Annotated in this window: 424 protein-coding genes, 10 tRNA genes, 6 rRNA genes, 2 other RNA genes and 2 pseudogenes (2 of these 444 only partly in view); 215 read left to right on the top strand and 229 right to left on the bottom strand. The window is 48.2% G+C overall.

Annotated elements, in window-relative coordinates:
• The 7 genes in view from mraY to mraZ are tightly spaced (at most 5 nt apart) and all read right to left on the bottom strand, a layout consistent with a single transcriptional unit that may run on beyond the window.
• Positions 1 to 616 carry the 5' portion of a phospho-N-acetylmuramoyl-pentapeptide-transferase gene (mraY, locus tag K4H25_RS03035; protein WP_445347055.1) on the bottom strand. 458 nt of this gene lie to the left of the window's left edge, so only the first 616 of its 1,074 coding nucleotides appear in the window; it begins with the start codon at positions 614 to 616; its stop codon lies beyond the left edge, outside the window.
• 2 nt (positions 617 to 618) lie between these two features.
• A complete protein-coding gene (locus K4H25_RS03030) occupies positions 619 to 1,983 on the bottom strand; it encodes a UDP-N-acetylmuramoyl-tripeptide--D-alanyl-D-alanine ligase (protein ID WP_308443233.1) in 1,365 nt (454 codons plus the stop codon).
• On the bottom strand, positions 1,980 to 3,470 hold the full coding sequence (locus K4H25_RS03025) for a UDP-N-acetylmuramoyl-L-alanyl-D-glutamate--2,6-diaminopimelate ligase (protein ID WP_221021956.1): 1,491 nt from the start codon (positions 3,468 to 3,470) through the stop codon (positions 1,980 to 1,982). Before K4H25_RS03025 ends, K4H25_RS03030 begins: the two co-directional genes overlap by 4 nt.
• Complete coding sequence (locus K4H25_RS03020) at positions 3,467 to 5,317, bottom strand: peptidoglycan D,D-transpeptidase FtsI family protein (protein WP_221021955.1); 1,851 nt, start codon at positions 5,315 to 5,317, stop codon at positions 3,467 to 3,469. Before K4H25_RS03020 ends, K4H25_RS03025 begins: the two co-directional genes overlap by 4 nt.
• On the bottom strand, positions 5,314 to 5,616 hold the full coding sequence (gene ftsL, locus K4H25_RS03015) for a cell division protein FtsL (RefSeq protein WP_221021954.1): 303 nt from the start codon (positions 5,614 to 5,616) through the stop codon (positions 5,314 to 5,316). The genes K4H25_RS03020 and ftsL overlap by 4 nt, the downstream gene beginning before the upstream one ends.
• Complete coding sequence (gene rsmH, locus K4H25_RS03010; RefSeq protein WP_221022856.1) at positions 5,613 to 6,554, bottom strand: 16S rRNA (cytosine(1402)-N(4))-methyltransferase RsmH; 942 nt, start codon at positions 6,552 to 6,554, stop codon at positions 5,613 to 5,615. Before rsmH ends, ftsL begins: the two co-directional genes overlap by 4 nt.
• Before the next feature lie 5 nt (positions 6,555 to 6,559).
• On the bottom strand, positions 6,560 to 6,991 hold the full coding sequence (mraZ, locus tag K4H25_RS03005) for a division/cell wall cluster transcriptional repressor MraZ (RefSeq protein WP_173532986.1): 432 nt from the start codon (positions 6,989 to 6,991) through the stop codon (positions 6,560 to 6,562).
• Between the two features lie 337 nt (positions 6,992 to 7,328).
• On the opposite strand from mraZ, the gene K4H25_RS17185 reads away from it, so the two are divergent.
• The gene (locus K4H25_RS17185) at positions 7,329 to 7,499 is read left to right on the top strand and encodes a protein MIGRI (RefSeq protein ID WP_445347054.1); all 171 of its coding nucleotides are present in this window, start codon (positions 7,329 to 7,331) and stop codon (positions 7,497 to 7,499) included.
• A 73-nt stretch (positions 7,500 to 7,572) separates the two neighbouring features.
• Here K4H25_RS17185 and rpoH read toward each other — a convergent pair whose 3' ends face one another.
• The 4 genes from rpoH to ftsY all read right to left on the bottom strand — a co-directional run bounded on the left by rpoH (position 7,573) and on the right by ftsY (position 11,624).
• On the bottom strand, positions 7,573 to 8,418 hold the full coding sequence (gene rpoH / locus K4H25_RS03000) for an RNA polymerase sigma factor RpoH (protein ID WP_255587958.1): 846 nt from the start codon (positions 8,416 to 8,418) through the stop codon (positions 7,573 to 7,575).
• A gap of 190 nt (positions 8,419 to 8,608) precedes the next feature.
• Positions 8,609 to 9,511, bottom strand: a complete 903-nt coding sequence (gene ftsX, locus K4H25_RS02995) for a permease-like cell division protein FtsX (RefSeq protein WP_221021953.1) — start codon at positions 9,509 to 9,511, stop codon at positions 8,609 to 8,611.
• A gap of 29 nt (positions 9,512 to 9,540) precedes the next feature.
• On the bottom strand, positions 9,541 to 10,194 hold the full coding sequence (gene ftsE, locus K4H25_RS02990; RefSeq protein WP_221021952.1) for a cell division ATP-binding protein FtsE: 654 nt from the start codon (positions 10,192 to 10,194) through the stop codon (positions 9,541 to 9,543).
• A 206-nt stretch (positions 10,195 to 10,400) separates the two neighbouring features.
• Positions 10,401 to 11,624, bottom strand: a complete 1,224-nt coding sequence (gene ftsY / locus K4H25_RS02985; protein ID WP_255587957.1) for a signal recognition particle-docking protein FtsY — start codon at positions 11,622 to 11,624, stop codon at positions 10,401 to 10,403.
• Between the two features lie 67 nt (positions 11,625 to 11,691).
• Here ftsY and rsmD point away from each other — a divergent pair, with 67 nt between their 5' ends.
• From rsmD to K4H25_RS02970, 3 genes are all read left to right on the top strand, one after another.
• Positions 11,692 to 12,246: a 16S rRNA (guanine(966)-N(2))-methyltransferase RsmD gene (gene rsmD, locus K4H25_RS02980; protein ID WP_221021951.1), complete on the top strand. Its 555-nt coding sequence runs from the start codon at positions 11,692 to 11,694 to the stop codon at positions 12,244 to 12,246.
• A 105-nt stretch (positions 12,247 to 12,351) separates the two neighbouring features.
• Entirely contained in the window at positions 12,352 to 12,603 is a 252-nt protein-coding gene (locus tag K4H25_RS02975) for a YfhL family 4Fe-4S dicluster ferredoxin (protein ID WP_173532981.1), read from the top strand.
• A 182-nt stretch (positions 12,604 to 12,785) separates the two neighbouring features.
• Positions 12,786 to 13,610: a tetratricopeptide repeat protein gene (locus tag K4H25_RS02970; RefSeq protein WP_221021950.1), complete on the top strand. Its 825-nt coding sequence runs from the start codon at positions 12,786 to 12,788 to the stop codon at positions 13,608 to 13,610.
• Positions 13,611 to 13,910: 300 nt separating this feature from the next.
• Here K4H25_RS02970 and ahcY read toward each other — a convergent pair whose 3' ends face one another.
• From ahcY to metK, 3 genes are all read right to left on the bottom strand, one after another.
• Positions 13,911 to 15,326, bottom strand: a complete 1,416-nt coding sequence (ahcY, locus tag K4H25_RS02965; protein ID WP_221021949.1) for an adenosylhomocysteinase — start codon at positions 15,324 to 15,326, stop codon at positions 13,911 to 13,913.
• Positions 15,327 to 15,520: 194 nt separating this feature from the next.
• Positions 15,521 to 15,928, bottom strand: a complete 408-nt coding sequence (locus K4H25_RS02960; protein ID WP_182076189.1) for a hypothetical protein — start codon at positions 15,926 to 15,928, stop codon at positions 15,521 to 15,523.
• Positions 15,929 to 16,000: 72 nt separating this feature from the next.
• Positions 16,001 to 17,173 (bottom strand): methionine adenosyltransferase, encoded by a 1,173-nt coding sequence (metK, locus tag K4H25_RS02955; protein ID WP_221021948.1) that lies wholly within the window; start codon positions 17,171 to 17,173, stop codon positions 16,001 to 16,003.
• 83 nt (positions 17,174 to 17,256) lie between these two features.
• Here metK and K4H25_RS02950 point away from each other — a divergent pair, with 83 nt between their 5' ends.
• Together K4H25_RS02950 and K4H25_RS02945 are read left to right on the top strand one after the other, a co-directional pair.
• Positions 17,257 to 18,132 (top strand): lysophospholipid acyltransferase family protein, encoded by an 876-nt coding sequence (locus K4H25_RS02950; RefSeq protein WP_221021947.1) that lies wholly within the window; start codon positions 17,257 to 17,259, stop codon positions 18,130 to 18,132.
• Between the two features lie 129 nt (positions 18,133 to 18,261).
• On the top strand, positions 18,262 to 19,122 hold the full coding sequence (locus tag K4H25_RS02945) for an LpxL/LpxP family acyltransferase (protein WP_221021946.1): 861 nt from the start codon (positions 18,262 to 18,264) through the stop codon (positions 19,120 to 19,122).
• A 30-nt stretch (positions 19,123 to 19,152) separates the two neighbouring features.
• On the opposite strand, the gene K4H25_RS02940 is transcribed toward K4H25_RS02945, so the two are convergent.
• The 6 genes from K4H25_RS02940 to K4H25_RS02915 all read right to left on the bottom strand — a co-directional run bounded on the left by K4H25_RS02940 (position 19,153) and on the right by K4H25_RS02915 (position 25,520).
• Positions 19,153 to 19,788: a LysE family translocator gene (locus K4H25_RS02940; RefSeq protein ID WP_221021945.1), complete on the bottom strand. Its 636-nt coding sequence runs from the start codon at positions 19,786 to 19,788 to the stop codon at positions 19,153 to 19,155.
• A gap of 136 nt (positions 19,789 to 19,924) precedes the next feature.
• Positions 19,925 to 20,254 (bottom strand): cupin domain-containing protein, encoded by a 330-nt coding sequence (locus K4H25_RS02935; protein WP_221021944.1) that lies wholly within the window; start codon positions 20,252 to 20,254, stop codon positions 19,925 to 19,927.
• A gap of 32 nt (positions 20,255 to 20,286) precedes the next feature.
• Positions 20,287 to 20,793: a DinB family protein gene (locus K4H25_RS02930; protein ID WP_221021943.1), complete on the bottom strand. Its 507-nt coding sequence runs from the start codon at positions 20,791 to 20,793 to the stop codon at positions 20,287 to 20,289.
• A gap of 124 nt (positions 20,794 to 20,917) precedes the next feature.
• Positions 20,918 to 21,343, bottom strand: a complete 426-nt coding sequence (locus tag K4H25_RS02925; protein WP_221021942.1) for a GNAT family N-acetyltransferase — start codon at positions 21,341 to 21,343, stop codon at positions 20,918 to 20,920.
• Between the two features lie 335 nt (positions 21,344 to 21,678).
• Positions 21,679 to 24,420: a preprotein translocase subunit SecA gene (secA, locus tag K4H25_RS02920; RefSeq protein ID WP_221021941.1), complete on the bottom strand. Its 2,742-nt coding sequence runs from the start codon at positions 24,418 to 24,420 to the stop codon at positions 21,679 to 21,681.
• A 221-nt stretch (positions 24,421 to 24,641) separates the two neighbouring features.
• The gene (locus K4H25_RS02915; protein WP_221021940.1) at positions 24,642 to 25,520 is read right to left on the bottom strand and encodes a M23 family metallopeptidase; all 879 of its coding nucleotides are present in this window, start codon (positions 25,518 to 25,520) and stop codon (positions 24,642 to 24,644) included.
• A gap of 14 nt (positions 25,521 to 25,534) precedes the next feature.
• On the opposite strand from K4H25_RS02915, the gene K4H25_RS02910 reads away from it, so the two are divergent.
• From K4H25_RS02910 to K4H25_RS02900, 3 genes are all read left to right on the top strand, one after another.
• Complete coding sequence (locus tag K4H25_RS02910) at positions 25,535 to 25,972, top strand: DciA family protein (protein ID WP_221021939.1); 438 nt, start codon at positions 25,535 to 25,537, stop codon at positions 25,970 to 25,972.
• Positions 25,973 to 26,365: 393 nt separating this feature from the next.
• On the top strand, positions 26,366 to 27,190 hold the full coding sequence (locus tag K4H25_RS02905; RefSeq protein ID WP_221021938.1) for an undecaprenyl-diphosphate phosphatase: 825 nt from the start codon (positions 26,366 to 26,368) through the stop codon (positions 27,188 to 27,190).
• Between the two features lie 174 nt (positions 27,191 to 27,364).
• On the top strand, positions 27,365 to 28,237 hold the full coding sequence (locus K4H25_RS02900; protein WP_221021937.1) for a DMT family transporter: 873 nt from the start codon (positions 27,365 to 27,367) through the stop codon (positions 28,235 to 28,237).
• A gap of 7 nt (positions 28,238 to 28,244) precedes the next feature.
• On the opposite strand, the gene K4H25_RS02895 is transcribed toward K4H25_RS02900, so the two are convergent.
• From K4H25_RS02895 to polA, 5 genes are all read right to left on the bottom strand, one after another.
• A complete protein-coding gene (locus tag K4H25_RS02895; protein WP_221021936.1) occupies positions 28,245 to 28,979 on the bottom strand; it encodes a GNAT family N-acetyltransferase in 735 nt (244 codons plus the stop codon).
• Positions 28,980 to 29,083: 104 nt separating this feature from the next.
• Entirely contained in the window at positions 29,084 to 29,695 is a 612-nt protein-coding gene (locus tag K4H25_RS02890; RefSeq protein WP_221021935.1) for an FMN-binding negative transcriptional regulator, read from the bottom strand.
• Entirely contained in the window at positions 29,679 to 30,116 is a 438-nt protein-coding gene (locus K4H25_RS02885) for a rhodanese-like domain-containing protein (RefSeq protein ID WP_221021934.1), read from the bottom strand. The genes K4H25_RS02890 and K4H25_RS02885 overlap by 17 nt, the downstream gene beginning before the upstream one ends.
• Positions 30,117 to 30,165: 49 nt before the next feature.
• Complete coding sequence (locus K4H25_RS02880) at positions 30,166 to 30,579, bottom strand: hypothetical protein (protein ID WP_221021933.1); 414 nt, start codon at positions 30,577 to 30,579, stop codon at positions 30,166 to 30,168.
• A gap of 261 nt (positions 30,580 to 30,840) precedes the next feature.
• Positions 30,841 to 33,612 (bottom strand): DNA polymerase I, encoded by a 2,772-nt coding sequence (gene polA / locus K4H25_RS02875; protein WP_221021932.1) that lies wholly within the window; start codon positions 33,610 to 33,612, stop codon positions 30,841 to 30,843.
• A 193-nt stretch (positions 33,613 to 33,805) separates the two neighbouring features.
• On the opposite strand from polA, the gene K4H25_RS02870 reads away from it, so the two are divergent.
• The 11 genes from K4H25_RS02870 (at position 33,806) to K4H25_RS02820 (ending at position 54,679) form a co-directional block, all read left to right on the top strand.
• Positions 33,806 to 34,138 carry a DUF2782 domain-containing protein gene (locus K4H25_RS02870; RefSeq protein WP_221021931.1) on the top strand — a complete coding sequence of 111 codons (333 nt, stop codon included), beginning with the start codon at positions 33,806 to 33,808 and terminating at the stop codon, positions 34,136 to 34,138.
• Positions 34,139 to 34,147: 9 nt separating this feature from the next.
• Complete coding sequence (locus K4H25_RS02865; protein ID WP_221021930.1) at positions 34,148 to 35,086, top strand: homoserine kinase; 939 nt, start codon at positions 34,148 to 34,150, stop codon at positions 35,084 to 35,086.
• A gap of 1 nt (position 35,087) precedes the next feature.
• Positions 35,088 to 35,669, top strand: coding sequence for a sigma-70 family RNA polymerase sigma factor (locus tag K4H25_RS02860; RefSeq protein WP_221021929.1), 582 nt, complete (start codon positions 35,088 to 35,090; stop codon positions 35,667 to 35,669).
• The gene (locus K4H25_RS02855) at positions 35,666 to 35,848 is read left to right on the top strand and encodes a zf-HC2 domain-containing protein (protein WP_221021928.1); all 183 of its coding nucleotides are present in this window, start codon (positions 35,666 to 35,668) and stop codon (positions 35,846 to 35,848) included. The genes K4H25_RS02860 and K4H25_RS02855 overlap by 4 nt, the downstream gene beginning before the upstream one ends.
• A 36-nt stretch (positions 35,849 to 35,884) precedes the next feature.
• Complete coding sequence (locus K4H25_RS02850) at positions 35,885 to 37,264, top strand: FAD-binding oxidoreductase (protein ID WP_255587953.1); 1,380 nt, start codon at positions 35,885 to 35,887, stop codon at positions 37,262 to 37,264.
• Positions 37,265 to 37,511: 247 nt separating this feature from the next.
• The gene (locus K4H25_RS02845; RefSeq protein ID WP_221021926.1) at positions 37,512 to 39,698 is read left to right on the top strand and encodes a type I secretion system permease/ATPase; all 2,187 of its coding nucleotides are present in this window, start codon (positions 37,512 to 37,514) and stop codon (positions 39,696 to 39,698) included.
• On the top strand, positions 39,698 to 41,110 hold the full coding sequence (locus K4H25_RS02840) for an HlyD family type I secretion periplasmic adaptor subunit (RefSeq protein WP_221021925.1): 1,413 nt from the start codon (positions 39,698 to 39,700) through the stop codon (positions 41,108 to 41,110). The genes K4H25_RS02845 and K4H25_RS02840 overlap by 1 nt, the downstream gene beginning before the upstream one ends.
• Entirely contained in the window at positions 41,107 to 41,697 is a 591-nt protein-coding gene (locus K4H25_RS02835) for a response regulator transcription factor (RefSeq protein WP_221021924.1), read from the top strand. The genes K4H25_RS02840 and K4H25_RS02835 overlap by 4 nt, the downstream gene beginning before the upstream one ends.
• An 86-nt stretch (positions 41,698 to 41,783) precedes the next feature.
• The gene (locus K4H25_RS02830) at positions 41,784 to 50,603 is read left to right on the top strand and encodes a retention module-containing protein (RefSeq protein ID WP_221021923.1); all 8,820 of its coding nucleotides are present in this window, start codon (positions 41,784 to 41,786) and stop codon (positions 50,601 to 50,603) included.
• Positions 50,604 to 50,734: 131 nt separating this feature from the next.
• Positions 50,735 to 51,718 (top strand): IS110 family RNA-guided transposase, encoded by a 984-nt coding sequence (locus K4H25_RS02825; protein ID WP_221021794.1) that lies wholly within the window; start codon positions 50,735 to 50,737, stop codon positions 51,716 to 51,718.
• Between the two features lie 36 nt (positions 51,719 to 51,754).
• A complete protein-coding gene (locus K4H25_RS02820; protein WP_221021922.1) occupies positions 51,755 to 54,679 on the top strand; it encodes a type I secretion C-terminal target domain-containing protein in 2,925 nt (974 codons plus the stop codon).
• 103 nt (positions 54,680 to 54,782) lie between these two features.
• On the opposite strand, the gene K4H25_RS02815 is transcribed toward K4H25_RS02820, so the two are convergent.
• Positions 54,783 to 55,088: a hypothetical protein gene (locus K4H25_RS02815; RefSeq protein WP_221021921.1), complete on the bottom strand. Its 306-nt coding sequence runs from the start codon at positions 55,086 to 55,088 to the stop codon at positions 54,783 to 54,785.
• A 183-nt stretch (positions 55,089 to 55,271) separates the two neighbouring features.
• Here K4H25_RS02815 and K4H25_RS02810 point away from each other — a divergent pair, with 183 nt between their 5' ends.
• Positions 55,272 to 56,705: an aminotransferase-like domain-containing protein gene (locus K4H25_RS02810; protein ID WP_221021920.1), complete on the top strand. Its 1,434-nt coding sequence runs from the start codon at positions 55,272 to 55,274 to the stop codon at positions 56,703 to 56,705.
• Between the two features lie 85 nt (positions 56,706 to 56,790).
• Here the strand turns inward: K4H25_RS02810 and K4H25_RS02805 are convergent, their stop codons facing one another.
• Positions 56,791 to 58,704, bottom strand: coding sequence for a bifunctional diguanylate cyclase/phosphodiesterase (locus K4H25_RS02805; protein WP_221021919.1), 1,914 nt, complete (start codon positions 58,702 to 58,704; stop codon positions 56,791 to 56,793).
• A gap of 4 nt (positions 58,705 to 58,708) precedes the next feature.
• A complete protein-coding gene (locus tag K4H25_RS02800) occupies positions 58,709 to 59,395 on the bottom strand; it encodes a transglutaminase-like cysteine peptidase (RefSeq protein WP_255587952.1) in 687 nt (228 codons plus the stop codon).
• Positions 59,396 to 59,533: 138 nt separating this feature from the next.
• Between K4H25_RS02800 and K4H25_RS02795 the strand changes: the two genes are divergently transcribed.
• The 5 genes from K4H25_RS02795 (at position 59,534) to K4H25_RS02775 (ending at position 63,106) form a co-directional block, all read left to right on the top strand.
• Positions 59,534 to 61,345 (top strand): TolC family outer membrane protein, encoded by a 1,812-nt coding sequence (locus K4H25_RS02795; protein WP_221021918.1) that lies wholly within the window; start codon positions 59,534 to 59,536, stop codon positions 61,343 to 61,345.
• Between the two features lie 100 nt (positions 61,346 to 61,445).
• Positions 61,446 to 61,916, top strand: coding sequence for a 23S rRNA (pseudouridine(1915)-N(3))-methyltransferase RlmH (rlmH, locus tag K4H25_RS02790; RefSeq protein WP_221021917.1), 471 nt, complete (start codon positions 61,446 to 61,448; stop codon positions 61,914 to 61,916).
• A 5-nt stretch (positions 61,917 to 61,921) separates the two neighbouring features.
• Positions 61,922 to 62,152 carry a hypothetical protein gene (locus K4H25_RS02785; RefSeq protein WP_221021916.1) on the top strand — a complete coding sequence of 77 codons (231 nt, stop codon included), beginning with the start codon at positions 61,922 to 61,924 and terminating at the stop codon, positions 62,150 to 62,152.
• A complete protein-coding gene (locus K4H25_RS02780; protein WP_221021915.1) occupies positions 62,149 to 62,736 on the top strand; it encodes a Maf family protein in 588 nt (195 codons plus the stop codon). Before K4H25_RS02785 ends, K4H25_RS02780 begins: the two co-directional genes overlap by 4 nt.
• A gap of 145 nt (positions 62,737 to 62,881) precedes the next feature.
• Positions 62,882 to 63,106 (top strand): RNA-binding S4 domain-containing protein, encoded by a 225-nt coding sequence (locus K4H25_RS02775; RefSeq protein ID WP_221021914.1) that lies wholly within the window; start codon positions 62,882 to 62,884, stop codon positions 63,104 to 63,106.
• Here K4H25_RS02775 and K4H25_RS02770 read toward each other — a convergent pair.
• Together K4H25_RS02770 and K4H25_RS02765 are read right to left on the bottom strand one after the other, a co-directional pair.
• The gene (locus tag K4H25_RS02770; RefSeq protein WP_221021913.1) at positions 63,103 to 63,327 is read right to left on the bottom strand and encodes a hypothetical protein; all 225 of its coding nucleotides are present in this window, start codon (positions 63,325 to 63,327) and stop codon (positions 63,103 to 63,105) included. The two genes, K4H25_RS02775 and K4H25_RS02770, sit on opposite strands and share 4 nt — an antisense overlap.
• Positions 63,328 to 63,413: 86 nt before the next feature.
• A complete protein-coding gene (locus K4H25_RS02765) occupies positions 63,414 to 63,701 on the bottom strand; it encodes a DUF2917 domain-containing protein (protein WP_221021912.1) in 288 nt (95 codons plus the stop codon).
• A gap of 131 nt (positions 63,702 to 63,832) precedes the next feature.
• Between K4H25_RS02765 and K4H25_RS02760 the strand changes: the two genes are divergently transcribed.
• Entirely contained in the window at positions 63,833 to 64,723 is an 891-nt protein-coding gene (locus K4H25_RS02760; RefSeq protein WP_221021911.1) for a LysR substrate-binding domain-containing protein, read from the top strand.
• 127 nt (positions 64,724 to 64,850) lie between these two features.
• Positions 64,851 to 66,332 (top strand): B12-binding domain-containing radical SAM protein, encoded by a 1,482-nt coding sequence (locus tag K4H25_RS02755; RefSeq protein WP_221021910.1) that lies wholly within the window; start codon positions 64,851 to 64,853, stop codon positions 66,330 to 66,332.
• Positions 66,333 to 66,433: 101 nt separating this feature from the next.
• Here the strand turns inward: K4H25_RS02755 and K4H25_RS02750 are convergent, their stop codons facing one another.
• Complete coding sequence (locus K4H25_RS02750) at positions 66,434 to 67,741, bottom strand: erythromycin esterase family protein (protein ID WP_221021909.1); 1,308 nt, start codon at positions 67,739 to 67,741, stop codon at positions 66,434 to 66,436.
• A gap of 319 nt (positions 67,742 to 68,060) precedes the next feature.
• On the opposite strand from K4H25_RS02750, the gene K4H25_RS02745 reads away from it, so the two are divergent.
• Positions 68,061 to 69,146, top strand: coding sequence for a site-2 protease family protein (locus tag K4H25_RS02745; protein ID WP_221021908.1), 1,086 nt, complete (start codon positions 68,061 to 68,063; stop codon positions 69,144 to 69,146).
• Between the two features lie 67 nt (positions 69,147 to 69,213).
• Here K4H25_RS02745 and K4H25_RS02740 read toward each other — a convergent pair whose 3' ends face one another.
• The 6 genes from K4H25_RS02740 to K4H25_RS02715 form a co-directional block, all read right to left on the bottom strand.
• Positions 69,214 to 69,567, bottom strand: a complete 354-nt coding sequence (locus K4H25_RS02740; RefSeq protein ID WP_221021907.1) for a hypothetical protein — start codon at positions 69,565 to 69,567, stop codon at positions 69,214 to 69,216.
• Positions 69,568 to 69,592: 25 nt separating this feature from the next.
• The gene (locus K4H25_RS02735; RefSeq protein ID WP_221021906.1) at positions 69,593 to 69,943 is read right to left on the bottom strand and encodes a YMGG-like glycine zipper-containing protein; all 351 of its coding nucleotides are present in this window, start codon (positions 69,941 to 69,943) and stop codon (positions 69,593 to 69,595) included.
• Positions 69,944 to 70,260: 317 nt separating this feature from the next.
• Positions 70,261 to 70,944 (bottom strand): Crp/Fnr family transcriptional regulator, encoded by a 684-nt coding sequence (locus K4H25_RS02730; RefSeq protein WP_221021905.1) that lies wholly within the window; start codon positions 70,942 to 70,944, stop codon positions 70,261 to 70,263.
• Positions 70,945 to 71,043: 99 nt separating this feature from the next.
• Positions 71,044 to 71,775, bottom strand: a complete 732-nt coding sequence (locus K4H25_RS02725; protein ID WP_221021904.1) for a peptidylprolyl isomerase — start codon at positions 71,773 to 71,775, stop codon at positions 71,044 to 71,046.
• A gap of 111 nt (positions 71,776 to 71,886) precedes the next feature.
• Positions 71,887 to 72,621, bottom strand: coding sequence for an oxygen-binding di-iron domain-containing protein (locus tag K4H25_RS02720; protein ID WP_221021903.1), 735 nt, complete (start codon positions 72,619 to 72,621; stop codon positions 71,887 to 71,889).
• 11 nt (positions 72,622 to 72,632) lie between these two features.
• Positions 72,633 to 73,220 carry a hypothetical protein gene (locus K4H25_RS02715; protein ID WP_221021902.1) on the bottom strand — a complete coding sequence of 196 codons (588 nt, stop codon included), beginning with the start codon at positions 73,218 to 73,220 and terminating at the stop codon, positions 72,633 to 72,635.
• A gap of 222 nt (positions 73,221 to 73,442) precedes the next feature.
• Between K4H25_RS02715 and K4H25_RS02710 the strand changes: the two genes are divergently transcribed.
• Together K4H25_RS02710 and K4H25_RS02705 are read left to right on the top strand one after the other, a co-directional pair.
• Complete coding sequence (locus K4H25_RS02710) at positions 73,443 to 73,937, top strand: putative pterin-binding protein (RefSeq protein ID WP_221021901.1); 495 nt, start codon at positions 73,443 to 73,445, stop codon at positions 73,935 to 73,937.
• Between the two features lie 4 nt (positions 73,938 to 73,941).
• The gene (locus K4H25_RS02705) at positions 73,942 to 75,735 is read left to right on the top strand and encodes an ATP-binding protein (RefSeq protein WP_221021900.1); all 1,794 of its coding nucleotides are present in this window, start codon (positions 73,942 to 73,944) and stop codon (positions 75,733 to 75,735) included.
• A 74-nt stretch (positions 75,736 to 75,809) separates the two neighbouring features.
• Here K4H25_RS02705 and K4H25_RS02700 read toward each other — a convergent pair whose 3' ends face one another.
• Positions 75,810 to 77,441, bottom strand: coding sequence for a mechanosensitive ion channel family protein (locus K4H25_RS02700; protein WP_221021899.1), 1,632 nt, complete (start codon positions 77,439 to 77,441; stop codon positions 75,810 to 75,812).
• Between the two features lie 254 nt (positions 77,442 to 77,695).
• Between K4H25_RS02700 and hemB the strand changes: the two genes are divergently transcribed.
• From hemB to K4H25_RS02680, 4 genes are all read left to right on the top strand, one after another.
• A complete protein-coding gene (gene hemB / locus K4H25_RS02695; protein WP_221021898.1) occupies positions 77,696 to 78,700 on the top strand; it encodes a porphobilinogen synthase in 1,005 nt (334 codons plus the stop codon).
• 103 nt (positions 78,701 to 78,803) lie between these two features.
• On the top strand, positions 78,804 to 79,748 hold the full coding sequence (locus K4H25_RS02690; RefSeq protein ID WP_221021897.1) for an ankyrin repeat domain-containing protein: 945 nt from the start codon (positions 78,804 to 78,806) through the stop codon (positions 79,746 to 79,748).
• A gap of 75 nt (positions 79,749 to 79,823) precedes the next feature.
• Complete coding sequence (locus K4H25_RS02685; protein WP_221021896.1) at positions 79,824 to 80,621, top strand: sulfite exporter TauE/SafE family protein; 798 nt, start codon at positions 79,824 to 79,826, stop codon at positions 80,619 to 80,621.
• Positions 80,622 to 80,658: 37 nt separating this feature from the next.
• Positions 80,659 to 81,108 (top strand): PliI family lysozyme inhibitor of I-type lysozyme, encoded by a 450-nt coding sequence (locus K4H25_RS02680; RefSeq protein WP_221021895.1) that lies wholly within the window; start codon positions 80,659 to 80,661, stop codon positions 81,106 to 81,108.
• 240 nt (positions 81,109 to 81,348) lie between these two features.
• Here the strand turns inward: K4H25_RS02680 and K4H25_RS02675 are convergent, their stop codons facing one another.
• The 4 genes from K4H25_RS02675 to waaC all read right to left on the bottom strand — a co-directional run bounded on the left by K4H25_RS02675 (position 81,349) and on the right by waaC (position 84,822).
• Positions 81,349 to 82,008 carry a DsbA family protein gene (locus K4H25_RS02675; RefSeq protein WP_221021894.1) on the bottom strand — a complete coding sequence of 220 codons (660 nt, stop codon included), beginning with the start codon at positions 82,006 to 82,008 and terminating at the stop codon, positions 81,349 to 81,351.
• Positions 82,005 to 82,457 carry a disulfide bond formation protein B gene (locus tag K4H25_RS02670; protein ID WP_221021893.1) on the bottom strand — a complete coding sequence of 151 codons (453 nt, stop codon included), beginning with the start codon at positions 82,455 to 82,457 and terminating at the stop codon, positions 82,005 to 82,007. Before K4H25_RS02670 ends, K4H25_RS02675 begins: the two co-directional genes overlap by 4 nt.
• A gap of 119 nt (positions 82,458 to 82,576) precedes the next feature.
• On the bottom strand, positions 82,577 to 83,863 hold the full coding sequence (locus K4H25_RS02665; protein WP_221021892.1) for a 3-deoxy-D-manno-octulosonic acid transferase: 1,287 nt from the start codon (positions 83,861 to 83,863) through the stop codon (positions 82,577 to 82,579).
• Positions 83,860 to 84,822: a lipopolysaccharide heptosyltransferase I gene (waaC, locus tag K4H25_RS02660; RefSeq protein ID WP_221021891.1), complete on the bottom strand. Its 963-nt coding sequence runs from the start codon at positions 84,820 to 84,822 to the stop codon at positions 83,860 to 83,862. Before waaC ends, K4H25_RS02665 begins: the two co-directional genes overlap by 4 nt.
• Before the next feature lie 203 nt (positions 84,823 to 85,025).
• Between waaC and K4H25_RS02655 the strand changes: the two genes are divergently transcribed.
• From K4H25_RS02655 to K4H25_RS02630, 6 genes are all read left to right on the top strand, one after another.
• Complete coding sequence (locus tag K4H25_RS02655) at positions 85,026 to 85,643, top strand: GGDEF domain-containing protein (RefSeq protein WP_221021890.1); 618 nt, start codon at positions 85,026 to 85,028, stop codon at positions 85,641 to 85,643.
• 149 nt (positions 85,644 to 85,792) lie between these two features.
• Entirely contained in the window at positions 85,793 to 86,836 is a 1,044-nt protein-coding gene (cobT, locus tag K4H25_RS02650) for a nicotinate-nucleotide--dimethylbenzimidazole phosphoribosyltransferase (RefSeq protein ID WP_221021889.1), read from the top strand.
• On the top strand, positions 86,836 to 87,447 hold the full coding sequence (locus tag K4H25_RS02645; protein ID WP_221021888.1) for a histidine phosphatase family protein: 612 nt from the start codon (positions 86,836 to 86,838) through the stop codon (positions 87,445 to 87,447). The genes cobT and K4H25_RS02645 overlap by 1 nt, the downstream gene beginning before the upstream one ends.
• Entirely contained in the window at positions 87,447 to 88,190 is a 744-nt protein-coding gene (gene cobS / locus K4H25_RS02640; protein WP_221021887.1) for an adenosylcobinamide-GDP ribazoletransferase, read from the top strand. Before K4H25_RS02645 ends, cobS begins: the two co-directional genes overlap by 1 nt.
• Before the next feature lie 23 nt (positions 88,191 to 88,213).
• Positions 88,214 to 88,480 (top strand): hypothetical protein, encoded by a 267-nt coding sequence (locus tag K4H25_RS02635; protein ID WP_221021886.1) that lies wholly within the window; start codon positions 88,214 to 88,216, stop codon positions 88,478 to 88,480.
• Between the two features lie 72 nt (positions 88,481 to 88,552).
• Positions 88,553 to 89,326, top strand: a complete 774-nt coding sequence (locus K4H25_RS02630; RefSeq protein WP_221021885.1) for a bestrophin-like domain — start codon at positions 88,553 to 88,555, stop codon at positions 89,324 to 89,326.
• A gap of 85 nt (positions 89,327 to 89,411) precedes the next feature.
• Here K4H25_RS02630 and K4H25_RS02625 read toward each other — a convergent pair whose 3' ends face one another.
• The 6 genes from K4H25_RS02625 to yihA form a co-directional block, all read right to left on the bottom strand.
• On the bottom strand, positions 89,412 to 95,105 hold the full coding sequence (locus K4H25_RS02625) for a hybrid sensor histidine kinase/response regulator (RefSeq protein WP_221021884.1): 5,694 nt from the start codon (positions 95,103 to 95,105) through the stop codon (positions 89,412 to 89,414).
• Positions 95,106 to 95,151: 46 nt separating this feature from the next.
• A complete protein-coding gene (locus K4H25_RS02620; protein ID WP_255587948.1) occupies positions 95,152 to 97,335 on the bottom strand; it encodes a methyl-accepting chemotaxis protein in 2,184 nt (727 codons plus the stop codon).
• Positions 97,336 to 97,373: 38 nt separating this feature from the next.
• Complete coding sequence (locus tag K4H25_RS02615; protein ID WP_221021883.1) at positions 97,374 to 97,901, bottom strand: chemotaxis protein CheW; 528 nt, start codon at positions 97,899 to 97,901, stop codon at positions 97,374 to 97,376.
• A 23-nt stretch (positions 97,902 to 97,924) separates the two neighbouring features.
• Complete coding sequence (locus tag K4H25_RS02610) at positions 97,925 to 98,287, bottom strand: response regulator (protein ID WP_173532919.1); 363 nt, start codon at positions 98,285 to 98,287, stop codon at positions 97,925 to 97,927.
• Positions 98,288 to 98,312: 25 nt separating this feature from the next.
• Entirely contained in the window at positions 98,313 to 98,696 is a 384-nt protein-coding gene (gene pilG, locus K4H25_RS02605) for a twitching motility response regulator PilG (RefSeq protein ID WP_173532918.1), read from the bottom strand.
• Between the two features lie 332 nt (positions 98,697 to 99,028).
• The gene (gene yihA, locus K4H25_RS02600; protein WP_221021882.1) at positions 99,029 to 99,667 is read right to left on the bottom strand and encodes a ribosome biogenesis GTP-binding protein YihA/YsxC; all 639 of its coding nucleotides are present in this window, start codon (positions 99,665 to 99,667) and stop codon (positions 99,029 to 99,031) included.
• 108 nt (positions 99,668 to 99,775) lie between these two features.
• Between yihA and K4H25_RS02595 the strand changes: the two genes are divergently transcribed.
• From K4H25_RS02595 to K4H25_RS02575, 5 genes are all read left to right on the top strand, one after another.
• Positions 99,776 to 100,390 carry a c-type cytochrome gene (locus K4H25_RS02595; protein WP_221021881.1) on the top strand — a complete coding sequence of 205 codons (615 nt, stop codon included), beginning with the start codon at positions 99,776 to 99,778 and terminating at the stop codon, positions 100,388 to 100,390.
• A gap of 66 nt (positions 100,391 to 100,456) precedes the next feature.
• Positions 100,457 to 102,490, top strand: a complete 2,034-nt coding sequence (locus K4H25_RS02590; RefSeq protein WP_221021880.1) for a cytochrome c biogenesis protein ResB — start codon at positions 100,457 to 100,459, stop codon at positions 102,488 to 102,490.
• 10 nt (positions 102,491 to 102,500) lie between these two features.
• Positions 102,501 to 103,628: a c-type cytochrome biogenesis protein CcsB gene (ccsB, locus tag K4H25_RS02585; RefSeq protein WP_221021879.1), complete on the top strand. Its 1,128-nt coding sequence runs from the start codon at positions 102,501 to 102,503 to the stop codon at positions 103,626 to 103,628.
• 100 nt (positions 103,629 to 103,728) lie between these two features.
• Positions 103,729 to 104,013 carry a hypothetical protein gene (locus K4H25_RS02580; RefSeq protein WP_221021878.1) on the top strand — a complete coding sequence of 95 codons (285 nt, stop codon included), beginning with the start codon at positions 103,729 to 103,731 and terminating at the stop codon, positions 104,011 to 104,013.
• 276 nt (positions 104,014 to 104,289) lie between these two features.
• Positions 104,290 to 104,814, top strand: a complete 525-nt coding sequence (locus tag K4H25_RS02575; RefSeq protein WP_221021877.1) for a hypothetical protein — start codon at positions 104,290 to 104,292, stop codon at positions 104,812 to 104,814.
• On the opposite strand, the gene K4H25_RS02570 is transcribed toward K4H25_RS02575, so the two are convergent.
• The 8 genes from K4H25_RS02570 to K4H25_RS02535 form a co-directional block, all read right to left on the bottom strand.
• Positions 104,792 to 105,871, bottom strand: coding sequence for a CobW family GTP-binding protein (locus tag K4H25_RS02570; protein ID WP_221021876.1), 1,080 nt, complete (start codon positions 105,869 to 105,871; stop codon positions 104,792 to 104,794). The two genes, K4H25_RS02575 and K4H25_RS02570, sit on opposite strands and share 23 nt — an antisense overlap.
• A 60-nt stretch (positions 105,872 to 105,931) precedes the next feature.
• Complete coding sequence (gene pth, locus K4H25_RS02565; protein WP_221021875.1) at positions 105,932 to 106,546, bottom strand: aminoacyl-tRNA hydrolase; 615 nt, start codon at positions 106,544 to 106,546, stop codon at positions 105,932 to 105,934.
• Between the two features lie 115 nt (positions 106,547 to 106,661).
• Positions 106,662 to 107,240, bottom strand: coding sequence for a 50S ribosomal protein L25/general stress protein Ctc (locus K4H25_RS02560; RefSeq protein ID WP_221021874.1), 579 nt, complete (start codon positions 107,238 to 107,240; stop codon positions 106,662 to 106,664).
• A 115-nt stretch (positions 107,241 to 107,355) separates the two neighbouring features.
• A complete protein-coding gene (locus K4H25_RS02555) occupies positions 107,356 to 108,306 on the bottom strand; it encodes a ribose-phosphate pyrophosphokinase (protein ID WP_173532908.1) in 951 nt (316 codons plus the stop codon).
• 63 nt (positions 108,307 to 108,369) lie between these two features.
• Positions 108,370 to 108,446: transfer RNA gene (locus K4H25_RS02550), tRNA-Gln, on the bottom strand.
• 20 nt (positions 108,447 to 108,466) lie between these two features.
• Entirely contained in the window at positions 108,467 to 109,327 is an 861-nt protein-coding gene (gene ispE, locus K4H25_RS02545; protein ID WP_255587946.1) for a 4-(cytidine 5'-diphospho)-2-C-methyl-D-erythritol kinase, read from the bottom strand.
• A complete protein-coding gene (gene lolB, locus K4H25_RS02540) occupies positions 109,324 to 109,899 on the bottom strand; it encodes a lipoprotein insertase outer membrane protein LolB (RefSeq protein WP_221021873.1) in 576 nt (191 codons plus the stop codon). Before lolB ends, ispE begins: the two co-directional genes overlap by 4 nt.
• Complete coding sequence (locus K4H25_RS02535) at positions 109,900 to 111,654, bottom strand: tetratricopeptide repeat protein (RefSeq protein WP_221021872.1); 1,755 nt, start codon at positions 111,652 to 111,654, stop codon at positions 109,900 to 109,902. It lies immediately after the preceding gene.
• A 121-nt stretch (positions 111,655 to 111,775) separates the two neighbouring features.
• On the opposite strand from K4H25_RS02535, the gene mutM reads away from it, so the two are divergent.
• From mutM to K4H25_RS02510, 5 genes are all read left to right on the top strand, one after another.
• On the top strand, positions 111,776 to 112,591 hold the full coding sequence (gene mutM, locus K4H25_RS02530) for a bifunctional DNA-formamidopyrimidine glycosylase/DNA-(apurinic or apyrimidinic site) lyase (protein ID WP_221021871.1): 816 nt from the start codon (positions 111,776 to 111,778) through the stop codon (positions 112,589 to 112,591).
• Between the two features lie 88 nt (positions 112,592 to 112,679).
• Positions 112,680 to 114,677: a dynamin family protein gene (locus K4H25_RS02525; protein WP_221021870.1), complete on the top strand. Its 1,998-nt coding sequence runs from the start codon at positions 112,680 to 112,682 to the stop codon at positions 114,675 to 114,677.
• Positions 114,678 to 115,043: 366 nt separating this feature from the next.
• The gene (locus K4H25_RS02520; protein WP_221021869.1) at positions 115,044 to 115,622 is read left to right on the top strand and encodes a hypothetical protein; all 579 of its coding nucleotides are present in this window, start codon (positions 115,044 to 115,046) and stop codon (positions 115,620 to 115,622) included.
• A gap of 655 nt (positions 115,623 to 116,277) precedes the next feature.
• Entirely contained in the window at positions 116,278 to 116,796 is a 519-nt protein-coding gene (locus K4H25_RS02515; protein WP_182076118.1) for a hypothetical protein, read from the top strand.
• Positions 116,797 to 117,010: 214 nt separating this feature from the next.
• Positions 117,011 to 117,571 (top strand): GNAT family N-acetyltransferase, encoded by a 561-nt coding sequence (locus tag K4H25_RS02510; protein ID WP_221021868.1) that lies wholly within the window; start codon positions 117,011 to 117,013, stop codon positions 117,569 to 117,571.
• Positions 117,572 to 117,622: 51 nt separating this feature from the next.
• Here the strand turns inward: K4H25_RS02510 and K4H25_RS02505 are convergent, their stop codons facing one another.
• Together K4H25_RS02505 and K4H25_RS02500 are read right to left on the bottom strand one after the other, a co-directional pair.
• On the bottom strand, positions 117,623 to 118,753 hold the full coding sequence (locus K4H25_RS02505) for an FUSC family protein (RefSeq protein WP_221021867.1): 1,131 nt from the start codon (positions 118,751 to 118,753) through the stop codon (positions 117,623 to 117,625).
• A gap of 10 nt (positions 118,754 to 118,763) precedes the next feature.
• A complete protein-coding gene (locus tag K4H25_RS02500; RefSeq protein WP_221021866.1) occupies positions 118,764 to 118,985 on the bottom strand; it encodes a hypothetical protein in 222 nt (73 codons plus the stop codon).
• 290 nt (positions 118,986 to 119,275) lie between these two features.
• Here K4H25_RS02500 and K4H25_RS02495 point away from each other — a divergent pair, with 290 nt between their 5' ends.
• On the top strand, positions 119,276 to 119,596 hold the full coding sequence (locus K4H25_RS02495) for a VOC family protein (RefSeq protein WP_221021865.1): 321 nt from the start codon (positions 119,276 to 119,278) through the stop codon (positions 119,594 to 119,596).
• A 724-nt stretch (positions 119,597 to 120,320) separates the two neighbouring features.
• Here K4H25_RS02495 and K4H25_RS02490 read toward each other — a convergent pair.
• Together K4H25_RS02490 and K4H25_RS02485 are read right to left on the bottom strand one after the other, a co-directional pair.
• The gene (locus K4H25_RS02490; RefSeq protein WP_221021864.1) at positions 120,321 to 121,343 is read right to left on the bottom strand and encodes a GTP pyrophosphokinase; all 1,023 of its coding nucleotides are present in this window, start codon (positions 121,341 to 121,343) and stop codon (positions 120,321 to 120,323) included.
• A 147-nt stretch (positions 121,344 to 121,490) separates the two neighbouring features.
• Positions 121,491 to 122,783 carry a tryptophan--tRNA ligase gene (locus tag K4H25_RS02485; RefSeq protein ID WP_221022850.1) on the bottom strand — a complete coding sequence of 431 codons (1,293 nt, stop codon included), beginning with the start codon at positions 122,781 to 122,783 and terminating at the stop codon, positions 121,491 to 121,493.
• An 89-nt stretch (positions 122,784 to 122,872) separates the two neighbouring features.
• Between K4H25_RS02485 and K4H25_RS02480 the strand changes: the two genes are divergently transcribed.
• From K4H25_RS02480 to K4H25_RS02465, 4 genes are all read left to right on the top strand, one after another.
• Positions 122,873 to 123,034, top strand: a complete 162-nt coding sequence (locus K4H25_RS02480) for a hypothetical protein (protein ID WP_221021863.1) — start codon at positions 122,873 to 122,875, stop codon at positions 123,032 to 123,034.
• A 32-nt stretch (positions 123,035 to 123,066) separates the two neighbouring features.
• A complete protein-coding gene (locus tag K4H25_RS02475; RefSeq protein ID WP_221021862.1) occupies positions 123,067 to 123,843 on the top strand; it encodes a copper homeostasis protein CutC in 777 nt (258 codons plus the stop codon).
• Positions 123,844 to 123,937: 94 nt separating this feature from the next.
• A complete protein-coding gene (locus tag K4H25_RS02470; protein WP_221021861.1) occupies positions 123,938 to 124,723 on the top strand; it encodes a 3-hydroxybutyrate dehydrogenase in 786 nt (261 codons plus the stop codon).
• A gap of 82 nt (positions 124,724 to 124,805) precedes the next feature.
• Positions 124,806 to 125,897 (top strand): patatin-like phospholipase family protein, encoded by a 1,092-nt coding sequence (locus K4H25_RS02465; RefSeq protein ID WP_221021860.1) that lies wholly within the window; start codon positions 124,806 to 124,808, stop codon positions 125,895 to 125,897.
• Between the two features lie 38 nt (positions 125,898 to 125,935).
• On the opposite strand, the gene K4H25_RS02460 is transcribed toward K4H25_RS02465, so the two are convergent.
• The 4 genes from K4H25_RS02460 to K4H25_RS02445 form a co-directional block, all read right to left on the bottom strand.
• Positions 125,936 to 126,982, bottom strand: coding sequence for an oxidoreductase (locus K4H25_RS02460; RefSeq protein ID WP_221021859.1), 1,047 nt, complete (start codon positions 126,980 to 126,982; stop codon positions 125,936 to 125,938).
• Between the two features lie 303 nt (positions 126,983 to 127,285).
• Complete coding sequence (locus K4H25_RS02455) at positions 127,286 to 127,753, bottom strand: GNAT family N-acetyltransferase (protein WP_221021858.1); 468 nt, start codon at positions 127,751 to 127,753, stop codon at positions 127,286 to 127,288.
• Between the two features lie 232 nt (positions 127,754 to 127,985).
• Positions 127,986 to 129,374, bottom strand: a complete 1,389-nt coding sequence (argH, locus tag K4H25_RS02450; protein ID WP_173532894.1) for an argininosuccinate lyase — start codon at positions 129,372 to 129,374, stop codon at positions 127,986 to 127,988.
• Positions 129,375 to 129,521: 147 nt separating this feature from the next.
• On the bottom strand, positions 129,522 to 129,986 hold the full coding sequence (locus tag K4H25_RS02445) for a YehS family protein (RefSeq protein ID WP_221021857.1): 465 nt from the start codon (positions 129,984 to 129,986) through the stop codon (positions 129,522 to 129,524).
• A 279-nt stretch (positions 129,987 to 130,265) separates the two neighbouring features.
• Between K4H25_RS02445 and K4H25_RS02440 the strand changes: the two genes are divergently transcribed.
• The 5 genes from K4H25_RS02440 (at position 130,266) to K4H25_RS02420 (ending at position 134,360) form a co-directional block, all read left to right on the top strand.
• Positions 130,266 to 130,988, top strand: a complete 723-nt coding sequence (locus K4H25_RS02440) for an SPOR domain-containing protein (RefSeq protein ID WP_221021856.1) — start codon at positions 130,266 to 130,268, stop codon at positions 130,986 to 130,988.
• A 116-nt stretch (positions 130,989 to 131,104) separates the two neighbouring features.
• A complete protein-coding gene (locus K4H25_RS02435; RefSeq protein ID WP_221021855.1) occupies positions 131,105 to 131,752 on the top strand; it encodes a thiol:disulfide interchange protein DsbA/DsbL in 648 nt (215 codons plus the stop codon).
• 147 nt (positions 131,753 to 131,899) lie between these two features.
• Positions 131,900 to 133,537: an NAD(P)/FAD-dependent oxidoreductase gene (locus K4H25_RS02430; RefSeq protein WP_221021854.1), complete on the top strand. Its 1,638-nt coding sequence runs from the start codon at positions 131,900 to 131,902 to the stop codon at positions 133,535 to 133,537.
• An 86-nt stretch (positions 133,538 to 133,623) separates the two neighbouring features.
• A complete protein-coding gene (locus K4H25_RS02425) occupies positions 133,624 to 134,040 on the top strand; it encodes a nucleotidyltransferase substrate binding protein (RefSeq protein ID WP_221021853.1) in 417 nt (138 codons plus the stop codon).
• Entirely contained in the window at positions 134,040 to 134,360 is a 321-nt protein-coding gene (locus K4H25_RS02420) for a nucleotidyltransferase family protein (protein WP_221021852.1), read from the top strand. Before K4H25_RS02425 ends, K4H25_RS02420 begins: the two co-directional genes overlap by 1 nt.
• Before the next feature lie 359 nt (positions 134,361 to 134,719).
• On the opposite strand, the gene tnpC is transcribed toward K4H25_RS02420, so the two are convergent.
• The 3 genes from tnpC to tnpA form a co-directional block, all read right to left on the bottom strand.
• Positions 134,720 to 136,312, bottom strand: a complete 1,593-nt coding sequence (gene tnpC, locus K4H25_RS02415) for an IS66 family transposase (protein ID WP_221020868.1) — start codon at positions 136,310 to 136,312, stop codon at positions 134,720 to 134,722.
• 94 nt (positions 136,313 to 136,406) lie between these two features.
• On the bottom strand, positions 136,407 to 136,748 hold the full coding sequence (gene tnpB, locus K4H25_RS02410; protein ID WP_221020869.1) for an IS66 family insertion sequence element accessory protein TnpB: 342 nt from the start codon (positions 136,746 to 136,748) through the stop codon (positions 136,407 to 136,409).
• Entirely contained in the window at positions 136,745 to 137,077 is a 333-nt protein-coding gene (gene tnpA / locus K4H25_RS02405) for an IS66 family insertion sequence element accessory protein TnpA (RefSeq protein WP_221020870.1), read from the bottom strand. The genes tnpB and tnpA overlap by 4 nt, the downstream gene beginning before the upstream one ends.
• Before the next feature lie 115 nt (positions 137,078 to 137,192).
• Here tnpA and K4H25_RS02400 point away from each other — a divergent pair, with 115 nt between their 5' ends.
• Positions 137,193 to 138,491, top strand: a complete 1,299-nt coding sequence (locus K4H25_RS02400) for a histidine-type phosphatase (RefSeq protein WP_221021851.1) — start codon at positions 137,193 to 137,195, stop codon at positions 138,489 to 138,491.
• Positions 138,492 to 138,536: 45 nt separating this feature from the next.
• On the opposite strand, the gene K4H25_RS02395 is transcribed toward K4H25_RS02400, so the two are convergent.
• From K4H25_RS02395 to K4H25_RS02385, 3 genes are all read right to left on the bottom strand, one after another.
• The gene (locus K4H25_RS02395) at positions 138,537 to 138,944 is read right to left on the bottom strand and encodes a hypothetical protein (protein WP_221021850.1); all 408 of its coding nucleotides are present in this window, start codon (positions 138,942 to 138,944) and stop codon (positions 138,537 to 138,539) included.
• A 131-nt stretch (positions 138,945 to 139,075) separates the two neighbouring features.
• Entirely contained in the window at positions 139,076 to 139,753 is a 678-nt protein-coding gene (locus K4H25_RS02390; protein WP_221021849.1) for a DsbA family protein, read from the bottom strand.
• On the bottom strand, positions 139,747 to 140,622 hold the full coding sequence (locus K4H25_RS02385; protein ID WP_221021848.1) for an MBL fold metallo-hydrolase: 876 nt from the start codon (positions 140,620 to 140,622) through the stop codon (positions 139,747 to 139,749). The genes K4H25_RS02390 and K4H25_RS02385 overlap by 7 nt, the downstream gene beginning before the upstream one ends.
• A gap of 120 nt (positions 140,623 to 140,742) precedes the next feature.
• Here K4H25_RS02385 and K4H25_RS02380 point away from each other — a divergent pair, with 120 nt between their 5' ends.
• Positions 140,743 to 141,633, top strand: a complete 891-nt coding sequence (locus tag K4H25_RS02380) for a LysR family transcriptional regulator (protein ID WP_221021847.1) — start codon at positions 140,743 to 140,745, stop codon at positions 141,631 to 141,633.
• A 215-nt stretch (positions 141,634 to 141,848) separates the two neighbouring features.
• The gene (locus K4H25_RS02375; RefSeq protein WP_221021846.1) at positions 141,849 to 142,262 is read left to right on the top strand and encodes a hypothetical protein; all 414 of its coding nucleotides are present in this window, start codon (positions 141,849 to 141,851) and stop codon (positions 142,260 to 142,262) included.
• 2 nt (positions 142,263 to 142,264) lie between these two features.
• Here K4H25_RS02375 and K4H25_RS02370 read toward each other — a convergent pair whose 3' ends face one another.
• The gene (locus K4H25_RS02370) at positions 142,265 to 142,630 is read right to left on the bottom strand and encodes a nucleotide pyrophosphohydrolase (protein WP_221021845.1); all 366 of its coding nucleotides are present in this window, start codon (positions 142,628 to 142,630) and stop codon (positions 142,265 to 142,267) included.
• Positions 142,631 to 142,824: 194 nt separating this feature from the next.
• On the opposite strand from K4H25_RS02370, the gene K4H25_RS17050 reads away from it, so the two are divergent.
• The gene (locus tag K4H25_RS17050; protein WP_221021844.1) at positions 142,825 to 145,224 is read left to right on the top strand and encodes a methyl-accepting chemotaxis protein; all 2,400 of its coding nucleotides are present in this window, start codon (positions 142,825 to 142,827) and stop codon (positions 145,222 to 145,224) included.
• A 125-nt stretch (positions 145,225 to 145,349) separates the two neighbouring features.
• Here K4H25_RS17050 and K4H25_RS02360 read toward each other — a convergent pair whose 3' ends face one another.
• The 4 genes from K4H25_RS02360 to rlmF all read right to left on the bottom strand — a co-directional run bounded on the left by K4H25_RS02360 (position 145,350) and on the right by rlmF (position 148,990).
• Positions 145,350 to 145,853, bottom strand: coding sequence for a DUF1269 domain-containing protein (locus K4H25_RS02360; RefSeq protein WP_221021843.1), 504 nt, complete (start codon positions 145,851 to 145,853; stop codon positions 145,350 to 145,352).
• A 135-nt stretch (positions 145,854 to 145,988) separates the two neighbouring features.
• On the bottom strand, positions 145,989 to 147,326 hold the full coding sequence (locus K4H25_RS02355) for a PepSY-associated TM helix domain-containing protein (RefSeq protein WP_221021842.1): 1,338 nt from the start codon (positions 147,324 to 147,326) through the stop codon (positions 145,989 to 145,991).
• Positions 147,327 to 147,422: 96 nt separating this feature from the next.
• The gene (locus K4H25_RS02350; protein ID WP_221021841.1) at positions 147,423 to 147,797 is read right to left on the bottom strand and encodes a hypothetical protein; all 375 of its coding nucleotides are present in this window, start codon (positions 147,795 to 147,797) and stop codon (positions 147,423 to 147,425) included.
• 194 nt (positions 147,798 to 147,991) lie between these two features.
• A complete protein-coding gene (gene rlmF, locus K4H25_RS02345) occupies positions 147,992 to 148,990 on the bottom strand; it encodes a 23S rRNA (adenine(1618)-N(6))-methyltransferase RlmF (protein ID WP_221021840.1) in 999 nt (332 codons plus the stop codon).
• A gap of 202 nt (positions 148,991 to 149,192) precedes the next feature.
• On the opposite strand from rlmF, the gene K4H25_RS02340 reads away from it, so the two are divergent.
• The 5 genes from K4H25_RS02340 (at position 149,193) to K4H25_RS02320 (ending at position 153,091) form a co-directional block, all read left to right on the top strand.
• The gene (locus K4H25_RS02340) at positions 149,193 to 149,546 is read left to right on the top strand and encodes a YkgJ family cysteine cluster protein (RefSeq protein ID WP_221021839.1); all 354 of its coding nucleotides are present in this window, start codon (positions 149,193 to 149,195) and stop codon (positions 149,544 to 149,546) included.
• 363 nt (positions 149,547 to 149,909) lie between these two features.
• The gene (locus tag K4H25_RS02335) at positions 149,910 to 151,547 is read left to right on the top strand and encodes a methyl-accepting chemotaxis protein (protein ID WP_221021838.1); all 1,638 of its coding nucleotides are present in this window, start codon (positions 149,910 to 149,912) and stop codon (positions 151,545 to 151,547) included.
• A 132-nt stretch (positions 151,548 to 151,679) separates the two neighbouring features.
• Positions 151,680 to 152,216, top strand: coding sequence for a peptide deformylase (gene def, locus K4H25_RS02330; protein WP_221021837.1), 537 nt, complete (start codon positions 151,680 to 151,682; stop codon positions 152,214 to 152,216).
• Positions 152,209 to 152,556 (top strand): translation initiation factor Sui1, encoded by a 348-nt coding sequence (locus K4H25_RS02325; RefSeq protein ID WP_221021836.1) that lies wholly within the window; start codon positions 152,209 to 152,211, stop codon positions 152,554 to 152,556. The genes def and K4H25_RS02325 overlap by 8 nt, the downstream gene beginning before the upstream one ends.
• Positions 152,557 to 152,782: 226 nt before the next feature.
• Positions 152,783 to 153,091, top strand: a complete 309-nt coding sequence (locus K4H25_RS02320) for a DUF2502 domain-containing protein (RefSeq protein WP_221021835.1) — start codon at positions 152,783 to 152,785, stop codon at positions 153,089 to 153,091.
• A 59-nt stretch (positions 153,092 to 153,150) separates the two neighbouring features.
• Here the strand turns inward: K4H25_RS02320 and K4H25_RS02315 are convergent.
• Both K4H25_RS02315 and K4H25_RS02310 read right to left on the bottom strand, forming a co-directional pair.
• A tRNA-Leu gene (locus K4H25_RS02315) sits at positions 153,151 to 153,235 on the bottom strand.
• A gap of 176 nt (positions 153,236 to 153,411) precedes the next feature.
• A complete protein-coding gene (locus tag K4H25_RS02310) occupies positions 153,412 to 154,896 on the bottom strand; it encodes a glycoside hydrolase family 13 protein (protein ID WP_221021834.1) in 1,485 nt (494 codons plus the stop codon).
• 325 nt (positions 154,897 to 155,221) lie between these two features.
• Between K4H25_RS02310 and K4H25_RS02305 the strand changes: the two genes are divergently transcribed.
• From K4H25_RS02305 to K4H25_RS02275, 7 genes are all read left to right on the top strand, one after another.
• Positions 155,222 to 155,467 carry a hypothetical protein gene (locus tag K4H25_RS02305; protein ID WP_221021833.1) on the top strand — a complete coding sequence of 82 codons (246 nt, stop codon included), beginning with the start codon at positions 155,222 to 155,224 and terminating at the stop codon, positions 155,465 to 155,467.
• Positions 155,468 to 155,690: 223 nt separating this feature from the next.
• Positions 155,691 to 156,743 (top strand): DNA polymerase IV, encoded by a 1,053-nt coding sequence (dinB, locus tag K4H25_RS02300; protein WP_221021832.1) that lies wholly within the window; start codon positions 155,691 to 155,693, stop codon positions 156,741 to 156,743.
• A 174-nt stretch (positions 156,744 to 156,917) separates the two neighbouring features.
• A complete protein-coding gene (locus K4H25_RS02295; RefSeq protein ID WP_221021831.1) occupies positions 156,918 to 158,921 on the top strand; it encodes a type IV pilus assembly protein FimV in 2,004 nt (667 codons plus the stop codon).
• Positions 158,922 to 158,990: 69 nt separating this feature from the next.
• The gene (hemC, locus tag K4H25_RS02290) at positions 158,991 to 159,926 is read left to right on the top strand and encodes a hydroxymethylbilane synthase (RefSeq protein ID WP_221021830.1); all 936 of its coding nucleotides are present in this window, start codon (positions 158,991 to 158,993) and stop codon (positions 159,924 to 159,926) included.
• A complete protein-coding gene (locus K4H25_RS02285; protein WP_221021829.1) occupies positions 159,923 to 160,693 on the top strand; it encodes a uroporphyrinogen-III synthase in 771 nt (256 codons plus the stop codon). The genes hemC and K4H25_RS02285 overlap by 4 nt, the downstream gene beginning before the upstream one ends.
• 6 nt (positions 160,694 to 160,699) lie before the next feature.
• A complete protein-coding gene (locus tag K4H25_RS02280; protein ID WP_221021828.1) occupies positions 160,700 to 161,737 on the top strand; it encodes a uroporphyrinogen-III C-methyltransferase in 1,038 nt (345 codons plus the stop codon).
• Entirely contained in the window at positions 161,734 to 162,924 is a 1,191-nt protein-coding gene (locus tag K4H25_RS02275; RefSeq protein ID WP_221021827.1) for a heme biosynthesis HemY N-terminal domain-containing protein, read from the top strand. The genes K4H25_RS02280 and K4H25_RS02275 overlap by 4 nt, the downstream gene beginning before the upstream one ends.
• 52 nt (positions 162,925 to 162,976) lie before the next feature.
• Here the strand turns inward: K4H25_RS02275 and K4H25_RS02270 are convergent, their stop codons facing one another.
• The 19 genes and pseudogenes from K4H25_RS02270 to mnmG all read right to left on the bottom strand — a co-directional run bounded on the left by K4H25_RS02270 (position 162,977) and on the right by mnmG (position 181,006).
• Positions 162,977 to 163,438 carry a SixA phosphatase family protein gene (locus K4H25_RS02270; RefSeq protein ID WP_221021826.1) on the bottom strand — a complete coding sequence of 154 codons (462 nt, stop codon included), beginning with the start codon at positions 163,436 to 163,438 and terminating at the stop codon, positions 162,977 to 162,979.
• Positions 163,439 to 163,441: 3 nt separating this feature from the next.
• Positions 163,442 to 165,523, bottom strand: a pseudogene (gene ppk1 / locus K4H25_RS02265) (polyphosphate kinase 1); the annotation flags it as partial.
• Between the two features lie 107 nt (positions 165,524 to 165,630).
• On the bottom strand, positions 165,631 to 165,897 hold the full coding sequence (locus tag K4H25_RS02260) for an oxidative damage protection protein (RefSeq protein ID WP_173532865.1): 267 nt from the start codon (positions 165,895 to 165,897) through the stop codon (positions 165,631 to 165,633).
• Between the two features lie 48 nt (positions 165,898 to 165,945).
• Complete coding sequence (gene ychF / locus K4H25_RS02255; RefSeq protein ID WP_173532864.1) at positions 165,946 to 167,037, bottom strand: redox-regulated ATPase YchF; 1,092 nt, start codon at positions 167,035 to 167,037, stop codon at positions 165,946 to 165,948.
• A 209-nt stretch (positions 167,038 to 167,246) separates the two neighbouring features.
• Entirely contained in the window at positions 167,247 to 167,858 is a 612-nt protein-coding gene (locus K4H25_RS02250; protein ID WP_173532863.1) for a YecA/YgfB family protein, read from the bottom strand.
• A 170-nt stretch (positions 167,859 to 168,028) separates the two neighbouring features.
• A complete protein-coding gene (gene glmU, locus K4H25_RS02245) occupies positions 168,029 to 169,402 on the bottom strand; it encodes a bifunctional UDP-N-acetylglucosamine diphosphorylase/glucosamine-1-phosphate N-acetyltransferase GlmU (RefSeq protein WP_221021824.1) in 1,374 nt (457 codons plus the stop codon).
• Between the two features lie 178 nt (positions 169,403 to 169,580).
• Entirely contained in the window at positions 169,581 to 170,009 is a 429-nt protein-coding gene (locus K4H25_RS02240; RefSeq protein ID WP_173532861.1) for a F0F1 ATP synthase subunit epsilon, read from the bottom strand.
• An 11-nt stretch (positions 170,010 to 170,020) separates the two neighbouring features.
• Entirely contained in the window at positions 170,021 to 171,400 is a 1,380-nt protein-coding gene (atpD, locus tag K4H25_RS02235) for a F0F1 ATP synthase subunit beta (RefSeq protein ID WP_173532860.1), read from the bottom strand.
• A gap of 36 nt (positions 171,401 to 171,436) precedes the next feature.
• The gene (gene atpG / locus K4H25_RS02230) at positions 171,437 to 172,306 is read right to left on the bottom strand and encodes a F0F1 ATP synthase subunit gamma (RefSeq protein WP_221021823.1); all 870 of its coding nucleotides are present in this window, start codon (positions 172,304 to 172,306) and stop codon (positions 171,437 to 171,439) included.
• A gap of 28 nt (positions 172,307 to 172,334) precedes the next feature.
• Positions 172,335 to 173,876 (bottom strand): F0F1 ATP synthase subunit alpha, encoded by a 1,542-nt coding sequence (gene atpA / locus K4H25_RS02225; protein WP_221021822.1) that lies wholly within the window; start codon positions 173,874 to 173,876, stop codon positions 172,335 to 172,337.
• Between the two features lie 8 nt (positions 173,877 to 173,884).
• On the bottom strand, positions 173,885 to 174,421 hold the full coding sequence (locus K4H25_RS02220; protein WP_221021821.1) for a F0F1 ATP synthase subunit delta: 537 nt from the start codon (positions 174,419 to 174,421) through the stop codon (positions 173,885 to 173,887).
• Positions 174,422 to 174,428: 7 nt separating this feature from the next.
• Entirely contained in the window at positions 174,429 to 174,899 is a 471-nt protein-coding gene (locus K4H25_RS02215; RefSeq protein ID WP_221021820.1) for a F0F1 ATP synthase subunit B, read from the bottom strand.
• A 33-nt stretch (positions 174,900 to 174,932) separates the two neighbouring features.
• Positions 174,933 to 175,217 carry a F0F1 ATP synthase subunit C gene (atpE, locus tag K4H25_RS02210; protein ID WP_173532855.1) on the bottom strand — a complete coding sequence of 95 codons (285 nt, stop codon included), beginning with the start codon at positions 175,215 to 175,217 and terminating at the stop codon, positions 174,933 to 174,935.
• Between the two features lie 94 nt (positions 175,218 to 175,311).
• On the bottom strand, positions 175,312 to 176,115 hold the full coding sequence (gene atpB, locus K4H25_RS02205; protein ID WP_221021819.1) for a F0F1 ATP synthase subunit A: 804 nt from the start codon (positions 176,113 to 176,115) through the stop codon (positions 175,312 to 175,314).
• A 3-nt stretch (positions 176,116 to 176,118) separates the two neighbouring features.
• On the bottom strand, positions 176,119 to 176,508 hold the full coding sequence (locus K4H25_RS02200) for an ATP synthase subunit I (RefSeq protein WP_182076067.1): 390 nt from the start codon (positions 176,506 to 176,508) through the stop codon (positions 176,119 to 176,121).
• 197 nt (positions 176,509 to 176,705) lie between these two features.
• Positions 176,706 to 177,542 carry a ParB/RepB/Spo0J family partition protein gene (locus tag K4H25_RS02195; RefSeq protein WP_221021818.1) on the bottom strand — a complete coding sequence of 279 codons (837 nt, stop codon included), beginning with the start codon at positions 177,540 to 177,542 and terminating at the stop codon, positions 176,706 to 176,708.
• A gap of 80 nt (positions 177,543 to 177,622) precedes the next feature.
• Entirely contained in the window at positions 177,623 to 178,408 is a 786-nt protein-coding gene (locus tag K4H25_RS02190) for a ParA family protein (RefSeq protein WP_308443232.1), read from the bottom strand.
• A 49-nt stretch (positions 178,409 to 178,457) separates the two neighbouring features.
• The gene (rsmG, locus tag K4H25_RS02185) at positions 178,458 to 179,108 is read right to left on the bottom strand and encodes a 16S rRNA (guanine(527)-N(7))-methyltransferase RsmG (RefSeq protein ID WP_221021816.1); all 651 of its coding nucleotides are present in this window, start codon (positions 179,106 to 179,108) and stop codon (positions 178,458 to 178,460) included.
• Positions 179,105 to 181,006, bottom strand: coding sequence for a tRNA uridine-5-carboxymethylaminomethyl(34) synthesis enzyme MnmG (mnmG, locus tag K4H25_RS02180; RefSeq protein ID WP_221021815.1), 1,902 nt, complete (start codon positions 181,004 to 181,006; stop codon positions 179,105 to 179,107). The genes rsmG and mnmG overlap by 4 nt, the downstream gene beginning before the upstream one ends.
• Between mnmG and K4H25_RS02175 the strand changes: the two genes are divergently transcribed.
• On the top strand, positions 181,005 to 181,241 hold the full coding sequence (locus K4H25_RS02175) for a hypothetical protein (RefSeq protein ID WP_221021814.1): 237 nt from the start codon (positions 181,005 to 181,007) through the stop codon (positions 181,239 to 181,241). The genes mnmG and K4H25_RS02175 overlap by 2 nt on opposite strands.
• 7 nt (positions 181,242 to 181,248) lie before the next feature.
• Here the strand turns inward: K4H25_RS02175 and ppgK are convergent, their stop codons facing one another.
• The 3 genes from ppgK to pyrE all read right to left on the bottom strand — a co-directional run bounded on the left by ppgK (position 181,249) and on the right by pyrE (position 183,362).
• Positions 181,249 to 182,022 (bottom strand): polyphosphate--glucose phosphotransferase, encoded by a 774-nt coding sequence (gene ppgK, locus K4H25_RS02170; RefSeq protein ID WP_221021813.1) that lies wholly within the window; start codon positions 182,020 to 182,022, stop codon positions 181,249 to 181,251.
• Positions 182,023 to 182,122: 100 nt separating this feature from the next.
• The gene (locus tag K4H25_RS02165) at positions 182,123 to 182,707 is read right to left on the bottom strand and encodes a DUF4124 domain-containing protein (RefSeq protein WP_221021812.1); all 585 of its coding nucleotides are present in this window, start codon (positions 182,705 to 182,707) and stop codon (positions 182,123 to 182,125) included.
• A gap of 13 nt (positions 182,708 to 182,720) precedes the next feature.
• On the bottom strand, positions 182,721 to 183,362 hold the full coding sequence (gene pyrE, locus K4H25_RS02160) for an orotate phosphoribosyltransferase (protein ID WP_173532847.1): 642 nt from the start codon (positions 183,360 to 183,362) through the stop codon (positions 182,721 to 182,723).
• A 75-nt stretch (positions 183,363 to 183,437) separates the two neighbouring features.
• Here pyrE and K4H25_RS02155 point away from each other — a divergent pair, with 75 nt between their 5' ends.
• Together K4H25_RS02155 and K4H25_RS02150 are read left to right on the top strand one after the other, a co-directional pair.
• Complete coding sequence (locus tag K4H25_RS02155) at positions 183,438 to 184,211, top strand: exodeoxyribonuclease III (RefSeq protein WP_221021811.1); 774 nt, start codon at positions 183,438 to 183,440, stop codon at positions 184,209 to 184,211.
• 54 nt (positions 184,212 to 184,265) lie between these two features.
• Positions 184,266 to 185,501 carry an AmpG family muropeptide MFS transporter gene (locus K4H25_RS02150; protein WP_221021810.1) on the top strand — a complete coding sequence of 412 codons (1,236 nt, stop codon included), beginning with the start codon at positions 184,266 to 184,268 and terminating at the stop codon, positions 185,499 to 185,501.
• A 55-nt stretch (positions 185,502 to 185,556) separates the two neighbouring features.
• On the opposite strand, the gene K4H25_RS02145 is transcribed toward K4H25_RS02150, so the two are convergent.
• A complete protein-coding gene (locus K4H25_RS02145) occupies positions 185,557 to 185,865 on the bottom strand; it encodes a GIY-YIG nuclease family protein (protein WP_221021809.1) in 309 nt (102 codons plus the stop codon).
• 198 nt (positions 185,866 to 186,063) lie between these two features.
• Between K4H25_RS02145 and K4H25_RS02140 the strand changes: the two genes are divergently transcribed.
• Positions 186,064 to 187,151 (top strand): IS3 family transposase gene (locus tag K4H25_RS02140; protein ID WP_221021808.1). Its coding sequence is split into 2 segments (ribosomal slippage): positions 186,064 to 186,316 and positions 186,316 to 187,151, totalling 1,089 coding nucleotides; the frame shifts between segments, so codons are not numbered across the junction.
• Positions 187,152 to 187,262: 111 nt separating this feature from the next.
• On the opposite strand, the gene rrf (K4H25_RS02135) is transcribed toward K4H25_RS02140, so the two are convergent.
• The 6 genes from rrf (K4H25_RS02135) to K4H25_RS02110 form a co-directional block, all read right to left on the bottom strand.
• A 5S ribosomal RNA gene (gene rrf / locus K4H25_RS02135) occupies positions 187,263 to 187,376 on the bottom strand.
• Positions 187,377 to 187,561: 185 nt separating this feature from the next.
• Positions 187,562 to 190,454: ribosomal RNA gene (locus K4H25_RS02130) — 23S ribosomal RNA — on the bottom strand.
• 377 nt (positions 190,455 to 190,831) lie between these two features.
• Positions 190,832 to 190,907: transfer RNA gene (locus tag K4H25_RS02125), tRNA-Ala, on the bottom strand.
• A 7-nt stretch (positions 190,908 to 190,914) separates the two neighbouring features.
• Positions 190,915 to 190,991: transfer RNA gene (locus tag K4H25_RS02120), tRNA-Ile, on the bottom strand.
• A 64-nt stretch (positions 190,992 to 191,055) separates the two neighbouring features.
• Positions 191,056 to 192,589: ribosomal RNA gene (locus K4H25_RS02115) — 16S ribosomal RNA — on the bottom strand.
• Together the 16S, 23S and 5S rRNA genes with 2 tRNA genes alongside form the textbook arrangement of a ribosomal RNA operon.
• Positions 192,590 to 192,629: 40 nt before the next feature.
• A complete protein-coding gene (locus tag K4H25_RS02110) occupies positions 192,630 to 192,872 on the bottom strand; it encodes a hypothetical protein (protein ID WP_221021807.1) in 243 nt (80 codons plus the stop codon).
• 179 nt (positions 192,873 to 193,051) lie between these two features.
• Here K4H25_RS02110 and K4H25_RS02105 point away from each other — a divergent pair, with 179 nt between their 5' ends.
• Complete coding sequence (locus K4H25_RS02105) at positions 193,052 to 193,900, top strand: 23S rRNA (adenine(2030)-N(6))-methyltransferase RlmJ (RefSeq protein WP_221021806.1); 849 nt, start codon at positions 193,052 to 193,054, stop codon at positions 193,898 to 193,900.
• A 77-nt stretch (positions 193,901 to 193,977) separates the two neighbouring features.
• On the opposite strand, the gene K4H25_RS02100 is transcribed toward K4H25_RS02105, so the two are convergent.
• The 4 genes from K4H25_RS02100 to gloA all read right to left on the bottom strand — a co-directional run bounded on the left by K4H25_RS02100 (position 193,978) and on the right by gloA (position 199,891).
• Entirely contained in the window at positions 193,978 to 194,784 is an 807-nt protein-coding gene (locus K4H25_RS02100; RefSeq protein WP_255587933.1) for an inositol monophosphatase family protein, read from the bottom strand.
• Positions 194,785 to 194,975: 191 nt separating this feature from the next.
• Complete coding sequence (locus K4H25_RS02095) at positions 194,976 to 197,372, bottom strand: phosphoketolase family protein (RefSeq protein ID WP_255587932.1); 2,397 nt, start codon at positions 197,370 to 197,372, stop codon at positions 194,976 to 194,978.
• A 669-nt stretch (positions 197,373 to 198,041) separates the two neighbouring features.
• Entirely contained in the window at positions 198,042 to 199,433 is a 1,392-nt protein-coding gene (locus K4H25_RS02090) for a sodium:proton antiporter (RefSeq protein WP_221021805.1), read from the bottom strand.
• Between the two features lie 77 nt (positions 199,434 to 199,510).
• Positions 199,511 to 199,891: a lactoylglutathione lyase gene (gloA, locus tag K4H25_RS02085; RefSeq protein ID WP_221021804.1), complete on the bottom strand. Its 381-nt coding sequence runs from the start codon at positions 199,889 to 199,891 to the stop codon at positions 199,511 to 199,513.
• 156 nt (positions 199,892 to 200,047) lie between these two features.
• Between gloA and K4H25_RS02080 the strand changes: the two genes are divergently transcribed.
• From K4H25_RS02080 to K4H25_RS02070, 3 genes are all read left to right on the top strand, one after another.
• Positions 200,048 to 200,123: transfer RNA gene (locus K4H25_RS02080), tRNA-Lys, on the top strand.
• 44 nt (positions 200,124 to 200,167) lie between these two features.
• A tRNA-Lys gene (locus K4H25_RS02075) sits at positions 200,168 to 200,240 on the top strand.
• Positions 200,241 to 200,399: 159 nt separating this feature from the next.
• Complete coding sequence (locus K4H25_RS02070; RefSeq protein ID WP_221021803.1) at positions 200,400 to 202,058, top strand: LTA synthase family protein; 1,659 nt, start codon at positions 200,400 to 200,402, stop codon at positions 202,056 to 202,058.
• A gap of 129 nt (positions 202,059 to 202,187) precedes the next feature.
• On the opposite strand, the gene K4H25_RS02065 is transcribed toward K4H25_RS02070, so the two are convergent.
• From K4H25_RS02065 to K4H25_RS02055, 3 genes are read right to left on the bottom strand one after another with little or no spacing between them, the layout of a single operon-like run.
• A complete protein-coding gene (locus tag K4H25_RS02065) occupies positions 202,188 to 203,111 on the bottom strand; it encodes a Dyp-type peroxidase (protein ID WP_221021802.1) in 924 nt (307 codons plus the stop codon).
• 16 nt (positions 203,112 to 203,127) lie between these two features.
• Entirely contained in the window at positions 203,128 to 203,703 is a 576-nt protein-coding gene (locus K4H25_RS02060) for a YqiA/YcfP family alpha/beta fold hydrolase (RefSeq protein ID WP_221021801.1), read from the bottom strand.
• A complete protein-coding gene (locus K4H25_RS02055) occupies positions 203,700 to 204,674 on the bottom strand; it encodes a quinone oxidoreductase family protein (RefSeq protein ID WP_221021800.1) in 975 nt (324 codons plus the stop codon). The genes K4H25_RS02060 and K4H25_RS02055 overlap by 4 nt, the downstream gene beginning before the upstream one ends.
• Before the next feature lie 214 nt (positions 204,675 to 204,888).
• Here K4H25_RS02055 and pta point away from each other — a divergent pair, with 214 nt between their 5' ends.
• The gene (gene pta / locus K4H25_RS02050) at positions 204,889 to 206,940 is read left to right on the top strand and encodes a phosphate acetyltransferase (protein ID WP_221021799.1); all 2,052 of its coding nucleotides are present in this window, start codon (positions 204,889 to 204,891) and stop codon (positions 206,938 to 206,940) included.
• Between the two features lie 100 nt (positions 206,941 to 207,040).
• On the opposite strand, the gene fabI is transcribed toward pta, so the two are convergent.
• The 3 genes from fabI to K4H25_RS02035 form a co-directional block, all read right to left on the bottom strand.
• Complete coding sequence (fabI, locus tag K4H25_RS02045; RefSeq protein WP_255587930.1) at positions 207,041 to 207,811, bottom strand: enoyl-ACP reductase FabI; 771 nt, start codon at positions 207,809 to 207,811, stop codon at positions 207,041 to 207,043.
• A 257-nt stretch (positions 207,812 to 208,068) separates the two neighbouring features.
• Positions 208,069 to 208,503 (bottom strand): hypothetical protein, encoded by a 435-nt coding sequence (locus tag K4H25_RS02040; protein ID WP_221021797.1) that lies wholly within the window; start codon positions 208,501 to 208,503, stop codon positions 208,069 to 208,071.
• A gap of 109 nt (positions 208,504 to 208,612) precedes the next feature.
• Positions 208,613 to 208,942: a hypothetical protein gene (locus K4H25_RS02035; RefSeq protein WP_221021796.1), complete on the bottom strand. Its 330-nt coding sequence runs from the start codon at positions 208,940 to 208,942 to the stop codon at positions 208,613 to 208,615.
• A gap of 196 nt (positions 208,943 to 209,138) precedes the next feature.
• Between K4H25_RS02035 and metH the strand changes: the two genes are divergently transcribed.
• Entirely contained in the window at positions 209,139 to 212,966 is a 3,828-nt protein-coding gene (gene metH / locus K4H25_RS02030) for a methionine synthase (RefSeq protein ID WP_221021795.1), read from the top strand.
• 522 nt (positions 212,967 to 213,488) lie between these two features.
• Here the strand turns inward: metH and K4H25_RS02025 are convergent.
• Positions 213,489 to 214,472: an IS110 family RNA-guided transposase gene (locus tag K4H25_RS02025; RefSeq protein ID WP_221021794.1), complete on the bottom strand. Its 984-nt coding sequence runs from the start codon at positions 214,470 to 214,472 to the stop codon at positions 213,489 to 213,491.
• Positions 214,473 to 215,043: 571 nt separating this feature from the next.
• Here K4H25_RS02025 and K4H25_RS02020 point away from each other — a divergent pair.
• Together K4H25_RS02020 and K4H25_RS02015 are read left to right on the top strand one after the other, a co-directional pair.
• A complete protein-coding gene (locus tag K4H25_RS02020; protein ID WP_221021793.1) occupies positions 215,044 to 215,511 on the top strand; it encodes a hypothetical protein in 468 nt (155 codons plus the stop codon).
• A 7-nt stretch (positions 215,512 to 215,518) separates the two neighbouring features.
• The gene (locus K4H25_RS02015; protein ID WP_221021792.1) at positions 215,519 to 215,968 is read left to right on the top strand and encodes a hypothetical protein; all 450 of its coding nucleotides are present in this window, start codon (positions 215,519 to 215,521) and stop codon (positions 215,966 to 215,968) included.
• 541 nt (positions 215,969 to 216,509) lie between these two features.
• Here the strand turns inward: K4H25_RS02015 and K4H25_RS02010 are convergent.
• The 3 genes from K4H25_RS02010 to K4H25_RS02000 form a co-directional block, all read right to left on the bottom strand.
• Positions 216,510 to 216,854 carry a hypothetical protein gene (locus K4H25_RS02010; protein ID WP_221021791.1) on the bottom strand — a complete coding sequence of 115 codons (345 nt, stop codon included), beginning with the start codon at positions 216,852 to 216,854 and terminating at the stop codon, positions 216,510 to 216,512.
• A gap of 40 nt (positions 216,855 to 216,894) precedes the next feature.
• A complete protein-coding gene (locus tag K4H25_RS02005; RefSeq protein ID WP_221021790.1) occupies positions 216,895 to 217,377 on the bottom strand; it encodes a PDZ domain-containing protein in 483 nt (160 codons plus the stop codon).
• 421 nt (positions 217,378 to 217,798) lie between these two features.
• The gene (locus K4H25_RS02000; RefSeq protein WP_221021789.1) at positions 217,799 to 218,515 is read right to left on the bottom strand and encodes a PilZ domain-containing protein; all 717 of its coding nucleotides are present in this window, start codon (positions 218,513 to 218,515) and stop codon (positions 217,799 to 217,801) included.
• Between the two features lie 228 nt (positions 218,516 to 218,743).
• Between K4H25_RS02000 and K4H25_RS01995 the strand changes: the two genes are divergently transcribed.
• The gene (locus K4H25_RS01995; RefSeq protein WP_221021788.1) at positions 218,744 to 219,313 is read left to right on the top strand and encodes an isochorismatase family protein; all 570 of its coding nucleotides are present in this window, start codon (positions 218,744 to 218,746) and stop codon (positions 219,311 to 219,313) included.
• 406 nt (positions 219,314 to 219,719) lie between these two features.
• Here K4H25_RS01995 and K4H25_RS01990 read toward each other — a convergent pair whose 3' ends face one another.
• From K4H25_RS01990 to K4H25_RS01970, 5 genes are all read right to left on the bottom strand, one after another.
• A complete protein-coding gene (locus tag K4H25_RS01990; protein WP_221021787.1) occupies positions 219,720 to 220,436 on the bottom strand; it encodes a sugar isomerase domain-containing protein in 717 nt (238 codons plus the stop codon).
• Positions 220,437 to 220,830: 394 nt separating this feature from the next.
• A complete protein-coding gene (locus tag K4H25_RS01985) occupies positions 220,831 to 221,760 on the bottom strand; it encodes a methylenetetrahydrofolate reductase (RefSeq protein ID WP_221021786.1) in 930 nt (309 codons plus the stop codon).
• Between the two features lie 444 nt (positions 221,761 to 222,204).
• Positions 222,205 to 222,543 carry a hypothetical protein gene (locus K4H25_RS01980; RefSeq protein WP_221021785.1) on the bottom strand — a complete coding sequence of 113 codons (339 nt, stop codon included), beginning with the start codon at positions 222,541 to 222,543 and terminating at the stop codon, positions 222,205 to 222,207.
• Between the two features lie 598 nt (positions 222,544 to 223,141).
• A complete protein-coding gene (locus K4H25_RS01975) occupies positions 223,142 to 224,485 on the bottom strand; it encodes an esterase-like activity of phytase family protein (RefSeq protein WP_221021784.1) in 1,344 nt (447 codons plus the stop codon).
• 213 nt (positions 224,486 to 224,698) lie between these two features.
• On the bottom strand, positions 224,699 to 225,658 hold the full coding sequence (locus tag K4H25_RS01970) for a LemA family protein (protein ID WP_221021783.1): 960 nt from the start codon (positions 225,656 to 225,658) through the stop codon (positions 224,699 to 224,701).
• A gap of 400 nt (positions 225,659 to 226,058) precedes the next feature.
• Here K4H25_RS01970 and K4H25_RS01965 point away from each other — a divergent pair, with 400 nt between their 5' ends.
• Complete coding sequence (locus K4H25_RS01965) at positions 226,059 to 226,952, top strand: endonuclease (RefSeq protein WP_221021782.1); 894 nt, start codon at positions 226,059 to 226,061, stop codon at positions 226,950 to 226,952.
• A 5-nt stretch (positions 226,953 to 226,957) separates the two neighbouring features.
• Here the strand turns inward: K4H25_RS01965 and K4H25_RS01960 are convergent, their stop codons facing one another.
• The 4 genes from K4H25_RS01960 to K4H25_RS01945 all read right to left on the bottom strand — a co-directional run bounded on the left by K4H25_RS01960 (position 226,958) and on the right by K4H25_RS01945 (position 229,831).
• On the bottom strand, positions 226,958 to 227,134 hold the full coding sequence (locus K4H25_RS01960; protein WP_221021781.1) for a DUF1289 domain-containing protein: 177 nt from the start codon (positions 227,132 to 227,134) through the stop codon (positions 226,958 to 226,960).
• A 56-nt stretch (positions 227,135 to 227,190) separates the two neighbouring features.
• Positions 227,191 to 227,937, bottom strand: a complete 747-nt coding sequence (locus tag K4H25_RS01955; RefSeq protein WP_221021780.1) for a substrate-binding periplasmic protein — start codon at positions 227,935 to 227,937, stop codon at positions 227,191 to 227,193.
• A gap of 100 nt (positions 227,938 to 228,037) precedes the next feature.
• Complete coding sequence (locus K4H25_RS01950; RefSeq protein ID WP_221021779.1) at positions 228,038 to 228,748, bottom strand: hypothetical protein; 711 nt, start codon at positions 228,746 to 228,748, stop codon at positions 228,038 to 228,040.
• 147 nt (positions 228,749 to 228,895) lie between these two features.
• Positions 228,896 to 229,831: a LysR family transcriptional regulator gene (locus K4H25_RS01945; protein ID WP_221021778.1), complete on the bottom strand. Its 936-nt coding sequence runs from the start codon at positions 229,829 to 229,831 to the stop codon at positions 228,896 to 228,898.
• A 64-nt stretch (positions 229,832 to 229,895) separates the two neighbouring features.
• Between K4H25_RS01945 and K4H25_RS01940 the strand changes: the two genes are divergently transcribed.
• Complete coding sequence (locus K4H25_RS01940) at positions 229,896 to 231,005, top strand: agmatine deiminase family protein (RefSeq protein ID WP_255587927.1); 1,110 nt, start codon at positions 229,896 to 229,898, stop codon at positions 231,003 to 231,005.
• Between the two features lie 322 nt (positions 231,006 to 231,327).
• Here the strand turns inward: K4H25_RS01940 and K4H25_RS01935 are convergent, their stop codons facing one another.
• The 4 genes from K4H25_RS01935 to K4H25_RS01920 form a co-directional block, all read right to left on the bottom strand.
• Positions 231,328 to 232,884: an aminotransferase class V-fold PLP-dependent enzyme gene (locus tag K4H25_RS01935; protein ID WP_221021777.1), complete on the bottom strand. Its 1,557-nt coding sequence runs from the start codon at positions 232,882 to 232,884 to the stop codon at positions 231,328 to 231,330.
• A 172-nt stretch (positions 232,885 to 233,056) separates the two neighbouring features.
• Positions 233,057 to 234,127, bottom strand: a complete 1,071-nt coding sequence (locus tag K4H25_RS01930) for a 3-deoxy-7-phosphoheptulonate synthase (RefSeq protein WP_221021776.1) — start codon at positions 234,125 to 234,127, stop codon at positions 233,057 to 233,059.
• 490 nt (positions 234,128 to 234,617) lie between these two features.
• On the bottom strand, positions 234,618 to 235,172 hold the full coding sequence (locus K4H25_RS01925) for a cytochrome b (RefSeq protein WP_221021775.1): 555 nt from the start codon (positions 235,170 to 235,172) through the stop codon (positions 234,618 to 234,620).
• A 70-nt stretch (positions 235,173 to 235,242) separates the two neighbouring features.
• A complete protein-coding gene (locus K4H25_RS01920; protein WP_221021774.1) occupies positions 235,243 to 236,880 on the bottom strand; it encodes a histidine kinase N-terminal 7TM domain-containing protein in 1,638 nt (545 codons plus the stop codon).
• Between the two features lie 383 nt (positions 236,881 to 237,263).
• On the opposite strand from K4H25_RS01920, the gene K4H25_RS01915 reads away from it, so the two are divergent.
• Positions 237,264 to 237,500, top strand: coding sequence for a DUF2061 domain-containing protein (locus K4H25_RS01915; protein ID WP_221021773.1), 237 nt, complete (start codon positions 237,264 to 237,266; stop codon positions 237,498 to 237,500).
• A gap of 97 nt (positions 237,501 to 237,597) precedes the next feature.
• Here the strand turns inward: K4H25_RS01915 and K4H25_RS01910 are convergent, their stop codons facing one another.
• Together K4H25_RS01910 and K4H25_RS01905 are read right to left on the bottom strand one after the other, a co-directional pair.
• Positions 237,598 to 237,963, bottom strand: coding sequence for a hypothetical protein (locus K4H25_RS01910; protein ID WP_221021772.1), 366 nt, complete (start codon positions 237,961 to 237,963; stop codon positions 237,598 to 237,600).
• Positions 237,964 to 238,251: 288 nt separating this feature from the next.
• Positions 238,252 to 239,406, bottom strand: a complete 1,155-nt coding sequence (locus K4H25_RS01905; RefSeq protein ID WP_221021771.1) for a pyridoxal-phosphate-dependent aminotransferase family protein — start codon at positions 239,404 to 239,406, stop codon at positions 238,252 to 238,254.
• Between the two features lie 133 nt (positions 239,407 to 239,539).
• On the opposite strand from K4H25_RS01905, the gene K4H25_RS01900 reads away from it, so the two are divergent.
• The 4 genes from K4H25_RS01900 to K4H25_RS01885 all read left to right on the top strand — a co-directional run bounded on the left by K4H25_RS01900 (position 239,540) and on the right by K4H25_RS01885 (position 243,007).
• Positions 239,540 to 240,313, top strand: a complete 774-nt coding sequence (locus K4H25_RS01900) for a TFIIB-type zinc ribbon-containing protein (protein WP_221021770.1) — start codon at positions 239,540 to 239,542, stop codon at positions 240,311 to 240,313.
• A 473-nt stretch (positions 240,314 to 240,786) separates the two neighbouring features.
• Positions 240,787 to 241,464 carry a PEP-CTERM sorting domain-containing protein gene (locus tag K4H25_RS01895; protein ID WP_221021769.1) on the top strand — a complete coding sequence of 226 codons (678 nt, stop codon included), beginning with the start codon at positions 240,787 to 240,789 and terminating at the stop codon, positions 241,462 to 241,464.
• A 290-nt stretch (positions 241,465 to 241,754) separates the two neighbouring features.
• Positions 241,755 to 242,693 (top strand): sodium-dependent bicarbonate transport family permease, encoded by a 939-nt coding sequence (locus K4H25_RS01890; protein ID WP_221021768.1) that lies wholly within the window; start codon positions 241,755 to 241,757, stop codon positions 242,691 to 242,693.
• 11 nt (positions 242,694 to 242,704) lie between these two features.
• Positions 242,705 to 243,007 (top strand): P-II family nitrogen regulator, encoded by a 303-nt coding sequence (locus K4H25_RS01885; protein ID WP_173532810.1) that lies wholly within the window; start codon positions 242,705 to 242,707, stop codon positions 243,005 to 243,007.
• 130 nt (positions 243,008 to 243,137) lie between these two features.
• Here the strand turns inward: K4H25_RS01885 and K4H25_RS01880 are convergent, their stop codons facing one another.
• Positions 243,138 to 243,719, bottom strand: a complete 582-nt coding sequence (locus tag K4H25_RS01880; RefSeq protein WP_221021767.1) for an NAD(P)H-dependent oxidoreductase — start codon at positions 243,717 to 243,719, stop codon at positions 243,138 to 243,140.
• 215 nt (positions 243,720 to 243,934) lie between these two features.
• Between K4H25_RS01880 and K4H25_RS01875 the strand changes: the two genes are divergently transcribed.
• The 4 genes from K4H25_RS01875 (at position 243,935) to K4H25_RS01860 (ending at position 247,702) form a co-directional block, all read left to right on the top strand.
• The gene (locus tag K4H25_RS01875; protein WP_221021766.1) at positions 243,935 to 244,684 is read left to right on the top strand and encodes a substrate-binding periplasmic protein; all 750 of its coding nucleotides are present in this window, start codon (positions 243,935 to 243,937) and stop codon (positions 244,682 to 244,684) included.
• Positions 244,685 to 244,839: 155 nt separating this feature from the next.
• Positions 244,840 to 245,520, top strand: a complete 681-nt coding sequence (locus tag K4H25_RS01870; RefSeq protein WP_255587921.1) for a class I SAM-dependent methyltransferase — start codon at positions 244,840 to 244,842, stop codon at positions 245,518 to 245,520.
• A 68-nt stretch (positions 245,521 to 245,588) separates the two neighbouring features.
• Positions 245,589 to 246,548, top strand: coding sequence for a YcjF family protein (locus K4H25_RS01865; RefSeq protein ID WP_221021764.1), 960 nt, complete (start codon positions 245,589 to 245,591; stop codon positions 246,546 to 246,548).
• Positions 246,549 to 247,054: 506 nt separating this feature from the next.
• Positions 247,055 to 247,702 carry a YiaD family glycine zipper/OmpA-like lipoprotein gene (locus K4H25_RS01860; protein ID WP_221021763.1) on the top strand — a complete coding sequence of 216 codons (648 nt, stop codon included), beginning with the start codon at positions 247,055 to 247,057 and terminating at the stop codon, positions 247,700 to 247,702.
• A gap of 76 nt (positions 247,703 to 247,778) precedes the next feature.
• Here the strand turns inward: K4H25_RS01860 and K4H25_RS01855 are convergent, their stop codons facing one another.
• Entirely contained in the window at positions 247,779 to 248,057 is a 279-nt protein-coding gene (locus K4H25_RS01855; protein ID WP_182076025.1) for a peptidylprolyl isomerase, read from the bottom strand.
• A gap of 247 nt (positions 248,058 to 248,304) precedes the next feature.
• Between K4H25_RS01855 and K4H25_RS01850 the strand changes: the two genes are divergently transcribed.
• On the top strand, positions 248,305 to 248,829 hold the full coding sequence (locus tag K4H25_RS01850; RefSeq protein WP_221021762.1) for a DUF6841 family protein: 525 nt from the start codon (positions 248,305 to 248,307) through the stop codon (positions 248,827 to 248,829).
• 102 nt (positions 248,830 to 248,931) lie between these two features.
• On the top strand, positions 248,932 to 249,438 hold the full coding sequence (locus K4H25_RS01845) for a hypothetical protein (protein WP_221021761.1): 507 nt from the start codon (positions 248,932 to 248,934) through the stop codon (positions 249,436 to 249,438).
• A gap of 123 nt (positions 249,439 to 249,561) precedes the next feature.
• On the opposite strand, the gene K4H25_RS01840 is transcribed toward K4H25_RS01845, so the two are convergent.
• Positions 249,562 to 249,638 (bottom strand) — tRNA-Gln (locus tag K4H25_RS01840).
• 288 nt (positions 249,639 to 249,926) lie between these two features.
• Between K4H25_RS01840 and K4H25_RS01835 the strand changes: the two genes are divergently transcribed.
• Positions 249,927 to 250,721 carry a TonB family protein gene (locus K4H25_RS01835; protein ID WP_221021760.1) on the top strand — a complete coding sequence of 265 codons (795 nt, stop codon included), beginning with the start codon at positions 249,927 to 249,929 and terminating at the stop codon, positions 250,719 to 250,721.
• Positions 250,721 to 250,942, top strand: coding sequence for a cysteine-rich CWC family protein (locus K4H25_RS01830; RefSeq protein WP_221021759.1), 222 nt, complete (start codon positions 250,721 to 250,723; stop codon positions 250,940 to 250,942). Before K4H25_RS01835 ends, K4H25_RS01830 begins: the two co-directional genes overlap by 1 nt.
• On the opposite strand, the gene K4H25_RS01825 is transcribed toward K4H25_RS01830, so the two are convergent.
• Positions 250,939 to 251,568 carry a cell wall hydrolase gene (locus tag K4H25_RS01825; RefSeq protein ID WP_221021758.1) on the bottom strand — a complete coding sequence of 210 codons (630 nt, stop codon included), beginning with the start codon at positions 251,566 to 251,568 and terminating at the stop codon, positions 250,939 to 250,941. The two genes, K4H25_RS01830 and K4H25_RS01825, sit on opposite strands and share 4 nt — an antisense overlap.
• 290 nt (positions 251,569 to 251,858) lie before the next feature.
• On the opposite strand from K4H25_RS01825, the gene K4H25_RS01820 reads away from it, so the two are divergent.
• Complete coding sequence (locus K4H25_RS01820; RefSeq protein ID WP_221021757.1) at positions 251,859 to 252,359, top strand: nucleotidyltransferase family protein; 501 nt, start codon at positions 251,859 to 251,861, stop codon at positions 252,357 to 252,359.
• A 22-nt stretch (positions 252,360 to 252,381) separates the two neighbouring features.
• Here K4H25_RS01820 and K4H25_RS01815 read toward each other — a convergent pair whose 3' ends face one another.
• Both K4H25_RS01815 and K4H25_RS01810 read right to left on the bottom strand, forming a co-directional pair.
• Positions 252,382 to 253,167, bottom strand: a complete 786-nt coding sequence (locus K4H25_RS01815) for a hypothetical protein (protein WP_221021756.1) — start codon at positions 253,165 to 253,167, stop codon at positions 252,382 to 252,384.
• 207 nt (positions 253,168 to 253,374) lie between these two features.
• Positions 253,375 to 253,917, bottom strand: a complete 543-nt coding sequence (locus tag K4H25_RS01810; protein WP_221021755.1) for a DUF924 family protein — start codon at positions 253,915 to 253,917, stop codon at positions 253,375 to 253,377.
• A 70-nt stretch (positions 253,918 to 253,987) separates the two neighbouring features.
• Between K4H25_RS01810 and K4H25_RS01805 the strand changes: the two genes are divergently transcribed.
• The gene (locus K4H25_RS01805; protein ID WP_221021754.1) at positions 253,988 to 254,938 is read left to right on the top strand and encodes a hypothetical protein; all 951 of its coding nucleotides are present in this window, start codon (positions 253,988 to 253,990) and stop codon (positions 254,936 to 254,938) included.
• On the opposite strand, the gene K4H25_RS01800 is transcribed toward K4H25_RS01805, so the two are convergent.
• The gene (locus tag K4H25_RS01800) at positions 254,932 to 255,861 is read right to left on the bottom strand and encodes a TraB/GumN family protein (protein WP_221021753.1); all 930 of its coding nucleotides are present in this window, start codon (positions 255,859 to 255,861) and stop codon (positions 254,932 to 254,934) included. The genes K4H25_RS01805 and K4H25_RS01800 overlap by 7 nt on opposite strands.
• 377 nt (positions 255,862 to 256,238) lie before the next feature.
• Between K4H25_RS01800 and K4H25_RS01795 the strand changes: the two genes are divergently transcribed.
• The 3 genes from K4H25_RS01795 to K4H25_RS01785 all read left to right on the top strand — a co-directional run bounded on the left by K4H25_RS01795 (position 256,239) and on the right by K4H25_RS01785 (position 258,875).
• Positions 256,239 to 257,000, top strand: coding sequence for a sulfite exporter TauE/SafE family protein (locus K4H25_RS01795; protein ID WP_221021752.1), 762 nt, complete (start codon positions 256,239 to 256,241; stop codon positions 256,998 to 257,000).
• Positions 257,001 to 257,119: 119 nt separating this feature from the next.
• Positions 257,120 to 258,229, top strand: coding sequence for a GGDEF domain-containing protein (locus tag K4H25_RS01790; RefSeq protein WP_221021751.1), 1,110 nt, complete (start codon positions 257,120 to 257,122; stop codon positions 258,227 to 258,229).
• Between the two features lie 265 nt (positions 258,230 to 258,494).
• Positions 258,495 to 258,875: a hypothetical protein gene (locus K4H25_RS01785; RefSeq protein WP_182076008.1), complete on the top strand. Its 381-nt coding sequence runs from the start codon at positions 258,495 to 258,497 to the stop codon at positions 258,873 to 258,875.
• A gap of 50 nt (positions 258,876 to 258,925) precedes the next feature.
• Here the strand turns inward: K4H25_RS01785 and K4H25_RS01780 are convergent, their stop codons facing one another.
• The 21 genes from K4H25_RS01780 to K4H25_RS01680 form a co-directional block, all read right to left on the bottom strand.
• Entirely contained in the window at positions 258,926 to 259,933 is a 1,008-nt protein-coding gene (locus tag K4H25_RS01780; protein ID WP_221021750.1) for a M14 family metallopeptidase, read from the bottom strand.
• 129 nt (positions 259,934 to 260,062) lie between these two features.
• Entirely contained in the window at positions 260,063 to 261,376 is a 1,314-nt protein-coding gene (gene aceK, locus K4H25_RS01775; protein ID WP_255587910.1) for a bifunctional isocitrate dehydrogenase kinase/phosphatase, read from the bottom strand.
• An 18-nt stretch (positions 261,377 to 261,394) separates the two neighbouring features.
• Positions 261,395 to 262,327 carry an IS5 family transposase gene (locus K4H25_RS01770; protein ID WP_221020333.1) on the bottom strand — a complete coding sequence of 311 codons (933 nt, stop codon included), beginning with the start codon at positions 262,325 to 262,327 and terminating at the stop codon, positions 261,395 to 261,397.
• A 17-nt stretch (positions 262,328 to 262,344) separates the two neighbouring features.
• A complete protein-coding gene (locus K4H25_RS01765; protein ID WP_255587908.1) occupies positions 262,345 to 262,908 on the bottom strand; it encodes an isocitrate dehydrogenase kinase/phosphatase AceK regulatory subunit in 564 nt (187 codons plus the stop codon).
• Between the two features lie 124 nt (positions 262,909 to 263,032).
• Positions 263,033 to 263,146, bottom strand: a 5S ribosomal RNA gene (gene rrf, locus K4H25_RS01760).
• 185 nt (positions 263,147 to 263,331) lie between these two features.
• A 23S ribosomal RNA gene (locus K4H25_RS01755) occupies positions 263,332 to 266,224 on the bottom strand.
• A 377-nt stretch (positions 266,225 to 266,601) separates the two neighbouring features.
• Positions 266,602 to 266,677 (bottom strand) — tRNA-Ala (locus K4H25_RS01750).
• A gap of 7 nt (positions 266,678 to 266,684) precedes the next feature.
• A tRNA-Ile gene (locus tag K4H25_RS01745) sits at positions 266,685 to 266,761 on the bottom strand.
• 64 nt (positions 266,762 to 266,825) lie between these two features.
• Positions 266,826 to 268,359: ribosomal RNA gene (locus tag K4H25_RS01740) — 16S ribosomal RNA — on the bottom strand.
• Positions 268,360 to 268,753: 394 nt separating this feature from the next.
• Complete coding sequence (gene nadC / locus K4H25_RS01735; RefSeq protein ID WP_308443231.1) at positions 268,754 to 269,599, bottom strand: carboxylating nicotinate-nucleotide diphosphorylase; 846 nt, start codon at positions 269,597 to 269,599, stop codon at positions 268,754 to 268,756.
• Positions 269,599 to 270,960: a phosphomannomutase/phosphoglucomutase gene (locus K4H25_RS01730; protein WP_221021749.1), complete on the bottom strand. Its 1,362-nt coding sequence runs from the start codon at positions 270,958 to 270,960 to the stop codon at positions 269,599 to 269,601. Before K4H25_RS01730 ends, nadC begins: the two co-directional genes overlap by 1 nt.
• A 374-nt stretch (positions 270,961 to 271,334) precedes the next feature.
• Positions 271,335 to 273,137 (bottom strand): glucose-specific PTS transporter subunit IIBC, encoded by a 1,803-nt coding sequence (gene ptsG / locus K4H25_RS01725; RefSeq protein WP_221021748.1) that lies wholly within the window; start codon positions 273,135 to 273,137, stop codon positions 271,335 to 271,337.
• 257 nt (positions 273,138 to 273,394) lie between these two features.
• Complete coding sequence (locus K4H25_RS01720; RefSeq protein ID WP_221021747.1) at positions 273,395 to 273,718, bottom strand: PTS sugar transporter subunit IIB; 324 nt, start codon at positions 273,716 to 273,718, stop codon at positions 273,395 to 273,397.
• Between the two features lie 11 nt (positions 273,719 to 273,729).
• Positions 273,730 to 276,276 carry a phosphoenolpyruvate--protein phosphotransferase gene (gene ptsP, locus K4H25_RS01715; RefSeq protein ID WP_221021746.1) on the bottom strand — a complete coding sequence of 849 codons (2,547 nt, stop codon included), beginning with the start codon at positions 276,274 to 276,276 and terminating at the stop codon, positions 273,730 to 273,732.
• Positions 276,277 to 276,642: 366 nt separating this feature from the next.
• The gene (locus tag K4H25_RS01710) at positions 276,643 to 276,918 is read right to left on the bottom strand and encodes an HPr family phosphocarrier protein (RefSeq protein ID WP_221021745.1); all 276 of its coding nucleotides are present in this window, start codon (positions 276,916 to 276,918) and stop codon (positions 276,643 to 276,645) included.
• Positions 276,919 to 277,026: 108 nt separating this feature from the next.
• Positions 277,027 to 277,620 (bottom strand): 5-formyltetrahydrofolate cyclo-ligase, encoded by a 594-nt coding sequence (locus tag K4H25_RS01705; protein WP_221021744.1) that lies wholly within the window; start codon positions 277,618 to 277,620, stop codon positions 277,027 to 277,029.
• A 9-nt stretch (positions 277,621 to 277,629) separates the two neighbouring features.
• A non-coding RNA gene (gene ssrS, locus K4H25_RS01700) (6S RNA) lies at positions 277,630 to 277,810 on the bottom strand.
• Between the two features lie 35 nt (positions 277,811 to 277,845).
• Positions 277,846 to 278,142 carry a cell division protein ZapA gene (locus tag K4H25_RS01695; RefSeq protein ID WP_173532780.1) on the bottom strand — a complete coding sequence of 99 codons (297 nt, stop codon included), beginning with the start codon at positions 278,140 to 278,142 and terminating at the stop codon, positions 277,846 to 277,848.
• On the bottom strand, positions 278,139 to 278,339 hold the full coding sequence (locus K4H25_RS01690; protein ID WP_173532779.1) for a hypothetical protein: 201 nt from the start codon (positions 278,337 to 278,339) through the stop codon (positions 278,139 to 278,141). Before K4H25_RS01690 ends, K4H25_RS01695 begins: the two co-directional genes overlap by 4 nt.
• Positions 278,340 to 278,578: 239 nt before the next feature.
• On the bottom strand, positions 278,579 to 279,484 hold the full coding sequence (gene ylqF, locus K4H25_RS01685; protein ID WP_221021743.1) for a ribosome biogenesis GTPase YlqF: 906 nt from the start codon (positions 279,482 to 279,484) through the stop codon (positions 278,579 to 278,581).
• A gap of 454 nt (positions 279,485 to 279,938) precedes the next feature.
• Positions 279,939 to 280,424: a biotin/lipoyl-containing protein gene (locus K4H25_RS01680; protein ID WP_221021742.1), complete on the bottom strand. Its 486-nt coding sequence runs from the start codon at positions 280,422 to 280,424 to the stop codon at positions 279,939 to 279,941.
• 683 nt (positions 280,425 to 281,107) lie between these two features.
• Between K4H25_RS01680 and K4H25_RS01675 the strand changes: the two genes are divergently transcribed.
• From K4H25_RS01675 to K4H25_RS01665, 3 genes are all read left to right on the top strand, one after another.
• Positions 281,108 to 282,298 (top strand): acetate/propionate family kinase, encoded by a 1,191-nt coding sequence (locus K4H25_RS01675; protein WP_221021741.1) that lies wholly within the window; start codon positions 281,108 to 281,110, stop codon positions 282,296 to 282,298.
• Positions 282,299 to 282,442: 144 nt separating this feature from the next.
• The gene (locus tag K4H25_RS01670) at positions 282,443 to 283,177 is read left to right on the top strand and encodes a BPSS1780 family membrane protein (protein ID WP_221021740.1); all 735 of its coding nucleotides are present in this window, start codon (positions 282,443 to 282,445) and stop codon (positions 283,175 to 283,177) included.
• Positions 283,161 to 283,562 carry a diacylglycerol kinase gene (locus K4H25_RS01665; RefSeq protein ID WP_221021739.1) on the top strand — a complete coding sequence of 134 codons (402 nt, stop codon included), beginning with the start codon at positions 283,161 to 283,163 and terminating at the stop codon, positions 283,560 to 283,562. Before K4H25_RS01670 ends, K4H25_RS01665 begins: the two co-directional genes overlap by 17 nt.
• 31 nt (positions 283,563 to 283,593) lie before the next feature.
• Here the strand turns inward: K4H25_RS01665 and K4H25_RS01660 are convergent, their stop codons facing one another.
• Genes K4H25_RS01660 through K4H25_RS01650 form a run of 3 tightly spaced genes read right to left on the bottom strand, consistent with a single transcriptional unit; the run spans position 283,594 to position 285,768 of the window.
• Positions 283,594 to 284,010, bottom strand: a complete 417-nt coding sequence (locus K4H25_RS01660) for a DUF2721 domain-containing protein (RefSeq protein WP_255587906.1) — start codon at positions 284,008 to 284,010, stop codon at positions 283,594 to 283,596.
• Positions 284,000 to 284,770, bottom strand: coding sequence for a LytR/AlgR family response regulator transcription factor (locus K4H25_RS01655; RefSeq protein ID WP_221021738.1), 771 nt, complete (start codon positions 284,768 to 284,770; stop codon positions 284,000 to 284,002). Before K4H25_RS01655 ends, K4H25_RS01660 begins: the two co-directional genes overlap by 11 nt.
• Before the next feature lie 2 nt (positions 284,771 to 284,772).
• On the bottom strand, positions 284,773 to 285,768 hold the full coding sequence (locus tag K4H25_RS01650) for a sensor histidine kinase (RefSeq protein WP_221021737.1): 996 nt from the start codon (positions 285,766 to 285,768) through the stop codon (positions 284,773 to 284,775).
• Positions 285,769 to 285,825: 57 nt separating this feature from the next.
• Between K4H25_RS01650 and K4H25_RS01645 the strand changes: the two genes are divergently transcribed.
• On the top strand, positions 285,826 to 287,319 hold the full coding sequence (locus K4H25_RS01645; protein WP_221021736.1) for a YifB family Mg chelatase-like AAA ATPase: 1,494 nt from the start codon (positions 285,826 to 285,828) through the stop codon (positions 287,317 to 287,319).
• 294 nt (positions 287,320 to 287,613) lie between these two features.
• Positions 287,614 to 289,587 (top strand): DNA topoisomerase IV subunit B, encoded by a 1,974-nt coding sequence (parE, locus tag K4H25_RS01640; protein ID WP_221021735.1) that lies wholly within the window; start codon positions 287,614 to 287,616, stop codon positions 289,585 to 289,587.
• 203 nt (positions 289,588 to 289,790) lie between these two features.
• On the opposite strand, the gene K4H25_RS17090 is transcribed toward parE, so the two are convergent.
• Positions 289,791 to 290,153 (bottom strand): CZB domain-containing protein, encoded by a 363-nt coding sequence (locus K4H25_RS17090; RefSeq protein WP_255588182.1) that lies wholly within the window; start codon positions 290,151 to 290,153, stop codon positions 289,791 to 289,793.
• Between the two features lie 45 nt (positions 290,154 to 290,198).
• A pseudogene (locus K4H25_RS17085) lies at positions 290,199 to 290,459 on the bottom strand (methyl-accepting chemotaxis protein); the annotation flags it as partial.
• 627 nt (positions 290,460 to 291,086) lie between these two features.
• On the opposite strand from K4H25_RS17085, the gene K4H25_RS01630 reads away from it, so the two are divergent.
• The 4 genes from K4H25_RS01630 (at position 291,087) to K4H25_RS01615 (ending at position 295,615) form a co-directional block, all read left to right on the top strand.
• Positions 291,087 to 291,920, top strand: coding sequence for a transporter substrate-binding domain-containing protein (locus K4H25_RS01630; protein ID WP_221021733.1), 834 nt, complete (start codon positions 291,087 to 291,089; stop codon positions 291,918 to 291,920).
• 151 nt (positions 291,921 to 292,071) lie between these two features.
• Positions 292,072 to 293,142, top strand: coding sequence for an SGNH/GDSL hydrolase family protein (locus K4H25_RS01625; RefSeq protein WP_221021732.1), 1,071 nt, complete (start codon positions 292,072 to 292,074; stop codon positions 293,140 to 293,142).
• A 135-nt stretch (positions 293,143 to 293,277) separates the two neighbouring features.
• A complete protein-coding gene (locus tag K4H25_RS01620; RefSeq protein WP_221021731.1) occupies positions 293,278 to 294,480 on the top strand; it encodes a branched-chain amino acid ABC transporter substrate-binding protein in 1,203 nt (400 codons plus the stop codon).
• A gap of 160 nt (positions 294,481 to 294,640) precedes the next feature.
• On the top strand, positions 294,641 to 295,615 hold the full coding sequence (locus tag K4H25_RS01615; protein ID WP_221021730.1) for a M14 family metallopeptidase: 975 nt from the start codon (positions 294,641 to 294,643) through the stop codon (positions 295,613 to 295,615).
• 80 nt (positions 295,616 to 295,695) lie between these two features.
• Here K4H25_RS01615 and K4H25_RS01610 read toward each other — a convergent pair whose 3' ends face one another.
• Positions 295,696 to 298,236: a bifunctional diguanylate cyclase/phosphodiesterase gene (locus tag K4H25_RS01610; protein WP_221021729.1), complete on the bottom strand. Its 2,541-nt coding sequence runs from the start codon at positions 298,234 to 298,236 to the stop codon at positions 295,696 to 295,698.
• A 187-nt stretch (positions 298,237 to 298,423) separates the two neighbouring features.
• On the opposite strand from K4H25_RS01610, the gene parC reads away from it, so the two are divergent.
• The 3 genes from parC (at position 298,424) to K4H25_RS01595 (ending at position 301,638) form a co-directional block, all read left to right on the top strand.
• Positions 298,424 to 300,793, top strand: a complete 2,370-nt coding sequence (gene parC, locus K4H25_RS01605; RefSeq protein WP_255587902.1) for a DNA topoisomerase IV subunit A — start codon at positions 298,424 to 298,426, stop codon at positions 300,791 to 300,793.
• Complete coding sequence (locus K4H25_RS01600; RefSeq protein ID WP_255587901.1) at positions 300,794 to 301,375, top strand: M15 family metallopeptidase; 582 nt, start codon at positions 300,794 to 300,796, stop codon at positions 301,373 to 301,375. It abuts the gene before it with no gap.
• 86 nt (positions 301,376 to 301,461) lie between these two features.
• Positions 301,462 to 301,638 (top strand): hypothetical protein, encoded by a 177-nt coding sequence (locus tag K4H25_RS01595; protein WP_221021728.1) that lies wholly within the window; start codon positions 301,462 to 301,464, stop codon positions 301,636 to 301,638.
• A 43-nt stretch (positions 301,639 to 301,681) separates the two neighbouring features.
• Here the strand turns inward: K4H25_RS01595 and K4H25_RS01590 are convergent, their stop codons facing one another.
• The 3 genes from K4H25_RS01590 to thiD all read right to left on the bottom strand — a co-directional run bounded on the left by K4H25_RS01590 (position 301,682) and on the right by thiD (position 303,802).
• On the bottom strand, positions 301,682 to 302,182 hold the full coding sequence (locus K4H25_RS01590) for a DUF1993 domain-containing protein (RefSeq protein ID WP_221021727.1): 501 nt from the start codon (positions 302,180 to 302,182) through the stop codon (positions 301,682 to 301,684).
• 59 nt (positions 302,183 to 302,241) lie between these two features.
• Complete coding sequence (locus K4H25_RS01585; protein ID WP_221021726.1) at positions 302,242 to 302,820, bottom strand: chloramphenicol phosphotransferase CPT family protein; 579 nt, start codon at positions 302,818 to 302,820, stop codon at positions 302,242 to 302,244.
• A 106-nt stretch (positions 302,821 to 302,926) separates the two neighbouring features.
• Positions 302,927 to 303,802 (bottom strand): bifunctional hydroxymethylpyrimidine kinase/phosphomethylpyrimidine kinase, encoded by an 876-nt coding sequence (gene thiD / locus K4H25_RS01580; protein WP_221021725.1) that lies wholly within the window; start codon positions 303,800 to 303,802, stop codon positions 302,927 to 302,929.
• Between the two features lie 63 nt (positions 303,803 to 303,865).
• On the opposite strand from thiD, the gene K4H25_RS01575 reads away from it, so the two are divergent.
• The 9 genes from K4H25_RS01575 to K4H25_RS01535 all read left to right on the top strand — a co-directional run bounded on the left by K4H25_RS01575 (position 303,866) and on the right by K4H25_RS01535 (position 310,144).
• Positions 303,866 to 304,030 (top strand): rubredoxin, encoded by a 165-nt coding sequence (locus tag K4H25_RS01575; RefSeq protein WP_203564036.1) that lies wholly within the window; start codon positions 303,866 to 303,868, stop codon positions 304,028 to 304,030.
• 18 nt (positions 304,031 to 304,048) lie between these two features.
• A complete protein-coding gene (locus K4H25_RS01570) occupies positions 304,049 to 304,921 on the top strand; it encodes a M48 family metallopeptidase (RefSeq protein ID WP_221021724.1) in 873 nt (290 codons plus the stop codon).
• A 40-nt stretch (positions 304,922 to 304,961) separates the two neighbouring features.
• Entirely contained in the window at positions 304,962 to 305,384 is a 423-nt protein-coding gene (locus K4H25_RS01565; RefSeq protein ID WP_221021723.1) for a CopD family protein, read from the top strand.
• A gap of 54 nt (positions 305,385 to 305,438) precedes the next feature.
• The gene (locus K4H25_RS01560) at positions 305,439 to 305,831 is read left to right on the top strand and encodes a DVU_2496 family lipoprotein (protein ID WP_221021722.1); all 393 of its coding nucleotides are present in this window, start codon (positions 305,439 to 305,441) and stop codon (positions 305,829 to 305,831) included.
• Entirely contained in the window at positions 305,831 to 306,295 is a 465-nt protein-coding gene (locus K4H25_RS01555; protein ID WP_221021721.1) for a CYTH domain-containing protein, read from the top strand. The genes K4H25_RS01560 and K4H25_RS01555 overlap by 1 nt, the downstream gene beginning before the upstream one ends.
• A gap of 2 nt (positions 306,296 to 306,297) precedes the next feature.
• The gene (locus K4H25_RS01550) at positions 306,298 to 306,852 is read left to right on the top strand and encodes a GNAT family N-acetyltransferase (RefSeq protein WP_221021720.1); all 555 of its coding nucleotides are present in this window, start codon (positions 306,298 to 306,300) and stop codon (positions 306,850 to 306,852) included.
• Between the two features lie 47 nt (positions 306,853 to 306,899).
• Positions 306,900 to 307,304 (top strand): GFA family protein, encoded by a 405-nt coding sequence (locus tag K4H25_RS01545; RefSeq protein ID WP_221021719.1) that lies wholly within the window; start codon positions 306,900 to 306,902, stop codon positions 307,302 to 307,304.
• Between the two features lie 812 nt (positions 307,305 to 308,116).
• Complete coding sequence (gene hemL, locus K4H25_RS01540) at positions 308,117 to 309,391, top strand: glutamate-1-semialdehyde 2,1-aminomutase (RefSeq protein WP_221021718.1); 1,275 nt, start codon at positions 308,117 to 308,119, stop codon at positions 309,389 to 309,391.
• A gap of 9 nt (positions 309,392 to 309,400) precedes the next feature.
• Entirely contained in the window at positions 309,401 to 310,144 is a 744-nt protein-coding gene (locus tag K4H25_RS01535) for an alpha/beta hydrolase family protein (RefSeq protein WP_221021717.1), read from the top strand.
• A gap of 159 nt (positions 310,145 to 310,303) precedes the next feature.
• Here the strand turns inward: K4H25_RS01535 and K4H25_RS01530 are convergent, their stop codons facing one another.
• The 5 genes from K4H25_RS01530 to mgtE form a co-directional block, all read right to left on the bottom strand.
• The gene (locus K4H25_RS01530; RefSeq protein ID WP_221021716.1) at positions 310,304 to 310,972 is read right to left on the bottom strand and encodes an alpha/beta hydrolase; all 669 of its coding nucleotides are present in this window, start codon (positions 310,970 to 310,972) and stop codon (positions 310,304 to 310,306) included.
• 113 nt (positions 310,973 to 311,085) lie between these two features.
• Positions 311,086 to 312,522 carry a catalase gene (locus K4H25_RS01525; RefSeq protein ID WP_221021715.1) on the bottom strand — a complete coding sequence of 479 codons (1,437 nt, stop codon included), beginning with the start codon at positions 312,520 to 312,522 and terminating at the stop codon, positions 311,086 to 311,088.
• 392 nt (positions 312,523 to 312,914) lie between these two features.
• On the bottom strand, positions 312,915 to 313,235 hold the full coding sequence (gene grxD / locus K4H25_RS01520; RefSeq protein WP_182075976.1) for a Grx4 family monothiol glutaredoxin: 321 nt from the start codon (positions 313,233 to 313,235) through the stop codon (positions 312,915 to 312,917).
• 83 nt (positions 313,236 to 313,318) lie between these two features.
• Entirely contained in the window at positions 313,319 to 314,125 is an 807-nt protein-coding gene (gene prmC / locus K4H25_RS01515; RefSeq protein WP_221021714.1) for a peptide chain release factor N(5)-glutamine methyltransferase, read from the bottom strand.
• Positions 314,126 to 314,140: 15 nt separating this feature from the next.
• Complete coding sequence (gene mgtE, locus K4H25_RS01510; protein ID WP_221021713.1) at positions 314,141 to 315,577, bottom strand: magnesium transporter; 1,437 nt, start codon at positions 315,575 to 315,577, stop codon at positions 314,141 to 314,143.
• Positions 315,578 to 315,936: 359 nt separating this feature from the next.
• On the opposite strand from mgtE, the gene cls reads away from it, so the two are divergent.
• On the top strand, positions 315,937 to 317,361 hold the full coding sequence (gene cls / locus K4H25_RS01505; RefSeq protein ID WP_221021712.1) for a cardiolipin synthase: 1,425 nt from the start codon (positions 315,937 to 315,939) through the stop codon (positions 317,359 to 317,361).
• 170 nt (positions 317,362 to 317,531) lie between these two features.
• On the opposite strand, the gene K4H25_RS01500 is transcribed toward cls, so the two are convergent.
• Together K4H25_RS01500 and K4H25_RS01495 are read right to left on the bottom strand one after the other, a co-directional pair.
• Positions 317,532 to 317,990, bottom strand: a complete 459-nt coding sequence (locus tag K4H25_RS01500) for a DUF4234 domain-containing protein (RefSeq protein WP_221021711.1) — start codon at positions 317,988 to 317,990, stop codon at positions 317,532 to 317,534.
• 28 nt (positions 317,991 to 318,018) lie between these two features.
• Entirely contained in the window at positions 318,019 to 318,912 is an 894-nt protein-coding gene (locus tag K4H25_RS01495) for a DMT family transporter (RefSeq protein ID WP_221021710.1), read from the bottom strand.
• A gap of 134 nt (positions 318,913 to 319,046) precedes the next feature.
• On the opposite strand from K4H25_RS01495, the gene K4H25_RS01490 reads away from it, so the two are divergent.
• Positions 319,047 to 319,970 carry a LysR family transcriptional regulator gene (locus K4H25_RS01490; RefSeq protein ID WP_221021709.1) on the top strand — a complete coding sequence of 308 codons (924 nt, stop codon included), beginning with the start codon at positions 319,047 to 319,049 and terminating at the stop codon, positions 319,968 to 319,970.
• Positions 319,971 to 320,084: 114 nt separating this feature from the next.
• Positions 320,085 to 321,854, top strand: a complete 1,770-nt coding sequence (locus K4H25_RS01485) for an AIPR family protein (RefSeq protein WP_221021708.1) — start codon at positions 320,085 to 320,087, stop codon at positions 321,852 to 321,854.
• A gap of 838 nt (positions 321,855 to 322,692) precedes the next feature.
• Here K4H25_RS01485 and K4H25_RS01480 read toward each other — a convergent pair.
• The 7 genes from K4H25_RS01480 to K4H25_RS01450 form a co-directional block, all read right to left on the bottom strand.
• Positions 322,693 to 323,271, bottom strand: coding sequence for a PEP-CTERM sorting domain-containing protein (locus tag K4H25_RS01480; protein ID WP_221021707.1), 579 nt, complete (start codon positions 323,269 to 323,271; stop codon positions 322,693 to 322,695).
• An 821-nt stretch (positions 323,272 to 324,092) separates the two neighbouring features.
• Positions 324,093 to 324,443, bottom strand: a complete 351-nt coding sequence (locus tag K4H25_RS01475; protein ID WP_182075968.1) for a DUF1428 domain-containing protein — start codon at positions 324,441 to 324,443, stop codon at positions 324,093 to 324,095.
• Between the two features lie 278 nt (positions 324,444 to 324,721).
• A complete protein-coding gene (locus tag K4H25_RS01470) occupies positions 324,722 to 326,350 on the bottom strand; it encodes a methyl-accepting chemotaxis protein (protein WP_221021706.1) in 1,629 nt (542 codons plus the stop codon).
• A gap of 444 nt (positions 326,351 to 326,794) precedes the next feature.
• Positions 326,795 to 326,938 (bottom strand): hypothetical protein, encoded by a 144-nt coding sequence (locus K4H25_RS01465; protein WP_221021705.1) that lies wholly within the window; start codon positions 326,936 to 326,938, stop codon positions 326,795 to 326,797.
• A 10-nt stretch (positions 326,939 to 326,948) separates the two neighbouring features.
• Entirely contained in the window at positions 326,949 to 327,716 is a 768-nt protein-coding gene (locus K4H25_RS01460; protein WP_221021704.1) for a sporulation protein, read from the bottom strand.
• 146 nt (positions 327,717 to 327,862) lie between these two features.
• Positions 327,863 to 328,294 carry a cupin domain-containing protein gene (locus tag K4H25_RS01455; protein WP_221021703.1) on the bottom strand — a complete coding sequence of 144 codons (432 nt, stop codon included), beginning with the start codon at positions 328,292 to 328,294 and terminating at the stop codon, positions 327,863 to 327,865.
• 260 nt (positions 328,295 to 328,554) lie between these two features.
• Positions 328,555 to 329,445, bottom strand: a complete 891-nt coding sequence (locus tag K4H25_RS01450) for a cation diffusion facilitator family transporter (protein ID WP_221021702.1) — start codon at positions 329,443 to 329,445, stop codon at positions 328,555 to 328,557.
• A gap of 189 nt (positions 329,446 to 329,634) precedes the next feature.
• Between K4H25_RS01450 and K4H25_RS01445 the strand changes: the two genes are divergently transcribed.
• On the top strand, positions 329,635 to 329,979 hold the full coding sequence (locus tag K4H25_RS01445; protein ID WP_221021701.1) for a hypothetical protein: 345 nt from the start codon (positions 329,635 to 329,637) through the stop codon (positions 329,977 to 329,979).
• Positions 329,980 to 330,029: 50 nt separating this feature from the next.
• On the opposite strand, the gene K4H25_RS01440 is transcribed toward K4H25_RS01445, so the two are convergent.
• Positions 330,030 to 331,310, bottom strand: coding sequence for a ferredoxin reductase family protein (locus K4H25_RS01440; RefSeq protein WP_221021700.1), 1,281 nt, complete (start codon positions 331,308 to 331,310; stop codon positions 330,030 to 330,032).
• Positions 331,311 to 331,883: 573 nt separating this feature from the next.
• Here K4H25_RS01440 and corA point away from each other — a divergent pair.
• Positions 331,884 to 332,846 carry a magnesium/cobalt transporter CorA gene (gene corA, locus K4H25_RS01435; protein ID WP_221021699.1) on the top strand — a complete coding sequence of 321 codons (963 nt, stop codon included), beginning with the start codon at positions 331,884 to 331,886 and terminating at the stop codon, positions 332,844 to 332,846.
• Between the two features lie 367 nt (positions 332,847 to 333,213).
• On the opposite strand, the gene K4H25_RS01430 is transcribed toward corA, so the two are convergent.
• Positions 333,214 to 333,849 (bottom strand): TetR family transcriptional regulator, encoded by a 636-nt coding sequence (locus K4H25_RS01430; protein ID WP_221021698.1) that lies wholly within the window; start codon positions 333,847 to 333,849, stop codon positions 333,214 to 333,216.
• 128 nt (positions 333,850 to 333,977) lie between these two features.
• Between K4H25_RS01430 and K4H25_RS01425 the strand changes: the two genes are divergently transcribed.
• The gene (locus K4H25_RS01425; RefSeq protein WP_221021697.1) at positions 333,978 to 335,336 is read left to right on the top strand and encodes an MATE family efflux transporter; all 1,359 of its coding nucleotides are present in this window, start codon (positions 333,978 to 333,980) and stop codon (positions 335,334 to 335,336) included.
• 375 nt (positions 335,337 to 335,711) lie between these two features.
• Here the strand turns inward: K4H25_RS01425 and aroG are convergent, their stop codons facing one another.
• From aroG to K4H25_RS01405, 4 genes are all read right to left on the bottom strand, one after another.
• A complete protein-coding gene (gene aroG, locus K4H25_RS01420) occupies positions 335,712 to 336,770 on the bottom strand; it encodes a 3-deoxy-7-phosphoheptulonate synthase AroG (protein WP_221021696.1) in 1,059 nt (352 codons plus the stop codon).
• Positions 336,771 to 337,074: 304 nt separating this feature from the next.
• Complete coding sequence (locus K4H25_RS01415) at positions 337,075 to 337,488, bottom strand: Fur family transcriptional regulator (protein WP_221021695.1); 414 nt, start codon at positions 337,486 to 337,488, stop codon at positions 337,075 to 337,077.
• A gap of 1 nt (position 337,489) precedes the next feature.
• Complete coding sequence (gene dksA, locus K4H25_RS01410; protein ID WP_173532727.1) at positions 337,490 to 337,906, bottom strand: RNA polymerase-binding protein DksA; 417 nt, start codon at positions 337,904 to 337,906, stop codon at positions 337,490 to 337,492.
• Positions 337,907 to 338,058: 152 nt separating this feature from the next.
• Positions 338,059 to 338,364, bottom strand: a complete 306-nt coding sequence (locus K4H25_RS01405; RefSeq protein WP_255587897.1) for a c-type cytochrome — start codon at positions 338,362 to 338,364, stop codon at positions 338,059 to 338,061.
• Positions 338,365 to 338,517: 153 nt separating this feature from the next.
• Here K4H25_RS01405 and K4H25_RS01400 point away from each other — a divergent pair, with 153 nt between their 5' ends.
• The 16 genes from K4H25_RS01400 to K4H25_RS01325 all read left to right on the top strand — a co-directional run bounded on the left by K4H25_RS01400 (position 338,518) and on the right by K4H25_RS01325 (position 352,105).
• Positions 338,518 to 339,360, top strand: a complete 843-nt coding sequence (locus K4H25_RS01400) for an energy transducer TonB (RefSeq protein WP_221021694.1) — start codon at positions 338,518 to 338,520, stop codon at positions 339,358 to 339,360.
• On the top strand, positions 339,360 to 339,881 hold the full coding sequence (gene ruvC / locus K4H25_RS01395; RefSeq protein WP_173532724.1) for a crossover junction endodeoxyribonuclease RuvC: 522 nt from the start codon (positions 339,360 to 339,362) through the stop codon (positions 339,879 to 339,881). The genes K4H25_RS01400 and ruvC overlap by 1 nt, the downstream gene beginning before the upstream one ends.
• Before the next feature lie 267 nt (positions 339,882 to 340,148).
• A complete protein-coding gene (locus K4H25_RS01390) occupies positions 340,149 to 340,616 on the top strand; it encodes a hypothetical protein (RefSeq protein ID WP_221021693.1) in 468 nt (155 codons plus the stop codon).
• Positions 340,617 to 340,691: 75 nt separating this feature from the next.
• Positions 340,692 to 341,327 (top strand): phosphatase PAP2 family protein, encoded by a 636-nt coding sequence (locus tag K4H25_RS01385; RefSeq protein WP_221021692.1) that lies wholly within the window; start codon positions 340,692 to 340,694, stop codon positions 341,325 to 341,327.
• Positions 341,328 to 341,496: 169 nt separating this feature from the next.
• Positions 341,497 to 342,090 (top strand): Holliday junction branch migration protein RuvA, encoded by a 594-nt coding sequence (gene ruvA / locus K4H25_RS01380; protein WP_221021691.1) that lies wholly within the window; start codon positions 341,497 to 341,499, stop codon positions 342,088 to 342,090.
• A 96-nt stretch (positions 342,091 to 342,186) separates the two neighbouring features.
• Positions 342,187 to 343,227: a Holliday junction branch migration DNA helicase RuvB gene (gene ruvB, locus K4H25_RS01375; protein WP_221021690.1), complete on the top strand. Its 1,041-nt coding sequence runs from the start codon at positions 342,187 to 342,189 to the stop codon at positions 343,225 to 343,227.
• A 294-nt stretch (positions 343,228 to 343,521) separates the two neighbouring features.
• Positions 343,522 to 344,199: a protein TolQ gene (gene tolQ / locus K4H25_RS01370; RefSeq protein WP_173532719.1), complete on the top strand. Its 678-nt coding sequence runs from the start codon at positions 343,522 to 343,524 to the stop codon at positions 344,197 to 344,199.
• A 136-nt stretch (positions 344,200 to 344,335) separates the two neighbouring features.
• Entirely contained in the window at positions 344,336 to 344,749 is a 414-nt protein-coding gene (locus K4H25_RS01365; protein WP_221021689.1) for a biopolymer transporter ExbD, read from the top strand.
• Complete coding sequence (tolA, locus tag K4H25_RS01360) at positions 344,749 to 345,639, top strand: cell envelope integrity protein TolA (RefSeq protein WP_221021688.1); 891 nt, start codon at positions 344,749 to 344,751, stop codon at positions 345,637 to 345,639. Before K4H25_RS01365 ends, tolA begins: the two co-directional genes overlap by 1 nt.
• A gap of 17 nt (positions 345,640 to 345,656) precedes the next feature.
• Entirely contained in the window at positions 345,657 to 346,928 is a 1,272-nt protein-coding gene (gene tolB, locus K4H25_RS01355; protein ID WP_221021687.1) for a Tol-Pal system beta propeller repeat protein TolB, read from the top strand.
• Positions 346,929 to 347,063: 135 nt separating this feature from the next.
• Positions 347,064 to 347,603, top strand: coding sequence for a peptidoglycan-associated lipoprotein Pal (gene pal / locus K4H25_RS01350; RefSeq protein WP_221021686.1), 540 nt, complete (start codon positions 347,064 to 347,066; stop codon positions 347,601 to 347,603).
• A gap of 93 nt (positions 347,604 to 347,696) precedes the next feature.
• Positions 347,697 to 348,440 (top strand): tol-pal system protein YbgF, encoded by a 744-nt coding sequence (ybgF, locus tag K4H25_RS01345; RefSeq protein ID WP_221021685.1) that lies wholly within the window; start codon positions 347,697 to 347,699, stop codon positions 348,438 to 348,440.
• Positions 348,441 to 348,566: 126 nt separating this feature from the next.
• The gene (queE, locus tag K4H25_RS01340) at positions 348,567 to 349,211 is read left to right on the top strand and encodes a 7-carboxy-7-deazaguanine synthase QueE (protein ID WP_255587894.1); all 645 of its coding nucleotides are present in this window, start codon (positions 348,567 to 348,569) and stop codon (positions 349,209 to 349,211) included.
• Between the two features lie 51 nt (positions 349,212 to 349,262).
• Positions 349,263 to 350,594 carry a chloride channel protein gene (locus tag K4H25_RS01335; RefSeq protein WP_221021683.1) on the top strand — a complete coding sequence of 444 codons (1,332 nt, stop codon included), beginning with the start codon at positions 349,263 to 349,265 and terminating at the stop codon, positions 350,592 to 350,594.
• Positions 350,591 to 351,277, top strand: coding sequence for a 7-cyano-7-deazaguanine synthase QueC (gene queC, locus K4H25_RS01330; protein ID WP_247646437.1), 687 nt, complete (start codon positions 350,591 to 350,593; stop codon positions 351,275 to 351,277). The genes K4H25_RS01335 and queC overlap by 4 nt, the downstream gene beginning before the upstream one ends.
• 42 nt (positions 351,278 to 351,319) lie before the next feature.
• Positions 351,320 to 352,105 (top strand): 5'-methylthioadenosine/adenosylhomocysteine nucleosidase, encoded by a 786-nt coding sequence (locus K4H25_RS01325; protein WP_221021682.1) that lies wholly within the window; start codon positions 351,320 to 351,322, stop codon positions 352,103 to 352,105.
• 104 nt (positions 352,106 to 352,209) lie between these two features.
• On the opposite strand, the gene K4H25_RS01320 is transcribed toward K4H25_RS01325, so the two are convergent.
• The 3 genes from K4H25_RS01320 to K4H25_RS01310 are packed head-to-tail and all read right to left on the bottom strand — an operon-like array spanning position 352,210 to position 353,737.
• Positions 352,210 to 352,521, bottom strand: a complete 312-nt coding sequence (locus K4H25_RS01320; RefSeq protein ID WP_221021681.1) for a DUF2845 domain-containing protein — start codon at positions 352,519 to 352,521, stop codon at positions 352,210 to 352,212.
• Complete coding sequence (locus K4H25_RS01315; RefSeq protein ID WP_221021680.1) at positions 352,518 to 352,976, bottom strand: threonine/serine exporter family protein; 459 nt, start codon at positions 352,974 to 352,976, stop codon at positions 352,518 to 352,520. The genes K4H25_RS01320 and K4H25_RS01315 overlap by 4 nt, the downstream gene beginning before the upstream one ends.
• A 2-nt stretch (positions 352,977 to 352,978) precedes the next feature.
• A complete protein-coding gene (locus tag K4H25_RS01310) occupies positions 352,979 to 353,737 on the bottom strand; it encodes a threonine/serine exporter family protein (RefSeq protein WP_221021679.1) in 759 nt (252 codons plus the stop codon).
• 291 nt (positions 353,738 to 354,028) lie between these two features.
• Here K4H25_RS01310 and K4H25_RS01305 point away from each other — a divergent pair, with 291 nt between their 5' ends.
• The 6 genes from K4H25_RS01305 to K4H25_RS01280 all read left to right on the top strand — a co-directional run bounded on the left by K4H25_RS01305 (position 354,029) and on the right by K4H25_RS01280 (position 360,029).
• Positions 354,029 to 357,250: a pilus assembly protein gene (locus K4H25_RS01305; RefSeq protein ID WP_221021678.1), complete on the top strand. Its 3,222-nt coding sequence runs from the start codon at positions 354,029 to 354,031 to the stop codon at positions 357,248 to 357,250.
• Positions 357,250 to 357,750: a GspH/FimT family pseudopilin gene (locus K4H25_RS01300; protein WP_487246751.1), complete on the top strand. Its 501-nt coding sequence runs from the start codon at positions 357,250 to 357,252 to the stop codon at positions 357,748 to 357,750. The genes K4H25_RS01305 and K4H25_RS01300 overlap by 1 nt, the downstream gene beginning before the upstream one ends.
• Positions 357,751 to 357,782: 32 nt before the next feature.
• Positions 357,783 to 358,304 carry a type IV pilus modification protein PilV gene (gene pilV, locus K4H25_RS01295; protein WP_221021676.1) on the top strand — a complete coding sequence of 174 codons (522 nt, stop codon included), beginning with the start codon at positions 357,783 to 357,785 and terminating at the stop codon, positions 358,302 to 358,304.
• On the top strand, positions 358,304 to 359,065 hold the full coding sequence (locus tag K4H25_RS01290) for a PilW family protein (protein ID WP_221022839.1): 762 nt from the start codon (positions 358,304 to 358,306) through the stop codon (positions 359,063 to 359,065). The genes pilV and K4H25_RS01290 overlap by 1 nt, the downstream gene beginning before the upstream one ends.
• An 82-nt stretch (positions 359,066 to 359,147) precedes the next feature.
• Entirely contained in the window at positions 359,148 to 359,645 is a 498-nt protein-coding gene (locus tag K4H25_RS01285) for a pilus assembly PilX family protein (RefSeq protein ID WP_221021675.1), read from the top strand.
• 9 nt (positions 359,646 to 359,654) lie between these two features.
• Positions 359,655 to 360,029 (top strand): type IV pilin protein, encoded by a 375-nt coding sequence (locus tag K4H25_RS01280; protein WP_221021674.1) that lies wholly within the window; start codon positions 359,655 to 359,657, stop codon positions 360,027 to 360,029.
• Between the two features lie 93 nt (positions 360,030 to 360,122).
• On the opposite strand, the gene K4H25_RS01275 is transcribed toward K4H25_RS01280, so the two are convergent.
• Positions 360,123 to 361,031 carry a LysR family transcriptional regulator gene (locus K4H25_RS01275; RefSeq protein WP_221021673.1) on the bottom strand — a complete coding sequence of 303 codons (909 nt, stop codon included), beginning with the start codon at positions 361,029 to 361,031 and terminating at the stop codon, positions 360,123 to 360,125.
• 530 nt (positions 361,032 to 361,561) lie between these two features.
• Here K4H25_RS01275 and gshA point away from each other — a divergent pair.
• The 10 genes from gshA (at position 361,562) to K4H25_RS01225 (ending at position 371,653) form a co-directional block, all read left to right on the top strand.
• Positions 361,562 to 362,830, top strand: a complete 1,269-nt coding sequence (gene gshA / locus K4H25_RS01270; protein WP_221021672.1) for a glutamate--cysteine ligase — start codon at positions 361,562 to 361,564, stop codon at positions 362,828 to 362,830.
• On the top strand, positions 362,830 to 363,162 hold the full coding sequence (locus tag K4H25_RS01265; RefSeq protein ID WP_182075933.1) for a DMT family transporter: 333 nt from the start codon (positions 362,830 to 362,832) through the stop codon (positions 363,160 to 363,162). Before gshA ends, K4H25_RS01265 begins: the two co-directional genes overlap by 1 nt.
• 133 nt (positions 363,163 to 363,295) lie before the next feature.
• Complete coding sequence (gene gshB / locus K4H25_RS01260) at positions 363,296 to 364,246, top strand: glutathione synthase (protein WP_221021671.1); 951 nt, start codon at positions 363,296 to 363,298, stop codon at positions 364,244 to 364,246.
• The gene (locus tag K4H25_RS01255) at positions 364,240 to 365,358 is read left to right on the top strand and encodes an FAD:protein FMN transferase (RefSeq protein WP_255587893.1); all 1,119 of its coding nucleotides are present in this window, start codon (positions 364,240 to 364,242) and stop codon (positions 365,356 to 365,358) included. The genes gshB and K4H25_RS01255 overlap by 7 nt, the downstream gene beginning before the upstream one ends.
• 170 nt (positions 365,359 to 365,528) lie before the next feature.
• Positions 365,529 to 365,942 (top strand): PTS sugar transporter subunit IIA, encoded by a 414-nt coding sequence (locus K4H25_RS01250; RefSeq protein ID WP_173532698.1) that lies wholly within the window; start codon positions 365,529 to 365,531, stop codon positions 365,940 to 365,942.
• 2 nt (positions 365,943 to 365,944) lie between these two features.
• Positions 365,945 to 366,217 carry an HPr family phosphocarrier protein gene (locus K4H25_RS01245; protein ID WP_221021670.1) on the top strand — a complete coding sequence of 91 codons (273 nt, stop codon included), beginning with the start codon at positions 365,945 to 365,947 and terminating at the stop codon, positions 366,215 to 366,217.
• A gap of 140 nt (positions 366,218 to 366,357) precedes the next feature.
• Complete coding sequence (ptsP, locus tag K4H25_RS01240) at positions 366,358 to 368,085, top strand: phosphoenolpyruvate--protein phosphotransferase (protein ID WP_221021669.1); 1,728 nt, start codon at positions 366,358 to 366,360, stop codon at positions 368,083 to 368,085.
• 65 nt (positions 368,086 to 368,150) lie between these two features.
• Positions 368,151 to 369,797 (top strand): GGDEF domain-containing protein, encoded by a 1,647-nt coding sequence (locus K4H25_RS01235; RefSeq protein ID WP_221021668.1) that lies wholly within the window; start codon positions 368,151 to 368,153, stop codon positions 369,795 to 369,797.
• Positions 369,790 to 370,860 (top strand): tetratricopeptide repeat protein, encoded by a 1,071-nt coding sequence (locus K4H25_RS01230; protein ID WP_221021667.1) that lies wholly within the window; start codon positions 369,790 to 369,792, stop codon positions 370,858 to 370,860. Before K4H25_RS01235 ends, K4H25_RS01230 begins: the two co-directional genes overlap by 8 nt.
• 118 nt (positions 370,861 to 370,978) lie before the next feature.
• Complete coding sequence (locus K4H25_RS01225) at positions 370,979 to 371,653, top strand: class I SAM-dependent methyltransferase (protein WP_255587892.1); 675 nt, start codon at positions 370,979 to 370,981, stop codon at positions 371,651 to 371,653.
• 83 nt (positions 371,654 to 371,736) lie between these two features.
• Here K4H25_RS01225 and K4H25_RS01220 read toward each other — a convergent pair whose 3' ends face one another.
• Complete coding sequence (locus K4H25_RS01220; protein WP_221021666.1) at positions 371,737 to 372,468, bottom strand: carbonic anhydrase family protein; 732 nt, start codon at positions 372,466 to 372,468, stop codon at positions 371,737 to 371,739.
• A gap of 360 nt (positions 372,469 to 372,828) precedes the next feature.
• Here K4H25_RS01220 and K4H25_RS01215 point away from each other — a divergent pair, with 360 nt between their 5' ends.
• Entirely contained in the window at positions 372,829 to 375,126 is a 2,298-nt protein-coding gene (locus K4H25_RS01215) for a YgiQ family radical SAM protein (protein WP_221021665.1), read from the top strand.
• Between the two features lie 49 nt (positions 375,127 to 375,175).
• Here the strand turns inward: K4H25_RS01215 and K4H25_RS01210 are convergent, their stop codons facing one another.
• Positions 375,176 to 375,439 carry a hypothetical protein gene (locus K4H25_RS01210; RefSeq protein WP_221021664.1) on the bottom strand — a complete coding sequence of 88 codons (264 nt, stop codon included), beginning with the start codon at positions 375,437 to 375,439 and terminating at the stop codon, positions 375,176 to 375,178.
• Between the two features lie 142 nt (positions 375,440 to 375,581).
• Between K4H25_RS01210 and K4H25_RS01205 the strand changes: the two genes are divergently transcribed.
• The 6 genes from K4H25_RS01205 (at position 375,582) to K4H25_RS01180 (ending at position 384,329) form a co-directional block, all read left to right on the top strand.
• Positions 375,582 to 375,779: a SlyX family protein gene (locus K4H25_RS01205; RefSeq protein WP_173532690.1), complete on the top strand. Its 198-nt coding sequence runs from the start codon at positions 375,582 to 375,584 to the stop codon at positions 375,777 to 375,779.
• Between the two features lie 262 nt (positions 375,780 to 376,041).
• A complete protein-coding gene (locus K4H25_RS01200) occupies positions 376,042 to 378,051 on the top strand; it encodes a BCCT family transporter (protein WP_221021663.1) in 2,010 nt (669 codons plus the stop codon).
• Between the two features lie 89 nt (positions 378,052 to 378,140).
• Positions 378,141 to 380,093, top strand: a complete 1,953-nt coding sequence (locus K4H25_RS01195) for a putative bifunctional diguanylate cyclase/phosphodiesterase (RefSeq protein ID WP_221021662.1) — start codon at positions 378,141 to 378,143, stop codon at positions 380,091 to 380,093.
• A 147-nt stretch (positions 380,094 to 380,240) separates the two neighbouring features.
• Positions 380,241 to 381,812 (top strand): TIGR03862 family flavoprotein, encoded by a 1,572-nt coding sequence (locus K4H25_RS01190; protein WP_221021661.1) that lies wholly within the window; start codon positions 380,241 to 380,243, stop codon positions 381,810 to 381,812.
• 28 nt (positions 381,813 to 381,840) lie between these two features.
• A complete protein-coding gene (locus K4H25_RS01185; RefSeq protein WP_255587891.1) occupies positions 381,841 to 382,869 on the top strand; it encodes a class I SAM-dependent rRNA methyltransferase in 1,029 nt (342 codons plus the stop codon).
• A 251-nt stretch (positions 382,870 to 383,120) separates the two neighbouring features.
• Positions 383,121 to 384,329: a Dol-P-Glc:Glc(2)Man(9)GlcNAc(2)-PP-Dol alpha-1,2-glucosyltransferase gene (locus K4H25_RS01180; protein WP_221021660.1), complete on the top strand. Its 1,209-nt coding sequence runs from the start codon at positions 383,121 to 383,123 to the stop codon at positions 384,327 to 384,329.
• Positions 384,330 to 384,386: 57 nt separating this feature from the next.
• Here the strand turns inward: K4H25_RS01180 and K4H25_RS01175 are convergent, their stop codons facing one another.
• A complete protein-coding gene (locus K4H25_RS01175; RefSeq protein WP_221021659.1) occupies positions 384,387 to 385,085 on the bottom strand; it encodes an HAD family hydrolase in 699 nt (232 codons plus the stop codon).
• A 192-nt stretch (positions 385,086 to 385,277) separates the two neighbouring features.
• Between K4H25_RS01175 and K4H25_RS01170 the strand changes: the two genes are divergently transcribed.
• The 3 genes from K4H25_RS01170 to K4H25_RS01160 all read left to right on the top strand — a co-directional run bounded on the left by K4H25_RS01170 (position 385,278) and on the right by K4H25_RS01160 (position 388,123).
• Positions 385,278 to 385,826: a YaeQ family protein gene (locus K4H25_RS01170; protein WP_173532684.1), complete on the top strand. Its 549-nt coding sequence runs from the start codon at positions 385,278 to 385,280 to the stop codon at positions 385,824 to 385,826.
• A 151-nt stretch (positions 385,827 to 385,977) separates the two neighbouring features.
• Complete coding sequence (locus K4H25_RS01165; RefSeq protein WP_221021658.1) at positions 385,978 to 387,336, top strand: EAL and HDOD domain-containing protein; 1,359 nt, start codon at positions 385,978 to 385,980, stop codon at positions 387,334 to 387,336.
• A gap of 97 nt (positions 387,337 to 387,433) precedes the next feature.
• Complete coding sequence (locus tag K4H25_RS01160) at positions 387,434 to 388,123, top strand: MarC family protein (RefSeq protein ID WP_221021657.1); 690 nt, start codon at positions 387,434 to 387,436, stop codon at positions 388,121 to 388,123.
• 42 nt (positions 388,124 to 388,165) lie between these two features.
• Here K4H25_RS01160 and K4H25_RS01155 read toward each other — a convergent pair whose 3' ends face one another.
• Positions 388,166 to 388,753 (bottom strand): chemotaxis protein CheD, encoded by a 588-nt coding sequence (locus K4H25_RS01155; RefSeq protein WP_221021656.1) that lies wholly within the window; start codon positions 388,751 to 388,753, stop codon positions 388,166 to 388,168.
• A 736-nt stretch (positions 388,754 to 389,489) separates the two neighbouring features.
• On the opposite strand from K4H25_RS01155, the gene K4H25_RS01150 reads away from it, so the two are divergent.
• Positions 389,490 to 389,717 (top strand): hypothetical protein, encoded by a 228-nt coding sequence (locus tag K4H25_RS01150; RefSeq protein ID WP_221021655.1) that lies wholly within the window; start codon positions 389,490 to 389,492, stop codon positions 389,715 to 389,717.
• A gap of 35 nt (positions 389,718 to 389,752) precedes the next feature.
• Positions 389,753 to 390,874, top strand: coding sequence for a glutamate 5-kinase (gene proB / locus K4H25_RS01145; protein WP_221021654.1), 1,122 nt, complete (start codon positions 389,753 to 389,755; stop codon positions 390,872 to 390,874).
• Between the two features lie 134 nt (positions 390,875 to 391,008).
• On the opposite strand, the gene K4H25_RS01140 is transcribed toward proB, so the two are convergent.
• The 3 genes from K4H25_RS01140 to K4H25_RS01130 form a co-directional block, all read right to left on the bottom strand.
• Positions 391,009 to 392,040: a YbaY family lipoprotein gene (locus K4H25_RS01140; RefSeq protein WP_221021653.1), complete on the bottom strand. Its 1,032-nt coding sequence runs from the start codon at positions 392,038 to 392,040 to the stop codon at positions 391,009 to 391,011.
• A 98-nt stretch (positions 392,041 to 392,138) separates the two neighbouring features.
• On the bottom strand, positions 392,139 to 393,113 hold the full coding sequence (locus K4H25_RS01135; RefSeq protein WP_221021652.1) for a hypothetical protein: 975 nt from the start codon (positions 393,111 to 393,113) through the stop codon (positions 392,139 to 392,141).
• A 62-nt stretch (positions 393,114 to 393,175) separates the two neighbouring features.
• Positions 393,176 to 393,754 (bottom strand): sugar O-acetyltransferase, encoded by a 579-nt coding sequence (locus tag K4H25_RS01130; RefSeq protein ID WP_173532677.1) that lies wholly within the window; start codon positions 393,752 to 393,754, stop codon positions 393,176 to 393,178.
• Between the two features lie 113 nt (positions 393,755 to 393,867).
• On the opposite strand from K4H25_RS01130, the gene K4H25_RS01125 reads away from it, so the two are divergent.
• Positions 393,868 to 395,496, top strand: coding sequence for a methyl-accepting chemotaxis protein (locus tag K4H25_RS01125; RefSeq protein WP_221021651.1), 1,629 nt, complete (start codon positions 393,868 to 393,870; stop codon positions 395,494 to 395,496).
• Between the two features lie 67 nt (positions 395,497 to 395,563).
• Positions 395,564 to 397,318, top strand: coding sequence for an isomerizing glutamine--fructose-6-phosphate transaminase (locus tag K4H25_RS01120; protein WP_221021650.1), 1,755 nt, complete (start codon positions 395,564 to 395,566; stop codon positions 397,316 to 397,318).
• 39 nt (positions 397,319 to 397,357) lie between these two features.
• On the opposite strand, the gene K4H25_RS01115 is transcribed toward K4H25_RS01120, so the two are convergent.
• Complete coding sequence (locus tag K4H25_RS01115; RefSeq protein ID WP_221021649.1) at positions 397,358 to 398,257, bottom strand: DMT family transporter; 900 nt, start codon at positions 398,255 to 398,257, stop codon at positions 397,358 to 397,360.
• A 568-nt stretch (positions 398,258 to 398,825) separates the two neighbouring features.
• Between K4H25_RS01115 and K4H25_RS01110 the strand changes: the two genes are divergently transcribed.
• Positions 398,826 to 399,986 carry a benzoate/H(+) symporter BenE family transporter gene (locus K4H25_RS01110; protein ID WP_221021648.1) on the top strand — a complete coding sequence of 387 codons (1,161 nt, stop codon included), beginning with the start codon at positions 398,826 to 398,828 and terminating at the stop codon, positions 399,984 to 399,986.
• Positions 399,987 to 400,067: 81 nt separating this feature from the next.
• On the opposite strand, the gene nudC is transcribed toward K4H25_RS01110, so the two are convergent.
• Positions 400,068 to 400,877, bottom strand: a complete 810-nt coding sequence (gene nudC / locus K4H25_RS01105) for an NAD(+) diphosphatase (RefSeq protein ID WP_221021647.1) — start codon at positions 400,875 to 400,877, stop codon at positions 400,068 to 400,070.
• Between the two features lie 250 nt (positions 400,878 to 401,127).
• On the opposite strand from nudC, the gene K4H25_RS01100 reads away from it, so the two are divergent.
• Positions 401,128 to 401,475, top strand: coding sequence for a BON domain-containing protein (locus K4H25_RS01100; RefSeq protein WP_221021646.1), 348 nt, complete (start codon positions 401,128 to 401,130; stop codon positions 401,473 to 401,475).
• A gap of 109 nt (positions 401,476 to 401,584) precedes the next feature.
• Here K4H25_RS01100 and K4H25_RS01095 read toward each other — a convergent pair whose 3' ends face one another.
• On the bottom strand, positions 401,585 to 402,079 hold the full coding sequence (locus K4H25_RS01095) for an arsenate reductase ArsC (RefSeq protein WP_221021645.1): 495 nt from the start codon (positions 402,077 to 402,079) through the stop codon (positions 401,585 to 401,587).
• A 215-nt stretch (positions 402,080 to 402,294) separates the two neighbouring features.
• Here K4H25_RS01095 and K4H25_RS01090 point away from each other — a divergent pair.
• From K4H25_RS01090 to K4H25_RS01080, 3 genes are all read left to right on the top strand, one after another.
• Positions 402,295 to 402,380: transfer RNA gene (locus tag K4H25_RS01090), tRNA-Tyr, on the top strand.
• A gap of 106 nt (positions 402,381 to 402,486) precedes the next feature.
• The gene (locus K4H25_RS01085; RefSeq protein WP_221021644.1) at positions 402,487 to 403,200 is read left to right on the top strand and encodes a pseudouridine synthase; all 714 of its coding nucleotides are present in this window, start codon (positions 402,487 to 402,489) and stop codon (positions 403,198 to 403,200) included.
• Between the two features lie 101 nt (positions 403,201 to 403,301).
• Positions 403,302 to 405,014 (top strand): GGDEF domain-containing protein, encoded by a 1,713-nt coding sequence (locus K4H25_RS01080; protein WP_221021643.1) that lies wholly within the window; start codon positions 403,302 to 403,304, stop codon positions 405,012 to 405,014.
• Positions 405,015 to 405,116: 102 nt separating this feature from the next.
• Here the strand turns inward: K4H25_RS01080 and K4H25_RS01075 are convergent, their stop codons facing one another.
• On the bottom strand, positions 405,117 to 406,277 hold the full coding sequence (locus K4H25_RS01075) for a GGDEF domain-containing protein (protein WP_221021642.1): 1,161 nt from the start codon (positions 406,275 to 406,277) through the stop codon (positions 405,117 to 405,119).
• A gap of 143 nt (positions 406,278 to 406,420) precedes the next feature.
• Between K4H25_RS01075 and K4H25_RS01070 the strand changes: the two genes are divergently transcribed.
• Positions 406,421 to 407,374, top strand: a complete 954-nt coding sequence (locus K4H25_RS01070) for a carbohydrate kinase family protein (RefSeq protein ID WP_221021641.1) — start codon at positions 406,421 to 406,423, stop codon at positions 407,372 to 407,374.
• Between the two features lie 75 nt (positions 407,375 to 407,449).
• Here the strand turns inward: K4H25_RS01070 and K4H25_RS01065 are convergent, their stop codons facing one another.
• The 6 genes from K4H25_RS01065 to K4H25_RS01040 form a co-directional block, all read right to left on the bottom strand.
• Positions 407,450 to 408,028, bottom strand: coding sequence for a CNP1-like family protein (locus K4H25_RS01065; protein ID WP_221021640.1), 579 nt, complete (start codon positions 408,026 to 408,028; stop codon positions 407,450 to 407,452).
• 66 nt (positions 408,029 to 408,094) lie between these two features.
• A complete protein-coding gene (locus tag K4H25_RS01060; RefSeq protein ID WP_221021639.1) occupies positions 408,095 to 409,411 on the bottom strand; it encodes an ATP-binding protein in 1,317 nt (438 codons plus the stop codon).
• Positions 409,408 to 410,070: a response regulator gene (locus K4H25_RS01055; RefSeq protein WP_221021638.1), complete on the bottom strand. Its 663-nt coding sequence runs from the start codon at positions 410,068 to 410,070 to the stop codon at positions 409,408 to 409,410. The genes K4H25_RS01060 and K4H25_RS01055 overlap by 4 nt, the downstream gene beginning before the upstream one ends.
• A gap of 56 nt (positions 410,071 to 410,126) precedes the next feature.
• Positions 410,127 to 410,672, bottom strand: a complete 546-nt coding sequence (locus K4H25_RS01050) for a cytochrome b/b6 domain-containing protein (protein WP_221021637.1) — start codon at positions 410,670 to 410,672, stop codon at positions 410,127 to 410,129.
• A gap of 207 nt (positions 410,673 to 410,879) precedes the next feature.
• The gene (locus K4H25_RS01045) at positions 410,880 to 411,149 is read right to left on the bottom strand and encodes a PepSY domain-containing protein (RefSeq protein ID WP_221021636.1); all 270 of its coding nucleotides are present in this window, start codon (positions 411,147 to 411,149) and stop codon (positions 410,880 to 410,882) included.
• A gap of 173 nt (positions 411,150 to 411,322) precedes the next feature.
• Positions 411,323 to 411,604, bottom strand: a complete 282-nt coding sequence (locus K4H25_RS01040; RefSeq protein WP_221021635.1) for a PepSY domain-containing protein — start codon at positions 411,602 to 411,604, stop codon at positions 411,323 to 411,325.
• Between the two features lie 176 nt (positions 411,605 to 411,780).
• Between K4H25_RS01040 and K4H25_RS01035 the strand changes: the two genes are divergently transcribed.
• The 5 genes from K4H25_RS01035 to rnpB all read left to right on the top strand — a co-directional run bounded on the left by K4H25_RS01035 (position 411,781) and on the right by rnpB (position 415,443).
• The gene (locus tag K4H25_RS01035) at positions 411,781 to 412,014 is read left to right on the top strand and encodes a sulfurtransferase TusA family protein (protein WP_221022835.1); all 234 of its coding nucleotides are present in this window, start codon (positions 411,781 to 411,783) and stop codon (positions 412,012 to 412,014) included.
• Between the two features lie 212 nt (positions 412,015 to 412,226).
• Entirely contained in the window at positions 412,227 to 413,264 is a 1,038-nt protein-coding gene (gene pyrC, locus K4H25_RS01030) for a dihydroorotase (protein WP_221021634.1), read from the top strand.
• A complete protein-coding gene (locus K4H25_RS01025; protein WP_221021633.1) occupies positions 413,264 to 413,761 on the top strand; it encodes a hypothetical protein in 498 nt (165 codons plus the stop codon). Before pyrC ends, K4H25_RS01025 begins: the two co-directional genes overlap by 1 nt.
• A 124-nt stretch (positions 413,762 to 413,885) precedes the next feature.
• Complete coding sequence (locus tag K4H25_RS01020; RefSeq protein WP_221021632.1) at positions 413,886 to 414,935, top strand: phospholipase A; 1,050 nt, start codon at positions 413,886 to 413,888, stop codon at positions 414,933 to 414,935.
• 77 nt (positions 414,936 to 415,012) lie between these two features.
• Positions 415,013 to 415,443: RNase P RNA component class A (gene rnpB / locus K4H25_RS01015), an RNA gene on the top strand.
• A gap of 21 nt (positions 415,444 to 415,464) precedes the next feature.
• Here rnpB and K4H25_RS01010 read toward each other — a convergent pair.
• From K4H25_RS01010 to K4H25_RS01000, 3 genes are all read right to left on the bottom strand, one after another.
• Positions 415,465 to 415,614 (bottom strand): hypothetical protein, encoded by a 150-nt coding sequence (locus K4H25_RS01010; RefSeq protein WP_221021631.1) that lies wholly within the window; start codon positions 415,612 to 415,614, stop codon positions 415,465 to 415,467.
• A 151-nt stretch (positions 415,615 to 415,765) separates the two neighbouring features.
• The gene (locus K4H25_RS01005; protein ID WP_221021630.1) at positions 415,766 to 416,263 is read right to left on the bottom strand and encodes a GNAT family N-acetyltransferase; all 498 of its coding nucleotides are present in this window, start codon (positions 416,261 to 416,263) and stop codon (positions 415,766 to 415,768) included.
• A gap of 101 nt (positions 416,264 to 416,364) precedes the next feature.
• Entirely contained in the window at positions 416,365 to 416,625 is a 261-nt protein-coding gene (locus K4H25_RS01000) for an accessory factor UbiK family protein (protein ID WP_173532655.1), read from the bottom strand.
• 243 nt (positions 416,626 to 416,868) lie between these two features.
• Here K4H25_RS01000 and glnK point away from each other — a divergent pair, with 243 nt between their 5' ends.
• From glnK to K4H25_RS00985, 3 genes are all read left to right on the top strand, one after another.
• Positions 416,869 to 417,207, top strand: coding sequence for a P-II family nitrogen regulator (glnK, locus tag K4H25_RS00995; RefSeq protein WP_221021629.1), 339 nt, complete (start codon positions 416,869 to 416,871; stop codon positions 417,205 to 417,207).
• An 85-nt stretch (positions 417,208 to 417,292) separates the two neighbouring features.
• Positions 417,293 to 418,774: an ammonium transporter gene (amt, locus tag K4H25_RS00990; protein WP_221021628.1), complete on the top strand. Its 1,482-nt coding sequence runs from the start codon at positions 417,293 to 417,295 to the stop codon at positions 418,772 to 418,774.
• 242 nt (positions 418,775 to 419,016) lie between these two features.
• On the top strand, positions 419,017 to 420,639 hold the full coding sequence (locus K4H25_RS00985) for a methyl-accepting chemotaxis protein (protein ID WP_221021627.1): 1,623 nt from the start codon (positions 419,017 to 419,019) through the stop codon (positions 420,637 to 420,639).
• Between the two features lie 84 nt (positions 420,640 to 420,723).
• Here the strand turns inward: K4H25_RS00985 and ubiT are convergent, their stop codons facing one another.
• The 3 genes from ubiT to ubiU all read right to left on the bottom strand — a co-directional run bounded on the left by ubiT (position 420,724) and on the right by ubiU (position 423,123).
• Entirely contained in the window at positions 420,724 to 421,155 is a 432-nt protein-coding gene (gene ubiT / locus K4H25_RS00980; protein ID WP_221021626.1) for a ubiquinone anaerobic biosynthesis accessory factor UbiT, read from the bottom strand.
• Positions 421,152 to 422,039, bottom strand: coding sequence for a U32 family peptidase (locus tag K4H25_RS00975; protein WP_221021625.1), 888 nt, complete (start codon positions 422,037 to 422,039; stop codon positions 421,152 to 421,154). Before K4H25_RS00975 ends, ubiT begins: the two co-directional genes overlap by 4 nt.
• 70 nt (positions 422,040 to 422,109) lie before the next feature.
• Positions 422,110 to 423,123 (bottom strand): ubiquinone anaerobic biosynthesis protein UbiU, encoded by a 1,014-nt coding sequence (ubiU, locus tag K4H25_RS00970; protein ID WP_173532649.1) that lies wholly within the window; start codon positions 423,121 to 423,123, stop codon positions 422,110 to 422,112.
• A 182-nt stretch (positions 423,124 to 423,305) separates the two neighbouring features.
• Between ubiU and gnd the strand changes: the two genes are divergently transcribed.
• Positions 423,306 to 424,217, top strand: a complete 912-nt coding sequence (gene gnd / locus K4H25_RS00965; RefSeq protein ID WP_221021624.1) for a phosphogluconate dehydrogenase (NAD(+)-dependent, decarboxylating) — start codon at positions 423,306 to 423,308, stop codon at positions 424,215 to 424,217.
• Positions 424,218 to 424,347: 130 nt separating this feature from the next.
• On the opposite strand, the gene K4H25_RS00960 is transcribed toward gnd, so the two are convergent.
• The gene (locus tag K4H25_RS00960) at positions 424,348 to 424,677 is read right to left on the bottom strand and encodes a zinc ribbon domain-containing protein YjdM (protein ID WP_173532647.1); all 330 of its coding nucleotides are present in this window, start codon (positions 424,675 to 424,677) and stop codon (positions 424,348 to 424,350) included.
• Between the two features lie 332 nt (positions 424,678 to 425,009).
• Between K4H25_RS00960 and K4H25_RS00955 the strand changes: the two genes are divergently transcribed.
• Positions 425,010 to 425,549: a DUF1523 family protein gene (locus K4H25_RS00955; RefSeq protein ID WP_221021623.1), complete on the top strand. Its 540-nt coding sequence runs from the start codon at positions 425,010 to 425,012 to the stop codon at positions 425,547 to 425,549.
• A gap of 176 nt (positions 425,550 to 425,725) precedes the next feature.
• Complete coding sequence (locus K4H25_RS00950) at positions 425,726 to 426,223, top strand: GNAT family N-acetyltransferase (RefSeq protein ID WP_221021622.1); 498 nt, start codon at positions 425,726 to 425,728, stop codon at positions 426,221 to 426,223.
• Here K4H25_RS00950 and K4H25_RS00945 read toward each other — a convergent pair.
• The 3 genes from K4H25_RS00945 to K4H25_RS00935 all read right to left on the bottom strand — a co-directional run bounded on the left by K4H25_RS00945 (position 426,220) and on the right by K4H25_RS00935 (position 431,091).
• Entirely contained in the window at positions 426,220 to 427,404 is a 1,185-nt protein-coding gene (locus K4H25_RS00945) for a PilT/PilU family type 4a pilus ATPase (protein WP_221021621.1), read from the bottom strand. The genes K4H25_RS00950 and K4H25_RS00945 overlap by 4 nt on opposite strands.
• Before the next feature lie 239 nt (positions 427,405 to 427,643).
• The gene (locus tag K4H25_RS00940; protein ID WP_221021620.1) at positions 427,644 to 429,506 is read right to left on the bottom strand and encodes a DEAD/DEAH box helicase; all 1,863 of its coding nucleotides are present in this window, start codon (positions 429,504 to 429,506) and stop codon (positions 427,644 to 427,646) included.
• Positions 429,507 to 429,837: 331 nt separating this feature from the next.
• Positions 429,838 to 431,091 (bottom strand): Hsp70 family protein, encoded by a 1,254-nt coding sequence (locus K4H25_RS00935; RefSeq protein ID WP_221021619.1) that lies wholly within the window; start codon positions 431,089 to 431,091, stop codon positions 429,838 to 429,840.
• A gap of 214 nt (positions 431,092 to 431,305) precedes the next feature.
• Between K4H25_RS00935 and K4H25_RS00930 the strand changes: the two genes are divergently transcribed.
• Both K4H25_RS00930 and K4H25_RS00925 read left to right on the top strand, forming a co-directional pair.
• The gene (locus K4H25_RS00930; RefSeq protein WP_221021618.1) at positions 431,306 to 431,995 is read left to right on the top strand and encodes a metallophosphoesterase family protein; all 690 of its coding nucleotides are present in this window, start codon (positions 431,306 to 431,308) and stop codon (positions 431,993 to 431,995) included.
• A 362-nt stretch (positions 431,996 to 432,357) separates the two neighbouring features.
• Entirely contained in the window at positions 432,358 to 433,341 is a 984-nt protein-coding gene (locus tag K4H25_RS00925; protein ID WP_221021617.1) for an IS110 family RNA-guided transposase, read from the top strand.
• A 54-nt stretch (positions 433,342 to 433,395) separates the two neighbouring features.
• Here the strand turns inward: K4H25_RS00925 and K4H25_RS00920 are convergent, their stop codons facing one another.
• From K4H25_RS00920 to K4H25_RS00910, 3 genes are read right to left on the bottom strand one after another with little or no spacing between them, the layout of a single operon-like run.
• On the bottom strand, positions 433,396 to 434,931 hold the full coding sequence (locus tag K4H25_RS00920) for a DHA2 family efflux MFS transporter permease subunit (RefSeq protein ID WP_221021616.1): 1,536 nt from the start codon (positions 434,929 to 434,931) through the stop codon (positions 433,396 to 433,398).
• A complete protein-coding gene (locus K4H25_RS00915; protein ID WP_221021615.1) occupies positions 434,928 to 436,127 on the bottom strand; it encodes an HlyD/EmrA/EmrK family protein in 1,200 nt (399 codons plus the stop codon). The genes K4H25_RS00920 and K4H25_RS00915 overlap by 4 nt, the downstream gene beginning before the upstream one ends.
• Positions 436,124 to 437,551: an efflux transporter outer membrane subunit gene (locus K4H25_RS00910; RefSeq protein ID WP_221021614.1), complete on the bottom strand. Its 1,428-nt coding sequence runs from the start codon at positions 437,549 to 437,551 to the stop codon at positions 436,124 to 436,126. Before K4H25_RS00910 ends, K4H25_RS00915 begins: the two co-directional genes overlap by 4 nt.
• Before the next feature lie 813 nt (positions 437,552 to 438,364).
• Between K4H25_RS00910 and K4H25_RS00905 the strand changes: the two genes are divergently transcribed.
• The 13 genes from K4H25_RS00905 (at position 438,365) to K4H25_RS00845 (ending at position 458,774) form a co-directional block, all read left to right on the top strand.
• Positions 438,365 to 439,297: an IS5 family transposase gene (locus tag K4H25_RS00905; RefSeq protein WP_221020333.1), complete on the top strand. Its 933-nt coding sequence runs from the start codon at positions 438,365 to 438,367 to the stop codon at positions 439,295 to 439,297.
• A 41-nt stretch (positions 439,298 to 439,338) separates the two neighbouring features.
• A complete protein-coding gene (locus K4H25_RS00900; protein ID WP_221021613.1) occupies positions 439,339 to 439,695 on the top strand; it encodes a UDP binding domain-containing protein in 357 nt (118 codons plus the stop codon).
• A gap of 164 nt (positions 439,696 to 439,859) precedes the next feature.
• Positions 439,860 to 440,486 carry a hypothetical protein gene (locus tag K4H25_RS00895; RefSeq protein ID WP_221021612.1) on the top strand — a complete coding sequence of 209 codons (627 nt, stop codon included), beginning with the start codon at positions 439,860 to 439,862 and terminating at the stop codon, positions 440,484 to 440,486.
• 14 nt (positions 440,487 to 440,500) lie between these two features.
• Positions 440,501 to 441,979: a CgeB family protein gene (locus K4H25_RS00890; protein ID WP_221021611.1), complete on the top strand. Its 1,479-nt coding sequence runs from the start codon at positions 440,501 to 440,503 to the stop codon at positions 441,977 to 441,979.
• A 3-nt stretch (positions 441,980 to 441,982) separates the two neighbouring features.
• Positions 441,983 to 443,944, top strand: coding sequence for a glycosyltransferase (locus K4H25_RS00885; protein WP_221021610.1), 1,962 nt, complete (start codon positions 441,983 to 441,985; stop codon positions 443,942 to 443,944).
• On the top strand, positions 443,941 to 445,875 hold the full coding sequence (locus K4H25_RS00880) for a DUF6270 domain-containing protein (protein ID WP_221021609.1): 1,935 nt from the start codon (positions 443,941 to 443,943) through the stop codon (positions 445,873 to 445,875). The genes K4H25_RS00885 and K4H25_RS00880 overlap by 4 nt, the downstream gene beginning before the upstream one ends.
• A gap of 111 nt (positions 445,876 to 445,986) precedes the next feature.
• A complete protein-coding gene (locus K4H25_RS00875; protein WP_221021608.1) occupies positions 445,987 to 450,357 on the top strand; it encodes a glycosyltransferase family protein in 4,371 nt (1,456 codons plus the stop codon).
• A gap of 206 nt (positions 450,358 to 450,563) precedes the next feature.
• Positions 450,564 to 451,547, top strand: a complete 984-nt coding sequence (locus tag K4H25_RS00870) for a CgeB family protein (RefSeq protein WP_221021607.1) — start codon at positions 450,564 to 450,566, stop codon at positions 451,545 to 451,547.
• A 1-nt stretch (position 451,548) separates the two neighbouring features.
• Entirely contained in the window at positions 451,549 to 453,573 is a 2,025-nt protein-coding gene (locus K4H25_RS00865) for a capsular polysaccharide biosynthesis protein (RefSeq protein WP_221021606.1), read from the top strand.
• A gap of 71 nt (positions 453,574 to 453,644) precedes the next feature.
• On the top strand, positions 453,645 to 454,577 hold the full coding sequence (locus K4H25_RS00860; RefSeq protein ID WP_221021605.1) for a hypothetical protein: 933 nt from the start codon (positions 453,645 to 453,647) through the stop codon (positions 454,575 to 454,577).
• Positions 454,578 to 454,945: 368 nt separating this feature from the next.
• The gene (locus tag K4H25_RS00855) at positions 454,946 to 456,256 is read left to right on the top strand and encodes a capsule polysaccharide biogenesis protein (protein WP_221021604.1); all 1,311 of its coding nucleotides are present in this window, start codon (positions 454,946 to 454,948) and stop codon (positions 456,254 to 456,256) included.
• 126 nt (positions 456,257 to 456,382) lie between these two features.
• On the top strand, positions 456,383 to 457,147 hold the full coding sequence (locus K4H25_RS00850) for an SDR family NAD(P)-dependent oxidoreductase (protein WP_221021603.1): 765 nt from the start codon (positions 456,383 to 456,385) through the stop codon (positions 457,145 to 457,147).
• The gene (locus K4H25_RS00845) at positions 457,140 to 458,774 is read left to right on the top strand and encodes an LTA synthase family protein (protein ID WP_221021602.1); all 1,635 of its coding nucleotides are present in this window, start codon (positions 457,140 to 457,142) and stop codon (positions 458,772 to 458,774) included. Before K4H25_RS00850 ends, K4H25_RS00845 begins: the two co-directional genes overlap by 8 nt.
• Positions 458,775 to 458,787: 13 nt before the next feature.
• On the opposite strand, the gene K4H25_RS00840 is transcribed toward K4H25_RS00845, so the two are convergent.
• The 3 genes in view from K4H25_RS00840 to K4H25_RS00830 are tightly spaced (each overlapping or abutting the next) and all read right to left on the bottom strand, a layout consistent with a single transcriptional unit that may run on beyond the window.
• Entirely contained in the window at positions 458,788 to 459,606 is an 819-nt protein-coding gene (locus K4H25_RS00840) for a 2-oxo acid dehydrogenase subunit E2 (protein WP_221021601.1), read from the bottom strand.
• The gene (locus tag K4H25_RS00835; RefSeq protein ID WP_221021600.1) at positions 459,607 to 460,917 is read right to left on the bottom strand and encodes an aminotransferase class I/II-fold pyridoxal phosphate-dependent enzyme; all 1,311 of its coding nucleotides are present in this window, start codon (positions 460,915 to 460,917) and stop codon (positions 459,607 to 459,609) included.
• On the bottom strand, positions 460,914 to 461,373 hold the end of the coding sequence (locus K4H25_RS00830) for a type I polyketide synthase (protein WP_221021599.1). The gene runs 7,007 nt beyond the window's last position; only the last 460 of its 7,467 coding nucleotides appear in the window; its start codon lies off the right edge, out of view; its stop codon occupies positions 460,914 to 460,916. Before K4H25_RS00830 ends, K4H25_RS00835 begins: the two co-directional genes overlap by 4 nt.

Below are 461,373 nucleotides of genomic sequence, written 5' to 3'. Positions count from 1 at the left end.
CAATCAGTACTGTCGGCATAATCGCCAAGCCATCCAAACCATCGGTGAGATTGACGGCATTACTGGTGCCAACAATGACAAAATAAGTCAGAATACAAAAGCCAATGGCACCAAATGGATACAAAATTTCTTTATAAAACGGCACAATAAAACCCGTCGTTGCCGCGTCATTACCAAAATTCACCAAAAATAAACCGGCACCAATGGCAATCGCTGACTGCCAAAACATCTTGGCTTTGGCAGATAAGCCTTTCGGGTTTTTCAGTGCAACTTTTTTATAATCATCCACAAAACCAATAATGCCGGTGGCCAAGGTCACCACCAGCACCAGCCAAATGTATTTATTGCCTAAGTCACCCCACAATAAGGTGGTCAAGCCAATCGACAGCAAAATCAAGGTGCCGCCCATCGTCGGCGTACCGGCTTTGATTAAATGCGTTTGCGGGCCGTCATCACGAACGGCTTGACCGACTTTCATCTCGGTCAATTTGCGAATCACCCATGGACCTAAAGTCCATGAAATCGTTAGCGCAGTAATCGTCGCCAATACGGCGCGTAAAGTGAGGTAATTAAATACATTAAAGGCACGAACTGATTCGCCGAGCCATTGCATCAACATCAGCAACATGGCTGTGCTCCTTCTAATTCGTTAACAACGTCTTCCATGCGCATAAAGCGCGATCCTTTCACCAACACCATCGATTCGGGTGTTAATACGGCACGCAAACTCGCCAACAATTGCGCTTTACTGGCAAAATGCTGACCGCGCTCACCAAAAGCGCCCACGGCATGCACCATGTGTTCACCCACGGCGAATAAAGCGGCTATGCCTTGTTGCTGCGCATAAGCGCCAATCAAAGCATGTTGCTCGGCGGCATCCGCGCCCACTTCGCCCATATCCCCCAACACCAAAACGCTACGTTTTGCCCCCATCGCCGCCAAAACATCAATCGCCGCCCGCATAGAATCTGGATTGGCGTTATAGCTATCGTCCAAAATTTGCGCGCCATTGGCAGCTTTTTTGGCTTGTAAACGCCCTTTTACCCCTTGCCATGCCGAAAGACCGGCAGCAATATCGGCCAAAGGCACTTGCATTGCCAGCGCCGTAGCCGCTGCGGCCAGTGCATTACGCACATTGTGTAAGCCCGGAACCGCTAACTGCACTGATGCCGAACCTAATGGTGTGAGCAATTGAAACTGACTGCCCAATGCGCCCAATTCAATCTGCTCGGCAGTGATTTCTGCGTCTTGCAATCCAAACGACACACATTGATGCTCGCCCGCTAATTGCCGCCACAAACCAGCAAATTCATCATCGTGATTAATAATGGCCACGCCATCGGCGACTAAACCGGCAAAAATTTCACCTTTGGCTTGAGCCACACCCGCCACCGAGCCCAAGGCTTCTAAATGGGCCGCGCCCGCATTATTGACGACCGCTACGTCAGGGCAGGCAATGCGCGTTAGGTAGTCAATCTCACCAAAATGATTCATACCCATTTCAGCAACGACAAAACGATGCTGAGCATTGAGCCCTAGCACCGTCAATGGCAAGCCAATATGGTTGTTTAAATTGCCTTTGGTTGCGTGTACTTTGCTGGCGTCACCGACATGCTTAGCCAAAATACTGGCCAACATTTCTTTGAGGCTTGTTTTGCCATTACTGCCAGTAATAGCCGCTAGCTTAATGTCGGCGTGCTTTGCACGCCAATACCTTGCCAATTGTCCCAGTGCTTGTAAAGTGTCCGCCACCACAATCCGGTTACCGCTACCGTCTTTTTCAACGAGGGCGGCTACCGCGCCTTGCGCCAAAGCTTGCTCAACAAAATCATGCGCGTCAAAACGCTCGCCTTTTAAAGCGACAAATAAATCACCGGCGCGAATGTCACGACTATCAGTCGTCACACGGCTAAAGACCAATTCGGGGCCCCCCGAAAGACGGCCATTAAGCACTTGCGCGGTTTCCTGCAAATTCAACATCATGACTTCCTTATTACTTTTTTGGCGAGCGCTTGGCTAGCCACTTCGACATCATCAAAATGTTGCCGCACGCCATCGATTTCTTGGTAGGTTTCATGCCCCTTACCGGCCACTAAAATCACATCGTTAGGACCGGCCATATCAATGGTGTCCGTAATTGCAAAACCACGATCCGATTCAATCGCATAGTTGGCTTCGCCATTACCTGGCACACCTTCTACGCCAGCAATAATTTGCTGAATAATCGCCTGCGGTTTTTCGCTGCGCGGGTTATCACTGGTAATCACCACTGAGTCCGCCAAACGACAAGCAATCTCCCCCATTAATGGGCGCTTGCCATTGTCTCTATCGCCACCGCAACCAAACACACAATATAAGCGCGCGCCTTGCGGCATCACTTCACGCAAAGTGAGTAGTGCTTTTTCTAAAGCATCTGGCGTATGTGCGTAATCGACCACCACCAAAGGCTTGCCCGACCCACCCAAGCATTGCATCCGCCCAGGAGCCGAACGAATTTGACCGAGCACGCGGCAGGCATCATCCAGTGCCACGCCATCGGCCAGTAAGACCCCTAAGCAAGCCAGCAAATTGCTGACATTAAAGCGTCCTAATAGCGGCGAATTAATCGCGCCAACACCAAGCGGCGTATCGACGACCAAAGAAATACCATCAAGAGAGGATTCAAAATGCTTAACGCGCAAATTACCGTGCTCAAACCCATAGCCATACACTTTGGGGGCAGTGGTAAATTCAATCAACTCACGGCCAAAGGCATCGTCAGCATTGATAACGGCAGCTTGTAAACCATCCCACTGGAATAATTTGGCTTTGGCGGTGGCGTATGCAGCCATGGTGCCGTGATAGTCCAAGTGATCGCGAGTTAGATTGGTAAAAACGGCGGTCTTAAACGGCACGCCATGTGCCCGCCCCTGATCTAAGCCGTGTGAAGAAACTTCCATCGCCACATGCGTTGCACCATTGGCTTTAAATTTGGCTAACCAGCCTTGTAAGGCCAAAGGATCTAAGGTGGTATGGGTTGAGGCGACTAAGTCGCTCACAAAACCATTTCCCAAAGTGCCTAAGACGCCGGTTTTATTGCCCAATAAATCAAAAGCTTGTGCCAACCAATTGGCAATCGAGGTTTTACCATTGGTTCCTGTGATACCGACTATAGGCATAAGCCCAGAATCGTTACCCAATAGCGCACAGGCCACGATACCCGCTTGATAGCGTAGTGCTGGCACAGCTAAATTAGGTACATCCCATGCCCGATTCCACACAAAATCCTCAGCTTCCCAAATCACTGCTGCGGCGCCTTTGGCTAGCGCATCGGCAATAAACTTTCGACCATCGACATATTCGCCACGAAAGGCCATAAATACATCGCCAGCTTGTACTTGTCGGCTATCGGCCACCAAAGGGCGACCAGACTGTAATTCAATCAGCGCAGCTAAATCAAAAGCAGGCAATTCCCAACTCGCAGGCTTCATGTTTCTTCCTTTACTTCGGCTTCGGTATTGGGTAAGAAAATATTGGTCGTTGGCGCATCAGGCGGAACACCCAACAAGCGCAAACTCCCAGCAACCACATTACTAAAAATCGGTGCGGCAACTAAACCACCGTAACGCATTGCAAATGATGGCTCGTCGACCATCACTGCCACGATTAAACGTGGATTTGAAATAGGGGCTAAACCGACAAAAGAACCAACACGCGCCGTATCTGAATACTTACCATCGACTAATTTTTTTGCCGTACCCGTTTTACCGCCCACTCTATAGCCCACCACTTGCGCCCGAGTTGCTGTTCCGCCGGGCAAGGTCACCATCTCCAGCATCTTGCGAACTTGTTCTGCTGTCTTGGCAGAAACCACTTGCTTGCCCGGTGCTGGCGCGACCAATTTTGTAAATGTCACCGGATGAATTTCACCGTTGCCAGCAAAGAGCTGATACGAGCGCGCCATTTGCATTAAGCTCACTGACATCCCGTAGCCAAAAGACATCGTGGCCTCTTCAATCGGTCGCCAGTTTTTCCAAGGGCGGATCCGGCCAGCAGCTTCACCCGGGAATCCGGTATGCGGCACTTCACCAAAACCAACATCTTTATAAAAATTCCACTTCGACTCACGATCCATCATCAATGCCATCTTCGTCATGCCGACGTTAGATGATTTTTGCATAATGGTTTCCACCGTTGCCGCGCCCACCGCATGATCGTCCTTGACCATATTCGGGCCGATGGCCATCGTGCCACCGCCAGTTTGAATAATGGTCTGCGGTGTGACTTTGCCGGCATCAAGCGCCATCGCCACCGTCATCGCTTTCATCGTCGAGCCAGGCTCATACAAATCAGTTAGCGCGCGATTGCGTTTATACGCTGGGTCAACTCGAGCACGGCTATTGGGGTTGTAAGACGGCGCATTAGCCAATGCCAAAACTTCTCCAGTTTTCGCATCCAGCACCACAATCGCCCCACCCACTGCACCGGAGCTATCCACCATATTTTTAAGCTCGCGGTAAGCCAAATATTGAATTCGTCGATCAATCGACAACTGCAATGTTTGCCCTTCTTGCGGCGGCACAATCGTTGAAACGTCTTCAACAATGTAGCCACGACGATCTCGAATCACGGTGCGAGAGCCCGGCTTACCCGCCAGCATTTTTTCTCGTGTTAACTCAAAACCTTCCTGCCCTTTGCCATCAATATCGGTAAAACCGACAATATGGGCCATCACTTCGCCCGCCGGGTAGTAACGGCGATATTCAGTTTGCGAATACACTCCGGGGATTTTCATCGCCATCAGCTTTTTTGCATCCGCAGGTGAGATATGCCGTTTCACCCACAGAAAATCTGATTTTATTTCTTTGCCTTGCGAGTTTTTTCGTGATGCGGTCAATTTTGTTAACAGCTCTCCCGACTTTAATTGCAAATGCGTTTCTAATTTTTTAACTTCGTCCAGCGACAACGGCATCAGCTCATCGTCGTTCGCGGGCTTCCAATCTTCGGCACGCTGCTGCCCTACCGGCAAAATCAGCATGCTGCGTGGGCTCATCCAAATCGACTGAACCGGCGTTGAAATCGCCAACGGTTCACCATTGCGGTCGGTGATCATGCCGCGATTGGCTTCTAGTTTTAACACCCGACGATAGCGTGCATCACCTTGGTCTTGTAAAAAACCTTCATTCCATACTTGCAAATACAAGGCACGACCGAGTAAGGCGGCAAACAACACCATCAAACCGCCGAGTACCGTCCAAACCCGCCAACGCTCTAACTTTGGGATTACGGCATACTTTGGTCGACGACGGCTAGCCGCCGTTTTTCCCGCTGTTATCATTGCAGATCTTTAACCTCAGGTTGCTTCACGAGTTCACCGTGCTCCAAAATGACCTGAGTGCGATTCGATGGTGCCACTTGCATTTCCAAAGTGTGTCCAGCCTCTTGTTCGATGCGAGAGTGCATCGCCCAAGTGCTTTGCTCTAGTTGTAACTGTCCCCACTCAACGTCGAGCTTACGAGTCAGTACGTCTTCTTTTTGCAATTCAATAAATAGTTTTCGCGACTTATGCCGACTGGTGATCACCGCTAAAGCGCAAATCACTAAAACCGCCAACAAAAACATATTTAAACGCGTCACAAAGGCCCCGCTGTACGTGCTGCAACCCGCAAAATCGCACTGCGCGCACGAGGGTTGGCTTTAATTTCGATTTCTGATGCTCGGATTGGCTTACCGAGGATCTGCAATGGCGCAGCGGCAATTTCACTGGCTCGCACCGGCAGACGCGAAGGCAGATGATCCCCCTTAGCCGCGTCTTGAATAAACCGTTTTACGATGCGATCTTCCAGCGAGTGAAATGCAATCACGGATAATCGCCCACCGGTTTTTAGCAAGCGCAATGCTTGGGGTAGTGCTAGCGACAATTCCTCAAGCTCACGATTGATGTAAATCCGTATAGCTTGGAAGGTACGCGTCGCCGGGTTCTGGCCCGGCTCACGGGTGCGGACAGCCGTTGCCACGACCTCGGAAAGTTCTCCTGTTGTAGCAAAAGGTTTGCTTGCCCTACGCGTAACAATCGCTGCTGCAACCTGCCTAGCAAACCGTTCTTCGCCATAATCTTTTACCACCTCTGCAATATCTTTTTCTTCGGCCAAATTGAGCCATTCAGCCGCTGTTTGCCCTCGGGTCGTATCCATACGCATATCCAAGGGCGCATCAAATCTAAAGCTAAATCCGCGCGCGCCATCATCCAATTGTGGTGAGGACACGCCTAAATCCATCAATAAACCATCTATTTTTTCGATCCCGAGCCGGGCAAGAGATTCAGCCAACGTGACAAAGCCCTCGTGCACAATCGTGAAACGAGGATCTGTAATCGTTGCTGCTTCGGCAATCGCATATAAATCTTTATCAAATGCGATTAAGCGACCATTGGGTCCTAATTTGGACAAAATCAATCGAGAATGACCACCACGGCCAAACGTGCAATCCACATAAGTGCCATCAGGCTGGATCGCTAACGCATCCACTGCCTCATTGAGCAATACCGTGCAATGCACGAAGTTTGTTCCAACCACTTCACTCAAAGCACGATTCCTTCCATATTGTTTTCTAATTCATGCGGATCCATCGCCATCACAGAATCCGTTACGGCATTCCATTTAGCTTCATCCCACAATTCGAATTTATTTCCCATGCCAACCAAAGCAACCGCCTTATTCAGTTGCGCGCGTTGCCTTAAAGTCGCAGGGATTAAAATACGGCCCGCTGTATCCATTTCGATTTCTTCAGCGTGACCGACGATTAAACGACGCACAGACATTTTTGAGCCAGATAAAGTATTGAGCTGATCTCGAACAGGTATCCATTGCGCCTCAGGGTAAATCAACACACAGCCAGCTGGGTCAATGGTGATCACTAGTCGCCCTTCAGCGCACAATAAAGCACGGTACTTAGCTGGCATCGCTAAGCGCCCTTTACTGTCCAATGAAAGAGATGACACACCACCCAACATGTATGCAGACGCCCCTGTTTGTTCGCTAACGAGATCAAAAAATCGATCAATCTACGCGCGGTGCAATTTTAGCGAAAAAATGACTATAAAAATACACTTTTACCCACTTTACCCCACTGAAACCCACTATAGAGCAAAAAAAAAACTGACACAAGTTGCGCCAGTTTTTTTATCTTTTGATACAATAACTTAGTTAAAAATGTTTTTAATTCATAAAAGTCTTAAAAATAAGCATGAAACAATCGAAATCTAAAGTGATACATTAAGTTTTGTAAGAATATAAGACAAAACTCAATCGCAACATCCCGACCACCGGACATCCCGTGTACTCTCAATCATGAGCAGCAAGCTCTTTTATCTGTGCTTAATTTTGATCATGGCCCACTTTGCATGGCGTGCCATTCATCCTGCACAGCGCAAAGAATTGCATCGAATCAGTAAAATTAGCGCTGCAACCCTGATTGTGGCCAGCATAATTGCCATCACTTGGCATTTTTTTCGCGCATAAGGTGTAATACAAAACATAGCTAGCAGCAATAAAAAAGAGCGCCCTAGGCGCTCATTTTTTATGCTGGTTTGATTTAAACCGTTGCTGGCAACAAAGCTTGCTTCATTTTTTGCAACGCTTTAGTCTCGATCTGCCGAATTCGCTCGGCCGAAACTTTAAACTCTGCGGCTAAATCATGCAAAGTCAATGATTCACCCTCATCGGTCAACCAGCGTGCCTCAATAATGCGGCGACTACGCTCATCTAAACCATCCAAAGCCTCTGAAATCCCACTTGATTGCAAATGATCGGTCGCAATTCTGCCCATCGCGGCAGTCGGCTCATTATGGCTGTCAGCCAACCAATCAATCGGCGCATAGCCATCATCATCACTATCATCAGCCACCAGTGCAATATCTTGACCGGTCATGCGCGTTTCCATCTCAAGGACTTCTTCGGGCTTAACGCCTAAATCATCCGCGATTTCTTGCGCTTGCTTATGCGTTAACGCCGCAAAGCTAGTTTTCATTGAGCGCAGATTAAAAAACAATTTACGCTGCGCTTTAGTCGTCGCAATCCGCACTAAGCGCCAATTGCGTAAAATATACTCATGGATTTCAGCTTTAATCCAATGCACTGCAAACGAATACAAGCGCACACCACGTGTGGCTTCAAAGCGTTTCACCGCTTTCATTAAACCAATATTACCTTCTTGAATCAAATCAGCTTGTGGTAAACCATAGCCACTATAACCTCGCGCGATCGAAACGACGACGCGCAAGTGGGACATCACAAGCTGACGCGCAGCCTCCACATCACCACTTTCTTGGTGGCGTGTCGCCAAATCGTGCTCTTCTTGAGGTGACAGCATAGGTACCGCATTAACGCGCTGAATATAACGTTCAATACTATCGCCAATCGATAATGTTGAAAGTGTCATCGCATTGCCCATCGCTTGAATCTCCTGTCGTAACAACAAAGCTGACTGTAGCATAAAATATTAGCACTCAAACACGCAGAGTGCTAATTTGCTTCAAATCAGGATTTATATTCAATCACATGCAGATCGCATTGTGCACGGTAATTATTACTATTCAAGTCATAGTCTTAAGCAATCTGCTTAGCGGCATTTAACGAAATTGATATAAATATCGCGACACCGCCAAACTAGCCCCTATCAAACACAAAAATGCGCTTGCTAGACAAACCACCACCGTGGTTAGAAGGTCTGGCGCCAACAAACTTAACGATTGACCATAAGCGCTCGCCAATTCGATCACGGTTGGATTTACATACGCCACCAAGCCCCACACAATCAATACGGCAACCCCACCACCGAGCAGCCCTTGTACCAAGGCCGCATGCATAAAGGGGCGGCGAATAAATGAATCAGTTGCACCAATCAGTTTGGCGACTTCAATTTCATCACGGCGCGTTAGGATTTGCATCCGGATGGCATTGCCCGTGATCAGCACCAAGGCCAGCGCCAACAAGCATGCCAGAACTTCAAAAATAGCTCGTCCTAAATCGGTAATCCGTGCCAAACGTTTGGCCCAATCAGAGTCTAACTGCACTTCTTCGACGATCACAATCGACGAAAGTTCTTTCTTTAAGGCTTCTAAACCTGCCGGATCATTTTCTTTTGCTTGCAAAACAAAAGCGTCTGGCAATGGGTTGTCGGCTAATCCAGCGGTTAAATCCGTTGTGCCTAGGCTCGTTTGCAAGGCCGCCAATGCATTGGCTTTCGGAATAAACTCAACTTTAGCCCAACGCGCATCGGCTTTTAATGTCGCTTGCAAGCCCTTCACGTCTTCAACCGTGGCACTGTGCCGCAAAAAAATAGAAATTTGCGGTTCAACAGACACTTGATCGCTAATTTGCGAAACGCTCATAATCAAAGTCCAAAGCGCCAGTGGCAGTGCGGTTGTAATCCCAATCACCAATAAATTCAGCAGGCTACCTAGCGGGTGGCGAAACAAGCTACCAATCGTGCGTGTTAGTGCCAATAGATGCAGGCGAAACCAATTTTTCATTATTTTTCCTTAGCTCAACTTTGCTGTGTTTAAGCGCAAAACTGCCCATGTTTTAAACGCAAAATACGCCGACCATAATCGGCCATTAACGATTCATCGTGCGCCGAAATCAAAATCGTTACACCGACTTGATGGAAGGATTTAAACAATTCCAAAATATCATGCGCATAATCACTATCCAGATTTGCCGTTGGCTCGTCGGCCAACAAAATCGACGGCCGATGCACCACTGCTCGCGCAATACACAGGCGCTGCTGTTCACCGCCCGATAGCGAAATAGGATTGAGCTTTTCTTTGCCCGCCAAACCGACTTTATCCAGCGCCGCCAATACACGACGGCGACCCTCCATATGATCGAAGCCAATAATATCCAGCGGTAGGCGCACGTTATCAAACACATTGCGATCATATAAAATTTTATGATCTTGAAAAATCAGCCCAATATGCCGGCGCACAAACGGCAAAGAAGCACGACTCATCCGCGCTAAATTTTGCCCATTGAGCAGCACCGCGCCGCTACTGGGTTTTTCGATCCCCGCCATTAATTTGAGTAAAGTCGATTTACCCGCCCCAGAATGTCCCGCTAAAAACACCAGCTCGCCATCGGGCACTTCAAAACTTAGATTTTTGATGGCATCAAAGCCACCGGGATAGCTTTTACTAACTTGTTGAAATTGAATCATTAGAATCCTTCATTCTCAAAACGAGCCACCCAAGCGACTTGTGGCCACTGATTCATTACCCGAAGATTGCTCGTTCTACAACGAGCAATCGTCTGAATACATTCCAGGATGAAATCAAAGCGAGGCCTCTGCATCAACGAAATCACAGAGTGTATGGGTATGTGCACATAAGGCTTATTCAAAAAAGCCTCTACGCAAATACCCACTTATTCAAACAAGGCATCGATATAATCTTTTGCCACAAATGGGCGTAAATCATCAATCGACTCACCTACACCGATAAAGCGCAGCGGTACTGGGCGATTTTTAGCAATCGCGGCAATCACGCCACCTTTAGCGGTACCGTCGAGCTTAGTCAGCACTAAACCGGTTAAGCCCAAAGCGTCGTCAAACGATTTAACTTGCGCCAAAGCGTTTTGCCCCGTATTGGCGTCCAGCACCAGCAAAACTTCATGTGGCCCAGTGGGGTCGGCTTTTTGCACCACGCGTTTTACTTTTTTGATTTCTTCCATCAGGTGCAATTGCGTTGGCAAACGCCCTGCCGTGTCGACAATCACCACATCGATACCACGAGCTTTGGCAGCGTTCACTGCATCAAAAGCAACCGCTGCGGCATCACCCGACGCTTGCGCAATCACTTGCACGCCGTTACGTTCGCCCCAAACCACCAATTGCTCACGCGCCGCAGCCCGGAATGTATCCCCAGCAGCCAGCAGCACCGATAAATTTTGCGATTGGAAGTATTTAGCTAACTTGCCGATGCTGGTGGTTTTACCTGCACCGTTAACGCCAGCCACCATCAGAATAAATGGCTTGTGGCCCGATACATCCAAAGGGATTTCTAGCGGTTTGATCAAATCAGTCAGACTGAGTTTCAGCGCATCTTTAAGCTCACCCGAATCTTTTAAACCACGTAGTGACACCCGCTCTCGAACATCTTTTAATAAATGCTGAGTGGCATCAACGCCCATATCGGCGGTCAACAATACGGTTTCAAGCTCCTCGTAAAGCTCGTCATCAATTTGGCCACCACCAAAAATACTGGCTAAGCTTTTGCCTAATTTATCGCGAGTTTTTGCCAAACCCATTTTCAAGCGTTCAGTCCAAGATAATTTAGGCCGTTCTTGTGGTTGAGCTAAATCGGCTGGCGGTACAAATGCATCAGCATGCGGCACAGGCTCAGCTTCTTGGGTAATCAAGGGTTCAATCGCCGACTCAATCGGCACAACTGGCGCAGGCTTGATCTCAGTTGCAGTAACAACTGGCTCAATCGGTTCAATTTTTACGATCGGCTCAACGATGGCGGGGGTTTCAGGTAGAGAGACTGGAGCGAGCGGCTCAGTTTCAACCACTGTAACTAGGGTTTCTGGCGCAACTTCTGCGACAATTTGCGCCTCTGGCGGCTTCTTTTTCTTAAAAAAACTAAACATGACGTTGGCGGCTATCCTACAAATCGAGGAAAATGGTTGATTATTTAGATTTTAACGCGGAGCGGCAATGTCAGCACAGCATAAAAATCAGGTTCGTGTGATTGGTGGACAATATAAAAGCCGAATTTTAAAATTTCCGGACTCATTGGCGTTACGTCCGACACCTGATCGGGTTCGTGAAACGCTATTTAACTGGTTAGGCCAAGATTGCACCGGCATGGTTTGTCTGGATCTTTTTTCCGGCAGTGGCGCGCTCGGTTTTGAAGCGGCTTCACGCTGGGCCAAAAAAGTAGTCATGATCGAAGCAGCAAGACCCGTTGTTGCGGCACTCAAAAGCAATCAAGCTTTACTCGCTGCCAATCAAATTGAGATTATTTGCAGTACTGCCGAGCATTACCTCAGCCGATGCCAAGAACAGTTTGATCTGGTCTTACTAGATCCTCCATTTGCCAGCACTTTGCTCGATGAAATTTTGCCGCAAATTGCCAAACATCTTAGCCCTACAGCACGGGTGTATATCGAATGCGCCCAATGGCCAGAGCTCAGCGATTGGGAGATTTTGCGCGAAGGCAAAGCAGGCACGGTCAAATATGCATTATTGTGCCGTGCATCAGGCCAATAAGATACTTTTTCCCACTCAAAACACTTAGGGTTGTGACTTAGGCCCGAAAGTGGGAAAATCCCCACATATCGAATACTTGACTATTTTACTAAGGAATTGTCAATCATGGCACTTATTATTACCGACGAATGCATTAACTGTGATGTTTGTGAACCGGAATGCCCAAATAGCGCCATTTCACAAGGTGAAGAGATTTATGTCATCGACCCTAATCTATGTACCGAGTGTGTTGGCCATTACGATGAGCCACAATGCCAACAAGTTTGCCCAGTTGACTGTATCCCACTCGATCCAGAACACAAAGAAAGCAAAGAAGAGCTTCAAGCCAAATATTTGATTATTTCAGGTCAAGCCTAAATAGTAATAAATTCAGATCAGCGGGCTTAGGCCCGCTTTTTATTTGCGATATGATGCGCAAAATTTCAGCGGATCAACCCCGCTGCTAATCATCACGTAAGACAATTTTTGCTTATTTTTTTGCTTAACGATGCACAACCCTGTACTTATGCCGCAGCGGTTTTAGGCAGCAGGAGAACAGAATGGGTTTTTATGATTTGCGTGCCGAAATCGAGCAAATGTTACTCATTGCACGTGCCCTGGTGTATACCGACCCCGTCGAAACCCTTCGATTAGCCCAATTCATTACTTTTCGTGCCCAAAGCATTAACGATGCTCGCGCTGAAACACAGGCGGCTTTACTCATTGCCTTGGCTTTTCGTGCGACACCCAGCGTAGCTGAAGGCGTGCGAGAACACATGGCCGAAGTCGCGACTCAGCTAGCAGTGCACAATGCCGATGATGAAAGCTGGCTTGCCGCCATCGATTGCCACGCTGATGTCGCCTATGACATCGCCAACTACGCCAAAGCCATGGATTTATGGTTGCAGCTGTTAAAGCGCTCACTAGCCCAACAATGGCCAGAAGGCATTGCTCGGGCCTATATCGGACTGGGAAAACTATTTTTTATTAGTGAAGATTTAGAAAGTAGTCTTGCCACGCACTTAAAAGTAGCACCGCTACTGACGCAAATTAACGACAAAAACCTGCATATTTGCCATCACATCAATGTTGCCGCCGCCCACTTACATTTGGGCCACGATACTGCCGCGCAATTAGCGCTCGATCGAGCCCAAACGCTGTTAGTTGACCTACCGTTTTGTGAATTTGAGCCCGAACTACACTACTATCGCGCGCATTTATTACGCAAAGCTGGCCAACAAGACTTAGCTAAGCGGCAGTTAGAGCGAGCACTCGCACTCAACGCACGCAGTTGTAATCACTGGGGAAAAGTCGTCAATATGATTGCGCTGGGCGAGTTGCATTTAGAACAACAGCAAATGCATGCCAGCCAATATTTTATGTAGCAGGCGCTCGATACCGCGACCGAAATCCCAGCAAAATATCTAGTCCAACTAGCGCATGCCGGTTTAGCTAAAAGCTACGCCGCCAGCGGCCAAACCGATTTGGAATTTACGCATTGGCAACAACACTTTGCCATTTATGAAGAAATAAAAAGCTGCAACCTGCGCCAGCAACTCAGTAGCAATAAATTAAAGGCTTTGCTACTGCAAGTCGAGCAACTTGAAACTACCCCAAACTCAGGCAATCACCACACACATTAACAGCATCAGGCAACGCAGCGTCGCCTGATTGTTAAGCGCGTTTTAATAGCGATAATGCGCGGATTTATAAGGCCCTTCTTTCGGCACATTGATGTACGCCGCCTGCTCATCGGTTAAAACAGTCAGTTTGGCGCCAATTTTCTTAAGATGTAAACGCGCAACCATTTCATCCAAATGCTTGGGCAATACATACACCCCAACTGGATATTGCGCCAATTTGGTGAATAGCTCGATTTGCGCCAAGACTTGATTGGCAAAAGAATTACTCATCACAAATGAAGGGTGACCAGTACCACAGCCCAAATTCACTAAGCGGCCTTCCGCCAATAAGATGATGCGCTTCCCATCCGGAAACACCACATGATCCACTTGTGGCTTGATATTGTCCCATTCGTATTGACGCAAACTGGCCACTTCAATTTCAGAATCAAAATGACCGATATTGCAAACAATGGCGTTGTGCCGCATGCGCAGTAAATCGGCATGGGCAATCACGCTGACATTGCCCGTCGTCGTGACAAAAATATCCACTTGATCCGCCACATCAGCCAAAGTCACCACGCGATACCCTTCCATCGCCGCTTGTAATGCACAAATTGGGTCAATCTCGGTAATCATCACCGTTGCCCCGAGGCCGCGTAACGACTGCGCGCAACCTTTGCCTACATCGCCATAGCCCAGCACCAAGGCCACTTTACCGGCCACCATCACATCGGTCGCGCGCTTGATCGAGTCGACTAAGGACTCTCGGCAGCCATACAGATTATCAAATTTGGATTTGGTTACTGAGTCGTTGACATTGATCGCAGGAAAAGCCAATTTGCCTTGCTCATGCATTTGATACAAGCGATGCACGCCGGTGGTGGTTTCTTCAGTAACACCGCGAATTGCCGCCAAACGCGTTGAATACCATTTTGGATCTCGCTTAATTTTTTCTTTAATTGCGGTGTAGAGGACAGTTTCTTCTGCATTACTCGGCTGGCTGACAACACTCAGATCACTTTCGGCACGTGCGCCCAAATGCAATAACAAAGTGGCGTCACCACCATCATCCAATATCATATTGGCGTATTGTGGCTGGCCATTGGCATCGTTAGGCCAATCAAAAATTTCATGAGTAAATTGCCAATACTCACTGAGCGATTCACCTTTAAAAGCAAATACCGGCGTATCGGTCGCCGCAATAGCGGCCGCAGCATGATCTTGGGTGGAGAAAATATTACAAGACGCCCAGCGTACCTTCGCCCCCAATGCTTGCAAGGCTTCAATCAATACGCCAGTTTGAATCGTCATATGTAAAGAGCCCGCAATTCGCGCGCCTTGAAGCGGTTGCTGAGCCCGATATTCATCTCGCACCGCCATTAAACCCGGCATTTCGGTTTCGGCAATGGTGAGCTCTTTACGACCCCATGCTGCTAGCGATAAATCGGCCACTTTAAAATCGGTAAACTGAGTCATTGGTTTTCCTTTTAGAAATAAAAGCAAATCCAAGGTATAGCTATGCAGCCTTTATAAATAAAGGCCTACATCACGATACCATTACAGTATATCAAGCTGCAGCAGCCGAAAAACCGACAACCGACCTGCTTAGGTTAATGGGTACACCCAAATAACAGCAGGTATGAAGTCGAGATGGCAGTAGAAACACCAGACTATTTTGCAGCTCTATGTAAGATTTGCAATGCACAATCGCCAGTTTCGCGACTTGCTTTTAGTTCTAGCAGAAATTCAGGACATGTGATGCTGGGCTCGATAAAACCATGCTCAGCCAAGAGGGCGGTATCCACCGCTTGCGCCAGTGCCCAGCAAGCTTGATGGGCAATCCAGCGAGAAGCATCTTGCATTAACAATGCAGGAGCCTCGGGATGATCGGCTTGTAAGCCATGTAATATTAACTCGCCACGCTCGTGGCTTAAGCGCACTAATCCGACAAAACGAGCATCGTTTTCAGCCACAACTAATAAATCAGCCAAGCTTGGCTCACCCAGTCGGGCAGTATCGGCATACGCTTTAACAGCAGCTAACTCAGCAGGACGAACTAAACGCGCAATAACGGTCATCGCTAAACTCCAAGCAAAAAAAAGAGGAAGCCGCACTCGCCCCAATGGGTAGAGTGCGAATTCCTCTTTGTATCACTTTAAGCCAGCTGCCGCTTTGAGCTGTTCGACCTTATCAGTACGTTCCCAAGAAAAATCAGGTTCGTCACGGCCAAAATGGCCGTACGCCGCAGTGCGGCTATAGATTGGGCGCAGCAAATCGAGCATTTTGATAATGCCTTTCGGACGCAAATCAAAGTTTTCTTTGATAATGTCGACGATTTGATCGTTTGGAATCACACCGGTATCCCAAGTATCAACCATGATCGACACTGGTTGCGCCACACCAATTGCGTATGACACCTGCACCAAGCATTGCTTAGCAATGCCTGCCGCTACGATGTTTTTTGCCACATAGCGCATCGCATAAGCGGCCGAGCGATCCACTTTACTTGGGTCTTTACCCGAGAAAGCACCACCACCGTGCGGCGCAGCGCCACCGTAGGTGTCGACAATGATCTTACGACCGGTCAAACCGCAATCGCCCATTGGGCCGCCAATGACAAAGCGACCTGTTGGGTTGACCAAGAATTTGGTATTGGCCGTCAGCCATTCTTTTGGCATCACCGGTTTGATGATTTCTTCAATCACCGCTTCGCTCAATTGCGCGTGTGATACATCAGGATGGTGTTGCGTCGACAATACGATGGTGTCGATTTCTTTCACTTTGCCAGTTTCGCCATCGTAACGCAGCGTCACTTGCGATTTCGCATCCGGGCGCAACCATGGCAAACGGCCATCTTTACGCAATTCAGCTTGGCGCTGCATCAAACGATGCGCGTAATAAATTGGCGCTGGCATTAATTGTGCTGTTTCATCGCAGGCATAACCAAACATCAAGCCTTGATCGCCAGCGCCCATGTCTAAATCAAGGCCTTCGCCTTCATTCACACCTTGGGCAATGTCTGGAGATTGCTTATCGTAGGCCACCAAAACAGCACATGTTTTGTAGTCAAAACCGATGTCCGAATGATCATAACCAATACGCTTAATGGTATCGCGCGCAATTTGGATGTAATCGACATTGGCATGCGTGGTGATTTCACCCGCCAAAACCACTAAACCGGTATTGACTAAAGTCTCTGCCGCAACTCGGGCATATTTGTCTTGGGTGAAAATGGCATCCAAGATTGCATCCGAAATTTGATCGGCAACTTTATCAGGATGGCCTTCTGAAACAGATTCAGAAGTAAATAAAAAGTCTTTCATTCGTGTATTACCCTCGGTTACATGACCCCAAATGAGCCAATCGCAGCTACAATCAGGCCTTAAATCACAGTTTTCATCGAATTATGCTGCTTACGTTCTGCAAATTATTGGCTAAATTGCCGCTGCCCTTACTGCAAGCGCTCGGTTGGTTGCTCGGCTGGCTTGTCTGGTTGGGCAGTGCCCACCATCGCAAAGTCCTACGTAGCAACCTCACGCAAAGTGCGATTGCGAAAAATAGTATGGATTATACCCGATTACTTCGCTCAAGTATTCCTGAGCACGGTATCGCCGCCACTGAGCTGTTGGCGCACTGGATGCGACCGATTCCTGAACTGCTAACGCTGGTGCATGAAAAAACCGGCTGGGAACACGTCGAAGCGGCACTCAAAACCGAGCGACCGATTATTTTTGTTTCACCACATTTAGGTGCACTAGAAATGGTAGGGGTATGTGTCGCTGGCTTAATCCCTAAAAAGCTTGCACCGCTATACCGTCCACCTAAACAAGCTTATCTTGAGCCATTGATGATTTACTCGCGCTCGCGTAGTGGCGCCGAACCTGCACCGGCTAATGCTTCTGGGGTGCGCGTGTTGCTTAAAACCCTCAAGCAAGGGGGTGTGGCTTATTTACTGCCCGATCAAGCCCCCGGCGGTGGTGAAGGCGTTTGGGCGCCGTTTTTTGGTCGCCCTGCTTACACCATGACCCTGTTATCTAAATTAGTAAAATCGAGCAATGCCATTATTTTGCCGTGTTATGTCGAGCGACTAGGGATTGGCAAAGGCTACCGTTTTCATGTGCAACCGTTTGTCGGCGAACTCAATGGGGACACCGAACATGACGCCACAGTCCTCAACCAAAATTTAGAAGACCTGATCCGCCAAGTGCCAGCGCAATATTTCTGGAGCTACAGTCGTTACAAACACCCAGCGGGCGCACCATTACCGCCGGATGCTGCGTAACTTGCATTTGTCTAAATCCATCCCAAATAACGCATCAGCACCGCCGCGATCGCCGCTCACAGTCAATGACGGCTTGGAATGGAGCGTATTTTTCAGCGCGATTTTGTCTACGCGCTGCTCGGAGTCAGCATGAAACTTAAACTCACCATCGCTCTGCTTTGGCTACTGCATTTACTGCCATTTCGTGTAATGCAATGGATTGCGATTCCTTTGGGGTCGCTACTTTTTTTCGTCATCAGTGGTCGGCGCAAAGTCGGGCTCACTAATTTGCGGCTATGTTTTCCAGAATGGACAGAAAAGCAGCGCCGCGCCGTGCTGCGCCAACATTTTATTCAAATGACCAGCACATTACTGGGCTACAGTATCTTGCTACACGGCAGTAAAAACAGGCTACGCAGACTGATACATATCGAAGGCTTTGAAAACTTCACCGCAGTCCAAGATCGGCCGATCATTATGTTGGTCCCGCATTTTTTAGGGCTCGATTTTGGCGGCATGGGTTTTATCATGGATCATCAAGGCAGCAGCATGTACGCCGAGCAGCGCGGTGTGTTTCATGAAATCAGCCTTAAAATCCGCTCGCGCTACAATAATCCGCAACTGATTAAACGCAGCGCCGGCATCCGCTCGATTGTTCGCACATTAAAATCAAAACTGCCTTTTTATTACCTACCCGATCAAGATATGGGGCCGCAGCAATCGATTTTTGCGCCGTTCTTTGGCATCCCCACCGCCACCTTGCCAATGCTAGGTAAACTCGCCGAAATGACCGATGCCGCTGTCGTACCGGTCATCACCACCATCGCCAAAGGCCATGTCGTTTCGCGCTACTACCCAGCTTGGGAGAACTTCCCGAGCGGCGATATGCTCGCCGACACCACGCGAATGAATCAATTTATCGAAGACATCGCCCGCGAACACCCTAGCCAATATTATTGGTTACATCGGCGCTTTAAAACGCGGCCTGAGGGCGAAGCGAGTTTTTATTAAGTTCTGCCCGCAATCCCCAACAAGAACGCATCAACGGTCAACCAAGGCCAATTTAATCCCAAATGAAATAAATAGCGCACCGATGAGTCGATTTAACCATTGACTCACTGCGCGACTCGCTTGCAAACGCTGGCTGGCCATGGCCGAGGTCACGGCAAGTAAATGGCACCACAGCATGCCATTTAAATTAAAAATACAACCCAAAATAATAAAGGCGAGGGCTTTATTTTCCGCTTGCGGGCTAATAAATTGCGGAACAAAAGCCAAAAAGAAAATCGCGACTTTAGGGTTAAATAAATTCGTCAACAAGCCCTGTACATAAATACGCCGTAATGATAATGGCGCTAAAGTTTCATCAGCAACCGCTGTCACTGCCGTAGATTTACTCAGTAATAAACCAACGCCGATATACAACAAATAAATCGCACCGATATATTTCACAATTGAAAATGCAGTCGCCGAAGTCGCTAAAATTGCAGATAAACCTAAAGCCGCGCCAATAATATGAATCAGCGTACCGCTACCAATTCCCAATGCTGCAGCCGAGCCTGCGCGCCAGCCTTGCGCCGCACTACGCGTGACGATTAATAATGAATCAGGGCCCGGTGCCATATTGAGCAATAAACCCGAAATCATAAACAAGCCTAAATCATGAATACCAAACATTCATTTACCTTTGTCGATTTCTAAATGCAGATTCTTATCAATTTATCCACCCGTTCTTATTGGATACCGCCACCCACGCTCACGAATTTATCCAGTGAGTTGAGCGGCAGCACCCGACCCAAAGCGGAACAATTTATTACTTATCAACAATAATCAAGGTGCCATAACTCCCAGCTTCTACCGCATGCAGAATGCCAGCTTGAACAATAAATAACTCACCAGCATTAACCTCAACACAGGAGCCATTTAGTGATAAATTCATTTTTCCTTCAAGCACAATTAAAGCTTCGTCAAAATCATGAACTTCTTCGGAAAATTTTGATTCATCCATTCGTAGAACTTTGATATTTGCACCCGCAGCTTGCCCTAAAATTGTCGAGCGCCATGCATGTGACAGCGATAGTGCTTGTGCATTTAAGTTGATTTTTTCATTTATTGGGCGAGAAGTCCGCAAAAGTTTTTTCATATAAAAGGTTTGCAGTTAGGAAATTTGAGTAGTTAATTATTTCTGCGATTTGGCTCTGAAGCATGAAGAAATCTTGAATAAATATCCCGAGGAGGTGCGATGGACAATTGAGCCATTATGCGTCCAACTGCACCACGATGATAATTGCCGTGTGTGACAATATGGGCAAGCATTTCCTCGCGAGACATACTGCCAAAATCACCATCAACAAAAGTGAAATTAACAACCTCATTCAACTCCGACTCGCTTATCTTCTCTGTATATTCAATATACCAAAGGTCAGTATTACGAACAGAAGTAAGCAGAGAATTAAAATTAGGCGTCTCTGTCGTATTTGTTGCAGTATATTCGGGAGGTGTCCCCTGCAAATTAGCGACGAACAATCGGTCTACGACATAGATATGATTGAGAATTCGAATGGCCGCGTGTAGTTCAGCTTGGTGGGTGTTCTCATCTAATTGTTGTAGGGAATTGAATAACTCTTCATTTGCCCATGCTTTGTACTTAAATAATGATTTAAGTAGACTAGTATTGCTCATTCTCATCTCAGCTTTAAATTTTTATTTAAATTAATTAATTATTTTGTAATTAGCCTTAATACACTAGGGGCTGCTTCTGGCCGTCTTGAGCTACTGCTCTCGACCCAAAGCGGCAGTAATACGGCTAAACCATACGCTGCAATGTTTGGTAATTATCGGGCAGTTTTAGCCACCCGAGATATGCCCAGAACGCGGCACCAGTTGGATTGTTATCGAGTACAAATAAATTACAACGGCGTATACCTTCTGCGGTCAGTGCGTCCATACAAGTCTCGACCAATTGCCGAGCAATACCTTGTCCACGGAAATCATTTCGAATGGCTAAATGACGAAGAATTGCGCGGCGTCCATCATGACCGCACAACAATGAACCTACTACTTCACCTTGAAACTCTGCAACTAGACAGGTGCACGGGTTGCGCTGTAAATACAGCGCAATTCCGGCTTCATTGTCGTCTTCAATCAGTTCCATACCTTCAGTGGCCAACCAAAGGCTAAATACAGCTTGATAGTCACTTATCAGCATAGGTCTAAGGTATGCGCTGTTCATTCTTATCCTTGGTATGTCTGCATTTGGCCGACTGCGGCCTATCGGGTAGTTTAAACCCGTAAATCAAAGTGGGCTGCAATCCAAGTTTGGCTGTGGCTAAATTGGTAAGCTCGGTGGCGACATTCGATGAGTTTGGGTGGATAAATTGAACAAGATTCCGCACTAAATCCAGACCCATCCTAAAACATGCAATATAAATACCACGGAGATTAAAAACGACCACTTTCGCAAGGTCAATTTTTATTTTTAATCCCGAATATTTAATCCAATTTAAATACAGATTTTTAGCGCAAAAAAAATCCCGCGATAAACGCGGGATTTTTTAAATCAATGGCTTAAGCTAATTGGCCATGACAATGTTTGTATTTTTTGCCTGAACCACATGGGCAAGGATCATTACGGCCAACGCCTGAGAATTGGATTTTTACTCCGCTATCTTCTTGCATCGCCGCCATTAAAGCTTCACGAATTTGTTCTTCGTCGCCACTGGCCAAGATTTCTTCTAAAGCTTCGTGCGAAAACTGCATCGCTGACTCTGGCACTTCATGTTGCTGCACTTCTGGCACATCTTCTGGGCCACGAATTTGCACCGTCATAATCACTTTCAACACATTGCGCTTAATTGAATCGAGCAAGCTAGAGAACAATTCAAACGCTTCACGTTTGTATTCTTGCTTCGGATTTTTTTGTGCGTAACCGCGCAAATGAATCCCTTGACGCAAATGATCCAGCGCTGACAAATGATCGCGCCATTGCTGATCAACGTGCTGCAACAACACTGAGCGTTCAAAATGACGGAAGTTGGTTTCACCGGCTTGTTCAACTTTACTGTCATATGCGGCTTTGGCTGCAGCCAAGATCCGCGTTTTCATGTCATCAATGGTCAGAGTAGTTTCATTGGCCACCCAGCCAGTGATATCCACTTCAATTTGCATTTCAGCCAAGGCGGCTTGCAAACCAGCGGCATCCCACAACTCATCCATCGAGTTCGGTGGAATATATTGATCAAACATATCGGCAATCGCGCTATCACGCATCGCGTTAATCGTCGCGGATACTTCTTCGCTTTCTAGAATTTCATTACGTTGGCCATAAATGGCTTTACGCTGCTCATTAGATACATCATCGTATTCCAGCAATTGTTTACGCATATCGAAGTTACGGCCTTCGACTTTACGTTGTGCTGACTCAATGGCGCGCGACACCATACCCGCTTCAATTGGCTCGCCTTCTGGCATTTTGAGCTTGTCCATCACGTAGGCCACGCGATCACCAGCAAAAATACGCAATAACGTGTCTTCGAGCGACAAGTAGAAACGGCTTGAGCCTGGATCACCTTGACGACCTGAACGACCGCGCAACTGATTGTCGATACGGCGTGAATCATGGCGCTCGGTACCGATGATGTGCAAACCACCTGCGGCTAGCACTGCATCGTGTTTAATTTGCCATTCGGCTTTCAGAGCCGCAATTTGCGCGGCTTTGGCTGCGGCATCGAGTGACTCATCGTGCTCGATTTCTTTGATTTCCCGCTCAATACTACCGCCGAGCACAATATCGGTACCACGACCGGCCATATTGGTGGCAATCGTTACTTGGCCTGCGCTACCGGCTTGCGCAACAATTTGCGCTTCTTTGGCATGGTGTTTGGCATTCAACACATTATGGGCAATGCCATCGGCAGTCAAAATACCCGAGAGTAATTCTGATTGCTCAATCGATGTGGTACCCACCAACGTTGGCTGACCGCGCTCTACGCAGCCCTTGATATCGGCGATAATGGCTTTGTATTTTTCATTCGCGGTTTTAAATACTTGATCTTGTCGATCATCGCGCAGCATGGGTTTATTGGTTGGAATAATGACGGTTTCCAAACCATAAATTTGCTGGAATTCATACGCTTCAGTATCGGCAGTACCAGTCATGCCGGATAATTTAGCGTACATACGGAAGTAATTTTGTAAGGTAATCGTTGCCAGCGTTTGGTTTTCTTGTTGGATTTCAACGCCTTCTTTAGCTTCAACAGCTTGATGCAAGCCTTCAGACCAACGACGACCCGACATCAAACGGCCAGTATGTTCGTCAACGATAATCACATCGCCATCCATCACTACATAGTGCTGGTCTTTTACAAACAAGGTGTGAGCGCGCAAAGCGGCATTTAAATGATGGATTAAATTGATATTGGCAGCGCCATACAAGCTTTCGCCAACGGGCAATAAACCCATTTCACCCAAGATAGCTTCTACTTTCTCATGGCCAGCTTCAGACAACATCACTGAATGGGCTTTTTCATCAACCCAATAATCGCCTTCGCCGTCTTCAACCGTTTGTGCGACCAATTGCGCTGGAATGCCATTCATTGCCAAATACAACTCGGTATTATCGTCAGCAGGGCCCGAGATAATCAACGGCGTACGCGCTTCGTCGATCAAAATCGAATCCACTTCATCGACAATGGCAAAATTCAAACCACGTTGTACACGCTCAGCCGGTGTAAACACCATATTGTCGCGTAGATAATCAAAGCCAAATTCGTTATTCGTGCCGTAAGTGATGTCGGATTCGTAAGCGGCTTTTTTGTCTTCATGCGCCATTTGGCCCAAGTTAACGCCACACGTCATACCCAAAAATTCGAACAATGTCGCCATTGTGTCGCGGTCACGCTTAGCCAAATAATCATTCACGGTAATCACGTGAACGCCTTTACCCGACAAGGCATTTAAATAAGCCGCCAAGGTGGCTACCAGCGTTTTACCTTCACCGGTACGCATTTCGGAAATCTTGCCTTGATGCTGAACCAAGCCACCAATCAGCTGAACATCAAAATGACGTAAACCTAAGCTGCGCTTCGCACCTTCTCGGCACACCGCAAAAGCTTCGGGCAAAATTTGATCTAAGGTTTCGCCCTTCGCTAAGCGCGCCTTAAATTCATCTGTTTTTGCACGCAGCGCCTCATCCGACAAAGCCACCATCTGCGGCTCAAGCGCATTAATCTGCTTTACGATGACACCGTATTGTTTGAGCAAACGGTCGTTACGGCTTCCGAAAACTTTTTTAAGCAGAGTTGAGATCATCTTGTGCTACCAGCGTTTGGTCTTTTGCAGACTTTAGTTATAAATAAATACATCGGCGTTTTATCAAGCTATTAAAGCTATATGGTTGCATGCTTACAAAATTTCAAGCCACAATCATTTTCTTAAATACTCAGGTAAAAAATTAATACCTTAAGTGCCATCATCAGCATGATGAAGATCGATCAGGGCATGAAACAGACCAGCAGTTGTTCGACTTCGCTTTATTTTTGCGCCAATGCTGACGAATTAGAATCGATAAAACGCAGCGGATTTTGTGCAACGCCACGATAGCGAATTTCAAAATGCAAATGTGGCCCTGTTGATCGACCAGTACTACCCAATAAAATCACGGGGTCTCCCGCCTTTACCGTATCCCCTGATTTCACCATCAAGCGGCTACCATGGGCATAGCGACTAGTTAAGTCATTACCATGATCAAGCTCGACCATATTACCATACTGAGGGTGGTAAGCCGCATACACCACCTTGCCTGTCGCGGCAGCACTCACTGGTGTTCCGGTACTGCCTTGAAAATCCACCCCTTCATGAAACACTTGCGAGCCATTAAATGGATCAACTCGCCAGCCAAAGCTCGATGACTGTGGCGGAGCCAGCATCGGGGAATGCCGTGGTAAATGCTCAGAATTTGGCGTTAATAACACCGCTTCGGCCAAAGTCAGCTGATCAATCAGCGCCGACATTTTGCCTGATGTTTGATCTAATACTTGTGCCAAGCTCGGCACAGTAAACGATGCTCCTGGTGCGGCCAAGCCGCCTTGTGGCACAGCATTGCGACTTAAAAACGGTTGCACATCAATACCGGTTTTGTCCCCCACTCGCGCCGCCAAACCATCCAAACGCGTTAACTTGGCTTGTAACTCACCCACTTGCACCGCCAAAGCGTCAATTTCACCTTGCCGAGCGTGTTGGCCCGGCATTAAACGCAATAAGGGCTCGACGCGATTGGGCGCAAACAACATCCCTAAACCAAATGCCGCAGCACCGACTAATAGCGTTAAAATTAAACCTAGAGCCAAGAGTTCTCGCTGCCCCAGTGAAATCGCTTTATCAAGACGACTGGAAACCACAATGATATTCATACGATGCGCTGCTTATGTATCATAAAAACCCCTCATTTGACCGCTTGCTCCATCGTGACTTTCAACTCAAACGTTTGGTGCAACAGGTCGATACACTCAATCAAATTTTGGACATTGTTCGTAGCGCGCTGCCGCCCGAAGTGGCCAATGTCTGCCAAGGCGTGGCTTGGGCGGGCACTGAGCTAATGATCGCCGTACCCTTTAGCGCTGCCGGAACGCGCCTACGACAAGCTGCGCCGGATATTTTGCGCGCATTGGACGCAGCCGGTTGGCACGCTACCGCAATTAAGCCCAAGGTGCAAGTTGCATTACAACATGGAAACCCGATCCAAACCAAGAACTTACAAATACCTGAGGTCGCTCAAACAGCGATTGATGAGCTAAGTCAAAAAGTCGATGATCCCGCACTCAAAGCCGCACTGGCGAGCCTGCTTAAACATCATCGCCGCTAACATCTGCTGGACTCATTTTTAAATGTCTGCGGCCCTGCCGTACTAGATGATTTGTGGATGGGATATCTAACAAGGCAAAAAAAACGGGCACCCAAGGTGCCCGGTCAAATCAGGGAGGAGATGAACAAAATGCATTTACGCCTTGCACACTCCCTATCAAAACTGGGGACATGGATAGACTTTAACAAGTCTGGTGTAAATATTCACAAAGAGTAATGAAACCTTCAAGCCTTGATCCCCACCCCTTCGAGCCAACCCAGCCTCGTACTCACGCCAGTATGCACGGCGTAAGCAGCAAAAGTCGATGCTGTGATTTTTTTACCGACAAATTACAATATCACCCCCGCACCCGCTTATAATCCCACCCCATCTATCAACCCACTGAGCACCAGCATGGATCCGATTTTATTATTTCATTCCCTCATCATGGGTTTGGTTGAAGGGATTACCGAATTCCTGCCAATTTCATCGACCGGTCATTTGATTTTAACTGGCGATATGCTCAATTTTTTGAGCAAAGAAAAACGTGACGTTTATGAAATCTTTATTCAACTTGGCGCAATGATGGCTGTGATGTGGGAATACCGCGCCAAACTCTGCACCACGCTATCGGGTATTCAGCGCCCGGGCAATGAGCGCAATTTATTTCTAGGCATCATCATTGCCTTTATTCCTGCGGCCATCTTGGGTTTGATGTTTAGTAAAACCATTAAAGCGCATTTATTTCAACCGATTCCCGTTGCCAGCATGTTTATCATTGGCGGTTTGATTATTTTATGGGCCGAAAAACGCCAGCATAAAATCACCGTTGCCACTGTGGACGACATCAGCCTTAAAGACGCCATCAAAGTCGGCCTATGCCAATGCTTAGCCTTGATTCCCGGCACCAGCCGTTCGGGCGCAACGATTATTGGCGGCATGTTTTTAGGACTATCGCGCAAAGCGGCGACTGAATTCTCGTTCTTTTTGGGGATTCCTACGCTCGGTGCTGCGTCGATTTATAGCCTGCTCAAACACCGCAATGAGCTGAGCATGGACGACTTTGGTGTGTTTGCCGTTGGCTTTTTGGCGTCCTTTGTTTTCGCCTTTATCGCGATTCGCGCCTTAATCAAATTCATCTCAACGCATACCTTTATCGTCTTCGCCTGGTATCGCATCGCCTTTGGCTTAGTCGTACTGGGCACTTGGTATTTTGGCTTGGTGAACTGGACGGCTTAATTAAGTAATCTGTGACCTTTAGACTTTGCGTAGACTTTCAAACTTATCCCGCCAACCATGACGGGATTTTTTTGATTACGACATACGCCGTTACAACAACAGTTACCGCCAAATTAGTCATTTAGCATGCTTGTTTGACATACTCTTTGATTGTTCGCTTTTGCCGCTCACTCAATGACTGTTGATCGCCGTAACGGTATTTTCTTGATTGTTTTATCCGCCGTTGCTTTTGGTTGGATGCCGATTTTTGGTCGTTGGGCCTTCGATAGCGGTATCAATACACAAGGGCTGCTGCTGATTCGCTTTACGCTCGCCGGCTTCGTCATGCTGATGATTATGCTGGTACGCCGAGCGCCATGGCCACGTGGGCGCACTTTGTTCAGTCTGATGGTTATGGGTGGGATTGGCTATGTTGGACAAGCTTTTTGCTATTTTTCCGCGCTACGCCACGGCTCTGCCGCCTTAGCGGCTTTGCTGCTCTATGTTTATCCCGTATTGGTCACACTGGCCTGCGCATGGTGGTGGAAAGAAAAGCTATCCATGCATACGCTGATCGCCTTAGGTTTAGCTTGCTTTAGCCTGATGCTCACCATTGGCCCAGCCAATGGACAGTGGCTAGGTATCGTCTTTGGTCTATCTGCGGCCGTGGTGTATTCGGCATATATCATTGCCGGTAGTCGATTAAGTCGCAGCGTGGGCGCTTTACCGGCAGCTACCGTGGTGATGCTGTCGGCAGCGGGCAGCTTATGGCTGAGCACACTTTGGAGCGAGCCCACTTGGCCCACCACGACGGCGAGCTGGTCGGCGACGGTGGCGATTGCGCTAATTTCAACGGTGGTGGCGATTTTTGCCTTTTTGGCCGGTTTGGATTATTTATCCGCCAGCGAAGCGGCAACGCTGTCAACCTTGGAGCCCGTCGTGAGCGTATTACTCGCCGCGTTTATACTCGGCGAGCAATTATCCATGCTGCAATGGCTAGGCGGCGTGGGTATCTTGCTGGCCGCGTTACTGATTGCGCTGGTGCCAGCAATACCCATCACCGAATAAACTCATCTCACGCAGATACGCTATTTGGATCTCGCTGAGCAACAAAGGGCAAAGTCAGCGTGGATAAAGACTGTTTTTGCTGGCCATTGGCGGCAAAATTGTCGTCATTTAACCAAGCAGTGAACACCGCCGATAAAGCTGGCCATTCGGCGTCGATCACTGAAAACCACGCTGTATCTCGATTGCGGCCTTTATTAACGGCGGCTTGCCGAAAAATCCCTTCAAAACTAAAGCCTAAACGCTGCGCGGCTCGCCGTGATGGTGCATTCAGCGCATTGCACTTCCATTCATAGCGCCGATAGCCCAGAGCAAAAGCGTTTTGCATCAGTAGCACCATCGCCGCTGTGGCCAAACGCGTGCCTTGTAACGCCGGTGAAAAATGCAGCCAGCCGATTTCAATCGATCCAGCGGCTGGCGCAATCCGCAAATACGCCGCCAAGCCCAAGGCCGCGCCCGATTGCGCATCGACAATCGCGTAATACTGCGGGTCTTGTAGCTGTGCGCGCAGGCTTAATTCATGCTCAAATGCCGCCAAATCAGCATACGGCCCAGCACTAAAATACGTCCATAATGCGCCACTATCGGCGCTAAATGCCTGCCATAAACTGGCGGCATGTTGCGCCGCGTTAAGTGGCTCAACGCGGCAACCCCAACCTTGCAACTCCCGCCACGGCGGAAAAGGCGCCCCCTGCCAATTGGCAACAATGTCGCCCACCGGCTGATTAAATTCATTGATTGGCATCGATAATTCCTATGGTGTTAGTTTTGCCGCCACGTTGACGCGGCGACTGTGCGTTGTGCCATACGCCTTCGCCGTGAAAATCGATCCAGCGTGGAGAGCCAACGTCAGCGAGCCACGGCCCATGGCGCCGCCAATTGCGCGGCAATACCCGCTTGATTTTCTGCGCTTTGATTTTGGCTGAGCTTAAATTTACCGCTAATTTGTTCAATCTTGATTTCGATACCCACAATCGCCGCCAACATTTTTTGGATAAAATCCGCCGGTGCTTCGTCGAGATGCCAAAGCCGATCGCGCCCAGCTTCATGCTGCGCCGTCATGTGCGACACAATGGCGCGAACTTCATCCACATCGTCCATCGCACGTAAAGTGCCTTTAATCTGCACCAGCGCATAATTCCACGTTGGCACCACGCGTGGATCACGCGCTTTGCTTGGATAAAATGACGGCGACACATAGCCATCCCCCGCTTGAAACAGCGCCAAAATGGCCGAATCGGTCTCTTGCCGCAGCGGGTTTTTCCGCGCCACATGGCCACGCAATACGCCCAGTTCTGAGCCGTCATCGACCCAATACAGCGGAATCACATTGGCGCTAAGCCCATCCTTAGTCGATTGCACCAAGCTCGCCAGCGGATGCGCAGCAATTAAATGCAATAAACGCGCGCGATCTGTTACTGCAAAATGTGGTGGGGTATACATATCAACACGCGCAATCAATTGTATTAGCCATCAATACCCCAGCCGCATCACCCGTCGCCACGGCATAACCATCTTGCTGCCAATAACGCAAACCACCGATAAGCTCCTTGACCTGAAACCCCAGCTTGGCCAATTTATACGCGCCCCATGTCGAGCCATTGCAACCAATCCCGTCGCAATAACACACATAGACCTGCTGACGATCCCAATTGGCGGTCGATTCTGCAGTCATCGTGCGATGTGGCACACTCAAAGCGCCGGGAATATGCCCCGCCTGATACGCTGCCGTTGAGCGCGTATCAATCACCACAATCCGCGCTTCACCCGCGATTAAATCTGCCGCTAAATCCGCAGCATCAGTACGAAACTGCAATTGCGCGGCAAAAAACTGCGCCGACTCACTCGCCGTTGCTAAACCACTGGCTAATACTGCACTCATTTTTTTCTCCCCATTGATCGTTTACGACTCAATCACTCAGCACTGACTTTTAAGAAAACGCCATGACCGCAGCCAAAATCGCCAACACACTGGCGGCCAAACTCACTTTGCCTAGTATCGGCAAGCGCAATAAAGCCGCCGGTTGCTGCGGCACTTGCCGCATCCGCCAAATACCGAGCACGGCGCAAATCACAATGACGATGACTGCAATCGCTTTTAACCACAGCCACGGCATCTGCGCTAAATGCGCGGAGTAAGGTCGCAATAAAGCGCCGCCCGAAAGCACCAACATCAATAAACCAACATACGAGGCATAGCGCAGCGCAAACAAGCGCAACATCGTCTCGCACCTAGCCTCTGCTGGCCAACGCTGCGCCAAATAGCCAATAAAAAACAATGCAAAGCCAGAGCCTGCCCCAAGCACCAAACCCAAAAAATGCACCAACAATAAAAAATCCCGCATGCTTAACCTTTAAAAAACTCAATCAATCTCACAGCAATCTTGCTGCCCTATTCAAAACAAGGTCAAACCCAATACCTTGTGCATCCTCTAGCGACTATACGGCGAGTGCAGTGACTTACTACAGCACCATGAATTATCTTGTTGTCATCGATTAACAAGATGCGCATCACAAGCAAAATAAGAGAGCAATCAACAATGCCAATTGGCATAAAAAAACCGCCAAGGTCAATTGGCGGTTGTGATTAAATCCCTCTGCTCGGCTTAATGCGCCTCTTCCCAATTATTGCCAACGCCGACTTCGGCCAGTAACGGCACTTTCAGTTGTGCCACGCTGGCCATGATTTCAGGCAGTTTGCGGGTGACTAATTCGAGCTCGGCTTCTGGCACTTCCAAGATCAATTCATCGTGTACTTGCAGTAAGAGCTTGCTGTTTAATTGCTCATCAGCCAACCACTTGGCCACGGCAATCATTGCCAATTTGATTAAATCGGCGGCAGTGCCTTGCATTGGGCCGTTAATCGCCGCGCGCTCGGCACCGGCGCGTTTGGCACCGTTGCTCGATTTGATTTCGGGCAGCCATAAACGGCGACCAAACACGGTTTCGACATAGCCCAGCTCGCGCACCGATTGCCGCGTTTGCTCCATATAATCGGCCACGCTGTAAAAGCGATTGAAATAGCGCTCGATAAAGGTTTTTGCCGCTTCGCGGGTGATTTCCAATTGCTGCGCCAAGCCAAAAACGCCCATGCCGTAAATCAAACCAAAGTTAATCGATTTGGCATAACGGCGCTGCTCGCTGCTCACTTCATCCAGCGCAATGCCAAACACTTCGGCCGCGGTGGCTTTGTGAATGTCTTGGCCTTGTTCAAACGCTTTGAGCATCGCGGCGTCGTTAGATAAATGGGCCATAATTCGCAGCTCAATTTGCGAGTAATCGGCCGAAACAATTTTGCTGCCCGCTGGCGCGATAAACGCTTCGCGAATTTTGCGGCCCTCTAACGTGCGCACTGGGATATTTTGCAAATTTGGCTCGGACGAGCTTAAACGCCCAGTGACCGCAACAGTTTGATTAAAACTGGTATGAATCCGGCCAGTTTTTGGATTCACCATTAAGGGCAGTTTGTCGGTATACGTGGATTTTAATTTCGACAAACTACGATGCTCGAGCAGCACTTTGGGCAGAGGATAATCTTTGGCCAATTCGCTTAACACTTCTTCGTCGGTGGATGGCGCGCCTTTCGGGGTTTTTTTGATCACCGGCAATTGCAGCTTTTCAAAAAAGATTTCGCCCAATTGCTTGGGTGAAGCCAAATTAAACGGTTGGCCAGCCAGCTCGTAAGCGTGGTTTTCTAATTCAATTAAGCGCAAACCAATGTCGTGGCTTTGCTTTTGCAGTAAAGCTGAATCAAGCAAAATGCCGTTGCGCTCCATGATGTACAGCACATCGCGCGATGGCATTTCGATGTCGCGATACACTTCCAGCATCCGACCAGTTAAGCGCGGTTTAAGGGTATGCGCCAGACGCAAAGTAATATCGGCGTCTTCCGCCGCATACCGAGTGGCGGTATCAACGTCGACTTCGGCAAAGCCAATTTGCTTAGCGCCTTTGCCGCAAATATCAGCGTATTTAATCGTCGTTTCACCCAGCTCACGTTCAGCTTGATCATCCATATTGTGCTTTTCGTGGCTGGCCAGCACGTAAGACATCAATAAAGTGTCATCGCAAATGCCAGCCAGCTCAATGCCGTAATTGGCCAAGACGTGTTGATCGTATTTCAGGTTTTGCCCAACTTTGCCGTGCTGGGTTGATTCTAACCACGGTTTTAATAAGGCTAAAGTTTCATCAAACGGCAGTTGTTCGGCATGATCTGGCCCGCAATGCGCCAACGGCAAATACGCCGCCTCGCCTTCCGTCACCGAAAAAGACATTCCCACCAAGCGCGCCTGCATGGCGTCTAGGCTAGTGGTTTCGGTATCAAAAGCGGTGATTGCTGCGGCATTGATTTTGGCTAGCCAATCGCTTAACTGCGCTGCGCTTTGAATCGTTACATAATGCCGCTCAATGCTGGGTGCGGCAGGTATTTCAATCGGTGCATCATCGGCTATTACTGTGGTGGCAATACCCTCGGTTTTTTCTGCGAATAAATCGTCACTGCCGCTGCTGACTGCAGGCGTGCGACTTTCTAATTCGCGTACCCAGCTGCGAAAGCCAAACTGCTTAAACAATGCCAATAAGGTCGCGCTGTCTTCAGTTGTTGGTACTAAATCGGCAATGCCTTGCGGGATTTCGACACTGAGATCGACATCGCATTTAATCGTCACCAAGGCTTTGGCCATAGGCAGCCACGCCAAGGTATCGCGCAGATTTTGCCCCACCACGCCTTTGATTTCATCGGCATGAGCGATCACATTATCCAAGGTTTGATATTCAGCCAACCATTTGGCCGCGGTTTTTGGGCCGCATTTGGGCACACCCGGCACGTTGTCCACGGTGTCGCCAATCAATGCCAGATAATCCACGATTTGCTCAGGCCACACATTAAATTTGGCAAACACTTCATCACGGCGTAGCACTTCGCTGGTCATGCTGTTTTCGATACGCGCGTATTCATCCACCAATTGCGCCATGTCTTTATCGCCAGTCGACATAATCGTCGTAACCCCTTGGCGACTGGCTTCACGCGCTAGCGTGCCAATCACATCGTCGGCTTCAACGCCATTCACCATCAAAATCGGAATCCCAAACGCGGCCACGGCTTGATGAATCGGCGCGATTTGCACGCGTAGCTCATCGGGCATCGATGGCCGCTGCGCTTTATATTGATCATAAAGTGCATCGCGAAATGTTGGTCCTTTAGCGTCAAACACACACGCGATATAATCAGCAGGGGTTTGCTGACGCAGTTTTTTCAACATATTCACAAAGCCATACAGCGCATTGCTAGGTGTACCATCGGGGGCGGTTAAATCTCGAATCGCATGGAAAGCGCGATACAAATAAGATGATCCATCGATTAAAAGCAGCGTTGCCATGCGAGAATTCTCTATACTGTTGTAAGAATGGGGATTGCAGCCCACATTATACGCCGTACTCAGGCCAAAGATTCCCAATGCGTTGCACGCCCTTGCTCCATGCCTTTAGCGATAGATTGAAGCCGCACTAATTGATCAGCTTGGTGACAGCTCAACATCGCTCGACCTTATTTTTACTCCCAAGGAGTGCCTCATGCGTCACCTTATTTTGGGCCTTAGCTTTTGTTTGGCGCTACCCGCTTTCGCCGCGACTATCGGCGATGACGTTGCCGATACCCCGCCGGCGATGCCAGCAGAAACCAAATCGACCAAACCCCAGCCGCAACCGGATATCCGCATTGTTGAAAAAGGCGATGCCACGCTCACTGAATACCGCATCAATGGCCGGTTATATCAAATCAAAGTAGTGCCGAAAGTTGGCAAGCCATATTTCTTAATTGACCCCAACGGCCAAGGTAATTTTGTGACGCAAGGCAATATGATTGATAATATCGCCGTCCCAAGCTGGGTTATATTGGAATTCTGAGAGCGCTCCATGTCTGTTTTTACTACCGTCGCCACCGACGAAATTACGCCATTTTTGCACCGCTATTCATTAGGCCAATTGGTCGAGCTTAAAGGCATTTCTGCCGGTGTGACCAATACCAATTATTTTGTCACAACGACGCATGGTAAATATGTACTGACTTTGTTTGAAACACTGCGCGCCGATGAACTCCCTTTTTACGTCAATTTAATGGTGCATTTGGCGCAGCACGGCATCGCCGTTGCCGCGCCGATTGCCAATTTGCAACACCAGTATATTGATGAACTGAACGGCAAACCAACGCTGCTGGTGCCGTGTTTACCCGGCTCAGTCGCCGAATCACCCACCGTAGAACAATGCGCCCAAGTGGGCGAAATGTTGGCACAAATGCATTTGGCTGCAGCGAGCTATCAAGCCAAAATGCCCAATCCGCGCGGCCCACACTGGTGGACGACGATTGCGCCAACGCTATATTCATTTATGAATCAAGCCGACGCCGATTTACTCGCCGCTGAAGTGGCATTGCAAGCACAACACCAACACGACACGCTGCCAACCGGGGTGATTCATGCGGATTTATTCCGTGATAATGCCTTGATGAATGGCGAACACGTTGGCGGATTTATTGATTTTTATTATGCCTGCACCGACGTCTTGCTGTACGACTTGGCGATCACGCTTAATGATTGGTGCGTGCTCGAAGACGGCGAAATCGATGATGAGCGCGCACTGGCAATGATCAATGCCTACCAAAGCGTGCGGCCACTCAACCCTGCCGAAATTCAAGCTTGGCCAACGCTATTGCGGGCTGCTGCACTGCGTTTTTGGGTATCTCGCTTGCTGGATTTTTACCAGCCAGCAGCGGGTGAAATGACGTTTGCTAAAGATCCAAGCCACTTTCAACGCGTCATCAGCCGACACGCGCAACGTCGTAATTTCTGGGTTTAATATGGCCATCTCGGCAAACGAGTTGCAATCTCATCATTCGGCTTTATTGCGCTACGCGCTATTTCAGCTTGGCGATATGCCTTTGGCCGAAGATGTGGTGCAAGAAACTTTGCTGGCGGCGCTCGAAAAGCCCGAATCTTTTACTGGGCAATCGAGCGTCAAAACTTGGTTAACCGCCATTTTGAAGTACAAAATTATTGACGTGCAACGTCGTCGCTATCGTGATCCACAATTGATTTCACCGCTGATTGACGAAGAAAACGATAGAAGCGATTTTGATTCACTGTTCGATTCGCACGGCCACTGGGGCAGCGATGCGCCACGTAACTGGGGGCAGCCCGAAGCCAATCTGAGCGATCAGCATTTCTGGCAAACGTATCATCTGTGCGCCACCAAAATGCCCAAACGCACCGCAATGGTGTTTACCTTGCGTGAGGTGATGGAGTTAGACATTAGCGAAATTTGTCAGCAATTGGAGATCACCGCGACTAATTGCTCGGTGATGCTGTATCGCGCTCGAATGAGCTTACGGCTGTGTTTAGAACAAAACTGGTTTGAATCAAAAATATCGGGGACACCATGATGATGAAATGCCGCGATATTTCTTTTTTACTCTCTGAATCGCAAGATCGCGCGCTGTCTTTAAGCGAAGGCCTACAGCTGCGCCTACATTTATTTATGTGTAAAAAATGCACTAATTTTTCACACCAACTCAAGGTAATACGCCTCGCGAGCCAAGCTCAAAAAGACGATCGCAAATAACTCATGCCCAGCAATTTTTTGACACAACTTCAGTCAATGACTGAATCTCACGGCCTATTGTTCGGCGAAAATACGGCGCCCTATTGTCTTGATCAACGCCGTCGTTTCCAAGGCCAGGCACTGGCCGTCGCCCGCCCAAAATCAACTGAACAACTGGTTGAACTGGTCAAACTTTGCGCAGAGCACCACATTGCGATGGTGCCACAAGGTGGCAATACCAGTTTATGTGGTGCGGCTACACCAGACAGCAGTGGCCATAGCCTGATTATCGCTTTTGAACGGATGAATCAATTCATCGAAGTGGATGCCGACAACAACACCATTACCGTGGATGCTGGCGTCACGCTACAACAAGTGCAAACCGCCGCTTTAGCTGCCAATCGCTTATTTCCTGCCAATTGGGGTGCCGCAGCCAGTTGTCAAATCGGCGGTGCGCTCGCTACCAATGCCGGCGGGGTGAATGTACTGCGCTACGGCAATATGCGCGAGCTCACCCTTGGTCTCGAAGTCGTCCTGGCTGATGGCACGATTTGGCATGGCTTACGCGGTTTACGCAAAGACAATACGGGCTATGATCTCAAGCAATTATTTGTCGGCGCTGAAGGCACCTTGGGTTTAATTAGTCGTGCCGTATTGCGGCTGTATCCGCTGCCAACAGCGCACGCCACCGCTTTAATCGACGTCGATTCGCCAGCGATTGCCGTTGAATTACTGCGCGATCTACAAGCTAAAGTCGGCGATCGAGTTACCTCATTTGAGTTAATTTCTCGCCCCTGCCTAGATTTACTACAGCGGCATTTTCCACAGCTGCAACAACCCTTTAGTCAATCACCCGCTTGGTGTGTTTTGCTTGAACTGTCTGACGGCGGCAATAGCGAGCAATTAATTTCGCAATTAGCCGAAATTTTATTTGCTGCGGGCTTTAGCAATGCCTATGTGGCACAAAATCAGCGGCAAGCGCAAGATTTTTGGTGTTTACGTGAACGCATTCCCGAAGCGCAGCGCATTGAAGGCGTGAGTATTAAACACGACATCAGCATTCCTGTCGGCGACATCCCGCGTTTTTTAACTGAATGCCAAAATGAATTAATTCAACAATATCTCGATGCCAATATCGTGGCTTTTGGTCATTTAGGTGATGGTAATTTGCATTACAACTTGTTTTTAAATGAAAAAACCGCGTTGATTTATCAATTTGAGCAGGCCATCAATGCCATTGTTTATCGTTTAGTGGCTAAATATAATGGCAGTATTAGTGCTGAGCATGGGATTGGACAATTAAAGAAACAATCTCTGAGCCAATATCGAACGGCGACCGAACTATTAATGATGCGCAGCATCAAACAAGCACTCGACCCACAGCAACTGATGAACCCAGGTAAGGTTTTACTGGATTTAAGTCATCCAATTGATTGATTAGAGAGTCAATTTGTAAGTCATTAATTTAAAAATATAAATTCATGCAAAAATTTTCTAGCCTAGCGAATAAACCTTCGGCGATACGTCAAGAAGATACCGATACGTAAGAAAATTTTTGCTTTACGCCATAGCTCAGCATAATAAAACACTATTTTTAGATTATTATATCTATTTGCCATGCCTCAGCTTGCTGTATGCTTGCACAAAAATAAAAACCACAATACCCATTATAAAATGAGTCGCTATGGATAGGCCTACAAGCAGCTCTGCCAAAAACGCATTCGATTGGCATTTTAGCGAAAATCAAGCGCATTTCGATCCCCTACTCGATTGCTTAGTCGAGCTCACGCGAATTCATGGCGCTCCGTGGACGCATGAAGCACTCGCGGCCGGCTTGCCTTTAGTTGAAAACCGGATCACGCCGTCTTTATTGCCACGCGCCGCCAAACGCGCTGGCCTATCGGCACGCGTACTGCGCCGCAATCTCAATGAAATCCCCGATCGCTTACTGCCGGCCATTTTATTGCTCAATGATCATCGGGCGTGTTTATTACTTGAACGCCAAGCCGATGGCCAATATAAAGTGCGCTTTCCCGAAGGCGCAGAATCGGTTGAAATCTTAAGCGAAACCGAATTAGCTGAGCTGTACAGCGGGATTGTGCTGATTGTTCGCCCGCGTTTTCGCTTTGATTTACGCACGCCAGAAATGGGCAAAATTCGTGAACGGCATTGGTTTTGGGGGGTCGTGTTTGATAACTGGCGAATTTACCGCGATGCCTTAATTGCGGCATTGCTGATCAATATTTTTGCCCTAGCCATGCCCTTGTATTCAATGAATGTATACGATCGGGTGGTGCCTAATCATGCGATGGAAACGCTATGGGTGCTGGCCCTTGGTGCGATTCTCGTTTTGGGTTTTGATTTCGTACTGCGAACTGCACGCGGCTATATTTTGGATGTCGCCTCAAAGCGTATCGACGTGACTTTATCGGCGTTGATTATGGAGCGCGTGTTAGGCATTCAAATGGGATCGCGCCCAGCTTCAGTGGGCTCATTTACCGCCAATTTGCGGGCGTTTGAATCGGTTCGCGATTTTATTGCGTCAGCTTCGATCACCACCTTGGTCGATCTGCCTTTCGTGTTGATTTTCTTTTTAGTATTAGTTTGGATCTCGCCATGGCTGGTTTTACCGCCGTTGGTGGGCGCGATTTTAATTATTGCTTTTGCTTGGCTGGCTCAAGCCAAAATGAATCAACTGGTTGAACTCACCCAACGCGCTTCGGCACAACGCAATGCCACCTTGGTCGAAAGTATGGTTGGACTTGAAACCATCAAAATCATGGGTGCCGAAAGCGAAATGCAACGTCGCTGGGAGCGTGCTACGCAATTTTTAGCGCAAATTGGCGGCCGTTTAAAGCTCATGTCGACCACCACGGTCAATTTCGCACAAGCGGTAACGCAATTAGTGTCGGTCGTGATTGTGATTGTTGGCGTGTATCTACTGATTGAAGGTCAGCTGTCAATGGGGGGCATTATTGCCGCATCGATGCTGGCTGGCCGTGCGATGGCGCCATTGGGACAAGTGGCGGGTTTATTGATGCAATATCAAAACGCCAAAACCTCGCTCGGCGCTGTCGAGTCGCATATGCAGATGCCAATTGAGCGGCCTGCCGACAGTAACTTTTTGCACCGTGAATCCTTCCGTGGCGAGATTGAATTTCGCAATGTGACGTTTAAATATCCGAACAATGACGATATCGCCTTAAAAAATGTCAGTTTTAAAATGAATGCCGGAGAAAAGATCGCCATTATTGGTCGAATCGGCTCAGGCAAATCAACGATTGAAAAACTGATTTTAGGGCTGTATCAGCCTACAGAGGGCGCGGTACTTGTTGATGGGATCGATACCCGCCAGATCGACCCGGCAGAATTACGCCGAGCTATCGGCTATGTGCCGCAAGATCCTTTACTGTTTTTCGGCTCATTGCGCCAAAACATCGCCATGGGTGCACCCTACGCCGAAGATAGCCACATTATTGCCGCTGCCGATTTAGCGGGCATTGCCGAGTTTGTTAATGCCCATCCGCGTGGTTTTGAAATGCCAATTAGTGAGCGCGGCGAATCGCTGTCTGGCGGCCAGCGCCAAGCGATTTCAATCGCCCGCGCGGCACTCAATGACCCGCCGATTTTTATGCTCGACGAGCCTAGTAGCGCGATGGATCACCAAAGTGAAGAACGTCTAAAGGGCCGCCTGCGAACCTATCTGGCCGGAAAAACGATGATTTTAGTCACCCACCGCACCTCATTACTGGAGCTAGTTGATCGATTGATCGTGATCGATCAAGGACAAATCATGGCCGATGGCCCCAAAGCCCAAGTCGTTGAAGCCTTGCAACAAGGTCGAATTGGCAAAGCAGGGAGCAGTACATAATGCAGCGACTACTGCAAAGCCTCAAATCAATGTGGGCGCGCTTGCAACATTGGAGCGACCTCGCGTTTGATCGCTATTTATTTAGCACCGATAAAAGCGACTTAATCGACGATAGAGATTTCATCGCCGATGCGGACAATGTCATTATGGAGCAAAGCCCACGCGGCGCTCGCGTACTGATTCGCACTGCTGCGCTGGCCGTGGCGGTACTCATACTCTGGGCCGGTTGCGCCAAAATCGATGAAGTCACCAAAGGCGATGGCCGTGTTATTCCATCGAGTGAATTACAAGTGATTCAAAGTTTGGACGGCGGGATCGTCAAACAAATTTTGGTACATGAAGGCCAAGCCGTAAAAAAAGGCGACTTGCTGATCAAAATTGACTCGACCCGTTTTGCCTCGTCGCTCAACGAAGGCCGAGCACAATATTTGTCGCTCAAAGCCAAAGCCGCTCGCCTAGATGCCATTGCCAATGGCAAAGCATTGAGTATTCCTGAGGACGTTGAAAAAGAAGCCCCCGATCTGGCCGCACAAGAAAAGCTACTCTATCAATCCAAAATGGCCGAGCTCGATGCCAGTATGGGCATTGCTAAACAGCAACTAAATCAAAGAACGCAAGAGCTCAATGAAGTGCGCACCAAGCGTGAGCAAGCGGCTCAAGGCTACGATCTGACTAAACGTGAACTGGATGCCACTCGGCCATTATTAAAAAGTGGCGCGGTCTCGGATGTTGAAATTTTACGCTTAGAACGAGATGTATCTCGTTACAAGGGCGAAATGGATGGGGCTTCGGCGCAAATACCCCGTATTCAGTCCTCTATTGCTGAGGCCAGTCGAAAATCGCAAGAAGTCGACTTAATGTTTCGCAATCAAGCGCGCACTGAGCTGGCCGAAGCTTCGGGCAAACTTGGCAGCATTAGCCAAGGCAATTTAGGCTTGGCCGACCGTGTTAAACAATCGGATATTCGCTCTCCTATGGACGGCACAGTGAAACAACTCTTTGCCAATACCGTTGGCGGTGTTGTTCAGCCCGGGAAAGACATTATCGAAATCGTACCAGCAGGTGAAAGCTTACTTTTAGAAGCTAAAGTCTTACCCAAAGACATTGCTTTTTTACGTTCAGCACAACCGGCTTTAGTTAAATTCTCTGCGTATGACTTTTCGATCTATGGTGGATTAGATGCTGAAGTTGTCAACATTAGTGCTGATACTGTCAAAGATGAGAAAGGCAATGCGTTTTATTTAGTTCGAGTTAAAACCAAAAATAGCTTTTTAGAAAAAGACGGTAAGCGTTTACCGATTATCCCGGGGATGATGGCTGAAGTGGATATCTTGACCGGAAAAAAAACGATTCTTTCTTATTTAATCAAGCCGGTACTTCGGGCTAAATCTTCTGCATTGACTGAACGATGACACCTGCCATTTATTTTTATACTCAAGACAGCGGGCTGTTGCGTCATTGGCAAGCCAGCTTTGATGGCGTTGAATTGCCACAGCAAGAATGGGCGCACACTGCCGGTAGTATTGCGGTCATCGACAGCCAATACCCCATGCTGCCCGCATGGAACGAACCGATCTGGCAACAACGGATGCAGCATCAGTACGTCATCGTCGTTAATACCTGCCCAAATGATGAAGAAGGTTATGCCGTCCTTTTAGCGGGTGCAGCGGCGTATTGCCATGCTGCGGCACCTAAAGAATTATTACAGCAAGTCATTAGCGCGGTTATTTCTGGCGAAATTTGGGCTGGTCGTAGCTTGGTATTGCGCTTACTTAATGCCGTCAATCGGCTTCCGGCAAAACCCGATCCACTGTTAGTGCTGTCTGATCGTGAACGAGAAGTCGCGCACGCTGCTGCCCGGGGTCAAAGCAATAAAGAAATCGCCCGCACGCTCAACATCACCGAACGCACGGTTAAAGCGCATTTGAGTGCTTGTTTCGAAAAACTCAGCGTGAATGACCGAGTTCAACTGACACTCAAAGTCAACGGCATCAATTAATCTCGCAAGTTGTACTTCAGTACAATCGCATTTGTCATAAGCTGTGCGTAGACTTCAAAATAGAATAATCTATCTGGAGTCTGATCATGGCCGAGCAAATCATTGCAGCAAACAGTGGCGCAAAACAACAAATCGTCGTCGTTCAAGGCGAAGCTTTTATTAAAGATGCTCGCGGTCAGCTACAAGCAATTAAAGCCGGCGATGTATTGCTCGAAGGCCAAGTCATCGTCACCGATGCCCAAGGCCACCTCACCGTACTACTCCCTAATGGACAAATCATCGAATTGGGCGCGGATCGATCTTTATTGATCGACGGCGACCTGCTCGGCACAGCACCGACCGACAGCACCGAAGCCGCAGTCGCCAAAACCAATGACAGTGCCGACCAGATCATCAATGCCCTGAACGAAGGCAAAGATCTCACGACCGATTTAGAAGCCACCGCAGCAGGTCTCGGTGCTGGTGGCGGTACCGACGAAGGCAGCGGTTTTGTGCGCTTAATGCGCGTTGCCGAAGGCGTTGACCCACTCAGCTTTAATTTTGCAACCGCTCTGGACACCTTCGAGCCACCACCGTCGGCCACTTTTGCCGATGTGATCGCCGCAGAAATCATTGCCGACAACAAAAATCCAGAATTTGTTGATGCCAATAACGCTCCGCTCGGTAACGATCAAGCAGCCACAACGCCAGAAGACACCCCAGTTAGCGGCAAACTACTCGCGAAAGACGACAACGGCGACCCGCTGGTCTTTAACAAAACCAGCGATCCAACACACGGTACCGTCGTCGTTGACGTCAATGGCAACTGGACCTACACCCCGAACAAAGATTACACCGGCCCAGATAGCTTCCAAGTTCAAGTCAGCGACGGCAAAGGCGGCACCGACACCATCACTGTCAATGTGGGCGTCACTCCCGTCAATGATCCAGCGCTCATCAATGGCGCGCAACAAGGTGAAGTCACGGAAGACGTTGCGGTCGTGGGCAATGAAATCAAAACCCAAGGTCAGTTAACCATTACCGATCCGGATGCCGGCGAAGCCGTATTCCAAACCCAAAATACCACCGGCAAGTATGGCCAGTTTGCGGTCAATGCAGCGGGCTTGTGGACGTATACCGTCGACAATAGCCAAGGCTTTGTGCAAGGCTTGGACGACAAAGAAACCCTCACTGAAAGCTTCACCGTCTTGTCCAAAGACGGTACGCCAGTAACGATTACCGTCGTGGTCAATGGTACTAACGATGCACCTGTTGCGACGGCTGCAACATTGAGTGTCAAAGAAGACGACGCCGTCGTGAATGGTCAATTGATCGCCACCGATGTGGATGTTGAGACCCTCACCTTCGCCGCTAAAAATCCATTGCCAGCTGGCTTGACCTTGAACGCCGACGGCAGCTACACCTTTGACCCAACTAATCCGGCGTACAACAGCCTCAAAGCCGGTGAAGAACTTAAAATCACGGTGCCGTACACCGTTACCGATGGCACGGTCACTGTGGATAGCACCTTGTCGTTGACCATTACGGGTACCAACGATAAACCCGTGGTCACGCCACCGACTGAACCGGTACCACCGACGGTGAACTTCGACCCGAACACCGGCACCTACACGCACAATGTGCCTGAAGACACCGTCGTTATTGGTAAAGTCAACGGCGCCGACGTGGATGGCGACACCTTGACGTTCACCCAAGCGAGCAACCCAGCCAACGGTAAAGTGGTCGTCAATGCTGACGGTAGCTACACCTACACGCCGAACCTCGACTACATCGGTAGCGACAGCTTCACGGTGACCGTTTCTGATGGCAAAGGCGGCACCGCCTTGGCCACGGTGAACATCAACCTCACCCCAGCATCTGATCCTGCGATTATCGGTGGTGTGAAACAAGGTGAAGTCACGGAAGACGTTGCGGTCGTGGGCAATGAAATCAAAACCCAAGGTCAGTTAACCATTACCGATCCGGATGCCGGCGAAGCCGTATTCCAAACCCAAAATACCACCGGCAAGTATGGCCAGTTTGCGGTCAATGCAGCGGGCTTGTGGACGTATACCGTCGACAATAGCCAAGGCTTTGTGCAAGGCTTGGACGACAAAGAAACCCTCACTGAAAGCTTCACTGTCTTGTCCAAAGACGGTACGCCAGTAACGATTACCGTCGTGGTCAATGGTACTAACGATGCACCTGTTGCGACGGCTGCAACATTGAGTGTCAAAGAAGACGACGCCGTCGTGAATGGTCAATTGATCGCCACCGATGTGGATGTTGAGACCCTCACCTTCGCCGCTAAAAATCCATTGCCAGCTGGCTTGACCTTGAACGCCGACGGCAGCTACACCTTTGACCCAACTAATCCGGCGTACAACAGCCTCAAAGCCGGTGAAGAACTTAAAATCACGGTGCCGTACACCGTTACCGATGGCACGGTCACTGTGGATAGCACCTTGTCGTTGACCATTACGGGTACCAACGATAAACCCGTGGTGACGCCACCGACTGAACCGGTACCACCGACGGTGAACTTCGACCCGAACACCGGCACCTACACGCACAATGTGCCTGAAGACACCGTCGTTATTGGTAAAGTCAACGGCGCCGACGTGGATGGCGACACCTTGACGTTCACCCAAGCGAGCAACCCAGCCAACGGTAAAGTGGTCGTCAATGCGGACGGCAGCTACACCTACACGCCGAACCTCGACTACATCGGTAGCGACAGCTTCACGGTGACCGTTTCTGATGGCAAAGGCGGCACCGCCTTGGCCACGGTGAACATCAACCTCACCCCAGCATCTGATCCTGCGATTATCGGTGGTGTGAAACAAGGTGAAGTCACTGAAGACGTTGCGGTCGTGGGCAATGAAATCAAAACCCAAGGTCAGTTAACCATTACCGATCCGGATGCCGGCGAAGCCGTATTCCAAACCCAAAATACCACCGGCAAGTATGGCCAGTTTGCGGTCAATGCAGCGGGCTTGTGGACGTATACCGTCGACAATAGCCAAGGCTTTGTGCAAGGCTTGGACGACAAAGAAACCCTCACTGAAAGCTTCACCGTCTTGTCCAAAGACGGTACGCCAGTAACGATTACCGTCGTGGTCAATGGTACTAACGATGCACCTGTTGCGACGGCTGCAACATTGAGTGTCAAAGAAGACGACGCCGTCGTGAATGGTCAATTGATCGCCACCGATGTGGATGTTGAGAAACTCACCTTCGCCGCCAAAAATCCATTACCAGCTGGCTTGACCTTGAACCCCGACGGCAGCTACACCTTTGACCCAACTAATCCGGCGTACAACAGCCTCAAAGCCGGTGAAGAACTTAAAATCACGGTGCCGTACACCGTTACCGATGGCACGGTCACTGTGGATAGCACCTTGTCGTTGACCATTACGGGTACCAACGATAAACCCGTGGTCACGCCACCGACTGAACCGGTACCACCGACGGTGAACTTTGACCCGAACACCGGCACCTACACGCACAATGTACCGGAAGACACCGTCGTTATTGGTAAAGTCAACGGCGCCGACGTGGATGGCGACACCTTGACGTTCACCCAAGCGAGCAACCCAGCCAACGGTAAAGTGGTCGTCAATGCTGACGGCAGCTACACCTACACGCCGAACCTCGACTACATCGGTAGCGACAGCTTCACGGTGACCGTTTCTGATGGCAAAGGCGGCACCGCCTTGGCCACGGTGAACATCAACCTCACCCCTGCATCTGATCCTGCGATTATCGGTGGTGTGAAACAAGGTGAAGTCACGGAAGACGTTGCGGTCGTGGGCAATGAAATCAAAACCCAAGGTCAGTTAACCATTACCGATCCGGATGCCGGCGAAGCCGTATTCCAAACCCAAAATACCACCGGCAAGTATGGCCAGTTTGCGGTCAATGCAGCGGGCTTGTGGACGTATACCGTCGACAATAGCCAAGGCTTTGTGCAAGGCTTGGACGACAAAGAAACCCTCACTGAAAGCTTCACCGTCTTGTCCAAAGACGGTACGCCAGTAACGATTACCGTCGTGGTCAATGGTACTAACGATGCACCTGTTGCGACGGCTGCAACATTGAGTGTCAAAGAAGACGACGCCGTCGTGAATGGTCAATTGATCGCCACCGATGTGGATGTTGAGAAACTCACCTTCGCCGCCAAAAATCCATTACCAGCTGGCTTGACCTTGAACCCCGACGGCAGCTACACCTTTGACCCAACTAATCCGGCGTACAACAGCCTCAAAGCCGGTGAAGAACTTAAAATCACGGTGCCGTACACCGTTACCGATGGCACGGTCACTGTGGATAGCACCTTGTCGTTGACCATTACGGGTACCAACGATAAACCCGTGGTCACGCCACCGACTGAACCGGTACCACCGACGGTGAACTTCGACCCGAACACCGGCACCTACACGCACAATGTGCCTGAAGACACCGTCGTTATTGGTAAAGTCAACGGCGCCGACGTGGATGGCGACACCTTGACGTTCACCCAAGCGAGCAACCCAGCCAACGGTAAAGTGGTCGTCAATGCTGACGGTAGCTACACCTACACGCCGAACCTCGACTACATCGGTAGCGACAGCTTCACGGTGACCGTTTCTGATGGCAAAGGCGGCACCGCCTTGGCCACGGTGAACATCAACCTCACCCCAGCATCTGATCCTGCGATTATCGGTGGTGTGAAACAAGGTGAAGTCACGGAAGACGTTGCGGTCGTGGGCAATGAAATCAAAACCCAAGGTCAGTTAACCATTACCGATCCGGATGCCGGCGAAGCCGTATTCCAAACCCAAAATACCACCGGCAAGTATGGCCAGTTTGCGGTCAATGCAGCGGGCTTGTGGACGTATACCGTCGACAATAGCCAAGGCTTTGTGCAAGGCTTGGACGACAAAGAAACCCTCACTGAAAGCTTCACTGTCTTGTCCAAAGACGGTACGCCAGTAACGATTACCGTCGTGGTCAATGGTACTAACGATGCACCTGTTGCGACGGCTGCAACATTGAGTGTCAAAGAAGACGACGCCGTCGTGAATGGTCAATTGATCGCCACCGATGTGGATGTTGAGACCCTCACCTTCGCCGCTAAAAATCCATTGCCAGCTGGCTTGACCTTGAACGCCGACGGCAGCTACACCTTTGACCCAACTAATCCGGCGTACAACAGCCTCAAAGCCGGTGAAGAACTTAAAATCACGGTGCCGTACACCGTTACCGATGGCACGGTCACTGTGGATAGCACCTTGTCGTTGACCATTACGGGTACCAACGATAAACCCGTGGTCACGCCACCGACTGAACCGGTACCACCGACGGTGAACTTCGACCCGAACACCGGCACCTACACGCACAATGTGCCTGAAGACACCGTCGTTATTGGTAAAGTCAACGGCGCCGACGTGGATGGCGACACCTTGACGTTCACCCAAGCGAGCAACCCAGCCAACGGTAAAGTGGTCGTCAATGCTGACGGTAGCTACACCTACACGCCGAACCTCGACTACATCGGTAGCGACAGCTTCACGGTGACCGTTTCTGATGGCAAAGGCGGCACCGCCTTGGCCACGGTGAACATCAACCTCACCCCAGCATCTGATCCTGCGATTATCGGTGGTGTGAAACAAGGTGAAGTCACGGAAGACGTTGCGGTCGTGGGCAATGAAATCAAAACCCAAGGTCAGTTAACCATTACCGATCCGGATGCCGGCGAAGCCGTATTCCAAACCCAAAATACCACCGGCAAGTATGGCCAGTTTGCGGTCAATGCAGCGGGCTTGTGGACGTATACCGTCGACAATAGCCAAGGCTTTGTGCAAGGCTTGGACGACAAAGAAACCCTCACTGAAAGCTTCACTGTCTTGTCCAAAGACGGTACGCCAGTAACGATTACCGTCGTGGTCAATGGTACTAACGATGCACCTGTTGCGACGGCTGCAACATTGAGTGTCAAAGAAGACGACGCCGTCGTGAATGGTCAATTGATCGCCACCGATGTGGATGTTGAGACCCTCACCTTCGCCGCTAAAAATCCATTGCCAGCTGGCTTGACCTTGAACGCCGACGGCAGCTACACCTTTGACCCAACTAATCCGGCGTACAACAGCCTCAAAGCCGGTGAAGAACTTAAAATCACGGTGCCGTACACCGTTACCGATGGCACGGTCACTGTGGATAGCACCTTGTCGTTGACCATTACGGGTACCAACGATAAACCCGTGGTGACGCCACCGACTGAACCGGTACCACCGACGGTGAACTTCGACCCGAACACCGGCACCTACACGCACAATGTGCCTGAAGACACCGTCGTTATTGGTAAAGTCAACGGCGCCGACGTGGATGGCGACACCTTGACGTTCACCCAAGCGAGCAACCCAGCCAACGGTAAAGTGGTCGTCAATGCTGACGGTAGCTACACCTACACGCCGAACCTCGACTACATCGGTAGCGACAGCTTCACGGTGACCGTTTCTGATGGCAAAGGCGGCACCGCCTTGGCCACGGTGAACATCAACCTCACCCCAGCATCTGATCCTGCGATTATCGGTGGTGTGAAACAAGGTGAAGTCACGGAAGACGTTGCGGTCGTGGGCAATGAAATCAAAACCCAAGGTCAGTTAACCATTACCGATCCGGATGCCGGCGAAGCCGTATTCCAAACCCAAAATACCACCGGCAAGTATGGCCAGTTTGCGGTCAATGCAGCGGGCTTGTGGACGTATACCGTCGACAATAGCCAAGGCTTTGTGCAAGGCTTGGACGACAAAGAAACCCTCACTGAAAGCTTCACTGTCTTGTCCAAAGACGGTACGCCAGTAACGATTACCGTCGTGGTCAATGGTACTAACGATGCACCTGTTGCGACGGCTGCAACATTGAGTGTCAAAGAAGACGACGCCGTCGTGAATGGTCAATTGATCGCCACCGATGTGGATGTTGAGACCCTCACCTTCGCCGCTAAAAATCCATTGCCAGCTGGCTTGACCTTGAACGCCGACGGCAGCTACACCTTTGACCCAACTAATCCGGCGTACAACAGCCTCAAAGCCGGTGAAGAACTTAAAATCACGGTGCCGTACACCGTTACCGATGGCACGGTCACTGTGGATAGCACCTTGTCGTTGACCATTACGGGTACCAACGATAAACCCGTGGTCACGCCACCGACTGAACCGGTACCACCGACGGTGAACTTTGACCCGAACACCGGCACCTACACGCACAATGTACCGGAAGACACCGTCGTTATTGGTAAAGTCAACGGCGCCGACGTGGATGGCGACACCTTGACGTTCACCCAAGCGAGCAACCCAGCCAACGGTAAAGTGGTCGTCAATGCTGACGGCAGCTACACCTACACGCCGAACCTCGACTACATCGGTAGCGACAGCTTTACGGTCACTGTCTCTGACGGCAAAGGCGGCACCGCCTTGGCCACGGTGAACATCAACCTCACCCCGGTTGATGACGCCAGTGTCTTGCGTGCCGATAGCCAAACTGTTCTTGAAGACACACCGGCCAAAGGCAATGTGCTTGCCAATGATAGCGATGTGGATAGTGCTTTAACCGTCGCGACCTTCTCGGTGGATGGCCGCAGCTACACCGCAGGCCAAACGGCAACGATCGCTAACGTGGGTACATTGACCATTAGCAGCACTGGTGAATACACCTTTACGCCAGCGCCAAATTGGAATGGTGCGATGCCGCAGGCGACTTATGTCACTAACACCGGCAGCAGCAGTACGCTCAATGTGACTGTGAATCCGGTTGACGACGCCAGTGTCTTGCGGGCTGATAGCCAAACTGTCCTTGAAGACACTCCGGCCAAAGGCAATGTGCTGACCAATGATAGCGATGTGGATAGTGCTTTAACCGTCACCAGCTTCTCGATTGGTGGCAGCAGCTACACCGCAGGCCAAACGGCAACGATCGCTAACGTGGGTACATTGACCATTAGCAGCACTGGTGAATACACCTTTACGCCAGCGCCGAATTGGAATGGTGCGATGCCGCAGGCGACTTATGTCACTAACACCGGCAGCAGCAGTACCCTCAATGTGACTGTGAATCCAGTTGATGACGCCAGTGTCTTGCGGGCTGATAGCCAAACTGTCCTTGAAGACACTCCGGCCAAAGGCAATGTGCTGACCAATGATAGCGATGTGGATAGTGCTTTAACCGTCACCAGCTTCTCGATTGGTGGCAGCAGCTACACCGCAGGCCAAACGGCAACGATCGCTAACGTGGGTACATTGACCATTAGCAGCACTGGTGAATACACCTTTACGCCAGCGCCGAATTGGAATGGTGCGATGCCGCAGGCGACTTATGTCACTAACACCGGCAGCAGCAGTACGCTCAATGTGACTGTGAATCCGGTTGACGACGCCAGTGTCTTGCGTGCCGATAGCCAAACTGTCCTTGAAGACACTCCGGCCAAAGGCAATGTGCTGACCAATGATAGCGATGTGGATAGTGCTTTAACCGTCACCAGCTTCTCGATTGGTGGCAGCAGCTACACCGCAGGCCAAACGGCAACGATCGCTAACGTGGGTACATTGACCATTAGCAGCACTGGTGAATACACCTTTACGCCAGCGCCGAATTGGAATGGCGCGATGCCGCAGGCGACTTATGTCACTAACACCGGCAGCAGCAGTACCCTCAATGTGACTGTGAATCCGGTTGACGACGCGCCAACGCTCGATCTTGATGCCAGCATGGAAGATACGAGTTTTAAAACGACATATGTCGAAAACGGCAGCGGAACACCGATTGCAGACATCGACAGCGTGATCGGCGATGTGGATAGCACCAACCTTGTATCTTTCTCTCCGTGGTGGTTAGCTACTACCACACGAGGCGAAGTGAGTTTGGTTCCACCCTTAAGGCATTGACCTTGTTTTGTAGATTAAACCCTTCGCCTCACTTCTTTCGCCAAATCAGACACTGAACGGTAGCCAAGGGCTTTGACCCTGTATGCACAAGGCAAGTGGGCGAATTAGGCATTTTTACAGGAAGAATCTTCATGTTTTATCTCGGTATTGATGTTGCTAAAGCTAAACTCGATTGTTACTTGTTAACTCAACTTGACCCACTCAAAGGCAAGGCCAAGGTCGTACCCAATACCGCCAAAGGCCTTGCTGATTTGCTGGCTTGGCTGACTAAAAATCACATTCCGCATGACCAGCTGCACGTCTCAATGGAGGCCACTGGCGTGTATCACGAACTGGCCGCCACACTACTGCATGATGCAGGCGTTTGCGTCTCGATTGCCAATCCCGCACAAGTGAAGCATTTCGGCCAAGGCCTCGCGGTGCGTACCAAAACCGATGGCGTTGATAGCCAAGTTCTGGCGCGTTATTGCGCAATGATTAAGCCTGCTGCGTGGCTGCCACCTCCGCCTGAAGCCCGCATTCTAAAAGGACTTCTGGCTCGCCGCGAAGCGATTTTGCAAGACTTACTCCGCGAAAAAAATCGGCAAGAAAAAGCCGAATCTACGGTGACGACCGAGCTGATTCATCAATCGATTAACGACAGTATTGTCTTTCTAAATGCTCAGCTCAAAAAGCTACAAAGCCAAATCGACGACCATATCGACCGTCATCCTGGCCTGAAAAACGACCTCAATTTACTGCAAACCATCCCAGCAATCGGCCCACAAAGTGGCACGCAATTATTGGCGGTGATGCATACGCATCAATTCAATACGGCCGAACAATTGTCGGCCTATTTGGGCTTGGTGCCCGTCGAGCGGCAATCGGGGTCATCGATTCTTGGGCGCGCCAAACTGTCTAAAGCTGGTCCTGCAAAGGTTCGTGCCGTGCTCTACATGGCTGCCATCGTCGCCACCAAATACAACCCCCACGTCAAAGCCTTATTTGAGCGTTTGCTTGCCCGAGGCAAGAGCAAAATGTCGGCGCTCGGTGCTTGCATGCGCAAATTAGTTCACCTGTGCTTCGGCGTACTGAAAACCCAGAAAAAGTATCAAGCTGAGTACCAAAATGCTTGACCGGCAAGACAGTATCTACAAAGTGCGACCATTGTATTGACCAATGCTCAGTTGGGCGATGTCTTAACCACCGTCGGTTTGCCAAATGGGATTGTCGCGGCACAAAGCGTCGTTAATGGGCAAATTGTATTAACACTGACAGGCAGTGCATCCAAAGCCGCTTACGAAACAGCCATCGAATCGATTCGCTTTAGCAGCACCAGCGAAAATCCGAGTGCGGTAGATCGTATTTTGAATGTGACCGTGAATGATGGCGTATCCAATAGCAATACTGCCATTAGTACGATTACTGTCGTGCCGGTCAATGATGCGCCAACCTTTGTATCTAGCTCATCTGCGACGGTGTCAGAAGAAGGCTTGAACGGCGGTATTGCCGATGTAGCAGGAACATCAGACACCAGCAATGCCACCACTGCCACCGGAAACGTTATTTTCAGTGACGTGGATAGCTCTTCGCTCACCTACTCATTAACTGCGCCAACGGGTTTAACCTCGGGAGGCCAAGCGATTGTTTGGAGCGGCAATGGCAGCGGTACGCTGGTTGGCACAGTGGGCAATCAAACCATTGCTACGATTTCAATTGATGGTACTGGCAAATACAACGTGACGTTATCGGGCCCAATCGATCACGCAGACAAAACTGCTGAAGATGTGAAATCGTTCAATGTGACGGTAAGTGCATCAGATGGCAAATCGTCGAGCTCGGGTCAGTTTACGATCAATGTCGAAGATGACGCTCCGGTAGGACAAAACACCACGGCAACGGTGCAAATGCCGTACATCAGTACCAATTTAGTCCTGACTTTAGACACCTCGGGCAGTATGGGCGATCCAAGCGGGATTGCGGGGAAAACTCGCTTACAAGTGGCCAAAGAGGCGTTAACGCAGCTCATCAATGATTACGATAATGTGGGTGACGTTAAGATCATGTTGGTTGGCTTTAGCTCATCGGCCACCACCCAACTCTTTAATGGCAATACTTGGCTCACCGCCGCTGAAGCAAAAGCCATATTGGCAAACTTTACTGCCACTGGCGGAACCAATTACGACGCTGCAGCTGGGCAGGTCATGCAAAACTTTGACAACCCGGGCAAACTCGTCGGCGGACAAAACGTGGGGTATTTCTTCTCTGATGGCGCGCCAGGCCCAGGTCTTGGTTTAGATAGCACCGAAACCAAAACATGGACTGATTTCTTAAACAATAAAGACATTAATTCATTGGCAATTGGCTTAGGTACTGGTGTTTCTGGAACCAACCTCAACCCTCTCGCTTACAACGGCACAGGATCGGGCACCGAAGCCAACTCAATTATCGTCACTGATTTGGCGCAATTGCCACCGATTCTGCGCGACACCATCCTTACGCCAACAGCTGGCAATATCACTGGTGGGCTGGTTGGATCAGCGGTTGCAGGGTTTGGTGCCGATGGCGGCCATATCAACGACATCACCGTTGATGGCGTGAAATACACCTTTAACACTGTGGGCAATAGCATCACCACCACCGCCAATGGCAGCACTTATACCTTTGACCCAGTGACCCATACTTTAAAAGTCACTACGGCATTGGGTGGGCAATTCATCATTGATATGGATGATGGTAAATATACCTACACACCGCCAGTAAACTTACAAAGTAATGCCAGCGAGAATATTGGCTTTACCTTGATCGACAATGATGGCGACTTGGATAAATCCAATAGCAAATTGACGATCAATGTCATTCCTCCGCGCTATAACACCGCGCCGGTATTGGTCGACGACTTTAGCTTTACCAAAGCCAACCAAGCGATTTCGCTGGATGTGCTAGCCAATGATAGAGACTTGCAAGGCGATAAATTAACGCTCACTGGTACGCCAACACTCATCTCAGGACAAGGTGTGGTCTCCATTGATCCGAAAACGGGCTTACCGGTCTTTACGCCAAACGCCAACTTCATTGGTGAAGCCACCATCCGCTACACCGTGAGCGATGGTTTCGGTGGTACAGCTAGTGCGATTTGGACGGTCAAAGTCGTGCCTGAAAACAATATCCTAGATGGTTCAAATGACGGTGGCGTTGGGTCATACTTTGTAACAGGCCCAGAATCTGGCACTGGCAATGTCATTCAAGTCTCCACTGCAGGCTATCACTCAGCGACTGGCGGCGGTGCGGGAGCATCTTACGCCAGTACCGCGACTGGTAACGATCAAGTCATCCTCACTGGCGGCAGTAATGATCACGTTGAGGCAGGAGCCGGCAATGACTTAATCTACATGGGGGAAACGCAAGATTACAATAATTCCGTTGCCACCAAAGATGCTAACTTCTACCTCGCCAGTCAATTTATGAATAATGCCGATGGCACCTTGTCAACAGCAGCTAATAACGACAAGCTTGTTCTAGGCATTGTGAATGAAATGCAGCCCATCGCCGACTTAGTCAATGCCGGTAGCGGCAATGACACGGTGTTTGGCGAAAATGGTTCAGACGCCCTATATGGCAATGCTGGCAACGACAAGCTGTTTGGTGGTGCAGGGATTGATGCCTTACGCGGCGGCGCAGGCAATGACTTACTCGTTGGTGGTTCGGGTAACGATATTCTGCGCGGCGATGCGGGATCAGACACCTTTAAGTGGACACTGGGAGACCAAGGCACTGCTGGCGCCCCTGCCCGTGATGTGGTGATGGACTTCAACAACGCCAAATCAGGCAATGCTGCGGGCGATGTGGATAAACTCGATCTACGTGACTTACTACAAGGCGAAAATACTGGCAGCCTCACGCAGTATCTGCACTTTGAGAAATCAGGTTCAGACACCATTATTCACGTGAGTAGCAAAGGTGAATTTAGCAACGGCAATTGGACAGCGAAAGAAGACCAAGTCATCACGCTGCAAGGCGTTGATCTCACCACGTCAGGTAGTGATCAAGCCATCATCAATGACCTACTCAGCAAAGGAAGACTGATTACTGATTAAGCAGAATAACAAAAAGGCCAGATTCACCATCTGGCCTTTTTTTATATCTATTATTTGCTTACCGCCATTGCGAACTGCGCTAAAAAAGTAGCCAAATAGCGCTTTAATTCATATTCCTCTCTGCGACGTACGATGTTTTAATCCGCAAATGAGTAAATACTTGCTTTAGCCAACACCTGATCGAGCAAGATGGCACATCAATAAATAACACCTCGGCTTCGCCACTCAAACTCACCCACCCCGATTGCTGCAGCTCATACTCACCTTCAGTGAGCAAGATTTTTTGCCGCCATGATTGTTCACCCAGATACACTATACATTGCAGCTCAACTTGACCTTGCCGCACGACGATTTTGCTTTGTGCGGTCAAATAAGCATCGAGCCGCTGTCCTTTAAGTATTTGCTGCATGGCGCTTCTCCTTTAAGTGCCATCTTAAGCAAACAAGAGCCCCAAAAACAGCGACAAGGACGAGGTATCTGCTACGCAGCAGAGAGAAAAAACCAACGCTGTTATGCTGTGATTTTATGCCATCTATATCTATGGTCTGAGCAAGCTTTAAAGCATGATGACAAAAAGTGGAGAGCGGCAACTATGGATTATCTTTATCAGCGCTGGGCAGCGCATTATTTCAGTGCCATTGTTTCAGGCACGCTCAAAGTGGGCGAGCGCATGCCTTCTTTGCGAGAACTGATGCGTCTGCATGGCATCAGCCTCTCTACCGCCTTGCAATTGTGCCGCCAGCTAGAAACCGATGGCTATCTTGAGGCAAGACCGCGCACTGGCTATTTTGTCCGACCAAGAATGCGCATCAAACCGGTGGCAGAGCCACAGCTCAATATCGATCCGGCGCAATATGTAGGTATCCATGCCCGTGTTTCTGATTTTATTGCCCGTGGCAGGCAGCAGGTGATTAAGCATAATTTCTCGGTAGCCCGCTGCGCTCCCGAGTTATACCCCAGCGAAGCGCTTAAAAACGCGGCCATTCGTGCCTTAAAACAATCACCGGATCTTTTAGTGAGCGCCGTTCCGAATAAAGGCTATCCGGCATTCAGAGCCATACTGGCCAAACGGGCAATGCGCATGGGTGTGCTGATGTCGCCTGATGAAGTACTGATCACCCACGGTTGTATCGAAGCGCTCAATCTGGCGCTGCGAGCCGTAACCCAGCCTGGCGACACCATTGCCGTTGAGTCACCCACTTTTTACGGCCTGCTGCAAATTTTAGAAAGCCTCGGTCTACGTGCCATCGAAATCCCCAGCAGCCCACAAACCGGCATATCGATTGAAGCCTTGGAGCTGGCCTGCCAGACCTACGAACAGATCAAGGCCGTGGTCGTGGTGCCGCATTTACAAAACCCACTGGGTAGCATCATGCCTGAGGCGCATAAAGACCGACTGGTGGCGCTATGCGAAACACAAAAAATTGCTCTGATCGAGGACGATACTTATAGCGAACTGATTAACGACGAAGTTCCGCTTCGCGCCTTGAAAGCGCGAGATAAAACCGGCAATGTGATCTATTGCGCTTCTTTACATAAGATCTTAGCCCCCGGTATGCGATTAGGCTGGCTGAGTGGCGGGCGCTGGCAGGCGCGAATCGAGATGCTGAAATACGCCCAAACCCGTGATAACGAAGCGTGGTCGCAAATCGCAGCCGCCGAATATATGGCGTCTAGCGCCTATGACCGGCATTTACGCCGGCTACGTAGTACGCTTAAAACGCAGCGCGAGCGCACTGCCGAAGCGATTGCTCGTTATTTTCCAGCAGGCACACGGCTCAATGTGCCCAATGGCGGGCTGGCTTTATGGGTGGAATTACCTGAGCAACTATCATCCAAACGGGTATTTGATGCAGCGCTCAAACAAGGGATTTTAATTGCTCCCGGGCTAATGTTTTCTAATTCAAACCGCTTTGATCACTTTATCCGCATTAACTGTGGCTGGCCGTTTAGCCCAGAAATTGATCTGGCATTACAACAATTAGGCGCTTTGATTCGAGCCCTAAGCCACACTCAGCCCGCTTAAATTCCCCAGTGCTAAGGCATAAATCATCGTAAAGGAGCTATCCCGAACATGAAAACCTATGCCAGCACATCATCAAAAATGAAAATCAAATCTTACTGATTTTATCTTTGGTAATCAGTCCCGTTACACCACCCAGACCCAGCTCTTGTAATTTCTGCCATTCAGCTTCGGTGCGAACTTGTTCGGCAATCGTCAATATGCCAAGGCTATCAGCCATACGGACCACCTCTTTTAATAAGCGTTGATTGCCAGTATGTTGATCAATATCGAGGATATAACTGCCATCAATTTTTAAATACGCCAGCGGTAAATCATATAAGCGCAGCATACTGCTCACCGCGCGGCCAAAATGCTCAATACCCACTTTGACATTAAATTGATTCATCTCTGCGGCAAAAGTAGCCAGCGTTTCAAACTCTTGCGTAAAACTATTGCCATTAATATCAAACCACAGGCGAGCGCGAACCTCTGAACTCAAGCCTTGCAAAATTTTGACTAGCTCGGCGCGAAATGGCAGATGACTCAATGATTCAATATCTAAATTCACCGCATAATTTGCCGAATGCTGCTGCAATTCTTTCACCGCTAAGCGAATTGCCGCTAAATCAAGCTCAGCAGTTAAACCAAAACGCTTAGCAAAAGGCATAAAGACGCCGGCGCTCAATAAGCGATCGCTGCCGGCCTCAGGTAGGCGCAGCATTAACTCTTGATGAATCACCCGCCCTTGCCAATCGAGAACTGGATATTGTGCAGCCACAAACTGTTGCGATTGAACTGCTTGCTGCAAACAAGTACGCCAATAGGTATTGGGATGGCTCACCAGCGCCACATTCACCTCAGCGGCGACAGCACTGATCACCCCTTGATTCTCGGCTTGCGCCAACGCCGCATCGGTTCGAGCCAGCAAAGCACCAATTGACTCACCTTGATTAAACTCGCTATAACCGATATGGATGAAGTCTTCCATACTGCTTAACTCAGCCAAAGACGCCAGTAATTGGGCGACAAACTCTGCCGGTTGCTCTAATGCCGGCGTCGTTAAAGCAAAATCACAGCCATTGAGCCGAGCCGCCACCCACTCCTCACCCTGGTCATCCCAGCGTGCCAAGCACGTTGCAATCTGGCTCAGCAATTGGTCCGTTGCTTGCCGGCCTAGATTTTGATTAATCTCGGCCAAATCTTTTAACCGCAGCATGAGTAAAAAACCATGACCACTGCGATCTTCATCATTGAGTAACCCTGATAATCGCCCCATAAAAAAAGCCCGATTGACCAAGCCGGTTACTTTGTCTCGATTCACATCTTGATGCAGCTGATCAATGCGCTCAGATTGCTCATCAAACATTTGCTTGATTCGCACCACCATACTATTCATTGCGCCAACGACTCGCCGTAATTCAATATATGGCGGTTCGGCAATCGTAATAAAGCGTCGTTCGCTAATCGCCTCGGCCTGCGCAATCATTTGTTGAATCGGCTGGCGCACGCGATTAAATAGCACCCAAACCAATAAGGCCACTAAGACCCCACCGCCAATAATCCAAAAGAATAATTTAACCACACCACTCCATAGCGATTCGTAGGCAAATTTGCTATGCGCACGCACCTCTACAGCACCAGCCTGCTGCCAGCCTTTACTCACCAAAGCCTGCCCCGATGCCACATCAATCGGAAATAACTGCATAAACCAATTTGGCACATTGCTAGGAAGCTCTTTATTTTTGAGCTCAATGATTATTTTTTTATGTGGATCGCGAAATCGAATCAGCTCAAAATGCCCTGAATCAAATAAGGCCGATGTCATTAACTCAACCATTGCCGGGTCTTCAGCCTGCTGAGACAAAGACAGCGCCAAAGATGATGCATTGTCACTACTTTGTGTAAATAATTGTTGCTGCAAATAATCTCGTGCACTCAATGTACTCACAATTAAGCTGACCATAAAAGCCAGCAACGTTGAGATTATTATTAGAAATAATACTTGGCGAATTAAAGACACGTGGTCATTCCTTATTGTCAATACCATCGGCTTGCATACGCAATAAAACATCTTTCCAGCGGGATAAACGATCAATCGACGCCGATGGTTGCTTACCACTACCTGCAAACACACCTTCATGATTAAAACTAAATACGGGGGTTAAATCAGGGCGGCGACTTGCTGGGCGAATTTCGCTAATTAAATTATCTAGAACCAATGGCTCAGCATCCGGCTCGCTATAATAAGTCAATACCATATGCGCCTGACTAATTGTACTATTAGTTCCTCCTATTTTGGCTTTTACATAGCTTAGCCTTAATTTATCAGTAGAAACCCCAGTATCTTTTAATGCCATATATTTAATAATGGCAAAGTCTTCACAATCCCCAGCTGATTTACCGATCATTTCGAGTGGCGTCGCCCAGTAATCGGCTTGATTCCACAATATTTGGTCTTCAACAAATTGAAATCTGCGATTGATATACTCATTAATGCGTTTAAGTTTATCGGCCTCGGGTAATGTTTTGCTACCGAGCAAAAGTTGCTGCATTTCTGCCACAGTTTTAACCGTATTTGCAGCATAACGTTGTTGCGCTAACTTCAGCAAACGATCAAAATCCCAAGCTGAAAAGACGGGGAATGCCCAAAGCATGGTGAGCAACAGTAAGCTGCAAATCCATACGTAATTAGGACGCTGCAAATTGAACATTTCGATCTTTTCTCGACGATTTGGCTATAGTAGCAATTGTTAATACTAGAGCATTCATGAAATCATTTAGGTAAACTAGTCAAAAAATCAGCTCGCTTATAACATTAATACATCAGACTAAATTGGACATTGAGAAATATGAAGCTAAAAACAATTGCAATTGTATTCCTAACTCTAAGTAGTGCCACCAGCTTTGCAGCGACAACACTACGCGATGCCGTCGAACAAACTGTATTACGTAATCCAGAAATTCGGGCTAAATGGCTAGAATTTCGCGCCTCAAGTAAAGAACAAGATGTTGCGCGTGGCGGATACTACCCACAAATAAATATTCAAGGTATTGCAAGCGCAGAGAATCTGCAAGATCCAAAAAACAACACCGGTAATTTCAATCACCCTAGCTACAATATTGAATTTCGCCAAATGCTGTTTGATGGTTTTGCAACTTCCGAAGAAGTTCGCCGTCTCGGTTATGGCAGCCTCACCCGCTATTATGATTTATTAGCCGCCAGTGATGCGGCAGCCCTTGAAACCACCAATGCTTATTTAGATGTATTACGCTATCGAAAATTAGTCGAATTAGCGAGCGACAATTATGCAATTCATAAAGAAACCTACAATCAAATTGTAGAACGTGTCGAAGCTGGTGTCGGTCGCCGAGTTGATTTAGAGATGGCAACCGGGCGTTTAGCATTAGCTGAATCGAATTGGCTCACCGAATCATCGAATTTACTCGATGTTTCTGCCCGCTATGAACGCCTGACTGGCGTAGCGCCTGATGCAAAAATGAGTGATGTACCTGATTTAGGCGCATTTAGCCCAAAAGATTTAAATAATCTGAAAGATGCCCTGCGTAATAATCCAAGCTTTTTGGCCGCAATCTACAATATTCGCAGCGCTCGTGCCGCTGCAACCGCCAAAAAGAGTGGCTTTTATCCACAACTCTATTTCCGCGCCGCGCATGGCTACGATAAAAATCGCGACAATGTGGATGGCAATTATCGCGACAGCAAAGCGCAGTTGATTGTTGATTACAATATTTTCCGTGGTGGCAGCGATGTCGCTTTGGCCAGCCAATACGCCGAACAGCTTAATGTCACGTATGAATTACGCGACAAAGCCTGCCGCGATTTACGCCAAACCACTCAAATTGCATGGAACGATACCTATCGCCTCACTGAGCAACGTAAATACCTAGACCAGCACGTGCTCTCAACCGAAAAAGCGCGTGATGCATTCCGCCGTCAATTTGATATTGGCCAACGCTCATTACTCGACTTATTAGATACTGAAAACGAGTTATTTGAAGCGAAACGAGCACTCGTGCGCGCTGAATATGACCATCAACTCTCATATGCCCGCGTACTGACTCAAGCGCATGAATTGCTCTCAGCACTCCAAATCTCGCCACTAGAAAACATTGCGCCCAATTCTGATCTTGGCGGCGGCGAAGCAGAAGATGATAAAGCCAATTGCTTGGGCGCTTTAATTCCAACCGTACCACTCGATCGTGAAGCCGCGCTGGCTGGTCGACCACCGCGTATCGCCACACCGGTGGTTCCTACTGCACCAGAAACGCCAGCCAATAATAATAGCTGCGATAAATCAATTACCGAGATGGTAGAAAGCTGGCGCAGCCAATGGGCCGAGAAAAAGGTCGATGCCTATTTAGCACAATATGCTAGCCAATTTGAAGTCTCAGGTAAGCGAACTCGCGCCGACTGGGAAAACAAACGCCGTAGCCGCTTAAGCAAAGAAGGCCCGATTACCTTGAAATTTGATAACTTGAGCTGCAGCAATGTCAGCAAAGATCAAGCCAAGGTCACCTTTAAACAAAGCTACAGCTCAAGCAACTATCAAGACATCGTAGAAAAAACCCTTGATCTGGTTTCCGAAGGCGGTAAATGGAAAATCAAACGCGAACAAGTCACCAGCGGACGTAGCGAATAAAGCCAAGTTCACCAGCCAACAGCCCGTTAATCGACGGGCTGTTTTTATTTTTGCTTCGCCCATCTGTTACCATCGGCCATCCTGACCGTGAAATATCAATATGAAACTGCAACTGATTGCTGTCGGCCACAAAATGCCGAACTGGATTACTGAAGGCTTTGCCGAATATGCCAAACGCATGCCGCGTGATTTTGCGCTAACGCTGACTGAGCTAAAACCGGATAAACGCATCAGCGCGCGCACGCCGCAGCAAGTGATGAGCGAAGAAGCCGATCGCATTTTGGCTGCGATTCCCGATGGCGCCCGCGTATTGGCGCTCGACGAACGCGGCGCCAACTGGACGACAATGAAGCTCGCCGAAAACATGAAACACTGGCAAATCGACGGCCGCGAAACCGTGTTTATTATCGGCGGCACCGATGGCCTTGATCCACGTATTAAGCAACGCGCCGACCAATTATTGCAGCTGTCGGCAATGACGATGCCACACGGCATGGTGCGCGTATTGCTCGCCGAGCAACTGTATCGCGCGGTGTCGATTATTAATAACCATCCTTATCATCGAGAATAAAGCCAATGGGCTACTTGCTTCCCATCATGCTGTTTTGCGTGCTAGCCCTATTTGCCGATATTGGCGAGCGGGGGATGGGGGCTTTGCTACTCTATGGCTTGATAGTGATTGCGTACTTAATCGGATTTGGCCTGCGACACGCTTGGTGCCAGCAAGCGCCACCGTTTAACGCCGTCACGCTCGGCTGCTGGTTCATTTCTACCTTCTTTTTTGCTCAGGCTTTATCTTCATTATGACCCAACTCTACCTCGCCTCTGGCAGCCCACGCCGTAAAGAATTACTCGCCCAAACCGGCGTGATGTTTGAACGCATCGCCGCCCCCATCGATGAAACACCGCAAGCGGCCGAACAGCCACGTGATTACGTGATACGTATGGCGGTAGAAAAAGCCGAATCAGGCTGGCAACATTTAATATCGATGGGTTTAGCGCTCAAACCCGTGCTCGCATCCGATACCTCGGTGGTGTTGGCCGATGAAATCCTAGGCAAGCCGCTAGATGCCGCCGACGCTGCGGCGATGCTGCGTAAACTCTCTGGTAAAACACATGAAGTGCTCACCAGCTTGGCACTGCGCGATGAACATGGGGTGCAAACGCGCTTAAGCGTTAGCCGTGTCACCTTTGCCCAACTGAGCGACGCACAAATCGCCACTTATGTCGCCAGCGGCGAGCCTATGGACAAAGCCGGCGCGTATGGCATTCAAGGCTTGGGCGGCGTATTTGTCGCGCATCTGGACGGCAGTTTTACCGGCGTCATGGGTTTACCCTTGCACGATACTGCGGCATTATTGGCGCAGTATGGCTTAGGCGTTTTGGCGTAATAGTTTTACCGATCGCACGCCTCATTACGCCGCGGCAGGCGTTTAAAATAATCGCCTTTAACGACAAGCACTTATTTATCTAGACGTATTGAGCCGCAGACATTAATCAGTAAGGCCTGCAAGCCAATACCTTTGAGGACAGACAATGGCAATCCAAACTTTTGAACTCCGTAACGAATACATCGCGCTGTGCGATTTGATTAAAAACCTGGGTATTTCGCACTCAGGTGGCGCGGCCAAATTGATGGTCGCTGAAGGCTTGGTCGAAGTCGACGGCGTACTCGAAAGCCGTAAAACCGCCAAAATTCGTCCCGGCATGGTGGTTAAAGTATTAGGTGAAGAAATCCACGTTGTTGCCAGCGAAGCTTAACCGCGCCAAACATTGCGGATCACAATCAACGCTGCAAACGCATACGCCAGAAAAATCAACAGCAGAATCGGCAACATCGCGCCACTGAGCGTTAAATTGTTGCCGAGTTTTTGCGGCAAAATAAACAGCAGATACTGCAGCAGAAAAAAACCTGCCAAACCCAACAAAACTTGACGCAAACGGAACCACAACCGCTGCACGCTAGAACGACGTTGAAACATAAACCGCATCCGCACTAATGAAAATAAGAAGGCGATTTATACCGTAAGCAAATGACGATAGCATGACGCTGCTTACAAATTCTCGCTCAAGCCATTGCGGCGCTCAAGCCGCCAGTCAAATCCAGCGCTTTGCCTTGACTTTGTGGGCTGAGCTGTAGATTTTCCCCACAAAAACACAGCCGCCCCTCTCCCTCAATCAGCACTTTACCGGCAGCCAATTCTCGATGCTCGCCGCGGTACAACTCAATATCTTCTATTGACTGATCGTGCGTCAACCAGATGCCGCCCTCTTCACACCATAGCTGCGCAGGGTGGCTCAACTCGACCACCAGCAATTCATTTTTTAATACATTCAATCGTAGATAGGTGACCATGATTACCATCCATTTGGCATAATGAATTCACTATATCCAATAAACAAAAGCTGATCGCTGATGATTTTTTGGCCTTTATGTGAATAAAATTCACATAAAGCGAATCTCATTCGCTCAACGAGGAATAAATAATGAGCCAACTGCCACCACTGGCTGCACTGCGCGCATTTGAAGCGGTTGCTCGCTTAGGTAGTGTCGTTAAAGCAGCCGAATCGCTCAATGTGACGCACAGCGCCATTAGTCATCAACTACGAACAATTGAAGATTTTCTCGGTGTCTCCTTATTTTTACGCGAAGGAAAACGACTGCAACTCACCGAAGAAGGTCGCATTTATGCGCTACGGATTCGTGGGGCAATGGCCGACTTACAAGACGCCACGCAACGTGTACTCACTCGCCCCAAACCCAATGACATCAGTATCGGTATCGTTCCCTCATTTGCACTCAATTGGCTAGTGCCGCGCCTGCCCGACTTTAAAGCGCAATACCCGCAATATACGGTTTGGTTACGCGCCGGTTTGGGCTTTGAAGAAATGAATAATGGCTTACTAGATATGGCGATCCGCATGGGTGCCGGCGGTTGGGATGGGATGAAACAAATACATTTAATGGATGAACAACTATTAGTCGTCGCTGCACCCAGCTATCAACCTCGGCCAACATCGGCCAATGCACTAAAAACTGCGACGATCATCCAAAATCCGGCAATCCCTTGGGCCACTTGGTGTCAAGCGGCGGGGCTTGCCGATTGGCGGCCAACGCCCACCTATTCATACAACGACAGCAACTTAGAACTTGAAGCCGCTCGCCTCGGTCATGGGGTGATGTTGGCGCGCAGCTCACTGGTTGAAGCGCATTTTGCCAATGGCACACTCATTCCCATTACCGATATTCGCGTTCCCTACCAATATCCATATTGGCTGGTTTGGCCAGACCGGAGCAGCACCAGCCAAAAAATCGCTGACTTTACACGCTGGATTATCAATCAAGCCAATGACTACCTAATAAAATCAAATGTATAGCTACATATGCTCTATTAAATAAAGGCTACAAGCGTATACCCAGCTAAGATAGCCGTTCAAAACAAACGTCAACCAAGCCCAGCTGAAACCCGTAAAATAGCGTTTTCGCTTTTGAATTTCTGCCGCCATGACCATCATTCTCTCGACGCTCAACGCCCGTTACACGCATGCCTCTTTGGGCTTGCGCTATTTGCAGGCCAATATGGGCGATTTGCAGTCGCAAACCGAAATTATGGAGTTTGTGATTGGCGGTAAAACCACGGAATTTGCCGAGCGTTTATTGGCAAAAAATCCGCAAATCATTGGCTTTGGCGTTTACATTTGGAACGTTGAAGAAACCGCCCGCTTGGTGGCACTGATCAAGCGCGTTGCGCCGCACATCAAAATCATCCTCGGCGGTCCGGAAGTCTCTTTTGAGACCACGGAGCAAGCGATTGTCAAAGACGCTGATTTTGTCGTTACCGGCTGGGGCGAGGTAACGCTACCTGATTTGTGCCGCCAGATTCTGAACGGCCCACAACCCTTAATGAAAATCCATGTCGGCGTGCAAGCTAAGCTCGATGACTTACAACTACCGTATTCTCTCTACACCGATGACGACATCAAAAACCGCACGCTGTATGTTGAGGCGTCACGGGGGTGTCCATTTAAGTGCGAGTTTTGCCTCTCGGCGCTAGATAAAACCGCATGGCCGTTTGAGCTAGAGCGCTTTTTGGCCGAGATGGAAACGCTGTATCAGCGCGGCGCGCGGCTGTTTAAATTTGTCGATCGCACGTTTAATCTGAATATCAAAACCAGCCTGCGCATCATGCAGTTCTTCCTAGATAAAATCGCTGCGCACCCAAATGATCCGGTCTTCGCGCATTTTGAGGTGGTCCCTGATCATCTGCCCGAAGCCCTCAAAGCCGGCATTAAAGCATTCCCAGCAGGCAGCCTGCAATTTGAAATCGGCATTCAAAGCTTTAATCCCGAGGTACAAACCTTAGTCAGCCGCAAGCAAAATAACGAAAAAGCTGCCGAGAATATCCGCTGGCTGGTTGAAAACTCGCACGCGCATATGCATGTGGATTTAATCGCTGGCTTGCCCGGTGAAACCGTGGAAAGCTTTGGCATTGGCTTTGATCAACTGTACGCGCTTAAGCCACATGAAATTCAGTTTGGGATTTTAAAACGCCTACGCGGCACGCCAATTATTCGCCATACCGCCGAATTTGCCATGGTGTACGACCCCTACCCGCCGTACACGATTTTGGCCAATCGCGACATCGACTTCACGACGATGCAGCGCTTGGTGCGTTTTGCGCGTTACTGGGATTTGGTCGCCAATTCGGGGCGCTTTGCCAATACTTTGCCAGTGTTATTGGGCGACGCACCATTTGCTAACTTTATGGCGTTTGCTGACTGGCTCTACGCTAGCACCGACGCCACGCATCGCATCGCGCTCGATCGCTTAGCGAAAATGGTTGCACAGTGGTTGCAAACGCAAGGCATGTCAGCCGAAGCGGCAAGCGCTTTGCTAGAAAGCGATTACGCCGGCAAGCAGCACAAACCGAAAGCCGCCAGCGAAACCGTTGCCCCATCACGGCAAGCGCAACATCTGCATGCCTAGATGGGTATACCAATGTAGGCTCTATTAAATATGTTTTATATTCATATACCCAATAAAAAAGCCAGTTCACAATGAACTGGCTTTTTTGATACTCAAACTTATTAAGGCAAAGGCACAATGGCGTGTGCGCCTTGCAGTGCGGGTTCGGCTTGTGGGTAGAAAAAGAGACCTTGGTAGTCTTTAGCAAACTTCGATGGCGATTTAAATTGCGCCAACTGCGCTAACAACACCGGATCTGTCGGCGCATGAATAAACCCAGGTTTCAAATTAGCTTGTTTTAACACCGCATCAAGGGTATTGGGCGCCAGCACAACATCCTGAACGCCGCTATCCCAATACTTATTGGTTTTCCCGCCCAGCGCGGCCAATCTCGCAATGTAAACTTGCTCGCCAAAACGCTGCTTTAAATGCCAGCCCATGCTGTAAATTGGCTGTTGCGTCGCCGGATCTATGCCACTCACTTGTGGCAAACCATGTGATGAATTGGTCCAAACAATGACTTTTTTACCGGCAAACGGTTGCTCAATCAGCCATTGCACATTGTCGGCTAATACTGGATTGCGCAAATCATAATTCACGTCATCGGTATGCTGCTGGCGGCCAACGCTGGCCTCGATCGATTTCACTTGCTGGCACCACCAACCAGCCGATTCACGGAGTGGCGTTTGCCCTGTGGCGGCGTTTTGACATAACTCGGCTTTTAGCTGGGCATTCACTTGCTTAAATTGGCTTAAATCCATGCCCTGACTATTGAGCTCAATCGCTCGTTTGGCAACTTGGCGGTATTCAGACCAATTGGCTTGCGCGGGAATGCTCGAGCCCTTTTGCTGCAAATATTGCGTCATTGTCGGCAATAATTCGTTAATCGACGTCGATCCGGCAAGCGGAATATCAAACCCAGCCAAAATCAACGGCCGCTCGCTGCGGCGTGCTTGATCGAGATATGCCAAGGCTTTGCGACTGGCATCGGTTTGTGAATACATATAAAACACTCGGCCCGGCGCTAATTCGACCACACTGGCGTCTTTCTCGGTGGCGCTGCGCCAGATGCCTTCGACGTCAAACATCGCACTTTCAATCAATAGCACGTCAAAATCTTTGTTCTGATGCAGGTATTGCACCAGTCGATTCATCAGTTCATAGGCGTTTTTGTCGGCGTAGCTGTCTTCATTAAGCACCACTAAACGCGCATCCCCCACTGCGGCACCAAAGGCGGCCAAGTCTTGCTGATCGGTAGCTTGAGTGGCATCTAAGGTTTGCAAAGGCTGAACCGTTTGACTGAACCATTGTTGTAAGTTTTTTTCCGTTTCGGCATTGATGACCGGCGCAGCGGATTCCACTGCAGCTGGTTTTTCTCCACACGCAGCTAAAGCAAGACTTATTGCGGTAACAATCATAAGGTGACGCATTTGTTTTCCTTGTTGCATTCAATCAATACCCATTTCAAAAGGGGGCAAATCATAGCTTAATACGCTGTCACGCAGCACAAGCTTATCGTTATACCTGTGCAAACAATAAACATCTTTGATTTCAAATAAATCCAGCCAGATCATTCAAGTGATTAATAAAGTTAGCAATGTGGCCTCGGTTTAAGCATGAAAAACGGCATGTTCAATCACAATACAAACTCAAGCGCAGCAATTTGCTTCAAAATGTGGCCCAAGATCAAATACCAACGATAACGTCGTTAGCGACCTCACTTTTATTGATGGAAGAATTGGAAATACCGTGGAATTATTAAATATTGATTGCCTAGGCAAGCCATTGCGACTCGAAGGCAGCTTAGCGGGCTGGCAACAGCTGTTTTGGAACAACACCCTGGTGGCAGAAAAAGCCGCCTCAGCCGATCGTGAGGGTGCTAGCGCACTGCAATTTACCCTGACTGATCCCATGTCTGGCGAGCAACACATTCGCCTTGAAACCGATTTGCAATGGCAGCCTTTTGTCTTGAACTATCGCTTATTGATTGATCAAACTGTCGTCGCCAAAGGGACTCGTAATACTCAGGATATTGAACGACAAAGCCCAGTCGTTCCGCATCAAAAGACCAATAAGCTCAGTTTGCTGGGTCTAGGGGTTTTAGCGTTAAAGCTATTTAAAAGCGCCAAACTCATCAAAGTGGCGCTCGCTGGTGCCAGTGTTGCGGCTTATTCTTGGTTGTTTTCATTCCAATTTGCGTTGGCTTTATTGGCGTGCTTGGTTTTTCATGAATACGGTCATATTCGCGCCATGAAATATTTTGGCATGAAAACCAAAGGTATTTACCTGATCCCATTTTTAGGCGGATTGGCGCTGTCGGACGAAAAAATCAACACGCGTTGGCAAGACGTGGTGATTTCGATTATGGGGCCGAGCTTTGGCTTACTATTATCGCTGGCCTCTTGCGTGGCGTATTGGCTCACTGGCAATCTCTTTTTTGCCGGTTTAGCCACCTTTAACGCCCTGCTCAATTTATTTAATCTATTGCCGATTTTGCCGCTCGATGGTGGGCATATTTTAAAGAGCATTAGTTTTTCAATGAATAGCGTGCTCGGTTTAATTGCCTGTATTGTTGGCGCGCTATTGGGGATTGGGGTGAGCTACCATTTTGGCCTAGCCTTACTTGGATTTTTATTATTTATTGGTAGTTTAGAAATCGTTTTTGAATGGCGAGGCCGACATCAAAGCCATTTATTGCCGCTAGATCGCTATGGGCAGATTTTTTCTTTGGTTTGGTATTTAGTCACCGTGGCGGCGCTTATTGGCATAATTTGGTATTTTGCTGGCTTAGGCGACGATATGCTGCGTGTGCCACTGAAAATTTTACAAAACTGATTTTGTACCGCATAAAAAAAGCCAGATCATCGTTGATCTGGCTTTTTACTATTGAGTTGCTCGCTAATTACTTGGCAGGTGTTTTGATGGTTGCCAAAGTCTCACGCAGGGCGATATCGACAGCAGAAATCAGCAATTGATCTGGTGCTTTACGGCAAGCTACATCGATGCGCTCACCAAATTGCTTACCCGCTTCGAGTTGATCAGGGAAAGTCTCATCACGGCTTTGCAATAAATAGCCGGCCATGGTTTCTACTGCATGGAAAAATTTATCCACCGACTTGCCAGATTCCAACCACATTTCGGTGCAGCTCAAGTGTGCCACGTCTTGCAAGCTTGGTAGGGCGGTAGGTTTAACGTCTTTTGCTGCGGCAAAAGGTGACAATAGCGCTAGGCTCAAAGTAAGGGCGATCAGTTTCATGGTAAAAGCTCCAAAAAAGAATGAATTAATGATTAATAATGGCGCCGGCTGCACCGCCAGCAATTGCGCCTTTTAAGGCGCCGCGTAAACCATTACCGGCGATACCGCCAATCACAGCCCCCACCACAGCACCTTTTTTAGCGCCGCGTTGTGCACGACGACCACGATAACCATCACTGCTCACTGCGGCTAGACCACCACCAATTGCAGCTCCGCCTAAAGCACCTTTAAGACCATTACCCGCCGCCAAGCCAAGCACACCGCCAATTACAGCGCCTTTGGCTAAACGACTGTCATTTCGCGCCTGCACCGGCTGGGCTAAGGCCAACACCAAAGGCAAGGCCAACAGGCAACGAACTAAAACTTTCTTTTGCATGACTAGCTCCAATTAAAATATTTTGAAATTCATCCTGATGCCGCGTCTAATTCGGCCCATTGCCAAACAGAGCGCCAAAGACCAGCGTACAGATCGATTAAGTTTAGTACGAAAATAAAATCCCAAAAATGCAACTAGTCCCAACGGCAGGAATGAGGCGATTGGATCAGTAATTTGGGATTATTTGGGTAAAGACGAGATCTACGACTTGAACAACATCGAGGTGAATACTTTAGATCGGATGATCTTAGGTGAGCGACAGCGCAACAACAAGCCGTAGTGACATTTCGCACACTGTAATGACAAATCAAATTCGCTTAGAATTTTTTGGGTAAGGCCTTCAAAATATGAAAACGCCCGCGCTCATCTTGCTCGATATAGCCGCCTTTTTTCAGTTCAGCCAGCATCCGATTGACCATTTCTCGGGATAAGCCAATCCGAGCTGCAATCTCTTGTTGGCTTAAATCCAAGCCCACTTGATGGGGAGTTGCTTGTGCATTTCGCTCCAACCATCCCAAAAAAGTCCGTAATTTTTGATAACCACTGGCATGGGATAACAAATTGACAAAATTGAGCAAAAATTTAACTCCCGTCGCCAATTCTTTAGCGCAAGCTTGCCAAGCCAAAGGATATTCACGCAAAGCCTGATGCAGATCGTCGATGCCAATTAAGAGATAATGACTATCAACCGCGCTGGTCAAACAGTAAGTGTTCACGCGCTCATTAAAGAGCATTTGCAATCCAGCAATTGATCCCGCAGGCATATAGCCATATAAAAAAGCACGTTTGCCCAGATCTTCGTTCGCTGTAATGGATAAAATACCGCTCGATAAAAATAGAATATGCTCGCTTTTAGCGCCTTCGCTGCAAATCAGCGTATCGGCCTTCACATGATGCTCGATCCCACCTTGTACCAGACGCTGCCGAATTTCAGTTGGAAATTCATTCAGTAATGGAAACAAAAACGGGAGAAACGGGGGTGTTGTAGCAGACTCACTCATATCACTCTTATCCATTTACAAAACATCGCTAACGAAACAAAAAGCCAGATCAACGATCTGGCTTTTAGCATTTACCGCTATTCAGTTACGCAATCAGCATTAAGCCATTGCAGGTAATGAATAACCTTCAATTTTGGCGCTAGTTACCAATTTACCGAGGTAATCATGCATTGCTTTACGACCAGCCATATCGGTTAAGAAGGCTTGTAGACGTTCTTTTACTTCTTCAAATGAAACGCTTTCGCCTTCGCTACGCGCAGTCACTTCAATGATGTGGTAACCAAATTGGGTTTCAACCAATGTAGGCACAATCACGCCAGCTTCAGTAGAGAAAATCGCTTCTTCAAATTCTGGCACCATTTGACCACGGCCAAATTGGCCTAAGCTGCCGCCTTGCGCGCTCGATGGGCAAGTTGAATGTTCACGTGCCAAATCAGCAAATTTGCTTGGATTGGCCAATACATCCGCCAACACGCCTTCCGCTTTTGCTTTAGCGATGCCAGCAGTCAAGCCTTCGCCCAATGGGAACAAAATATGGTTGGCAGAAGCCATTTCGCCACGGGTAAAGCTTTCTGGATTGCTATTGTAAAAATCAAGACAAGCCGCCTCATCTGCTTCTTCAACAGGAATAGCTTTTTCTAGCAAAGTGCCGATGATTTCTTCAGTTGTTGGTGCGGTGATGCCTTCTTTTTTGGCCGTTTGCAATAATAATTCACGTAAAATCAATTCTTGGATTGCCGCATCGCGCGGGCTTTCTGCTTCGGCGTGTTGCGCCAATTCATTTTCGATACTTGCTTCGCTGATTTCAACGCCGTTTACGATAATCGCCATGATTAAATCCTATCTTTGGGTATAAAAAACCCAGCATCAAGCTGGGTTATAAAATAATTGCTCAATAGCTTACCCGTATTAGTTATGGGTGAATATGCCGAATATCAAGTGCTAATCGAGGCCAACTTTTAACGCATCAAACCAATCAATAAATCGCTTCACATCCGCACCACGGTAAATCGCCCCATGCTGAGGACAAAGCAACTCAATATCCAGCTCACGTACTTTCTCAATCCAGCGCTTTTTTGCGGTATTACTGCCCATCCAACGGCGATGAAAACCTTCGGCGTAACGAATATGATGATCAAAATCTTCCACAAACAATGATGCATGCACATCAGGCAATAGTGCTGCGCCAATGTCGCCACAGAATAATAATTTGCACGCTGGATCGTATAAATGAAAATTACCGGAAGAATGTAAATAATGCGCCGGCACAATCGTCAGCGGCGCTTCGCCTAGCATCAAGGTGCCGCCCTCGTCGGGAATGCCGATAATCGTATTGTCTTCACCACCAAAGTGCGGAATAAAACCACTCCATAAGCCAGAGACATGACATTTAATCTGAGGATTAAAATCATGCCACAGACCCAAAGAAGAAATCACATCAGGGTCTTGGTGTGAAGAAAAAATCCGCTGAATCGTGCGCGGATCAACCACTTCCGAGAGCGCCGCAAACACCGCTGGAAAAACCTCAGAGCCACCCGGATCACAAAGAATACTGTCGTTGCCATTGGTCACAACATATTCATTGGTATCAATCAAATGATTTGGGCGGGCTGGGTCACGCGAGATGGCGAACCAACGATGATCAGCAGCACTGGCAATCAATAGAGCTTTTTTCATTCGGCAAGATCTCAGGCAAGGTTTTGGGTGATTTGGCGTAACGCATCTAGGCGCGGTAAGACCGTGGTTATTTTTTGGGCAAACTCTTCGGATAACTCAGCCAAAATGGTGCGTAATTCACCGCTATACGCCGACTCAATGCGAGCCGAGCGCGCTAAAACTAAGCCAAACGTACAGGTTTGATACGCATCATCAAGGCATTCGCCAAATTTGCTTCCCTCTTTAAATACCACCATTTTATTGCGGGTTTTTTCCATGGCTGGGGCGAGCAACTCAGCCACTTCTGCTGAAAATGCGGCAGCATCAGTTAAGCGCGCCAATCGCCTTTCAGCTTGCAAACGAGTGGTTGCCGAATTGAGTAATTCTTGCGCCAGCAAACCAAGTCGATGCATTTCAGCCTGAAGTGCCAAGCTTAAAGAGCGCAACTCTCCCGAGATAACACCAAAACCTCGGGCATGCACCCCAGCTTTTTTGGCCAAAATAATGGCATTTAAGCCCATTAAATTGATTTCAAAACAGCTGACGACGACCTTTTTGACTTCTTCATGGATTAAAACCGACTGTTGTAATGCACTAACGCCACTGATATGTGGATCCATAAGGGCGCCTCACTATTTAAGGGTAGCTTCTTTATAGTTGCAGCCTAGCCGCTAGCGCAAAATATCCTTTCAAAAATCCACAACAAACCCACAAGTAAAACCACCAAAATAAAACTCACTTAGTAAGTAAAAAATCAACGGCAACCTTGATTCATCACTAATCTATAGTGACCAATGAAAGCATAACGAAATGTTGTTACTAAAATAGCATGGAGAAATGTCATGAAACTAAAAAGCTTCTGCCTTGCCAGCCTCTTATTAGTCAGTGCATGGTGCGCAAATGCAATCGATACCCCTAAAGGCAAAGTCGCATTAACCTTAAGCGGCAATATCAGCCAACATAATCAAGGCAACAGCTTCTTGCTGGATGATGCAATACTCAATCAACTACCACAAAAAAGCATTCAAACAAGCTCACCTTGGTATAACGGCATCCATACTTTTAGCGGGCCTTCGCTAAAAGATGTGCTTGCTCTTGCTGGCAGCAAAGGCAAGCAGCTGAAGTTAAAAGCCATTAACGATTACACCATCGTCATACCCAGTAGTGACGCTGATCTTGGCCCAATTATCGCCAGAACTATCGACGGCAAAGCATTTAGCGTTCGTGACAAAGGTCCGCTATTTCTTATCTATCCTTTCGACAGTAATAAAGAGCTGCAAAATAGAACTTACTACTCTCGCTCGATCTGGCAGCTGGTTTCCATAAAGGCTGAATAAAACCATGCGGCTCAAGCCTCTGAGTAAAGGCCCACTTTCATTCATTGCAATTGTGGTGCTACTCATTATTGTCAGCACAATGCTGATGCTGAATCGACAATATGAAGTACTGCAAAAATCATCCCGTCTCGGGGCGGATAATGATGTGTGGGCTTATGCCCAATTAGGCTATGAATATTTTCGCCTCACCGACCAAGTCGAGCACCAATTGGGCGAGCATGATGCAGAGCAAATCAGCGCCCTGCAAATGCGCTACGATATTTTTGTCAGTCGCGTCGATGTCATTGCCAATGCGTCGTACGTCGGAAATGACGACAGCGCGATGATTCGAAATAATTTAAAAACACTACACGCATTTATTAAAAAAACCGATCAATATCTCGGACCCAATGTTCCACTTAAATATAACCGTGAAAAAATAATTGAACTTAGAAACGACCTGAATCAATTGCAAGACATCATTTTAGAGATGATTCAAATTGCAAAAGACAACACTCTGCATAATGCAGAAAATTACTCCAACACATTGAGAGAACAATCAGCCGTTATTTCTGGAATGATTTTATTGCAACTTGGGCTAACCATTGCATTCACATTATTGCTTTATCGCCAATATGGTTTAGAGCACAAACGCAGTAAAGATTTAGAGGATCTCAATATTGCCCTTGCCAGCGCTACATCTCGTGCAGAACAAGCCAGCCAAAGTAAAAGTGTATTTTTGGCCAATATGAGCCATGAAATTCGTACGCCCATGAATGGTATTTTAGGGATGCTGGATGTTTTATCGACCATGGCGCTCAGTGAGCAACAAAAAGACTATGTCGTCACTGCACGCAGTTCAGCACAGCATTTATTAGCGTTACTGAATGATATTTTAGATTTATCGCGCCTTGAATCAGGAAAAATCGAACTTGAAACAAATCCCTACTCAATCAATCAATTAGTTCGCGAATGCATGCGCTTAATGCGAGTGCGCGCCAATGAAAAGAAAATCAATCTCACACTAGCATTAGCCGACAATACGCCAGAATGGCAGCTTGGCGATATTGTTCGGGTACGACAAATTTTGCTCAATTTGCTCGGTAACGCCATTAAATTCACTGAAGAAGGCGAAGTTGCGCTCTGCGTTTCCGCCACTCCAAAAGACATTATATTTATCATCATTGACACAGGGATCGGCATGACCCCTGAAGGATTGTCTCGATTATTTAAGCGCTTTCAACAAGCCGAAAAAAGCACCGCCCGCCGCTATGGCGGCACCGGTCTAGGGCTAGAAATATCGCTGACGTTGACTGAATTAATGCAAGGGCATATTGATGTACAAAGCAAATTAGACGTAGGTAGTCAATTTACGGTGTTATTGCCCCGCCAAGATTGCGCAGCACCTGAAATGAGCACGCCAACCATGAAGACCGAAAAAACCGGCGCCAGTCTGTCCATCCTTGCTGCCGATGACAACCCGATCAATTTAAAAGTTGTTGGCGCGATGCTAGCTAATTTAGGGCATCAAGTCGACTATGCCAGCGATGGCGCTGAAGCCCTGGCCATGGTTCAGCAAAAAAACTATGACATGCTACTCATGGATGGGCATATGCCGATTATGGATGGCCTTGAAGCCACTCGACAAATTCGTGCCTTAGGTGGCGATTATGCCAAGATTCCGATTATCGCCCTCTCGGCTGATGCACTGGCGGAATCTCGCACTGAATTTATTGCCGCTGGAATGAATGACTTTTTGGCCAAGCCTGTTTTACTCAAGACGCTGGAACAAACTATTAACAAAAACCGTCACAGCTGACCCATATATTTTCAAAGGGTATATCGGCAAAGCCTATATAACAAATAAACTCTAAAGATATACCCATAAGTAAATTATTCTTTCTTCGCCGGTTCCCGGTACCATTGCTCAACAGGGACCAGTTTTTCATGTTCGGGATCTGAGCGATAGTTTGGCGACATAATTTGAATGCCATAGGTATTAAACACGTCTTGCACCTTGCCATTTAAATCATGCAAGATTTCCATTCGCCGCTGCGGTTCATCAAGCGCTACGCGTAAATGATATTCCACATAAAAATCTAGCAAGCCGGTTTGAAATACCCTAGGTGGCGGGTCAGCGCGAACGCCAGCAGTTTGCTGCGCGGCCATCAATAACATCGCTTCAACCTGCCGCCAAGCCACGTCATAACCAATGGTGACGACAATCTGTGAAATCACCCCACCGTTGGTGGCCAAGCGCGAATAATTAACGACGTTTTGCCCAAATAGCACCGAATTAGGAATGCTAATTTCTTCACGTAAATTGGTATGAATTTTGGTGGCAAACAAACCAATATGCGCCACGGTGCCTTCGGTATTGCCAATTTGTACGAACTCACCTTGCTTTAGCGATTTGGAGTAAACCAAAATAAATCCGCTGGCAAATTGCCCCACCACGCTAGAAGCCCCGAGCGACACCATCAAACCAACAATCACCGACAAGCCTTTAAATGCTTCGGTGTTTGCGCCCGGTAAGTAGGGATAAATCATCGCCAAGGCCAATAGCCAAATCAGTACCGATAAAATGCGCCGCGTTGTACCGGCAGTATCGCGGTCAAACCAAGCAAAACTCAGCTCGCCACGCTCAATGCGATTAAAAAAGAACGCCATCAACATCGATAAGTAACGGGTACACACCACAATAAACGCCACCACCAACAAACCGGGTACTGCATCGAGCACGGCTAAACCGGCTTTGCTTAAAAAGCCAAAAATCGTGACGTTCAGATTCTCACTCCACGCACGGGTGAGCGGAAACTGTAAAAAGACATAACTTGCCCAGCTATACAGCAAGGATAAAATCAGCAGCCCTAAGAAAATCCGCACCACCCACTGCAGCGACTGATTTAAAGACGCGATTGTCACCCCGACGGTGTTTTTCGCGATTCTGGCAATCGGCAGTGCCAAATAGCTATGCCCCAACTTGAGCATTCGCGGTCGAGCACGGCTTAAAATCCACAAGCCCAAAAACAGCACCACCGAGGCCACTAGGGTATGTAAGCCGGCAAATAACAGTTGCTTCGGGTTATTCAATTCACGACGATCATTAATCAGCAAGCTAAGCTGTTCAGTCGCCCGCTCAACCGCCGAGGGCATCGTTTCGCCAGCCAGCTCATTGATATCACCCGGCTGAATCGTGAACACCATTTGTCCATCGAGCAAAATCGCCATTCCAACCCCGGGTGGAATCACCGGCATTGAGCTGACTTTGCCTAAACCTTTGGTTTTGATAATGCGAGCTAGGCGTAATTTAGCTGCCTCAACGCGATCTCTTTGCGTGTATGACGAAATGCCAACTCGAAACACCGCCAAAGTGCGGTTATCCACTGTTAAAGGCAAAGCCTCATTATCTTCATTTTGGCTGACCTCGGTGTTGGCAAGTATAGAGTTGGCCTCAGCAGCGTAAGCCAAACTCGTCCACGCCATCAGCAAGATGCAGATTAAGCCAACTATTTTTCTCATCATATCCACCTATTGATTGATCACACCACGACAAAAGCCTTCACCGATTGTATCGGTATATCGCCGACTTGCAGGCTAAAAATACGCCGTTTGCATTTACCTGCCTGCACTAGTCTTACAATTATCTTATTGTCGGCGCATTTAATCTACAGAAATGGCTACCGTAGCTCGGCAAAATAAAACCACTAGCAATAATCACAACAGTATTTTGTTACCGACTCAGATAAAATTGCTGGCTAAATCATCAGGAGAATCGCATGCACAGCAATCGTCCCTTTCCACATACTCGCTTGCGCCGCATGCGCCGCGATGACTTTTCACGACGTTTAATGCGTGAAAACAGCTTAAGCGCCAATGACTTTATTTTGCCGGTGTTTGTTTTAGATGGTAAAAATCGCGAAGAAGCGATCGCCTCAATGCCCGGCGTAACGCGGCAAAGCCTCGATAAACTGTATTACACCGCTGAAGCGGCGGTAAAACTGGGCATTCCAGCCTTAGCTTTATTTCCAGTCATTGAGCCACAGCTTAAATCGCTCGATGCCGCTGAAGCATGGAATCGCCGTGGCTTGGTACCGCGTGCACTGGAAGAACTGAAACGTCGCTTTCCTGATTTAGGCTTAATTACCGATATTGCGCTCGATCCGTATACCATTCATGGTCAAGACGGCATTATTGATGAACACGGCTATGTCTTAAATGATGAAACGGTGAATGCGCTGATTCGCCAAGCTTTATGCCATGCAGCCGCTGGCGCCGACATGGTGGCACCGTCCGATATGATGGATGGCCGCATTGGCGCAATTCGTGCCGCTTTAGATCGTGAAGACCATATCCACACACGGATTTTGGCGTATTCAGCCAAATACGCTTCAGCGTTTTACGGCCCCTTCCGTGATGCAGTCGGCTCATCGGGTAATTTAGGGAAGGGCAATAAATATACCTACCAAATGGACCCCGCCAATAGCAACGAAGCCTTGCATGAAGTCGCGCTCGATTTAGCCGAAGGCGCTGATATGGTGATGGTCAAACCCGGCATGCCGTATCTGGACATTGTTCGCCGCGTAAAAGATGAATTTAAAGTGCCGACCTTTGTGTATCAAGTTTCAGGTGAATACGCCATGCTCAAAGCGGCGAGCCAAAATGGCTGGCTCGATGAGCAAAGTGTCGTACTAGAGAGCCTATTGGCGTTTAAACGCGCTGGCGCGGATGCAATTTTGACTTACTACGCGCTCGATGCAGCGCGTTGGCTGGCACAAAAGTAAGGTCAAGGTATTTTTAGCCACAATTTGAGGTATTGTTTCGGCGCGGCATTGCCGTACCCAATGATTTAATGACGCTGTCCTGATTCTATAAATGGGCAGCGTTATGCTTCACGTCCAAATTCTTATCGATCACCTGCGGCAACATCTCGGGCCGAATCAATTTCCCAGCCAACTCGAGGCAAGCTACCCCAAGGTCTTAGCACGCATTATGCAGAGCTGGGAACAAAACCAGCTCGATGCTTGCTTTAATGATTTACTAATCCAAGGTCAGCAAACACAAAACGGGTTTCCCAAAGCGATTGCCACTGAGATCTTTCGCCTGCAAGTTGCGCTCGACGCCTTGCCAGCACAAACCGCCGATCTATGGGGACATATCCCTCCCAGCAAAATGGACCCCGATGCTAAAGCCATCTTGACGCAACACGGCCATAGTGTGAGTCAAAAAGGCCTACATCAAGCCATAGAGCAGCGGCACTATCATTTATTACCGGTGTTTATCCGCGCAGGAATGCCAATCGAGCAAGCCGATGAAGCCGGCTGGACCCCCGTCATGCACGCCTGCTTTGCTGGAAAACTCGACATTGTGCTGCAACTCATTGAGCTCAAAGCCAATCTGCACGTCAAAGATCGCCATGGCTATACGCTTCTACATTGGGCCGCTCTGAATGGCAACGCCGAGCTGGTAACACTATTAATGGGGCATCAGCTCAATGTGCAACAAGCCAGCGACAAAGGCATTACGCCATTAATGCAGGCCGCCGCTGGTGGCCATCTTGCCGTTATGCAGCTGATCATTCATCACAGCGGTACGCTGAGCATCAATCGTCAAAGTCAGGAAGGCTGGACTGCGCTGCATAAAGCGACGGCCAATCAAAAATTTAATGCCGCTTTATGGCTGGTGCAGCATGGCGCCAATCCCCATCTACGCAATCAACACGGCGATTCAGCCTGCGCTTTGGCACTCAAACTGAATCAATTACGCCTGTATGATTTGTTAAATGAATACGCGGATCGGCAAAATATTCAACCTGAATGGCAGCTGGGTTAAACCAAAAGCGGCATAATCAGTGAAAATATGAAAAGATTACCCCTAACTGACTCTGCCCAATGAGATTCTCTATCCATGATTGAAGCCATTCTTGCCTGCCTTGCTGTTGGACTTGTTGCTGGATTTTTAGCCGGTTTATTAGGCGTAGGCGGCGGTTTGGTGATTGTTCCGGCTTTATTGTGGGTCTTTCACTGGATTGGTGTCGCTCCCGAGCATCAGCAGCATTTAGCCATTGGCACTTCATTGGCGACGATCATTTTTACTGGTGCCGCCAGCGTGCGCGCGCATGCGCAAAAAGGCGCGGTGCGTTGGGATATTGTGCGACAGATTAGTCTGGGCATTGTGCTTGGCACTTTTATTGGCGCGCAAATTGCCGGTTGGATTTCTGCCGCGCATTTAAAGTGGCTGTTTATTATTTTTGCCTATGTGGTTGCCGCGCAAATGCTGCTCGACCTTAAACCGAAACCAAGTCGGCAATTGCCCAATGTGCTGGGCATGAATCTGGTTGGTAGCGGCATTGGCGTGTTGTCGAGCTGGGTGGGGATTGGCGGAGGCTCTTTATCAGTCCCCTTTATGACGGCATGCAATGTGCCGGTTAAAACCGCGATTGGCACTTCATCAGCGATTGGGATCCCGATTGCGATAGCTGGCGCGTTGGGTTTTATTGTTAGCGGTTGGTCAGCGCAGCAACTGCCAACAGGCAGCTTGGGCTTTGTGTATTTACCGGCGCTATTGGGGATTGTGTTAGCCAGCTTTCCAATGGCCAAATTCGGCGCAGCAGCGGCGCATCGCTTACCGGTGCCTGTACTCAAAAAATGCTTTGCTGCCCTTTTAATCGTCTTGGCGAGCAAAATGCTGATCAGTCTGCTTTAAGTGCCAAATTGCCGTATTGATCAAATCAAAGGACGCCATGAAACTAAATAAACTAATAGGTATGCTTACCTATGCTTTGATGTCTATGGCCCATGCTGAGATACCTTCTAGATCAATCCAGTTACAGTTACCCAATCAACAGCATATTTTAGTCAGCGAAGGTGAGCTTGAGCCGCGCAGCATCGGCAGCTACGCCATTCGACTTTATGCTGGCGGCAGTAGCGAGTTTCCATTTGATGTGTTTCTCAGTGGACAAATTCAGCCGCGCGATGGCAGCCTTGAACGCGTCATCAACGCGGACATCAATGGCGATGGCATTGATGAAGTGATTATTGTGTTGCGCTCAGCCGGCAGTGGTGGCTATTTAAGTGCCGATGCCTTTAGCTGGCAAAATAATCAACTTCAATTGCTGGCTGCAGTTAAAGACTTAGCGCCCAATACCGAGCTGATTCAAGCTTTTGCTCAATTCAAAATTAAAAACAAATAGTATTTACAGTCAAAAAAAACGGCCGAAGCCGAAATACAGTTCACTTAACGAAAAACCCTGAAAATCTGACGCAGAGACGCAGAGACACAGAGGCGCGGAGGAAATTTAGGGGTTTTCAATTGATTTTCTCTGCGCCTTTGCGTCAAAAGCGACACCAGCAATGAAATCGAGGAAAAAAATGCCGCTCACTTGGCTTAAGTGAACGGCATTACGGCCGAAGCCGTTTTTTTCGTTCGCTATTTATTGCCCCGGGTAGGCAATAGCGAGCTCACTATTGATTAATTGGTTTAATTGCTCATGACCAAATTTCATCAACGGTTTATTGTTGACATAAAAACTTGGCGTCTTCGTAATTTGCAAAGCTTTCGCGTCAGCCCGATCTTGCTCGATCACCGCCATCACTTTCGGCTCATTCATGTCTTTACGCATTTGATCAAAATCGAGGCCTAAATGACCCAAATACTGCCAAACCGTTTCTGGCGCTGGTGCATGATGGCTAGCCCACTGATCTTGCGTGGCGAACAAAGCTTCTAACGCTGGCCAAAACTTGCCTTGTGCTCGCGCGGCTTCCAATACTTGCGCGACATAATCCGAACCTTGATGAAAATTAGCGTAGCGAACGGTAAGCTTAATTTTGCCCGGATGGCTATTGATGATGTTTTTTACAAAAGGGTAAAACTGGCTGCACGCTTCGCAAGCTGGGTCCATAAATTCAACAATATGTACTTTGGCGTCCGCAGGGCCATAGGTAATTGATGAAAAGCGATTTAACGCCGCGCTGTTTTCAACCGCTAAATTTTGCGATTGATCGGCGCTTTTATTGGAATACACCACGGCACCAATAATAAACAAAGCCGCCATCGCGACCACGCTGGTGATCACAATCAGTGAACGTTTCATTTTTTAAACCCTTTAGAAATCATTAATAGCAAGCCGATCATCAACGAAAACGCCACCACCGACATCAGTGGGATCGTGATAAAGCCAATCAGTTCCAAATCGATCTTGGCGCATGACACTTCAGCCGAACACGGCTGCATCCCTTCTGGAATCACGCCGCTGTAAATCAATAAATGATAAAAAGCGAATAACCACCCGATCACCGCCAGCGGCAAAGCATAACGCGTCACCTTCCGGTCTAAGGGAAACAGCGCCACGCTAAAAATCACCAACATCGCGTACATCGGAATCCGCTGATACCAGCACAGAACACACGGCGGAATATGCATCACTTCACTAAAAAACAAACTACCAAACGTTGAGGTCGCGGCAATTAACCAACAAATAAATAAACAATACCACGCGCCGTTATTGGCCGAATCTGACGATACATCGATGCTTTGCGACAAAATAATCCCTTCGCCGATTGGCGTGACTCAGTAAAAGTAAGTAATCGGATGGCATGATACAAAAACCACGCTGGATAAATCTATGATTTATTTACCAATCCTGATTTATTCACCAAAACCTAAAGATAAATCGCCAGCTCACGCACCAAGCGCGCCGTTGCGCCGCGATGCGCGTTAGCAAATTGCACACCTGCAGTACTCATGGTCTGTCGCGTGGCATCATCCAGCAGCAATTGCTGCATTTTATCCATAATCTCGACCAGCGTTTGTCCTTGCCAAGCCGCGCCTTCAGCTAAAGCCGCTGTCGTTGCCGCAGCAAAATTAAAAGTGTGCGGCCCAAGCAGTACCGGACAGCCCAGTGCACACGCTTCGATAAAATTCTGGCTGCCAAAAGGCAGTAGCGAGCCGCCCATAATACAAACATCACTCGCAGCAAACCATGCCGCCATTTCACCCATGCTGTCGCCCAAGATGACGTCGGCGGCAACAGCGTCTTGCCATTGACTGCGCCGTTGTAGCGCCAAGCCCTGACTGCGAATTAAATCGGCCACAGCATCAAAGCGCTGTGGATGACGCGGCACAATGATCAGCAACGGCGCCACCGTTTGAGCATATACCGCCTGCCATTGCGCTAAAAACGCCGCTTCTTCTCCCTCACGACTCGATGCCAATAGCACCAGTGGACGGCTTGTTTGCTGAAGTAAGGCCGCGCGCCAAGCTTGGCCACGCGCGACAATGGCGGCGTCGTTACTATGATCAAATTTAACTGAGCCCATCACCTTGGGCGCGCGCGCCCCCAACGCGGCAAGTCGTTCGGCATCCGCTGGCGCTTGCGCCAATACCAGCGACCATTTGGCCATGGCTGGCGCAATCAATGCCAAAATCCGCTGATACGCCCGAAAAGAGGACTCAGAAAGCCGCGCATTGGCCAGCACCAACGGTACTTGGGCTGCGGCCGATTCATGCAGTAAATTGGGCCAGATTTCAGTTTCCATCACCACGCCACATTGTGGCCGAAAGTGCTGTAAAAACCGCCGAATCGCTGCTGGATAATCGTAAGGTAGATACACGATGGTGGCAAAATCGCCAAATAAAGCCTGCGCGGTTTCTCGTCCGGTTGGCGTCATACACGTCAACAATAAGGGACGATGCGGTGCGGCAATCCGAATCGCCTGAATAATCGGCGCACAAGCGCGCATTTCACCCACCGACACCGCGTGCAACCAAATAGGCCTAAGGGTATTGTCTTGTAGATCATGTTTAACATTATCTACAGAGTAATACCCTAAGCGCTGCGCCCAAAACTGCCGGTAAGCAGGCTGCTTTTTGCTGCGTTTAAGCAGATAAAGCCAAATCAACGGAAAACCCAGCCACAACAAGAGGCGATAAGCCCAGCGCACGATCACGGTAAACGCCCACCGGCCGACGTAGCTTCCCAGACTTGATCCACCGTCGGCGGCGTACCATTGCCACCTAAATTGAGCGCAAACGTCGCCGCTTTTACGCCGGTTAACGCCGGCTCCGAAGCACAAAAGATCGCCACCACCGGCACTGCCACCGCCGCAGCCAAATGCGCCAAACCAGTATCAACCCCCACCACCACTCGGCTACCCGCTAGCATCACCGCTGCATCGGTTAAGCTGAGCTTAGGCGGCACCAACGCCAGCGGCAACGCCGCAGCTAAGCGCTCGGCCCGCTGTTTTTCTCGGGGACTGCCCCAAGGAAAGACCGGACGCAAGCCCGCAGCAATACAGCGCTGCGCCAGCGCAATCCAATGGCTTTCTGGCCATTCTTTGTCTTCGCGGCTGGTAGCAGTCAACAGCACGGCATACGGCGAGCGCCCTAGCCATGGCAAATCTTGCAATGGCACTTTTAAGCCGTAGTCGAGCTCACCTTGCAAGGCATAACCATTGGCAGCAGCGGTTAAGCGTCGGTTGCGTTCAATCGCATGTAGATTTTTAGGTACCGAATAACGACGCTGATATGCCAAGCTCGCCCAAGGCTCGCGGCAAGAATGTCGATCAAAACCCGCTACCGGACCACAAGCTAAACGCGCAATCGCTGCGCTTTTAATTAAGCCTTGCGCATCCAGCACCAAGTCGTAACGACAAGCATGGATTTCTGATTTGAATTGCGCCCATTCGGCCCTTGTTGCTGCCGCCATTGGTGATTTACGCCAACGCCGTAGCGCCACCGGAATGACCCGCCGAATCGCTGGATGTAACCGTGGCAGCTCAGCAAAGCCTTCTTCGACCACCCAATCGATCACAGCATCGGGGTATGCGCGCAGCAAGTCGGTAATCGCTGGCAATTGATGAATTACGTCGCCCATCGACGAAAGGCGAACAATGAGTATTTTTTGCATTGTTATATTCTAACAGGGACGGACAAATCCAGCTTTGTGAACAAAGCAGCACTAGCCCTTCATCTAAAAAGGTCTAATATCAAAAAACGTCAGCGTGTCATAAGGATTAACATGTTTATTGCGTAATTGATCAACACAACGCAGCAGTGAGACACGACGTCGTAATTTGACCCTTTTTGCTTACCGACTTAAGGTTTAATGCCATGTCTCTTTTAATTGCCTTATGTACCGGATTGGCGGTCGGTCTATTACTTCAGGCCAATAAAGTTCGCCAATTACGCCAACGATTATCAGAACAACAATTACGCGATGCATTGACCGGATTATATCAACGCCCCCATTTATTTACGCTATCAGCGCGCGAAGTCAATCGTGCCCAGCGTAGCCAAAGCAAAATGGCCGTTTTAATCGCCGACATGGATCATTGCGCAGAAATCAATGCCAACCACGGCTTACACGCCGGTGATTTAGCGCTAAAACGCTTGGCCGAGTGTGCGCTAAAATCAGTGCGAGACTTTGATTTAGTCGGCCGCTACTCTGGCGAAGAAATCGCTTTAGTGCTGCCCGATACCGATTACAAAGGCGCGATGGTGGTGGCCGAACGATTACGCAGCAAGGTCAAACAAATCCCCATCACCTTACCGAATCAAAGCGAATTTTATATTTCGATCACCATCGGGCTTGCGGCGCTAGATATGGAAACCGAAACCTTCGAAGACATTTTAGTCGCTGCCGATTCGGCACTGCAAACCGCTAAAAAAATGGGCGTAGATCGAATTGAAGCCTTCCCCGCCTCAATCCCTGTAATCCCGAAGGTCTGATTCATACGTCATCAATGAATGCCGTATTAAAACATTTATTCGCATTTTGCCACGCCACCTGCAAGCACAAGTACAAAAACCTTAATCAACAAACTTGCTCAGTCTTGAACGAGCCGTTAAAGTCAGGCGATCTTGTATTGGATCACGCAATGAAAGCCATCGCCCACGACATCGCCCTCGCTGCACAAGCCAGACAAAGCCAACTCACTAAACCGCTCGGTAGCTTGGGCCGCCTAGAAGACATCGCGATCTGGTTTGCTGGCCGCACCGCACAAAGCATTCCTAAACGCCTACAAGCTGCAATTTGCATTTTTGCTGCCGATCATGGTGTGGCCATCGAAGGCGTTTCGGCCTTTCCAGCCGAAGTCACAGCGCAAATGGTCGTCAATTTTATGAATGGTGGCGCCGCCATCAGCGTTTTGGCACGAGAAAATCAAGCCTCGCTCAATGTGATTGATGTTGGCGTCAAAAATGATTACCCCAATCCGATCAATAGCCAAGGCAAGCTGTTTCGCAGCCCAGTGTGTGCTGGCACGGCCAATTTACGCGTCACGGCGGCGATGAGCCAAGCTCAGTGCCAAAAAGCCTGGCAAATCGGCGCTGGCAGTGCCATTCATGCCATTGAAAATGGCAAAAATTTATTAATCGGTGGCGAAATGGGCATTGCCAATACCACCGCCGCCGCCGCCTTGATTTGCGCACTTACTGATCATAAAGCAGATGAAATTGTTGGCCTAGGTACCGGCATTGAGCAATCGGCTCGCCAGCATAAAATTCAAGTCGTTAACGACGCATTGGCACGCGCCAAAGCAGCAGGCGCGCAAAGCCCACTCGATTGGTTGCGTGAAGTTGGTGGTTTAGAAATCGCGGCACTCGCTGGTTATTACACCGCCGCCGCTGAAGCTGGGGTGCCGATTTTACTCGATGGTTTTATCACCACCGCTGCCGCTTTAGTCGCCGTCAAGGCCAAGCCCGAAGTTGCCGATTGGCTATTAGCCAGCCATGTTTCGCAAGAGCAAGGCCACCGCGCAGCGCTGGCAGCGCTGAACTTAACACCGCTACTCGATTTTGGCCTGCGTTTAGGCGAAGGCAGTGGTGCGGCTTTGGCCCTACCCATCTTGCAGTCGGCGCTCACTCTACACCGCGAAATGGCCACCTTTGCTGAGGCCGGTGTTGCCGCTGGAGCAATGTAATGGCTTTTCGACTCACGCTGATTCGTCATGGCGTAGCCGACGGGGCCGAGCAGGCGATCTTTGGCCATAGCAATCCTGCGCTCTCCATCTTAGGGCGTGAGCAATTAGCTGCGCGCTGGACTGAGCTGTCCGCCCATCCGGTCGATGCGATTGCCAGCTCAACCTTGGCCCGCGCAGCGGATTTTGCCCTTGACGCCGCGATGTCACTCGGCATCGCGCTGCATTTAGAGCGTGGGTTTGACGAAATGAATTTGGGCAGCATCGACGGCAAAGCCAAAGCCGATTGGAGCACAGCAGAACACGCCGCTTGGGATGCATGGCAAAACGATCCCGCCGCCCACCCTTTACCCGATGGCGAGACGTGGGATGCGTTTAGCCTACGGGTGCAAACCGCGCTAGATAAGTGGATTGCTAGCGGCGATGCTGAGCACCGGGTTTTAATTGCCCATCAAGGCACGATCAAAGCGATTTTACTTAACGCGCTGGGTTTACCTGCAGCAAGGCATAGCCAATTTTGGCTAGCACCTGCGGGCTGCATTACGCTGTGGTGGGATCAAGACTGGCCGCCTATGATTTTAGGCATCCAAAATCATTTGCCGGACGCGCGCTAATGTGGCGCTTTGACTGGCGAATTCCGGTATTAGCGGTGCAATTTTTAAGCCGAATTCCAACGCCCACCATCCCCAATTTTGACCCCAAATTACTGGCGCAAGCCGTCGCTTGGTTTCCAGCGGTTGGGGCGCTGATTGGCGCGTTTTTATTGGCTGCGGTGTACTTCAGCGCGCTGGTTGATCCTTGGTTGGCGGCCATCTGCGGTTTACTGATCTGGGTGTGGATTACCGGCGGATTGCATCTGGATGGCCTCGCCGATATGGCCGATGGTTTAGGCGCAGCGCATCGTGATCCGGCGCGATTTTTAGCAGTGCTGAAAGATCCGCATCTGGGTAGCTTTGGCGTTCTCTCGCTGATCATGCAGTGCTTGCTAAAACTCATCTTGCTGATGTTACTGATTCGCCAGCAACAATGGGCGGCGCTAATTTTGATTCCGGCTTGGGCGCGCAGCGGCGTATTTTGTTGGCAAACGCTACCGGCGTTAGCGCCTGGCATGGCCGAACAATTTGCTTGGCAAAACCAGCGGCTCTTAGCTCTATTTTGGTGGTTAGCACTACTGATTGGTGCCGCAGTATTTAACCCAGCACTACTGCTTGCACCCTTGGTGCTACTGGCCTACCGCCAATGGCTGAAAGCCAAACTGGGCGGCGTGACGGGGGATTGCTTGGGCGCAGGCATTGAAATTTGCGAAAGCGGATTACTCCTGATTGCCGTACTGAGCGCAGGTATAATCGGCCACTAATCAGCCCCTTAAGAGACCGCATTATGAAATTAGTTCGTGCCATCGAAGTTTGGGAAAAAGGCATGGAAGGCGCTTTTATTGGCCATTTGGCCATCGCCGAAACCGTACCAGTTGCATTTTTATTTGAGCTATTTGCCGCCGAGCAAGATCAGCCCGACCCAGAGATGAAATTATCGTATCTGCTCGATGCGCCAAGAATTGAGAAAATCCAAGCCTTTGTTGCCGAAACAATGGACAGCAACCGCTTTGACTTCATCCTCACCGCTTATGGCTTACCCGACTATCAATAATGGTATATGACGATAAGAAATACTGAGCAAAGCATGTAGCCATATACCCTATTAGATTCATGGAGACTCAGCATGTACCTACAATTGATCGCAAGTGCTTTGGCCTTGAGCTTATTTTTGGGAATGCTGCTCTGTGTTGAGATCGGTCGGCGAATGGGTATCGCGCAATTGCGCAAAGAACCTGGTATGCCCAAGGGATTTGGCGCTTCTGAAAGCGCCATTTTTGCCTTATTGGGTTTGATCTTGGCGTTTTCTTTTTCGGGTGCCGCCACGCGCTTTGAAGCCCATCGCCAGCTGATCGCCACCGAAGCCAATGCCATTGGCACGGCTTATTTACGCCTTGATTTACTGCCTAGTCGCGCCCAAGTTGAACTCAAATCGTTATTTAAACACTATGTCGACGTACGAATTTCCAGCTATAGCCGCAACGAAAACCATATCGCAACGCAGCAAGCCCATGCCCAAACGGCGGCATTGCAACAGCAAATCTGGCAAAGCGCCAATGCCAGCTATGACTTAGCCGATGCACGTCCTAATTTAGATTTAATTTTGCCCGATGCACTCAATGCCATGTTTGACATCACCACCACTCGAGCGGTGGCACTCGATAATCATCCCCCGCTCATTGTTTTTCTACTGCTGCCCCTATTAGCACTCGTTAGTGCGTTACTGGTGGGATTTGATATGTCGAGCAATAAACATCGCCGCTGGCTGCATACTGTGTCGTTTGCTGCCGTGATGTCGCTTACGGTGTACGTGATTATTGATTTGGAATATCCACGCCTTGGCTTAATCCGCATTAACGCTGCTGATCAAGTATTAATTGATTTACGCAGTAGCATGTAATGGCGACAGACTTTTCAAAGTGCGGTAAATTCAAGCCAATAAAAAAAGCCCTCACGGGCTTTTTTTATTGCTGCAACAGCCGCGCTTATTGCGCTGCTGCGCTAACAAAATTGCGAATCAAGCCGAGCAATTCATCCTCTTGATACGGCTTACCAAGATAGGCATTGACCCCCAGCTCATACGCATATTTTTTATGCTTTTCAGCGGTACGCGAGGTAATCATGATGATTGGAATATGCTTGGTATCGTCTGCCACACGCACATTGCGCGTTAACTCAAAACCATCCATTCTTGGCATTTCAATATCCACCAACATCACCGCCGGCTTCACATCGTGTAATTGCTGTAAGGCATCCACACCATCTTTGGCCGTCACCACTTGGAAACCTTCACGCGACAATAAGCGCCCAGTGATTTTACGCACCGTGAGCGAATCATCGACCACCATCACCACCGGTGCAGTCGAGAGCTGCTCGGGCATCGTTGGCTGCGCTTGATGCTGCAAGCGCTCACTCGCTTGTTGCGCCTGAATATGCGCCGCCTGAGCTTGCAAGGCCAGCGGATTCATAATCATCACAATTTCACCGGTACCGAGCACCGTTGCACCCACCACGCCCGGAATCCGCGCCAATTGCGGCCCAATTGGTTTAACCACCACCTCTTGGTTTTTAACTAATTGATCCACATGGATGGCAATGCGCTCGGCGCCTGAGCGCAATAACACCACGGTCGAATACCGTTTTTGCTCTGGGATGGACTTGCTGTCGCCCAATAAGCGCGGCAAATAGGCAAAGCGATAACGCTGCCCCATCCATTCTTGCTCACGATTATCGTAAATCCGCGCCAAGGCTGGCGCTTTCAATTCTTGCACTTGCTCAACCATCACTGATGGAATCGCAATCAAGCGCTCGCCCGCTTTCACCAACAGCACTTGGGCCACAGCCAAAGTCAATGGCAAGTGAATGACAAATGTCGTGCCTTGCCCAGCTTGGGTTGACACATCAATCTTGCCGCCCAAATTACTAACTTCATTTTTGACCACGTCCATGCCAATGCCTCGGCCTGAAATCGCCGTTACCGTGGCCGCAGTGGAGAAACCCGGTTCAAAAATCAGCTGGCAGAGATCATTTTCAGAGACGACTTGATCGGCACTGATCAGGCCTAAAGCAATGGCTTTTTGCTGGATACTCACTAAGTCCAAACCACGACCGTCGTCTTTGAGCACCAGAACCAACTCATTGCCTTCTTGGCGAACTTCAATATTAATCTCGCCAAACTCACTCTTACCTAGCGCCAAACGCTCTTCCGTCGACTCTAAACCATGACCAATCGCATTGCGCAGCATGTGCTCAAACGGCGAAATCATTTTATCGAGTACGCCGCGGTCGATTTCAACGCGACCACCGCTTAATTCCAAATTGACCTTTTTAGCGACGTCTTTACCGGCTTGCCGGGTTAAGCGATACAAACGATCGGACACGCTGGCAAATGGCACCATGCGCACCCGCATCAAGCTTTGCTGCAGCTCTTTAGTCATACGCGATTGCGCTAGCAATGCGGCAGATGATTCATCGAGATTTTTTAATAAACTTTGTTGCACCGTTCCCACGTCATTGACGCTTTCGGCCATAAAACGCGTGAGTTCTTGCAGGCGACTAAAGCGGTCAAACTCTAAAGGATCAAAGCTGGCGTGCATTTCTTGCACTTCTTTTTCCCGCGCTTGCATTTGCGTTTCAGCTTGAATTTCAAGCTCGCGCAACTGAGTGCGTAAGCGCATCACGTTTTCAGTTAAATCGAGCAAGGAGCTCTTAAACATCAACATTTCAGCTTCAATTCGCGTACGCGAAATCGCCACTTCACCGGCTTGATTGACCAATTGATCAATCAATTCGGATTTAACGCGAATCACCGTTTTATTATCGGTTTCAGCCGCAGCCAACAATTTCGGAATGGTCGCTACCGCGCCAGTTGAGACGACAGCACCTTCTTCACGCTTCACAGGTTGTGAAAGCTCAGCAAATAATGCTTGAATCAGATCGTAATCGCTATCTAATCGCGCCAGTAATTCGGCATTCACTGTGGTCGCTTCAACCAGACGCGACTCCATCCGATGCGCCGCTTCACCCATCCGCATTGCGCCACTCATCCGGGCGCTACCCTTAATCGTGTGCAATGTACGTTTTAATTGCTGCAAGGTGGCTGGCGTATTTTCACCACTATTGAGTAAGCGCAGTGAATTACTCAATTGCGGTAGCAGCTCTTCGCCTTCTTCGATGAAAATCGGCAACAATTGCTCGTCGATTTCATCGACTAAGATCGCGTCCAGTTCAGCGCGCGCAGCATTGAGCGCATCATCGGCTGACATCAACTGCGCCAGCGGGGTATGCGGCTCATCGGCATCAATGGCTTGCGCCAAATTATCCAATAAATCCGTGGCCACAAAGGCCTCGGGTACGCTCATTAATTGTGTTAATACATCCAACTCAGGCTCGATGAGCTCATCGGTTGGTGCAGGACTGACGGCTTCGGCTTCGGCTTCGGCTTCGGCTTCGGCTTCTGTGTCTGTGTCTGTGTCTGTTTCTGTTTCTGTTTCTGTTTCCGTTTCCGTTTCCGTTTCCGTTTCCGTTTCCGCTTCCGCTTCCGTTTCCGTTTCCGTTTCCGTTTCCGTTTCCGTTTCCGTTTCCGTTTCCGTTTCCGTTTCCGTTTCCGTTTCCGTTTCCGTTTCCGTTTCCGGCAGAGTATCTTCGGCCAAGATTAAATCAAGCAAGGGTAAATCTGAGTCGATTAATTCAGATGACAAATCAGCAACAAAATCAGTACCCAATAAGAGTGAGTCAACCGTGTCACTTCCTGCCGTCACTGCTGAGTCTGCCGCCGCCGGTGCCAAATCAAGCAATGCAGGTTCAGCCGAATGATCAGCGAGCTCTGGCAGATCCAGCGTCACAGGCTCATCTATTGGCTCCAGCGCTGCTGGCTGCTCAAGCGGATCGGCATCCCAAGTTAATTCAAGTTCCGGTAGATCGAGTAGCGGTACTTCTGTGCTCGACACCGCATCACTCAACAAGGCATCCAACTGCGGCGCAGCAATTGGTTCGGTACTGGTATCTAACGCTAATGGAATCTCATCACCGATGGCATCCAGTTCCAGCGTATCGCTATCGTCACTGAGTTCGATCTCATCGGCTATGGCATGCAAGGCGACTAAGCGCGCAATTAAATCCGCAGCGGTACATGGAGCTTGCTCAGCGAAAATATCCTGCATCATGCCATTGAGCGTTTGCACTGCATCGGCAAATAATGGCACTTGCTCGCGATTAATTTGCGCACCATTTTGCAAGGCATGCTCTAAGGCGTATGCCAGCTCACCTTGAGGTCTAAAGCCAGCTGTAGAGGCAATCCCCCCTAGGGTATGGGCCGCGAGTACAAATTGTGACTCGACCGCTCCCGATTCGGCGAGCACTTCTACGCCATGCGATAAGGCCACTAAATATTTACGCGCCTCTTCACAGAAAATCGCAAACAAGGTGGCAGAGACGGATACCTGACCAATTTGAATATCGGCAGCGGGGGCGATGTCCACCTCAATCGCCTTTTCAGGCAATGATTCTTGCGCTGTCTCAGGCAGATCGGCTTCATGACGCAGCGCGAGTGCTTCAGCCTCAATCGCTGCTGACTCAACGGCAACCACACCTGTTTTTTGTAATTGATCCACCCAGTCAACAAAAGCTTGATGGGTAAAATCGAGCAAAGATAATAAACGCTGCGAAGCAGGCTTATCCAATTGCAGCCATTTATTAAGTAATTGCTCAATCGACCAAGCCACTTCACCAAGTTGATACAAGCCGACCATGCGGCCACTACCTTTGAGCGTGTGAAAGCTGCGGCGCATCGTCGTGAATGCTTCGCGGTCATGCGGGTTGTGATGCAATAAGGCTTGCTGTATTTCAATAGCCGCCAGCACCTCAATCGCTTCTTCGAGGTAAACCTCGAGTAACTCAGCGTCCATTGCCGCTTCAGACGTTGGCAAAGCCACTTCAATTGACGCCGGCGCAGCCGTTGGTAAAGGCTGCTCTGATGTTGCAAGCTCGGGCTCGGCTTCCAATGCAATGCGCTCATCCACCTCGGCCGGTGCTGCAGTGCGGCCTGTTAAACGCAATAATAACGGCAGCAGTGCCGCCTCATCATCCCGCTCCTGAGCCAAATCATCCACATAAAAGCCCAGCGCTGATAAGGCTTCAGCCAGCTCTTCAAGTTGATGCAACTCTGGATTGGCGTCGTGATTCGCGTGCTGAATAATTCTTTGTAAGCACTCATGGCTTAATTCAACCGCAGTTTGCCGATCCAACATCATCAGCGCGCCTTGCACCTGACGGAGCATCGGCTCAATGTCATTGAGTGTTTGCCGCTCGCTTGGATCGCGGAAAAATCCATCCAAGATCTCTTCAATTCCTTGCAAATTGCTGTGCATTTCAATCGCCAAATGCGACAACAACAAGCGATCTTGCGCCTCACGGCTAATTTCATCTAAATGCGGCAATTCATTAACGGCACTTGGATCAAGTAAACGCAGCAATAAAGCATCGACTTGTTCAATAAAATCATCAGCCTGACTCGGGTAAATCGCCAGCGCATTGTCAGCAAGTAATAAACCGGTGGCGATTTCAAGGGCTAAATCTTGACTCAACTGCGCTTGCATCACGGCAGGCAATAAGCCTTGCCATAAGGCATCTAAACCATGAATTTGTAATTGACTGGATTTTTGTGCCAATTGTTGCAGCAGGTTTTTAACCGTGCTGGCTTTGTCTAATTGCCCTGCAGCAACTCGCGCCCAAGACTCTTTGGCAATGGTTAAGTCATCACGCAAAGTGCGAGCCAATTGCTCTGCGGCCATGCTTTCTGGCGACATAATCGTTTGTGCATTGGGAAATAAATCGGCCAATGCAAAAGATTGCGCCAAGCGATGCGCAAGGGCGCTATCACAATCGAGCTGGGGCAATAGATATAAAATATCGCGAAATAGCCGCTCAGCAACTTTACTTGAGCCTTCAGCCAAACGTCGGATTTGTAAATTAAGCCGCAATACGACTTGCTGCGGATCAAGATCAAGCTCAGCACGATTACTGCTTAAACCATCAACTACGGCAGCAGCTGCCCACCAAAAATGCCGAGGCAAGGTAGTGGTTTGATATTTAGCCAGCTCAGCTAAGCTGGCGGCCATCACTGGGCCAACTTCTTTTTGTCCTTTCACCCACCGCAGCAAAGCGCGTTCATAACGACTGCGTTGCTGTTTCACAATGCTGCTCATTTCAATGGCAGTGGCGTGTTTTTGCGGCAAGCCAGGTGGCATGCTTAAAACAAATTGCGGGAAAAACAACTCGGCACCGGACGCGCTGGCACCGCGTAATTGCGCCAACTCGCGAAAGGTTGGCAATAAGGCCAAGGGGATATTGGGCATCCCTATCGTTAAACGATTTAGATATTGGCCAATTTCTTCAATCGCCCGCAATACCAAAGGCAAGCCGATCTCATCGTGCTCACCTTGTTCAAGCACCAGCAGCACTTGCTCAACTTCATCACAAAAACGCGCCAAACCAGTTAACTCGACCAAATCGAGCGCACCATAGGCTTGATGCAAATGGGTTTTTGCGTGTTTTAATACAGCGGTATCTTTGTTGCTGCGGTATTGCTCAAGTGCATCACTGGCACGAGCCAAAGTGCTATCAATTTCAGCTTTGACCCACAACAAAGAGCCCTTATCAAATTCAGTATGCACACTCATGGCGGGGCTCCATGAAGAAGACCGGCCAGGCCGGTCTGGAGATTAATTAAGACAGTTTGAAACCAGAAACCGATGCTTTTAGCTCTGCGGCTAGGCCCGTTAACTGCCCCACTGCAACCGCCGATTGCTGAGTACCTGCTGTGGTTTGCTCAGTAATCGACAAAATGTCGCGCATCGTGTTACTCACTTTGCTCGCCAATAGTGTTTGATCTTCGGTTTCATGCGCAATTGAACTAATCAAGCGGGCCAGTTCACGCGAAACTTTACCAATTTCCGACAACGCACTACCTGCAGCATCCGACAACTTAGCCCCTTCAACCACACCTTGCGTCGACAGCTCCATCGCGGCCACGGCATCGTGCGTATCGGCTTGAATGGTTTTTACAATCGCACCAATTTGCTTAGTGGCCTCGCCTGAACGTTCAGCCAAACGCTGAACCTCTTCAGCAACCACCGAGAAACCACGACCGGCTTCACCGGCTGCTGCGGCCTGAATGGCCGCATTCAATGCCAAGACGTTGGTTTGCTCAGTAATGTCGGAAATCAATTCAACAATTTCACCAATTTCTTGTGACGATTCACCCAAGCGTTTAATTCGTTTGGCGGTTTCTTGAATTTGCTCGCGAATCTCACCCATGCCTTGAATTTGGTTATTTACCGCTTCAGCGCCAGACTCTGCAGCAGCCAATGACGATTGCGCCACCGTTGCCGATTCAGCTGCGGTACTTGATACACCTTGAATTGAGTTAACAATCTGCGCCACGTTGTAATTTGTGGTTTCAATTTCTTTCGATTGGCGCTCTGCAGCTGACAATAATTCGGTGGAAATACTTTGCGCTTCAGCCGATGAGGCATTCACTTTCTCTGTCGCTCGGTTAATACCGGTAATCAGATTACGTAATTCTTCAATCGTAAAGTTAATCGAATCGGCAATCGCCCCCGTTAAATCTTCAGTTACCGAAGCGCGAATCGTTAAGTCACCGTCAGCCAAATCACCCATCTCATTGAGCAAACGTAAAATCGCATCCTGATTTTTACGATTTTCAGCTTCCGAAGCTAAACGACGTTTTACTGACTCTTGATTAAAGACCCGAACTAATAATAAGAGTGAGGCGAGTGCAATAAAAATTAATACCGTCTCAACTGCAGCCACAATCATACCGCCGACTGAATTATGATATTGCTCAGCCAATACTTTACTATCAGTCAATAATTTTTCTGAATCACGGACAATCGCTTGATTGGCCAAGCGGGTATTTACCAAAGGCTGCATATTTTTAGAAAATGCACTGACCACCACTTGAAAGTCTTTAAATAAGACTGTGATTTGCTCAAGCTTATCGACCATCGCCGTAGTAGAAACAGGGCGAATATTTAATTCAGGGTTACCCTCGAGAAACGACTCTACAATTTCATTAAATGTAGAAACGTCTTTGCCGAGCAAAAATACGACTTCTGGATTAATCAATTCACTCGCCAACATTGCATTGGCATTTTTTGATGTTCTTTGCGACAACATCGCCAATTGATTGGCGTAATCTAATTCACGTAAAGTGCCACCGTTATCAGCAAGTAAAGAAGCAAATTGTTGGGTTAATTCTAACAATTTTGCATCATTACTATTAATCCCCTCTACGCTCTGACCAATCGACATTAATGCCGTTTTTTGTTTCAAAATCGTGTCAACGGTAGGTCGACTTGGATTTGGCCGAAATGAGGTATTCCAAACGGTATCAATTTTAGCTAATTCTTCAGCACCTGAAACTTGAAAAAAATTCCAAGGGCTACGGGCATTCATTAGCTTATTTAAATCATCATTAAAGTTATTGTAGGATTCATCCAACACTTTAAAGGCTTCCGCATCACCACGAATCGCTTGGGTCGATGCACGAGCAATCCTTTGCGATAACATTTGCATTTCAGTTGCAGTGGCTTGGTTACTCGCATTAATGCTGCTAGAGCGAAACGATAAAAATGCCGTTACTGCAAATAAAATAATCGCCAAAACCATGGTCAGCAAGAAAATCGCCATTTGCTGCCGAGCAGGTAAATGGCCAATCAGTGGCGTTGGCTTCAGTGCTTTAAGATCATCACCTTCGGGTAAACGAATTTTATCTAGAAACCAAGTGGTTCTAGATGGATCGAATGCTTTTTTGTTTTCGCTTTGTTGCGATTTACCTGCGGTATCGCTACCTGAAAACAAGCCCCTGATGCGCTCCATCACTGCCATGCTACCTCCCACGCCACCCCTGAGTGACTTTTGATTTTTTATGCAATACCTGTCTGCAAGAATGCAGCTTCATTGACTAATTTCACGACATCCAACACTCGCCAAACCTGACCAGTAGCATCTTTGTATCGCCCCCCTTCCCATGCTGCGGAGCTCGCATCCAAGGGCAAAGCCTCTAAATCAGACAAATGCTTTAAACCTAACATTTTATTGACCAAGACAGAGGCGTGCGGCAGATGGCGCGATGGCAAGAGAACTAAGCGTGCAAGCTGAGTAAAACCTTGATGGGATTGACCAAAGAAAGCAGGCAAATCAACAACACTCACTAAATTACCACGAATATTGGCCACGCCTTTAAACCATGAATGCGCTAATGGCACGCCTGCAATCATCGGTACTGGCATCACTTCGGACACATCGCCCAAATCAACCAGCCAATGGTCATTGCCAATTTGCAAACCTAATCGTACATCGACCTGCGCCACGGTCGTGGCACTCTGTAAGCGCTGCATCACCCCTTGCTGGTAGTCACGCAGACTCACTCTTTCGCTTTTTCTTTTTGCCATCGTACGCCCTCAGTGATTAAGCCTTATAGGGCGGCGATTTTATTAAGTAACTCTTGTGGATCAACCGGTTTAACCACGTATTCAGTTGCACCTTGGCGCTTTGCCCACACCATATCGGTTTCTTGGTTTTTTGACGTGCACATAATAATTGGAATATTTTTTGTTGGCTCATCGCGTGAAATGGTACGAGTCGCTTGAAAACCATTCATTCCCGGCATCACCACATCCATCAAAATCAAATCTGGCATGATTTCTTTAGTACGGCTCACCGCTTCTTCGCCGGATTCCAAAGTAATAATTTGAAATCCATTTTTAGTGAGTAGCTCACCTAGAAAATGACGCTCGGTTGGCGAGTCATCAACAATCAGAATCTTTTTGATCGTCATAATAAATTAAGTCCGTTAGTTTCAATTAAGTTGCGCTTGAGTAAGTGCCAACAGCAGCCAATAGGCTGTCTTTGGTAAATGGCTTGGTTAAATACTCATCAGATCCCACCATGCGGCCGCGCGCTCGATCAAACAAACCATCTTTTGACGACAGCATCACGACAGGGGTTGATTTAAAACGCGGATTTTTTTTAATTAAGGCGCAAGTTTGATAACCATCTAAGCGTGGCATCATGACGTCAACAAAGATGACATCCGGATTGTTGTCTGTGATTTTTGCTAAGGCATCAAAGCCATCTTCAGCCAAAATAACAGTACAACCTGCTTGCCCCAAAAAGATTTCAGCACTGCGTCGAATCGTATTGCTGTCATCGATAACCATGACCTTAATACCAGCAAGACTAGACATTCGTGAATCCTCATGACTGGCTCACAACGAAAAATTCGTGTCAGACTCAGCGCGAACAAATAGTACACCGATGAGCAGGTGAACTGATAAACAGTTTATACGTAGAGGAAAATCATAAGGGTGTGACTGATATTAGACAAGGCTAATAGCGTGAGGTGTTGGCATTTGCAGCCATATTCAGGATGAAACTGACAAAAAAAAGAAACCCCGACCTAAATAAAACCTGATCGGGGCCATATATATGCTTCGAATCAACGAAGCCCCGCTCAGGGAGGAAAAGCGGGAGGTGCAGGGGCGCACCTGTAACTAAGATAGCTTCTCAATCGCAAATATCAAGAATTTGCTTCACCATTGGTCGGATCAAGCTCGTTTCTAAGCTCTAATGCAGCAGTAAACCAACTACCAACCACTTGCTCAACTTCATCCACGCCTTGTTTTTTAAGGCTAGAAAATAGTTGCACAGTAATCATTGCGTCATCAGCAAATTCGGCTTTCACTTTACGCAACACTAATGCTTTTTCTTGATTATTCAATTTATCTGACTTGGTCAGAATGCAATGGATCGGTTTTCCTGTAGGGCGAAACCAACTCAACATATTGCGATCTAAATCAGTCAGTGGTCGACGGCTATCCATAATTAGCACTAAGCCAATTAAATTATCACGGTGTGATAAATATTGCGCCAATAAACCTTGCCAATGTTTACGAATTCGCTCAGGAACTTCAGCATAACCATAACCTGGTAAATCGACTAAACGTCGTTCGTTACCAAAATCAAAATAATTAATATGCTGAGTACGCCCAGGCGTTTTCGAAACATAGGCTAGACGAGTAATATTCGCGAGCGTATTAATTGCGCTAGATTTACCCGCATTTGAACGACCGGCGAAAGCAACTTCTACCCCTTCATGAGGTAAAGTCTTTAAATCATTTACAGTAGTTAGGAACTGCAAGCCTTGAAATAGGGACATCTGTGGGTGCCATTGTGGTTTGTATCGGAGTCTTGCTATAGAATACCAGTATTTGAACGATTATCGTCGGCACCTTAGACTGACGTACTCCAACACGGGAGCGGATTTATGCGCAGCATGTCTGTTGCAGTGAGCATTGCAGCACTTTTAATGTTATCACCTGCCGCTATGTCGGCGATTGTTAAGGGCGATCCAAGCAAAGGCAAAGTCATCGTTGACCAAGTCTGCGCGGCCTGTCACGGCGTAGATGGAAATAGCGTAGCGAGCGCAAATCCAAGCTTAGCTGGACAACACCCAGAATATATCATTAAACAGTTGCAAGAATTTAAAAGTCAAAAGCGTAAAAATGCCATTATGCTAGGCATGGCAACCCCGTTGACTGAGGCTGATATGGCCAATGTTGCTGCTTACTATAGCAAGCAAACGCCGAAAGCAATTGGCGCGTCAGACAAAGCCTTAGTTGAAGCTGGACAAAAGATTTATCGTGGTGGCATTGCGGCCAAAAATGTTCCTGCCTGTATGGCCTGCCACGGACCTTCTGGTGCGGGGATTCCAGTACAGTACCCACTTGTAAGCAGCCAGCATGCTGCCTATACCGCAGCCCAGCTTAAAGCCTTCCGTGATGGTCAGCGTAGTAATAATGTGCCAATGATGGAAATTGCGGCCAAGCTATCCGATGCTGAAATCAAAGCTGTTGCTGAATATATACAATCGATTCACTAAGCGTTAATCGGAACTCATTTCGATTTGCGCGTACTAAAGGGGGCGATTCGCCCCTTTTTTGATTTTATGATGACCTCAAATACACACTCCTTCCGTCGCGCCCTCTTTGATTTATTATCATCGATGCGTTTTGCAATTAGTTTATTAACGCTACTTGCGATTGCCTCAATTATTGGTACCGTGCTCAAACAAAATGAGCCTTATGTTAATTATCGTGTTGAGTTTGGTGATTTTTGGTTTAGCATTTTTGAACCACTTGGCTTATTCGATGTTTACCATTCGATTTGGTTTTTGCTGATTTTGGCATTTTTGGTCTGCTCGACCTGTTTGTGTATTTGGCGGCATTTCCCCGGTGTTATTCGCGAAATACGTGGTTATCGCGAAAAAGCCAGCGCCAATTCTTTGCGCTTAATGTCGCATCATCATGAAATCAATCAAGCACTCGAGCAACCAACAGTTACTCAGCACCTCACTGAATATGGCTATCGCTATCGCTTGCGAGCCGATGGTGATGCCACATTAATTGCGGCGAAAAAAGGCAGTTGGCAGCGATTGGGTTATTTATTTACCCATGCAGCAATTGTGGTTATTTGTATTGGCGGATTAATGGACGGTAATTTGCCATTAAAAGTCATGGAAATGCTGGATATTAAAACAGCAGAAACCCGCGATGTGCCACAAAGCCAAATTCCAGCAATGTCTCGCCTGGCATCAAATAATTTATCGTTTCGTGGCAATGTCAATTTAAGTGAGGGCAGCTCTGCCAGCGTCGTTTTTCTGAACTCCGGCAATGGTTATTTTGTTCAAGAACTACCCTTCATTTTAAAACTGAATAAATTTCATATTGAGCATTATTCAACTGGCATGCCTAAGCTTTTTGCCAGTGATATTGATGTGCTGGATATGAAAGGAAATGTCATCCAAAGTGGCACAATTAAAGTCAATCATCCTTTAATTGTAGATGGCGTTGCCATTTATCAAGCCAGCTTTGGCGATGGCGGTTCCGGTCTTGAGTTTGTGCAATGGGATTTATTGAGCAATACCAAATCGAATTTGGCGGCAAAGTCACAGACCAAACTCCCGCTCACCTCTGGTCAAGCCAAATACAGCCTCGAAATTGGCGATCTACGTCCCTTTAATATTGAAACCCTAGATAAAACCGCGACGACGGGTGACACCTCTGCTGTTGCCGTTTCGCCACTGCAAACGGCGTTAGCGACGGCGCAATCGGTGCATGGCGATCGGAACGTGCGTAATTTAGGGCCAACCATTCAATTTAAAGTCCGCGATGATCGTGGGCAAGCGCTTGAATACCAGAACTATATGCAGCCATTTGTAGAAAATGACAGCAGCTATTTCATTACTGGTATGCGCCGCGAAGTTCATGCTCCCTTTGCATTCACACGTATACCGCTAGATCAAGATATGCAACTTGATGCTTTCATGCGCTTTAGATCGACGATTTTAAACGCTAATTTGCATGCCGATATTGCGAAAAGAACGGCGGCTAAAGCCTTAAAAGCGGGTGGTGTTTCTGCCGATGGCGAGGCACAATTTGCTGAAATTACCGAGGGCGTGTTATTTCAATTTAGCCAAGGTGGCTTCCCTGCGATTGAGCGCTTTTTAGAGAAAAAAGTACCGCAAGCTGAACGCCAAGTGGTGGCACAGACCTATCTTAAAGTACTGCAAAGTGCGGCCATCGATGCGATGGAATTAGCCCAAACGCAAGCTGGCCTGCCAGTAACGCCAACCGATAATATGCAGTATCGCTTTTTGATGGATAGTTTGGTGGCCACCAGCAGTTTGTTTGATTACGGCTCACCGGCTATTTTGCAACTCACTGGATTTAACGAGGTGAAATCGAGTGGTTTTCAACTCACCCGCTCGCCCGGTAAAAACGTAGTCTATTTAGGCTCTTTGTTGTTAATCATCGGTATTTTCTGCATGTTTTATATTCGAGAAAATCGTCTATGGATCAGAATTAGTCCGCATTCAACCTTGATCGCCATGAGTAGCAATCGCAAAACCGACGATTTAAATCGTGAGTTTGCCGCCCATATCGAGCACCTTGCACCAAACCAGCAACAAGCCCCACTTTGAGAGCCTTTGTATGAATTCGCTAAGTTTGAAAAATCGACGTTTTAATACTGCTGATGTGCTGTTTACGCTGTTTATCGTGGTAACCGCCTTGGTTTCGTGGCAGAAATACCACAGTTTTCTCGACTATTATGAACAGGGCATTTTAATTGGTTCAGTCGCCGCTCTTTGCTGGTTTGGCTGGTTTTGGCCAGCGATGCGAGTGTTCTTTCCCGTTTGCGGCATCATTGCACTCGGCGCCATTGAGCTCTATGCTGGCGACTTAAGCCGTGGGCAAACTGAGTTTTGGCTAAAGTATCTACTCTCGAGTCAATCGGCTGTGATGTGGATGTGTGTGCTGTTTTTCCTGGCCACCATCCTGTATTGGATTGGTTTATTACGCCAATCGGCCACCGCACTGAGTATTGCTTCGGGCTTAACATGGGCTGCGGCTGGCGCAGCGATGATTTCAAAACTGGTTCGCTGGTATGAAAGCTATTTAATCGGAGCCGATGTCGGACATATTCCGGTCTCCAATTTATATGAGGTCTTCATTCTATTTTGTTTGATGACGGCTTTAATGTATCTGTATTACGAAGCGCAATTTGCCGCCAAAACCATGGGTGCGTTTGTGCTGTTGATCATTTCTGCGGCAGTGGGTTTTATTATTTGGTACTCACTCGATCGTCAAGCGCATGAGATTCAACCTTTGATTCCTGCACTGCAATCGTGGTGGATGAAAATCCACGTCCCTGCTAACTTTGTCGGTTATGGCAGTTTTGCGATTGCCTCAATGCTAGGTATCGCGCAACTGCTGTCTGCTCGTGGCATTCTCACTAACAAGCTGCCAAGTTACGACACACTGGGCGAAGTGATGTACAAAGCGATTGCCATCGGATTTTTGTTTTTTACGATTGCAACCGTACTCGGTGCGATGTGGGCCGCTGATGCTTGGGGTGGATATTGGAGCTGGGACCCTAAGGAAACTTGGGCGCTGATCGTTTGGCTCAATTATGCCGCATGGTTACACGTTCGATTAATCAAAGGCTGGCGTGGTGATATTTTGGCATGGTGGGCGATTATTGGTCTTTTTGTTACGACCTTTGCCTTTATCGGCGTTAATATGTTTTTATCTGGGCTGCATTCTTACGGCGGGCTCTAAACTACAACAGATAAAAAGCCGCTCATCCTTTGAGCGGCTTTTTTTATTGCACTGCAACCATGACAAGGTCTTGAATGAAGAAACATCCTGCGAGGTCATCATGGAAAGCACTTTTTACGAAAAAACCGCCGCTGGCATTAGCGAAATCAGCACGCGCAGCCAGCAGCTCAATTTTAAAGAGCGGCAACTGCTGATTTTAATTGATGGCAAGATTAGCGTTGCGGCACTCACCCAGCTCATGCCATTGCCCGATTTATTACTCCGGTTAGAAAAACTACAAATGGCAGGGATGATTAAACTGTCCACAGCCCAAGTAGAAAAAACCAGCACATCTATAGCAAAATCTTTACAGCCTAACGAAGGTATCTTACAACAAGATACTTAACCAATAGCAAGTTGTCATTTTACAACACTTATTCAGCGCTAATTCAAGCAAAAGTCCATTTGGATTTCGTTACAAACAATAAAAATACGCGCTTAAAAATGCGGCTCAAAACCGTGCAATTAAGGCAATTCAAGCCATCAGCAAGCGAAATTAAGCACTTAAAACCATGTCATCAGCGGCAGCCTGTAATATATATTTACAAGCAACAGGGCGTATCCCCGATACCATTAGGAACTAATTATATGTAAGCTAGCAAAAAGGCATGCAGGGGTAGTAATGAATCACAATTCGATTTTCAGCAAAACAGACGCAGGCTTTAGCGAAGTGAAAACTCGCAGCCAGGGTTTTCCAATTCGTTTGCGACAACTATTAATTATGATTGATGGCCAAAAATGCGTAGCAGAGCTACTCGCATTACAGCCCGATATCAATGAATTAAATAAACAATTACAGCAATTAATGGATTTACAGCTGATTGTTGAGCAAACCGGCTATGCCAGCAGCGCAGCACCACTGCCACCACCCATCGCAGTCAAACCGATTACAGCGGCGCCAGCACAACAGCGCGTGTTACCTAGCACCAATTCTCGCCAAAAAATCCGGCGCATCATGCATATGACTGACCAAGCTTATTTATCCAATAAACTCGAATTTATGTTGAGTGATGTATTTGATGCCATGACCAGTTATGACGAGCTGCAGTTCTGTATTGATCGCTGGCAAAAGGCGCTCAAAGAGGCCGGCCACAGTGATATGGCCGATGCCTATTTGTATCAAGTTAAAGCAGTGATGGCGAGCTAATCAGTGTCGCCACTAAAGCCTGCTGCAAAGGCAGCCAGTCGGGTGCTTGATCGCTTTGTACGATCACCTCAAAACGGCTGTCTCGCCGATAGGCTGCTGGCGCAGCGCTAGTCATACTGTCCACCCAGTCAAAGCGATACCAATCGCGCTCAGTATGAAAAATCCCTTTAGCGCGAGTCAGTCCTTGCAAATTTAAATCGCTGTTTTGCGACAATGCTGTCAATAAATCGGCGACCTTGCTACTACTAAACACCACTTCAGGTGGAAAAATCCAGCCACAGCTATGCGAGCCTAAACTCGACTGCATTTTACAAATAGGCCAGCTGCTCGTATCGGCATCACCAGAATCAGTCGATTTACTCGCCAGCGTAGAATGCGTTTGTCGGCTCGGCGAATACGCACCCAATTGCACATTAGCGCTATGATTGAGTGCAGGCCAACGCTCAGGATGCAGCTCTAAATCGAGCAAACTTAAATCAAACTGCCCATTAATGGCTCGTGTAATAGCTAATTTAGGTGGAAAAAACGCCGCACCCATCGCTTCAGCTCGCAAAATTTGCTCTTCATCCGCCACGTCGCACTTATTAATCACCAAGACATCGGCCAATTGCAGCTGATCACGCCAAGTTTCATGCGAGTAATAACGCGAGTCTTCCATTTGCCGAGGGTCTAGTAAGCTCACCACTGCTCGTACTTCAAAGGCGCTGGCCAGCATTGGATCACGCAGCAAATCAATAATACCCGCAGGGTGTCCCAAGCCAGAGGGCTCAATCAATAGGCGATCGGGACGTATACCCCGCGCCAACTTACCCAATGTCACCCGCAGCATCGGGCTGGTGGTGCAGCAAATACAGCCGCCAGGTACTTCAGCGACTTGCAAGCCATCACCAGCGCTCGACAAGGTCGCGCCATCAATCCCTACCTCACCAAATTCATTGACGACAATCGCCCAATATTCATCGGCCGGCTTTTGTGCGAGCAAATTCATCAATGCTGTAGTTTTACCAACCCCTAAAAAGCCGGTAATTAAATTAACGGGGATTACGCTGCTTGTCATGAAATTTATCCATAGGTATATAGCCCAAAGCCATTCTGTACATTACTCAGAATGAAATACTTAACCTTTCGTTGGCTCTGGTTTATGTTCACGCTTTTTTGAATCGTCAGTATGCAAGATACTCATTGCAGCACCGGTTTCGCCAACCACGATCTTTGGGATCACTAGCAAAGATTTATTAATGGCATCATCGATCAAGTCTTGCTCTTCACGCCGTGGTGGCTTGAGCACAAAATTGGCCACTTCATTTTTATTACCGGGGTGACCGATCCCTAAGCGCAAACGCCAAAAATCCGCGGTCGATAGATGAGACTGAATGTCTTTTAAGCCATTATGTCCGCCATTACCACCGCCTTTTTTAAGCTTCACGACGCCAGGCGCGATGTCGAGCTCATCGTGGACGACTAAAATTTCATCGGGCATGATTTTATAAAATTGCGCCAATGCCACCACCGCCAAACCGCTGCGATTCATAAAAGTTTGTGGCTGCAATAACCAAACATCGTGATTAGCGATTTTAACTTTGCCGCACAAGCCATGAAATTTGCTGTCATGGCGTAAAAAAATCTGTCCATCACGTGCTAAAAGATCCAGCAACCAAAATCCGGCATTATGTCGCGTTGCCGCGTATTCACCACCTGGATTACCCAAACCTACGATTAACTTAATCGCCATCTTATTTTCCCCAGTCGAGTACACAATCACTACCAGACTCAGTACACCAATCAATCTTGAGTAGACATAAAAAAACCCGCTGAATCAGCGGGTTTGATGAACTGCGAAGGTTAAATTAACCTTTAGCGCCGTTCAACATAGAAACGGCCAAGTCAGCACCGCGTAATAGCGATACCAATTGAACGCCTTCTGGCAATGCGATGTCAGATAAGTGAACTGACAAGTTACCAACCGCCAATTTAGACTGGTCAACAGTAATGAATTCTGGCAGTTTCGAAGCAACGCAACGAACCATAACTTCTTTCAATACATTGCTGATCGCGCCGCCTTGCATCTTAACGCCGAGGCAAGCATCGCCATCAACGAAGTGCAATGGAACGCGCAATTCAACAACAGACTCAGCGCTAACGCGTTGGAAGTCGATATGTTGAACTTGTTGTTTGAACGGATGGTATTGAACAGCACGAACCAAAACTTGTTCCGCAGCACCATCATCGATCGACAATTGGATCAATGCAGTGTGGAATTTTTCGTCTTGCAGCGTGTAGTACATGCTGTTGTGATCCAAGTTGATCGCAACGGCTTCAGCAGAACCACCGTAAACGATACCTGGCAATTGACCGGCTTTACGCAGGCGGCGGCTCGCACCAGTGCCCTGCTTTGCGCGGCTTGTAGCTTTTAATTCAAAAGTCATTGTCATACTCCAGTACAGATAAAAACATCAGCCCCCCGCGACCAGAGAAGCTGATGATTCGAGGGAAAACCCCTCTGAATTCTTACGGGTTTACTGAGGTAAACCCGATTGTGCATCAATCAACGAATAAACTAGAAACCGACTCTTCGTTATTGATACGGCGCATCGTTTCGGCCAGCAAACCAGCAATCGACACCACACGAACACGGCCGCTTGCTTGGCCCAATTCGCTCACTGGAATCGTGTCAGTAACGACCACTTCATCCAATTCAGATTGCATGATGCGATCGACTGCAGCACCAGAGAACACCGCATGCGTGGCATAGGCCATTACGCGGTTAGCACCGAATTTTTTCAATGCTTCAGCGGCTTTACACAGCGTATTGGCGGTATCAATCATGTCGTCGATAATCACGCAATCACGGCCTTTTACATCACCGATGATGTGCATCACTTCAGCCACATTGGCTTTCGGGCGACGCTTATCGATAATCGCCATATCAACGCCAAGTTGTTTGGCCATTGCGCGAGCGCGCAATACACCACCAACGTCGGGCGATACAATCATCAGGTTTTCGTAATTTTTAGCGCGGATATCGGCCAGTAATACCGGAGTGGAATAAATATTATCCACCGGGATATCAAAAAAGCCTTGAATTTGGTCGGCATGGACATCAACCGTCAATACGCGATCAACACCAGCGACTTGCAACATATTGGCAATCACTTTGGCCGAAATCGGTACCCGCGCAGAGCGTGGGCGGCGATCTTGGCGAGCATAACCAAAATACGGAATCGCTGCTGTAATCCGACCTGCTGAAGCACGTTTTAGCGCATCCACCATCAACATCATTTCCATGATGTTGTCGTTTGTCGGTACACAAGTTGATTGCAAAACAAACACATCACGACCGCGAACGTTTTCGAGTAGCTCAACAGTGACTTCGCCATCAGAAAAACGGCCAACAGTGGCGCGCCCCAATGAGATATCCAGATGATTTACTACACGTTCAGCAAGGCGAGGGTTAGCGTTGCCGGTAAATACCATGAGGCTGTCGTAAGCCATTTCCAAATCCTGAAAAAACGAAAAGCGTGTAATTGATATAATTACACGCTTTCTTTTTATAGGTGGCAGGGGAAGAAGGATTCGAACCTTCGCATGCTGGAATCAAAATCCAGTGCCTTAACCAACTTGGCGACTCCCCTAGCGATTTTTTGCTAATTTACTACTTAGCGTACTCGTATAACGGATGACGATTTAACGTCTGCACTGCAAATCCGTTGATACTTTCAAGAAGGCCGCATAATACAGTATTTGCAGCAGCTTGTGAAGGCATTTCTACAAATATACAGCTACCCGATCCGGTCATTCTGGCATCACCAAACTGCTTTAATATATTCAGCTGTTCAGCGATCTCGGGGTATTTTCGCACTGCACACGCTTGCAAATCATTACGTGTGGCCGCGCCTTCAAGGTCGCCAACTTTAATAGAGGGGCTGTTTCTTGTCAAGAGAGGGTCTTTAAAAATTTCGGGGGTAGAAACATGTACCTGAGGATGCAAAACCACGTAATAACGTTGCGGCGTTTCAATCGCCGTCATGATTTCACCAATGCCTTCGACAAAAGCATTTTGCCCAAAAATAAAAAACGGTACATCCGCCCCCAAGCTCAAACCCAGCGCCATCAAATCATCGCGCGAATGCTGCAATTGCCACAACTGGTTTAAAGCCAATAATACCGTTGCCGCATCCGAGCTACCGCCACCAACGCCACCGCCCATAGGCAAACGCTTATCAACCCGAATATCGACCCCCAAGTCTGAGCCTTTGGGCTGCAATAAGCGCGCGGCACGTACTGTTAAATCTAATTCAGCAGGCACGCCTGGCAAAGGATTATGGTGAACAATTTGTCCATCTTGGCGTAGTCGTAACCAGATCGTATCGTGCATATCAATCAGCTGAAATACCGACTGCAGTAAATGATAGCCATCCTGACGACGGCCAACGATATGTAAAAATAAATTTAATTTAGCCGGAGCAGGAAAGGCCGCAAAGCCCTGCTCATCAACCATAGGGGTAAAACTCATGGCGCAGCATGACTCCATTCATTAATTAACACTAAAACGCGCAAATCATCACGACTAAGCTCAACGCGATATGGCAACTCTCCATCGCGATAATCACTGGCGCGAATCAACCAGCCCGATTGCTCAAAATCATCGGCACCACGCGTAAAGGGCTGTTTTGGATCGGGTTGTCCACGCAACCACCAGCGCATTCCGGCAACGGGTAATACTAATCCAGTTACCTGCTCCAACAGCGCCTCAGGCTGATCGGCAACATCAATCGTTGCGCCATGCTGCAGTTGTGCGGCAACAATCTCGCCAGCTTGATACTGAATGGTTAATTGGGCCAAGGTATTGCCCAATGGCGACGACAGTGACAACACATCGCGCTGCGGGCTGGCGACCCAATGAAATGCAGCGGTATTGGCTTGATTTTGACTGCGAATATTAACGCGCCCCTGCGCAGCAAATCCCTCGCTAGGCGGTTTTAATGGCGCTTGCACACAAGCGGACAACAATGCCAGCAAAAATAAACTGCCCAGCGAGCGAAAAGGCACCGCCAACGTCAGGTGTTTACATAATCCCGCCAGCACTTATAAGCCCATCTTTTGGCGTAATGCGAGCAAGTTTTCATCATCAGGCTCTAGCAAAATTGCCGCATTAAGCACGCTGATGGCTTGTTTTTTATCGCCTTTTTGCAATAACACTTCGGCATAATGCGCGGCAATTTCCGGATCAGGCAACTGCGCAAAAGCGCGTTTTAATAATTCAGCCGCCTCATTCAAGCGACCTTGCTTAAAGCGCAGCCAACCCATGCTATCGAGCACCACCGGATTATTGGGCTCTTTAGCCATGGCTTGCTCAAGGTAGGTATTGGCTTCTGAATAACGATCCGTGCGGTTTGCAAGTATATACCCAAGGGCATTAAGGCCATGCACATGTCCAGGACTTAGCTGCAAATAGCGGCGTAAATCAGCCTCTGCAGCAGGAATATCGCCGACTAAATCCAGATATAAAGAGCGATCATAATAGAGCTCAGCCGAATTAGGATGACGTTTAATCGCCGCGCTCATTACTGCAACCGCTTGCGTTAGATTTTTACGCTCACGCCAAACTTGCGCTTCGATTTGCGCTTTATTAATTTGTTGATTCAATGACTCAACAGGCAACGCTGCCAACGCGGCATCTGCTGATTTTTGTTCACCCTGTCGCGCATACAACCGTGGTAAACGCGCCTGCGCACGCTCAGCTTGCGCATCGTTCACTTGCAAATACCATTGCACCGCATCACGATCTCGGCGTTGCTGCTCGGCAATTTGCCCTAAATACATCGCCAATTGCGGCGCAATTTTGGAATTTAACGCCACCGCTTGCTCAAGATAACGCTGCGCTCGCGCTAAATCATGCAACTCAAGCGCAATCAAACCCGCACCAATCAAAGCCTCGATTTGCTGCGGATCACGATTTAAAACCGCCTCATATTGCTGCTGCGCCGCAGGATAGTTTTGCTCTTCGGCCATATTGCGCGCTTGCGCTAGAGTAATCGCCGTCGACATCGGATTGGCTTTCGCTGCGTCTTGTAATAATTTAGTCAGCGCCGGGTCTTTCTTACCTGATAGCAATTGCGCCTTATACAAAATCGCTGGCTCCCACGATGCGCGTAAGCTCAATGCCACATCCAACTCGGCCAAAGCCCGTGGATCATCCGCCGCATTGCTATACGCCACCGCACGCGCAAAACGCGCCTCAGGCATGGTTAAAAATCCGTCGCTCAATTGCTCGGTCACCGTAACCACGGCGGCGCGATCGCTGTTTTTATCCCACAACTGGTGCATTTGCATAAAAAACGGCGCCATTTCTGACGATTTGGCATTGAGCAGCACGCGTAAATGCGGCTCAACTTGATCGATGCGTTTACTGCGAATCAATAAGCTCACCAAAATTTGTCGGGCCTGAATCGAATTAGGCGCGCCGGCCACCCACAATAATGCGGCCTCTTGCGCCACCACCAATTGCCCGGCGGACAAAGCCAATTGCGTTGCGCGCTGAGCCGTGCGTGGATCTTGCGTGCGCTGCGCCAAATCCAACCAAGCTTGCGCCGCCAACGCCGAATTGCCGCGCTGAGCGGCGATATCGCCGACCAAAAAGCGCATCATTAATTCGTCGCTCAGCTCAATTTTGGGCAAAATACTCGGATCAAAGCCGTCTAATTTTTCCACCTCGGAAGCCGACTCAGCCGTTGCCGCAGTGCGACTGGCATCCGCTGACTGATTTACAGGCGTCAGCGCCGCGCATCCTGACAAGCCGGCAAGGAAAACCGCAATCAATGAATAAGAGCGCAAGGACATAGTCAGTTCCAAGATTTGAAAGTTTAAGACGCGATATTAGGTAAACTGGGGGCGAAAGTCCAAACTCGCAAGTACAGCACACCGCTATACCGCATAGATTCGCTTTAATCGAGCCCACACCATGCCAGAATTACCCGAAGTAGAAACCACTCGCCGTGGTATTCACGATCATTTACTCAATGCCAAAGTCAGCGAACTCATCGTTCGCAATGGCCGTTTACGCTGGCCTGTTCCCGCTGATTTAGCCAGCCTGATTGGTGGCCAGACTATTAACAGCATAGGCCGCCGTGCCAAATATTTGCTACTGGGATTTAAGCATGGCACGCTGATTATTCATTTGGGCATGTCAGGTAGCTTACGCATTCTCACCGAAGCGTATCCAGCAGAAAAACACGATCATATTGATCTGATTTTAGATAACGGCAAAAGACTAAGGTATCACGATCCACGTCGCTTTGGCTCTTGGTTGTGGTGCGATACCCCAATAGATGAGCATTCATTGCTCAAATCACTCGGCCCAGAGCCGCTCTCTGACGCCTTTGATGCGCTGGCTTTACAGCAAAAAATCGGTCAACGCCGCACCGCCATCAAGCAACTGATCATGGACAATCATGTCGTCGTTGGCGTTGGCAATATCTATGCTTCCGAATCGCTGTTTCGCGCCAAAATCCACCCTACGCGCCCCGGGCAAAGTTTAAGCACTGCGGAACGATTACGCTTAGTCGCTGCCATAAAAGAAACACTTCATGCAGCGATTGCTGCAGGCGGCAGCACTTTAAAGGATTATGTCGATAGTGAGGGTAATCATGGCTATTTCATGCTCAATAGCTATGTCTATGGTCGAACTGGCGAGCCGTGTCGACTTTGCGGCAGTCTGATCAACACGCTGCGCCAAGGCCAACGCGCCACGTTTTATTGCAACAACTGCCAGCTTTAATAAACCTCTGGTAAGTCACGCCCAGCAATTCTAATATATTAAAGCGGGACCAACCCGCTGAGCACGCGTTTTCACGCAAGGGGACAGTATGAGTACCGACGATCTACAGCCTGTAGCTGCCAACGACCATTTAGTCGCTGACTTTCAAGCCTATAGTGCTTGGCGTGGTCATTTAAGCCAATCGATTGCGCAATTATCGCGCTGGTTAAACGAGCAAGACCTCAATGATTCGCAAACCACACTCCGAATTCAAGGACTGCTCGAGCGCTTAAAAGAAGACAAACTCAATATTGCCTTTGTGGCTGAATTCTCGCGTGGTAAATCCGAGCTGATCAACGCTATCTTTTTTGCCCACTATGGCAAGCGGATTTTGCCCTCATCAGCCGGGCGCACCACCATGTGCCCGACTGAACTGTTATTTGATGCTGGCCGAATTCCGAGCTTGCAATTGCTACCGATCGAAACCCGCGGCAATAACGTCACCACCGTTGAATATCGTCGCTACCCCGATGAATGGCATAGCATTGCCCTCGATATTGACGACGCCGACTCGATGCAAGAAGCCTTTAAAGAAATCGGCCGCACACAGCGCGTCAGCGTTGAAACCGCCAAGCGCTTTGGACTTTACGACGAAAGCGATCCCGATCAAGTCGTGGCGCTCGACGTACATGGCGAAGTTGAAATCCCCTGCTGGCGCCATGCCATGATTAACTTCCCGCATCCCTTGCTGGAACAAGGCTTGGTGATTCTGGATACGCCCGGCTTAAACGCCATCGGTACCGAGCCTGAACTCACGCTCAATTTGCTACCCAACGCGCACGCGATTTTATTTATTTTGGCCGCCGACACCGGCGTAACCAAGTCGGATATCGAAGTCTGGCGCAATCACATTGTTCGCAATCAAAGCGGCAAACGCGGCCGCTTAGTCGTGCTCAATAAAATCGACGGCCTGTGGGATGATTTACGCACCAGTGCTGAAATCGACGCCGAAATTGCCAAACAAGTTAAAACCACCGCTGAATTATTGGCGATGCCAAGCAGCCAGGTTTACCCGGTTTCGGCACAAAAAGCCTTGCTGGCCAAAGTACAAAACGACGATGCGCTATTGCAAAAATCCTGCTTAAGCGTGCTTGAACGCGCGCTATCGGATGATCTCCTGCCCGGCAAGCAAGACATCGTTCGCGATGCCACCCAAACCGAAGTCGAAGACCTAGTCTCGGCGATTCGTTCTATTTTGCAAGCGCGCCAAGACGGTGTCCAAGAGCAACTGGCCGAATTAACCGGTTTACGCGGTAAAAACCAAGACGTCATTGCACAAATGATGGTGAAAGTCAGCGAAGACAAAAAACACTTTGAACAAGGCTTGGTGCGCTTTCAAGCGCTACGCTCGGTCTTTAGCCAGCAAACCAATAAGCTGTTTTCGCTACTGGGTAAAGAAGCGCTCAAAGCCGAAATCGAACGCATCCGCGACCAAATGGACCGTAGCTTGTTCTCGTTTGGCGAAGGCGGTTTACGCTCGACGATGGATAATTTCTTTATTGACGTAAACGGCTCGATTGCCAAATCGGCCGAACAAGTTGCCGAAATCCAAGCGATGATGGCGGCGATGTATAAAAAATTCAGCGAAGAGCACGGTCTTGGCCAAGTGACGCCACCGCCGTTTTCAACGCTGAAATACCACAAAGAACTCGCCCGTTTAGAAAAATCATTCCGCGAGCATTTCAATACCATTGGCAAATTACTCACCACCAGCCAAGGGCGTTTAACGCGCAAATTCTTTGAAACCGTCGCCAGCCGCGTGGTCTACGTATTTGAAGTCGCCAACCGCGACGTTGAAAACTGGCTCAAAGCGGTGATGGCGCCAATGGAAACGCAGGTGCGCGAACATCAATTGCAACTGCGCCGTCGCCTTGAAAGCATTAAACGCATTCACAACGCCACCACCACGCTGGAAGATCGCATCCAAGAATTGGAAGAAATGAACCGCCAGCTCACCGAACAAATCACCGAGCTGAACGGCAAATTGCGCCAAGTCTACGGCGCGCTACAAGCCGAAATGCAAGTGTTCGCCGCTAAAGCCGCATAAGTTTTTAACGCCCAAGCAAAACGCAGCCAATCGGCTGCGTTTTTTATTGCCGCTAGGTATTGCTCGCTAAGGCAAATCAATAAAGACCTAGACGCCTATACCTAATAATGACGGGAGCTATTCAGATGACGTATCCATCGGTTTAAGTGCGCGGAACGTTGTTGTCAGTCACCTCCGCAACACTAGCACCGGTACGGATACGGATACGGATACGGATACGGATACGGATACGGATACGATTTTGATGCCTCTTCCGATTGATACTGCAAAATGGTTAATAAATAAGAAATAACTTGTATTTTCGTTTTGTATATTTGTATTATTGGTTTCAAATTTTGCAACCCATTAAACTACCAACCTGAAATCATGAAAACAACAATCTGTGTGACATTATCCTTATTGGCGCTAATTGGGTGCGCATCGAAACAGCCAAACTATATCAATCCCGCATATAAGGCGCAAATTAACTCTTTAAATATTAAACTAGAAACTCAAACTAAACTGCCGATTAACATAACAAAATCAGCCAAAGGTTATACACCACAAATTACGCAAAACGATAAAATATATGTAGCCTATATGCTCAAAGAGCATTTGGAAGAGCTTAGAAAAGAATTTCCTGGAAATATCGATACAGAATTAAAATTATTCGAGTCAAAGCTTAGCTCAGAATCAAAATACAATCTTGAAATTACCCCTGTCAATGAACTGGTTGCCAACTGCAGTCCTAAATGCTGGGTACGCGTCGACTATTCATTAAAACTAACCGATATAACTAACCAACAACTTATTTGGTCGAGTACTTCATACTCATTGAACACCTATGAAACGACAAAATCAAATGAAAAATTACGAAAAGATGAAATTATAAAAATTTATTCCGCCCCTATTTTCGCCAAAAGGATAGTTGAATCTATGCAAAAAGATGGTCTTTTTAAAAAATAAAATCGAGTGCATGCACAAAGCTTTATTTGCGCACACAGACTTCGTAGTAATCACGATAGAGGATAGCGAAATCAGATACTTCCCCGCCTCCCTCTGATATTGAATTGCAATAATTACATATGTGCGATTTAGCTGCGCTAATCGCACGTACTCCAGCGAATAATTGCGCGTTGGGTCTTGCCACAACAACTGCACCACCCGCATCAAACGCCGCGAATAATCATCCCGAGTTCGGCTTTTATTCATCACACCTCCAAGCGCAAAGTCTAGGGTCTGTTGGCGTTTGGTTTGCCAACCGCGTTTGCGCGGATTTTGGCCTGAAGCAAGGCACGAAGCGCGCAGCGTAGTCATTCTACGCCAGCGCTTTGTAACGCAGCATCAGGCCAAAAGCCGCCAAACCCAAAGGGCTGGGCGCTTTTCGCGGAGACTCAGCGCTGTAGCAAGCTCACATAGAATGCTATGCGTCGCTTACAACGCCTTGATTCGCCGCGAAAAGCGCTCCAGCGCGGCGGGAAACCAATCATCAACAGATCCTAGGCAAAAGCCGTTGATTTAGGTTGCGAAGTTTGCCAACAGATGACAAATAAATATTGCGATTTAGGGTATGCATTTGCATAATTCATATCCTTACAAAAAACAGTAGAATTTTTCAATTATGTTACGCAATTTGTCATTACTTGGATTGGTCGTTTTAATGAGTGGCTGCTCAACCTATACCGTGCAACGATATTCAGTGAAAGCTGACAATGTGGTTGCTTACCGCGATAGCCAAAAAAAATTCAACGTTGCGCCATTTAGCGCCAAACAAGCCGCGCAAACCGAAATCATGTGCCGTGGTGTCGGCCCAATTAAAACGCCAGACAATCAAACTTTTGCTGACTACGTGAGCGGCGCAGTCAAAGACGAATTGAAACTTGCTGGCGCGTATGACGCACAATCGCCTCTAGTACTGAGCGGCGTACTCGACGAAGTGAAATTTGATTCAATGGCTGGCTTGTGGACTTTGTCGCTCACCATGTCGTCGAGCAACGGTAACTCGGCCACCAAGCAAGAACTCTACAAATACACCACCAGTTTTTACGGCGAAACCGCCTGCAATCAAACGGCACAAGCCTTTATGCCTGCAGTACAAAATCTACTCGCTCAATTTGCAAACGACGCCAAGCTAAAATAATTACTCAAGGGTATATTCATCTAGCCACTATTAAATAATACTGCTAAAAATATACCCATTGGTTTAAGCAAAAACAGTAGCATCGTGCGGGTTAGCCTTTAAGCCAAACCCGCCAAAATCGTTGAAAATCCAAATCTAATTACACGCGAATCACGCCCCCACACCGCTAAGCGGCGAAACGCTGCCCCAAAGCGACGCAGCGAGAAAACCAATTATGTCTTCACCCCTGACTTTAAGCACCGAACGTCTTATTTTGCGCCAATGGCAGATCAGTGATGCCGAGCCATTTGCTCAAATGAGTGCCGACCCCAAAGTGATGAACATGCTATTAGGGCCGATAGATGCTCAGGCCAGTGCGGCAATGCAGCAAAAAATCATGGCGCAGATTCTCGAAAATGGCTGGGGATTCTGGGCGCTAGCGCTCAAAGAAACCCAAGAGTTTATTGGTTTTACCGGCTTAAACAGGCCAAACGCTGAACTGCCGTTTTCTCCATGCGTAGAAATTGGCTGGCGGCTGGCTTTTGCCCATTGGGGCAAAGGCTATGCCACCGAGGCCGCAAAGGCGGCATTGGCCTTTGGTTTTAACCATCTAAAACTAACAGAGATTGTGGCTTTTACCGCGCTGAGCAACCATCCCTCCCAAGCCGTTATGCAAAGGCTGGGCATGCAGCGCGAGCCGCAAAACTTTATGCACCCCAAAGTTCCCGCAGGGCATCCATTGCAAGCACATTGTCTTTACCGTTTAAGCCAGTCGGCTTGGCGTCGCGAAGGATAAAATCACCGACAGCATTGCACCGCCTTGCGAGCCAGCACCCCGAATACGCGGCTAATCGAGCTTCTGCCGTGGCGCAAAGAGCGCCAGCATGCCTGCCAAAATCGCCATGCCCAACATCACGCCCAAAAATCGGTGCACGCCGTAACGATCATTAAGCAGCGCCGCCGAATCATGCACACTCACCATTAACAAACCCACCGCAAATTGCGCGCCCATATACGACGAATCGGCATTACTATCTTGCAAGATTTTGCCCACCGTCGTGCCGACTAAAGTCAGTAGCATTAATAAGGCATAAGACGAAAAATACACGCAAATATAATTAAACCCCATGCCCAGCAACGCCCCAAAAAAACATCCTAGCGCCCGATAAATAATTTTTTTCATCGAAGCCGTAGGCAAATCACTAGACGCCACCCGTGGCTGATTGGACACCGCCAAAATACTCACTGCCGCCTGAATAAAAATCAATTGCCCGCCCAACAACACCAATAACGGCGTTAGCGCAATGGCCCCGCCCGCCAATAGCGCAAAAGGCAGATATTGTTGATGATCTGAATAAAGCGGCGCTGGTGTTGGGGATAAAGGTAAATGAGGAATTGGATGCGAAATGGGCATTGCGCGATTTTTAGTTGCCAATTGCAATACCGCCGAAACAAAAATCGTCGACAACGACCCGACCATCACATCGGCAGCACGCATCAAGCCAATCTGCAAAATATCTTGCTGTGGCTCAGCAAATGCGTAGCCCACAATTAAAGTAAACGTTAGGCCAAAAAATAGCACCGCATAATTATATTGATCAGAAACCACATTGGCATAATAAGCCGATGCGCTACTCACAATAAAAAAGATCAGACAAACGCTGAATACATTTAATTCGCGTTGAAATAACAATACCAAGACAACGCCACACGCTCCGCCCAATAAAGTACCGGCAATCCTTAATAAACCACGACTTAAAGTTTGTTTAAAAAAAGGCCGCATCACCACATAAGCGCTAAAAGCCGCCCACATTGAATATTCAAAATTAAATAAATAAGTAATATAAATCGCCAGCGCCACCGAACACACCGACGCGGCCACATCCAATAATGAAATCCCATTGTTTTTTATATTGAGCCAAGCCTGATTTAAATCCGCACGAATTGTTTTTAATTGATTTAAAAATGAACATTGCATGCGCATTTCCTTAGAAAAAACCTAGCGCCCGACAAACAACACCGACATCAATCACCCAAACAAACCATTGTAGGCCATGGCGTGGCACGAAATACGCAACAAAAACCTGCTGGCGTAGGCAAAAACCATCAACCATCACCCCAGCGATGTTGTTGCTCCGAGGGTGTGAAAATCCCACATGGACTTGCGTACCCAATCCGATGAATTCAGCACCGCGAAAATCAATCAGCACCGAACCCGCGTGCGCAAATCAAAGATTTGCACACCCTACCTAGGTATTTAATTACAGCCATTTAAAAACAAGAGCTAGCTAACAATACATCAGCTACCCGCACCGCGAAATGCGCATCACAATCCACGCTGCGCCGCCGCAAACAAAACCGCCGAGGTTAATCTGGCGGTTGTTGAATCGCGGTAAACGTTGGCTGCGCATGCTTAGCCCAAACCATGATGCTACACGGTGATAAAATGCCAAATAGATAATTTGAATCTACTAAAAACAAACCGTGTAAAGGGGAAGACATGAAGAAACTTCACATTGCAATCTCGACTGAAAAAATCGAAGAAACGATCCAAGATTACTCCCTGCGTTTTAATGCGCCACCTTGCTTAGTCATTCCTGGTGAATACGCGCTCTGGAGAACCGAAACGCTCAATATCTCAATCCGCCAAGACATCACACGCGCTCCAGGCTCACTGAGGCACTTAGGCTGGGAAGATCCCAACGCCACTGAATTCACGATGGACACCGATGTGAATGGCATTGTTTGGGAGCGATTTGCGAGTCTGCACCAAGCGAATGAAATTAATGAAACATGGCCAGACACCAATTACCAGCCATAAAAAACTTTGGGGCGCAGCTGCATAAAAAACCACCGGAATTGATCGGGCGGGTTTGTTTGATGCATCAGCATTGCAGGGTGTGAAAATTCCGCAGGGATTTGCGCACCTAATGCGATGAATTCAACATAGAGAAAACCAATCAGCACCGAACCCGCGTGAGCAAATCAAAGATTTGCACACCCTACCTAGGTATTTAAATACAGTTATTTAAAAACAAGGTCTAGCTAACAATACACCCTCCGCGCGGCGCAATGCGCTTCGCTTATTGTCGCCCTACAGAAGCATTGCGACGTACGCGATTAATGATGTATCTCGATCTAGCCTTTGAACAGCAAAGCTTTGCTGGCAATACATCTTAATATCGTCTTGATCGTCGGTCAGGGGCTGCTCATCCCCTGTATCAAGCCGAGCGAGGAACAAGCGGGGCGGGGTTTTTGCGCTCATTGTTTGAGGCCGCAGGCCGAGTTTTGATCGCAACCGCCTCGATTGTCCACAGCGAGGGCACCGACGCAGTCGGCGCAGATACCGGGGGCTGCTTTGGGTTGTTAGGGGGTTTGCAGAAGCAAAGCCCCTAACCTGCCAGCGCGGCGGAACGCGCACCAAAAACCGACGCGGCGCAGCCGCATAAAAGACAAAACCGCCGGGGTTAATCGGGCGGTTGTTTGGTTTGATACATAATGCGGCGCACTACGCTTCGCTTTGAGTGCGCCCTACTTGCCACTCTCTATTTAAGCAACTTTAAAAACTCAAACGACATTTTTTTATCTAAATAATCAGATTGCCTTGATTTTCGATAATCTTCATTCATAAAATCTAACGCACTCCTTATTAAGCCTATTCCATTAAATTCAACAGGCTCAAAACATTCCGAATCACTTGGTGGATATTTCTTTTCAGCGGCTAAAACAGCATCCAACGATCTATTGATCATTTTCTCTACATCTATTAATTTCTTATATCCAAATTTATTTAACTCCTCCAATAAATCAGCAACCGAATCCATAGAGATCTCCTCTCTATCAGGAAACCTCCAAGATATATACCCCATTAGGCTATCAAGATTAACCTCTGCCTCCAGTGACAAATCATGGTTAATAATAATAGATTCTCTTATTTTTTCTTGATATTTAATTCTTTCATTATTAATTCTTTCAAACTGATCATCTGCAGTCTCAAACAAACCTGAAAGCGCGTGTAGCTTTCGCTTTAACTCATTGGGAATATCTTCTTCATGCTTATAAGACAAATGATGAGCAACAATTGCCCAAGCATCTTGAAGAATTGTCCGAATTTGGATCTCACAATTCATACCCATCAAATCGTCGTATCGTGCTCCAGCATGCAGTTCTTTTAAACTAACAATATAGTGAAGAGCACCATAACCAAATTTTTCTACACCTTGATCACTAACTTTATCTACTTTTTCATGGATTTCAAACTCTTCTTCAACTAGCCTTTCCAAATTAATCCTGTCAGATGCGTACAAATAGACAATTCTTACACCTGAAAAATCTGTAATTTCTTCAAATGGATTTTTGTATGTTTTCCGTTCAATTTTTTCACAAAAACTCGTTAACGTTTTCGCTCTTGAAGTCAAATGTCCAATTTCAACACCTAACAATTTTATTTTCCGCTCAAGAATATATTTAACTTCGTCGCAAAGTCGTTGATGAATTGGAAGCTTTTCGTAAAAGCAACGAATCATTTCAGGTCTATCTTTCCATACTCTATTTAATGAGCTATCCAATTTTATATTCCTACATTTTGAGATTAGTAATACATAAATACACATCTGCGCAACTATGCATTTAGCTCGTAAAAGGTACTCAAAGCAAACCCAAAGCGCATGCTGAAAACTAATAAGGCGCAACGCCACAGCATTGCGCCAATCTCATCACTCCACCATCAACGCCACAAGCGCCGCTGCAACATCATCCGCACTCACGCCTTCGGCCAAGGCCACTGGCGCGTCAGGCAAGGCGGCGATGCCTTCTTTTTTCAAGCGACCAACCCATTGCCCCGCGTCTTTGCCTGAGGCAAAGCCGGAACTCGTCAATAGCAAACGCCCGGCGGCATCGCTGAAGTTGAAGTAGAACTGGCCGTCTTCAAGGCGGAATTGCTTGAACGTTGGCAAGGCGATTTTGACGGCTTTTTCTTTGACTGCCGGTAGCGCGTTCATTTTGCGCAGGCCGACGGCTTCGCGTACTTGCTTAAGTAGTGGCGCAGCAATCGCGCGCGCTTTGGCGGCACCGATTTGCAGCAATTCTTCGATTTGCTCAGGGTGCGCCATCAGTTCTTGGTATTTCTCGCGCATTGGGCCAACGTGCGCGTCGATCAATTCAACGAGTTGCTTTTTCGCATCGCCCCAGCCCAGACCCGCAACGAGTTGCGCGCGGAAGGCCGCAGCTTGTTCTGGTGTGGCAAACGCCTCGTAAATCGTCACCAAATGGCATTCTGGGTCTTTGGGCTCACCCGGCAATAAGCTGTTGGTGACAATCTTCGCTACGGCGTCTTTGAGCGCTTTAGCGCCGCCTTCAAATAGCGGAATGGTGTTGTCGTACGATTTACTCATTTTGCGACCGTCTAGCCCCGGCAGCGTGGCGACTTGTTCTTCAATGTGTGCTTCGGGCAGCACGAAAAAATCTTTGCCTTGGCCGAATAAGTGATTGAAACGCGCGGCAACGTCGCGAGTCATTTCGATGTGCTGAATTTGATCGCGGCCAACCGGCACTTTATGCGGGTTAAACAGCAAAATATCGGCGGCCATCAAAATCGGGTAGCAGAATAAGCCCATGGTGATGCCCGCATCGGGATCTTCACCGGCTGCTTCGTTGGCGTCGGTTGCGCCTTTGTAGGCGTGGGCGCGGTTCATTTGCCCTTTAGCGGTGACGCAAGTGAGCAGCCAGTTGAGTTCAGTCACTTCAGGCACGTCCGATTGGCGATAGAACGTCACGCGCTCAGGGTCTAGCCCCGCAGCGAGCCAAGTGGCGGCGATTTCAAGGCGCGAGCGCTCAATGCGGGCGGGATCATCGCACTTAATCAGCGCGTGATAATCGGCCATAAAAAAGAAGCAGTCGCTATCGGGCTGTTGACTGGCCACAATCGCCGGGCGAATCGCGCCCACATAATTACCCAAATGCGGTGTACCCGTCGTGGTAATGCCCGTTAAAACACGCAAACTCATCACAAATCCTTTAATCATCACGCAATACAATGGCGGCAAGTCTAGCAGGCGGCGCAGCAAAACCATAGCGTCAGTGCGCTTGCCGCTGCTTTATGCCAAGACGCAGCGAGTGGATGCAACAACTTGGGCTGGCCATGACCGTCAACCGTTATCGCGCTTGGGCTTGCTCTAGCGCAGATTTTGTTGATGCGCTGGTGGATTTTGGTAATTTCAGCGCAGCGCGTTGCGCACAAAGCGCGCTAAGTCGCCGATAATCACAGCACTTATTTCAATTGGACTCGCCACGATGAACGCCACTGCTCACTCTGCCATCACCCTCGAAATTTGCGCCGGTTCGGTGACGTCCTGCCTTGCAGCACAAGAAGGCGGCGCGCAGCGCGTTGAGTTTTGCGACAATTTGCTCGAAGGCGGCACCACGCCATCGTATGGCCAGCTCGCCGCAGCGCGCGATCGCTTATGGATTACTTTGAACGTGATCATCCGCCCACGCGGCGGCGATTTTTTGTATAGCGATTTGGAATTTGAAGTGATGGAGCGCGATGTATTGGCGTGTAAAAAGATAGGGGTGGATGGTATTGTCATCGGCCTATTAACCAGTGATGGCCGCATCGATATACCCCGCACCAAACGCTTGGTTGAACTGGCGGCACCGATGCCAGTGACGTTTCACCGTGCTTTTGATGTGGCTTGCGATCCGGTGCAAGCGCTAGAAGACATCATTAGCGCGGGCTGCGTTCGACTGCTCTCTAGCGGCCAAGCAGCCAGTGCACTCGAAGGTGCGGCTTTACTTCAGCAACTGCAAGCGCAAGCTGGCGACAGATTGATCGTCATGCCGGGCGCTGGCGTGCGTGGCCACAATATCGCCGAACTAGTGGCAGCAACTGGCTGTAATGAGTTTCATAGCTCAGGCCGTGCGCCGTTCCCAAGTGGCATGGTTTACCGTAATCCCAACGTTAAAATGGGCGCGCCGGGGCAAGATGAGTACAGCGTGGTGGAAACCGATCCGCAACTGGTGCGTGAATTACTCAGCAATGCGCAAAATACCGCAGCGCTACGCAATTAATGTCTACAGTTTGACGTAAAACTTTCGCAACTATCTACTTATCCTGCGCATTTGCTGTATGTTGTTATGTATGCCAACTCGCGCAGGATAAATCATGTCTCTTCAAAATAAAGTTGCTTTGATTACGGGCTCAACCAGCGGTATTGGTCTGGGCATTGCGCGCGCTTTAGCCCAGCAAGGCGCGACGATTATTCTCAATGGTTTAGGCGATCCGGCGCAAATTGAATCCATCCGCGCCAATTTAGCCGTCGAATTTGCCACCCCTGTGCATTTTATCGCTGCCGATCTAAGTAAAACCGCGGCAGTGGAAGACTTAATGCAGCAAATCGACGCGCTATGTGGCCGCGTGGATATTTTGGTTAACAATGCCGGTATGCAGTTTGTTAGCCCGATCGAAGACTTCCCGCCCGAAAAATACGATTTAATTATCGCGCTGAATTTATCTGCTGCCTTTCACACCATCCGCCTTGCTGTTCCCGGCATGAAAGCACGCGGTTGGGGGCGCATTATCAATATCGCCTCGGCGCATGCCTTAGTCGCTTCGCCCTATAAATCGGCGTATGTGGCGTCAAAACACGCCGTACTCGGGCTGACTAAAACCGTGGCGCTGGAGCTGGCCGAGCACGGCATTACCGCCAATGCCATTTGCCCCGGCTATGTAATGACGCCGCTGGTGCAGCAACAAATCCCCGATACCGCCAAAGCGCGTGGCATTAGCGAAGCAGCGGTGATTCGCGACGTGTTGCTCGCCGCACAGCCGACCAAACGCTTTGTTGAAGTCGATGAACTGGGCGCCTTAGCCAGTTTTTTATGCAGCGATGGCGCGCGCTCAATCACCGGTACCGCACTGCCGGTCGATGGCGGCTGGACTGCGCATTAATCTGAATCACTGAATCTCTGTTTCAAGCGACTTAGAACGTATGTGTAACAGCCGAACATGCGGATAACACCGAGGAAAAATTATGAGCAAAAAGAAAATCGCGATCACCTGCCAAGGCGGCGGCAGCCAAACCGCTTTTACTGCGGGTGCGCTCAAAGCCTTATACGACAATGGTTTTGCCGAGCACTATGAATTAGTTAGCATTACCGGCACCTCGGGCGGCGCGTTGTGCGCCACGCTGATTTGGTACGCCATACTAAAAAAAGACGCTTACATTCCACAGCGCATGCTCGATTTGTGGGCCGATAATACCGCGCAATCGGATGCCGAATTAAGATTCAATAATTACTTAGTGGACGCGATGCGTAAGGTGAATAGCGGGCAAATGCCGCAATTTAATATCAGCCCCTACTCGCCCTTAATGCAAATGATGAGCAGCATGACCGGCAAGCAATTTCGGCCAAACTTTACCGACTTTCGTTCCTTGCTCGAATCGCATATCGATTTTGCTGAACTCAAAGCCATGGGTGCTAATACCGAAATGCCTGCACTGATTTTGGGTGCGGCCGAAGTGTTAACTGGGCAATTGGCGAAGTTTAATTCCCGCACCGAGGCGATTCGCGTCGAGCATATTTTATCGTCGTGCGCGGTGCCGAATATTTTTGAAGCGGTTGAATTTGATGGCCACGCGTATTGGGATGGTTTGTTTTCTGACAACCCGCCAGTTGATGAAGTGATCAAACCGGTTTACGTTGGCGAAAACAATCTGCCGGATGAAATTTGGGTGATTAAAATCAATCCCAATGGCTGCAAAGAAGTGCCCAAATCCCCTGAGGCGATTAGCGACCGACGCAATGAAATGATCGGCAATATGTCGTTATTTCAGCAGCTCACCAGCATACGCACGCTTAATGAATTACTGCTTAATCAAGCGTTTACTCCGGAGTTTTTAGCCAAAAACGGCGTAACAGAACCGATCAAGCTACCGCGTTGCCTCAGCAGCGACGATATTCGCCCCTACCATATTCCATTTCTGGAGATGTCTGAGGCACTGCAAAGCACTTTAGATTATGAAAGCAAGCTCGATCGCAGCCCCAAAAACATCCAAAAATTAATGCAAGATGGTGAGCAACAAGCACGGCTGTTTTTAGCCGAACGACTGGCTGCGGCCTAAGGCAGCCAGCAGCAAGGCCAGCATGCCGCTGGCCTGTTTTACAGCACCGTCACTCGGCAACCTTGCGCGTCGCTTTGAATGGCTAAGTCAATAATCCGCATGACGTTACGCGCTTGCGCCGCCGTCACTGGATTTTCTCCTAAGCCCAGCAAGGCGTCACGAACCCCGGCGTAATACGCCGCATAATTGCCGGTGGGTAAAGGCAAGGCTTTGACTGAAATTTGATCATTCTGACTTTGAAAATGCTGCGCTTGCCGAGGATCGTCGCCCCAAGCTGCATGCTCAGGCAGCAATCCAGCTTTTAGCCAAGTTTCTTGGGCATCAAGCCCATTCACCGACCATGCGCCTTGTGAGCCTTGCACCAAAAAGCGCGGCGTACCGCCGCTGACCAAGGTGCTCGCCGCCAAAATCGCCCGCATTTTTGGGTAGTGCAAAATCACATGAAAATCGTCTACTGCCAACGCACCACTGCGGCGCAAAGCCAAATCGGCAGTTACGGCATTGGGAATGCCAAATAGCTGTAATGTTTGGTCAATGAGATGTGGTCCTAAGTCATACCACAGCCCAGCACCCGCTACATTGGCTTCACGCCAACGCGCTTTTACCTCAGGGCGGTAGCGATCAAAACGCGAAGTAAATTCAACCACATCGCCTAAAACGCCACTTTGCAGTGTTTCACTCAAGGCAATAAAGTCATTATCCCAGCGCCGATTATGAAACACCGACAGCAATAAACCCGCTTGCTCGGCGCGCACGGATAAGTCTTCTGCTTCACGCACATTCAAAGTAAAAGGCTTATCAATAACCACATGCTTGCCCGCTGCAATCGCGGCGCGGGCTAAGGGGTAATGCGCGTCATTGGGGGCGGCAATAACAACTAAATCTAAACCGGGATGCGCCAACAAACGGTCTGGCTCGGTTTTCACCACAATATCCGGCCAATCGGCCAATACATCCGCTGGACGCGAGCTGGCAATGGCGACCAGACTGAGTCCTGGCGTGGCATTAATCAGTGGCGCATGAAAAGTTTTACCCGCGTAGCCATAACCAATCAGGCCTACGCGCAAAGTTTTGGTCTTTGGCATAAGTACTCGTGCAAAAGTTTTATGGCAAAACGTCGCCGCCTCCGGCTTTACAATCCCATCAAACGAGGTGAACCATGTAAACAAACCGATCGACGAACGTCTTTAATATGAATCTCTGAGTATGCTTATAACGTAAAAAAAAAGCCTTGTCGCTAAGTTAATTCCGCAGGCAGATTCATTGTCAATTTGCATTATTGCTGACAAAAAATTCAGAATCTCAGTATTAATTCAATAATGAATTCAAGACTTTAAATTTATAATGCCGTTTTAAAAACCATTGAAGTCATCTGAAACCACGCAGCTTTAAGCGCCGGTATCTGGTGAATAATGCCATAGCATATCAACATGAGAAATATCGTCCTCAAGATAAGGCTCAGAAACAGTGACAAAGCCGCTTTTTGCATAGAAATTTTGCAAATGCGCTTGAGCGCCAATTTTATTATTTTTCTCTGGGTATTGCTCTATAGCTCCTTTTAAACCCTGACTAATGAGCTGATACCCTAGACCTGTGCCACGGAAATCTGCCGATATAATCACGCGTCCCAAAGAAGGCTCGGCGTATTTTAAACTCGGCGGCACCAAGCGTAAGCACGCGACGATGCGCTGATCGCAATACGCCAATAAATGCGTTGAAACTAAATCCAAATCATCCATATCGGCATAAGCACAGGCTTGCTCAACAATAAACACTTGCTGTCTTAGCCGTAAATATTCAAACAATGTTGCAGTATCAAAAGCCGCAAAAGCTTGCCAGCGCCAAACGATTTCCATAATTAAACTCGAAATAAATCAATTAAATCAATTAAATCAATAATTAAAACCAATTAAACACTGCAACACCGACTGCAATCATTCGCATAAATTTCATCGTACGATAAAAGCATTCTGGTGCTCAAATCAAACTAGCGGATTCACTCAGTAATAAACCACACCAGAATAAAAAAGCACCATTTTCCTTAATCAATAAGGATCAATGATGCTTTTTAATGGCGGTAAAGTAATGTTAGCAGGCTAAACGCTCACGCCATTTCGCCACTTGAACTAAAACTTGGAACGGCGCGGTGCCACCAACGTGATTGCGCGCTTCTAAACTGCCTTGCAATGTCAGCACGTGGCAAACGTCTTCTTCGATTAAGGAAGAAAAACTTTGCAATTCAACCAAGGTTAAATCCGACAAATCTTGGCGTTTTTGCTCAGCGTAACGTACCGCCAAAGCCACGGCTTCATGCGCATCACGGAACGGCAAGCCGCGCTTGACCAGATAATCAGCCAAATCGGTTGCCGTGGCAAAACCTTGCTTAGCCGCACGCTCCATCGCATCAGGCTTCACGGTAATACCGCGCATCATGTCGGCATAAATCCGCAAAGTATCGGTGAGCGTATCCACGGTATCAAATAGCGGCTCTTTGTCTTCTTGATTGTCTTTGTTGTAGGCCAATGGCTGGCCCTTCATTAAAGTCAGCAATGAAATCAAGCTGCCATTCACGCGGCCAGTTTTACCGCGAACCAGTTCTGGCACGTCGGGGTTTTTCTTTTGCGGCATGATCGAAGAGCCAGTACAAAAGCGATCGGCAATATCAATAAAGCCAAATCGTGGGCTCATCCACAAAATCAGTTCTTCAGAAAGACGCGATAAATGCGTCATGATCAAAGCGCCAGCGGCAGTAAATTCAATCGCGAAATCACGATCTGACACTGCGTCGAGTGAATTTTCGCAAATACCTTCAAAGCCCAATAATTTAGCGGTGATTGAGCGATTGATCGGGAATGTCGTTCCGGCCAATGCTGCAGAACCTAAAGGCATGCGATTGACACGCTTACGGGTATCGACCAAACGCTCGGCATCACGGCCGAGCATTTCTACATAGGCCAACATGTGATGACCAAAAGTCACCGGTTGCGCCACTTGCAAATGAGTAAAGCCAGGCATTACGGTGCTAGCGTTGCTTTCGGCCAAATCGAGCAAGGATTTTTGCAGTTCGCGCACCAAGCGCAGCAACACATCAATCGCTTCGCGCAAATACAAACGAATATCGGTGGCTACTTGGTCATTACGCGAACGACCCGTGTGCAAACGCTTGCCCGCATCACCGATTTTATCGGTCAAACGGCGCTCGATATTCATATGAACGTCTTCGAGATCCAAACTCCATTCAAAACGGCCGGCGCGGATATCATCCAAAATATCCGCCATACCACTTTGAATCGAACGCAAATCTTCATCCGATAAAACCCCCACTTGATTGAGCATCCCAGCGTGCGCGAGTGAGCCTTGAATATCGACTTCCGCCATGCGGTTATCAAAAAATACCGATGCGGTATACCGCTTTACCAATTCACTCACTGGTTCATTAAAGCGACCAGACCAAGCTTTGTTTGCAGATTCGGACATGCGAAAAATCCAGAAATAGTTGGAACAATAAAAGCGATTATAACGATAGCCGAGCAAAACCTGCACGCGACTTGCTACATGCGCCAGAAACAGCTCACTTTAAGCGCTCATTACGACGACAAAGAGACACCCAACACCAGCAGCCACTTATCGACCGCGAACGCGCAGCGTTAAGCCTTTCAGGAAATTGCGTAAGAACTGATCGCCGCAAGGGCGAAAATGCTTGTGATCTTTTTTACGGAATAACGCCGATAGCTCAGGTTTTGACACTTCAAATCCAGCCTCAGCCAACATCGCGTAAATATCATCGTCTTTAAGCTCAAAAGCGACGCGCAATTTTTTGAGCACCAGATTATTGGTGACAGGCAATTCAATCGGTAATGCCGGACGGTTTTCGTCTTTGCCACGGCGAAAATACACCAAACCATCGAGAAAATTGGCCATCGTGACATCATCACATTCTTGATATTCGAGCTCTTCTTCTTTCTTTAAAAACGCCATCATCGTGGCTTTATCTAAAGTTTGCCCAGCCAATTGCAGTACATCGACTAATTTGGCATCGCTCAAATCGAGCATATAGCGAATGCTACGCAGTACGTCGTTATTTAACATGTTTGCAATCCTTTCATTCAGAGTGACTCCATTGTACCTGCTGCGCTGCGCTTCGCCGTGTGCAATCACCGGCCAATGCCGTCGGCGGCGATAAAACGGCGGCTTACCCTGTCGTTTTTCTGCCGATGCAGCTAGCCTTATTAGCGTTGTGTTGATAATGCGCTGCTGGAACTTGCAAAGCGCGGTAGAATCACGCGATTCGTAGAATCAATTTCGCACAGTGCTCAATACCCTGCTGTGCGATAAAAAGGCCTTATCCGCCGGAGAACAGAGTAAGCCATGAGCCGTGATATGAAACCCATTCGCAGTAGTAACCGCAATGCCAGCAGCAGCCGTGCCAATAGCCAACGTAAAAGTGGCGGCAGCTCATTAATCACCGGTTTGCTACTGGGTTTATTTGTCGGTATTGCCATTGCGGTCGCCGTGGCGCTGTATTTAAATCGCAGTGGTAATCCGTTTAAAAATGGCAATACCATCCCAGCGGACGCTGTGAGCTCAGCGCCAGAAGCCGCCGTCGCGCCACCAGAAGTCTTGTTGCCTGGCAATGGCAAAGAAGTCGCGCTCAACCCAGTGCCAGCCAGCACTGCTGCCAGCAAACCCGCGAGCGCCAACGCCAGTGGCGAGCGTTTTGATTTTTATAAAGTGTTGCCTGAGCTCAACGAAGAATCTGCTGTAGCCAGCACGCCAGCGCCTGCCAAAACAGCCAGCCCAAAAACCAGCGCCAGCCCAACCGCTGCGCCCGCTGCGACACCAAAAGCAGACGCCAATAAAAATGCTTGGCTACAAGTAGGGGCTTTTAAAGACGAAGGCGATGCCGATAATCTAAAAGCCAAACTCGCCTTATTGGGCGTTGAATCGCGCATTCTCACCTCAGATATTCCTGACAAAGGCATTTGGCACCGTGTGCGCGTAGGTCCCTTTAATTCAAGCGCCGATTTAGATAAAGTTCGCGGTCAACTTAAAGCCAACGGCATTGATAGTGCCATTATGAAAGCCAATTGAGCCAAGCAGCGCGAATACCTTAGGGATAAGCAGCAAGTCGGGATCGGGCAAATCTGCCCCATCCCCAATCCCAAATAAAGCCTCAATCCCCCACACCCACTCTTTTCTAAGGAAAAATGATGTTAAAGCACTGGATTAAAACAATCGTCGTCGCAGCGTCATTAATGAGCGCCACCGCGGCTTTTGCTTTTACCGAAGGTAAAGATTACAAAGCCATGGCCAAACCCATGCCAGTCGCAGTTCCTGGCAAGGCCGAAGTGATCGAGTTCTTCTGGTATGGCTGCCCACACTGCTTTGCCATCGAACCTTATGTGGATGCTTGGGCAGCAAAACTGCCTAAAGACGTTAATTTCCGCCGTGTTCACGTGATGTGGGATGGCCGCAATGATATGGAAGGCCACGCCAAGATCTTCCTCGCATTGCAAGGCATGGGTTTAGACGCCAAATACCAGCAAGCCGTTATGAAGGCCGTGCAAAAAGATCGCATCGAATTACGCAATGAAGCCAAATTGCTAGAATGGGTTAAAAAACAAGGCATCGATGTTGCCAAATTTAAAGCCAATTACAATGGCTTCTCAACCCAAATGCAATTGAAAAACCTAACAAAAATCACTCAAGACTATCAAGTTGACGGCGTACCGATGTTTGTTGTTAACGGTAAATGGGTAACTAGCCCAGCGATGGTCGGTGCGGAAGATGCCACTGTGACCAAAATGGTCGATGAGTTGATCGCCAAAGATCGTAAAGCGCCAAAAAAGAAATAAGCCTTTAATCCTGATAAAATACGCCACGCTGCCTAGAAGTAGCGTGGCGTATTTTTTTATTGAATCAACGTATATCAAGCTAGCCTTTATCCATTATGGGCTAGCGACTAATACTCTGTTGAATAAACCTCAACCCGGAAGGACAACATGCTCCGCATTACCGAACTCAAACTACCGCTAGATCATACTGAAGCCGAACTCAAAACCGCCATCGCCGCGTATTTAGGCATCGCAGAAACCGACATCAATAGCTTTAGCGTCTTTAAACGCAGCTTTGACGCGCGTAAAGGCCATATGCTGCTGGCCTACATCATTGATTTGGACGTTGGCGCGCTTGAAAGCAAACTACTGGCGCAATTTAAAAACAATGTGCACGTTTTGCCAACGCCCGACACGCGCTACCACTTTGTCGGCCAAGCGCCTGCGTCCTTCAGCTCGCAGCGCCCTATCGTCGTTGGTTTTGGCCCATGCGGGATTTTTGCTGCGCTGATTTTGGCGCAAATGGGCTTTAAACCGATTGTGCTCGAGCGCGGTAAAAAGGTGCGTGAGCGCACGCAAGACACATGGGGCCTGTGGCGCAAAAGTACGCTCAATCCCGAGTCGAACGTGCAATTTGGTGAAGGCGGCGCCGGTACGTTTTCAGACGGTAAGCTGTACAGCCAAATCAAAGATCCGCGCCATCTCGGTCGCAAAGTACTCAATGAATTTGTTAAAGCTGGCGCGCCGGATGAGATTTTATATATTGCCAAACCGCATATTGGTACGTTTAAACTCGTTGGCATGGTCGAAAAAATGCGCGCCGAGATTGAATCACTCGGTGGCGAGATTCGCTTTCAGCAGCGTGTTGACGATCTTATCCTCGAAGATACACCCGACGGCAACAAGCAAATCCGTGGGGTTCGCGTCACCGAAATCGGCATAGAAGGCCAACCAAGTAATGAAATTCTCAGCGAGCACGTGGTCATCGCGCTGGGCCATAGCGCGCGCGATAGTTTTGAAATGATGCACCATCGCGGCGTCTTTATGGAAGCCAAGCCATTCTCGGTCGGCTTTCGAATTGAACACCCACAATCGTTGATCGACCAAGCACGCTGGGGCAAATATGCCGGTCACCCAGTACTCGGCGCAGCAGACTATAAACTGGTGCACCACGCCGCCAATGGCCGTGCGGTGTATAGCTTCTGTATGTGCCCGGGCGGCACGGTTGTTGCCGCAACTTCTGAAGTCGGCCGCGTCGTCACCAACGGCATGAGTCAATATTCGCGTAATGAGCGCAATGCCAATTCCGGCATGGTAGTCAGCATCAACCCAAGCGACTATCCCGGCGGCGCTATGGCTGGGATTGAATTCCAACGCCAGCTCGAAAGCCAAGCCTATGTTCTGGGTGGCGAAAACTACAACGCACCAGCGCAATTGGTCGGCGATTTTCTCGCTGGCCGCGCTTCAAGCGGCGTCGGCGCAGTCGAGCCATCGTACAAACCCGGCGTGAACTGGACAGATCTGGCTAGCGCGCTACCCGATTACGCCATTAGCGCCATGCGCGAAGCACTCCCGGCCTTTGGCAAAAAAATCCGTGGCTACGATATGCACGATGCAGTGCTCACCGGCGTTGAAACCCGCACCTCCTCACCACTGCGTATCACCCGTGGCGACGATTGCCAATCGCTCAACGTGCGCGGTCTCTACCCCGCTGGCGAAGGCGCAGGCTACGCCGGTGGGATTTTATCGGCTGGGGTGGATGGAATTAAGGTCGCCGAGGCATTGGCGCTGGATCTCTTAAAATAAGGGTATAGCCTTGTAGGCATTATTTAATCATGACTACAAGGCCATACTGGCTTTTACTGGGCAAAGACTAAACATAAGGCTTAGTTATGACTCTGAATTTTGATCACCTTGAACGCAGTATTCAAACGCTGGATCAGTCACTGCAATATCTGCATGACAGCGAACAGGGCAGCGTGCCATACGAGGTTTTTCGTAATGCGGTGATTAAAGGCTTCGAGCTTTGTCTAGAAACCAGCGGCAACTTGCTACGTAAATCCTTGCTGGAGTTCGTCAGCGATCCGCGCAAAATTGCTACGCTCAATTACAAAGATGTTTTGCGTACTGCGGCGCAATATGGGCTATTGACGGTCGATGAAGTGGAACGCTGGTTTACTTATCGCGATAGCCGCAATCAAACCGCACATGATTATGGCGAACAACTGGCAGAGCACGTTTTGACCGTCATAGTGCAGTTTCATTTAGATGCACAAACTTTGCTGCGACGACTCAAGGCCTTGCCGTAATGAAAGAGCACTTATTCTTACCACCGCAACACTGGGCGACGCTGTGCCGGCTGTTACAACTCTATCTGCCGCACGCCGAGGTCTGGGCATTTGGTAGTCGCGTCAAAGGCACGCACTGGGATGCCAGTGATATTGATTTGGTCGTTCGCTGCCCAGCAAGTCCGCAGCAAGCCACGGATTTAGCCGCACTAAAACAAGCGTTATCCGATAGCCCGATTCCCTATGTGGTGCAAATACACGATTGGGCCAAACTGCCTAGCCAGTTTCAAGCTGAAATGAGTGCGGCTCATCGCGTAATCCAAACACCGCAGCAATACTAAATTATGCCTAATGCGGTCTCTACCCCGCGAAGGCGCAGGCTACGCCAGCGGGATTTTATCGGCTGGGGTGGATGGAATTAAGGTCGCCGAGGCGCTGGATCTCTTGAAATAAGGGTATATCTATGACGCCATTGATTATAAATGGCTACAGTTAAATACAATGGGCAGGTATATCCTGCCCATTTTTTTTGCTGCCGATTCAAGCCTAGGCTCGGTTGACGTTTAGTTTGCCAACTCCGTTGGTGCGGCTTTTGGTCTGAGGCAAGACACGCAGCGCCTAGCCAACAAATCAATTGCGTAACATCACACAGCACGACTCACTATAATGTAAGCGCTCAGCCGCTCCACCGCCTTGACGCTTAAGTTTCTGCTAGCGCTCTTAGCGGTAATAATTCGTCGATGCGGCTGTTCGGCCAAGTGGGGAGCTTTTCTAGGGTGTCGGTGAGCCAGGCCATCGGGTCTAGGTCGTTGAGTTTGGCGGTGCCCAGTAGCGTTTGAATTGCGGCAGCGCGTTGACCGGCGCGCTCGCTCCCCGCAAATAACCAGTTCTTTTTGCCAATCGCAATCGGCCGAATGCTGTTTTCGACCGGATTGTTATCGATTGGCGCAATGCCGCTTTGGGCGTAGCGTTCAAGCGCCGTCCAACGCCGTTGGCTGTAAATGATCGCTTTAGCGAGTGCGCTATTGGGCGCAACTTTGCTACCGGTTTCATCCAGCCAAATTTTGAATTCGAGCAGTTTAGGTTGCGCTTGTTGCTGCCGTAGCGCTCGGCGTTGTTCGGGGTTTAAATCTTTGGCCTGCGCTTCTAGTGCATACAGTTCGCCAATACGGCGCAGCGCCTCTGCGGCAATCGGGCTGCCGTTGGCTTGATGCAATTCGAAGAATTTGCGCCGTGCGTGCGCCCAGCAGCCCAGCTCAATCACGCCGGTTTTGAACAGCGCTTTGTAGCCGCCATAGTCATCGACCATCAATTGACCTTGCCAATCGGCCAAGAAATCGCGGACGTGTTGACCCGAGCGACCGCCTTGGTAGTCGAACAAAATGATCGGCGCACTGCCACTCAAAGGCGTGTTGCGATACCCCCATAAATACGCGGTTTTGGTTTTGCCTTTGCCCGGATCAAGCTGTTTGACTGGCGTTTCATCGGCATGCAGCACCGTTTCGCCTTTCAATCGTTCACGCAATCGATCCGCCAACGGCTGCAACCACCAGCCGACTGTGCCGACCCAACTGGCCAGCGTGCTTTCTGCTAACGGCACGCCGCTGCGTTCGGCGATTTGCCGTAGCCGATACAGCGGTAAATGATCAATGTATTTGCTGACCATCACCCACGCCAAAGTGGCCGCAGTGGGTAAACCGCCATTGATGATCGCCGGCGGAATCGGCGCGGCGCTCATCGTTTGACAGCTGCGGCAAGCGTATTGCGGGCGAATGTGGCGCAACACGCTAAACACCGCCGGTTGCACATGCAGTTGCTCGCTAATGTCTTCGCCGACTTTAACTAAACCCTGACCACATTGGCCGCAACTGCATGATTCAGGCTCGTGAACCATATCGGTACGCGGCAAATGCGCCGGTAAGGCTTGGCGACCTGCACGAATGCGCGGCTTTTTATCGCTGACCTCGGGGGTGTTGTTGGCTTGCTCGGCGGCGAGTTTGGCTTCCAGCGCCGCCATATCGGCATCGAGGGCTTCTTCAAACAAATCTCGCTGCTCGCGATTCATCACTTCGGTCTTAGCGCCATAACGCATGCGGCGCAGATAGGCCAATTCCATCGTTAGCGCTTCGATGGTTTGCGTTTTATTTTGGATGTCGGAGACGTATTGTTTGAGTTGTTGATCTTGCTGAGTGACTAATTCAGTATGCTGAGCAAGGAGTACCGACTGCGCCAAAATCGCCGCGCGGACTGCGGCGGGTAGGTCTAAATTGGCGAGTTCTTGAGCGAGATCCATGTGTTGATTTTACAGGGTATTGCCATAAGAATTATATATTACATGCTGTATAGCGCAATACTGCGACAACTATTTTATCCATCCTCATCGTGAATTAGTAGGCGTATTCTGGTAGCGGTGGCGGCGCGAGTCGTTGCCAATCGACCCCACTCACCAACCATTGCCACTGCGCCGCATCCAGCGTAAAGATCACATCGCCCGCTTGCGGCCAAACAAACCGACCTTGATGCAAACGCCGCTGTGCCAACCACACACCGGTGCGATCCCACAGCAACACCTTCAAGCGATTACTGCGCTGATTGCGAAACGCATACGCCACACCTTCGATGGGGGAACGCTGCAAACGGGCATGAATCTTGGCCGACAAACCCTCGATACCAAGGCGCATATCGACCGGTTCGACGACCAATTGCAGCGAAGTGAGTGGCGGCATCATGTCAAAGCGCGCAATAAAGCTGCGACCCAAGCCGGATCGGTCGCCGCTGGCAAAGTCAGGGTCACGCCGGAGGGGAAATTCAACTGCAACTGCGCCGCAACGGGTGCGGGCCATTGTGCGGGCACGATGCTTGACGCCGATGGTTTCGGGGCGATCTGCGGTTCGGTGATTGCAGCTGAAGATGCGTCGGCAGATTCGAGGCGGCTACGGCGCAGCCAACTGGAAAAAGTAGTGCGTTTAAGCTGGTGCACTCGGACAAACTCGGCTTGAGTTAAACCGCTAGCCTGCCAACGTTGCACCCATTGCAAAGCATCAATCCACCGTCCCATGCTGCGCTCCCAAAAATCAAAAGCGCAGCATGCCTGAATTAAAACGATAATTGAGGTGGAACGGCTAAGCCCTTACACTATAATCAAGCCACCTCTTCACGACGGCAGATCCGCCATGCGCATCCTTCCTTATGTACTCAGTGTTTTGCTTGTCGCCAGTCATAATGGCTGGACTGCCCTGCCCAGTAACGACGACGAGTGGCAAATCAGTAAAGTGGTAATTCTCAATCGGCATGGGGTACGCTCCCCCACCAAAGACACGGCACTGATGCAGCAAGTGACGCCAGATAACTGGCCAACGTGGCCGGTCGCACTGGGTGAGCTCACGCCACGGGGTGGACAATTACTCCAGCTGCTTGGCCACTACTATCAAACCGCATGGCAAAAAAACGGACTGTTACCCGCCCAAGGCTGCCCAGCAACCGGCCGCATGCTGGTTTGGGCCGATAGCGAGCAAAGAACTCGCGCCACCGGTCAAGCGTTCATCGACTCCGTTGCGCCCAATTGCGGCGTCGCGCTACAAACCCAAGCGGATTCCAGTCAAGTTGACCCGCTATTTCATCCACTCAAAATGGGGATTTGTCAGCTCGATCCTAAGGCGGTACGGCGCTCGATTCAGCAGCAACTAGGGACAAAGCCCGTCGATCAACAATTTGCCAGCGCGTACCAGCAACTAGCGACAACGCTCAATTTGAACGCCGCGCCGCTGTGCTCGGCCCAGCTAAAAAGCGATTGCAGCTTGCCACAATTATTGCCCAGCCGTTTGCATGTCAATCACCACGGCGCGGGTTTTAAGGGCGCACTGGGCTTAGCTTCCACATTAAGCGAGATTTTTTTATTGCAATACGCAGAGGGAATGCCCGATTCACAAGTCGGCTGGGGACGCATTGCGCAGCCCGCGCAGTGGCAGCAACTCTTTACTGCGCATAATGGCTATTTTGCGCTGACCCAAAAAAACCCACTCATTGCCAGCGCCAATGCCACGCCCTTATTGCAGATCATTAGTGATGCGCTGCAAGATCAAGCCCCCGCCAACGGTGGCACTTTGACCCAGCAAGCGGCGAGCGCCAAAATTGTTTGGCTGATTGGGCATGACACCAATATTGCCAATGTCGCCGGTGCGCTAGGCCTTAATTGGCAGCTCACCGAGCAACCCGATAACACCGCGCCAGGGTTAGCAATGATTTTCGAGCGCTGGCAACATCCGCGCAGCCAACGAGAGCAAATCAAAATCAAATTGGTTTATCAAACCTTGCCACAAATGCGCGCCATGACGCCGCTGAGTTTGCACGGCGAACAACCGGGCATCATTGAGCTCACCCTGCCGCAATGCACGGGTACGGCCTGCACTCCTAGCCGTTTTGCCGAGCTCAGCCGCAGTCGGCAAGTCAAGGCTTGCCAATATCAGCCATAAGCCGACATCTCGGTGTCAGTATCTAGGGTCTGTTGACGTTAAGGATTATTCGCCGCTAGCGGAATCGCGACGAACGGGTGGCAGCCATTGAATCACGCTGATGGCTTGTTCTAGCCGCTGTAAACTCAGATTTTTTTTCGCTAAGGCCATATTGAGCGCCGCAACTAAAGGCATGGCTTGGGCGGTTTCGCCTTTGGCGTTTTTAATCGCCCGCGCAATCATTTTGGCGTCGTTCTCGGTAAAGCGCGTTGCCCATTGGGCGGCAACAGCGCTGGCTTGCGTTGCGGTTTTTTCTTGCATCACAAACTTAAAAGCCACATCGCCCATCATCACAATATATTGCGTGCCATTGCGATCCAGTGTGGCCTGCGCCGCTTTAATTTCGGCGATTTGCTGTCTTAGTTCTTCAACTGGCGTCAATTGCGACTCCTGATCTTGCAAAGGAAATGGCATTTCATCCTCAAAGCACAAAAAACTGAGGATAACAGAAGGCAGCAGATCGCGGTCATCGCCCCACCGCAATCTGCGATTTAAATGCCTGCAGCACAGCATTCAATCCAAGCATCGCCCTAAAGCCCCGTTGCTTAACAACCTTGTGGACTACAAAACGCTCCGCCATCTGTGGGCAAAGTGGCTGGGTTTTGCTGCCGTATCCATGCGACAAAAGCATCGGTTTGGCCTAAAAATGGGCCCAAATCAATGGCTGCTCCGCCAGCGATACGCAAGGAAGGAAAACCACGCAAACCGTGCTGCGCCATCTCTTGCTGGGTTTGGGCAAAATGCGCGGCAATCGTTGTGGCTTCATGCTGCATCGCTTGCTCAAACGCTGCACGCGTAAAGCCCAGTTCGGCCGCCAGATCAAGTAATACTGCGGGATCGGCAATTTGCCGCCCTTGCTGATAATGCGCTTGCTGGATTTTTTTTAGCATTTGCAAGCCCGATCCCCCTAGCGCTGCAGCGGAAAAAATCGCCAAAGTCGGCGGTGTGGAATCAAACACCGCCTGCGGATTACGCAGCAAACCGTCGAAATACGCTGGCGCAAAAACTTGCCCGGTTAAAGCGGCGATACGCTGATCATGCGGCATCACATAATCGCGCAATGCCGCTGTCACCGGCTGGCGGCGCTCACCACTCATCATACCGCCAGCGTGGAGCACGATTTCAATGTCAGGACATTGTTCTGCCAGCGCCTGCAATAAAGGCGCTGCGGCGTAGCACCAGCCGCACAGTGGATCAAAATAATAATCCAAACGTTTTACCATTTCATTTCTCCTTGATTCACTTTGGCACCAATCTCTAGCGCCATACCCATGCCAGCTTGTGGGTAAGCGCTTTGCATACTGCGAATCAGCTCACCGCTGTTTTTGGCATTGGCCGCATTGGTTTCAAAGCGCTGCAAATACTGCTGAGTATATTTAATCTGGCTGGCATCGAGCACACTGCCTGCTTGCATATGCCCTGGAATCACCGTCACCGCTTGCAATGCGGCCATTTCATCGAGCTGCGCCAGCCATGCACGGCGCTCGGCAGCGGTTTGCGTATCGGCCGTCCAAACGTGCAGCCCGCCAAAGACCGCAATATTGCCAGCAATGGTTTTAATCGATGGAATCCACACATACGGGCGGTGCGCCAAGATGCCGGTATTGCCACGAATTTCAATGGTTTCACCTTCAAGCATCAAGGTATTGCCTTGCAAAGCCTGTGGCAAGACTGGTTTTTGCGGCGCATTGGCGCCCATTTTTGGCCCCCAAAACGCGACCTTTCCGGTCAATTTACTGTTTATTTTGGCCAGTACCGCAGGCGTCGCCACGACTTGGGCTTGCGGGAACATATTTTTTAACACTTCAACGCCAAAATAATAATCCGGATCGGCTTGGCTAATCAAAATCGTGGTTAATTGCTTGCCACTGTCGAGCACATTGGCGGCAATGCGCAAGGCATCAGCGCGAGTAAAACCGCTGTCGATCAATACGGCTTCTTTTTCTCCGCTAATCAACACTGAATTCACATGAAAGCTGGCGGCATCAGCGTTGTAGACTTTAAGTTGCAAAGGCGCTTTGGCGCTGTCTTGGGCTTGAGCGATGTTAAAGCTTAAAGCTAAGGTGCTGGCAAGTAATGTAGTGCGAAACATGACGTTTTCCTTTAGGGGTTTAATTGAACTGACGCCAGTGTAGTTGCATTAAACCGCCAGATAAATGCGTTATCATGGCCATGATTGTTGCAAAATTCGATCAAATAAAGGAAATCCACGATGGATAGACTGAAAGCCATGCAGGTGTTTAGCAGCGTAGCCAGCACCGGTAGTTTTAGCGCTACGGCCGATCAGCTCGATATGTCACGGGCGATGGTGACGCGCTATATCGCTGAGCTAGAGCAATGGCTGGGCGCACGGCTACTGCAAAGAACGACGCGCAGCGTGACCCTCACTGATGCTGGCGAAAACTGCCTGCGGCGCAGCCAGCAAATGCTGGCGCTGATGCAAGATATTGAAGAAGAAAGCACCCAGCATGCTGGCGAGCTACGCGGCCAATTGCGCTTAACGTGCAGCATGTCTTTTGGCCATGCGCATTTAGCAGCGGCGATCGGCGACTTTTTAGCGCAGCATCCGGCGCTAAAAATCGATTTAAACGTCAACGATATGGCGGTGAATTTAGTTGAATCCAGAATTGATTTGGCGATTCGAATCAGCCTTGAGCCCGATGCTTTATTGATTGTACGCCCTTTGGCGGCGTGTGAATCAGTACTGGTCGCCTCTCCTAGGTATCTAGCGCAACACGGCATTCCCAATGATCCAGAGGCACTTACCCAGCACGATTGTTTAAGCTATGCCAATTTTGGCAAAAGCATTTGGCAATTTAACCGCGGCCAAGAGCAGCGCACCGTCGCCGTTCGTAGCCGCTTTAGCGCCAATGAAGCCACCGTTTTACTACACGCGGCCTTAGCGGGTAGCGGCATTGCCTTGCAGCCCAGTTATTTGGTCAATCCTTTGCTGGCCAGTGGCGATTTACACATCGTCCTGCCCGACTGGCAAGCGCCAACGATGACGATTTATGCGCTATATCCATCACGCCGACATTTATCCCCTGCCGTGCGTGCCTTGCTCGATTTTTTGGTTGCGCGCTTTAATCCCGCGCCGTGGTAAACACTATCGGCGCACTCCCCATTTTTGTAAGAATCACAAGCGCTAGTCCGCAGTGAACCCGCACTCAGGCATAATAAGCATGCGCCAACAGATCGTACCCAGCGAGCTGGTAACGATTCTAGCGCTGAATTTGAATCTAAAAAAATCAGGGTATATGCCTGTAGCTTAATTTTTAAATGGGCTGCATTAACATACCGACAAGAATTGGAATTATCGTGCTGACACCCAACATCAATACCGACATTCCCGCGTATGGCGTGGATGATTTAACAGAGCAAAGCTGGCAATGGCTGCATGCCGTTGGCCAGTTGGCTGCACAAGAACTCGCCGCCATGCCCAAAGGCACTTTGGCGCTACTTGAAGCGCAAGATCGGGTGTATTGGGTGGCGCTGATCCACGATGAATATTACCTCGCCACCGCCACCATTTTTGACGGCGAAATCAATATTCAACACGGTGCACTATTACGCGATTTATATGGTTTTAGTATTGAAGAGCTGAACTTCATGCGCGAAGGTTTGACCGACTGGCTGACATCCCAAACCACGCTGCAAATCGCCGAACCACGACAATTGCAACGCTGGAGCGAGCTCCCAGTGCACAGCGTGAACGACGACTTCCACAGTTAAATTTACAAATCAGTCGATCGCACCGAACGCCCCTTCGCTAAAGCGACGGGGTATTTTTCGGCATTGAGCAGCAATTTGGCCTGGGCGGCAGCAACTAAGTCAATTTGCGTTACTTGGCAAAATTGCAGTAAATACAGCAAAATATCTGCCACTTCATGCTCACACGCTTGGCGCTGTGTGGCATTTAACAGCGTGGTTGTGCTCGATTCTTCCCATTGAAAAATCTCCAGTAATTCGGCAGCTTCGACCGATAAAGCCATGGTTAAATTCTTAGGGCTATGAAACTGCCGCCAATCGCGCTCTAGCGCAAATTGATTCACTTGTTCAGCCAGTTGCTGCAATGAATCACCCTGCTTGATCTGCCCCATTTACTCTCCATTTGTGCGATTCACACGCACTAGCATAAAAAATACCAATATCATCAATAGCTTATAAAAACGCACAGCTGTTAACTCACGCGTATTTACTTGACATTCAATAGAACTTTCCAAGAATAACCACATAGGCTTCGCCTGTAATACCACCTCATTCTTGCTGCGATTCACGGTCGTGGAGCAAACCAATGCAAATTTCAATCCAACAACGGTTAATTTATACCGTCTTATTTTTATCTTTAATGCTTATGACCTTAGGCGGCATGGGTTTGTACAACCTGCAACAGGTTAATCAATCGCTTAAAACCGTCTATGAAGACCGGGTAGTGCCACTCAAACAGCTCAAAATCATTGCCGACGCTTACGCAGTCAATATCATTGATGCCGCCAATAAAGCCCAAGTTGGGCTGGTCAGCGCAGAAAATACCGCCCAACAAGTCGCAGCTGCGCAGCAAATGATTGATCAACAATGGCAAGCTTATAAGGCAACCAGCCTCACCGCCGACGAGTCGCGTTTAGCGCAAACGGCCGAACAGCGCTTTGCTGTAGCCAATCAAAAAATCATGCTGTTAAAGCAATTTTTAGCCCAACAGCAAGGTCCGATCCAAGGCCAACTTACTGAGCTCATCGGCATTTTATATCCTGCGATTGATCCGGTTGGCGAAATCATTGGCGACTTAATAAATCTACAGCTCGACGTTGCCAAGGCCGAATACTTGCAAGCGCAAACCAGTTACCAGCAGGTCAAAATACTCATGATCGGCTTAATTTTATTTGGCTTATGCTTGGCCGCTGTATCGTGCTTTTTGCTGATTCGGGCAATTTCAATACCACTTTCTCGTGCGGTACTGATTGCCGAAAATATCGCTCAAGGTCAGCTGGATAATACCATTGTGATTCATTCACAAGACGAAACCGGGCGCTTGCTGCAATCGATGCAAAATATGCAGTTAACCATCCAAGGTTTTGTCCAATCACAGTCCGAAATGGCCAAACAACACCGCGCTGGCTGGACAAGCCACCGTATGGATACGGCAGCATTTCCCGGCACATTTGGCGAGATGGCGCAAGAATCCAATCAGCTGGTGCATTCACATATTCTAGTCACCGAGCAAACCGTACAAGTGATTACGCAATATGCCCAAGGTAATTTTGAAGTGGCGATGCCGCGTTTAAATGGCGATCAAGCGCAAATTACCCAAGCTATCGATCAAGTCAAACAAGCTTTACTCAATATCAGTAATGAAATTAAAACCTTGGTCGAAGCCGGCGCTGCCGGTGACTTTGCCGTGCGTGGCGATGCCCAACGCTATCAATTTAAATTTAAAGCCATGATTGAAGATTTAAATCGCTTAATGAATACCTGCGACATAGGTTTTAACGATATTTTGCGCGTCGCCAATGCGCTATCAGTTGGCGATTTAAGTCAAACGATTCAAAAGGAATATCCAGGCTTATTTGGCCAAGCCAAAGACGGCGTAAATCACACGGTATTTGCGCTGAGTAATATCGTTGCCGAGATTGAAAGCATGGTGACTGCTGCAGCCGAGCAAGGTAATTTTAGTCTACGGCTCGATGTTGAAGATAAAACCGGCTTTAGCGCTCGCATCGCCCAGTTGCTCAATCGCCTGTCTGCAGTCACCGAAATGGGTTTGCGTGATGTCATGCACGTCGCCAGCGCGCTAGCACAGGGTGATTTAAGCCAAACGATTCGCACAGACTACCCAGGCTTATTTGGCGAAACCAAAGAAGGCATGAATGCCACCGTGTATAAATTGCAGCAACTGGTCGGAGAAATTCAACAAGCGGGCAACACGATTAACGTTGCCGCCACAGAAATCGCACAAGGCAATCAAGATTTATCCCGCCGTACCGAAGCACAAGCAGCCAGCTTAGAAGAAACCGCATCCAGTAGTGAAGAGCTCGCCAGCACGGTAAAACAAAATGCCGACAATGCGATTACCGCGCGGCAATTGGCACAAAATGCAGAACAGATTGCCAAAACAGGCAGCGGCTTAGTGCAATCGATAGTCAGTAGCATGGCGTCGATCAATGCATCGTCCGGCAAAATTGTCGACATTATTAGTGTGATTGATGGCATTGCGTTTCAAACCAATATTTTGGCACTCAACGCCGCAGTAGAAGCCGCTCGGGCGGGTGAACAAGGGCGTGGCTTTGCGGTGGTTGCCACCGAAGTGCGTCATCTGGCACAGCGCTCGGCCATTGCGGCTAAAGAAATCAAAGTACTCATTAGCGGCAGTGTCAATGAAGTCGAACGTGGTAGCCAAATCGTCAGCTCAGCAGGCAGCACCATGGCTGAAATCGAGCACAGTATTCAGCGCGTAACGCACCTGATGCATGACATTGCCATCGCCTCCAAAGAGCAAAGCGACGGCATCGGTCAGGTCAATCAAGCGGTCGGCCAGATGGACGAAGTCACTCAGCAAAATGCCGCTCTGGTCGAACAAGCCGCTGCGGCGGCTACCTCATTACAAGAACAAGCCGATCAATTGGCGCAGTTGGTCGGCGTCTTTAAACTCAATCATTTGACTCCACGCCTAGCACTATCTGCGCCTAAGGTGTATTGATGTTTGCTTTTCCACACTACGCGAGTGTTCGCGGAAAATCCAAGCGTCGTCACCGCAAGCAAAGCAAATTGCGCGCATAAAAAAGCCGATGCATCGCATCGGCCTTGGGCTAATCGGTGCGCGAATTAGGCGCTTTGATCAACCTTGGCAGCACTGAGTGCCGCTTGAAGTTTGGTTTCATCTTCATGCGATAAGGAAGTTTGCAGCAAAGTCCCGCCGGTGCCGCGTAGTTGCTCGAGAACTTTATCTGGCGTCATGCTGCGCACCAAAACAAACAGCGTTGAGCTTTCTGGCTGCATATTGGCCGCCAGATCTTTCATAAACTGATCATTAATGCCCAAATCAGTCAACGCACCCGACAAAGCACCGGTAGACGCACCAATCGCCATCCCGACGACCGGCATTAAAAAAATCATCCCAATCAAAGCGCCCCAAAAACCACCACTGACTGCGCCGGTGGCAGTCAGATTCAGCGCTTGATGCAATTTGACTTTGCCTGCGGCGTCTTTAGTGGCGACAACGGCGTCTTCTAAATCAATCAGATATTCAGTTTGTAATTTACGCAAAGCCAAACGAACTTCTTCGGCTTTATACATATTGTCATAACCCACGACCACTAATGAACTCATCTCAATTCCTTTCAGAAAATTAAAATTAAATTTCAACAAAACAAAGAATTTACATTGTTGATTATTGCACAGTACTTTCAATCGATTAAGAAAAAGCCATGCGCAAACCAATGAAATAGCGTAGTTTGGTATTTTTTACGCTCGGCGCAGTAGCAAAAAATCCAGTGCAAAAACCAGCAAAACACTGATCAAGACCATTGGCAATAACAAGGCCAACGCCAGCAAAATCAAACTGCCAGTTTTCCAGTGTAGTAGGCTCTGCGCGGTTTTGGGCGCAGCAAATTGGCCAACAGGACGACGCTTTAACCACATCACCACGCCGCTAATTGAAATCAGGATGAGCAACACGCAGGCCGACAGCATTAATAATTGGTTCGGCAAGCCAAAATACTTGCCTTCATGAATCGCAATCCCATATTCAACCGCTTTTGGCACCCAGCCATAGTCAGCAAATCGAATGTCGGCCAACACTTTGCCGCTGTATTGATCTAAATGCAGCGTTCTTTGCTGCACTGGATCATCCACTGCTAATGACAGCGTATAAACACCCTTGGCATCTTTGGGCGGGCTAATCGATAAACCTGCTTGCATGTTTAACTGACTAGCAATGCCTTGGATTTGCGTTAAGGACAATGCCGTCGTCGCCAATGGCTGCGACTGATGCGCCGCGTGTTCACTGTGCGGCAATGGTGCGGCCTCTACCGCCCAAGGGACGGCTTTATCCACCGTTGAATTTAAACTGCGAGTCAGCGGCGTCGATTCTGGCAATTGATTCCACAAAGCACTGGGGTAGCGCTGCCAAACTTCGGCAAATTTTTCACCCCAAATCCCAGTCCACGGCAAACCGGTAAGCAGTAAAAACAGCAGTACGCCCGAGCACCAAAATCCGCCGACCGCATGCAAGTCTCGCCAAAAAACTCGCTTGCCAGCGCCAAGCCGAGGTAAAAAAGTCCCCCACACACCCGCCTTGCTGGGCCACCATAAATACCAGCCCGACAGCACCAGCAAAATACTCCAACTGGCGGCTAACTCAATCAGCGCATCGCCCCACGGCCCCAGCAATAATTCACCATGCAAACGCAGCGCAATGCCTTGTAATGTCCAAGCAAAATCTTGTTCGCCTAAAATTTGATTGCGATAAGGGTCAATAAATACCAAGCGTTCAGCGCCATCGGCCAATTGAATTTTAAACTGCGCGCTACGATCGATTTGTTCGGCCGGCGTATATTTCGTCACCTGCATCGCAGGATAATTTTGCGTGAGCGTCGCCACCATGGTATCGGCCGTCACCTGTTGTTTGGCCGGGCTAACCCGTAATAATTGCGGATACAGCAATGGATCGAGCTGCGGTTTAAACAGATAAATCGCGCCAGTCACCACCAGCAGCATGAGTACCGGTATCACCAATAAACCGGCGTAAAAATGCCAGCGCCAAACTACGGCATAAAAGTTTGCGGGTTTTGTTTTCGACATACGAAGTCTCCCGCCACTAGCGTTGATGTTGGATTTTCTGCGAGCAGAGCCAAATCAACCGCGCTAGCGGCCTAAATTTAAAATCAATGTGTGTTTTTAAATCGAGAGAACAATCGGCGGGGCGTGACTTGGCGGGCGTAAAAAATCAACTGAAACGGCATGCCAAACCGCTAAAACACGCGGCAGCTCACCAGCAAAAAAAGCAAGCAATGGCAGTAAAATCGCCACCTTTGGTGGACACGCGGCATTGGCGCTAGCGGCCAATAAGCAAATTTTACAAATACTGTTCGTTGGCGCAGCAGGCGCAGAATCAACGGGTACATCGCTCGCTTTAACGACGCTACTACACAATGCTGGGCGTGCGTAATCCTGCATCGGCGGGCGATGCACCATACTCATCAGCAGCATCGCCAGCACTGCAAACAGCGCCAGCGACAAACCGCTTAATCGAAACCCACGCGAAGCCAGCATTGAGAACTTGAAAATAAAAGGCCGGCGGATTCTACGAAGCGCCGCAAACCGGCACAAGCGCTATTTTCAATTGTCATAATAAACAATGGGTATATTGACGCACCCTTTAATAAAAAAGAGCCGCAGCAATATACCCATAGGTAACAATAAACAACACCTAAACCAACAGCTTGGCTTAGCTCGCCTAGGTAGAATTAAGCCGACACAAAACGCTCATGCGATGCTGGCGGTATAAATGTCCAAGCAATAAAGCGGCTTTGCTTTTGCCCTTGGCTCATTTCAATCGTACGCACATCATAGGCACCGGCTTTTTCTAAAGTGCGATATAGCAAGGGCAAACTGCTGGCTTTCGACACCAAGCTGGTAAACCACAAGCAACGCTGAGCAATTTGCCGGCTTTCTGAAATCATGCGTTGAATAAAGGCTTCTTCGCCCCCCTCACACCACAGCTCACCGCCTTGACCACCAAAATTGAGCAGCGGTTTTGCCTCTGCTGCGCTAGCGGCCTTACTGGTACGCGGCGCTTTACCGAGGTTTTTCCATTTGCGCTGCGAGCCAGCACTGGCCTCAGCCAAAGACGCATGAAATGGCGGATTGCATAAGGTTAAATCAAAAAATTCATCGTCTTGAATAATGCCTAAAAACATCGCGCCAGGAATTTTTTGCTGGCGTAATTGAATATTCAATTGCGGATTGGCCGCCGCAATCTGCTGTGCATTGGCTAGCGCCACTTCATCGACTTCTGAGCCAACGCATTCCCAACCGTATTCACTGGCAGCAATCAAGGGATAAACGCAATTGGCACCGCAACCGATATCCAGCACGCGAACAACAGCCGGCATTTTGCCACGATGGCTATCAATCAATAAATCCGCCAAATTGTGAATATAATCGGCGCGCCCCGGAATCGGTGGACACAAATAGCCTGCCGGTACATCCCAATTTTGTACGCCATAAAATGCCGCCAATAAAGCACGATTGAGCATTTTCACTGCCGCTGGATTGGCAAAATCAATCGACTCATCACCATACGGATTCACTGCCACAAAGGGCGCTAGTGCTGGGCAAGCCGCAATCAAGCTCGGAAAATCATAGCGACCACGATGCCGATTGCGCGGGTGCAATTGTGCTGGCGCTTTGGTCACGCTGGGCGCGGCAGGGCGAGAAGTTTTAGAACGCGGTTTTGCTTGCATATTTTTTAGCCTTAAATCAGTGCTGCCATTCTCGCACATTCGCAGTACGATTCGGCGGAATCGAATTGGGTCTAGCAGTTGCTTCGCAAAAACGACCTTCCATCGGAATGACGTCGTCCTAAGTCACCGTTCATACCATGACTAAAACCGTTTTTATGATCTCGGCGTAAACTGGCGATCTTTTTTAATTGGCTCACGCAAAATGACACCAAATAGCCAAACGATTCGCTTTTTACGTCAACGAATTCCCAGCTTTGAATGTATTGTCGGTTGCCATGATTGTTGTGGACCGGTCACCACCTCGCCAGAGGAAATGTCGCGTTTACCTCGCAAAACAGCGACTGAGCAAGAGGCGGCGCTGGCAGAATTATCTTGCCCGCATTTGGCCGAAAACGGCTGCACGGTTTATCTAGAACGGCCGCTGATTTGTCGCTTATTTGGCACGACGCCCGCCTTACCCTGTCCGCATGGCCGTCGTCCTGATTTAATGATTAATCCAGACATTGAGCGGCAAATTCACCACTATATGGCCAGCACGCGGCAAGTCTTGGTGTAAACGGCAATGCTCAACATGCTCCTCAGCACACGCTGGCCTCGTACTAACGGCGTTCTACCCGCCTCAATACAAGGCTAAGCAAGTCGCCTGTACGCCACAGCAAGGACGTTTTATTCATATTTTGGTGAATAAAAACCTGATCTGATGATTACCTTGCATGGATGGATATATAGCCATTACGAATTTTTATAAAATCCTGCATCAATATTCACACTAAATTTAAATTCATCATCAGTAACACGTCAAACCTTCACCGTTAATTTTATTAAATTTCTTTCAAAAAACAATAGTCGGCTTACGTATTTTCCATCAAGATACTTCAGATCAATGCTTTATGTAATGCCTTACACAGGAGCTATTCCCATGCTTGATCGAATTTCAACGCGACTGATTGTTGGTTTTGGTTTGTTACTCACCTTGATGATTACGATCATCGCCATCAGCTTATTTAGCGTACAAAATATTCAAAGTACCAGCACGAAAATCTTGCAGCAAGACATTGCCATTGGCAATGCAGCGCAAGAAATTCGCTATTTAGTGACCCGAATTCGACAAAAAGAAAAAAGCTTGTTTATTGCCATTGGTGAGCAAGGCCTAGATAGCACCGCGACACTAAAAAAAGAATGGGATGAGCTGATCGTCGAACTCAACACGGAGGAGACAAAATTCGAGAACCTGCCGTTGTCACCGGAACTCAAAGAAATTGCAAGCAAAATGCCAAGCCAGATCAAGGGCTATAACGACGCTGTCAATGCCGTTTATGCACAAATTGTATCTGGACAAATCACCACATCGCACATGGCAGATACTGCGCTAGAGCCCTACAAACAGCCACTTCGTGACCTTGGCGACAGCGTCAAAAAAGTCTCTAGCATCACGCACCAAACTGTCACCGATGCCCAAGGGAATATGGAGAAACAAGCAGAACAAATCCGCAGCAGTTTACTCATCATGGGGCTGATTGTGCTACTGGTTGGCGTTGCTGCCGCACTGCTGATTGCTCGCTCTATCATTACACCGCTCAATGTGATGCAAAGCGAAATTGTCGCCATCGACCAAAACAATGACTTAAGCCGTCGCTTGCCGCTCAATGGCGGCTATGAACTCCAAACCATGGCACTGGCAATCAACCGCTTGTTGGGCTCACTCAGCGGCACGCTCAGCGATTTACAACACCAATCGGATCAATTAAAAGGCTCAGCACAGCAGCTCTCAAGCACCTCGGCGCAAGTCAAAAATAGCTCAGAACGCCAATCGGATCAAAGCACATCGATGGCTGCGGCATTGGAAGAAATCTCTACCAGCATTAGCCACATCGCCAGCCTTTCTGGCGACGCGCATCAGATGTCGCAGCAATCGGGCCAAGCGGCAAAAGATGGTGCACAGCACATCGACAAGATGGTGGTAGACATCGGCAAAATCGCCGAATCAATTCGCCAAGCGGCAGGTTCTGCCGAGGAGCTTGACAGCTCGTCGCTACGGATTTCGAGCATCACCATGGTAATTAAAGACGTTGCCGACCAAACCAATCTACTGGCGCTGAACGCCGCGATTGAAGCGGCCCGTGCCGGAGAACAAGGCCGAGGCTTTGCCGTGGTGGCCGATGAAGTTCGCAAACTGGCCGAGAAAACCGGTCAATCGGCGCAAGAAATCGCCTCGATGATCAATACCATTCAGCATGGCGCTAAAAACATGGCCGAACAAATGCGCGTTTCAGTCCAAGATGTCGAGGCGGGTATGCAAGTCGCGCACAATGCCGGACAAGCGATGAATCACATTACCGGCAGCGCCAATTCAGTGGCGCGGGTGATTGAAGAAGTCAACGTGGCGTTGGCCGAACAATCATCGGCCAGCCAAATGCTCGCCAATCGCGTTGAATCTATCGTTCAAATGATTGATGAAAATACCCAAAGTACCGCCCACGTGGCCGGTACGGCACAGACACTCGACACGATGGCCGATACGCTAAGCAGTCAAATTGCGCGCTATCGCGTCAGTTAAGATCTGTTGATGTTTGGCCTCTAGCCACACATTCAAGCTATAAAATAATTCTCGGCTGCGCAGGCAGCCGTTTTTATTTCAGCGCCTTGATTCGATCAGTTAAAATTAAATTTTTCCTTACACAAATCAATCATGCCTATTCGTCCAGTGTTAAAAATGGGTGAGCCCTTGCTACTAACTACGGCGCAAAAAGTCAGCGAATTTGATACCCCCGAGCTACACGCACTCATCGTCGATTTATTCGACACGATGGCCGACAGCCAAGGCGTGGGCATTGCTGCGCCGCAAATCGGCGTTAGCTTGCAAGTGGTGGTGTTTGGTTTTGCGCAAAATGCGCGTTATCCCGATGCCGATGCGGTGCCACAAACGATTCTTATCAATCCCATCATCAGCCCCATTGGCCTAGAGCTCGAATCTGGCTGGGAGGGGTGTCTGTCTGTACCTGGCTTACGCGGTGTTGTTCCACGCTATACCCAGATACGCTATCAAGGCTTTGATCAGTTTGGCACACCGATTGATCGCACCGTCAGCGGCTTTCACGCGCGCGTCGTGCAACACGAATGCGACCATCTATTTGGCGTACTCTACCCGCAACGCATCACCGATATGACGCAATTTGGCTATACCGAGGTGCTATTTCCCAAGCTGGAGGCGGGGCAAGATGAGTAAAAAATCCAGCGGTGGACTCGTCTATTCAACCGAGCACGGCACAATGTGTCCAGCGTGTCGTCAGCCGATGGCAGCTTGCAGCTGCCAAGCGGCGCCTCCCAGTGGCGACGGCATCGCCCGAGTGGGCCGCGAGCTACGCAAAGGCAAGGCCGTGATTGTCGTCAAAGGCTTATTACTAGATAGCGCTGCACTCACCACTCTGGGCAAACAACTCAAAACCCTATGCGGTACGGGTGGCACCGTCAAAGACGGACAAATTGAAATCCAAGGAGAACATCGCGACAGCATCATCAGCGAGCTCAACCGCCAAGGCTTTAAAACCAAACGTGCTGGCGGCTAGCGCCAGTTGGCGCGGGCTTGGTCGCGGCAAATTTTGGCTAAAAATAAGACACAAAGCGCGGAAAGACTCGCAGTAGCGCAAAATTACCATCCCCAGAGTGGCCTGCATCATAGCTGCAATCGTAGATAGAACTTATGCTCAATACGGGTGCAAAAGTGGGATCGCCATTGGCCAAAACACTTTTGCGTTACGCGTTAATCGCTGCTTTCTATTGATAATCGTGTCTATGAACAAACTCTTTATTCTGGCAATCAGCGCCGCATGTGCTTTTCCGCTGAGCGCCGCCGCCAGTATCAATATCTCCATCGGCACCCCGGTGGTGATTTCACCGGCTACGCCAATTTTGCAACTCGGGTCGCGCAATCATCGAGGTTATTATTGGGATGGCCGCCATTGGCAAAGCCCACGCTATTGGTCGTCGCATTACCGTTACCATCAAGGGCGCTGGCATGATCGCGACGATAAGCGATATAAGAAATATAAAAAGCATCACCACCACGGCCGTGATCGTGATCGCGACTGGGATGATGATTAATCAAAACAGCAATGCGCAGACGTAAAAAAGCCGATCTAAAAGATCGGCTTTTTTGAATTTGGTGCCCGGGGCCGGACTCGAACCGGCACACCTTTCGGCGGGGGATTTTGAGTCCCCTGCGTCTACCAATTCCGCCACCCGGGCATGAGTGTGTTCTGTGTAGGAGGCGGATTATTCCTGATTCCATCTGGCTTGGCAAGCATTTTAAAAAAAAATTATTGCACTCAAAAAATACCTCAATAAAATCAATGGGCATTCAAAATTCAAACCAGCGGCAAGCAATACTAATTGCGTTTATTGCCAATCACGCGTGCGCGGCATTACTGATTACGCGGTTTAAAAAAGGTGTAGTTTTGGTAAGGCTCAAACGCCTGATAAATCGCCACCGAACGCGCAGGTAGTTGCAGCAACACACTACCAGCCTGCATTTTGCTATCTGGCGCGCCACCTAAAGCATCGCGCAACGGCACGCCGTCGTACCAATGCGAATAAGGAATCAATAAACGACTCGCCAGCGGGGTATCGGCTAAATTAACCACCACCAAAGCGGCCTCCCCCGGAACATCGGTGGCGCGTAAAAACACCAGGGTATTGCCGGCAAGGCGATGACCCAAAACGATAATATCGCCATACTGCAGAGCGGTATTTTGCTGGCGAATCGCAATTAGCTGTTTAACCCACGCCCGCTGCGCATGATTCCAATCGGCTTCGTTCCAGCGCATTGGTCGGCGGCAATCCGGATCAGCGCCGCCTTGCATACCGATTTCTTCGCCGTAATATACGAGCGGGATGCCCGGCAAAGTAAATTGCATCGCCATCGCCAGTTGCGCGTCATGCAAATTACCAACGGTGGTAATCAAACGCGGCGTATCGTGGCTCGACAACATATTCCACGAACACAACAGCCCTTTCAAGCCATACGCATCACGGGCATCTTGAATCGCCGCATTCATTTGTATACTGTCAATTTCGCCTGCCAGCCAAGCCAAAATCGCCGTGCGATACCAGTAATTCATCATGCCGCTATAACCAGCACCAGCCTGAAACCAGCCGCCAGAAAACCCATTTAATTCACCAAGTAACCCAGCCCCTGGATACGCTTTACCCACTACCTCGGCCATCTCTTGTGCCACGGGTATACCGACGTCTTGCGCGACATCAAAGCGCCAGTTGTCGATACCTCGACTTAACCAATATTGCACCACGCTGTTTGGCTGACGATACAGCACGTCTCTGACCGCTGGATTGGCCAGATTGAGTTCCGGCATCAAACCATAATCTTGCCAACATAAATAACGTCCATCAGCCAGAAAAGTAAACCAATCGCGCTTGCTTGGATCGCCTTGCTGCGCTGCCAAAAACCATGGATGAAATTCAGAGACATGATTGAGCACGGCATCTAACGTTAGATTCATGCCTTGTTGATGCAATGTATCGATCAAACGTAGTAGTGCCGCCTCACCACCAAACATCGCGTCAATATTAAAAAAATCCGTGGCGTCGTATTTATGATTGCTTGGGGCGCTAAAAATCGGCGTGAGGTAAACCCCAGTCACACCTAAATCCAACAAATAGTCGATTTTGTCAGCTATACCATCCAAGTCACCACCAAAAAATTGCTGTCCCCACGGCTGATTTAAGGTGCTGTCATCCCAGCCACATTTGGCGACATTGGGCCCGTCATATGCGGTATTGGCCAGTTTTTCCGCGCTACTTAAGCCAGCGCCGATAGCAAATCGCTCGGGAAAGATCTGATACACAATTTGGCTAGCGCGCCGACGAGTAAGGTCATCCAGTTGAGTCATCACATCGCCCCATTGACAGTGAAATACATTAACCGTAGCAGAACATCAACCGACTCCAATATTGTTTTTAGCTGATTCAAAACTGACAAAACCTAAAAAACAACACTCCGTCTTTATTTCTTAACTGCAACAAATTGGTAAAAATATAATCAGATACTGAGTGCTGACTCAACCGTTTGCTGCCCAAGCGAAACATCACGGCAACAGAGAGCGAGTGATTCATTTTAAAAGCAATGATTTGATGCTGTGCCAATGCGCTCAATGCAAATCAAGCGTAGAACACAAAGGCAGATCGGCGCTTCAATAAGCTGCAATTGGAGACCTCATGACCGAGCACAATTACATTCTGAAGCTTATTACCATCCACGGCGTCGAGCAGCCCATCGCGACCGGGACGTACGATTCAATCCTGAACGCCTACAACAATAAACGCAAAAAACTCAGTATCGGCCAACGCGTCACCATGTCACGCCGTTATGACACTGGCGATGTAGTGCTAAAAACTTGCGCGCCTAGCGGCCGAAAATACCCGACTCAGCGCAGCTATATCATGGCGAACTACTGCCGCTAATCAACGCGGGCTTCGCCAGTGCAGCACAATCCCCAACGGTGCTAGCCGTTATTTTCGGCGGCACTGTGACGTATTGCTATGTAAACCTTTTAAATATTGACTCCCATTAATATACCCAATAGCACCATACCCAATCAAAGCGGCGTCATTACCGCTGAAGCAGAAAATACTGACAGCCATATAGAACGAACGTACAATTTGTTTTATTTACTCAAGCCACACCGTGACGCCTCAGCGCAAAATTATTCATATCGATTGCGACTGCTTTTATGCCGCCGTTGAAATGCGTGATCGACCTGAATTACGCGAAGTCCCACTCGCCGTGGGCGGCTCGGCTGAGCGGCGTGGCGTCATTGCCACTTGCAACTACCTTGCGCGCCAATTTGGCATTCATTCGGCCATGTCGACCTATCGAGCACAACAGCGTTGCCGGCAGCTGGTGGTGGTGCCACCCGACTTTGCCCGTTACAAAGCGGCATCACAGGCAATGCGCGCCATTTTTGCCGATTACACCGACCAAATCGAGCCGCTGTCTTTGGATGAGGCGTATTTAGACGTTAGCGGCCAGCCGCACTGCGCAGGCAGCGCCTCACGAATGGCCGAACAAATTCGAGCCCGCATTGAGCGTGAAATCGGCATCACCGCCAGCGCAGGCATTGCGCCAAATAAATTACTGGCCAAAATTGCCAGCGACTGGCGTAAACCGAATGGGCAATTTGTAATCCGGCCCCAAGATATTGCCGAATTTATGCCGCAGCTCCCAACAAGAAAGCTATGGGGTATTGGTAAGGTAACCGCAGATAAACTTGCCTTGCGCGGCATACATAGCTGTGCCGATATTCAGGCTTGGTCACTAGAGCAACTTATTGGTGAGTTTGGTCGCTTGGGGCATTTACTCCATGAACAAGCACAAGGTATCGATCATCGCCCTGTCGCCCCGCATGAAAGTCGCAAATCATTATCGGTAGAAAATACATTCGCCCATGATTTAAGTAGCACAGCATGCCAGCAAGCACTTGCTGAATTATTTAGCGATTGGCAAATTAGAATGCAGCGTTTAGCGGATGAGCGAATTCATAAAGCATTTATCAAAATTAAATTTGCTGATTTCACACAAACGACAGTGGAATGTATTTGCAACTCACCGCAATTAAATACCTATATTCGGCTACTTGAACAAGGTTTAAAACGTAGCCCGCAAGCCGTGCGTTTATTAGGTTTAGGGGTGCGTTTTGACGAACGAAGCAAAGTGCCTGAGCAGCTTTGTTTATGGTGAAATGACTTTGTGCAGCATTTTTTATGCTTTGCCGGTTTCACAAACAAAGCTGCAATTGCCCTCCAGCACATTAATATATGCTTATATTTGAAAAAACTCAGCAAATTAGCTAAAAATGAATATTGCGTAATCTTATTTATTTTTTTGTTGAGTTGAATGCCAGAAGGCCTGACAATGAATGAAATATTCAATTTATGGTTTAAATTATCAATGCCGCATTTTAAATTTCGCCGCGCCACACTCTGCGCGACCATTGGTACACTGGGTCTAAGCTTTGGTTCAGCTCACGGCATGACCATGGGCGAATTGCAATTACAGTCCTACATAGGACAACCCTTTCGCGGCCTTGTGCCCTATCGCTTAAATGCTGGCGAAGCGATCAATGAACAATGTATTGAATTACGCGCGTCCAACAATGAATTACCCGGCCTAGGCCCAGCCACCATCCAAATCCGTCCCAACGGAGAACTCAGCGGCGTACTATTAATCGAATCGCGCTCTGCGGTTGGTGAACCGACGATTGCTTTTGCAGTTAAATTCGCCTGCGCCAATCAACAAATGACGCGGGATTTCACGGCATTTTTAAATATCGCGCCACTTCGAGCCGAACGCGAGACGCCAAGTCGCATGCTACCGCGTGAAGTGCGCCCACGCCGAGCAGAATCCAGCAATGAGCAAGACGTATCTCCTAGAACAGATCATCAGCTCACGCTAAAAAAACCAATGAGTTTGCGCGAACTAACGAAACGCTATTACCCCGAAAATACGCCGCAATACCCTCGCTATTTGCAAAAACTCAGTGCCAACAATCCTAATCTTGATCCGAATGCTGAATTGAGTGCCGGTACCGTGGTAAGCATTCCCGACAAATTACGTTCAGTACGAAAAAAATCGCCAACCACACCAACAGTCGAAGCAGGCCAATTACGACTCGATAGCGAGCCGAGTCAACGCACTAAACCAACCAGCACGGGCACGCCATCAGCAGCGCAATACACTCAAGTTTTAGAAGAAAAAGTCAAAACACTGGAAGAACTGCAGTTCAAATTACAATTAGAAGTCGAGCAACTCAATGCGCGCCTAAGCCAGCTCAATACAAGCGCCAGCTTACCGCTAGCCAGCCAGCCGATGGCCAGCGCGCCTGAAGCGCTCATCACCGCCAGTACCGTCAATACCGCTGCCGTCAATGGCACTGCCGCCATCGCCGCCAGCCAGCCCCATAAAAAACGCATTATGCCAACGCCAGAAGTCGTTGAACCGGAAAGCAAGACGCCTGCTTGGCTGATTGGCTTAGGTTTAGTTGGCATCGTAACGACGGTTGGCGGCTGGCTATTTTGGCGTCGTCGCCAAGCGCAGCAAAGCAATGAACTCGCCCCACATAGCGAACAAACCTTGATGGGCCAGTTTAAAACCTACGCCACACGGCATAAAACCACTGAGCACACGCCAACCATGATGTCATTTTTACATCACCCTGGCGCGGGGATTGAAGTCAGCGATTTTGACTCTGTCGATTTGGCACGAATTCAAATTATGCTAGGCCAAGGCGAGGTCGCCGAAGCGATTGATTTACTGTATCGCAGCATTGATGAAGACCCCGAAGATATTGAGCGTTGGTTAATGCTATTCCGTGTTTTCCGCCAGCAAGGGATGAAAACCGAATATGCCAATCTGGCGAAAAACCTCAGCCTAATCGTAAAAGACGAAGCCGATTGGGAGCTGGTGCGTAATATCGGCTCAAAACTTGATCCTGAGAATGAACTCTATCAGCGCCACAATAGCCCCAGCGCCATGGGTAGCGCCATGGGTAGCGCGGTGGGCAGCACCTTAATCATGCCGGACAACAACAGCGTTGAACTTGATATCCACCCCGAGCCAACACCGGCAACGATGATGGCTGCGTTCTTGGATATCGAAACGCCGCGCGCGCCACCAGCAGCCTTGGACTTTGAAGTCAGCGAAGCCGCGCCAGAAATCATGTTGGATATTCAGCTACCTGAAGTTCACTATGAAATGCCAGGGATGCTATTTCAAGCGACCGAAGAAATCGAAATGTTTCCGGCTTTTGAGCCAGAAATAAGCGCAAGCACCGCTGAATCAACGGTGCCACATATGGATTTCCTTGACTTCGATTCCGAGAACAAACCACAGCCAGAGCGCAAACGTCATCTCGAATAAGGCGCGAGCAGCGCATGCTGCATCGCGCATGTTAGACTTGTGTTTTTGTCTGACTAAAGGATTTTTCTTATGAGCCCAACTCTGCCTACCCAAGTGGTGATCGCCACTCGCGAAAGCCCGCTGGCACTCTGGCAAGCTCATTTTGTGAAGTCTTGGCTAGAAAAAACTTATCCGCTTTTATCGGTTCAATTGCTTGGCATTACCACGCAAGGCGATAAAATTTTAGACGTCACGTTAAATAAAATCGGCGGCAAAGGCTTGTTCGTCAAAGAGCTAGAACAAGCCATGAGTGAGGGACGCGCCGACTTGGCCGTACACTCAATGAAAGACGTACCTATGGTCTTGCCCGAAGGCTTTAGCCTGGCGGCAATCGGTGAACGCGAAGATCCGCGTGATGCCTTTGTCTCAAATCGATTCAAACATCCGGACGAGCTGCCTGCGGGCGCGATTGTGGGCACCGCCAGCTTGCGCCGCGAAAGCCAAATTCGCTCGCTGTATCCACATTTAGTGGTTAAGCCGCTGCGCGGCAATGTTGGAACCCGTCTCAAAAAACTCGACGATGGTGAGTTTGACGCCATCATTTTAGCTGCGGCCGGCTTAAAACGACTCGGTCTTACCGAACGTATCGCTTGCGAGCTGTCGCCTGAAATTAGCTTACCAGCACCGGGGCAAGGCGCGGTGGGGATTGAAATATGCAGCGATCGCGCCGATTTAATGGCCTTACTCGCGCCATTCAATCACGCCGAAACTGCCGCTTGCGTTACTGCGGAACGGGCTTTATCGCGTCGTTTAAATGGCTCATGTCAGATTCCACTCGCTGCCTACGCCACCAATGAAGAGGGCTTTTTACGCTTACGCGGCTTAGTGGCCATGCCCGATGGTAGTCAGCGTGTGGTTGCCGAATCCAATGGCTCATTCGCTGCTGCGGATGGCTTAGGGCGTATCGTTGCCGACTTACTCTGCACCGAAGGCGCTCGCGAGATTCTTAAACAACTAACGGTATGACTTTAGCGCTTGCTGGCTTGCGATTATGGATTACTCGGCCTGAAGCACAGGCTGGGTATTTGGCTGCGTCGCTCTCTAAACAAGGCGCACAGTGTCATACCCTTCCGCTGCTAACCATAGCGCCGCCCAATCCAGCGCAAGAACTACAAAACGCGCTCGCTCAACTTGATCAATTTGATTTGGCGATTTTTATTAGTCCTTCGGCATTAGATCAAGTGATGCTGGCGCGCGCAAAGCCTTGGCCTAGTCATTTACCCGTTGCCGTCATCGGTCCGGGCAGTGCCGAACGAGCAGCCCAATTAGGCATGCAGCACATTATTTGTCCCGCGCAGCAATTTGATGGTGAAGGTTTATTGGCGACGTTAGGTGATCAAACCGGTAAAAAAATTGTGCTGTTTCGCGGCAATGGTGGCCGCGACATTTTACCTGCGGGCTTAATCGCGGCGGGTGCGAGCGTACAATTGGTGACGGCTTATCAGCGCAGCGTTGCCGCTTTAGATCGGCAAGAGATTGAGCAACAATTGGCTTTGGGCTGTGATGGCATTATTATTTCTAGCTCGGAAGCGGCACAACACTTATTGAGCTGGGCTGGAGAGCAAGCGCAGCTCAAGTTACAATGTAGGCTCTATTTTGTTCCGCACCCACGAATTGCCGCTACTCTCAAAGCGCATGGCGCTCAGCATATAGTGCCAACCGAGGCGGGCGATGATGGTATTACCCGTTCGATTTGCCGGTATTTTTCGCCGGCTTCATCTCAAAAAGTGTAGAGCCCGATGAATCAAGACAATCCAAATACTTTTTCTGCGGCACTTAATACCACGCCACGTCGTGCTATGCCGCAACCGGCGCTGATTTTAGCGATTGTGGCCATTTTAGCCAGCGCAGGCGCTTGGCTATACCAGCAAAACGCGATGGAATCACTCAAGTTAGAACTGAGTCGTGAACTGGCAAGCAATAATCAACTACAACAAGAGCTACGCCAATCGAACCTACAGTCGAGCCAAGCACAGCAAAAAATCATCTCGCGCCTTGATGTTCAAGAAAACAAACAAGCAGAATCCAGTGCGCGACAAGAAGCGCTCAATAATATGTACGATAACCTCAGCCGAGGTGAAACCTTGCATAGTCTGGCCGAAGTCGAGCAAATGCTGTCTTTTGCCAGCCAACAATTACAAATTGCCGGCGATATCAATAGCGCATTAACGGCGTTAAATAATATCGACGTGCAATTGGCTCAGCTCAATCGCCCAGAGCTAATCAGCGTTCGCCAAGCGCTAACCAAAGACATCAACACCTTAAAAGCAACGCCCTATCTGGATGTGATTGGGATTACCGCCAAGCTCAATAGCATTATTGATAGTGTTGATCAATTGCCGCTGATTGTTGATGCCGGACACACTATCGCATCTAAGCATCAAGCCAACACGCAGCACAATGCCGCACAACGCTTTGGCGCTGAGATTTGGCATGAACTCAAACAACTGATTCAAATTCGCCGCATCGATCAACCCGATCTGATTTTGTTATCTCCTGAGCAAAGTTTTTTTTTGCGAGAAAATATTAAATTGCGCCTACTGAATGCGCGCGCCGCATTATTGCTCCGTAACGAAGCGGCATTTCATAGCGATCTCAAAGCCACTGAGCGTTATTTACAGCAATTTTTTGATGCCCGTGCGCCGGCCACTGATAATGCAATTAAGGTTTTGCGCCAACTACAAACGCAACCCCTCGCGATCACCATGCCTGATTTAAGTGCCAGCCTTGCTGCCGTACGCAATGCACGCACCACTGCCGAGAGGGCCAAACCGTGAGATTCTTAATCTGGTTTATTGGCTTATTTTCACTGGCCGTTGGCTTAACGCTATTTGCCCAAGTAAATAGCGGCTACGCCTTGATTTTCTTACCGCCTTGGCGGCTTGAGATCTCTCTCAATATTTTCATTCTGCTTTTGATTGGTTCCGTCATTGTGCTTTATTTGGGTTTGCGGATGTTGGCCGAACTGGGCGGCTTACCCGAGCGCGTGCGCCGCTATCGATTACGCCAGCAAGAAATTGCCTCTGTGCAGCTCGAACGAGACGCACGCACGGCATTTTATGAAGGTCGTTTTCAACGCTCAGAACGACTCGCTAGTGAAGCTTTTGCAGCCAGCCCAAATGATGATGCTTATGCCGTGAATGGTTTATTAGCCGCGCGTGCCGCGCATTCAATTCGCGATTTCGCCAAGCGTGATGCTTATTTTGAGCAATTGCAAACTCGGCTTGGTGGACAACATTTAGCAACGCTAATGTCAATGGCTGAGCTCTACCTTGATGAGCGCCGCTACAATGAAGCCAGTCAAGCCATCGCTGCAGCGCGAGAAATCAACCCAAAACTCACTGCAGCCATGAAAATCGAACTGCGCTTACGCCAGCGTGAACGCAATCCCGAGGCGGTACTTAAACTGGTTGAACAGCTCACGCGCAGTGAAGCACTAGACGCAGAGCAAGCCAATCACATTCGAATTGCCGCATATCAACAACAATTACGCCAACATCCAATGAGCGTACGCGAGCTAAAAGACTGGAGTCGCAAAGTCCCCGAGTTCGACCGACTTAACCCACAATTGGCAGCTAGCATCGCAGCGCAATATCAAGAACAAGGCGAGCCGACACTCGCTCGCGATACTTTAGCTGCCGCCATTGATGCCGAGTGGAATAGTGAATTACTCGAGCAATATGGCCTGCTTGGTCTGCGTGGTGAAGCTTTAACTGCACAGCTACAACAAGCAGAACAATGGCTTAAACAACACCCGAATGACCATCGTTTATTACTCACTTTGGGGCGTTTATGCTATCAGCGCGAGCTATGGGGTAAAGCACAGACCTATTTGGAAGCGAGCATTGCCGTCAAACCGACCGCCATTGCCCATGCTGAATTAGCGCGATTACTCGATCAACTCGAGCATACTGATGAAGCCAACTTACATTACCGCGCCAGCTTAAGTATTGCGCTCAGCTAATTGGCGTTGTTTATCAATAACAAAAAGGCGGCTAAGCCGCCTTTTTTATTGCTCAAACCAACTCCGGCCCCAATGCTGCCTTGAGTACATAGTTGACTCGACCATCAATCACGCGGCGTTGAATCCACCAAATCCCCCCTTTGCGCGTAGGCCAATCAAGCTCTTTACCGGTTAATAACAGCGATGCAACTTGGCCAATATGCGGCTGATGCCCCACCATCACCACCACTTTGCCGATATCTCGCGGCCAGTGTGCTAGCTCTAAATAGGCGGCGTTATAACCACCTAGATTTATCCGCGAATCCACCACCGCATCAGCGCGAAGATATTGCGCAGTCGCTTGACTGCGAACCGCCTCACTACAAATCAAACGATATTGGGCTACGTCTTTGAGCTGGGCTCGCAACCAAGCGGCCATTTTTTTCGCCTGCTTAATGCCTTTTGGCGTAAGTGGCCGCGCCAGATCATCTGGGCCTTCTGCGGCATCTGCATGCCGCCACAAGATTAAATCCATCGATTAATTCCGCGTTCCTGCCGCTAAATCAGCGAGTAACTGCGCTTGTGCCGAACGGATTTTGCCACCACGCGCCAATTTACGGCGATAGCGACCATCTGACAGCATTTCCCAAGCTTGCGTATTGTCCACCAAGAAAGGCCGCAAGCTTTCACGAATTACACGGCGCTTCACTTTAGGGTTCAAAATCGGAAATGCGATTTCGATACGACGGAATAAATTGCGTCCCATCCAATCGGCACTGGATAAATACACATCTTCTGCGCCATCATTGAGGAAATAAAACACGCGATGATGCTCTAAAAAGCGACCAATCACTGAACGAACTCGAATATTCTCTGAAACCCCAGGCAAACCAGGACGCAAAGCACACACACCACGGACAATCAGATGAATCGTGACGCCAGCGCCAGAAGCCTCATACAATTTATCGATAATTGAAGGCTCAAGCAGCGAATTCATTTTGGCGATAATCACCGCTTTACGGCCAGCCTTGGCATGCACAATCTCACGCTCAATGGCGGCGATAAATTGGCTATGCAACGTAAAAGGAGCTTGCCACAATGCGTGATGATCACCCGCCAAACCCAAACCGGTCAGCTGCATAAACACATCATTCACATCGCTAGTAATATCGGCATTGGCGGTTAACAAACCAAAATCGGTATATAACTTGGCAGTGCGAGGGTGATAGTTACCCGTTCCGACGTGGGCGTAGCGATGCAAGCGGCCTTCTTCACGGCGAACAATCAGCAGCATTTTGGCATGCGTTTTATAGCCATACACACCATACACCACATGCGCACCGACACTTTCTAGCTTGGCAGCCCAATTGATATTGGCTTCCTCATCAAACCGCGCCATCAACTCAACCACCACGGTGACTTCTTTACCGCGAATCGCCGCTTCTTTGAGCGCATCCATCAAGACCGACTCGGCGCCAGTACGATAAATCGTCATCTTAATGGCGACCACCTGCGGATCGCGTGCTGCTTGCTGCAGTAAATCTACGACGGGCGTAAAGCTTTGGTAGGGATGGTGCAACAAAATATCACTCTGGCGGATCGCAGAGAAGAAATCGGCTTGTTTACGTAACTCAGGCGGAATGCCCGGCATAAACGGTATATATTTCAAATCCGGACGATCTACTTGGTCTGGTACTTGCATTAAACGCACCAAATTCACTGGGCCATTCACCCGATAAATGTCTTCTGGCAGCAAGCCAAATTGTGACGACAAAAAGTCTTGTAAATGCCGTGGGCAATTATCTGCCAACTCTAAGCGAACAGCATCACCATAAGGGCGTTGCGATAGCTCACCTTCAATCGCTGCGCGCAGATCTTTAATGTCTTCATCATCAACCGAGACATCCGAATCGCGCGTTACGCGGAATTGATAGCATCCAAGAACATGCATGCCAGAAAATAGCTCATCAATATGCGCGTGCAAAATCGACGATAAAAAGACGAAGCCATGCTCAGTACCCGCGATTTCATCCGGCATTTTGACAAAGCGAGGGAAAATACGTGGCGCCTGAACAATCGCGATACCCGAATTGCGGCCAAAGGCATCAGGGCCTTCTAGCTCAACAATAAAATTGAGCATTTTGTTAGATAAACGTGGGAATGGATGTGAAGGATCCAAACCAATCGGCGTCAAAATCGGCTTTAATTCACGGAAGAAATAATTTTTAACCCACTCACGCTGCGCTTCAGTCCATAAACTACGCCGAAAGAAATAAATCCCTTCGGTTTCCATTGCTGGGAAAACATTTTCACGCAAAATTCGATATTGCCGTTCGACCAAATCGTGCGCTTCTTTGGTGACCAATTCAAAAGCATGATGTGGGGTAATCCCTTCGGGCAATAGCCGAGAAGGATTGTGCCGAATGTTTTCTTTTAACCACGCCATTCGCACTTCAAAAAACTCATCCAGATTGCTCGACACAATGCACAAAAACTTCAAGCGCTCCAAAAGTGGATTGCGCACGTCCTCGGCTTGCGCCAAAACACGGCGGTTAAATTCAAGTAAACCCAATTCACGATTGAGCAAGAGTTGATTGTCGGCGGGTTTGTAAGTCATGGCAGCGCTCTTTGATGGCGATTGAGGTCAATTGAATCAGCTTCTAACTCAGCTTATGCAACGCTTTTAAAGCACAACAGGCCGCAAATGCGGCCTGTGTGATCAAACAATTACTGTGGTACATAGCCTTGAATGGCATCAGCACCTGAACCAAAGAAGTAATTCTCCAATTGCTGTTGCAAGTATTTACGTGCACTTGGATCAGCTAAACTCAAACGATTTTCATTAATCAGCATCGTTTGGTGCTTAACCCAAGCAGTCCAAGCTTCTTTAGAAACTTGTTCATATACTTTTTTGCCCAGCTCACCTGGTAGCGGTGGAAAATCCAATCCTTCAGCTTCACGGCCTAATTTGACACACTGAACAGTACGGCTCATTTAATGCCTCCATATTATTACAATAATGTTTCAGTTCAATGACATTCATTAAACGTTAAATAAGAAATTGAGTACATCGCCGTCTTTTACCACATATTCTTTGCCTTCGGCGCGCATCTTGCCGGCTTCTTTGGCGCCTTGCTCACCCTTGTAGGCGATGAAATCTTCATACGCGATCGTTTGTGCACGAATAAAGCCGCGCTCAAAATCGGTATGGATCACGCCAGCCGCTTGTGGTGCGGTATCACCTTTGTGAATCGTCCATGCGCGAACTTCTTTCACGCCTGCAGTGAAATAGGTTTGCAAGCCAAGCAATTCGTAACCGGCACGAATCAAGCGATTTAAGCCTGGCTCGTCTTGACCGAGTGACTCTAAAAATTCGACTTTATCCGCTTCGTCCAGCTCTGCGATCTCGCTTTCGATTGAGGCACAAACGGCAACAACCGGAGCGCCTTCAAGTGCGGCGTGGGCCTTTACTTTATCGAGCAATGGATTGTTGTCAAAACCATCTTCGGCAACGTTGGCCACATACATGGCGGGCTTGATCGTCAACAAGCATAACGGTTTGATTGCCGCTTTTTCGTCATCGGATAATTTTAGCGAGCGCGCTGGCAAGCCTTCGTTCAAATGCGGCAAGAGTTTTTCCAATACCGCGATCGATGCCAGTGCTTCTTTATCACCCGAACGGGCTTTTTTGCCATCACGCTGAATGGCTTTTTCGACCGTATTCATATCGGCCAAGGCCAATTCAGTACCAATAACAATGATGTCGTCGATGGGGTCCACGCGGCCAGCAACGTGAATAATGTTATCGTTTTCAAAACAACGCACCACATTTACAATCGCGTCAGTTTCGCGGATATTGGCCAAGAATTGGTTACCCAAACCTTCACCTTTACTCGCACCCGCGACTAAGCCAGCGATATCAACGAATTCAACAATCGCCGACTGAATTTTTTGTGGATTAACAATTTTGGATAATTCGGCTAAACGATGATCTGGCACTTCAACGATGCCGACATTCGGCTCAATGGTGCAAAATGGATAGTTAGCTGCTTCAATGCCTGAATTGGTCAATGCATTAAATAGCGTAGATTTACCGACGTTGGGCAAGCCAACAATGCCGCACTTGAGACTCATGAATCATTCCTTGCTGGGCGACGCCGCCCAATAAATACTAAACCATCAATTTTAACTGATGCGAGCACCGATTGGCGCGCCTCAGCAATCAAAACCGCTTATTCACCAAAAATACCTCGATCAATCATTGGCTTGTGCGCAAATGGCAGCAGCATGCTGCTGCCATACAGGCTAAACAATGCATCGACTTCGGCTTATTGGGGCATTAATTAATGCAATTGATGCTTACTGCGCGACGTTTCATTGTTTTCACGAAAGAAATCTCGAATTTCGATGACCATTTCCGGAATTTGCTCAGCCACTTCGTTGTCATGGCGCACTAAATCAATGCCTTCTTTGAGCATATCTTCGCGCATTTCATCGTCCGAGCCACTCATGATGGCCATAAACATAAACTGGCCTTCTTCTTCGTCAATCAAAGGCTGCCACTCTTCTTCAGCTAAGCCTGCACCAAAGCAGAAACCTAAGCTCCATTCTTCAATGCTGGAATTTTGCATTGATTCATCTTCCCAATACAGCAAAGGCTCATACACGGGAGGATCTTGCGCTAATTCATCGGCAATTTGATTGTATAAACGCATCACCAAATTGATGATGGCATCGCCTTCCGGCAAAGCAAAAATCGCAGCCTCTGGACGATCCCAGATTTGAGCCAGCCATTGACCAGGCATCACGGTAGCGGGGCCGATCAAAATTGCGGTAAGGTAGCCATGTAGCATGGATAATGACATCGCATCTTTGCCGACTGCGTCTGAATACAAAAATTGATCGAGTTGATCGAGTTCTTCATCAGTCAGTGGCTGGTCAAGTAATAAAGACATACAGTACTCCAAGAGTAAAACACTAAATCGATACACCGATTTACTATGGGTATTAACATGGTGTCTTTTATTTAAAAGGACTCCAGCAACATACCCATCATTTAAGCATAAGGGCCTAGCTCAATCGCTAGGCCATACTTCAAAACCAATTGCTGCGAACAATTACTAATTTATTTCACGATTTTCTTAGGGCGCAGCCAACCCGACAATGTCAGTTGCTTAGCGCGTGCAATCGTTAACTCCCCTGCTGGCGCATTTTTACTAATCACCGAGCCAGCGCCCGTCGTCGCTCCGGCACCAATCGTGACGGGGGCAACCAGACAATTATTGCTGCCAATAAACACATTATCTTCAATCACTGTGGTGAATTTATTAACACCATCATAATTGCAAGTAATCGTTCCAGCGCCAATATTCACCCCTGCGCCAATCTGCGCATCGCCGATATAACTTAAGTGATTCACTTTCGAGCCAATACCGATGGTTGATTTTTTAATTTCAACAAAGTTACCAATATGGGCTTGCTCGGCCAATTGCGCACCAGGTCGTAAGCGAGCATAAGGGCCAATCAAACTGCCTGCCCCCACCACCGCATCTTCTAGATGGCAAAATGGATGAATCACTGCGCCATCAGCAATCGTGACATTTTTTAGTACGCAATGTGCACCAATACTCACGCCTTGGCCCAAAACAACCTGCCCCTCAAAAATGCAATTCACATCAATGAAGACATCTTGGCCATGGGTTAAGGTACCGCGTACATCAATCCGCGCCGGATCGGCCAAGCCAACGCCTGCGGTCAACAAGGCTTTAGCGGTTTCGGTTTGATAAATACGTTCTAAGCTGGCGAGCTGCAGCTTGTTATTAATGCCTTCTGCTTCCCAATGATCCAAGGGCTGCACCGTCGCAATTTCAACCCCATCGCGCACAGCAAGGGCGATTAAGTCTGTGGCGTAATACTCACCTTGCGCGTTGTCGTTCTTTAGCTCAGATAACCAAGCAGCCAAACGCGCCGTCGGTAAGGCCAAAATACCGGTATTCATTTCAGTGATTGTGGCTTGCTCGATTGAGCAATCTTTTTGCTCAACAATGCAAGTCACCTGACCAGCTGCATTGCGAACAATTCGACCATAACCGGTAGCATCATCGAGAATATCGGTCAGAATGCCGACTTTGCCATCGCTACTTGCAGCCAATAAGGCTTGAATGGTAGCTAAACGCGTTAATGGCACATCACCATACAGCATCAGGGTAATGCCACCAACGCATTGTGGTACGGCCTGCGCCAAGGCATGCCCTGTTCCAAGCTGCTCAGCCTGACACGCCCAGGCTAAATCCGTTTGATCAGCTAATTGCTTTTGCACTTGCTCGCCACCATGGCCATACACAATGACCATTTTTTGCGGCTGTAATTGACGCGCGGTATCAATCACGTGTTGCACGAGCGGCTTGCCCGCAAGACGGTGTAATACTTTTGGCAAACTAGAGTACATCCGTTTACCTTGCCCTGCAGCCAAAATGACCACGTTTAATGCAGAAGCCATCACTTATCCCTAAATATAAATGGTTTGTCGCTATTCTAATCTTCAGCGTGGTTCACGCACAGCATGACATGACTTTATTGCGTTTATGCCAGCAACTTAAACGCAAATAAAGCAAAAAGGCAGCCGAAGCTGCCTTTTTATTTTTACAATCCGATTACTGCAAACTCAATTGCAATAATTAATGGCCGCCGCGTTTCAATTTAGAAACTACCGCAAGTTTCGCTACAGCATCCATCAACTCAGCCTGCGCCATCGCAAAGTCCATCGAAGAAGAATGGTTTTTCAACGCATCTTCTGCGCGGCGTTTAGCTTCTAACGCCTTCGCTTCATCAATGTCTGCACCACGAATCGCAGTATCAGCCAAGACTGTTACCACATCCGGTTGAACTTCAAGCATGCCACCTGAAACAAACAGAATGACATCGTCTTCGTTCGAGTTGGCGATCTTAATACGGATCGCACCCGGACGAATACGGGTCAACAGCGGAGCGTGCCGCGGCAAGATACCAATCTCACCCTTATCGGCAGGCGCTGAGATAAACTCAGCTAAGCCAGAGTAGATCAGTTCTTCAGCACTAACTACGTCCACACGCATGCTCATGGCCATCGCTTAACCCCTTATTGCATCGACTTGGCTTTTTCGATCGCTTCTTCGATGCCGCCAACCATATAGAAGGCTTGCTCTGGAAGGTGATCGTAATCGCCATTCAAGATGCCCTTGAAGCCCTTGAGGGTTTCTTTGAGCGGAACGTACTTGCCTGGCGAGCCAGTGAACACTTCAGCAACGTGGAACGGTTGCGACAAGAAACGTTGAATCTTACGAGCACGAGATACTGACAATTTGTCTTCTGGAGACAATTCGTCCATACCCAGAATCGCGATAATATCTTGCAATTCTTTGTACTTTTGCAATGTTTGCTGAACGCCACGCGCTACAGAGTAGTGCTCGTCGCCAACCACTTGCGGATCCAATTGACGTGAAGTTGAATCGAGTGGATCTACCGCAGGGTAGATACCTAACGAAGCAATGTCACGGCTCAGAACAACGGTCGCATCCAAGTGAGCGAAGGTTGTTGCTGGTGATGGATCGGTCAAGTCATCCGCAGGTACGTAAACGGCTTGAATCGAAGTAATCGAGCCAGTCTTAGTCGAAGTGATACGCTCTTGAAGCGCACCCATCTCTTCAGCCAATGTCGGTTGGTAACCCACGGCAGAAGGCATACGACCCAACAACGCAGATACTTCAGTACCAGCGAGGGTGTAGCGGTAGATGTTATCCACAAAGAACAAGATGTCACGGCCTTCGTCACGGAAATGTTCCGCGATTGACAGACCCGTCAACGCTACGCGCAAACGGTTGCCTGGTGGCTCGTTCATTTGACCGTAAACCATCGCCACTTTATCAAGAACGTTAGAGTCCTTCATTTCGTGGTAGAAGTCGTTACCCTCACGAGTACGCTCACCCACACCAGCAAACACAGACAAACCACTGTGCGCTTTAGCGATGTTGTTGATCAATTCCATCATGTTCACGGTTTTGCCGACACCGGCACCACCGAACAGACCCACTTTACCACCCTTAGCAAACGGGCAAACCAAGTCAATAACCTTGATACCAGTTTCTAAGAGATCAATACTTTGGTTCAACTCATCGAATTTTGGTGCAGCTTGGTGAATTGCACGAGTTGCCTCGCCGTTCACAGGGCCTGCATCATCAATCGGGTTGCCCAATACATCCATAATACGGCCCAGAGTTGCATTACCTACTGGCACCATGATTGGTGCGCCAGTGTTGGTAACGCCTGTACCGCGTTTAAGACCATCGGTACTACCCATGGCAATGGCGCGCACTACGCCGTCGCCGAGCTGTTGCTGAACTTCCAGCGTCAGTTCTGCGCCAACTAGTTTGAGCGCGTCATACACCTTGGGGATATTGTCGCGTGGGAATTCCACGTCAACAACTGGCCCAATGATTTGTACGATTTTACCTTGGCTCATCGTTTTTCCTAATCCAGTTAATCCGTCAGGGCCCAATTAAACTGCTGCCGCGCCGCCAACAATTTCCGAAAGTTCTTTCGTAATTGCCGCTTGTCGCGTTTTGTTATATAGCAGTTGCAGGGAGCCGATTACATTGTCAGCGTTGTCAGTTGCAGCCTTCATCGCCACCATACGCGCCGCTTGTTCTGATGCGATGTTTTCCGCTACGGCCTGGTAAACCAAGGCCTCTACGTAACGATTCATCAAATCATCAATCACCGTTTTTGCATCTGGCTCATACAGGTATTCCCAGTTGTGCGCAGATTTCGGTTGTTCAAACGATTCGCTGGCTAATGGCAACAATTGTTCGATAACTGGCTCTTGTTTCATGGTGTTAATGAAACGAGTGTAAACGATGTGTACTTCGTCTACTTCACCAGCAACGAAGGCATCGATCATGACTTTGATCGGGCCAATCAGCTGTTCCAGATGCGGGGTATCACCCAGCCCAACAGCCGAAGAAAGAACCTTCGCGCCATTACGCTTCATGAAACCCAACCCTTTATTGCCGATTGCGGTCACAACGACTTCAACGCCATTGTTGTGCAATTCTTTCATTTTATTGAAAGCCGAACGCAGGGCGTTGGTGTTTAAACCACCACACAAACCTTTGTCCGAAGACACCATAATCAGGCCAACCCGCTTGACGGTGTCGCGCGTTTGGAGATATGGATGCTCATAGTCGACCAAAGCTTGGCTCAAGTGGCCAGCCACATTACGGATTTTTTCACCGTAAGGGCGGGCCGCCTTCATACGCTCTTGAGCCTTGCGCATTTTCGACGTGGCAACCATTTCCATGGCGCGGGTGATCTTCTGCGTGTTTTTTACGCTTTTGATCTTAGTACGAATCTCTTTACCGCTTGCCATGATTTGATCCTTTTATCAACGTCTCAAATCAGTAAGCAGCGCCGGCTTTAAAGGCTTCAACTGCTTTCATAATGGCTGCTTCATCATCAGAAGACAGCTCACCCTTGTCATCAACACGCGCCAATACATCTGCATGATTGGCTTTGAGATGGCTAAGGAATGCAGCTTCAAATGCCAGTGCGCGATCAACAGCGACGTCATCATAAACGCCTTTGTTAATCAAGAGCAGGGTAACACCCAACTCACCCACTTTCATCGGGCTGTACTGAGCTTGTTTCATCAACTCAGTCACCATCTTGCCGCGTTCCAATTGCTTACGTGTTGCTTCATCAAGGTCAGAAGCGAACTGGGCAAATGCCGCCAATTCACGGTACTGAGCCAAAGCCAAACGTACGCCGCCACCCAATTTCTTGATGACTTTAGTTTGTGCAGCACCACCCACACGCGATACCGAAATACCGGCGTTCATTGCTGGGCGAATACCCGCGTTGAACAAGTCAGTTTCCAAGAAAATCTGACCATCAGTAATCGAAATAACGTTGGTTGGAACGAAGGCAGAAACGTCACCAGCTTGAGTTTCGATGATAGGCAATGCAGTTAACGAACCTGTTTTACCTTTCACTTCACCATTAGTTAGCTTCTCAACTTCAACTTCATTGATACGCGATGCGCGTTCCAACAAGCGGCTGTGGAGATAGAAAACATCACCAGGGAATGCTTCACGGCCCGGAGGACGACGCAAAAGCAATGAAATTTGACGGTAAGCAACGGCTTGCTTAGACAAATCATCATAAACGATCAAGGCATCTTCACCACGATCGCGGAAGTATTCGCCCATGGTGCAACCAGAGTACGCAGCGATGTATTGCAGAGCAGCAGCTTCAGAAGCGGCAGCTGCAACAATAATCGTGTGACCCAATGCACCGTGTTCTTCCAACTTGCGAACCACGTTAGCAATCGAAGATGCTTTTTGACCAATCGCCACATAGATACATGTAACGCCAGTACCTTTTTGGTTAATGATCGCATCGAGTGCAACAGCAGTTTTACCTGTTTGACGGTCACCAATGATCAACTCGCGCTGACCACGACCCACTGGCACCATGGTATCAATTGACTTGATACCGGTTTGCAATGGTTGTGAAACCGATTGACGCGCAATAACGCCTGGGGCAATTTTTTCAATTGGCGCAGACATAGTCGTGCCCAATGGGCCTTTGCCGTCGATAGGTTGACCCAATGCGTTCACAACGCGACCGATCAACTCACGACCAATAGGTACTTCCAAGATACGGCCGGTACACTTAACAACATCACCTTCGGCGATATGTTTGTAGTCACCTAAAATAACAGCACCTACAGAATCGCGCTCTAAGTTAAGCGCCAGACCGAAGGTATTACCCGGGAACTCCAACATCTCACCTTGCATAACTTCCGACAAACCGTGCACGCGCACGATACCGTCAGTTACCGACACTACAGTACCAGTCGTGCTGGATTGTGCGCCTTGGGGTAGATTTTGGATCCGAGCTTTAATCAGTTCACTGATTTCGGACGGATTAAGTTGCATGATTTCTCCTAACTCTTCAGGCTTGTCGCAAGGGCAGTTAATTTGCCGCTAACCGAGGCATCAATAACTAAGTCACCAATCGTTACTTTCACACCACCGATTAACTCGGGGTTGACACTAACATCGGCGCTAATCTTGCGTTTAAGTTGCTGAGTGAGCGTAGCCGTCAGTTCGGCCAGTTGGGCATCAGTCATAGCAAAAGCAGATTCAATGTGCGCTTGCGCTACACCTTCGTCTGCCGCTTTCAGTTCTTCAAATAAAGTCGACACAGCCGGTAAAGTGGCAAAACGACGATTTTCGAGCACTGCTGCCAGGAAGTTTTTAACCTCGGCGTTTGCTTCAGTACCCAGAAGCCCAACCAACAGCTCCTGTACTTGATCAGCAGAACACTTTGGATTAGCCACTACGTCAAGAATCTCTTGGTTCTGGGCAATAAGCGCCAGATTAGCAAGCGTATCCGACCATTGAGAAAGCGTATTGCCTTCTTTAGCCAGCCGGAAAACGGCCTCGGCGTAGGGTCTAGCGACGGTTATAAGTTCTGCCATGACTATCTTACAATTCCGCTTTGATGGATGTCAGCATATCAGCATGCTTCGCTGCGTCGATTTCGCGACGTAAGATCTGCTCAGCACCAGCGATTGCCAATACGGCAACTTGCTGACGAAGCGTTTCTTTAGCTTGCTGAATTTGCTGCTCGATTTCACCTTGGGCGCCAGCGATCAGGCGTTCGCCTTCTACTTTGGCATTGCCTTTAGCTTCATCGACAAGTTGCGCTGCACGCTTTTCGGCTTGGGCAATGATCTCAGCTGCGCTTTGTTTTGCTTCACGCAGTTTGTCCGCTGATTTTTTCTCAGCATTCTCAAGATCTTGTTTGGCACGATCTGCAGAGGCCAAGCCATCTGCAATGCGTTTAGCACGCTCATCCATCATCTTGATCAGCGGAGGCCAAACGAACTTCATCGTGAACAGGATCAAGAGACCAAAAGTGATCATCTGACCTATGAGAGACGAATTAAATTCCACGCTGAATGTCCTCCTTAAAGGCTGATCAAAAGATTATTGAGCAGCAACAGTCAGAGCAGCCAGGAATGGGTTGTTGAAGGTGTAAAGCATAGCCACACCAACGCCAATCATCGAAATCGCATCCAACAGACCAGCGATAATAAACAGTTTAGTTTGCAAAACTGGAATCATTTCTGGCTGACGAGCAGCAGACTCAAGAAATTTGCCACCGAGGATAGCAAAACCAAGTGCAGTACCAATAGCAGCCAAACCAATGATGATCGCAGCAGCGATAACAGTCATGCCTTGTACGGAAGCAATTACTTCAGGTGAAACCATTTTGAGACTCCTAGTTTGATTCAAAAGTTACGAGGTTGGGTAAAACTGAGTCTAATGCCGTGCACCCAACCGATACACGCCACTAGACTTAAAATCAATGGTCTTCTACAGCCAAGCTCAAGTAAACAATCGTCAACATCATAAAGACGAAGGCTTGTAGCGTAATTACCAAGATATGGAAGATGGCCCATGGCGTGCCGAGCACCCAGTTAACCCACCACGGCAGCAAAGCGATCAAGATAAAGATCAACTCACCGGCATACATATTACCGAACAGACGTAGTGATAACGAAACAGGCTTAGCAATCATCTCAACCATTTGCATCGCGAAATTCGCTGGCGCTAGCAAAATAATCATCGGCAAGCTTTCAGCATGAAACGGCGCAGTAAATAGTTCTTTAATCCAGCCAAACAAACCTTTAGCAGAGATCGAGAAGCCAATAATCATCAGCAAAACAGTCAACGACATCGCAAACGTCACGTTAACGTCAGCCGTTGGCACGACGCGCAAATAAACATGATGTGGATCGGCACCGTAGAAAGTATGACCATACCATTGCGCAAACATTGGCAAGAGATCAACTGGCAACAAGTCCATTGCATTCATCAAGAAGACCCAGCAAAAGATCGTCAATGACAATGGACCAATTACTTTTGATTTGCCGTGGAAAGCATCCTTGATTTGGTTGTCGACCATCTCAACAATCAACTCAACAAAGTTTTGCAAACGGCCTGGTACTCCTGGTGTTGCTCTGCGAGCAACGTAGGCAAATACGCCGACAAACAACATGCCCAATGCCAAAGAAATCCAGAAAGAATCCAAGTGGAAACCGCCGAATAAATCAGCCTTTGCAAAGGTCAAATGGTGCTGGATATAACTAGTTGCATCTTGTGCCATAATTTACTTTTTACCGTCAAATTTAATTAAAAGCCCAAACCAGTAGGCGCTAGCTGCAACTAAGTATCCTGCGAATACCCAAGCCCAAGCGACATCCCGATAAAACATAAAGAACGCTGCGAACGCAATCAGCGTTACTGAAAGCTTTGCCATTTCTGCTGCAAAGTGGCGTCGCAACAATTCAGCTGCGGCAGCTAATCGAGCACGATAGGCAATCAGCGAATACAACACGCTGCCTAAGACTGCAATTAATCCACCAGAAAAACTTGCAATTGCCGCCTTCTGATCCACAATCAAAAGTAGCGCAATTGTAAGGAGCATCGTAAATCCGATTTGTAACCGAATGATGCCACGAATCTGTGCCTTCCCGTACATCACATCACCGTAAGACAAACGACGCGATTATACGGAGTTGATTTGCCTTGCGTCAATTTATTACCGTTGACTTTGGTGGATTTATTTTTATTTTTTGCAAAACAAAATCCAACTTAAAAAGCCGCCAATTTCTTTCTAAAAACGTAATAAATCAAAGAGCTACATTTTTTTAGAATTTTATTCGTCAATTCAATGTCAAACAGTTCCAACAAGGCTTACAGGCGCGCCAACAACGCATCCAATTGATCTAAACTACCATACTCAATCGTGACCCGACCACTCCCCTTCTTGCCCGATTGAATGACCACACGAGCCCCAATCCTGCTCGATACTTCCTCTTGCAAGCGCAATACATCAGGATCTGGCTTGTGTTGCTTGGCTGTCATCGGCTCTTGCTGCATTTTTTTGACTAGCGCCTCAACCTCGCGAACCGACAAGCCTTTTAATACCACCAAGCGAGCGACTTCTAATTGTTGCAAGGTATCAAGCGGCAGCAAAGCCCGAGCATGCCCCATATCCATTTCGCCGCGTAGTAGGATTTCCCGTACTGGCTCAGTTAAATGCAATAAACGTAATAAATTTGCCACACTCGGGCGAGATTTTCCCACGGCTTGCGCCGCCGCTTCTTGTGTTAAGCCAAATTCATCGATCAAACGCTGAATACCAATCGCCTCTTCAAGCGGATTAAGATTCTCGCGTTGTATATTCTCGATCAAGGCCATTGCCAGTGCGGCTTCATCGCTAATGACGCGCACCAAGGCAGGAATTTCAGTCAACCCCGCCAGCAAACACGCGCGCCAGCGGCGCTCGCCAGCGATAATTTCGTAGCGATCAATATCAATTTCGCGCACCAAAACCGGTTGCATCAAACCTTGTGAGCGAATTGAGTCGGCCAATTCATTCAGCGCCACTTCATCCATTACGGTACGAGGCTGATATTTGCCAGGCTGCAACACGTCAAGTGCCAAGGTTTTTAGCGTGTCACCCACCGATGGATCGCCCATCAGCGCATCCAAGCCACGTCCTAAACCTTTAAATTTTTTACTCACCATGCGTGTTTATCCTAAAACCGGGGAATACAAAGCGCAAATCAATTGGCGCTACGCAGTCATGACCTTGCTCAGCGATCATTTCATATACTCGGCGCAACTTCACCGCAGGCATGTCGCGCCAGCATTTCGTTCGCTAATTGCAAATAGGCTTGTGCCCCCTTAGACGATTTGTCGTAGGCCAAGATTGGACGGCCATAACTCGGCGCTTCGGCCAAACGCACATTGCGGGGAATGACGGTGTGATATAGCTTGCTAGTAAAATGCTTTACCAATTGCTCAGAGACTTGTTGCGCTAACGTCGAGCGCGGATCGAACATGGTGCGTAGTAAACCTTCTATTTCAATTTTTTTATTCAAACTTTGCTTAATCCGGCGCAGCGTATTCACCAAATCAGACAGCCCTTCCAGCGCATAGTATTCACACTGCATTGGAATCAATACCGCATCAGCAGCGACCAAGCCATTGAGCGTCAGTAAGTTCAGTGCCGGCGGACAATCGAGCAAAACATAATCGTACTGAGCATTCACGCCGGACAACGCCGACTTTAAACGCATTTCGCGCTCATTAGCATCCACCAGCTCCACCTCTGCGCCAGCCAAATCGCGCGAAGCTGGCAGTAAATCAAAGCCTCCGCTTTCGGAATGTTGCGTGGTTTGCGCCATCGTTGAATCGCCGAGCAACAAGGAATAAATTGAATGCTTTAGTTTCGATTTATCTACCCCCGAGCCCATCGTGGCATTCGCCTGTGGATCAAGGTCAACCAACAACACACGCTGACCCAAATGCGCCAGACTGGCAGCCAAATTCACTGCCGTGGTCGTTTTGCCGACGCCCCCTTTCTGATTCGCTATTGCCAACACTTTCATCGTCGTTCCCATCGGGATTTGAAGCGCTTTAAAGTGATACGGTTGAAGATCAAATGACTTTCACCACATGGACCAAATGCCGCTCCGCATCTAAACCAGGCACTGCCAAGCTATCTACCCCTGTCACGTGTACGCCTGCAGGTAGCAGGGCAATTTCCTCATAGGGATAGACCCCTTTAAGTGCCGCCCACTCGCCACCTTCAGCCAATAAATGCCCAGTCAAACGTACAAACTCAGACAATTCAGCAAACGCCCGTGAAGTAATAATTTGAAACCCAGTTTCAGGTTGATACGCTTCAACACGGTCAGTCACCACGCTGATATTGTCGAGCTTTAACTCTAAAATCGCTTGTCGCAAAAAAGTGGTTTTTTTGTGATTTGAATCCAGCAAAGTCAGCTGCCAATCGGGCCGAGCAATCGCCAATGGAATACCCGGCGTGCCAAAACCAGAGCCGACATCCAACATGCGTAAAGCATGATCGGGTAACTTGGCCAGCGGAGCGAGTGAATCCAGCAAATGCAGTGGCACCATCCGCTCTGGTTCACGAATCGACGTCAAGCTATAGGTTTTATTCCATTTTTCTAATAGGCCGACATAGGCCAATAGTTTATTTTGCTGTTCACTGCTGAGCACAAGCCCCATTTCGCTCAAGCCATTGGCCAGCATTTCGGCAAGGTTTTTATCCACGATCACGCTCATTTCAATTCCTCATCCACGGCGGCAGCCCGCTGGTTTTTTTTCAAATACACCACCAACAAGGCCAAAGCCGCCGGTGTTACACCAGAAATTCGCGAAGCTAAGCCTAATGTTTGTGGGCGTTGCGTGCTTAATTTTTGTTGAATCTCTTTCGACAAACCAGATATCACGCTGTAGTCAAAGTTATCTGGCAGCACAACATCTTCTAGGGTATCGCGTTTTGCGACCTCAGATTGTTGTCGTTCGATATAACCCTGATATTTAACGTTAATTTCGATCTGTTCTGCCACAGTTGCATCACTCACACCAGGACCGGCGACCGCCAGCGACATTAAACTGTCATAAGTCACTTCGGGACGGCGTAATAATTCGGCCAAGGTGTATTCACGCTCAATGGCTTTGCCCAAGACGCGCTCGGCATCGGCAGCAGCCAAAATCCGTGGATTAACCCACGTCGATTTCATCCGCTCAAGTTCAGTCGCAATTGCTTCGCGCTTGATCTCAAACGCCTGCCATTGTGCATCGCCAACCAAGCCTAAGCGACGACCATGCTCGGTCAAACGCAAATCGGCATTATCTTCACGCAATTGCAGACGGAATTCAGCACGACTGGTAAACATACGGTATGGCTCGGTAACGCCCTTAGTAACTAAATCATCGACCAATACCCCAAGATAGGCTTCATCACGACCTGGGCACCATGGCGCTTCATCACGCGCATACAATGCAGCATTCAAACCGGCAAACAAGCCCTGCGCGGCGGCTTCTTCATAGCCAGTTGTGCCATTCACTTGCCCAGCAAAGAATAATCCGGCAATGGCTTTGGATTCAAAACTATTTTTTAATGCCCGAGGATCAAAATAATCGTACTCAATGGCATAACCTGGACGCAAAATTCGTGCGTTTTCTAAACCCACCATCGACTGTACTGCGGCCAATTGAATATCAAACGGCAAGCTGGTCGAGATACCATTCGGGTAAAACTCATGGGTGGTTAAGCCTTCGGGCTCAAGGAAAATCTGATGGCTATCTTTATCGGCAAAACGATTAATTTTGTCTTCAATACTCGGGCAATAACGCGGACCAACCCCTTCAATCTTGCCAGTAAACATCGGGCTGCGATCAAAACCAGAGCGAATAATATCGTGCGTACGCGCATTGGTTTGCGCAATCCAGCATGGCATTTGCCGTGGATGCATGGCGCGTGAGCCGCGCAATGAAAACACCGGCTCCGGCGTATCGCCCGGTTGAATCGGTAAAATACTTAAATTAATCGTCCGACCATCAATGCGTGGCGGCGTACCAGTCTTTAAACGTCCAACCGGTAAATTCAATTCACGCAAACGATGTGATAGCGTTACCGATGCTGGATCGCCAGCGCGTCCACCGACATGGTTCTCTAAACCCACGTGGATTTTGCCACCCAAGAAAGTCCCAGCAGTCAGCACCACGCTAGCGGCCATAAACTCAATACCAATTTGAGTTACAGCGCCAATGACTTTATCGCCGTCGAGTAGCAAGTCATCGACAGCTTGTTGAAAAATATCTAGATTTTCTTGATTTTCCAACATGCCACGAATCGCGGCTTTATATAAAATCCGATCAGCCTGCGCACGCGTTGCGCGCACGGCAGGGCCTTTACTGGCGTTGAGCGTTTTAAACTGAATGCCGCCCATATCTGTCGCCAATGCCATCGCGCCACCCAGTGCATCGACTTCTTTGACCAAATGCCCCTTACCAATGCCACCAATCGATGGATTGCAGCTCATTTGCCCCAGGGTTTCAATATTGTGCGTCAGCAATAAGGTTTTACGCCCCATACGGGCGCTAGCTAGGGCGGCTTCAGTACCGGCGTGACCACCACCAACTACAATCACATCATATCGAACGGGATAGCGCATGGCGCATTTCCAAATAAAAGCAAAGGGCGAATATTTTAAGGCAAAACAGAGACTTGCGCGAGGAGTTCACCACAATAAAACGGAAAATTTAGTGCATTCATTCGCATTACAGCGTGTAATCTTGATCATCACTTGTAATACGTCATGGATTAATGATGCAATCGATGGGCAACAAAAAAAACGCGCCGAATCAAGCTGCGCGTTTTTTTATACTGCTTTAAAGGTGGTTCAATAAGTTCGATTTAAATGCCACTCTGCCGTGCTGCCTCAAGCGCCGCACCGACGATTCCTGCATCATTTTTTAAGTCCGCTGGAACGACAGGAAAACGCAAATCTATTAAATTGGGAATGAATTTTTCATGCTTTTTACTAATTCCACCACCGATAATCAAAAAGTCAGGTGAAAATAATAATTGTAAATGCAGTAAATATTGATTTAAACGCTCAGTAAATGCTGGCCATTTCATGCCGCTTTCTTCTTTTACTTTGGCTGAGCAATATTTTTCAGCAATCTCGTCAGTTGGAAAAATAAGATGACCAAATTCAGTATTACTCACCAACTGGCCATCAACAATCAATGCGCTACCTATCCCCGTTCCCAAGGTAATCACAATCGTTTTACCCTGCCGCCCCTTCGCAGCACCAAATACCACCTCTGCCAGACCCGCTGCATCTGCATCGTTCATTAAAACCAAGGGCAAGCCTGTCGCTTGAGCCAAGATTTCTTGCGCAGGCGCTTGAATCCAGCTTTGATCGACGTTCGCCGCCGACATAGTCACACCATTGTGCACAATCGCAGGAAAAGTACAGCCAATGGGTCCAGTCCATGCAAAATGCTCAACCAATTGCTTGAGTACTTGTCCAATCGCCTCCGGCGTGGCTGGCTGAGGCGTATCTATTCGATGTCGCTCAGCCAAGAACTCACCAGTGGCCACATTTACCGGCGCACCTTTAATGCCAGTGCCACCAATATCAATACCGAGTACCGCGCGGACTGGTTCATTATTTTCAATCATATGATTTACTTCTCGCAAAAAATTAATATTGATACTGACATCTCTCACATGACAAGAGCACCGCAATCTCAATGAAACTGTAAATCCAATGGCTAATGCTTTAACGAGGTTGAATATTCCTTAATTCAATCAAACGTTTCTTTTGCAACTCGGCCTTCTCTTTAATGGCAATAACAGCTCGCTGCTGAGTGGCAATAGCGCTATCAATATCAGCCAATTCTTTTTTTGTTACTGCAATATCAGCCAATAATTCAGCAGAAACTGCACGCTGATTATTGCTTAATTTATTTAATTGGGTTTGCTGTGCGTCTAAGCGCTTTTGTGCGGTTGCGCGACGTAACACATTAGTTTGCATTCCAGCATCAACCGCCTCAATTTGTCGGTCACGCAATAAATCGATTTCTTCTGGCTTAGAAAAGGATTGGAGCAACGCCTTATCCGCCCGCCGTTGCTCTTGCTCAACCCGTTTTTTCTCTTCTAATGCCTGCTTTTCTTCCGTGCTGAGTACCGCCTCATTGCCTTTGCGTACCCGCGCTGATTTATCCAATTCCATTAAGGATTTTGACTGGCCCAGCGGCGGTTTATCGCTATATTGCACCTTACCTGTTTCATCAACCCAGCGATATACTGTCGCATAACACAACTGATGAAATAGCAATAATGGCAATACCCACACAAAACGCATATCTACCCTTTAATTAATCAATGCCATACTGACGACGATAACTTTGCACTCTATCTAGATTGTCAGTCATTCCTTTTTGTTCTGCAAGAAATCCCAATAAATCTTGTAACGTTGCAATTGGAATAACCGGAATACCAAACTGTTGTTCGACCTCTTGCACTGCCGACAAATCACCTTGCCCACGCTCCATCCGATCCAATGCAATCAACACCCCAGCTGGCTCTGCACCCGCTGCGCGAATCATATTGACCGACTCACGCACTGAAGTGCCTGCCGAGATCACATCATCAATAATCATCACCCGACCCTTGAGTGGCGCGCCAACCAGCACACCGCCTTCTCCGTGATCTTTGGCTTCTTTGCGGTTAAACACGAAGGGGACATTATGCCCAGCACTAGATAGTGCGACCGCCGTTGCTGACGCCAAGACAATGCCTTTATACGCAGGTCCAAATAAAACATCGAACTCCACACCCGAGGCCAGCGCAGCCTGTGCGTAAAATCGCGCTAATTCACCGACTGAAGTGCCATCGCTAAAAAGTCCGGCATTAAAAAAGTACGGCGAAGCACGGCCTGCTTTGGTGATAAAATCGCCAAAACAAAGTACTTGTTGCTCTACAGCAAAACGGATGAAGTCGCGGCGAAAATCAGTCATGCGGAATAATCCCTCTAAAACATTACTATTTAAATAACCCCGAAGCATATCACCCTTGAACAAGGATTTCTCCCCGTGCGCATCATTTCTGCCAATCTCAACGGTATTCGCTCAGCCACCAGCAAAGGTTTTTTAACTTGGTTAGCCGGCCAAAATGCTGACATCATTGGCGTACAAGAACTGAAAGCACAAGCCGCTGATTTAAGCCCCGAAATGCAAAACCCGGCCGGTCTAACGGGTTATTTTCACTACGCAGAAAAAAAAGGCTATAGCGGCGTCGGTCTGTACTGCCGCCGAGCTGCAGAACAAGTTATTGTCGGTCTTGGCATTCCTGAAATTGATGCCGAAGGACGCTATTTAGAAGTCCGCTTTGGTAATTTATCGGTCATTTCACTGTATTTGCCTTCAGGTTCATCTTCAGAAGAGCGTCAAGCGGTTAAGTTTGTCTTTTTAGATCATTTTTGGTCGCATCTGGCCACATTATCGGCCTCGGGTCGTGATGTTATCGTGATGGGCGACTGGAACATTGCCCACAATGAAATCGACTTAAAAAACTGGAAAGGTAATTTAAAAAATTCCGGCTTTCTACCCGAAGAACGCACTTGGTTTACGCGCATGCTCGGTGAACTACAGCTGGTTGATGTCTGGCGCACTCTGTACCCAGAAGTACCTGGCTACACCTGGTGGAGCAACCGAGGACAGGCCTATGCCAAAGACGTTGGCTGGCGCATCGATTACCAAATCGCGACCCCACAATTGGCTGCCACAGCCAAGCATGCTTACGTTTACAAAGATGAAAAATTTTCCGATCACGCACCACTGGTGATTGATTACGACTATTCAATATAAGCTAAGTATTGCTGTACAGCCCATAAAAATAAACAGACACAGAGCAATACACCTATGTTTTCTAAATATCTAGCAGTTTTTAATAATCGGCGAATTTGTGCGGCAATGCTACTTGGCTTTGCTTCTGGCCTGCCATTAGCACTCACAGGGTCCACACTGCAAGCATGGTTATCCGATGCCGGTTTAGATATTAAAACCATAGGTTGGTTTACCTTGGTTGGGCAGCCCTATACTTGGAAATTTTTATGGTCACCCCTAGTGGATCGCTTTCCAATGCCATTCTTAGGCCGGCGCCGGGGTTGGATTTTAATTACCCAAATTGCGCTCGCCGCAGTCATCGCCAAAATGAGTGGGCTTGATCCACAAACTCACTTGGCTACTTTTGCCTTGATGGCGCTATTAATTGCTTTCTTTTCAGCAACACAAGACGTCGTCATTGATGCCTACCGCACAGAAGTACTGCAACCCGAAGAGCGCGGAGCAGGAGCGGCTGTTGGCGTCTTCGGCTATCGAATGGCCATGCTCACATCGGGCGCTGTCGCACTTATTCTGGCCGACGGCATATTAACTTGGGAACAAACTTACCTGGTTATGGCGGGGATTATGGCCACCATGGCCATCGTTACCTTTTTTTCCCCCGAGCCCGTATTACAGACCAAGCCACCACTGAGTCTACGCTCTGCGATTATCGATCCATTAAAAGAGTTTTTTTCCCGTGATGGCGCGTGGATTTTATTAGCCTTAGTCGTGGCCTATAAACTTGGCGATGCATTTGCTGGCAGCTTATCGACCAAATTCTTGCTCGACATGGGATATAGCAAATCAATTATTGGCCAAGCTTATAAAGTATTTGGACTCGTTGCGACTTTAGTCGGTGGCTTTGCGGGGGCCATCTTGATGTTGCGCTGGGGCTTATATAAATCGCTGGTCATCTTTGGCATATTACAAGCACTCACCAATTTAGGTTATTGGCTTATTGCCATTCATGGCGCACCTGATATTGGCTTATTACTCTTTGCGATCAGTACCGAAAATCTAGCCGGCGGGATGGGCACAACAGCAGCAGTCGCTCTATTAATGAGTTTATGCAACCCCAATTTCACTGCAACTCAATACGCACTCTTATCTGCATTAACTGCTTTTGGTCGAGTTTATGTGGGGCCGGCATCTGGCTATCTCGTTACAGCAGTGGGTTGGTCACATTTCTTTGTAATTTCAGCCGCAATTGCATTACCAGGACTCGCTTTATTGTTTGTTCTACGCAAAACGATTTATAAACTAGATCAATAAATAATTACTGATGGTATTTCATATCACGATGAATTTATTAGTTCATCGTGATTTTTTATACTTTCAATTCAGCTTCGGTCCAAATCCCATCAATACAAATTAATTCTTCACCCAAGCTTAACGATTTATCCACTAAAGCCCACTTTTGTGGCGTCGTTAACTGCTTAATCGCATATTCAACCCGCAAAGCAACTCGATGATCATTACAAACCCAGCTAATTAAAATCCGCTCAGGAGGAAAAGCACGCGTATAGCGAGCGCCTTTTCCATTTAAATGCTGTGCATATCGACGCGCTATATCCGTAGTGATACCGGTATACAGTTTATTACCTCGACAAACTAAAATATAAACAAACCAAGTCATAACATCGCAACCTAAAGATCTGCATTCTAATCCATCATAGCATCACTACAAAAGCTTTAAGCAAAGGTATATTTCTCTGAAACTCATACTACAAGGGCCAGAATCAAATACCACTACCGGTATCTGCATTGGTAATCCCCCCACCAAACCAGCTCATTTTTAAGTAGAATTTTCTCGCAGTCTTTGAGGAGCTTCTACATGAAAGCAGCACGTTATTCTGACAGCCAGATTATGGCGATTTTAAAGCAGGCCGAAGCCGGCTCCACTGTTCCTGATTTATGCCGTGAACACGGCATGAGCTCGGCCTCTTTTTATAAGTGGCGCGCTAAGTTTGGCGGCATGGACGTCTCGATGATGACGCGCATGAAAGAGCTGGAAGATGAAAACAAGCGCCTTAAAAAGATGTATATCGAAGCTCAAATGCAAGCAGACATCATCAAGGAAGCCATGGCAAAAAAGTGGTGAAGCCATCTCAGCGGCGTGAGATGGCGCGCTGGGCCGTTGAATCAAAGGCTGTTTCGATTCGTGCAGCTTGCGCTAGCTTTGTGATTAGCACGACTTGTTATCGCTATGTGGCAAAACTAGACGCAGAAAATGAAAAAATTGCCGATTCGTTACTGCAACTCACCGAAGTTCATCGCACCTGGGGCTTTGGTCTGTGCTTTTTGCATTTACGAAACGTCAAAAAAAAGCCTTGGAATCACAAACGGGTCTACCGGATTTATTGCGATTTAGAATTAAATCTGCGAATTAAGCCTAATAAACGCTTAATTCGTGCAACGCCAGCGCCATTAACAGTGCCTGAGAAAATCAATGAAACGTGGTCGATGGATTTTATGCACGATCAATTAGCCGATGGCCGCAGCATTCGCCTGTTTAATGTGATTGATGATTTTAATCGGGAAGGTTTAGCGATTGATGTTGATTTCTCTTTGCCGGCCGAGCGCGTGGTGCGTAGTTTGAATCAAATTATTGAATGGCGAGGCAAGCCAAAACGGATACGCTCAGATAATGGGCCTGAATATATTAGCCAGTTGCTAAAAAACTGGGCGGAACAACATTCAATTGAATTGGCGTATATTCAGCCGGGCAATCCGCAGCAAAATGCCTATATCGAGCGCTATAATCGGACCGTGCGGCATGAATGGCTGGCTTGCGATGACTTTGAAAGTCTTGCTGAAGTGCAAGAGGTTGCCACGCAATGGCTTTGGAGCTACAACAACGAGCGTCCGCACATGGGTTTGGGCGGCATCACCCCGAAACAAAAACTGGCATTACATGCCTGACCTCTACTTTTAAGTGAGCTTAAAAATGGGGGGATTACCCATTCTCCTCGAGGTCTAAACGACGGACAGCAAAAAGCCCGACTCTTTCGAATCGGGCTTCTCTATAGGGAAGTCTGGCAATGACCTACTTTCACACGGGCAATCCGCACTATCATCGGCGCTGAGGTGTTTCACTGTCCTGTTCGGGATGGGAAGGAGTGGGACCACCTCGCTATGGTCGCCAGACAAAAACTTGTCTGATGCAACTCTTTCGAGTCACACGAGAGTTATCGCATTCAGCCGCTATCTTTTCAGACCACAACCTACAGCGCTAACTCGTAAAATCAATAGAAGAAGTAATTATACTACACTTTCCAACAACAACACTTGGATTGATTATATCCATCGTCGCACTACGCGCTTCAGGTTATAGGATCAAGCCTCACGAGCAATTAGTATTGGTTAGCTTAACGCATTACTGCGCTTCCACACCCAACCTATCAACGTCCTGGTCTCGAACGACTCTTTAGAGGATTTAAAACCCTAGGGAAATCTCATCTTGAGGCAAGTTTCGCGCTTAGATGCTTTCAGCGCTTATCTCTTCCCGACTTAGCTACCCGGCAATGCCACTGGCGTGACAACCGGTACACCAGAGGTCAGTCCACTCCGGTCCTCTCGTACTAGGAGCAGCCCCTCTCAAATTTCCAACGCCCACTGCAGATAGGGACCAAACTGTCTCACGACGTTTTGAACCCAGCTCACGTACCACTTTAAATGGCGAACAGCCATACCCTTGGGACCGGCTACAGCCCCAGGATGTGATGAGCCGACATCGAGGTGCCAAACTCCGCCGTCGATGTGAACTCTTGGGCGGAATCAGCCTGTTATCCCCGGAGTACCTTTTATCCGTTGAGCGATGGCCCTTCCATACAGAACCACCGGATCACTATGTCCTGCTTTCGCACCTGCTCGACTTGTCGGTCTCGCAGTTAAGCCGCCTTTTGCCATTACACTATCAGTACGATGTCCGACCGTACCTAGGCGACCTTCGAGCTCCTCCGTTACAATTTGGGAGGAGACCGCCCCAGTCAAACTGCCTACCATGCACGGTCCCCGATCCGGATAACGGACCAAGGTTAGAACCTCAAAGGGGTCAGGGTGGTATTTCAAGGACGGCTCCACAGAAACTAGCGTCTCTGCTTCAAAGCCTCCCACCTATCCTACACAAACCACTTCAAAGTCCAATGCAAAGCTACAGTAAAGGTTCACGGGGTCTTTCCGTCTAGCAGCGGGGAGATTGCATCTTCACAAACACTTCAACTTCGCTGAGTCTCGGGAGGAGACAGTAGGGCCATCGTTACGCCATTCGTGCGGGTCGGAACTTACCCGACAAGGAATTTCGCTACCTTAGGACCGTTATAGTTACGGCCGCCGTTTACTGGGGCTTCGATCAAGAGCTTGCACCCCATCAATTAACCTTCCAGCACCGGGCAGGCGTCACACCCTATACATCCACTTTCGTGTTGGCAGAGTGCTGTGTTTTTGATAAACAGTCGCAGCCCCCATTTCTCTGCGGCCTTATATAGCTCCAAACGCAAGGTTCTTCACCAATAAGGCACACCTTCTCCCGAAGTTACGGTGTTAATTTGCCGAGTTCCTTCTCCCGAGTTCTCTCAAGCACCTTAGAATACTCTTCCTACCCACCTGTGTCGGTTTGCGGTACGGTTCAATATAAGCTGAAGCTTAGTGGCTTTTCTTGGAAGCAGGGTATCAGTTACTTCATCACCTAAGTGAATCGTCATCATGCCTCAGCGTTAACAGCGTCCCGGATTTGCCTAAGACACCCGCCTACACACTTAAACCAACTATTCCAACAGTTGGCTAACCTAACCTTCTCCGTCCCCACATCGCACTTATATCAAGTACAGGAATATTAACCTGTTTCCCATCGACTACGCATTTCTGCCTCGCCTTAGGGGCCGACTCACCCTGCGCCGATGAACGTTGCGCAGGAAACCTTGGGTTTTCGGTGAGGGAGCTTTTCACTCCCTTTATCGCTACTCATGTCAGCATTCGCACTTCTGATACCTCCAGCATCCTTCTCAAGACACCTTCACAGGCTTACAGAACGCTCCTCTACCATATGCCATAAATGGTCATATCCGCGTCTTCGGTTATCAATTTGAGCCCCGTTACATCTTCCGCGCAGGACGACTCGACCAGTGAGCTATTACGCTTTCTTTAAATGATGGCTGCTTCTAAGCCAACATCCTGGCTGTCTGTGCCTTCCCACCTCGTTTTCCACTTAATTGATCATTTGGGACCTTAGACGGCGGTCTGGGTTGTTTCCCTCTTGACCCAGGACGTTAGCACCCCAGGTCTGTCTCCCATGCTCGCACTTGACGGTATTCAGAGTTTGCCATGGTTTGGTAAGTCGCGATGACCCCCTAGCCATAACAGTGCTTTACCCCCGTCAGTGATACATGAGGCACTACCTAAATAGTTTTCGAGGAGAACCAGCTATTTCCAAGTTTGTTTAGCCTTTCACCCCTATCCACAGCTCATCCCCTAACTTTGCAACGTTAGTGGGTTCGGACCTCCAGTGCGTGTTACCGCACCTTCATCCTGGCCATGGATAGATCACTTGGTTTCGGGTCTACGCCCAGCAACTATGCGCCCTATTCGGACTCGGTTTCCCTACGCCTCCCCTATTCGGTTAAGCTCGCTACTGAACGTAAGTCGCTGACCCATTATACAAAAGGTACGCAGTCACCCCATTTTTCAAGGGCTCCCACTGTTTGTATGCATCCGGTTTCAGGTTCTATTTCACTCCCCTCCCGGGGTTCTTTTCGCCTTTCCCTCACGGTACTGGTTCACTATCGGTCGATGATGAGTATTTAGCCTTGGAGGATGGTCCCCCCATCTTCAAACAGGATTTCTCGTGTCCCGCCCTACTTCTCGTACGCTTAGTATCACAATTGACTTTTCATATACGGGACTATCACCCACTATGGTTGGACTTTCCATTCCATTCTATTAAGTCTACTGCTATCACGTACAGGCTCTTCCCATTTCGCTCGCCACTACTTTGGGAATCTCGGTTGATTTCTTTTCCTCCGGTTACTTAGATGTTTCAGTTCACCGGGTTCGCTTCGCTAGACCTATGTATTCAGTCTAGGATGACCCAAAAGGGCCGGGTTTCCCCATTCGGAAATCGTGGGATCAAAGCACTTTGCCAGCTCCCCCACGCTTATCGCAGGCTATCACGTCCTTCGTCGCCTATCATCGCCAAGGCATCCACCAGATGCACTTATTCGCTTGATCCTATAACCTCAAACACGTAAAACGTATCTCAGATTACTGAAATCGTATTTGCGACTTGCAAGTGAGTTCTCATTTCACTTGCGGTTCAGTTCCACTGGCATGAGACCAGCACAACTGAACAGATACAATCAACCCAATATTTTTACTTTGAAATTAAACTCAACCACAACTGCACGCAGTTATTGTTTTATTTAATTCCATTACAATGTTTATTGGAATTAATTACTTCTTCTATTTTGTTAAAGAGCGATATTACTAAAATCAATCATTCATATCTAAATATAAACAGCCGATTTATCTAATTTTAGAAACCAGAATAAAATACACTGCACCCAACAACGTGCAATACATAGAATTCTATTTTCTACAGCAGATAATGGTGGAGGTTAACGGACTCGAACCGTTCACCCCCTGCTTGCAAAGCAGGTGCTCTACCAGATGAGCTAAACCCCCGTGATACTGGTGGGTCAGATAGGAATCGAACCTATGACCCCCGCGTTATCAACACGGTGCTCTAACCAACTGAGCTACTGACCCATATCGTTTCTTTCAAATCTACAGCCGATGAGTGTGAGTACTTAATCTACCAATCTTTCTCTTGAAAGGAGGTGATCCAGCCGCAGGTTCCCCTACGGCTACCTTGTTACGACTTCACCCCAGTCATGAATCCTACCGTGGTAACCGGACTCCCGAAGGTTATCCTAGCTACTTCTGGTAAAACCCACTCCCATGGTGTGACGGGCGGTGTGTACAAGGCCCGGGAACGTATTCACCGCGACATGCTGATCCGCGATTACTAGCGATTCCGACTTCATGCACTCGAGTTGCAGAGTGCAATCCGGACTACGATCGGTTTTGTGAGATTAGCTCCCCCTCGCGGGTTGGCGACCCTCTGTACCGACCATTGTATGACGTGTGAAGCCCTGGTCATAAGGGCCATGAGGACTTGACGTCATCCCCACCTTCCTCCGGTTTGTCACCGGCAGTCCCATTAAAGTGCTCAACTAAATGTTAGCAACTAATGGCAAGGGTTGCGCTCGTTGCGGGACTTAACCCAACATCTCACGACACGAGCTGACGACAGCCATGCAGCACCTGTGTTACGGTTCCCGAAGGCACATCCATATCTCTACGGACTTCCGTACATGTCAAGACCAGGTAAGGTTTTTCGCGTTGCATCGAATTAATCCACATCATCCACCGCTTGTGCGGGCCCCCGTCAATTCCTTTGAGTTTTAGTCTTGCGACCGTACTCCCCAGGCGGTCTACTTCACGCGTTAGCTGCGTTACTAAGCTCCGAAAAGCCCAACAACTAGTAGACATCGTTTAGGGCGTGGACTACCAGGGTATCTAATCCTGTTTGCTCCCCACGCTTTCGTCCATGAGTGTCAGTATTAGGCCAGGGGGTTGCCTTCGCCATCGGTGTTCCTCCACATCTCTACGCATTTCACTGCTACACGTGGAATTCCACCCCCCTCTCCCATACTCTAGCGAGACAGTCATAAACGCAATTCCTAGGTTGAGCCCAGGGATTTCACGTCTATCTTATCAAGCCACCTGCGGACGCTTTACGCCCAGTAATTCCGATTAACGCTTGGACCCTACGTATTACCGCGGCTGCTGGCACGTAGTTAGCCGGTCCTTATTCTTCGGGTACTGTCATCCCCAGTAGTTATTAACCACTAGGATTTCCTCCCCGACAAAAGCGCTTTACAACCCGAAGGCCTTCTTCACGCACGCGGCATTGCTGGATCAGGCTTTCGCCCATTGTCCAAGATTCCCCACTGCTGCCTCCCGTAGGAGTCTGGACCGTGTCTCAGTTCCAGTGTGGCGGATCGTCCTCTAAGACCCGCTACTGATCGTTGCCTTGGTAGGCCTTTACCCTACCAACTAGCTAATCAGCCATCGGCTGCTCCAATAACGTGAGGCCTTGCGGTCCCCCACTTTCCCCCTCAGGGCGTATGCGGTATTAGCACTCCTTTCGAAGCGTTATCCCCCATTACTGGGTACATTCCGATGTATTACTCACCCGTTCGCCACTCGTCAGCGGTGCAAGCACCCTGTTACCGTTCGACTTGCATGTGTAAAGCATGCCGCCAGCGTTCAATCTGAGCCAGGATCAAACTCTTTCGTTTAATCTAGCTGAATTTACATACTTGGCTTAGTACTCATTACTCAAAGAAACACTTGGTTAGAAACCAAGATTTCTTTTATATCTTGAGTGTAAGCACTTGTTTGACTGGCAAACCAAGCACTCACACTCATCGGCTGTATTTTGTTAAAGATCAGTGGCTTAGACACTGAAACCAGCTGGAAAACCGCTTGTTTCGTTTGCTGTGTCAGCAGCAGAGAGGCCGAACTATACCCACCCACCGAAAGTCCGTCAACACCTTGTTGCAAAGAAAACAACACTAACATGCTAAACCATTGATTTGAATAGCATCTAAAATTAACGTAAACGCAACGCCATCAGTAAAACTGCGTCAAGCCCATTCAATATGCGGATAAAAAATCGCCATACAATCAATCAAAACTTAAGCAAAACGCCTGAACGAGTACAATTAGCGCATTCAAGCTCTTTTTATATGTATATATATATGCTCAGTTATCGTCACGCCTTTCACGCTGGCAACCATGCCGACGTTCTCAAGCATTGCATCGAGGTGATGCTGCTCGATTATATGAATCAGAAAGATAAACCTTGGTGGTATATCGATACACACGCCGGTGCAGGGGTGTATTCATTAACGCAAGGCTATGCGACCAAAAATGCCGAGTTCGAGACGGGCATCGCGCGGTTATGGCAGCGCACTGATTTACCCGCTCCGCTGCAACGCTACGTAGATGTTGTAATAGATTTGAACGCAGGCAGCGCGCATTTACAATTATATCCTGGCTCACCGTATGTGGCGCAGGCCTTGCAGCGTAGGGACGATAAATTACGTTTATTTGAATTACATCCGAGTGACAGCAAATTACTGGCTGAAAATTTTCTGGATGCCGGCCGCGCCGCCAAAGTAGTACAAGCCGACGGCTTTGCCAGTATCAAAAGCGTGTTACCACCGCCACCGCGTCGCGCTTTGATGTTGATTGATCCGCCGTATGAAGAAAAGCATGATTATGTGCGGGTAGTTGAAACACTGAAAGAAGCGCTAGAGCGCTTTCCGACGGGCACGTATGCAGTGTGGTATCCGCAATTGTCACGGGCCGAAACCAAGCAAATGCCAGAGAAACTCAAAAAGCTCGGCGCAAAAAGCTGGCTGCATGTTGCGCTCACCGTACATGCACCACGCGCAGACGGTTTTGGCATGCATGGCAGCGGCATGTTTATCTTGAATCCGCCATGGACTTTAAGTAATGAGCTTAAAGAAGTCATGCCCTACTTAGTGCAACATTTAGGCTTAGATAACGGCGCTAAATATCTACTTGAACAACAAACGGCTTAACTCCGCTAAAGTTACATATAAAAATGGCTAGGTATACACACCTAGCCATTATTTATTAAAGCCTACAACACAATACATTACTTGTTAGCTTGTACCCATACCTGCCACGCAGTATAGAGCGACGGTGTTCGCGCAGCGACGGCGCTGCGATGCCAAGGATTTTCTTGCCAATAATCATCATGAAAGATCGAGCCAACTTGTCCACCCGACTCCAGTAGGATCAACACCCCCGCAGCATAATCCCAGAGTTTTTGCGCGCCATGCAGCATGACATCAGTGCGCCCCGCCGCCAGCCAACACCAGTCAATGGTGGATGCGCCAAAATTGCGGTGACTGTGATAAGGATTCAAGGTCACGATCCGCGTCGCTAAATGCCCAGACAACCATTTGGTTTCAACCGAAGCAATCGCGCCAGATAAGGGACGCTCATCTCGCACACGTGGCAAGCGCTCATGATTTAACCATGCGCCGCAAGCGGCCTCCGCAGCAAAGCACTCATCCAATACCGGCACATACACCACGGCCAACACCGGACGATGCTGACGCATTAATGCAATCGACACGGCAAAATTAGGCAAACCATGCGCAAAATTAGTCGTGCCATCAATCGGATCGACCACCCACAGGCCATCGGCATGCGCAGCCCAGAGTTGCTCTTGCTCGGCCTGCGTCATTTCTTCCCCCAAAACAGGGTAATCGAGCAAACCAGGCAATAATCGTTGCAATGCTGATTGCGCTGCCAAATCGGCCTCGGTAAACAAACTGCCGTCATGCTTAATTTCTGCAACGACTTTTTGATAGCGCGGCATGATTTCTGTGGCTGCGACCTCACGTGCAATGGCACATAAAGCTAATAGCGTTTCGCTCATTTTTGGCTGTAGCACGATCAATCTCTTTTCATTATGACAAACGACGTTGTAGCGAGTTTATATTGTATCGGACTCAGACCGTCTTCGCTGCGGGGCTTTTACTTAGCGCCCATCTAACCTTGATTTGGATCAGCCATAAAAAAGCCCGCACCAAAAGGCACGGGCTGTTCACTCTTTAACAATCACCCTTTACAGGGTGAAATTGTTTAGTAAGTCCACTTCCATTCTTTCACTTCTGGCATATCATCACCCACTTGAGCGATGTATTCAGCATGTTCAACCAACTTGCCAACCAGTTTTTGACGAACGTGAGCACCAATTTTTTGTAGGTGTGGTACACGATCAATTACGTCGATGGCCAAGTTGAAACGATCCAACTGATTCACCACAACCATATCGAACGGAGTCGAAGTAGAACCTTCTTCGATGTAACCACGAGCATGGATGTTAGCGTGGCCGTTACGACGGTAAGTCAAGCGATGGATCAACCATGGGTAACCGTGGAAGGCAAACATCACTGGTTTGTCAGTCGTGAAGATCGCGTCAAATTCGCGGTCAGACAAGCCGTGTGGATGCTCTTCTTGCGGTTGCAGAGTCATCAAATCGCAAACGTTAACGAAGCGGATTTTCAGATCTGGGAAGTGTTGACGGAGCAAATCAGTTGCCGCCAATGCTTCCATTGTTGGGATTTCACCCGCACACGCCATCACTACGTCTGGCTCGCCGCCTTGGTCGTTCGATGCCCAGTCCCAGATACCCAAACCAGTGGTAGCGTGTTTAATCGCTTGATCCATAGTCAGGTATTGCAACGCTGGTTGTTTACCCGCAACGATTACGTTCACATAATGACGTGAGCGCAATACATGATCAGTTACCGACAACAAAGTGTTCGCATCAGCTGGCAAGTACACACGAATCACTTCAGCTTTCTTGTTGATCACGTGATCCAAGAAACCTGGATCTTGATGCGAGAAGCCGTTGTGGTCTTGACGCCAAACGTGTGAAGTCAACAAGTAGTTCAATGACGGAATTGGTTTGCGCCAGTTGATGTGTTTCGTTGTTTTCAACCATTTTGCGTGTTGGTTAAACATCGAATCGATCACGTGGATAAACGCTTCGTAGCAGCTAAAGAAGCCGTGACGACCGGTCAAGTTGTACGCTTCGAGCCAACCTTGGCAAGTGTGCTCAGACAAGATTTCCATTACACGGCCATCTTGTTGCAAGAAGTCATTGGTTTTGTCTTCTTCAAAGAAGTTCGCCAACCAAGTTTTGCCCGACACTTCAAATACGTCGTTCCAACGGTTAGATGCAGTTTCATCTGGGCCGAAGATACGGAAGTTTTTCTCAGCTTCGTTTTCTTTCATCACGTCGCGTAGGAATTTACCCATTACGCGAGTCATTTCGGCGTTTTCAGTACCTGGTTTAGCAAACTTCACTTCGTATTTACGGAAATCTGGCATTTTCAAGTCTTTCGAAACTTGACCATGCACGATTGGGTTTGAACCAAAACGCTTGATACCTTTAGGTGCCAAATCAATCAATTCTTGTTTCACTGAACCATCAGCATTAAACAAGGTTTCGATTTGGTACGAACGCATCCAGTTTTCCAAGTTGATCACATTCTCATCATCGATATCAGAGAATGGCACTTGGTGACTACGCCAGTAGTCTTCAACTTTTTTGCCTTTAATTTCTTTCGGGCCAGTCCAGCCTTTAGGCGTGCGCATTACAATCATTGGCCAACGTGGGCGAGTAATTGGCTTGCCTGCTTCTTGCTCGGCAATGGCCGCAGCACGAATCGCCGCAAATTTATCCATACACAAGTCCATTGCCGCAGCCATATCAATATGGATTTGGTCGAATGTATCGAGCTTGTCGTTGAATGTTTCTTGCTTGAGTTCAACAAAGATTGGCTCGTAGCCATAACCTTTGAACAAATTAGTCACTTCTTCTTTGTCCATACGGGCAAGAAGTGTTGGGTTAGCAATTTTGTAACCGTTCAAATGCAAGATTGGCAATACAAAACCGTCATTGATCGGGTGGATGTATTTAGTAGAGTGCCAAGACGCTGCCAATGGACCTGTTTCTGCTTCACCGTCACCAACAACAGCAATCACCACTTGGTCTGGATTATCCAGAGCCGCACCGTAGGCATGCGATACGCTGTAACCCAATTCACCACCTTCGTGCATTGAACCTGGGGTTTCTGGTGCTACGTGTGAAGGTATACCGCGCGGGAAGCTGAATTGCTTGAATAGGCGTTGCATACCTGCTTCAGTACGATCAATAGCTGGGAAGAATTCTTCGTACGAACCTTCGAGCCAAGTATTAGCAACAAAACCAGGACCACCATGACCAGGGCCAGTGATGTAAATCATCGATACATCACGTTCAACAATCACGCGATTGGCGTGAACAAAAATAAAGTTCAAGCCCGGAGTCGTACCCCAGTGACCCAACAAGCGTGGCTTGATGTGCTCACGTTTGAGCGGTAGTTTCAACATTGGGTTGTCGAGCAAATAAATCTGACCTACAGACAGGTAATTCGCTGCCTGAAAGTAACGATGCATATTACCAATTTGTTCTTTTGATAGTTGAGCCACGGTTAAACCTCTTCGGGGTTGTGATAGTGTTAATTGCTCGGTGATCGACTCCACAGTAAATCACCTGATGTAATGCAGTATACGGAGACTACGCTGTGCGCTACTGATACAAATCAAATGAGCAGCATGACAATGGCGATCTCCATAGTTTCCATTTGATACAACGCAAGAAATAGACTCAATCTACCTCTATTTAACTAGCGCCTTCGCTGCACCGACGATGATGCTAACTTAATGCGTCAAGAATATGAATGCATATGTAAATAAATACGGTTTTAAGTCCCCGGTTTTTATTCAGCTTGCTTGACGTTGCCACGCTCACCGTACTGCAGCGATTTTTGCAAAAACTAAGGCCACTCTAAGGCGCACCACCCTTACTAACGTGTAATCGATGTAAATAAATCGTAGTCTTGCCAATTTAATCGCTATCAGCCAAAAACAAAAAATAACAACAGCACCCTCGCCAATAGCGCAGCCATCCTGCACCCCAACCGACCCGCAATCAACGTCCAGCGCGCTCAACGCCGATTTGTCGTACGGCACCGATCAACTCCGAAATAAGGCAAAAAACCGTTGCCACCAACACCGAAGCTACATACGCCATTGCCGAGCAAAAAAAAGGCCAGCAAAGCTGGCCTTTTTGATATCAATTAACGCGTGAATCCAAACTTAAAAGAACACCAGCGTCATCAAAACGAATACTGGTAATAAGCAAACACAAGACCAAGCCATATAACCAAAGAAACTAGGCATTTTCACGCCACGGTCTTCAGCCACAGCCTTCACCATAAAGTTAGGTGCATTACCGATATAACTCAGCGCGCCCATAAACACCGCACCACATGAAATCGCCAACAAGGTTGAAGCCATAGGTCCCATCAAATGAGCCGCATCGCCGCTCGCTAGATTAAAGAACACTAAATACGTTGGTGCATTATCAAGGAAGGCCGACAACAAACCCGTCATCCAGAAATACATATAGTCAATCGGCATACCATCTGGCGAGCTAACCATCTTCACTAAGCTGGCCATTTGTCCCGCTTCCCCTGCGCGCAAAATTGCAATCGCTGGCGCCATGGCAATAAAGATGGCTGCAAACAGTTTGGCGACTTCTAAAATCGGGCCCCAGTTAAAATCATTCCCCGCACGGATTTCTTTTTTAGTGAACTTTAAAGACACCAAAGCAATCAGCACCAACAGCACATCGCGCACGATATTTTGCAATTCAACATGCGTGCCCATGATGTTCCATTCGATACCCGGCTTCCAAATCCCAGACATCACCACGCAAGCGATAATCGCGCCAATTAAACCGAAATTCCATAAACCGAAAAATTCGATCTTGCTATCAGGCGTCCGATCAACCGGCAACACGCCTTCTTTCTTATAGTAATAACTATCGATGGCATAAAACATCGCCAGCAAGATTGCCGCAGCAAACAGCACCGGCCACATCATGTGCTCAACCGTCCACATGAAATCAACGCCCTTCAAAAAGCCCAGGAACAATGGCGGATCACCCAGTGGCGTTAAACCGCCACCAATATTGGCCACCAAGAAAATAAAGAACACCACCACGTGCACATTGTGCAGGCGATTATCGTTGGCTTTAAGCAATGGACGAATCAATAACATGGCAGCGCCAGTCGTACCCATCAGCGAGGCCATTACCGCACCCAAAGCCAAAATCCCAGTATTCATTTTTGGCGAGCCATGCAAATTGCCACTCACCAAAATCCCGCCAGACACGGTATACAGCGCAAACAAAATCAGAATAAACGGAATATATTCCGCCAACATCGCATGCACCACGATGCCAGCCGCAGGCGCCATACCGTAGCTAGTGATAAACGGCAGTAAGAACGCTGCCGCCCAAAAAGCCGAAATCTTGCCGAAATGATGATGCCAAAAAGCCGGTGCAAAAATCGGAAACAGCGCAATTGACAGCAATAAACCCGCAAACGGCGCTGCCCATAATAAAGACAGTTGCGCACCGTCAAAATCTGCTGCCATTGCCAAACCAGGCAATAAGGCCAACAGCCAAGTTAGTTTTTTAATCATTGAGACCACTCAGTTAAACATTAACTAATGTATTGCTTTGCTACCTATATATAGAATGCGGTAGCTAGCAATACCCCTTACTTCTGAATAAATTCAATTTTGTAACCATCCGGATCTTCGACAAAAGCGATCACCGTGCTACCGTGCTTCATTGGACCTGGCTCACGCACGACAACGCCGCCTTTGGCCCGAACTGCTTCGCAAGTCATCACAATATCATCGGTTTCAATCGCCAAATGACCAAATGCTGTCCCCATTTGATACTCAGCAACATCCCAGTTGTGCGTCAGCTCAATCACCGACTGCTCCGACTCTGCACCATAGCCGACAAAAGCTAAAGTAAAGCGCCCTTCTGGATAATCTTGCTGGCGCAATAAACACATATTTAATACGCCACAATAAAATGCAATCGAACGCTCCAAGTTAGCAACCCGCAACATGGTATGTAATAAACGCATAGCACTCCCCTCGGTCAAAGATGCAAATCATTGTACGCGATGGCTGTTTTGCAAGGCAGTGGCATATTACTGCCACTTTTTTAAATTATTTTGCAGAAAGGGGTTGACGCCAAATTAAAATCATCTATAATCGCTGTCTCTGAACGAAGCAGCTCAGGGTCGTTAGCTCAGTTGGTAGAGCAGTGGACTTTTAATCCATTTGTCGCAGGTTCGAATCCCGCACGACCCACCACCCTCTCGCAGGGGCCTCAGTTTAGAATGCAATACCCCTTCGTTGGGTCGTTAGCTCAGTTGGTAGAGCAGTGGACTTTTAATCCATTTGTCGCAGGTTCGAATCCCGCACGACCCACACTAGATACTTGTAAAAAGCCCAGCTGCAAAGTTGGGCTTTTTGCTATCTGCTCGCCGGATACTGCCACTCCACTAATCAGTCAAACTTATTACCCAACAGCAAACTGTCATCAAAGCTTTATAATCCGGCTTCCATAAATTGAATGACGACTGCTACGTGAAGTTATTTTCTCATCCGCTGCTTAGCAAAATCCGACCATTCATCCCAGACCTACTCGCAATCTGTGCGGTGATTGGTGGACGCTTTTTGGTCGACACTCAGTGGAATATGCCACGCGTTGGCTTTTCAGTGTTGCTGTATTTCTTTTTTGCCGCCTTTTTACAGCGCTGGGCTGCCGTTGCAGCCACCTTGGCGCTAGAAGGGCTGCTGCTCAATATCAGCTATATCAAAGAAATCGCCACCAGCGAGCCACTACTTGGTGCTGATTTATTTGAAGTCGGCCAAGGTATGGCCATGACCGGCTATATGAACTGGCAGATCTGGGCTTATGCTCTCATTACCATCGTCGCCATCGGCTATGGATTATGGCGGCGGCCACGGCTGAGCAAAACGCGTCTGAGCTTGGCACTGGTGCTATGTATTTTGCTCAGTATGCAATTGGACCGTACCGGCAAACTATCGGCCTACGCCAAGCCGGTGATGCATCAATACTTGGGCAGCAAGTATTCAAATTACAATTTCCGGGTCAATGCCAAAGACAACGGTATTTTAGGCCACTTAATTCTCACCATTGAAACCGCACACAAACCCAAATCCGGCCCGCATACGTTTTATTCGCGCCAACTTGCCGCCCAAGATGCGCCAACTAGCCCCGATATCGTGGTGGTGATGTGCGAGTCTTGCTATAGCGACCCGCGTTTAATCACCCAAATGGCGCAATTAAGCCAAGCTGGCTTTAGCGAGGCACGGATCATTAGCCCGGTTTATGGCGGTGGCACGGCCGAAGCCGAATTTGAAGCGCTCACGGGATTGTCGGCGTATATGTTGCCGGGCATCGACTTTCAAAATTTTGCCGGCCAATTTGCCGACAAAATGAGCGCCCTCCCCAATTCCTTGGCGGATGTTGGCTACCTCACCACCGGCATGCACAATTACTTCAGTACCTTTTGGAAGCGTAAACAGGTTTATCCCAAACTGGGTTTTGCGCAAACGCAGTTTGTCGAAAAAATGCAGTGGGATAGAAAAGCCGGCTGGCCCAAAGATCAAACCCTCTACAACAATGCCTTGGCGCGGTATCAAGCTGCGCCAGCAGGGCAAAAGCAGTTTATGTTTTTAGTCACCGTGATGACGCACGGCCCGTTTATTGCAGATCAAGATAGTGGCTTAAGCCAATATCAATTGCGCCTAACTGAGGCAATTGATGCGTTTTCAGTCTTTGCCAAGCAGCTCGAAGCCAGTGCCAAAAAGCGCAAGCGCGACGTAGTCATTGTGATTTTTGGCGACCATAAGCCGGGCTTAAACCAAGAATTTTTAGATCGCGGAATTTTTGATCCGCAATTTTTCAGCCCATCTAAAAACGGCCGTTTAGAATTTAAAAGCATCTTGAGTCAAAAACAAAATAAAGTGCGTGGCGATGTACCGCTGTATATCAAAGACAGCCGCCAGCCAGAACAAGCACAGCAATTGGCCGAGCAATTACAAGGCCGTCCTTTGTTTTGTTTGCCTGCTGAATTAGCGCGTTTAAGCCAAAGCCAAGATCCATTTTACGCCGCTGTAGCCGAGCGCTGCGCCGCCAATACCGCGTTTTATCAGCCCGGCTTATGGTGGCGAAACGTCTTCCCTGAAGCGCTATATGCAGAGCGCTTGTTTGACTAATAGGTATATTAATCTAGGCCTTTATTAAAAAAGACTGCATTAAGATACCCAACGACACAGCCACTCAAGTCAGTCCAATAAAAAAGCCGCGCTATTCATATGCGCGGCTTTTTTATCCATCGACTCACATTAAACCAAACGCGCTAAAGCCTCGCGACTTGGAACAAAAAACGCGGCGCCGGTCACGGCACGACTAAAATTGAGTAAATGATCCACGCGACCATCCAGAGTCGGAGCGATCATTTTGGCCAGCATTTTTTCAAAATGAGTCGGTGTTTTGCAATACGAAGCAAAATACAAACCTTGGTCACCACCCGGCGTGCCGTACGGTAAAGAATGACGCAAAATCGCCAATTCTTCGCCGTCTTCCTCAATCACCACTCGGCTAATATGCGCAGTCAGCGGTTTGTCTTCATCCGACATTTCAGTGCTATCGGCCTTGGTGCGACCAATCACCGCCTCTTGCTGTTTAACCGGTAATTTATGCCACGTATCTAAGCGATGCACATAGCGTTGCACATGCAAATAACTGCCACCGGCCCAATCGGCGTCTTCGGCTGCAACTAAGGCGACTTCGCTACGCTCGTCATCTTCTGGATTTTCGGTGCCATCGATAAAACCGGTTAAATCACGCTTATCTTGGTAGCGAAATGCATGCGTGGTATCAATCACATCAAGGCACTGGCTGGTGCCTTGCACCACCATATTGGCAAATTCGTGCAAAACATCGTAGCGCTCGGCGCGTAAATGCAAAATCACATCGGCCGCAGTCACTGGCGCGGGATGAATGGCACCGGCAATTCGCGGAAAACTACGCAATTGCGCCGGTTTACTCTCAGCATAAAACTCAGGCCACATTTCAGCCCCCAAGCCCACGACTGAATAAAACGCCGCATCAGGATTCGCAGCTGCCAGTTCATCAGATTTAATCGGTAGCTTGGCAAAAAATTGCTTTAATTCTGCATCGGCGCGACGACCTAAGCGGCGGCGAAATAATAAAAATAAACCATGACTGGATGGTGGGGGCAGAATGCCACTTTGTGGTGTAGACACGCCATTCCTTTTCTATCTAATGAGTCGGGCCTTGATTGGCAAAGGCCCAAATTTGAGCTAACCACTGAGGGTAATCCACAAAGCTATGGTCACCCCCAGAAATGATATTTTGTCGGCAGCCGGTATACCATTGCACAGCATCTCGATAATCGAGTACTTCATCGGCGGTTTGCGTGAGCAGCCAATAGCGATTTAAGTCAGTTGGCCGGCGCTCAAGCTGACAAAGTTTATCAGCAAAATCATCATCTATATGGTGAATTTCACCAGTTTGGTAGTTTTTTTGCTCACCCAAATATTGATCAATCAAGTGATAAGGCTGCACTGCAGGGTTCACCAACACTGCCCGCCCACCCAACGTCTCCACCGCCCATGTGGCAAAAAAACCACCTAAAGAACTACCTACTAAACAAAAGTCGCCATTGAGCGGCGTGAGTAAGTCGCGCAACATCTGGGCTGCCGCCACCGGTTCCATCGGAATGGTTGGGCAAATAAAGCTTTCGCCCAGCCCTTGCTCGCGCATCCATTGCGCCGTATCTTGCGCTTTTTGCGATAGCGGGCTGGATAAAAATCCATGCAAAAAAATCAGCTTCATGGGATAAGTACGGTCGATCCGGTGGTGTTACGCGACTCTAAATCACGGTGTGCTTGCTGCACATCCGCCAAAGCATAGCGCTGCCCAATTTCAGGCACGATGCGATGCTGCGCTAGCGCCATAAAATAATCTTGCGCTGTTTCAACCAATTCACCGCGATTGGCGGTGTAATGCCCCAAGGTCGGTCGAGTTAAAAATAAAGAGCCTTTTTGCGCCAAAATGCCCGGATTAAAACTTGGTACCGCCCCCGATGCATTACCAAAACTCACCAACATGCCACGCAATGCCAAGCAATCGAGCGAGCCTTCAAAAGTCGCGGCGCCCACGCCGTCATACACCACCGGCACACCTAGCCCTTCGGTTAAATCCCGCACCTGCTGCGGCCAAGTGGCGTCGTTGTAATCCAGCACATGATCACACCAAGCCGCAGCCATTTTGGCTTTAGCTGCCGAGCCTACGGTACCAATCACGCGCACACCGAGTGCTTGCGCCCATTGGCAAGCAATCTGCCCCACGCCGCCAGCTGCAGCATGAAACACAATCGTTTGCCCGGCTTGCACCGGGAAAGTGCGTTTTAATAAATATTGCGCCGTCATACCACGCAGTAAGGTGGCGGCGGCGACTTCATCCGAAACACCATCGGGCACCAACACTAATTTATCTGCCGCCACAATTCGATACGTCGAATACGCCCCCACCGCGCCACCGGCGTAAGCCACTCGATCACCCACTTTTAAATCATGCACCCCGTGGCCCAATGCCTCGATCACGCCGCAAGCCTCTAAACCCAATCCCGACGGCAAACTCACTGGATACAAGCCACTGCGGTGATAGGTGTCAATAAAATTAAGACCAATCGCTGAATGTTTTAGCAATACTTCACCCGCACCGGGCGGCGGCAATTGAGCCGTTCGCAACTGCATGACCTCTGGACCACCTTGCTGCTCGATTTCAATTCGCACGGTTTGCATTCGTATCTCCTTATTGATCTTCTATCTTATTCTAGCAAGCTCAACCGTGCTGGAGAAAGTGAGGCAAAAGGTAAGCATTACACAAAGTAATTTGGGAAAAGTACCGCGAATAAATTCATCAAAAATAGAGTTGTGTCATATAAAGAAAACCTTAGCCGCGTTATAGTCACGCGATCTGCCCTTGTTACGGGTGCACTAGACTTAGGTTTCTCCAATGCAAACATTTTTTATCGCTCCAACTCGCTTAAATGTCGGCCTGACTTCAGTCACTTTAGGCGTGGTCCGTTGCCTGCAAAATCAAGGCCTTAAAGTCGGTTTTGTTAAACCGGTTGCTCAAGATCGCAATGTTTGCGATGTTGAACGCTCAACGCATTTTGCCCGCCAAATTTGCCAGCTTGACGTGCCGGATGCCTTGCCAGCCAACTACGCAATTGAACAAGTTTCAATCGATGAAACCGATGATCTGCTCGAAGAAATCATCACCATGAGCATGGCCGCCGGCAAAGATGCTGATGTGTTAGTCGTTGAAGGTTTGCACCCCGATCCAAGCAATCCTTTTACCACCCAATTGAATACCGAAATGGCACTGGGCTTGCAAGCCACGGTGATTTTGGTGAGCGACGCTAGTGAAAAAAACATTAGCGAAGAAATCAAAATCGCCGAACGTCAATTTCGCAATGAAGGCGTACAAGTCGGTGGCGTGATTCTCAATAAAGCGCCAGCCGACTTTGATAAAGCCGCGCTACAAGCCGAAATCGGCGAGCTCAAAATCTGGGGCGTAGTGCAATTTGATTCAAAACTACTTGCCCCGCGCACGATTGACGTCGCTTTGCATTTAAATGCCGAGATCATTGTTAAAGGTGAACTCACCAAGCGCCGCGTAGCCGAAACTGTGGTTGCCGCTCGCGCCGTACCTGAAGTCATTCGCCGCCTGAAACCCGGCGCGTTGATTGTCAGCTCGGGCGATCGTGATGATGTGATTTTGGCCACCGCCTTAGCGGCCAGCAACGGCGTGCAATTGGCCGGCTTGATCTTGACGCACAATACCGAATTGAACGAAACCGTCCGCGCCTTTACTGAAATGGCCTTCCACACCGGTATTCCAGTATTGCGTACCGAAGGCGACAGCTTTAGTACCGCACTGGCGATTAGCCAAGTACCGACTGCCGTGCCAGCGGACGACAAAGATCGGATGAGCTTGGTGATGAATTCAGTCGCCGAACAACTCGATAGCGACGCTTTGCATGTTGGCGTACAAACCAAAGGCGCGCATCACTTAAGCCCGCCAGCGTTCCGCTACCAGTTAATTCAAAAAGCGCGTAACGCCAATAAACGCATTGTCTTGCCAGAAGGCGAAGAGCCACGCACGATTAATGCCGCGATTGCTTGTGAAGAAAAAGGCATCGCTCGCTGTGTATTGCTCGGTAATCGCAGCGTGATTGAAGGCATTGCTGCCTCACAAGGTTTGACTTTACCGGCTTCACTGGAAATTCTTGATCCAGAAGAAATCCGCGCACAATACGTAGCACCAATGGTTGAATTGCGTAAGAGCAAAGGTCTCACTGAGATCCAAGCGTTGCGTCAACTCGAAGACAATGTGGTACTCGGTACCATGATGTTGGCGATTGATGAAGTCGATGGCTTGGTTTCAGGTGCAATCCATACCACCGCCAATACCATTCGTCCTGCCTTGCAATTGATCAAAACGGCACCGGGCTCGTCGATTGTATCTTCAGTATTCTTTATGCTGATGCCAGAACAAGTCTTGGTTTACGGCGATTGCGCGGTAAATCCAAACCCAGATGCTGATCAATTGGCCGAAATCGCGGCACAAAGTGCTTACTCAGCCAAAGCCTTTGGTATTGATCCAAAAGTAGCAATGATTAGCTACTCAACGGGTCAATCAGGTACCGGTGTCGATGTGGACAAAGTACGCAGCGCGACTGAAATCGCCAAAGCGCGCCATCCACAACTGATGATTGATGGTCCTTTGCAATATGATGCGGCATCAGTACTTGAAGTCGGTCAGCAAAAAGCACCGGGTAGTCAGGTTGCGGGTCAAGCCACAGTGTTTGTCTTCCCTGATTTGAATACCGGTAATACCACGTATAAAGCGGTACAACGTAGTGCCGATGTAGTCAGCGTTGGCCCAATGTTGCAAGGCTTACGTAAACCAGTGAATGACTTGTCGCGTGGTGCTTTGGTAGACGATATCGTGTTCACGATTGCATTGACTGCTATTCAAGCCGAGCAAATGCTAGGCTAAACAGTATGTGCGTCTAGCCATTATATATAATGGCTTGCATAAAAATACCCCAGCTTAAACTGGGGTATTTTTTTATGGCAGCAAAACACGCGATAAGCCATCAAGCGAGGATATTCATCCCGCCATCAATATACAAAGTACTGCCCGTCATCCGCGCAGCGCCTTCTTCACACAAAAAGGCGCACGCCTCGCCAACGTCATCAATCCCTGGCAATTCACGCAGTGGTGCGCTACCTGCGCCATTGCTAATCAACAAATCAAACTCACGAATGCCACTGGCGGCACGGGTTTTAACTGGGCCGGGAGACACCGCGTGCACGCGGATTTTTTTCGGGCCAAGCTCGCTCGCCATATAGCGCACCGAGCTTTCCAGTGCGGCTTTCACCGGCCCCATCATGCCGTAATTGGGAACGACTTTTTCCGCGCCGTAATAGCTCATTGCCAATAACGTGCCGCCTCTATCCATTAAAGCCTCGGCGCGATGCGCCATGCGGATAAACGAATGACAAGACACATCCATTGCCAAGGCAAAACCAGCCGCCGAGCTATCGACTACGCGGCCATGCAAATCTTCTTTTTGCGCGAAAGCAATCGAATGCACCGCAATATCAAGATGCGCATATTTTTGCGCAATCGCTGCAAACACCGCCGCCATTGCCGCCTCATCTTGCACATCACACAACTGAACGATGCCGGGCTGCAATTCATCGATGATGGGCTGAATATACTTCAGCGTTTTTTCGGTTTGATACGTCAAAATCAATTCAGCACCACGTGCTTTTAACGCTTTGGCGACGCCATAGGCAATTGAATCTTCGTTGGCAATACCCATTACCAGCGCTACTTTTCCTGCTAAAGAACCTGCCGTCATTACTTTCTCCATCAATACAAGCCACTTCGCTTGCCGAAAAAAAATCCACGTTCCTACGTCGATAAAATGCCAAACCAAGCCCGACGCGCTTGAGCAAAAATCATACTCGCATGCTTAAAGCGCCGATACGCGCTTTTTTACTAACAAGGCCAAGAAGCGCTATCGCCTTGCGGCAAAGCAAAAAAATAGCGCAATTGAGCGCGTACGCACGCGATCAATCCGATGATCGCCGATCGATCTGTAGCAGTCAGTCTGATTTAAGCGGTTTCGCTGATATTGGGTGCGGAGCTGGGTTGGGCATTGGCGCTAGCTTGTTGCTGCGCATATTGAGCGGCAGCCGCTGCGGCGGGTCGTGAATTGGCGGGTTTTTCTACCGGCTCGCTCGCGAGCTCGGCCGCTTTTGCCGCCGCTGCTGGCGGAGCTGGCGGTGCTGGGTTCGGTGTTTGTTGGCTACTAGTGACTTGCTCGGTGACTTGTTCGGCGTCTTCGGACTGCTTTTTCTTCGCAGCATCCGAAATCGACACCGCATCTACCGGTGGTTTTTCTGCGCTGCGGCCCGATGCTAAATCCAATTGCTCGGGCTGATTGGAGGAGTCAGATTGCTTGGACTTTTGCAGCTCAAGCATGGCCGCAGCGGCATTATTCATGCCATTGGCTGCGCGAGCTAAAGGATTAGTGCGAGAAACCATCATCTCAGACATCATGCGCCACCGTAAAACCAATATGCTGCAGCATAGCTGCGTCATCGCCAGCCGAATATGGCAATCACACGTCTTAGCCGATAGCAGGTGAAATCAGAAATTAAGCCAATAAATCAACTAGCTGACCAACTTCTGTGGATTCATCGTCAGCAACCGCTTGATAAGCCATCATGCGAGCTTGCGATAGCCCACGACTTGGCAGCATTTGCTGAATCAGCATCGAGGATAAATGCGGAAAAGTGCTAATCGGTTTGATCTGTAATTCAGTACGCTGCGCTGCCAAGACCCGATTGGGTGTTGAGCGCTGCTTTGCCGCAGCGATTTCTGCCTGCCAAGCGTGAGAATCCGCCGCTTGAGTACGCGCCTGCAAAGGATGCACCCGTGACACATTCGGCACTTTCAGGGTGGGCATAGCAATGGCACGCGGCATAGGAAGAACTCCACTAAATCATACGCTTAGCTTATGCCGCTCTATCGCAATAAAAAATGCATTAAGTCCGCTCTAGCGCGGCATTTTTACCAAAATAGTCACCTTTTGCTGCGTAAAATCGCGGTTAGTGGTAAGGCAAGCTCGCTTTTGCATGGTAAAGTGTCAGGTTCATCGCCTTATTTTTTTGGATTCATTCATGACTCGTTTCGCGCAACTGCAAAGCTTACTTGAACAACGCATCCTAATTTTGGATGGCGGCATGGGGACGATGATCCAGCAATATAAGCTCGATGAAGCGCAATACCGTGGCACGCGTTTTGCCGATTGGCATACCGACGTTAAAGGCAATAACGATTTACTCGTGCTGACTCAGCCGCAGATCATTAGCGATATTCACCAAGCCTACCTTGATGCCGGCGCGGATATTATCGAAACCAATAGCTTTAACGGCACCGCGATTGCGATGGCCGATTATGAGATGCAAGAATTAGTCTGGGAGCTCAATTTTGCTGCCGCCAAATTGGTCAAAGACCTATGCGTGGCGCAAACGGCCAAAACCCCAGAAAAACCGCGCTTTTGCGCTGGCGTACTCGGCCCAACCAGCCGCACCTGCTCGATCTCTCCCGATGTCAACGATCCAGGCTTTCGTAATGTGACGTTTGATGCGCTGGTCGAAACCTATCTCGAAGCCATCGATGGCTTGGTGCAAGGTGGCGCGGATATTTTATTGGTGGAAACCATTTTTGATACGCTCAACGCCAAAGCGGCGGTGTTTGCGATTAAGAAATACTTCGCTGATCGCCCCGAGCTCGAAGAATTGCCGATTATGATTTCCGGCACCATTACCGATCAATCGGGCCGCACGCTGACCGGGCAAACCACCGAAGCTTTTTATAATTCGCTGCGCCACGCCGACCCGATCTCATTTGGTCTGAACTGCGCGCTGGGCCCCGATTTGCTGCGCCCGTATGTCGAAGAAATGAGCCGGATTTCGGACTGCTATGTGTCAGTGCACGCCAACGCCGGCCTGCCCAATCCACTAGCACCAACTGGCTACGATCTTGACCCCGCCATGATGGCTGTCGACATTCGCGAATGGGCCGAATCGGGCTTTGCCAATATTATCGGCGGCTGCTGCGGCACTACGCCCGAGCATATTGCCGCGATGTATCAAGCGGTAAAAGACTTGCCACCGCGCAAAAAACCCAGCATCGAAGCCAAATGCCGGCTCTCTGGTTTAGAGCCATTTAATATTGGCGACCATGATTTATTTGTGAACGTGGGCGAGCGCACCAATGTCACCGGTTCAAAAGCCTTTGCGCGCTTGATTTTAGCTGGCGACTATACCGCCGCGCTCGATGTGGCACGGCAACAAGTGGTCAACGGCGCGCAGATTATCGACATTAATATGGACGAGGGCATGCTCGACGCCCACAAGGCGATGGTCACCTTCCTTAACCTGATTGCTGCCGAGCCCGATATTAGCCGCGTACCGATCATGATCGACTCGTCCAAATGGGAAGTCATCGAAGCGGGCCTTAAATGCGTGCAGGGCAAATGCATCGTCAATTCAATCTCGATGAAAGAAGGCGTGGCCAAATTTATTGAGCAAGCCAAATTGCTCAAAATGTACGGCGCAGCCGTCATCGTTATGGCGTTTGACGAGCTAGGCCAAGCCGACACCTATGCGCGCAAAATTGAAATTTGCGAAAAATCCTACCGCATCTTGGTCGACGAGATTGGCTTTCACCCTGCCGATATTATTTTTGACCCAAATATTTTTGCCGTCGCCACCGGTATCGACGAACACGCACGCTACGGCCTTGATTTTATCGAAGCCACCGGCTGGATTAAGCACAATCTGCCGCACGCCAAAATCAGCGGCGGCGTATCGAACGTATCGTTCTCGTTCCGTGGCAATAACAAAGTACGTGAAGCGATTCACGCTGTATTCCTGTACCACGCCATTGCCAAAGGCATGACGATGGGTATCGTCAACGCTGGCGCGCTCGAAACCTACGACGAAGTGGCACCAACGCTGCGCGATGCGATTGAATCAGTCGTGTTAATGCGAAATAGTCCGACTAAAGTCGGACCTACAACGGCAACCGAAGGGTCGGCCTCAGCCGACCAAGCCTTCGATTGCCTAGCCGCGACCGAGGCGCTGATTACGCTGGCTGAATCGTTTAAAGGCGACGCCAATGTGGCCAAAGGCGAAGACTTAAGCTGGCGCGAATTGCCGCTGCAAGAGCGCATTACCCATTCGCTGGTCAAAGGCATTACCACGTTTATTATCGAAGACACGGAAGCCGCTCGCGTTTCGGTTGAGCGCCCGATTCATGTGATCGAAGGTCATTTAATGACCGGCATGAACGTAGTCGGTGATTTGTTTGGCGCCGGTAAAATGTTCTTGCCACAAGTGGTGAAAGCCGCGCGCGTAATGAAAGCCGCCGTGGCGCATTTAGAGCCATTTATCGAAGCCGAAAAAATCGCCCTCGGCCTGCAAGACGAACCCGCCAAAGGCGTGATTGTCATGGCCACCGTCAAAGGCGACGTACACGACATTGGCAAAAATATCGTCGCCGTGGTGCTGCGCTGTAATAACTACCAAGTCACCGACTTGGGCGTGATGGTGCCGGCGCAAAAAATCCTCGATACCGCGCGCGAAATCAACGCCGACATCATCGGCCTATCGGGGCTGATTACGCCAAGTTTGGAAGAAATGAGCCATGTGGCCAAAGAAATGCAGCGCCAAGGCTTTACGATTCCGCTGTTGATTGGCGGCGCCACCACCTCCAAAGTGCATACCGCAGTCAAAATCGAGCCGCATTATCAAAACGACCAAGTCATCTACGTTGCCGACGCTAGCCGCGCGGTGGGCGTGTGCTCGAATCTACTGAGCGATGATTTAAAGCCAGCGTTTGTGGCTGGCGTTAAAGCCGAATACACCAAGGCGCGCGAGATTTTTGAAAGCAAAGATCGCACCAAATTGATTAGCTTGAGCGAGGCGCGCGCGCATAAATTTAGCCCCGACTGGTCAACGTATACCCCGCCAAAGCCTAGCTTTCTTGGCGTGCGTGAATATACCGACTATAGCTTGAGCGATATCGAGCCCTTTATCGACTGGACGCCGTTCTTTCAAAGCTGGGAATTACACGGTCGCTACCCGGCTATCTTGCAAGACGAAATCGTCGGCGAAGCCGCGCGCAGCTTGTATGCCGACGCCAAAGCGATGCTGAAAAAAATCGTCGATGAAAAATGGATTGCCGCTGCTGGCGTGATTGGCTTTTTCCCAGCAAACAGCGTCAATCACGATGACATCGAACTCTACGATCCAAGTACCGTAGGGTCGACTTCAGTCGACCAAGCTGCCGACCAAGCCGCCGCCGAGCGCAAGCCCATCATGACCTGGCACAATCTGCGCCAGCAATTACCCAAACCCAAAACCGGTGAAATCAAACCCAACTGGTGCTTGGCCGACTTTATCGCCCCCAAAGAAAGCGGCGTGCAAGACTATATCGGCGCCTTTGCCGTCACCGGCGGCATCGGCATCGACGCGCCAGTCAAAGCCTTTGAAGACGCCAACGACGACTACAACGCCATCTTGCTTAAATCGCTGGCGGACCGTTTTGCCGAAGCCTTTGCCGAACACATGCACTACCGCGTTCGCACCGAACTCTGGGGCTACGCCAAAGATGAAGCGCTCAGCAACGATGATTTAATCGACGAAAAATACGTCGGCGTGCGTCCAGCGCCGGGCTACCCTGCCTGCCCTGACCACACGCCAAAAGTCGATTTATTCAAAGTGCTCAACGCCCCGAACATCGGCATGACGCTGACTGAGGGCTACGCCATGCTGCCAACCGCAGCGGTGAGTGGTTTTTACTTTAGCCACCCAGAATCGCGCTACTTTGGCGTCGGTAAAATCACGCTGGACCAAGTCGAAGATTACGCCCAACGCCGCGGCGTGAGCTTAGTGCAAGCCGAGCGCGACTTAGCGCCAAACTTGGGGTATGTGGCTTAAGGTTTTGTTGAACATTAGTTAGCAAGCAATACCCATCAAAAAGCCTCGCGGATGCGAGGCTTTTTTGTTTCTTCTGAATGAGTGGTGATATTGCGTAGGGAGTCGCGCTCATGCCGCGCGGCACCCACCTTTCTTTGCTTCGCCAAAAGAAAAGTAAGCAAAAGAAAACAAGCCGAAGGCGCAGTTTCTGCGAAGCTAAAGGCGACCCGAGTATCTGCGCGGGCTACGCCCGTCCCCTCGCTGCGGACAATCGAGGCGGTTGCGATCAAAACTCGGCCTGCGGCCTCAAACAATGATCGCAAAAACCCCGCCCCGCTTGTTCCTCACTCGGCTTGCTACACGGGATCTCGCGCAGCTCAACGAGGTTTGGTTTTAAATCGATGTATTGTTCTCTAGGTATTGTAGATAAAGGCTTGCAAGCAAATACATCGATTTCGTAGGGCGGGTTAGCCGAAGGCGTAACCCGCCAATCCGATTCCGATATCACAAATTGTAATCAGCAAGTAGATACTGTCTTGCCGGTCAAGCATTTTGGTACTCAGCTTGATACTTTTTCTGGGTTTTCAGTACGCCGAAGCACAGGTGAACTAATTTGCGCATGCAAGCACCGAGCGCCGACATTTTGCTCTTGCCTCGGGCAAGCAAACGCTCAAATAAGGCTTTGACGTGGGGGTTGTATTTGGTGGCGACGATGGCAGCCATGTAGAGCACGGCACGAACCTTTGCAGGACCAGCTTTAGACAGTTTGGCGCGCCCAAGAATCGATGACCCCGATTGCCGCTCGACGGGCACCAAGCCCAAATAGGCCGACAATTGTTCGGCCGTATTGAATTGATGCGTATGCATCACCGCCAATAATTGCGTGCCACTTTGTGGGCCGATTGCTGGGATGGTTTGCAGTAAATTGAGGTCGTTTTTCAGGCCAGGATGACGGTCGATATGGTCGTCGATTTGGCTTTGTAGCTTTTTGAGCTGAGCATTTAGAAAGACAATACTGTCGTTAATCGATTGATGAATCAGCTCGGTCGTCACCGTAGATTCGGCTTTTTCTTGCCGATTTTTTTCGCGGAGTAAGTCTTGCAAAATCGCTTCGCGGCGAGCCAGAAGTCCTTTTAGAATGCGGGCTTCAGGCGGAGGTGGCAGCCACGCAGCAGGCTTAATCATTGCGCAATAACGCGCCAGAACTTGGCTATCAACGCCATCGGTTTTGGTACGCACCGCGAGGCCTTGGCCGAAATGCTTCACTTGTGCGGGATTGGCAATCGAGACGCAAACGCCTGCATCATGCAGTAGTGTGGCGGCCAGTTCGTGATACACGCCAGTGGCCTCCATTGAGACGTGCAGCTGGTCATGCGGAATGTGATTTTTAGTCAGCCAAGCCAGCAAATCAGCAAGGCCTTTGGCGGTATTGGGTACGACCTTGGCCTTGCCTTTGAGTGGGTCAAGTTGAGTTAACAAGTAACAATCGAGTTTAGCTTTAGCAACATCAATACCGAGATAAAACATGAAGATTCTTCCTGTAAAAATGCCTAATTCGCCCACTTGCCTTGTGCATACAGGGTCAAAGCCCTTGGCTACCGTTCAGTGTCTGATTTGGCGAAAGAAGTGAGGCGAAGGGTTTAATCTACAAAACAAGGTCAATGCCTTAAGGGTGGAACCAAACTCACTTCGCCTCGTGTGGTAGTAGCTAACCACCACGGAGAGAAAGATACAAGGGTGGAATAAGCTTCGCGCATTCCACCGGCTCGGCGGCTGGCATGGTGGAATGCACTTCGTTTATTCCACCCTACATTGCTGATGTCGGTTTCGCAGCATAAACCCTGCAACAATGCCATCTGACTTGCTGACCTTACAAAACTAATGGCACACTGCATATGGATCGATAAGGGAAAACATGGCTGCCCGAATCGAATAAACGCTAGCACGCACCTGATTTGCTGCGCCATGTAAGCGACGGCGCAAGCACAGCTCCCAAAAGATAAACCGCCGCATGCTGGCAAAGCCAAATTCATAAAAAAACCCCATTTTCAAAGTGTGCTGGACGGTATTGCTGATGTTGCCCTCAATCGACCCCGCCATGATCAAGACCTATCTACTGCTCTTTAGTCTGGTAAGCGTGCTGTTTTGGCTCAATCTAGCTGGGCGAACGTGGTGTGCATCGCGGCGGCGCTCGCGCTGCACGTTTGATCTGCCGCACGCCACTGCGTCGCTATCGATTATTGAGCATTGGTGTAAGCGTTATGGTTATACCTTGTACTCTAGCAGCAGCACGCGGCGCTGCTATCAGCGGGGATCTTGTCTTTGGTATGGCGCGCCACGCATAGAGGTATTCCAGAGTGGCACGGCTTGGGAGTGGCAGCTGCAAGCTTATGTCCAGTTCAAATCAGGCGTAATCAGCGGCGAACTAGCGCTGGATGAGCACGCCTTACATCCGCTAGGCTCAGGCGATAGCAAAATAGAAATTCTGCCAATGCGCTTACTCAATACCCACCGGCTGGAATTTAACCGCCTACTCAAAACGCTCAATTTGCCACTACTGCCCTAGGCGCAATATGCCCGAAATCGATCTATTTGCCATTTTGAATATTTTGCTGGTCATTGCCCTGCTGCCGCTGGTGGTCTGGGCGACCTTAGCTGGGCTACGGCTGGCACTACGCGGCTGCAAAGCGCGTAGTGTATTTAAAATCATGCTGCACGATGATTTTGGCGCCCGCCTAGAGCGCTGGTGTCAGGCGCATGATTACACCGCCAGGCGTACGCCAGCTGGCGAAATTTTATTACAACAAAACATGCTCAATCCGCTCAGCCCCACGCCACAACTGCGAATCTGCCACCAAGAATACCATTGGCAAATTGAAGCTTGGATCGACTTTTTTGTCCCCAAAGCCGCCTGCGAAATCGCCCCCGACACGTCAAATCTTCTCGGTAAGCAGATCTGTAAATCATTTAAAGTCGAGCTCAATTTGCTGCTGCAACTGCTTGAGCACCCAGAAATGCCTTAAATCGCCATGCCACGCGGCGTGTTGCCGCTATGCCTTGCCTTGCCTTGCCAAAAAAAGCCTCGCGGATGCGAGGCTTTTTTGTTTTATCTGAATGAGTGGTGATATTGCGTAGGGAGTCGCGCTAATGCCGCGCGGCACTTACTTTTCTTGAGCGGCCAAGAAAAGTAAGCAAAAGAAATCCGCCCTAGTATCTGCGTCCGACTTCGTCGGATTCCCTCGCTGCGGACAATCGAGGCGGTTGCGATCAAAACTCGGCCTACGGCCTCAAACAATGATCGCAAAAACCCCGCCCCGCTTGTTCCTCGCTCGGCTTGCTACACGGGATCTCGCACAGCTCAACGAGGTTTGGTTTTAAATCGATGTATTGTTCTCTAGGTGTTGTAGATAAAGGCTTGCAAGAAAATACATCGATTTCGTAGGGCGTCAATGAGCGCAGCGAATTGCGCCGAATACGCCGCAGATAAGCATCGCAACGGCGCGATTCACGTAGCTATCAGCGCCCCACGTTATTACACCGAACGCGATATTTTTAAATTTTCGGTCAAACCTTTAGTTGCTTAATATGGTTTTCCAAATCATAAAGTTTTTGTAATATTTCATGATTTGGCACACTTATTTTTTCAGCTATTGATTGATGATTGCCTTGTCTTTCAATTTTATTATTATCAACCTTCACATCCAAGCCACCCAATGTTTCAATGATCCATTGAAAACAAAGTAATACAGCACCTAGCACAACGGTTTGAAACAGCGCGAACAATCCTGCCCACATTCCCATCTGCGACCAAACATAAAGAGTCGTGATACAGCCCACGATTAAAGCCAAAATACCAAGCATAACTAGCAAACCATACAAAGGTGGTTTATTTTCAATTGCTTTTTCCACAGGGTAACTCCCAAAAAAACTTAGTCAATTTGAAATTAATTTAAAATTTAACCGATTGATTACGTTGCACCATTAGTTCTAATGCTTCATCTCCACGTAATAAAACCACTTTAACAATACTTCCTTTCTTGCCAAAAAATGATTTTTTAGCGCCATCAATGGTACTAATCGAATCCTGATTAACGCTAAGCAATTGATCTCCTTCTTTAACGCCTACTTTTTCAAGTTCGCCGCCATCGCCTAATTCTTTAATAAAAACTTTGCCTTCTTTCTCTTCAAGTTTTAAGCCCACCGTTGAGGCTTCTGTTGCCTTGATATAACCTAATTTTTCGTAGCTATTTACACAAATGCCTTTTGATGCGGCAGCAGCAGCCACTCCAATAATTGCACCAAGACCAATGCCACCGCCAGTACTTTCACAGTTAAAAGTTTTTCCATCAGAAGCAACCATTGCATCTTGAAAGGTCATGCAACCCGTTAAAATTGCCACGCAAATTGGCACAATCAGTAATTTGTATTTCATTCCATTTTCCTAGACTAAGTATTTACCCTTATAAAAATCGAATTATAACGATAGGTAACATCTTACTGTCAACAAAAGAAAGTAGATAAATCGCTTTCCACTACAATTACTTAGATCAATGAAAATCAATGGGGTCAGAGTCGATTGATTTCTAGTATTCCGTGGAATCAATCGACTCTGACCCCTTTGATTCTTTCTAATTACGACTGGTGATTCCCTCATCAGATTGGCGGCTTATCCCCCAAGGGGACTTGCTTCGGGGCGCGGCTAAATAAGCTACCCTACGTATCGGTGTATTTGCTTGCAGGTGTTGCTGAGCAATGCTTGGCCAGCAATACCCACAAAAAAGCCTCGCAAATGCGAGGCTTTTGTTGAGTGCTGGATTGGGGCAAATCAGGTTTGGCTTGCCCAAATGGTGAAGTTAAACACACGCAACTGCGTCGTTTTGGGCGCTTAGTCTTTGCTGCATATAGCGTTGAATATTGTTATTGGCGGCTTCGGTTAAATTGCAAAATTCCAAGCCATGCAGCACATGGTCTTCGCTGATTTCGCTGAATTTGCTGCGAATAATCGCGCTGGCCTCAACCGATATTGCGCCGTCCTCAAAGGGTAGTTCCAGCGATACATGCAGCTCATCACCAATCATGCCCAAGGCGGCGTGATATTCCACTTGCATGCCTTGTTCAGATAAATTCAGCAGCATGGCGCGGCGGCGCATATCACCGGTGCGCTCAACCAGCAACGCTTGGTGCAAGGCCACGCGCGAGAAGTGGCGGCTTTGTTCGATGCGCATCTGCTCTGGCCATTGCAAACCGATCGTCCATTGCGGCTGCTGCGGCAGGGGGATCAGCTTGGACTCAAAGCACAGCACGCCATTGGGTACGGCCAGCCGTACGCTCAGGGTGGCGGCACCATTTAATTTAACGCGGATATCGAGTTGGTCGGACTTGATCAATGGGCGAATCAGCAGCGTTTGCCCGGCAATCACGTGCAGTAGCTGAGCGCGAATCGGCATCATATTAGTCTGCGGCAGGCTAATAAACAGCTCTTTACCGTCCAATAAATACTGGTTTAGAGCGAGTTTTTGCGCGTTGTCTAGCTCGACCGTGTTTTCTGCTGCTGGATTGATTTGGTTCATTGCAAACTCCCATATCGACCCCAGAAAGATGACTCAAAAAGTAAGCAAAAACAAGAACAATATTTAATTTATCAACAACTTGCAGCAAGAAAGCTATGCCTTAAGTCGCAAACAATAATGACCTGATGCAGCGTGAATTCGACGCGAGATGGCAAAGCGCTCGGTGGTCGTTGGTAATTGCATATTCTTTACCTAAGCTGCAACGTCCCCACACGCTGAGAAAAGACCATGAAACAATTCAACCTTGATGACACCGCCATCATCCTAATCGACCATCAAGTCGGCACCAATACTTGGGCGAGTACGACGCCGATCGCGCTACTGCAACGCAATGTCTTGATTCTGGCTCGTTTCGCCGCAGGCACTAATATGCCGGTCGTCCTCACCTCTAGCCAAGAAACCAACGTGAATGTGCAAGGCCCGTTAATGCCCGAACTGCAAGAAGCATTACCCGAAGCCTACGCGGCACGCATCAAGCGTCAGGGCGTCGTCAACGCTTGGGACGACCCTGCTTTTGCCGCTGCCTGTCGCAATACCGGTAAGAAAAACTTTGTGATGGCCGGTGTAACCACCGATGTGTGCATGGTCGGACCGGCCATCAGCGCCAAAGAGGAAGGATTCGATGTCCAAGTCGTCTGTGACGCATGCGGTTCGTCCAATCCCATCGCCGAAGACATGTCATACCGCCGCATGGAGTTTGCAGGCGTACGGCTGACCAGCACCAATGCCATGATTGCAGAGTTGGTTAAAAACTGGGCAACACCAGCAGGTGCGGTGGCTTTTCCACTACTCACCTAAACCGCAACATGCTGAGCATCATCACAGTGGGTATCTGGCTTAAAGGTTTTTAGCATAATATTTAGCCAGCAATACCCATCAAAAAGCCTCGCGAATGCGAGGCTTTTCGTCAGCTCAAGTTAGCAAAATCCGAATGACAAATCTCCGAATTACAAATCCGTCGCCGCTTGCAATACGCGCTCTAGCCTGCACCCGCGGCTGAGTTTTGCTAAAAAGCGCATCGGTATAAGTACCCATATTGGGCATGATCATAACCAGAATGGGTTTGGGTTGATGTAATGCCGCGCTCGTTGAGCTGGGGTTTAAAAACCCGCCAAGCGCACCGAGTGCATCAGCGATAAAAGTTATATCGTTTGCTCGACGGCAACCATTTACGCGCCACTGCCGCCTCTGTGCCTAAGCCCATTTACATGGATTTAAGCCGACCACGAAAGTGCCGATACACCGCGTCATTATTAAAGCCATCGACATTCTGGCTAGAAAAAATCTTCGGAGTTACGCCTTGCGCCAAAGCGATTTTTTGCGATTCGACCACCAAGGTATTAATCAATACACAACCGGCAATCGTCGAGAACGCGCCGGTGACTTGCTGATTGACTTCGCACAAACCATCGCCCGGCGGCACGCAGTTGTCGAGCAGCAAATCCGCGACGTCCATTAGCTTTTGGCCGGAATGATGTCGGCTCGGATTTTGGCTAGATTGCTCAACCGAGGTGATCACGATGACGCGATGGCCTTTTTCTTTGGCCAGTAGTGCAAATTCAATCGGCAGCGCATTGCGCCCAGAGTTAGAAATCACCACAATTAAATCCCCAGCAGCGATTGGCTGTTCCGCCCATAAAATCGCCGCCAAGCCCGGTAGTTTTTCCAAGGCCGAGCTACGCAATGCGCCATCGGCAGTGGTCACCGTTGAATCGAGCACCGCATTGATATTGCCCAAGCCACCCGCGCGAATAAAGCCTTCTAGACCGATCATATGCGAATGACCAGTGCCCAGAATATGGATCATTTGGTCATCGATAATCGCATCAGCAAACCACTGCGCCGCCAACGGCATCGGCGTTAAATTGCGCTCGATCAGCATTTCGATCCGATTTTGCAGCTGGGTAATATAGTCAAACATCAGCGCCTCTCCGGGTAAAAACAGCCATGTTTCAATGCCGCCCCGAGCATCAAATATAGATGTATTAAGCTACAGCGTTCTCTATTCATCGCCTACAAGGTAATACCCATATGGGTCGTGTTTGAGCTGCTGATGAGCGCAAATTGCAGACTACGCCCAAGGCCGTGGCTTTGCGCCACGCTCAGCGAGATTGAGTCGCTAGCGAATAAATATTGCTGGCGTCATCGTTCGCCAATAAGGGCCAAAAAAAAACCTCGCGCAGGCGAGGCTTTTTCGATTTTTTTTGAATGGCGAAGTCCAAGGCTGATTCGCAATAAATGCAAATTGTAGGGTGTATTTGACGCGAAGCGGCAATACGCCAAACACAACTCATACAGCGCAATGCCGTTGGCGATTACGCTCGCGTGGCAAGAAACATCTGCTGCACATCACGCACCAATTGCAATGAAGCTTCGATTTCGTCTTTACGAATGGCAACGCTCTCAATATTGCAGCCTACAGGTATGCCCTTCTCAGCAGCGTATTGCAAAAGCTCGGCGAATATACCCTTACACACATCCAGTGATTTAGCCAAAATATCGCCCGAATGAATCAAGTCGTTCTCTAGCCATTTGGGTATGCTAATCCCTAGCCACTTCATAAATTCTAGCGTTTTCACTGAGCCACATGGCGTAATGGTGAAAATAATCGGCACCATCGCCGTGCCTGTTTGTTGGCAAGCGTAGTAGTAATCCGACAAAAAATTCTTCGCCGCCTCAACGTTGTAAACGCATTGCGTTACAAAGAAAGAGCAGCCCTCAGTCACCTTGTGCGCCACGCGCAAATGCTCGTCGTTTTTGACCAAATGCCGCTCAGGAATCGCCACGCCACCGACTAGCAGATGGGGATTCACCTCGCGGCGCAGCGCGTAGGCTTGGGCCACGGTGAGCGACACCTGCTGCTGGCGAGATGCCGCGCCAACAAACACCGACACCCCATCATTCATCGCCAGCAAATCAGCGCCAAATTGCTCAGGCGAATACTTACCCACGCAGCGGTAGACAATTTTGGCCATGTCTAAAGCCGCAAGGTAATCCCGGCTATACACCAGCGGATCGAGCGTCGCCATAAACGGAAACGGCCGCGTTGCATCGGTGCGATCGGCCTCGTCTTGAATGTCATACAACACCAAGCCATCCAAACCCAGCGGCGCAATGCGCTCAATTTGCAGCGCGGCAATCTCAGCGATTTTTTCCGGCGTGTTATTGGCCTTGGGCGGCGTAATGCCATACAGCAAGATACCAGACTGACGTTGGGCGATTTTGGTGTGCAGTGAATTAGGCATGAGTAGACTCGGATTCGTTTGCCGAGATTTTACGCAGTTTTGACCGAATAATTACAAAAAATCTTAATCGGCTTATGTGGCGCATCACCGTAAGTTGGGTTAAGCCTACACAGCCCAATATTTACCGCGTGCCTCGCCCTTTATTTCAAGCTTAGGGCGGAATAAACATCGCGCATTTCACCAGTTCGTGAAGTAGCAAGGTGGAATGCACTTCGTTTATTTCGCCCCACCGGATTGGCGGGTTACGCCTGCGGCTAAGCCCGCCCAACCATTCGCTCGCCAAGCGTATCGATGTATCTAATCACCGCGCATCATCCTCGCGGGCAATATGGATAAAAAAATAGCCTCGCAACAGCGAGGCTATTTTTTTTTCCGGATGCTCGGCGAGCTTATATCCGCCGCTTTACGGTGTAACAACGATGACGGGGATAGCGCTTGCGCTAATTAGTTAAAAAATCGACGCCATTCTGATGCACCAACCAACTGACGGCAATGATTGCGATCGAGCTTGCGGCCCAAGTAACGGCCTCGGTTATACGCTAAATCACGCGCAGCAATCGCATCGAGTTTACGCCGCGACGACATATCGTCGACTTCTTTAAATGCCCGTAACCGAGCCATTTTATAGCGACCGTCACGGCCATCATCGTGCTCGATGCAATATTTCATCGCGCCAGCAAAGGCACCAATACGATGTGCATCTTGGCGACTATCGGCCCAAGTGGGCGCCGATGTCAGCATGAATGTGGCCAATAAAGCCGCGAGGATTTGAATAAATTTCATACTTTAACTCCGAATTAGATTACTGATTCAGCGATCTAGCGCGAACTTTCATCGCACTGATCGCCTGATTATTCATGCCCAGCCAGCCAACAAACTCCGTGATTCATCGAATGAATCGACCCCACTCGATCAGCGTAGAAATAACGATCGATTCAGAGTTTCGTAAGACTAGGAAAGCGCATCATAAGCAACGCTTGAACGAGATTGAATCGCATGTGCGGTTTCTCACATCCGCTTTTAGAATCCATGCGTAGTCTTTTTTAATGATTCGGCATGGCTGCATGCATGGGCTAAACCTGCGCAGCAAGTAGGATGGAATAAGCATCGCGCATTCCACTAGTTCGTCGGGTATCAAGGTGGAATGCACTTCGTTTATTCCACCCTACCGGATTGACGGATTGGGGTGATCCACCCGCGCTGATTGCCACTGACGATGTTGGCAGCGGATTGGCGGGTTATGCCTGTGGCTAAGCCGCCCTACGCCAAGCGTATCGATGTATCCAACCATAGACCTTCATCATCAAAGCCTAGCTAGCAATACCCATAAAAAAAGCCCCGCATCTGCGGGGCCAAGCTTGGAGGGTAGTCGGCGATATGTTTACTTTGGGTAGTAGTGGCTCAGGGGTTGTTTGAGGTTGATTAGCCACAGCTCAGTCGCTTCGTTGCTCGGTTTAACGACAAGGCGTTCGTTGTTGGGGAGTTGGCCGTTGTCGATGACGACATCATCGACGTCTTTGCCGCTGGCGAGTTCGGTTTTTAGGCCAAAGTCGTTGTCGTTCATGATGGCGATGCCGCCGTTATATAGAGCGAGGCCTTCGGCTTTTTCGGCTTGCCAGCCCAATTCGCGCAAATCGAGTACGCGCTGTTTGCGGATCATTTTGACATTGGCTAAATCAGCTTTGCTAGCGTATTCCGGCTCTTTGCCAGCGATGGGCGCCAGCGTATCGGCACCGGCGATATCAATCACATACAGCACATTGCGCAGCTGTTTATCTTTGCCTTTGCCTTGCTCAATCAAGGCAAAATGCGTGTTGTCGATGGCGACCAGATCACCAATTTTGGCGTCGCCAGTTTTTTTGTACGCGTCGACATCCAATGGGTAGGCCAAGGTGCGCGTTGCGCCGCTGCTTGGGTCAAATTCAACCAGGCGGATAAATTGGGCGCTGGATTTGGTTTCGCCGTCGATATTCAGTGTCGATTGCAACATGGCATACACTTTGCCATTGGGCGTAAAGGCGACGGCTTCAAAGCCGCGATTGGCTTGGCGATGTTTAAGCACATCGGGCAAGCCCGCGCCGGGGGCAAGTTGCTTTAACACTTTGCCGCTGGCGGCATCGACTTGCAGCAAAAATGGGCCGTATTCATCGACCACCCACAATTGGCCTTTTTTGCCGGCCACAATGCCTTCGGGATCGATACCGCGTGGGCTGGCGTCTAGCGTTTTGAGCGTGTCGCTCAGTGCCACTTCGCCGGTGGCGCCAACGCGACCTTGCGGCAACGGCAGGCCACTAGCCACTTGGCCGTCAATTAAAAACGGCTTGCTCGAGATCACATCGGCAGAATGCTGGCGGCGAACTTTGATTTCGGCAAAGCGCGGCGCGTAATCAGGCGCCAAAAAGAATTTGGCTTCGCGCTTTTTATCCCCCACTTGCACTTTAGGCGAGTCACCATTGGGGCCGCGATCACCGGTCGCCCAAAAATACAAAGTGCCGTCGCGATCCATTTTTTTAAATCCCAAGCCAGAGCCCGGCGCAAAGGCAAATCCTTGTGGAAAGGCGCTGGCAAATTCACCGTGATAAGCGATGTTTTCTTTGCTTGGGCTTTGCAAGGTGTAGCGCTCAATCGAGGCAATCGCCGGGTGATCAACCTGCTGCATTTCAAACAAGGGTGCGGCATGGGCAGCACCAGCGATTAATAAAGTGATGAGCGAAAACTTCAACATGCCAAACCCGCCAATGAATTAATGATGGATTGCGATAGTAAGGCAGTTCAATGACATCTGAATGACAAGTTCGTCGGCACAGTTGAACACGCAGCCACTGCGCCGCAATAGCAGCACGCAGCATCAGGCTGATGTTATTTAAAAAGGCCGCCGCCAAACCGAGTTGTTATATATATACAATCCGGCTGGGCGCACAGTGCAATACTCAAGCGCTTAATGCGTTTTTTCTACTACGTCTGGAATCGGCGGCAAATCGGGCACTGCCGGCAGGCCATTGGCGGTTTCGGCGTCGATTAGCGTTTTTAAACTCTGCCATTCGCTACTGCCCATCGGCGATTTGCTGCATACCAAAGTATCGTCGCTAATCTGTTGCTCAGCATGTAGCGCCAATAGCGCATCCCACTGCACCGGGCCTTGCGGTTTACGCTCGGCGTCGAGATAAAAATAATCAATGGTGGTGATTTCTTTGATTTTGCTGCTGCCTTTATCCAGCAGCTGTTTGCCCGCATTGGCCGCTTGTTTACTCATTTGCACCCCAGCACCAGCAGCCGATTTACCCAGCTGCAGCATTTTGCCGCTGGCCGAGCCAATCAAAGCATTTAAGCGTTCGGCATCATCGCCGCCAATCGACTTGAGCACCCCCATATCGTGCACTTCTTCTGCACCGCTAAACTCAAGATAGGGGGCGGATTTAAAACCCAATTGGCTAGAGATAAACACGTGAGGGATTTTGCCGCGCGCAATATTGTACTGTTTGGTGACGGCATTATATTGTTCGCGATAGCCATGCAGCTGTGCTTCAACTTGTTGAATGCTATCAATCAAGCGGTTGTACTGTTGATTGCTTTTGAGTTCAGGAAACTTTTGCGCCATGCCCGCCATGGTATTTAACGCAATATTGGATTGATGCACCATGCTTTGAATCGATGTCAGGCTGGTATCTTCAGACACCTTCAACATCACCAGTTTTTCGCTGTCTTCATAGCTTTTAACCACATCAATCAGCTGATTAATTAAGGAAATCTGCTTTTTGGCCACTACACCAATATTTGACCATGCTTCTTTGACATTCTCTGCGCTACTGCGTAAGCCGTTATAACACCAAAGCGCCAAGCCGCCCAAAATCAGAGCAGTCCAAAACAAAAAGCTAAATACACTCGAAATAAATTCCATATCACCCCCGGCTAGTTTTAAAGACTCAATCACCGATTAGCACGGCCATCGGCGGCTTTGCGCCTCTTTATCGCTGACTATTTTATTTCATATAGATTTCTTTACCATCTTAAATAAAGAAAGTGTTGTGAATAGGGAAAATACTTAGTTTAAGCACCTTGTATGAGTGTCCTTGTTATCGCACATTAGCCGCACCGACTAGCCACATCAGCAGCTTTAACCCCGATCGCAATGAACGTCCATTCCCCATCATCAGCTTTGTACTTATTACCTAGGGCAAATCTTACGAATACCCTAGTTCAATTCTGACGACGATTTTATACTGTCGGCGGTTTGATTGAATCCATGCGGTATTGCCACTGCTTCAATTGTTTTTCTCTCTTCTTTGATCGATTCCCCCATGTCTGTTTTAAATTCTCGCCGCATCATTTCGCTGGCGCTTGGCTGCCTGTTAACGCTGACTTTATCCGGCTGCGTTACGCAGGCGACGGAGCAAATTAAGCAATTTTTTAATAGCGCTGGCGTGCAGCAAATTGGCGACTGGGCCGAGCAAGGTTTGGCGGCGCTGACTTCGCCAACGCCACCACCATCGGGTGATCTAGCACCGCTTAATGCCGAAAACGTCGTGATGGCGACTCGGCAAAATCCGGTCGGGCATAGGGATTTTCAGCAGGCCAAAAAAGTATTACCTAGGGTATTTGCCGGTATGGAAGAGGATTTCTACTGTGGCTGCCAATACACTGGCAAAGAGATCGACTGGGCCAGTTGTAATTATCAGCCGCGTAAAAATGCTGAGCGCGCGCGGCGTTTGGAATGGGAGCATGTAGTACCGGCGTGGGTGATTGGTCATCAACGCCAATGCTGGAAAAACGGCGGCCGCAAAAATTGCGGCAACACTGATGTCATCTACCAAATTGCCGAGGGTGATTTAGTCAATTTGGTGCCCGCTGTGGGCGAGGTAAATGGCGATCGCAGCAATTACGCGTTTAGCGCGTGGACGCGCAATCCACAGCCGATGTATGGCAGTTGCCAAACGATTGTCGATTTCAAAGCCAAAAAAGTGCAGCCCCGCGAAGAAGTGCGCGGCCGCGCAGCGCGAATTACTTTGTATATGCACCAGCAGTATCAGCTCAATCTCAGCCGACAAGATCGGCAACTGATGTGCGCTTGGGCCAAAACCTATCCGGTGGATGCGTGGGAGATCAAACGCGATCAGCGCATTGTCGGGCTACAAGGCAGCGGTAATCCTTTGGTGAGTAGCCCTGAATTATTGGCGCAATATTGCCCGGCTTAGTTCGATTAGTTAGATTGAATGCTGGGCGGCAAGTGGGCGAGGCGTTGCCAAACGGCGTGTTTAGCAGCGTCGCTGCTGGTCGACCAAGCTTTGATTTCGTCCAAGCTACGGCGGCAGCCAAGGCAATATTGGCCAGCCGGATCAAGTTTGCATTGTTGAATACACGGTGATGCGACAGTCATGGCCTAGTCTGCAAAAAAGCGCGTATTGAACGCGATTACATGGCGGCTGGCAAGCACTAGGGTGCGACGATGACCGTACTACTGGGTAAGTCGATTTGGTAGCGGTTGGCGATTTGTTGAAGTTCACCCGATAGGGTGAGCTGGCGTAGCGCGGTTTCAAATGCGGCCAATGCCGCGCTGGCCTTCGGCGCAAAAGCTATGCTCAGTGCCGCCTCTGCCAAGGCTGGCTCTTGCCAGCTCACTTGGTGGGCGATAGGGGCTAATTCTGGCTGCGTCAATAAATATTCGCCAACGGCTTTTTCTAAAATCGCAAAAGAGATTCGCCCTGCGGCGAGTTTTTTTAAATTACTTTGATCGTCGTTGGCAACCTCAATGCGTACACCGGTTTTATACAGCGTGGTTGGATAACCATAATTGCGTACCCCGCCAGCAATCCGCCCCTGCAATTGATTTAAATCTAACAGCGGCACCAACTGCGCGGTGGGCACATAAAAGCCCAGTTTGCTGATAAAAATCGGGCTCGATGCCCGAAAGCCGGTATCCACATAACTATTGGGCCAAACGCCAATAATGCCGTCGGCGCGATTGGCTTTTAATTCATTGAGCGCCCGCGCCCACGGTACAAAAACAATTTCTAATTGATAGTGTGGCGACAAGGTTTTTTTGACCACCTCAATCAACGCGCCTTGCTTGGGCAAGGCTTGCGAGGTATAGGGTGGATATTCTGCCGCCAGCAAGCGTAATTTTTGTGCGGCGCAGCTCAAACTCAAGCTAAGCAACAACATCCCCACGATCAGACGCATTATTTGACTCCTGCCAAATCCGCCGCAATCATCCCCAGCCAACTCGGTGCTGCACAATCAGCGGGCTACCGAACACGATGAATCGATATACCCATATAGATTAGCCGCCATAAATCACTGCATCAGGAATTTCGTATTGCTCCGCACCAATTTTGATATGACTGACGTCTTGTTGCTTTTGCTGGCTAAATTCCCCGTGCGGCATCGGCTTTGCCGTATAGCCCGTTGCGATGCCATGGTCAAAACGAATGATGCGTTGGCCCTGCGCAACTTGAATCGTCACCTCTGCTGCGCCCTGCCCGTGTCGCACCACGCCAAATGGGCATGCTCGGGTTTGCTGAACAACGCAAGGTATCGTACCGGTGGCATGGTAAGGCGTGCCGCTCACTTTGGCGTCGGACGCTGGCGGCGACTCAATGGCGACTTTCAGGGTGAATTTCGCGATTTCATTACGCCGTGCGGCATTACGCATTAAATAAACCCGCAGCTTATATTCGCCACTGGCAGGCAACACCCCGCGATAGGTATTGCCAGCACTCGAACCAACAAACAAGGCTTCATCTTGTGAGCCCGGCGGCAAAATATTGAAATAACTACTGAGCTGGCGGCTGTTATACGCCACCGTCAGCGTTTGCCCAGCCTTGGCGTTCAGCGTGTAATCGATGTATTGATAGCCTTTAATCTGACCCTTGATCACCGTGCTCGATTGCCCTTTAGCAAAATGCACCGGTACCGTGGTGAGATCTTGCGCCTGCACTAGGCTAATGGGAAACAACACACAGACACTCAAAACAAATGCACGAACAAACATGGTCAGGCTCCAAATTGGCGGGCAGCGACGTACAAAGCCAGCGCTAAAAAAAAAGTGCAGCGCTATGATTGCCAAAATCAGAAACAACCGCAAGTTTTATGTCAGTAACCAATTCCTACGCAACCACTACATGACTAGCAATCTGCATCAAAACGCCGCCTCGGCTTCGCCAGCTTGCAGCAAAAAATCCCGCACTTGGCGCACAATCTCAGCACGCGGTTCGCCCGCAACGCTCGATAAAATCCACGGCGCGGCGGCTAAACGCGGATAGTCGGGCAAAATAAGTAATTGCCCAGTTTGCAAATACTCACTAGCTTGCCGCCGCAACACATAGGCCATCCCATCACCACGGCAAACGGCATCCAGCTGCAAACGCACATCGTCATAAATTCGCCGCCGGCGAAAAGCGGCTAGTTGCTGACGAAACTGATGGCTGGGACCTTCGTTTTGAAAATCCGCCTCCAGCGAAATCAGACCCATCACTTGATGGTGCTGATGGACTGGCAGCGCTTGTAATTCGGGCATTCGCTGCGGGCTAACCACGGCCACCCATTCATCGCTAAGCCAAGAGTGATCTTGCACACCGGCTTGCTGTAATGGCCGCTGGCTAATGAATAAATCAACGTCTACTTCGTCGATATACCGCGCCGACTCGTCCACCGATAGCACCAAACATAACTCGGGAATCGCCGCTTGCAACGCGGCCAATTGCGGCTGTAGCCAACCTTGCAACAAGGCCGCAGGCGCAACAATCACCACCAGTCCGGGGTCCAGATAGGTGTCAATTTGCGCTAAACCGCCAGCCAGCACCGACAGTGAACGTTGCACGCTGCGCAGCAGCACCTCGCCCGCCACCGTGAGCTCAACGCCACGACCAACGCGTAAAAACAAGGGCTGCGCCAGCTGTGTTTCTAATTGCAAAATTTGATGACTGATTGCCGATTGCGATAAGCACAATTCATCGGCGGCCCGCGAAAAACTCCCCAAGCGAGCGGCGGCTTCAAAACCCATTAATAATTTAAACGACGGTAGTTTGGTCATAATTGATGAGAAATATTGATAAATTACCGCTAAAAATATCATTTTTCCTCATCAATAAATAGCGCAACAATACGCTATACCTTCACAGCCACCTAAAGGAAGCCCAATGCATCCACGTCGCCGTTTTTTAAAACACACGCTCGGCGCCGCCGGTAGCAGCCTGCTGCTGGGCGCGGGGATTTCACTCCCCAACGTCGCGCAAGCCAATAACGACACCATTTGGACCATGCCCGATGAAGCCGCACCGCATCGCGCAACGTGGATGGCTTATGGTCCACAAGCGACGATTTGGGGGCCGCGCCTGATGCATGGCGCACGCGCCAATTTAGCCAGCATCGCCAAAACCATTGCGCAATTTGAACCGGTGAATATGCTGGTGCGGGCGGCCGATTACGACATCGCCGCCAAGCAATGCGGCAGTAGTGTGCAGCTGATCGTGCAAGAGATTGATGATTTGTGGATTCGCGATACCGGCGCAGTGTTTGTTAAAAATCAGCAGCACCAAATTGGCGCGATTGATTTTCATTTTAATGGTTGGGGCAATAAACAAAGCCATGCTCGTGATGCACGCGTTGCGGCGATGATGATTCGCAATACCGCAGTCACCACTTTAGCCACGCGTTTAGTGCTCGAAGGCGGCGCAATTGAAGTCGATGGCGACGGCAGCGCCATCATCACCGAAAGCTGCGTGCTCAATGCCAATCGCAATCCGGGCGTGAGCAAAGCCCACATCGAAACCGAGCTAAAGCGTTTGCTTGGGCTGAACAAAATCATCTGGTTACCCGGCATTGCGGGCCGCGATATTACCGACGGCCATACTGATTTTTATGCCCGCTTTACCGAGCCCGGTGTGGTGGTGGCGCATATCGATCATGACCCTGATTCCTACGATTACGCAGTGACTCGGCGGCATTTAAACCTATTACGCGCAGCCACCGATGCCAAAGGCCGCAAGCTCGAAGTGATCGAACTACCAGGACCGAATTCAATTCGCCAGCAGTTTAGTAATGATGAATTTACTGCCGGGTATATTAATTTTTATGTTTGCAATCACGCCGTCATTTGCCCGCAATTTGGCGATAGCAAAACCGATCGCAATACCCGCGATATCTTGCGCGATTTATTCCCTAGCCGAGATGTGGTTCAACTGAATATCGATGCCATTGCCGCCGGTGGTGGCGGCATCCATTGCGCCACCCAGCAGCAAATAGCCTAGGTATTGCCACATAAGCAAATTGATTCAATATTTATATGGCAATACTCTGTGTTGGTATTATGATTTTGTGCTGTGCATTTTTAAATGCCTACGGCGTAGGAGCGGGCTTGCCCGCGAAGATTTTCCTTATTGAGCTCGCATTCGCGGGCAAGCCCGCTCCTACCAATGCCACGCTTTTTATAGGTTGGTGCGCTTGGGCGGCTGGTTAAGCCCCAGACCAACGAGCGCAGCTCTGCATCAACAGCAAATCTGAATATCTACGCATAGCAACAGGTATTGCCACACAAATCAATTCATATGATCTATAGACGGCAATACCCAATTAGTCAGCAACACTTGGCATCGGCAAGCCCGCCAGGCCATCTGCCAAATGCCAAGTTTGGCTATAGCCTTTAGCGCGCATCAGGCTGAGTAACTGCCCGCTACGCCGGCCACTGCGGCAAGCAAGTAACAAGGGCTGATCGAGCGCGATCTGGCTTAACCAAGTCGGCAATTGGCTCAATGGCTGCGCAGCGATGGTCAGCCCAAGCGATGGGCAACACGCGGCTTGTTCCCATTGCTCACGAATATCGATTAAAACCCCAGCCGGATGCGCGGCGATCCACGCGGGCAATTGCTCGGCGGTGACGGCGTAGCGGCTAGAGAGCTCTAGGTCTTCATCTGGCAACGCCACTTGTTCCAGCTGCAGCATATCATTCAGATGGGTTTGCAGAATGTGTCCGGCGAGGGCGATTCGTTCAACGGCAGCGTCGATATCGGCAGCGCAAACGTTGGGCGAAATCGACAACCGAATCGCGCTAGAGGCGCGCTCTTCGCCTAAACCCATCGCCATTAACACAAAGCTCGGTTTGGCGTTTTTGCTATTGCACGCCGAGCCAGCACTGAGCCGTAAACCGAGCGCGTCAAACAAATCGAGCAAGCATTTGCTTGGGATGCCGAGTAAAGAAAAATTAATCGTCGTGGGTAAACAGTGCTGGCTAGGGCTATTGATCATCAGTTGCGGAAAGGCGTGTTGCAGCGCAGTTTTTAGCCGTTGCTGCGCCACAGCGAGCGCCCCCGCTGGCCCGAACTGCCCAGCCAACAGCGCTTCGCACACTGCACCCAAAGCGGCAATGCCGGGTAGGTTTTCAGTACCGCAGCGCGCATTGCTCTCTTGCCCACCACCCGCCAAAAGCCGCGTAAATGGCGCACCGGCACGCGCATACAGCAAACCGATGCCCTTGGGGGCGTGTAATTTATGCCCCGAGAACGGCGCATAATCAATTCGCAAGCCGAGCCAATCGACCGCCAATTTGCCCAGGGCCTGTACGCCATCCACCAACCATAAGGGCCGTACTGGTAGCGCATCGAGCACACCGGCAATGCCGTCTAAATCGCTAATGGCGCCGGTTTCATTATTGGCGGCCATGGTACACACCAAGGCTGCGCCCTTGGCGTTTTCAGCCAGCCAGCACAAATCATGTCGACCTTGTTGATCAACCGGTATTGGCAGCAACTCCAGCGTGAGGCCCAAAATTTCGCCCCAATGCGCCAGCGCCTCGGGAACGGCTTTATGCTCTGTGGCACCGTATAACACCCGCACCAACGCCGCGCTGCGCTGCGGATACAGTGCCGACAGCACCGCTGTTTGGATGCCTTCGGTGGCACCGGAAGTAAAAATCAAATCGTCTGCAGGCAATTGCAACACCGCAGCAACGGCAGCGCGGGCGCGATCGAGCTCAATGCGCGCGCGAATCCCTGCGCCATGCGGGCTGCCCGGATTGCCAAAATTATCGCTAAGTACCCGAATCATCGCCGCTTGCGCCGCCGGCAAAATCGGCGTGGTGGCGTTGGCATCCAGATAAATTTCACTGCAATGTGTGGCAGTCGCGTCGCTCATCGGGGCTCACCTTCAATTTGGATTGAACCATTGTGCGACCAACGACCAAGCAATTCAATCAGCAAACGGCTGACAAATTACCCAGCGAACCCACAATCGGCCAAAGTTAGATCACCATCAAAAGATGGCCAGATGCGCATAAGCTGAGGCGATAAGGCCCCAGCTGATTGGCTTAAGCCCGAGCGGCTTTGGCTGCGGCCAAGCGTTGCGCGGCGTCGCGCAACATACTTTCGGTGCTAGCCCAATCAATACAACCATCGGTAACCGAGCAGCCATAAATCAATTGCGATAAATCAACGGGGATTTTTTGATTGCCAACGACTAAATTCGACTCGATCATCACGCCCACCAAAGCTTGGCTGCCGTTGACGATTTGATTGATCACATCATTCATCACCAGTGGCTGTAATTCCGGCTTTTTATAGCTATTGGCATGCGAGCAATCGACGATGATATTGCACGGTAATTTGGCTTTTTTAAGCGCTTGCTCGGCCATTGCCACCGATACGGTATCGTAGTTTGGTCGACCATCACCGCCACGCAGCACCACATGCCCGTATTGATTACCGCGCGTACGCACAATCGAGACACGGCCTTGGCCGTTCAAGCCCAAGAATGAATGCGGGTGCGACGCCGATAAAATCGCATTAATCGCAATACTGATATCGCCATCGGTGCCATTTTTAAACCCCACTGGCGTGGATAGGCCGGATGACATTTCACGATGCGTTTGCGATTCAGTAGTGCGCGCACCAATCGCCGTCCATGCGATTAAATCGCCCAGATATTGCGGCGAGATCGGATCAAGCGCTTCGGTAGCCGTCGGCAAGCCCAGCTCGCACACGTCAAGCAAAAAGCGCCGCGCTTTTTCCATACCTAAATCGACTTGGAATGAATCATCCATAAATGGATCGTTGATATAGCCTTTCCAACCAGTGGTGGTACGCGGTTTTTCAAAATAAACTCGCATCACCAGCAATAAACTGTCTTTAACTTCGGCTTGCAGTGCTTTCAAACGGCGCGCGTATTCTAAACCGGCCACTGGATCATGAATCGAGCAAGGGCCAACCACAACAATCAGGCGGTCATCTTGGCGATCGAGAATGTTTTTTAAGGCTTCTCGCCCTGCATCCACTACTTGGGCGGCGGATTCAGAAAGCGGTAAACGGGCGTGTAATTCTTCGGGTGAGGGCATCGCGTCAAACGAAGTGACGTTGATATTCTCTAAGTCTTGGCTGTTCATCGTGAAGTCGATCAAAAGAGGAAAGCCAAAGAGTATAAACGAAGGCGTTGCGCCGTCGAGCACGAGTCATGCTTTTGGCATCGGGAAAATCATACAAACTATGGGTATTGCTAGATAGTTTTTTAAAAATAAGGGCTAGTTGGCAATACCCATTAAACTTTGCTGGTATGCAGATTGGGTTTGATGGTTTTAATTTAAGTGCCTGCGGCACATTCGACAGGGACTCACTTTTCTTGCTTCGCCAAGAAAAGTAAGCAAAAGACGGCGATTTTGATCTCGCCCAGCTCCGCTGTCAGCCCTGCACCCCGCGTCGCTAAGCGGCTAGCCGCTAAGCTTTGGCGTCGCCTCGATCGATCGTGAGCCAAACGATAAAACAGTTTGTCTCCCTCCTCACTCGGTGCGCTTGAACGGGTTGTTAAGCTCCAGACCAACGAGCGTGGCTCAGCAACTTACGGCCTAAGCCATCGCAAGATCGACATTACAGCTACAATTAATCATCATTACGAATTGGCCCTATCATTCGGCTCATCGTATCGTCTTTAATAATACGTTGATGCCACAGCCCTGCGCCGACGTGCAAAATGACTAACCACAGCAGCGTATTGCCCAAAAACTCATGCACGTCTTTGACGTCTTTGGCGGTTTCGGGGGTCATGGTGAACATCGTTGGCAAAATCCAGCCGAAAAAATCCACCGGTTTACCAAAACCTTGAATAAATGCCACGCCCAAAATCGGCATGCAAAACATCAGCGCATATAAAAGCCAGTGCGTTAAATCGGCAACTTTCATAATCAAGGGTGCTGGGCTGGGTGTAATCAGCGGCGAGCGATTGGCGGTGCGCCAAATAAAGCGTGGGATTACCAACCAAAAAACGATGATGCCAGCTTGAATATGCGCCATTTTCAAGCCATCGCGCCACGGATCGCCTTTGGGAAAATACCCCTTTAGCTCAATACACGCCAAGGCAGCGATCACCGCGATAGCACAGAGCCAATGCAATAGACGAGCGACTTTGCCATAGCTATGGCGAGTGTTTTTTAGCATGTTTTACCCCAAGGAGTAAGTGATTAGATTCAGCACAAACTTTCACCCTGTTGACTAATAAATGCAAGCATTAGTCAAACATTGCCGTGGTGCTCAAGGGTTCAATCGAGATTTTATGCTTGGGGCTGGCTAATTCGCTGCGATTACGGCCCGCATCTTTAGCCCGATACAAGGCCATATCAGCGTAAGCGATGGCGGTATCAAAGGTATTGCTAGCATAGGCGACCTCGACAATCCCGGCCGAAAAAGTTACCGGCATTGGCGTGCCATGCACTAAAGCTGGCTGAGCGAGCAATTGTTCGCGCCAAACTTCAGTGAGTCGCAAGGCTTGGGTGGCGCTGGTGTCGGGAAAAATAACTAAAAACTCCTCGCCACCCAAACGAAATAGCAAATCAGTTTGCCGACTATAGCGGCGTAATAATTGCGCCATATGCCGTAAAACTTCGTCGCCTGCACTATGCCCATAGTGATCATTAATGGTTTTAAAGTGATCTAAATCGATCATCACCAAGCTAATCGTTTGCTGCTGTTGCGTGCTATGACTGAGTAAGTTGGGGGTGACTTCATCCAAAAAGCGCCGATTGTGCAGATTGGTTAATGGATCAAGAATCGCCGCTTGATGCAGCTGTTGTTGCAATTGTGCGTTCGATTCCAATTGCGCTTCAAGTGAAATCAACGCTTGCTGTAAAGCCAACTGATTATGTTTATGGTGGGTGATATTGCGCAGCACCAGCAATAGACCAATCGGCTGCTGCAAATAATAAATGGTAACCGAGCGCAAATCAAAATACGCGTCGCCCAATTGCAACTCAAACTCAACCGGGAGCAAACGATCCCATAAAGTCGGTAATAAATTATCAAATGAAGGTAGTAATTTAAGCGGCAAACCAATCGCATTGGCCGGCATATTGGGTAACGCTCGCGCTGCGTGATTCAATCTGGCGATTTGCTGCTGATCATTAATCACCAACACGGCATCGGGAATCGCGTCAAATAACACATCATGCGCGATTGGCAATAAATCAAACCATTGCCGATGGGTAATCAGCCAATAAAAAATCCCGCCCATAATTAAAAAACTAAATGGCGTCGGATCAAAATCAAACAGCGTAACCAATCCGGTTAAATGCGCGGCATTGGCTAACCACGGAATCGCCATCGCGATCGCCAAACCGAGATAATGCTGGCGATACAGTGCATTGGCGCGAGCGAGGGCATTAATAATGACCAACATACTCAACGTCATATAACCGTATAAATACAAGGCACATAAATAAAACCATGGGCCATGTTCATAGCGAATCGCCGCCCCCGGAGCATCGCTCACTGGCAATGTACTCACATACAGCCAATGATGCTGATCATTGGTAAAAGCAATCAGGCAGGTGAGTAGCGGCATCAACCACAGCGCCAATTGCCCAAACCAAGTTGGACGACGATCATCGCCTTTGACATAGGCCCAAACAAATAGCGTCCAATAGCAAGGCACCGTGACGATGCCTAGCCAAGCGAGTTTGGCCCACAAAATTTTATCTGCTGGCGCGGTTTGCCAGTTCTCCATCCCCGCTGCACCACTCCACCATGCCGATGATAGCAACATGCCGACATAATAAAATTTAGCGGGGAATGCATTACGCCGCGCAGTCAATAGCGCCAACGCCAGCGTAAAGATCGTGCAGCTGAATAATACTAACGCCGGCCAATTCATCGCTTGGGCCTGAATTGATCATTCACAATGGCGATCAGAGATAGGGAGTAAGTGCTCATTTTTTAATTGTAAAGCATCGCTGCCGATTCAATTCGATTCGCTGGCTGGCTGTCTAATTTCACAGACAATCTAGGCTAACTTGATGTTTTATTTCTAAACTCTTGCTGCAAATTTACCACCTAAAAAAATAACGGCATCGAATCATATTTAATGATTCGTGACATCAGCGCCTTAGCAATCAAAGCCTAAACTTGCTTTGCAAATCAGCACCAGCATATCGATAGTTTTTTGCTATGAAAGTCGTGCAAATATTCAACTGTTTATTTTAAATGAGAACGAATATCATTTGCATATCAAACACATTAAGCAAACAGGAGACAATCATGGCTAAGACGATTACTTTTGCAATGGTGCACTTTACCGTGGCATTTAGCGTGGCGTACTTGATTACCGGCAGTTTGGGTATGGCGGGATTTTTGGCTTTGATTGAACCGATGGTCAATACCGTGGCGTATTTTTTCCACGAAAAAGCGTGGGATGCTTACCGCTTGGGGCGCGGCCAATCTGCAGCGCAGACTGCCGAGCAAACATCAATCGAATCTGGCCATGCCGTAGCATAAGCAGCATGCTATCGGCGGGCCGGATGCAAAAGTGTATCGTTTACTCTGGCTGCTTAAGCCAAGCAGACTCATCGCCAAACACATTTTGCCTAGCAATTTACTTTTGCGAGTCAATATCTGCCAGTGATTCTTCACCTTTGGTGGTGATGAAATGACCGACTTCGCCTTCACGCGTTTCGATATGGCCTTTACGCAATAAAAACGCCAGTGCTTCACCGTTAATTTTGAGCGTTGGATTGATTTTTAATTGGCGCAAACTCTCAATACAGAGCGTCATAAAAATAGTTTGTTTACCCAAATCGGTGATTTTCAAAATCCCAGTTTTGCGCTCATAGGCGGCTAATTTTTGCCCAGTGAGGGCTTTTACATTTTTAAATACCGCGTGGCTTAAACGGGTACTTTTCAAACCACGGCTCACTTCAACCAGCGCCGCCATTTCATCTTTAGATAATTTTGTACTCATCAGTTACACCTCAATTCACTTTATTGCTCGACATGGTACGCGTCCATGCTCAGCAACGGGAAACTCAAAGCTCATTTTATGCGCAGATTTAAGCTACAAAGCGCATTTTTAACGCTTTTGCACTCCCATTCACCAACAATAGCGAATCACCATCGAGTACCGCACCAAAAACTCCGACTGTGAATCCACGATGGGCTGCTTTTTTATGCATAAACGATGCGCTTCAAACTAAATAAAAAAAGCACCGCAAATCATCATTGCGGTGCATGTTTTATGACTGACTTGGCTTTATTTTTTGGCTAAAACATTGCCCAATGCTTGAAGTAATAAAGCAATGTTTTCACGCCGCGCCGCATAGCCCATCAGACCAATTCGCCAGGCTTTTCCTGCCAAAGCGCCAAGACCAGCACCAATTTCTAAATTATAGTCTTGCAGCAACTGGCTGCGTACCGCAGCATCATCCACCCCAGCAGGTATATATACTGCATTCAGTTGTGGCAAACGTGCCTCAGCAGGCACCACAAATTCAATACCGAGTTTTTCTAAACCATCGCGCAATTCAAGATGCATGGCCGCGTGCCGCGCCCAGGCGGCTTCTAAGCCTTCTTCGGCCAATAAGCGCAAAGACTCGTGCAAGGCATATAAAGCATTCACCGGTGCGGTATGGTGATAGCTGCGCTTGGCTCCACTCCCATTTCCCCAGTAGGCCATGACCAAGGTTTGATCGAGAAACCAACTTTGTACTGGCGTTTTACGTGCTTTAAGTTTTTCTACCGCGGCAGCAGAAAACGATAATGGCGATAATCCTGGCACACACGATAAACATTTTTGGCTGCCAGAATAAATCGCGTCAATTCCCCATTCATCAACGCGCAATTCAATGCCACCGAGCGACGTTACGGCATCCACAATACTTAAGCAGTCATATTGCTTGGCCAAAGCGCATAGTGCTTTAGCGTCTGATCGCGCGCCGGTTGATGTTTCGGCGTGCACAAACGCCAAGAACTTTGAATCAGGATTGGCCTGCAGTGCAGCCTCTACGGCCTTGGGATCGACTGGCAATCCCCAATCGTTATCGACTAAAACGGCAATCGCCCCAACACGCTCAACATTTTGCCGCATCCGCTCGCCAAATACGCCATTGCGGCAAACGATGACTTTTTCGCCCGGCTCGACCAAGTTAACAAAACATGCCTCCATCCCCGCAGAACCCGGCGCTGAAACCGCCAAAGTCATTTCGTTTTGCGTTTGAAATGCATACTGCAACAACGATTTCACTTCATCCATCATGCCAACAAACACCGGATCTAAATGCCCTAGCGTTGGTTTGGCTTGAGCAGCCAAGACCGAAGGATAAACATCAGAAGGACCCGGCCCCATTAAGGTTCTTTGTGGAGGAAAAAAAGGTTGAATGCTGGGCTTAAGCAGTGTTGACATCGGCATAACAAACTCCGCTAGAATAAGTGATGGCCTATTATGGCTGGCTGTCGCCAAGCGGTCACGCCTTTGCAATTGGGCGTACCGATCTAAGACAGTCTGCCCAAAATAAGTACACTTGGCACTACAGGAATACACCATGAATTGCACTGGATGCGGCGCGGCACTACCCGTTGACCAACTCGTTTGCAGCTATTGCGGCTTATATAATGCAGTTGATTTACTAGCCATCCGCGATTTCAAAATACTGGCTGAGCACAGTGAATTACATTGCCCCAACGGCTGCGGTGATCTGCAACTCTTGCAATTAGGCATAAAGCAAACCACGGTCGGCCATTGCTCGAGCTGCAAAGGGCTGCATTTTGCCCCCGGCGCACTGCCGATAGTGCTCGATCATGTGGCTGCGCAAGTTCGCGAAATCAATCATGGGCGAATTCGACAAATCATCATTCAACGCATCAAACCTGAGGTTGTTCGCTACAAGCCCTGCCCTGCTTGCAATAAAATGCTGAATCGCCGGGCTTTTAGTCGGCACATCGCGGTGATTGTCGATGAATGCCGCGAGCATGGGGTCTGGCTCGATGGCGGCGAGTTTAGTATTTTGGCTGAATGGATGGAAGCAGGCGGTCAACAATATGTACTGGCTGAAACCGAACGCCAAGCCAGAATCGACGCCGCTAATGGTCAAGTCGATGCGATTCGCTATACCGCCGACTCGCCTAAGCCAAACGAAATACCCCAAAGCATCGACGATTTTTTCCGCTCGCCCAAGCCCAATGCGCCGTTCAGCGAGAATGTACCTGCGTGGTGTGTTGGCGCCGTCTTAACCCTATTACTCTTTTTTTTACTTGGACTAAGCTGGCCGGTTTATTTACTGGCACTTGCGACGGGTTTGGCTTGGCATTGGCGTTAGCCATCATTGCGATTTTTATCATCGAGTATGTCGCTACAAGCCATATAATTAAAGTCTTATTGGCTTATACAGGCCATATCATTTATGCCCCAAAATACGATTTATCGCAATTAATTTAAATCGAAAAAATTGCGGATGTGACTTTAATTTTCTACCGCTAATCAGAAAACATTAGCCTACTCAAGCCTGACGTTGGCTCATATCTCTCTGAATTTTTGCATTCCTAATAGCCCATCTTCCACATTTAAAATATACCGTAAGCATTATTTTAATCGGCAAGCTAATCAGCAAAACACTTACATCTCGGTGCGTCACGAATAAAAAAAACAATACAGAAAGCCTGGTGAATTACGTTGTCAGTATGACATATCACCATATCCATTGCGCCATGCAACATGAATGATCACCGGTCTTGAATGCTGACAAGCGATCGGCAATATTACCAACTTCTTAGACCTGCACTGGAGCTCACCATGCGTAACATCCTGATTGCTTTACTTTTATCTGCCCCTGCTCTAGCGCAGGCCAATTTAGTACAAGATGGCAGTTTTGAAGAAACTGTCGTTCCGAATGGAACTTGGAACGTCTTTTCCAGCGTCGGCACTGGCGGTGTTTGGAAAAGTATTTCGGGCGCGGGGATTGAAATCCAACGCAATGTGACTGGCCCTGCATCACAAGGTCAACAATTTGTTGAGCTTGATAGCCATACCAATAGTGCCATGGCGCAATCGCTTGGCACTACAGCGGGCCAAAATTACAATTTAAATTTTGACTTTACTGCCCGGCCAAATACCACCGTTGCCACCAATGGCTTACAAGCTTTTTGGATTAACTCCCTTGGCGCTGGTGCAACAACCGCTAGTATTCTCGCGGCAGCAACAATGAGCAATATGATTGCCGATTTGCACCCTAGCGCAGTTACCAGCAATACTTGGAAAACCTTTAGTCAAAATGTAACCGGCAGTAGCACCGGCTATAGCTATTTGGTATTTAAAGCGACCGGAACTTCCGATAGCTATGGCACTTATCTTGATAACGTTCAAGTAAATTCCGTCGCCCCTATACCCGAGCCAGAAACATACGCCTTAATGGGCATCGGTTTAGTCGGCTTGCTTGCAGCACGCCGTCGAAAACAACAGCAATCGCACTAATCAACACAAACCCGATCGCAAGTCTCTAGCGACTCTTATTTTATGCCGCTCATTGCAATAATGAGCGGCATTTTGTATTTCACTTTTCCGTGATCGACAACGTCAGCGCGAAAAATTCGTTCCGCTGCGAACGGCAATTTCCCACCATAAAAAAATGTCTATATCCTATTTTCCACTACGTACTTCTGCTACACAAAATAATGGAAATAGCCTTTGTTTTTATATGTTTTTTATTTTGGCAAAATGTAGTAAATTCGTAAATATTGCCAATAAATAAGAAATATTCCTACATGCAAATCGATCCCGTTGTGCTATTTTTCTTGCTTGGCTTGGCCGCAGGCTTGGCAAAATCAGATTTAAAACTACCTAGTGCACTCTATGAAACACTATCGGTTTTTTTATTACTCGCCATCGGTATTAAAGGCGGCTTAATTCTGGCCAAACAACCGATATTGACCCTATTACCACAGGCCCTGCTCGTCATCTTTATGGGCGCGCTGATTCCATTGCTGATTTATCCACTGCTACGCACCAAACTCAGCCAAGTCGATGCCGCCAGTATGGTGGCGCATTATGGATCGGTGTCGGTTGTAACTTATGCGGTTGGCGTGGCTTTTCTGGCGCAAAAACAGATTAGCTTTGAGCCACAAACGACATTATTTTTAGTGCTACTCGAAATGCCCGCGCTAATGATTGGCGTCGTGCTCGCGCGAATGGGGCCCAATGCAGCCCAATCCGGTCATGGCTGGCGCAAACTTTTACATGAAGTCTTTCTTGGTAAAAGCATGGTGCTGCTGATGGGTGGCTTACTTATTGGTGCTTTGGCTGGGCCTGAAGGCATCAAACCGCTTGATTTGTTGTATATCGATTTATTCAAACCGGTATTAACGCTGTTTTTACTTGAAATGGGCTTAGTGGTTGCCGGCAAAATGGGGATTTTACGCCAGCAAGGTTTGCTGGTCCTCAGTATCGGGATTATTTTACCGCTACTGCTCAGCTGGATCGGTATTGGTTTTGGCTTACTAATGGGACTCTCATTGGGCGGCTTAACCTTGATGGCGATTTTAGCTGCCTCTGCATCGTATATCGCAGCACCAGCGGCGATGCGCATGGCTTTGCCCGAAGCCAATCCAGCACTATCGCTCGGCGCGGCGCTTGGCGTAACATTTCCGTTTAATATTCTGGTGGGCGTACCGCTCTATCATCAATTTGCTGGCTATGCGGCTTAAGGAGCTGTGCGATGACTTTCCATACCCGAACACTACTCACCATCGTCACCGAAGCAGTACTTGAAAATGATTTAATCGCTTTATTTGAAGCCAGATCGATTCGCGGTTGGACAATTGTTGCCGCACGCGGCAATGGAGAACACGGCGAAAAACATGGCAATTTTGATGCCAATGAAAATATTCAAATTGAACTCATCATCGACACGCGGCAAGCTGAACAATTAGCTCTCGCAGTGCATCATCAATTTGGTGCGCATTTCGCTTTAGTGCAATGGCTTAGTGAAGTACGCGTATTGCGTGGTGATAAATTTTAGTTGATCAAAAGCACAGCAATGAATTGCAGCGGCTCATTGGCAAATAAAACCTAGCCGCCGTAGTAATACGGCGGCAACCAGCAAGTACAAATCTTAAAAACGCTACGGTTCATCCAGATATGCTCTATGTCTAAGCAATGTACTGCTGTAAATGCTGTTGATAACGTAAAAAATCGCCGGCAATATCCGGCTGCTTAATCACATCAGCACAAATAAATGTGGGTAATGCACTCATGCCCAAAAATTCATTCGCCTTATGAAACGGCAAATACACCCCGTCGACCCCCGCACCGGCAAAAAAATCATCGGCATCGGTAAAGGCGCTCATCGGCGCATTCCAAGTGACCGAAAGCAAATAGGTTTTGCCTTGCAATAATCCACCCGAACCATATTTTTGCTCTGGATGTGATCGAGAACGACCATCGCTGTGATACAACACGCCATGCCCAGCAGTAAACACTTCGTCGATGTATTTTTTTAAAATCCACGGTGCCCCCATCCACCAAGCCGGCATTTGATAGATGATGGTATCAGCCCACAGTATTTTATTAACCTCATCTTCAACGACATACCCTTGGTCAATATGACTCGCTTGAACTTCATGTCCTTGCGCTTGCAGTGTCGTTTGGGCAAGGTCACTCAAGGTTTGATTCAATTGCCCCTTAGAATGCCCAAATTCTTTTGCCGCATTAATAATCAAAATCCGTGACATACGCTCTGTTGCCTTGTTGAATTTTCAGAACATAAAGTTACCGATAAAACTCCGCAAAATAAAGGCAATAAGCCCATAAAAACAAATTGAAAATCATTCTCACTAAACCACTGGTCAACACTTGACGCGAATTACGGCAACAGCGATGATGCTCTTACTGTAAGTCTGTCAAAAAACTGACCCACCAATCTTTTGCCACATTGAATCTCATCGCTATGCCGCGCATTTTTTTGTTTACTCTGGCGCTATTTTTTGCGGCTTGCAGCTTTGCAGCGCCACAAGAGATAGAGCTTGCCAATGGCGAATGGCCACCATTACTCGGCGCGAATCTGCCGCAATATGGCTATGCCAGCCAAATTGTCAGCCGCGCTTTTGCTCTAGAAAACATCCAAGTGAAATACCAATTTTATCCTTGGAAAAGATCGCTCGATGTGGCGCGCAGTGGCAAGGTGAGTGGCAGCCTACTGTGGATTGATAGTACCGAACGCCGGCAGGATTTTTTATACAGCCAACCCGTTTATCGCAGCAAAGTCGTGCTGTTTTTTCATCGTGATCGACCGATTTATTGGTCGCAACTCAATGACTTAAAAGGTCATCGGCTCGGCCTTACCCATGGTTATTATTACGGGGAAGCATTAACTCAGTTAATACAAAGCCAACAGCTAGAAAGTGATATTGGTAATAACGATGCGCAAAATTTTGCCAAACTACTCGCCAAACGCATCGATGCTTTTCCTTGTGAAGAAGCGGTCGGCATGCACCTCATTCGCCATAATTTAGGGAGCAAAGCCTTAGAACAACTCAATATCAGCACACAAATCATTCATGAAGAGCCGATGTATTTATTGATTAGCCGAAAAACGCCCAATGCCAAACTCTTGCTGCAACGGTTTAATCAAGGCCTGGCCAAAATGCAAGCGAGCGGAGAATTAAACGCAATTTTAAAGGCTGCCCAACTGCGTTAATGCAGAAGTACGCATCACCAATTGGCAGGGGGTGTTAGTATGAAAAACGATTCATCACTCGCACCTCTGCCCCGCCGTTTACTCCTCGCCTTGCAAAGCGCCCTGCGCCCTGTCGGTTCGACTAGCATTCAGTGCTGCACATGCCCAAGGCTGTCATGCTCCATGCTGTTCCGTTTGGCTACCAAGTCAAACAACTCCCCGTCGCTGTCGCTGGTGGGGCTGATCTTCATATTCGTGCCTTACTCGATCGACAACAATTTTATGATCCTCTGGGTGAAGCGGAGGCCGCAGGGATTTCTGAAGCCTGCTGGCCTTTATTTGGGCAAATTTGGCCATCATCACAAAAACTCGCCGACTTAATGCAAAGCTACGATTTAGCCGATCGCCGTGTCCTCGAAATCGGCTGCGGTTTGGCACTGGCGAGTATGGTGATTCATCGTCGGCTCGGCGATATTACCGCTAGCGATTGCCACCCCTTAACCGAGCAATTTCTAAAGGCCAATTTACAACTCAATACGCTGCCAAAATTGAAATATTGCACCGGTAACTGGGGACGCAGCAATCATGATTTAGGCGAGTTTGATCTGATTATTGGCAGCGACGTACTGTATGAGCGTAGCCATCCTGAAGTGCTAGCCACATTTATCGATCAACATGCAGCGGCCAAAGCCGAAATTTTAATTATCGATCCCAATCGCAGCAATCGTAGCGCCTTTCATAAGCAAATGGCCAGCCGTGGCTTTAGCCTGCACGAAACCATGCTGACCCAAGCGCTCAATGACGGCAGCGCCTATCGTGGCCGACTTCTACAGTATCTACGTTCAGATCCACGGTAAAAATAAACCATTGGGAACAAAGCCATAGCGAATGGGTCTAGTAAAAAACCACTTTCTGAGAGGACATCATGCAAGCCGTACAACAACAAGCCATTCTCACCATTGCGCTACTGGCCGCGTTTGCCGATGGCAATAATGATGAACGCGAGCGCGAACATATCCGAGGCTTAGCCCAATCTTTAGGTCAAGACAGCGGCATTGATTTAACCCGCTTATATCAAAATGTTTTATTTAAGCGCGTGAACTTGGCCTCAGTGTGTATGCAATTGAGTAGCGAGGCCGAACGCCAATTTGCCTATGAGATGGCGGTGTGCGTCTGCGATGCTGATGGCAGCACCAGCGCAGCAGAGCAGCAATTTTTGGCCGAGCTTAAATCGTGCTTAGCACTCAACAACCCCACAACCACGCTGTTTCAGCAAGAGGCTGACTCCTTGGCCGCTGCCGGACAAAGCAGCACGCCCTTATTCACGACCCAGCCAATCAACACTCAACCCACCAGCCTGCCGATTGTTGATCAAGCGGCGATCGACAGTAGTATTTTAAAATCAGCCATCCTCAATGGTGCGCTCGAATTACTGCCGCAAACTTGGGCCTCGGTGGCGATTATCCCACTGCAAATTAAAATGGTTTACAACATTGGTCAACGCTATGGCTACGAATTAGATCAAGGCCATATTCGCGAGTTTTTATCCACCGTCGGTGTCGGTTTAACTTCGCAATATCTCGAACAATTTGGCCGTAAACTGGTTGGTGGTTGGTTCGGCAAAGTTGGCGGTAAATGGGGCAAGACTTTAGGTGGCGCAGCAACGGGCATGGCATTTTCTTTTGCCAGCACCTACGCCCTAGGCCAAGTTGCCAAACGCTATTACGCTGGCGGGCGCCAAATGAGCGCCGCTTTACTCCAGCAAAGCTTTAAAGAAACCTTGGCGCCGGCAAAAGACCTACAAACTAAATACCTACCTGAGATTCAACAGCGAGCCAGTACGCTCAACGCCACTGAGATCATGGCCTTAGTAAAATGTAAATAAAGGGTATATCATCGCAGCCTTTTTTCATAAAAGGCTGCATTACAATACCCTTTAATATTGCAGTGCTTCTAGTGTGAACAATAAACGAGACAGAGCAATCTCCAATCGATCAGATCGATGCGCTTAACAAGTCAAAATCACATCCAGCTGAATCATCATCAAAAGTACGACTCAATCTCTTGCGATCGGTGTTCAGCACCAGCGCAAGCAGCGGCATACTCATCAATCAATACCCTTTAAATATTTAGAACAATCACCGACTAGCCACCAATGCCTCGGTGGAATTAACACGCCGTATTTGAACGTTTCTCCCACTCAAATCGACCATTGGGCTGAAGACAATAACAGTGTGAAATTTTTGCTTATGATGGTTCATCCGCCGCCAAAAACGCAATGGACTACGGATAATGTGATGAAAATCACCTGAATTTGGGTATTTTTCTATAGCTTAATGGCATAGATAGTGTTTTGATTGCCCTTATCAATTTTTATGAAAGGAATACATCATGAAACGTGCTCTTTTACCTGCATTAATCGCTTTCAGTTTAGTCGCAACTGGCTGCTCAAACATGTCAAAAACAGAAAGTTCAGTCCTTGGTGCCCTCGGTGGCGCCGCCCTTGGCGCAGGCATTAGCAAAGTATCCAAAGGTAGCCACACTGGTCGCGATGCCGCAATTGGTGCCGCAGCGGGCGCCATAGGTGCCTATATGTGGTCATCACACATGGAAAAACAACGCCTCGCAATGGAACAAGCAGCACAGGGAACAGGTATTGAAGTCAGCAAAACCCCCAACAATGAATTAAAACTCGAAATCCCTGCGGATTTCTCATTCGCCGTTGGTAGCTCAACGATAAAACCAAGCATGAAACCGATTCTAAATCGCTTGGCACAAACATTAAATCAAAACCCATCAACGCAAGTACGTATTGTCGGCTACACCGACAATACCGGTAGCGATGCAATCAATAATCCATTATCAGTGAATCGTGCCGCAGCAACGCGTAACTATCTCGCCAGCCAAGGCGTGGCCAGTCAGCGTATGACAATTGATGGCATGGGCTCAAGCAATCCAGTTGCCAGCAACGACACCGCAGCGGGTCGTGCACAAAACCGCCGAGTTGAAATTTTTGTTGCCGAGCCAACACAGCAATAATCATTGCACCCGCAATTGGGCAAAAAAAAACACCGCCATTTAAAATGAGCGGTGTTTTTTTATTCGCGCAAGCTGCTTAGCCGCGACTAGTGACCACCAAGAGGTGATAACCAAATTGCGTTTTCACTGGGCCTTGTACTTCATTTAATGGCGCACTAAAAACGACTTTATCAAACTCAGGCACCATCATACCAGGGCCAAACGAGCCCAACGCACCACCTTGTGCCGAAGATGGACAGCTTGAATTGGCTTTAGCAACGGCAGCAAAATCAGCACCGGCTAAAATTTCTTGTTTCAGTGCTTCGCACTGGGCTTCAGTTTTTACCAATAAATGGCTGGCAGTAGCTTGAACCATGAACAACTCCTACAAAGACTTGGCTTTAATTAAATGAATACATCTGAATATTTTTATAGATGGCGATGAAAGTCATAATTTCAAGCAGAACAATTCGATTCAATCGATCAACAGCATTGCCATTGCAAAGCGGGAAAATCTGCATCAAAAGTACATCACCATATAAGTAAAAACCCATGTTTCATTGAGAATCATTTATAATTTTTGAAAACACAATTTTGAAGTTGGTTTAAAGAAAGGTTTCTGAATGACTTTAGAAGATTTTTTTGAAGACTTTGCAACGGTCTACACCAAACTCGATGTCGATGGCGTTTGTAATCTGTTTGCCATGCCTTTTTTTACGCTCATCAATGAAGAACGCACCGATTGGCCCGAAATAGATGCACTGCGTGAAACCACGCAAGCATTATTTACTTGGTACGCGGCACAAGGCTTTCACGACGCCACCTATACCATTCTTAGCCTGATGCAAATCAGTACTGATTTAGCCAGCGCTCAATTACGCTGGCGCGTCATTCGCAATGATGGCAGCCCATGGGAATACCAAACCAGCTATCACCTCAAACGTATCGAACAAACGTGGAAAATTGCTGGAGTCATTCAATTTGAAAATGGCGCAGCCGACCAAAAAATCCATTTTTATGATCCAGAACGTCGCAAGCAGCAAACGCCTTTATTGGATATAGATCGCCGCAAACAACAGGCTCCGCTGTTAGTACAAGCAGAAGAAGCACTGCGCGATATCATTCATCGACCCACTCAGCACTCTTAACTGGAGCTGTTTATTTTATGCAACAGCATGTAGTTAGTTTTTACTTACTACATCAGTTTGAGCTTATATATAAACCATGTGTCATCGCCGCCGAGTGCCATCATGGAAAAAACTATTTATTCTAAAACCTCAAACGGCCAACAAGAAATAGCGCAGCGCAGCGGTTTAATCAGCCAAAAAGAGCGGCAGATCTTGCTCTTGATTGATGGCAGCCGCCATCATTACGCTTTAATTGAAATGCTGCCACAGATCGATGTGGTCGAGATCCTCTTAAAACTACAAAACCTAGGCTTAATCTACTCAGCAACACCGGAACAAATCCTCAATCAACACACATTCACCGGCCCGAGCACGCTCACGCCCGATTTAGTGCAAGACCTCAAGCAGCAGCGCCAAATCGAAGCGGCGCGCCAAGTGATCATGCAAGTGACACAAGAATATCTCGGACAAAATTGGGAGCAGCGCTTGGCTGAATTATTAAGTAGCGTTCGCCGTGCAGAAGATTTTGCGCCGATTGTCGAGCAATGGGGAGTTGCACTACGCCGTTCAGGTTATCGGGGTGCTGCCGATCTAGGCGAACGAGAAGTCAAAGCGGTCTTAAGCAACTAAGCCAGGCAACAGGGGTATCCATAGCTAGCCTATATTCATAAAGCGCTGCAAATAAATACGTCTTGATTAGAAATAGCAGACAATAAAAAAGAGCCGCATCGCGACTCTTTTTTATACAATTCTTGGCAGGGGAAGAAGGATTCGAACCTTCGCATGCTGGAATCAAAATCCAGTGCCTTAACCAACTTGGCGACTCCCCTAGCGACTAGCCTTGTTGACTGTGTGAATCACATTCAGCAAGTTAGGGGGCGGATAATACCCTATATTTTTTAAAACGGTAAGTCTTTTTTTAAAATATTTTTGTTTTTTTTGCCATCCTGATAAAAATCAGTACCTTAGGGTCTGTTGACGTTTGGTTTGCCAATCGCGTTTGCGCGGCGGGAAACCAAACGTCAACAGACCCTAGCACTCCGCAATTTATTCAACATCGCCCGCCTATCCAAACTTCACGATAGAATGAAGCCGCTTTCCCACTCGGATTTTTTTGCATGTCTCATCATGATTTCGCCATTCCTACTCAAACGCCCCAGCGCTGGCTGCTGCAGGCGCTTATCTTGGCGATTTTATTGCATCTGCTGGTATTACTGATTCCGGCCACAGACCCCCAAAAGGCCAAACCCGCCAGCGGTGGCGCAATCGAGATGACGCTGCAACAACGGCAAACCCCCAAGGTCACGCCGCCAGAACCCAGCCCGCCAGTGATGACCAAAACAACAACCGCCGAAAAACCGCTTTATCGGGCCAAACCGGCACCCAAAAAAGTCGTCGCCGCCAGCATGGTCAAAACGCCGGTAATTCCGAGCAATAATAAAGAAGTTGAAATCACCGGGCTAGATACCGCACTTGGCACCAGCCGGCAAGGTAAGCCATTACTCACTCACTATGCCGATATTAAACACCTCGAAGCTCCGCAAGCCGAAGATGGCGCGATTCGCAGCCAAAGCTCAGACAAAAGCAAAGCGATTTTTGGTATTTGGGAGCGACAAATTCGGCAAAAAGTAGAACGCATCGGCCAGCAAAACTTCCCGCGAGATGACAATGGCCGAGCCCTATTTGGTTTAATGCAATTTCGGGTCGTACTCAATGCCGACGGTAGCATTGCTGCGCTCAGTCTCACCCGAGAATCGGGCAATCCCAAGCTAGATAAAGATGCCTTGCAAATCATTCGACTTGCCGCACCATTTGGCCCAGTCCCTGCCGAACTACTCGATGCGAATCGGCAGATTATGCTGCTACGCTATTATGAATTTGTCGATGAGCGCCATGTGCGCTGGAAACAATAATGTCGCCAACCGCGCTTAAAATTCGAGAGCTTCAGTGCCAGCAATGTGGCCAACCGTTTCGCTGCGGTAGCGGCGGCAACAACGGTGGCTGCTGGTGTATGGACCTACCACACGGCCTACCGCTACCGAGCCAAGGTGATTGCTATTGTCCGCAATGCCTTAGCGATATCGTTCGCTCGCACGGCATAATTCAAGCGCCAGAGAACGGCCCACTCGCTTAACAGCGTCGATGATCATAAAAAATATGTGAGCCCGTCACATGCGTTCGCTCAATTGACGCCGAGCGTGACCAACTCGGGCGAACGTCTTTGGTATGATAAAACAAAGAACCATTGGGTTTCGCACCCTGCGCGATATAGTTTTCGACCAAGGCTTTGACCTTGGCATAGGTTTTCGGCTCGATCGCTTTGGCTGCGGCTAAAGTACGTGGCGTTCCACGTTGCCAAGTCCACGAAAACTGTTTACGTTGATACACCACGCCGTGCACCGTATCGGGATAACACGCCGAATCCACTCGCGCCATCGTCACACCCAACACCGCCAAAATACCAGCATTAGATTCGCCACGCGCCTCATTAAACGCATTCAAAATCAGCGCATCAATATCTTTTTGGCTAAATACATAACCATTTTCCTTACACGCTTTAACTTCAGATGCGGTTAAAGCTTCGGATGCTTTTACTACTGATGCCGCAGAAGCCGACGAATCGCTCGAGACTTTATTGGCGACTTCACTGGCAATCTGTTGAGTTGCTGTCGACGGGCTTGGCACCGATTCATTCAATGCGCAACCAGCGAGCAAACTGCATGCCACTAAAATTTTTGTCAGTTGAACTGCTATCCCCATTCACTCTCCTTTTGCTAGCACTCATCCATTCATACTGGGTAGAACGCGACACCATTCAAACAGGGTGTTATGCATTTGTTCTAAAATAATTCTGCGCATCTTAAGTAGAAAACTGATTATTTTCAGTGACATAGTTACACCCCCCCCGCTAAAACCGAGGAAAACACCCCTGCTCTGTGTATTTTTATACTCAAAATCAGCGTAAATTGCGGCGCATCACTCGCCCTAAATCACCAATGTCAAACCTATACCGCAACACCATTTACCCCCTGCAAGCAGATCCATTTCGCATGGATTGTTTGGCCGCAGTCGCCAATTTAGGAATGCCTTCTGCAATGATTTGTGCTGGATTCATCCGCAATTTAATCTGGGATATCGCGCACGCTTATCCCAACCCGACTCCCTTAATGGATGTCGATGTCGTGTGGTTTGATACCGAAAATACCGATCGAGCGATCGATGAAGCGCTAGAAAAGCAATTGCGAAAAAAATTAAGCTGCGTTCGTTGGCAGGTTCGCAACCAAGCCAGAATGCATCTTAAATATGGCGTACCAGCTTACAGCAGTAGCATCGATGCAGTTTTGCGTTTTCCAGAAACCGCGACCTGCTTAGCCGCCCAGCTGCATCCTCAGCATGGGCTTATTTTATCGGTCGACGCGGGGCTCATCGATGCATGGTCGCTCTGTCTGGCACACAATCGGCGTTCTGGATTGCCGCCTAACGTTGCACAAGATCGCGCCCATACCAAGGCATGGCAACAGCAATGGCCGAATTTATCTTGGCGGGCCTAGCGGCAGGCAAGCCCAACAGGCGCTAAGCCTGGGCTGCAAAAGCCATTTTATCCCGATCAAAGTGCGGGCTTAAATCTAGATATCGTGGGCCACCAGCGAGATTCAATACTTGCAGCGACCAATCTCCCAGTAGTGGCCGTTGTGCTGGATCAGCCTGTTGCAAGAGTGAAAACGGCTGAAATACCGGCTCACTCGTCAGTCGCTGCAATAAATCAGCTGCTGTACCGGCAAAATACGAATTGATACTCGGACGCGACAAATCAGAGGTATCTACGGCGACTGCTGCTGGTGATTTTGCTGAGCCCTCTTGCCGATACTCTGCAGGTATATCTTGCTGGGCATTATTTAGCAATGATTGCTGGCTTATACCCATACCCTCAATTTTTGCTTCATAACGAATATCCACTTCAATTTCAAAGCGTCGGCCATCGGCCGTCGTCAGCGTCCCTTTGCCATTAAAATGACTGGCATCACTCAGACGAAAAGCACTGACTTGACGACTTTGCTCCGCGCTTTGCGTCGATTGCTGCATCGCGCTAAAGCTCGATTCGGCACTCAAACTCAGCGTATCAAACTCAATCTTCATCCCCTGCGCTTGATCACCAAATAGTTGCTTCGCAAATTGCCCAATCAGATCACCCGCCATTTGCAGGGTGGCTGAGCTTAAATCATCCACTCGCTGCTGCAACGCACTGCCCTTGGTCGCTGGCGCGGCGACTGATGACGAGGCACTTGGCTGCGTATTCAGACCACGACTCAAAGTATTGCCAGCCGCAACTGCAGAATTAAATGCGCTCAGTGAATTCATGGTATTGCACTCCAAATGGATACCTAGGGTCTGTTGACGCTTGGTTTGCCAACCGCGTTGGTGCGGATTTTGGCCTGAGGTAAGGTACGAAGCACGCAGCGTAGTCGTTTTATGCCAGCACTTACGACACCTTGATTCGCCGCGAGAATCGCGCTACTGACCCTAGATATCGACGTAAACAGCAAAAACTTCAGGCCATTCAGTCACTTAAAACGCCGATCCTGCTTGCTGCAAAAATTCCAACTCCGCTGCGCTCGATACCCGGCCTAAAATCGCATTGCGATGCGGATAGCGACCGAAGCGCTGAATAATTTGTTGATGTTGGATTTCAAATGCCAATGAATTGGGCAAGCCCAGCTCAGTAAATAAAGTCAGCGCCTGTTGATGAATCAGCAGCGATTCACTGTGCATCAAAGGCAGGTACAAAAAACTAGTTTGCATCGGCGTCAATTGCGCCGCAGCCCCGGCCGCAATCGCTTCTTGCGCTAAGACCAAAGCTTGCGGATCTTGGGCAAACGCTTCGGGCTGGTCGCGATAGATATTTCGTGAAAACTGATCCAGCACGATAATCTCCGCCAAGCGCCCTGCAGCGTTATCGCGCCAAGCAAACAGCTCGCCGCGTTTGGCCGCAGTATGCAAAGCCAAAAACCGCTGTTCAATCAAGCGATCAAATTCGACGTTTTTTGCCCACCATAACGCCGGATCAATCTCATGAAACCAAAAATCCAACACCGCTTGCGCTTGATTCATCTTGCTCACCATATGAATGCAACAATATGCCCATCTTAGCCACAAAAGCTGGCGCTATCGTCACCGAACTATGTCTATAAAAACGCCAATCAGCCCAGAACAACGTTTGCATTTTTTACAGCAAAATCCGAGCTTTAGCCAACTCTGTGCCGCCTGCCCCGCGCAGTGGCAGGCAGTTCGTGGTGAATTGGAAGGCGTTTTTGCCCGGCAAGATGCCGCAGAAATCAAAGCGCTCATTCGTCAATCGAGCACTCGTATCGATTACCACGCGCATTTTTTATCCGGCGAGCGACACGGTCGTGCTTTTGCTGAGCTCGTCAGCCAACAAGAACGGCAACGCTTAATCGAGCTGGCTTTGCGCCAATATGCTTTTTCAGTCGCCACGGGCGTTAGCCAAGGCAAGGTTCGGTTTAATTTATGGAATGGCTTAATTGCCCAGCGCTTATTATTTGAGCGCGATTTAGTTCGCAAACCGGTGTCGATGAAGCGCTTTAAATGGACTTGGCCGCTGATTAGTCAAAAGCATTTATTAATGCCATTAGTTGCTAAGCGCGGGATTTATTGTTTTTACAGCCAAGAGCTGATCGCCGGTTTAGCCCAGCTGATTGGCCAGCAACCCTGCCTTGAAATCGCCGCCGGCGATGGGACTTTAAGTCGATTTTTACGCCAACAAAACGCCGATATCACCGCTTGCGATGACTTTAGCTGGCGACAGGTCGTCGACTATCCGGCCGACGTATTACAACTGGACGCCATTGCTGCGCTCAAACGCTTTCCAAGCCAAGTGGTTTTATGCTGCTGGCCTCCGGCTGGCAATACCTTTGAAAAACAGATTTTTCGCCAGCGCGATGTGCAAACCTATATTGTGATCGGTAGCCGTTCGCGCTTTATTACCGGTAATTGGGACGAATATCAGGCGCAATCGGCCTTTGACTGGCAAGAACGCCGTGATTTAAGCCAATTGGTGCTGCCACCTGAACTTGGTGCTGGCGTTTGGGTGTTCCAAAGAAAAGCTCAATGAATCCTTTCGATTTTAAAACCGCGCTGCGCCAATAAAAACAATAATCCTTTGCGACCGACCATATGCAAACTGCCCACCGCGGCAAAAACGCTGGCTCCTTGCCGATGCCATTGAGCAATCCCATCGGCCAAGGCTGGATTACGTCCGGCCATTAAACGCTGCATACTGGCCTTTTGCGCCGGTGTATTTAAACAATCGCACCATTGGGCATATTGGGTAAGCGTCGTAAAATCAGACTGCTCCCAGGCTTTAACGATCTTTAGCGCCAGCGCTTGATCGGCCTTGCTTTCTAATTGCTGCAAGGCCAATTCATAATCTTCGCTACTGACATTAAGCTCAGGGCCAAGCAAAGCATTCATCTGAATCGTCGGTGTTTCCAGCGCGACGACACGCTGTTTTCCAGCTTGCGCCAATGCCAGCAACATCTGCTCGCTACCATACTCAGCCTCTAAACCCTGCGCTCTCAACCCCAGTACACTTATACTGGCAAATAATAAGGTCGGATGAATCGCTTGCTCCGCGCTGGCAGGCAAACACACCGCCGCTAATTGCGCCGCCAGTCGTGATTGCAATTGCGGCGGCACTTGGCCTGCGCCCGCTTGCGCCAATTGCGCCAGCTCGGCTTGTGTTTTGGCATCATTGGGATTGAGCTCTAACGCCAAAATCGTGCTGCTTTGCAGCGCTTGCCTCACTTTGGGGCCGGGAAATAAACCCGTGACGTGATTAATATGAATCGTGCCATAAAGCCAAGAATGACGACCATTTTTGCTAATCCGCCACAAAAAGCCCTGATCTTTCGCCGCGGCTTGTAGCGCTTGCTGCTCACTCGCACTCAGCGGTGCTGGCGCTGGTAAACATTCAGCGTGCAAGCTAGCACTTAAGAACAATAAACCGATCAATCCCAACCAACGTCCAAACCGCATCTTAAATCCTTCAAAAACAAACACGATGATTCTTCATCACAATGGGTATTGAATTGCATACTCGATGCAAAATGGCCTGCATGAATATACCTTTAATTATTGCTAGCAATCAAACCAGTCAATTTATCGCTTGGATGACTTCAATACCGATGCATTAATGCTGAGAACGGCCTCTAAAGCGCCAGCCACCAATGTTGCATTCGGTGCGCCGCCACTAATAATCAGTGCCGTTTTTGCCATGCTGAATCTCCAAAGGTTTAATACTGACTTATACCTTTAGCCAAAATTTACAGCAACCATTGTTTTCTACATGTTCATCGCGATAGGCAACGTAGGTCAAATCTGCAATGATGCCGACATATTGAAAGGAATCACCGATGGAAACTGCACTTTTCTTACTCATCCCAATGGCTTTTATCGCCGGCCTGATTGATGCCGCAGTCGGTGGCGGCGGTTTGATTTTATTGCCCAGCTTACTCACCGCCCTGCCCAAAGAGCTGCCTGCGGCATTACTTGGCAGCAATAAATTTACCGCCGTATGGGGTACTGCTTCAGCCGCTTTTAGTTATGTACGCCGTATACGCATACCTTGGAAAGTCATTTTGCCTGCTGCGGCAACAGCGTTTATTGGCTCTTTAGCAGGCGCCCGAATCACCCACTACTTGCCCGCCGATATTATTCGACCATTGGTGATTGTTTTGCTGGCCGTGATGCTGGTTTATACCTGGCGCAAACCAAGCTTTGGCGAGGAAGATGCCGGCCGAATTTTAACCCGTCGTGATTTAATCCTCGGGATGGTGATGGGGGCGGCGATTGGTTTTTATGATGGTTTATTTGGCCCAGGAACCGGCTCATTTTTGATGTTTTTATTTGTACGCTTTTTTCATTTTGATTTTTTACGCGCCAGCGCCAGCGCCAAAATTGTTAATTTAGCGACCAATATCGCCGCCCTATTATTTTTTATTCCCGCCAAACTCGTACTGTTTAGCTACGCCATTCCGATGGCCATCGCCAATATTGCTGGCGCACAAGTGGGCAGCTATTTGGCATTTAGAGGCGGCAATGCATGGATCCGACGCTTATTTTTAATTTTAGCTGTCAGCCTACTGGCCAAATTAATCTGGCAACAGTACCGCTAACGATTAAAAACCATGGCATTACTTTCAAATATTTAAATTTAAACGCTATTGATTTGAAAGCGATTTTTTTAGCCGGTGTCTATACTCAAGCATTAATACGATCAGCTTGAGACTCGATCATGCGGCAAACCGATCAAACTTTACTAGAACAAATGAGGATCACTGAGTTTGATATCAGTCACCGCAAAGCATTGGTTACCCTTAACAGCGAAGATATCCGCTTATTACTGAACTTTAAAGCGAGTGTCATTGCCAATCTCGATCATCTCGTTAGTCGATTTTATGATTTACAGACCAACATCCCAGAAATAGCGCTGCTGATTGGCGATCTTGATACGCTAGATCGTTTGCGCAATGCACAAAGGAAATACATCCTTGATTTATTTAGTGGCGTTTATAACTTAGATTACGTCAATAATCGTTTACGCATTGGTCTGGTACACAAACGCATCGGCGTTGAGCCCAAACTCTATCTTTCAGGCATTCATACCCTCAAGCAACTCTTGCTGGAACTTATTTTTACCGCGCCAATTGAGCATGAAGCCGAGCGCAATAAAATTGCTTTAGCACTTGAAAAGCTATTTATGTTTGACATCACCTTGGTGTTTGAAACCTATATCCGCAGCTTGGTTACCGAAATAGAAAGCGCAAAAAATAAATCTGAAGACTACGCTCGATCACTGGAAGACAAAGTGCGAGAGCGCACCCAGCAGCTCGAAGAAATGATGCGCACCGATCCATTGACTGGCCTGCTCAATGTCCGTGATCTGCATGAAACGCTAACCCGAATGCTACGCGCCGCAGAACGACGCGCCGAATCGGTGGCGGTGGTGTATATCGACGTGAATGACTTCAAACAAATTAATGATGTGCATGGCCACACCAAAGGTGATCAGGTTTTACGCTACGTTGCCCAATCGATTAAGCAAATTTCGCGTAGCGATGATTATTGTTTTCGCTATGGCGGGGATGAGTTTTGTATCTTAATGAGTCGCTGCAATAAAATTGAAGCCGAGGCGGTTTATTTACGTCGATTATTTGAAGAAATGTATAAATCAGAAGACTGCGTATCACTCAGCATAGGTTGCGCCGCAACCGGACCAGAGCACTATATTTCCGCCATTGAGCTGATCGAAAAAGCCGATCAACAAATGTACGCCATGAAAAATATTTATAAAGAATCTAAACGACTCGCTCAGAGCCTAAGCAATGAATCAACAGCCAAATAACAGCTTACTCACAATTTTATGCACAGCTCGACCAAAAGCAACAATTAATAGGTATCTTTATTAAAAGCAATAAATAAAAGGGTTCTGTAGAAATACCTAGAGAAAAATTATAAATATACTGAGTTAAACCGAGAAACTAACAACTTAATCACAAAGTTACCCACAAACCTAATCAAGGATAACTTGGGTGCTTTAATCGTAACATCAGTGACACACTCAGCCCTGCAGACAGCAGAAAAACGGATAAATTGATCAGGAGCACATCATGCAAGCGATTCAAACCAAAGGCAAAGTTAATATTTTATCGCGAGTGGATTTTATTCGCTTAGCCACCACCGATATGGCACAAGCAGTGATTTTTTTAACTTACGATACCACCGATGAACGCACCACGAAGTCTCGCAATGCCTTGCTCGATTATTTAAGCGATATTGGCATGAATATCGAGGCACAGGCTATTGAAGCCCATAAATCAATTATTCTATTTGAATTTGCCAGTGATGCCGTTCGCGCATGGCAACAAATCAATGATCATAGCCATGCCGTTGCCGCACATGTGTTTTGGCATGGCTTACAAGATGATGCCGTGCATGAAGCCATTTTAGCCGCGAAGCCAAAAATGGTGAGTCCATTAATTCATCCATAGTATTAAGTGCTAGACCATATATATTATGGTCTAGCAGCATATACCTAGTTTTATTCTTTCAACGCGCTCAGTTGACGCTCACTTAACTGAGCAAAATAAAACCATTCGTTACCAGGAACTGCACTCGGATTGGGGAACAACACAAAACCATCACACGGCGCAAGTTCCTGCTGACCATCATGGCGCACCCCAATCACTTCACCGGCCTGAACCGGATCAAAACTAGACCAAGTTTTCACGAAAACATCATCAGCATGATGACGATCGATCACACGACTAATTTTTAAAAATTCAATATCCGTTTGCACCGGCGCGGCAGGTACATCCGCTAATTGCAAGCACGCAATGGCATTGCGAATGCCCTGATAGGCCACTTCAGGCGAGCTGATATCAGCATGTTGTCCACATTCTAAAGTCAGCGAATAACCGCCATGAGCACGCATATATTCGGTGGTGCCGACCCCATAACTCGGATCGGTATTGAGTAAATGCGAACGTTCGCATTGCGGTGTATATGCCAATCGATGCTTAACCCCTTCGGCATAAGTGCATAACCAACCCTCAACAATCCGATGCGGCCCCAAGCGAACCGCTAATGCTTCTTCTTGCTCGGCATGGGTAAATGGTTGCAAATCACCTTGATTATTTTCAGGCCCAAGCATGATAAATGCTTCACCAGGATTGTTCGTTGAATGTAAATCGAGCAATACATCATGATCAGCGAGCAAGGGACAAAGTGCGTTGGCGATGCGATCTTCAAAATCTAATGGCTCATCCGTTACTCGCAAATTACGATTCAAATTTCGGTCGCCATTACGCTGCTGTTTTTCAAATGCCAGCGGATTAGTAATCGGTACAAAAGTAATTCGGCCACGCTGCAAATGCAAAGCGCCAGAATCGAGCTCAGCCATCACGCGGGCAATTGCTTTAGTACCGCAATCTTCATTACCATGCACCGCCCCAAGTACGATTAAGCTTGGACCAGCATCCAAAGCAGAATAAGTAAACGACTTCAAATGAAGGCGTTGATAAGGTAATAAATCCGCAGCACTCGTCATATAAACCTCAGAACAAAAACAAATCGTGCCCGAATTATCAGCCGAATCAATCTTGCTGTATATCATCGAAACTAAAAATATAAATAAAAAAAGCCTCTTCAAAGAAGAGGCTAGAATACAACGTTGATTTTATTCATCCTGCGAAAATCGTAATGCTTGTGGGTAAGGGAAAAAGTCCTCCACAATGCCATTTTTAATTCGCATTTTGGTATCTTGCCAGAATTTGGGCGTTAATAAATCAGCATGGTATTTATTAAAAGCCTGCTTCACATCCGATCGAGCTAATAAGAAACCACCAAACTCTTCTGGATATACCTCGTTTTTATTGCCACTAAACCAAGTCTCACCACTCATTTCAAACTCTGGTGTTGGCGGCGGTGGAATGCGCCGAAAATCGCAATCGGTCATGTATTCGATTTCATCATAATCATAAAACACTACACGCCCAGCGCGAGTTACACCGAAATTCTTAAATAACATATCCCCAGGAAAAATATTGGCAATAGCCAATTCACGCAAGGCATTACCATAATCACGAATAACCGCCTCAACCTCTTGATCTTTGCGGTGCTCAATATACAAATTAAGCGGTTTCATTCGGCACTCAATATACATATGCCGAAACACTACAGAATCACCATCTTCTTCTACAATCGATGGTGCTAATAAACGCATTTCAGCCAGCAATTCCGGATCAAAACGCGAACGAGGCAAAGCGACATCAGAAAACTCTAGCGAATCAGCCATACGGCCAACACGATCATGCTGCTTAACCAATAGGTATTTCATCCGAACGGTTGCTCGATCAACTTCTTTTGGCGGCGCAAATACGTCTTTAATAATTTTAAATACAAAGGGAAATGACGGTAAGGTAAAGACAATCATCACCATCCCTTTAGTGCCTGGCGCACTAACAAATGGATCAGAAGAATGGCGTAAATGATGGATTAATTCGCGATAAAACATCGTTTTACCCTGTTTTCCCAATCCCAGCATGGTGTATAACTCAGCACGCGATTTGCCCGGAATTAAATCATGCAAAAATTGCACATAAGCCGATGGCACCTCCATATCGACCAAGAAATAAGCCCGAGACAATGAAAATAATTGACGGATATGCACCATCTCAAACAAAGCAGCATCAACATAAAGTTGGCCATCTTGATTTCGGTACAAAGGAATCGCAAATGGAATTTCTAGCTCACCATGCGTTGCCCTACCGATAATATATGCCGCTTTGCTTCGATAGAAAGGAGAGGCTAAAACTTCAATATGTGAATTAAACTCTGGAGATAGCTTTCTAGCTAAATGATGGCGTAATGTCGATAAAATCCGCATTACATCGCGATTCAAATCAACAAATGATAAATTCCAAGAAAAATCTAACAGTATTTTTTTGAATGTAGGGGCTTTGTTGCACAAATCAACTAGAGGGTAAGTCACCCCTAACCCCAGACGGATTTATCCCACTCTTACCGTCATTGGCGTACCCAGTTGCGTGAAGCGATTTAAGATCGCTGCACGCACTTGCAACTCAGCCACCTGACGATCAAAGTCCCGCGCCATCACTCGTTCACCCAATAGTTTGAAGCATTGCATTTTGGTTTCTACCAAGCTACGTCGATGATACCCAGACCATTTTTTCCAGATGGCCCTACCCAAGTATTTGGTCGCCCGTAAGATGTCATTCCGCGCTCTCGCTCCGGCCGTATTTTCTTTCCGAAATTGTGCATTTTTCCGTGTAGGAATAATCGCTGCCGCACCTCTTGCCGCAATGGCATTGTGGCATTCTTTGGTGTCGTAAGCGCCATCACCGTAAATCGCCGCAATCTGTTCAGACTCGGGAATCTGATTCATCAATTCCGGCAAAATGGGCGCATCACCTGTTTTGTTATCGGTGACCTCGATGGCACGAATTTCAAGGGTTTCGGCATCAATGCCGAGGTGAACTTTACGCCACTGCCTACGATATTCAGCGCCGTGTTTTTTGGTTTTCCATTCACCTTCACCGAGCATTTTGATGCCTGTGCTATCGACGAGTAAATGCAGTCCACCCTGACTTTGACGGGCCGGAATCGTGACTTTCAGCGTTTTTTGTCGACGAGAGATCGTGCTCGAATCAGGAACGTTCCAATCTAAGTTGGCGAGCCGAAGTAGGCTTTCAACCATGCCGGTTGCTTGGCGCAATGCGAGGCCAAACAGGCATTTGATGGTGAGGCAGAATTGAATGGCAGCATCGCTAAAAGTGGGGTTTCGTCCGCGCTTGCCAGTGGGCTCAGCAGCCCATTTCAGCGCTGGATCAAGCCAAATCATTAATGCGCCACGCGATTTCAAAGCTGCGTGATAGCTTGGCCAGTTGGTGGTTTTGTATTTGTGGGGTGCTGGTTTGCTCATATCGCTATTCTATATCGCTATTCTACCAGCAGCATTGCGCCGCTGATTTGTGCAACAAAGCCGAATGTAGGTACTAATCCTAAATCATTCACATAATAACTACGATAAGTCGCCTCAGACTCTTCAATATACTCAGTTGAAACTGCTGGACGATAAAAAATAAAATCATTATGAAAATAGGTTCGGTGCAAAATACGACAACACACTGAATTAAAAAATGTTTCCGCTAGTTCAATCTGTTGATGATTAAGCAACAAAGCAATATATTGCTGCTTCACCGCAGACCACATCAAATCTGGTAAATCTTCAGCGGCAAATTCTTGCTTCAAGCGTGAAACACTTTCCAATACACGAGCATCATAAAAAGTAATTCGATTACGCACACTATTTCTTTGTGCGATTACATCACCAGCCTCAAAATTAAATTTGGCCATACAACTGGCTTCACGAAACAAAGCATAATGATGATTAAAACCATCAAGCAATGCCTGAGCAATTGCTGCCGCACGTAAGATATCGACAGTCGATAAAGGAGAAACAGCAACATTCATAATGAGTCCAAAATGAAGTAATAAATTCATTCTAGCTAATATAAATTATTGCGGCGCAACAAATTAACACTTTAAATTATAACGTTGCATTCATGCCATAAACGACGGACAGCAAAAAGCCCGACTCTTTCGAATCGGGCTTCTCTATAGGGAAGTCTGGCAATGACCTACTTTCACACGGGCAATCCGCACTATCATCGGCGCTGAGGTGTTTCACTGTCCTGTTCGGGATGGGAAGGAGTGGGACCACCTCGCTATGGTCGCCAGACATTAAACTGTCTGGTGCAACTCTTTCAAGTCACACGAGAGTTATCGCATTCAGCCGCTATCTTTTCAGACCACAACCTACAGCGCTAACTCGTAAAATCAATAGAAGAAGTAATTATACTACACTTTCCAACAACAACACTTGGATTGATTATATCCATCGTCGCACTACGCGCTTCAGGTTATAGGATCAAGCCTCACGAGCAATTAGTATTGGTTAGCTTAACGCATTACTGCGCTTCCACACCCAACCTATCAACGTCCTGGTCTCGAACGACTCTTTAGAGGATTTAAAACCCTAGGGAAATCTCATCTTGAGGCAAGTTTCGCGCTTAGATGCTTTCAGCGCTTATCTCTTCCCGACTTAGCTACCCGGCAATGCCACTGGCGTGACAACCGGTACACCAGAGGTCAGTCCACTCCGGTCCTCTCGTACTAGGAGCAGCCCCTCTCAAATTTCCAACGCCCACTGCAGATAGGGACCAAACTGTCTCACGACGTTTTGAACCCAGCTCACGTACCACTTTAAATGGCGAACAGCCATACCCTTGGGACCGGCTACAGCCCCAGGATGTGATGAGCCGACATCGAGGTGCCAAACTCCGCCGTCGATGTGAACTCTTGGGCGGAATCAGCCTGTTATCCCCGGAGTACCTTTTATCCGTTGAGCGATGGCCCTTCCATACAGAACCACCGGATCACTATGTCCTGCTTTCGCACCTGCTCGACTTGTCGGTCTCGCAGTTAAGCCGCCTTTTGCCATTACACTATCAGTACGATGTCCGACCGTACCTAGGCGACCTTCGAGCTCCTCCGTTACAATTTGGGAGGAGACCGCCCCAGTCAAACTGCCTACCATGCACGGTCCCCGATCCGGATAACGGACCAAGGTTAGAACCTCAAAGGGGTCAGGGTGGTATTTCAAGGACGGCTCCACAGAAACTAGCGTCTCTGCTTCAAAGCCTCCCACCTATCCTACACAAACCACTTCAAAGTCCAATGCAAAGCTACAGTAAAGGTTCACGGGGTCTTTCCGTCTAGCAGCGGGGAGATTGCATCTTCACAAACACTTCAACTTCGCTGAGTCTCGGGAGGAGACAGTAGGGCCATCGTTACGCCATTCGTGCGGGTCGGAACTTACCCGACAAGGAATTTCGCTACCTTAGGACCGTTATAGTTACGGCCGCCGTTTACTGGGGCTTCGATCAAGAGCTTGCACCCCATCAATTAACCTTCCAGCACCGGGCAGGCGTCACACCCTATACATCCACTTTCGTGTTGGCAGAGTGCTGTGTTTTTGATAAACAGTCGCAGCCCCCATTTCTCTGCGGCCTTATATAGCTCCAAACGCGAAGTTCTTCACCAATAAGGCACACCTTCTCCCGAAGTTACGGTGTTAATTTGCCGAGTTCCTTCTCCCGAGTTCTCTCAAGCACCTTAGAATACTCTTCCTACCCACCTGTGTCGGTTTGCGGTACGGTTCAATATAAGCTGAAGCTTAGTGGCTTTTCTTGGAAGCAGGGTATCAGTTACTTCATCACCTAAGTGAATCGTCATCATGCCTCAGCGTTAACAGCGTCCCGGATTTGCCTAAGACACCCGCCTACACACTTAAACCAACTATTCCAACAGTTGGCTAACCTAACCTTCTCCGTCCCCACATCGCACTTATATCAAGTACAGGAATATTAACCTGTTTCCCATCGACTACGCATTTCTGCCTCGCCTTAGGGGCCGACTCACCCTGCGCCGATGAACGTTGCGCAGGAAACCTTGGGTTTTCGGTGAGGGAGCTTTTCACTCCCTTTATCGCTACTCATGTCAGCATTCGCACTTCTGATACCTCCAGCATCCTTCTCAAGACACCTTCACAGGCTTACAGAACGCTCCTCTACCATATGCCATAAATGGTCATATCCGCGTCTTCGGTTATCAATTTGAGCCCCGTTACATCTTCCGCGCAGGACGACTCGACCAGTGAGCTATTACGCTTTCTTTAAATGATGGCTGCTTCTAAGCCAACATCCTGGCTGTCTGTGCCTTCCCACCTCGTTTTCCACTTAATTGATCATTTGGGACCTTAGACGGCGGTCTGGGTTGTTTCCCTCTTGACCCAGGACGTTAGCACCCCAGGTCTGTCTCCCATGCTCGCACTTGACGGTATTCAGAGTTTGCCATGGTTTGGTAAGTCGCGATGACCCCCTAGCCATAACAGTGCTTTACCCCCGTCAGTGATACATGAGGCACTACCTAAATAGTTTTCGAGGAGAACCAGCTATTTCCAAGTTTGTTTAGCCTTTCACCCCTATCCACAGCTCATCCCCTAACTTTGCAACGTTAGTGGGTTCGGACCTCCAGTGCGTGTTACCGCACCTTCATCCTGGCCATGGATAGATCACTTGGTTTCGGGTCTACGCCCAGCAACTATGCGCCCTATTCGGACTCGGTTTCCCTACGCCTCCCCTATTCGGTTAAGCTCGCTACTGAACGTAAGTCGCTGACCCATTATACAAAAGGTACGCAGTCACCCCATTTTTCAAGGGCTCCCACTGTTTGTATGCATCCGGTTTCAGGTTCTATTTCACTCCCCTCCCGGGGTTCTTTTCGCCTTTCCCTCACGGTACTGGTTCACTATCGGTCGATGATGAGTATTTAGCCTTGGAGGATGGTCCCCCCATCTTCAAACAGGATTTCTCGTGTCCCGCCCTACTTCTCGTACGCTTAGTATCACAATTGACTTTTCATATACGGGACTATCACCCACTATGGTTGGACTTTCCATTCCATTCTATTAAGTCTACTGCTATCACGTACAGGCTCTTCCCATTTCGCTCGCCACTACTTTGGGAATCTCGGTTGATTTCTTTTCCTCCGGTTACTTAGATGTTTCAGTTCACCGGGTTCGCTTCGCTAGACCTATGTATTCAGTCTAGGATGACCCAAAAGGGCCGGGTTTCCCCATTCGGAAATCGTGGGATCAAAGCACTTTGCCAGCTCCCCCACGCTTATCGCAGGCTATCACGTCCTTCGTCGCCTATCATCGCCAAGGCATCCACCAGATGCACTTATTCGCTTGATCCTATAACCTCAAACACGTAAAACGTATCTCAGATTACTGAAATCGTATTTGCGACTTGCAAGTGAGTTCTCATTTCACTTGCGGTTCAGTTCCACTGGCATGAGACCAGCACAACTGAACAGATACAATCAACCCAATATTTTTACTTTGAAATTAAACTCAACCACAACTGCACGCAGTTATTGTTTTATTTAATTCCATTACAATGTTTATTGGAATTAATTACTTCTTCTATTTTGTTAAAGAGCGATATTACTAAAATCAATCATTCATATCTAAATATAAACAGCCGATTTATCTAATTTTAGAAACCAGAATAAAATACACTGCACCCAACAACGTGCAATACATAGAATTCTATTTTCTACAGCAGATAATGGTGGAGGTTAACGGACTCGAACCGTTCACCCCCTGCTTGCAAAGCAGGTGCTCTACCAGATGAGCTAAACCCCCGTGATACTGGTGGGTCAGATAGGAATCGAACCTATGACCCCCGCGTTATCAACACGGTGCTCTAACCAACTGAGCTACTGACCCATATCGTTTCTTTCAAATCTACAGCCGATGAGTGTGAGTACTTAATCTACCAATCTTTCTCTTGAAAGGAGGTGATCCAGCCGCAGGTTCCCCTACGGCTACCTTGTTACGACTTCACCCCAGTCATGAATCCTACCGTGGTAACCGGACTCCCGAAGGTTATCCTAGCTACTTCTGGTAAAACCCACTCCCATGGTGTGACGGGCGGTGTGTACAAGGCCCGGGAACGTATTCACCGCGACATGCTGATCCGCGATTACTAGCGATTCCGACTTCATGCACTCGAGTTGCAGAGTGCAATCCGGACTACGATCGGTTTTGTGAGATTAGCTCCCCCTCGCGGGTTGGCGACCCTCTGTACCGACCATTGTATGACGTGTGAAGCCCTGGTCATAAGGGCCATGAGGACTTGACGTCATCCCCACCTTCCTCCGGTTTGTCACCGGCAGTCCCATTAAAGTGCTCAACTAAATGTTAGCAACTAATGGCAAGGGTTGCGCTCGTTGCGGGACTTAACCCAACATCTCACGACACGAGCTGACGACAGCCATGCAGCACCTGTGTTACGGTTCCCGAAGGCACATCCATATCTCTACGGACTTCCGTACATGTCAAGACCAGGTAAGGTTTTTCGCGTTGCATCGAATTAATCCACATCATCCACCGCTTGTGCGGGCCCCCGTCAATTCCTTTGAGTTTTAGTCTTGCGACCGTACTCCCCAGGCGGTCTACTTCACGCGTTAGCTGCGTTACTAAGCTCCGAAAAGCCCAACAACTAGTAGACATCGTTTAGGGCGTGGACTACCAGGGTATCTAATCCTGTTTGCTCCCCACGCTTTCGTCCATGAGTGTCAGTATTAGGCCAGGGGGTTGCCTTCGCCATCGGTGTTCCTCCACATCTCTACGCATTTCACTGCTACACGTGGAATTCCACCCCCCTCTCCCATACTCTAGCGAGACAGTCATAAACGCAATTCCTAGGTTGAGCCCAGGGATTTCACGTCTATCTTATCAAGCCACCTGCGGACGCTTTACGCCCAGTAATTCCGATTAACGCTTGGACCCTACGTATTACCGCGGCTGCTGGCACGTAGTTAGCCGGTCCTTATTCTTCGGGTACTGTCATCCCCAGTAGTTATTAACCACTAGGATTTCCTCCCCGACAAAAGCGCTTTACAACCCGAAGGCCTTCTTCACGCACGCGGCATTGCTGGATCAGGCTTTCGCCCATTGTCCAAGATTCCCCACTGCTGCCTCCCGTAGGAGTCTGGACCGTGTCTCAGTTCCAGTGTGGCGGATCGTCCTCTAAGACCCGCTACTGATCGTTGCCTTGGTAGGCCTTTACCCTACCAACTAGCTAATCAGCCATCGGCTGCTCCAATAACGTGAGGCCTTGCGGTCCCCCACTTTCCCCCTCAGGGCGTATGCGGTATTAGCACTCCTTTCGAAGCGTTATCCCCCATTACTGGGTACATTCCGATGTATTACTCACCCGTTCGCCACTCGTCAGCGGTGCAAGCACCCTGTTACCGTTCGACTTGCATGTGTAAAGCATGCCGCCAGCGTTCAATCTGAGCCAGGATCAAACTCTTTCGTTTAATCTAGCTGAATTTACATACTTGGCTTAGTACTCATTACTCAAAGAAACACTTGGTTAGAAACCAAGATTTCTTTTATATCTTGAGTGTAAGCACTTGTTTGACTGGCAAACCAAGCACTCACACTCATCGGCTGTATTTTGTTAAAGATCAGTGGCTTAGACACTGAAACCAGCTGGAAAACCGCTTGTTTCGTTTGCTGTGTCAGCAGCAGAGAGGCCGAACTATACCCACCCACCGAAAGTCCGTCAACACCTTGTTGCAAAGAAAACCAAACGAAGGCGCTAAGTAGTTGAATTTAAAAAGATCTAATTTTATATTAATCTACAATTATCTTTAAAAATGAATGAGTATTAAATCCATTTATTTCCAATTTAGCGTCTTTTTAATTCAATTATGTCAATCGCATTGATAAATCGATCGCTTTTACATCTTTGGTGAGTTTTCCTATCGAAATTCGATCAACGCCGGTTTCTGCAATTGCCCGAATTTGAGTTAGATCGACGCCACCAGAGGCTTCTAATATGGCTCGCCCTTTTGCAAGTTTTACTGCCGCGCTCATTTCTTCGAGACTCATATTGTCTAATAGAATAGATACAGCACCAGCAGTAATGGCTTGTTCCAGTTCGGCGAGATTTTCAACTTCAATTTGAATACTAACGTGTGCCGGTGCAATGGTGCTGGCCATCCCAATTGCATTGGCGATACTGCCTGCCGCTAAAATGTGATTCTCTTTAATTAATATGCCGTCGTATAAACCAATGCGTTGATTTTCTCCGCCACCGACTGTAACGGCATATTTTTGTGCACGACGTAGCCCAGGAATCGTTTTGCGGGTATCGTGAACTTTAGCATTGGTGCCTTCTACTGCTTCAACGTAGCGATGTGTTTCTGTTGCAACCGCAGATAGCGTCTGCAAAAAATTGAGTGCCGAACGCTCTGCGGTAAGTAATGAACGAGTATTGCCTTGTAGCTCACAAATAACTTGTCCCGCAGCAACATACTCCCCTTCTGCGACTTTCCATTCAATTTGAATATTGGCATCAACTTGATAAAAGACTTCATTAAACCAAGCTTGTCCACAAATGATGGCTGCCTCTCGCACCACAATGCGTGCAATACCTTGTTGTTCGATAGGAATCAGTTGGACTGTCCAGTCGCAATCACCAATGTCTTCGGCTAAGGCATTGGCCACATTGGCTGCGATCAGATATTGGGGGGGTAGTTTCAAATTCATCATTATTCTTTAATTTCTGGAAAAGGGAGCGGTGCAATCGCGTTAGCAAGTTCTTGCCGAATCCGCTGTAAGGCCTGCATGTTATCGGCTTCAATGCGTAACGTTAAGACTGGCGTAGTGTTTGATGCACGAATTAAACCAAAACCATCGCTATATTCAATTCGTAGTCCATCAATACAAAGCACTTGAATGGCGCTTGGAAAAGTAGCACGTTGGCGGATTTCATCAACCAAAGCATGACCAGAGCCAGTTAATTGAACTTGCAGCTCTGGTGATGACACAGAAATTGGAAACCGTGCCAGTTCGGCATCTAAATCAACACCGGTGGCGATTTGTTGCAATAGCTTGGCACCGGCATACAAAGCATCATCCACTTGCCAGGCCGCAAAAGCAAAGTGCCCAGACAACTCACCAGCAACGATGGCCCCGGTTTCGCGTAAACGACGCTTCATATGCGAATGCCCAGTTGGTATCGCTTCTGAGGTGCCGCCCAACTGACTAACCCATTGGGCGACCGCTCGGCTTGATTTGATATCAAAGAGCACATGGCCTGTCTGATTGGCTAACTCGGCAGTGGCAAATAGCATCAATAATTGATCACCGGGAATTATTTTTCCGGTTCGCGTCACCACACCTAAACGATCGCCATCACCATCAAACGCTAAACCGACATCGGCGCGTTCTGCCAGTACAGCCGCTTGGAGCTCACGAAGATTCTCTGCAACTTGGGGGTCTGGGTGGTGATTGGGGAAACGACCATCGACTTCACAATAAAGCTCAATCACTTCGCACGACAATTGTCGATACAAAGTAGGTGCCAATGCTCCCGGTGAACCGTTACCACAATCAATGACTATTTTTAATGGTTTTGCCAACGGCAATTGCTGTTCCAGCGCCGCCACATAATCAGCAACGACATCGAGCATCTGGATTGAACCGCCATCCTGAAGTGGTAATTGCTGCGCAATAATTCTTTGCCGCAACGCTTGCAGCGCATCACCTGCAATCGTTACACCGGCCAGCATAATTTTAATGCCGTTATAATCTGGCGGGTTATGACTACCCGTAATCATGATTCCAGAGCCGGCAGCTTGATGACGGGCCGCATAATACAATAGCGGCGTACAGGACATACCGAGATCTAATACGGTAATACCGGCCTCAAGCAATCCTTTTGCCAACGCCAATGCGAGATCAGGACTGGATAAACGCCCATCAAAACCGAGGGCTATTTTTACAATACCTTGCTCACTAGCCACAGCACCGCAAGCGCGACCAACCCAATACGCAAAATCAGGGGTTAATAAATGAATCTGCCCCCGAATATCATAAGCTTTAAATAAACTACTAGGTATTGAAGTCATTTTAATCATGCAGTCGGTAGATGAAATTGAAAAAGTGCATTGAGGTACACAAAAAATCGGTAATGCAATCTGCTTTAGTAGACTTTGGCGACTCGCTATTTGCCAATCATGATCTACATGCTTAAAGCTATGCAAGTGCGCTTGTTATTCACAGATCAAATTAACGCAAAATTTTGTTCTTTGTTTAGCCTTAACCCCAAATTATGCAATCAACATCACTCGCCACTCAATGCTTAGCAGGTAATGACAAATTAAATTTGTATATGATCTTCACGCAAATGCGTAATACATGAAATGAGCGCAAAACAAAAAATCAAACTGATTACAAAAAAAGCCCATCAACACATGATGGGCTTTTTAACGTTAGATTTAACTTAAACAGTCGATGCTAGCAGCTGCGACGAATCCCCAACAATCAAATGAAATACATTGCCATCAAGCTTTGCCACCGCAGAAACACCCGATGCTAAAACAGCCGCCTCATTAAATTGTTTAGCGTCCTTTAATTGCACACGAATCCGCGTAGCTGCAATTGGCGCTGTTTCACTAATATTATCTTGACCACCCAAAGCAGCTAATAATGCGGGGCTACGAATCGTACCTGCCGTCGCACTGACTGCTGGTGCAACCGCTGCAGGTGCTGCTACACCCGTTCCGCCAGCTTTCAAATATTCAGTCATATCGGTTTTCAGATTTTCTGAACGGGTACCAAAAATAGCCTGCATATTATTGCCAACTTGCATGACCCCAGCAGCACCCAACGCTTTTAATGAAGCTTGATTAACTTTGGCCGCATCGCGAACAGAGATCCGCAAACGTGTAATACATGCATCTAAGCTTTCAATATTCGCAGCACCACCAAATGCAACCACCAAATCATGCGCCATACCTTGGCCACTGGCTTGGTGTTGAACACCATCAACCGCTACATCTTCACGACCAGGGGTTTTCATATTCCACTTGAGAATGGCGTAACGGAAAGTAAAGTAATACAAGGCTGCATACATTGGCCCAAAGAACAGTACATACCACCAGTTTTGCGCGTTTTTACCAAACACGTTAAACAGCAAGAAATCGATGCCGCCTTGCGAGAAAGTAAAGCCCATATGCATACCAAAGGTATTGGCAACAAATTGTGTCGACGCCGCCAATACCGCATGAATGACATACAGCACGGGAGCCACAAACATAAAGGCAAATTCAATCGGCTCGGTAATCCCGGTAAGGAATGAAGTCAGCGCAGCTGAAATCATAATCCCACCCACCATCACCCGATTTTCAGGTTTTGCAGTATGCCAAATCGCAATAGCTGCGGCAGGTAAGCCAAACATTTTGAACAAGAATGCACCAGACAAAATACCCGCAGTACGATCACCGGCAAGGAAACGATTAATATCACCACGCACCACTTTACCTGCAGCATCGGTGAATTCACCCATTTCAAAGAAAAACGGTACATTCCAAATATGATGCAGACCAAATGGAATCAACATCCGCTCAACAAAACCGTACACCGTCGCAGCAGTACGCGTATCTGATACCGCAGCCCAATGTGAGAAGGTATTCAACACATCTTGAATCGGTGGCCAAATGAGAGACATGACCAAACCAACAAAAATTGCCGCAATCCCGGTTACAATCGGTACGAAGCGCTTGCCTGCAAAAAATCCCAAATACGCAGGTAATTCGATTCGATAATACTTATTGAATAAAGCCGCAGCGACACCACCAATAATAATCCCCCCAAACACCCCTGTATTAATAGTTTTAAATCCAAATACTAGAGCAGGGTAAACTTGTTGGCTTATTCCAAAAACAGTGGCTTCAAACGATTTATGTGATGCTAGTAACGCTTGAAATTGATCGGCAGGCAATGAGGCGACTCCTGTCATTACTCCCATAGTGGCCTGCAATACCACAAAGCCAACTACCGCAGCAATCGCAGCAACGCCATCGTTATCGCTTAAACCTAATGCTACACCGATCGCAAAAATAATAGGCAAACTGCCAAAGATCGCATCTCCACTACCGGCCATAATTTGCGAAACAATTTCTGGGATAAATGGAAAATTAGATGCACCAATCCCAAGTAATAAACCAGCCACAGGCAATACTGCAACCGGTAACATCAATGCTTTACCAATTTTTTGTAAGACTGCAAATGCATTCTTAAACATTATTTTTCTCCAAAGGCCATTGCTGTTTCTTATTTGTCATGCAATCGCCGGTTTATCGAACTCACTTTAGATTCTGTTACAAAAATTAAACATTGACTATGCAGCGATGACCTTACAGGGATATACCTTACTAATAAAATTATCAGTCATCATTTTTAATATAAAGCACCGCAAGTAAAATTCATCCGTCGAGATCAATTTTGATAAAAAAAATCCACCATTCTACCGGTGGATTTTTGTATTTATTTACAAGCGATTTACTTAATTAAATGCACTGTATGTGCATCAATTTTGGCAACAGCAGCAACACCTAAATCTTTTAATACGGCTTCATTTAACAAAGCAGCATCGAGCAATTCAACACGAATGCGTGTGGTTGCAATGGATTCAGCCAAGCGAACATTCGCTTTGCCACCTAAAGCGGCATACCACTCTGGATTGAGCAACTCAGCTGACGACAAAGGTAACACCTCAATAACAACCGGTTTTTCAACCGATGCAGGTGCCACCGGCACTTGCCGACCTTTCAATGCCCAACCAATCCCAATTCCTACTAATAGTGCAATAACGACCAATACCATATTAAACCTCTTTAATCGACCAGTTGCGACAAACGAGCCCGAACTTCAGCGGCGGTACCCATTTGTAAAACTTCTGCAGCGAGTTTCTCACATTCAACTTTGTTTAAAGTACGAACCAAAGCTTTAATTGCAGGAATCGTCGGTACACTCGCAGATAGCTCATCCACACCTATGCCCAGCAACAATGGAATAGCCATAGGGTCTGAAGCAATACCCCCACAAACACCTACCCACTTGCCGTGTGCATGTGCACCTTTTACCGTCATATTGATTAAATTCAATACGCCAGGATGCATCACATCGGCTTGCTTGGCTAATTTTGGATGACCACGATCCATCGCCAAAGTGTATTGCGTTAAATCGTTGGTACCAATCGAGAAGAAATCAACTTCACGCGCAAATTGCTCGGCCATAACGGCAGTGGCTGGAACTTCAACCATAATGCCGACTTGCACGTCTTGAGTAATGCCTAAAGCTGCTTTTTCTTCAGCAACAATACGCTTCACTTCACGAACTTCTTCCAAGCTAGTAATCATTGGGAACATGATGGCTAGTTTCGAGAATGGCGCTGAACGTAGTACGGCACGAACTTGAGTATGTAACAGCTCTGGTTCTGCTAGGCATAAACGCACGCCACGAACACCCAAGAATGGATTTTCTTCGACTGGCATTGGCAAGTAGGCCAATGGTTTATCACCACCCACATCCAAAGTCCGCACTACAAATGTACGATCGTTACCGAGTGCTTTGGCGATATCGATATAAATTTGGCTTTGCTCTTCTTCGGTCGGTGCATCAGTACGTTCTAAGTACAAGAACTCACTGCGTAACAAGCCCACCCCTTCACTGCCCAGTTTTACGCCTTGAATCGCATCGTCAATGCCACCAATATTCGCCACCACTTCCACATGAATGCCATCTTGCGTTACGGCTGGCTCAAATGCTGCGGCTAATTCAGCATCACGTTTAATGGCTTGCTTGGCTTGCTTTTCACGAATATTGTTGACTTCAGCTTCTGATGGATTTTTGCGCAAAGTACCACGACTACCATCCAAGATAACCGGCATACCATTGCTTAAATTCAATGCGTCTTCATCAATGCCACAGATTGCGGGAATATTAAGTGAACGAGCCAAGATAGCAACGTGGCTGGTTGCCCCGCCACCAACGGTGCAAAAACCAAGTACACGAGTGCGATCCAAGCTTGCGGTATCTGATGGCGTTAGATCTTCTGCGATCAAAATCGCATTTTCTGGAACGATCATCGCAGTTTCTTCAATACCCGCAATCAAGCGTAATACGCGCAAGCCCACATCGCGAATATCATTCGCACGACCCGCTAACACTTCATTTTTTAGTGCCGCAAGCTTAGCTGAATAAGTGTTGTAGGCTTCTTTCCACGCAAAACCAGCACTCTTACCGTTGCTGATACCAGCAATCGCAATGGCTAATAAATCCGGATCTTCAAGCAACTCTTGATGAGCAGCAAAAATCTCAGCTTTACTTTCATCGCTAATTTCAGACTTTAGATTTTCAAGTTGTTGATGTGCATCTTTCAACGCTTGGTCAAAACGACGACGCTCTAATTCTGGTGACTCACCGGCTTCAACAACCGCAATATCCACTTGTTTAACTTGGAAAATTTGTCCCACAGCCAAGCCTGGCGATGCTGACACACCGGTCAACACGTTTGGATCTTCTGACTTAGGTTGTGCCTTAGTGGTTTTAATCGTATCCAGTGGTGCCGGTTTATGTTTTGGTGCTACGCCACCGACGTCTTCACCACAACCACTAATAATCAGCGCGCTTAATTTTTGAATCGCTGCAGAGGCATCAGGACCAATAGCACGAACGCGAATTTCATCGCCGTTTTGAACTTCTAGGCCCATGATTGCAACGACTGATTTAGCATTCGCCTCTTGGCCAGCGCGCACTAATTTAACTTCAGACTTAAACGTTTTTGCAGCATTGGCCAAAACAGCAGCAGGGCGAGCATGTAAACCTGTTGGATTAGGCGTACGAATTGGATCTGAATACGCCTCACCAGATGAATCTGCAGTCGCTGAAGTTTGAACAATACCTTCAGCCAAATCGAGCGTTAACGCAATATCTTTACCAGCAATCACCAAACCGGTATTGGGTGTATAGCGCGCTACTTTTTCACCACTGGTAATCACCATTTGCGTCAACAATGACAACGCTTTACGACCCACGGCATCCATGTCAAATTCAATTAATGGTTGACCCGCATCGACGATATCGCCTTCTTTGACCTTCGCAGTAAAGCCTTGGCCTTTGAGCATCACAGTGTCTAAACCAATATGGATTAATACTTCAATCCCATTGGCGGCAACCAAAGTAACTGCGTGCTTTGCTGAATGAACCTGCGTTACCTTGCCGGTCATCGGCGCCAACAAAACATTACTGGTTGGATCTATTGAAACACCATCACCGACCATTTTTTGGGCAAAAACTGGATCAGGTACGGTATCCAAAGGCACCATCACACCCGATAGTGGGGCCAGCAATACAAATTGCGAAACTGGATTTATCGACATAACAACCTCTGTTGGTTTAATTCTTAGTCAAATTGGTCAATCAAATTGACCCGCATTAATTTTTATTGCGTTGACATATTCTTGTTTTTTAGTTTACCCGCCAATGCTATTGACATGGGGCGTAATATTGCTCAATTTATATGTAAATTTTACAGATCGAAATCTAGATATGCTTAAACCATATTTATTCATTTTAACTTTATAAAAAATACATGTTTTGTGCTTAATCAGCTTCAAGAGTTCATTTAATTTAAAATATTACTTTATTACATTTTTTTACATGCAAAATAGAAAATGGTTTTGAATACTTACTATTCAGAAGCAAATAGGGTGGCTTAAGCCACCCTATTTATAGATTTAACCGATTTAGTCTTCTCCACAACCAGAAGCAATCATTGCGCTTACCGCAAGCATTGCTTCATTTGCATCTAACCCATCCGCTTTGATTTGAATCTGATCGTCTTTAGAAACATCTAAGCCCATCACAGAAACAAGAGATTTAGCATTAGCTTCAATGCCTTTATGTAACAACTTAATCTCAGACTGGTACTGCTTAGCAGTATTAACAATATTCGCCGCAGGTCTAGCATGAAGGCCTGCCGCATTCATAATACGCACAGGGGAAGAAATTACAGCAACCATAATTACCTCACTTGATTTACTTCAAACCGTTGCGATGCAAATAGCATAGAGCAAGCTTGACATCATAAACAAGTAGAATGCGAAAGTATGTCAGTAATTTCACTACTCTCAATTGATACCCGAGCGACGAATCCATCCTTGTTCAGTTGCAATTGCATCTAACTTTAAATCCCAGGCCTCACAAGGCAATCGTTCCACTTGTTGGCATGAATACGCCAAGCCAATTAATGCCGGTTTAAGCCAAGTTTTTCGTAATCGACGAAATGCAAATGTCGTATCGTAATAGCCACCACCTTGCCCTAATCGAGCTAATTGCAAATCAAAACCAAGCAAAGGAACAAAAACAGAATTCAAATCACGGCTTGAACATTGCTCAAAATGACTGGGTGTTAGAATATTAAATGCGCCATAAGACCAAACTGCATCTTCATTTAAGCGAACAAAATTTAATCGTCGACCCACTTTAGGTACAACCGGCAAATAGACTAAGCAACCACGTTGCAGTGCTAAAAAAATTAATGGCCAAGCAGAAAACTCACTGCCAACAGGCACATATAATGCAATTTTTTTGCCACGACGAAGTTTTTGTAAAATTTGCGGATAATGAGTTACAGCCCAAGCAGCAGCTTGTCGCTGTATTTTAGATATCGCAGTTCGGCGTTGCCGAAGATCACGACGTAATTGAGTTTTTTGAGTAATCACAAAAAATGAGGGCTTCCCACAGTGCCGTTTCGGTTCGCATCTTGAACCCATGGTTCAAGTTGTTGCCGGTCAGATGCCATCAGGTGCATTCTCAAGGAACGCTCACAACAGGCGTCTAGATGACTGGCAAACGTGCTATACAGCTTATCGGTTCAAAGATTTAGAACCGTCGCGAACACCGCAGGAAAGCTAACTTGCATCACGGCGCAGTTCAAAATAATTAAATTATTCCTGTAAAACTGCGTCGATCGTTGAACTGATGTTACCGATTTTACGCTGAAAATCACTAAAGTCAAAGCCACCTTCAACCTTTGCCGTTAAAAACTCGTGCGTCATATTTAAAGCCGTCATCATTGCGATCTTCTCGATACCAATGACCTTACCAGCAGTGCGAATTTCATGCATCCGTGCGTCGAGAAGTTGCACAGCTTGAAGTAAGGTTTCTTCTTCATGCGCAGGACAAGCCACACGAAACTCACGTCCCATGATTGAAATATCCAACAACTTCACGGCATCAGTCATACGCCATCCTCAGGTAATTTAGCCAAAATCGCATTCACTTTGTCTTTTGCGCCAACTAATTTAGTGTTTAAGCTTTGATTTTCTTCTTGAGCCAATTGCAAATTGGCTCTAAGTTCTTGATTTTCAGTGCGTAATTCACGGCATAAGTTCACTAATTGCAAGACCTTGCCTTCCAAATGACCAAGCTCTACATCCATTTTTGATTTCCTATCAATCGCAATTTTGACGTCATGCAGCGACAAAAAAGTAAAAATATTGATTATGCATCTCGATACAAATTCAATAAATTATTAAACTTACATATAGGTATACAGACAAAACCCTTTAAAATAAAGATCTACAGCGATATACCTACACCAAAGCTAGATAATGCATGCCGAGTTACATATTATGTGATGTTACATTCAGCAAGTACATCAGTGCCAACGAATACAAATCAATCTTCATCTTCAGTTTCAAGTTCGTCAGGAAGATCATCCCCCGAACCTAAATCAACCCCGATAAAGTCATCAGGTACTTCTAAAGTCATTCGACCAATCGCTTTGCTACGGTAATCCGTGATAATTAAATCAGCTGTTTTTTGTTCATCAATCACACCACCAGCCATCAAAGCGCCACGTTTACGACCAATCAAATTAAACAACTCATCCACACTACCATCCAAACTACTCAATTTATAGCGTGCCATCAATTCTTTAGGGTAGCGCTCACGTAAAGTTTCAATCGCAAAATAAGCCACCAAAATTTCATCATACGCATTGCGACCAATTGAGCCGCCCAAAGCCAAGCGAAAACCTGAAGGTTCATGCTCAACTTTAGGCCACATTAATCCTGGCGTGTCATACAAAATAACCCCATCAAGCGTTTCAATCCGCTGCTGAGACTTAGTAACACCGGGGGTATCTGCAACACGCGCCACTTTTCGCTTCGCCAGCGTATTTAATAAAGTCGACTTACCAACGTTAGGGATGCCCAAAATCATCGCTCGCAACGGCTTTTCAGCATCATTACGAAACGGTGCTAATTTTTTGCACAAGACAGCGATCTGTTTAATAGCCGCTTGCTTGTTGTCTTCGCCCATCAACAAGGCTTCAGTACCAGCTTGCTGGCGGAAATAGTTCAACCATAACTGACTTAACTTAGGATCAGCCAAATCTGTTTTATTGATAATTTTTAAAGCTGGACGTTGCCGATGCAAACGCAACTTCTCAATCATTGGGTTACTACTGGACAAGGGCATACGTGCATCCACGATTTCAATCACCATATCCACCTTGGCCATTGTCTCTGCCACTTTCTTCTGCGCCACATGCATATGACCCGGAAACCACTGAATTGCCATCAAACACCCCCAATAAAAGCCGCGATTATACGCTTATTCACACAACCCTATACAAATCAATCACTTAAAATGTGGGGAAGTCCACGATCAATGTGGATAAGTGTTACCCACAGATCAAAGCTAAAACTCAACACATATTATCCACAGCAGGAACAAGGACTATCAGCACCCATGTGGATAACTTAAAATGTTGATAAATATAGGTTTATCGAGTTATCCACAGAATTTCTGATCCTTATCTATTACTACTATCTTTTACTTATCAATATATATATAAAAAACAAACGCTTCAAAACATGATCACCTTAAAATTCGGGAGATCTAAAAACATATATAAATCAATAACTTATAAACAATTTTAAATTTAAGCTATAAAAATCAATGACTTAAAACTTGCAACCAACAAACATCAATCCAAAGTGAAATACCAAATACATATTTTGAAACAGACAAGCTATGCTAATAATTTCCTCAACTGCTGTAATTTTAATAATTCATGCTTAACAAATAATTCAACTTCTTCATTACCTATATAACCAGTTATACAATTTGGAGTTACTAAACTTAAATCAACACCTAAACGAGAAGCTAAACTTGCTGCAGAAGGTATTATCAATAATGAATTTTCAATATCTATTTGTGTTGAATCTTTGTAACCAGATTGATCTGCAATATCTAAAAACCCAGTTGGCAATTCTTCAATTTCCATTGATAATAATAAATCACCGCTATTAATATCATCACCAATTTTAATAAATAAATAACTAATTTGACCATCCTCAATTGCATTAATATAAATATGTTCATTGTTTTTAGTTAAGGATATTAGCAATTCATTTTTATGTACAAATTCACCTAATTTAATATTAATATTAGTTACTTTAAAAGCATCTGATAAATCCGGAGCACAAATAAGATGCGTAGTGTAATTAGTATTCATTTTTAACGATGACCTTCAAGACCTTGATATTAACCAAGTTATTATAATTTTCACGGTTTATAATGCTGTTAATTTTATGAGTTATGCAAACGACATCTTTTAAAAATCAAGTAAAAACTAGATCAATATCAGAAGCTAAGCACATACATTCATCAAGTTTAAACTTTCAATTTATGTAAAATTTACCGTAATTGTAGAGCTAACTGCTAATAAAAATGATGAATCAAGTGCTAACTTAATGATAAAAAGAATAGCTTTGTTTAAAAATATTGAATAAAAACAAATAGATAAGGTTGATTTTAAAGCTTCATATCACTACTGATATGCCACAATTTACTTTGCATAGCCTACAAGTGTTTGCCAAACTACACGTCATAATAAGTAAGTGACTGTAGTTCGCTGTAAATCTGGATTAAACCTTACATATTTTAAGAAGTACTATTTTGCGCAATCAAGAAATGTAAGTAACTTACAATAAAATTGCAATTTATGCTGTAAGAATTTATATGAACTATACAAAATCATAATATGATGCAACTTAATAACTATTTGCATAATTAAGTTTCTATATGTTTATATTTAATAATTTTTTAAAATTAGTTTAAGTAGTATGGCCTTCAAGGTCTTGATTTACTAGGTTTATAGATCAATACCCTTCGTTATTTTTTAATTTGGAGTAAAAAATGAGTGAATTAGTTTTAGTTATCAATGCAGGTTCTTCAAGTATTAAATTTTCATTATTTGAGACTAGCGCAGCTGATCCTATCGTCTTATTTAAAGGCCAAATGGAAGGTTTGTATGTAGAACCAAAATTTAGTGCAAAAGATGCAGCTGATAATAAAGTAGCCAATGAAACATTACCTAGTGATGCGCCAAAAAATCACGACTATGCTTTACGCTATATGCTCAACTGGTTGGAATCACGCATTGAAGGACGTTCAATTGCAGTTATTGGCCATCGTGTAGTTCATGGTGGAACCACTTATTCAAAACCTGAACTTGTGACACCAGAAGTGATTGCTGGTTTAGAAGCTTTGATTCCTTTGGCACCTTTGCATGAACCACATAACATCACACCAATTCGTGTCCTTGAAGAATTATTGCCAAATGTGCCGCAAGTCACTTGTTTTGATACTGCATTTCACACGACTCAACCTGAATTAAACCAATTATTTGCACTACCGTATGAATTCTCACAAAAAGAAGGCATTCGTCGTTATGGCTTCCATGGCTTGTCATATGAATATATTGCCAGCGTATTGCCAGAAATTGATACTCGTGCCGCAGAAGGTCGTACTGTCGTTGCTCATTTAGGTAACGGTTCTTCAATGGCTGGTTTACTTGGCGGTCGCTGCCAATTAACAACGATGGGCTTTACTGCATTAGATGGTTTGCCAATGGGTACTCGTTGTGGACGTATTGATGCGGGTGTTGTATTGCATTTGATGAACCATTTAAAAATGGATGCAAAACAAATTGAAACCTTGCTATACAAAGAATCTGGTCTGCTTGGTTTGTCAGGTTTCTCTAGCGATATGCGTGATCTAGAAAATTCAGATTCGCCACGTGCAAAATTAGCAGTTGATTACTTTGCAAGCAGTGTAGTTCGAGAAGCTGCTTCTTTAGCTGCGGCGATCGGTGGTATTGATGCTTTAGTATTTACTGCTGGTATTGGTGAAAATGATGCAAATACACGTAAAGCAGTTTGTCATCAATTGCGTTGGTTAGGTGTTGAGCTTGATGAAGCGGCAAATGCGGTACGCTCTAGTGAACCACGCCGCATTTCTTTAGCTGATAGTAAAATCGCAGTTTATGTGATTCCAACGAATGAAGAACTAATGATTGCTCGCCAAGCATTGGCTTGCATCGCATAAATTTATAGTATTTTAATAAAAAAGCCGCTGATTTCAGCGGCTTTTTCATGTGAGCTTCATCTTTATCTGGCAAGATACAGGCTTAAAAAAGATCTAATTTCAGTTAGGATGTGGGGATTAACCTTTTTTAACCAGGTAATAAGTATGTTAGAACAAGATAATGTAATCGATGTAAGTATTGAACCAAAAAAAATACCCGCAATACAAGGTTGGTATTGGATTGTGAATGCATTTAAATTATTTAAACAAGCACCAACAATCTGGATTAGTATTTGTGGCGTTTTTGTGGCGCTATTTTTTGGTATTGCTTTCTTACCTGTAATTGGTGGGTTTATTTCTACTTTGCTTGGGCCGGTTTTTTTAGGTGGTATTATGTGGTCGGCAAAAAAACAAGCAGATGGAGAAATACCAGAATTAATTGATTTGTTTTCAGGATTTAAATTAAGATTTTTTGAATTAATAAAAGTTGGTGTTTTATATATGTTCGGTACCATATTTGTTATGGTATTGATGACTGTGCTATTTGCAATATCGTCTTTTTTTGGTTTTCTTTCGATCAATAAAAACATTCAAATTATTGAGCAGATTGGTGTAATTTGGCCTTTGTTAATCGTTGTATTATTTGCTTTTTTAATTGTTTATAGTGCTTATTTTTATGCCCCAACTTTAGTGATGTTGCAAGGAATGAAAGCTAATGAGGCAATGAAGTTATCATTTCTAGCTTTTTGGAGAAATTGGCAACCAATCTTAATCATGTCTATGATTGGCGGTGTATTTTTATTTTTAGCAATATTGCCAATGTTTTTAGGTTTAATTATTGCATTACCAGTAGCTTTATTAACTAGCTATATTTGTTATGTTGATGTATTTGAATCTTAACGGGAGAGAAAGAGTGAGCGAAAGCCCCTTTAAAGGTAAAACAGGCGTAAAACGAGTATTAAATGCATTAGGTTATTCAATTGATGGATTAAAAGCAGGTTGGATAAATGAAGCGGCCTTTCGTCAAGTCAGTTTGTTAGCGATTGTTGGTATTCCATTATCTTTTTTCCTTGCTATGCCGGCATGGGCTCATGCGATTATTGTTGCAAGCCATTTAGTTACTATGATAGTTGAATTGCTAAATTCAGCGATTGAAGCGGCTGTTGATCATACTTCTTTAGCTAAACATGATTTAGCCAAAAGGGCTAAGGATTTAGGTAGTGCAGCACAATTAGTCTGTTTATTTAATTTAGCAGCAATGTGGATTTTAGCTTTGTTAGCATAATAAAAAACGGGCTTTAGCCCGTTTTTTATAGTTATTTTTTAGGATTTTTTATTTCATCTTCAATATCAGACAATAAAATTTTTAATGCTGAATCTGATACCATGACTTCTTGTAAGCATAATATTAATGATCCTATCATTAATATTAAACTAGCAACAAATAATCCCTGCGCTAACTGATCTAAGTTTATGGCCATAAAAATCATTGAAATAATACACAGTAATAAACTAGTAATACCAAAAGCTTGCATATAACGAATAAGCCATACTCGTTTTCTTAAATTAGCTAACTGACGCAAAATATTATCATGCGGATTACTGCGGTGATGATCATAAAGCTGACGAATAATACTTGAAATAGTTAAAAATCGATTGGTATACGCCAGCATTAACAAGGAAATAGCAGGAAATAATAATGAAGGGGTATTGATACTAAAATTATCCATCATGACCTTTTTTGAAGTCTTTAATAATATGTTGTTGGCGACGACTCACAGGTAATCGCTCTGGCACATCACGTAATATCACAACCCAATGCGCTTCGCCCCCAGTTTGCACTTCGCGTTCGAATCCAGCGATATTATCGCGAGAGACTAAGCAATTGCGATGTATTCGGACAAATTTTGATCCAAATTCATCTTCTAGCTTAGTTAACGAATCTTCAAGTAAGTATTCACGGTCACGAGTACGTAGTGTGATGTATTTTTGTTCTGCTTTTAAAAAGCGAGCTTCACTCACAGGAATTAAGTGAACGCGTCCGCGTTCAGTCACACTGAAATGACTACGTGCACCTTCGATAGTTTGATTGTTGCTTGGTATATGATGTTGTTGTTTTTGTTCTACGACTCGTTTTAATGCTGTAAGAAGACGATCTTGTCGTATTGGCTTGAGTAAATAATCAACCGCACGTACATCAAATGCAGCAACGCCATAATCTTCAAATGCAGTTGCAAAAATAACTGCTGGTGGTTTTGCTAAATGCATTAGTTTTTTAGCCACCTCAATTCCACTCATTTGCGGCATTTGGATATCTAAAATCACCACATCAATGTCATGCTCAGCAATTTGCGGTAGCGCACTCATACCATTGGTTGCTGTGCCAATGACCTGATTTGGACATTCTTGCGCACAATCATTTAGAAGGTCCTGCAATCGGTTGAGTGCCGGTAGTTCGTCATCAACGAGAAAGAGTCGTAACGCAGTATTCATTGTTAAAGCTCCCGATAGGGCAGCATGATATGTATTTGATAATAGTCGTTTCCTGTGGTGATGCTGAGATTTGCTTCGGCATCATAATAAAGCAGTAAACGCTCGCGTACATTCTCTTGTGCCATGCCATTACCGCGTCGTAGCGGCGTACTATTTAAAAGAGGATTTCGAATGTTGATATGTACTTCCTCACGCACTCGAAATATATTCAATTGAATAATCCCAGGTTCGATATTTGGCTCAATACCATGATAAATCGCGTTTTCTAGCAATGGTTGCAGAATCAACGGTGGGATCAGGGCGTTTTTAGGCATCTTGTCGATATGCCATTCAACTTGTAAGCGATCACCTAAACGTACCTTTTCAATTTCAAGATAACCTTGCGCCAATTCTACTTCGCGCGCCATTGTGGAAAGACCTGTCTCTGTACCCATTGCTACACGAAAGAGTTCTGACAGGTTTTCTAGCAGCCGCTCAGCTAATTTTGGCTGACTTCGTATTAAAGATAGCACCGCATTCAAACTATTAAAGAAAAAATGCGGTCTTATTCTTGCCTGTAAGGCGACAAGTCTGGCTTCAGCCAAACGCGGTGATAGGGCACGAATCCAAAGTTGGTAATAATGCAGCAGCAAAAAAGTCACGCTGAGCGTAATAAACTCAAAGCGCCAAGGTACAACGCTCTGGTCAAGCGGAATTAAATTTTGAAATAGCTTTGATATGCTAAACGCGACGCAGAAAACCCACAGCAATACAGTCATCACAGCATTTCGGTAGTTCATTTTTTGTAGTTGTGCACTCACTACTGCTAGCCCTGCTAATGAAATAAGTAGGACAGGTTCAACCCATAAACTAATTTCGGTGAGTTTGTTTATCCATTCATTCCAGCGATTAATACTAATAAATACATAAATCAAGACGCCTAAATGCACTAAGACTAAGGCGCGCAACACTACGCCTAAATTTCGGAAATTAGGCATTAAAATCGTTGATTGTTCCATTAAATCTGATTTTCCTGCTTACACTGTATGAATTAGCATAGCATTTGTGAATCAATCATGTCGCTTGCCGTTTTGTATTCTCGAGCATTAGATGGCTTATCTGCGCAATCGGTTACTGTTGAGGTTCATCTAGCCAATGGCTTGCCCGCATTTAATTTGGTGGGGCTGGCTGATACTGAAGTTCGTGAATCTCGAGAACGAGTTCGAGCGGCATTGCAAGTGGCTGGTTTTGAATTTCCTAATCGCCGAATTACCGTAAATTTAGCTCCTGCCGATTTGCCCAAAGGGGCAGGGCATTATGATTTGGCGATTGCGGTGGGTATATTAGCTGCGAGTGGGCAATTACCCTGCGAGCATTTAGCTGATTATGAATTTGCGGGTGAATTAGGCTTAACTGGGCAATTACGTTCAGTACGAGGTGGCTTGGCATTAGCCATGGCGGCTCGTGATGCGCAGCGAACATTGATTATTAGTGCCAGTAGCAGTCATGAAGCGGCATTAATTCAAAATGCAGCGATATTGTCTGCAGCGCATTTACTTGAAGTTTGCCACCATCTTAGTGGAGCTCAACCATTACCAACGGCTTTAGCGCCAATGGATAGGGCAAATCCTATTTATCCTGATTTAGCCGATGTAAAAGGGCAGTCTGCCGCTCGGCGTGGTCTTGAGGTGGCGGCAGCGGGCAATCATTCTATATTACTGATTGGCCCACCAGGAACCGGTAAATCAATGTTGGCGCAGCGGCTACCGGGTTTATTACCGCCATTATTGGAAAATGAAGCACTAGAGGCGGCAGCGATTCAGTCCTTAGGGCAAAATGGGCTTGATCTGCGTAATGTCGGTCAGCGCCCATTTCGTAGCCCGCATCATACGGCGTCCAGCGTTGCTTTAGTGGGTGGTGGCAGTATTCCGCAACCTGGAGAGATCTCACTGGCGCATCATGGGGTTCTGTTTTTAGATGAATTACCCGAATTTGATCGAAAAGTTTTAGAGGTATTGCGAGAGCCACTTGAGAGTGGAAAAATTCATATTTCTCGCGCAGCACGGCAAGCTGAATTTCCGGCACGGTTTCAACTGGTGGCGGCGATGAATCCCTGTCCTTGTGGATATTTAGGGCATCTGAAGAAAGCATGTCGTTGCACGCCAGAACAAGTGCTGCGCTATCGAGGCCGCATTTCTGGACCATTACTGGATCGTATTGATATGGTGGTCGAAGTACCGGCGATTCCTGATACGGTGTTATTGGCCAAAGGGCAAAGTGAAGGCAGTTTATTGGTGCGTGAAAGGGTTTGTGAAGCCCGTGAGCGGCAGCTAGCACGGCAAGGTCATAATAATTCTACTTTACTCGGCGCGGCAATGGATACCCATTGCCAAACGGACGCCGCAGGTTTGGCCATGTTGCAAAATGCGATTCAAAAATTAGCCTGGTCTGCGCGTGCTTATCATCGAGTATTGCGCGTAGCCCGAACGATTGCTGATTTAGCTGGTAGTGAGGCGATTTTAACGCCGCATCTGGCTGAAGCAATCCAATATCGCCGGGGTATTGAGTGAAGGTATTACTCTATAAGCTTTATTAGTAATGTTATTTATCGATATACCCAAGTTGAAATAGATATATATAACATTAGTGTGTTATCAAATATTGTTAAGCAGTAGCAATCAAAGTGAGTGCGTCAAATCGACACGTGCATTGTGATGAGCTGAATCTAAAATGGACTTTCAATGCTTAAGATTGGCACTGGGCTTGAGTATGCCATCATGGTTTTGGACATTTGAAACGGTGTCGTTTCAGGCTTTCTCTGCTAGACTTCCCTCCAATCATTTTTACCGGTTTCACGTGAAACAATGGCAGCTCCTAAATACGACGAATCTTCCGTTAAGGTTTTAAAAGGCCTTGATCCAGTCCGCCACCGTCCTGGCATGTACACCCGCACTGATAACCCCTTGCATATCTGCCAAGAGGTGATTGATAACGCTGCTGATGAAGCGCTTGGCGGTTATGCCACGCAAATCGACGTGGTTTTATATCGTAATCAATCAATGCGCGTGGCTGATAATGGCCGGGGTATTCCAGTAGGTTTACATCCTGAAGAGGGCGTACCTACGGTGCAAGTGGTATTTACTCAGCTGCATGCTGGCGGTAAATTTGATAAAAAAGACGGTGGCGCTTATGCCTTCTCGGGTGGTTTACATGGCGTTGGTGTTTCTGTTACCAATGCTTTGTCGACACGACTTGAGGTTGAAGTTCGTCGTGAAGGACAAATTAACCGCCTAGTTTTTTCTGGTGGCGATGTGATTGAGCCATTACTTGTCACTGGAAGTTGCTTAAAAAAAGACACAGGCACTCGGGTTTTTGTTGAACCCGATGCTAAATATTTTGATAGCCCAACTATTCCAGTTGCCGATCTTGAGCATTTATTAAAATCTAAAGCCGTGCTTTTACCTGGGCTGATCGTGACGCTCAATATTGAGCAAGCGAATGGTGAGTTACTCGAAAAACGTTGGTGTTATCCCGATGGTTTACTGGGCTATCTCAATGAACAAGTCGCCGGTTATACCCAGCTGATTCCTATTTTGCAGGGTGAAAAATACATCGAAGGTGAAGATGAAATTTTCTCGCGCGGGGAAGGTTGTGCTTGGGCGCTGACGTGGACTGAAGACGGTAGCGTCAATCGCGAATCGTATGTGAATTTGATTCCAACACCAGCCGGCGGAACACATGAATCTGGTCTGCGCGATGGGGTGTTTCAAGTCGTAAAAACGTTTATTGATTTCCATAACTTGCTGCCCAAAGGCGTTAAGTTACTGCCGGAAGATCTATTTAGCCGCTGCTCATTTGTTCTGTCTGCCAAAGTGCTCGACCCGCAGTTCCAAGGTCAAACCAAAGACAAACTCACTAGTCGTGATGGCCTTAAACTGGTATCGGCGATGGTACGCTCGCCATTTGAATTATGGCTGAATGAACACGTTGATTTGGGTAAAAAACTCGCTGAACTCGCCATTCGCGCTGCGCAATCGCGGCAAAAAAACGCGCAGAAAGTCGAAAAGAAAAAATCCTCTGGCGTCGCGGTATTGCCGGGTAAATTGACCGATTGTGCGTCGGATGAAACTGAGCGCTGCGAATTATTCCTCGTCGAGGGGGATTCGGCGGGGGGCTCAGCCAAAATGGGCCGCGATAAAGATTTCCAAGCGATTTTGCCTCTGCGCGGTAAGGTGCTCAATACTTGGGAAGTCGATAAAGACCAAATTTTCGGCAATAACGAAGTTCACGATATGGCGGTTGCGATTGGTGTTGATCCGCATACGCTCGATAGCGGCGCAGATATGAGTGGCTTGCGTTATGGCAAAGTCATCATTATGTCCGATGCGGACGTGGATGGATCGCACATTCAAGTGCTGCTATTGACCTTGTTTTATCGTCATTTCCCGCTGTTGGTTGCTAACGGTCATATCTATGTTGCGCAGCCACCGTTGTACCGCGTTGACGTGGGTGGCAGTGGTAAAAATAAACCGCCGCGCAAGTTTTATGCGCTGGATGAAGGTGAATTGACCGCGATTCTCGATAAGCTTAAAGGCGAAAAACTACGTGAATCAGCATGGAATATTTCACGTTTCAAAGGCTTGGGTGAAATGAACGCCGAGCAATTATTCGACACGACGATGAATCCCGATACTCGCCGCGTGATGCGGGTATCGATTCATTCTGATGTGGCTGCCAATACGCGTGATGTGATGAATATGTTGATGAGTAAGTCAGAGGCTTCTAGCCGCCGTGCATGGCTGGAAGCACGCGGGAATGAGGTTGAAGCAGATTTATAATGGGTATTGGCTTGTAGCCCTTTGTATTTGAAGCATCTATTGAGATACCAAAGAATAAAAAACCCGCGATTGCGGGTTTTTTTGTTTCTAAATTGAGGCACTGTCGAATCGTTACTGGCATTTGATTGGGCAACAGCTGCTACAACAAGCGTTGCGCAGGCAATTCGATCGAAGCAAGTTATGGCCACGTCATTTTTGACTGTTTAATCAATCAACTTATCTAAAATATGGATCATTTTTAAACTGGTATTTTCCATTCGATTGAGCGCTTCAATCACTTGTGATTTTTGCCCAGCTTGCCATGCGCTAAAGGCTTGGCTACCCATTTGATGAATTTCATTATGTGGCGCTTCTAATTCACGATAAACCGGATGATTTCCCGCTTGCGCTTTGCCTTCACCTTCGTAATACCAGCGGCCAAAGCGGCATTGATGCGGATCATTGATATTTGGCATGGCTGCGCCACCGGCAACACTTTCGTAAACTTTAAATTTAAATGCAATATGATCGATTTTACTCACTTCAACAAAAGTATTGAGTTGATTTGCAGCCACCAGTTTTTCCATCTCGGCAGAAATTTTAATCAATAAATTCATTTCATTCGCCGCATTGCTACCCATTGCACTAAATTGCGCCGTTTGCTCGGCGAGGGTGTTCATTGTGGATTTAACCGATTGGGTTTCAGTACGAATATCACCTACCAATTGACTAATTTCTTTGGTGGCCGATCCGGTGCGTTCTGCGAGTTTCCGGACTTCATCGGCAACGACCGCAAAACCACGACCTTGCTCGCCAGCACGCGCGGCTTCAATTGCCGCATTGAGTGCCAATAGGTTCGTTTGATCCGCAATTTCTTTGATCATTTGTACGATGCCGCTAATTTGATCTGATTGCTGATTAAGTTTATCGACGTCACTGACTGATTGTATTGCAGTGCTGGATAGTTGATTTAAGCTATTTGCAATCGTATTTATCTTTTGATTATTATCTTGGGCCACGCGAGATAAATCAGCGGCGCAGCGTAATTCGTCTTGCATTTTATCGGTAAGATGGCCGATAGAGTGTGCACTTAATTTGAGCGACTCACCAAATAAATCCATAGTTTTGAATAAGGATTGATAGTATTTTCCATCGCCATTATCTTGCACTTGTAAACTAGAGAGAAATTGCTGATCACTGTTTAGCTTTGTGTTTTCTTTTTTTAGTTGTGCGTTCTCTGCATGCAACTGACGAATTTGCTCATTTAAATCGGCAATGTATTTTTTATCAGTAAAGAACATTTTAGCCTCCACAAAGTTTAAGTTACTGAGTATAGCGAATAATTTTGCCGGAACGCTTTTGTGGTGGTGATAGCGTGGTAAATAACGACGCTTTATGGTTTGACGTGATTATATTTTTTGTTTAATAAATTTAATAATAAACAAGCGGGGAAACTACTGATTCGATTAAAATCCGCTCTCCGTATGATTTGCTACTTACAGAGCAATGGATGAATCGTCATGAAAAAATGGATTGTGATTGCTGTTGCAGTCATCGCTGCGCCAGTATTGTATTTTTCGCTGATACATAAAAAAACACCAACGTCGACAAATCAGATCGCCAGTGCAGCGGCTGAATCGCAACCACTTTTACGCATTGCCCTAGAGGGTAAATATCCACCATTCGAATATTTAGATAAAAACCAGCAATTAGTGGGTTTTAATATTGATTTGGCCAATGCGCTGTGCAAAGAAATGGCGGTTAAGTGCAGTATTGAGCGCTATGAATGGGATGATTTAATTCCAGCGGTGCAAGACAAAAAAGCCGATGCGATTATTGCCACGATGTCGATTACCGATGAGCGTGAAAAATTAGTTCAGTTTACACAGCCTTATGCACGGGTTCCTGCGGCGTATTTAGCTAAAAATAATCGTCAATTTATCTTCCCGGTGATGACACCTGAACGCTTAGCAGGCCAAATCATTGGCGTGGTGAGCAATACAACTTTTTCAGATTATCTGACTGCTGAATTTAATAATAGCAAAGTGAAATTAAAGCATTATCCTGATGCCGATGCTTTATTGCTGGCGATGAATAAAGATGAAGTAGATTTAGTGTTTGGTGATAGCGCGGTATTTGGTGAGTTTTTACGCGATCCACTGCATGCAAAAGACTATAATTATGTAGGTAATATCATTAAGGGTGACCCTCGCTTAGGACGAGGCGAAGCGATTGCTTTGGCTAAAGATGATCATGAAATGGTGGCAAAATTTAATAAAGCTTTAGACCAACTCATTAAATCGGGTCAATATCAAGAAATGCAGTTTAAGTATTTTACGTTCCAGATTTTATAAAATACAACAGCCCCAATTCCGTGGGGCTTTTTTTGCTTCATATAAAAGTATCGATCTCATTGATGTTTGATTTGGACAAACTATTGATTAGTTTTGAACACAGCCAAATAGCCAACTAAGCCGTAAACTCCATTTTTTTCAGGTGCTCATCATGAAATACATTGGGATTTTGGCATTACTGTTTTCGATACTGAATACAGCGCTCGCTGCAGAACCTATTTTGGCGAGTGGACGTTGGGTGCACAGCAATGGCAATTATCAAGCTACATGGCCAGGTGGGGTGTTATCCGCTCAATTTATTGGGCAGCGTATTGGTATTGCGTTAAATGATGAGCGTAGTCATTACGCAGTAGAAGTGGATGGCCAATTTCTACTGAATATCGCTCCAGCAGCGGGTAAACGAGTGATTTGGCTAAAAAATTTAACGGCATCTCGGCATCGAATTGATTTAATTCGTCGTAACGAAACGCCAGATTATATTGGTCAAGTGGATGGTTTTGTTTTAGCGGAAGGTGGGCAATGGTTGCCTGCGCCAGCAGCAAAGAAACGCAAAATTGAATTTATTGGTGATTCGTTTACCGCAGCTTTGGCGGGTTTATCCACGCAGCGTGAATGTAAAGACGCTGATTTGGCAGTAAATACCGATATTCGCCAAGGTTTTGCAGTCAATGTGGCGCGTGAATTAGATGCCGAATGGCAAATTAATGCGATGTCGGGAATGGGTTTAGTGCGTAATTGGAATGGTCGTTTAGCAGATCAAGATTTTCGGACTTTTTATCCACGAAAAATTCAAAGTGATGCGAGTTCTTTGATTACTGCGACAGATTGGCAACCACAAATTGTCGTTATAGCCTTGGGCTTAAATGATTTTTCTACGCCAATTAATCCAACTGAAAAACGCAATGCTGAACAATTGGCTGCCGATTTTCAGGCCGCGTATCAAGCATTGATTGCTGAAATTAATACTCAATATCAGCAACCACAGATTGTGTTGATGTCGTATAAAGTTTGGCCTGATGATCAATTACGCGTACAAGTGCCAGCGGTAATGGCAACGGCAAAGGCTGCTGGGCTCAGAAATGTGCATTATTTAGCCGTAAATCCCTTGCAGCTAACGGCTTGTCAGTGGCATCCGAATTTACAAGATCATCAACAAATTGCGCAGCAACTCTTGGTTAAAATTCGAGAAATCAAACCGATGTGGTTTACTGCACTTCAGTAATCAATTAGAGCTGACGATCGACTACAGGAATACCCTAGTATTCCTCTGTGGCATGCTACTGCATGATGCGTTGAGCCTTACAATTATTGGTATTAATACCGATCCGTCTTTTTCTCTGTTTTGGAATGTCCTGAAATGAATATCACTTCTTATAGTTTGATTGCTGCGGCCGTGATGGGTTTGGCTGCGTGTGGTAAACAAGCGCCAGTTGGCAGCGAAGCGGCGAGCACACCGGCGGCGGCGGAAGAGCCAAGCCAGTCGGTGATTAAAATTGGGCATTCAGCGGCTTTAACTGGCCCAGCTGCGCATTTTGGTAAAGACAATGAAAACGGCGTGAAGCTGGCTATTGATGAAATCAATGCAGCGGGTGGGGTGGATATTGCTGGTAAAAAAATGAAATTAGAAATGATTTCAGAAGACGATCAAGGTGACCCGAAAACCGCGACCACTGTGGCGCAGCGCTTTGTTGATGCCAATGTGGCAGGTGTCATTGGCCATATGAATTCAGGGACGACGATTCCTGCGTCTAAAATTTATTCTGATGCGGGAATTGCGCAAATTTCACCTTCGGCCACTGCGGTGAATTACACCAACCAAGGTTTTAAAACGGCATTTCGAGTAATGGCCAATGATGCACAGCAAGGTAAAGTGCTGGGCCAATACGCGGTGAGTAAATTAGGCGCGAAAAAAATTGCCATCATTGATGATCGCACTGCATACGGCCAAGGCTTGGCCGATGAATTTGAAATTGCCGCTAAAGCCGCTGGCGCGCAAATCGTGAAGCGTGAATTTAGTAATAACCAAGAAACTGATTTTAATGCGGTATTAACCAGTATTAAAGGCAGTAAACCGGATTTGATTTTTTACGGCGGCATGGATGCTCAAGCTGCACCAATGAAAAAACAAGCTAAAAAGCTGGGCTTGAATGTCATTATCATGGGCGGCGATGGTGCGCAAACGCCTGAATTTATCAAACTTGCCGGTGTTGATGCGGATGGCATGTATGCCACCAGCCCAGGCACACCTAAAGATCAGTTGGCAGGCGGCAAGGCATTCTTAGAAAAATTCAAAGCTAAATTTGGCAATGAAGTGCAGCTGTATTCTCCATATTGCTACGATTCAGTGAATATGATGGTAAAAGCGATGCAAGAAGCGGGCTCGGCTGATCCAGCTAAATATCTACCAAAATTGGCAGCAATGAAATACGAAGGGGTGACCGGACCGATTTCGTTTGATGCCAAAGGTGATATCAATAATGGCGCGATTACGGTTTACACCGTTAAAAACGGTAAATGGGAAATTCTAGAAGTAATTGGTGGCGCGGCAGCAGCCAAGTAAGCCACTGATAGCAACAAAGATCAGGCGCCTTCGGGCGCCTTTTTTTATGTTTGGATTATTTTGATTTTTTTCTGCGGTTTTTTTTGCCATACCAGCACGCTTGCGACGCGGTGTTGCGATGGTATAGTTGAATTACTGAGTAATTTTAAGGCGTATCCTCATGACAAAATCGAGCACTGTAAATCAGCCTATTTATCCGATCGGTACATTGGGTATAGCTTGGCAAGCAAAAGAAAAAGCCGATTGGCTGGCGATACAGCAAAGAAAGCGCAACTACTGGGATGAAGTGGTTAGCCCATTAACGACCTTATTATTAGATCGAGATTCGCCACTGGCCGATTGGGCCGAGTTGGTGGAATATGCGGTCTTGGACTATCAGCCTCAGGGTTTGGCGCAGTATCCATTGTTTGCTGTACGTAGCCGTGATTGGCAAGCGCATCGTCCAACGGTTTTAGTCACTGGTGGGGTACATGGTTATGAAACCAGTGGTGTGCAAGGGGCTTTGCAATTTATTGCCCAAAAATTGAGCCATTATCAGGCTGCGGTTAATTTATTAATTTTGCCGTGTATTAGCCCTTGGGCTTATGAAACGATTAATCGCTGGAATCCGCTGGCCATTGATCCGAATCGCGCTTTTGTCGAGCATAGCCCAGCAGCAGAATCCGCCGCTGCGATGGCCTTTATTCGCGCACAAACCCAAAATGTGGCGTTGCATATCGATTTGCACGAAACAACCGATACCGACAATTCAGAGTTTGGTCCGGCTAAAGCCGCTCGTGATGGTGTGGCTTTTGAATATCACGATATTCCTGATGGCTTTTATTTGGTTGGCGATAGTGAAAATCCCCAACCTGAATTTCAACAGGCATTAATCTCTGCGGTTAGCCAAGTGACGCATATTGCCGCCGCCGATGCCGCGGGCTGCATTATTGGTGAGCCATTACAGCAATTGGGCGTAATCAATTATGCTAAACAAGCTTTGGGTCTTTGCGGCGGCATGACTGATGCGATGTATGTCACGACGACCGAAGTGTATCCCGATAGCCCCAATGCCACCGCTGAGCAATGCAATCGAGCCCAAGTAGCGACCATCTGCGCCGCGATTGATTATGTTTTGCAGCATGGGAATAAATAGCTTGGGATTGGCGCAGATGATTCGCGCATTGCATTAGCTATATAGAAATTCAACAGCATGGGTATATTCGTCCAATCCTTTTAAATCAAAGTATTGGACAATATACCTTTGTTTTCTTTCTGGTCTTTTTGTTGAATAATATCGTCAGTCCATGCCGCTAATGGCGCTGGTCGCCCAAAGAAATAACCCTGAACCCGCTGGCAACCTAGCTCGCGTAGACGGTTGGCTTGGGCTTCAGTCTCTACGCCTTCACCGACTAAAATCACTTTAAAGCCGGAAGCCATACTGATAATGGCCGAGACAATCGCTTCGTCTTGAATGTTTTCGAGCATTCTGGCGATAAAGGATTGATCGATTTTAAGGTAGTCAAAATCAAATTGATGCAAATACGCTAACGATGAATAGCCGGTGCCAAAGTCATCAATCGCAATGCCGACGCCAAGGGCACGAACACGGCGAATTAATTTGGCGACCACTTCGCTTTGGGTGACTAAACAAGATTCAGTGATTTCTAGCGTGAGGTTATGTGCCGGTAAGCCAGTGCTTTGCAAAATAAACTGCAGTTGCTCATAAAAATCAGATTGAATTAATTGCCGTACTGAGACATTCACATGCACGTCAAAATCAGCCCGCCAGCCGGCTTTAAGCTGATTGGCAATTTGCAGGCAAGACTCTCGCAATACCCAATTTCCAATTTGTAAAATCAGTCCTGAATCTTCTGCAGCTGGGATAAATACGCCGGGGGAAATCATACCGCGTGGGCTTTCCCAACGAATCAGCGCTTCTGCGCCTATGGTTTCGCCATTTTGTAAATCGATCACCGGCTGGAAAAACACGCGGAATTCTTGTCGCTCCAGCGCCAGTTTAAGCTCAGAAGTGAGCCGTGTTTTGGCGATGGATTGCTCAATCATTTGCGCTTCAAATAGCGTATAAGAACCAAAGCCTTTGGCTTTGGCCTTGCCGAGGGCCACGCTGGCATTACGCAGCCAATCGGTTAAATCACAACGTCGAAAGCGTTCATACACTGCGCCAATGGATGCGGTGACGACGATTTCATCGGCTGATTGTTCGGCTTGAAAGGCTTCTGAAAAATAGGCTAGATAACGCAGCGTGGTATAGGTCGCATCTTCTGGGCTACTGATTTCGGGCAATAAAATCGTAAATTCAGCACCGGCGGTTCGAGCGAGTAAGGCATTGGGTGGCAGATGCTCGATCAGTCGCACGGCAATCGATTGCAATAGGGCATCGCCGAGCTCATGGCCTACGCTGTCGTTGATGGCGCGGTAGCCATCTAAACCAATCAGCAACATCAGCTGCGACTGGCTTGGGGTATAAGCCCAATCATTGATGGCAACAGCAAGGCCATTGCGATTCATAAGCCCTGTCATTGAGTCAAAACGGATCTGTTGATTGAGTTGCTCAAAAGAGAGTGCCAGCTTGCCTGCCATCTCATTAAAGGTTTTGGTCAGTAGGGCGGTTTCTTTAAGCTGAATGCCTGAGCTAGGAATCGCTTGCCAATCGGCATGTCCGAGTTTTTCTGCAGCCAAGGTAGTAGAAATAATAGGCCGAGTGATACGCCCTAATACCCACCATGCCAACATGGCTACTGCAAGACCAATCAATAAAATGACCAGCACGGTATTGCGTTGATTTTGTTTTAGATTGCCAATCAGGTCTTTTTCAGGAATTAAAATAATAATCCGCCAATCAATGCCGGGCTGATTATTCAGTGAAATGGATTGAAAATAAATGCGCTCGCCTTGTACTTGAAAGTGAGTGCGCAAATTGGGCCCTTGATTGAGTAAGGCACTGGCGGCACGAATTTGGGCTTGCTCACTGTCTTTGGCGAATGTGCGCTGCGCTGGGGCCTGTGGGTCTGGATTGGCGCTCATTACGCTACGAGGAGAGGAGTGCGTAATTAAGCGTTGTTGTTGATCAACGATAAAGATTGCGCCATGACCTGGTTGGGCTTGTTGAAGTAAAAACTGATTGAAATGATCGATATTAATATCGCTCATTATCACCCCGATGAGCTGATTGTCCTGGTTATATACCGGACTGGAATATGACAAGGTGGCCGATTGTTCTTGATTGAATGTGGCATAGACATCTGACCAGCTGGCTTGGCCGCTGTGGATTGCTGCTTGATACCAAGGCCGTTCTCTGGGGTCGTAACCGGGGAGGGTTTGACTATCGGCACTGATTTCGGTGTTTGGGTATAGCTGCAGTTGGTCTTGAGTTCTTTGGTCTTTTAGTAGTAGGCGAGTGATTTGTTGCTCTCGCATTAGGGCGATAAATTGCCCGCTAACACTACCAAAACCAATTAGGCTCAGTGCCGGTTTATTACCTAGCACTTGGGTATAGGTATTAATAAAGGGTTGATTCAGTGCACTTAAATCAGTTGCGGTATTGATGGATTTAATTTCAGATAAATTATTGAGGATTTGATTATTTAAAATTGGCGCAGATAAAAAATCCAGCAATTGATGGCGCACTTCATTGGCCTGTGCGGACATGATTTTTTCAGCTAGGTTTTCAATGGCCTTATTTTGGTTTTGAAATTGCAGCCAACTACTGAGCAATAGCGCCAAAATGAGTAGGGCGGCAAAGGTAAAACTCACGGCAAATCGTAGTGATATCTTGGTTTGCAATTCGTGCTCGAGCGAATAAAAATGGGCCTTGCACACTATAACAGTATTCTTACATATACCCTGAGTTCAATATATCTTTTGTTGTTTGTCGTTAGCGCTTTGAACCTAGCCATTCAGGCAGATAGAATACGAGGCTAGATTCACTTTGGCCTGATCCATGTCTGATGATTTACTCGACCCCGTAGAAATGTCTGCAACGCCCTTGAAACCCAATCAAGGCGGCGCTGCGCGTTTTATTGCTACTCAAGTTTCTGCTGTACCTGATGATGGTGAATCAGTACAGCTAGGACTGTATGCCGAAAAAAGTTATCTTGAATACGCCATGAGCGTGGTGAAAAGCCGCGCCTTGCCGCAAATTGAAGATGGCCAAAAACCCGTGCAGCGGCGGATTTTATACGCGATGCACGAGCTAGGTTTAATGGCGACGGCCAAACCGATGAAATCGGCGCGGATTGTGGGTGATGTGTTGGGTAAATATCATCCCCACGGTGACCAATCGGCGTATGACGCTTTGGTTCGTATTGCCCAAGATTTCTCGCTGCGCTATCCCTTGATTGATGGTCATGGCAATTTTGGTTCACGCGATGGTGACGGTGCTGCGGCTTATCGTTATACCGAGGCACGTTTAACGCCGGTGGCGGATCTGCTGCTCGGTGAGCTCGATAAAGGCACCACCGATTTCACGCCAAATTATGATGGCGCTTTTCAAGAGCCGGTTTTATTGCCGGCGCGATTGCCTATGTTGCTACTCAATGGCGCATCGGGGATTGCGGTGGGGATGGCTACTGAAATGCCATCGCATAATTTAGGCGAAGTGGCGGACGCGAGTATTGCGCTGATTCGTAATCCTAAATTATCGACTGCTGAATTACTGACGTATATCCAAGGCCCCGATTTACCCGGTGGCGGGCAAATTATTTCTTCGCATAAAGACATCGCCAGCGCGTATGAAAATGGCCGTGGCAGTTTGAAAGTCCGTGCTCGTTGGGAAAAAGAAGATCTGGCGCGTGGGCAATGGCAAATGGTGGTGACTGAATTGCCACAAGGTACGTCGAGCCAAAAAGTATTAGAAGAAATCGAAGAGCTCACTAATCCCAAAGTGAAAAAAGGCAAAAAAGCGCTCAGCCAAGATCAAGTGCAAACTAAGCAATTGATTTTGAGCGTGCTGGATCGTGTTCGCGATGAGTCGGGAAAAGATAAATCAGTTCGCTTGGTATTTGAGCCAAAATCATCGCGGCAAAGCTCAGATGATTTGATGAATTTGCTGTTAGCGCATACCAGCTTAGAAAGTAGCTTATCGATCAATATTGTTACCATTGGCCGTGATGGTCGACCTGGGCAAAAAACGCTGCGTGATTTAATCGCCGAGTGGATTGATTTTCGCTTTGTGACGGTGACGCGTCGTTGCCAGCATCGTTTGGGCCAAGTCGATGATCGCATCCATATTCTGGAAGGGCGCTTGCTGGTTCTGCTCAATATCGACGAAGTGATTCGCATCATCCGTCATTCGGATGAGCCCAAATCGGCGTTGATGGCGGCATTCTTGTTATCGGAACGCCAAGCTGAAGACATCCTTGAGATTCGATTGCGCCAATTAGCGCGACTTGAAGGGATTAAGATTGAGCAAGAATTGTCGGCGCTGCGTGCAGAAAAAACCGAGCTAGAAAACTTGTTGGCTAATCCAGCCGCAATGCAAAAACAAATTATCAAAGAAATCGAAGCTGATAAAAAGAAATACGCCGATCCTCGTCGTACTTTAATTGAGCACGCCGAACGCGCCGTTGCTGAAGTGGCGGTAGTGGATGAGCCGGTAACGATTATTTTGTCAGAAAAAGGCTGGTTACGTGCTCGCCAAGGGCATGGCCTTGATTTGCAAAGCCTGAGCTTTAAAGACGGCGACAGCCAATTGGCGGCGATTGAATGCCGCACGATTGACCAGATTGCGCTGTTTGGCAGTGATGGTCGGGTGTATTCAATTCAAGCCTCGGTGGTCCCTGGTGGACGTGGCGATGGCGTGCCGGTGACGACCTTGGTTGATTTGGTGGCTAAAACGCGGATTACCCAAATGCTGGCAGCTAAATTAGGTGATTGGGTGGTGCTGGCCAACTCGAGTGGTTATGGCTTTAGCTGTTTGTTTGATAATTTACTCAGTCGACAAAAAGCCGGTAAAGCATTTTTGACCTTGGAAGAGAGTGAGACATTGTTGCGGGTGTCGACTTTTGTTCCACGTGAAACATCATTGGTGGCTTGCTTATCGACGGCAGGTAAATTGCATTTATTTGCGTATAGCGAATTTAAGCAGCTCACTGGCGGTGGACGTGGTGTGATTACCATGGCGCTTGATCCAAAAGATCAGCTCAATGCCATTACCATTTGCGACGGCTTAACGTTAACCATTAATTACACAGGGCGTGGCGGTAAGGCGCAAGAGTGGATTTTAAATGAGAACGAAATGGCGCCGTATATTGGTAAACGCGCCAAAAAAGGCAAGCCGATTAGCACTGCATTTAAACTGCCTGGATTTTAAATGAAAGCACATCCATCAGGTATGACGCCAGAGCTAGCCGTCGCATGGGCTGAGCTGGGCATACCTTTTGAATTATTGCAAAGCCGCAATTTAACCTTGTTTACCGAAGCCACTGAATTAATCGATGTGGCAGTGAGTGACGATGGACGAATCTGGCAATTGATTCCCGCGGCAGCTGCTGCATGGGCGCAGATGCAGCGGGCAGCTTGGCAAGATGGCGTTGATTTACAAATTGCATCGGCCTATCGAGCTAGCACACGGCAAGTGGAGTTAATCCAAAGAAAGTTGATTGCAGGTGTGCTGATCGACGAGGTTTTACAGGTGCTCGCGCCACCGGGGTGTAGCGAGCATCATACAGGTAGGGCGGTGGATATTTTTACGCCGGGTGGCCCTGTGGTGACGGAAGAGTTTGAAAATACGCCGGCATTTGCTTGGTTAAATTCGCATGCAGCTGAGTTTGGTTTTACTTTGTCTTTTCCACGCGACAATCGTTATGGCTATGTGTATGAGCCTTGGCATTGGTGCTGGGCGGATAAAAATACGCCAAGTGACGCAGTGCAGCATTTTGCTGACCAGCGGTAGTTCAGTTTTGCCCAATCTCAACGATATTAAAGCTAAGAGCAATAGATCAACGGCCTCTTGCCGTCGTGCTCAAAGTGATGAAGATCATGACTTACGCTATTCACCCCGTTTGGAGCACGACGCAACAGCCACAATTGATGCGTTACGGTTTATATAAAATCAGCGCAGATGGTGAACAAGAAATTGCTCAAGCAGGCTGCCTTGAATCGATCGAAGCACTACGCCAACAATTACTTCAATTAGCATTATTAGAAAATGCATAAAAAAACAGCACGGCAAGCCGTGCTGTTTTTTTGTAGGCGATGTTTAAACTTGACCCATATAGTCTTGCTTGCCAATATCGACGCCATTGCTGCGTAAAATGGCATAAGCAGTGGTCAGGTGGAAATAAAAATTAGGTTGCACAAACGAGAGCAAATAAACATCGGCACTCATTGGATGATCAGGCAAAAAAGACAATGTAATCGTTTTGCCGGCGGCGTCTTTAAAATCGTGTTCTGATACCGATTCAATAAATTCTTGAGTGGCAACAATACGCCGCTGCAAGTCGGCAAAGGTTTTTTCATCATCTTCATGCACCGGAGCGGTCACACCAGAGAGGCGAGCAACGCAGTATTTGGCGTTATCGCAAACGATTTGCACTTGTTTGGTTAGATTAAACATATCGGGTGCAAGACGCAGACCGAGCATGGTTTCATCACTGATTTTTTTATGCGCAGCAAATTCTGCTGCCTTATCCAGCAAATGAGCGAGTTGGTTTAGTGCGCGATTGTAAACAGGTACGGTGAGCTGGTAGTAGTCGAACATGGCACTTCCTTACGTTGGTAAAATGGAAAGACTGAGTTGACCCTTACTATCATCGTGCTTTAGTTCAGCATATTCAAGTGCTCTAGCGTTTCGATTGCTCCCGTCCATGCACCATGTTTGAGTATGTCGCTACATAGCTTTTCAGCTGCAACTTGTGGCGATATACCTGTCGTATCAATATTCAAATCGTATTGCATATCTTGATGAACGCGCGCACTTTGCCAAGCAACCAAACCAATCGCCCGATCTTGACGTGCTTGCTCGCGCGCCATTGCCACCTCTGAATTACAATACACGCCAACTAAAGCCACTGAATAACCTGCCAGTTCGGTGAGCAACTCGCGTTTTTCTCCACGCTCACACCAAGCATGATCAATCAATAAATGGCAACCTGCTTGCAGCAAAGCAGGTAAGCAATAATGATAGCCGCGAACTAAACTCGGCCAATCGTAACCGGGGCGAGTGATTTCAGCACCTGTTTGCATTTTGCGTAAATCACTCGCGGGCAAGGAATAGAGCACAATATCGATGCTGAAATTGAGATATTGCTGTGGCAGCATTTCTTGTAATAATTTGGCCACGGCCGTTTTACCAGAGCTGCTACTGCCGTTTAAAACAATGACTTGGGGGAGAGGCATAAATAATCCAAGAAGCGGTATAAAAATGCGTCAGCAATGAATATATTGTTTGTACTCAATTTTGGCTGGGCACGTTTATACCGCGATGTTTCACGTGAAACAACGTTTATGACTGGGTTGGTGGCTCTAATTCTTTACGGATTGCCGCTTCGATTTCTGCGGTTGCTTCTTCATCAGTTGGGCGCGCCCAGAACATTCTATCGGGAACAAATTGCCCCATTCCCGGGCGAAATGCCGCCGACAGCGCTTGCGAGGTGAAGTCTTGCGCGTCTTTTACCGCATCACCGATATCAGCACCATTGGCGAGTGCGCCGGCAATGGCCGAGGCCAAGGTGGCGCCCGCCCCATGATAGCTGCCGGGTAAACGTGGCCATTGATCGGTGCGCACTCGACCTAAGCGGCTATAAAGGGTGTTGACCACTTTCGGCGTTTTTTCATGCGTTCCGGCGATTAACACATACTCGCAGCCACATTCCAAAATGCGTTGCGCAGCGGCATCGAGCGGCATTTCTTCTTGCTCATCGGGATCGTCGGAAGCCAATAATCGCGCTTCGGTATTATTCGGCGTAACCAAATGCGTGTGTGGCAACAGCAATTCGCGCATCGCGCTAATCAGCTCTTCGTTGGATAATTCCTCGCCGCGCCCCATGCTAAATACCGGCTCTAAAATTAAAGGAATATCTGGATAGTCTGAGGCGATTTCAGCTATTACCGCTAAGTTTTCCACGCTGCCGACCATGCCGACTTTAATCACATCAATTTTGATGTCTTCTAAAATAAAGCGCGCTTGTTCATCAACGATTTCAGAATCGACGGCATGGAATTCTTGCACGCCTGCGCTGTCTTGCACCGTGATGGCGGTAATAATCGGTAAGGTGTGGCAACCCAGTGAGGCAAGGGTCAATACATCGGCCATTAAACCCGCACCACCAGAAGGATCATTCGCAGCAAAAACTAGTACAGTGGGTGGCGTTGGATTCATAAGCACAGATTTTCTTTGTTCGGTAAAATTAGAATTCTAAACCACTCTGAGTGACTTATCGCAATGAAAAAATATATGTGCCTAATCTGTGCGTTTATTTACGATGAAGCTGAAGGCCGGCCAGAAGACGGTATACCGGCGGGAACCAAGTGGGAGGACGTGCCAATGAATTGGACTTGTCCTGATTGCGGTGCACGCAAAGATGATTTTGAAATGGTGCAAATCTAATTTTGCTGGAGTAGGCCGATGAAACGATTAATTCTTAGTTTAGCGATAGCCTCGATGTTGACGGCTTGTCAGCAAGTGAACACCACCCAAGCGGGGGCAATTGGCGCTACGCGTAAACAAAGCATGCTGCTGTCTAGTCAGCAAGTTGATCAAATGTCGGCCGCTAGCTATGCCGAAACCATTAAAAAATCAGCATCCCAAGGTAAGCTTTTACCGAGTAACGACCCCACGGTGCGGCGAGTTCGCGATATTGCTCAGCGACTCATTCCGCAAACGGCGGTATTTCGCCCTGATGCTTTGCAGTGGCAATGGGAAGTGAATGTAGAAAAAAGCCCTGAACTCAATGCCTATTGTATGTCCGGCGGTAAAATTATGTTTTACACCGGTATTATTGAGCGCTTAAAACTCACTGACGATGAGATCGCGCAAATCATGGGCCACGAAATCGCGCATGCCTTGCGCGAACATGGGCGTGAAAAAATGAGCGAGGAATACGGCAAAACCATTGCTTTACAAGGTGGTATGCAGCTGTTTTCTATCGTCACTGGCGGTAAATATGATGCCTACCAAGATCTTGCTGGTAGCGGTTTAAATACCTTGGTGGATGTCAGTTACTCATTGCCCAATAGTCGAACCAGTGAAAGCGAAGCCGATGCCATTGGCTTAGAGCTGGCCGCGCGTGCTGGGTATAACCCGAATGCTGCAGTGAGTTTATGGCAAAAAATGGCGGCCCAAGGCGCAGGTAAAGGGCTGGAATTTATGTCGACTCATCCTTCGAGCAATACGCGGATTGCCGAATTACAAGCCAAAATCCCGGTGGTGATGCCGCTCTATGAGACGGCTAAAAACAAACCAAAACCCAGTGGCAAGCCAAAGAAAAACGCGTCTTAACGCAGTTAGCTTTGCTTGTTAGCACAAATAAGGAAAAGCCGTGCTGTGGATTAAATCATTACATTTGATTTTTGTAATTAGCTGGTTTGCTGGGCTATTTTATTTACCGCGTATTTTTGTCAATTTAGCCATGGCCAAACAGACCGATGAGTTAGCTAGGCTTAATTTAATGGCGCATAAACTCTATCGATTTATGACGCCACTGGGCATTTTGGCGTTAATTTTTGGGGTCTGGACCTGGGGTTTTTATGACTTTTATATGGGAGAAGGCTGGCGCTGGATGCATGCCAAATTAGCCTTAGTCGCAATTTTAGTCGGCTACCATATTGCCTGTCGCCAAATGGTATTGGCTTTTGCTGCCAATAAAAATACCCGCAGCCATGTGTGGTTTCGTTTTTTTAATGAAGTGCCGGTGCTGATTTTATTTGCCATCGTGATTTTGGTGATTGTTAAACCGTTTTAATTTTTGGGCTATCCATTGCGAGATAGCCCAACTTTTATGCAAAAGGATTAAAAAATGAAAATCATGCTGCCTATTTTACTGGTCGCCTTACTTGCCGGATGCGGCGAAACTGCGCCAACCACCAAGCAATGTGGCGTTTACGCCATCGGCCCAAATCAAATTAAAGAGATTCTGGCCAGCCCGCAAAGTGAGCCAGCGCCAGGACGGACGGCGAAAGCTGATTTACCCGCCGACTTTCCAACCGCGCTACTCGACCCAGAAAATTTCTATCGTGGTATGGGCGTGTATTGCAGCGCCGATGAAGCACGGCAGGCATTGATTGATCAAAAACACCAAGATTGGGGCGTATTTGAGATCGAAAGCGATTGGAATAAAAACGTCTACAAAGCCGACGATGGCGCTTATCATTTACGCGAATCCGCCAAAATTAAAAAGGCGGTTGAATAATGGCCGTTGAAATCGAAAGAAAATTTTTACTTAAAAATGACACTTGGCGCAGCGATGTTCATCGTAGTACACGCATCGCGCAAGGCTATTTATGCACCGATCCTGAGCGCACCGTGCGAGTTCGGGTGAAAGGCGACGCTGCATTCTTGACGATTAAAGGTAAAAATTCTGGAATTAGCCGCTCTGAATTTGAATATGAAATCCCGCTGGCGGAAGCTGTCGAATTACTCAAACTTTGCCCGCAAGTTTTGGATAAAACTCGGCACTTACTCAGCATTGAGCAGCACACCTTTGAGATTGATGAGTTTCATGGCGACAATGCCGGCTTAATCGTCGCAGAACTCGAGCTGGCTAGCGAAAATAGCACTTATCCACAGCCAGAATGGCTAGGTGCAGAAGTTTCGGGAGATGCGCGCTATTACAACAGCGCACTGTCAATTACGCCGTTTAGTCGTTGGTTTTAAGCATGAGCGATTTTCCAGTTTTACACACTGAGCACCTTATCCTGCGTGAAATTGTCGATGCCGATGCACAAGCTCTGCTTGATATTCATGGCTGTGCTGAAGTGATGCGATACTTTGGTTCTGATCCTTTGATTGAATTAGCGCAAGCGAAGGCCTTGGTGGCCACTTTTTCACACTGGCGTGGTGAGGGAAACTCCGGTATTCGCTGGGGCATTAGCCAAAAATCAGATGGAAAATTGCTGGGTAGTTGCGGATTTTTCCGTTGGAATCACGCTTGGCGCTCCGCGATGGTCGGCTACGAGCTAGCCCAATCGGCGTGGGGGCAAGGTTTGATGCAAGAGGCCTTAGCTGCCATTTTGCCGTATGGTTTTCGCGTAATGAACCTCAACCGCATAGAAGCACAAATTCATCCTGACAATTTAGCATCACTTAAATTGATGCCCAAGCTCGGTTTTGTTCACGAAGGCCAGTTGCGTGAGGCTGGATTTTGGGGTGGCAAGTTCAACGATTTTGTGCAGTTTGGGGTCTTGCGGCGGGAGTATATTGAGCAGGTTTAGACGCAGGTGCAGTTTAAAATGACGCGAGGATTGCAATGATCAAGAGAGTGGGTGAGACAGTTATTCAGCTAAAGCACCAAGCCAGTTGTCATTGCGGTGCGGTGGTATTAGAGATTGATTTGCCCGATGGCATTGTTGATCCTCGGCATTGTGATTGCTCGATATGTCGACGCAAAGGCGCGGTGGTGGCTTCGGTGTTGTTGTCCGGTATTAAAATTATTCAGGGCGAAGACGTTCTGCGGCTGTATCAATTTAATACTCAAACTGCCAAGCATTACTTTTGCTCAGTATGCGGGATTTATACCCACCATCAACGCCGCTCAAATCCGCATCTATATGGCTATAACGTCGGATGCCTTGAGGGCGTTAATCCATACCAAATTCCAAACATTAAAATCTATGATGGCGTGAATCATCCCACCGATCAAAACACGGCTGCCACATTGGCCTAGGAAGCTTGTTCAAAAATATTGATGTATATATCGCTACGCCTTTATTTATATGGAATATATTCAGATACCCACCAGAAACAACCAATAGCAAATAGCTATTACGATAAAATCAGCACGCCAAACAATCCTGAAAACCCACAGCAAAATACGTCAAAACAGCCATTTTTTATATAAAAATCAGTGCTATGTGGGTAACTATTTATCGTGACTGATTAAATATTAATCGGCAGCGTGTGTTTCGAGGCGCAAACTCTGATTGATCATGAACTTAGACCTTTTTTGCCAAACCCAATGCGCTGCTTCCATGATAAATCCTCGCCAAAAGGCATTATTGCGTCTTAATGCCGACGATTTTTATGCTAAAAGTAGTCTTCGGCTGCGTTTTACTCGGCCTATAAACGGTTTTGCTCTATTGGCACTCAAATGCAAAGCCTAAATTGATTGCCTCGCCTTACATGGTTTGTATGAAGTGATGTTGGCCGCCCACTTTGGTCGATCTTTATTGCATAATCTAGGTCGCTAAAAGGGCGATTTGTTTCGATTTCGGTGTGTTTTTGGATTAAATATTCTCTTTTGATATGTGGCTTGCTGCTGGCGAAAGAAAAGATGCTGTATTGGGCTGTGGCCGGTGGCGTTTGTGGTGTTTTTTTATGTCATTTGCGTCTTTTTTGCCAAAAACACAAGTATGTTCTTGTTTTTTGTAGGCTACGTACTTTGTTGTGGTTTGCTACAATTTTTAGTAGGTATATGAATAAAATCATTATAAATTAAGGCTTTTATCTATATACCCATTGTTTTACAAGGAATAACAAATGACTACACGTAATGAACAGCTATTTGAATCGGCTAAAAAACATATTCCCGGTGGTGTGAACTCGCCAGTACGCGCTTTTGGCTCGGTGGGTGGTACGCCATGCTTTTTTACTAAGGGCGAGGGCGCTTATGTATGGGATGCCGATGGCAAAAAATACATTGATTACGTTGGCTCGTGGGGACCATTGATTTTGGGTCATGCGCACCCGAAAGTGATCGAGGCGGTGATCGATACCGCTAAAAATGGTATGAGTTTTGGTGCTCCCACCGAGGCCGAAGTGACAATTGCCGATGTATTGTGCGAAATGTTGCCTTCTTTAGAGCAAGTTCGTTTGGTATCGAGCGGTACCGAGGCGACGATGAGCGCTATTCGTTTGGCGCGTGGCTTTACGGGTCGCGATAAATTGATCAAGTTTGAGGGTTGCTACCACGGCCATGCCGATAGCTTGTTGGTGAAAGCGGGCTCTGGTTTGCTTACATTTGGTAATCCATCGTCAGCTGGGGTGCCTGCAGCAGTTGCGGCCGATACGATTGTTTTACCTTACAACGATGTGGCGGCGCTTGAAGCCTTATTTGCCGAGCAAGGCAGTGAAATTGCCGCAATTATTGTTGAGCCTATCGCTGGCAATATGAATATGGTGCAGCCGAGCGCGCAATTTGTCGCGGCAATGCGTAATTTAACCACGCAGCATGGCGCAGTATTGATTTACGACGAAGTCATGACCGGCTTTCGTGTTGGCTTGCAGTGTACGCAAGGTTTTCACGGTATTACGCCAGATCTAACTTGCTTAGGTAAGGTCGTGGGTGGGGGCATGCCTTTGGCCGCTTTCGGTGGTCGTGCCGATATCATGGGCTATTTAGCGCCTTTAGGCCCGGTGTATCAAGCTGGTACTTTGTCGGGAAATCCAGTTGCCGTTGCTGCAGGATTGGCGACGTTAGCCGAAATTAGACAAGATGATTTCTTTGCGAAGTTAAGCGCACAAACGGCGAAGTTAGTCGCAGGATTAAATGAATTAGGCAAAGATCACGGACTTTGCGCGCAGTCAGTAGGGGGGATGTTTGGTGTGTATTTCGCCGAAGTTGTGCCAACGTCATTTGCTGATGTGATGGCATCGGATCGCACCCGATTTAATGCTTTTTTCCATGCGATGCTCGATCAAGGCGTTTATTTAGCCCCATCGGCATTTGAAGCTGGTTTTGTTTCGGCTGCGCATAGCGATGCTGATATCGAAGCCACTTTGGCGGCGGCAAAAATCGCTTTAAGTCGCTGCTAAGAGGCCAATATGACTGCGATTACGCCTTTAAATGTTGAAATGGCCGGCTTGCAGCTGATCGGTAGCGCGCATTTGCCCGATCAGGCTGAGCAAGCGGTATTGATGCTGCATGGCTTTACTGGCAATCGAGTGGAATACACCTATTTTTTTGTTACTTTGGCGCGCGTATTGGCCGAACGTGGCATTGCGGTGTTTCGCTTTGATTTTTTGGGCTGCGGCGAGAGTGATGGTGAATTTGCTGAGGTTTCGGTGGCTAATCAAGCGGCTCAAACCCAGCATTTATTGGCGTATTTAGCTAAAAACTATCCACAATACCAACGGCATTTGCTCGGATTTAGCATGGGCGGTTTGGTGGCACTGCAAACCGCTTTGGCCGATTCGGCATTGATTCGCTCATTATGCTTATTGGCGCCAGCAGCCAATTTGGCGCAAATTGTTGAATCGGTGGCGGCGAGTAATCCACAGCTGGGGGCTGCCGGTGGCGTGGATTTTTTAGGGCTAGAGATTAGCGCGCAATTTCGCCAAGAATTGGCGCAACTCGCGCCGTTTTCGGGCTTAGCCAGTCTTGAAGTCCCCGCTTTGGTGGTGCATGGCCAAGCTGATGCTGCTGTACCGGTGGAGATTGGCGAACAAGTGGCGGCGTGTTTGCCCTGCTGCCAGTTTGAAGCTTGGGCTGATGCCGATCATACCTTTGCCCGGCAAGCCGATCGCCTGCGTTTAGGTCAGCGCATCGCCGATTTTGTTTTGGCTTAAATCGCGATTCACCGCGTGCGCAAACTTGTGCACCCTATTTAGCGGGATTTTTTGTTGGGTATTGATCGGAAAGCTTTGTAAATAAAGCACTGCAATTAAATACCCAACAAATCGTAGGGTGCGAAAATCTGCAAGATTTGCGCACGTGGTGGCGTGAATTTACGCCAAAGACTTAGTAATAAACTGCCCAATCAATTGGATCTCAGGCAAGCAAACCGAATGCTGAATTGGGTAGGTCTGCCATTGGACTTTCACCCCTAAATCAGCGACAAATTGTTTGGCTTTTTCACCGAGGCTAATGCCAACCACGGGGTCGTGGCTGCCGTGGGCGGCCAATACTGGCGTATTTTGGTTGGCGGCAATCGTCGCTGGCGTCAGTAAAGATTCTGCTGGCAGATAGGTCGACAAAGCCACAATGCCTGCTAAGGCTGCTGGGTGAGTTAAACCCGCGGTATAGGCAATGGCACCGCCTTGGGAAAAGCCCGCCAGCACGATACGGTCGGTGGGTATCCCTTTGGCGTTTTCTGCGGCAATCAGGGCGCGAATCGCCGCTACGGATTGCTCAACGCCAGCGATATCGGCTTGGCGGCTAATTTGATCAAAATGCACAATATCGTACCAAGCGCGCATCACATAGCCGTTATTACAAGTAATCGGCATCATCGGCGCATGCGGGAAAATAAAGCGTACGGCTAAATCGCTTGGTAGACCTAGCTCCGGCACAATGCTCACAAAATCATTCCCATCAGCGCCAAGGCCGTGTAGCCAAATTACGCTGGCAGTTGGATTGGGGGCGGTTTCAACGGTGACACAAGCGAGGGTGCTCATTACGACTCCAAAAGAAAATCAAACAATCTCGCTATGCTAACAAAGATTGCGCTTCTAGATAAAAAATCAGCCCGACAAAGCGGGCTGATTGGGTTAATCCGGTGAGAGCGAGCTTATTTCAAAGCGGCGCGTACACCAGCAGCGTAATCTGGGTGAATCAAAGCAAAGTGCCCCAATTGGCGCTCAATAATAAATTCCGGCACACCCTTCATCGCAGCGGCCAAATTGCTATACAAGCGTGATTTTTGGCCTTCATCAAACATCGCCCACAGCGCGCGCGGTTGCGAATAATCATCGTTGCCTTCGCGGTGATTAAAGCGATCGGCATCGCCGCTGATTTTAAGCGGTGGCTCAGCCACAGCAGGATTGGCGACCGGGCCGCCAAACGAATTTGGCTCGTAATACGCATCTGGATTTTTATCCATTGGCATAAAGTTCATTGCACCGTCGCGATGGTAGGTATGCACTGGGCATTTTGGCGCATTGACTGGCAATGATTCGTAATGCGTACCAAGGCGATAGCGGTGTGCATCGGCATAGCTAAATAAGCGCGCTTGCAACACTTTGTCTGGAGAAAAACCAATCCCCGGAACAATATTGGATGGGCTAAATGACGCTTGTTCTAGCTCGGCAAAATAATTCACCAGATTGCGGTTTAATTCCATCACGCCGACTTCGATCAAAGGGTAATCGCCGTGTGGCCATACTTTGGTCAAATCAAACGGGTTGTAGCTGGTTTTATCCGCGTCGGCTTCTGGCATGATTTGCACCGACACCGTCCAGCGTGGGAAATCGCCTTTATCAATCGCGCTCAATAAATCTTCTTGCGTGCTTTCGCGAGTTTGCCCGACGACTGCAGCGGCTTCGGCATTGGTCCAATGACGATGGCCTTGCTGCGTTTTAAAGTGAAATTTCACCCAAAAACGCTCGTTTTTGGCGTTAATAAAGCTAAATGTGTGCGAGCCATAGCCATTCATATGGCGAACATCGGTTGGCAAGCCGCGATCAGAGAACAAAATCGTTACTTGATGCAAAGACTCTGGCGACAACGACCAGTAATCCCACATTGCGGTATTGGAACGTAAATGCGTGCGGGGATGGCGTTTTTGCGTGTGGATAAAGTCAGGGAATTTCAACGGATCGCGGATAAAAAACACCGGCGTATTATTGCCGACCAAATCCCAATTGCCTTCTTCGGTATAAAACTTCACCGCAAAACCGCGCACATCGCGTTCGGCGTCCGCCGCGCCCAATTCACCGGCCACAGTAGAAAAACGCGCCAGCAATTCAGTTTTTTTGCCGATGGCACCAAAAATATTCGCCTTGGTGTATTGGCTAATATCGTGCGTCACCGTAAACGTACCATGCGCGCCCCAGCCTTTAGCGTGGACTACGCGCTCAGGAATTCGCTCACGATTTTGATGCGCTAGTTTTTCCAGCAACTGCCAGTCTTGCAGCAAAACAGGGCCACGTGGACCTGCGGTCAGGCTATTTTGATTGTCGGCAATTTGCGCACCGGCAGTGGTGGTTTGAAATGGACATTGGCTCATGGTCTTTCTCCTAATGGCTGGCGGCAAAATTAGCGCTAATTTCTTCTAACGCTATGAAGGATTCGAAAAGCAAATTGAGCATCGCTGGCGCTCTGGTTTAACTAAGGTGTTTGCAGTATATGTAGCGTTTTTAAATAGTGAAATTTAATTATAAAGATCACGTCGATTGATTTTGACTAACAATGCCGCAATGTCGATTGATACTATGGGTATTGATAATCAATCTTATTAAATAAAGGGCTGCGGGATTATGCGGGGAGGGGGTATAGAAGGGGTTTGCGCTATATCAAGCTATAAATTGCCGATGAACGTAAAAATTCACATCGTAATAGGCATAAAAAACGCCGTCATGGTGACGGCGTTGTGTAATTTTCTACTGAATGATTCAGGAATTATTCAGCGTCTTTAAATTCGGCCAACATGGTTTGCAATTCACCGCTGGCGTAGAGTTCTTTCATAATATCTGAGCCACCAACAAATTCGCCCTTGATATACAACTGCGGAATCGTTGGCCAGTTGGCGTATTCTTTAATGCCTTGGCGAATATCAGCATCGGCCAAGACATTGACTGCAGCAAAACTCACGCCACAGTTTTTAAGGATTTGAACTGCGCCGGATGAAAAACCGCACTGTGGAAACGATGGCGTGCCTTTCATGTACAACACCACAGAATTGTCGGTCACTTGCTGGCGAATAGTGTCTTGAATACTCATGATGCCCTCAAAAGCTTGATTGATTTAGTCGGGTATTGTAAGCGCATGCCGAGTTAGCGGCAAGCCCACCGAGCATGGATTTTCTAGCCGTAGCGGCCGCCGCTAACGCGGTCATTGTCGCCCAAATCACGCCACGTTTGCACTTCGCTAAAGCCTGCTTGCTGCAATAATTCGCGGCACGCCGCGCCTTGATCCCAGCCGTGTTCTAGCAACAGCCAAGCGCCCGGTTTGAGCTGGGCTCGCGCCGCGCTAATGATGTGCGCCAAGTGCTGCAAACCATCTCTGCCATCGGTGAGCGCACCGCTGGGCTCAAAGCGTAAATCGCCTTGGCTTAAATGCTCGTCGGCCGCATCAATATACGGCGGGTTGCTAACGATTAAATCAAAGCGCTCGCCAGCCACCGCTGCCAGCCAATCCGATTGCAAAAAGCGCACTTCAGCGCCCAGCGCTGCCGCATTGCTTTGCGCCACTGCTAAAGCCGCGGGCGAAATATCCAGCGCCGCCACAGTGAGGTCTGGCCGCTCTAGCTTGAGGGTAATCGGAATACAGCCCGAACCTGTGCCCAAATCAATGATGTGCCCGGCTTGCGGCGCGCGCGCGATCGCCAATTCAACCAGTAATTCGGTATCTGGGCGCGGAATCAGTACTGCAGGGGAAACTTGAAATTCGCGGCCATAAAACTCACGCGAACCAAGGATATACGCCACCGGTTCGCCAGCTCGCCGGCGCGCTGCCACAGCGGCAAACGCCGTTTGCTGATCTTCGCTGGCCGCTTCGTTATCGTGGCCAATCAGCCACGCGCGGTTTTTTTGCACGATATGCAGTAGCAACACCTGAGCATCAAAACGTTCAAGGCCACTGCTTACAATTAATTCACGATACGTTGGCATATTGCTGGCTCTGGTTTACATCAAAAAGATCGTCGCCAATCCCAAAAAGATAAAAAATCCTAGGCTATCGGTGAGTGCAGTAATTAGCACCGACGAGCCATAAGCGGGGTCGCGGCCAAATTTTTGCATGATCAGCGGCACAAACAAACCGACCAAGGCGGCGACAATCATATTGAGCATCATCGCGCCCATCATCACCAAGCCCAGACCAATCTGGCCGTATAAAGCCCACGCCATCACGCCTAACACACTGCCCCACATCAGGCCATTAATCAGCGCAATGCCCAATTCTTTGAGCAGCAACATCCGCGTATTGGACGGCTGAATTTGCCCTAACGCCAAACCGCGAATAATCAGCGTGGTGGTTTGCGTGCCGGTATTGCCGCCAATCCCCGACACAATCGGCATTAAGGCAGCCAGCGCTACCAAATGCGAAATCGTCGCTTCAAATGAGCCAATCACGCGGCTGGCGATAAAAGCGGTACAAATATTGAGCGCCAACCACGGCCAGCGATTTTTAACCGCCTTGCCGACGCTAGAAAACAAATCTTCGTCTTTCAAACCGGCCAAAGACAGCACTTCGGCGTCGGATTCTTCACGAATCACGTCAACCATTTGATCCACCGTAATGCGGCCAATCACTTTGTGATTGCTATCGACCACGGGGGCTGACACCAAGTCATAACGCTCAAACGCTTGCGCGGCTTCGCCAGCGTCGTCAAATGGCTGAAACACCACTACATCATCGGCCATGATTTCTTGCACGTATTTGTCTGGGTCACTCACCAGCAAACGATTAAGCGGCAATACCCCCTTAAGGATCTCATTGTCGTCGACGACAAACAGCTTATCGGTATGCGTAGGTAGCTCGTCAAAACGGCGCAAATAGCGCAACACCACCTCGAGCTTAATATCAGCGCGAATCGTCACCATCTCAAAATCCATCAGCGAGCCGATTTGATCTTCGGTGTACGACATCGCCGATTGCACTTCGGCGCGATCTTCTGCGTCGAGTGTATCGAGCACTTCGCTTTGCACTGCGCTCGGTAAATCGGGCACCAAGTCGGCCAGCTCGTCGGTATCGAGTTGCCCGGCGGCGGCGACCATTTCGTGCGGCGCCATATCGGCCAGCAACGATTCACGCACCGCGTCGGAGACTTCGAGCAAAATCTCGCCGTCGTCTTCAGCGTCGACCAAGCCCCACACCATTAAACGATCAGCGTGTGGCAGCGCCTCTAAAATATGCGCAATATCGGCCGGATGCAGCGCGGCCAATTTCATTTGTAATTCGGTGAGGTTTTGTCGGTGGACGAGTTTTTCGACTAAATCATGCTTGGGGCCTTCTTGCTTATGTACCATCCCTTCCACGAGTTTGTGCCGCTCTAAAAGTCGAGTGACTTGTTGCAAACTGTCTTGCAAGCTTTCTTGTGGTTTCCGGGTGAGTACAGTCATAGGCAGGCCCTAGTCGGCGGCGGCAAGCATGCCGCGCAAATTGAAGATAGGCTCGCAGTTTAGCACGCGACTGTGACGAAACACGCTTTGGCGGCTTTTACGCCGATGTTGTAGGCTAATCCAGCCCGATGTCACGCGCTTTGCGCCTAGAAAATACCAGCGTGTGGCTGGCCAAGCCAAGGCCAGACGCGTTACCGCTACCCGCGCAAAAGTGAAATTCGCTTACCGCAGCATGACTTCTGGCGTGTTAGCATCAAAATATTCAGCAGATTTAGATGACGTGTTGTTGATTTGAAGTGCCTGCGGCACAGTATCAACACCAAACTAAACATTGCCAATCTTTAAGCTGGGAGCGATGTATGCATTGGAATCAAATACTGGCCGTGGTGTTTGTCGCGATACAGTTATTGTTTATTGCGCGGGCGATTTTGCGGCCGCAGCGCGAGCCAGCGTCGCGGGTGGCGTGGATTGTGGTGATTATGTTGCTGCCGGGTTTGGGGGTGTTAGCGTATATCTTGCTCGGCGAAACCAGTATTGGTCGCCATCGCATCGCGCGCTTGCATCAAGTCAATCAAGTATTGCAGCAGGCGCAAGCCACACAATGGCCCCAGCAAATTCCCGAGCGATTTAGTCAACTCTTTCGTTTTGGCCAATCGGTGAATGGCTTTGTGCCGGTGGCTGGCAATAGTGCGCGCTTGCTGGCGGACTCTGATGCCGCGATTGATGCCATCGTCGCCGATATCGACGCCGCCACCGAGCATGTGCATCTGATTTTTTATATCTGGCTCACCGATCACAGCGGGCTTAAAGTCGTTGCCGCCTTGCAACGCGCCGCCGCGCGCAAGGTGGCCTGCCGCGCCATGGCCGATGGTTTAGGGTCGCGCTTAATGATTGCTTCGCCGCATTGGCAAGCGATGCAAGACGCTGGGGTGCAAGTGGCCGTGGCGCTGCCGATTGGCAATCCGCTATTGCGGCCATTGCGCGGCCGAATTGATTTGCGCAATCACCGCAAAATCGTCGTGATCGACCGCCATATCACCTATTGCGGCAGCCAAAACTGCGCCGATGCTGCGTTTTTGGTCAAAGCCAAATTCGCCCCGTGGGTCGACATTATGCTGCGCTTGACTGGCCCGATTGCGCAGCAAAATCAGCTGTTATTTATGAGCGACTGGATGGCGCAAACCCACGAAGACCTAAGCCGCTACGCCCAATACACCCCACAGGCTAATGAAGACGGCTTTGTGGCCCAAGTGATTGGCACTGGGCCAACGCTGCAGTATTCGGCGATGCCCGAGGTGTTTGTCACGCTAATGTTTGCCGCCCAGCGCGAATTATTTATCACCACGCCGTATTTTGTGCCGGATGAAGCAATGCAAGCGGCGCTGTGCGCCACCGCGCGGCGCGGCGTGAAAACCACGATTATTTTCCCTGCTCGCAATGATTCATGGATTGTCGCCGCCGCCAGCCATAGCTATTACGGTGAATTACTCGCCGCAGGCGTTGAAATCTATGAATACGTCGGCGGCGTTTTGCACGCCAAAACGCTAACGCTGGATGGTGAAGTCAGCCTGATTGGCTCGGCTAATATGGATAGACGCAGTTTTGAGCTTAATTTTGAAAACAACATCCTGCTGTACGACGCCGCCATTAGCCAAGACATCCGCCAACGCCAAGCGCATTACCTCGCGCAAAGCCAGCCCGTCACCGCCGCAATGGTCGAGCAATGGCCGATGCGCCGCCGCTTTTGGAACAACACCATCGCCATGCTCGGGCCGGTATTGTGAGCCGGTTCAACACCGCATGCCATATCAAACAACCCCTCGATTTATTCCGGCGGTTTTTTTTATGCGGCTGCGCCGCGTGATTTTTGGCGCACGCTGCTGCGATGTGGCGCCGCTGCGCATAAAAAAACCGCCAGTGATCACTGGCGGCTTGGGTGGCAATCGGGGCCGACTTAGCTGGCGTAGCCGATTTCTTCTAAATCTTGGTGCAGCGTATTGAATTTGTAATTGATATAAAACACCGTAAACAAAAACGTCCAACCGCCATGAAACCAATCGGGGCTGCTCGCTTCGCTGGCAAAAATCAGATTAAAACGGCTGCGCATTTGAAACGCCCACACAATCGCTAATACCGACGTAGCAATACTGAATAAACTGCTGGCGATATTAAACGCATGCTCAGGTGGCACAAAAAACGACGCCACGGTAACAAACGCGCTCAACATATAGCAGCCAAATAGCCCTTGAATCAGCAGCGGAGAAATCGGCGGCATATTTGGAATTTGCAGCAATTTTTGGCTTTGCTGCTGGATATAAAACGCCGTGTAAATCCCTAAACTGAGCGCGCTCAGCAAATACAAACGCCAAGTGCTTTGGCTTTTCATCAATTGGATGATTTCTTTACGGTTCACAATAAGTCCTGCTGGGGAATGAATCGGGCTAAAGCAGCGCCACCCGCCAACGACGACCCGCCCATGGCTGTAGCACTGCAGTCAAAGAGGCTAACACAATCAAGCCGCCACCGATAAGCAGTTGTGCATTGAAAGCCTCACCCAGATACATCACGGCAAATAAAGCGCCAAATAAGGGTTCGCTCCCGAGCAGCACCGCAGCGCGTGAGGGCGAGCTACGGGCAATGGCATAATTTTGGGCAAAAAAAGCAAACAAAGTACACAGCAATACCAAAAACAAAGTACTGCCCCAAAACGTCATCGACTGCGGCAAGGCCGGTAATGCGTCGCTCAACACGGCCAAAATTAGACAGCCCAACGCCAAAACGCCAGATTGCACCGCCGTGAGCGCCAGCATATCCGGTGGCGATTGCGTACAGCGGCGCTTGGTTTCAACCATCATCAGCGCCCGCAATAGCGCCGCCACCAAAATCAAACCATCGCCTAAATTAAACGCCATATTTAGCTTGCTACCAATTAATCCCGCGCCCAATAGCGCCACACCGGCGGCGATCCACACCCCAAGATCAGGCGGTTTTTTTAGGATTTGCCACTCAAACCACGGGGTAAACACCACGCACAGCGAAATCAAAAACGCGGCATTGGTCGCCGAGGTTTTGCTTAAGCCAAAGGTTTCGCACAGAAAAATCGCCAATAAAATCCCACCCAAAGGCAGCCCAGCTCGAATGGCGTTTTGCACCGCCGGCTGACGAAAATGACGCAAACTCGGCAGCAACAGCACAAAGGTAATCCCAAAGCGTAACGCCAAAAACCCCAACACCGGGTAATACAGCAGCGCCATTTTGGCGACGCCATAACTACAGCCCCACACCAGCGCCACCGCCAATAACATCAGTTCAGGTAACGGTAAACGGTAGCGCATGGGGTTCTCCTTATCGCCAAAGCTTTGGCTGTTCACTTTACTGGGTTTTTCAATCGGGCTCGATTGGGTTTAGGCATTATCAATTTATACTCAGCAATTGATAATCCATTCCAATTGCATAGGACTTGTGCGCGATGAGCACAAATGATCGATTGCTGGCGCTATTGCCGGATTTGGCGGTGCTAGTCAAAGTTGTCGAAAGTGGCAGCTTTTCGGCGGCGGCGCGTGCGCTCAATAGCCCACCGTCGAGCATTAGCCGGCAAATCTCGCGGCTTGAGGCCGCGCTTAAAGTGCAATTGTTTGTTCGAACCACGCGAACGCTGCGCCTGACTGAATCTGGGCAAGCCATCGTGCAACACGCCACCGATATGCTCGCCGCCGCGCGCGCCGCCGTTGCTGTGAGTGAGGTGCGCGCCACGCCGCAAGGCTGGGTGCGGCTATCTGCACCCAAGGCCTTTGCCAAACAAGTGATCCAGCCCTTGCTGGGCGATTTTTTGCGCCACTATCCCGAGGTCAATGTGCAGCTGATTGTCACCGACCGGCTGACCGATTTGCTGCAAGAAGACATCGACTTAGCCGTGCGCATTACCGACCAGCCACCCGAAGGCTTCATCGCCAAAGCGCTAATGCCGATTGAGCAAGTTTTGGTTGCATCCAGTGGGTATCTACAGCAACGCGGCACGCCACAAGCGCCAGCCGAGCTTACCCAGCATGATTGTATTTATCTGGGTGAACACGCCAATGACAATCGCTGGGTACTACGCCAAGGCGAAATCAGCCACAGCGTTGCAGTCAGCGGGCGCTTTATCGCCAACCACACCGAAATCCGCCTCGCCGCCGCACTCGACGATTGGGGCATCGCCAGCCTACCGCACTTCACCGCCCAAGCCGCCCTACAGGACGGCCGCCTCACGCGCGTACTCCCCAACTGGCAACTGCAAACCGCCTACCAAGGCACGGCATATTTGCTCTATCCACCGAATCGGTATTTGGCACCGAAGGTTAGGGGGCTGGTGGATTGGTTGGTGTTGCACTTTGAAAGCAAAATGAAAAAATAACCCAATATATCTTACATTTTCTGTTTTGATAAATTAAGATGCTTGAAAACGTGTGGGTGCTATTTAATTTTTACAACGAATCAGATTTCAATTAAATTATAAAATGGGGATGAGATGCATATAATTTTAAAAAATCATATTAGCGAGCTTGCTGAAGATTTCCAATATGATGGAATTAAAGATTCAAAATTATTTGAATTGTTTAGCAATTATTGTGTAATATCAAAGCATTTTTTTGGTAGGTTTGATCCTAAATCTGTTACCACTGATGAAGATGATGCATCTATTGATGGATTAGCTATTATTGTTGATGGTGATTTAATAACAACTGAAGATGATGCTATTGAAGTATTTAAAACACATAAGACTAATTTAGCTGTAGATCTGGTTTTCGTGCAATCAAAGAGTGGGGAAAGTTTTACTAAGGAAGATATTAATAATTTTAAAGTTGGACTGGAGGATTTTCTAAGTTTAGATCCAGTATTACCAAATGGAAAATTGAATACTGAATTATTAGCAGTTTTTAATATAGTTTTAAAAAATCTAAAAAAAGTAAGAAATAGAAGGCCAAATGCATATATATACTACTGCACATCTGGTACATATAAGGCTGAACGTGAAATAAAAGCATCGTTTGAAATAATTAATAGATGCGTAAAAGAATCAGAATTTTTTCATGCTGTTTCTGTTACCGCTGTTGGTCGTAGTGAAATGTTGAAATATTATGTTAATTTAACTGAAAAAAATGAAGCTAAATTAAAGTTAATAGATTTTTTTGGAATGCCAGCAATGCCTGGGATTCCACAGTCTTACGTAGCCTTAGTAAATGCTAAGGAGTTCGTTAACTCATTACTTATCGACGAAGATAATAATCTGAAACATTATGTATTTGAAGAAAATGTAAGATCGTTTTTAGGTGCAGAAAATGAAGTAAATCAAGATATACAGAAAACATTACAAGATGTAAATAAAAAATCACTTTTTTCTGTTTTAAATAATGGAATTACTATAGTTGCTCCTGAGTTGACATTGACACCAAATACAAAAGAATTGAATATTACAAACTATCAAATAATTAATGGCTGTCAGACTAGTACTACTTTATTTGAGAATAAATCATTTCTGGATGAATCTTCTAATGTAGTAGTTAAATTTATTGAGTCTCCAGATAATGAATCATCTAGCGATATTATTGCAGCTACAAATAGTCAATCTAATATACCGCAAGAATCTTTTTTTGGATTGAAAAATAAAGCAAAGTTAGTTCAGAAATATTTTCAAGTACAGAATCAAAGCTGCCCAGCTGAAAATAATATATATTTTGAGCGCAGACAAGGTGAGTTTAAAGGTGTTGGTTACCAATCATCTAGAATATTTGATGTACGTGAAATAGCTCGTTGTTATGCCGCAATGTTTTTGAATACGCCGCATAACTCTGCAAGATATGTAAAAACTATTTTTTCAGCAAATGGAGATAATCTATTTAAAGAAGAAGATCATGAAGCATATTATTATGCTTCCGCTCTTGCTTTATATAAATATCAAGCATTGATTAATGGTCGTAAAATTGATGCTCAAAACTATGTAAAATTGCGGTGGCATATAATCCAAGGTTTTAAATTGTTATGCCATAACAGTATGGACGTGCCGCTTGCAGGTTCTAAGAAAGCAGAGAAATATGCAAGTAAGATAATTGATGTTCTTAATTCAGAGAAACGATCATACGTTAATATTTTTGAAAAATGTCAACATATAATTGATTCACTCGGTTTTCCAACAGATGATGAAATAAAGCGTGGTAAATTTACTCAAGAATTAATGATCGCAGTTGAAAATGAAATAAATAGAAAAAAGACTCGTGATTTAGAATCAAGTGTGGTCTGAAAAAATGTAATTGGGTACGCGGTATATAACTCGTAAGCCGCAATTGTAGGGTGCTGATGAGCGAAACGAATCGCGCCGTTGCGATGTTTTTTACGGCGCATTCGGCGCAATTCGCTGCGCTCATTGACGTCCTACGGTGATGATGTATTTGAATGTAGCCATTGATTATCAATGCTTTGCTGGCAATACATCATTGTTATTTCTTGATCGTTGGTCTGGGGCTTGAGATCCCGTTAAAACACGCACCGAGCACGAAGAGAGACAAACGGTTTTTTGTTTGGCTCTCGCCACGCGAGGGAACCGCGGAGCGGGGCGTGTCTCGGGTCGCCTTTCTTTGGCCTACTTTTCTTTGGCGAAGCAAAGAAAAGTAGGTGCCGCGCGGCATGAGCGCCATGCTGGAAACCGGCGATGTCGCTCAATATTCACCCGCGATTGTTGGGCTGCGCAGGTTTAGCGTTTTATGGCGGGTTACGCCTGCGGCTAACCCGCCCTACGGGCTGTGAACTTTGAAAATATGGCTAAAAAGACACGCCGTTCAATTTCCAACATTCAGGATATAGAGACTTGCTACGAAGAACATGGGAATGAGTCGCAATTTGATTACGCAGCATGATAAAAAATAGCCACATTAAGTGGTAATGCCGTTCACTTAAGCCAAGTGAGCGGCATTTTTTTCCTCGATTTCATTGCTGGTGTCGCTTTTGACGCAAAGGCGCAGAGAAAATCAGTTGAAAACCCCTGAATTTCCTCCGCGCCTCTGTGTCTCTGCGTCAGATTTTCAGGGTTTTTCGTTAAGTGAACTGTATTTCACATTAAGTGGCTATTTGGTTAAAGCTATTTAAGCTTTTTTACGACGACGTGCAGCAAGCAAGCCCAGCAAGCCCATGCCCATCAAAGCGTATGTTTCTGGCTCGGGAACCGGTGCAACAGGTGCTTTTTCTGAACCGAAACCATAGCCCAGAGTATTGAAACCACTTGAATTAAATTTGCCATTTAATGGATTAACATCAACGCCATTTGCTGCAAAGCTTTTACCTAATTCGAAACCTTGGAAGCTGCCAGTTACAGTGGCTAGGTTGCCCGTTTGTTGGATATTGAAGCTAAAACCGCTCGATGAGCCATTTTGTCCATAGTAGCCAAATGCCGTTTTACCGTTCAATGCGGCACCAGCGATGAATGTACCCACGAAAGTGTTGCGAGTGCCATCTGCAAATGATGCTTTCGATAAATCAGCAATACGTCCTAGCTGATTCAGAGTCAATGCAATGCCATTGATTGAAAGCGAGCTAAAGCCATCTACGCCAATTTCAACTTTATTGTTAGCTAGATCATCACCAAAACCGATAAATGCAGCATTTGCACCTGCCGATACTAATACCAGTGCGGATGCTGTTACTTTAAGTAGCAATGTTTTCATTGAATCAAATATCCCATTAATTTTTTAATTGGTTGTAAGGCGTCGCGAATTTTCCCTAAAAATTATGACAAATCAATATTGCAAAGGTGTGTTAGATACCCAAAAAATGTTAAATTTTGTAACTTCATAAAGTTTGTTTACGCATTAAATACAAGTTAATTGGTATTGAAATCAATGAAGTAAAATACAAATCTATGCAAGTAATTCAATTTCTAAAGGAGTGAGAAGGGCGTAATCGCCGCAGGCATTACGTTACTTGCATAGCGCTTCATTCGGCGTATTGCCGCTGCGCGTCGAATACGCCATGTCTTATAGGTATTTGCTGGTAGTCTTTGATTATCAATGCTTTGCTGGCAATACATCGATGTTATTGCTTGATCGTTGGGCTGGGGCTTGAGATCCCGTGTAAGCGCAACGAGTGAGGAGTGAGACAAACGGTTTTATCGTTTGGCTCGCGACAATCGAGGCGACGCCAAAGCTTAGCGTTGCCGCGCGGCATGAGCGCCATGCTGGAAACCGCGATGCCGCTCAATATTCACCGCGCTTGTTGGGCTGCGCGAGCTTAGCCCAACTTACCCAAGTTACTCATTAGCTGCTGCGATATGGTGCAATGCGCTAACGCTTATTGGCACCCTACAGCTGCCGTGATGTTGGCGGCTTATGGCGGCTTATGGCGGCTTACGCCTGCGGCTAAGCCGCCCTATGGTGTGATGTATTTGCATGCAGGCTTTAATCGATGCTGCTTCGCTGGCGATACATCAAAATTATTAATTAAAGCTTATCCCGCGTGGCGGCTGAGTGATCTAATCGCCTGCGGCCTCTCACAGCACCAGCAGTGATTCAAATCCGCCAAAAATCATCCGTTTGCCATCGCAAGGCATGGGGTTGGTTTTGATGTCGAATAGTGGTTCTTGCATAAGCTTTTCCCATGCGGCATCGCGCGCGGCTTTGGATGGCCATGTGATCCACGAAAACACCACGGTTTCGTCGGCTTGTAATTGCACGGCCAGTGGAAATGAGGTGAGTTTGCCTTCGGGTACGTCCACGCCCCAGCTTTCTACGACGCTAAGCGCGCCGTGGGCTTTAAAGAGTGGCGCTGCGGCGAGGGCGTATTCTTGATAGGCGGTGCGGTTGGCGGTGGGAACGGCGAGTACAAATCCATCGATATACATATTGGGCTCCTAGACGTAAATGATCGCTTTCAGCTTGAGTCCATGCTGCTTTGTGCGCGGCACGGACTGCTAGTGGTATAGCTGAAATTGTCGATTTACATCGGCCTTGCCCGCGGTTGTTGGGCTGCGCAGGCTGAGCCCAACTTACCTAAGTTACTCATTTGCTGCTGCGATATGGTGCGCTAACGCTTATTGGCACCCTACGGCGGTCGTGATGTTGGCGTCTTATGGCGGGTTACGCCGGTGGCGAGCACCGCACCGGCGCCAGCCATCCCAAGTTAAATCCGGAAGCGATTGACTGCCGATTGCAATTGCTCGGCCAAACTCGATAGCTGATTGGCGGTGCAGGCTAGATGCAGTACGGTATCGCCATTTTCTTCGGCCATTTGCGATACTTTTTCCATCCGCGCGGCGAGGTCTTGTCCGGCGAGCTTTTGCTCTTTGAGCGAGTCGCTGATATTGCTGATCGAGCTCACTACGGCATTGGTATTTTGTTCAATTTCATTCATCGCCAGCGCGGCCGATGCCGAGCTGTGTGTGGCGTCTTGAACGCTGCCTACGCTGTCGGCCATATATTGGTTCACAGACGAGCTGCCCTGCTGAATTCGGCCAATCATGGTGCTAATTTCATGCGCTGATCGGGTGGTGCGTTCGGCCAGTTTGCGGACTTCATCGGCGACTACAGCAAAGCCGCGGCCGCTTTCGCCAGCGCGGGCCGCTTCAATGGCGGCATTGAGGGCTAGCAAATTGGTTTGATCGGCGACATCGCGAATCATCGAGGCCATTTTGCCAATTTCGCTGACGTCGCGTTCTAAATCGGACATTTGCGTCGCCGATTGGCTGACGTGTTCCCCCACCGCAGTCATTTGTTCGGATGAAGTAACGACAAAAGTGCCGCCCATTTTGGCCGTTTGCCCTGCTGTGCGCGCTTGGTGGGCGGCGTCTTCGGCGTTATCGGCGACATGGTGAATGCTGACGGTGAGTTCTTCTAGCGTGGCGGCTGCGCCGCTGGTGGCTGCGGATTGGTTTTGCGCGCTATGGGCGACTTCTTTGGCTGATTCTGCCAATCCTTGTGCCGCACGGCCGACTTCGATGGCGTTTTGCTGAATGAGTTTGGTCATGTCGTGCAGGCTGGCGCGCATTTGTTGCAAGGCGAGCAAGAGTCGGCTGGGTTCATCGCTGCCAGTCACGGCGATGTCGTTATTGGCGCGTAGATCGCCTTGGGCAATGCGCTCGGCTTCGCGCAGTGCATTGCTGAGCGGGTGGCTAATTGAACGGGCAATCCAAATGGCGGCAATCAAGCCGAGTACAGTAGCCAATAGGCCGCTCACAATCATTAGGCTACGGGTGTAGCTAAAGTTTTCTTGCGTCTCCTTGCTGGTTTTTTGCATTTTATTTTTTTGCGAAGTCATCATTGCTTCGACTTTAGCGAGAAAGTTTTTGTACGCTGGGTCGTATTCATCGCGTAACAGCGCGGTGGCTTCAAGGTCTTGATTGGCGCGCAGCATCACATACAGTTTTTCGTACAATGGGCCGAGTGGAGTACGTGTGGCGCTAATGTCAGCGAGCAATTGCTTGCTTTCGGCGCTAGAGGTGTGTTCGTTCAGGTATTCCAATCGTTTGGAGCTATCTGCTCGCAGCTCGTTGATTTTTTGGATATTGCCTTCAATTTCGGGGCCGTTTTGGTCCATCACCGCTTCGCGTAGCAGCATGCCAATCTGTAATGTGTTTTCAATAATGCCGTGCTGTTGTTCAATTTTGGGCTGCCGATCGGTGATCAGCGAATCAAGATTCTGGCCGGTTTGGTTTAGCTCAAATAAGGCGAAGCCGATTTGCAGCGCCATGAGTAATAACAAAGTGCCACTAAGGATAAATAGCTTGGTGCGGGTAGTGATATGCGACAACATGGGTATTTCCTAGCATGACGGAGCAATAAATGGACTTGGCGAAGACTACCTTACTTAGTAAATAGTTCACAAAGTAAGTTCATTCATTTTTAGCTAGGGTTTTACCTAGTGGTTCTGATGTATTTGAATATAGCCCTTTATTTTCAAGGGTTGGCAGGTGATACCTATAGACTTTCTTTCTTGGTTATCTGGTTTTGCTGTAAGCTTGTCGCAATCAGTTGGGGCGTTATATCGCCGGTGACGGGGGTATGGCGGCTTGGTGGGTAATCGATCGATATTATTTTTTGACGGTGAGTTCGAGGCTTGAACTGAAGGGTGGAGCGCAGCGATCCCCATCAATCAAGGCGATGGGGATCACCGCGCAACCATCTTAGCGATACACCACGCGATTGTTGGGCTGCGCGAGCTTAGCCCAACAAGTCCAATTTGCTGCCTGATCCCGTTTTAATCAAACCAGCGCTTTTTTTTGTAATACGGTTTTTTGCCGTAAGGTGATTGGCCTTGGTAATGACCGCCGGTTTTTTTCTTCATCACCCATTTGAGCAACATTTCGAGTGCGCCGTAAATTAGCTTTTGCTTCATGCTCATGTGTGGCCCCTTAGCTCAACATCATCCGTAAACGACCTTCCCAATCGACGTTTTGCCAGTTCTGATCCATATGCATGCTCGAATAACTGTCGCGGCTAAAGCGGCGGTCGGCTTCGATCAACACATACACGCCATCGGCGCGGCTAATGCAGGTGATTTCAACTTCTTGAATTCGCGAAAATCCATGCTGCATTGGGCGAAATTCAAATTCTTGGTAGCAACCAATTGAGCTAGCCACTTGGCCGATGCGCGCAGTGCCGATTTCAACATCGCTGCTGACGTGGGCAAAGCCCAGATTGCCCATGGCGGCAATCAGGCGCTGCATTTGCGGCAGCGGCTGCACATCGAGAAAATCGCGATCTTTGGCGTCAATGGCCGAGGCAATGGCTAAGTCGGTATGAATCCACACCGCCGCTTTGACATTGGGCGCATAGCCGTAGCCCGGTGTGGCTAAGGCGTAGGCGTTATTGACTGGCGTTTCTAGCGGTAAGGTCAAAGAAAAAGGCAATCGACGTTCTAAACCGGCGGTGGCGCTAAAGGCGTTGGCAACGCGAAATTTAGCGATGCTTTGCGCTACACGCACTTCGCTATCGCCGACTTTTTGTTCGGCTTCGGTCATCAGCACGAGGTCGACGTATTCAATCGCCTGATCGACGCTGCCGCCACGAATCAACACATAACCATTGAGCGTACTGCCGGGATAAACACTGGCGTTGTCGAGTACGGTATCCACCGTCGCGCCGCCCACACCCACGGCGGCAAACAATTTCTTGAACATCTGTCGCATCTCTATAAAAGCAGCCCGAATGGCCGCGCCAATAAGAGTGAGGCCGCGATGAAAGGTTCAACGGTTTTGGCGGTTTAGCGGGAAATATTTATTGCGCCTGCGGCGCAGCGAGCGCACCGCAGGTATGGCAAGGCAGATTACTCTTTGATGGTGAAGGGTTGAGATTTGGTGCCGGTGAAAACAACGACTAATTTAACCGGTTCGGTGCCGAGGTTTTTACCATTGTGCGCGGTGCTTATCACTTCGGCAAAGCCTTGGCCGGGGCCAAAGGTGCTGCTGCTACCGTCTTTGAGTTGCACCGTGAGCTGGCCAGATAAAATATACGCGTAGCCAGAAACAGGGTGTTGATGCCAGCCGGTTTCTTTGCCGGCGGGGATTTCAACCTGCAGCATGGTCGCTTCGGGATCATCAGTGTGGTTGTAATGAATCGGCTGGCCGTTGGCGGTGGTGCTGGTTTTAAATACAACGTTGGCGGCCACGTCTTTTTTGTAAACGTTGCTATGGTCATCGGCAGCCAATGCCGTGAACGCCGTGAAAACCCCGGCCAGACCCAGTAAAGTGACACGCATATTGTTACTCCGTTTGAATAAATGGAGTAAGTATAAAGTAAATATTTGGGCGAGTAGATGGGTGAGCGCAGCGATACCCATCAATCAGGGCGATGGGCATCGCCGCGCAGCCATCTTAGCGACACACCGCGCGATTGTTGGGCTGCGCAGGCTTAGCCCAACTTACCCAATAACTCATTAGCTGCTGCGATATGGTGCGCTAACGCTTATTGGCACCCTACAGCGGTCGTTGGCGTCTTGTGGCGGCTTACACTTGCAGTTTATTTTTTATCGGCAGGGTCAACGTGGGTCATAACGTTGAGCACGTCGCTGTGTTGGTTGAGAACGCGCTGGCGGGCGAGGACGGCGATGTTGTGGCCCTGCTCGACGCTCATCGTGCGATCGACTTCAACATGCACGTCGACCAAGATTAAGTCACCCATTTTGCGGGTTTTGAGCGCGTGAATGCCCAGTACGTCGGGCGTTTCGCTCAGGGTTTGCTCGATGCCGCTGATGGTGGCTTCATCGACGGCTCTATCCATCAGGTCGTTCATCGCATCCCATGCAAAGCGCCAGCCCATTTTGCCGACCATTAGGCCAACAATCATTGCGGCGATGGGGTCAAGAAAGTGGTAACCGAGCATATTCCCGCCAATGCCTAGCGCAACGACTAAAGACGATGCCGCGTCTGAGCGGGCATGCCAAGCGTTGGCGACTAACATGCTAGAGCGAACGCGCTCGGCGACGGCGAGCATATAGCGAAATAGCAATTCTTTACTCAATAGCGCGGCCAATGCCACCCATAGCGCAATGCTTTTGACTGGGGCAATAGAATCGGGGTGCTGGATTTTGCCCAGTGCCGACCACAACATGCCCGCGCCCACCACTAACAGCAATGTACCCAACACCAGCGAGGCGGCGTTTTCATAGCGTTGATGGCCGTAATGATGGTCGGCGTCGGCGTCTTTTTGGCTGTGATGATTGGCAAATAGCACCACAAAATCGGCGATTAAGTCCGACAGCGAATGAATCGCATCGGCGATCAAGGCTTGCGAGTGTGCGAAAACGCCAGCAACCAACTGGATGGCGGTGAGCACCACATTCACCACCACGCTAATCCAAGTACTGCGTTTAGCGGCGGCTTGTTTATCAATGGAAGTTGGATTAGGCATAGAGTTGTCCGGTCGGGCGGGCAGAAAGATGCTTGATTATACGGCGTGGCGATTTTTTTGACCTGAGGGTGGTCAAGCTCAGGCGATTAGCAGGGCTGACATACGGGCGCCATGTATCTTTCTGTTGTTTTTCATTTTGCTGGCGATCTATCCTAGGTATTAATGGGTTTACTGGGTAAGGAGAGACGGATGTTGGATGTCCAGTTAGAAAGCAATCGTTATATGGCGCAGTTTTTTCGCCAATTTAAATTGTATGCGAGGGCGGTGAAGCTCAATATTGCCAATGAATTACCCGAAATCATTCGGCATCGGCCCCATAAAATTAAAGCGGCGTACCACTTAAAGCGGGCAGAGCGGGTGATTTATGAATATAAAATCGTTTTGTCACCGGAGATGAATTTTCGCGCAGCGTATATTCAAGATAAGCATCATATTACGGTGTTTTTTATTTCGGATACTTTGATTAAGCATGAGTTTGTTAAACAGCTGGCGGCGACTGATTTGGTGGATGCCGCGAATGGATTGGCGGGCTAAAAAAAGCCCGCCAAATACGGCGGGCCAAAGCAGTTGATCATTATGGGGGCTTAGCGCATGGCAAAAGCTTCATGGTGAAAGCGCGGTGCGCTGGCGTGCTGGCTTAAATAATCTTGAATCATTTGTCCTAAGCCAGCTGGGCCGCAGTACCAAATATCACTCAGTTGCTCGATGGGGATTTGGCGAATATCCAGTCTTTGCCCTAAATCGCTTTCGATTAAATGCAGGCGAATCTGTTTTTTGGCGCAAGCGGCTTGGATTTCATCCAGTCGTGCCGCATGGTCGGCTTGGGTTACACAGTAATAAAAATCAATCGGCTGCTGCTGAAACTGAGCGCTTTCTAGCCAAGCTAAAAAAGGCGTTACGCCAATACCACCGGCAATCCAAGCTTGCCCTTGTACACCGCTGGCCTTGCCATCAAAGCGGCCATACGGGCCTTCGATTTGCACTGGGCCACCCACATGCAGCTGCTGCGCGAGTGTACGGGTATAGTCGCCCAAGCCTTTGATGATAAAGCGCAGCTGGCCATTCCCCCGATCGGCCGAGGCAATCGTATACGGATGAGCGCCCTCAGCGGGGTCAAAACTTACCAGTGCAAATTGCCCAGCAGTATGCCCAGGCCACGTATTGAGCTGGCAAGTCACTTCTAACTGATTGGCCGCCAGTTGTTCAATCTGTTGGATCTGGCCTTGGTGTTGTTGGCGTTTGCCAATTTGCCCAAATAGCGAATACAGCGCACACAGCGAGCCAACGAACAAAGCAATGGCCATTAAACCACCCACCGGCGTTAGCCAAAATTCGTTCGGCATTAAAATCAGGCCATGAAATGCGCCCATTAAAAATAGCGGGGCAAACAGCTGGTGTACTTTGCGCCAATAGCGATAAGGCACAGCGCGCAGTAGCGCTAAAATCACCATCGCCAAAATCGCCCATGCCGCCCATTCACCAACGTCTTTCGCCAAAGAAACTAGCGGTTCTTTGATTTTGGCACCACTACGAATGCGTGGTGCGGCCCATTCCATCGCCATTACCAGTTTGGGGGACAACTTAATCAACCAGTGCGCGGCCAGCAAAATCCCCGCCGCAATCCCTAGCTGCTTGTGCAGCGCATACATTTTATCGAGGCCACTAAGGGCGTTTTCTAGCCACGCCGGGCGTACTGCCAACAGCATTGCGGCGGACATCACCGACATCAGCTGCACACCAGTGAGCAGCACCAGCTCGTGCCGCCATTGCCAATAGCTTACGGGTATGCCGTTTTGTAAGTAACTGGCTGCGCAGTACAGCAGCGTGCTGATGAATAAAATCAACGGAAGTGGCTTGTTATACATTTGAATTTCCTTTGCATACGGTAGCGGGCAGATCACTTGCATTCAGATTGACGGCTTGAAGCACCAAGCCGCGACTCAAATCATTTCAGCGCGCCAGCAGCGTTAATCCGAGTCCTTATTAAGCGCCGTGAATATGAAGTGAAACTTAAGCTTCGGCATTGACCTGAACACGCCCTGTCGTTGACTTACAAATTGGCGCTGGCTGACGATGGTGTTTGTTGAGCTTTTGTCGAAAATGACTGCGCCAATTCGCGAATGCCGTTCACTTAAGCCAAGTGAGCGGCATTTTTTTCTCGATTTCATTGCTGGTGTCGCTTTTGACGCCAAGGTACCGAGAAAATCAATCGAAAAACTCTGAATTTCCTCCGCGCCTCTGCGTCAGGTTTTCAGGGTTTATCGTTAAGTGAACTGTATTTGCGCCAATTCGCGGTATTTGGATGACGGTTGCCGTATTGGGGCGATGGTACGAATGGATGCAATTTGTCGTGTGCAGCAGGGCAAATTGCCTGTAACGCAGCGGCTTGCGCGGCGTATAATCGGCGCGTTTGCCGCTTTAACCTTTCAAGGCTCATTATGCTCAATGCCTTTGTACTGTCTGCTGGTCGTTTAATTCAGGTGCCTGCCTTGGTACCCGAGGATTTATCGCGCCCCGAAGTGTTGTGGGTCGATATGGTCGATCCCACCGACGACGAGCGTGAATTAGTGCAAAAGGTGTTTAAGCTCGAACTGCCCGAAGACGAAGAAGTTAAAGACTTGGAAGAGTCTGCGCGCTGTTATGTCGATGAAAACGGCGTACATATCAGTTCGTTTTTTCTATCGCATTCTGAAGACGAATACGCCAACGTCACGGTGTCGTTTTTGCTCAATCAAGGGCGCTTACTGACTATTCGCCAAGACGAGCTGGCGGTGTTTCGTTTGTTTCGTTTACGCGCCCGCGTTCAGCCGGGCTTTGTCTCGACTGCGCAAGAGATTTTGCTGGCGATTTACGATGCCGCCGTTGAGTACGACGCCGATGTACTTGAAGAAATTTATACCCAGCTCGATGGCGTGAGCCGCCGAGTGCTCGATCGCAGCGCCGAAATGACCGATGAAATCATGGGCCAAGCGCTGGCTGAGCTGGCTGGCCACGAAGACATTAACGGTAAAGTGCGCCTCGATTTAATGGACACACGCCGCGCGCTGTCGTTTTTGCTGCGTAGCCGCGTATTGGCCACCGCGCAAGAGGGCGATTTGCGCGAAGTGCTGCGCGATTTGGAATCACTCAATAACCACAGCGCGTTTTTGTTCGACAAGATTAACTTCTTGATGGACGCGGTGATGGGTTTGATTAATCTGGCGCAAAATAAAATCATCAAGATTTTTTCGATTGCCAGCGTGGTGTTTCTACCGCCCACCTTGGTTGCCTCAATCTACGGGATGAATTTTGCCCACATGCCCGAGCTCGCCGAAAGCTGGGGCTACCCCGCCGCTTTGGTGCTGATGGTGCTATCCGGCATCTCACCGTATTGGTTCTTTAAACGTAAGGGTTGGTTGTAGGTATCTGGCTGTAGCCTAGTTTGAGTATTGGCTACGTAGATATACTGCTGAGCATTGTTGGGTGTTAGTGCCTGCGGCACGGGTGTTTTACAGTCGCAGTCCGCGACGGGGACCCTCTTTCTTTGACTCGCCAAAGAAAGAGGGGGAAAGAAAGGCGACCCGAGCGCGCCCAGCTCCGCTGTGCCCTCGATCGATCGTGAGCCAAACGATAATGCTGTTTGTCTCTCTCCTCACTCGGTGCGCTTGGACGGGTTTCTAAGCCCCAGCCCGACGAGCGCGGCACGGCATCAAATCTGAAATCACCCGATGATCAAAGCCGGTTTAACTATGGATGTGCGCCCATCGACACGTAATCTGAAAAGCCCGACTAATCTACGCTACATTGTAAATGCGGCGCATTTTTTAGGCTGCTGACGGCATTGCGCAGTAGGCGTTCGCAATCGCTGGCGGCGGCGTTAGGGCGCTCGGGGTAAAAGTCTTGCAGCAAATCATATAAACCATCAAACACCGTATGCAGATACAGATTACTTAGCCGCAAATCGAGCGTACTGGGTAATGCTTGCTGCGCGACGGCGCGGCGTAATAGCCGCAGGCTGTAATGCATCGAGCGTTTGGTGATGAGGTCGCGGTGCCGAATCAGCGGCATGTTTTCCGCGCTGCGCTCGCAGCGGTAATACAAAATGCTAATCACGGTTTGAATCGAGCCCGATTGATTAAATAAATTCAGATAATACATGCCGGTTTGCACCAAGGCTTCGAGGGCATCGCTGCTACTGGGGGTGAATTGCATTGCTGCGTGCGCCAGCATGCGATCGCTCATGGCTTTGCAAACGTCGATTTTATTGGGGTAATGCCCATAGACCGCACCGCGGGATACTTGGGCCGCATTGGCAATCTCGGCCATGGTGGTTTGCGCAATACCTTGTTTAAAAAACACTTGTTCGGCGGCGTCTAAAATCGCATCACGGGTTTTTTGCGCGTCTTCTTTGGTTTTTCTGGCCATGATTACCCTTGTTCAACCCACCTTAATCAGTCGGTAATTATTGCATGAATTTAATTAATCGTGCGTGATTGATTAAATGCTACGATGGCGACTTTATTGACTTTGCACCCTGTGTGCATTGAGATTGTATGTCATCACAAGCAATGGCCGATTTAAATCAACTGCCGGTAAAAACTCAATTTTGGCGCTATGTGCTGCCCTCGATCGCCGGGATGTTGGTGGTCAGTTTAGATGTATTGATCGACGGGATTTTTGTTGGCCGTTATGTGGGCGCGCATGCGCTCGCCGCGATTAATTTGGTGTATCCCATCGTAATGCTGCAGATTGGCTTGGGCACGATGGTCAGTATGGGGGCGGCAACGCGGATTTCGATTTTGCAAGGCGCAGGGCAAACCGCTGCCGCGCGGCAAACCTTGGTTAATACGCTGATTATTATTGCTCTGCTGGGTATTGCTCTACCCGCTATTGGTATCAGCCAGTTGGAGCGAATACTGGTGTTACTAAATGCCGATAATGCAGCGAGTGTTTTGCATGAAGCGCGCTCGTATTTGCGCTTTATGCTGTGGGGCGCCGTGGTGAATATTGGCCAGATTGCGGCGATTTTTTTGATTCGCAATGATGGTCAGCCTAGGTTGGCCACGGTGCTGGTGATTTTTAGTGCTTTGAGCAATATCGCTTTAAATTATCTATTTTTGGTGCATTTTCAGCTGGGTTTGGCAGGCGCGGCGATGGCCACGCTGCTGATTGAGGGCTTTATTACGCTGGCGGGATTAGTGTATTTCTTTAGCCCGATGGCGCATTTACGCTTGGTGCTGGCCGATTTAAGCGCCGATTGGGCGAGTATGCCAGCGATGCTGAAACTGGGCGTTTCGAGCTTATTAATGGAGGGTAATTTGGCGCTACTGATGTTTGCGCATAATTATCAGCTATTGGAATACGGTAAGGGCAATGATGTCGCCGCATATGCGATTGCCGGTTATACCGAGGCGGTATTTATTTTGCTGATTCACGGTTTGGCGATGGGGATGCAACCTTTATTAAGCTACGCGACTGGCGCTAAAGACGACGAACGCATGGCGCATATTTTAAGCTATGGTTTGCGGGTGAGTTTGGCGATTAGTGTGGTGCTGCTGATCACGGTGCAGCTGTTTCCGGCGGCAATTGCATCGCTGTATATTGGCAACGATCCCGCCTTGGTTACGTTGGCAACGGAGGCGTTACAGCTCCATCTATTTGCCTTGCCGTTTGATGGCATCTTGATTGTGGGCGTGATTGCTTTGCAAGCGATGGCGCTAACGCGCTTAGCCATGGTGGGTACCTTGGGTAAAACACTGCTATTGATTCCGGCGCTATGCTTAATGCCGCAATGGTGGGGAGTCACCGGTATTTATACGGCCTTGCCGCTGGTGAATATGCTGCTAGGCAGCATCATTGGCTTGGTGCTGTGGCAGCAGTTACGTCGGTTGAGAAAAGCCGCGCTTAAATGATAAAAACCCGCCAATTGGAAATACGGTTCACTTAACGACAAGCCCTAAAAACCTGACGCAGAGACGCAGAGACGCAGAGACGCAGAGGCGCGGAGGAAATGCAGGGTTTTTCAATTTATTTTCTCTGCGCCTTTGCGTCAAAAGCGACACCAGCAATGAGATCGAGGAAAAAAATGCCGCTCACTTGGCTTAAGTGAACGGCATTACCGCCAATTGGAAACACGGTTCACTTAACGACAAACCCTGAAAACCTGACGCAGAGACGCCGAGGAAATTCAGGGTTTTTCAATTGATTTTCTCTGCGCCTTTGCGTCTCTGCGTCAAAAATTTTTCTGCAGTGACCGGTGGTGATTTTTGCGTGGCAATTAGCGTCAATTAAGCCAAAGCGCGGCGTTGAGCAACGGCGGCGGCTAGATCACTGAGTACGGTTTCGGTGGCATCCCAGCCGATACAGGCATCGGTAATTGATTGACCGTAAGTGAGCTCTTTACCCGCGCCATCGTCTTGACGACCTTCAACCAAATGGCTTTCGACCATCACGCCAAAAATCGCAGCACTGCCAGCGGCGATTTGGGCGCAAGTGTCTGCGCAAACCACGCTTTGGCGGCGGTAGTCTTTGCTGCTATTGCCGTGGCTAAAGTCGATCATGATTTTAGGCGCTAAACCCGCTTTGCTGAGCTCTTCAGCGGCAGCGCGCACATGGCTTTCTTCGTAATTTGGCGTTTTGCCACCGCGCAAAATCACGTGGCAATCAGGATTGCCGCCGGTGCCAACAATCGCTGAATGACCATATTTGGTAACCGACAAGAAATGATGCGGCTGACCGGCGGATTTGATCGCGTCAAAAGCAATTTTAAGATTGCCATCGGTACCGTTTTTAAAGCCAACTGGGCAAGACAAACCTGACGCCAGTTCACGATGCACTTGTGATTCAGTGGTGCGAGCGCCAATCGCGCCCCAGCTCATTAAATCAGCAACGTATTGCGGCGTGATCATGTCGAGAAACTCACCGGCAGTCGGTAGACCAAGGTTGTTTAAATCGACTAATAATTTACGCGCAATGCGCAGGCCTTCATTGATATTGAAGCTGCCATTTAGGAATGGATCGTTAATCAACCCTTTCCAGCCGACGGTGGTGCGCGGTTTTTCAAAGTAAACGCGCATCACGACTTCAAGGTGATCTTTATATTGTTCGCGCAGTTTGACTAAGCGATGACCATATTCAATCGCCGATTTTGGATCGTGAATTGAGCAAGGGCCGATGATGACCAACAGGCGATCATCTTTGCCAGTGAGCATGTGATGAATCGCTTGGCGCGTTTCAAACACCGCAGTTGAAGCCAGCTCGTTGACTGGATATTTTTCAATCACAGCCACTGGCGGTAGTAATTCTTTAATTTCGCGGATACGGACGTCGTCGGTTTGGTATTGCATGTGATCTTTCCCTGCCAGCGGCTGCCATGACGGCATTTATTCTTAGAAAAGACCTAGATTAAAGACTAATGCTAGTCAGTTCAAGGAAATATCCATTAAAGCATGCAAAGGTGTTGCTTCATCAAATGTGTCGGGTGTGCAAAGCTGCTGGGTTTGCGTACGCGCAGACCATAGGCAAATCATCGCCTTCGAATAGCGCCAAATCATCGCCATCACGTGCGCCAAGGCGCACCTTACAAATCTATAGGCATTATCAATGGGGCAATGCGAATAAGTCGTGAGTAGCAATCGATGGAGCGCGGACTTATTTTAAGCAGCTGGCGCAGACGCCTTTGACGGTGATTTCAACCGCGTCGATTAAAAATTGCGCAGGAACGGTGAGGGATAAATCGGTGCTGACATGCTCAAGGCAGTAAAAACGCCCGCAGCGGGTGCATTGAAAATGCGCGTGTTGATGCGGTTTGGAGGCGACCGAAAAACGCCAAACGCGATCGTCTCCGGCGAGTTTATGCGCCAAAGCCATGTCGGTTAGCCAATCGAGTACGCGATACACCGTCACCCGATCGGCGTCGGGATCGAGTGTGGTTAAGACATCTTGATGTGACAACGGGCGTTGGGCGGTGAGTAGAACGGCCAAAATATTAACCCGCGCTGCGGTGACGCGCGCGCGGGTTTGTTTGATCAGTTCGCTCGCTTGCGCTTGCGCTGTCTGATTCATTTTAGTCTGCGTATTGCTTTTTCTGACGTTCGCGGCGCTCTTGCGCTTCAACGGTTAAAGACGCTGTTGGACGTGCCAAAAGGCGCAATAAACCGATTGGTTCGCCAGTGTCTTCACAAAAACCGTAGTTGTTGGCGTCAATATTGCGCAGCGTTGAGTCGATTTTCAACAGCAATTTGCGTTCACGATCACGGGTACGCAGTTCAAGTGCGTATTCTTCTTCGAGTGTTGCGCGGTCCGCCGGATCAGGCGTGGCTTCTTGTTCTTGCAAATGATTGGTCGTTTGCGTCGCGTTGGCGACCAATTCTTCCTTCATTTGCACCAAACGCTCGCGAAAAAACTCGAGTTGGTCCGCATTCATATAATCATCTTCTGAACCTTTCCAGTTGATGATGTCTTGTTCTGTGAGCTTGGCCATGTTTCTCTTCTCGCTTATCTGTAAACCATTACTGAGGTAATCGCTGCTGATCAGCGCTTACATATGATGAAACAGTAAATGGGGAAGCAGCTTAATCAACAACGCATTGTTATGCAATACACCATTTATCACACTTTTGTTAATCTTTTGTCTTATTGCGCTAAAACCCAGCGAATGATAGTGCGTAAATCTTTATCATCAATTTGCTGTGCCGGCATCGGAATCGGTCCCCATTTGCCGCCTGGCAAGCCTTTGCGGACTTCGGCCATCAACATTTCTTCGGCGCCTTTTTGGCCTTTGTACTTGGCAGCGACCTCTTTATACGATGGACCAACAATCTTTTTATCGATTGAATGACACGCCAAACAGTTGTATTTTGCCGCCACTTTTGCACCATCATCAGCCGCAAGCGCGGGCGTAGCCAGTAAGGCAGAAATTAATACCAGTCGCAACATCATCGAATCCCTTAAAGAAATAAGTGTTTCCTTTATTCTACTCCGCTTCCTCTAAACCTAGGGTGCTGCGTAAGCCGAGTGTCGGCTGTGCTACACTCGCGCGGTTAAAGCTTGGGTTTAGATTAGGAATAGAAAATGGATCGGCGGGAGCGTTTTATGGCAATGGCCATTGGTTTTTCAATCATTGCGCATGCCTTTCCAATTTTTGGCATCCAATTTGTGATGCCCGATCCACGGCAGTTTTTATCACAACAGCCTTTGGATATTGTGCTGGTGAATCAAAAAACCAAAACTCGGCCAACGAAAACCGACGTTGAAGCGCAAGCCGACCTCGATGGCGGTGGCAATACCGATGCTGCCAATCATCGGGTGAAATCCCCGTTACCTGCCGATAGCCGTGTGCCATCTCCTGAGTTAGAACAAATCGAATCGCAGCAAAAGCAGCTGGAAGCACGCGCTGAGCAGCTATTAACCCAGCTAAAAAATAATCCTAGCTTGAGTAATGCTGGCAAAAATAGCCCCGATCAGCAGCAAGGTCAGGGGCAAGCGGCAGAAACTCGCAAGCAACAAGATCTACAAATGGCCGGTTTAGCCGCGCAAATTGATAAGCAAAATCACGATTATCAAAGTAAACCACGTAAAGCGTTTGTTGGCGCGCGCGCCAGACAAACTAGCGTAGCGGTGTATATGGACGACTGGCGGCAAAGAATCGAGAAAGTCGGCACGCTGGCCTATCCGGTCGACAGCCATGGCAATAAAATCTATGGGCAGCTGCGCGTAACGGTGGAGATTGCTGCCGATGGTCGTTTGCTGCATACCGAGATTGATAAATCATCGGGCAATTCGCAATTAGACGCTGCGGCACTACGGATTTTAAAAATGTCATCGCCGTTTAAAAAACTGCCACCCGATATGCTCGATGCCGCAGGTAAACCCGCTCAAATTCTCGTGATTACCCGCACGTGGACTTTTGAGCGCCAAGCGACGTCGATTAACTGATGCGTATCCTCGGCATCGACCCCGGCTCGCGCACCACTGGTTTTGGTGTGATTGATGTGGTGGGACAAAATCGTATTTATGTGGCATCGGGCTGTATCAAAACCCAAGGCGGGCCGCTGCCCGAGCGCATTAAAATTATCCTCGACGGGATCGCCGAAATTATCCGCACCTATCAGCCCGATGAATCGGCGGTGGAACAAGTATTCGTCAACGTCAACCCTGCCGCCACCTTGATGCTCGGCCAAGCGCGTGGCGCTGCGGTCGCGGCCCTGGTGTTGGCTAACTTGCCGGTTGCTGACTACACCGCGCTGCAAGTCAAGCAAGCGGTGGTGGGCAATGGCCACGCTGATAAAGAACAAGTTGGCCTGATGGTGCAGCGGCATTTGCGGCTATCGGGCGTACCACAAGCCGACGCCGCCGACGCGCTTGGCGTGGCGCTAACCCACGCTCAACACAGCGGCGGCATTGCCAAAAAGTTAATGGAATATCAACTCTCAATGAAACGCGGGCGTATGGCGTAGTGTGGCATGTTCAGATTTGGTGTTGATGCGTTAAATCACACCCCTTGAGTTGCGCGACTGCAGCGCCTTCCCCCTTGATGGGGGAAGGGTGGGATGGGGGTGTTGAGCGGTGCGCCGGCGTATCACCCTCACCCTAGCCCTCTCCCATCAAGGGAGAGGGAAGGCAGCGATGCTTTAACCACCATCAACACCTCATCTGAACCACACAAAATATATACAGGTTTATCTACATAACCATTTATTCACAAAGTCTAGAGGCCAATACCTATGACTATCAATGATTACGCGCTGTGGCGTGGGCTGCATGTGTTGGGCGTGGTGTTGTGGATTGGCGGCTTGGCCTTTGTGACGACGATTTTGATTCCGGCGCTGCGCCGCAGCGGTAATGATTATGCTTTGTTTGAAAAGCTCGAGCATCGTTTTGGCTTGCAGGCCAAATTCACTACGCAAATTGTGCTGATTTCGGGCTTGGCGATGTTGTATCTCAGCGATACTTGGTCGCGGTTGGCCGATACCTGGTGGCTATGGGCGATGATTATCACATGGGGTATCTTTAGCTTGATGTTGTTTGTGCTGGAGCCGTGGCTGATACATCGCTGGTTAAAGCGTAAAGCACAGCTTGATCCAGCGGCAACGATGCGCTTGTTGCAACGATTGCATTACGCTTTACTCGCACTCAGTTTGCTCACCGTTGGCGCTGGCGTAGTCGGGGCGCATGGCGGCGCTTGGTTTTAAATGCGTATGACTTATTACCTACATTGTCATTTTCAGCTCAGTTAGAATCGCGCAAAATTGATTTGGAATAATTAAATGCGCTCTTTTAGCTTACGGCAACATCATAACATTCAAGCCGTGCGACGTTTTCAATGGCTGGCCATCGGCGGTATGTCGCTATTGCTCCTGCTGATTTTGTCGCTGGATCGTGCTAACTTAAATACCCTCGACGTGGCGATGAGCCAAGCTTTGTATAGCGGCCCTGTGCGTTTAAGCCAGATCTTGGCAGCGCTGATGAGCTTTAGCGGTTCGCTGTTGTTGGCCTTGGTGTTGGCTGCCTACTTTTGGCGACAAGATCGGCTGGCGGCCATCAGTTTACCGCTGAGCGTTGGTGCGTGTTGGGCCTTAGCGGCAGCAATTAAATACACGGTGCACAGACCTCGACCCGAGCTGCTGCATTTGGCGCACGCGAGTTCGCCCTCGTTTCCCAGTGGCCATTCGATGGCGGCGTGGACGCTGTCGATGATGCTGGCGTTTATTTTTGCGCAGCGCTATCCCGAGCGGCAAAGTCTTTTTTATTGCTTGGCGCTGCTGTTTGCGCTGGTGTGTGGCTTATCGCGCGTGGCTTTAGGCGTGCATTATTTTAGTGATGTGCTGGCGGGCTTTGCTGCGGCCACGTTGATTGTGGCGCTTTTTGTCATGCGCTACGCCAAATCAGCGCGGGATTTTTAGTTGATAGTGGCTTATTTGCGGCCCACTGATTTCAAAGTGAACGAACGTGCTGTGTTCGCTGTTACAATTGAGTGCATTGATAGCTCGGCCGCAGGCTAGAGCGCCGTGTTGCCGACTGTCGTGATGATGAGTTGGCGACGCTTTTGCCCCACTTTAAGGAAATCAGCGCATGATCGGACGTCTTACTGGCCTTATTCTCGAAAAACAGCCGCCGCATATTGTGATTGACGTGAATGGCGTTGGTTATGAAGTGGATGTGCCGATGAGCACTTTTTATGTGCTGCCGCATTTGGGTGAAAAAACCACGCTGTTTACGCATTTATTGGTGCGCGAAGACGCGCAATTGCTGTACGGTTTTGCCAGTAAAGACGAGCGCAATAGCTTTCGCACCCTAATTAAAGTTTCGGGCATTGGTGCCAAAATTGCCTTGGCGATTTTATCGGGCATGGGCGCTGATGAGTTAGCTAGCGCGGTGGCCGCCGAAGACATTAAGCGCCTATCGACCATCCCCGGCATCGGTAAAAAAACTGCCGAGCGTTTGGTGCTTGAATTACGCGGTAAGCTCGCGACCAGCAGCTTAACCAGCACGCCAGGCGGTCTGCCATTTGCTACCACGCCGGATGATCGAAGTGATATTCTCAACGCCTTGCTGGCCTTGGGCTACAACGAGCGCGAAGCCAATATGGCAATGAAAGCACTGCCGCTGGATGCTGATGTTTCTACTGGCATTCGGATGGCGCTTAAATCGTTGGCCAAAGGCTAAGGCGTTTGCATCGCCCACTGCTTAGCAGCATGGTATTGAGTTGCAGCCTTTGATTTTCATTGGCTAGGTTCAGATACATCACTAAAAGTAAAAACCATGATCGAAACTGACTCGCTGTTTTCAGCTCCGCCGCCCGATCGATTGATTGCGGCGCAAAAAATTTCTAGCAATGAAGACGCGCAAGAGCGGGCTTTACGGCCTAAATTGCTCGACGAATACGTCGGGCAAATGAAGGCGCGCGGCCAGCTGGAGATTTTTATCGAAGCGGCGAAAAAGCGCGGCGAAGCGCTCGATCATGTGTTGTTGTTTGGCCCGCCGGGCTTGGGCAAGACCACGCTTGCGCATATTATCTCCCGCGAATTGGGGGTGAATTTGCGGCAAACGTCGGGGCCAGTACTGGAGCGTGCTGGCGATTTGGCCGCATTGCTGACCAATCTTGAGCCGCACGACGTATTGTTTATTGATGAAATCCATCGACTCTCGCCTGTGGTGGAAGAAATCCTCTACCCAGCGCTCGAAGACTTTCAGCTCGATATTATGATTGGCGAAGGCCCTGCGGCGCGCTCAGTCAAACTGGATCTGCCGCCGTTTACCTTGATTGGCGCGACCACGCGCGCTGGTATGTTGACCAATCCACTACGTGATCGCTTTGGGATTGTGGCGCGCTTAGAGTTTTATACGCCGGAAGAGCTCACCCGCATCGTAACGCGTTCAGCCAGCTTGATGCAGGTCGAGATGAACGAAGAGGGCGCATTTGAAGTGGCGCGTCGCTCACGCGGCACGCCGCGAATTGCCAATCGATTATTACGACGGGTGCGCGACTTTGCCGAGGTGAAACACGATGGCAAAGTCACTCGCGAAGTGGCCGACGCAGCGCTGCAAATGCTCGACGTTGATCATGCCGGTTTGGATGTGATGGATAGAAAAGTATTACGCGCTATTTTGGATAAATTTGCCGGTGGCCCCGTGGGCTTGGACAATGTGGCGGCGGCGATTGGTGAATCGTCTGATACCATCGAAGAAGTGATTGAGCCGTATTTAATTCAGCAAGGCTTTTTGCAGCGCACGCCGCGTGGTCGAATGGCGACTTTAAGTGCCTATTTACATTTTGGATTGGAAGCGCCAAAAACGGAGTGATCGACAACTTCGTGTAAATAATACGCAATTTATGCCATTCCATTAAATCTTCATCGATTGACCGCGGATAAATCCCGTAAAATAAGTAAACTTTTTGTGGTCCGGCCGCTCCAATTGGCGATGTGACCGTATCCTATTGCCAACGCGGCTGCTTGGCCGAGACAATCAGCGTGCCAAGTCGATTGCAATATCACAGCGGCGTTGCGCGCTTCGTTGGCGAATCAATTTTTTTACCTTAAATGCAAAATCGAGCAGTGACTCGAGGTTGCTGAGCCCTATTTGGAGTTTTGCTACATGGCACCTGTTGAAGATATGTCGATTATTAGCTTGGTGTTGCAAGCGAGCTTTGTCGTTCAGATGGTGATGGTGTTATTGCTGGCGCTGTCATTCATGTCGTGGTGGCATATTTTTACCAAGCATTTCACCATCAGTACCGCCAAAAAACACACCGATGAGTTTGAAGATCGCTTTTGGGGTGGTTCGGACTTGAACGCCTTGTATGAGCAGGTGAAACACAGCCGCAACAATATCGGCATGGAAAAAATCTTTATGGCCGGTTTTAGTGAGTTTTTAAAATTGCGCCAAAAATCGGGCATGGAATTATCCGATGTCATGGAAGGCACGCGGCGCGCGATGCGAGCGTCTTGCCAGCGTGAGCTTGATTATTTAGATAAGCACACTTCGTTTTTGGCCTCGGTCGGCTCAGTCAGCCCCTACATTGGTTTGTTTGGTACGGTGTGGGGGATTATGTATGCGTTTAAAGGCTTGGGTAATGTTGGCCAAGCCACTTTAGCCACCGTGGCGCCGCATATTGCCGAGGCTTTGGTGGCCACAGCGATTGGCTTATTTGCCGCGATTCCTGCCGTGGTGGCGTATAACCGCTTTGCGCATGATGTGGATCGTTTAGCCGGTCGTTTTGATACGTTTATTGAAGAATTCTCCAATGTGTTGCAACGCCAAATTGGGCGCTAAGTACAACAAATATTGAACCACCGCGGCGCAGAGGCGCAGAGAAAAACAACTTCGATTTTGAATTTCTCCGTGCCTCGGTGTCTCTGTGCTTTAAGACTTAGCTGTTCATTGTCGCCATATTCTAAGGAATGCTCTTATGGCTCGTCGCCCTCGCCGTGCTAAGAATGAAATTAATGTCGTGCCCTATGTTGATGTGATGTTGGTGCTATTGGTGATCTTTATGGTGGCCGCACCAGGAATGCCTTCAGGTTTGGTCGAGCTGCCTTCAGCTGGCAAATCAAGCCAGCAAGTGACCGGCAATCCAATGACGGTGGATATTGATAAAGATGGTGCGATTTCGCTCAAAGACGGTCAAGAAGTTACGTCTTATCCCGACGCCAAGGCGCTCGCTGCGGCAATTAAAATCAAAGTGGATGCTGCCGCCGGAACTGAGCGTCCCGTGGTAATCGCTGCGGATAAAAATGTTCGCTACGACGCCGTGATGCAAACCACCGATGCGTTACGCATGGCCGAAATCCCCCGAGTTGCTTTACAGGTATCACAGCAGTAATGAAGCCAAATCAATCCAATTATCCGTCTGAACATCAAGGACTCGCGCTGGTTTTAGCCATCGCGATGCATTTGCTGTTGCTCGGATTATTGCTGTTTTCTGTGCAATGGAAAACCAAGCAGCCCGATCCTGTGGTGGTCGAATTATGGGGCGCGCCGCCGCCTGCTCCTGTGCGCCAGCCTGTGGTTGAAGCTAAACCGGAGCGCAAAGTGGTGGCGAAAGTTGAGCCGCAAATTGATCCAGTCAAAGCGCCGGATGTGGTGACGGAAAAAATCAAAGCTAAGCCAACCGCCACCGCGAAACCAACGCCAACACCGACGGTCAAACCGACGGCAACGCCAAGCGCTAAACCAACCGCCAAACCGAAGCCGACCCCGGTAGCGACGGCCAAGCCAAGCGTAGCGCCGCCGCCAGCCAAAGCCAGCACCGCGCCGAAAAAAGCCGAAGTGAAAAAACCGAAGAGCGAATTAGAAAGCGTCTTGGGCTTTGATAATTTATTAGGTGCCGATACGCAGAGCAAACCCAATCCTAACGCCAAAGCCGGCGGGAAAGTCGGTGGCACTGGCGATACCGTTGGCGCGACGGGTGGCGCGGGTAAAGGCAAGGGTTCGGGCGTGGGCGAGGGCTATGCGCGTGGCGTGGGGCAAGATATTAAACAGAAGATTGTTTATACCCCAAGCAATCAAAATCCACGCGTGACGTATAAGATTCATTTATTGCCAAGCGGTGAGATTCGCCAGATTGAGTTAATCAAGGCCAGTGGCGACCCGAAATGGGATGAAGCGGTGAAGCGCGCAATTCAGTTGTATGCGCCATTCCCAAAACCGCCAGCTGGCGCCACATTTAATGATTACCGTGATATTCGCTGGGAATTTTCCCCCAAAGAGTAATGACTTAGGAGAATAGTGTGCTGCAACGTGTATTTCGTCAGTTGACCTTTTTACTCTTGCTCGCCAGCAGTGTGGCGCAAGCGGATATGACCATCGAAGTGGTTGGCGTAGGTAGCCAGCAGTATCCGATTGCGATTTTGCCATTTCAAAATGAGCAGCCCGATCGACAGTCAGTTACGCCAGTGATTGCCAGCGATTTAAATACCAGTGGGGTGTTTAAGGTGTTGAACTTTAATGATCCTAGCTTGCGGGCATATACCCCTTCAACGCTAAATTATTCAGCGCTGCAATCCGGTGGCGCGCAGTACGCGGTGATTGGGCAGTTGCTCAATGATGGCGGCCAAGTGTTGGTTAAATTCTGGTTGATTGATGTGGCCAGCAAGCAAGAGCTCATTGCGTTTGAAAAACGCGGCAGCCCGAATCAATTGCGCCGGATTAGCCATCAAATTGCCGATATGATTTACGCCAAAATCACCGGCAACCCGGGCGCTTTTGCTTCACGAATTGCGTATGTGTTGAAAAACGGCAAGAGCTATCAATTGCAAGTGGCCGATGCTGATGGCTATGGCGCGCAAACGGTATTGAAATCCAGAATGCCGATTATGTCGCCAAAATGGTCGCCCGATGGTGGCAAGCTGGCTTACGTATCATTTGAATTAGAAAAACCCGTGGTGTATGTGCATGAATTAGCTACCGGTAAGCGTTGGACTGCGGCGAATTTTAAAGGCAGTAATTCAGCGCCAGCTTGGTCGCCCGATGGTCGTCAATTGGCGGTGGTCTTGACTAAAGATGGCGGCAGCCAAATCTTTATCGTGAATGTCGACGGCAGCAATCCGCGCCGCGTTAGCCAAGGTGGTGAAATTAATACGGAACCGACGTTCACTGCCGATGGTCGAAGCATTCTGTTTACTTCAGATCGTGGCGGTAGCCCGCAAATTTATCGTTCAAGTGTGAATGGCGGCAATGCCGAGCGGCTGACTTTTTCGGGCGCTTACAATGCCAGCGCGAAAGTCTCGCCTGATGGTAAATATATGACTTACATTACCCGCGATAACGGGTATCGTGTTGCTGTCATGGATTTGAATACGCGGCGTAGCAATATCTTAACGTCAAGCAATATGGACGACTCTCCGTCGTTTGCACCCAATAGTGCGATGATTTTGTACGAAACTGATATTGGTCGCCGTGGCACATTGGCGATTGTTTCTAGCGATGGCAAAGTGAAGCAACGCTTGAAGTCGCCTAACGGTGAGGTTCGCCAGCCAGCTTGGGGGCCGATGCTGCGGTAATTGCGCCAAAATCGTTCAGTTAAGGGGTTTACAAGCAGTTTGTAGAGCCCTTGACTGTATTTTTGGCCTGGCTGCTTAGCCATGAAACAGCGGCATCAGCACCTTGCACAATTTTTTTAATGGAGAAATAAGTAAATGAAAAAAATCGCTCTCAGTATCATGATGGCCGCATTGTTAGGCGCTTGTTCAACCACACCACCGGCAGCGATTGTTGATCCTGCTGCGGGTAATGCAGGCAAAGACGCAAATAGCAGCGAAATCAAAACGATCGATACCAGCAAAACCAGCGGTAAGTCGATGTACCCAGAATTGACCGATCCAAACAATGTGTTGTCACAACGTCGGGTTTATTTTGATTACGATTCGTATGTGGTTCGTCCAGACTTTAATGAAATGGTGCAAGCGCACGCTAAGTTTTTGTTGAACCACAAAGACGTTAAAATCATCTTGCAAGGCAATACCGATAACCGCGGTACCGCTGAATACAATTTGGCTTTAGGTCAAAAGCGCGCTGAAGCAGTGAACTCAATGCTTAAAGCTTTGGGCGTGCCAGCTGGCCAAATCGAAGCTGTGAGCTTTGGTGAAGAGCGTCCGCTAGAAAACGGTGATACTGATGAAGCATGGGAACGTAATCGCCGTGCCGACATCGTTTACGCTGGTGAACAAAGCCAATAATTGACTGCGAGTTGGCGATTTATTCCGCTAGCGTCATCCGCACAAGCCCCGCCGGTCGGGGTTTGTGCTTTTTATAAGAATACGGATTAACTTATGACCCACTTCAAAAAAAGTCTGATTGCTTTGGCATTATTGGCTTGGAGCGCGCATTCTCAGGCCGGTTTATTTGATGACAATGTAGCTCGCCAGCAAGTACTCGATTTGACCAATAAAGTGCAAACTTTGCAGCAGCAAAATCAAATGCGAATTGATCAGCTGGAAGCCGGTAATAAACAAATTCTCAATTTGGTGCGCCAAATTGAGCTGCAAAAAGATGAATTGGCCAAACTCAATGGCCAAAATGAAGTGCTGCAATTTAATTTAAATGAAGCAATTCAGCGCCAAAAAGATTTGTATATCGATTTGGATAATCGTTTACGCGCGATTGAACAAGGTAAAGCCGAGATTAAAGCCGGCCAACAAGCTAATGAGCAAGGCAGTTTTGATGCCGCAGTGGCCTTGGTGCAAGCCAAAAAATTTAAAGACGCGAGCGCGGCGTTAAATAAATTTGCGACTGAATTTCCTCAAAGCGACAAACTGCCCGCAGCGCAATATTGGCTGGGCACGAGTTATGCGATGAGTAAAGATTATAAATCTGCGACTACTGCGTTTAAAAACGTGATAGAAAACGCGCCAACTGACCCGAAAGCGGCGGATGCTTTGCTAGGTTTGGCATCCGTAGCGGCGGCGATGGGCGACAAAAAAACCTCGCGCAATTATCTGATTACGATTATTGAGCAATATCCACAATCAGATGCGGCAGTGCGCGCCAAGAAAGCATTGATGGCACCCAATTAAGCCTTTATGCGCTTGGGGAATTGTTACCTGCTGTAAAAATGATTTCGGTATAAAATAGCACCTCGGCATCGATCATCGATGCCGTTTTTTATTCCCCCGGACTGTATTCCGGCTAGGAGATTGGTAATGCGTACGACCCTTAGAATCACTGAAATATTCCATTCGCTGCAAGGCGAAACTCGCCGTATGGGTTTACCGACGGTGTTTGTTCGCCTAACCGGCTGCCCAATGCGTTGCGGTTATTGCGATAGCGCCTATGCGTTTACCGGCGGTAAAACAGTAGAAATCGACGTCGTCATGCAGCAAATCCGCGATTTTGGCTGTAAAACGATATGTGTCACTGGCGGCGAGCCTTTGGCACAAAAAGCGGTGCATCTTTTATTTCAACAACTATGCGATGAAGGTTTTGACGTGAGCGTTGAAACCGGCGGCGGTCAGCCGATTGATACGGTGGATTCACGCGTGTCACGGGTGTTGGATATCAAAACGCCGGGTTCTGGCGAGATGCACAATATGCATTGGCCCAATGTCGATGCAGTGAATCAAAACGATGAAATCAAATTTGTTTTGGTCGATCGCGCCGATTATGAATGGGCGCGCGATAAAGTGCGTGCCGAACAACTCGATCTACGTGCGCCGGTGATTTTCTCTCCGGTTTGGGAAAGCCTCAAACCCGCCGATTTGGCGCAATGGGTGATTGATGATCGCTTGCCGGTGCGAGTTCAAGTGCAATTGCATAAAATCCTCTGGGGCGACAAACCAGGGGTATAGGCTAGCAAGCCAACACAATCGTAGTTCAGCTGAATATACCTAGGATATCCGATGGTCTTTAAGCGTTTATTGGTCAAGCTGTATCATTTGCCCAGTCGCAGTCGAACCACCATTGCTTTGTGGTTAGGCGCGGCAATCGTTGGGCTGGTGGCTTTTTTGCTGGCGAGCGCGGCCGATTGGGCGTTCGCTGGCTTTAGCGCGATGCAGCAAAAATGGTGGTGGTGGCCGTTGCTGTCTTTGCCATTAGGCGGGATGGCGATTCGCTGGATTATGGAGCACATTGGCTCTGGCGCTCAGGGCAGCGGGATTCCGCAGGCGCAAGCCGCTTTGCAGCTCAATCATGATGTAGGGCAGATCGAGCGTTTATTGTCATTGCGAATTGCCGTCGCTAAATTCATCGGCATTGTGTTGGGACTCGGTAGTGGTTTTGTGTTGGGCCGCGAAGGGCCAACGGTGCAAATCGGCGCGAGTATTATGTTTGCTTGCCGCAAGCTGCTACCGATTGATGATCCGGTTTTTCGCCGGCAATTAATTTTGGCGGGGGGCGCAGCGGGGATTGCAGCAGCGTTTAATACCCCGTTGGCGGGGATTGTGTTTGCTTTTGAAGAGCTGGCGCGCTCGGTGGAAGAAAAAACTTCGGGCAAATTGCTCGGCGCGGTGATTTTGGCGGGCTTGGTCTCCTTGGCTTTGCAGGGTGATTACGTTTATTTTGGCAAAATTCATGTGCCGCCGTTTAGTTATTCTATTTTGTTACCGTTGGTGTTGATTGCGGTATTGGCCGGCTTAATTGGCGGGGCTTTTTCTTGGCTTTGTGTGAATGTATCGACTTGGATGCCACCCAAGATTAAGGATTACCGGCAATACCACCCGTATTATTTTATTGCTGCCTGCGGATTTTTAATTGGGCTGTGTGGTTTGATCGCGCCGATTTATGGCAGCGGTGCTGAAATCACCAGCGAAGTGATTGCGGGGCATACCGAGTTGGCGTGGTACTTTTTGCCGCTTAAATTCATTGGGCAATTAGGCACGTTTTTAACTGGATTACCGGGTGGGATTTTTGCGCCATCATTGAGTTTGGGCGCGGGGATTGGCAGTTGGTTTGTGCCATTTTTTGATCCTGAGCTCAAAATTAAGTTGATTGCCTTGGGCATGGTGGCGGCATTGGCTGCGATTACTCGAGCGCCACTAACGTCGGCGATTATTTTGATGGAAATGACCGATGGCCACGATATGGTGATTTCCATCATGATCTCGGCGATGATCGCTTCGAGCGTGGCCCGAATTTATAAAACGAATTTATATCATGATCTCGCGGAACAAGTGCTTGCCGGATTAAGCCAAGCGGCAAGTGCGCAAACGAGTCAAAAAGAGAAGTCAAAATGATGAAGAAAAAAGCAGTTATTTTATTGTCGGGTGGTTTGGATTCTGCAACGTGTTTGGCGATTGCCAAAGCCAAGGGCTTTGATTGCTATGCATTGTCGTTTGATTATGGCCAACGGCATAATGCTGAATTGCAAGCAGCAGCGCGGGTGGCAAAAGCTTTAGGCGCGATTGAGCATCGGGTAATTAAGATTGATTTGGCGGGCTTTGGCGGTTCGGCGCTGACTGACGCTAATATTGCGATGCCAGTCGATGGGATTGAAGTCGAAAACGAAATTCCAGTGACTTACGTGCCGGCACGCAATACCGTGTTATTGTCGTTTGCCTTGGCCTGGTCAGAAGTGCTAAAAGCGGATGATATTTTTATTGGTGTGAATGCGGTGGATTATTCGGGTTACCCCGATTGCCGCCCAGAGTATATTTCAGCCTTTCAAGCGATGGCACGTTTGGCGACTAAAGTGGGCGTTGAAGGCTCTTCGCTAAATATTCATACGCCGCTGATTCGTTGGTCAAAAGCCGAAATCGTTACTGAAGGTCAGAAATTGGGCGTTGATTACAGTTTGACGGTGACTTGCTATCAGGCCAATGATCAAGGCGAGGCGTGTGGGGTGTGTGATGCTTGTCGTTTGCGCGCCGCTGGTTTTGCGGCAGCAAATATGGCGGATCCAACGCGCTACGCAGCTTAAATTTTTTTCGGCCGATGATGGCCATTCTTTTTATTGGTTTTTATGTCAAATTCAATTAAACATCGCCTTGGTTTGGTTTTTGCCATGGTCGAAGAGCAGCAAGGTCTTACTCAGTATTTGCAAGATGCACACACGCAAACCGTGGGTAATCGTGAATACATCACCGGTACTTTATGGGGCGTGCCTTGTGTTTGCGTCTTATCTGGGATTGGTAAAGTGGCGGCATCCAGTACCGTAACTAGCTTGATTCAGCAATTTGGCGTGTCGCACATTGTGTTGAGCGGCGTTGCTGGCGCGGCGGATCATGGTTTAAGCGTTGGTGATATTGTGATCGCCGATCAGCTGATTCAGCATGATATGAATGTATCGCCCATGCTACCGAAGTTTGAAATTCCACGTACTGGCAAAAGCCGTTTTGATAGCTGCTCTGATTTGAGTACGCAATTGCGCAGTGCCGCTGAGCATTTTTTAGCCAATGAATTTGCTGAAAAAATTAGCAGTGAATCGCAGCAGCAATTTGCTTTAAATCGCGTCAATATTGTGAATGGTTTGATTGGTAGTGGTGATCAATTTATTAATGATATGCAAGTGTTGGCTGGCTTAAAGCTGGAACTGCCGGATTTATTAGCGGTTGAAATGGAAGGCGCAGCGATTGCTCAGGTTTGTGATGATTACCAAATCCCATTTGCGATTATGCGAACGATTTCTGACGAAGCTAATGACAGCGCACCGCTGGATTTTAAATTGTTTATTGACGAAGTCGCGGCGCAATACAGCATCGGTATTTTGCGCCAGTTTTGCGCGCAATGGACGAATGCCAATCGCTAATTGCAGCGAATAAGAAAAAAGCCATTCATTGTTGAATGGCTTTTTTTATGGGTATATCGACCAATAGTATTAAATTCATTGCCTGTATTTAGATACCCATGGCATTAGTAGCCATAACCCAATTCATGAATTTGCGTTACATCCCCCGCAATAAAGCGGACTTTGGCCATAAAGCGATTGGGGCCAAAATTGTAAATCCATTCGGTATAGACCTGCTCGCCACCATTGCGGCGATAGCCACGAGAATCGATATACGTTAACGGCATGGTGTATTGCTGCGCTTCTGTGGGTTCGCCACAATATTGTTCAACTCGGCGCATTGAGTCGCCAACGTCGATTAATGCTTGATTGCAACGCAAACTGGCAGCCACCATTGGGCTGACTAAACAAGCGCATAACACCATGGCGTATTTCATGTTGAATTCCTTTTTGGCCACAATAAAAGTGGCGCAGCAATGCCAAATGCCAGCGCTAAGACAATCATCACAGCTTTTACCCCACTCACACCTGCAGTAATGAGCAATGCTTGACCGGTTTCCGTCGCAGGTAGGCTGGCAATGCCCAATAAAGCTTGCACTGATTTATACATATACGTGCCGGGCACCATTGGAATTGCGGCGCTGATGGCATAGATAATGGCCGGTTCATTACGCCGAGTCGACCACCATTCGGCAATTAAGCCGATTAAGATCGCTGCGGCTAAGGTAGCAAAAACGATATCACCTTGTAATAACACTACCCATTTTCTTGCCGCATGCCCCAAAACTGCCAAGCCAGCGCACAGCCATAAAGCACGTGGCGGTACATTAAATAACAGCGCAAAGCCCAAAGCCGCCGGCGCCGCCCATAATTCTAGAAGCCAAGTGTGCATCTTTATATCCCCAAGATCCGCAATGCCAAGCTAACCCCAATGGCAATCCCCAGCACAATCACGCCACTCATGGCAAAGCGCACCATACCGTTTAGATAATTGGCATTGAGTAAATCGGATGCGCCATTAATGAGTGGTACGCCAGGAATTAAAAACAAGACTGAGGCGGCTAAAGCTGCCTCAGGCGTTTGCGTCCAATGGCTGAGTAAGCCAGTAGTGAGCAGGGCGACAAAGCTGGCGGCAGTGGCAAACACCGATGGTTTGAAATGACGCAGAACACAGTAAAAACGCACCATCATGCCCAGCGTTGCGCCGAATGTGGTGATCATGATGGCCGCGCTATCACCGCCAAATAAGGCCGCAAAGCTGCCGCAAGATAGACCAACCAAGATAATGATCAGCCAACGCGGATAGTGAACTGGCTTTTGCGCCATTTCATCTAGCGCTTGCTGCGCCAACTCGGGATTGGCCTCGCCTTGCTCAACGGCACAGAGCCACTGATTCAGCGTGGTGAGTAAAGCAAAATTGGCTCCCATATGCGGTGCTTTGCGAAAGCCAGTTTCTCGCTCACTACCCCATTCGATGGTGGCACCAATATTGGTTGAAGAAATAATGACTTCAACCCGCGCAGCGCCAAGCGCTTTTGCCGTGCGCTGAATAATTAAAGAAGTGCGGTGCGTTCCCGCCCCCGATTGATGCGCGAGCAAACCAGCTTGTAAAGCAATGGTGAGAACGGACGCGAGAGATTGGCTTGGTTTCATGTTAACCATGATAAACAAAGCCGCCTTATCGATCTTGGGATCTATCAAAAATTCGCCATAAACCTACAGTCAAATACCGCCAGTTGCCATTGAACTAGCAAAAATAACCAACTATCAGGCGATACAGTAAAAGTGAGGCACAGCGCTTATATTGGGCAAATAGCTTTATTGAATGAATGTGCAAGTAAGTTTACTTGGGTAGATTAATAAGTTATTTGTTTATTTTTACTATATTTACTGGGTGGATGTGTAATTTTTTAATGGCGTAAAAAGCAAAGCTTGAGGTGTGCAATGAATAATTCATTCAAAGTAAAGCCGATTTATATTTGGCTAACATTGGCATTAGCGCTTCAAGATTTGGCTGTTGCCGGCGGATATTATCCAGCTTTACCGCCGACATTATCCACCTCGGTAACCCCCAACGTCATGCTGATGATCGATAACTCCGGCAGTATGGTGCAAGATCAAAATAATGCATGGATCCCGAAAACCGCTAAATGTGATTCGGATGGTGAAATTTGGACCGGCTGTATTGTTAACAATACCGACTCGTATCGTACCGTGATCGATGCCGACGCCAATACCAAAATGATAATTGCCAAAGACGTGGCGAAAACCTTGGTGAATAATAATCCGACGCTACGCTGGGGGGTGGCCTCGTTCCGAGTGAATGATCCCAAGGGGATTGGTGGCAGTGAGCGTGGTGAGGGCGCCAAAATTGTGACCAATATTGGCAGCAGCATCGACACGGTAACGGCCGGGATTGATTCTTTAGTTGGCCGAACGGCAACACCGCTGGGTGAGGCATTATTAGAAATAACGCAATATTATCAAGGCAAAGCATCGCTCAATGGATTGGGCAATTACACCAGCCCGATTCAATATCGCTGCCAAAAAAACTTTACCATTGTCATCACCGATGGCGATGCCAGTAATGATGAAAAATTTCCAACGATTAATTACACCTCAATTAATTCATCTAATGTTGCGGTAGCAAAAACATTCAATGTTTGCACTGCTGCTTCGGGAACGGATTGCCCGGCAACTTTAGAAGGCGCAACCAATACCAATCCTTCATTTGGTGATACTAGCAACCGGCCTAGAGCATTACGTGATGTGGCCAAGTATGCCAATGATTTAGATATGCGCGTATCGACCACCGCCGCGCCATTAAATGATTTAGACGGCAAATCCTTTGATGATGAAAAATTCAAAAAACAAAATATGCAAACCTATACTGTCGGTTTTGCGGTGCTCAATAATGTGTTGCCTGCGGCTGCCAGTGTCGGCGGCGGCAAATACTATAACGCCAATAATAAAGCTGAATTAACTGCCGCCTTAACCAGTGCGGTCAATGATATTGTGGCTTCTATTTCGAATGCTGGTGGTGTGGCAACGCAGGCTGATGTTTTAACTTCGGGAAATAAAGTATTTCAGCCGGTATTTAATCCCAATGGTTGGTATGGTGAATTGCGTTGTTTTAATCTCGACGCTACAGGTAATTTTAATCCCGCCACTTCACAGTGCTCACCCGCTAAAGCCATTATTCCATCAGAAGCCAGTCGTAAAATCTATTCATCCAAAGTCGCATCAGGCGTTACTACCAGCTTTGATTTTAATGTGGCGGGTTTAGGATTAATGACGACCACGCAATTAAATGCACTACAAACGGTAATTGACAATACGGTCACCGAGAATGGAACTAATGTAGTTAAATTTATTCGCGGCATAGAAGGTCTTACTGGGTATCGCACTCGAAGTAATGGCCTACTCGGCGATATTATCGATAGCCAACCCGTGGTGATTTCTAAACCCGCGGGTACGACCACCGATAGCAGCTATAGCGCATTTCAAACGAACAATGCCAATCGAAACATGGTTTTTATTGGCGCCAATGACGGCATGTTGCACGCATTTAGCGTCGCTACGATGTCGGAATTGATGGCGTATATTCCGTCGCCGGTTTATGGCAATTTAAAAGCATTAACGGCCACCGATTATGGCCAAAGTGGTGGTACGCCACATGAATATCATGTGAATGGTAGTCTGCGGCAGGCCGATGTGAAGATTGGCGATAATTGGAAAACCATCCTTGTCGGCGGCTTAGGGCAAGGTGGTAAAGGATTCTTTGCCGTTGATACCACATCAGAATCGACCTTGGGCAGTAAGGGCAGTATCAAATGGGAATGGACTGATGTCAGCACCAATACTATGGGTTATGCCCTAGGGACACCCATTATTTACAATGTTAGAACTTCAGATAGCACAGTCGTGCCAGCTGTCATTTTAAGCAATGGCTATGAAAATAAATGGGTTAAAGGGGCGTCACCACAACTGGCGAATACCTCGTCTTTATATATTGTGAATGCCGATACCGGCGCATTATTAAAACAAATTGATGTTCCCGGCGGGGCTGGCTTGTCGTCGCCTGCTGGCGTGGATGCTGGGCAAGATGGGGTATTAGATTATGTTTATGCTGGTGATATCAATGGCAAATTATGGCGCTTTGATTTAACCGATTCCAGCCCGAGTAATTTTAAAGTCATCAGCACGCCAATTTATGATGCTGGTACCACTAAACCGATTGTTATGCGCCCGGCAGTGATGGCACTGAATTCTACCAGTGGCGAACCAATTGGCAACTTGGTGATGTTTGGCACCGGTAAATTATTAACCGATAGCGATCGATCGGATACCAGTCAGCAAACATTTTATGGCGTACTCGATAAAATGGAAGATTCATTTTCAACGATCACCGAATCTAATTTGCAAAAACAAGAAATTCTAACCACTCAGACTCTAAGTGGTAGCAGCACGATACGCGCAGGGAATTATCGCAAACTCTCGAGTAATTCGATTGACTTGCAATCGACTAGTAATACTAAATTAGGTTGGTTTATTAATTTACCGGTGAGCAGCGAGCGCTTAGTGACATCCCCAATGATTTTTGAAGATAAATTATTATTTGGTACGGGTATTCCATTAGCGACTGAAAAATGCCTACCCGGTGGTAAAGGTTGGATTATGGGTGTGAATCCATTAACTGGATCAGTAACAAAAAATATCAATAAAAAAACACCTCAAACTTATAGCTTTATCGATATTAATTTTGATAATAAATCTACGGCTGGCGATAAAATTTCTTTTTCTGGCGGCGCTGAGTATATGAGTGGCTATGAAAAAGATGGTATTCCTACAGAATTAACTTATGTTTCAACTGAAAGTAAATTAGTAACGCCTGCCGATAAGAGCAATACATCAGGCACGCCAGGCAATATCATTGCGCAACGTGAAGCAAATTCGATGGCGGTTTATACCGGTAATCCTAAATTAGTAATTGGTACAAAAGTACCGGCAATTAAAATATTCAAACCCATTCCTCGCCCCGCATCGACCGGTAAAGGCTCTCTCTACACCGGCACGATTGGTAATGACACAGTAGAAAAAACCGGGCTATTGACTAAAGCCACCGGAGTGAAAGTTGAAACCACACTTTGGCGCGAGATTAAATAATGTTAAAAACACCTAATTTAATTGAACGAGGAATGTCTTTAATTGAATTGATGGTGTCAGTGGCTATTTTAAGTATTTTATTGGCCATTGCTGTACCCGATATGATTAGTTTATTTCGCGATGCGCGATTGTCATCGCAAACGGATTTATTGGTGGCGAGTTTAAATACCGCTCGACTTGAGGCGATTAAACAAAAACAAGATGTAACTTTGTGTCCGGCAAGTAATGCCAATACTGCCACAACGTGTTCAGCGACTTTAAGCGATTGGTCTAAAGGCTGGATAATTATTCAGGGTACAACGATTTTGCAGCGAATTATCGTGCAAAAAGACGTGGTTGTTACCACCACTAGTAGCAGTATTGTTTTTAATTCCACCTTGGGTAGCACCACCGCTGCAGCAAGCTTTACTTTATGTTCGCCAGCTAGAAAGCAGCAAAATATAAATGTATCTCTCTCTGGGCGAATTAATAAAAGTGTCAGTAGCACCGTGTGTAGTTAATGCGGATGACCATGACCTTGAGGTTTAAAGCAATGTTTAAATCAATACATCAACAATCTGGCTTATCACTGATTGAAGTGATGGTTTCGGTGATGATATTAGGGCTCGGCCTATTGGGCTTGGCAGCGTTACAAACGCGCTCAGTGATGATGAATCAGAGCGCGTATTATCGCAGTATTGCCGCTGATTTAGCCGCAGAGTTAAGTGATCGAATTCGCGCTAATCGCACACCTTTTTTAGCCAGTACTGATGCAGAGATCCCAGTGCCATTACCACCGGATTTTTCTAAATGCGTACAAAATTCAGCAAATAATGACAATGTTGATTGTACTGCTCAAACATCAGGCGTTGAATCATATTTAGTCAGCACTGAAATGACAAATTGGAATCAATTTTTACGATCTCAATTACCCGGGGCAACTTTTACTTTAGAGCAAGCGCCAGGTCAATCTACTGGTTTTTATCGCTATACATTAAAAATTAGTTGGATTGATAATCGATCTGCATCATCGGTTGCAAGTCAAAAAACGATTTATTCGACGGTTATTGAATAATGAAAAGAAACTTTGGATTTACATTAATTGAATTAATGGTGGCTATGGCTATTTCTTTGGTCGCTTTATTGGCTTTGTCTGAGCTGTATATTAATACGCGAAAAACAGCGGGTTTACAGATGATTCAAAATCAGGTTTCCGAAGATGGTCGCTATGCCATATCAATGTTGCAGCGTGCGATTGCTCAAGCTGGTTTTCGTGCTGATCCAACACAGGCTTTAGCGAGCGATCGAATTACGGCCACGTCGAATGAATCAATTAGCGTTAAATTTACTTCGGATGGCCAAAATCAGATTGATTGTAATGGCAGCGTTGCCGCTGCAGGTGCGACGACGCTGGTGATTGCTAGGCCATCGAGCACGAGTAATCAATTGCAATGCGGCACAGTAGATTGGATTGCGCCGAGTGCTTCTGGCTCCGGTAATGGGACTGAATTAATTGATTTTAAAATTTTATATGGTATCGATACTGGGCCCAATTTAGCCGACGGTAGTTATGGCTGCGGGAATGATCCGGGTGATGGTAGTAAACCAAGAGATTGTATTGCCGATAGCTATGTGAGCAGCTTAACTGGCGGCGTGACAGCGAGCCAAATTGCATCGATTAAAGTGTGCTTGGTATTAAGGTCAGAAAAAACCGATACATCGATTGTAAAGCCGGCCGCAGTTAAAGATTGTAGTGGCAGCGATATTACTGGATCGGATACAGATAAAAAACTGTATCGAATGTTCCGCTCAACGATTATGTTAAGAAATAATTAGGGGTCGATTTAAAAAATATTAGCGATAAAACCCAACGAAACAATACGGCAATACAGTTGATTTACTTTTAGGCGATATCGCAATGGAAAATCATAAAGAGCATGGCTTTATTTTAATCATCGCTTTAATTTTATTAGCCGTGGTAACGATTTTGGTCGTCAATGGGATGCGCAGCACGACGATGAATGAAAAAATGGCTGGCAATTATATGGATAGAAATAGCGCCTACCAAGCGGCTGAACTGGCGCTGCGGCAAGGTACGGCCTTATTGCAAGCCAATGCCGATAGTTGTTTGGACGGCTGCAGCAATGCCACGGTGACGGGGGTTGGCCCGGTGGTGACCGCTATGCCGAGCGTGTGGTCCGATAATCTTTCAACGCAAGCGGTGATTCCGGTGCCCACCAGTTCGCCCGCGCCACAATGGGTTTCAGCTAAATACCTGATTAATCAATTACCCGATGCGATGCGCCCGAGTGATAAAACATCTTGCAAAGCGTATAGCGTAATGGGGCGGGGGCAAGGGATTGATACCCGCTCAGTGGTGGTATTACAAACTACAGCTTTTGTTTGCCCACTTTAAGGAGTTAGCATGATTAATCACCGAGGCTTTAGCTTAATTGAATTGATGATTGCAGTGGCGATTATTGGGATTTTAGCGGCTATTGCTTTGCCGAGTTATCAACAATATATTGTGAAAACTCGCCGCACTGATGTGCAGCAAATGCTGAGTTCCCAAGCTCAGGCCTTAGAGCGTTATTTTACTAGTAATGGTCGCTATACCAGTAGCGGCACCACCTGCGGCGTGAGTAACCTAAGCAATACCTATTACACCATCACATCGGATTGCAGTACGGCGAATGTGTTTACGGTTACGGCAACACCAATCAGTGGTAAATCACAAGCCAGCGATGGCACGCTAACCTTAGACAATACTGGGTATCGTACTGGTACTTGGGCTAATTAATTTTAGGGTCTGTTGGCGTTTGCGCGGATTTTGGCCTGAGGCAAGGCACAAGCGCAGCGTAGTCATTCTAAGCTAGCGCTTGGTAACGCAGCATCAGACCTTCGAGAGTTTGCCGCGTAGCTCGGGCAAAATAAAATCAATAAAGGCGCGGTATTTTTTGGGCATCGCGCTACGTTGTGGGTATACCAAATAAATCGGCGTCGGCTTTTCGTACCATTGTGGCAAGACCTCCTGTAATAATCCCAAGCGACAATAGCTTTCACCGACGATGTCGGGCAAAAGGGCGATACCGTGTCCGGCCACGGCACTCATGGCTAGGGTGGGATTGTTATTGCTGCATAGTACCGGTTGCAAGTCGACAGTGAATTTGGCGCCAGCCGATTGCATTTGCCATTGCCGCGTTGTTTGATACTCATCGTTAATTAAAATATCGTGATGAGTCAGATCTGCTGGGCTGTGTAATTGCGGCGCTTGCTGCAAATAATGCGGTGAGGCGTAGAGCTTTTCCAGCGAATGGCCAGCAAGTCGTCCGACTAAACGTTCATCCCCCACCGTGCCTGAACGAATACAAAAATCAATGCCTTCCAAAATCGGGTCTTGTATTCGGTTATTGGCGTCAACGCGAATATTGAGTTTGGGTTGTAATTTGGCAAATTGCGCCATTAAAGGCCCGATGACATATTGCGCCATCGATGGTGTGGTGCTGATGAATAATTCGCCTTCAATATGTTGCTGCGTATCTTCAATATCTAAGCGAACTTGGCCTAATAATTCGCGCAAAGCCTGCGCGTGGATTAACAACGTTTGTCCCGATTCGGTTAAAGAAATGCGCCGTGTGCTGCGCAGTAATAACACCGAACTCAATTCAAGCTCTAATTGGCTAATTAACTGGCTAACATGGCTTTTAGCGCAGCTCATTTCTTGCGCAGCGGCGGTAAAGCTACCAAGACGAGCAAGTGATTCAAAGGCGAGCAAAGCTTCAGGCAGCAATTTTGTTTTCATTGAAGAACAACTCGTTTTGGATTTGATGACTAATCAATACCGCATTATGCACATAGGATATGCCGCTGGGTCAATCATGTGGGGTGGGGTATGCGCTGTTATTTAAAGAATTTTTGGCGATGTTTGACGACGTATGACATGAAATATGATGCTTTTGCCCGTCATCATTCAAACTGGTGGGCGCAGTTTCAACCGCCTGTTCGACAGGCTGATCACCATAAAGAAGGTTGGCGGCGTTAAAAGCATTGTTCTTTAAATCAGACTAAATCGTATGAATTTACGCCATTAGGTTCTGGGTGATCATTGCTGGGATCGCATTGCTTGGTTTCGACGGCTGAAGAAAAGCAGATGCTGTTTTTGGCGGAGCAGGGGTTTTTAGTTCTATGTCGGTATTGCTCTAGATGCTTTATATATAAAAGCATTGATACATATACCTATAGATACCTTGTTGCTATGGTGACGGAGAGCTTGAATTTCGCCACTTAGCCGCCATATCTTGCAGATCCCTTTCTACTTTCGCCGGAGTCGCCATGAGCGTGCCGCACCTGACTACAGCCTTAACCGGGCCTCTCTTAGACCTTGAGCGAAAAATCCTCGCTGCGCAACCCGAGATTGAGCATTGGTTTCGCAATCAATGGCAAGAGCATACCCCGCCGTTTTATGGTTCGGTCGATTTACGCAACGCGGCTTATAAACTGGCACCGGTCGATATGAACTTATTTCCGGGTGGATTTAATAATCTGAATCCGGATTTTCACCCGCTGGCAGTGCAAGCGGCGATGACAGCACTCGAGGGCTATTGCCCTGATGCGCGCCGCGTATTGTTAATCCCAGAAAATCACACTCGCAATCAGTTCTATCTACAAAATGTGGCGGCGCTGAGCAAGATTTTGCGCCAAGCTGGGATGGTGGTCCGCATCGGTAGTCTGAATCCAGAAATCACCACTGCAACAACGCTGGAATTACCCGATGGCAGCACGATGGTGCAAGAGCCCGTGATTCGTACTGGCAATCGCGTTGGTTTGGCCGATTTTGATCCTTGCGTGGTGCTGCTCAACAACGATTTGTCAGCCGGTATTCCGAGCATATTAGTCAATATCGAACAAACGCTGTTGCCACCGTTGCATGCGGGCTGGTCAACGCGCACTAAAACGCAGCACTTTACGGCTTATGATCGTGTGGTGAATGATTTTGCGCAATTGATTGGCATTGATCCATGGGTCGTGAATCCTTATTTTGATCATGTCGATGGTCTGGATTTTCAATCGCGTGAAGGCGAGGAAAAACTGGCGGCGACTGTCGATCAAATGATTCAAAAAATTGCGCTTAAATATGCCGAACACGGTATTGAGCAAACGCCATTTGTAATCGTGAAAGCCAATGCCGGCACTTATGGCATGGGGATTATGAGCGTGAAATCGGGCGAAGAATTGATCGGCTTAAATCGCAAGCAGCGCAATAAAATGTCGGTGATTAAAGAAGGCTTGCAAGTGCACGATGTAATCGTGCAAGAAGGCGTGCCAACGATGGAAATCGTCGATGATGGCGTTGCTGAACCCGTGGTGTATATGTTGGATCGATTTGTGATTGGTGGTTTTTATCGCGTGCATACTGGCCGTGGTATCGACGAAAACCTCAATGCGCCGGGCATGCACTTTAAGCCCTTGGCTTTTGCCACTCCGCTCACCACCCCCGATTGTGATGGCTCGCCCGATTGTGAAGCTAATCGTTTTTACGCCTATGGCGTGGTAGCGCGTTTGGCGCTCTTGGCCGCTTCGCTTGAATTGGAACAAGAATAATGTCGGCATTAAGCCAAGCTTGGCTGCTCTTGCTGGGCGCGGGGATTTGTGAAATTGGCTGGCCGCTGGGATTTAAACTGTCACAAACCAGCCAGTACCCTAAATTGGCCATTGCCGCGTCGATTCTCTCGATTGCGGTGAGTGGTCTGTTGCTGTGGATGGCGCAAAAGCAGATTCCAATTGGTACCGCGTATGCGGTGTGGACCGGCATTGGCGCAGCAGGAACATTTTTAGTTGGCGTGGTGTGGTTTAACGATCCGCTCACCGTGATGCGTAGCGTGGGCGCGATGATGATTATCGGCGGCGTGATTGTGATGAAATTGGCGCACTAACTTACGTCATTAATGTCATCTAGAATTTCTCTGAGTCAAGGCGCCATCATTGGCTAACAATGGTGGCGATTCTTTTCAAGCGACGGCATTAAAAATGTGAAATCGAGTTGGGCTATTTAAAAAGGATTCAAAAATGCGATTTTTATTTGTAGTTGATCCACTCGCTAGCTTTAAAATTTATAAAGACACGACCTTTGTCATGATGCGCGAAGCCATCGTGCGTGGGCATGAAGTTTGGACTTGTTTGATTGACGAATTGAGTTTGCAGCAAACTTTGGTTCAAGCGACTGCGCGGCGTTTAACGCTCACGCCAAACGCAGATAATTGGTATCAAGAAGGCGACGCAGCAACAATCGCTTTGCGCGATTTTTCTGGCGTAATCATGCGTAAAGATCCGCCGTTTAATCAGCAATATTATTATGCAACGCAGCTATTTAGTTTGGCTGAAGAGCAAGGCGCCAATGTATTTAATAGCGGCCAAGCTTTGCGTGATTTTAATGAAAAATTGGCGATTTTTAAGTTTCCTGAATTCACCACCGAAACCATGGTCAGTCAAAATCCAGCCGATATTCGCGCCTTTGTCGCTGAGCTAGGTGATGTGATTGTGAAGCCACTCGATGGTATGGGCGGGGCGGGTATTTTCCGCTTGCGCCCAGACGACGCCAACTTGGGCTCGATACTCGAGATGCTCACCACCAATGGCACGGTTTCCATTATGGCGCAGCAATATCTACCGGCGATTAAAGACGGCGATAAACGCATTTTACTGATTGATGGCGTACCCGTTGAATGGTGTTTGGCACGAATTCCCGCGCAGGGCGAAACGCGCGGCAATTTAGCCGCTGGTGGCACCGGGGTTGCGCGGCCTTTGACCGCACGTGACCGTGAAATTGCCAATCAACTTGGCCCGCGTTTGGCAGCACAAGGCTTGTTCTTGGTGGGCTTGGATGTGATTGGCGACAATCTCACCGAAGTGAATGTAACTAGCCCAACGTGTTTCCAAGAAATTAGCGCCCAATCGGGGATTGATGTTGCGGCGCTGTTTATTGATGCTTTAGAGCGTAAGGTGTTGGAGCAGTGCTAAACCGCGATGCGGCAGAGCGAATGGTCAATTTAACAACCGAGGGCAGGGTGCCGCGTTTTTTAAATGCTGCGTGGCGCTCTCGGCAATGGCGCTTTGCTTGGATGGCCCTTGGTTTGCTATTGAGCGCCTGTAGCCAGCCGCAGCTGTATACCCAAGAGAGCTATGTATTTGGCACTCGGGTACAAATTAGTATTTATGGTTTAGAGCCCGACGTTGCTGCAAAACATGCCAATGCCGTCTTAAAAGAGCTCGATCGCTTACACCTTAAGCTGCACGCTTGGCAACCTTCTGAAGTGACCCGTTTAAACCAAGCTTTTGCCCGCGGTGAAACGGCCGTGGTGGACATTGAATTGGCGCAAATGATTCAACAAGCGGCCAATTATGCACAGCGCTCAGATCAATTATTTAATCCTGCCGTTGGCAATTTGGTGCAGTTATGGGGTTTTCATCAAGACCAATTTGCACCGGTGACGCCAGACCCTGCGGCCTTACAAGCGGCATTAGCCGCGCAACCTAACCTAGACAATTTAACGTGGAATGGCGCTAGCGTGAGCAGTAGCAATCCACAGTTAGCGATTGATTTTGGTGGTTTTGCTAAGGGCTGGGCTTTAGATCATTCGGCCAATTATTTGCGTAAAGCGCGGGTGATGAATGCGCTGGTGAACATTGGTGGCAATGTGATTGCATTGGGCAAAAAAGGCGGCGAGCCTTGGGTGGTGGGTTTGCAACATCCACGTTTGCCTGAGGCCATGGCGACCTTGCCCTTGTATGACGGCGAAGCGATCGGCACGACGGGGGATTATCAACGCTTTTTTGAGATGAATGGTCGGCGTTATTCTCATGTGATTGATCCCCGCAATGGGCAGCCAGCACAAGGCGTGCAGGCGGTGACGGTCTTAAGTCCAAGCCATGCTGATGCGGGGACGGTGTCTGATGTGGCGACCAAACCGATGTTTATTCAAGGCGTGCCATCAGCACTGCTTTACGCGCAGCGCTTTGGAATTAAAGACGTGTTAATGGTGAGTGCCAACGGTGATGTGTATATCACCGAACAATTACAACAGCGTTTAACGTGGCTAAAATCACCGCCCCATTTGTATCGATTACGCTAAATTGTTGTAGTGATGTTATTAGGTACTATGAACATGTCGTAAGTTTTAAAACAGCTATATTATATCTGGGGTATGTCAATGTTTTGGTTTGGGTAAACCACGCGTTAACAAACTTTAGCTAAATTGATTTCAAAGCTCTAAACACGAGCAGTAAAAGGATCCCGTCACACATGGTAGGAATCATCATTGTCACTCATTACACCATGGGTGAAGCGCTTATTGCTTGTGCTCAGCACATTATGGGGCGTGCTTTGCCGCAATTGGCTCAATTGGCGGTGAGTAAAGCCGATGATCCCGATGAATTAATGAAACGAGCGCAAGAATTGATCAATCAGCTGGACGATGGTTCAGGCGTCTTATTATTGACGGATATTTATGGTGGCACACCTTCAAATATCGCTAATCGTTTAATTGTTCCCGGCCACGTTGAAGCGGTCGCTGGAGTTAATTTGCCGATGCTGGTTCGAGCATTAACTTATGGGCATCAATCGCTAGATATTGCCGTTAGCAAAGCCATTACGGGTGGTTTAGAAGGGGTGTTGTATATGCTACCCACGGTGCCACAAGATGAAAAAGGCGATTAATAATGTTGCAACAAGAAGTAGAAATCATTAATAAATTAGGATTGCATGCGCGAGCATCGAGTAAGTTAACGCAATTAGCCAGCCAGTTTCAATGCGAGGTATGGATCACTCGTAATCAACGCCGAGTCAATGCCAAGTCAATTATGGGTGTAATGATGTTGGCTGCAGGCAAGGGTAGCAAAATAACCATTGAAACCAGTAATGCCCCCGATGAGGCAGCAGCGATGGATGCATTGCTAGCCTTAATTGCGGATAAATTTGGTGAAGGCGAGTAAGTCCTCGCGCAAACATGACAGGCCGCATGGGTGATGTGTTGATGCGAGGCCACGCAGCAGGCAAACAATTGGTTCACTTGGCATGATCTAGCGATGTGAATGAGTGCATTGGGCGAAATGCTCGCCTTGGAGGGAAATGGATGAGTATTACTTTGCATGGTTTAGGCATTGGTGGCGGTATTGCCATCGGTCACGCGCATTTAATATCGCAAGCCGATATTGAAATCGTGCATTACCAATTGCCGCCCGAAGCGATCGCCGGTGAAGTGCTGCGCTTTGAAGACGCAATTCGTAATACTCGCAAAGAGCTTGAAATGCTATGGGGAAGCATCCCCGAAAATGCGCCCACTGAACTGGGGGCATTTTTAAGCCTGCATATCATGCTGCTCAACGACCACACCTTATCCAAAGACCCGATTCACTTAATTCAAACCCAGCATTGCAATGCCGAGTGGGCTTTGCAGCAACAACTGGATGTGTTGTTGGCGCAGTTTGATGAAATCGAAGAGGAATATCTGCGCGAACGGCGCACCGATGTCATTCAAGTGACTGAGCGCATCTTTAAAACCTTGGCCGGACATGAGCCGATTTTTCATGCGCCGCATTGCGGTGGCGACGACTGCATTTTAGTCGCGCATGACTTATCGCCCACCGATATGGTGTTGTTTAAAGATAGTAATTATCGTGCCTTTATTACTGACGTTGGTGGGGTGACTTCACACACGGCGATTTTAGCGCGCAGCCTTGATTTGCCTTCGGTATTGGCTTTGCGCCACGCGCGGGAAATGATTCGCGAGCAAGAGCTTATCATTGTCGACGGGATTAATGGCGTCGTTATTATTGATCCAGACGAGCTGATTTTGGCCGAATATCGTTTGCGGCAAAACGATTGGCTGCTGAAACAAAACGCGCTGCAAGACATCCGAACCAGTCAAGCGATTACACGCGATGGTACGCCAGTTGAGTTGTACGCCAATATTGAATTACCCGAAGATTGTGAGCTGGCGCTAGAAAATAACGCTTTTGGTATTGGCTTATTTCGCTCTGAGTTTTTGTTTTTAAAAGAAGACGATTTACCCAGCGAAGAAGAGCAATTTATTGCGTATAAGGCGGTTGCTGAGTCAATGCAAGGCAAGCCAGTCATTATTCGTACTGTCGATTTGGGTAAAGATAAAATCCCTTCGTGGCAATCTGAAAGCGAAGCCCCCAACCCAGCTTTGGGTTTGACCGGAATTCGCTTATGCATGGCCGAACCGCAAATGTTTCGCACGCAATTGCGCGCGTTATTACGCGCCTCGGCTTTTGGCAAGGTGAAACTGCTGTTGCCGATGCTATCGACGATTAATGAAGTGAAGCAAACGCGGGGGCATTTAGATGAGGTCAAAGCCGATTTGCGCCGTCATCAGATTTTATTTGATGAAGGCATCGAGCTCGGCGGCATGATTGAAGTCCCTGCTGCGGCGATGGCCGTGGCTACTTTTTTAAATCATTTGGATTTTGTTTCCATCGGTACCAATGACTTGATTCAATACTCCTTGGCAGTAGATCGCAATGATGATGCAGTCAGCCATTTGTACGATCCACTCAATCCCGGGGTGCTGCAGCTGCTGTATCACGTGATCAGTACTGCCAATCGCTTGGGTAAGCCAGTGTCGATGTGTGGCGAAATGGCCGGCGACCCAAGTTTAAGCCGTTTATTGCTGGGCTTAGGTTTGCGACGGTTCTCGATGCTACCGATTCAATTGCTTAAAGTGAAGCAGCTGATTTTATCGGCAGAAATGGCTTTTATTACGCCGATTGTGGCGCAAATGCTGGCGGCTGAAGATAGCGATCGTTTACGCGAACTTTTACAAGAGCTTAATAAATAGCAGGGTATCTGCTTGTGGGTAATGTATATCAAAACTTAAAAGCTGATACCTTGGTGGTGTATTAATTGGCTAAAATCCAATCTAGCAATTGTTCGAGCAATCAGGTTTCTGAACTTGACACTTTATTGATGGCTGCGCGGCAGCAATATCGCAGTGATTGCCAGCAAACGCTGCTGTTAGCCGAGCAAGCGCTGCGGATTGCGCAGCAGCAACATGATGCGGCGGCGCTTGCCCAGGCCACTTTACTGCTTGGGCAAGCGCATTACATTTTATCTGGCGCTGAAACCGCACTCCCCATTTTGCGTAAGGCACTCACACAGGCTAAAGCCATCGCAGCACATCGCTTGGCCGCAGAAAGTTTGATCGGTATTGCGTGTGCGCTGCAAAGCCTAGGGCAATTGCATGCGGCTTTTTTAGCCAATCTTGACGCTTTGCAAGCGGCCATCTTAGACAATGCACTAACACTGTACGCTGAAGCTTATCTTGGCATGGGTAATCTCTATGTGCAGCACAACGAGCACAGTAAGGCGCTGCATTATTTAGCCTTAGCCAGTGAATGGGCCGATTTATCGGCGGATCAAGATTTACGCTGTAAAACACGGCTACACCTGAGTGCCACCTTATTATCGTTACGAGAATTTTCGCTTGCATATGACGTATTGCAACAAGCCAAAACGTTTTTAATTTTGCCATTGCGGCGCGATTGGCAAGCTGAGATTTTTAATTACCTCGGTTTAATTCATGTCGAGCAAGGTGAATCGAGCTTGGCGCTCGATTGCCTACAGATGGCGTGCCAAATCAATGCCGAAGCCGGTTTTGTTTGGGGACAAACAGTCAATTTATTGGGGTTGGGCAAGTTAAGCTTTCGGCTTGATCAGCCGCAAGCGGCGTTAAGCTACTTGCAACAAGCGTTGGCTTTGGTGGATGAATTTCAAGATTTATATCTATTGCAGCAAATTCATTATCAACTCTATCTGATTTATGAAGCGCAAGGCGACGCTGTGCGAGCGATGATGCATCACATTGCTTATCACGATCATTTCATGAAATTGCAACGGCAAAAAGAATACAGCCAATTTCGCGCCAACGATAAGCGTCGGCTGCAAAATGTCGAAATGAAATTGAAACTACTCAGCTCGGAGCTGGAAGTGAACCAGCTGAAGCAGCAACGTCATCAAGAAGTTGATCGCTTACGAGAGCTAGAAAGTGCCGTTTATCACGACGGACTCACCGGCGTGTATAACCGCCGCGCTTTGGATGAGCGCTTGCCAGAATTACTGCGGTTAACCCAAGAAAGTCAGGGGAATTTACTGGCGATCATGATCGATTTTGATCACTTTAAGCAAATTAATGATCACTTTTCCCATCATATTGGCGACGTTGTATTACGTACAGCGTGTGATGTGCTATCTAAATTAAGCCGTGATAACGATATGCTGGCGCGGTATGGCGGTGAAGAGTTTGTGTTGATTGTGCATCATATTGATATCGCTATCGCCAGCCATATCGCCGAAAGAATGCGCCAAAAGATCGAACAATTTAATTGGGCCGATTTGCAAACCGGCTTGTGTGTATCGATTAGTTTGGGCTGTGCCGTATGGCAATACGGCGAAAGCGCAGAACAATTATTGGCGCGTGCCGACAAGGCCTTATATGCGGCCAAACATGGTGGGCGAAATTGTGTGCGTTTTGCCGAGGTCGATCATGCTTGATTTAAGCCAATTAGAGGCGCGCGGCAATGCCATTGCGACCTTGGCCAATCAAGATTGTGCCGCGGCTTTGGTGCAGGCTGATGCGATGCTCGATGCGATGCAAGCGCAGCAATTACCTGAAGCAATTGCCATCGCACTGCAAACCAAGGTGCGCGTTTTACAACGATTACCGAATAAAACCCAAGCGATTACGCAGCAAAATGAACTAATTCGCTACTTAAAGCGCGAACAACTGCTGCCAAATTTGGCTGCAGCTTATTTGCGACTCGGGCAAATTTATTACGACAGTCTGGCGTATTATCGCGCTTTGGATGCTTGGCTTAAATCACTAGAAATCGCAGGAGAGCGGCACGACATTCATGCCGCAGCGCAGGCGTATATTGGTGTAGGTAAGTTCTTCTTTGGTCTCGGTGAATATACCCGCGCTTTACATTGCCATAACATGGCACAAATGATTGCGAGCTCGCTCAATCTAGTGCAGCTCGATACTGAAATTGGCTTGAATATTGCTGCCGATGCTTATCGATTACAAGATTTTGCAACCGCGCTTACGGCACTCACTAAGGCTAGAGCTGCATTTGATGCCGGTTTAAATCGACCTTCTTGGTTGGGCGAAGCCGATTTTTATCAAGGTATGATTTGTTTTGAACATGGCGAGTATGCCAAGGCGCAAGAGTTTTTAAGCCGGGCCTATAAAATTCACCATAAGCAGCATAATTCATGGGGTGAAAGCCATGTTTTATTGGCGCTGGCGCGAACATTTATTAAATTGACCGAGTACGAACACGCCGTTGAATGCCTAGAAACCGTTTGTGCATTAAGTGAGCAACATCAGCAAATTTTGCTGAGTATTGAAGCCTACGAGGTTTTATCCATGCTGTATGTGGAGCAGGGCGATTATGCAAAAGCCTTGCAGTTTCATAAACGGCTGCATGAATTAATTCGCAATAATCCACCCGAGCAAAGGCCAGGTCTACGATTAAGCCGGCATGCTAGTCAACGTTTACAATCGATTGAGTCGACGCTAGAGCTGATTCGAATTCAGGCGCGTTTGAAATGCTAGCGGTTTGTTGCTGGCGCTGATTACACCTACCAAGAGGCGCTCTTTACGCCAAATCCATAATAATGCCGTGGGTAAAGCGGATCGTTCACGCGGTATAATCGTTTTTTTGCTGTAGTGAATGAGTATTATGTCTCGCGAAACGCTGTCTTTAAACGATGAAATGCGCAATTATTTCCTCGATACCGCCTTGCGCGAACCGGCCATTTTAGGTGAACTGCGTGATTTTACCGCCCAACATCGGGTGGCAAAAATGCAGTTTGCGCCGGAACAAGGTGCCTTACTGATTTTTCTATTGCGCCTAATTCGCGCGAAAAAATACCTCGAAGTTGGCACTTTTACTGGCTATAGCTCAATCGCTGCGGCGCTGGCAATGGGGCCAGAAGGGCGCGTGATCGCCTGCGATTTGGTTGAAGAGTTTACTAAAATTGCCCAAGAGTGGTGGAAAAAAGCCGGTGTTGAAGAGCAAATCACCCTTAAATTGCAAGCTGCGGTGTTTTCTTTAGAAACCTTGGTCGCTGAAGGCCATTCAGGCAGCTTTGATTGCATGTTGATTGACGCCGATAAACCGTTTTATCCAACGTATTATGATTTTGCTTTGGAATTGGTACGTCCGGGCGGCTTGATTATTTTGGACAATATGTTTCTTGGTGGCCGTGTTGCCAACCCTAAGCCGCATCATCCAGCCAGCGTGCAAATCTTGCATGATTTTAATCGGCAGTTGCGGGATGATCCACGCGTTGAGCATGCCATGTTGCCAGCAGGCGACGGGATGACATTGCTATTTAAACGTTGAGTTTGCAGCTCAATAGCAAAAAGGAAGACATCAAAAAGCCCTAGCGTATATACCGCTAGGGCTTTTTGGTTAATGGCTGCAGCTCAATACCAAGTCACTTGGCCATTGCTGGTGTTGTACATTGCGCCAACAATTTTAATTTTGCCTTGTTCTTCCATTTCTTTCAGAATTGGGCTCATTTGGCGGATTTTTTCCACCGTTTGCTGCACATTCAATTCGGCCACATCTTGCACGAATTCATGATTATGTGAATTGCGCTCGCCACTGGTTTGCGTGGCATTGACCGCCGGCATGAGTTTATCGAGTAAACCGGTTAGATTGCCCATTTTTACGTTGTCGCACGCGCCTTTAATGGCGCCGCAGCTGGTGTGGCCCAGTACGACAATCGCGCGTGATCCTGCCACTTTGGCGGCATATTCAAGACTACCTAGCATATCTTCGTTGACCGTATTGCCTGCAACACGAGTGGTAAATAAATCACCAATCCCTTGATTAAACACCAACTCAGGCGCCGAGCGCGAATCAATACAGGCCACGACGCTGGCCAGTGGGTATTGCCCCAGCGCAGTTTGTGTTACTTGTTTTTTATAATCGGGGGCAAGGGCTTTGCCGCTACTAAAGCGAGCATTGCCATTTTTGAGAATGGTAATGGCTTGCTCTGGCGTAATGCTGGCTTGCACTGCTTTAGTCAGGGTTTTGCCAACGGCATACGGCTCTGGTTTAACTTCACCGCCATGATCATCGCCCGCCCAAGCCGCTGAAACAGCCAATGCCGATGATAGAACAAGAGGAAGTAATAAGGATTTTGCTTTCATTGTATTGACTCCAGATCAAACGTGATGAAATAAACGCAAATATTCATATACTAAAATGTCAGTAAATATGGAGATATTACATTGTGTTTCTGAATATAGTACTTATTTTTGCTGACGTAGATCTTAGGCGACAACAAAATCCATGCGTGAATTGCCATCCGACTGACGGCGGCGTTCAGTTTGGAAATGAGCATGCGGTTTGCAGTGCTACTTAAGAATCAAATGCGAGCTTAAATCAGACTTAAATCCTTAAAAACATTAAGGTTTTTCAACATCGGGATAGATAAATAACTCGCGGTTTAGCTCTGCATTCCAGCAAAAATCTGCGACAATGCGCGATTAGCCTTGTTTGTGATCAGCATGAATACCTCTCATTCCCCGATTTATGATTTGCCCGCAGGCGTAACGCCGCGTCAACCTGCGCCTTTTTTGCCGATGAGCCGCAAGGAAATGGATGCGCTGGGCTGGGATGAGTGCGACATTATTTTGGTCACTGGCGATGCCTATATCGATCATCCAAGTTTTGGTATGGCGCTATTGGGGCGTTTGCTCGAGGCGCAGGGTTTTCGCGTTGGGATTATCAGCCAGCCCGACTGGACCTCTGCCGACGAATTTAAACAGCTTGGCAAGCCGCGGCTGTATTTCGGCGTCACGTCAGGCAATATGGATTCGATGATTAACCGCTATACGGCAGATAAAAAACCGCGTTCGGACGACGCGTACACCGCAGGCGGCATGGCGGGTAAACGACCTGATCGCGCGCTGAATGTATATTGCCAACGTTGCCGCGAAGCGTATCCGGGTGTGCAAATTATGGCGGGCGGTATCGAAGCCAGTTTGCGCCGCATCGCGCAATACGATTATTGGAGCGATAAAATCCGCCAGTCGGCGCTGATTTATTCCAAAGCCGATCTGCTGCTATTTGGTAACGCCGAACGCGCCTTGGTTGAAGTGACGCAGCGCGTCGCTGCTGGCGAAAAAATGAGCGAAATCCGCGATGTGCGCGGTACAGCATTTTTGGCCCCGCATGGTTGGCGGCCTGCTGGCTGGGTTGAGCTTGATTCGTCGATTGTCGATATACCTGGCAAAGTTGAAGCCCATCCTAACCCGTATGCGATGGAAGACGAGAAACAGCAAAGTGCAGCGGGCAATACTGCTGAGTCTTCTGCCGCAAACACCCAAGTTATTCAAATGGTTTCTCGCGAAGCGCGCCTTGCCGCGCGCCGCGAAGTGCGCGGCCGCACGGTGATTCGGATTCCGTCGTTTGAAACGGTGACTTATGATCCGGTCAGCTACGCGCATGCTAGCCGCACGCTGCATTTGGAATCCAATCCCGGCAACGCCCGCGCTTTGGTGCAGCAGCATGGCGAACGGGATGTGTGGATGAATCCACCGCCGATTCCGCTAGAAACCGCCGAAATGGATTACGCTTTTGATCAATATTTTGCGCGCAATCCGCATCCAAGTTACGGCCAGCAAGTGATTCCCGCGTGGGATATGATCCGTTTTTCGATCAATATTATGCGCGGCTGTTTTGGCGGCTGTACGTTCTGTTCAATTACCGAACACGAAGGGCGCATTATTCAAAGCCGCAGTGAGGGCTCGGTATTGCGCGAAATCGAAGAAATCCGCGATAAAACCGCTGGCTTTACTGGGCATATTTCTGATTTGGGTGGACCAACCGCCAATATGTATCGCTTGGCGTGTAAAGACCCCAAAATCGAAAAATCCTGTCGCCGTTTAAGCTGTGTTTATCCCGGCATTTGCGAGAATTTAAACACCGATCACAGTAGTTTGATTCAACTGTATCGCAAGGCACGTAAGATTCCGGGCGTGAAAAAAATCACCATTGGCTCGGGTTTGCGCTACGACTTAGCGGTCACATCGCCAGAATATGTAAAAGAATTGGTCACGCATCATGTGTCGGGCTATTTGAAAATCGCGCCGGAGCATACCGAAGAAGGCCCGTTGTCAAAAATGATGAAACCGGGCATCGGTACTTTTGAAAAATTCAAAGCGATGTTTGAAAAATTTAGTGCAGAAGCCGGCAAGCGGCAGTATTTAATTCCTTACTTTATCGCCGCGCATCCGGGAACGTCGGATGAAGACATGCTGAACTTGGCGCTGTGGCTGAAGAAAAACGATTTTCGCCCTGATCAAGTGCAAGCGTTTACGCCAACGCCGATGGCGATGGCTACGACGATGTGGCATACCAAGCGCAATCCATTGAAAAAAATCCATCGCAGCTCGGAAAAAGTCGATGTGATTCGTGATGAAAAACGCCGTAAAGCGCATAAAGCTTTCTTGCGTTATCACGATCCAAAAAACTGGCCACTACTGCGCGATACACTGCGCGAGATGGGGCGGGCTGATTTGATTGGCAATAGCCCGAAGCATCTCATTCCAATGGAGTCGCCGGAAGAGCGCGCGCTGCAAGCACGACCGGTGCCGAAGGGCAATGCGCGTGGCGGCGGAGGCCCGGGTTCGGTTGGTAAGATACCCAATAGAAGTAATGGCGCACGCAGCACGGCAAGCAATGGTCAGCGAGCAATACCCCACGGTGCTGCGGCAGGAAAACCCAAAGCAGCGGCGACGGCTAATCGCCCGCAATCGGGTAAACCCGGTGCAACGCTGGCAAAGAAACCACGCGCTCGTTAGCGCCAGGCTGAACTAAGCTACGGCTGTGGCTTGGTTCGATGACCCACTTTTAACACGAGATACTGGCAAAAGCGCTGGCATGGAGGTCGAGAAAATCAGCCGCAGCGGTTTTACTGCTATAGATGGACGGTGTGGTTTGATCGGCTTCACGCAGCATCGCCACCAGATCGGCATCGTCAGTGAAGGCCATTTTTTTGCCAAATAAAATCAGCCATTCACCGTGCACTTCAACGATGCGGGCATGCAGTTGTGGCGCCTGATCGCGTGCTTCTGGCAGGGTGTAAAGATTGATACCTTGAAATTGAATGCTCATTGAATATATAGCGCGGTGGTTGATCTCAGCATTATCTTGCCTTGGGTTGCTGATTTTGGCTAGCGGCGCTCAGTGTTTTAAAAACGAAATCTGCCGCTAAGCGAGTATCATCAAATTGATATTGAAGTTTATTGGAGTGATTATGGAAGCGCGCATCACCGAATTAGAAATCCGCCTTGTATTGCAAGACGAATTACTCGATGATTTAAATCAAATCATCGCGCGGCAACAGCAGCAAATTGACCATTTGCAACAGCAAGTGAGTTATTTACAAGAACGAAGTGTGGGCCCCGAGCAGTCTGGACGCAGTCTTTTGGATGAAATTCCACCGCATTACTAAGCTGTATTCTATGTTGATCAGGGTGATGCCAGCTCGAAATTGAGGCGGATTCACTTTTGATCCAATGATGGGGTTTTTATCTCGCCAAAGCCGCCGTTAGTGCGGCTTTTTTGTGTTTGAAATATGAATTAGTCATACTAGAAAACGGCGATGATTTTTTCATTTTCAGCACGTCTTTCCTTACAAAGATGTACATATTTGGCTGGGTTGATCGAGTTCAGCATGTTATGGTGTTTTTTCTGAAAATGAAAAGGAGTAGTGGATGAAGACGTCTACCTTATCAACACGAACGACCTTTTGTTGGCCAGTAGTACTACCTAGTTTGGCTTTAGTGCTGGTGTTATTGCTATTTTCAATGCTTGCGCCGAGTCAGGCTGAGTACATTTTTAACTCCAGCAAAAGCTGGATTACCGAGTATTTTTCTTGGTTTTACACTCTGGCTGTCGCCGCTTTCGTTATTTTATTAATTGGTATCGCGATTAGTCGTTACGGCAATATTCGCTTAGGACCGGATGATGCCGAGCCCGAGTTTCGGTTTTCCTCGTGGATCGCCATGCTTTTTGCTGCAGGTATGGGCGTAGGGCTGATGTATTTCGGGGTCGGCGAGCCAATACAGCATTTAATTGCGCCACCCACTGCCGTCGTTGGCACGCCATCTGCTGCGCGCGAAGCCATGCTGATGACCTTCTTTCATTGGGGGATTCATGCTTGGGCGATTTATGGTGTGGTCGGGCTGGTGCTGGCCTATTTTGGCTTTCGCTACAATCTACCGCTGACCGTGCGCTCGGGGCTTTATCCCATTTTAAAAGATCGTATTAATGGCCCTTGGGGTCATGCGGTCGATGTGTTTGCGCTGTGCGGCACGATTTTCGGGATTGCTACCACGCTAGGTTATGGGGTTTTACAACTGTCAGCAGGTTTAACTCACGTCAGTGGCTGGGATTTTTCTGGCTTGCCGATGCAATTGGGTTTAATCGCAGCCGTTGTGACTTTAGCGGGTTTATCGGCAGCATCTGGTTTGGGAAAGGGCGTAAGAATCTTAAGTGAAATTAATTTATCACTAGCTATCTTCCTAATGCTGTTTGTTTTAATTGCGGGCCCAACACTCTATTTATTGGGCAGCTTTAGTGAAAATATTGGCAATTATTTAGCCAATGTTGTGCAACTGACTTTCCGCAATTTTACTTATGAGCCGGCCAATTCAGAAAACTGGTACCAAGGTTGGACCATTTTGTATTGGGCTTGGTGGATCTCTTGGGCACCGTTTGTTGGTATGTTTATCGCGCGGATTTCGCGTGGTCGCACCATCCGCGAATTCATCGTTGGCGTTTTGGTGATTCCAGCAACGTTTAATTTCTTGTGGATGACCGTATTTGGCAATGCTGCCATTTGGGTCGATACCCATACCGCGATGGGCGCGCTGGGTGCCAGTGCGGGTAATGTCGATGCGCTGTTGTTTACTTTCCTTGATTATTTACCACTAGCTAGCTTGAGCTCAGCCGTTGCCTTGGTATTGATTGCGATTTTCTTCGTGACTTCTGCCGATTCGGGCGCTTTTGTGATCGATAATATTGCCAGCCGTGGCAATACCCAATCACCAGTGTGGCAACGCTTATTTTGGGCGGTGATTTTGGGTTTGGTTGCCGGTTGCTTATTGACCGCTGGCGGTTTAAAAGCTTTGCAATCGATGACCATAGTGGCGGCTTTGCCGTTTGCGGTAGTGATGCTATTGCTGTGCTTTAGTTTGCTCAAAGGTTTGCGAGCGGATGAATTGCATGCACAGCAAAAATTATCGCATGCGAGTAATTTTTGGAATGGCCAACGCTGGCGTTCACGCTTGGTGCAGATTTTACGTCAGCCTACACAGCAAGATGTTCGGGCTTTTTTAAGCGATACGGTGCAGCCGGCGATGGAAAAAATTGCCGAAGAATTGCTTAAAAATGGCGTTCAAGCCAAGGTTGAGCGCATTAGCGAAGATAAAGTGCAATTGGAAGTCACCCAAAATCAGTTGCGTGATTTTGTTTATGGCGTGGCGTGTACGCAAAAACTAGTACCTGATTTTGCTTTAGCCAATACCGCTTTACCGACCTCAGAGCAAGCTGAGACGTTTGAACCGACGACTTATTTTACCGATGGTCGCAAGGGTTATGACGTGCAGTCTTTGGTTGAATCCGAAGTGCTGGCCGATATTTTGAAGCAATATGAGCGGCATTTGAGTCTTTCGCTCAATGCGGACGCCGCTTTATTGCAGCATGCACCATCTCATCGTTGATTTATCGTAAAGAAACAGCGCACATTTGTGCGCTGTTTCAACTTATACGCTATAAAAAATACACCATTCTTTCTTGATAAGTAGGTTAAATGCGTCATTCGTTGACTCGACGCTGTTGTCAGTGGTTGAAACCGCTGATTTCTCAATTTGGCGTTTATTTCTTTTTTGCGGTCGTGATTGGTCTTGGTTTATTGCTGAGCATTATCGTGCTTTATAGTGGCAAGCAAGTGAACGCGGTGATTCAGCCTTTGGTGAATGAATCAGTCCCAATTTTGCGCACCATCAGTGAGCTCAAAACCAAGGTCACTGAACGCCAAGTCATCATGAATCAATACTTTGCTTATGGGCTCAATCAAGCACAGTTCAAAAAGAAATACCGCGACAATCAATTACGCTTAACTCAGCTGGTAGAGCAATCCAATCCGAAGCGGCATCAACATCCTCGGCACATTGCGATTATGGCCATGAATGAAAATGCGCAACTATTGGCCGAAAAGCTAGAGCATGTGATGAGTAGCAATCCGGTTGATGCGGATGAAGCAAGGGCTATTTTGGTCGAAAGCGCTATTGATACCAATGAATTGTTATTGCAATTGGATCGCTCTTTTGTCGATGTGAGTCAAGAAATCGAAACGGCAAGTCGTCGGTCATTGTATGACGTTAGCGTGATGGTGAAGCTGGTGCTGGCGTATAGCTTGGCGATTGTCGTGATTGCGATATTGGTCGCGTATTACATTCATGCGCGTCAGCGCGCAGAGAAAAAATTAGCCCATGCCGCACGCCATGATCGCTTGACTGATTTACTCAACCGCCGCGTTTTTGAAGCTGATATTGCCGCATTGGGTGATACGCCGTATGCGGTTATTTTGATTGCGATTGATCGTTTTCAGCGGGTGCAAGGCGGTTTGGGTTATGAAGCGGGTGATGAATTATTGGTTGCCGTCACCGCCAGATTACAGCCGATTATTCAACAATTTGGTGGGGTTTTATATCGATTTGAGAGTTCATATTTTGCGGCTTTATTGGATTTAAGCGGTGAAGAGCGGCCGCCAGAGTTGCTATCCAAAGAGCTGCACGATGCCTTGCAAGTCGGCATTTTAATTGCCGGTCATGAGTTATTTTTAACCTTGAGTATGGGCGGCGCCATTTATCCACAAGATGGCGGTGATGCGGTGACCTTAATTCGCAATATGGATGCGGCACTTGAGCAAGCGCAGCAGCAAGGTGGTAATGCCTTACGTTATTACGATCAAGAAATGAATGCACGTGCCATAGAGCGTTTGGCACTTGAGGCCGATTTGCGCTATGCGATCGAACGCAATCAATTGCAGCTGTATTTTCAACCCCAAGCGCATATTCATTCATTACAGATTATTGGTGTTGAGTGTTTAATTCGTTGGCATCATCTTGGTAAATTGGTTTCACCGATTGAGTTTATTCCCTTGGCGGAAGAATCCGGACTGATTATTCCGATGGGCGATTGGATTTTACGTACCGCTTGCCAGCAGGCTAAAGCTTGGCAAGACGCCGGTACGCCACTGATTGTGGCGATTAATATCTCGGTTCGGCAGTTTCAGCACCCGCATTTTTTGTCTTTAGTGCGTCAAGTTTTGCAAACCACGGCTGTTGATCCGGCATGGATTGAATTAGAAATTACAGAAAGTGTGGTGATGCAAGACGCCGATCATACAATTGAATTGTTGCAGCAATTACGCGATTTAGGGGTGATGCTGTCGATTGATGATTTTGGTACCGGTTATTCAAGTCTGTCCTACTTAAGACGATTCCCGATTAATAAATTAAAAATTGACCAAAGTTTTGTCGGTAATTTGGTGTCTGGCAACCAAGACGCAGCCATTGTCGATGCCATCGTTCGCTTGGGGCATAATCTGGGCTTAACGGTGATTGCCGAAGGGGTGGAAACTGAGGCGCATTTGGCCGTTTTGGCGCAGCTGCATTGCGATGAAATTCAAGGATATTATTTCTCACGGCCATTACCGTTGGCTGAGCTGACCCGCTTTTTATCCTCACAAATCGCTTGATCGATATCTGGTGGCGATTGATCTTGATCTGGACGGGCGGTTTTTCCAGTAAAAAATGCGTAAAAACAGCAAATTGTGCAGTCTTAGCCGATGAATTTCGGTATAAGAGAGCCTTCGCGTTTTATTGCCTTTGAGTTTGGATTTCCTATGCCTAAGAAAAAATCGACTGCCTCTCCCTCTGTTGCCATTATTGGTGGTGGCCCTGCTGGCTTGATGGCGGCCGAAGTGATTGCTGCGGCTGGATTTTCAGTAGAATTATTTGATGCAATGCCTTCGGTTGGACGTAAATTTTTATTGGCCGGTGTCGGCGGAATGAATATTACCCATGCTGAAGATGCGGCTCAATTTTTAGGCCGTTACGGCTCAGCGAGCCAAAACCTCGCGCCAATGATTGAACAATTCGGTGCCAATGCACTCACTGCATGGGTACATGATTTAGGTATTGAAACTTTTATTGGCTCTTCCGGGCGAGTCTTTCCCAAAGAAATGAAAGCCGCACCATTATTGCGTGCGTGGTTAGCGCGGCTTAAAGCCAGCGGCGTTAAATTTCATGTTCGTCATCGCTGGTTAGGTTGGGATAAAAACCAAGCGCTGCGCTTTGCCAATCCAGAAGGTGAAGTTCAGCTGACATTTGATGCCGTGGTTTTGGCTCTAGGTGGTGGTAGCTGGGCTAAGCTCGGCTCAGATGGCGCTTGGGTGCCATTATTGGCCGAGCAAGGCGTGGATATCGTGCCATTAAAACCGGCCAATTGCGGTTTTGATGTCGCTTGGAGCACGCATTTAAGTGAAAAATTTGCGGGTAGCCCACTTAAAACCGTTGCGGCAGCAACTCGCCCGCACGATGCAAAAAAAGTCGGTGAATTTGTCCTCACCGCAGGCGGTGTTGAAGGCAGCTTGGTGTATGCGCTGTCTAGCCAATTGCGAGACGACATTGCCGAACACGGCAGTGCGACCTTGTGGTTGGATTTAGTGCCACAAAAATCATTGGCGCGTATTACCGAAGAATTATCGTTGCCGCGCGGCGCTGATTCGATGGCGAATCATTTACGCCGCAAGCTGGGGATTGAAGGCGTGAAAGCCGGCTTATTGCGTGAATTGGTGAGTAAAGAAGACTTTATGCAACCGGCGAAATTGGCAGCGGCGATTAAATCATTAGCCATTACACTATTGGCACCGCGCCCGCTGGATGAAGCCATTAGCACTGCCGGTGGCGTGAGCTTTGCTGCGTTAGATGCGAATTTAATGCTGAAGTCCGCGCCTAAAGTGTTTTGTGCTGGTGAAATGCTCGATTGGGAAGCGCCAACTGGTGGCTATTTACTCACCGCATGTTTTAGTAGCGGCCGTGCAGCAGGCTTGGGCGTGATCAATTGCTTGCAAGCAGCAACTGCCTTGGAGACTAAACCTAAAAAAGCCGCTACCAGCACCGCTGAACGTAAAGTGGCCAAGCCTAAAGCGAGTGCTGCACTGGATAGCGAAGCAGTGCCAGTGAAAGCCAAGCGGGTGAGTAAAGCCAAGGTTGATGTAGCAGAAGCAATTGCCGCCACAGCTGAAAAACCCAAAACACGTGCTGCGAAAGCAGTACCTGCAGTGAGCACGGAACTTGAAGCTGCGCCGGTGAAGCCAAAACGCGTCCGGAAAGTCGCCGAAGCACCTGCGGCCGAAGAAGTGGATGTTGTGTCTGCAAAAGCCAAGCGCGCCCGCAAACCGACCCAAGAATAAACCCATTACAATTTAATTGAGATAGACCATGACTGATACCATGCAAGAACCATTGTTTTCCTTATTGGATACGGCGTTAGCCAACCGCGCGGATTTAATTACGCAACTCGCCGCCGAGCAAACCAATACTTATCGCTTATTTCACGGCAGTATTGAAGGCGTACCTGGCTTAACCATTGATCGTTACAACGACTTAATCCTGATTCAAACCTTCCACCGCGCTTTGTCGATTGAACAATACGCTGAAATCGAAGCGTTTTATGCCCGCACTTACCCAGCTTGCGCCCTCGTGTATAACGATCGCAGCCACGGCAATTCGCGGGTGATGAATCGTCTGACCGAAGCCGAAGAAATCATCGCTTACGAGCCACGCATTGCTCAAGAACTGGGTGTGAATTACCGCATTCAAGGTCGCCACAACGGTCAAGATCCATGGTTATTTTTGGATTTACGCGCCGGCCGTCGTCGCGTGATGCAAGAAGCCGCAGGCAAATCCGTGCTCAATCTATTTGCCTACACCTGCGGCGTGGGTATTGCTGCCGCCAAAGCCGGTGCCCGCCATGTAGTGAATATTGATTTTGCTGAGTCGAGTTTATTGGTGGGTAAAGACAATGCCAAACTCAACGATTTGCCGATCCGCGTGCGCTTTGTGCAATCGGATGCTTTTGCGGCGTTGAATCAATTATCAGGTAAAGGTCAGGCGACAATGGTGCGCGGTAAACGCATGCCAACGTTCCCAAAACTGGAAAAACAGCAATTTGATTTGGTGATGCTCGATCCACCTCGCTTCTCGAAAAGCCCGTTTGGCGTGGTTGATTTGGTCAATGATTACGCCTCAGTGTTTAAGCCCGCGCTATTGTCGACCAACGAAGGCGGTACGCTGATTTGTTGCAATAACGTTGCGCAAGTGTCACGCGATGCTTGGCTCGATCAACTTGAGCGCTCGGCGACTAAAGCCGGCCGCCCAATCAGCAGCATGGAATGGATTAAGCCTGATAGCGATTTCCCAACATCAGATGGTCAGCACCCACTTAAAATCGCGCTATTGCGCGTTTAAATCGTCGTATCTGGCCTGCTTTGCAGGCCATTTTTTTAAGTGGTTGCTGAAAAGTAACGCCCTTTTTTGATTTAAGTCGAGTTATTGGTTTTTTTGATTTCTTTCATTTTCCATTGTGGCATAGTCAGCATAAATGACCCGCTACGAGGTCATCCCAATGGATGGAAGGAAACAATGCAAACTCTAATCTTCGGCATTTCATGCCAGATCATCATCACTCCTGCCCGCAATATCGGGATTTGGAGTCAATCATGAATAAAATTAATCACTACCTTAATGCAATTTTATTGCTCGGCTTAGTATTGATTGGCTGGATTTATTTTAAAACCGACCCGCTACGCGTTGACGAGCATACCAATTTATCGCAAATCGTGACTTATGCTTCAGGTCGATTGATTCATGACCCATTTTTAACCAGTGTTTCTGGTTATCATTATTTAATGTCTTGGATCGTTCGCTTGTTTAATTCAGATTCAACCGCCTTATTACGTGGTTTTAGTGCGGCGCTCGGTTTGGGGTGTATTGCCTTTTTTTATCAATCAAATCGCGTGTTGCAGCAAACAACGAGTGTTGAACGCGTGGTTCAATTTGCTGTTTTTCCGACGATTTTTCCGTTTTTCTTTTTGATTTATAACGATGTGGCGTCGCTATTTTTTATTCTAGCTGGCTTGTATTTATGTTTGCGGCAGCGTTATTTACTCGGCTGTTTTATTTTAATTTTGAGTATGGGAATACGGCAAAATAATGTGATTTGGCTGATTGCCATTCCCGCATTGTGCTGGCTGCAACAAACCCAATTTAGTGTTAATCGCGCTAATTTATTGGCTTTTGCTCGAAATTGCTGGCCGATTGGCTTGGGTTTATTGGTATTTATTATTTTTTTAGTGCTCAATAAAGGCGTGGCCGTGGGTGATCGCAGTATGCATCCACCCTTTGCTTTAAATAGTGGCAATGTGTTTTTTTTCTTATTTTGTTATTGCCTTATTTTCTTGCCGCTGGTGTTGTCTCGAACCCGTGACAATATCCGTTTTGCTTTGGCGCAGCATCATACCGGCTTGATGCTAGCCGTGTTGTTTGCGCTGTATTTATTCGCCTTTAATAATACGCACCCGTATAACAATGTGAATGAAGATTTATTTATTAGAAATTGGATATTAATGAAGATTTTTGCCAGTTTTCAGCTAAAAATCCTATTTTTTATTCCTGTTGTGCTCGCGATATTAGATTTGGCGCATAGCCTGCAGCAGCGGCCGATCTTGCTGCCGATTCTTGTCGCTAGCCTGCTATTTTTGATGCCTTCATGGCTGATTGAGCCGCGTTATTACATGATTAGCTTTGCCTTGATCATGCTGTTCCGACCTGATGGCCGGCTGGCGGTAGAAAAACTCACCAGCATGTATTGCGCACTGTTGTCGGTTTTGGTGCTGTATGCGACACATCAAAATATGTTATTCCTTTGATCTATTAGGCATGTCTTTGTATTGATTATTTCTTATGTCTTATATGGATATACCTCCTTAATTCAAAATCGAATCCGGCAAATCAAATGCATGCCGGATTCGTGCGCCGAGCTCTTCTGGCGTGCGTGAAATAATCACTTCGGGTACCGCGTATTTGAGCGTCAGCCGCTGTAGGTCTTCAAAGCCGTAGGACACCATAAAGGGATTCACGCCGGCCGCTTGCATGGCCAGATAATCTTTATGCTCGTCACCACAAGCAAAAGCGCGAGCGGGGTTGATGCCCAATTGGTTAAGCGCGGTGCTGAAATACACGTTTTTGGGCGTTTTTAACGCTATGCAGCTAAAAAAATCCAATTGCTGAATATCTAAATCATGCCGTGCAAACAGGCGAGCCAGAGTAATGGCGGGTTCGTGCGTGACGTTACGCGTCACTAGACCGACTTTAATGCCCGGCGTGGCGAGTAATTGCCGTAGCAAAGGGGCGATGCTGGGGTAGAGCATCGCTTGTTCGCGATAAATGTCGGTCAGGGTGGCGATGAGTTCTTTGCGATTGGAATTGCCGAGGCTTTTAGCCAGATTGCGCGGAAATTCTTTCAGCCCGCCCAAATATTTGAATAGATTGCGCCTTTTTTGAAAGCGTTCCAAATCGCCGATTTGCATGCCATGCAGGTTAAATGCAGTTTCTATGGCGCTAAATGCATCGATAATGGTGCCATCGGCGTCCAATAAGATAAGGCGATCGCGGCTGGCATACATAGGGGTTCCGATGCTGGAAATAATCTCTACGGTAGCCGCCAATTATTCAAATACGATGAATTGCTGGTTTTATGACCATAAAGAGACAAATTACGCAGAGCGAGCGCTTATGAACTGGGGCAGGCATTGTGTTGCTCACGCCGATTTGGACAGATTCCGTTACACTGTCGGCCTTCATAAGGACGACAATCAATGGCAATTAAATCAACGGTATTCAAGGCCGAGCTAAATATCACGGATATGGACCGTGGTTATTATCAAAGTCATGCGCTCACGATTGCGCGCCATCCTTCGGAAACGGACGAGCGCATGATGTTACGCTTGGTGGCTTTTGCGCGGCATGCGAGTGAATCGTTGGAATTAACTCGTGGCTTATCGGCCGATGATGAGCCTGATGTTTGGCAAAAAGATTTAACCGGCGCGATTGAAACTTGGATTGAGCTGGGTTTACCCGATGAAAAACGCATTAAAAAAGGCTGCGGTCGCGCCAATGAAGTGTGGATTTATGCCTACGGCGGGCGAGTGGTCGATATTTGGTGGGATGGCATTAAAAATGCATTAACGCGCTTTGATCATTTAAATGTAGTGAGCATTCCAAGCGATACCTTGGCCGAGTTAACCCAAATGACGGCGCGCACGATGCAGTTGCAGTGCACCATTCAAGATGGCCAATTGTGGATGTCGGATGCCAACCACAATGTGCTAGTTGAAGTCACTACACTCCAATCTGCGGCAGTATAGGTTTGTAGGCTTTTTATTTTATTTTGTAGCGAGATATACCCACTATTTATCTGGTGATAAGTGGGACTGACTAAAATTGCAATGCGCTGGCTTTATTCTATGGTGCATTGCGGTTTCAATTTCTATAATCAATGGCCACCTTGAGGTTGCCATGATGCCACTCTTTTTTCATCATCTGTTTCAAAGCGCCAAAGTGGAATCAGACTTGGCGGCGTTTGAACGTCTTAATGCTTTATCTCCTCGCATCAGCATGATTGAGGAGTCCGTGCCACATCCGGAAGAAAAAACCATTATTTGTCGTGAAAGCATCGTGAATCGACAAGAGCGAGTGGTGGGGCATGAATTCATGCTGAAAAAAAACATCACCGAGCGCGTACATACGGGGCACGCAATGCGGCGTTTATACGATCAAGCATTGCTTAGTCAGCTACTGAATCTGCCATTACTGCAATTATTAGGCCATCGTTTTGCTGTGGTGCATTTTGAATCGTCACACATTCTAGAAACCCAATTTGCCAATCTACACGGCCAGCATTGCGTGTTTGTGCTGCGTTTTGGCGATGAACCGGTAACGGATGCCATCTGCCAACATGTGATTGCTTGGCGAAAAATGGGGTTTATGTTTGGGATTTTGGCGCATGAATGCATGAATCCAAATATGGATGCATTGATGGCAGATATTGACCTGTTAGTGCTGGATTTAAATGAAGCTTGGGTCTTTTCACCCGATATTGTCGCTAAAGTGATGGCGCAAACGCACTGGCCTTTATTGGCTTGCCATATTGATTCGTATGAAGCCTTTGATTGCGTTTGGGAATCGACGCTGTATGCCGAGCGTGTGATGTTTTTTCAAGGCCCTTTTATCAGCGCTCGCGATGCTTGGGGGGTGAATCCCATCGCCGCTTTGCGAGGGCAAGTTCAATGTTTGCTGGATCTGATTGAGCAAGAAGCCAATACCTTAGTGTTGCTTGAGGCGCTGAAAGCGGATCCAGTCTTGTTGTATAAGCTACTGCGGATGGCCAAAACGCAAATATCAGATGAAATTGGCAGCGTTGAACAAGCATTATTGCTGATTGGACGTGGCGCTTTGCATCGATGGTTATTGTTTATGTTGCATAGTCAAAGCGATGCGGTGGGATGTGATTTGCGGCCACGACAAGCGGCATTACGCCGTGGCCGTTTTATGCAAAATCTGGCTGAGCATCAGCTAGACAACACGCAATGCCAGCAAATCTTTTTAACCGGCGTGCTTTCGCAAATGGAAGAAGTCTTGCAGCAAACATTGATTGAATTATTAAAGGCGCTGAATGCGCCAAGTGCCATCAATGCCGCATTGTTGAATCGCTCAGGGCCTTACTTTGCCTACTTACAACTGGCTTCTGCCGCCGAGTCTCAACAGTTTCATACGGTGGGCCTACTGTGTAAGGCGCTGGATTTATCCCCGCATACAGTAAAAAATTGCCAGCATGAGGCCACCGTTTGGGCGCAACAAATTCAGGCAAGAAACTGATACAGATCAGTGATCCGCAGATGCACAAGATGCTCGCTATCCTTTCAGTGCTTGAAGCACTAAGATAAAGCACCTTTTAAGCCACAGTCTAATCATTATGTTGCCTTATCTATCTTCATTTTTTGGTAGTTTATTGCTGGTTTTTGCCGCTTTAATGCCAATTTTAAATCCGCCCGGTCATGCGCCGATTTTCTTGGTATTAACCGAGGGCTATACTAAAGACGAACGTATTATTCTGGCCAAGCGAGTGGGCGTTTATAGCTTTATTTTGCTGGTGTTTAGTATGTTTATCGGCATTTATGTGCTGGAATTTTTTGGGGTTTCTTTACCCATTGTGCGGGTGGGTGGCGGCTTATTGGTCGCAACTGCAGGTTGGCAATTAATGTCGGCCGATACGCATGCGCCCAATGCGGTTTCTACACTCGATGGCAATCGACCAAGCTCTGAAGAATTACGCCAAAGAGCATTTTTCCCGCTCACGTTTCCAATTACCGTTGGACCAGGCTCAATTACCGTCGCCATTACGCTGGGGGCGAGCTTTAAATCATCGGGTATTGAAACCTTTACTATGCCGATTGCCAGCGTGATTGCTGTGGCGATTACGTCATATTCGGTGTATTGGTGTTATCGCTACGCCGATAAATTATTGAAATGGGTAGGGGCAACTGGGTCGGTGATTTTTCTTCGACTTTCGGCGTTTATTTTGTTTTGTCTGGGGATTCAGATTTTTTGGACCGGTGCAACCGATTTGATGGGCGCTTTTGTAGAATTACATTGGCCACGATAATTTGACGTAAAAATCGATGCCAACAGCAGCGCCAGCCAATGATTACCAGTAATCAATTTTACGATGATTGAGAGATTGGATTAGCTTAGTTTTATAATTTTCTTCTTCTTGAATTAGTTGTTGTTTTTGGATTTGTTGCGGTTGAATTTGCCGGCATAGCACTTCGCCAGAAGTCGGATTTAAAACGATTTTTCTGGCGCAATTGCCACCCAAATCGCTGGCCAATAATGGAATTCCTTCGGCACTGAGCCATTGGTGAGTAAATTCAATATTGGTCTCACCAATGGTTTTTTTCCCCGCGCTGGGTACTAAATTCCCCCCCCCAAAGGCCTTTGCTTGCAAACGGCCTTTTTTTGCGCCTTGTTTTAGTAAGGCATTCACCAATAGCTCCATTGATGCCATTCCGGAATGCAATGACTCCACATCTTGCCCCGCGCGAGCGCCAAAATTAGGCAGCATAAAATGATTCATGCCGGCGATTTTGAGTTGCGGATCAAATAAACACACCGAAATACATGAACCCAATAAAGTCATGATGGGTTTATGCTTTTCTACTGCAATGTCGCCAGAATGAATGTGCAGCGCATGTCGCTCCAGTTGTTTCATGGCATTGGTCTCTGGCGGCGACATCGCTCGCTGCTGCGTTAGTAGCGTTTTCAAAATAAAGCACTACTAAAGTCAGTTGCTTGTTGCGCGGTCATTGGCTATTTCCTATTGCATTAGTGAGTTGAGCTCAATATCAATCTCTGTGAATGTCATTCATTCAAGCAAATTCATACTCTGTATTAGCCGGACTTAATTCATCTCCTCCTTGCTATCAAATCAGCATAGCTCAAATTTCATCACGATTAATCCCAATGTAATTGGCATAAAAATACGCTGGCTATGTATCTCTACCAAGGCATTGCTGTATCAAGGGCGGTAAGAAAATACCCTGTGGGTAATTATTTTTTTGTGGAATTATCGTGGATATATTGGGGATAACTAGGTGAATCACGCGTGGGTTTGCTGGGCATGATTTGGGTGTAAGCGATTATTTGTAGCAGGGGCTTAAATTCATCACCAAAAACAAGACCCTCATTTTTCGTGTATATACCGAATTCATCATTTGGCTAAGCATTTGTAAGTTATACACAATAAGCACTTATCCACAGCTCAATCGAGCCCTTATTTATTACTACTAATTTAAAATAAAAACCAATAAGACAAAGCTTTTTTCTTGAAAAAATCTGTGGATAAGTCGCTAAAACCCTGCTGACTAAACCCAAGAAAGTGTCTAAAAAAGCTAGGCTTTACCGGCAAATTGCGCCAAAATTGAACCCCGCTGGAATGCGCTCAACAGCGCAATGGCGATAAGGAGCTGAACGTGGAAGTGAATATTTTTAAAAGCATGAGCAACCCGAGTAAGTGCCTCGTTTTGCCAGTCGATATCGATGTCGATCAAAGCCAATTGCCGATTGATGACAAAGACTATGAAAAAGTCTATTTCCTACGTACCCGCACAATCAGCATTGGCAACGACAATGTGAGTTTTGATCCGGCAACGGCGTTAGCGGCATTGCACCACCAAGGCTTTTATTTATTTCAGCTGTAATACAGCGTTAATGCGCTGCGCAAGGATAGTTATTTATGCAAACGTCAATTTTGGCTAAAGCTCAGCGAATTGTGATTAAAGTCGGCTCTAGCCTAGTGACCAATGAAGGCAAAGGTTTAGATCACGCCGCACTAGCACGCTGGGCTGAAGAAATTGCTCAACTGACTCGACTAGGCAAACAAGTTGTTTTAGTTTCTTCAGGCGCTATTGCCGAAGGCATTGCTCGACTGGGTTGGACGCAAAAACCCAGCGCAGTGCATGAAAAACAAGCGGCTGCTGCAGTAGGACAATTGGGCTTATGCCATGCCTATGAAAGTGCATTTCGCCAACACGGTTTAATGTGCGCGCAAGTACTGCTTACGCATGAAGACTTATCTGATCGCACGCGTTATCTCAATGCTCGCTCAACTTTGCTGACCTTATTGCAATTGGGTGTGATTCCCATCATTAATGAAAACGACAGCGTAGTGACTGCTGAGATTAAATTTGGCGATAACGATACGCTCGGCGCTTTGGTAACCAACCTGATCGAAGGCGATGCCTTAGTCATTTTGACTGACCAAACTGGGCTGTATACTGCCGACCCACGTAGCAACCCGAGTGCCACCTTGGTACAAACCGGTGTAGCGGGTGATGCTAGCTTGGAAGCTATGGCCGGTGGCGCAGGTTCTAGCGTGGGTACGGGGGGTATGTATACCAAAATCATCGCCGCCAAACGTGCGGCCCGTAGCGGGGCAGCAACCATCATTGCTTGTGGTCGTGAAGAACAGGTACTCACTCGTTTAGCCAGTGGCGAGATGATCGGCACGCAATTGAGCTCAGTCACTTGTGCATTGGCCGCCAAAAAACAATGGATTGCCGACCATTTGCAACTCAAAGGCAGCGTAACGCTCGATGCGGGGGCTGTTCGGGCTTTAACGCAGTCGGGTTCCAGCTTATTACCGATTGGGGTCGTGGCGGTTGAAGGCGAATTTTTACGCGGTGAAGTGGTGCGTTGTTTAAATCCCGAAGGGATTGAAGTGGCCCGTGGCTTAATCAATTACAGCTCGCAAGAAACGCAGCGGATTTTACGTCAGCCAACTGGGCAAATTGAAGCTGTTTTGGGCTATATCGACGAAGCTGAGCTGATTCATCGCGATAATTTAGTACTGTGCTAAACCGGTGTTGCTCACTCAGCGAGTGAGCAACAAACCAGTGTAAGTCTGAGACAATAAAAATGCCGCTCTACGATAATAGGGCGGCATGGGTATATGAATGTAGCTTTTAATTTGTATAGCCTAGATGGCTATACCTAGATTGCTTTAAGCATAATGCTGGTTTCGCGTGGCGCGCCCTGCGTGAGTACTGGCGTTTGAGTGTCGCTAATTTTAATCAGCTTACCATCTTGCTCTAAACGCGCACTAATGCTGTAACGATGCTTAGGGTTAATCGCTTCTGGGGCAAATTTCAGCGTTACCGTCGGTGGCGTGCCTTGCGTTAAAGTGATTACTTTTTTCGCAATCAATTCAGATGCCACATCCATTTTGGACACATCGCGTAATTCAACGGTGAGCACCGCGCCTGGATAAAGCCGACGATCCAGCCACATGACTTTAGCGCTCACGCTCTCAATCGCTTTGTTTTTCACAATCCCATACATTGAAAATGCTTGTTTCACTTCGGCAGGCGTCATTTGCAAAGCGATAAATTCTTTGCCATTTTTGCTGGCCGGATTAAATGGATTATTACTTGGCAATTGCGCTAAATAAACGCGCTGACCATCATCGCCAAGTACCAATCCCGGTGGTGGGTTTTTCTCGAGTTGGGTCCATGCTGATTTTGGAAAAACTAGAATATCGAGCAAAGGATAATGCTCTGAATCATTGCCGCCACGAAAACGATATTCAAACTGCTGTAATGCCGTTTCGCCATAAAATGGAATCTCACTGCCTGATTTCACGTCTACTTGCACATTATTGGCCGTCCAACGTTCTGGCGGAATAAAAATCAAGCCAGATGCGGCGTCGCGAATCGGGTTGAGCGGTTCATCAGCAGAGATCAAGGTGCAATTATTGGCCACAATCACCTCATCGACTTCCAAAAAGCCACCTTGGCCTTTTAACCACACGGTGGTGCTACCGTCGCTGTATTTGGCGCCAGACGCCGAAATAACATGGGGTAGTTTTTGGAACGTCCAACCACTAAGTAATTCAAGCGAGTCAGGTGTCGTCATTCTGATTGTAAATGATTGGCCTTCATCACATTGATAGCGCTGTAATGGCGCATCGCTGGCGGCCATTGTGAGTGAGCTGGCAAAAAGTAGAGGAAAAATAAAGGCTTTCATGGCTTGCTCATGTCATATCTTGAGCTGATATTGTGGTCATAAACTGACGAACAATAAAGGTGAAAATTCCCTTTGTTCGTCAGTTTGTATTCAAGGTCTCAAAAGATGACTTGCTCAGGAAATCCATGTTTCTCACTAGGTGCTTGCATTAACTGGCGCGGAACCGCCATTAAAATAATTAATTTTTCAATCGGATGCTCGCGTTGCAAAATGAGCTCGGGCAAGGTGATGCGCTGATTATCGCTGCTTTCACTATCGATAATGCCCATTCGATCAACGTTACAGTGGCGAACCTCGAGTCGCAAAATATCGGGAGTTGCCGCCAATTCAGTAATCAGTTGCTCGCACAAAGCATCGGGATTGAGCTGTTGATGAATGGTTTGCAATTGGGCGGTGAGATTTTTAATTCGAGTTTGTTGTTCAATTTGTTCTGGGCTGGGGGTCATGCTGTTTGAATTTTGCATTCTCAGCATGGTGCGGGCATTGACCAGCGTGCTTTCGAGCTGCTTTTTTTTATTCTCAACATTGGCGATAGCCAGCTGGGCTTGAATTGCCACTGTATCTAAAATTCGCTCGGTGCCAAGCTGGACTAATGCATCGGGTGATTGAGCGGGTTGACCAAGCTGGTAATTAGAAAAAATCAGTAATTTTTGCGGTACGTCTTGGCGAATTTGCCCTGCGTGCTCACTCATGCCAAAGCGTACTTTTTCTTGGGCATCGGCAATGAGTCCTACATAAGCGATGTCGGCCAGTGGCCATGCGGCAAACCATGCTTGTAAGCCGGGGTCGCGCCCGACGACTTCGCTCATTCGGTCTGGCGTCGCAAAGAGCAGCTGCAAAGTACGGTCTTTGCGCCAGGTTTCGTTATTGAGCTCAATCGGCGCAGGTAGTTGAGTGGCTAAAGCGTTGGCGTGATTGTGTGCCCAGCTCATATAAGGAGCTAATCGGGTTAGGTAATTGCGTGCCAAACGAATGTGCGGATGGGCAATATCGACTAAACGTTCGATGGTTGCTTCATCATCCGCACTGAGTTTGGGTTTGGCGGTAAACCAAGATCGTATCGTGCTCCACATTGTACTGACTCTGTTCTGTTAAGAATGAATGAATACAAATATACGCTGAAGACGCTCCAAAGTTATGGATTTAGCGCATATAAAGTGCTTTCATCCGGTGGTGTTAATTCACGAATCACGCGCGCGGGATTGCCGCCAACCAAGACGCAAGGCGGTACGTCGCGAGTGACAATACTGCCAGCGCCAATCACGCTATGGTCACCAATCGTTACGCCGCCACAAATAATGGCGCCAGCCCCAATCCAGACATTATTTCCGATGGTAATGCCTTTGGCACAATAAGCCCATTTTTGGCGTTCCGTCGGGTCGACTGGATGCGTTCCGGTTTGAATTTGTACATTGGGCGCGATGATGGTGTGGTGGCCAATCGTAATCGGTGCGCCCGGCGCGGCAGCGATTTGTGCGTTGTAATTAATAAACACTTTTCGCGAGAGTTTGATTAAGTGCCCGCGAGCAATCGCTAAAGGTGGCGAAATAATCACTTCATCGGCTTGAGCAAACAGCGCTTTGAGGAGTTCTGGTCGCTCATGCTGGGCTTCTGGCGGTAAATGATTAAAGCGCTGCAGTAATTCACCTTCTCTTTGCCAGTGGGTTTCAGTACCTAAGTCGCTAAAGGGAAAACAAACAAGATCATGATTCATACATCACCTAGTGACAATCAGTCGTTGATAATATGCGTGAACAAAGCTTACGGTATATTATAAGGAAAATGACGGTGTGAATAATGCCAATAATTAGAAAATAAAGGGTGGGTATGAACAATTGGGGCGTAAAAACACGGCTTCTGGCTGGGTTTGGGGTAGTTTTATTGTTGCTGGCGATTGTTGCGATTGTGGCTTTATTGAGTCTGTCACAGCTGCGAGGCAAGGTCAGCGAGCTAGTGGATGAGCGTTATCCTACGGTGGTGAAGTCCAATCAGTTGATTGCCATTGCTTACCAAACCGATTTAACGCTACGTAATGCTGCTTTAGCCGAAACCACGGGTGATACCGATGCGATTCTGACAAAATTGGAGTCAGAAGCTAGCGCTGAAGAAAATCAAATCAGCGCGCTTAAAACCCTGATTGGTGGTGATACTCAGGCCCAAGCCTTACTCGCAGAAGTAGTGGCAAGCAATGCCGCAATGGATTTACAAAAAACTAAATTGGCGACCTTATTAAGACTCGATCGCACCACGGGCGGGCATTTTATTACCACTGAATATGCCAAAGTTAGTAATGCTTATCGGGATGCTTTGCTTAAATTGGCCGCATATCAAAGCCGCGTAATGGATGAAGATAAAACCACGGTACAAAATAGCGTCAGCACTGCGGTTAATAGCATTTTATTGGTGAGCGTATTGGCGATTTTGCTGGGTTTAGTATTGGCTTGGTTGATTGGCTCGAAAGTGATTACCGCTTTGGAGTCTGCCAGCCGGGTTGCCAGCAAAATTGCCAGTGGCGATTTAAGTCATGATTGGCGTGGCACGCAGTTTGCGAGTGATGAATTGGGTCAATTACAACGCGCTTTGCAAACGATGCAAGAAAAACTGGTGCAGATTATTCGTCAGATTCAAAGCAATGCAACAGAAGTCACGCAAGCCGCGCGGACCTTATCGGTAGCGTCACAGCAAATTACTTCCGGCTCTGATTTGCAATCGTCTTCAGCCAGCTCAATGGCCGCTGCGGTGGAAGAGATGAGCACCAGCATGGATCAAGTGGCTGACAATACTAATGATGTTGAGCAAAAAGCGCGTGGGGCTGGTGAATTAGCCAACGAAGGCAGCAAAGATGTTTCGGCGGCAGCGTTGGAAATGCAGGCAATCTCGGGTGAAGTTCTGGGCGCATCCGCACAAATTACTGAGTTGGGGCGAAATATCAATGAAATCGGCACGATTGTGGTGGTGATTAAAGATGTTGCCGATCAAACCAATTTATTGGCCCTGAATGCGGCGATTGAAGCCGCCCGTGCCGGGGATATGGGGCGTGGCTTTGCCGTGGTGGCCGATGAAGTGCGCAAGCTCGCTGAGCGCACCGCGCAATCAGCGAGTCAAATCACCAAGATGGTGAGCAATATTCAAAGCAGTGCACAAGATGCAGTAACCCGCATGAGTAGCGGTAGCCAGCGGGTTGGTGATGGTTTGCAATTAACCACCCAAGCGAGCGAAAGTATTGGCCGTATTAATCAGCGCAGCGGTGAGGTGGTGCATTCAGTGCATGAAATCAGCGAACAAATGCAAGAACAACGCTCAGCTGCGCGTGATATTGCCGTTAATGTTGAACGGATTGCAGCGATGGCTGAAGAGAACTCGGTGGCAGTACGCAATATGGGCGAGTCGATTGGACAGCTTGAATCCATGGCTGATCAACTTACCGCGACGGTGCAACGCTTTAAAATGGCTTAATCCAAGGTAATTGGTGATTTTAAGCCCAACTCAATGCAGTGCTGTTTGCTCTTCTATAAGGTGAAATATGTCTGAATTGATTGCCTATATTGCGCCACAAAATGTGTTGCCTGCATTGTCCGACTGTATTTTGATTTTAAATAGCAGCAATACGCATTTGAATTTGGTGCTAGAGGCGCAAGCAAGCAGCAAGCAAAAGCGTTGGGTCTTGCCGCAGCCAGTGCAGCGATTATCGCTCGGTAGTGAAACATGCCACTGGCTGATTGCGAGTTTGCACCATGAGCCGCAGCCATTAACACCGACCAATCGGGCCGGTTTACAGATTCAGGCAATGGGCCATTGTCTGAATCATCAGGATTTAGCGCACAGTCTTAATTTGGGCGATGCGTGTAGTTTAAACGAGTTGATTGCGGCAATTTTGCAACGGCAAATCGATGACGGCGCGAATTTGACTGAGGCGATGCTGATTGCCAATGCGCAACTCAAAGGCCAAATTAGCTATCTGTGCCATCAACAAAGCCAAGCGCAGTTTATTTTGGCCAGTTGCTTAGGCTTGCCTTTATTTGTTGGGCTTGAATCGGGTTTGCGGCAAATTTGTTGCAGTAGTTTACGGCTGATACGCCAACGCGCTAATCAGGTGTATGCGATGAAAGACGGCGATATTGTTCGTTTTGGGCTAGATACCCCTCTGTTGATTTTAGGGGATGGTCTTGAGCAAGTGCTAGAGATGCCGGCCGTGACCAAGAATCAAAGCGTGCCGCACTTTATGCTGGAAGAGATTGAAGCTCAGCCAGAAACGCTGGCGATTTTAGTGCAAAAATACAAGGAGGGTTACGTCCTGCCTTTGGCGCTGCGCGCCAAATTATCTGGCATTCGCAGCGTGACCTTATTAGCCTGTGGCTCGAGCTATCACGCCGCCTTGGTGGCGCGGTATTGGTTTGAAACCTTGGCCGGTGTGTCAGTGCAAGTGGGTTTAAGTAGCGAATATTGTGATCGCGATGTGCATGTGGGTGACCATGATTTAATGATTGCGATTTCGCAATCGGGCGAAACCACCGATACCATTGCGGCGTTAAAACACGCGCAAGCATCAGGCCGGCCGCGCACGGTGGCCTTGACCAATTCTCCCGGCAGTACGCTGACCACCTTGGTTGACCATCATTTGCTCACGCACAGTGGTGCCGAGCAATCGGTGAGCGCAACCAAATCACTCACCGCCCAAATCTTGCTGCTATTTATGCTGGCCGATGCGCTAGGTCAGGCGCGTGGGCATATCAGTGCCGAGCAAGTAGCAAGTCATGATGAAGAGATGTTGCTCTTGCCCAATGTGGTGGCGCAAACCTTGCTGCTTAATAAAGAAATTCGCCGCTGGGCGAATGCTTTGCATCGCAAAAATAATTTATTTGTGATCGGTCGCCATACGCATTATCCGGTGGCGATGGAGGGCGCGTTTAAGCTTAGAGAGGTTGCTTATCAGCATGCCGAGGCTTTCCCCGCTGGTGAGTTAAAGCACGGGCCAATTACCTTGGTGAATGATGACTTGCCGGTGATTGTTTGCTTGCCGTGGAATCAACAAGCGCAAAAAATGCTCGATGATTTAAAAGCCATTCGCGCCAATCATGGCGAGATTTTTATTTTGTCTAACGGCAATATTGCGTCGGTTGAAGGCACGAGTGTGATTCGGATGCCAAGTGGTTTAACCCATTTGAGTCCGATTATTTATATTGTTGCGCTGCAAATGCTGGCGTATTACTGCGCTGTTCTCAGTGGCAATGCCATCGATACGCCACGCAATTTGGCTAAAGTGACAATGGACTTTTAATAAACCCATCCCCAGACGGCTTGGCCATCTGGGGATGGTTTATTTTTTGCTGACCATCCAAACGCCACTGAGCACAATGGCTGCACCGAGCCATTGCACGGCGCTGAGGCGCTCATTCAAAATCCCCATACTCATAATAATCGACAGCACCGGGCCAAAGCTGCCAATTACTGCGGTGCGCCCAGCGCCGATGCGTTTCATGGCATTGGTCATGGCATACACCGGCAAGACGGTAGAGAAAATCGCAATCGTCAGTGCATAGGCCCAAACCGGCCACGGCTGATCCACGCTGCTCAGTGGATGACTGATTAACCAATGCACTAAAATCCCTAAGCCCGACACCGTGAGCGCCAATTCAGTAAAGCGCATTGAACCCACGCGCTCGATCACCGCTGGGCTCCACGCCATATACAGCGAAAAAGCCAAAGTACTGGCCACCACAAAACCAATGCCAACCCAATCGGCGTGGGCATTCATGAGCTCCGGCGCTAATACCAAAACCATGCCCAGATAAGTTAACGGTAGTGCGCGTTTGATTTTCGGGGGAATTGGCTTGCCGCTAAACCAAGACACCAGCAACACGGTAAATGTGGGGTACAGGCATAAAATGAGGCGCTCCAAACTGGCGCTGACGGTTTCAAGGCCAATGAAATCGAGCACGCTGGCTAAGTAATAACCCAGTAAACCTAGACCAAAGAGTTTGACCTTATCTAAAGGCGCGATGGGTGTTTCTGGCTCATCGCTACTGGCGTGCAGTCGCCACAATCTCACCATCCACAGTAAAGCAATCGCAAACATCAGCCGCAGCATGACCAGTGTGACGGCATCGACGCCATAAGGATAAACCAGCTTAATAAACACGCCTTTCATGGCAAAGCCGGTGGCGGCAAAAACGGCTAAGAAAACCCCGATACGAGTCGATTGGGTTGAATTGGGCATAGCTTCATCCTTGATGGGCGGAAATACCGGCTTAGGATCGCTATTGCCGGATCAATTACCCGTGGTCTTTACGTCGTTCCGACGCTGCTGAGCATCGTGCGAATCAGCGCTCAGTGACTTGAAAATGATTGCGTTGGTGCAGCATGAGAGGGTTTTTGCTGCTTTGCATCACGCCTTATGATGCTTTCAGGATCATTGTCGCGTCAACCCTATAGGGTCTGTTGACGCTTGGTTTTCCGCCGCGCTGGATCGATTTTCGCGGCGAATCAAGGCGTAGTAAGCGATGCATAGTCATTCTATGCGAGCTTGCTACAACACAGAGTCGCCGCGAAAAGCGCCCAGCCCGCAGGGTTTGGCGGATTTTGGCCTGATGCTGCGTTACAAAGCGCTGGCGTAGAATGCTACGCTACGCGCTTCGTGCCTTGCCTCAGGCCAAAATCCGCGCAAACGCGGTTGGCAAACCAAACGTCAACAGACCCTTGTAACCAAATGTTTGCTTTGTTTGGTCTGCGCCTTGCCGCTTAAGGGCTCTGCCAGCACAATAAGTGCTTCAATCAAGGGGTGGCTTATGTCGGTGTGGCGAGATAGTTCGGTTTCTGCAGTAGTGGCGGGCTTGGTGACGGTCTTGGTCGGCTTTACTAGCTCGGCAGTGATTGTGTTTCAAGCGGCGCAGGCATTAGGCGCCAGCCCAGCAGAAATCGCCTCGTGGATGTGGGCTTTGGGCTTAGCAATGGGGGTGAGTTGTATCGGCTTATCGCTGCGCTACCGAGTCCCCATCGTCACGGCATGGTCAACGCCGGGCGCAGCTTTGCTGGTCACCAGCGCGGCGGGCGTTAGCATGCCCGAAGCGATTGGGGCATTTATGGTTTCCGGCTTGCTGATTGTATTGATGGGCATCACTGGCTGGTTTGAGCGTGCGATGCAGCGGATTCCATTGGGTATTGCTTCGGCGATGTTGGCGGGGGTGTTATTGCGCTTTGGTTTGGATGCATTTAGTGCTTTGCAAACCGAGTTAGTTTTGGCCGGTAGCATGTTGCTGACGTATTTGCTATTGCGCCGATATTGGCCTCGCTATGCCATTGTTGGGGTATTGCTCTGTGGCATGCTAGTGGCAGCGTGGCGCGGGCTATTACATCTAGAGGGTATTGAGTTGACGTTGGCGATGCCGATTTGGACTACGCCAGAGTTGAGTTGGAGCAGCATTGCCAGTGTGGCTTTGCCCTTATTTATGGTGACGATGGCCTCGCAGAATGTGCCCGGCGTGACGGTATTGCGCGCCAATGGCTATACGCCGCCGATTTCCCCTTTGATTAGCAGCACTGGCCTACTTACCGTGGTGCTCGCGCCATTTGGCGCTTTTGCGATTAATTTAGCAGCGATTACTGCCGCCATTTGCATGGGGAAAGACGCACATGAAGATGCGAGCAAACGCTATATTGCGGCGATGGCTGCTGGGGTGTTTTATCTGCTGATTGGCTTATTTGGCGCCACGGTCGTCGCGGTATTTGCCGCTTTTCCTAAAGAGCTAGTGCTGGTGGTGGCCGGTTTGGCACTGATGAATATTATTGGTAGCGGTTTGGCACTCGCGATGCGTGATGAAAAGCAGCGCGAAGCAGCGATCATTACTTTTTTAGTCACCGCTTCGGGCCTGACGCTATTTGGTATTGGCTCGGCCTTTTGGGGTTTGGTTGCCGGTGTGGTCGCGGCGCTGGTGCTGCATAAAAAATAAGCAAAAATGCGCGGTTCGCTTGAGATCCTCGCCCAGCGCCCGTTTAACGATCAAGCCATGGCACTTAAACGGATGCTGGATTTAGGGGTTTTCCTTGAGCCCCGCTTGCAATAAGCGATAAGCAATACTGCTGGCGCTGGGTAGTAGCGGTAAATCATCAGGGCTAAACCAGCGCGCGTCTTCGATTTCATCGGCTTGGCAAACAATCTCACCAGAAACGTAATCGGCAAAAAAAGCCAGCATCAAAGAATGCGGAAACGCCCAGCTTTGGCTGGCAAACCAGCGTAAATTGGTGATTTCCACGCCGACTTCTTCGCGCACTTCACGATGCGCGCATTGCTCTAGGCTTTCGCCGGGCTCAACAAATCCAGCGACTGCGCTATACATGCCGCTGCGAAAGTGTGGCGAGCGCGCCAACAAGACTTCGCGACCACGTTGAATCAGCACCATCACGGCCGGCGATAAGCGCGGCCAAACTCGATGCTGACAAGCGCTGCATTCGCAGGCGATTTCCTGTTCGAGTGGCAAAGTTGGCGCACCACACACACCGCAAAAGCGATGCGTGCGATAAAAAGTCGCAATCTGGCTGGCGCGGCACGCCAGCGCCCACAGCGTTTCGCCGAGTAAATCAAAGCTGGCGCGTAAATCCATCGTGTTAAGTGTTGTTGGCAATGGCGTTGCGGCATCCCATAAGGCCAGCTGTATTTTTTGTTGTTCCAGCTGGCCAATACACAGCAAGGTATGTGGCGGTGTCAGCGCGGCTAGCTCGCTGGCAGAAGCTAAAGTTTGTGAACAAAAAATCAAGGTATTGCCATGCAGTGCAATAACAATAGCGCTTGGATCAAGATACCTATCTTGTTGATGGATTGCTGTGAATGCCGTGGGCAACATAGAGGGTACAACCTTGTTGTGCAAAAACCGCTGAGAAATAAAAAACCACTATGCGCTGAATTAAACCATTGGCGCAGCGGCACAGCAAGGCAGATCCATGTGGTCGTTGTTGCTGATTTGCATTTGTCATAAGACTTAAACATTTCTGTAATGTAATGCTTTTAGAATCAGCGATATAAAGCGCTAAGTACGAAGCCATCGCCTCTAAGCAGCGCTGTTTTTAATTAATTTAAACGGATGAGTGAAAATCATGAAAAAAGTATGCCTGCTTGCTACGCTGCTGTGCGCCGCAGTATTGTCGACCGCGTGTAGCTCAACTGCTGAAAAAGTAGCTGCGCCTGCCGCACCAGCTGTTAAGCCAGCAGCGGATGCCGTTGCGGTTGCCAATCATGTTAAACAAGCCCTTGATGCCGATCCAACCTTGAAGCCATTTGATTTGAAAGTCAAAGGCGCCAACGATAAAAAAGACCCTACTAAAGTCGATGTGACCATTGTGGGGGTGGTTGAAATTGGTGAGCAAATGGCGCAAGCCGGCATGATTGCTGAGCAAGTTAAAGGCGTTCAATTTGTATTTAACAATATTGAGCCAAAAAACTAAGACCAGATTCGATTATTGCTCGCCGTTGTCTGCGAAGTTTGTAAGGCCAACGGTTGAGGCCACAATCTAGCCTCGGATTTCCAATGTGGAAACCGAGGCTTTTTGTGATTTAGCGCAACGGCGTGCATTGGCCGATTTGCTGCACATGATGTTGCAGCGCCAAATGCGCTAATTTTTCCATCGGTAGTGCTGCTAATAAATCAATCCGATGTTTGATAAATAAAAACACATCATGAAACGCTTTGCGGCGATCAGCTTCTTGGTAGCGCAAACTCGGATCTTCTACATTCCAATGCGCGATCAGCGGGCCACCGGGCCAAGTTGGACAGACTTCGTTGGTAGCGCAATCGTCTAGCGTAAAAATAAAACCCATTTCAGGCGCCCCAGCCAGCAAAAAAGTATTCCAGCTTTTGGGTGGGCTGGGCGGCGTTAGGCCAAAATGCTGTAAGGTCGCGATGGTTAGCGGATGTAGCTCGCTCAGTGCATTGCTGCCCGCGCTATAGGCAATAAATCGATCGGCGAAAAAATGATTCATGATCGCTTCGGCGATGGGACTGCGAATCGCATTGTCAGTGCAGATAAATAAGACGGAATAAGGTTTCAAACGCTAAGCTCCTATGCGCGATGGTCGTGAGCCTTGTCGTTGCCCAGTTATTACTGCTGCAAAAGGCGACGGTGCCCGATCATTGATTATTGCGCCGTAAGATGACAAATAATGTGGCGTTGCTGTATTGATTTGCGGTTTGCAACATCTAGTGAAAAAAAATCGATGGGGGGCTTGACGGTATTGTGGGTCAAAGGCATAATTGCCGTCCTCGTGGAGGGGTTACCCCAGCGGTCAACGGGTCCGGACTGTAAATCCGGCGGCTCAGCCTTCGAAGGTTCGAATCCTTCTCCCTCCACCAGTTTCCCTTTGTAGTTTTCTGTTTTATCTCTGGTTTTACCTCATCCTCTGTTTCAAAGTAGCTACTTACCCTTACAATGGTATATCCATTCGTATGAGTTCTGATCATGAAAAAACTATCGCTCGATAAAATTTTGCAAAGCCAAGGTTTTGGTTCGCGTAAAGGCTGCCGTGATTTAATCGAAGAAGGTGAAGTTTCGATTGATGGCGTGGTCATCCAGAAATGGAAAACCGAATACCAGCCCGAAGGCTTGGTGTTTCAGGTGTTTGACGAAACGTGGGAATATCGCGAAAAAGTCTATTTAGTCCTCAATAAACCCAGTGGTTACGAATGTTCACGTAAACCAACGCATCATCCGGCGGTATTAACGCTGTTTCCGCAAAATATGGAATGGCGCGATGTGCAGCCTGTTGGGCGTTTAGATCACGATACAACGGGTTTATTGCTGCTATCGGATGATGGCGCATTTATTCATGCGCAAAGCTCGCCGAAACGCCATCAGCCGAAAACTTATATCGCTACCACCGCTGAGCCAGTGACCGATCAATTGGTGGCGCAGTTATTGTCGGGCGTGCAATTGATTGATGAGCCAGCACCAATTGCGGCCTTAGTGGCGAATAAAGTCAGCGATAATGAAATTGAAATCGTGCTGGAGCAAGGCAAATATCATCAAGTGAAACGCATGTTGGCGGCGGCAGGTAACCATTGTAGTGCTTTGCGTCGAGTTAAAATTGGCGGTTTGCAGTTGGCTGATTTAGATTTGGCCGAAGGTGAATGGCGCTTTTTAAATGCTGATGAACTGGCTTTATTGCAAAGCTAATCGTTGATGCCGAGTTTTTAACTCGGCATTTTAGTAAATGCTGATTTATCCGAATTGCTAACTATACTAGACATGTTTAAGTCAGCTATGGTTTAGATGTGATGCAGCGAATGTGGGTTTCTTGGCTATTGGCTCTGGTCATTTTGCTGCTAGCAGTGACTGGCTTGAGCTATGGCGTCTTGCGTTATTTAGAAACGCAGCAAGTCGAACTCGCTTTGCAGAATCTCCAAGCGCAGTCGCAAATGCAATTGGCTCGACTCAATCAAATCCTTGAACACGATCAGCCTCCATTGGATTTTTCACCCGAATCGATTGATGCGGCATGGCCGCGTATCAACGGCGCTTTGGCCACCAATCCGATTGCTTTGCAGCAGCTGACCAAAGCCTTACAGGTCGACAGCGCCTCAATTTATTATCCGCAAAGCGCCATGATGATCGGCGCTACAGCGGACGAAAACGCCGATGAGAGTTGGAAAAAATCAGCGCTGTTAAATGAGCAATTACGCAAAAAGATCGGTAGCGCTAGCGTAATAAAAAATCATTTGGGGATCTCAACCAAGACCGGAAAACTAACGGTTTATCATTTTTATGCCCCAGCAAAGCAGGCTTTTTGGTTAATCACTGCAGTGGAGTTAAAATCATTACTCCAGCGTCAGCATGACCACGTGGCTGTATTTGACGCCTTATTTCATCAACCAAGCTCGAGTTTATTGCCCAGTGAGTTGGATATTTTGCTACAAGGGCCGCAGGGCTATTATTCCATTTTTACTGAGCAGCGACTTGTAACTCAGCCTCCGCTATTAAGTCATCAAACAGTGCAAGATCGGCAGGGTCGATATTATCTAGCGTTGCCAATTGGACCACAGCTGTCGTATAGCAATTTGATTTTGGCGGTTAATTTTGATGTTGCTGCGCACCAAACGGCGAGACAAATATTGGGCTTGGGTTTGGTGCTGATTTCTATCTTGGCGCTGCTTGGGGTTTATTATTTGCTCAGGCGCAATATTCAAAATTGGCAAGATAAAACCTTACAATTACTCCAGCGTTACGATAGCGCGGCGCATGTAGAGGTTTGCCATGATCCGGCATTGCAGCCGATAGAAGAATTTTGCTTGGCGCGGCGGCAGGTGAAGCTAAATCAAAGCTTGCTACAGCAGTCTGAGTTAAATACGGCAAAAGACGAAGGCATACAAGCTGCGCAACGCTTAGCGGATCAAATCAGCTTGCGGCAAAAAAGTGAAGAGACATTGTCTGAATTGCGCGTCGCATTTGAAATGGTGAACTCGCGCTTGCTTGAAGCCAATCGCAGCTTGGTTCATGACGCCGAAACCGATGCTTTAACGGGCTGCGGAAATCGACGGCAGTTTGAACAAATGGTGTATGCCGAGATGTCGCGTGCGATTCGCTATGGGCAACAAGTTTGTTTATTGATGCTTGATATTGATTATTTTAAGCGAGTGAATGATCAATTTGGTCATCCGATGGGGGATTTGGTTTTAGTGCGTTTGGCAGAGCTTGTGAAAAGCCAAATTCGCCCCAGTGATACTTTGTTTCGTTGGGGCGGTGAAGAGTTTGTGTTGTTAGTTCCTGGCGTGACGTTGGAGCAGGCGGGCTTTTTGGCGGAAAAATTACGCCAATACATTGCCAGCGCGAATTTTCCGCATCGACAAACATTAACCATCAGTATTGGTTTATCGGCTTTTCAAGTGAGCGATTCGTTTGATGAATGGATGCAGCGGGTCGATGCTGCGCTGTATCAAGCCAAAAGTAATGGCCGTAATCGTGTTGAGTCGGCAGCAGACAATAAAAAATAAGTGCCGAAGCTGCGGTATAGCATCTATAGCAGATCGAAATAGAACTATGGGTATTGCTTTGTAGTTAATGCAATATAAATACTGCAGTTAAATACCCTTGTGTTAATCAATTTCAGCTGGGGAAAGTGGCGCGTTGTTGATGACTGGCTTGGCTTGTTTGCGTTGTTCAATTGCCGATTGCAGCGCCATCAGTAATTGATTGGCATTGTCGCCGTGAACACCGGCACGCACAACGTCAATGACACAGCCTAGATGAAAGCTGCTGTCGCTATGCTCAATTTGTAAGCTATTTATTGCAAGTTCGATTTCTAGCATGGTGTGACGCACCTGCTGAATCGGCATATTACTCAAGACCAAAATAAAATCATTGCCGGTAAAGCGCCCGATACCGCTAGGGTAGGTCGTCGTGGCGATCGCTTTTAAGCTACGGGCGGTTTTTCGCAGCGCCAAGTCGCCAGCGGCAAAACCATAACGCTGATTGATTTCATGAAATTGCTTGATATTCACACCAATAATCGCCAATGGCTGGCGGTATTTTTGAGTGCGACGCAGCTCGCGCAGCGTGTATTCCTCAATTCCGCGCCGATTGAATAATCCGGTTAGCGCATCATAACGATTGAGCTTAATTAAGCGGGTGTGTAGTCGATGTGACAGCGTGTTGTGATAAGCATAGGGCAAGGCCAAATTGCTCATTAATAAGGTGATCAATAGGGCATTTTGAAAAGAGTAGGCGGGCAGGCAGATTAAAAATACCACCATGCCGACATAACCCAGCCAAATCATAATTAACAGCAGTCTAGGTAAGGGCCAATGTTCATCGTTATCAGCGTTGCGTGCTTCGTAAGCGATTCGCAATAATAGCGGCAATAGGGTGAGGCATTGCAATATCCACGCCTGATATTGATTAAGGCTCGTTAGCCATTGGGCGCTGAGTACGATCGCACTAATGGCTAAGCTCCATGCCCAGTGCCCAAGCAAGGCGGGGCGGGCAAAAAAGCGTCGGGTTCCGGCGAGTAAAACCAGCAAGCCGGCGATTAAAATCGGTGCAATCAGCGTGCTATAGCGGCTACCTAAGGTCAATGCATAAATCAGTGTGGCCAATGCATGCAGCGTGCCGCCATAGGCCAAGGTGGTCAATCCGCGCTCGGAGTGATGCGCACGCACCAGTAGCGCGTATTGTGCGATGGCGAAGATGCAGCTCACTGTAGCTAAGATTAAAATGACAGTGGATGAAAGAATGATTCCCATGACGTAAAAATACATGAAAACCCTAGGAATATGCACGAGTAATAGAAACTTGGTGTATGAATACAGACAGAATTAATCGGCGAATGACGAAAGCCAAAGTGTTTCGGCCAGTCGCTCAGTAATGATGAAGTCCGCTTAATTAATATCAGGAGAGCAAGATGGCAGCGTTAATTTGTGGCTCGATGGCTTATGACACGATTATGATTTTTCCCGGTTATTTTAAGCAGCATATTTTGCCCGAGCAGATTCATATTTTATCGGTATCATTTTTAGTGCCAGAAATGCGGCGCGAATTGGGCGGCTGTGCTGGCAATATTGCTTACACGCTTAAAATGCTGGGTTCTGAGCCTTTAATTATGGCGACCGTAGGGCAAGACTTTGGCCCTTATGCCGAATTTTTAGATCGTCAGCAGATTCGCCGTGATTATATTCAGGTGCAAGAGGGCTTCACTGCCCAGTGCTTTATTACGACCGATTTAGACGATAACCAAATTACTGCATTTCATCCGGGAGCGATGAATGGCTCGCATCTCAATACCGTAAGTGTCGTGCGAGAGCCGATCGACATCGCCATTGTTTCGCCCGATGGTAAGGTGGGTATGCAGCAACATTGCCAGCAATTGGCCGCGGCTAAAATCCCGTTTATTTTTGATCCCGGCCAAGGCTTACCCATGTTTAACGGAGAAGAGCTCAAAGCCATGTTGGCTTTAGCCAGTTATGTCACCGTCAACGACTATGAAGCAGAAATGCTGTGCACGAGTACTGGGCTCAGCTTGCTGGAGATTGCCGCGCAAGTCCAAGCGCTGATTGTCACCTTGGGGGCTCAGGGCGCTAAAATCTATACCGCCGGCGTTTGTCATTTAATCCCCGCCGTGCCAGCGGCAGAGATTTTGGATCCAACCGGTTGTGGCGATGCGTTTCGCGCGGGCTTGCTGCATGGATTGAGTCGCGGCTGGGATTGGCCCCACATCGGGCGTTTGGCCTGTTTGTTAGGTAGCTTGAAAGTGGCGCAGCGCGGTGGGCAAAATCATCATTTTACTGAACGCGAATTGGCCGAAAAATATCAGGCGGCTTTTGCTGAGCCACTACCGGATCTGATATTTGCTGCGTAATAAAATGCCGCATTGCGGCTTGATAAGATCTGTTGCTGTTTAGGTTTTGGCGGTCAACAGACCTTAGCGATTGGATTATTTGGCGCGGCAACCCAAGCAATCACCGGCTTGTTTGTCGACGGTGAAGTCTTTGCGGATGGTTTCAACCGGCCAAGGATCGCCCATCTGGCAGAAGTTGTCCGACAAGCTACCTTGCCAAGCATTGTATTGATTTTTACTTAATGGCTTCCATTTCACTTGCGTGCTTTTTTGCCATTCATTCTTATTGGGATTGCCCCAAGCATAAGTGCGGTATTGATTGCTTTTGCAATCAATGCCTTCAAATAAGATATTTTTTGGGCCACCGGCTTTCGGCGTTACCGCGATGACATAGCGCACAATCCGATCTGGCCCGAGGCTCAAGCTATCAAGCGACAGATAGTAATTATTGTTTTTAATTTCTTGCGAGAATTTAACCGGAGCCCATTGTTTGAGCGTGGCTAAATCGGGGTATTGAATCTCTTGCTCTGCCGGAATCACTGGCGCTTTATTTTTAAAGAAACCCATTAAGCCATCGCCTTCACCGGCTTCAATATTGTCTGGTGAGTGGGTCTCGTATTCTGCCGCCTGCACCAATCCAGCAAGCAAACAAGTCAACAGCAGGATTTTATGCATCGTCGTGAGTCCAATCGAGAGTAAAGGCAGCATCGTAACAAGTTCAGCGAGTCGCCTCAATGCTGTTTATTGCAGTTCACGGTGAAAGCCGATCTCGGCGCAAAATCCACCTGCGGCGCGGTTGCTGATTTTGAACGTAGCATGATGCAAATCGGCGATTCGGCGCACAATCGATAAACCTAAACCGGCACCGGGCTGGCTTTGCCCTGCGGGGCGATAAAAACGTTCGCCAATGCGGGCTAAATCATCGGCACTCACGCCGGGCCCATTATCGCAAACACTGAGTGTTTCTTTGCGAATGTGAATCACAATCTCGGCGTCTGGGCCAGCATAATGCTTGGCATTTTCCAGTAAATTCCTCAGCAACAACCCCAGCAATAGCGGTTGGCCGATTAAAGCGCAGGGCTGCTCAATGCTTAAATGGGCTTCATCGGCGGGCAAATTGGCTTCAAGTAAGGCGCTACGCGCTAGATCGCTGAGTGATATCGCTTCAAATTGCGGTGTTTCACCATGGTCTAAACGAGACAGCGCCAACAGTTGCGTCACCAAGCGAGTGGTCCGATCAACGCCGTGTATGGCTTTGCCGAGCGCTTTTTCCCGCGTTTCTGGCCGTGGGCTACTTTGTGCCAACTCAATTTGCACCCGTAAACCCGCCAATGGCGTGCGTAACTCATGCGCTGCGTCGGCGGTAAAGCGTCGCTCGCGGGCGAGCGTTTGGTTGACTTGGGCAAACAAGGTATTGAGCCGGTCACGCAGCGGGGCAATTTCACTGGGGACGACGATATTGAGCGCATCCAGATTATTCGGCGCGCGGCGCGCTAATTCGGCATCAACGATTTTGAGTGGTTTAAGGCCCTGTCGAATCGCTAAATACAACAGCGGTAATAATAACAGCAGCGCCCACAGCGCGATTTCGAGCAAATGCTCGCTGAGTTCTTTGGCAATTTTGAGTTGATTTTTTAGCGGCTCACCGACAATCAGCTGGTGGTTTTCGCCCGAGCGCACGGTAATTTGCCATTCTTTGCCGTTTAAGTTGATTGAGTAGGGTTTTTTCGACGCACTGGGCTGCAGTGGGAAAGGGCGTTGTTGGCTGGCGGTGACTAGCCGACCATCTAAATGGTAAACCGCGAAAGCCAGCTCATCGTGGTAGTCATTGTCTTGATTATTATTTGAGCGCAAATCATCTTCGCCGCCTAAGTTTTGCCATAACAAATCGGCGTAGGCGGTGAGTTGATCGTCGAGTACTTCGGCGGTTTCTTTGCGTGCTTCGTAAAGTAAGACGGCGCTAAACCCACTCCACGCGATGATGGTCGCCAACAAAATCAGTAGCGTTAAACGCGTTGCGAGTGAATGTTTTAACCAGTGTTGAATGCGATGTATCAATTGGACTCCAAGCGCCAGCCAAGATTACGGACATTCCGGATGACCTCGCTGCCGAGTTTTTTTCTCAGGTGAGACAAATGTACATCCAGCGTATTGCTCTCAATTTCGCCTTGCCAGCCGTAGAGCTTTTCGTCGAATTGACTACGGGATAAATAATGCGGGTAGTTGGCCATCAGTAAATGCAATAGTTTAAATTCCATTGCCGTTAAATCGAGCGGCATACCGTCTTTGCTGGCGGTTTTGTGCACTGGATCGAGGACAATGCTGTGCCAAGTTAGGCTGTTTTCACTGCGGCCATGGGCACGGCGTAATAGGGCGTGCAAACGTGCGATCAGTTCGCCCAGTGCAAACGGTTTGACTAAGTAATCATCGGCACCGGCATCAAGGCCTTTGATGCGATCTTCTATCGAATCGCGCGCGGTCAGTAGCAATACCGGCAAGTCGCCCAAATTGCGGCGTATCCATGCCAATAAGCTCAGGCCATCGAGTCGCGGCATCGCAATATCGAGCACCACTAAGTCAAAGCTGTGTTCGGTTTGCAGTGCGGTACGACCGGCTTCGCCATCTTTAAACCAATCGACGACAAAGCCCGCGTCAATCAGGCCGTCTTGTATGCCTTCACCGAGTAATAAATCGTCTTCGACTAATAAAATACGCATGTTTGAGTCCAGGGTCGCCATCAGTCAATCGCGGCAAACCAAGCTGCCGCGATTGCTTAATGCCTTATGTCGTGAGGTTTTGGCGATGCATTCGCGCGTTTATAACCATGTAGCATGGCGGCGGGGAGGTTTTCTCGATGGCGCCAGCTTTCAAAGATCGCGGCTGCAACATGCAGACCAACCCCAGTCAGTAAGGTATAGGCCAGGGTTTCATGCAGGGTTTCTAGCCATTCTTCGCCAAAAAAAGCATCGCTACCCATCATATAGCCTGTGGCGCCTAAGGATAAGACCATCAGCAACAAAAACAGCATCATGACCGCGCCTGCGGGGTTATGCCCTAAAAATCGTGGATGCTCACCGCGCAATTGCGCTGCGAGATAGCTTTTAAGCGTAGCAGGAGTGGGGAACCAGCTGCTAAAGCGCGCATGTTCGCTGCCAATAAAGCCCCAAATAATGCGGCTGATGACGATGCCGACCGCGGCATAGCCTTCCCAGCGATGAATAAGATCGCCTTCTTCATTCAAAAAATTACCCAGTACTGCAATCGCTAAGCTCCAATGCAATACCCGAACCACGGGATCCCACACTTTGATTTTTTGCATTTTGCAGTTCCTAATCAGATCAGCACTTGAGTTGCTTGGCTACGTTGCCAATGAGGCTTACCCTGCAGCGTTGGTGATATTGAATAGGTATTGGCTTGCAGTCATTAAATACCAAAGGCTGCAAGCCAATACATTATGGTTTATTGATGTTTGATTGACCGCCGCTGCAACGCGGTTGGCAAACCAATGTTCAGCAGACCCTAGGGATTAATCGCCGATTTCAGATTTCACAATGGCTAAGGTTTTCGTGTCGAAATACACCTCAGCTTTTTTGCCTTCTTTATTGTGGCCGTAGATTTCGTAGCATTCGCCAGAGGTTTTAAATTTTTTAATTTTGTAACCCATCGCTTCGATTTTGGCCGTGGCTTCGCTAGGCTTTAACCATTCAGCTTTTGGATGTGGGGTGCAGTTGGCGCCGGCAAAACTAAGAGAAGAGGCGGCTAGTGCAGTTAAGGCTAATGCAGCAAATGCTTTCATGGTGATTCTCCGGTGGTGGTAGGAACAACAAATGTATTTCAACATGCTTCAGTTAAGCGAAAATTAAGCACTGTTTATTTTTCATATCTAATTACGTTTTAATTGTAGCTGCTGTTATTGTTACTGGCTGATTGCTTGGATTGCGTAAGCCAACACTGACGCAGCCTGCAGAGTTAATCAAAAAAACTTTCGTGCTCAAACTCAACCATTTCTAATGTTTTTGGATCGAATGAGACTTCAACGCGTTGATTGTCTTTATTGCGGCCTTTGATTTCGTAGCAGCCGTCAGAAACTTTAAGGCTAGAAATGGTGTAACCCTGCGCTTCGATTTTGGTTTTCGCTTCGGCAGCGCTCACCCATTGCTCACGCGGATGTGGGGCGCAATCATTGCTGCTGGCAAAGCTCAGTGTTGAAGCGGCAAGAGTGGCAGCGGTGAAGAAAGTCATGAGTTTCATAATGTGTTTTCCAAAGAGGTTTTGATTTGATGACGCTATTTAAACCGCTTTGTATGAAGTGAAACTTAAGCGCAGCAAATTTGACCAAGCTTGAGCTGGGATTGATTGCAACAGGTAGGATTGACTTCGGTACAATGGCGTTTTGTTCGCTTGGATCTGCGCTCATGACTGCTCGCATTCACCCGCAATTAACGATTGATTTATCGGGACTCAATTGCCCACTACCGATATTGCGCACCAAAAAAGCGCTGGCCACCTTGGCGGGTGGAGAGATTGTTCAAGTGACCTGCACCGATCCAGCCACGCCAACCGATTTCGCCGCATTTTGTCGGCAAACCGGTAATGAATTGCTCGAGCAATGGCAAGAAGAAACCCGATTTTTGTTTTTGATTAAAAAACGTTCGGATTAAAAAGCAGCCATTGCTGACGTTATCTGGCGAGGCATCCGCTCAAACCGAGTTCGAGCGATGTTGAATTACCCCAATTTAGATGAATAACGTAGGTATTTGATTGCAGCCCTTATCAATAAAGGGTGGCCTGCAAATACCTTGCCGTATCGCTCGCTGCCGCTGGATTGGATCAATCCTGCGGTGGCTGACATTGACTATTAAAAGGAAAAAATATGACGCAAACCATTACTATCGCTCGTCCTGATGATTGGCATTTACACCTGCGTGATGGCGCGGGTTTGGCGAGCGTTTTGCCGCATACCGTGCGTGAATTTGGCCGCGCTATTGTGATGCCCAACTTAAAGCCGCCGGTGACTAATGTGGCTTTGGCTGGCGAGTATCGCCAGCGCATTTTGGCTGCGGTGCCAGCAGGGCAATCTTTTCAGCCTTTGATGACTTTATATTTAACCGATAACACCACGGCAGACGATATTGTCGCCGCTAAAGCCAGCGGCTTTGTGCATGGCGTTAAGCTCTACCCGGCTGGCGCGACAACCAATTCGGATGCCGGTTGTACCGACGTGAATAAGGTGTTGCCGGCGATTGAAAAAATGGCCGAACTGGGCCTACCGTTTTTGGTGCATGGCGAAGTGGTCGATAGTGAAATCGATATTTTTGATCGTGAAGCAGTGTTTATCGATCGGATTATGCAGCCGCTATTGGCCAAATTCCCGAATCTCAAAGTCGTTTTTGAGCACATCACCACCAAAGACGCTGCTGACTTTGTGGCGAGCGCGCCAGACAACGTAGCCGCAACCGTGACGGCGCATCATTTATTGATGAATCGAAACGCCATGCTGGTTGGTGGCATTCGCCCACATCTGTATTGCTTGCCGATTTTAAAGCGTGAAATTCATCGCCAAGCCTTGGTTAAAGCGGTAACGGCCGATGACAACCATAAATTCTTTTTGGGTACCGACAGCGCACCGCATGCCAAAGGCGCGAAAGAAACCGCTTGTGGTTGTGCCGGCATGTATACCGCGCACGCGGCGTTGCCACTGTATGCCGAAGTGTTTGATTTAGCCGGTAAGCTCGATCGTTTGGAAGCGTTTGCCAGCCAGAATGGCCCCGCTTTTTATGGCTTGCCAGTCAGCACTGAAACCGTGACCTTGCGTAAAGAAAGCTGGGTGGTGCCGACTGAATACGCTTTTGCCGATAGCGTTGTCGTGCCATTGCGCGCCGGTGAGTTGGTGCAATGGAAGCTGGTGTAATGGGCAACGCAACTGTTGTTCAGCGTGGCGTGAGCGCGCCTGCGTGGTGGATCACCGGCGCGGCATTGTGTGCCGCGGGTGTTTGGGGGCTGCCATTGATTGAGTCAACACAGTTTGAAAATCACTTTTTTGGCCTGTTTTATTACTCGATTTTGGCTGGGATTGTGCTGTTTTGGGCGCTGCCTAGCGAGCAGCGCTTTGAAAACGGGCAGCTTGAACGCCGTTTTTGCCTATTTGGCCTGCTGGTGCTGTGGAAAAAAACGACGCCCTTAAGTGCTTTTAGCGAAATTCATTTCGAGCAAGACCCTAATTTATTTCGTAAAGACACGGTGTGGGTGATTCTCTCGGGCGCAGAGGGCGAAGGCGAGCGGTTTGCCTTTGCTAATTTTTCAGCCACGGCCAGCAATATCGCCAAAGCGCAGGCGCTCGCAGAGGCTTTGTCGCAAGCCACGGGTTTACCGATTAAAACGCATGATTCGGCAGGGGTGGCCGAATAATTGGTTTGAGTTTGTGGCGAAATCTGAACGCTTTGCAGCGTAGCTGCGCGTTGCAAAGCGCTCGATGTTATGATTTTTGCACAATCAACACACCCTTGTTTGCTGAGGGCTTTAAGGTGAAAAGATGAAAGCAATCTTAGGTTTGGCGGCCTTACTGGCAGCGACCTCGGCGCAAGCGACTGATTTGGCGGCTTGCCAACAGATTGCAGACAATCAAAATCGTCTTGCTTGTTATGACCAATTGGCAAAACAGCCGTCGCAGCAGCCCAGCGTAGTTGAGCCGATTGCTGCCACGGTCGTTCCGGTTCCGGCAACGGCAACGATCACGACATCCGATCAGGCAGCGGCCACGGCAGAAACGTTTTCTCAGCGCTGGGAGTTAGCAGCGCAAGACAAAGACGGCGTTTTTAATATTAAGCCATACCAGCCGGTGTATATCTTGCCGGTGTCTTGGCGTAAAAAAGTTAATAACGATCCTTGCTCACCGAATCCACTCAATTGCTCGCATCGTGGCGATCAAGATTATGGCAAGGTAGAAACCAAGTTTCAGCTCTCTTTCAAAACCAAATTGGTGCAAGACGCTTTTGGCTCTAACGTTGATCTATGGGGCGCATACACTCAGCAAAGTTACTGGCAGGCTTACGATAGCCAGAATTCTTCACCGTTTAGAGAAACCGATTATCAGCCCGAATTGTGGGCGACTTTCCCGGTACAAGCTGGGCCAGAATGGCTCAAATTACGCATGATTAATTTGGGCGCAATGCATCAATCCAATGGTCAAACCAATCCACTATCGCGCTCGTGGAATCGCTTATATGCCAGTTTTGGCCTGACTTCGGGCGATGTATCGGTGCTGATTAAACCATGGTGGCGCGTGCCTGAGCCGGCCAGTACCGACAATAATCCAGATATTAGCGATTACGTCGGGCGAGTCGAAACGGTGGTGGTTTATCCGTGGCAGAACCATGTGTTTTCACTCACGTGGCGTAATAATTTGAAATTTGGCGGCGCTACGCCAAATCGATCGAATATTCAGCTGGAATGGGCCTTCCCGATTACCGGTAAATTGCATGGTTATGTGCAGGCCTTTAATGGCTGGGGTGATTCATTGCAAAACTATAATTTTCACAATAGTGGCGCAGCCATTGGCGTTTCATTGGTGGAATGGCGTTAAGGCGAACAACGCCGCTTAGGCGGCTTGGGTGATCTTTACTTGCCCTGAGTCGGTATAGCGGTGATAATCGCCACCGCGAAGCGGGACAGACCATCGCTGCTGCCAGTGTAATGCTGGCGGGGGAGGAAAGTCCGGGCTCCATAGAGCAGAATGCTGGTTAACGACCAGGCGGCGTGAGCCGACGGAAAGTGCAACAGAGAGCTGAACCGCCAGTGGCCCAAGTTGAACAATCGATTGAAGCGATTGGGATTGAGTCATCGGTAAGGGTGAAAAGGTGTCCTCGTCAGAGGAGCCCCGTAAAGGGGTCGGTAAGAGCGCACCGCGGCGCTGGTAACAGTCGCTGGCAGGGTAAACCCCATTCGGAGCAAGACCAAGCAGTAGGCGTTGAAGCTGCTCGCTGAGTCTACGGGTAGGTTGCTTGAGCGCATCAGTAATGGTGCGCCTAGAGGAATGATGGTCACGGATGGCAACATCTGGACAGGACCCGGCTTATCGGCCCGCTTCGCCCCCATACACATACCTATGTATATTAATACATGCGGCGATCAAAATAAGGTAGCAGGCGATACACCTGTTGCGAACTCAAATTGAATTCTCGCTCAGCCGCTTGCATGGCTTCTAGCAAACCGCATCCGGCGGCAATTTCTTGATCAATAAAATTCAGCACTTCTTGAGCCACGCGCAAAACCTAAGATGGATAATTAGCAATCTGAGTATTTTGCCTGCCGAAGATTAAAATTAAATGTCTATCTGATTGAGCAATGACTTTGCTCAGTATTTTTGACGTGTAGCATGCCGCACCTTGCGCTAACAGCGCCCATGCTTGATCGTTATTCGTTAAGTCGACGAACAAAATGCAAATAACCCATTTCGCGGGCGTAGCCCATTTTTTGATAAATGCGGTGGGCACGCACGTTTTCGGGGCCTGTTTCCATCATCAGCATGCCGATTCCGGCCGCTTGCGCTTCTTTTTCAACTTGAGCTAATAAGGCTTCGCCCACGTGCTGACCGCGATAAGCTGGTTGCACATACAAATCATTGAGCACCCAGCTACGACACAAAGCAATCGATGAAAAGCAGGCAAAGACTTGCGCAAAGGCGAGGGTTTCGCCGGCACTATTGCGCGCTAAATAAATTTTGGAATCCCCAGTCGCTAGTCGTTCAGCCAAAAAAGCGCGTGCTTCTGTCTCATTATCTGGGCAACCATGAAACTGACGATAGGCATTAAATAAGGGAGCTAAACGGTCGAGATCGAGAATGCTGGCGTAGCTTAAATAGAAACTAGAGGCACAAGGTTCTGGATTGAGTCGGGTATCGGCGGCAGACATGACGATCTCTTTTTGTCGTTGTTTTTTTCATGGTACAAAAAAACCGAGCACATGGCTCGGTTTCTTATTGATTTGTTGCATATATTACAGGCGTGTCAGTTTTATATGCCGTCTTGCGGGTTGTTGGTTTGCAGCCGCATTTCAAGATCTGCAACGCGTGCTTCCATTTGGGTCAGCGTTTCGCGCGTGCGGGCGAGTACTTCTTGTTGGATTTCAAACTCTTCACGCGTAACTAAATCCATTTTGTTAAATGCCGAACCCATCATGGCGCGCACGTTTTTTTCAATATCTTTCGCTGGGCTAGCGGCGATGGCTTCCGAGATTTTATTGCTGATTTCATCGAAAAATTTGTCTTTTAACATGACTTTCTCCAGTTATTGGCAATGGTTGAATCCAGTTTAGCAGATTCAAATTCACAACAGTTTGATTTACATGCACCAAGACGGAGCAGCGCGTAGCACGTTTGATTTAAATATTGCGCTGCAACAGTGCTAACTTGGGGCCTGACGAATTTAAATCAATGATAAACAGCGCTGAACTGGGCTGGCACGCTTCATGCTAACAATTCCCTCATCAATCTGACCGTTTGTATAAGGAGTTACACCATGAAATTTGTAAGCGCAATTATCAAGCCTTTTAAGCTTGATGAAGTTCGTGAAGGCCTTTCAGCAATCGGTGTTCAGGGTTTGACTGTGACTGAGGTAAAAGGTTTCGGTCGCCAAAAAGGACATACCGAGTTATATCGCGGTGCTGAATATGTGGTCGATTTTTTACCTAAGGTCAAAGTAGAAATCGCGATTGCCGACGAATTGCTCGAGCAAACAATCGAGGCGATTGAAAAGGCCGCTCACACCGGAAAAATCGGCGATGGCAAAATTTTTGTCTTTGACTTGATGCACGTGGTGCGAATTCGTACCAGTGAAACAGGTGACGCCGCAATTTAAATTGAGCTGATCGCCATCGATATCAACAAAAAATCATAATTCGCTAGCGATACATCACGATAGATTTGATCTGGAGCGCATGAAAATGAAAAAAATACTCGCATCTTTAGCTTTGTTTTCCGCCATGTGGGTGGCGGCCCCCAGTTTTGCCGCTGACGCGATCACGGCCAGTACCGCCTCTGCAACAATGGAGGCGGTGGTCGACGTGGCTGTGAGCGTTCAAACCACCGCTGCCGCGATTGCCGCGCCGGTGATGACGGTGAATAAAGGCGATAACAGTTGGTTGTTTGTGGCTACGGCCTTAGTGATTTTGATGTCGATTCCAGGCTTGGCGCTGTTTTATGGTGGCTTGGTGCGCAGCAAAAATATGCTGTCGGTGCTGATGCAAGTATTTAGTATCTTTAGCTTGATCAGCGTGCTGTGGGTGATTTATGGCTATAGCTTGGCGTTCACCGAGGGCAATGCCTTTTTTGGCTCTACGTCAAAAATACTGCTTAATGGGGTGACGCCAGATTCAATTGCCGCCACTTTTAATAAAGGCATTGGTATTTCTGAGCTGATTTATATTGCGTTTCAAGGTGCTTTTGCGGCGATTACTTGCGGTTTGATTGTTGGTTCGTTTGCCGAACGGATTAAGTTTTCGGCATTATTGGTTTTTTGCGTGCTGTGGTTTACGTTTTCTTATTTGCCAATCGCGCATATGGTTTGGTACTGGGCCGGTCCTGATGCGTATACCGATGCGGCGGCAGCGACCGCAGCAGCAGCGACCGCTGGATTTTTATTCCAAGATGGCGCTTTAGATTTTGCCGGTGGTACGGTGGTGCATATTAATGCCGCAGTTGCTGGTTTGATTGGTTCGTATTTTGTCGGCAAACGGATTGGTTATGGCCGTGATCCAATGACGCCACATAGTTTAACGATGACGATGATTGGTGCTTCATTACTCTGGTTTGGCTGGTTTGGTTTTAATGCTGGCTCGGCGCTCGAAGCCAACGGTACTGCGGCTTTGGCCTTTGTAAACACTTGGGTCGCTCCTGCGGCGGCAGCAATGACTTGGTTGCTGATTGAGTGGATGTGGAAAGGTAAACCGTCGTTATTGGGCGCGGCATCGGGGGCGGTAGCAGGTTTAGTGGTGATTACCCCTGCGGCGGGTTTTGTCGGGGTCGGTGGTGGTTTGGTGATGGGCGTGATTGCGGGTGTCGCTGGTTTATGGGGTGTGCACGGCTTGAAACGTTTATTGGGTGCGGATGACTCTTTAGATGTGTTTGGCGTGCATGGTGTTTGCGGCATTGTTGGCGCGATTTTGACTGGCGTATTTGCCAGCCCTGATCTGGGTGGCACTGGCGTGTGGGATTACGTGAGCAATGGCGTAGCGACTTCGTATAGCATTATTGATCAAGTTAAAATCCAAGCGATTGGTGTTTTAGTGACGATTGCATGGTCTGGCACTGTGGCGTTTATCGCGTATAAATTGGTTGATATGACCATTGGTCTGCGCGTGAAAGAAGATGAAGAACGTGAAGGCTTGGATGTGTCTAGCCATGGTGAAAAAGCGTATAACAACTAACATAGTGCTGTTGCATTAATCCGATGGCCTTCTTGCGAAAGAAGGCCATTTATTTTGTCTAATTCATGTGTATTGATGGTGCATCTATAAGCTTTAAGTAAATTTTTATAGTGACTAGCGTCAGAAACTCGTTGCAATGCCGTTGTAGGCGGTCTAAAAAGGGTGCAAACACGTCGATATAAACCAATTCAAACCAATCATTGGGTGAGTGTTCATATTGATTAGATTCAAGGGGTTGCAAGATGAATCAACTGAAAATCCGCACGCAAATCACGATTTTGGGACTATTCGCCCTGGCAGGTATGCTGTTTGTTGGTGCAATTGCTTATCTGAATAATAGCCATCTGGTGCAAAGTATTGAGGCGGTGAGTAAAGGAACGACTTTGCTCAGAAATCAAACCGAGGCCGATATGATGCACGACGGGATTCGGGCCGATGTTTTGGATATGAATCGACTGTTTGCGGTGGCCAATCCAGATCCGGAAGAAGTTAACGCGGTGAAAGCGGGTTTAAAAGAGCATTTAGACAATTTCACACGTTTAGTGGCTGAAAATGATCAAATGCAATTGCCGCAAAGTGAAAGAGACGCGTTAAACGCCTTAAAGCCCGATCTAAGCGAATTCGTAAAAATGGCGCAAGTTACTGCGGATAAGTTTGAAAAACACGATGGCGATGCCACTGCTACCTATCAAAATTTCTTTCAAGTGTTTGGCCGGCTAGAAGGCAGCATGGAGAAATTTAGCTCACTGATTGAAAACAATATTCATCAGGCCAATGATGAGCAAGCCGCGATTATTAAACAGGCTCAGGTTTGGGTATGGACTTCACTGCTTATTGCGACCGGCTTTTTGCTGATGGGTATTTGGCTGGTGAGCCGCGCAATTACTCAACCGATTTTCATGGTGCAAACCTTTTTGACCAATCTCAACGGTGATTTGCGTCGGCGCTTACCTGATTTAGGCAGCAATGAACTGGGTGAAATGGCCAGGGCAGTGAATCAATTAATTCAAAATCAAGCGCAAACAGTGAATTTAATTCAGCGTGCCGCAGCAGAAGTGGCTCGCGTATCGAATCAGCTAAAAGGACACTGTGCCAATACCAGCCAATTGGCCAATCAAGCTAGCCAAGACGCGCATCAAATTAAAATGATTACCGATCAATTGGCCGAATCGGTTGAGAGTGTGTTGCATAGCGTCGATTTGACCACCGAGCGGGCGACCACCACCACCGCAACCGCCAACGAAGCGCACGCCAGTATGTCGCGATCACACCATGCAACGGCCAATTTAATGGTGGTTACACGGCAATCGTCGAGCATGATTCAAGAGTTAGGTTCAGCTGCTGCTGCGATTGATAGTATGGCCACCGTGATTAAAGACATTGCCGATCAAACCAATCTATTGGCCTTAAATGCCGCCATTGAAGCCGCTCGAGCCGGGGATACCGGGCGCGGGTTTGCCGTGGTGGCCGATGAAGTCCGCAAACTGGCTGAGCGCACGACTGCATCGACTGCCGATATTGCCAAAATGACGCAGCATATCGGTCAAGCCACCAGTGAAGCGGCCAAAGCCATGCATGAGGTGAGCGAGGGTGTGAATCAAGGCGCGATTGATGTGGCCAGTGCGATGGAAGGGCAAAATGCGATTGTGCAAAACACTGCAGAAATGAAAGTCTTGTCGATGGGTATTGCCAGCGCGGCACAAAAAGAAACGCTTTCAATTCAAGACACCGCCAATGCGATGCAAGAAATTAATCATAAAATCGATACTGCGAGCAATGCGGTCAATCAAATCAGTCTTGAAACCGATCAGCTGCTCGACTTAGTCGCTGATTTACAAAAAAATATCGCGCAATTTCAAGCCTAATCGACCGCCATTGGCGATTAGGCTGGGTTGACGTTGGGTTTGCTCGCCGCCAACTTTGGCGAGAACTCAACGGCAACAGACGGTTTAAACGTTTAATCTCATCCGCACGCTGCTCGGCAAGCGCGCAAATAGCGGCGAGAAATCGGTCGCATCCATTAAGTTTTTTAGCGTTAGGCCCAACTCGGTATCACCAGTGATGCTCAGGCGGCGCTGAAAAAACAAGGTGTCTGGATCTTCTTGTCGCCGCGCAATTAACCAATAATCAGCCAAGCTGGCGGTTAATGTGACATCTGCAGGGGTATCGCCACATACAAAGCGGCCATTCTGGTAGCTTAGCGTAATACCCCAGTTTAAATCGCTAACCGCCATCCGTACTTGCCGGCCTTCCCACCACGCAAAATCTTCTTCGGGCCACAATTGTTTGCGAACCAAATTGAGCAGCGTCACCGTAACGGCGGTGGGCGGTGTTTCGGGGAGTACGGCCAGTAATTTAATCAACGGCGCTGGGATGTTCATACGGTTTCCTTCATGCAAATGCCTGCTTGGCCATGCCAATAGCCATTGACCAGACCTTCGGGATTAATACGTTGCCAATCAAATTGCGTCGCCGATGTCGGCTGAGCGAGCGCTGCGGCGTAGGCGGCAACAATTTCATCGGTAAACTCTGCTTGTGGACTAATGCGTAAATGGCTGGCACCCAAGTTGGTGACGCTGGCCAAATCATAAATTAAGGCATGGCAAGCTGCCGATTGCGTTTGAATACCGTTTAGACGCAAGAAGTCTTGCCCTTCGCGTGTTTTGAGCAACTGGCCATCGGCGTGCTCGATACACTTAAATTCACAGGCATCTTTGCTTAAATCGTAATGCCTGGCGGTAAAGCAGCGCGCAGAAAAAGCCAGTGGCAAGCGGCCATGGGCAAAGATTTCGGTTTCAATCGGTAATTTGGCTTCTGCCAATGTCGCCACAATCGCTGCGCGACTCGCTTCGAGCGAGGGTAGCCAGCGAATGGCGCCTGCGGCTTGATGCCAGTCGAGCGTGGCGCCGTTGTAAATATTCAGATGCGGGCCAGCAATATATGGAATCGCTAAATCGCGCGCGATTTTTACTGCGCCCAAATCATTGGCTTCGAGTAAGCCGCCTTCTTTGGCAAAACGGCGTAATGACGATAAATCCGAACCCGATTCGAGCAAAGCTTGCGAGCTGTAAACGACGGTTTTGCCGGCTTGGCATAATTGCTGGCCGAGCGCCAACCAATCGCTAGTGCGTAATTCATGGCGGCGAGCGCAAACCACTTCACCCAGATAAATCGTGCTCACATCCCAATCGGCAGCAGCGGCATAAAAATCGAGTGTGGCTTGGCGTGACCAATAGTAAAGCAGCGGGCCAAGAGTGAGTTGCATGGATCTTCCTCGATGAATTTAAAACTGAAAAGCCGCGCTGGCGGCGTGGCTTTTGTAAATTAGGTGCGTCTTAGCGCCAAGGTCGGCTATACGCCCCAAGCGTTTGTTGATGCCCTTCCGATACTTTACTGAGTGCCTGTTGCCACGCGGGTTTGACCGAATAGCGTGGATCGCTCGCTGCATCAATCGCCGCACGGAGTGTTTTGGTCACTTCGCTGACATAAGCCGGGCTGCGTTGTCGGCCTTCGACTTTAATGGCTTTCACGCCCATGCGGATCAGCTCGGGCAATACCGACAATGCATTAAGGCTAGTTGGCTCTTCCATCGCGTAATAGCTAGCGTCGCCGACTTCAAAGCGGCCTTTACACAGAGTTGGATAACCGGCAGGTTCGTCTTTTTCAAAATGGTCGATCAAAATGCCATTTAAGCGGGTATCAAGGGTATCGCCCTTAGGTAGCCATTGCACATGGCTTGCAGGTGAACACACACCATGGGTATTTGGCGATTCGCCGGTTGCATAGCTCGATAAAATACAGCGGCCTTCGGCCATTACGCACAAGCTACCAAAACCAAACACTTCGATTTCGACGGGGGTGTTTTTAATGACGTATTCGATTTGTGGCAAAGTCAAAACCCGTGGCAGAACGGCGCGGCTAATGCCAAAATGTTCATATGCGAGGTTCACCGCTTCAAAATTGGTGGCGGAACCTTGCACTGATAAATGGCGGCGTAACTGGGGGTGGCGGCGGGTGGCGTACTCAAGTAAACCCAAGTCGGCCAAGATCACCGCATTGGCGCCTAAGTCGGCTGCGGCGTCGATTGAAGCATGCCATTCAGCGGTTCGACCCGCTTGCGGGTACGTGTTAATGGCAATGAGTACTTCCCGACCTTGGGATTGTGCATATTCAACACCCGATTTAAGCTGTGAGTCGGTAAAATTAAGCCCAGCGAAATTGCGGGCATTGGTCGCATTCTTAAAACCAAGATAAACCGCATCAGCACCAGACTGAACTGCTGCTTTTAGGGCTGGTAAACTACCAGCAGGGCAAATTAATTGCGGCAAATGTGGTGCTAAAGAAGGCATAATAGCGTAACCCAACGTGAGAATTTGCGCCTAGCTTAGGCGTTACGCTCTCATGAAACTTTAATACAAATCAAAAAAAAGCATGCCTAGTGCTTCGGTGGTAGAGAATATCCCGATAAAACTGCATGATTTACGCTTCGAATTTAAGTATTCGGCGGGGCAATCAATACAAAGGAAATAGCATGAATATCGCAATGATCGGTTTAGGTAAAATGGGCGGCAATATGGCACGTCGACTCTCTCGAGGCGGAGCGACGGTCTTTGGCTTTGACGTCAGTGCTGACACCCGTAGCCAACTGGCGCAAGAAGAAGCTAACTTCAAAGCATTTGCCAGCGTACCTGAATTGATTGCCGCATTGCCAACGCCACGCGTGGTCTGGCTGATGTTGCCATCCGGCGCGATCTCTGAGGCCGCATTCGACGAAATGAAAACCTTGCTCGCTCCGGGTGATTTGATCATCGACGGTGCTAATGCCATGTATAAAGACAGCCAACGCCACGGTGCTGAATTGGCCGCAATGAATATTAAATTTGTTGATGCAGGTGTTTCAGGTGGTGTTTGGGGGCTGCAAAACGGCTACTGCTTGATGTTTGGTGGCGAAAAAGACGCAGCTGCGATGGCCGAACCATTTATGAAAATCTTGGCGCCGGGCGCTGATCGCGGTTGGACACACACTGGTCCAGCAGGCTCAGGCCACTACACCAAGATGCTACACAACGGTATCGAATACGGCATGATGCAAGCGTTTGCTGAAGGCTTTGCGATGCTCAAAGCCAAAGAAGAATTCGATTTGGATGTGGCAGCGATTTCTGAAACCTGGCGTCATAGCTCTGTGGTTCGCTCATGGTTGCTAGATTTAATCGCTGATACTTTACAGCAAGACACTGAATTGGCTGATTTAAACGCCTTTGTTCCTGACTCAGGTGAAGGCCGTTGGTCAGTACTGGAATCGGTTGAATTGGGCATTCCTGCACCAGTAATGTCGAGCGCCTTGTACGCACGTTTTGCTTCACGTGGTAATGACGATTACGCAATGAAATTATTGTCGATGATGCGCAATGCCTTTGGTGGCCATGCAGTATCAAAAAAATAACTGCCATTAAGTAATTAGAGTAATTAGCAGCTACAAAAATGCCCGCATCGATTGCGGGCATTTTTTATGGTGCAGTCATCGCTGCGAGGGTCTGCTGACGATTGATAGGCCGCCCTGCAGGCACCTAGCCTCAGGCTTTCTTCAAAAAACAGGCTTTGAGCATCATGCTGCCCAAATCGGTTTTGCAATCGACTTCATGGTCACCGTCAACAATGCGGATCCCTTTGATTTTAGTGCCGACTTTTAACGTGCTAGAAGTGCCTTTGACTTTTAAGTCTTTCACCACCACGACAGAATCGCCGTCTTGTAGCACATTGCCATTGGCATCTTTAACGATGCGCACATCGCTTTCTTCTACTTCTGCGACCATCGGCCATTCAAAGCCACAGTCAGCACAAACATAGTTATCGCCATCTGGATAAGTGTTTTCCAAAGTGCATTGTGGGCAAGCGTTTGACATTGGACTATCCAATTAAAAGAATTTAATCGCTAGATTATAGCAGCCGTTACTCAGCATACTGCGCTGTGATTATCACCAAAACGGGGATGGGGGTATTGGTAAGGGCTTGAATTACTAGGAAAAGTGCAAGGATTGATTGACACTCAACTTACTTGGGAATACGTTACACTGAATTTTCTGAGAATTCCAAGTGCAATTTACGGCAGCATTTCGCTCGCTAAATTTAGCGATCTTCCGTGCTGAATCAAGGGATGATTGATCGAGTGAGCGTGATTTACATATTTTATAACGGTATAAAATGTATACCATCTTCAATTTAAGGGAAGTGATGAATGCTGAAACTTAGAAAAGTACTCCTGATTCTGTTGGCATTGATTGCGCTGGTGGGCACCGTGGCTTTGGATTGTTATTTACCCGAAAAAACCATCACCACCATTACCGGGGTTGAGGTGAAATTAACTGATAAAGATGGGCCGATTAGCAAGGCCAATCCAAGCGATGGGCCGACGGTGGATGTGTATTACATTTACACCAATCACGCGACGGATATTATTCGGGTGTTTAAAAATATTGATACCGGCTGGGGCTGGCCGTATTACTTTAAGTTTAATTCGGCGGATTTACAGGCCAAGGCCAAAACGCTGGAATTTGAAAAGAAACCCGCCTTAGTGACTTCCTACGGCTGGCGTTTTGACATGATGTCGTGGTTTCCCAATGTGGTAGATATTCAAGTGGCCGAGCCCGATAGCAGCACGTGGAGTTTTTGGCGCTGGCTGGGTTTTAGCGTGTGGGTACTATTGCTGCTGATTGCCACCTTTACGGTGTATCGTGTTACACGCCCGAAAAATAAAGCGCAAGAGGGCAATACATAGAAGGTGTATAGTGGCTAATCGTGAGTTAAATTGATTTCGGCGGGGGCGCTTTGTTGGTCGGCCTTCGTCAAGCCACATACTCTTATTGCTTGCGGCCCTGCGCCGTGTTTATTGATCCTGTCGTGCTCCTTGCCTCGAAAGAGGGAGAAAGCTTGGCGATGTTGAGCGTCTAAACGATGAACTACGCCATTTTGCCGCTCAATGCCGCGCATTTCTCGGGCTTGCATCAAGTGTTTGATGCGGCGTGTAAAGAAGAAAGCTTTTTGTTTTTTTTGCAAGCGCCGCCCATTGAGCAAACCTTCCGCTATTACCAAAACATGGTCGATCGCGACTATGTGTATTTTGTTGCGCTGTGCGATGATGCCGTCGTGGGTTGGTGCGATATATTGCCGCAAGGTGACGCTGCCCATGTTGGAGTATTAAGCGTGGCTTTATTGCCGCAGGCGCAAGGCTTGGGGTTGGGGCGAGCTTTGATGCTGGCTGCGCTGGCTAAAGCATGGCAGCAAGGATTTCTTCGTATCGAACTCAATGTGCGCGTGGATAACAACAAAGCCCAAGCGCTGTATCAGCAGTTGGGCTTTGTGAATGAAGGCCTGCCACAGGCCGATTTATGTATTCGCGGGCAATATTTTACGACGCAAACCATGGTCTTATTGGCGCACGGCTCGCTTTAGTTGGTGCTTTCGGTAGCCTCTGCCTCTTCTTCGGGCTCTTGCTGTGCTTCAAGCGTGAGATGCTCAAGCCCGCTGTGATGCTCTTCTTTACGATGATGCAAGCTGTTGAGCTTAATATTTAAGCGCAGCTCATTGAGTGAATCAGCGTTTTTGAGCGCCTCTTCCATACTGATTTTGCCCGCCTCATACAGTTCAAACAGCGCCATATCAAAGGTTTGCATTCCCAGTTCTTTGGACTTGGCCATTGCAGTTTTAACGCCGCCCACGTCACCTTTAAAAATCATATCGGCTACCAGCGGCGTATTGAGCAAGATTTCAATTGCGGCGCTACGCCCTTTGCCATCGGGAGTGGCTACCAAGCGCTGCGAAATAATACCGCGCATATTGAGCGATAAATCCATATACAGCTGCGGGTGGCGCTCTTCAGGGAAGAAATTAACAATTCGCTCCAAAGCTTGATTGGAACTATTGGCGTGCAAAGTGCCCATGCAAAGATGGCCGGTTTCAGCAAACGCCATGGCGTATTCCATGGTTTCTCGGTCGCGAATTTCGCCAATTAAAATCACATCTGGCGCTTGGCGCAGCGTGTTTTTGAGCGCAGCAAACCAGTTTTTGGTATCACGCCCCACTTCACGGTGCGTCACCAAGCAGTTTTTATTTTTATGCACATACTCGATTGGGTCTTCGATGGTAATGATGTGGCCGTGGCTGTTTTCATTGCGGTAATCAATCATCGCCGCCATCGTCGTTGATTTACCCGAGCCGGTGCCGCCAACCAATAGCACTAAACCGCGCTTACTCATCATCACTTCTTTTAATACTTTGGGCAGTCCTAATTCATCAAAATTAGGAATCTTGCTGGTGATGGTTCGCAGCACCATGCCGACCTTTTCTTGCTGCATAAAGACATTAACCCGAAAGCGGCCGATGCCTTCGGGGTTAATGGCAAAATTGCATTCAAATTCTTTAGCAAACTCGGTTTGTTGATCGGCTCGCATAATGGCCAAAGCCAGCGCTTGCGTGGCTGCGGCATTGAGTTTTTGTGCCCCAATCGGCGTCATTCGGCCGTTGATCTTCATGGCTGGCGGAAAATCATCGGCAATAAACAAATCGGATGCTTTGTGTTGAATCATCATCCGCAGTAAGTCATGCATGGTTTTTTTAGCTTGTTCGGGGCTCATTCTTGGCACTCGTCACGGTCAGTACAGACCTTGTATATAGATTGAATCAGGCTTAATTGCAGTTGCGAAGTTGATCGATTTAGTCAGCTTTATTGTCAGTTTATCTTACGGCCGTCATTTTATTGATTGTTTTTAGCTGTTGCAGTTTGTTATTTTTTTGGCGTTGTTGCACGGGAGTTTATTTTTTGAGCATAAAAAAGCCCATGGCGAACCATGGGCTGATGGACTGTCTGTCGGACTTAATCGCCGCGACGTTTATTACCGCTGCCGCCAAGTAGCGCGGCAGTAGGACTGCTTGAGCGTGGACCACGGCTTTGTGGACGATCGCCACGTGGCGCACCAAAGCCATCACTGGCATTACGAGCTACGCCCGGGCCACCATTACGGCCGCCACCTTGGTAGCCCCGCGTTTGGCCTTGGCCACTACGACCACTGCGCATCAATTCGCCGGGCAAAGTATTAGCATTGCTCATTGGTTGCTGTTCGTCGTAATTAATACGCTCGCGACGTGGTGCAGGCGCAGCGCCCAATACTGAATCGTGACGCGGTGCATTGCGTGGATTGCTATTGCGTGGCGCGCCATCACGTGGGCGACGCGTATCAGCAGCACCCAATGCATCAGGACGTGGACGGCGCGTATCAGTAGCACCACGTGGACGACGGCTATCCGCAGCGCCTTCTGCGTGTGGACGGCGATGCTCGCCATCGGTACGCGGACGACGTTGTTCAGCTTCGCCTTCAGCACGGTCAGCACGAGGGCGACGCTCAGCGCGCGCTTCGTTTTTGGCGGCGGTTTGTGCCGCAGCCGTTTCTGCTAACGCTTTGCTGCGTGCGCCATTTAAGCGTGCGCCACCGGCAGCAGCTGGGCCACGCGGAGCACGTGGATTGCGGTTTGGATCGCGAGGAGGGCGATCACGACCTAAGCCACCACGAACAATCGGTTCTGGCTTCACGCGTAAATCGGCTTCAAAGCCTTCCAAGCAGAATTTTGGAATGTCTTGCTTAGTAATGCGCTCGATTTCGGCGAGTAGTTTCAACTCGTCAACACATACCAACGACACCGCTTCACCAGTACAACCGGCGCGGCCAGTACGGCCAATCCGATGTACGTAATCTTCGGCCACGTTGGGCAATTCAAAATTCACTACGTGTGGCAATTCTTCGATATCTAAACCGCGCGCGGCAATATCGGTGGCAACCAATACTTGCAATTCGCCAGATTTAAATTGCGCCAGTGCGGCGGTACGGGCGTTTTGGCTCTTATTGCCATGAATCGCCATCGCCGAAATGCCGGCCGCATTGAGTTTTTCGGCCACTTTATTACACGCATGTTTGGTGCGCATAAACACTAAAACTTGATGCCAATTGCCGTCTTTGATTAATTGCGTCAACAAAGGCAATTTTTTATCGCGGTCAACCAAATGCACACGCTGGCTAATTAATTCATTAGTGGTATTACGGCGCGCTACTTCAACCAGACCTGGGTTTTTGAGTAGCTTGTCGGCGAGTTCTTTGATTTCATCAGAGAACGTTGCGGAGAACAGCAAGGTTTGACGCTCTTTGGGGAAAATCGCCATTAATTTTTTAATGTCGTGAATGAAGCCCATATCGAGCATACGATCGGCTTCATCGAGCACCAAGATTTCAATGCCAGACAAATCAACCGAGCGTTGATTAACCAAATCGAGCAAGCGGCCCGGTGTCGCCACCAAAATATCAATCGGCGAGCGTAAGCGCGCTTGTTGTGGACGAATATTTACGCCACCAAACACCACCATTGAAGTGATTTTGACGTATTTCGAATACGTTTGAACTGATTCTTCCACCTGAGCGGCAAGTTCACGCGTCGGGGTTAAAATCAAAACACGCGGACGACCTTTGGCTTCGAGTGGTTCTTTGGCTAGCAATAATTGCAAAATTGGCAAAGTAAAACCGGCGGTTTTACCGGTGCCCGTTTGCGCTGCAGCGAGTAAATCGCCGCCTTGTACCACCAATGGAATGGCTTGGGCTTGAATCGGTGTTGGTGTGGTGTAGCCCGTATCGGCAACGGCACGCAAAAGTGGTTCGGCTAGCCCAAGGCTAGCAAAATTAAGTTCAGACATTCATTATTCCTGCTGCGGCCTGTCGCAAGGAGCGACACCAATCTAGGGCAGGTGGGGTGTGTTGGATGGGTGGCTTGCGTGTCGAAGGTTTTCGATGAGGCAAGCAACGCGCCGATTGGTAGGGCGCGATCAGGGGCGCAGTTTAACTGCGCTGGAAAAAAAATACCAATGTTATCTGCTCGATGGGCTTTGATTGGGGATTGGGGATTGGGGATTGGGGATTGGGGATTGGGGATTGGGGATTGGGGATTGGGGATTGGGGAGTAGGAATGGGGAATGGGGAATGGGTTTAGAATTTACTCCCCAATCCCAACTCCCTAATCCCTGTCTCTTAGCCGTAGCGCTGTTGCGCAACAACGGCGAGGCCGCAGCCTACGCTACCAAAGTGATCACCCTCAACCGCTTGGGCCGCAGGGAATTGCTCAGCTAAGGCGGCACGTAGCGCCGGTACGGCAGATGAGCCGCCAGTAAAAAATAAGGTATCGACTTGGCTGGCATTGATGCCGGCCATATCCAATGTGGCTTGGGCTGCTGCACAAATTCGGGCGGTTTCTTGCGCAATCGCTTGCTCGAATTGGCTGCGCTCGATCTGCGCCATCAAGCCTTTTTCGGCTTCGACTAAATCCAAAGCAAAATTGGGCTGCTCGGACAGCGCAATTTTGGCTTCTTCAACGCGCATCGCCAAATGATGGCCCGCTTGGCTACGAATCACATTCAGTAGGCGCTCAAAGCGCACATTGTCGACCACTTCGGGTGAAACATCTTGAAAGCCACGCCACATCTTGCGGGTATAGGCAAAGTTAATCGTATGCCAAGTGGCCAAATGGAAAAACACGCTATTGGGTAATTCGGCGTTATTACTCAATCGTGAGCCCATGCCCAGCTCAGGCATGACGCAGGCGAGCGAGAGGCGTTTATCAAAATCAGTACCCCCGATATGTACCCCTCCACTAGCTAATAAATCTGCTGATCGGTCGGCAATACCCCGTCGTTCTGGCGATAGACGCACCAAGGAGAAATCGGAAGTACCCCCGCCAATATCAATCACCAGCACCAGCTCTTCGCGCTCGATCCGCTGCTCGTAATCATGCGCAGCGGCAATCGGTTCAAATTGAAAGCTGACTTCTTTAAAGCCCAAACCACGGGCGATTTCGCCCAATGTGGCTTCGGCCTCGGCATCTGCCGCATCATTGTCGTCCACAAAGCGCACTGGGCGGCCCAGCACCACGGCGTCAAATGATTGGCCGGCCGATTGCTCGGCGCGGGTTTTCACTTCGCCGATTAATTGACCAATCAGATTTTTAAATGATAAATGCTGGCCACCAATTTCAGTGCCCGCATCCATTAGGCTGCTACCTAATAAGCTCTTCATCGAGCGCATTAAGCGGCCTTCGTAGCCTTCTAAATACTCGCCCAACGCCGCACGGCCATAAGTCCAGCGGTCTTCTTCCAAATTAAAGAATACCGCCGATGGCAGCGTGAGCTTGTCGGCTTCGAGCGGCAATAAAATCGCACCGCTGGGGCGCACAATGCCCGCCGTTGAATTAGAAGTACCAAAATCGATGCCGCAGGCTGAATAAGTCATAATGGAGCGTGGTTGGCCTGTAAGGGGGTCGTTAGACTACGCTGCTGCCGCATGCACGTCAAACACGCTTGCTGAATGGCTAGCGCGAAGTACCCAGTATGCTTTAATCTAGGGTCTGTTGACGTTGGATTTGCCAAACTCTGTTGGTAAGCCCAAAGCCACTTTTGCAGCAGGGTTCATCCATCTGTAGCGTATTGAAATAGGCGAGAAGTGAATGATTTTTTTCTGTGGTGACGTCCACGGCCAATTTGGGCATGTTATTTCGGCGGTGCAACAGCATCGTCCGGATGCCATTGTGCTGCTCGGCGATCTACAAGCGCCACAGCCACTCGAAACGGTATTGGCCGAAATCATTGACTTAACCGAGGTATGGTTTATCCATGGCAATCACGATACCGACGGCACGCGCGACTATTGCAATTTGTGGGATTCGGGCATGAGCGAGCGCAATTTACACGGCCGTGTAGTTGAAATCGCCGGTGTGCGTATCGCTGGACTAGGTGGGATTTTTCGCGGTCACATCTGGATGCCACCCAATAATCCGGTCTACGCCAGCCCAGCGCATTATCTGCAGCACTGTGGCAAAGCCAATCAATGGCGTGGTGGCCTGCCACGCAAACAACGCAGCAGTATTTTTTATGCCGATTACCAAGCGCTAGCGCATGAAAAAGCCGACATAATGGTTACGCATGAAGCTCCAAGCTGCCATCCTTGGGGCTTTTCGGTGCTCGATCGACTCGGGCAATCGATGGGAATTCAAAAAAGCTTTCACGGCCACCAACACGACAGCCTCAATTACCGCGAACACGATGCCCGCTTAGGCTTTAAAGCCTACGGCGTAGCGCTACGCGCCATCATGGACGAACACGGCAACACCATCAGCACATGGGAAGAACCGGCGTAACTTGTATCGCTTGAGTGCGTGGTGGTGATGGATGTGGGGAGATGCTTTTGGCATCGTAGGGTGGAATAAGCAAAGCGCATTCCACCGATTCGCAACATATCTACGCGTAGCGCATCCCACAATATGGTGGAATGCGCTACGCTTATTCCACCCTTGTATCTTTCTCTCCGTGGTGGTTAGCTACTACCACATGAGGCGAAGTGAGTTTGGTTCCACCCTTAAGGCATCGACCTTGCCATGTAGATTAAACCCTTCGTCCTCACTTCTTTCGCCAAATCAGACACTGAACGGTAGCCAAGGGCTTTGACCCTGTATGCACAAGGCAAGTGGGCGAATTAGGCATTTTTACAGGAAGAATCTTCATGTTTTATCTCGGTATTGATGTTGCTAAAGCTAAACTCGATTGTTACTTGTTAACTCAACTTGACCCACTCAAAGGCAAGGCCAAGGTCGTACCCAATACCGCCAAAGGCCTTGCTGATTTGCTAGCTTGGCTGACTAAAAATCACATTCCGCATGACCAGCTGCACGTCACGATGGAGGCCACTGGCGTGTATCACGAACTGGCCGCCACACTACTGCATGATGCAGGCGTTTGCGTCTCGATTGCCAATCCCGCACAAGTGAAGCATTTCGGCCAAGGCCTCGCGGTGCGTACCAAAACCGATGGCGTTGATAGCCAAGTTCTGGCGCGTTATTGCGCAATGATTCAGCCTGCTGCGTGGCTACCACCTCCGCCTGAAGCCCGCATTCTAAAAGGACTTCTGGCTCGCCGCGAAGCGATTTTGCAAGACTTACTCCGCGAAAAAAATCGGCAAGAAAAAGCTGAATCTACGGTAACGACCGAGCTGATTCATCAATCGATTAACGACAGTATTGTCTTTCTAAATGCTCAGCTCAAAAAGCTACAAAGCCAAATCGACGACCATATCGACCGTCATCCTGGCCTGAAAAACGACCTCAATTTACTGCAAACCATCCCAGCAATCGGCCCACAAAGTGGCACGCAATTATTGGCGGAGATGCATACGCATCAATTCAATACGGCCGAACAATTGTCGGCCTATTTGGGCTTGGTGCCCGTCGAGCGGCAATCGGGGTCATCGATTCTTGGGCGTGCCAAACTGTCTAAAGCTGGTCCTGCAAAGGTTCGCGCAGTGCTCTACATGGCGGCGGTCGTCGCGACTAGGTACAACCCCCACGTTAAAGCTTTATTTGAACGTTTACTGGCCCGAGGCAAGAGCAAAATGTCGGCGCTCGGCGCTTGCATGCGCAAATTAGTTCACCTGTGCTTCGGCGTGCTGAAAACGCAGAAAAAGTATCAAGCTGAGTATCAAAATGCTTGACCGGCAAGACGGTATCTACGTTGGGCGAATACGTTGGCCGATTCGTTGGTCACATTACCCCGCGCCAGCGCCGTCTTTGCTTTCGCTAAACGGGCCACGTGCTTGCCAAACTAAGGCAATCAGCACAATAAATAGCACGGCAAATAAGCCAAAAATATCATTGGCCGACATAAAAAAGCTTAGCTGGGTGATTTTTTGGTTAATCAACCCCAGTGCTTGCTGCAGGCTAAAGCCATGCGCGACCAAGCCCGACAAACTGTCTTGTACCACTGGATTGTATGGGTTGATCTGCTGCACTAGATTGGCGTGATGGATCTTTTCTTGGTTATCCCACATCGCCGTGACTAGCGACACGCCAATGGTGCCGGACATGGTGCGCATAAAGTTGGACATACTCGCTGCCGACGCAATTCGCTCTGGCGGTAAACCGGATAAAGTAATCGCGGTCAGCGGCATAAAAAAGCACGCTACGCCAATCCCTTGCACAAACTGCGGCCAAGCCAGCCAGCCAAAACTAATCGCTGGCGTATAAAAAGTGCGCCAGTAATAACAAGCCGCAAACACCAAAAACGCCAAGCTCACCAATAATCGCAAATCAATCTTGCTGGAATAGCGGCCAATCATTGGCGACAACACCACAGGCAATAAACCCACAGGCGCTAAAGCCAGCCCTGCCATCGTTGCGGTATAGCCTAAATGCTCTTGCATTAATAAAGGCAGCAATAAGATCGAGCTAAAGTACATCAAAAAACCCAAACTCAAACTCAGTGAGCCAATGGTGAAATTGCGATGCTTAAACAGCGCTAAATCCAGCACCGGATACGGCTCGTCGCGCTCCCAAATTAACAAAAACACCAAGCCCACTGCCGCAATAATCGCCAAGGCAATAATGCGGTTTGAGCTAAACCATTCATCTTGATTACCTAAATCAAGCATGATTTGAAAAGCGCAAATGGTGATAACCAATAAAGCCAGCCCAACGCGGTCGACCGGTACGGACAAGCGCGCCGTTTCGCGGCCTTTGAGCTGCCAAAACGCCACGCCAGCGACAAACAAACCCACTGGCACATTGATAAAGAAAATCCCGCCCCACACCCAATTATCGGTAATCCAGCCGCCCAAAATCGGCCCCACAATCGGCGCTAAAATAATCGTCATCGCCCATAAAGCCAGCGCCAGCGTTTTTTTCTCGGGCGGATAGCACGCCAGCAGCAAGCTTTGCGATAAAGGAATCAACGGCCCAGCCAATAAGCCCTGCAACACGCGGAAAAAAATCAGCATATCCAGCGACGGGGCAATGCCAGACAAAAACGACGTGATCACAAAACCAATCACGCCGACCATAAACACCCGCACCTCACCAAAACGCTGCGCTACCCAGCCCGATAGCAGCACCGAAATCGCATTGGCCACGCCAAACGACGTAATCACCCATGTGCCTTCAGTGACCGATGCGCCCAAATCGCCCGATATCGTCGGAATCGCCACATTGGTGATGGTGGTGTCGAGCACCTGCATAAAGGTCGCTAGCGCCAGCGCCGCTGTCGCCCAGATGCGCGCTGAACCATAAAGTGGCGACACGGTACTCATTTTTTACGCCCAACGGCAGGGGCCAGATTGGCTTGAATAATTTCATCAATATGCTGATTGGCTTGTTGTAACGAGACCGCATACAGATTAGTCGATTCTACCGGCTGGCCATTGCTGGATTTAGCCAAGCGCGGGCCTGATTGATCATGGGTATTGACCGTAACACTCATTGATAAGCCGATTTGCAGCGGATACTTGGCTAATTGCTGTGGATCAAGCGCAATACGTACTGGCAAACGCTGCACAATCTTAATCCAATCACCATTGGCGTTTTCTGGCGGCAGCAGCGAAAAAACGCTGCCGGTGCCGGGCGATAAACCTGCGACTTTGCCATCAAACTTGATTGAGCTGCCGTATAAATCGGCGGTTAAGGTTACAGCTTGGCCGATGCGAATCGGCTCGATTTGCGTTTCTTTTAAATTGGCATCGACCCAGACATTCGATAGCGGCGACAAAGCCATCAGCGGCGAGCCGGGAGCGACTTGTGCGCCAACGGCGACGGCGCGTTTGGCTACTTGGGCGTCAACCGGTGAACGAATATCGGTGCGCTGGCGATTTAGCCACGCCTCGCGCAGCGCATCAGCTGCGGCGCTGACTTCGGGATAATCACGCACTACGCCGCTGAGCACCTGCATTTTTGCTGCTTGCAGCGCGGCTTGGCTGGCTTCAAGTGCGGCTTGGGCCGAGGCTTTGGCCTGCTCGGCATGTTGCAATACTTCGGCACTAATCGCTTGCCCTTCGGCCGCGATGCGGCGGCGTTGCAAATCGTCGCTGGCCTGCTTAAAAGCGACTTCGCGCAGCGTGACTTCGGCATTGAGTTGCGCCACTTGCTGCTGCGCCACTTGTGCGCCACGTACTGCCCGCGCCAATGCCGATTCTGCTCGCGCCAAGGCCAGCGTGGCATCACTGGCGTCTAAGCTCACCAGTAAATCACCGGCTTTAACCATATCGGTATTGTGCACATACACCGCGCTGACTGTACCGCCAATTCGCGAGTCAATCTGGGTGATATAACCCGCCACATACGCATCATCGGTGCTTTCTTGGTAACGCAACACCAATAGCCAATACAACAACACCGCGCCAGCAATCAGTAGTAGCACCAAACTGGCGACAATCAGCGAGCGGCGGCGGCGATGCGGGTCAACGTTGGGCGTGTCGGCGGCGGTATTTGGGGTGGTCAACGTTTCACTCATGGGGTTTCCTTCGAGTCAGTTGCGCCCATGGCGCGGATCAGGCTAGTTTGGGCAATCAGGCGGTCGCGTTGCGCCTGTAATAAAGCTAAGCGCGAATTCACGTGCGACAAATGCGATTGCAAAGTTTCACTCGCTGGCGACAAACCGGCGCGTTGGCGTAATCGGGCGCTATTGGCCAATTGTTCAGCCGCAGTTGCGCTCAGTTTGGCCTCGGCTTCAATCTTGAGCGCCGCTTGTTGGCGCGCCAAACTGGTGGCGCTCTCGTTGGCGATATCGAGCAGGGTTTGGTTATAAATCGCAATCGCCGAGGCGTAATGCGCATGCTGTAAATCCAGCGCGCCCTGCAAAGCACCAGCCTCAAAAATCGGCAAGCTAATCGCTGGCGTTACGCCTAAGCGGCGCGATGCCGAATCAAACAAGGTGGCGGTGGATAACGACGACAAACCAATCAATGCCGACAAAGAAATATCGGGATAAAAATCCGCCTGCGCCGCGCGAACTAAAGCCGCAGCGCTTTCTACTTGATACTTGGCGGCGAGTAACTCGGGGCGCTGCGCCAATTGATTGAGCCGCAAATCAGCGGTATCAATCGGCCATGCCGGTAAAGCGCGCGGGGCTTGCGCCGCCAAATCAGCTTGGCTGGTGAGCGTGAGCGCGGCTAATGCCGCTTGTGCGTTACTGCTTGCGAGTTGTGCTGCAATGAGCGCGGTGCGCGCCTCGGCGAGGAGTAGGGTTTGTTCATTTTGCGCGTCGCGGCTAACTAAACCGGCGCGTTTCAGCGTTTTGCTTTTTTGCGCCAACTGCTCGCTGGCGTGCAGCGCAGCTTGTTGCAACAGTATTTCTTGCTGCGCGGCGCGCCAAACTAAATATTGCGTTACCACCTCGGCGGCCAGCCATTGCTGCGCGCTGGCTTGCTCTAGCTCGGCAGCGCGGCTGGCACCGGCCGCAGCGGCAACACGCTCACGAATCTTGCCCCATAAATCAAAGCTGTAATTGAGGCTAGCGCCGATTTGCGAATAATTTTGCCAAGTGCCAGCAATCGGCGGCGGAATCAAACCATCGGCGCTATAGCGCTGGCGATTAAAAGACGCCTGTGCATTCACCGTTGGCCCGCTGCCACTAGCCGCAATCGCCTCGTTGGCTTGTGCCGCAGCCACTTTGGCCGCCGCCAACGTGAGTTGGGGATTGGCGGCCAAGGCGTGTGCTAGCAGTTGATTTAGTTCTGGATCACGCAAAGCCCGCCACCACGCTCCACGCGCAAATTCAGGCGATTGAGGCAAAGTGCTTAAAGAAAGCTGACTAGCTGTCAGCATCGGCGGCATGGGTGGGGAAGGGACGGCGCAAGCAGTTAACAAAGCCAGTAATAAAGTACACAAACCAGCCTGCGGTAAACGTTGGATCAAGGGTTGGATCAAGGTCACCATAGTGCTTTTTCGCCAGAGATAGGTGGCTTTATGCTAGTAGATAAGCCTGATGCTGTCACTTGCTGTAGTTATGTATCTGTACATATTTACTCATAGCTTTCTTATTGTGTTTTATATCGATACATGGAATTTCTTGGCTTGCGGCGTATCCGCGTGCGCAAACCCTGCGGATTTGCACACCCTACGCATAATGCGCATGGTTTTGTGGGTGGGCTTATATAGGCTAAATGCTGAGAAATACAAGATTGGTATTAGAGTCAATGTGTAATAAAACACATGTGTTGCAAAAAAACAAAAATTAATTTCTTACCAACCGGTTGGTGGAAAGCATGGTGAACCAATACGAGTGCCGTTTTGTAAGTATATTTGTCATGTACGACAGGTGTGCTTGTGTGTGGTGCAAGGTATTGATCTGGCATGTCTCGTACGGCATATATTAGATGTGCTAATGGAATTTAAGTTGTTGTTTTATTTTGGTATTTGTTTTTTTAGCGTGGCGGTAATCAGAAAAATAAATACTAAAAATTGAATCAATATTAGAGAATGCTGTAAGTATTTCGCATTAATTAGTTAGCAATTAATTAATTGTTAATATTGATATTAATCAGATTTAAAAAGTAGGAAATTAATCGTTGTAAGTTTTGGATTGTGTGCATGACGGCGTAATGTTAAATATTGATGTAATATATTTGAAATAAAAAATCAGCCACGCTGCGCAAGATATTTTTACCCAAAATATCGGCGTTGTATTGGCTTTGTTGCACAAATCAGCGGCGCAATGCTGCTGGTAGAATAGCGATATAGAATAGCGATATGAGCAAACCAGCACCCCACAAATACAAAACCACCAACTGGCCAAGCTATCACGCAGCTTTGAAATCGCGTGGCGCATTAATGATTTGGCTTGATCCAGCGCTGAAATGGGCTGCTGAGCCCACTGGCAAGCGCGGACGAAACCCCACTTTTAGCGATGCTGCCATTCAATTCTGCCTCACCATCAAATGCCTGTTTGGCCTCGCATTGCGCCAAGCAACCGGCATGGTTGAAAGCCTACTTCGGCTCGCCAACTTAGATTGGAACGTTCCTGATTCGAGCACGATCTCTCGTCGACAAAAAACGCTGAAAGTCACGATTCCGGCCCGTCAAAGTCAGGGTGGACTGCATTTACTCGTCGATAGCACAGGCATCAAAATGCTCGGTGAAGGTGAATGGAAAACCAAAAAACACGGCGCTGAATATCGTAGGCAGTGGCGTAAAGTTCACCTCGGCATTGATGCCGAAACCCTTGAAATTCGTGCCATCGAGGTCACCGATAACAAAACAGGTGATGCGCCCATTTTGCCGGAATTGATGAATCAGATTCCCGAGTCTGAACAGATTGCGGCGATTTACGGTGATGGCGCTTACGACACCAAAGAATGCCACAATGCCATTGCGGCAAGAGGTGCGGCAGCGATTATTCCTACACGGAAAAATGCACAATTTCGGAAAGAAAATACGGCCGGAGCGAGAGCGCGGAATGACATCTTACGGGCGACCAAATACTTGGGTAGGGCCATCTGGAAAAAATGGTCTGGGTATCATCGACGTAGCTTGGTAGAAACCAAAATGCAATGCTTCAAACTATTGGGTGAACGAGTGATGGCGCGGGACTTTGATCGTCAGGTGGCTGAGTTGCAAGTGCGTGCAGCGATCTTAAATCGCTTCACGCAACTGGGTACGCCAATGACGGTAAGAGTGGGATAAATCCGTCTGGGGTTAGGGGTGACTTACCCTCTAGTTGATTTGTGCAACAAAGCCCGGTTGAGGAACAAATTAAATTAGGCAAGAAAAAAAGCGATATTAAAATTGCCTGCTTTGGCTTGGCCTTTAAACCCGACATTGACGATCTACGCGAAAGCCCATCACTGGATATTACGTTAGGACTATTAAGCGAGTATCCGGGGCAAGTGGTTGCTGTTGAGCCAAATGTACAAAGCAGCCCAGCCATGCTGGAATTTGCTGGTGGCAAATTAGTTGATTTGGATGCGGGGTTAAAAGCTGATATTTTGGTCATGCTGGTTGAGCATGCTGAATTTAAACAGCAAAAACCAATCATCAAATCAAGCCAAACCCTAGTCGATGCAAAAGGGATTTGGATTTAATTGAAAATTCTCTGTTAAGTAAAAAACTTTAAAGTAATTTAATCGCAATATAAAAAAATTAAAATTCTATCAATAAATCGCAGTGATTTTTGCTGCGATTTATTCGATTAAAAATTGCTTTGAATTAACTAAAAAAATATCGCAAAAAAATAGGGCTTGGGAAAATGATAAGAGAGAATTTTTCAATTAAAAATACAAGTGGCAAAAATAATTCTAATTCGTTGCTTGAACAAAAATTACAGCAGCAAGCATTAGAGTTAAGTGCTGCAATTGCAGAAAATAATAATCTTCAAGCTGAGCTGTTGCTACTAGCTAAAAGTACCGAAGGCCAAAAAACACTGTTGGCTAGACTGCGCTTGCAATGTGATGCACAAGCATTGGAAATCACAACATTAACTAAGAAGGTTAATGATTTGCAATCCAGTGAAATAAAATTGAAGCAAAAAGTGAGTGTCGCTGAGTCTGCATCAATTAATTATAAAAAAACATCAGAAAAAAGTACATCGGCCTATATGTATGAGCAAAATCTTTTACAAGAAACTAGAGAAAAGCTAAAAGAGAAAGAAGCCAAAGAAGTGAAATTGGTTGGGCTGGTGGCACGAAAAGAAAAAGAAATTACCCGATTGCAAAAAATGGTAGATCGATATTCAGAAAAATTAGTTTATCAAATTGGCAGCCAATTATTAGCAGTGAAAAAAGCCAGTGACGTTGTGAAATTACCAGTTAGTATTTTTACAGTAATTAAACAGCGTAAAGGTAAATCTAATACAGCTTTAACAGATAAGGCTTGATTGCAATGAAGAATATGTCTGATATTAAAGTTGCATTAATTTGCGATGAATTTACCTATGAATGCTTTTCGCCTGAATTTAATGCAATTGTCATCGAGCCTAATAATTGGCGGCAGAAATTTGAGCAAGAAAAACCAGAGATCTTTTTTTGTGAGTCCGCATGGTCAGGTGTTTGCAGTAAAACCCGACCTTGGAAGGGTATTATTTATGCATCTAAAAACTTCACAAAAGAAAATCGCACTGTACTATTAGATATTTTAAAATATTGCCGAGAAAAACGTATTCCTACTGTGTTTTGGAATAAAGAAGATCCTACGCACTATACAGATAGAACGCATGATTTTGTAAAAACGGCAATTTTATTTGATTACATTTTTACATCTGCAATTGAATGTGTAGAAACCTATAAGCGAGATTATTTGCGGAGCAATGTATTTTGTTTACCATTTGCAACGCAACCCCGTTTATTTAATCCAGAAGAAGTAAAGTCAAGAACCAACGACGTTATTTTTGCCGGTAGTTGGTATGCCAATCATATTGAGCGATCGAACGATATGCTGGATATTTTTTCATCGATTCGTAAAACGCATGATTTAGTGATTTATGATCGATATTCGCAAGATGAAGATCCTTTGCATAAATTCCCTGCGCCATATAATAAAATGACGCGCCCTGCAGTGGCTTTTAAGGATATTGCAAAAATCTATAAAGCCAGCACCGTATCGCTAACGATTAATACCGTTAAAAATTCCAAAACAATGTTTGCCAGACGAATTTATGAATTAATGTCTTGCAATACTTTGGTAATTAGTAATAGCAATGATGGTATTGCATCTCAATTTGGCCATCTTGCGATTGATATTGAAGCAAATCCAAATGCTTTGACGCAGATTGAGCAAAATGATATTGAAACGATGCGAGATGCTGCCTTACATGAAGTATTAGCCAAGCATACCTATAAAGAGCGATTTAAATTTATTCTTGATTCAATTGGCTTTCAGTACGCGAGTGATGAAAAAGATTTAACACTTGTGGCGCTGGTTAATAGTGAAGCAGAAATTGAGCGGTTTATTGCGTATCACAAATCACTGCAAATGAATAATTCAATTTTATTGCTAGTTTTTGGCTATGGGTTTGAAGATATTGAATTGGCACCACTTTTTACTAAATACAATCGTGGTTTAGTAAATACCATTGCGCTGAGTTATCTAGATAAATATGCGCCATTTGATAAAAAAGTGATTGAGACCAAGTTTGTTGCAATCCTTGATAATGATGATTTATTGCCTGCTAGCCAATTTAAAAAAGCCTATTTGCATACTGAATATATGAAAGAAATCCCATTGCTGCTGGATCAAGGGAATAAATATACTCGGCAAAATAGCTTTACTGTTCGTAATATCATTGCCCCTCGGCAATTTTTTAATACGGCTTTATTAATGAAAGGGCAAAATATTAATGCCTTAGGATATAGCGTTAATTTTGAGGGATAAGCAATGATTAAAGTTTCAGTGATTGTGCCGTGCTATAACGCTGCCAATAAAATTACCGCATGTTTGCGCTCGCTCGATGAGCAAACGCTACCGGCAGATCAATTTGAAGTGATTTTTGTAGATGATTGCTCAAAAGATAATACTTTGGCGCTGATGCATTTAGAGGTAGCTAAACGCAAGAATTGGTATTTATTTCAAACCGATGCTAATTCAGGCAGTGCCTCGCGCCCAAGGAATGTCGGTTTAGATGTTGCTGTTGGTAATTATGTTTTTTTCTTAGATTGTGATGATTCGCTATTTTCCGATACTTTAGAAAGCTATTTAAATTTTGCTGAGCAAAATAATGCTGATCTGGTCCGTGGCTATTTGATTGCTGATGATGGCCACACGCGTAAAGCAATGAATCGAGTCGAGAGCTTTAATCAAATTACTAGCAGAGATGAGCGGCTAGTTAAAATTATTTCATCGCAAAGCACTACGGTGCCGCAACTGATACGCGCTAGTATTTTGCGCCAAAATTCGATTCAATGGCCAGAGCATATCCGGATGGGGGAAGATACGATTTTCCTTATTGATTGCTTGATTGCATGCCAAGAAATTGCATACATTGATCACCCAACATTTACTTATAATAAATCAAAAAATGGTGAAGAGTCCGTTACTCAAAAATATGGTGCGCGTGAGTTACAAAATCATTTAACAGTATGGACTGAAGCGGAAGAGCGATTAAATCGTATTGGCTTATCTTATTTATCAATTCGTTTGCGTATTGGTTTGCAATCGGCATTGCTTGCGCTGATTAAATTTTATACGCATGACATTGATTTTGAGTTATTTATCAAGTTTGCTGAGTTTATCAATCAGCATCAAAAATTAATCTCCAGCTTTACATATAATGAGCGGCTAAAATCAATTTTAGATACGCTGTATGCGCAAGATTATGAGCAATTTAATGTAATGATACAGCCTAGGTTAGTAGTGGCGGGCTATGACTTAAAGTTTATTCAATCGGCTTTACCTGATTTATCGCAGTATTTCCAAATTGAAGTGGATGAATGGACTGGCCACAATGCGCATGATGAAGCGCGCAGCCGTAAATTACTTGCTTGGGCCGATATTATTTTTTGCGAATGGCTATTAGGTAATGCAGTTTGGTATGCAAAGCATAAAATGGCTGAACAAAAATTATTTGTGCGGGTACATCGTTTTGAATTAACCACACCGTGGTGCAAAAAAATTGACCATAGTAAGGTTGATAGCTTTTTCGCGGTATCATTATACTTTTTTGAAAAAGCCATTGAGCGCATTGGCTGCCCACGTAGCAAAATGATGTTGCTACCTAATTTTATTGATGTTAATGGCTACGAACAAAGTGATGATCCTGAGCGAGTATTTCGCTTGGCAATGATTGGTATTTTACCGTCGAGAAAAGGATTTAAGCAGGGTTTAGAAATACTGAATGAATTAGTTAAAGTAGATCGCCGCTATACCTTGGAGATTGCCGGTAAACGGCCAGAAGATTTGCCGTGGATTGCCAAAGATCCAGTTGAAATGGCTTATTTTACCGATTGTCAGCAGTTTATTGAGCAAAATTGCCTTGAACAACATGTTATTTTTTCTGGTTGGCAAGATATTAAAAAAACCGCCAAAAATTTTGGGTTTGTACTTTCTACGAGTAAATCAGAAGAAATCCCAGAAAGTTTTCATATTGCACCAGCTGATGCTTTTTGTTCTGGTGGTATTGGTCTTTTTCTTCAGTGGACTGGTGTCGAATACATATATCCAAAGGAATATATCAAGCGTGATTCTGTTGAGCTTGTAGATTTTATCCTATCAACAAATAGTGCAGTATTTCCAGTTGATGGTTCTTCTGGGATTAGCTTAATAAATAATAGATATAGTCAAAAGATCGTAATAAGTGATTTAGTTAATGTTATTAATTTATCTTCGGTTAATAGTAAATGAATGATGGTTCAAATGTTAAAGTTTTAATTTTTGGTAGCTGTATTAGTCGTGACATATTTGAACTTGATAAGGACGGCAGTATTGTAATAAAAGATTATTTTGCTCGTTCTAGTTTTGCCAGTGTTTATTCGTCAGGTGGCGTGATTGTAGATTATGATGGTGTAGATATTAACTCACCATTTCGACGACGCGCTGTAGTTAGAGATCTTAATAATCAATTTATTAATGATTTAAAATGTATTGAATTTGATGTTTTGATCTTGGATTTTATTGATGAGCGATTTGATTATTTTTTGACTGATGATGGCGCAGTATTTGTCTTGTCTGATGAATTATTGCAGTCAAATTTTATCCTTCCTTCAGGCCGAAGAATAGCTGCTGATTCAGATGAGAAATTTAATTTATTTTGCTTGGGTTGGAATAATTTTTGGGCTGAGATAATTAAACTAGGATGTGAAAGTAAGATCATTGTTAATGCACCTTTCTGGGCAAAAGAAACAAACTGTGGAAAGAAGTTTCATGTTGGGCATGTAGATAAAAATAATAATATTCTTAATAGAATATATTCCATTGTAAAAAAGGATGTTCCATTATCGCAGGTTATTGTTTTTGATAAAATAAATGCCTATGTGCCATTGGTTCATAAGTGGGGATGTCAACCATTTCATTTTAATAATGAATTTGGCTATAACGTTTTAGGGCGAATTAAAAGAATGAATAAAAAACCTAAGTTGTTTCTTGTTACGCGATTTAGTATTTTTCAACCAGGTAGCTTAAGTTGGGTTGCATCTAAGACTGAAAATGGCGATAAAGATTCATATTTTAATCAGCTTTATAGTCCAGATAGACTAGATTTACGGTTGTATATTCTCTCTAATTTATCTCTTCCGCTTGTCGCTGAGGGGCAAAATTATTGTGATATCGTGCATGTGATTCAGTACTCAAATACTTTGCCTGCTCAATATTTAGAGTCGCTAAAGAAAATTAATTTGGAATTCAAATTTATCAAATTGTGTTGTGTTGAAGAAGATAGTGTGATTAGGGTAGTTAATGATAATACAGTAATTGATGAGACATTTGCTGTTGCAAATCTGGATGATGATGACCTTCTTAATATAAATTATTTTATTTCCGTTGCGCAGTATATTACAAGTAATAATGTTGGATTCTATGTTTCATTTGGCTTAGGGTTTACTGGATTTTTAGAAACATCATCACATCAAATGACTAATATTCGATCGGTTCATCGACCATTTATTAATATTGGACTTGCGAGAGTTAATAAAAAACATGCAGATATGGAGTTTTACTCTGAGTCAATGGTTACGGGCTCTGTAAATCATGTATTAGTAGATAAAATGTATCCTTGCATATTGGATTCACGATCTGAATGTTTTTTCTGGATACGATCTATTGTTCAAGATACAACAGCTAAAAAAACTGATCCTATGACTGCTATTTTGGCAGATATGGATAGTTTTTCGCTGGTTAATAATAAAAATGATGTTTTTGATAAGTTTCCTTTGTTAGCACCATTCTCAAATGAAGGTTCTATTGAAAGCATTGTTTTGAGTGATGAAATTAAATCGTTATCATCTAAATTTATTTACTTCAGTATTCCTGATAGTTGTCGAGGAATTGAGCAAATAATTCTTAGTTATGAATTAAGTTGTCCTGCTGATATTCGCGGAAATAATGCGCTTGTTAAATTGGTTTTTGATGGAGAAGAACCATCAAATATTAAGAATTTTATAAAGTCTGCATCTTCAGAAATCGGGTGGTATCGTTATTTGAATACTAAGCCTGGAAAGATTAATGCAACAGTTACTCTTGATATTTCATCTGGTTGTCCAATATCTATTGGAATTAGATCATGGAATACAGATTTAGAGATGTCTTTAGAAAAATTAGTTTTAAGTTATAAGAAGTGAGAGTTTTATATTTCAATCAAAATTCATAAAAATTTAGATTATTTTCATTAGTTTGAGCCTTAGTTACATAAGGAGTCTTTTTTACAATAACTTGCTGCTGTAATTTTATATATGAAAAAAAACGATATCATTGAATTAGGTCATTTCTCCGATGTTGAAGAATTGCCTGATTTTCAATCTAATGAAAAAAATACGTTTTTATTAAAAACTGAGCAAGTATTCGTAGCTGAGTTATTAAAATTGCAAGCAGAGCTCGCGCAACGCAACGTTTTGTTTGAGCAGCTTAAGCGCGATTCATTACGCAATAAATTGGCGTTAAATGAGGCGAATACACAGATTGAAAAATTGCGCCAGCAAGTGGTGCTTGCTAATCAGCAAGTGGCCAAAACTAAAAATACGCTGTCTTTTCAGCTAGGGCATGCGCTGATTTTTGGTACTAAATCATGGTCTGCTTTATGTGGTTTGCCGCGCAAGCTGTGGGCGATTCATCAAGATGCTCAGCGGCGTAGCCAAAAAAAGGCTGTATCAAGCAGCTACTTGCCATCCGTTAGCGCGCCAATACGATTTATCACCGCCGATATTCCGCGAATGCAATTGCCGCTGGTTTTTGAACAGTTTAAAAAATTGCAGCAGCTCAATGGTCAGCAGTTTGTTCAGCATTTATTGTCGCTCAAGGTGGCGGCGATTATGGATGAGTTTACTTATGGCTCGTATCACGCTGAATGCAGCCTATTGCAGCTTACGTCTGCTGATTGGCAGCAAGAGCTGATTAACTTTCAGCCCGAGCTATTGCTGATTGAATCAGCTTGGCGAGGTAAAGACGAACTATGGGGCAATAAAGTTGGCCATCGTAGTCAGGAATTGGTGGGTATTGTGCAGTGGTGCCGCGATCACCAAGTGCCTACTGTGTTTTGGAATAAAGAAGACCCGGTTCACTTTGAGACTTTTTTAAGCACTGCCAAGTTATTTGATTTTGTTTTCACCACCGATATTGATTGCATCCATCGCTATAAAGCGGCTTTGGGGCATGATCGGGTGTATTTTTTGCCGTTTGCTGCGCAGCCACGCCAGAGTAATCCGCTAGAAAAATATCAGCGTAAAGATGCGTTTTGCTTTGCTGGCGCGTATTACACGCGCTATCCAGAGCGCACGCGTGATTTGGGTGATTTTGCGGTGAATTTACCCGAGTTTCGCCCACTCGAAATTTATGATCGCAATTTTGGTAAAGACAATCCGGACTATCAATTCCCTAGTGAATATCAGCCGTTTATTGTTGGCAATCTACCGTATGCCGAGATTGATAAAGCGTATAAAGGCTATCGCTACGCGATTAATTTAAATTCGATTAAGCAATCGCAAAGTATGTTTGCGCGCCGAGTGTATGAATTATTGGCGTGCAATACCATCACGATTAGCAATTATTCGCGTGGTGTGCGCTTGATGTTTGGCGATTTGGTGCTGACCAGTGACAATGGCGCCGAGATTGTTCAGCGCCTACAAGCGCTAGGGCAAGACGACGTGGCGGCGCGCAAATTGCGGCTAGCGGCATTGCGTAAAATCATGAGCGAGCATACTTACCAAGATCGTTTGGCGTATATGGTGAGCAAAGTGAGCGGCAAAGCCGCGCCGTCGCTATTGCCTCAAGTGCTGATTACCAGTCATGCCAAAGACCAAAATCAAGTCGATGCGCTGCTGGCTGCGTTTAATCGCCAGGGGTATGTTGATAAAACACTTATCTTGATTGTGCCCAATGGATTTACCCCAGAGGGTATCCCTGCGGGTGAGGCGGTGCGGGTGTTTAGCGCGGCTGAGGCCGATACGATTAAATTGGCTGATCTCGCCAAAGGCGATACGTGGCTGGGGGTGATGATTGCCGATGATTATTATGGCGAAAACTACCTTACAGATTTAATGCTGGCTACGCGCTACGCCGGTAGCAAGGCGATTGGTAAGGGCGCGCATTATGTTGGCTCGGCTACGCGGGGCTTAGAGTTATTTGGCGGCGAGCAGGCGTATCATGCTGTGGCCGCAGTGGCGGCGCGATCTGGCGTGGCGCAGATCGATACGCAGGGTGAAATTGTGCTGCGCGATTGGGTGCGCACGCTGTACACCGCGCAGTTTGAACAAGCGCTGGCGATTGATGAATTTAATTACTGCAAAAATGGTGCGACGCTAGATGCGGCTGATTTAGCGGTAGTGAATGATTTAGCAGGGCTAGATTTGGGCTTGTCGCTACAGCAAATGCACGAGCGAGCTGAAGCGATTGAACCAGCGCAAAATGACAGTAGCACGCTGCCACAAATTAACGGCGTGGCGCTGGCCGAGCTATTTAAAGCGCCTGCTAAATCCTTAGTTACGCTGCATGAGCAAGGCGGCTGCTTGGTTGCGAACTCAAGCTTGCCAGATGGTCAGCATGAATATATTTACGCTAATCGCACGCATACTTTGGCCGAATTGTGCGCGCAGCAAGGGCAATTATCGTTGCATTTAGAGGCTACGCCGGGGCTAAATCTACAGCTCACGATTTTGTTTTTAGACGCCAAATCGCAGCGAATTGGCCATGTGGTTAAAACCGCCAATCGCAATCACCTGATTGAGATACCAGCTGAAACAGCATTTTTAAAATTGGGTTTACGCTGCTATGCCAGCGGCAGCGCCAATGTGCATAGCTTATTGCTTGGGCATAAAACACCGCAGCCGGGAACGATGTTTGGCCAAAGTCAGCATTTGGTGCTGACCAATCACTACCCAAGCTACGACGATTTGTACCGCAATGGCTTTGTGCATAGCCGAGTGCGCGCTTATCGCCAGCAAGGCGTGGCGTGTGATGTATTCCGTTTGCGCCCAGAGCAAGCCGCTAGCTACCACGAATTTGAAAATATCGACGTTGTAACGGGCGGCGCAGAAGTGCTGCACAAATTATTGCAAGAAGGCCAGTACCAAAGTGTATTGGTGCATTTTCTTGATGAAGCGATGTGGCAAGTGCTGCAGCAATATGTGGATCGCATTAAGGTGGTGGTTTGGGTGCATGGCGCAGAGATACAGGCTTATCATCGCCGCGCATTTATGCATGAAACCGACGCGCAGCACCAAGCCGCACGGCAACGCAGTGAATTGCGCCTTAACTTTTGGCGTAGCGTATTGCAGGCCATGCCTGCCAATTTGCAATTAGTCTTTGTTTCGCGCTGGCTTGCGGATACGGCAATGGCAGATTTAGGACTTCGTGTGCCCGAAGGTCAATACACGATTATTCATAATCCAATTGATACCGAGCATTTTAATTACTTGCCTAAATCAGTAGAGCAAAGAAAAAAAATCTTATCGATTCGGCCTTATGCATCAAATATTTACGCCAATGATTTAAGCGTTAAAGCCATTTTAGAATTGGCGAAAGAGCCATTTTTTAATGAATTAGAGTTTCGCATGATTGGCGATGGCCCATTGTTTGAAGAAACATTGGCACCATTACGACAATTTAATAACGTGATTATTGAGCGCCGCTTTTTAAATCGAGTTGAAATTGCCGAATTACATAAACAATACGGTATTTTCCTTTGCCCAACGCGTATGGATACCCAAGGCGTATCGCGCGATGAAGCAATGGCCTCGGGTTTGGTGCCAGTTACCAATGCAGTGGCTGCCATTCCTGAGTTTGTTGATAGTGATTGTGGTGCGCTGGCTGAATCAGAAGATTATGTTGGCTTATCAGCGCATATTGTCAAATTGTTTAATGATGAAAAATCATTTTTGAAATTAAGCAAACTAGCAAAACAAACGGTTGTTGATTCTAGAGAGTCAGTTCGGATTACCGAGCAAGAGCTGTATTTTATTTCTAACGATGTAAAGAAAAATAATAGATCAATCATTATTAAAGCAGATGATTTACGGCTAGATGATTCGTTTGATCAATTTCATCGATTGGTCAATCTATGTAGTAAGTTTGGTGCAAAAGTGAGTATTGGTGTGATTGGCAATACTATTTTGGGTGGGTCAGCCGAACAAAAAGCGATTGTAAAAAAATGGTTGAGAAATGATTTGGTTGAGCTTTGGAATCATTCTTGGAGCCATCAAGATATGACTCAGCTAGAGCGTAATCAGCAAGTCGAGCAAATTACTAAAACTCAAGCTGCCATATTTGATACTTGGGGTCTTGATTGCAAAGTTTATGGCGCGCCATTTAATCGAATTAATGATTCAAATCGTGAGGTATTAGCCGAGTGCAGTATTCCAGTTGTTTATGAAGACGCATTTGAAAGAAATATCACGCCTGAACGTAACCAAGATGGCCCGGGGCAACCTGATTATGCGGCTTATCTAGAGCGTTTGAAGCGAAGAAAAAGTAAAATTGTTATTGTGCAAGTTCATCCCGGTCGATGGACCGATGTTGGATATGATGAATTTGAAAAATGTTTATTTTATAGCCGTGCAGAAGGATTTTCTTTTGTTGGTGCTGAAGAAACAGTAATCAATATTACAGAGTAGTGTTGTTTGATGGTCTATTAAATAATTGAATGTTATCATTAATATTTGTTGTTTTATTTTGTATCGTTTAGCACTAATTTTATGGTTTTAGCTAGTATTTTATTGAGTGATATTGTTGTTTGCTGAGGGTTAATGTTTATTTATTGCTCCCATTTTTGTTAAAGCAAATAGTTAACTAACAATATCATTTGATTTAGAAGGTATATATGCGATTGGCCTTATTGGCAGATGAATTAACCACCGCAAGTGTGCGTTTGGATGCCAATGTTTCCATCCTGACTCCTTATACGTATCGCGCGCAATTGGCTTTGTTTCGACCCGATTTTTTGTTGGTTGAGTCGGCTTGGGCCGGTTGGCGTAATACGTGGAAGTTTGGGGTGGCGGCTTATCCCGATTATCCCAAGCGCAATAATTTGCGTTTGCAGCGCTTGGTGGCGTATGCGCGTGATCGGGGGATTCCGACGGTTTTTTGGAATAAAGAAGACGGCGTGCATTTTGATCGCTTTATTGATAGCGCCCGATGGTTTGATCATGTGTTTACGGTTGATTCCAATTGCGTTGCCAAATACAAGGCAGTGATGGGTGAGCAGGCTTCGGTGCATACGCTGATGTTTGCGATTCAGCCGCGCACGCATGGTTTTCGTGGTTTTGATTTTAAGCATCATCGGGCGAATTTTGTCGGTAGTTATAGCCATCATGTGCATGATCGGCGGCGCGCTTGGCAGGATATGTTGTTTACTGCGGCGGCCGATACGGGCTTGGGTTTAACGGTGGTGGATCGCAATTCGGCGCGTAAGGCTGGCCATTATCGGTTTCCAGATTTGCCTAATTTGCAGGTGTTGCCTGCGGTGCCGCATGGGCAAACGGCGCAGTTGTATCGGGATTTTTTGGTGTCGTTAAATGTGAATACGATTGAGGATTCGCCAACGATGTTTTCGCGGCGCTTGGTCGAGATTTTGGGCTGCGGTGGTATTGCAGTGACCAATCCTACGCCAGCGGTGGATGGGCTGTTTCGCGATTATTGTCATGTGGTGCAAGACATGGCTGAGGCCAAGGATTTGTTTGATCGTTTGCGCCATGGGCCTGCGCCGCAAGATTTAGAGCGGGCGCGTGCTGGGGCCGAGTATGTGTTGCAGCACCATACTTGGGCGCATCGTTTGCAACAAATTCAAGATGTGATTGGGGTTTAAGGTGGCGGCTGCTGTTTCATTGCTTGATTACGGGATTTGGACGCAAAAACATTTAAATGCTTTTTTTGAGCATGAGCTGGCCGTGGTTGCGCCGTGGCGCCGAGTTGAGGGCAAAAAAGCTTGGTTGGGCTGGGGTTGCAAGCGCAGCGGCGGGCGGGCGGCTAAATATGCGGCGCGGGATGGCGTGGGTTGCTGGCGGGTGGAAGATGGCTTTTTGCGCTCGGTGGGTATGGGTAAGGGCGAGCGGCCTTTGTCGATTGTGGTTGATGAGGTGGGCATTTATTACGATGCGCGCTCGTCATCCCGGCTAGAGCAGTTGATCCCGAATGCATTAGATGAGGCGCAGTTGCAGCGTACTACCGCGCTGATTGCGGCTTGGCGGGCGGGCAAGGTTTCTAAATACAATCATCAAACGGCGCCATTGCCTGATTTGCCAGCGCAATTTGTATTGGTGGTGGACCAAACTTTTGGCGATGCGGCCATTGTGTATGGCGGCGCTAGCGCAGCTAGTTTTGATGCGATGTTGGCGGCGGCTTTGGCCGATAGCGATTTGCCGGTGGTGATTAAGGTGCATCCCGAGGTTTTGGCTGGGCGCAAGGTGGGCCATTTTGATTTGGTTGTTTTGCGGGTTAATCCTCGGATTGTATTGCTGGGGGATGATGTGCATCCGGCCGATGTATTGCCGCTGGCGCAGTCGGTGTATGTGGTGACTTCGCAAATGGGTTTTGATGCCTTGCTGTGGGGCGTGCCGGTGTTTTGCTTTGGTATGCCTTTTTATGCAGGGTGGGGGCTTACTCACGATCATATACCTAGGCCAGATCGGCGTTGTGATGTGAGTTTATTGCAGTTGGTTCATGCCGCTTTGGTGGCGTATCCGCGGTATATCAATCCAGAAACACAGCAGCGCTGTGAGGTTGAAACGGTGCTTGCGCATTTGGCTTTGCAGCGGCAAATGCGCGCTCGTTTGCCGCAAGCGGTGTATGCGTTTGGGTTTTCTAAATGGAAGCAGCCGATTATGCGCTCCTTTACTCAGGGCGCAGCGGTGGATTTTATTGCGGCGCCTTCGAGCGAGCATGAGGCTTTGCGGCCGGTGTTGGTTTGGGGTAATAAGCATGCGCATTTATTTGCGCCCCAGTCTGCGGCGACAGCGTTAGAGCATCAAGCTCAGTTGCCCAATCCGATGATTCGAGTTGAGGATGGTTTTGTGCGCTCGGTGGGTTTGGGGGCGGATTTGATTCGCCCGCTGTCTTGGGTGTTTGACCGCCGTGGGATTTATTTTGATGCGACTCAGCCGTCTGATTTAGAGCATATTTTGCAGCATCAGCTAATGGATGAGTCTTTGCAATTGCGGGCGCGGCGTTTACGCGAGCAGATTGTGGGGGCGGGGCTGACTAAATACAACGTGGGCTCGGGGGTGTGGCATCGTCCCACTGCGGCAGCGCAACAGCGGGTGCTGTTGGTAGCAGGGCAGGTTGAGGGTGATGCGTCGATTCGGTTTGGCGCGGGCGAGGTGTGCAGCAATATGGGTTTGTTGCAGGCGGTGCGCGCGGCTAATCCCGATGCGTATGTGGTGTATAAGCCGCATCCCGATGTGTTGGCGGGCTTGCGCGCGCAAGGTTTGGATGAGCATGCGGCCGAGCAATGGTGCGACGAGGTGGTGGAGCATATTGCGGTTACCGATTTATTTGCGCAGGTGGATGAGGTGCATGTGATTACCTCGCTCACCGGTTTTGAGGCTTTGCTGCGGCAGGTGCCGGTGGTGGTGTGGGGTATGCCGTTTTATGCCGGTTGGGGGCTTACGGACGACAAGATGCAGTGCCCACGGCGCACTACTCGGCGCAATTTGGATGAGCTGGTGGCGGCGGCGTTGATTTTGTATCCGAGCTATATCAGCCGGATTACTGGGCAATATACGTCGCCCGAGCAGGTGCTGAATGAATTAATGGCGTGGCGTGATACGCCAGCGGCTAGGCCGCGCTGGTGGCATAAGATTCGGCGGCAATTGATGGGGTTGGCGCAATTTTGAATCTAAAAGTCAGGGGTATAGCCTACGGGCGGCGCTGGTTTGAGCAGTGCAGGTCAATACTGCGTAATGCGATGCCGATTTATCATAAGTCCAAGCAATTGTGGGCTTTGATGCGGCAGGTAGAAACGACGGCGCTGAGGAATCAAAAACAAAAGCTGCGCCGCGAGTTGTTGTTTTTATTAGAGCCAGAGCAGTGTCATTTCGCTAGTTTTGCGCAGTTTAGCCAAGCGATTATTCCGCATGGTCGATTTAGTGTGGCGATGGATGGTTTGCGCTTCGATTGCATGTTTGCGCCGCAAAAAGGCGAGCATTTGTTTGTGGTGCTGTCGGGCTTGCGCACGCCCAATCGGCACCCGATTCCCAAGTTTGATCGGCTGACGTTTACGCATTTATTCCCCGGTAGCGTTTTGTATATTTCTGATCCTTGCCATTATTTGCCCGCCGGGCCGCAAACGGCGTGGTATTTGGGCACGGAATCGATTGATGGCCTGAATGGTTTAACGCAGATTACCCAGCATGTGGCGCAATCATTGGGTTTGAGCTCAAAGCAGGTGATTAGTTATGGCTCGTCGGCGGGTGGGTTTGCGGCGATGCAATTGGCGGCGCGATTAAAAAACGCCACCGCCGTGGCGATTAATACGCAAACGCATTTGTGGCAAATTCAGCCTGCGCGTTTGTTTACCAATTTTGTTGAAAAATGCTTTCCGAATAAAAATAATCCCAGCGTTTTGGCGCAGGGCGATCCGCAATTTAATGCGATTGTGGCGATTGAATCCAGCCCCGATATGCGGTGTTTGTATGTGCAAAACACGCAGGATGTTTTTCATTTTAAGCAGTATTTTGTGCCGCTTTGCGCGCATTTTAAGTTGGACGCCAGCTTGGCGCGCGATCGCGCCGGGCCGATTGAATCGTTGGTGTATGAGCACGAATCCGGCCACGGCGGCGAGCCACGAGAAATCGCCCCCGACATCATCCGCCGCGCCATGGCCTTGGCCGATGAGTAGGGGGATTTAGGGATTGGGGATTGGGGATTGGGGATTGGGGATTGGGGATTTAGGGATTGGGGATTGGGGATTGGGGATTGGGGATTGGGGATTGGGGATTGAGGATTGAGGATTGAGGATTGAGGTGTAGGGTGGAATTAGGAGTAGGGTGGAATAAGCGAAGCGCATTCCACCACTAAGCGCACCACCAACCGCATCACTACCCGCACCGTTCCCCCCGCATTCTTTGTTCGCTCGCATTCACCCCGCCGTTCACCGATTGGGCGGCGTTGCTCGGTGAGGGCATGGGTGTGCGTTGGTTTTGGTGGAATGCGCTTTGCTTATTCCACCCTACGTAAACTGTATGTGTTGGCTTGTTTTGGGATCTAATGAATACAAAAGTATTTCTTTTATTGCAGGGTATTTGTTCGCCATTTTTTAGAGATTTGGCGCTGCATTTGCGTGCGGCTGGGCATACGGTTTATAAGCTTAATTTTAATGCCGGTGATGATTTGTATTGGCGCATGCCTGCTTGGCATTATCGCGGTGATGTGAATGATTTGGGCGACTATTTGGCGCACAAATATCAGCAATTTTCGATTAGCGATATTGTGGTGTTTGGGGATTGCCGGCCAGTGCATTTGCCGGCGATTGCTTTGGCCAAGCAGCTTGGCATTGAGGTGCATGCTTTTGAAGAAGGCTATTTTCGCCCGCATTGGATTACCTTAGAGCGCGGTGGGGTGAATGCTAATTCTATGTTGCCGCGTGATGCCGATTGGTATTGGCAAGTGGGGCAAGATTTATTGGCGCAGCATTCATTTGAATATCAAATGTTTAGAACCAAATTCAAAGTTAGATCGGTACACGATGTGGCTTATCATTTGGCCGGTTGCTGGAATCCAATTTTGTATCCGGGCTATCAAACGCATGCACCGGTGATTGCGCCGATTGAATATGCCGGATTTTTGCGGCGTAATTTATTGGCCAAAATAAATAAAAAAACCGAATCGGCCAAAATAGCGCAGTTATTGCATTCGACTACGCCGTTTTATTTAATGCCTTTGCAGCTCAATAGCGATGCGCAAATTCGCCAGCATTCGCAATTTGAGCATATGCAGCAGTTTATTTTGCATGTGATGCAATCGTTTGCCCGCCATGCGCCTAGCGATAGTTTGTTGGTGATTAAAAATCATCCTTTAGATTATGGTTTAGAAAATTACGCTGATTTTGTGGCGCAAGCCGCCGCGCAATTTGATGTCGCCCAGCGCATTGTGTATTTAGAGGGCGGGGTGATTAATTATTTAATTGAGCGCGCCAGCGGCATGGTCACTGTTAATAGCACGGCGGGTAGTTTGGCGATTGAATTGGGCTGCCCAACCATTACGCTAAGTAATCCAATTTACAATGTGGCTGGGCTGACTTTTCAGGGGGCGCTGGATGATTTTTGGGCTAATGGCATTGCGCCATCGACCGAATTATTTGCGCGCTTTCGCGCCACCATCATGCAGGCCTCGCAAGTGAATGGCGGATTTTATTGTAATGAAAGCATCCAGCTGGCTATGGCTGCCAGCACCGCGCAACTGAGCGCCGAGCGCTCGGCTTTGGCGCAATTAATTGAGAAATATCCTCTTAATACTGTGAAGGAAAACCTTTTGACGCAGAGACGTAAAGACGCAGAGAAAGGCCGAGTTAGAACTTAAACGCTTTAAACCTGTGCTGATTTTTTGCTCTGCGCCTCTGCGTTGGCTTTTTGATGTTTAGCGCTGCAGTGAACTGCGACGCTAAACCGCCTAGGCACTTAACACCATCATCTAAACAAAGCTTTTATGTCTGCTCAATCCATTTTAATTACCGGCGCTACGGGCGCGATTGGTGGCGCTTTGGCGCTGGCGTATGCCGCGAGCGGGGTGCGTTTGATTTTGCTCGGCCAGCGTGCAGATCGCTTGGAGGCGGTGGCGCAAGCTTGCCGCGAGCAAGGCGCGAGTGTGCTGCCGGTGGTGCTCGATTGCCGCGATATTGACGCTTTGCAAGCGTGGGCGGCGCGCTGCTTGGTGGACGACGTGCCGGATTTATTGATTGCTAATGCCGGGGTCAATATTAATGTATCCGATACCGCCGAGGGCGAGTTGTGGGCCGATATGCAGCGCTTGTTTGAGGTGAATGTATTGGCCACCTTGGCCTTGGTGAATGCTTTTTTACCGGCGATGCGCCAGCGCGGATCGGGGCAGATTGCTTTGGTCAGCTCGTTGGCGGCGTATTTTGGCTTGCCGATGACGCCAAGTTATAGCGCCAGTAAGGCGGCGATTAAGGCGTATGGCGAGGGTTTACGCGCTTTATTGGCTGATGAGGGCATTGCGGTGAATGTAATTATGCCGGGCTATGTAACTTCGCCAATGTGCGAGGCCATGCCCGGGCCTAAGCCTTGGCTATGGTCGCCCGAGCGCGCGGCGGCGTATATTCAGCGCGGTTTGCAGCGCAATCGGGCGCGGATTAGTTTTCCTTTTCCGCTTAATTGGGGCAGTTGGTGGTTGGCGGTATTGCCGGCGGCGTTGTCGCAGCGAGTTTTAGGTTGGATCGGTTATCGTGTTTGATGGATTGTTTGCAGGGTTGCAGTTGTTGGCGTTGGCGTGCGCTTGGCCGGTGGCGTTGGGGCTGCTTGCGACGGTGCTGATTGAGCGTTTGGCCCAGCCTCGGCCACAGGCAATTTGGCGGCGACCTTGGGCGATGAATGCTTTGTTGGTGTGCGCTTGGACGGGATTGTTTTGTTTTGAGCTGGCTTTGTTTCAGCGCCCAGCGTTTGCGGCGGTGTTGGCAACGGGCTTGTTGTTGCTGCTGGTATTGATTAGCAATAGTAAGTTTCACAGCTTGCGCGAGCCATTTATTGTGCAAGATTTTGAATACATCGCCGATGCGATTCGCCATCCACGCTTGTATCTGCCTTTTTTTGGCGTGGCGAAGGCGCTGGTTTGTACCGCGCTGTTTTTTGCGCTGCTGTATTTGGGCGTGGCGCTAGAAGATTCGGTACTCAATTCAGTCAGCTACGCGGTGTATTGGTCGGCGTGGGCGGGCTTGGTGTTGGCGGTTTGGCTGGCGGTGCAGTTATTGCGCCGCGCCGTGCCGCCGATGCAGTTTTGCCCAACGCGGGATCAGCAACAGTTTGGCTTTTTTGCGACTTTATTTGCGTACTATTGGGCCGAGCAACACCAGCCCGAGTTAACGCCGCCAGCGTGGCCGATGCCGCAGCCAAATCATGGTGTTTTGCCGCATTTATTGGTGGTGCAAAGCGAGTCTTTTGTTGATTTTCGGCGCTATTATCCGCAAATTCGCCCGGATATTTTGAGCGAATATGATCGGTTTTGCGCCGAGTCTTTGCAGTATGGCCAGCTGGAAGTACCGGCTTGGGGCGCAAATACCGTGCGTAGCGAATTTGCTTTTTTGTCGGGCTTATCGCCGCAGCAATTGGGCGTGCATCAATTTAATCCTTACCGCCGTTTTGCCCGTCAGTATTCGGCGTCATTGGCGGCGCAGTTGCGCCAGCAGGGTTATCGCACCGTGTGCATTCACCCGTATGCGGCTAGTTTTTACCACCGCGATGCCTTGTATCCGCAATTGGGTTTTGATGAATTTATCGACATCAGCGCTTTTGCGCCACCGCCCGCAGGCATGCCGTATGTGGATGATTTGCAAGTGGCGACCAAAATGGGTGAGGTGCTGGCGCAAGCCACGCAGCCGACGTTTATTTTTGTCATCACCATGGAAAACCACGGCCCATTGCATTTAGAGCAATTGGCAGAGGGTGACGCCGAGCAGGTGTTTCACGGCGCAGCGCCACAAGACGGCGAAGAATTAACGATTTATTTGCGCCACCAAGTCAACGCCAATCGGATGTTGGCGCAGCTACGCGAGCAACTCATGGCCTTAGCCAGACCTGCCACCTTGTGTTGGTACGGCGACCATGTGCCCATCCTCCCCAAGGTCTACGCCACCCACGGCGCGCCCAGCGGCAACACAGATTATTTTATTTGGCAAACCCCAGACAAAACGCACTCCCATCGCCACCGCGTGCGCCAAGGCGCACCCTACAAGCGTTACGAATCAGCATCACGTAGGGTGCGCATTTGCGCACCATGGATTGCTCACGCGGATGCGGCCAAATCGAATCACACCATCGCCGCGCATCAATTGGCTGGTGAGGTGTTACAGGCTTTTGGTCGCTAAAGCTTGGTTTGAATTACCGCAGTTCCGAGTGACCTTGTTCTAGGATCGTGGTGAGGCGGGTGGCGAAGCGCATGAGGGGGGCGCCGTCGGTGACGTCGTGGTCGGCGGTGAGGTTGAGCTGTATATATTCGCTGGTTTTAAATTGCTCGCCGCTGGCGACGATGCGCTGGCTGGCGCCGCCGATGGACAAACTGAGGCTCAGTGGCGATATGGGGAGTATCACCGCTGCGCCTTTGGCAAACATGCCGTTTGAGGTAATACCCACAGTGCCGAGCATTTGCTTGCGCGAATAGGGGTCATAGCGCAGCCACCACCACACTGGTTTTCTAAGCCAGCTAGGCAGCTTAAAAAACGCCAATTCTAAGGCGGTGAGTGGCCCGCCGTTGCCGATTTCGCCGGTTTTGGCTTGGCTTAATTCGGCTTGGATTTGCGCTAGACTTTTGCTGCCCGCGTTGCGAATGATGTAATGCAGGGGCTGGTAGGATTGGTCGGCGAGTTGCCGTTCTATCATCACGGCGATATCAACATCTTGAAAAATCACCCGCGTGCTTTTGCCACGCAAACTCGACTGAATCGCCAAATCTTCATGAATTGCGCACGCCAAGCCTTTGGCAATCCAGCTGGTGAGTGAGATGCCGTGCTCTTTGCGGTATTGCTGCGCGGTGTCGCTGCAAAATTCGCTCACTAGGTGGATATTATTTTTGCGCCGACCTTCGCGCAAAATATCCTCGATCAGGTGGCGCTCGACCGGGATTTTTTGTTCGATGGCGGGCGCTTTGGCCGCCAATAGTTCGGTGATCAGCTGCCGAAAAATCAGCGAATACTTGGCCATTTAAGTGCGTAATGCTGCTTGCAGTGCGTCGAGCGTGGCGTCGATTTGTTGCTCGCTGTGCTCGCAGCTAATAAAAAATCGCAGTCGCGCGGCTTTTTCTGGCACGGCGGGGTAAAGAATCGGCTGCACATTCATCCCTTGCGCAAATAGCGCTGCTGATAAACGCGCGGCTTTGAGTGAGCTGCCAACAATCGCAGGGATAATCGCCAAGCCTGCGCTGTGGCCGGTGTCGATGCCGCGTTGTTTGGCTTGCGTCAAAAAGTATTGGCCGCGTGCTTGTAGCGTTTGCACGCGTTGGTTTTCTTGCTGCATGCAGTTGAGCGCCGCCAAGGCCGCAGCGGCAACAGGCGCTGGCATGCCCACGCTGTATAAAAATCCGGGTGCCAAAAACTTTAAATGCTCGATCAACGCTGCTTCGCCTGCGATATAGCCGCCGCACGCCGATAGCGTTTTGCTCAGTGTGCCCATCCAGATATCAACGTCTTGCCCGGCAATGCCAAAATGCTCGCGGATGCCCATGCCGGTTGGCCCCATTACGCCAAATGAATGCGCTTCATCGACCATCAGCAAGGCGCGGTGACGATTTTTGATTTCGATGAGTTTAGGCAGATCGGGAAAATCCCCGTCCATGCTGTAAATGCCTTCAACCACAATCAAGACGCGCTCAAATTGGCGGCGCTGTGTGCTGAGAATTTCGTCCAGCGCGGCGTAATTATTGTGGGCAAACGGTAGGCGTTTGGCGCCCGACAGCAAAATGCCTTGCAAGGCGCTGTTGTGAATTAGTTCGTCATGCAGCACCAAGTCTTTAGGGCCAAATAAATGGCCGATGGTGCTGACATTGGTGGCGTGGCCACTAACAAAAGTCACTGCATCATCGACGCCATAGGCATCGGCAATGGCGCGCTCCAGCTCACGGTGAATAGGCCGCTCGCCAGAGACCACGCGGCTGGCCGAGACCGAAACGCCATATTGATCAATCGCGTCTTTGGCTGCTTGGTGCACTGCGGGGTGCTGATTTAAATCGAGGTAGTTGTAGCTGGCAAAGTTGATAAACGGCTGGCCGTCGATTTGGCTGACCGCGCCAGCGATGCCGTCGTGTTGCTTAAAAAATGGGCTGGCAATGCCCATTTTTTTGGCGCCTTCATTGATGATACGCAGCTGCAAATAGCCCGGATGCAGATGAAAACGATAAAACGCTTCGGGGATATCGTCGCGCGCAGCGGGGCGAGCGATGGGCGCTTCGGCGTTTTTAAGCTTGCGCTCTAGCGCTTGCTGAATCAGCTGGTCTTTCAATTTGCTGGTGATACTCATTGAATAATCCGCGTAGTGCTTTGCTGGCTGATTTGGCTGGCTAAAGCGTGTGAATCGGTTTCGCTACTTGCGCCGTGTACGGCCGACAAATGCTGCACTTGCGCCAGCGTGGCGTCGTCGTTGGCGGCATCGTGGTGTTTGAGCTGCAAAATCAAGCGATCGGCGAGTTTGTTAATCGTTGGGCTTTCGCTTAATGCCATCACCGGCAGGCGAGTACCAAAACGCTCTTCTAGCGCAACGACGAGTTCAACGCCCATCAGCGAATCTAAACCGATGTCGTATAAAGAGCCGCTAGCGTCGATTTTGTCGGCATTCACGCGCAAAATCTGCGCGACTTCTTGCTTGAGCATGCTAACAAAAGTGGCGTGCAGCTCAGTATCGCTGAGCGTATCGATCAGGCTTTGAATATCGCCTGATTCGTCATTTTGTTCGGATGTTTGCATGCGGCGGGCGATG

The organism is Deefgea piscis (genome assembly GCF_019665785.1).
Taxonomy (GTDB): domain Bacteria; phylum Pseudomonadota; class Gammaproteobacteria; order Burkholderiales; family Chitinibacteraceae; genus Deefgea.
The sequence above is the reverse complement of the archived record's forward strand: the minus strand, read 5'-3'. Positions and strand labels throughout refer to the sequence as shown.

What these genes read in the sequence shown, in the direction of transcription:
- K4H25_RS02895 (WP_221021936.1), bottom strand. Translation starts at nt 28,979, where the DNA reads ATGCCAATCAATGAATTTAATCAGCCGGTGGGCGACATTGTTGCCAAT.
- K4H25_RS01225 (WP_255587892.1), top strand. Translation starts at nt 370,979, where the DNA reads ATGAGTATTATGTCTCGCGAAACGCTGTCTTTAAACGATGAAATGCGC.
- K4H25_RS02590 (WP_221021880.1), top strand. Translation starts at nt 100,457, where the DNA reads ATGATGACCTCAAATACACACTCCTTCCGTCGCGCCCTCTTTGATTTA.
- K4H25_RS01915 (WP_221021773.1), top strand. Translation starts at nt 237,264, where the DNA reads ATGGCTAAGACGATTACTTTTGCAATGGTGCACTTTACCGTGGCATTT.
- K4H25_RS02900 (WP_221021937.1), top strand. Translation starts at nt 27,365, where the DNA reads ATGACTGTTGATCGCCGTAACGGTATTTTCTTGATTGTTTTATCCGCC.
- rlmH (WP_221021917.1), top strand. Translation starts at nt 61,446, where the DNA reads ATGAAACTGCAACTGATTGCTGTCGGCCACAAAATGCCGAACTGGATT.
- K4H25_RS02740 (WP_221021907.1), bottom strand. Translation starts at nt 69,567, where the DNA reads ATGAAACTGATCGCCCTTACTTTGAGCCTAGCGCTATTGTCACCTTTT.
- tolA (WP_221021688.1), top strand. Translation starts at nt 344,749, where the DNA reads ATGAAGCCAAATCAATCCAATTATCCGTCTGAACATCAAGGACTCGCG.
- K4H25_RS01960 (WP_221021781.1), bottom strand. Translation starts at nt 227,134, where the DNA reads ATGACTGTCGCATCACCGTGTATTCAACAATGCAAACTTGATCCGGCT.
- K4H25_RS01815 (WP_221021756.1), bottom strand. Translation starts at nt 253,167, where the DNA reads ATGAATTCACTGAGCGCATTTAATTCTGCAGTTGCGGCTGGCAATACT.
- ispE (WP_255587946.1), bottom strand. Translation starts at nt 109,327, where the DNA reads ATGAGTTTTACCCCTATGGTTGATGAGCAGGGCTTTGCGGCCTTTCCT.
- K4H25_RS01650 (WP_221021737.1), bottom strand. Translation starts at nt 285,768, where the DNA reads ATGGAACAATCAACGATTTTAATGCCTAATTTCCGAAATTTAGGCGTA.
- dksA (WP_173532727.1), bottom strand. Translation starts at nt 337,906, where the DNA reads ATGGCCAAGCTCACAGAACAAGACATCATCAACTGGAAAGGTTCAGAA.
- thiD (WP_221021725.1), bottom strand. Translation starts at nt 303,802, where the DNA reads ATGAATCCAACGCCACCCACTGTACTAGTTTTTGCTGCGAATGATCCT.
- K4H25_RS00905 (WP_221020333.1), top strand. Translation starts at nt 438,365, where the DNA reads ATGAGCAAACCAGCACCCCACAAATACAAAACCACCAACTGGCCAAGC.
- K4H25_RS02770 (WP_221021913.1), bottom strand. Translation starts at nt 63,327, where the DNA reads ATGTTTCAACGTCGTTCTAGCGTGCAGCGGTTGTGGTTCCGTTTGCGT.
- K4H25_RS01720 (WP_221021747.1), bottom strand. Translation starts at nt 273,718, where the DNA reads ATGGTATTGGTCGTTATTGCACTATTAGTAGGAATTGGGATTGGTTGG.
- K4H25_RS02110 (WP_221021807.1), bottom strand. Translation starts at nt 192,872, where the DNA reads ATGTTAGTGTTGTTTTCTTTGCAACAAGGTGTTGACGGACTTTCGGTG.
- K4H25_RS02575 (WP_221021877.1), top strand. Translation starts at nt 104,290, where the DNA reads ATGAATCACAATTCGATTTTCAGCAAAACAGACGCAGGCTTTAGCGAA.
- K4H25_RS01995 (WP_221021788.1), top strand. Translation starts at nt 218,744, where the DNA reads ATGAAACAATTCAACCTTGATGACACCGCCATCATCCTAATCGACCAT.
- K4H25_RS00885 (WP_221021610.1), top strand. Translation starts at nt 441,983, where the DNA reads ATGATTAAAGTTTCAGTGATTGTGCCGTGCTATAACGCTGCCAATAAA.
- K4H25_RS01280 (WP_221021674.1), top strand. Translation starts at nt 359,655, where the DNA reads ATGATTAATCACCGAGGCTTTAGCTTAATTGAATTGATGATTGCAGTG.
- K4H25_RS01155 (WP_221021656.1), bottom strand. Translation starts at nt 388,753, where the DNA reads ATGTCGCCGCCAGAGACCAATGCCATGAAACAACTGGAGCGACATGCG.
- K4H25_RS02040 (WP_221021797.1), bottom strand. Translation starts at nt 208,503, where the DNA reads ATGATGGTTTCTCGCACTAATCCTTTAGCTCGCGCAGCCAATGGCATG.
- mnmG (WP_221021815.1), bottom strand. Translation starts at nt 181,006, where the DNA reads ATGCGCTATCCCGTTCGATATGATGTGATTGTAGTTGGTGGTGGTCAC.
- K4H25_RS02615 (WP_221021883.1), bottom strand. Translation starts at nt 97,901, where the DNA reads ATGGCAAAAAGAAAAAGCGAAAGAGTGAGTCTGCGTGACTACCAGCAA.
- atpE (WP_173532855.1), bottom strand. Translation starts at nt 175,217, where the DNA reads ATGGTTTCACCTGAAGTAATTGCTTCCGTACAAGGCATGACTGTTATC.
- K4H25_RS01855 (WP_182076025.1), bottom strand. Translation starts at nt 248,057, where the DNA reads ATGGTTCAAGCTACTGCCAGCCATTTATTGGTAAAAACTGAAGCCCAG.
- prmC (WP_221021714.1), bottom strand. Translation starts at nt 314,125, where the DNA reads ATGCCAACGTATCGTGAATTAATTGTAAGCAGTGGCCTTGAACGTTTT.
- K4H25_RS02390 (WP_221021849.1), bottom strand. Translation starts at nt 139,753, where the DNA reads ATGGTAAAACGTTTGGATTATTATTTTGATCCACTGTGCGGCTGGTGC.
- K4H25_RS00875 (WP_221021608.1), top strand. Translation starts at nt 445,987, where the DNA reads ATGAAAAAAAACGATATCATTGAATTAGGTCATTTCTCCGATGTTGAA.
- K4H25_RS00960 (WP_173532647.1), bottom strand. Translation starts at nt 424,677, where the DNA reads ATGTCAAACGCTTGCCCACAATGCACTTTGGAAAACACTTATCCAGAT.
- K4H25_RS01555 (WP_221021721.1), top strand. Translation starts at nt 305,831, where the DNA reads ATGGCCGTTGAAATCGAAAGAAAATTTTTACTTAAAAATGACACTTGG.
- K4H25_RS01940 (WP_255587927.1), top strand. Translation starts at nt 229,896, where the DNA reads ATGCATCCACGTCGCCGTTTTTTAAAACACACGCTCGGCGCCGCCGGT.
- K4H25_RS01560 (WP_221021722.1), top strand. Translation starts at nt 305,439, where the DNA reads ATGAAAATCATGCTGCCTATTTTACTGGTCGCCTTACTTGCCGGATGC.
- K4H25_RS01040 (WP_221021635.1), bottom strand. Translation starts at nt 411,604, where the DNA reads ATGAAACTCATGACTTTCTTCACCGCTGCCACTCTTGCCGCTTCAACA.
- K4H25_RS02930 (WP_221021943.1), bottom strand. Translation starts at nt 20,793, where the DNA reads ATGAGCAATACTAGTCTACTTAAATCATTATTTAAGTACAAAGCATGG.
- nudC (WP_221021647.1), bottom strand. Translation starts at nt 400,877, where the DNA reads ATGTTGCCCACGGCATTCACAGCAATCCATCAACAAGATAGGTATCTT.
- K4H25_RS17185 (WP_445347054.1), top strand. Translation starts at nt 7,329, where the DNA reads ATGAGCAGCAAGCTCTTTTATCTGTGCTTAATTTTGATCATGGCCCAC.
- mraZ (WP_173532986.1), bottom strand. Translation starts at nt 6,991, where the DNA reads ATGTTGGGTGGTGTGTCATCTCTTTCATTGGACAGTAAAGGGCGCTTA.
- ftsE (WP_221021952.1), bottom strand. Translation starts at nt 10,194, where the DNA reads ATGATTCAATTTCAACAAGTTAGTAAAAGCTATCCCGGTGGCTTTGAT.
- K4H25_RS02495 (WP_221021865.1), top strand. Translation starts at nt 119,276, where the DNA reads ATGAAGAAACTTCACATTGCAATCTCGACTGAAAAAATCGAAGAAACG.
- K4H25_RS01470 (WP_221021706.1), bottom strand. Translation starts at nt 326,350, where the DNA reads ATGTTGTCGCATATCACTACCCGCACCAAGCTATTTATCCTTAGTGGC.
- K4H25_RS02420 (WP_221021852.1), top strand. Translation starts at nt 134,040, where the DNA reads ATGAAAGAGCACTTATTCTTACCACCGCAACACTGGGCGACGCTGTGC.
- K4H25_RS02395 (WP_221021850.1), bottom strand. Translation starts at nt 138,944, where the DNA reads ATGCCATTTCCTTTGCAAGATCAGGAGTCGCAATTGACGCCAGTTGAA.
- K4H25_RS02705 (WP_221021900.1), top strand. Translation starts at nt 73,942, where the DNA reads ATGCGGCTCAAGCCTCTGAGTAAAGGCCCACTTTCATTCATTGCAATT.
- K4H25_RS02220 (WP_221021821.1), bottom strand. Translation starts at nt 174,421, where the DNA reads ATGGCAGAACTTATAACCGTCGCTAGACCCTACGCCGAGGCCGTTTTC.
- K4H25_RS02940 (WP_221021945.1), bottom strand. Translation starts at nt 19,788, where the DNA reads ATGTTTGGTATTCATGATTTAGGCTTGTTTATGATTTCGGGTTTATTG.
- K4H25_RS01180 (WP_221021660.1), top strand. Translation starts at nt 383,121, where the DNA reads ATGAATAAAATTAATCACTACCTTAATGCAATTTTATTGCTCGGCTTA.
- K4H25_RS02335 (WP_221021838.1), top strand. Translation starts at nt 149,910, where the DNA reads ATGCTTGATCGAATTTCAACGCGACTGATTGTTGGTTTTGGTTTGTTA.
- K4H25_RS01980 (WP_221021785.1), bottom strand. Translation starts at nt 222,543, where the DNA reads ATGAAATTTATTCAAATCCTCGCGGCTTTATTGGCCACATTCATGCTG.
- cobS (WP_221021887.1), top strand. Translation starts at nt 87,447, where the DNA reads ATGTGGCGCTTTGACTGGCGAATTCCGGTATTAGCGGTGCAATTTTTA.
- K4H25_RS02025 (WP_221021794.1), bottom strand. Translation starts at nt 214,472, where the DNA reads ATGTTTTATCTCGGTATTGATGTTGCTAAAGCTAAACTCGATTGTTAC.
- K4H25_RS00840 (WP_221021601.1), bottom strand. Translation starts at nt 459,606, where the DNA reads ATGGCCAAGTATTCGCTGATTTTTCGGCAGCTGATCACCGAACTATTG.
- K4H25_RS01790 (WP_221021751.1), top strand. Translation starts at nt 257,120, where the DNA reads ATGCGGCAAACCGATCAAACTTTACTAGAACAAATGAGGATCACTGAG.
- K4H25_RS01115 (WP_221021649.1), bottom strand. Translation starts at nt 398,257, where the DNA reads ATGCCCAATTCAACCCAATCGACTCGTATCGGGGTTTTCTTAGCCGTT.
- K4H25_RS01880 (WP_221021767.1), bottom strand. Translation starts at nt 243,719, where the DNA reads ATGTCACGGATTTTGATTATTAATGCGGCAAAAGAATTTGGGCATTCT.
- K4H25_RS02845 (WP_221021926.1), top strand. Translation starts at nt 37,512, where the DNA reads ATGGATAGGCCTACAAGCAGCTCTGCCAAAAACGCATTCGATTGGCAT.
- K4H25_RS00935 (WP_221021619.1), bottom strand. Translation starts at nt 431,091, where the DNA reads ATGACTTATTCAGCCTGCGGCATCGATTTTGGTACTTCTAATTCAACG.
- K4H25_RS01285 (WP_221021675.1), top strand. Translation starts at nt 359,148, where the DNA reads ATGGAAAATCATAAAGAGCATGGCTTTATTTTAATCATCGCTTTAATT.
- K4H25_RS02810 (WP_221021920.1), top strand. Translation starts at nt 55,272, where the DNA reads ATGGATTATCTTTATCAGCGCTGGGCAGCGCATTATTTCAGTGCCATT.
- K4H25_RS02830 (WP_221021923.1), top strand. Translation starts at nt 41,784, where the DNA reads ATGGCCGAGCAAATCATTGCAGCAAACAGTGGCGCAAAACAACAAATC.
- K4H25_RS02780 (WP_221021915.1), top strand. Translation starts at nt 62,149, where the DNA reads ATGACCCAACTCTACCTCGCCTCTGGCAGCCCACGCCGTAAAGAATTA.
- K4H25_RS01405 (WP_255587897.1), bottom strand. Translation starts at nt 338,364, where the DNA reads ATGATGTTGCGACTGGTATTAATTTCTGCCTTACTGGCTACGCCCGCG.
- K4H25_RS02825 (WP_221021794.1), top strand. Translation starts at nt 50,735, where the DNA reads ATGTTTTATCTCGGTATTGATGTTGCTAAAGCTAAACTCGATTGTTAC.
- K4H25_RS01950 (WP_221021779.1), bottom strand. Translation starts at nt 228,748, where the DNA reads ATGTTTGTTCGTGCATTTGTTTTGAGTGTCTGTGTGTTGTTTCCCATT.
- ruvC (WP_173532724.1), top strand. Translation starts at nt 339,360, where the DNA reads ATGCGTATCCTCGGCATCGACCCCGGCTCGCGCACCACTGGTTTTGGT.
- K4H25_RS00860 (WP_221021605.1), top strand. Translation starts at nt 453,645, where the DNA reads ATGCCGATTTATCATAAGTCCAAGCAATTGTGGGCTTTGATGCGGCAG.
- K4H25_RS01440 (WP_221021700.1), bottom strand. Translation starts at nt 331,310, where the DNA reads ATGTATAACAAGCCACTTCCGTTGATTTTATTCATCAGCACGCTGCTG.
- K4H25_RS02020 (WP_221021793.1), top strand. Translation starts at nt 215,044, where the DNA reads ATGATCAAGACCTATCTACTGCTCTTTAGTCTGGTAAGCGTGCTGTTT.
- K4H25_RS02370 (WP_221021845.1), bottom strand. Translation starts at nt 142,630, where the DNA reads ATGGGGCAGATCAAGCAGGGTGATTCATTGCAGCAACTGGCTGAACAA.
- K4H25_RS01460 (WP_221021704.1), bottom strand. Translation starts at nt 327,716, where the DNA reads ATGTTCAAGAAATTGTTTGCCGCCGTGGGTGTGGGCGGCGCGACGGTG.
- K4H25_RS01590 (WP_221021727.1), bottom strand. Translation starts at nt 302,182, where the DNA reads ATGTTCGACTACTACCAGCTCACCGTACCTGTTTACAATCGCGCACTA.
- K4H25_RS02195 (WP_221021818.1), bottom strand. Translation starts at nt 177,542, where the DNA reads ATGGTGAGTAAAAAATTTAAAGGTTTAGGACGTGGCTTGGATGCGCTG.
- K4H25_RS01660 (WP_255587906.1), bottom strand. Translation starts at nt 284,010, where the DNA reads ATGATGGATAATTTTAGTATCAATACCCCTTCATTATTATTTCCTGCT.
- K4H25_RS02795 (WP_221021918.1), top strand. Translation starts at nt 59,534, where the DNA reads ATGAAGCTAAAAACAATTGCAATTGTATTCCTAACTCTAAGTAGTGCC.
- K4H25_RS02715 (WP_221021902.1), bottom strand. Translation starts at nt 73,220, where the DNA reads ATGGATCCACATATCAGTGGCGTTAGTGCATTACAACAGTCGGTTTTA.
- ccsB (WP_221021879.1), top strand. Translation starts at nt 102,501, where the DNA reads ATGAATTCGCTAAGTTTGAAAAATCGACGTTTTAATACTGCTGATGTG.
- K4H25_RS02440 (WP_221021856.1), top strand. Translation starts at nt 130,266, where the DNA reads ATGAGCCGTGATATGAAACCCATTCGCAGTAGTAACCGCAATGCCAGC.
- K4H25_RS02905 (WP_221021938.1), top strand. Translation starts at nt 26,366, where the DNA reads ATGGATCCGATTTTATTATTTCATTCCCTCATCATGGGTTTGGTTGAA.
- K4H25_RS17090 (WP_255588182.1), bottom strand. Translation starts at nt 290,153, where the DNA reads ATGGAAAAACTGGTGGCTGCAAATCAACTCAATACTTTTGTTGAAGTG.
- K4H25_RS01870 (WP_255587921.1), top strand. Translation starts at nt 244,840, where the DNA reads ATGCTCCATGCTGTTCCGTTTGGCTACCAAGTCAAACAACTCCCCGTC.
- K4H25_RS02380 (WP_221021847.1), top strand. Translation starts at nt 140,743, where the DNA reads ATGGATAGACTGAAAGCCATGCAGGTGTTTAGCAGCGTAGCCAGCACC.
- K4H25_RS01020 (WP_221021632.1), top strand. Translation starts at nt 413,886, where the DNA reads ATGAAAGCAATCTTAGGTTTGGCGGCCTTACTGGCAGCGACCTCGGCG.
- K4H25_RS01730 (WP_221021749.1), bottom strand. Translation starts at nt 270,960, where the DNA reads ATGACTTCAATACCTAGTAGTTTATTTAAAGCTTATGATATTCGGGGG.
- K4H25_RS01825 (WP_221021758.1), bottom strand. Translation starts at nt 251,568, where the DNA reads ATGGGGATAGCAGTTCAACTGACAAAAATTTTAGTGGCATGCAGTTTG.
- K4H25_RS02000 (WP_221021789.1), bottom strand. Translation starts at nt 218,515, where the DNA reads ATGAACCAAATCAATCCAGCAGCAGAAAACACGGTCGAGCTAGACAAC.
- K4H25_RS01000 (WP_173532655.1), bottom strand. Translation starts at nt 416,625, where the DNA reads ATGTTAAAAGACAAATTTTTCGATGAAATCAGCAATAAAATCTCGGAA.
- rsmG (WP_221021816.1), bottom strand. Translation starts at nt 179,108, where the DNA reads ATGAGCGTGATCGTGGATAAAAACCTTGCCGAAATGCTGGCCAATGGC.
- K4H25_RS02535 (WP_221021872.1), bottom strand. Translation starts at nt 111,654, where the DNA reads ATGTCCTTGCGCTCTTATTCATTGATTGCGGTTTTCCTTGCCGGCTTG.
- K4H25_RS01320 (WP_221021681.1), bottom strand. Translation starts at nt 352,521, where the DNA reads ATGAAATACGCCATGGTGTTATGCGCTTGTTTAGTCAGCCCAATGGTG.
- K4H25_RS02475 (WP_221021862.1), top strand. Translation starts at nt 123,067, where the DNA reads ATGAACGCCACTGCTCACTCTGCCATCACCCTCGAAATTTGCGCCGGT.
- K4H25_RS01860 (WP_221021763.1), top strand. Translation starts at nt 247,055, where the DNA reads ATGAAACGTGCTCTTTTACCTGCATTAATCGCTTTCAGTTTAGTCGCA.
- K4H25_RS02580 (WP_221021878.1), top strand. Translation starts at nt 103,729, where the DNA reads ATGGAAAGCACTTTTTACGAAAAAACCGCCGCTGGCATTAGCGAAATC.
- K4H25_RS01675 (WP_221021741.1), top strand. Translation starts at nt 281,108, where the DNA reads ATGAGTGAATTAGTTTTAGTTATCAATGCAGGTTCTTCAAGTATTAAA.
- K4H25_RS01465 (WP_221021705.1), bottom strand. Translation starts at nt 326,938, where the DNA reads ATGAGCATGAAGCAAAAGCTAATTTACGGCGCACTCGAAATGTTGCTC.
- K4H25_RS02725 (WP_221021904.1), bottom strand. Translation starts at nt 71,775, where the DNA reads ATGGCGATTATCGTAAACGGCGTTGAAATCAGCGAAGCAAGTATCGAA.
- K4H25_RS01085 (WP_221021644.1), top strand. Translation starts at nt 402,487, where the DNA reads ATGAAAAAACTATCGCTCGATAAAATTTTGCAAAGCCAAGGTTTTGGT.
- K4H25_RS01195 (WP_221021662.1), top strand. Translation starts at nt 378,141, where the DNA reads ATGCGTCATTCGTTGACTCGACGCTGTTGTCAGTGGTTGAAACCGCTG.
- K4H25_RS01550 (WP_221021720.1), top strand. Translation starts at nt 306,298, where the DNA reads ATGAGCGATTTTCCAGTTTTACACACTGAGCACCTTATCCTGCGTGAA.
- ptsP (WP_221021746.1), bottom strand. Translation starts at nt 276,276, where the DNA reads ATGTCGATAAATCCAGTTTCGCAATTTGTATTGCTGGCCCCACTATCG.
- K4H25_RS02305 (WP_221021833.1), top strand. Translation starts at nt 155,222, where the DNA reads ATGACCGAGCACAATTACATTCTGAAGCTTATTACCATCCACGGCGTC.
- K4H25_RS02750 (WP_221021909.1), bottom strand. Translation starts at nt 67,741, where the DNA reads ATGCGTCACCTTATGATTGTTACCGCAATAAGTCTTGCTTTAGCTGCG.
- K4H25_RS01310 (WP_221021679.1), bottom strand. Translation starts at nt 353,737, where the DNA reads ATGAAACCAAGCCAATCTCTCGCGTCCGTTCTCACCATTGCTTTACAA.
- yihA (WP_221021882.1), bottom strand. Translation starts at nt 99,667, where the DNA reads ATGTCCCTATTTCAAGGCTTGCAGTTCCTAACTACTGTAAATGATTTA.
- K4H25_RS02840 (WP_221021925.1), top strand. Translation starts at nt 39,698, where the DNA reads ATGCAGCGACTACTGCAAAGCCTCAAATCAATGTGGGCGCGCTTGCAA.
- K4H25_RS01810 (WP_221021755.1), bottom strand. Translation starts at nt 253,917, where the DNA reads ATGAATCAAGCGCAAGCGGTGTTGGATTTTTGGTTTCATGAGATTGAT.
- corA (WP_221021699.1), top strand. Translation starts at nt 331,884, where the DNA reads ATGCTCAATGCCTTTGTACTGTCTGCTGGTCGTTTAATTCAGGTGCCT.
- tolQ (WP_173532719.1), top strand. Translation starts at nt 343,522, where the DNA reads ATGGCACCTGTTGAAGATATGTCGATTATTAGCTTGGTGTTGCAAGCG.
- K4H25_RS01220 (WP_221021666.1), bottom strand. Translation starts at nt 372,468, where the DNA reads ATGAAAGCAAAATCCTTATTACTTCCTCTTGTTCTATCATCGGCATTG.
- K4H25_RS00975 (WP_221021625.1), bottom strand. Translation starts at nt 422,039, where the DNA reads ATGCAACTCACTCTTGGCCCGCTGCTTTACTATTGGTCACGCCAAGCC.
- K4H25_RS01875 (WP_221021766.1), top strand. Translation starts at nt 243,935, where the DNA reads ATGCCGCGCATTTTTTTGTTTACTCTGGCGCTATTTTTTGCGGCTTGC.
- K4H25_RS01710 (WP_221021745.1), bottom strand. Translation starts at nt 276,918, where the DNA reads ATGGTTGCTGTAATTTCTTCCCCTGTGCGTATTATGAATGCGGCAGGC.
- K4H25_RS01325 (WP_221021682.1), top strand. Translation starts at nt 351,320, where the DNA reads ATGTCAAATTCAATTAAACATCGCCTTGGTTTGGTTTTTGCCATGGTC.
- K4H25_RS01300 (WP_487246751.1), top strand. Translation starts at nt 357,250, where the DNA reads ATGTTAAAAACACCTAATTTAATTGAACGAGGAATGTCTTTAATTGAA.
- K4H25_RS01975 (WP_221021784.1), bottom strand. Translation starts at nt 224,485, where the DNA reads ATGTTGAAGTTTTCGCTCATCACTTTATTAATCGCTGGTGCTGCCCAT.
- K4H25_RS01385 (WP_221021692.1), top strand. Translation starts at nt 340,692, where the DNA reads ATGCGCTCTTTTAGCTTACGGCAACATCATAACATTCAAGCCGTGCGA.
- K4H25_RS02755 (WP_221021910.1), top strand. Translation starts at nt 64,851, where the DNA reads ATGACCATCATTCTCTCGACGCTCAACGCCCGTTACACGCATGCCTCT.
- K4H25_RS01130 (WP_173532677.1), bottom strand. Translation starts at nt 393,754, where the DNA reads ATGAATCATGATCTTGTTTGTTTTCCCTTTAGCGACTTAGGTACTGAA.
- K4H25_RS02690 (WP_221021897.1), top strand. Translation starts at nt 78,804, where the DNA reads ATGCTTCACGTCCAAATTCTTATCGATCACCTGCGGCAACATCTCGGG.
- K4H25_RS02610 (WP_173532919.1), bottom strand. Translation starts at nt 98,287, where the DNA reads ATGACGATCAAAAAGATTCTGATTGTTGATGACTCGCCAACCGAGCGT.
- K4H25_RS01190 (WP_221021661.1), top strand. Translation starts at nt 380,241, where the DNA reads ATGCCTAAGAAAAAATCGACTGCCTCTCCCTCTGTTGCCATTATTGGT.
- K4H25_RS02035 (WP_221021796.1), bottom strand. Translation starts at nt 208,942, where the DNA reads ATGCCGCGTGCCATTGCTATGCCCACCCTGAAAGTGCCGAATGTGTCA.
- metK (WP_221021948.1), bottom strand. Translation starts at nt 17,173, where the DNA reads ATGAAAGACTTTTTATTTACTTCTGAATCTGTTTCAGAAGGCCATCCT.
- K4H25_RS01970 (WP_221021783.1), bottom strand. Translation starts at nt 225,658, where the DNA reads ATGGAATTTATTTCGAGTGTATTTAGCTTTTTGTTTTGGACTGCTCTG.
- pyrE (WP_173532847.1), bottom strand. Translation starts at nt 183,362, where the DNA reads ATGACTGATTTTCGCCGCGACTTCATCCGTTTTGCTGTAGAGCAACAA.
- K4H25_RS01965 (WP_221021782.1), top strand. Translation starts at nt 226,059, where the DNA reads ATGTCTGTTTTAAATTCTCGCCGCATCATTTCGCTGGCGCTTGGCTGC.
- K4H25_RS01005 (WP_221021630.1), bottom strand. Translation starts at nt 416,263, where the DNA reads ATGTCTGCCGCCGATACCCGACTCAATCCAGAACCTTGTGCCTCTAGT.
- K4H25_RS00855 (WP_221021604.1), top strand. Translation starts at nt 454,946, where the DNA reads ATGAATACAAAAGTATTTCTTTTATTGCAGGGTATTTGTTCGCCATTT.
- K4H25_RS00950 (WP_221021622.1), top strand. Translation starts at nt 425,726, where the DNA reads ATGAACTACGCCATTTTGCCGCTCAATGCCGCGCATTTCTCGGGCTTG.
- K4H25_RS01865 (WP_221021764.1), top strand. Translation starts at nt 245,589, where the DNA reads ATGCAAGCCGTACAACAACAAGCCATTCTCACCATTGCGCTACTGGCC.
- K4H25_RS00915 (WP_221021615.1), bottom strand. Translation starts at nt 436,127, where the DNA reads ATGAGTGAAACGTTGACCACCCCAAATACCGCCGCCGACACGCCCAAC.
- K4H25_RS01480 (WP_221021707.1), bottom strand. Translation starts at nt 323,271, where the DNA reads ATGAAAACATTGCTACTTAAAGTAACAGCATCCGCACTGGTATTAGTA.
- K4H25_RS02320 (WP_221021835.1), top strand. Translation starts at nt 152,783, where the DNA reads ATGAACAAACTCTTTATTCTGGCAATCAGCGCCGCATGTGCTTTTCCG.
- secA (WP_221021941.1), bottom strand. Translation starts at nt 24,420, where the DNA reads ATGATCTCAACTCTGCTTAAAAAAGTTTTCGGAAGCCGTAACGACCGT.
- K4H25_RS02260 (WP_173532865.1), bottom strand. Translation starts at nt 165,897, where the DNA reads ATGAGCCGTACTGTTCAGTGTGTCAAATTAGGCCGTGAAGCTGAAGGA.
- K4H25_RS00920 (WP_221021616.1), bottom strand. Translation starts at nt 434,931, where the DNA reads ATGAGTACCGTGTCGCCACTTTATGGTTCAGCGCGCATCTGGGCGACA.
- K4H25_RS02385 (WP_221021848.1), bottom strand. Translation starts at nt 140,622, where the DNA reads ATGTTTCGCACTACATTACTTGCCAGCACCTTAGCTTTAAGCTTTAAC.
- K4H25_RS01890 (WP_221021768.1), top strand. Translation starts at nt 241,755, where the DNA reads ATGCAAATCGATCCCGTTGTGCTATTTTTCTTGCTTGGCTTGGCCGCA.
- K4H25_RS00850 (WP_221021603.1), top strand. Translation starts at nt 456,383, where the DNA reads ATGTCTGCTCAATCCATTTTAATTACCGGCGCTACGGGCGCGATTGGT.
- gshA (WP_221021672.1), top strand. Translation starts at nt 361,562, where the DNA reads ATGAGCGTGCCGCACCTGACTACAGCCTTAACCGGGCCTCTCTTAGAC.
- ubiT (WP_221021626.1), bottom strand. Translation starts at nt 421,155, where the DNA reads ATGAACATCCCAGCGCCGTTGATTAAATTACTGGCCGTACTCCCCGAA.
- K4H25_RS00925 (WP_221021617.1), top strand. Translation starts at nt 432,358, where the DNA reads ATGTTTTATCTCGGTATTGATGTTGCTAAAGCTAAACTCGATTGTTAC.
- K4H25_RS01900 (WP_221021770.1), top strand. Translation starts at nt 239,540, where the DNA reads ATGAATTGCACTGGATGCGGCGCGGCACTACCCGTTGACCAACTCGTT.
- K4H25_RS02340 (WP_221021839.1), top strand. Translation starts at nt 149,193, where the DNA reads ATGACACCAAATAGCCAAACGATTCGCTTTTTACGTCAACGAATTCCC.
- K4H25_RS00930 (WP_221021618.1), top strand. Translation starts at nt 431,306, where the DNA reads ATGATTTTTTTCTGTGGTGACGTCCACGGCCAATTTGGGCATGTTATT.
- K4H25_RS01160 (WP_221021657.1), top strand. Translation starts at nt 387,434, where the DNA reads ATGTTGCCTTATCTATCTTCATTTTTTGGTAGTTTATTGCTGGTTTTT.
- ftsY (WP_255587957.1), bottom strand. Translation starts at nt 11,624, where the DNA reads ATGTTTAGTTTTTTTAAGAAAAAGAAGCCGCCAGAGGCGCAAATTGTC.
- K4H25_RS01070 (WP_221021641.1), top strand. Translation starts at nt 406,421, where the DNA reads ATGGCAGCGTTAATTTGTGGCTCGATGGCTTATGACACGATTATGATT.
- K4H25_RS02295 (WP_221021831.1), top strand. Translation starts at nt 156,918, where the DNA reads ATGAATGAAATATTCAATTTATGGTTTAAATTATCAATGCCGCATTTT.
- K4H25_RS01935 (WP_221021777.1), bottom strand. Translation starts at nt 232,884, where the DNA reads ATGAGCGACGCGACTGCCACACATTGCAGTGAAATTTATCTGGATGCC.
- K4H25_RS01215 (WP_221021665.1), top strand. Translation starts at nt 372,829, where the DNA reads ATGAATACCTCTCATTCCCCGATTTATGATTTGCCCGCAGGCGTAACG.
- waaC (WP_221021891.1), bottom strand. Translation starts at nt 84,822, where the DNA reads ATGCAAAAAATACTCATTGTTCGCCTTTCGTCGATGGGCGACGTAATT.
- K4H25_RS02425 (WP_221021853.1), top strand. Translation starts at nt 133,624, where the DNA reads ATGACTCTGAATTTTGATCACCTTGAACGCAGTATTCAAACGCTGGAT.
- K4H25_RS01495 (WP_221021710.1), bottom strand. Translation starts at nt 318,912, where the DNA reads ATGCGCTACCGTTTACCGTTACCTGAACTGATGTTATTGGCGGTGGCG.
- K4H25_RS01165 (WP_221021658.1), top strand. Translation starts at nt 385,978, where the DNA reads ATGATGCCACTCTTTTTTCATCATCTGTTTCAAAGCGCCAAAGTGGAA.
- tnpA (WP_221020870.1), bottom strand. Translation starts at nt 137,077, where the DNA reads ATGGGACGGTGGATTGATGCTTTGCAATGGGTGCAACGTTGGCAGGCT.
- K4H25_RS01185 (WP_255587891.1), top strand. Translation starts at nt 381,841, where the DNA reads ATGACTGATACCATGCAAGAACCATTGTTTTCCTTATTGGATACGGCG.
- K4H25_RS02360 (WP_221021843.1), bottom strand. Translation starts at nt 145,853, where the DNA reads ATGAGTTCATTAGTGGTCGTGGGTTATGACAATATGTATAAAGCCGAA.
- K4H25_RS01985 (WP_221021786.1), bottom strand. Translation starts at nt 221,760, where the DNA reads ATGCCTAATTCACTGCACACCAAAATCGCCCAACGTCAGTCTGGTATC.
- K4H25_RS01530 (WP_221021716.1), bottom strand. Translation starts at nt 310,972, where the DNA reads ATGAGCACCCTCGCTTGTGTCACCGTTGAAACCGCCCCCAATCCAACT.
- K4H25_RS01335 (WP_221021683.1), top strand. Translation starts at nt 349,263, where the DNA reads ATGGTCTTTAAGCGTTTATTGGTCAAGCTGTATCATTTGCCCAGTCGC.
- K4H25_RS17050 (WP_221021844.1), top strand. Translation starts at nt 142,825, where the DNA reads ATGCAAATTTCAATCCAACAACGGTTAATTTATACCGTCTTATTTTTA.
- K4H25_RS01955 (WP_221021780.1), bottom strand. Translation starts at nt 227,937, where the DNA reads ATGCGTCTGATCGTGGGGATGTTGTTGCTTAGCTTGAGTTTGAGCTGC.
- K4H25_RS02735 (WP_221021906.1), bottom strand. Translation starts at nt 69,943, where the DNA reads ATGCAAAAGAAAGTTTTAGTTCGTTGCCTGTTGGCCTTGCCTTTGGTG.
- pal (WP_221021686.1), top strand. Translation starts at nt 347,064, where the DNA reads ATGAAAAAAATCGCTCTCAGTATCATGATGGCCGCATTGTTAGGCGCT.
- K4H25_RS01490 (WP_221021709.1), top strand. Translation starts at nt 319,047, where the DNA reads ATGAGCACAAATGATCGATTGCTGGCGCTATTGCCGGATTTGGCGGTG.
- K4H25_RS02630 (WP_221021885.1), top strand. Translation starts at nt 88,553, where the DNA reads ATGTACCTACAATTGATCGCAAGTGCTTTGGCCTTGAGCTTATTTTTG.
- K4H25_RS01315 (WP_221021680.1), bottom strand. Translation starts at nt 352,976, where the DNA reads ATGCACACTTGGCTTCTAGAATTATGGGCGGCGCCGGCGGCTTTGGGC.
- grxD (WP_182075976.1), bottom strand. Translation starts at nt 313,235, where the DNA reads ATGAGTATTCAAGACACTATTCGCCAGCAAGTGACCGACAATTCTGTG.
- K4H25_RS01600 (WP_255587901.1), top strand. Translation starts at nt 300,794, where the DNA reads ATGAAAGCACATCCATCAGGTATGACGCCAGAGCTAGCCGTCGCATGG.
- parC (WP_255587902.1), top strand. Translation starts at nt 298,424, where the DNA reads ATGTCTGATGATTTACTCGACCCCGTAGAAATGTCTGCAACGCCCTTG.
- K4H25_RS01250 (WP_173532698.1), top strand. Translation starts at nt 365,529, where the DNA reads ATGGTAGGAATCATCATTGTCACTCATTACACCATGGGTGAAGCGCTT.
- def (WP_221021837.1), top strand. Translation starts at nt 151,680, where the DNA reads ATGCCTATTCGTCCAGTGTTAAAAATGGGTGAGCCCTTGCTACTAACT.
- argH (WP_173532894.1), bottom strand. Translation starts at nt 129,374, where the DNA reads ATGTCCGAATCTGCAAACAAAGCTTGGTCTGGTCGCTTTAATGAACCA.
- K4H25_RS01630 (WP_221021733.1), top strand. Translation starts at nt 291,087, where the DNA reads ATGAAAAAATGGATTGTGATTGCTGTTGCAGTCATCGCTGCGCCAGTA.
- K4H25_RS00870 (WP_221021607.1), top strand. Translation starts at nt 450,564, where the DNA reads ATGCGATTGGCCTTATTGGCAGATGAATTAACCACCGCAAGTGTGCGT.
- K4H25_RS01135 (WP_221021652.1), bottom strand. Translation starts at nt 393,113, where the DNA reads ATGTGGAGCACGATACGATCTTGGTTTACCGCCAAACCCAAACTCAGT.
- K4H25_RS01365 (WP_221021689.1), top strand. Translation starts at nt 344,336, where the DNA reads ATGGCTCGTCGCCCTCGCCGTGCTAAGAATGAAATTAATGTCGTGCCC.
- K4H25_RS01200 (WP_221021663.1), top strand. Translation starts at nt 376,042, where the DNA reads ATGAAGACGTCTACCTTATCAACACGAACGACCTTTTGTTGGCCAGTA.
- pilV (WP_221021676.1), top strand. Translation starts at nt 357,783, where the DNA reads ATGTTTAAATCAATACATCAACAATCTGGCTTATCACTGATTGAAGTG.
- K4H25_RS01920 (WP_221021774.1), bottom strand. Translation starts at nt 236,880, where the DNA reads ATGAATTGGCCGGCGTTAGTATTATTCAGCTGCACGATCTTTACGCTG.
- K4H25_RS01110 (WP_221021648.1), top strand. Translation starts at nt 398,826, where the DNA reads ATGTCGGTGTGGCGAGATAGTTCGGTTTCTGCAGTAGTGGCGGGCTTG.
- K4H25_RS02150 (WP_221021810.1), top strand. Translation starts at nt 184,266, where the DNA reads ATGTTTTCTAAATATCTAGCAGTTTTTAATAATCGGCGAATTTGTGCG.
- K4H25_RS02870 (WP_221021931.1), top strand. Translation starts at nt 33,806, where the DNA reads ATGCGTCACCTTATTTTGGGCCTTAGCTTTTGTTTGGCGCTACCCGCT.
- K4H25_RS01930 (WP_221021776.1), bottom strand. Translation starts at nt 234,127, where the DNA reads ATGAACAGCCAAGACTTAGAGAATATCAACGTCACTTCGTTTGACGCG.
- K4H25_RS02280 (WP_221021828.1), top strand. Translation starts at nt 160,700, where the DNA reads ATGAATCAAGACAATCCAAATACTTTTTCTGCGGCACTTAATACCACG.
- K4H25_RS01230 (WP_221021667.1), top strand. Translation starts at nt 369,790, where the DNA reads ATGCTTGATTTAAGCCAATTAGAGGCGCGCGGCAATGCCATTGCGACC.
- fabI (WP_255587930.1), bottom strand. Translation starts at nt 207,811, where the DNA reads ATGACGGCAGGTTCTTTAGCAGGAAAAGTAGCGCTGGTAATGGGTATT.
- K4H25_RS02960 (WP_182076189.1), bottom strand. Translation starts at nt 15,928, where the DNA reads ATGACCGTTATTGCGCGTTTAGTTCGTCCTGCTGAGTTAGCTGCTGTT.
- K4H25_RS02105 (WP_221021806.1), top strand. Translation starts at nt 193,052, where the DNA reads ATGCTCAGTTATCGTCACGCCTTTCACGCTGGCAACCATGCCGACGTT.
- K4H25_RS02555 (WP_173532908.1), bottom strand. Translation starts at nt 108,306, where the DNA reads ATGGCTTACGACAGCCTCATGGTATTTACCGGCAACGCTAACCCTCGC.
- cls (WP_221021712.1), top strand. Translation starts at nt 315,937, where the DNA reads ATGCATTGGAATCAAATACTGGCCGTGGTGTTTGTCGCGATACAGTTA.
- K4H25_RS02515 (WP_182076118.1), top strand. Translation starts at nt 116,278, where the DNA reads ATGTTACGCAATTTGTCATTACTTGGATTGGTCGTTTTAATGAGTGGC.
- ahcY (WP_221021949.1), bottom strand. Translation starts at nt 15,326, where the DNA reads ATGACTCAGTTTACCGATTTTAAAGTGGCCGATTTATCGCTAGCAGCA.
- K4H25_RS02355 (WP_221021842.1), bottom strand. Translation starts at nt 147,326, where the DNA reads ATGTCGAAAACAAAACCCGCAAACTTTTATGCCGTAGTTTGGCGCTGG.
- K4H25_RS01455 (WP_221021703.1), bottom strand. Translation starts at nt 328,294, where the DNA reads ATGCGTGTCACTTTACTGGGTCTGGCCGGGGTTTTCACGGCGTTCACG.
- K4H25_RS02435 (WP_221021855.1), top strand. Translation starts at nt 131,105, where the DNA reads ATGATGTTAAAGCACTGGATTAAAACAATCGTCGTCGCAGCGTCATTA.
- K4H25_RS01175 (WP_221021659.1), bottom strand. Translation starts at nt 385,085, where the DNA reads ATGTATGCCAGCCGCGATCGCCTTATCTTATTGGACGCCGATGGCACC.
- K4H25_RS02560 (WP_221021874.1), bottom strand. Translation starts at nt 107,240, where the DNA reads ATGACTTTTGAATTAAAAGCTACAAGCCGCGCAAAGCAGGGCACTGGT.
- K4H25_RS02620 (WP_255587948.1), bottom strand. Translation starts at nt 97,335, where the DNA reads ATGGCAGTGATGGAGCGCATCAGGGGCTTGTTTTCAGGTAGCGATACC.
- K4H25_RS01820 (WP_221021757.1), top strand. Translation starts at nt 251,859, where the DNA reads ATGGATTGTTTGGCCGCAGTCGCCAATTTAGGAATGCCTTCTGCAATG.
- tnpC (WP_221020868.1), bottom strand. Translation starts at nt 136,312, where the DNA reads ATGGATCTCGCTCAAGAACTCGCCAATTTAGACCTACCCGCCGCAGTC.
- K4H25_RS01670 (WP_221021740.1), top strand. Translation starts at nt 282,443, where the DNA reads ATGTTAGAACAAGATAATGTAATCGATGTAAGTATTGAACCAAAAAAA.
- K4H25_RS02730 (WP_221021905.1), bottom strand. Translation starts at nt 70,944, where the DNA reads ATGAGTGAGTCTGCTACAACACCCCCGTTTCTCCCGTTTTTGTTTCCA.
- atpB (WP_221021819.1), bottom strand. Translation starts at nt 176,115, where the DNA reads ATGGCACAAGATGCAACTAGTTATATCCAGCACCATTTGACCTTTGCA.
- ubiU (WP_173532649.1), bottom strand. Translation starts at nt 423,123, where the DNA reads ATGCCTTCTTTAGCACCACATTTGCCGCAATTAATTTGCCCTGCTGGT.
- K4H25_RS00910 (WP_221021614.1), bottom strand. Translation starts at nt 437,551, where the DNA reads ATGGTGACCTTGATCCAACCCTTGATCCAACGTTTACCGCAGGCTGGT.
- glnK (WP_221021629.1), top strand. Translation starts at nt 416,869, where the DNA reads ATGAAATTTGTAAGCGCAATTATCAAGCCTTTTAAGCTTGATGAAGTT.
- K4H25_RS02935 (WP_221021944.1), bottom strand. Translation starts at nt 20,254, where the DNA reads ATGAAAAAACTTTTGCGGACTTCTCGCCCAATAAATGAAAAAATCAAC.
- K4H25_RS02055 (WP_221021800.1), bottom strand. Translation starts at nt 204,674, where the DNA reads ATGCAAACCGTGCGAATTGAAATCGAGCAGCAAGGTGGTCCAGAGGTC.
- K4H25_RS01425 (WP_221021697.1), top strand. Translation starts at nt 333,978, where the DNA reads ATGTCATCACAAGCAATGGCCGATTTAAATCAACTGCCGGTAAAAACT.
- K4H25_RS01275 (WP_221021673.1), bottom strand. Translation starts at nt 361,031, where the DNA reads ATGAAAACAAAATTGCTGCCTGAAGCTTTGCTCGCCTTTGAATCACTT.
- K4H25_RS00895 (WP_221021612.1), top strand. Translation starts at nt 439,860, where the DNA reads ATGATAAGAGAGAATTTTTCAATTAAAAATACAAGTGGCAAAAATAAT.
- K4H25_RS01475 (WP_182075968.1), bottom strand. Translation starts at nt 324,443, where the DNA reads ATGTATATCGATGGATTTGTACTCGCCGTTCCCACCGCCAACCGCACC.
- K4H25_RS01905 (WP_221021771.1), bottom strand. Translation starts at nt 239,406, where the DNA reads ATGCCGATGTCAACACTGCTTAAGCCCAGCATTCAACCTTTTTTTCCT.
- K4H25_RS02785 (WP_221021916.1), top strand. Translation starts at nt 61,922, where the DNA reads ATGGGCTACTTGCTTCCCATCATGCTGTTTTGCGTGCTAGCCCTATTT.
- hemL (WP_221021718.1), top strand. Translation starts at nt 308,117, where the DNA reads ATGACTACACGTAATGAACAGCTATTTGAATCGGCTAAAAAACATATT.
- K4H25_RS02510 (WP_221021868.1), top strand. Translation starts at nt 117,011, where the DNA reads ATGTCTTCACCCCTGACTTTAAGCACCGAACGTCTTATTTTGCGCCAA.
- K4H25_RS01170 (WP_173532684.1), top strand. Translation starts at nt 385,278, where the DNA reads ATGGCAATTAAATCAACGGTATTCAAGGCCGAGCTAAATATCACGGAT.
- K4H25_RS02625 (WP_221021884.1), bottom strand. Translation starts at nt 95,105, where the DNA reads ATGAGTGTGCATACTGAATTTGATAAGGGCTCTTTGTTGTGGGTCAAA.
- glmU (WP_221021824.1), bottom strand. Translation starts at nt 169,402, where the DNA reads ATGGCTTCTGCATTAAACGTGGTCATTTTGGCTGCAGGGCAAGGTAAA.
- K4H25_RS01895 (WP_221021769.1), top strand. Translation starts at nt 240,787, where the DNA reads ATGCGTAACATCCTGATTGCTTTACTTTTATCTGCCCCTGCTCTAGCG.
- K4H25_RS01120 (WP_221021650.1), top strand. Translation starts at nt 395,564, where the DNA reads ATGTCTGAATTGATTGCCTATATTGCGCCACAAAATGTGTTGCCTGCA.
- K4H25_RS02455 (WP_221021858.1), bottom strand. Translation starts at nt 127,753, where the DNA reads ATGGAAATCGTTTGGCGCTGGCAAGCTTTTGCGGCTTTTGATACTGCA.
- K4H25_RS02950 (WP_221021947.1), top strand. Translation starts at nt 17,257, where the DNA reads ATGCTGCTTACGTTCTGCAAATTATTGGCTAAATTGCCGCTGCCCTTA.
- atpA (WP_221021822.1), bottom strand. Translation starts at nt 173,876, where the DNA reads ATGCAACTTAATCCGTCCGAAATCAGTGAACTGATTAAAGCTCGGATC.
- K4H25_RS02470 (WP_221021861.1), top strand. Translation starts at nt 123,938, where the DNA reads ATGTCTCTTCAAAATAAAGTTGCTTTGATTACGGGCTCAACCAGCGGT.
- K4H25_RS02970 (WP_221021950.1), top strand. Translation starts at nt 12,786, where the DNA reads ATGGGTTTTTATGATTTGCGTGCCGAAATCGAGCAAATGTTACTCATT.
- K4H25_RS02145 (WP_221021809.1), bottom strand. Translation starts at nt 185,865, where the DNA reads ATGACTTGGTTTGTTTATATTTTAGTTTGTCGAGGTAATAAACTGTAT.
- K4H25_RS02760 (WP_221021911.1), top strand. Translation starts at nt 63,833, where the DNA reads ATGAGCCAACTGCCACCACTGGCTGCACTGCGCGCATTTGAAGCGGTT.
- K4H25_RS00945 (WP_221021621.1), bottom strand. Translation starts at nt 427,404, where the DNA reads ATGAGCCCCGAACAAGCTAAAAAAACCATGCATGACTTACTGCGGATG.
- K4H25_RS02850 (WP_255587953.1), top strand. Translation starts at nt 35,885, where the DNA reads ATGACTGAATCTCACGGCCTATTGTTCGGCGAAAATACGGCGCCCTAT.
- K4H25_RS01450 (WP_221021702.1), bottom strand. Translation starts at nt 329,445, where the DNA reads ATGCCTAATCCAACTTCCATTGATAAACAAGCCGCCGCTAAACGCAGT.
- K4H25_RS02595 (WP_221021881.1), top strand. Translation starts at nt 99,776, where the DNA reads ATGCGCAGCATGTCTGTTGCAGTGAGCATTGCAGCACTTTTAATGTTA.
- K4H25_RS01645 (WP_221021736.1), top strand. Translation starts at nt 285,826, where the DNA reads ATGTCGCTTGCCGTTTTGTATTCTCGAGCATTAGATGGCTTATCTGCG.
- K4H25_RS01025 (WP_221021633.1), top strand. Translation starts at nt 413,264, where the DNA reads ATGGGCAACGCAACTGTTGTTCAGCGTGGCGTGAGCGCGCCTGCGTGG.
- queC (WP_247646437.1), top strand. Translation starts at nt 350,591, where the DNA reads ATGATGAAGAAAAAAGCAGTTATTTTATTGTCGGGTGGTTTGGATTCT.
- K4H25_RS01205 (WP_173532690.1), top strand. Translation starts at nt 375,582, where the DNA reads ATGGAAGCGCGCATCACCGAATTAGAAATCCGCCTTGTATTGCAAGAC.
- K4H25_RS01835 (WP_221021760.1), top strand. Translation starts at nt 249,927, where the DNA reads ATGTCTCATCATGATTTCGCCATTCCTACTCAAACGCCCCAGCGCTGG.
- K4H25_RS01265 (WP_182075933.1), top strand. Translation starts at nt 362,830, where the DNA reads ATGTCGGCATTAAGCCAAGCTTGGCTGCTCTTGCTGGGCGCGGGGATT.
- K4H25_RS01845 (WP_221021761.1), top strand. Translation starts at nt 248,932, where the DNA reads ATGGAAAAAACTATTTATTCTAAAACCTCAAACGGCCAACAAGAAATA.
- atpG (WP_221021823.1), bottom strand. Translation starts at nt 172,306, where the DNA reads ATGGCAAGCGGTAAAGAGATTCGTACTAAGATCAAAAGCGTAAAAAAC.
- K4H25_RS01665 (WP_221021739.1), top strand. Translation starts at nt 283,161, where the DNA reads ATGTATTTGAATCTTAACGGGAGAGAAAGAGTGAGCGAAAGCCCCTTT.
- hemB (WP_221021898.1), top strand. Translation starts at nt 77,696, where the DNA reads ATGCACAGCAATCGTCCCTTTCCACATACTCGCTTGCGCCGCATGCGC.
- K4H25_RS02880 (WP_221021933.1), bottom strand. Translation starts at nt 30,579, where the DNA reads ATGCGGGATTTTTTATTGTTGGTGCATTTTTTGGGTTTGGTGCTTGGG.
- K4H25_RS01765 (WP_255587908.1), bottom strand. Translation starts at nt 262,908, where the DNA reads ATGAATTTATTACTTCATTTTGGACTCATTATGAATGTTGCTGTTTCT.
- K4H25_RS03025 (WP_221021956.1), bottom strand. Translation starts at nt 3,470, where the DNA reads ATGAAGCCTGCGAGTTGGGAATTGCCTGCTTTTGATTTAGCTGCGCTG.
- K4H25_RS02465 (WP_221021860.1), top strand. Translation starts at nt 124,806, where the DNA reads ATGAGCAAAAAGAAAATCGCGATCACCTGCCAAGGCGGCGGCAGCCAA.
- amt (WP_221021628.1), top strand. Translation starts at nt 417,293, where the DNA reads ATGAAAAAAATACTCGCATCTTTAGCTTTGTTTTCCGCCATGTGGGTG.
- rsmD (WP_221021951.1), top strand. Translation starts at nt 11,692, where the DNA reads ATGTCAGCACAGCATAAAAATCAGGTTCGTGTGATTGGTGGACAATAT.
- nadC (WP_308443231.1), bottom strand. Translation starts at nt 269,599, where the DNA reads ATGATGAATTTGAAACTACCCCCCCAATATCTGATCGCAGCCAATGTG.
- K4H25_RS02915 (WP_221021940.1), bottom strand. Translation starts at nt 25,520, where the DNA reads ATGAATATCATTGTGGTTTCCAGTCGTCTTGATAAAGCGATTTCACTG.
- K4H25_RS01690 (WP_173532779.1), bottom strand. Translation starts at nt 278,339, where the DNA reads ATGGATGTAGAGCTTGGTCATTTGGAAGGCAAGGTCTTGCAATTAGTG.
- K4H25_RS01615 (WP_221021730.1), top strand. Translation starts at nt 294,641, where the DNA reads ATGACAAAATCGAGCACTGTAAATCAGCCTATTTATCCGATCGGTACA.
- K4H25_RS02285 (WP_221021829.1), top strand. Translation starts at nt 159,923, where the DNA reads ATGACTTTAGCGCTTGCTGGCTTGCGATTATGGATTACTCGGCCTGAA.
- ylqF (WP_221021743.1), bottom strand. Translation starts at nt 279,484, where the DNA reads ATGGCAATTCAGTGGTTTCCGGGTCATATGCATGTGGCGCAGAAGAAA.
- K4H25_RS01575 (WP_203564036.1), top strand. Translation starts at nt 303,866, where the DNA reads ATGAAAAAATATATGTGCCTAATCTGTGCGTTTATTTACGATGAAGCT.
- K4H25_RS00985 (WP_221021627.1), top strand. Translation starts at nt 419,017, where the DNA reads ATGAATCAACTGAAAATCCGCACGCAAATCACGATTTTGGGACTATTC.
- K4H25_RS01805 (WP_221021754.1), top strand. Translation starts at nt 253,988, where the DNA reads ATGTCTATAAAAACGCCAATCAGCCCAGAACAACGTTTGCATTTTTTA.
- K4H25_RS02860 (WP_221021929.1), top strand. Translation starts at nt 35,088, where the DNA reads ATGGCCATCTCGGCAAACGAGTTGCAATCTCATCATTCGGCTTTATTG.
- K4H25_RS01125 (WP_221021651.1), top strand. Translation starts at nt 393,868, where the DNA reads ATGAACAATTGGGGCGTAAAAACACGGCTTCTGGCTGGGTTTGGGGTA.
- K4H25_RS02700 (WP_221021899.1), bottom strand. Translation starts at nt 77,441, where the DNA reads ATGATGAGAAAAATAGTTGGCTTAATCTGCATCTTGCTGATGGCGTGG.
- K4H25_RS02250 (WP_173532863.1), bottom strand. Translation starts at nt 167,858, where the DNA reads ATGTCTTTATTACTTGACCAGCCACTGACTGATGAAGAACTCGATCAA.
- mutM (WP_221021871.1), top strand. Translation starts at nt 111,776, where the DNA reads ATGCCAGAATTACCCGAAGTAGAAACCACTCGCCGTGGTATTCACGAT.
- proB (WP_221021654.1), top strand. Translation starts at nt 389,753, where the DNA reads ATGCAAACGTCAATTTTGGCTAAAGCTCAGCGAATTGTGATTAAAGTC.
- K4H25_RS02910 (WP_221021939.1), top strand. Translation starts at nt 25,535, where the DNA reads ATGTATCATAAAAACCCCTCATTTGACCGCTTGCTCCATCGTGACTTT.
- K4H25_RS00890 (WP_221021611.1), top strand. Translation starts at nt 440,501, where the DNA reads ATGTCTGATATTAAAGTTGCATTAATTTGCGATGAATTTACCTATGAA.
- K4H25_RS02675 (WP_221021894.1), bottom strand. Translation starts at nt 82,008, where the DNA reads ATGAAACGTTCACTGATTGTGATCACCAGCGTGGTCGCGATGGCGGCT.
- K4H25_RS02635 (WP_221021886.1), top strand. Translation starts at nt 88,214, where the DNA reads ATGAAATTAGTTCGTGCCATCGAAGTTTGGGAAAAAGGCATGGAAGGC.
- K4H25_RS02400 (WP_221021851.1), top strand. Translation starts at nt 137,193, where the DNA reads ATGCGCATCCTTCCTTATGTACTCAGTGTTTTGCTTGTCGCCAGTCAT.
- K4H25_RS01075 (WP_221021642.1), bottom strand. Translation starts at nt 406,277, where the DNA reads ATGTATTTTTACGTCATGGGAATCATTCTTTCATCCACTGTCATTTTA.
- K4H25_RS01390 (WP_221021693.1), top strand. Translation starts at nt 340,149, where the DNA reads ATGACTATCAATGATTACGCGCTGTGGCGTGGGCTGCATGTGTTGGGC.
- pilG (WP_173532918.1), bottom strand. Translation starts at nt 98,696, where the DNA reads ATGTCTAGTCTTGCTGGTATTAAGGTCATGGTTATCGATGACAGCAAT.
- K4H25_RS01140 (WP_221021653.1), bottom strand. Translation starts at nt 392,040, where the DNA reads ATGAAAGCCTTTATTTTTCCTCTACTTTTTGCCAGCTCACTCACAATG.
- K4H25_RS01910 (WP_221021772.1), bottom strand. Translation starts at nt 237,963, where the DNA reads ATGAGTACAAAATTATCTAAAGATGAAATGGCGGCGCTGGTTGAAGTG.
- atpD (WP_173532860.1), bottom strand. Translation starts at nt 171,400, where the DNA reads ATGAGCCAAGGTAAAATCGTACAAATCATTGGGCCAGTTGTTGACGTG.
- ppgK (WP_221021813.1), bottom strand. Translation starts at nt 182,022, where the DNA reads ATGATTGAAAATAATGAACCAGTCCGCGCGGTACTCGGTATTGATATT.
- K4H25_RS02865 (WP_221021930.1), top strand. Translation starts at nt 34,148, where the DNA reads ATGTCTGTTTTTACTACCGTCGCCACCGACGAAATTACGCCATTTTTG.
- K4H25_RS02240 (WP_173532861.1), bottom strand. Translation starts at nt 170,009, where the DNA reads ATGGCCATGAGCATGCGTGTGGACGTAGTTAGTGCTGAAGAACTGATC.
- queE (WP_255587894.1), top strand. Translation starts at nt 348,567, where the DNA reads ATGCGTACGACCCTTAGAATCACTGAAATATTCCATTCGCTGCAAGGC.
- cobT (WP_221021889.1), top strand. Translation starts at nt 85,793, where the DNA reads ATGAAAGCCATCGCCCACGACATCGCCCTCGCTGCACAAGCCAGACAA.
- K4H25_RS02855 (WP_221021928.1), top strand. Translation starts at nt 35,666, where the DNA reads ATGATGATGAAATGCCGCGATATTTCTTTTTTACTCTCTGAATCGCAA.
- K4H25_RS01785 (WP_182076008.1), top strand. Translation starts at nt 258,495, where the DNA reads ATGCAAGCGATTCAAACCAAAGGCAAAGTTAATATTTTATCGCGAGTG.
- hemC (WP_221021830.1), top strand. Translation starts at nt 158,991, where the DNA reads ATGAGCCCAACTCTGCCTACCCAAGTGGTGATCGCCACTCGCGAAAGC.
- K4H25_RS02270 (WP_221021826.1), bottom strand. Translation starts at nt 163,438, where the DNA reads ATGGATTTAATCTTGTGGCGGCATGCAGATGCCGCAGAAGGCCCAGAT.
- K4H25_RS01780 (WP_221021750.1), bottom strand. Translation starts at nt 259,933, where the DNA reads ATGACGAGTGCTGCGGATTTATTACCTTATCAACGCCTTCATTTGAAG.
- K4H25_RS02570 (WP_221021876.1), bottom strand. Translation starts at nt 105,871, where the DNA reads ATGACAAGCAGCGTAATCCCCGTTAATTTAATTACCGGCTTTTTAGGG.
- K4H25_RS01430 (WP_221021698.1), bottom strand. Translation starts at nt 333,849, where the DNA reads ATGGCCAGAAAAACCAAAGAAGACGCGCAAAAAACCCGTGATGCGATT.
- K4H25_RS01210 (WP_221021664.1), bottom strand. Translation starts at nt 375,439, where the DNA reads ATGAGCATTCAATTTCAAGGTATCAATCTTTACACCCTGCCAGAAGCA.
- K4H25_RS02765 (WP_221021912.1), bottom strand. Translation starts at nt 63,701, where the DNA reads ATGGTCACCTATCTACGATTGAATGTATTAAAAAATGAATTGCTGGTG.
- K4H25_RS02005 (WP_221021790.1), bottom strand. Translation starts at nt 217,377, where the DNA reads ATGAAATACAAATTACTGATTGTGCCAATTTGCGTGGCAATTTTAACG.
- K4H25_RS02520 (WP_221021869.1), top strand. Translation starts at nt 115,044, where the DNA reads ATGAAAACAACAATCTGTGTGACATTATCCTTATTGGCGCTAATTGGG.
- K4H25_RS00835 (WP_221021600.1), bottom strand. Translation starts at nt 460,917, where the DNA reads ATGAGTATCACCAGCAAATTGAAAGACCAGCTGATTCAGCAAGCGCTA.
- K4H25_RS01795 (WP_221021752.1), top strand. Translation starts at nt 256,239, where the DNA reads ATGGAAACTGCACTTTTCTTACTCATCCCAATGGCTTTTATCGCCGGC.
- K4H25_RS01535 (WP_221021717.1), top strand. Translation starts at nt 309,401, where the DNA reads ATGACTGCGATTACGCCTTTAAATGTTGAAATGGCCGGCTTGCAGCTG.
- pta (WP_221021799.1), top strand. Translation starts at nt 204,889, where the DNA reads ATGCAAACATTTTTTATCGCTCCAACTCGCTTAAATGTCGGCCTGACT.
- gshB (WP_221021671.1), top strand. Translation starts at nt 363,296, where the DNA reads ATGCGATTTTTATTTGTAGTTGATCCACTCGCTAGCTTTAAAATTTAT.
- rpoH (WP_255587958.1), bottom strand. Translation starts at nt 8,418, where the DNA reads ATGACACTTTCAACATTATCGATTGGCGATAGTATTGAACGTTATATT.
- K4H25_RS02720 (WP_221021903.1), bottom strand. Translation starts at nt 72,621, where the DNA reads ATGAAAAAAGCTCTATTGATTGCCAGTGCTGCTGATCATCGTTGGTTC.
- K4H25_RS01400 (WP_221021694.1), top strand. Translation starts at nt 338,518, where the DNA reads ATGGCAATGGCCATTGGTTTTTCAATCATTGCGCATGCCTTTCCAATT.
- gnd (WP_221021624.1), top strand. Translation starts at nt 423,306, where the DNA reads ATGAATATCGCAATGATCGGTTTAGGTAAAATGGGCGGCAATATGGCA.
- ptsG (WP_221021748.1), bottom strand. Translation starts at nt 273,137, where the DNA reads ATGTTTAAGAATGCATTTGCAGTCTTACAAAAAATTGGTAAAGCATTG.
- K4H25_RS01525 (WP_221021715.1), bottom strand. Translation starts at nt 312,522, where the DNA reads ATGAGCCAATGTCCATTTCAAACCACCACTGCCGGTGCGCAAATTGCC.
- K4H25_RS01050 (WP_221021637.1), bottom strand. Translation starts at nt 410,672, where the DNA reads ATGCAAAAAATCAAAGTGTGGGATCCCGTGGTTCGGGTATTGCATTGG.
- ftsX (WP_221021953.1), bottom strand. Translation starts at nt 9,511, where the DNA reads ATGAAAAATTGGTTTCGCCTGCATCTATTGGCACTAACACGCACGATT.
- K4H25_RS01305 (WP_221021678.1), top strand. Translation starts at nt 354,029, where the DNA reads ATGAATAATTCATTCAAAGTAAAGCCGATTTATATTTGGCTAACATTG.
- K4H25_RS02015 (WP_221021792.1), top strand. Translation starts at nt 215,519, where the DNA reads ATGCCCGAAATCGATCTATTTGCCATTTTGAATATTTTGCTGGTCATT.
- K4H25_RS02310 (WP_221021834.1), bottom strand. Translation starts at nt 154,896, where the DNA reads ATGACTCAACTGGATGACCTTACTCGTCGGCGCGCTAGCCAAATTGTG.
- K4H25_RS01770 (WP_221020333.1), bottom strand. Translation starts at nt 262,327, where the DNA reads ATGAGCAAACCAGCACCCCACAAATACAAAACCACCAACTGGCCAAGC.
- K4H25_RS02685 (WP_221021896.1), top strand. Translation starts at nt 79,824, where the DNA reads ATGATTGAAGCCATTCTTGCCTGCCTTGCTGTTGGACTTGTTGCTGGA.
- K4H25_RS02885 (WP_221021934.1), bottom strand. Translation starts at nt 30,116, where the DNA reads ATGAGTGCAGTATTAGCCAGTGGTTTAGCAACGGCGAGTGAGTCGGCG.
- K4H25_RS02975 (WP_173532981.1), top strand. Translation starts at nt 12,352, where the DNA reads ATGGCACTTATTATTACCGACGAATGCATTAACTGTGATGTTTGTGAA.
- tnpB (WP_221020869.1), bottom strand. Translation starts at nt 136,748, where the DNA reads ATGATGCCGCCACTCACTTCGCTGCAATTGGTCGTCGAACCGGTCGAT.
- K4H25_RS01830 (WP_221021759.1), top strand. Translation starts at nt 250,721, where the DNA reads ATGTCGCCAACCGCGCTTAAAATTCGAGAGCTTCAGTGCCAGCAATGT.
- K4H25_RS01045 (WP_221021636.1), bottom strand. Translation starts at nt 411,149, where the DNA reads ATGAAAGCATTTGCTGCATTAGCCTTAACTGCACTAGCCGCCTCTTCT.
- K4H25_RS01945 (WP_221021778.1), bottom strand. Translation starts at nt 229,831, where the DNA reads ATGATATTTTTAGCGGTAATTTATCAATATTTCTCATCAATTATGACC.
- K4H25_RS02175 (WP_221021814.1), top strand. Translation starts at nt 181,005, where the DNA reads ATGGCGCATTTCCAAATAAAAGCAAAGGGCGAATATTTTAAGGCAAAA.
- K4H25_RS03020 (WP_221021955.1), bottom strand. Translation starts at nt 5,317, where the DNA reads ATGATAACAGCGGGAAAAACGGCGGCTAGCCGTCGTCGACCAAAGTAT.
- K4H25_RS00940 (WP_221021620.1), bottom strand. Translation starts at nt 429,506, where the DNA reads ATGTCTGAACTTAATTTTGCTAGCCTTGGGCTAGCCGAACCACTTTTG.
- mgtE (WP_221021713.1), bottom strand. Translation starts at nt 315,577, where the DNA reads ATGACTGTACTCACCCGGAAACCACAAGAAAGCTTGCAAGACAGTTTG.
- parE (WP_221021735.1), top strand. Translation starts at nt 287,614, where the DNA reads ATGGCAGCTCCTAAATACGACGAATCTTCCGTTAAGGTTTTAAAAGGC.
- K4H25_RS02645 (WP_221021888.1), top strand. Translation starts at nt 86,836, where the DNA reads ATGGCTTTTCGACTCACGCTGATTCGTCATGGCGTAGCCGACGGGGCC.
- K4H25_RS01485 (WP_221021708.1), top strand. Translation starts at nt 320,085, where the DNA reads ATGCATATAATTTTAAAAAATCATATTAGCGAGCTTGCTGAAGATTTC.
- K4H25_RS02090 (WP_221021805.1), bottom strand. Translation starts at nt 199,433, where the DNA reads ATGATTAAAAAACTAACTTGGCTGTTGGCCTTATTGCCTGGTTTGGCA.
- K4H25_RS01620 (WP_221021731.1), top strand. Translation starts at nt 293,278, where the DNA reads ATGAATATCACTTCTTATAGTTTGATTGCTGCGGCCGTGATGGGTTTG.
- K4H25_RS02655 (WP_221021890.1), top strand. Translation starts at nt 85,026, where the DNA reads ATGTCTCTTTTAATTGCCTTATGTACCGGATTGGCGGTCGGTCTATTA.
- K4H25_RS01415 (WP_221021695.1), bottom strand. Translation starts at nt 337,488, where the DNA reads ATGAATCAGACAGCGCAAGCGCAAGCGAGCGAACTGATCAAACAAACC.
- aroG (WP_221021696.1), bottom strand. Translation starts at nt 336,770, where the DNA reads ATGCAATACCAAACCGACGACGTCCGTATCCGCGAAATTAAAGAATTA.
- K4H25_RS02775 (WP_221021914.1), top strand. Translation starts at nt 62,882, where the DNA reads ATGGCAATCCAAACTTTTGAACTCCGTAACGAATACATCGCGCTGTGC.
- ychF (WP_173532864.1), bottom strand. Translation starts at nt 167,037, where the DNA reads ATGAGTCTCAAGTGCGGCATTGTTGGCTTGCCCAACGTCGGTAAATCT.
- K4H25_RS01080 (WP_221021643.1), top strand. Translation starts at nt 403,302, where the DNA reads ATGCAGCGAATGTGGGTTTCTTGGCTATTGGCTCTGGTCATTTTGCTG.
- K4H25_RS01695 (WP_173532780.1), bottom strand. Translation starts at nt 278,142, where the DNA reads ATGACTGATGCCGTGAAGTTGTTGGATATTTCAATCATGGGACGTGAG.
- K4H25_RS02350 (WP_221021841.1), bottom strand. Translation starts at nt 147,797, where the DNA reads ATGCTGGCTTCGCGTGGGTTTCGATTAAGCGGTTTGTCGCTGGCGCTG.
- K4H25_RS02680 (WP_221021895.1), top strand. Translation starts at nt 80,659, where the DNA reads ATGAAACTAAATAAACTAATAGGTATGCTTACCTATGCTTTGATGTCT.
- K4H25_RS01990 (WP_221021787.1), bottom strand. Translation starts at nt 220,436, where the DNA reads ATGTTTGACTATATTACCCAGCTGCAAAATCGGATCGAAATGCTGATC.
- K4H25_RS00955 (WP_221021623.1), top strand. Translation starts at nt 425,010, where the DNA reads ATGCTGAAACTTAGAAAAGTACTCCTGATTCTGTTGGCATTGATTGCG.
- K4H25_RS01055 (WP_221021638.1), bottom strand. Translation starts at nt 410,070, where the DNA reads ATGCGTATTTTATTAGTCGAAGACGATTTATTACTCGGTGAAGGCATA.
- K4H25_RS02445 (WP_221021857.1), bottom strand. Translation starts at nt 129,986, where the DNA reads ATGTTAAATAACGACGTACTGCGTAGCATTCGCTATATGCTCGATTTG.
- K4H25_RS01925 (WP_221021775.1), bottom strand. Translation starts at nt 235,172, where the DNA reads ATGCTAAAAAACACTCGCCATAGCTATGGCAAAGTCGCTCGTCTATTG.
- ruvB (WP_221021690.1), top strand. Translation starts at nt 342,187, where the DNA reads ATGATCGAAACTGACTCGCTGTTTTCAGCTCCGCCGCCCGATCGATTG.
- pth (WP_221021875.1), bottom strand. Translation starts at nt 106,546, where the DNA reads ATGGCGATTAAGTTAATCGTAGGTTTGGGTAATCCAGGTGGTGAATAC.
- K4H25_RS02060 (WP_221021801.1), bottom strand. Translation starts at nt 203,703, where the DNA reads ATGAAGCTGATTTTTTTGCATGGATTTTTATCCAGCCCGCTATCGCAA.
- K4H25_RS02835 (WP_221021924.1), top strand. Translation starts at nt 41,107, where the DNA reads ATGACACCTGCCATTTATTTTTATACTCAAGACAGCGGGCTGTTGCGT.
- K4H25_RS02165 (WP_221021812.1), bottom strand. Translation starts at nt 182,707, where the DNA reads ATGCGTTTTGTGTGGGTATTGCCATTATTGCTATTTCATCAGTTGTGT.
- ptsP (WP_221021669.1), top strand. Translation starts at nt 366,358, where the DNA reads ATGAGTATTACTTTGCATGGTTTAGGCATTGGTGGCGGTATTGCCATC.
- K4H25_RS01585 (WP_221021726.1), bottom strand. Translation starts at nt 302,820, where the DNA reads ATGCCTCTCCCCCAAGTCATTGTTTTAAACGGCAGTAGCAGCTCTGGT.
- K4H25_RS00880 (WP_221021609.1), top strand. Translation starts at nt 443,941, where the DNA reads ATGAATGATGGTTCAAATGTTAAAGTTTTAATTTTTGGTAGCTGTATT.
- K4H25_RS01100 (WP_221021646.1), top strand. Translation starts at nt 401,128, where the DNA reads ATGAAAAAAGTATGCCTGCTTGCTACGCTGCTGTGCGCCGCAGTATTG.
- gloA (WP_221021804.1), bottom strand. Translation starts at nt 199,891, where the DNA reads ATGCGTTTATTACATACCATGTTGCGGGTTGCTAACTTGGAGCGTTCG.
- K4H25_RS01680 (WP_221021742.1), bottom strand. Translation starts at nt 280,424, where the DNA reads ATGAATACTAATTACACTACGCATCTTATTTGTGCTCCGGATTTATCA.
- K4H25_RS02525 (WP_221021870.1), top strand. Translation starts at nt 112,680, where the DNA reads ATGAGTACCGACGATCTACAGCCTGTAGCTGCCAACGACCATTTAGTC.
- K4H25_RS02710 (WP_221021901.1), top strand. Translation starts at nt 73,443, where the DNA reads ATGAAACTAAAAAGCTTCTGCCTTGCCAGCCTCTTATTAGTCAGTGCA.
- K4H25_RS02460 (WP_221021859.1), bottom strand. Translation starts at nt 126,982, where the DNA reads ATGCCAAAGACCAAAACTTTGCGCGTAGGCCTGATTGGTTATGGCTAC.
- K4H25_RS02505 (WP_221021867.1), bottom strand. Translation starts at nt 118,753, where the DNA reads ATGCAATGTTCATTTTTAAATCAATTAAAAACAATTCGTGCGGATTTA.
- K4H25_RS02190 (WP_308443232.1), bottom strand. Translation starts at nt 178,408, where the DNA reads ATGAAAGTGTTGGCAATAGCGAATCAGAAAGGGGGCGTCGGCAAAACG.
- K4H25_RS02815 (WP_221021921.1), bottom strand. Translation starts at nt 55,088, where the DNA reads ATGCAGCAAATACTTAAAGGACAGCGGCTCGATGCTTATTTGACCGCA.
- K4H25_RS02430 (WP_221021854.1), top strand. Translation starts at nt 131,900, where the DNA reads ATGCTCCGCATTACCGAACTCAAACTACCGCTAGATCATACTGAAGCC.
- polA (WP_221021932.1), bottom strand. Translation starts at nt 33,612, where the DNA reads ATGGCAACGCTGCTTTTAATCGATGGATCATCTTATTTGTATCGCGCT.
- K4H25_RS02325 (WP_221021836.1), top strand. Translation starts at nt 152,209, where the DNA reads ATGAGTAAAAAATCCAGCGGTGGACTCGTCTATTCAACCGAGCACGGC.
- K4H25_RS01800 (WP_221021753.1), bottom strand. Translation starts at nt 255,861, where the DNA reads ATGCGGTTTGGACGTTGGTTGGGATTGATCGGTTTATTGTTCTTAAGT.
- ybgF (WP_221021685.1), top strand. Translation starts at nt 347,697, where the DNA reads ATGACCCACTTCAAAAAAAGTCTGATTGCTTTGGCATTATTGGCTTGG.
- K4H25_RS02945 (WP_221021946.1), top strand. Translation starts at nt 18,262, where the DNA reads ATGAAACTTAAACTCACCATCGCTCTGCTTTGGCTACTGCATTTACTG.
- ruvA (WP_221021691.1), top strand. Translation starts at nt 341,497, where the DNA reads ATGATCGGACGTCTTACTGGCCTTATTCTCGAAAAACAGCCGCCGCAT.
- K4H25_RS01570 (WP_221021724.1), top strand. Translation starts at nt 304,049, where the DNA reads ATGAAACGATTAATTCTTAGTTTAGCGATAGCCTCGATGTTGACGGCT.
- K4H25_RS03030 (WP_308443233.1), bottom strand. Translation starts at nt 1,983, where the DNA reads ATGATGTTGAATTTGCAGGAAACCGCGCAAGTGCTTAATGGCCGTCTT.
- pyrC (WP_221021634.1), top strand. Translation starts at nt 412,227, where the DNA reads ATGACGCAAACCATTACTATCGCTCGTCCTGATGATTGGCATTTACAC.
- K4H25_RS01655 (WP_221021738.1), bottom strand. Translation starts at nt 284,770, where the DNA reads ATGAATACTGCGTTACGACTCTTTCTCGTTGATGACGAACTACCGGCA.
- K4H25_RS01850 (WP_221021762.1), top strand. Translation starts at nt 248,305, where the DNA reads ATGACTTTAGAAGATTTTTTTGAAGACTTTGCAACGGTCTACACCAAA.
- K4H25_RS01290 (WP_221022839.1), top strand. Translation starts at nt 358,304, where the DNA reads ATGAAAAGAAACTTTGGATTTACATTAATTGAATTAATGGTGGCTATG.
- K4H25_RS01445 (WP_221021701.1), top strand. Translation starts at nt 329,635, where the DNA reads ATGTTGGATGTCCAGTTAGAAAGCAATCGTTATATGGCGCAGTTTTTT.
- K4H25_RS02925 (WP_221021942.1), bottom strand. Translation starts at nt 21,343, where the DNA reads ATGAACAGCGCATACCTTAGACCTATGCTGATAAGTGACTATCAAGCT.
- K4H25_RS01245 (WP_221021670.1), top strand. Translation starts at nt 365,945, where the DNA reads ATGTTGCAACAAGAAGTAGAAATCATTAATAAATTAGGATTGCATGCG.
- K4H25_RS01625 (WP_221021732.1), top strand. Translation starts at nt 292,072, where the DNA reads ATGAAATACATTGGGATTTTGGCATTACTGTTTTCGATACTGAATACA.
- metH (WP_221021795.1), top strand. Translation starts at nt 209,139, where the DNA reads ATGACTCGTTTCGCGCAACTGCAAAGCTTACTTGAACAACGCATCCTA.
- K4H25_RS01885 (WP_173532810.1), top strand. Translation starts at nt 242,705, where the DNA reads ATGACTTTCCATACCCGAACACTACTCACCATCGTCACCGAAGCAGTA.
- K4H25_RS01595 (WP_221021728.1), top strand. Translation starts at nt 301,462, where the DNA reads ATGACTTACGCTATTCACCCCGTTTGGAGCACGACGCAACAGCCACAA.
- K4H25_RS02800 (WP_255587952.1), bottom strand. Translation starts at nt 59,395, where the DNA reads ATGTTCAATTTGCAGCGTCCTAATTACGTATGGATTTGCAGCTTACTG.
- K4H25_RS02480 (WP_221021863.1), top strand. Translation starts at nt 122,873, where the DNA reads ATGCCAAGACGCAGCGAGTGGATGCAACAACTTGGGCTGGCCATGACC.
- K4H25_RS01065 (WP_221021640.1), bottom strand. Translation starts at nt 408,028, where the DNA reads ATGCATAAAATCCTGCTGTTGACTTGTTTGCTTGCTGGATTGGTGCAG.
- rlmF (WP_221021840.1), bottom strand. Translation starts at nt 148,990, where the DNA reads ATGCAAGCAAAACCGCGTTCTAAAACTTCTCGCCCTGCCGCGCCCAGC.